The sequence below is a fragment of the Streptomyces sp. RKND-216 genome (genome assembly GCF_004795255.1).
Lineage (GTDB): Bacteria > Actinomycetota > Actinomycetes > Streptomycetales > Streptomycetaceae > Streptomyces > Streptomyces hazeniae.
In genome coordinates this window covers 4,148,776-4,610,148 of record NZ_SSBQ01000002.1, presented here as the reverse complement: position 1 = coordinate 4,610,148, position 461,373 = coordinate 4,148,776, and the positions used below count along the sequence as shown (strand labels likewise).

General features: G+C 73.3%; 380 protein-coding genes, 9 tRNA genes, 1 other RNA gene, 18 pseudogenes and 3 riboswitches (2 of these 411 cut by a window edge). Of the genes and pseudogenes, 187 read left to right on the top strand and 221 right to left on the bottom strand.

Annotated features, from left to right (window positions below):
* The 3 genes and pseudogenes from E4198_RS20145 to E4198_RS20135 all read right to left on the bottom strand — a co-directional run.
* On the bottom strand, positions 1-296 hold the start of the coding sequence (locus E4198_RS20145; protein ID WP_136184388.1) for a small ribosomal subunit Rsm22 family protein. Its footprint begins 751 nt before the window's first position; the window shows 296 of its 1,047 coding nt (coding positions 1-296); its start codon is at positions 294-296; its stop codon lies off the left edge, out of view.
* 47 nt (positions 297-343) lie between these two features.
* A complete protein-coding gene (locus E4198_RS20140; RefSeq protein WP_168711480.1) occupies positions 344-964 on the bottom strand; it encodes an L-threonylcarbamoyladenylate synthase in 621 nt (206 codons plus the stop codon).
* Positions 965-995: 31 nt separating this feature from the next.
* Positions 996-1,442 (bottom strand): annotated as a pseudogene (locus E4198_RS20135) (aminoacyl--tRNA ligase-related protein); the annotation flags it as partial.
* Positions 1,443-1,544: 102 nt separating this feature from the next.
* On the opposite strand from E4198_RS20135, the gene E4198_RS20130 reads away from it, so the two are divergent.
* The 3 genes from E4198_RS20130 to E4198_RS20120 all read left to right on the top strand — a co-directional run bounded on the left by E4198_RS20130 (position 1,545) and on the right by E4198_RS20120 (position 4,138).
* Positions 1,545-2,921, top strand: coding sequence for an FAD/NAD(P)-binding protein (locus E4198_RS20130; protein ID WP_136184387.1), 1,377 nt, complete (start codon positions 1,545-1,547; stop codon positions 2,919-2,921).
* Positions 2,922-3,227: 306 nt separating this feature from the next.
* Entirely contained in the window at positions 3,228-3,767 is a 540-nt protein-coding gene (locus E4198_RS20125) for a cysteine dioxygenase (RefSeq protein WP_136184386.1), read from the top strand.
* A complete protein-coding gene (locus E4198_RS20120) occupies positions 3,764-4,138 on the top strand; it encodes a rhodanese-like domain-containing protein (protein ID WP_051307930.1) in 375 nt (124 codons plus the stop codon). The genes E4198_RS20125 and E4198_RS20120 overlap by 4 nt, the downstream gene beginning before the upstream one ends.
* Here E4198_RS20120 and E4198_RS20115 read toward each other — a convergent pair.
* The 3 genes from E4198_RS20115 to E4198_RS20105 all read right to left on the bottom strand — a co-directional run bounded on the left by E4198_RS20115 (position 4,124) and on the right by E4198_RS20105 (position 7,447).
* Positions 4,124-4,882: a class I SAM-dependent methyltransferase gene (locus E4198_RS20115; RefSeq protein WP_136184385.1), complete on the bottom strand. Its 759-nt coding sequence runs from the start codon at positions 4,880-4,882 to the stop codon at positions 4,124-4,126. The two genes, E4198_RS20120 and E4198_RS20115, sit on opposite strands and share 15 nt — an antisense overlap.
* Positions 4,883-4,985: 103 nt before the next feature.
* Complete coding sequence (locus tag E4198_RS20110; protein ID WP_136184384.1) at positions 4,986-6,146, bottom strand: serine hydrolase domain-containing protein; 1,161 nt, start codon at positions 6,144-6,146, stop codon at positions 4,986-4,988.
* A complete protein-coding gene (locus E4198_RS20105) occupies positions 6,119-7,447 on the bottom strand; it encodes a multidrug effflux MFS transporter (protein WP_136184383.1) in 1,329 nt (442 codons plus the stop codon). Before E4198_RS20105 ends, E4198_RS20110 begins: the two co-directional genes overlap by 28 nt.
* Before the next feature lie 365 nt (positions 7,448-7,812).
* Between E4198_RS20105 and E4198_RS20100 the strand changes: the two genes are divergently transcribed.
* The 3 genes from E4198_RS20100 (at position 7,813) to E4198_RS25055 (ending at position 10,476) form a co-directional block, all read left to right on the top strand.
* Complete coding sequence (locus E4198_RS20100; protein WP_136184382.1) at positions 7,813-8,775, top strand: PhzF family phenazine biosynthesis isomerase; 963 nt, start codon at positions 7,813-7,815, stop codon at positions 8,773-8,775.
* Positions 8,772-9,938, top strand: coding sequence for a lactate 2-monooxygenase (locus E4198_RS20095; RefSeq protein ID WP_136184381.1), 1,167 nt, complete (start codon positions 8,772-8,774; stop codon positions 9,936-9,938). The genes E4198_RS20100 and E4198_RS20095 overlap by 4 nt, the downstream gene beginning before the upstream one ends.
* Positions 9,939-10,335: 397 nt before the next feature.
* Positions 10,336-10,476 (top strand): hypothetical protein, encoded by a 141-nt coding sequence (locus tag E4198_RS25055; RefSeq protein WP_168711479.1) that lies wholly within the window; start codon positions 10,336-10,338, stop codon positions 10,474-10,476.
* A gap of 136 nt (positions 10,477-10,612) precedes the next feature.
* On the opposite strand, the gene E4198_RS20090 is transcribed toward E4198_RS25055, so the two are convergent.
* Both E4198_RS20090 and E4198_RS20085 read right to left on the bottom strand, forming a co-directional pair.
* On the bottom strand, positions 10,613-11,191 hold the full coding sequence (locus E4198_RS20090; protein ID WP_136184380.1) for a putative glycolipid-binding domain-containing protein: 579 nt from the start codon (positions 11,189-11,191) through the stop codon (positions 10,613-10,615).
* A gap of 170 nt (positions 11,192-11,361) precedes the next feature.
* Positions 11,362-12,258 (bottom strand): S1 family peptidase, encoded by an 897-nt coding sequence (locus E4198_RS20085; RefSeq protein WP_247597763.1) that lies wholly within the window; start codon positions 12,256-12,258, stop codon positions 11,362-11,364.
* A 219-nt stretch (positions 12,259-12,477) separates the two neighbouring features.
* On the opposite strand from E4198_RS20085, the gene E4198_RS20080 reads away from it, so the two are divergent.
* Positions 12,478-13,170: a 1,4-alpha-glucan branching protein gene (locus E4198_RS20080; protein ID WP_136184379.1), complete on the top strand. Its 693-nt coding sequence runs from the start codon at positions 12,478-12,480 to the stop codon at positions 13,168-13,170.
* Between the two features lie 114 nt (positions 13,171-13,284).
* On the opposite strand, the gene E4198_RS20075 is transcribed toward E4198_RS20080, so the two are convergent.
* A complete protein-coding gene (locus E4198_RS20075; protein WP_136184378.1) occupies positions 13,285-14,274 on the bottom strand; it encodes a DUF3048 domain-containing protein in 990 nt (329 codons plus the stop codon).
* A 155-nt stretch (positions 14,275-14,429) separates the two neighbouring features.
* Between E4198_RS20075 and E4198_RS20070 the strand changes: the two are divergent.
* A pseudogene (locus E4198_RS20070) lies at positions 14,430-14,862 on the top strand (VOC family protein).
* Positions 14,863-14,909: 47 nt separating this feature from the next.
* On the opposite strand, the gene rnpB reads toward E4198_RS20070, so the two are convergent.
* Positions 14,910-15,327: RNase P RNA component class A (gene rnpB / locus E4198_RS20065), an RNA gene on the bottom strand.
* A gap of 258 nt (positions 15,328-15,585) precedes the next feature.
* On the opposite strand from rnpB, the gene yaaA reads away from it, so the two are divergent.
* From yaaA to eda, 3 genes are all read left to right on the top strand, one after another.
* Positions 15,586-16,383, top strand: coding sequence for a peroxide stress protein YaaA (gene yaaA / locus E4198_RS20060; RefSeq protein WP_136184377.1), 798 nt, complete (start codon positions 15,586-15,588; stop codon positions 16,381-16,383).
* 3 nt (positions 16,384-16,386) lie between these two features.
* Positions 16,387-16,827 (top strand): hypothetical protein, encoded by a 441-nt coding sequence (locus E4198_RS20055; protein WP_136184376.1) that lies wholly within the window; start codon positions 16,387-16,389, stop codon positions 16,825-16,827.
* A gap of 62 nt (positions 16,828-16,889) precedes the next feature.
* Positions 16,890-17,537, top strand: coding sequence for a bifunctional 4-hydroxy-2-oxoglutarate aldolase/2-dehydro-3-deoxy-phosphogluconate aldolase (gene eda / locus E4198_RS20050; RefSeq protein ID WP_136184375.1), 648 nt, complete (start codon positions 16,890-16,892; stop codon positions 17,535-17,537).
* 10 nt (positions 17,538-17,547) lie between these two features.
* Here eda and msrA read toward each other — a convergent pair whose 3' ends face one another.
* From msrA to E4198_RS20030, 4 genes are all read right to left on the bottom strand, one after another.
* On the bottom strand, positions 17,548-18,198 hold the full coding sequence (gene msrA / locus E4198_RS20045) for a peptide-methionine (S)-S-oxide reductase MsrA (protein WP_136184374.1): 651 nt from the start codon (positions 18,196-18,198) through the stop codon (positions 17,548-17,550).
* A 104-nt stretch (positions 18,199-18,302) separates the two neighbouring features.
* Positions 18,303-19,514, bottom strand: coding sequence for a bifunctional RNase H/acid phosphatase (locus E4198_RS20040; RefSeq protein WP_136184373.1), 1,212 nt, complete (start codon positions 19,512-19,514; stop codon positions 18,303-18,305).
* The gene (locus tag E4198_RS20035; RefSeq protein ID WP_210732948.1) at positions 19,514-20,257 is read right to left on the bottom strand and encodes a C4-type zinc ribbon domain-containing protein; all 744 of its coding nucleotides are present in this window, start codon (positions 20,255-20,257) and stop codon (positions 19,514-19,516) included. The genes E4198_RS20040 and E4198_RS20035 overlap by 1 nt, the downstream gene beginning before the upstream one ends.
* Positions 20,254-21,147, bottom strand: a complete 894-nt coding sequence (locus E4198_RS20030; protein ID WP_210732860.1) for a Nif3-like dinuclear metal center hexameric protein — start codon at positions 21,145-21,147, stop codon at positions 20,254-20,256. The genes E4198_RS20035 and E4198_RS20030 overlap by 4 nt, the downstream gene beginning before the upstream one ends.
* A gap of 251 nt (positions 21,148-21,398) precedes the next feature.
* Here E4198_RS20030 and E4198_RS20025 point away from each other — a divergent pair, with 251 nt between their 5' ends.
* Both E4198_RS20025 and E4198_RS25050 read left to right on the top strand, forming a co-directional pair.
* Positions 21,399-22,526, top strand: coding sequence for a hypothetical protein (locus E4198_RS20025; RefSeq protein ID WP_136184372.1), 1,128 nt, complete (start codon positions 21,399-21,401; stop codon positions 22,524-22,526).
* 186 nt (positions 22,527-22,712) lie between these two features.
* The gene (locus tag E4198_RS25050) at positions 22,713-22,874 is read left to right on the top strand and encodes a hypothetical protein (RefSeq protein WP_168711478.1); all 162 of its coding nucleotides are present in this window, start codon (positions 22,713-22,715) and stop codon (positions 22,872-22,874) included.
* Between the two features lie 52 nt (positions 22,875-22,926).
* Here E4198_RS25050 and E4198_RS20020 read toward each other — a convergent pair whose 3' ends face one another.
* The 5 genes from E4198_RS20020 to E4198_RS20000 form a co-directional block, all read right to left on the bottom strand.
* Positions 22,927-23,829, bottom strand: a complete 903-nt coding sequence (locus tag E4198_RS20020) for a MaoC/PaaZ C-terminal domain-containing protein (protein ID WP_136184371.1) — start codon at positions 23,827-23,829, stop codon at positions 22,927-22,929.
* A 66-nt stretch (positions 23,830-23,895) separates the two neighbouring features.
* Positions 23,896-24,678 (bottom strand): SDR family oxidoreductase, encoded by a 783-nt coding sequence (locus E4198_RS20015; RefSeq protein ID WP_136184370.1) that lies wholly within the window; start codon positions 24,676-24,678, stop codon positions 23,896-23,898.
* 27 nt (positions 24,679-24,705) lie between these two features.
* The gene (locus E4198_RS20010; protein WP_136184369.1) at positions 24,706-26,268 is read right to left on the bottom strand and encodes an MFS transporter; all 1,563 of its coding nucleotides are present in this window, start codon (positions 26,266-26,268) and stop codon (positions 24,706-24,708) included.
* A 98-nt stretch (positions 26,269-26,366) separates the two neighbouring features.
* Entirely contained in the window at positions 26,367-27,215 is an 849-nt protein-coding gene (locus E4198_RS20005) for a DUF1206 domain-containing protein (RefSeq protein ID WP_136184368.1), read from the bottom strand.
* 93 nt (positions 27,216-27,308) lie between these two features.
* Complete coding sequence (locus E4198_RS20000) at positions 27,309-27,758, bottom strand: NUDIX domain-containing protein (protein WP_247597962.1); 450 nt, start codon at positions 27,756-27,758, stop codon at positions 27,309-27,311.
* A 157-nt stretch (positions 27,759-27,915) separates the two neighbouring features.
* Here E4198_RS20000 and E4198_RS19995 point away from each other — a divergent pair, with 157 nt between their 5' ends.
* The 4 genes from E4198_RS19995 (at position 27,916) to E4198_RS19980 (ending at position 31,004) form a co-directional block, all read left to right on the top strand.
* Entirely contained in the window at positions 27,916-28,584 is a 669-nt protein-coding gene (locus E4198_RS19995; protein WP_136184367.1) for a class I SAM-dependent methyltransferase, read from the top strand.
* 35 nt (positions 28,585-28,619) lie between these two features.
* On the top strand, positions 28,620-29,465 hold the full coding sequence (locus E4198_RS19990; RefSeq protein ID WP_136184366.1) for an N-acetylmuramoyl-L-alanine amidase: 846 nt from the start codon (positions 28,620-28,622) through the stop codon (positions 29,463-29,465).
* A 157-nt stretch (positions 29,466-29,622) separates the two neighbouring features.
* Positions 29,623-30,555, top strand: a complete 933-nt coding sequence (locus E4198_RS19985) for a DUF5336 domain-containing protein (protein ID WP_136184365.1) — start codon at positions 29,623-29,625, stop codon at positions 30,553-30,555.
* Positions 30,556-30,707: 152 nt separating this feature from the next.
* Entirely contained in the window at positions 30,708-31,004 is a 297-nt protein-coding gene (locus E4198_RS19980; RefSeq protein ID WP_136184364.1) for a hypothetical protein, read from the top strand.
* A 186-nt stretch (positions 31,005-31,190) separates the two neighbouring features.
* On the opposite strand, the gene E4198_RS19975 is transcribed toward E4198_RS19980, so the two are convergent.
* The 4 genes from E4198_RS19975 to E4198_RS19960 all read right to left on the bottom strand — a co-directional run bounded on the left by E4198_RS19975 (position 31,191) and on the right by E4198_RS19960 (position 35,372).
* Entirely contained in the window at positions 31,191-31,835 is a 645-nt protein-coding gene (locus tag E4198_RS19975; RefSeq protein WP_136184363.1) for a hemerythrin domain-containing protein, read from the bottom strand.
* Between the two features lie 157 nt (positions 31,836-31,992).
* Positions 31,993-33,060, bottom strand: a complete 1,068-nt coding sequence (locus tag E4198_RS19970) for a prenyltransferase (protein WP_136184362.1) — start codon at positions 33,058-33,060, stop codon at positions 31,993-31,995.
* Positions 33,057-33,818, bottom strand: a complete 762-nt coding sequence (locus E4198_RS19965) for a class I SAM-dependent methyltransferase (RefSeq protein ID WP_136184361.1) — start codon at positions 33,816-33,818, stop codon at positions 33,057-33,059. Before E4198_RS19965 ends, E4198_RS19970 begins: the two co-directional genes overlap by 4 nt.
* Positions 33,819-33,959: 141 nt before the next feature.
* On the bottom strand, positions 33,960-35,372 hold the full coding sequence (locus tag E4198_RS19960; protein WP_136184360.1) for a glycosyltransferase family 4 protein: 1,413 nt from the start codon (positions 35,370-35,372) through the stop codon (positions 33,960-33,962).
* A gap of 222 nt (positions 35,373-35,594) precedes the next feature.
* Here E4198_RS19960 and E4198_RS19955 point away from each other — a divergent pair, with 222 nt between their 5' ends.
* From E4198_RS19955 to E4198_RS19925, 7 genes are all read left to right on the top strand, one after another.
* The gene (locus tag E4198_RS19955; protein ID WP_136184359.1) at positions 35,595-36,230 is read left to right on the top strand and encodes a TetR family transcriptional regulator; all 636 of its coding nucleotides are present in this window, start codon (positions 35,595-35,597) and stop codon (positions 36,228-36,230) included.
* 30 nt (positions 36,231-36,260) lie between these two features.
* A riboswitch (cobalamin riboswitch) is annotated at positions 36,261-36,377 on the top strand.
* A 201-nt stretch (positions 36,378-36,578) separates the two neighbouring features.
* Positions 36,579-37,856: a prenyltransferase/squalene oxidase repeat-containing protein gene (locus E4198_RS19950; protein WP_136184358.1), complete on the top strand. Its 1,278-nt coding sequence runs from the start codon at positions 36,579-36,581 to the stop codon at positions 37,854-37,856.
* Between the two features lie 92 nt (positions 37,857-37,948).
* Positions 37,949-38,578, top strand: coding sequence for an SCO2322 family protein (locus E4198_RS19945; protein WP_247597961.1), 630 nt, complete (start codon positions 37,949-37,951; stop codon positions 38,576-38,578).
* Positions 38,579-38,663: 85 nt separating this feature from the next.
* Positions 38,664-39,932, top strand: coding sequence for a CbiQ family ECF transporter T component (locus tag E4198_RS19940; RefSeq protein WP_136185502.1), 1,269 nt, complete (start codon positions 38,664-38,666; stop codon positions 39,930-39,932).
* Positions 39,929-41,737, top strand: coding sequence for an ABC transporter ATP-binding protein (locus tag E4198_RS19935; protein WP_136184356.1), 1,809 nt, complete (start codon positions 39,929-39,931; stop codon positions 41,735-41,737). Before E4198_RS19940 ends, E4198_RS19935 begins: the two co-directional genes overlap by 4 nt.
* An 80-nt stretch (positions 41,738-41,817) precedes the next feature.
* Entirely contained in the window at positions 41,818-42,630 is an 813-nt protein-coding gene (locus E4198_RS19930; RefSeq protein ID WP_247597960.1) for an ECF transporter S component, read from the top strand.
* Between the two features lie 40 nt (positions 42,631-42,670).
* Complete coding sequence (locus tag E4198_RS19925) at positions 42,671-43,432, top strand: class I SAM-dependent methyltransferase (RefSeq protein ID WP_136184354.1); 762 nt, start codon at positions 42,671-42,673, stop codon at positions 43,430-43,432.
* 437 nt (positions 43,433-43,869) lie between these two features.
* On the opposite strand, the gene E4198_RS19915 is transcribed toward E4198_RS19925, so the two are convergent.
* Positions 43,870-46,257 (bottom strand): bifunctional glycosyltransferase 87/phosphatase PAP2 family protein, encoded by a 2,388-nt coding sequence (locus E4198_RS19915; protein WP_247597762.1) that lies wholly within the window; start codon positions 46,255-46,257, stop codon positions 43,870-43,872.
* A gap of 208 nt (positions 46,258-46,465) precedes the next feature.
* Between E4198_RS19915 and E4198_RS19910 the strand changes: the two genes are divergently transcribed.
* Both E4198_RS19910 and E4198_RS19905 read left to right on the top strand, forming a co-directional pair.
* On the top strand, positions 46,466-46,789 hold the full coding sequence (locus E4198_RS19910) for an antibiotic biosynthesis monooxygenase (RefSeq protein ID WP_136184351.1): 324 nt from the start codon (positions 46,466-46,468) through the stop codon (positions 46,787-46,789).
* Positions 46,790-46,902: 113 nt separating this feature from the next.
* Positions 46,903-47,160: a hypothetical protein gene (locus tag E4198_RS19905; protein WP_136184350.1), complete on the top strand. Its 258-nt coding sequence runs from the start codon at positions 46,903-46,905 to the stop codon at positions 47,158-47,160.
* 48 nt (positions 47,161-47,208) lie between these two features.
* Here the strand turns inward: E4198_RS19905 and E4198_RS19900 are convergent, their stop codons facing one another.
* The 3 genes from E4198_RS19900 to E4198_RS19890 all read right to left on the bottom strand — a co-directional run bounded on the left by E4198_RS19900 (position 47,209) and on the right by E4198_RS19890 (position 49,742).
* On the bottom strand, positions 47,209-47,874 hold the full coding sequence (locus tag E4198_RS19900; protein WP_136184349.1) for an HAD-IA family hydrolase: 666 nt from the start codon (positions 47,872-47,874) through the stop codon (positions 47,209-47,211).
* A 246-nt stretch (positions 47,875-48,120) separates the two neighbouring features.
* Complete coding sequence (locus tag E4198_RS19895) at positions 48,121-48,708, bottom strand: TMEM165/GDT1 family protein (protein ID WP_136184348.1); 588 nt, start codon at positions 48,706-48,708, stop codon at positions 48,121-48,123.
* A 242-nt stretch (positions 48,709-48,950) separates the two neighbouring features.
* The gene (locus E4198_RS19890) at positions 48,951-49,742 is read right to left on the bottom strand and encodes an ABC transporter permease (protein ID WP_281727996.1); all 792 of its coding nucleotides are present in this window, start codon (positions 49,740-49,742) and stop codon (positions 48,951-48,953) included.
* A gap of 98 nt (positions 49,743-49,840) precedes the next feature.
* On the opposite strand from E4198_RS19890, the gene E4198_RS19885 reads away from it, so the two are divergent.
* Together E4198_RS19885 and E4198_RS19880 are read left to right on the top strand one after the other, a co-directional pair.
* Positions 49,841-51,568 carry an alkaline phosphatase D family protein gene (locus tag E4198_RS19885; protein ID WP_136184347.1) on the top strand — a complete coding sequence of 576 codons (1,728 nt, stop codon included), beginning with the start codon at positions 49,841-49,843 and terminating at the stop codon, positions 51,566-51,568.
* A 113-nt stretch (positions 51,569-51,681) separates the two neighbouring features.
* Entirely contained in the window at positions 51,682-52,506 is an 825-nt protein-coding gene (locus E4198_RS19880) for a VTT domain-containing protein (RefSeq protein WP_247597761.1), read from the top strand.
* Here E4198_RS19880 and E4198_RS19875 read toward each other — a convergent pair.
* The 3 genes from E4198_RS19875 to E4198_RS19865 form a co-directional block, all read right to left on the bottom strand.
* The gene (locus tag E4198_RS19875; RefSeq protein WP_247597760.1) at positions 52,476-53,525 is read right to left on the bottom strand and encodes a chitinase; all 1,050 of its coding nucleotides are present in this window, start codon (positions 53,523-53,525) and stop codon (positions 52,476-52,478) included. The two genes, E4198_RS19880 and E4198_RS19875, sit on opposite strands and share 31 nt — an antisense overlap.
* An 88-nt stretch (positions 53,526-53,613) precedes the next feature.
* A complete protein-coding gene (locus tag E4198_RS19870; protein ID WP_136184346.1) occupies positions 53,614-54,099 on the bottom strand; it encodes an STAS domain-containing protein in 486 nt (161 codons plus the stop codon).
* 250 nt (positions 54,100-54,349) lie between these two features.
* Entirely contained in the window at positions 54,350-55,225 is an 876-nt protein-coding gene (locus E4198_RS19865; protein ID WP_136184345.1) for a universal stress protein, read from the bottom strand.
* A 299-nt stretch (positions 55,226-55,524) separates the two neighbouring features.
* On the opposite strand from E4198_RS19865, the gene E4198_RS19860 reads away from it, so the two are divergent.
* From E4198_RS19860 to E4198_RS19835, 6 genes are all read left to right on the top strand, one after another.
* Entirely contained in the window at positions 55,525-56,523 is a 999-nt protein-coding gene (locus E4198_RS19860) for an inorganic phosphate transporter (RefSeq protein WP_136184344.1), read from the top strand.
* Positions 56,524-56,538: 15 nt separating this feature from the next.
* Complete coding sequence (locus E4198_RS19855; protein WP_210732858.1) at positions 56,539-57,258, top strand: hypothetical protein; 720 nt, start codon at positions 56,539-56,541, stop codon at positions 57,256-57,258.
* 53 nt (positions 57,259-57,311) lie between these two features.
* Entirely contained in the window at positions 57,312-57,959 is a 648-nt protein-coding gene (locus E4198_RS19850; protein WP_136184343.1) for a class I SAM-dependent methyltransferase, read from the top strand.
* Between the two features lie 13 nt (positions 57,960-57,972).
* Complete coding sequence (locus tag E4198_RS19845) at positions 57,973-58,350, top strand: nuclear transport factor 2 family protein (RefSeq protein ID WP_136184342.1); 378 nt, start codon at positions 57,973-57,975, stop codon at positions 58,348-58,350.
* A gap of 54 nt (positions 58,351-58,404) precedes the next feature.
* Positions 58,405-59,220, top strand: coding sequence for a DUF1028 domain-containing protein (locus tag E4198_RS19840; protein ID WP_136184341.1), 816 nt, complete (start codon positions 58,405-58,407; stop codon positions 59,218-59,220).
* 310 nt (positions 59,221-59,530) lie between these two features.
* Positions 59,531-59,686 (top strand): hypothetical protein, encoded by a 156-nt coding sequence (locus E4198_RS19835; protein WP_136184340.1) that lies wholly within the window; start codon positions 59,531-59,533, stop codon positions 59,684-59,686.
* Positions 59,687-60,164: 478 nt separating this feature from the next.
* Here the strand turns inward: E4198_RS19835 and E4198_RS19825 are convergent, their stop codons facing one another.
* Both E4198_RS19825 and E4198_RS19820 read right to left on the bottom strand, forming a co-directional pair.
* Positions 60,165-60,671, bottom strand: coding sequence for a hypothetical protein (locus tag E4198_RS19825; protein WP_210732857.1), 507 nt, complete (start codon positions 60,669-60,671; stop codon positions 60,165-60,167).
* A 123-nt stretch (positions 60,672-60,794) separates the two neighbouring features.
* Positions 60,795-61,973: a M48 family metallopeptidase gene (locus E4198_RS19820; RefSeq protein WP_210732856.1), complete on the bottom strand. Its 1,179-nt coding sequence runs from the start codon at positions 61,971-61,973 to the stop codon at positions 60,795-60,797.
* Positions 61,974-62,497: 524 nt separating this feature from the next.
* Between E4198_RS19820 and E4198_RS19815 the strand changes: the two are divergent.
* A pseudogene (locus E4198_RS19815) lies at positions 62,498-62,590 on the top strand (integrase); the annotation flags it as partial.
* A 69-nt stretch (positions 62,591-62,659) separates the two neighbouring features.
* On the opposite strand, the gene E4198_RS19810 reads toward E4198_RS19815, so the two are convergent.
* Positions 62,660-62,734, bottom strand: a tRNA-Val gene (locus tag E4198_RS19810).
* Between the two features lie 126 nt (positions 62,735-62,860).
* On the opposite strand from E4198_RS19810, the gene E4198_RS19805 reads away from it, so the two are divergent.
* Together E4198_RS19805 and E4198_RS19800 are read left to right on the top strand one after the other, a co-directional pair.
* Positions 62,861-64,117 (top strand): hypothetical protein, encoded by a 1,257-nt coding sequence (locus E4198_RS19805; RefSeq protein WP_136184339.1) that lies wholly within the window; start codon positions 62,861-62,863, stop codon positions 64,115-64,117.
* A 67-nt stretch (positions 64,118-64,184) separates the two neighbouring features.
* On the top strand, positions 64,185-64,406 hold the full coding sequence (locus tag E4198_RS19800; protein ID WP_136184338.1) for a zinc ribbon domain-containing protein: 222 nt from the start codon (positions 64,185-64,187) through the stop codon (positions 64,404-64,406).
* A gap of 52 nt (positions 64,407-64,458) precedes the next feature.
* On the opposite strand, the gene E4198_RS19795 is transcribed toward E4198_RS19800, so the two are convergent.
* From E4198_RS19795 to E4198_RS19785, 3 genes are read right to left on the bottom strand one after another with little or no spacing between them, the layout of a single operon-like run.
* The gene (locus tag E4198_RS19795; protein WP_136184337.1) at positions 64,459-65,286 is read right to left on the bottom strand and encodes an HAD family hydrolase; all 828 of its coding nucleotides are present in this window, start codon (positions 65,284-65,286) and stop codon (positions 64,459-64,461) included.
* On the bottom strand, positions 65,283-67,868 hold the full coding sequence (locus E4198_RS19790; RefSeq protein WP_210732855.1) for a phosphoribosyltransferase: 2,586 nt from the start codon (positions 67,866-67,868) through the stop codon (positions 65,283-65,285). Before E4198_RS19790 ends, E4198_RS19795 begins: the two co-directional genes overlap by 4 nt.
* Positions 67,865-69,031, bottom strand: coding sequence for an HpcH/HpaI aldolase/citrate lyase family protein (locus tag E4198_RS19785; protein WP_136184336.1), 1,167 nt, complete (start codon positions 69,029-69,031; stop codon positions 67,865-67,867). The genes E4198_RS19790 and E4198_RS19785 overlap by 4 nt, the downstream gene beginning before the upstream one ends.
* Before the next feature lie 193 nt (positions 69,032-69,224).
* On the opposite strand from E4198_RS19785, the gene E4198_RS19780 reads away from it, so the two are divergent.
* Positions 69,225-70,202 (top strand): TerD family protein, encoded by a 978-nt coding sequence (locus tag E4198_RS19780; RefSeq protein WP_136184335.1) that lies wholly within the window; start codon positions 69,225-69,227, stop codon positions 70,200-70,202.
* A gap of 42 nt (positions 70,203-70,244) precedes the next feature.
* On the opposite strand, the gene E4198_RS19775 is transcribed toward E4198_RS19780, so the two are convergent.
* From E4198_RS19775 to E4198_RS19750, 6 genes are all read right to left on the bottom strand, one after another.
* Positions 70,245-70,994, bottom strand: coding sequence for a Tellurium resistance (locus E4198_RS19775; RefSeq protein WP_136184334.1), 750 nt, complete (start codon positions 70,992-70,994; stop codon positions 70,245-70,247).
* A 146-nt stretch (positions 70,995-71,140) separates the two neighbouring features.
* On the bottom strand, positions 71,141-72,277 hold the full coding sequence (locus E4198_RS19770) for a DUF475 domain-containing protein (RefSeq protein ID WP_136184333.1): 1,137 nt from the start codon (positions 72,275-72,277) through the stop codon (positions 71,141-71,143).
* Positions 72,278-72,323: 46 nt separating this feature from the next.
* The gene (locus E4198_RS19765; protein WP_136184332.1) at positions 72,324-72,902 is read right to left on the bottom strand and encodes a TerD family protein; all 579 of its coding nucleotides are present in this window, start codon (positions 72,900-72,902) and stop codon (positions 72,324-72,326) included.
* Between the two features lie 128 nt (positions 72,903-73,030).
* Positions 73,031-73,606 carry a TerD family protein gene (locus tag E4198_RS19760; protein WP_136184331.1) on the bottom strand — a complete coding sequence of 192 codons (576 nt, stop codon included), beginning with the start codon at positions 73,604-73,606 and terminating at the stop codon, positions 73,031-73,033.
* Positions 73,607-73,721: 115 nt separating this feature from the next.
* Positions 73,722-74,183, bottom strand: a complete 462-nt coding sequence (locus E4198_RS19755; protein WP_136184330.1) for a peroxiredoxin — start codon at positions 74,181-74,183, stop codon at positions 73,722-73,724.
* A gap of 145 nt (positions 74,184-74,328) precedes the next feature.
* Positions 74,329-74,769 carry a DUF3052 domain-containing protein gene (locus E4198_RS19750; protein WP_027762895.1) on the bottom strand — a complete coding sequence of 147 codons (441 nt, stop codon included), beginning with the start codon at positions 74,767-74,769 and terminating at the stop codon, positions 74,329-74,331.
* Between the two features lie 391 nt (positions 74,770-75,160).
* Between E4198_RS19750 and aceE the strand changes: the two genes are divergently transcribed.
* The gene (gene aceE, locus E4198_RS19745) at positions 75,161-77,893 is read left to right on the top strand and encodes a pyruvate dehydrogenase (acetyl-transferring), homodimeric type (protein ID WP_136184329.1); all 2,733 of its coding nucleotides are present in this window, start codon (positions 75,161-75,163) and stop codon (positions 77,891-77,893) included.
* A 76-nt stretch (positions 77,894-77,969) separates the two neighbouring features.
* Here aceE and E4198_RS19740 read toward each other — a convergent pair whose 3' ends face one another.
* Together E4198_RS19740 and E4198_RS19735 are read right to left on the bottom strand one after the other, a co-directional pair.
* Positions 77,970-78,350 carry a peptidase inhibitor family I36 protein gene (locus E4198_RS19740; protein ID WP_247597759.1) on the bottom strand — a complete coding sequence of 127 codons (381 nt, stop codon included), beginning with the start codon at positions 78,348-78,350 and terminating at the stop codon, positions 77,970-77,972.
* Between the two features lie 387 nt (positions 78,351-78,737).
* Positions 78,738-80,354, bottom strand: a complete 1,617-nt coding sequence (locus tag E4198_RS19735) for a DHA2 family efflux MFS transporter permease subunit (protein WP_136184327.1) — start codon at positions 80,352-80,354, stop codon at positions 78,738-78,740.
* 112 nt (positions 80,355-80,466) lie between these two features.
* On the opposite strand from E4198_RS19735, the gene E4198_RS19730 reads away from it, so the two are divergent.
* Positions 80,467-81,090 (top strand): TetR family transcriptional regulator, encoded by a 624-nt coding sequence (locus E4198_RS19730; RefSeq protein ID WP_136184326.1) that lies wholly within the window; start codon positions 80,467-80,469, stop codon positions 81,088-81,090.
* A 78-nt stretch (positions 81,091-81,168) separates the two neighbouring features.
* Entirely contained in the window at positions 81,169-82,080 is a 912-nt protein-coding gene (locus E4198_RS19725) for a DUF4429 domain-containing protein (RefSeq protein ID WP_136184325.1), read from the top strand.
* 32 nt (positions 82,081-82,112) lie between these two features.
* Here the strand turns inward: E4198_RS19725 and E4198_RS19720 are convergent, their stop codons facing one another.
* Complete coding sequence (locus E4198_RS19720) at positions 82,113-82,925, bottom strand: serine hydrolase domain-containing protein (RefSeq protein ID WP_136184324.1); 813 nt, start codon at positions 82,923-82,925, stop codon at positions 82,113-82,115.
* An 81-nt stretch (positions 82,926-83,006) separates the two neighbouring features.
* On the opposite strand from E4198_RS19720, the gene E4198_RS19715 reads away from it, so the two are divergent.
* Both E4198_RS19715 and E4198_RS19710 read left to right on the top strand, forming a co-directional pair.
* A complete protein-coding gene (locus E4198_RS19715; RefSeq protein WP_136184323.1) occupies positions 83,007-83,576 on the top strand; it encodes a MerR family transcriptional regulator in 570 nt (189 codons plus the stop codon).
* A pseudogene (locus E4198_RS19710) lies at positions 83,573-84,403 on the top strand (aldo/keto reductase). Before E4198_RS19715 ends, E4198_RS19710 begins: the two are co-directional and overlap by 4 nt.
* Positions 84,404-84,435: 32 nt before the next feature.
* Here the strand turns inward: E4198_RS19710 and E4198_RS19705 are convergent.
* The gene (locus E4198_RS19705; RefSeq protein WP_136184322.1) at positions 84,436-85,107 is read right to left on the bottom strand and encodes a pirin family protein; all 672 of its coding nucleotides are present in this window, start codon (positions 85,105-85,107) and stop codon (positions 84,436-84,438) included.
* Positions 85,108-85,149: 42 nt separating this feature from the next.
* Between E4198_RS19705 and E4198_RS19700 the strand changes: the two genes are divergently transcribed.
* The 5 genes from E4198_RS19700 (at position 85,150) to E4198_RS19680 (ending at position 90,179) form a co-directional block, all read left to right on the top strand.
* Entirely contained in the window at positions 85,150-86,388 is a 1,239-nt protein-coding gene (locus E4198_RS19700; protein WP_247597758.1) for a helix-turn-helix domain-containing protein, read from the top strand.
* Positions 86,389-86,489: 101 nt separating this feature from the next.
* A complete protein-coding gene (locus E4198_RS19695; RefSeq protein WP_136184321.1) occupies positions 86,490-87,425 on the top strand; it encodes an ACP S-malonyltransferase in 936 nt (311 codons plus the stop codon).
* 13 nt (positions 87,426-87,438) lie between these two features.
* On the top strand, positions 87,439-88,473 hold the full coding sequence (locus E4198_RS19690) for a ketoacyl-ACP synthase III (protein WP_136184320.1): 1,035 nt from the start codon (positions 87,439-87,441) through the stop codon (positions 88,471-88,473).
* A gap of 119 nt (positions 88,474-88,592) precedes the next feature.
* Complete coding sequence (locus tag E4198_RS19685) at positions 88,593-88,841, top strand: acyl carrier protein (protein ID WP_027762884.1); 249 nt, start codon at positions 88,593-88,595, stop codon at positions 88,839-88,841.
* A 75-nt stretch (positions 88,842-88,916) separates the two neighbouring features.
* Positions 88,917-90,179: a beta-ketoacyl-[acyl-carrier-protein] synthase family protein gene (locus tag E4198_RS19680; RefSeq protein ID WP_136184319.1), complete on the top strand. Its 1,263-nt coding sequence runs from the start codon at positions 88,917-88,919 to the stop codon at positions 90,177-90,179.
* 134 nt (positions 90,180-90,313) lie between these two features.
* On the opposite strand, the gene E4198_RS19675 is transcribed toward E4198_RS19680, so the two are convergent.
* On the bottom strand, positions 90,314-90,808 hold the full coding sequence (locus E4198_RS19675; protein ID WP_136184318.1) for a DUF3145 domain-containing protein: 495 nt from the start codon (positions 90,806-90,808) through the stop codon (positions 90,314-90,316).
* Between the two features lie 301 nt (positions 90,809-91,109).
* Here E4198_RS19675 and E4198_RS19670 point away from each other — a divergent pair, with 301 nt between their 5' ends.
* Complete coding sequence (locus E4198_RS19670; protein WP_247597757.1) at positions 91,110-92,024, top strand: SGNH/GDSL hydrolase family protein; 915 nt, start codon at positions 91,110-91,112, stop codon at positions 92,022-92,024.
* Between the two features lie 71 nt (positions 92,025-92,095).
* Here the strand turns inward: E4198_RS19670 and E4198_RS19665 are convergent, their stop codons facing one another.
* Entirely contained in the window at positions 92,096-92,542 is a 447-nt protein-coding gene (locus E4198_RS19665; RefSeq protein WP_136184317.1) for a MarR family transcriptional regulator, read from the bottom strand.
* An 84-nt stretch (positions 92,543-92,626) separates the two neighbouring features.
* Between E4198_RS19665 and E4198_RS19660 the strand changes: the two genes are divergently transcribed.
* Together E4198_RS19660 and E4198_RS19655 are read left to right on the top strand one after the other, a co-directional pair.
* Positions 92,627-93,643: an NADP-dependent oxidoreductase gene (locus E4198_RS19660; RefSeq protein ID WP_136184316.1), complete on the top strand. Its 1,017-nt coding sequence runs from the start codon at positions 92,627-92,629 to the stop codon at positions 93,641-93,643.
* A gap of 143 nt (positions 93,644-93,786) precedes the next feature.
* Complete coding sequence (locus E4198_RS19655; protein ID WP_136184315.1) at positions 93,787-94,215, top strand: organic hydroperoxide resistance protein; 429 nt, start codon at positions 93,787-93,789, stop codon at positions 94,213-94,215.
* A gap of 263 nt (positions 94,216-94,478) precedes the next feature.
* Here E4198_RS19655 and E4198_RS25045 read toward each other — a convergent pair whose 3' ends face one another.
* Positions 94,479-94,700: an alcohol dehydrogenase catalytic domain-containing protein gene (locus E4198_RS25045; RefSeq protein WP_281728013.1), complete on the bottom strand. Its 222-nt coding sequence runs from the start codon at positions 94,698-94,700 to the stop codon at positions 94,479-94,481.
* 65 nt (positions 94,701-94,765) lie between these two features.
* On the opposite strand from E4198_RS25045, the pseudogene E4198_RS19645 reads away from it, so the two are divergent.
* The 7 genes and pseudogenes from E4198_RS19645 to E4198_RS19620 form a co-directional block, all read left to right on the top strand.
* Positions 94,766-95,458 (top strand): annotated as a pseudogene (locus tag E4198_RS19645) (methyltransferase domain-containing protein); the annotation flags it as partial.
* Positions 95,458-95,797 (top strand): annotated as a pseudogene (locus tag E4198_RS25590) (hypothetical protein); the annotation flags it as partial. The pseudogenes E4198_RS19645 and E4198_RS25590, both read left to right, overlap by 1 nt.
* Before the next feature lie 13 nt (positions 95,798-95,810).
* Positions 95,811-95,972: pseudogene (locus tag E4198_RS19640) on the top strand (FkbM family methyltransferase); the annotation flags it as partial.
* Positions 95,973-96,070: 98 nt separating this feature from the next.
* Positions 96,071-96,268, top strand: a riboswitch (cobalamin riboswitch).
* Between the two features lie 28 nt (positions 96,269-96,296).
* Positions 96,297-97,016 (top strand): energy-coupling factor ABC transporter permease, encoded by a 720-nt coding sequence (locus tag E4198_RS19635; RefSeq protein ID WP_136184312.1) that lies wholly within the window; start codon positions 96,297-96,299, stop codon positions 97,014-97,016.
* Positions 97,013-97,402 carry an energy-coupling factor ABC transporter substrate-binding protein gene (locus E4198_RS19630; protein ID WP_136184311.1) on the top strand — a complete coding sequence of 130 codons (390 nt, stop codon included), beginning with the start codon at positions 97,013-97,015 and terminating at the stop codon, positions 97,400-97,402. The genes E4198_RS19635 and E4198_RS19630 overlap by 4 nt, the downstream gene beginning before the upstream one ends.
* A gap of 6 nt (positions 97,403-97,408) precedes the next feature.
* Complete coding sequence (gene cbiQ, locus E4198_RS19625; RefSeq protein WP_136184310.1) at positions 97,409-98,170, top strand: cobalt ECF transporter T component CbiQ; 762 nt, start codon at positions 97,409-97,411, stop codon at positions 98,168-98,170.
* Positions 98,167-99,042: an ATP-binding cassette domain-containing protein gene (locus tag E4198_RS19620; protein ID WP_136184309.1), complete on the top strand. Its 876-nt coding sequence runs from the start codon at positions 98,167-98,169 to the stop codon at positions 99,040-99,042. Before cbiQ ends, E4198_RS19620 begins: the two co-directional genes overlap by 4 nt.
* A gap of 5 nt (positions 99,043-99,047) precedes the next feature.
* Here E4198_RS19620 and E4198_RS19615 read toward each other — a convergent pair whose 3' ends face one another.
* Positions 99,048-100,064, bottom strand: a complete 1,017-nt coding sequence (locus tag E4198_RS19615) for a Ku protein (RefSeq protein ID WP_136184308.1) — start codon at positions 100,062-100,064, stop codon at positions 99,048-99,050.
* Between the two features lie 32 nt (positions 100,065-100,096).
* On the opposite strand from E4198_RS19615, the gene ligD reads away from it, so the two are divergent.
* Complete coding sequence (gene ligD, locus E4198_RS19610) at positions 100,097-100,987, top strand: non-homologous end-joining DNA ligase (RefSeq protein ID WP_136184307.1); 891 nt, start codon at positions 100,097-100,099, stop codon at positions 100,985-100,987.
* A gap of 24 nt (positions 100,988-101,011) precedes the next feature.
* Here the strand turns inward: ligD and E4198_RS19605 are convergent, their stop codons facing one another.
* Positions 101,012-101,311, bottom strand: a complete 300-nt coding sequence (locus tag E4198_RS19605) for a YtxH domain-containing protein (protein ID WP_136184306.1) — start codon at positions 101,309-101,311, stop codon at positions 101,012-101,014.
* A 133-nt stretch (positions 101,312-101,444) separates the two neighbouring features.
* Here E4198_RS19605 and E4198_RS19600 point away from each other — a divergent pair.
* From E4198_RS19600 to E4198_RS19580, 5 genes and pseudogenes are all read left to right on the top strand, one after another.
* Positions 101,445-101,517, top strand: a tRNA-Asn gene (locus E4198_RS19600).
* Positions 101,518-101,751: 234 nt separating this feature from the next.
* Positions 101,752-101,825: transfer RNA gene (locus E4198_RS19595), tRNA-Ile, on the top strand.
* Positions 101,826-101,995: 170 nt separating this feature from the next.
* Positions 101,996-102,343 carry a DUF6186 family protein gene (locus E4198_RS19590; RefSeq protein ID WP_136184305.1) on the top strand — a complete coding sequence of 116 codons (348 nt, stop codon included), beginning with the start codon at positions 101,996-101,998 and terminating at the stop codon, positions 102,341-102,343.
* Positions 102,344-102,356: 13 nt separating this feature from the next.
* Positions 102,357-102,710, top strand: coding sequence for a DUF6256 family protein (locus E4198_RS19585; protein ID WP_136184304.1), 354 nt, complete (start codon positions 102,357-102,359; stop codon positions 102,708-102,710).
* 93 nt (positions 102,711-102,803) lie between these two features.
* Positions 102,804-103,838, top strand: a pseudogene (locus E4198_RS19580) (glycoside hydrolase family 5 protein).
* On the opposite strand, the gene E4198_RS19575 reads toward E4198_RS19580, so the two are convergent.
* Both E4198_RS19575 and E4198_RS19570 read right to left on the bottom strand, forming a co-directional pair.
* Positions 103,828-104,028: a hypothetical protein gene (locus tag E4198_RS19575; RefSeq protein ID WP_247597756.1), complete on the bottom strand. Its 201-nt coding sequence runs from the start codon at positions 104,026-104,028 to the stop codon at positions 103,828-103,830. The pseudogene E4198_RS19580 and the gene E4198_RS19575 overlap by 11 nt on opposite strands.
* A 107-nt stretch (positions 104,029-104,135) precedes the next feature.
* Positions 104,136-104,798, bottom strand: a pseudogene (locus tag E4198_RS19570) (glycosyl hydrolase); the annotation flags it as partial.
* Here E4198_RS19570 and E4198_RS25040 point away from each other — a divergent pair.
* On the top strand, positions 104,694-104,996 hold the full coding sequence (locus E4198_RS25040; protein ID WP_168711337.1) for a hypothetical protein: 303 nt from the start codon (positions 104,694-104,696) through the stop codon (positions 104,994-104,996). The pseudogene E4198_RS19570 and the gene E4198_RS25040 overlap by 105 nt on opposite strands.
* Before the next feature lie 141 nt (positions 104,997-105,137).
* Complete coding sequence (locus tag E4198_RS19565; protein ID WP_136184302.1) at positions 105,138-106,544, top strand: FGGY family carbohydrate kinase; 1,407 nt, start codon at positions 105,138-105,140, stop codon at positions 106,542-106,544.
* A 31-nt stretch (positions 106,545-106,575) separates the two neighbouring features.
* On the opposite strand, the gene E4198_RS19560 is transcribed toward E4198_RS19565, so the two are convergent.
* The 6 genes and pseudogenes from E4198_RS19560 to E4198_RS25035 all read right to left on the bottom strand — a co-directional run.
* Positions 106,576-107,631, bottom strand: coding sequence for an RNA polymerase sigma factor (locus E4198_RS19560; protein ID WP_136184301.1), 1,056 nt, complete (start codon positions 107,629-107,631; stop codon positions 106,576-106,578).
* Positions 107,632-107,925: 294 nt separating this feature from the next.
* The gene (gene dnaG, locus E4198_RS19555; protein ID WP_136184300.1) at positions 107,926-109,845 is read right to left on the bottom strand and encodes a DNA primase; all 1,920 of its coding nucleotides are present in this window, start codon (positions 109,843-109,845) and stop codon (positions 107,926-107,928) included.
* Positions 109,846-109,892: 47 nt separating this feature from the next.
* Positions 109,893-110,372, bottom strand: coding sequence for a GNAT family N-acetyltransferase (locus E4198_RS19550; RefSeq protein ID WP_136184299.1), 480 nt, complete (start codon positions 110,370-110,372; stop codon positions 109,893-109,895).
* Between the two features lie 90 nt (positions 110,373-110,462).
* The gene (locus E4198_RS19545; protein WP_136184298.1) at positions 110,463-111,740 is read right to left on the bottom strand and encodes an FAD-dependent oxidoreductase; all 1,278 of its coding nucleotides are present in this window, start codon (positions 111,738-111,740) and stop codon (positions 110,463-110,465) included.
* Between the two features lie 165 nt (positions 111,741-111,905).
* Positions 111,906-113,288 carry a deoxyguanosinetriphosphate triphosphohydrolase gene (locus E4198_RS19540; RefSeq protein WP_136184297.1) on the bottom strand — a complete coding sequence of 461 codons (1,383 nt, stop codon included), beginning with the start codon at positions 113,286-113,288 and terminating at the stop codon, positions 111,906-111,908.
* Between the two features lie 53 nt (positions 113,289-113,341).
* Positions 113,342-113,597: pseudogene (locus tag E4198_RS25035) on the bottom strand (hypothetical protein); the annotation flags it as partial.
* An 80-nt stretch (positions 113,598-113,677) separates the two neighbouring features.
* Between E4198_RS25035 and E4198_RS19535 the strand changes: the two are divergent.
* Positions 113,678-114,739: pseudogene (locus E4198_RS19535) on the top strand (molybdopterin oxidoreductase family protein); the annotation flags it as partial.
* Here E4198_RS19535 and E4198_RS19530 read toward each other — a convergent pair.
* Together E4198_RS19530 and E4198_RS19525 are read right to left on the bottom strand one after the other, a co-directional pair.
* On the bottom strand, positions 114,687-115,826 hold the full coding sequence (locus tag E4198_RS19530; RefSeq protein WP_136184296.1) for a HAMP domain-containing sensor histidine kinase: 1,140 nt from the start codon (positions 115,824-115,826) through the stop codon (positions 114,687-114,689). The pseudogene E4198_RS19535 and the gene E4198_RS19530 sit on opposite strands and share 53 nt — an antisense overlap.
* Positions 115,819-116,553, bottom strand: coding sequence for a response regulator transcription factor (locus tag E4198_RS19525; RefSeq protein ID WP_136184295.1), 735 nt, complete (start codon positions 116,551-116,553; stop codon positions 115,819-115,821). The genes E4198_RS19530 and E4198_RS19525 overlap by 8 nt, the downstream gene beginning before the upstream one ends.
* 125 nt (positions 116,554-116,678) lie before the next feature.
* Here E4198_RS19525 and E4198_RS19520 point away from each other — a divergent pair, with 125 nt between their 5' ends.
* Genes E4198_RS19520 through E4198_RS19510 form a run of 3 tightly spaced genes read left to right on the top strand, consistent with a single transcriptional unit; the run spans position 116,679 to position 118,701 of the window.
* Positions 116,679-117,356, top strand: coding sequence for a glycosyltransferase family 2 protein (locus E4198_RS19520; protein ID WP_136184294.1), 678 nt, complete (start codon positions 116,679-116,681; stop codon positions 117,354-117,356).
* The gene (locus E4198_RS19515) at positions 117,353-118,021 is read left to right on the top strand and encodes a TIGR04282 family arsenosugar biosynthesis glycosyltransferase (RefSeq protein WP_136184293.1); all 669 of its coding nucleotides are present in this window, start codon (positions 117,353-117,355) and stop codon (positions 118,019-118,021) included. Before E4198_RS19520 ends, E4198_RS19515 begins: the two co-directional genes overlap by 4 nt.
* A gap of 44 nt (positions 118,022-118,065) precedes the next feature.
* Positions 118,066-118,701: a class I SAM-dependent methyltransferase gene (locus tag E4198_RS19510; protein WP_247597959.1), complete on the top strand. Its 636-nt coding sequence runs from the start codon at positions 118,066-118,068 to the stop codon at positions 118,699-118,701.
* Positions 118,702-118,763: 62 nt separating this feature from the next.
* Here the strand turns inward: E4198_RS19510 and E4198_RS19505 are convergent, their stop codons facing one another.
* Complete coding sequence (locus E4198_RS19505) at positions 118,764-120,176, bottom strand: hypothetical protein (protein ID WP_247597755.1); 1,413 nt, start codon at positions 120,174-120,176, stop codon at positions 118,764-118,766.
* Between the two features lie 395 nt (positions 120,177-120,571).
* On the opposite strand from E4198_RS19505, the gene E4198_RS19500 reads away from it, so the two are divergent.
* Together E4198_RS19500 and E4198_RS19495 are read left to right on the top strand one after the other, a co-directional pair.
* Positions 120,572-122,023 (top strand): molybdopterin-dependent oxidoreductase, encoded by a 1,452-nt coding sequence (locus tag E4198_RS19500; protein WP_136185496.1) that lies wholly within the window; start codon positions 120,572-120,574, stop codon positions 122,021-122,023.
* The gene (locus E4198_RS19495) at positions 122,020-122,496 is read left to right on the top strand and encodes a hypothetical protein (RefSeq protein ID WP_136184290.1); all 477 of its coding nucleotides are present in this window, start codon (positions 122,020-122,022) and stop codon (positions 122,494-122,496) included. Before E4198_RS19500 ends, E4198_RS19495 begins: the two co-directional genes overlap by 4 nt.
* A 10-nt stretch (positions 122,497-122,506) precedes the next feature.
* Here the strand turns inward: E4198_RS19495 and E4198_RS19490 are convergent, their stop codons facing one another.
* Complete coding sequence (locus E4198_RS19490) at positions 122,507-123,538, bottom strand: NAD-dependent epimerase/dehydratase family protein (protein WP_136184289.1); 1,032 nt, start codon at positions 123,536-123,538, stop codon at positions 122,507-122,509.
* Positions 123,539-123,648: 110 nt separating this feature from the next.
* Positions 123,649-124,002, bottom strand: coding sequence for a divalent-cation tolerance protein CutA (cutA, locus tag E4198_RS19485; RefSeq protein WP_136184288.1), 354 nt, complete (start codon positions 124,000-124,002; stop codon positions 123,649-123,651).
* 86 nt (positions 124,003-124,088) lie between these two features.
* On the opposite strand from cutA, the gene E4198_RS19480 reads away from it, so the two are divergent.
* A complete protein-coding gene (locus E4198_RS19480; protein ID WP_136184287.1) occupies positions 124,089-124,508 on the top strand; it encodes a VOC family protein in 420 nt (139 codons plus the stop codon).
* Here E4198_RS19480 and E4198_RS19475 read toward each other — a convergent pair.
* The gene (locus E4198_RS19475) at positions 124,483-125,163 is read right to left on the bottom strand and encodes a helix-turn-helix domain-containing protein (RefSeq protein WP_136184286.1); all 681 of its coding nucleotides are present in this window, start codon (positions 125,161-125,163) and stop codon (positions 124,483-124,485) included. The genes E4198_RS19480 and E4198_RS19475 overlap by 26 nt on opposite strands.
* A gap of 198 nt (positions 125,164-125,361) precedes the next feature.
* On the opposite strand from E4198_RS19475, the pseudogene E4198_RS19470 reads away from it, so the two are divergent.
* From E4198_RS19470 to E4198_RS19455, 4 genes and pseudogenes are all read left to right on the top strand, one after another.
* Positions 125,362-125,541: pseudogene (locus E4198_RS19470) on the top strand (nitrite reductase (NAD(P)H) small subunit); the annotation flags it as partial.
* A 162-nt stretch (positions 125,542-125,703) separates the two neighbouring features.
* Positions 125,704-126,618, top strand: a complete 915-nt coding sequence (locus tag E4198_RS19465; RefSeq protein WP_136184284.1) for an oxidoreductase — start codon at positions 125,704-125,706, stop codon at positions 126,616-126,618.
* Positions 126,615-127,424: a response regulator gene (locus E4198_RS19460; RefSeq protein WP_136184283.1), complete on the top strand. Its 810-nt coding sequence runs from the start codon at positions 126,615-126,617 to the stop codon at positions 127,422-127,424. Before E4198_RS19465 ends, E4198_RS19460 begins: the two co-directional genes overlap by 4 nt.
* Positions 127,425-127,811: 387 nt before the next feature.
* A riboswitch (cyclic di-AMP (ydaO/yuaA leader) is annotated at positions 127,812-127,998 on the top strand.
* Positions 127,999-128,003: 5 nt separating this feature from the next.
* Complete coding sequence (locus tag E4198_RS19455) at positions 128,004-129,248, top strand: peptidoglycan DD-metalloendopeptidase family protein (protein ID WP_136184282.1); 1,245 nt, start codon at positions 128,004-128,006, stop codon at positions 129,246-129,248.
* 84 nt (positions 129,249-129,332) lie between these two features.
* Here the strand turns inward: E4198_RS19455 and E4198_RS19450 are convergent, their stop codons facing one another.
* On the bottom strand, positions 129,333-130,211 hold the full coding sequence (locus E4198_RS19450) for a hypothetical protein (protein ID WP_136184281.1): 879 nt from the start codon (positions 130,209-130,211) through the stop codon (positions 129,333-129,335).
* Between the two features lie 214 nt (positions 130,212-130,425).
* Here E4198_RS19450 and E4198_RS19445 point away from each other — a divergent pair, with 214 nt between their 5' ends.
* A complete protein-coding gene (locus tag E4198_RS19445; protein ID WP_136184280.1) occupies positions 130,426-132,156 on the top strand; it encodes an SPFH domain-containing protein in 1,731 nt (576 codons plus the stop codon).
* Positions 132,153-133,487, top strand: a complete 1,335-nt coding sequence (locus E4198_RS19440) for an SPFH domain-containing protein (protein ID WP_136184279.1) — start codon at positions 132,153-132,155, stop codon at positions 133,485-133,487. Before E4198_RS19445 ends, E4198_RS19440 begins: the two co-directional genes overlap by 4 nt.
* Positions 133,488-133,580: 93 nt before the next feature.
* Here the strand turns inward: E4198_RS19440 and E4198_RS19435 are convergent, their stop codons facing one another.
* The gene (locus E4198_RS19435; RefSeq protein WP_136184278.1) at positions 133,581-133,844 is read right to left on the bottom strand and encodes a chaplin; all 264 of its coding nucleotides are present in this window, start codon (positions 133,842-133,844) and stop codon (positions 133,581-133,583) included.
* Between the two features lie 548 nt (positions 133,845-134,392).
* Here E4198_RS19435 and pnuC point away from each other — a divergent pair.
* The 7 genes from pnuC to E4198_RS19395 all read left to right on the top strand — a co-directional run bounded on the left by pnuC (position 134,393) and on the right by E4198_RS19395 (position 139,790).
* Entirely contained in the window at positions 134,393-135,064 is a 672-nt protein-coding gene (gene pnuC / locus E4198_RS19430; protein ID WP_136184277.1) for a nicotinamide riboside transporter PnuC, read from the top strand.
* On the top strand, positions 135,061-136,161 hold the full coding sequence (locus tag E4198_RS19425) for an AAA family ATPase (protein WP_136184276.1): 1,101 nt from the start codon (positions 135,061-135,063) through the stop codon (positions 136,159-136,161). The genes pnuC and E4198_RS19425 overlap by 4 nt, the downstream gene beginning before the upstream one ends.
* A 62-nt stretch (positions 136,162-136,223) precedes the next feature.
* Positions 136,224-136,985 carry an alpha/beta hydrolase gene (locus E4198_RS19420; RefSeq protein WP_136184275.1) on the top strand — a complete coding sequence of 254 codons (762 nt, stop codon included), beginning with the start codon at positions 136,224-136,226 and terminating at the stop codon, positions 136,983-136,985.
* Between the two features lie 166 nt (positions 136,986-137,151).
* Entirely contained in the window at positions 137,152-138,159 is a 1,008-nt protein-coding gene (locus E4198_RS19415) for a LacI family DNA-binding transcriptional regulator (protein ID WP_168711475.1), read from the top strand.
* Entirely contained in the window at positions 138,159-139,118 is a 960-nt protein-coding gene (locus E4198_RS19410) for a ribokinase (RefSeq protein WP_210732854.1), read from the top strand. Before E4198_RS19415 ends, E4198_RS19410 begins: the two co-directional genes overlap by 1 nt.
* Positions 139,119-139,333: 215 nt before the next feature.
* Positions 139,334-139,513 (top strand): hypothetical protein, encoded by a 180-nt coding sequence (locus E4198_RS19400; RefSeq protein WP_136184273.1) that lies wholly within the window; start codon positions 139,334-139,336, stop codon positions 139,511-139,513.
* Positions 139,514-139,568: 55 nt separating this feature from the next.
* Positions 139,569-139,790: a hypothetical protein gene (locus E4198_RS19395; protein WP_027763801.1), complete on the top strand. Its 222-nt coding sequence runs from the start codon at positions 139,569-139,571 to the stop codon at positions 139,788-139,790.
* Here the strand turns inward: E4198_RS19395 and E4198_RS19390 are convergent.
* Positions 139,759-140,244, bottom strand: a complete 486-nt coding sequence (locus E4198_RS19390; RefSeq protein ID WP_136184272.1) for a GNAT family N-acetyltransferase — start codon at positions 140,242-140,244, stop codon at positions 139,759-139,761. The genes E4198_RS19395 and E4198_RS19390 overlap by 32 nt on opposite strands.
* A 126-nt stretch (positions 140,245-140,370) precedes the next feature.
* On the opposite strand from E4198_RS19390, the gene E4198_RS19385 reads away from it, so the two are divergent.
* From E4198_RS19385 to E4198_RS25025, 4 genes and pseudogenes are all read left to right on the top strand, one after another.
* The gene (locus tag E4198_RS19385; protein ID WP_136184271.1) at positions 140,371-140,667 is read left to right on the top strand and encodes a hypothetical protein; all 297 of its coding nucleotides are present in this window, start codon (positions 140,371-140,373) and stop codon (positions 140,665-140,667) included.
* Positions 140,668-140,669: 2 nt separating this feature from the next.
* Entirely contained in the window at positions 140,670-141,068 is a 399-nt protein-coding gene (locus E4198_RS19380; RefSeq protein WP_136185494.1) for a hypothetical protein, read from the top strand.
* Positions 141,069-141,183: 115 nt separating this feature from the next.
* A pseudogene (locus E4198_RS25030) lies at positions 141,184-141,593 on the top strand (helix-turn-helix domain-containing protein); the annotation flags it as partial.
* 4 nt (positions 141,594-141,597) lie between these two features.
* The gene (locus E4198_RS25025) at positions 141,598-141,807 is read left to right on the top strand and encodes a DUF397 domain-containing protein (protein WP_168711522.1); all 210 of its coding nucleotides are present in this window, start codon (positions 141,598-141,600) and stop codon (positions 141,805-141,807) included.
* A gap of 18 nt (positions 141,808-141,825) precedes the next feature.
* Here E4198_RS25025 and E4198_RS25825 read toward each other — a convergent pair whose 3' ends face one another.
* Genes E4198_RS25825 through E4198_RS19365 form a run of 3 tightly spaced genes read right to left on the bottom strand, consistent with a single transcriptional unit; the run spans position 141,826 to position 142,468 of the window.
* Positions 141,826-141,948: a hypothetical protein gene (locus E4198_RS25825; RefSeq protein ID WP_348771312.1), complete on the bottom strand. Its 123-nt coding sequence runs from the start codon at positions 141,946-141,948 to the stop codon at positions 141,826-141,828.
* Positions 141,948-142,271 (bottom strand): PIN domain-containing protein, encoded by a 324-nt coding sequence (locus E4198_RS19370; RefSeq protein WP_348771311.1) that lies wholly within the window; start codon positions 142,269-142,271, stop codon positions 141,948-141,950. Before E4198_RS19370 ends, E4198_RS25825 begins: the two co-directional genes overlap by 1 nt.
* A complete protein-coding gene (locus tag E4198_RS19365) occupies positions 142,268-142,468 on the bottom strand; it encodes a type II toxin-antitoxin system prevent-host-death family antitoxin (RefSeq protein ID WP_247597754.1) in 201 nt (66 codons plus the stop codon). The genes E4198_RS19370 and E4198_RS19365 overlap by 4 nt, the downstream gene beginning before the upstream one ends.
* A gap of 249 nt (positions 142,469-142,717) precedes the next feature.
* On the opposite strand from E4198_RS19365, the gene E4198_RS19360 reads away from it, so the two are divergent.
* Entirely contained in the window at positions 142,718-146,095 is a 3,378-nt protein-coding gene (locus E4198_RS19360; RefSeq protein WP_136184269.1) for a pyruvate carboxylase, read from the top strand.
* 66 nt (positions 146,096-146,161) lie between these two features.
* Here E4198_RS19360 and E4198_RS19355 read toward each other — a convergent pair whose 3' ends face one another.
* Together E4198_RS19355 and dacB are read right to left on the bottom strand one after the other, a co-directional pair.
* Positions 146,162-146,425 (bottom strand): hypothetical protein, encoded by a 264-nt coding sequence (locus E4198_RS19355; RefSeq protein ID WP_136184268.1) that lies wholly within the window; start codon positions 146,423-146,425, stop codon positions 146,162-146,164.
* Positions 146,426-146,543: 118 nt separating this feature from the next.
* On the bottom strand, positions 146,544-148,139 hold the full coding sequence (gene dacB, locus E4198_RS19350) for a D-alanyl-D-alanine carboxypeptidase/D-alanyl-D-alanine-endopeptidase (protein ID WP_136184267.1): 1,596 nt from the start codon (positions 148,137-148,139) through the stop codon (positions 146,544-146,546).
* 228 nt (positions 148,140-148,367) lie between these two features.
* On the opposite strand from dacB, the gene E4198_RS19345 reads away from it, so the two are divergent.
* Positions 148,368-149,168, top strand: coding sequence for a hypothetical protein (locus E4198_RS19345; protein ID WP_136184266.1), 801 nt, complete (start codon positions 148,368-148,370; stop codon positions 149,166-149,168).
* Positions 149,169-149,228: 60 nt separating this feature from the next.
* Here the strand turns inward: E4198_RS19345 and E4198_RS19340 are convergent, their stop codons facing one another.
* Positions 149,229-149,681 carry an ATP-binding protein gene (locus E4198_RS19340; RefSeq protein ID WP_247597958.1) on the bottom strand — a complete coding sequence of 151 codons (453 nt, stop codon included), beginning with the start codon at positions 149,679-149,681 and terminating at the stop codon, positions 149,229-149,231.
* A 144-nt stretch (positions 149,682-149,825) separates the two neighbouring features.
* On the opposite strand from E4198_RS19340, the gene E4198_RS19335 reads away from it, so the two are divergent.
* Together E4198_RS19335 and E4198_RS19330 are read left to right on the top strand one after the other, a co-directional pair.
* Positions 149,826-150,674 (top strand): helix-turn-helix transcriptional regulator, encoded by an 849-nt coding sequence (locus E4198_RS19335; RefSeq protein WP_136184265.1) that lies wholly within the window; start codon positions 149,826-149,828, stop codon positions 150,672-150,674.
* Positions 150,671-150,889 (top strand): DUF397 domain-containing protein, encoded by a 219-nt coding sequence (locus E4198_RS19330; protein ID WP_136184264.1) that lies wholly within the window; start codon positions 150,671-150,673, stop codon positions 150,887-150,889. Before E4198_RS19335 ends, E4198_RS19330 begins: the two co-directional genes overlap by 4 nt.
* Before the next feature lie 15 nt (positions 150,890-150,904).
* Here E4198_RS19330 and E4198_RS19325 read toward each other — a convergent pair whose 3' ends face one another.
* A complete protein-coding gene (locus E4198_RS19325) occupies positions 150,905-151,345 on the bottom strand; it encodes a VOC family protein (protein ID WP_136184263.1) in 441 nt (146 codons plus the stop codon).
* A 202-nt stretch (positions 151,346-151,547) separates the two neighbouring features.
* Between E4198_RS19325 and E4198_RS19320 the strand changes: the two genes are divergently transcribed.
* Positions 151,548-151,835, top strand: coding sequence for a hypothetical protein (locus E4198_RS19320; RefSeq protein WP_136184262.1), 288 nt, complete (start codon positions 151,548-151,550; stop codon positions 151,833-151,835).
* A 412-nt stretch (positions 151,836-152,247) separates the two neighbouring features.
* Here E4198_RS19320 and E4198_RS19310 read toward each other — a convergent pair whose 3' ends face one another.
* From E4198_RS19310 to ppdK, 7 genes are all read right to left on the bottom strand, one after another.
* On the bottom strand, positions 152,248-153,303 hold the full coding sequence (locus E4198_RS19310; protein WP_247597753.1) for an RHS repeat-associated core domain-containing protein: 1,056 nt from the start codon (positions 153,301-153,303) through the stop codon (positions 152,248-152,250).
* 519 nt (positions 153,304-153,822) lie between these two features.
* Entirely contained in the window at positions 153,823-157,083 is a 3,261-nt protein-coding gene (locus E4198_RS19305; protein ID WP_168711474.1) for an RHS repeat-associated core domain-containing protein, read from the bottom strand.
* 235 nt (positions 157,084-157,318) lie between these two features.
* Positions 157,319-157,819 carry a hypothetical protein gene (locus E4198_RS19300; RefSeq protein WP_247597752.1) on the bottom strand — a complete coding sequence of 167 codons (501 nt, stop codon included), beginning with the start codon at positions 157,817-157,819 and terminating at the stop codon, positions 157,319-157,321.
* A 646-nt stretch (positions 157,820-158,465) separates the two neighbouring features.
* Positions 158,466-159,461, bottom strand: a complete 996-nt coding sequence (locus E4198_RS19290) for an ArsA family ATPase (protein ID WP_136184260.1) — start codon at positions 159,459-159,461, stop codon at positions 158,466-158,468.
* Positions 159,452-159,736 carry a cory-CC-star protein gene (locus E4198_RS19285; RefSeq protein ID WP_027763782.1) on the bottom strand — a complete coding sequence of 95 codons (285 nt, stop codon included), beginning with the start codon at positions 159,734-159,736 and terminating at the stop codon, positions 159,452-159,454. Before E4198_RS19285 ends, E4198_RS19290 begins: the two co-directional genes overlap by 10 nt.
* Positions 159,733-161,433, bottom strand: a complete 1,701-nt coding sequence (locus tag E4198_RS19280; protein WP_136184259.1) for a carbon starvation protein A — start codon at positions 161,431-161,433, stop codon at positions 159,733-159,735. Before E4198_RS19280 ends, E4198_RS19285 begins: the two co-directional genes overlap by 4 nt.
* Positions 161,434-161,934: 501 nt before the next feature.
* Positions 161,935-164,742, bottom strand: coding sequence for a pyruvate, phosphate dikinase (ppdK, locus tag E4198_RS19275; protein WP_247597751.1), 2,808 nt, complete (start codon positions 164,740-164,742; stop codon positions 161,935-161,937).
* 432 nt (positions 164,743-165,174) lie between these two features.
* On the opposite strand from ppdK, the gene E4198_RS19270 reads away from it, so the two are divergent.
* A complete protein-coding gene (locus E4198_RS19270; protein WP_136184258.1) occupies positions 165,175-165,975 on the top strand; it encodes a hypothetical protein in 801 nt (266 codons plus the stop codon).
* 67 nt (positions 165,976-166,042) lie between these two features.
* On the opposite strand, the gene E4198_RS19265 is transcribed toward E4198_RS19270, so the two are convergent.
* From E4198_RS19265 to E4198_RS19245, 5 genes are all read right to left on the bottom strand, one after another.
* Positions 166,043-166,954 carry a Gfo/Idh/MocA family oxidoreductase gene (locus E4198_RS19265; RefSeq protein ID WP_136184257.1) on the bottom strand — a complete coding sequence of 304 codons (912 nt, stop codon included), beginning with the start codon at positions 166,952-166,954 and terminating at the stop codon, positions 166,043-166,045.
* 12 nt (positions 166,955-166,966) lie between these two features.
* Entirely contained in the window at positions 166,967-168,199 is a 1,233-nt protein-coding gene (locus E4198_RS19260) for an ROK family protein (RefSeq protein ID WP_136184256.1), read from the bottom strand.
* Positions 168,200-168,289: 90 nt separating this feature from the next.
* A complete protein-coding gene (locus tag E4198_RS19255; RefSeq protein ID WP_136184255.1) occupies positions 168,290-169,156 on the bottom strand; it encodes a carbohydrate ABC transporter permease in 867 nt (288 codons plus the stop codon).
* Positions 169,153-170,154 carry a sugar ABC transporter permease gene (locus tag E4198_RS19250; RefSeq protein WP_136184254.1) on the bottom strand — a complete coding sequence of 334 codons (1,002 nt, stop codon included), beginning with the start codon at positions 170,152-170,154 and terminating at the stop codon, positions 169,153-169,155. The genes E4198_RS19255 and E4198_RS19250 overlap by 4 nt, the downstream gene beginning before the upstream one ends.
* Positions 170,155-170,174: 20 nt before the next feature.
* Complete coding sequence (locus tag E4198_RS19245) at positions 170,175-171,572, bottom strand: extracellular solute-binding protein (RefSeq protein ID WP_136184253.1); 1,398 nt, start codon at positions 171,570-171,572, stop codon at positions 170,175-170,177.
* Between the two features lie 139 nt (positions 171,573-171,711).
* Here E4198_RS19245 and E4198_RS19240 point away from each other — a divergent pair, with 139 nt between their 5' ends.
* The 5 genes from E4198_RS19240 to E4198_RS19220 all read left to right on the top strand — a co-directional run bounded on the left by E4198_RS19240 (position 171,712) and on the right by E4198_RS19220 (position 177,673).
* Entirely contained in the window at positions 171,712-172,758 is a 1,047-nt protein-coding gene (locus E4198_RS19240; protein ID WP_136184252.1) for a zinc-binding alcohol dehydrogenase, read from the top strand.
* Between the two features lie 72 nt (positions 172,759-172,830).
* Positions 172,831-173,679 carry a sugar phosphate isomerase/epimerase family protein gene (locus E4198_RS19235; protein ID WP_136184251.1) on the top strand — a complete coding sequence of 283 codons (849 nt, stop codon included), beginning with the start codon at positions 172,831-172,833 and terminating at the stop codon, positions 173,677-173,679.
* Entirely contained in the window at positions 173,676-175,073 is a 1,398-nt protein-coding gene (locus tag E4198_RS19230) for a hypothetical protein (protein ID WP_247597750.1), read from the top strand. The genes E4198_RS19235 and E4198_RS19230 overlap by 4 nt, the downstream gene beginning before the upstream one ends.
* Positions 175,070-177,049: a glycogen debranching N-terminal domain-containing protein gene (locus tag E4198_RS19225; RefSeq protein WP_247597749.1), complete on the top strand. Its 1,980-nt coding sequence runs from the start codon at positions 175,070-175,072 to the stop codon at positions 177,047-177,049. The genes E4198_RS19230 and E4198_RS19225 overlap by 4 nt, the downstream gene beginning before the upstream one ends.
* A gap of 180 nt (positions 177,050-177,229) precedes the next feature.
* Positions 177,230-177,673, top strand: a complete 444-nt coding sequence (locus E4198_RS19220; protein WP_136184250.1) for a PaaI family thioesterase — start codon at positions 177,230-177,232, stop codon at positions 177,671-177,673.
* 22 nt (positions 177,674-177,695) lie between these two features.
* Here E4198_RS19220 and E4198_RS19215 read toward each other — a convergent pair whose 3' ends face one another.
* Positions 177,696-178,073 carry a nuclear transport factor 2 family protein gene (locus tag E4198_RS19215; RefSeq protein WP_136184249.1) on the bottom strand — a complete coding sequence of 126 codons (378 nt, stop codon included), beginning with the start codon at positions 178,071-178,073 and terminating at the stop codon, positions 177,696-177,698.
* The gene (locus E4198_RS19210) at positions 178,070-178,903 is read right to left on the bottom strand and encodes a GNAT family N-acetyltransferase (protein ID WP_136184248.1); all 834 of its coding nucleotides are present in this window, start codon (positions 178,901-178,903) and stop codon (positions 178,070-178,072) included. Before E4198_RS19210 ends, E4198_RS19215 begins: the two co-directional genes overlap by 4 nt.
* Positions 178,904-179,017: 114 nt before the next feature.
* Here E4198_RS19210 and E4198_RS19205 point away from each other — a divergent pair, with 114 nt between their 5' ends.
* Entirely contained in the window at positions 179,018-179,245 is a 228-nt protein-coding gene (locus tag E4198_RS19205) for a dodecin (RefSeq protein ID WP_136184247.1), read from the top strand.
* 19 nt (positions 179,246-179,264) lie between these two features.
* On the opposite strand, the gene dusB is transcribed toward E4198_RS19205, so the two are convergent.
* Positions 179,265-180,416, bottom strand: coding sequence for a tRNA dihydrouridine synthase DusB (dusB, locus tag E4198_RS19200; protein ID WP_136184246.1), 1,152 nt, complete (start codon positions 180,414-180,416; stop codon positions 179,265-179,267).
* Between the two features lie 106 nt (positions 180,417-180,522).
* Between dusB and E4198_RS19195 the strand changes: the two genes are divergently transcribed.
* Both E4198_RS19195 and E4198_RS19190 read left to right on the top strand, forming a co-directional pair.
* Positions 180,523-181,032, top strand: coding sequence for a metallophosphoesterase (locus E4198_RS19195; RefSeq protein ID WP_136184245.1), 510 nt, complete (start codon positions 180,523-180,525; stop codon positions 181,030-181,032).
* Positions 181,033-181,275: 243 nt separating this feature from the next.
* Entirely contained in the window at positions 181,276-182,199 is a 924-nt protein-coding gene (locus E4198_RS19190; protein WP_247597957.1) for a carbohydrate kinase, read from the top strand.
* An 82-nt stretch (positions 182,200-182,281) separates the two neighbouring features.
* On the opposite strand, the gene E4198_RS19185 is transcribed toward E4198_RS19190, so the two are convergent.
* The 3 genes from E4198_RS19185 to E4198_RS19175 all read right to left on the bottom strand — a co-directional run bounded on the left by E4198_RS19185 (position 182,282) and on the right by E4198_RS19175 (position 187,550).
* The gene (locus E4198_RS19185; protein ID WP_247597748.1) at positions 182,282-184,675 is read right to left on the bottom strand and encodes a SpoIIE family protein phosphatase; all 2,394 of its coding nucleotides are present in this window, start codon (positions 184,673-184,675) and stop codon (positions 182,282-182,284) included.
* A gap of 132 nt (positions 184,676-184,807) precedes the next feature.
* Positions 184,808-186,022, bottom strand: a complete 1,215-nt coding sequence (locus tag E4198_RS19180; RefSeq protein WP_136184242.1) for an MBL fold metallo-hydrolase — start codon at positions 186,020-186,022, stop codon at positions 184,808-184,810.
* A gap of 145 nt (positions 186,023-186,167) precedes the next feature.
* Positions 186,168-187,550, bottom strand: coding sequence for a glycine--tRNA ligase (locus tag E4198_RS19175; protein WP_136184241.1), 1,383 nt, complete (start codon positions 187,548-187,550; stop codon positions 186,168-186,170).
* Positions 187,551-187,714: 164 nt separating this feature from the next.
* On the opposite strand from E4198_RS19175, the gene E4198_RS19170 reads away from it, so the two are divergent.
* The 6 genes from E4198_RS19170 (at position 187,715) to E4198_RS25580 (ending at position 191,631) form a co-directional block, all read left to right on the top strand.
* Positions 187,715-188,755, top strand: a complete 1,041-nt coding sequence (locus E4198_RS19170; RefSeq protein WP_136184240.1) for a metal ABC transporter substrate-binding protein — start codon at positions 187,715-187,717, stop codon at positions 188,753-188,755.
* A 44-nt stretch (positions 188,756-188,799) separates the two neighbouring features.
* Positions 188,800-189,564 carry a metal ABC transporter ATP-binding protein gene (locus E4198_RS19165; RefSeq protein WP_247597747.1) on the top strand — a complete coding sequence of 255 codons (765 nt, stop codon included), beginning with the start codon at positions 188,800-188,802 and terminating at the stop codon, positions 189,562-189,564.
* A complete protein-coding gene (locus E4198_RS19160) occupies positions 189,561-190,445 on the top strand; it encodes a metal ABC transporter permease (RefSeq protein ID WP_136184239.1) in 885 nt (294 codons plus the stop codon). The genes E4198_RS19165 and E4198_RS19160 overlap by 4 nt, the downstream gene beginning before the upstream one ends.
* A gap of 82 nt (positions 190,446-190,527) precedes the next feature.
* Positions 190,528-190,938, top strand: coding sequence for a transcriptional repressor (locus E4198_RS19155; RefSeq protein WP_027763758.1), 411 nt, complete (start codon positions 190,528-190,530; stop codon positions 190,936-190,938).
* Between the two features lie 274 nt (positions 190,939-191,212).
* A complete protein-coding gene (locus E4198_RS25585) occupies positions 191,213-191,500 on the top strand; it encodes an aldo/keto reductase (protein ID WP_247597746.1) in 288 nt (95 codons plus the stop codon).
* Entirely contained in the window at positions 191,497-191,631 is a 135-nt protein-coding gene (locus E4198_RS25580) for a hypothetical protein (RefSeq protein ID WP_348771310.1), read from the top strand. Before E4198_RS25585 ends, E4198_RS25580 begins: the two co-directional genes overlap by 4 nt.
* 32 nt (positions 191,632-191,663) lie before the next feature.
* On the opposite strand, the gene E4198_RS19145 is transcribed toward E4198_RS25580, so the two are convergent.
* The 3 genes from E4198_RS19145 to E4198_RS19135 form a co-directional block, all read right to left on the bottom strand.
* Entirely contained in the window at positions 191,664-192,500 is an 837-nt protein-coding gene (locus E4198_RS19145; protein ID WP_136184238.1) for an isoprenyl transferase, read from the bottom strand.
* 67 nt (positions 192,501-192,567) lie between these two features.
* On the bottom strand, positions 192,568-193,326 hold the full coding sequence (gene recO, locus E4198_RS19140) for a DNA repair protein RecO (RefSeq protein WP_136184237.1): 759 nt from the start codon (positions 193,324-193,326) through the stop codon (positions 192,568-192,570).
* Positions 193,327-193,455: 129 nt separating this feature from the next.
* Positions 193,456-194,202: a TerB family tellurite resistance protein gene (locus E4198_RS19135; RefSeq protein ID WP_136184236.1), complete on the bottom strand. Its 747-nt coding sequence runs from the start codon at positions 194,200-194,202 to the stop codon at positions 193,456-193,458.
* Between the two features lie 308 nt (positions 194,203-194,510).
* Between E4198_RS19135 and E4198_RS25020 the strand changes: the two genes are divergently transcribed.
* Positions 194,511-194,720, top strand: a complete 210-nt coding sequence (locus tag E4198_RS25020) for a hypothetical protein (protein ID WP_168711473.1) — start codon at positions 194,511-194,513, stop codon at positions 194,718-194,720.
* Between the two features lie 111 nt (positions 194,721-194,831).
* The gene (locus tag E4198_RS19125; protein WP_136184235.1) at positions 194,832-195,323 is read left to right on the top strand and encodes a general stress protein; all 492 of its coding nucleotides are present in this window, start codon (positions 194,832-194,834) and stop codon (positions 195,321-195,323) included.
* 102 nt (positions 195,324-195,425) lie between these two features.
* On the opposite strand, the gene leuA is transcribed toward E4198_RS19125, so the two are convergent.
* The gene (gene leuA / locus E4198_RS19120; RefSeq protein WP_136184234.1) at positions 195,426-197,216 is read right to left on the bottom strand and encodes a 2-isopropylmalate synthase; all 1,791 of its coding nucleotides are present in this window, start codon (positions 197,214-197,216) and stop codon (positions 195,426-195,428) included.
* Positions 197,217-197,502: 286 nt separating this feature from the next.
* Between leuA and E4198_RS19115 the strand changes: the two genes are divergently transcribed.
* Positions 197,503-198,585, top strand: coding sequence for a M4 family metallopeptidase (locus tag E4198_RS19115; protein WP_136184233.1), 1,083 nt, complete (start codon positions 197,503-197,505; stop codon positions 198,583-198,585).
* Positions 198,586-198,720: 135 nt separating this feature from the next.
* Here E4198_RS19115 and E4198_RS19110 read toward each other — a convergent pair whose 3' ends face one another.
* Complete coding sequence (locus tag E4198_RS19110) at positions 198,721-199,551, bottom strand: lysophospholipid acyltransferase family protein (RefSeq protein WP_136185487.1); 831 nt, start codon at positions 199,549-199,551, stop codon at positions 198,721-198,723.
* Positions 199,552-199,888: 337 nt separating this feature from the next.
* Here E4198_RS19110 and E4198_RS19105 point away from each other — a divergent pair, with 337 nt between their 5' ends.
* Positions 199,889-200,158, top strand: coding sequence for a protealysin inhibitor emfourin (locus E4198_RS19105; protein WP_136184232.1), 270 nt, complete (start codon positions 199,889-199,891; stop codon positions 200,156-200,158).
* 91 nt (positions 200,159-200,249) lie between these two features.
* Here the strand turns inward: E4198_RS19105 and E4198_RS19100 are convergent, their stop codons facing one another.
* On the bottom strand, positions 200,250-201,590 hold the full coding sequence (locus E4198_RS19100; RefSeq protein WP_136184231.1) for a 6-phospho-beta-glucosidase: 1,341 nt from the start codon (positions 201,588-201,590) through the stop codon (positions 200,250-200,252).
* A gap of 223 nt (positions 201,591-201,813) precedes the next feature.
* On the opposite strand from E4198_RS19100, the gene E4198_RS19095 reads away from it, so the two are divergent.
* From E4198_RS19095 to era, 6 genes are all read left to right on the top strand, one after another.
* The gene (locus E4198_RS19095; RefSeq protein WP_168711521.1) at positions 201,814-202,917 is read left to right on the top strand and encodes a PfkB family carbohydrate kinase; all 1,104 of its coding nucleotides are present in this window, start codon (positions 201,814-201,816) and stop codon (positions 202,915-202,917) included.
* A 185-nt stretch (positions 202,918-203,102) separates the two neighbouring features.
* Positions 203,103-204,191: a PhoH family protein gene (locus tag E4198_RS19090; RefSeq protein ID WP_136184229.1), complete on the top strand. Its 1,089-nt coding sequence runs from the start codon at positions 203,103-203,105 to the stop codon at positions 204,189-204,191.
* A 9-nt stretch (positions 204,192-204,200) separates the two neighbouring features.
* A complete protein-coding gene (gene ybeY / locus E4198_RS19085; RefSeq protein ID WP_136184228.1) occupies positions 204,201-204,701 on the top strand; it encodes an rRNA maturation RNase YbeY in 501 nt (166 codons plus the stop codon).
* Positions 204,698-206,059, top strand: coding sequence for a hemolysin family protein (locus E4198_RS19080; RefSeq protein ID WP_136184227.1), 1,362 nt, complete (start codon positions 204,698-204,700; stop codon positions 206,057-206,059). The genes ybeY and E4198_RS19080 overlap by 4 nt, the downstream gene beginning before the upstream one ends.
* 30 nt (positions 206,060-206,089) lie before the next feature.
* The gene (locus E4198_RS19075; protein ID WP_136184226.1) at positions 206,090-206,461 is read left to right on the top strand and encodes a cytidine deaminase; all 372 of its coding nucleotides are present in this window, start codon (positions 206,090-206,092) and stop codon (positions 206,459-206,461) included.
* A 73-nt stretch (positions 206,462-206,534) separates the two neighbouring features.
* Positions 206,535-207,497 (top strand): GTPase Era, encoded by a 963-nt coding sequence (era, locus tag E4198_RS19070; protein WP_136184225.1) that lies wholly within the window; start codon positions 206,535-206,537, stop codon positions 207,495-207,497.
* Between the two features lie 75 nt (positions 207,498-207,572).
* On the opposite strand, the gene E4198_RS19065 is transcribed toward era, so the two are convergent.
* From E4198_RS19065 to E4198_RS19045, 5 genes are all read right to left on the bottom strand, one after another.
* Positions 207,573-208,487, bottom strand: a complete 915-nt coding sequence (locus E4198_RS19065; protein ID WP_136184224.1) for a ribonuclease Z — start codon at positions 208,485-208,487, stop codon at positions 207,573-207,575.
* A gap of 45 nt (positions 208,488-208,532) precedes the next feature.
* Positions 208,533-208,910 carry a histidine triad nucleotide-binding protein gene (locus tag E4198_RS19060; RefSeq protein WP_027763741.1) on the bottom strand — a complete coding sequence of 126 codons (378 nt, stop codon included), beginning with the start codon at positions 208,908-208,910 and terminating at the stop codon, positions 208,533-208,535.
* Between the two features lie 167 nt (positions 208,911-209,077).
* Complete coding sequence (locus E4198_RS19055; RefSeq protein ID WP_136184223.1) at positions 209,078-209,599, bottom strand: pyridoxamine 5'-phosphate oxidase family protein; 522 nt, start codon at positions 209,597-209,599, stop codon at positions 209,078-209,080.
* 84 nt (positions 209,600-209,683) lie between these two features.
* A complete protein-coding gene (locus E4198_RS19050; protein ID WP_136184222.1) occupies positions 209,684-210,433 on the bottom strand; it encodes a 16S rRNA (uracil(1498)-N(3))-methyltransferase in 750 nt (249 codons plus the stop codon).
* Positions 210,430-211,515 (bottom strand): nitronate monooxygenase, encoded by a 1,086-nt coding sequence (locus E4198_RS19045; RefSeq protein WP_136184221.1) that lies wholly within the window; start codon positions 211,513-211,515, stop codon positions 210,430-210,432. Before E4198_RS19045 ends, E4198_RS19050 begins: the two co-directional genes overlap by 4 nt.
* Here E4198_RS19045 and E4198_RS25015 point away from each other — a divergent pair, their 5' ends adjacent.
* On the top strand, positions 211,516-211,683 hold the full coding sequence (locus E4198_RS25015; RefSeq protein ID WP_168711472.1) for a hypothetical protein: 168 nt from the start codon (positions 211,516-211,518) through the stop codon (positions 211,681-211,683).
* A gap of 82 nt (positions 211,684-211,765) precedes the next feature.
* Here the strand turns inward: E4198_RS25015 and dnaJ are convergent, their stop codons facing one another.
* Positions 211,766-212,893, bottom strand: coding sequence for a molecular chaperone DnaJ (dnaJ, locus tag E4198_RS19040; protein WP_136184220.1), 1,128 nt, complete (start codon positions 212,891-212,893; stop codon positions 211,766-211,768).
* The gene (gene hrcA, locus E4198_RS19035; RefSeq protein WP_136184219.1) at positions 212,894-213,910 is read right to left on the bottom strand and encodes a heat-inducible transcriptional repressor HrcA; all 1,017 of its coding nucleotides are present in this window, start codon (positions 213,908-213,910) and stop codon (positions 212,894-212,896) included. It lies immediately after the preceding gene.
* Between the two features lie 215 nt (positions 213,911-214,125).
* Here hrcA and E4198_RS19030 point away from each other — a divergent pair, with 215 nt between their 5' ends.
* Positions 214,126-214,845 carry an MBL fold metallo-hydrolase gene (locus tag E4198_RS19030; protein WP_136184218.1) on the top strand — a complete coding sequence of 240 codons (720 nt, stop codon included), beginning with the start codon at positions 214,126-214,128 and terminating at the stop codon, positions 214,843-214,845.
* 22 nt (positions 214,846-214,867) lie between these two features.
* On the top strand, positions 214,868-215,728 hold the full coding sequence (locus E4198_RS19025; protein ID WP_136184217.1) for a DUF3097 domain-containing protein: 861 nt from the start codon (positions 214,868-214,870) through the stop codon (positions 215,726-215,728).
* Positions 215,729-215,867: 139 nt separating this feature from the next.
* Here E4198_RS19025 and E4198_RS19020 read toward each other — a convergent pair.
* The 4 genes and pseudogenes from E4198_RS19020 to lepA all read right to left on the bottom strand — a co-directional run bounded on the left by E4198_RS19020 (position 215,868) and on the right by lepA (position 222,947).
* A pseudogene (locus tag E4198_RS19020) lies at positions 215,868-217,392 on the bottom strand (MFS transporter).
* 232 nt (positions 217,393-217,624) lie between these two features.
* Positions 217,625-218,857, bottom strand: a complete 1,233-nt coding sequence (hemW, locus tag E4198_RS19015) for a radical SAM family heme chaperone HemW (RefSeq protein WP_136184216.1) — start codon at positions 218,855-218,857, stop codon at positions 217,625-217,627.
* Between the two features lie 70 nt (positions 218,858-218,927).
* Positions 218,928-220,817: an AMP-dependent synthetase/ligase gene (locus E4198_RS19010; protein WP_136184215.1), complete on the bottom strand. Its 1,890-nt coding sequence runs from the start codon at positions 220,815-220,817 to the stop codon at positions 218,928-218,930.
* Positions 220,818-221,072: 255 nt separating this feature from the next.
* Positions 221,073-222,947 (bottom strand): translation elongation factor 4, encoded by a 1,875-nt coding sequence (gene lepA, locus E4198_RS19005; RefSeq protein WP_136184214.1) that lies wholly within the window; start codon positions 222,945-222,947, stop codon positions 221,073-221,075.
* 257 nt (positions 222,948-223,204) lie between these two features.
* On the opposite strand from lepA, the gene rpsT reads away from it, so the two are divergent.
* Entirely contained in the window at positions 223,205-223,471 is a 267-nt protein-coding gene (gene rpsT, locus E4198_RS19000) for a 30S ribosomal protein S20 (protein ID WP_027763728.1), read from the top strand.
* A gap of 254 nt (positions 223,472-223,725) precedes the next feature.
* Here the strand turns inward: rpsT and holA are convergent, their stop codons facing one another.
* A complete protein-coding gene (holA, locus tag E4198_RS18995; protein ID WP_136184213.1) occupies positions 223,726-224,715 on the bottom strand; it encodes a DNA polymerase III subunit delta in 990 nt (329 codons plus the stop codon).
* 100 nt (positions 224,716-224,815) lie between these two features.
* Here holA and E4198_RS25575 point away from each other — a divergent pair, with 100 nt between their 5' ends.
* Entirely contained in the window at positions 224,816-225,046 is a 231-nt protein-coding gene (locus tag E4198_RS25575) for a hypothetical protein (RefSeq protein WP_247597955.1), read from the top strand.
* Between the two features lie 72 nt (positions 225,047-225,118).
* Positions 225,119-225,598 carry a pyridoxamine 5'-phosphate oxidase family protein gene (locus tag E4198_RS18985; RefSeq protein ID WP_136185485.1) on the top strand — a complete coding sequence of 160 codons (480 nt, stop codon included), beginning with the start codon at positions 225,119-225,121 and terminating at the stop codon, positions 225,596-225,598.
* A gap of 57 nt (positions 225,599-225,655) precedes the next feature.
* Here the strand turns inward: E4198_RS18985 and E4198_RS18980 are convergent.
* The 6 genes and pseudogenes from E4198_RS18980 to E4198_RS18955 form a co-directional block, all read right to left on the bottom strand.
* Positions 225,656-228,091, bottom strand: a pseudogene (locus tag E4198_RS18980) (ComEC/Rec2 family competence protein); the annotation flags it as partial.
* A 59-nt stretch (positions 228,092-228,150) separates the two neighbouring features.
* Positions 228,151-229,041 (bottom strand): ComEA family DNA-binding protein, encoded by an 891-nt coding sequence (locus tag E4198_RS18975; protein ID WP_247597954.1) that lies wholly within the window; start codon positions 229,039-229,041, stop codon positions 228,151-228,153.
* Positions 229,042-229,578: 537 nt separating this feature from the next.
* On the bottom strand, positions 229,579-230,430 hold the full coding sequence (locus E4198_RS18970; RefSeq protein ID WP_136184211.1) for a DegV family protein: 852 nt from the start codon (positions 230,428-230,430) through the stop codon (positions 229,579-229,581).
* An 80-nt stretch (positions 230,431-230,510) separates the two neighbouring features.
* The gene (locus tag E4198_RS18965; RefSeq protein WP_247597745.1) at positions 230,511-231,293 is read right to left on the bottom strand and encodes a hypothetical protein; all 783 of its coding nucleotides are present in this window, start codon (positions 231,291-231,293) and stop codon (positions 230,511-230,513) included.
* Between the two features lie 193 nt (positions 231,294-231,486).
* Complete coding sequence (locus tag E4198_RS18960; RefSeq protein WP_136184210.1) at positions 231,487-234,399, bottom strand: class I tRNA ligase family protein; 2,913 nt, start codon at positions 234,397-234,399, stop codon at positions 231,487-231,489.
* Positions 234,400-234,712: 313 nt separating this feature from the next.
* A tRNA-Ala gene (locus E4198_RS18955) sits at positions 234,713-234,785 on the bottom strand.
* A gap of 157 nt (positions 234,786-234,942) precedes the next feature.
* Between E4198_RS18955 and E4198_RS18950 the strand changes: the two genes are divergently transcribed.
* On the top strand, positions 234,943-236,304 hold the full coding sequence (locus E4198_RS18950) for a glycosyltransferase 87 family protein (RefSeq protein ID WP_247597744.1): 1,362 nt from the start codon (positions 234,943-234,945) through the stop codon (positions 236,302-236,304).
* Here E4198_RS18950 and E4198_RS18945 read toward each other — a convergent pair.
* The 7 genes from E4198_RS18945 to E4198_RS25010 all read right to left on the bottom strand — a co-directional run bounded on the left by E4198_RS18945 (position 236,283) and on the right by E4198_RS25010 (position 240,859).
* Positions 236,283-236,456, bottom strand: a complete 174-nt coding sequence (locus E4198_RS18945; RefSeq protein WP_247597743.1) for a hypothetical protein — start codon at positions 236,454-236,456, stop codon at positions 236,283-236,285. The two genes, E4198_RS18950 and E4198_RS18945, sit on opposite strands and share 22 nt — an antisense overlap.
* 309 nt (positions 236,457-236,765) lie before the next feature.
* A tRNA-Ala gene (locus tag E4198_RS18940) sits at positions 236,766-236,838 on the bottom strand.
* 79 nt (positions 236,839-236,917) lie between these two features.
* Complete coding sequence (locus E4198_RS18935; protein WP_247597953.1) at positions 236,918-237,532, bottom strand: histidine phosphatase family protein; 615 nt, start codon at positions 237,530-237,532, stop codon at positions 236,918-236,920.
* 74 nt (positions 237,533-237,606) lie between these two features.
* Positions 237,607-238,020 (bottom strand): ribosome silencing factor, encoded by a 414-nt coding sequence (rsfS, locus tag E4198_RS18930; protein WP_136184207.1) that lies wholly within the window; start codon positions 238,018-238,020, stop codon positions 237,607-237,609.
* A 133-nt stretch (positions 238,021-238,153) separates the two neighbouring features.
* The gene (locus tag E4198_RS18925; RefSeq protein WP_136184206.1) at positions 238,154-239,914 is read right to left on the bottom strand and encodes an LCP family protein; all 1,761 of its coding nucleotides are present in this window, start codon (positions 239,912-239,914) and stop codon (positions 238,154-238,156) included.
* On the bottom strand, positions 239,911-240,546 hold the full coding sequence (gene nadD, locus E4198_RS18920) for a nicotinate-nucleotide adenylyltransferase (protein WP_136184205.1): 636 nt from the start codon (positions 240,544-240,546) through the stop codon (positions 239,911-239,913). Before nadD ends, E4198_RS18925 begins: the two co-directional genes overlap by 4 nt.
* 136 nt (positions 240,547-240,682) lie before the next feature.
* Entirely contained in the window at positions 240,683-240,859 is a 177-nt protein-coding gene (locus E4198_RS25010) for a hypothetical protein (RefSeq protein WP_037789969.1), read from the bottom strand.
* Between the two features lie 236 nt (positions 240,860-241,095).
* Here E4198_RS25010 and E4198_RS18915 point away from each other — a divergent pair, with 236 nt between their 5' ends.
* Positions 241,096-242,181 (top strand): M48 family metallopeptidase, encoded by a 1,086-nt coding sequence (locus E4198_RS18915; protein WP_136184204.1) that lies wholly within the window; start codon positions 241,096-241,098, stop codon positions 242,179-242,181.
* A gap of 44 nt (positions 242,182-242,225) precedes the next feature.
* Here E4198_RS18915 and E4198_RS18910 read toward each other — a convergent pair whose 3' ends face one another.
* The 5 genes from E4198_RS18910 to proB form a co-directional block, all read right to left on the bottom strand.
* The gene (locus E4198_RS18910) at positions 242,226-243,320 is read right to left on the bottom strand and encodes a hypothetical protein (protein WP_136184203.1); all 1,095 of its coding nucleotides are present in this window, start codon (positions 243,318-243,320) and stop codon (positions 242,226-242,228) included.
* A 130-nt stretch (positions 243,321-243,450) separates the two neighbouring features.
* Entirely contained in the window at positions 243,451-244,059 is a 609-nt protein-coding gene (locus tag E4198_RS18905) for a hypothetical protein (protein ID WP_136184202.1), read from the bottom strand.
* A gap of 91 nt (positions 244,060-244,150) precedes the next feature.
* Positions 244,151-245,443, bottom strand: coding sequence for a glutamate-5-semialdehyde dehydrogenase (locus E4198_RS18900; protein WP_136184201.1), 1,293 nt, complete (start codon positions 245,441-245,443; stop codon positions 244,151-244,153).
* Between the two features lie 93 nt (positions 245,444-245,536).
* Positions 245,537-245,962 (bottom strand): hypothetical protein, encoded by a 426-nt coding sequence (locus E4198_RS18895; RefSeq protein ID WP_136184200.1) that lies wholly within the window; start codon positions 245,960-245,962, stop codon positions 245,537-245,539.
* A gap of 216 nt (positions 245,963-246,178) precedes the next feature.
* The gene (gene proB, locus E4198_RS18890; RefSeq protein WP_136185484.1) at positions 246,179-247,306 is read right to left on the bottom strand and encodes a glutamate 5-kinase; all 1,128 of its coding nucleotides are present in this window, start codon (positions 247,304-247,306) and stop codon (positions 246,179-246,181) included.
* Positions 247,307-247,612: 306 nt separating this feature from the next.
* Here proB and E4198_RS18885 point away from each other — a divergent pair, with 306 nt between their 5' ends.
* A complete protein-coding gene (locus tag E4198_RS18885) occupies positions 247,613-249,844 on the top strand; it encodes a hypothetical protein (RefSeq protein ID WP_247597742.1) in 2,232 nt (743 codons plus the stop codon).
* A gap of 12 nt (positions 249,845-249,856) precedes the next feature.
* Here E4198_RS18885 and selB read toward each other — a convergent pair whose 3' ends face one another.
* Positions 249,857-251,749 carry a selenocysteine-specific translation elongation factor gene (gene selB, locus E4198_RS18880; RefSeq protein WP_247597741.1) on the bottom strand — a complete coding sequence of 631 codons (1,893 nt, stop codon included), beginning with the start codon at positions 251,747-251,749 and terminating at the stop codon, positions 249,857-249,859.
* Positions 251,750-251,760: 11 nt separating this feature from the next.
* A complete protein-coding gene (selA, locus tag E4198_RS18875; protein ID WP_136185483.1) occupies positions 251,761-253,104 on the bottom strand; it encodes an L-seryl-tRNA(Sec) selenium transferase in 1,344 nt (447 codons plus the stop codon).
* 170 nt (positions 253,105-253,274) lie between these two features.
* On the opposite strand from selA, the gene htpG reads away from it, so the two are divergent.
* Together htpG and E4198_RS18865 are read left to right on the top strand one after the other, a co-directional pair.
* Positions 253,275-255,215, top strand: coding sequence for a molecular chaperone HtpG (htpG, locus tag E4198_RS18870; protein ID WP_136184198.1), 1,941 nt, complete (start codon positions 253,275-253,277; stop codon positions 255,213-255,215).
* 540 nt (positions 255,216-255,755) lie between these two features.
* Complete coding sequence (locus tag E4198_RS18865) at positions 255,756-256,571, top strand: SGNH/GDSL hydrolase family protein (protein WP_136184197.1); 816 nt, start codon at positions 255,756-255,758, stop codon at positions 256,569-256,571.
* A gap of 102 nt (positions 256,572-256,673) precedes the next feature.
* On the opposite strand, the gene E4198_RS18860 is transcribed toward E4198_RS18865, so the two are convergent.
* The 6 genes from E4198_RS18860 to E4198_RS18835 form a co-directional block, all read right to left on the bottom strand.
* Positions 256,674-258,554 carry an ABC transporter ATP-binding protein gene (locus E4198_RS18860; protein WP_136184196.1) on the bottom strand — a complete coding sequence of 627 codons (1,881 nt, stop codon included), beginning with the start codon at positions 258,552-258,554 and terminating at the stop codon, positions 256,674-256,676.
* Between the two features lie 38 nt (positions 258,555-258,592).
* Positions 258,593-259,777 carry a glycosyltransferase gene (locus tag E4198_RS18855; RefSeq protein WP_136184195.1) on the bottom strand — a complete coding sequence of 395 codons (1,185 nt, stop codon included), beginning with the start codon at positions 259,775-259,777 and terminating at the stop codon, positions 258,593-258,595.
* Positions 259,774-260,586 carry an alpha/beta hydrolase gene (locus tag E4198_RS18850; RefSeq protein ID WP_136184194.1) on the bottom strand — a complete coding sequence of 271 codons (813 nt, stop codon included), beginning with the start codon at positions 260,584-260,586 and terminating at the stop codon, positions 259,774-259,776. Before E4198_RS18850 ends, E4198_RS18855 begins: the two co-directional genes overlap by 4 nt.
* 3 nt (positions 260,587-260,589) lie before the next feature.
* Entirely contained in the window at positions 260,590-260,841 is a 252-nt protein-coding gene (locus E4198_RS18845; protein ID WP_136185482.1) for a phosphopantetheine-binding protein, read from the bottom strand.
* 85 nt (positions 260,842-260,926) lie between these two features.
* Positions 260,927-265,543: a type I polyketide synthase gene (locus E4198_RS18840; protein ID WP_281727995.1), complete on the bottom strand. Its 4,617-nt coding sequence runs from the start codon at positions 265,541-265,543 to the stop codon at positions 260,927-260,929.
* Between the two features lie 5 nt (positions 265,544-265,548).
* Positions 265,549-272,685, bottom strand: a complete 7,137-nt coding sequence (locus E4198_RS18835; protein ID WP_136184192.1) for a type I polyketide synthase — start codon at positions 272,683-272,685, stop codon at positions 265,549-265,551.
* Positions 272,686-273,092: 407 nt separating this feature from the next.
* Between E4198_RS18835 and E4198_RS18830 the strand changes: the two genes are divergently transcribed.
* Entirely contained in the window at positions 273,093-273,386 is a 294-nt protein-coding gene (locus tag E4198_RS18830; RefSeq protein ID WP_136184191.1) for a DUF1905 domain-containing protein, read from the top strand.
* A 47-nt stretch (positions 273,387-273,433) separates the two neighbouring features.
* On the opposite strand, the gene E4198_RS18825 is transcribed toward E4198_RS18830, so the two are convergent.
* The 20 genes from E4198_RS18825 to E4198_RS18730 all read right to left on the bottom strand — a co-directional run bounded on the left by E4198_RS18825 (position 273,434) and on the right by E4198_RS18730 (position 312,256).
* Complete coding sequence (locus tag E4198_RS18825; protein ID WP_136184190.1) at positions 273,434-274,645, bottom strand: cation:proton antiporter; 1,212 nt, start codon at positions 274,643-274,645, stop codon at positions 273,434-273,436.
* Positions 274,646-274,813: 168 nt separating this feature from the next.
* Entirely contained in the window at positions 274,814-284,221 is a 9,408-nt protein-coding gene (locus E4198_RS18820; RefSeq protein WP_136184189.1) for a non-ribosomal peptide synthetase, read from the bottom strand.
* A complete protein-coding gene (locus tag E4198_RS18815) occupies positions 284,218-291,414 on the bottom strand; it encodes a non-ribosomal peptide synthetase (RefSeq protein ID WP_136184188.1) in 7,197 nt (2,398 codons plus the stop codon). The genes E4198_RS18820 and E4198_RS18815 overlap by 4 nt, the downstream gene beginning before the upstream one ends.
* The gene (locus E4198_RS18810) at positions 291,407-292,318 is read right to left on the bottom strand and encodes a 3-hydroxyacyl-CoA dehydrogenase family protein (protein ID WP_247597740.1); all 912 of its coding nucleotides are present in this window, start codon (positions 292,316-292,318) and stop codon (positions 291,407-291,409) included. Before E4198_RS18810 ends, E4198_RS18815 begins: the two co-directional genes overlap by 8 nt.
* Before the next feature lie 33 nt (positions 292,319-292,351).
* Positions 292,352-297,967, bottom strand: coding sequence for a condensation domain-containing protein (locus tag E4198_RS18805; protein ID WP_168711471.1), 5,616 nt, complete (start codon positions 297,965-297,967; stop codon positions 292,352-292,354).
* Between the two features lie 49 nt (positions 297,968-298,016).
* Positions 298,017-299,954: a non-ribosomal peptide synthetase gene (locus tag E4198_RS18800; protein WP_136184186.1), complete on the bottom strand. Its 1,938-nt coding sequence runs from the start codon at positions 299,952-299,954 to the stop codon at positions 298,017-298,019.
* A 14-nt stretch (positions 299,955-299,968) separates the two neighbouring features.
* The gene (locus E4198_RS18795) at positions 299,969-301,045 is read right to left on the bottom strand and encodes an HAD-IIIC family phosphatase (RefSeq protein WP_136184185.1); all 1,077 of its coding nucleotides are present in this window, start codon (positions 301,043-301,045) and stop codon (positions 299,969-299,971) included.
* On the bottom strand, positions 301,042-302,226 hold the full coding sequence (locus E4198_RS18790) for an acyl-CoA dehydrogenase family protein (RefSeq protein ID WP_247597739.1): 1,185 nt from the start codon (positions 302,224-302,226) through the stop codon (positions 301,042-301,044). The genes E4198_RS18795 and E4198_RS18790 overlap by 4 nt, the downstream gene beginning before the upstream one ends.
* A complete protein-coding gene (locus tag E4198_RS18785) occupies positions 302,223-302,480 on the bottom strand; it encodes an acyl carrier protein (RefSeq protein ID WP_136184184.1) in 258 nt (85 codons plus the stop codon). The genes E4198_RS18790 and E4198_RS18785 overlap by 4 nt, the downstream gene beginning before the upstream one ends.
* Positions 302,477-303,505, bottom strand: coding sequence for a 3-oxoacyl-ACP synthase (locus E4198_RS18780; RefSeq protein WP_247597738.1), 1,029 nt, complete (start codon positions 303,503-303,505; stop codon positions 302,477-302,479). Before E4198_RS18780 ends, E4198_RS18785 begins: the two co-directional genes overlap by 4 nt.
* Before the next feature lie 117 nt (positions 303,506-303,622).
* The gene (locus tag E4198_RS18775) at positions 303,623-303,841 is read right to left on the bottom strand and encodes an MbtH family protein (RefSeq protein WP_136184183.1); all 219 of its coding nucleotides are present in this window, start codon (positions 303,839-303,841) and stop codon (positions 303,623-303,625) included.
* Between the two features lie 46 nt (positions 303,842-303,887).
* Positions 303,888-304,709 (bottom strand): nuclear transport factor 2 family protein, encoded by an 822-nt coding sequence (locus E4198_RS18770; protein ID WP_136184182.1) that lies wholly within the window; start codon positions 304,707-304,709, stop codon positions 303,888-303,890.
* The gene (locus E4198_RS18765) at positions 304,706-306,187 is read right to left on the bottom strand and encodes an NAD(P)/FAD-dependent oxidoreductase (RefSeq protein ID WP_136184181.1); all 1,482 of its coding nucleotides are present in this window, start codon (positions 306,185-306,187) and stop codon (positions 304,706-304,708) included. Before E4198_RS18765 ends, E4198_RS18770 begins: the two co-directional genes overlap by 4 nt.
* On the bottom strand, positions 306,184-307,908 hold the full coding sequence (locus E4198_RS18760; RefSeq protein WP_136184180.1) for an ABC transporter ATP-binding protein: 1,725 nt from the start codon (positions 307,906-307,908) through the stop codon (positions 306,184-306,186). The genes E4198_RS18765 and E4198_RS18760 overlap by 4 nt, the downstream gene beginning before the upstream one ends.
* Positions 307,905-308,663, bottom strand: a complete 759-nt coding sequence (locus E4198_RS18755; RefSeq protein ID WP_136184179.1) for a class I SAM-dependent methyltransferase — start codon at positions 308,661-308,663, stop codon at positions 307,905-307,907. The genes E4198_RS18760 and E4198_RS18755 overlap by 4 nt, the downstream gene beginning before the upstream one ends.
* A 67-nt stretch (positions 308,664-308,730) precedes the next feature.
* Positions 308,731-309,312, bottom strand: coding sequence for a hypothetical protein (locus E4198_RS18750; RefSeq protein ID WP_136184178.1), 582 nt, complete (start codon positions 309,310-309,312; stop codon positions 308,731-308,733).
* On the bottom strand, positions 309,309-311,045 hold the full coding sequence (locus E4198_RS18745; protein WP_136185478.1) for an alpha/beta fold hydrolase: 1,737 nt from the start codon (positions 311,043-311,045) through the stop codon (positions 309,309-309,311). Before E4198_RS18745 ends, E4198_RS18750 begins: the two co-directional genes overlap by 4 nt.
* 348 nt (positions 311,046-311,393) lie before the next feature.
* Positions 311,394-311,585 (bottom strand): hypothetical protein, encoded by a 192-nt coding sequence (locus E4198_RS18740; protein WP_136184177.1) that lies wholly within the window; start codon positions 311,583-311,585, stop codon positions 311,394-311,396.
* Positions 311,586-311,655: 70 nt separating this feature from the next.
* Positions 311,656-311,850, bottom strand: a complete 195-nt coding sequence (locus E4198_RS18735) for a hypothetical protein (protein WP_027763604.1) — start codon at positions 311,848-311,850, stop codon at positions 311,656-311,658.
* 160 nt (positions 311,851-312,010) lie between these two features.
* Positions 312,011-312,256 carry a hypothetical protein gene (locus tag E4198_RS18730; RefSeq protein ID WP_136184176.1) on the bottom strand — a complete coding sequence of 82 codons (246 nt, stop codon included), beginning with the start codon at positions 312,254-312,256 and terminating at the stop codon, positions 312,011-312,013.
* A gap of 87 nt (positions 312,257-312,343) precedes the next feature.
* Here E4198_RS18730 and E4198_RS18725 point away from each other — a divergent pair, with 87 nt between their 5' ends.
* From E4198_RS18725 to E4198_RS18710, 4 genes are all read left to right on the top strand, one after another.
* Positions 312,344-313,924 (top strand): hypothetical protein, encoded by a 1,581-nt coding sequence (locus tag E4198_RS18725; RefSeq protein WP_136184175.1) that lies wholly within the window; start codon positions 312,344-312,346, stop codon positions 313,922-313,924.
* Between the two features lie 95 nt (positions 313,925-314,019).
* A complete protein-coding gene (locus E4198_RS18720; protein WP_136184174.1) occupies positions 314,020-314,958 on the top strand; it encodes an ABC transporter ATP-binding protein in 939 nt (312 codons plus the stop codon).
* 141 nt (positions 314,959-315,099) lie between these two features.
* Positions 315,100-315,903 (top strand): ABC transporter permease, encoded by an 804-nt coding sequence (locus E4198_RS18715; protein ID WP_136184173.1) that lies wholly within the window; start codon positions 315,100-315,102, stop codon positions 315,901-315,903.
* A gap of 123 nt (positions 315,904-316,026) precedes the next feature.
* Positions 316,027-317,235, top strand: coding sequence for a histidine kinase (locus tag E4198_RS18710; RefSeq protein ID WP_136184172.1), 1,209 nt, complete (start codon positions 316,027-316,029; stop codon positions 317,233-317,235).
* A gap of 48 nt (positions 317,236-317,283) precedes the next feature.
* Here the strand turns inward: E4198_RS18710 and E4198_RS18705 are convergent, their stop codons facing one another.
* Together E4198_RS18705 and E4198_RS18700 are read right to left on the bottom strand one after the other, a co-directional pair.
* On the bottom strand, positions 317,284-317,946 hold the full coding sequence (locus E4198_RS18705; protein ID WP_136184171.1) for a TrkA family potassium uptake protein: 663 nt from the start codon (positions 317,944-317,946) through the stop codon (positions 317,284-317,286).
* Entirely contained in the window at positions 317,939-319,306 is a 1,368-nt protein-coding gene (locus tag E4198_RS18700; protein ID WP_247597737.1) for a potassium transporter TrkG, read from the bottom strand. The genes E4198_RS18705 and E4198_RS18700 overlap by 8 nt, the downstream gene beginning before the upstream one ends.
* 305 nt (positions 319,307-319,611) lie before the next feature.
* On the opposite strand from E4198_RS18700, the gene E4198_RS18695 reads away from it, so the two are divergent.
* Both E4198_RS18695 and E4198_RS18690 read left to right on the top strand, forming a co-directional pair.
* Positions 319,612-319,932 carry a hypothetical protein gene (locus tag E4198_RS18695; RefSeq protein ID WP_136184170.1) on the top strand — a complete coding sequence of 107 codons (321 nt, stop codon included), beginning with the start codon at positions 319,612-319,614 and terminating at the stop codon, positions 319,930-319,932.
* A gap of 6 nt (positions 319,933-319,938) precedes the next feature.
* Positions 319,939-320,385 carry a GNAT family N-acetyltransferase gene (locus tag E4198_RS18690; protein ID WP_136184169.1) on the top strand — a complete coding sequence of 149 codons (447 nt, stop codon included), beginning with the start codon at positions 319,939-319,941 and terminating at the stop codon, positions 320,383-320,385.
* A gap of 197 nt (positions 320,386-320,582) precedes the next feature.
* Here E4198_RS18690 and E4198_RS25005 read toward each other — a convergent pair.
* Positions 320,583-320,678: transfer RNA gene (locus E4198_RS25005), tRNA-Sec, on the bottom strand.
* A 90-nt stretch (positions 320,679-320,768) separates the two neighbouring features.
* Here E4198_RS25005 and selD point away from each other — a divergent pair.
* The 7 genes from selD (at position 320,769) to E4198_RS18655 (ending at position 325,553) form a co-directional block, all read left to right on the top strand.
* Complete coding sequence (selD, locus tag E4198_RS18685) at positions 320,769-321,767, top strand: selenide, water dikinase SelD (RefSeq protein WP_136184168.1); 999 nt, start codon at positions 320,769-320,771, stop codon at positions 321,765-321,767.
* A 196-nt stretch (positions 321,768-321,963) separates the two neighbouring features.
* Entirely contained in the window at positions 321,964-322,665 is a 702-nt protein-coding gene (locus E4198_RS18680) for a hypothetical protein (RefSeq protein WP_136184167.1), read from the top strand.
* A 13-nt stretch (positions 322,666-322,678) separates the two neighbouring features.
* Positions 322,679-323,296, top strand: coding sequence for a MauE/DoxX family redox-associated membrane protein (locus E4198_RS18675; protein ID WP_136184166.1), 618 nt, complete (start codon positions 322,679-322,681; stop codon positions 323,294-323,296).
* Positions 323,293-323,850: a hypothetical protein gene (locus E4198_RS18670; protein WP_247597949.1), complete on the top strand. Its 558-nt coding sequence runs from the start codon at positions 323,293-323,295 to the stop codon at positions 323,848-323,850. Before E4198_RS18675 ends, E4198_RS18670 begins: the two co-directional genes overlap by 4 nt.
* Positions 323,847-324,785 carry a peptidoglycan-binding protein gene (locus tag E4198_RS18665; protein ID WP_136184164.1) on the top strand — a complete coding sequence of 313 codons (939 nt, stop codon included), beginning with the start codon at positions 323,847-323,849 and terminating at the stop codon, positions 324,783-324,785. The genes E4198_RS18670 and E4198_RS18665 overlap by 4 nt, the downstream gene beginning before the upstream one ends.
* Complete coding sequence (locus E4198_RS18660) at positions 324,786-324,968, top strand: hypothetical protein (protein ID WP_027763621.1); 183 nt, start codon at positions 324,786-324,788, stop codon at positions 324,966-324,968. It abuts the gene before it with no gap.
* Positions 324,969-325,070: 102 nt separating this feature from the next.
* The gene (locus tag E4198_RS18655; RefSeq protein ID WP_247597736.1) at positions 325,071-325,553 is read left to right on the top strand and encodes a hypothetical protein; all 483 of its coding nucleotides are present in this window, start codon (positions 325,071-325,073) and stop codon (positions 325,551-325,553) included.
* Between the two features lie 64 nt (positions 325,554-325,617).
* On the opposite strand, the gene E4198_RS18650 is transcribed toward E4198_RS18655, so the two are convergent.
* The gene (locus E4198_RS18650) at positions 325,618-326,667 is read right to left on the bottom strand and encodes a penicillin-insensitive murein endopeptidase (protein WP_136184163.1); all 1,050 of its coding nucleotides are present in this window, start codon (positions 326,665-326,667) and stop codon (positions 325,618-325,620) included.
* Between the two features lie 287 nt (positions 326,668-326,954).
* On the opposite strand from E4198_RS18650, the gene E4198_RS18645 reads away from it, so the two are divergent.
* Complete coding sequence (locus tag E4198_RS18645) at positions 326,955-327,701, top strand: M15 family metallopeptidase (RefSeq protein ID WP_136184162.1); 747 nt, start codon at positions 326,955-326,957, stop codon at positions 327,699-327,701.
* Between the two features lie 138 nt (positions 327,702-327,839).
* On the opposite strand, the gene obgE is transcribed toward E4198_RS18645, so the two are convergent.
* The 16 genes from obgE to E4198_RS18565 form a co-directional block, all read right to left on the bottom strand.
* Entirely contained in the window at positions 327,840-329,279 is a 1,440-nt protein-coding gene (gene obgE / locus E4198_RS18640) for a GTPase ObgE (RefSeq protein WP_136184161.1), read from the bottom strand.
* A 173-nt stretch (positions 329,280-329,452) separates the two neighbouring features.
* On the bottom strand, positions 329,453-329,710 hold the full coding sequence (gene rpmA / locus E4198_RS18635) for a 50S ribosomal protein L27 (RefSeq protein WP_027763625.1): 258 nt from the start codon (positions 329,708-329,710) through the stop codon (positions 329,453-329,455).
* A gap of 14 nt (positions 329,711-329,724) precedes the next feature.
* Positions 329,725-330,048 carry a 50S ribosomal protein L21 gene (rplU, locus tag E4198_RS18630; protein WP_027763626.1) on the bottom strand — a complete coding sequence of 108 codons (324 nt, stop codon included), beginning with the start codon at positions 330,046-330,048 and terminating at the stop codon, positions 329,725-329,727.
* A 262-nt stretch (positions 330,049-330,310) separates the two neighbouring features.
* Positions 330,311-334,507 carry an Rne/Rng family ribonuclease gene (locus E4198_RS18625; protein WP_136184160.1) on the bottom strand — a complete coding sequence of 1,399 codons (4,197 nt, stop codon included), beginning with the start codon at positions 334,505-334,507 and terminating at the stop codon, positions 330,311-330,313.
* A gap of 251 nt (positions 334,508-334,758) precedes the next feature.
* A complete protein-coding gene (locus E4198_RS18620) occupies positions 334,759-335,541 on the bottom strand; it encodes a TIGR03936 family radical SAM-associated protein (RefSeq protein WP_136185475.1) in 783 nt (260 codons plus the stop codon).
* Between the two features lie 214 nt (positions 335,542-335,755).
* Complete coding sequence (locus tag E4198_RS18615; protein WP_168711470.1) at positions 335,756-336,289, bottom strand: GNAT family N-acetyltransferase; 534 nt, start codon at positions 336,287-336,289, stop codon at positions 335,756-335,758.
* 155 nt (positions 336,290-336,444) lie between these two features.
* Positions 336,445-338,373 (bottom strand): TIGR03960 family B12-binding radical SAM protein, encoded by a 1,929-nt coding sequence (locus E4198_RS18610; RefSeq protein ID WP_136184159.1) that lies wholly within the window; start codon positions 338,371-338,373, stop codon positions 336,445-336,447.
* A 100-nt stretch (positions 338,374-338,473) separates the two neighbouring features.
* Positions 338,474-340,006: a CYTH and CHAD domain-containing protein gene (locus E4198_RS18605; RefSeq protein ID WP_136184158.1), complete on the bottom strand. Its 1,533-nt coding sequence runs from the start codon at positions 340,004-340,006 to the stop codon at positions 338,474-338,476.
* Positions 340,007-340,076: 70 nt separating this feature from the next.
* Positions 340,077-341,276, bottom strand: coding sequence for a rod shape-determining protein RodA (gene rodA / locus E4198_RS18600; protein WP_136184157.1), 1,200 nt, complete (start codon positions 341,274-341,276; stop codon positions 340,077-340,079).
* Positions 341,273-343,456: a penicillin-binding protein 2 gene (mrdA, locus tag E4198_RS18595; RefSeq protein ID WP_136184156.1), complete on the bottom strand. Its 2,184-nt coding sequence runs from the start codon at positions 343,454-343,456 to the stop codon at positions 341,273-341,275. The genes rodA and mrdA overlap by 4 nt, the downstream gene beginning before the upstream one ends.
* Before the next feature lie 55 nt (positions 343,457-343,511).
* Entirely contained in the window at positions 343,512-344,240 is a 729-nt protein-coding gene (gene mreD / locus E4198_RS18590) for a rod shape-determining protein MreD (protein ID WP_136185473.1), read from the bottom strand.
* 5 nt (positions 344,241-344,245) lie between these two features.
* Complete coding sequence (gene mreC / locus E4198_RS18585; protein ID WP_136184155.1) at positions 344,246-345,316, bottom strand: rod shape-determining protein MreC; 1,071 nt, start codon at positions 345,314-345,316, stop codon at positions 344,246-344,248.
* Between the two features lie 96 nt (positions 345,317-345,412).
* Positions 345,413-346,432 carry a rod shape-determining protein gene (locus E4198_RS18580; protein WP_136184154.1) on the bottom strand — a complete coding sequence of 340 codons (1,020 nt, stop codon included), beginning with the start codon at positions 346,430-346,432 and terminating at the stop codon, positions 345,413-345,415.
* A 302-nt stretch (positions 346,433-346,734) separates the two neighbouring features.
* Positions 346,735-347,148, bottom strand: a complete 414-nt coding sequence (gene ndk / locus E4198_RS18575; RefSeq protein ID WP_027763634.1) for a nucleoside-diphosphate kinase — start codon at positions 347,146-347,148, stop codon at positions 346,735-346,737.
* A gap of 80 nt (positions 347,149-347,228) precedes the next feature.
* On the bottom strand, positions 347,229-347,576 hold the full coding sequence (locus tag E4198_RS18570) for a DUF4233 domain-containing protein (RefSeq protein WP_027763635.1): 348 nt from the start codon (positions 347,574-347,576) through the stop codon (positions 347,229-347,231).
* 5 nt (positions 347,577-347,581) lie between these two features.
* On the bottom strand, positions 347,582-349,102 hold the full coding sequence (locus tag E4198_RS18565) for a folylpolyglutamate synthase/dihydrofolate synthase family protein (protein ID WP_136184153.1): 1,521 nt from the start codon (positions 349,100-349,102) through the stop codon (positions 347,582-347,584).
* 215 nt (positions 349,103-349,317) lie between these two features.
* Here E4198_RS18565 and E4198_RS25000 point away from each other — a divergent pair, with 215 nt between their 5' ends.
* Positions 349,318-349,569: a hypothetical protein gene (locus tag E4198_RS25000; protein WP_168711336.1), complete on the top strand. Its 252-nt coding sequence runs from the start codon at positions 349,318-349,320 to the stop codon at positions 349,567-349,569.
* 6 nt (positions 349,570-349,575) lie between these two features.
* On the opposite strand, the gene E4198_RS18560 is transcribed toward E4198_RS25000, so the two are convergent.
* Together E4198_RS18560 and E4198_RS18555 are read right to left on the bottom strand one after the other, a co-directional pair.
* Entirely contained in the window at positions 349,576-349,902 is a 327-nt protein-coding gene (locus tag E4198_RS18560) for a hypothetical protein (RefSeq protein ID WP_247597735.1), read from the bottom strand.
* A 100-nt stretch (positions 349,903-350,002) separates the two neighbouring features.
* A complete protein-coding gene (locus E4198_RS18555; RefSeq protein ID WP_136184152.1) occupies positions 350,003-350,464 on the bottom strand; it encodes a hypothetical protein in 462 nt (153 codons plus the stop codon).
* Between the two features lie 152 nt (positions 350,465-350,616).
* Here E4198_RS18555 and E4198_RS24995 point away from each other — a divergent pair, with 152 nt between their 5' ends.
* Positions 350,617-350,760 (top strand): hypothetical protein, encoded by a 144-nt coding sequence (locus E4198_RS24995; RefSeq protein WP_168711469.1) that lies wholly within the window; start codon positions 350,617-350,619, stop codon positions 350,758-350,760.
* Between the two features lie 69 nt (positions 350,761-350,829).
* On the opposite strand, the gene E4198_RS18550 is transcribed toward E4198_RS24995, so the two are convergent.
* Entirely contained in the window at positions 350,830-353,469 is a 2,640-nt protein-coding gene (locus E4198_RS18550; protein ID WP_247597734.1) for a valine--tRNA ligase, read from the bottom strand.
* Between the two features lie 129 nt (positions 353,470-353,598).
* Between E4198_RS18550 and E4198_RS18545 the strand changes: the two genes are divergently transcribed.
* Entirely contained in the window at positions 353,599-354,558 is a 960-nt protein-coding gene (locus tag E4198_RS18545) for a hypothetical protein (protein WP_136184150.1), read from the top strand.
* A gap of 77 nt (positions 354,559-354,635) precedes the next feature.
* On the opposite strand, the gene E4198_RS18540 is transcribed toward E4198_RS18545, so the two are convergent.
* The gene (locus E4198_RS18540; protein ID WP_136184149.1) at positions 354,636-356,099 is read right to left on the bottom strand and encodes a PLP-dependent aminotransferase family protein; all 1,464 of its coding nucleotides are present in this window, start codon (positions 356,097-356,099) and stop codon (positions 354,636-354,638) included.
* Between E4198_RS18540 and E4198_RS18535 the strand changes: the two genes are divergently transcribed.
* Complete coding sequence (locus tag E4198_RS18535) at positions 356,098-357,000, top strand: DMT family transporter (RefSeq protein ID WP_136184148.1); 903 nt, start codon at positions 356,098-356,100, stop codon at positions 356,998-357,000. The two genes, E4198_RS18540 and E4198_RS18535, sit on opposite strands and share 2 nt — an antisense overlap.
* 95 nt (positions 357,001-357,095) lie before the next feature.
* Here the strand turns inward: E4198_RS18535 and clpX are convergent, their stop codons facing one another.
* The 5 genes from clpX to E4198_RS18510 form a co-directional block, all read right to left on the bottom strand.
* Entirely contained in the window at positions 357,096-358,385 is a 1,290-nt protein-coding gene (gene clpX, locus E4198_RS18530; RefSeq protein ID WP_136184147.1) for an ATP-dependent Clp protease ATP-binding subunit ClpX, read from the bottom strand.
* Between the two features lie 137 nt (positions 358,386-358,522).
* The gene (locus tag E4198_RS18525) at positions 358,523-359,212 is read right to left on the bottom strand and encodes an ATP-dependent Clp protease proteolytic subunit (RefSeq protein WP_027763645.1); all 690 of its coding nucleotides are present in this window, start codon (positions 359,210-359,212) and stop codon (positions 358,523-358,525) included.
* A gap of 68 nt (positions 359,213-359,280) precedes the next feature.
* A complete protein-coding gene (locus E4198_RS18520; protein WP_106965565.1) occupies positions 359,281-359,886 on the bottom strand; it encodes an ATP-dependent Clp protease proteolytic subunit in 606 nt (201 codons plus the stop codon).
* Between the two features lie 438 nt (positions 359,887-360,324).
* Positions 360,325-361,740 carry a trigger factor gene (gene tig, locus E4198_RS18515; RefSeq protein WP_168711468.1) on the bottom strand — a complete coding sequence of 472 codons (1,416 nt, stop codon included), beginning with the start codon at positions 361,738-361,740 and terminating at the stop codon, positions 360,325-360,327.
* 106 nt (positions 361,741-361,846) lie between these two features.
* A tRNA-Pro gene (locus E4198_RS18510) sits at positions 361,847-361,923 on the bottom strand.
* Between the two features lie 118 nt (positions 361,924-362,041).
* On the opposite strand from E4198_RS18510, the gene E4198_RS18505 reads away from it, so the two are divergent.
* A tRNA-Gly gene (locus E4198_RS18505) sits at positions 362,042-362,112 on the top strand.
* 46 nt (positions 362,113-362,158) lie between these two features.
* On the opposite strand, the gene E4198_RS18500 is transcribed toward E4198_RS18505, so the two are convergent.
* Entirely contained in the window at positions 362,159-362,353 is a 195-nt protein-coding gene (locus E4198_RS18500; protein WP_027763648.1) for a hypothetical protein, read from the bottom strand.
* Positions 362,354-362,854: 501 nt separating this feature from the next.
* On the opposite strand from E4198_RS18500, the gene E4198_RS18495 reads away from it, so the two are divergent.
* A complete protein-coding gene (locus E4198_RS18495; protein WP_247597733.1) occupies positions 362,855-364,081 on the top strand; it encodes an acyltransferase family protein in 1,227 nt (408 codons plus the stop codon).
* Between the two features lie 75 nt (positions 364,082-364,156).
* Here E4198_RS18495 and E4198_RS18490 read toward each other — a convergent pair whose 3' ends face one another.
* Positions 364,157-365,314, bottom strand: coding sequence for a PP2C family protein-serine/threonine phosphatase (locus E4198_RS18490; protein WP_136184145.1), 1,158 nt, complete (start codon positions 365,312-365,314; stop codon positions 364,157-364,159).
* 160 nt (positions 365,315-365,474) lie between these two features.
* On the opposite strand from E4198_RS18490, the gene E4198_RS18485 reads away from it, so the two are divergent.
* Positions 365,475-366,716 (top strand): GNAT family N-acetyltransferase, encoded by a 1,242-nt coding sequence (locus E4198_RS18485; RefSeq protein WP_247597732.1) that lies wholly within the window; start codon positions 365,475-365,477, stop codon positions 366,714-366,716.
* Between the two features lie 47 nt (positions 366,717-366,763).
* Here the strand turns inward: E4198_RS18485 and E4198_RS18480 are convergent, their stop codons facing one another.
* Genes E4198_RS18480 through E4198_RS18470 form a run of 3 tightly spaced genes read right to left on the bottom strand, consistent with a single transcriptional unit; the run spans position 366,764 to position 368,743 of the window.
* Positions 366,764-367,576: a DNA-formamidopyrimidine glycosylase family protein gene (locus tag E4198_RS18480; protein ID WP_136184144.1), complete on the bottom strand. Its 813-nt coding sequence runs from the start codon at positions 367,574-367,576 to the stop codon at positions 366,764-366,766.
* A gap of 19 nt (positions 367,577-367,595) precedes the next feature.
* Positions 367,596-368,087, bottom strand: coding sequence for a ribose-5-phosphate isomerase (locus tag E4198_RS18475; RefSeq protein ID WP_136184143.1), 492 nt, complete (start codon positions 368,085-368,087; stop codon positions 367,596-367,598).
* A 47-nt stretch (positions 368,088-368,134) separates the two neighbouring features.
* Complete coding sequence (locus E4198_RS18470; RefSeq protein WP_136184142.1) at positions 368,135-368,743, bottom strand: biotin transporter BioY; 609 nt, start codon at positions 368,741-368,743, stop codon at positions 368,135-368,137.
* A 274-nt stretch (positions 368,744-369,017) separates the two neighbouring features.
* Here E4198_RS18470 and E4198_RS18465 point away from each other — a divergent pair, with 274 nt between their 5' ends.
* The gene (locus tag E4198_RS18465) at positions 369,018-370,580 is read left to right on the top strand and encodes an amino acid permease (protein ID WP_136184141.1); all 1,563 of its coding nucleotides are present in this window, start codon (positions 369,018-369,020) and stop codon (positions 370,578-370,580) included.
* Positions 370,581-370,709: 129 nt separating this feature from the next.
* Complete coding sequence (locus E4198_RS18460) at positions 370,710-371,351, top strand: superoxide dismutase (protein ID WP_136184140.1); 642 nt, start codon at positions 370,710-370,712, stop codon at positions 371,349-371,351.
* Between the two features lie 145 nt (positions 371,352-371,496).
* On the opposite strand, the gene E4198_RS18455 is transcribed toward E4198_RS18460, so the two are convergent.
* A complete protein-coding gene (locus E4198_RS18455) occupies positions 371,497-372,126 on the bottom strand; it encodes a DsbA family protein (protein WP_136184139.1) in 630 nt (209 codons plus the stop codon).
* A 167-nt stretch (positions 372,127-372,293) separates the two neighbouring features.
* On the opposite strand from E4198_RS18455, the gene pepN (E4198_RS18450) reads away from it, so the two are divergent.
* Both pepN (E4198_RS18450) and E4198_RS18445 read left to right on the top strand, forming a co-directional pair.
* Positions 372,294-374,897 carry an aminopeptidase N gene (gene pepN, locus E4198_RS18450; protein WP_136184138.1) on the top strand — a complete coding sequence of 868 codons (2,604 nt, stop codon included), beginning with the start codon at positions 372,294-372,296 and terminating at the stop codon, positions 374,895-374,897.
* A 209-nt stretch (positions 374,898-375,106) separates the two neighbouring features.
* Positions 375,107-376,213: a hypothetical protein gene (locus E4198_RS18445; protein WP_168711467.1), complete on the top strand. Its 1,107-nt coding sequence runs from the start codon at positions 375,107-375,109 to the stop codon at positions 376,211-376,213.
* A 28-nt stretch (positions 376,214-376,241) separates the two neighbouring features.
* On the opposite strand, the gene E4198_RS18440 is transcribed toward E4198_RS18445, so the two are convergent.
* Positions 376,242-377,408 carry a serine hydrolase domain-containing protein gene (locus E4198_RS18440; RefSeq protein WP_136184136.1) on the bottom strand — a complete coding sequence of 389 codons (1,167 nt, stop codon included), beginning with the start codon at positions 377,406-377,408 and terminating at the stop codon, positions 376,242-376,244.
* Positions 377,409-377,526: 118 nt separating this feature from the next.
* On the bottom strand, positions 377,527-379,209 hold the full coding sequence (locus E4198_RS18435; protein WP_136184135.1) for a TIGR03767 family metallophosphoesterase: 1,683 nt from the start codon (positions 379,207-379,209) through the stop codon (positions 377,527-377,529).
* A 309-nt stretch (positions 379,210-379,518) separates the two neighbouring features.
* Here E4198_RS18435 and pepN (E4198_RS18430) point away from each other — a divergent pair, with 309 nt between their 5' ends.
* Both pepN (E4198_RS18430) and E4198_RS18425 read left to right on the top strand, forming a co-directional pair.
* A complete protein-coding gene (pepN, locus tag E4198_RS18430) occupies positions 379,519-382,110 on the top strand; it encodes an aminopeptidase N (protein WP_136184134.1) in 2,592 nt (863 codons plus the stop codon).
* A 279-nt stretch (positions 382,111-382,389) separates the two neighbouring features.
* Positions 382,390-382,740 (top strand): VOC family protein, encoded by a 351-nt coding sequence (locus E4198_RS18425; RefSeq protein WP_136184133.1) that lies wholly within the window; start codon positions 382,390-382,392, stop codon positions 382,738-382,740.
* Between the two features lie 134 nt (positions 382,741-382,874).
* On the opposite strand, the pseudogene E4198_RS18420 reads toward E4198_RS18425, so the two are convergent.
* The 5 genes and pseudogenes from E4198_RS18420 to E4198_RS18395 all read right to left on the bottom strand — a co-directional run bounded on the left by E4198_RS18420 (position 382,875) and on the right by E4198_RS18395 (position 387,092).
* A pseudogene (locus E4198_RS18420) lies at positions 382,875-383,220 on the bottom strand (PIN domain-containing protein).
* Positions 383,221-383,502: 282 nt separating this feature from the next.
* Positions 383,503-383,751 (bottom strand): hypothetical protein, encoded by a 249-nt coding sequence (locus E4198_RS18410; RefSeq protein ID WP_136184132.1) that lies wholly within the window; start codon positions 383,749-383,751, stop codon positions 383,503-383,505.
* A gap of 47 nt (positions 383,752-383,798) precedes the next feature.
* A complete protein-coding gene (locus E4198_RS18405) occupies positions 383,799-384,599 on the bottom strand; it encodes a DUF427 domain-containing protein (protein WP_136184131.1) in 801 nt (266 codons plus the stop codon).
* 46 nt (positions 384,600-384,645) lie between these two features.
* On the bottom strand, positions 384,646-386,832 hold the full coding sequence (gene malQ / locus E4198_RS18400) for a 4-alpha-glucanotransferase (protein ID WP_136184130.1): 2,187 nt from the start codon (positions 386,830-386,832) through the stop codon (positions 384,646-384,648).
* Positions 386,832-387,092, bottom strand: a complete 261-nt coding sequence (locus E4198_RS18395; RefSeq protein ID WP_136185470.1) for a hypothetical protein — start codon at positions 387,090-387,092, stop codon at positions 386,832-386,834. The genes malQ and E4198_RS18395 overlap by 1 nt, the downstream gene beginning before the upstream one ends.
* Before the next feature lie 507 nt (positions 387,093-387,599).
* On the opposite strand from E4198_RS18395, the gene E4198_RS18390 reads away from it, so the two are divergent.
* On the top strand, positions 387,600-390,782 hold the full coding sequence (locus tag E4198_RS18390) for a beta-N-acetylglucosaminidase domain-containing protein (RefSeq protein WP_136185469.1): 3,183 nt from the start codon (positions 387,600-387,602) through the stop codon (positions 390,780-390,782).
* A 59-nt stretch (positions 390,783-390,841) separates the two neighbouring features.
* Here the strand turns inward: E4198_RS18390 and E4198_RS18385 are convergent, their stop codons facing one another.
* On the bottom strand, positions 390,842-391,381 hold the full coding sequence (locus tag E4198_RS18385; protein WP_027763668.1) for an HNH endonuclease: 540 nt from the start codon (positions 391,379-391,381) through the stop codon (positions 390,842-390,844).
* 307 nt (positions 391,382-391,688) lie between these two features.
* Here E4198_RS18385 and E4198_RS18380 point away from each other — a divergent pair, with 307 nt between their 5' ends.
* From E4198_RS18380 to E4198_RS18340, 9 genes are all read left to right on the top strand, one after another.
* The gene (locus E4198_RS18380) at positions 391,689-392,669 is read left to right on the top strand and encodes a mechanosensitive ion channel family protein (protein WP_136184129.1); all 981 of its coding nucleotides are present in this window, start codon (positions 391,689-391,691) and stop codon (positions 392,667-392,669) included.
* A 117-nt stretch (positions 392,670-392,786) separates the two neighbouring features.
* Positions 392,787-394,070: a 6-phospho-beta-glucosidase gene (locus E4198_RS18375; protein WP_136184128.1), complete on the top strand. Its 1,284-nt coding sequence runs from the start codon at positions 392,787-392,789 to the stop codon at positions 394,068-394,070.
* Entirely contained in the window at positions 394,061-395,053 is a 993-nt protein-coding gene (locus tag E4198_RS18370) for a BadF/BadG/BcrA/BcrD ATPase family protein (protein ID WP_136184127.1), read from the top strand. Before E4198_RS18375 ends, E4198_RS18370 begins: the two co-directional genes overlap by 10 nt.
* A 172-nt stretch (positions 395,054-395,225) precedes the next feature.
* Positions 395,226-396,710: a hypothetical protein gene (locus tag E4198_RS24990; RefSeq protein ID WP_168711466.1), complete on the top strand. Its 1,485-nt coding sequence runs from the start codon at positions 395,226-395,228 to the stop codon at positions 396,708-396,710.
* Positions 396,707-397,726 (top strand): glutamate ABC transporter substrate-binding protein, encoded by a 1,020-nt coding sequence (locus tag E4198_RS18360; protein ID WP_136185468.1) that lies wholly within the window; start codon positions 396,707-396,709, stop codon positions 397,724-397,726. Before E4198_RS24990 ends, E4198_RS18360 begins: the two co-directional genes overlap by 4 nt.
* 94 nt (positions 397,727-397,820) lie before the next feature.
* Positions 397,821-399,164 carry a hypothetical protein gene (locus tag E4198_RS18355; protein ID WP_136184126.1) on the top strand — a complete coding sequence of 448 codons (1,344 nt, stop codon included), beginning with the start codon at positions 397,821-397,823 and terminating at the stop codon, positions 399,162-399,164.
* A gap of 41 nt (positions 399,165-399,205) precedes the next feature.
* The gene (locus E4198_RS18350; RefSeq protein ID WP_136185467.1) at positions 399,206-402,073 is read left to right on the top strand and encodes a serine/threonine-protein kinase; all 2,868 of its coding nucleotides are present in this window, start codon (positions 399,206-399,208) and stop codon (positions 402,071-402,073) included.
* 2 nt (positions 402,074-402,075) lie between these two features.
* Positions 402,076-403,401, top strand: a complete 1,326-nt coding sequence (locus E4198_RS18345; protein ID WP_136184125.1) for a PP2C family serine/threonine-protein phosphatase — start codon at positions 402,076-402,078, stop codon at positions 403,399-403,401.
* Positions 403,402-403,885: 484 nt separating this feature from the next.
* Complete coding sequence (locus tag E4198_RS18340; RefSeq protein WP_348771309.1) at positions 403,886-405,007, top strand: FHA domain-containing protein; 1,122 nt, start codon at positions 403,886-403,888, stop codon at positions 405,005-405,007.
* A gap of 78 nt (positions 405,008-405,085) precedes the next feature.
* Here E4198_RS18340 and E4198_RS18335 read toward each other — a convergent pair whose 3' ends face one another.
* Positions 405,086-406,576 carry a PucR family transcriptional regulator gene (locus tag E4198_RS18335; protein ID WP_136184123.1) on the bottom strand — a complete coding sequence of 497 codons (1,491 nt, stop codon included), beginning with the start codon at positions 406,574-406,576 and terminating at the stop codon, positions 405,086-405,088.
* A 160-nt stretch (positions 406,577-406,736) separates the two neighbouring features.
* On the opposite strand from E4198_RS18335, the gene E4198_RS18330 reads away from it, so the two are divergent.
* From E4198_RS18330 to E4198_RS25570, 4 genes and pseudogenes are all read left to right on the top strand, one after another.
* Complete coding sequence (locus E4198_RS18330) at positions 406,737-408,263, top strand: sodium:solute symporter (RefSeq protein WP_136184122.1); 1,527 nt, start codon at positions 406,737-406,739, stop codon at positions 408,261-408,263.
* Between the two features lie 107 nt (positions 408,264-408,370).
* The gene (locus tag E4198_RS18325) at positions 408,371-410,020 is read left to right on the top strand and encodes a thiamine pyrophosphate-binding protein (RefSeq protein ID WP_136184121.1); all 1,650 of its coding nucleotides are present in this window, start codon (positions 408,371-408,373) and stop codon (positions 410,018-410,020) included.
* Positions 410,021-410,050: 30 nt separating this feature from the next.
* Positions 410,051-410,455: a globin gene (locus E4198_RS18320; RefSeq protein ID WP_027763679.1), complete on the top strand. Its 405-nt coding sequence runs from the start codon at positions 410,051-410,053 to the stop codon at positions 410,453-410,455.
* Positions 410,456-410,520: 65 nt separating this feature from the next.
* Positions 410,521-410,661: pseudogene (locus tag E4198_RS25570) on the top strand (ABC transporter ATP-binding protein); the annotation flags it as partial.
* Positions 410,662-410,677: 16 nt separating this feature from the next.
* On the opposite strand, the gene E4198_RS18310 reads toward E4198_RS25570, so the two are convergent.
* The 7 genes from E4198_RS18310 to E4198_RS18280 all read right to left on the bottom strand — a co-directional run bounded on the left by E4198_RS18310 (position 410,678) and on the right by E4198_RS18280 (position 420,106).
* Positions 410,678-411,355 carry a hypothetical protein gene (locus E4198_RS18310; RefSeq protein ID WP_136184120.1) on the bottom strand — a complete coding sequence of 226 codons (678 nt, stop codon included), beginning with the start codon at positions 411,353-411,355 and terminating at the stop codon, positions 410,678-410,680.
* On the bottom strand, positions 411,318-411,752 hold the full coding sequence (locus tag E4198_RS18305) for a thioesterase family protein (RefSeq protein ID WP_027763683.1): 435 nt from the start codon (positions 411,750-411,752) through the stop codon (positions 411,318-411,320). The genes E4198_RS18310 and E4198_RS18305 overlap by 38 nt, the downstream gene beginning before the upstream one ends.
* Before the next feature lie 30 nt (positions 411,753-411,782).
* Positions 411,783-413,447 (bottom strand): energy-dependent translational throttle protein EttA, encoded by a 1,665-nt coding sequence (gene ettA, locus E4198_RS18300; RefSeq protein WP_136184119.1) that lies wholly within the window; start codon positions 413,445-413,447, stop codon positions 411,783-411,785.
* A gap of 245 nt (positions 413,448-413,692) precedes the next feature.
* Complete coding sequence (locus tag E4198_RS18295; RefSeq protein WP_136184118.1) at positions 413,693-415,108, bottom strand: Cys-Gln thioester bond-forming surface protein; 1,416 nt, start codon at positions 415,106-415,108, stop codon at positions 413,693-413,695.
* Between the two features lie 189 nt (positions 415,109-415,297).
* Positions 415,298-415,750, bottom strand: coding sequence for a single-stranded DNA-binding protein (locus tag E4198_RS18290; protein ID WP_136184117.1), 453 nt, complete (start codon positions 415,748-415,750; stop codon positions 415,298-415,300).
* A gap of 192 nt (positions 415,751-415,942) precedes the next feature.
* Positions 415,943-417,811, bottom strand: coding sequence for a GTPase (locus E4198_RS18285; protein WP_247597731.1), 1,869 nt, complete (start codon positions 417,809-417,811; stop codon positions 415,943-415,945).
* A gap of 606 nt (positions 417,812-418,417) precedes the next feature.
* Positions 418,418-420,106, bottom strand: coding sequence for a dynamin family protein (locus E4198_RS18280; protein ID WP_136185466.1), 1,689 nt, complete (start codon positions 420,104-420,106; stop codon positions 418,418-418,420).
* A 330-nt stretch (positions 420,107-420,436) separates the two neighbouring features.
* On the opposite strand from E4198_RS18280, the gene E4198_RS18275 reads away from it, so the two are divergent.
* Positions 420,437-420,509 (top strand) — tRNA-Arg (locus E4198_RS18275).
* Positions 420,510-421,044: 535 nt separating this feature from the next.
* Positions 421,045-421,671, top strand: coding sequence for an LAETG motif-containing sortase-dependent surface protein (locus E4198_RS18270; protein WP_136184115.1), 627 nt, complete (start codon positions 421,045-421,047; stop codon positions 421,669-421,671).
* 89 nt (positions 421,672-421,760) lie between these two features.
* Here E4198_RS18270 and E4198_RS18265 read toward each other — a convergent pair.
* Positions 421,761-422,371: pseudogene (locus E4198_RS18265) on the bottom strand (glyoxalase).
* A 775-nt stretch (positions 422,372-423,146) separates the two neighbouring features.
* Positions 423,147-424,103 (bottom strand): hypothetical protein, encoded by a 957-nt coding sequence (locus E4198_RS18255; protein WP_136184114.1) that lies wholly within the window; start codon positions 424,101-424,103, stop codon positions 423,147-423,149.
* Positions 424,104-424,288: 185 nt separating this feature from the next.
* On the opposite strand from E4198_RS18255, the gene E4198_RS18250 reads away from it, so the two are divergent.
* From E4198_RS18250 to E4198_RS18240, 3 genes are read left to right on the top strand one after another with little or no spacing between them, the layout of a single operon-like run.
* Positions 424,289-425,101, top strand: a complete 813-nt coding sequence (locus E4198_RS18250; RefSeq protein ID WP_136184113.1) for an SDR family NAD(P)-dependent oxidoreductase — start codon at positions 424,289-424,291, stop codon at positions 425,099-425,101.
* Complete coding sequence (locus tag E4198_RS18245) at positions 425,098-426,405, top strand: glycosyltransferase (protein ID WP_136184112.1); 1,308 nt, start codon at positions 425,098-425,100, stop codon at positions 426,403-426,405. The genes E4198_RS18250 and E4198_RS18245 overlap by 4 nt, the downstream gene beginning before the upstream one ends.
* On the top strand, positions 426,399-427,280 hold the full coding sequence (locus E4198_RS18240; protein ID WP_136184111.1) for a DMT family transporter: 882 nt from the start codon (positions 426,399-426,401) through the stop codon (positions 427,278-427,280). Before E4198_RS18245 ends, E4198_RS18240 begins: the two co-directional genes overlap by 7 nt.
* A 63-nt stretch (positions 427,281-427,343) precedes the next feature.
* Here E4198_RS18240 and E4198_RS18235 read toward each other — a convergent pair whose 3' ends face one another.
* Positions 427,344-428,693 (bottom strand): 3-deoxy-7-phosphoheptulonate synthase, encoded by a 1,350-nt coding sequence (locus E4198_RS18235; RefSeq protein ID WP_136184110.1) that lies wholly within the window; start codon positions 428,691-428,693, stop codon positions 427,344-427,346.
* A 289-nt stretch (positions 428,694-428,982) separates the two neighbouring features.
* On the opposite strand from E4198_RS18235, the gene E4198_RS18230 reads away from it, so the two are divergent.
* On the top strand, positions 428,983-429,420 hold the full coding sequence (locus tag E4198_RS18230; protein WP_136184109.1) for a cold shock domain-containing protein: 438 nt from the start codon (positions 428,983-428,985) through the stop codon (positions 429,418-429,420).
* Between the two features lie 15 nt (positions 429,421-429,435).
* Here E4198_RS18230 and E4198_RS18225 read toward each other — a convergent pair whose 3' ends face one another.
* Complete coding sequence (locus tag E4198_RS18225; RefSeq protein WP_136184108.1) at positions 429,436-430,341, bottom strand: PAS domain-containing protein; 906 nt, start codon at positions 430,339-430,341, stop codon at positions 429,436-429,438.
* Positions 430,342-431,071: 730 nt separating this feature from the next.
* On the opposite strand from E4198_RS18225, the gene E4198_RS18220 reads away from it, so the two are divergent.
* The 3 genes from E4198_RS18220 to E4198_RS18210 all read left to right on the top strand — a co-directional run bounded on the left by E4198_RS18220 (position 431,072) and on the right by E4198_RS18210 (position 434,202).
* Positions 431,072-431,932 (top strand): 1,4-dihydroxy-6-naphthoate synthase, encoded by an 861-nt coding sequence (locus E4198_RS18220; RefSeq protein ID WP_136184107.1) that lies wholly within the window; start codon positions 431,072-431,074, stop codon positions 431,930-431,932.
* 104 nt (positions 431,933-432,036) lie between these two features.
* Complete coding sequence (locus tag E4198_RS18215; protein ID WP_136184106.1) at positions 432,037-433,257, top strand: FAD-dependent oxidoreductase; 1,221 nt, start codon at positions 432,037-432,039, stop codon at positions 433,255-433,257.
* Positions 433,258-433,266: 9 nt separating this feature from the next.
* Positions 433,267-434,202 (top strand): sigma-70 family RNA polymerase sigma factor, encoded by a 936-nt coding sequence (locus E4198_RS18210; RefSeq protein WP_136184105.1) that lies wholly within the window; start codon positions 433,267-433,269, stop codon positions 434,200-434,202.
* A 43-nt stretch (positions 434,203-434,245) separates the two neighbouring features.
* On the opposite strand, the gene E4198_RS18205 is transcribed toward E4198_RS18210, so the two are convergent.
* From E4198_RS18205 to E4198_RS18195, 3 genes are read right to left on the bottom strand one after another with little or no spacing between them, the layout of a single operon-like run.
* Positions 434,246-435,265, bottom strand: coding sequence for a Gfo/Idh/MocA family oxidoreductase (locus tag E4198_RS18205; protein ID WP_136184104.1), 1,020 nt, complete (start codon positions 435,263-435,265; stop codon positions 434,246-434,248).
* Positions 435,266-435,280: 15 nt separating this feature from the next.
* Positions 435,281-436,591 carry a lipopolysaccharide biosynthesis protein RfbH gene (gene rfbH / locus E4198_RS18200; RefSeq protein ID WP_136184103.1) on the bottom strand — a complete coding sequence of 437 codons (1,311 nt, stop codon included), beginning with the start codon at positions 436,589-436,591 and terminating at the stop codon, positions 435,281-435,283.
* Positions 436,584-437,612, bottom strand: coding sequence for an NAD(P)-dependent oxidoreductase (locus tag E4198_RS18195; RefSeq protein WP_136184102.1), 1,029 nt, complete (start codon positions 437,610-437,612; stop codon positions 436,584-436,586). The genes rfbH and E4198_RS18195 overlap by 8 nt, the downstream gene beginning before the upstream one ends.
* A 231-nt stretch (positions 437,613-437,843) precedes the next feature.
* Here E4198_RS18195 and E4198_RS18190 point away from each other — a divergent pair, with 231 nt between their 5' ends.
* Positions 437,844-439,103 carry an activator-dependent family glycosyltransferase gene (locus tag E4198_RS18190; RefSeq protein ID WP_247597730.1) on the top strand — a complete coding sequence of 420 codons (1,260 nt, stop codon included), beginning with the start codon at positions 437,844-437,846 and terminating at the stop codon, positions 439,101-439,103.
* Between the two features lie 65 nt (positions 439,104-439,168).
* Here the strand turns inward: E4198_RS18190 and E4198_RS18185 are convergent, their stop codons facing one another.
* Together E4198_RS18185 and E4198_RS18180 are read right to left on the bottom strand one after the other, a co-directional pair.
* Positions 439,169-439,819: a response regulator transcription factor gene (locus tag E4198_RS18185; RefSeq protein ID WP_136185465.1), complete on the bottom strand. Its 651-nt coding sequence runs from the start codon at positions 439,817-439,819 to the stop codon at positions 439,169-439,171.
* A gap of 5 nt (positions 439,820-439,824) precedes the next feature.
* Entirely contained in the window at positions 439,825-441,030 is a 1,206-nt protein-coding gene (locus E4198_RS18180) for a sensor histidine kinase (RefSeq protein ID WP_136184100.1), read from the bottom strand.
* Between the two features lie 168 nt (positions 441,031-441,198).
* Between E4198_RS18180 and E4198_RS25565 the strand changes: the two genes are divergently transcribed.
* Genes E4198_RS25565 through E4198_RS18165 form a run of 3 tightly spaced genes read left to right on the top strand, consistent with a single transcriptional unit; the run spans position 441,199 to position 443,521 of the window.
* Positions 441,199-441,714: a YceI family protein gene (locus E4198_RS25565; protein ID WP_136184099.1), complete on the top strand. Its 516-nt coding sequence runs from the start codon at positions 441,199-441,201 to the stop codon at positions 441,712-441,714.
* Positions 441,699-442,715 (top strand): ABC transporter ATP-binding protein, encoded by a 1,017-nt coding sequence (locus E4198_RS25560; RefSeq protein WP_136184098.1) that lies wholly within the window; start codon positions 441,699-441,701, stop codon positions 442,713-442,715. Before E4198_RS25565 ends, E4198_RS25560 begins: the two co-directional genes overlap by 16 nt.
* A complete protein-coding gene (locus tag E4198_RS18165) occupies positions 442,712-443,521 on the top strand; it encodes an ABC transporter permease (protein ID WP_136184097.1) in 810 nt (269 codons plus the stop codon). Before E4198_RS25560 ends, E4198_RS18165 begins: the two co-directional genes overlap by 4 nt.
* Before the next feature lie 235 nt (positions 443,522-443,756).
* Here the strand turns inward: E4198_RS18165 and E4198_RS18160 are convergent, their stop codons facing one another.
* Both E4198_RS18160 and E4198_RS18155 read right to left on the bottom strand, forming a co-directional pair.
* On the bottom strand, positions 443,757-444,491 hold the full coding sequence (locus E4198_RS18160) for a VOC family protein (protein WP_136184096.1): 735 nt from the start codon (positions 444,489-444,491) through the stop codon (positions 443,757-443,759).
* A gap of 88 nt (positions 444,492-444,579) precedes the next feature.
* Positions 444,580-445,605, bottom strand: coding sequence for a WYL domain-containing protein (locus E4198_RS18155; RefSeq protein WP_136184095.1), 1,026 nt, complete (start codon positions 445,603-445,605; stop codon positions 444,580-444,582).
* Positions 445,606-445,732: 127 nt separating this feature from the next.
* Here E4198_RS18155 and E4198_RS18150 point away from each other — a divergent pair, with 127 nt between their 5' ends.
* On the top strand, positions 445,733-446,422 hold the full coding sequence (locus E4198_RS18150; RefSeq protein ID WP_136184094.1) for an alpha/beta hydrolase: 690 nt from the start codon (positions 445,733-445,735) through the stop codon (positions 446,420-446,422).
* Positions 446,423-446,609: 187 nt separating this feature from the next.
* Here the strand turns inward: E4198_RS18150 and E4198_RS18145 are convergent, their stop codons facing one another.
* Both E4198_RS18145 and E4198_RS18140 read right to left on the bottom strand, forming a co-directional pair.
* A complete protein-coding gene (locus E4198_RS18145) occupies positions 446,610-458,006 on the bottom strand; it encodes a type I polyketide synthase (RefSeq protein ID WP_136185464.1) in 11,397 nt (3,798 codons plus the stop codon).
* A 5-nt stretch (positions 458,007-458,011) separates the two neighbouring features.
* Positions 458,012-461,373 carry the 3' end of a type I polyketide synthase gene (locus E4198_RS18140; protein WP_247597729.1) on the bottom strand. It continues 5,932 nt past the right edge of the window, so the window shows 3,362 of its 9,294 coding nt (coding positions 5,933-9,294); its start codon lies off the right edge, out of view; it ends in the stop codon at positions 458,012-458,014.

Genomic DNA, 461,373 nt, shown 5'->3' with positions numbered 1-461,373 from the left:
CCGGTACCGCCGCCCAGGTCCAGGTGTGACTCCGGCGACCAGCCGGGGACGCGTACGGCCAGGGCCCGCAGCGCCGCCGCGACGGCCTCGTACGTGGCGGGCATCCGGTACGCGGCGTACGCCACGACGTCCGCGCGGTCGCGGAGGATGGGCGCGTGGGTGGGGGTGGCGCCGCGGTAGTGGCCGATCAGACGCTCCACGGCCGATGTCGCCCGCCGGGGCGGCAGCCCGTCGACGAGCGCGTCGAGTGCGACCCTCAGCGACTCCGCGGTCCCCGGTGAGCTGGCCTGTTGCACCGTGGCAGTGTACGGGGTGCGCGGGTACGGGGTGCTGCCGTGGATGATCACTCGAAGCGTTCGGTGGAGCCCGCTCCGTGGCGCACGATCTCCGCGTCCCCGCCGGAGAAGTCGATGACCGTGGTGGGTTCGGTGCCGCAGTCGCCCGAGTCGATCACCGCGTCCACCACGTGGTCGAGCCGGTCCTTAATCTCCCAGCCCTGCGTCATGGGCTCCTCCTCGTCGGGGAGCAGCAGAGTGCTGGAGAGCAGCGGCTCACCGAGCTCGGCCAGCAGCGCCTGCGCGACGACGTGGTCGGGGATGCGCACGCCGACCGTCTTCTTCTTCGGGTGCAGCAGCCGGCGCGGCACCTCCTTGGTCGCGGGGAGGATGAAGGTGTAGCTGCCGGGGGTCGCGCCCTTGATCGCACGGAAGACGTCGTTGTCGATGTGCACGAACTGGCCCAGCTGGGCGAAGTCGCGGCACACCAGGGTGAAGTGGTGGCGGTCGTCCAGATTCCGGATCGACCGGATGCGGGCGATGCCGTCGGCGCTGCCCAGCCGGCAGCCCAGCGCGTAGCAGGAGTCCGTGGGATACGCGACGAGGGCATCGGACCGGACGGCCTCCACGACCTGGCCGATGCTGCGCGGCTGAGGGTTCTCGGGGTGCACGTCGTAGTACTTCGCCATCCGGCGAGTTTACGCGGCGCCATGCCCCCTCCCACAGGGCTTCTGCTCTGCGGGCGGCGACGTGTGCGCCGATGCCGGCGAGCAGGTCGCGGGACGGCATGGCCGCGAGCCTGCGACCGCCCCGCAGCCGGAGGGCGGCGCGGCCGACGCCCGCCTCCCGCGGGCCGACCACCGCCTGATACGGCACGTGGCGGGCCCGCCGGACGCGGACCCCGAGGGTGCCGCGCTCCGGGCCGGCGACGTACTTCCCGCCCGCGCCCGGGAGGGAGAGGCGGTGGCGGGTGGGGACGATCCCCATGGCGCGGTGGGCCCGGCGAATCATCTCCAGCGCGACGCGGATCTCCGCCGCGACCTGGCCCAGGGTGCAGAAGACGTGTGCGTCGTTGAGCCGGATGACCCGCACGCGGATCAGACCGCCCAGCACCCCGGAGGGTTCGGAGCGGTACATGTCGCCCAGCTCGGCTATACGCAGCGCCGGCTTGGGCGGGACAGCGGTTTTCCGGGAGCGGGGAGGCGGGTTAGAGTGAGCTTCCCTAGTTTTCCGGTCTGCTTGGCCGGGAATAGCCCAAGGAGGTTCCGGGTGGAGGTCTCACCGGTGCGGCCCGTCGTGGTGATCGTCGGCGCGGGAGCGGCGGGCGCGCTTGTCGCGCTGCACGCGTGCGACGCCGCGGTGCGCGCCGGACAGCCGCTCGACCTGATGCTGGTCGATCCCGCACCGGAGGCGGGCCGCGGCACGGCGTACGGCAGCCGCGATCCGCGTCATCTACTCAACACGCCGGTAGGCGCGATGAGTTGCCGTCCCGATGATCCGGGGCACTTTCGGCGCTGGCTGTGCCGGCACGACGAGCAGGTCGAAGACGGGGACTTCGTCTCCCGCTACCGGTTCGGCTCCTACCTGGGCGACACGCTGGGCCGTGCGGTGATCGGTGCGCGGGAGACCGTGCGCGTACGACGCCTGCGGGCGGAGGCGGTGCGGTGCGACTGGCCGGACCCCGCCGGGAGAGCCACTCTGCTGTTGGCCGACGGTCGCCTGCTCCATGCCGACCGGGTGGTGCTGGCGACCGGACCGGCCGAGGGCGGCGGCTGGATTCCCCAGGAACTCCGGGAGGCGCCTGGATTCCTGGCCCGGCCGTGGGAGACCGGCGCGCTGGATGCCGTCGCGGCGGGCCGCGACGACGTGCTGCTGGTCGGCGCGGGCCTGACCGCCGTCGACCTCGCGATGACGCTCGCACGTCCCGGCCGCACGGTGCACGCCGTCTCCCGCACCGGTCTGCTGCCCGCCCGGCACGCGGACGTGCCGCTGCCGCCCGCCCCCTGCCCACCCGGGCTGACGGCGGAACGCTCCCCGGGACGGCTGCGCGCCGCCGTGGCCCGTCATCTCGCCGGTCAGCGGCGGGAGTCGGGCGACTGGCGCCCGGCCATGGACGGTCTGCGGCCGGTGGTCTCGCGGGTCTGGCAGGGCCTCCGCGAAGCGGAGAAGGCGGAGCTGATGGCGCACGGCATGACCCGTTGGAACACCCTCCGGCACCGCATGCCCCCGGCGACCGCGCGCGCCGTGCAACAGCTGGAGGCCACCGGCGGGTTGCGGCGGCACTCCGGACGGATCTCCTCGGTACGCCCGCTGGGGACCGGCAGGTTCGCCACCGTCCTGAGTGACGGCACCCGGCTGGCGACCGGCTGGGTGGTGGACTGCACCGGTCCGGGTTCGGAGACGGACGCGGCGCCGGGATCGCTGTGGCGCTCCCTGCTGGACTCCGGGCTGGCCGTGCCCGGGCCGCTCGGCCTCGGCGTGGCGACCGCGGAGGGACGGCTGCTGGACGAGCACGGCACGGCGTCGCGCGCACTCCACACCCTCGGAGCACCCAGGCGCGGCGAGTTGTGGGAGACCACCGCCATCCCGGAGATTCGCGTGCAGGCCGCCGCCCTCGCCGACGCGCTGATGAGGGCGTACCGGTAGCCGCCCCGCCCATGACCTCTTGCCGCGTTCGGCGAGGCGGCCGAGCGTGACGGCGGATCGGCGGATACGGCGGTCGTCGCGGCGGGCAGCTCTACGGACAGGTGCATGCAGCGGGGCCTCACGGGTTCTCTCCGGACGAGTGCGACCCCGGGGGTCCCCCGGGGTCGCGACGCGCACCCATGATTTCCCTAGTTTTCCTACTGGATTAGTAGGGTACAGTCCAGCACGTCAACACCGAGTCCGCATCCCGGACCCGCCACCCCGACACACACCTTCCGCTCGCACGACCGGCCCTCTGGAGCACCGATGCTCACCTCCCCCACGCAGTCGCGCCCCCACCCGGACCCGGCCGGGCCCGGGGCCTCGTCCCGCCGCGGGCTCCTCGCCCGGGCCGAGGAGCTGGCACGCGATCCCGCCGTGCGCCCGCTGCTGCACCTGGAGGCCGACGCCCGGACCTGGGCCCGGATCGACGGCCCGGACGGCTGCGAGGCCTGGCTCGTCGGCTGGCCGCCCGGCACGGGCACCGGCTGGCACGACCACGGCGGCGCGAGCGGCGCCTTCACCGTGCTCGAAGGGCTGCTGGAGGAGCACACCCCGGCCGCCGAACCCTCCGGGGAGACGGACGCCGTGCGGCTGCCGCCCGGCGGGCCGCACCGGCGCGTACTCACGGCCGGCGCCGGGCGGGCGTTCGGCCGGCACCACGTGCACGACGTGCTCAGCACCGGTACCGTGCACGCGGTCTCGCTCCACCTCTACGCGCCCGCGCTGCCGTCGATGCGCCGGTTCGCGGCGCACGGCGGACTGCTGCGGCTGGTCGACGTCGAACACCCCGGAGCGTGGACATGAGCAGGATCGACGCACTGCTGGCTTCCGTGCGGGCCGGAATGCGCCGGGTGGACCCGGCGGAGGCCGCAGCAGCGGCCCGGGCCGGCGCGCTCCTGGTCGACCTCCGGTACGCCGCGCTCCGCGACCGCGACGGGCTGGTGCCGGGCGCGCTCGTCGTGGAGCGGAATGAACTGGAGTGGCGGCTCGACCCGACCTGCCCGCACCGGCTTCCCGAGGCCACCGGTCCGGACCTGCCCGTCGTCGTGTTCTGCGACGAGGGGTACGCGTCCAGCCTCGCCGTCCGCTCGCTGGAGACACTGGGCCTGACGAACGTCGCGGACCTGCGCGGAGGCTTCCAGGCCTGGCGGGCGGCAGGACTACCGGTGGCTTGACGGCTCGTCGTCCGGCCGCGTGCGGCGCAGCACCAGGGTCACGAAGCCGAGGGTGCCGCGGTAGCCGTGCAGCCACTCGTCGCGATGCCGCGTCGCGGCCTCCAGGGCGGCCTCGGCGTCGTTGTCCAGGGCCCATGCGGCGAGACTGCCGGTCCAGGACCACTCGTAGTCGTCCCACTCCTCCGGCGTGCTGGTGTGCCCGTACACCGGTGTCCAGCCCGCGGCCGTGACGCGGTCGACGGTGGTGGCGAGGTCGGCGTACTCGTCCACGGCGAAGCCGACGTCGAGGGTGCTGCGGTCGGGCTCGCGTTCCCAGAAGCCGTCGCCGACGAGCACCGTGCCGCCCGGCGCCAGGTGGCAGCGGGCGGCCGCGAGCGTCGGCAGCAGGCCGCCGAAGGTGTGGGTGGCGCCGACGCACAGCACGCTGTCGAAAGGCCGGTCGGCGCCGAAGTCCCGGGCGTCGGCGGCGTGCAGGGCGAGGCGGTCGCCGAGTCCGTCGGCGGCCGCGTCCCGGCGGGCACGCTCCAGGGTCTGCGTGTCCAGGTCGACGCCCACCGCGTGGAGTGCGGGACGCAGATCCAGGCCGCGACGCAGCCAGGTGGCCCGACCGCAGCCGAGGTCGAGCACGCGTCCCTCGCCGGGTGGCAGCGCCCGTTCCAGGAGCCCTGCCACGACGACGTCGGCGAGCGGTGCGGCGATGGGGTGGTGCGCGTGGGCGAGGGCACTGATGCGGCTGCGTTCCATGGCGCGCATCGTGCGGTGCCGGGTGCGCGCCCGTCGCGGGATTTTCCGGGGCTGTCCGCGCTCCGGAGACGCCCCGGTGGGGATGCCGCAGCGCGGGACCGCATCAGCGCAGGGCGCGCGCCAGGTGCGTCGCGGCCAGGGCGCGGGGGGCGTTGTCGGCGGGACGGCGCACCGGGTGCACGGTGTTGGCCAGCAGCACGAGGAAAGTGTCGGTGACCGGGTCCAAAACCAGGCTGGTGCCGGTGAAGCCGGTGTGCCCGGCTGCGCGGCCCTCGCTCAGCGGCCCCGCCAACTCGCCCATGAACCACGGCTGGTCGACGCCGAAGCCCAGCCCCGGTGGGGCCAGCAGCGCCGCCACCGAGGACGGCGCCAGGATGCGCGCGGTGCCGTACGCCCCGCCGTTGAGCAGGGTGCGGCAGAGCACCGCGAGGTCCCCGGCGGTGGAGAACAGGCCGGCGTGCCCCGCGACGCCGCCCAGGGCGTGGGCGTTCTCGTCGTGCACCTCGCCGCGCAGCATGCCGCGGTCGAGCTTGGCCCACGGGGTGCGCTGGTCTTCGGTCGCCGCGATCCGGGGAATCCAGGACCGGGGCGGCCGGAACCGGGTGTGCTCCATGCCCAGCGGGTGCAGCACGCCCTCGTGCAGCAGCGCGTCCAGACCACGGCCGGTCGTCAGTTCCAGCACCTGCTGGGCGAGGAGCAGGTTGAGGTCGGAGTAGCCGACGGCGGTACCGGGGCGGGTCCGCGGCTCCTCGTTCCACAGCGCGTCGATGCGCTCGGCGCGAGTGGCGCAGGCGAACAGCGGCAGTTCCGGGCGCAGCCCGGAGCGGTGGGTCAGCAGCTGCCGCAGGGTGAGGCCGCGCGCCGGGGCGTCGCGCCCGGCGTGGCGACGGGCGTAGCGGTCGATCTCGGTGTCGAGGTCGACGGTGCCCCGTTCCATCTGCTGCAGGACGGCGATCGCGGTGAACAGCTTGGTGAGCGAGGCCAGGTCGAAGACCGTGCCCGTCCCGACGGGCACCTGGCGGTGGCGCGGGAGTTCGGCGCCGCGTCCGGCGTGCGGGTCCCAGGAGGCGTACCGGACGGCCCGGCCGGCGGCGTGTTCGACGGCGACGTACGGTCCGCGGCCGGCGAGGACGACGACCCCCGCGCACCAGCGGCCGGGGAGGGCGTCGACGTGTGCGACGAGGGCGTCGAGCCGGGCGGCGTGCAGCCCCGCCCGTTCCGGCGAGGCGGCCGGCCTCAGTCGCGCGTACGCCACGGTCTGCACAAACCCAGGAAACCCCCGACGGCCACGAGCAGCGCGCCGAGTTGCACCAGCGCCATGGGCACGGCCGTGTGCTCGCCCGCGATGCCGACCAGGGGCGAGGCGACGGCGCCGACCAGGAACTGCGAGGTGCCGAGCAGCGCGGACGCCGACCCGGCGGCGTGCGGGGCGCGCATCAGCGCCTGGCTGTTGGCGTTCGGCAGGATCAGCGCCATGCCGGACATCAGCACGAACAGGCCGGTGGCGACCGGCACCAGGCCGACTGGGCCGAAGGTGCCGGCGGTAAGAAGCAGCAGCGCCACCGCGGCGAGGAGGGTGAGGGCGAGTCCGAAGGCCATCACCCGGTCCAGCGAAACCCGGCCCACCAGGATCTTGCCGTTGATCTGGCCGACGGCCACCAGGCCGATCGAGTTGGCCATGAACAGCATGCTGAAGGTCTGCGGCGAGGCGCCGTAGATCTCCTGCACCACGAACGGCGACGCGGCCACGTAGGCGAACAGCGCGGCGAAGCCGAAGCTGCCGGCCAGCAGGTAGCCGGTGAAGACGCGGTCGGCGAAGAGGCCGCGCATGATGCGCAGCGTCTCCGGCACCCCGCCCCGGTGGCGTGCGCGTGTCGGCAGGGTCTCGGGCAGCTTGCGGGCCACGATCAGCATCAGCAGCGTTCCGATGCCGGTGAGGACCAGGAACACGCCGCGCCAGTCGGTGAAGCGGAGGATCTGGCCGCCGAGTACGGGGGCGAGGATCGGCGCGGTGCCGGCGATGAGCATCAGGGTGGAGAAGAAACGGGCCATGGCCAGGCCGTCGTAGAGGTCGCGGACGACGGCGCGGGCGATGACGATGCCGGCCGACCCGGCGAGGCCCTGCACGAGACGGAAGCCGGTGAGCGTGCCGATGGTGGGGGCGAACGCGCAGGCGGCGCTGGCCAGCACGTATCCGCCCATGCCGATGAGGAGCGGCCGGCGACGCCCGAACTGGTCGCTCATCGGCCCGACGACGAGTTGGCCGACGGCGAGTCCGAGGAGGCAGGTGGTCAGCGTGAGCTGGACGCTCGCCGCCGGGGTGGACAGGTCGGAGCCGACCGCCGGGAGCGCCGGGAGGTACATGTCCATCGACAGCGCCGGGAGCGCGGTGAGACTGCCCAGGATGAGGGTGAGCAGCAGTCCCGCCCGCTGCCGGCGGGTGAGCTTCGGCTCTTCGGTGGCGGGCGGGGCGGCGGGCGCGGTACGGGGCGCGGGGACAGCCGGGGTGGCAGGGGGTGGGGTGGCGGGCGGAGCGGCCGGGATCGAGGGGCCGGAGTCGGACATGCACCTCTCCAGGAGAAAGTCAACGGCGAAGACATTCTCCCAGGGATCGCCCCGGTGGCCCAGCCGGTTTCGGCGCCCGGTCGTCCGTCGGGCTGGAGCCTCGCCGCCACTCCGCCGCCCGGCACAGGCCGTCCGGCCGGGACGAACCGGTGCACGGGCCCCGTGGGAAACCATCCTGAACAGCAACGATCCGCGGCGGCGACCTGCGTACCGGCGCGCTTCCTCCGCAGCGGCCGGTGCGCGCAGCGCCCCCGCGTGCGGCGCACCGCCGGTGGCCGCGCGTGACGCGTTCCACACCGGGAAGCCCCGGAGGGAGGTGGCGGTCCGGCCGGAATACGGCGCCGGATCCGGCGGTTGAAACGATCATGTCGACGATCAGGGGTGCCGAGGTCCTGCGCTACACCGCCTTCTCCGAGAGCCCGGACGGTGGCAACCCCGCCGGTGTCGTGCTGGACGCGGACGCACTCTCCGACGCCGACATGCTCGCGATCGCCGCCGAGGTCGGCTACTCGGAGACCGCGTTCCTCACCCCGCCGCCCACCCGCCCGGCGGACGGGGGTCCTGCGGACGCCGGGCGGGCGTACGCGGTGCGGTACTTCAGCCCGCTCGCCGAGGTGCCCTTCTGCGGCCACGCCACCGTCGCGGCGGCCGTCGCGCTGGCCGAGCGGCACGGGCCGGGCGCGATGCTGTTCACCACTCCCGTCGGTCCGGTCCCGGTGACGGTCGCCGGACGGGGTGGCGAGGGCGGCGGTGGCGGCGCCCTGCGCGCGACGCTCAGCAGCGTCGAGCCGCACAGCGAACCGGTGGCCGCAGGGGATCTCGCGGAGGCGCTCGCCGCGCTGGACTGGGCCGAGGCGGACCTCGATCCGGTCGTTCCGCCTCGCATCGCCTTCGCCGGCGCACGCCACCTCGTCCTGGCCGCCGCGACGCGCGGCCGACTCGCCGCCCTCACCTACGACTTCGAACGGCTCAAGGAGCTGATGCTGCGGCTGGACCTGACGACCCTCCAGCTGGTGTGGCGCGACCCCGCGGACGCGTACACCTTCCACGTGCGCGATCCGTTCCCGGTCGGCGGCGTGGTGGAGGACCCGGCCACCGGGGCCGCGGCTGCGGCGTTCGGCGGCTACGCACGGGAGCTGGGTCTCGTACCGGCGGGGAGTACCCTCACTCTCCATCAGGGTGAGGACATGGGCCGGCCGGGCGTGCTCACCGTCGACCTGCGGGACGGCGACGCGCGGGTGTACGTGTCCGGTGCGGCGGCCCGCATCGACCGACCGGGACGCGCCCGGGCCCCGGAGGGGCGGCGCGTGGAGGGAGACCCGACGTGAGCGCACCCCGCTTCGGCGACTACCAGAACGAGATCTACCTGCACGGGCTCGAGGACCGGCTGCCGCCCTTCACCACCGACCTGACCGCGCTGGAGTCCTCCGCGCGGGAGCGGCTGGAGGACGGGCCCTTCTGGTACGTCGCCGGGGCGGCGGGCTCCGGCGCGACAGCACGGGCGAACCGGGAGGCGTTCGCCCGGCACCGCCTGGTGCCGCGGATGCTGACCGGGGCGACCGCACGCGACCTGGGCACGACCGTGCTCGGGCAGCGGCTCCCGGCGCCGGTGCTGCTCGCACCCGTGGGCGTGCAGTCGATCGTCCACCCGGACGGGGAGCTCGCCACCGCCCGCGCCGCGGCCGGGCTGGGCGTGCCGATCGTGCTGTCCACCGCCTCCTCGCACACGCTGGAGGAGGTCGCCGAGGCGAGCGGCGAGGGACCGCGCTGGTTTCAGCTCTACTGGCCGAACGACGACGACGTGTGCGTCAGCATCCTCGAACGTGCCCGCGCGCACGGCTACTCCACCCTCGTCGTCACGCTCGACACCTGGACGCTGGCCTGGCGCCCGAACGACCTGGACCGGTCGTACCTGCCGTTCATCCGCGGGGTGGGCACGGCGATCCCGTTCTCCGACCCGGCCTTCCGCGCCGGGCTGGCCACGACGCCGGAGGAGGACGTGATCGCGGCGGTGCTGCGCTGGGTGCCGATGTTCACGGGCACGGACAAGACCTGGGACCGGCTGCCGTTTCTCCGCGAGCACTGGGACGGCCCGATCGTCCTCAAGGGTGTGCAGCACCCGGACGACGCGCGGCGGGCGGCCGACGCGGGGATGGACGGCGTGGTGGTGTCCAACCACGGCGGGCGGCAGGTGGACGGCGCCGTGGCCTCGCTGGACGTGCTGCCCGCCGTCGCCGCCGCAGCCGGGGACCGGCTGGAGGTGCTGTTCGACTCGGGTGTGCGGACCGGCGCGGACGTGCTCAAGGCGCTCGCCCTCGGCGCGCGGGCGGTCTTGGTGGGCCGCTCCTACGCGTACGGGCTGGCGCACGGCGGCGAGGAGGGCGTACGGCACGTGCTGCGCTGCCTGCTCGCGGACCTGGACCTGACGCTGGGCCTGTCGGGGCACCGCTCCCTCGCCGAACTCGGGCCGGACGCGTTGCACTTCGGCTGACCTGGGTGTTCCGGGGGCTCCGCCGCTTGGCACGACTCCAGGTGTGCGCGCCCCCTTCCGGCGCCGCGTACCGCGCGGCATCATGGCGTTGCTCGACCGCACTGCCCGCCCCACGCGGCGCAACCCCCACCTCGCGGTTCGCCGTCGCAACCCGCACCCTCTGCGCACATGGCCACCGCCCGGTCCGTCTCCTGCGGAGCGTCCTGCACCGGCGCAGTTCCAGCCCGCTGGCGCACGTGCCGGTGGAGGCGACCGTGGAGCTCCTGGAGCGCTCGCTGGCCTGGGAGACGGCCTCCGGGATCGTACGGTCCGGGCTGCCGGCCGCTGGGACGACAACGGCTGGCGCTTCCAGCACTACACCGGCGCACACGACACCGGCGCACGTGACGCACGGCCGGTGTCCGTGCTGTTCGCCCTGGACGCGCGGGCCACGGTCGACGGCACGCCGGTGCTGGCGGTGCGGGTCACAGTCGTCGACGAGGCGACCGGGCGGCCGGTGGCGGGGGCCTGCCGGACCTCACCGGGCGCCTGCCGCTGACGGGCGCGGGGCGGCGGGCGGCGCTTCCGTCGAGGCGCCGCCCGCCTCCGCTCGCGTGGTCGACCCCGGGCCGGACGGGGCGCCGCGCTCCACGCCACCGTGGGGCGGCGGTGTGCCGGCGGCCTCGCCGTTCCGTTCAGGCAGCCGACACGCGGCGGGCGACTTGCGGGTAGTCGACGACGAAGCCGTCCCGGTCGAACGTCACGTCGCTGCGGAAGGTGCCGGACGCGAACCGCACCCGTGACCGCCCCGGCCACTCCCCCAGGTGCGTGTAGTGCTGCCGCGACGCCCGCACGACCAGGTCCGGCACCGAGACCCAGGCCATCACCAGCGACCGGTCTCCAGGCCGTTCGTGCAGCCGGTGGCGCAGCACCGGCATGGTGTTGGTCAGCGGACACAGCCCCAGATCGCAGTCCAGCGCCTCGCCGAGCCCGGTCAGCGGTTCGCCGTCGGCGCTCCATACCCCGTCCTCCTCCCGGAGCAACTCCAGGCGCCGCACCGCGTGTTCGGCCTCCACGGTGACGCGCATCGTACGGGTCACCCACTCCGGGCCGGTCTCCAGCTCATAGGTGAGCCAGTACGGGTCGGGGCGCAGGCCGAAGGCACGCCCGTGGGCACGCAGGGCGCTGCCGGACGTCTCCACCCAGGCGGACTCCCAGCCGGTGGCGTCGCCGGCCGGGACCTCCCAGGTCAGCACGTGTCGCCGGGTCGTCATGCGCGCTACCTCCGTCGGGGAAGGGCGGGCGGCGGGCGGGCGGCCGTCGCGCGTGCAGCGTATCCGGCCCACCCGGCTGCGCCGCCCGTCCGCCGACCACTCGCCCCGGCGGACGGGGCGAGTGGTCGGCTGACGGGTGCGGACCGACCGGACCGGCCGGACCGGACGTGTCAGTAGACCTCCACGCCGTACCGCTGGAGCGGTTCGTTGACCGGCTGGAAGAAGGTCGTCGCGCTGCCGCCGGAGCAGTCGCCGCTGCCGCCCGAGGTCAGGCCGAGCGCCGTGGTCCCGTCGTACAGCGGCCCGCCGCTGTCCCCCGGCTCGGCGCACACGGTCGTACGGATCAGGCCACGCACGATGTCGCCGTTGCCGTAGTTGACGGTGGCGTCCAGGGCGGTGACCTGGCCGCCGTGCGTGCCGGTCGTGCTGCCGCGGCGCTCGACCTGCAGGCCGACCGTCGCCGTGCCGGCCCGGTCGATCTCCTGGGAGCCCGCCGTGCCGGGCGGCTCACTGGCCGAGTCGTCGTACCGGACGATGCCGTAGTCGTCGCCCGGGAAGCTGGAGCCGGTCGTGCGGCCGAGCACGTTTCCGGAGCCGTCCTCCCACTGCGTGACCGACTCGGTGCAGTGGCCGGCGGTGAGGAAGTAGTACTCGCTGCCCTTCCGCACGTTGAAGCCCAGCGAGCAGCGAGCCCGTCCGGAGTGGACGGCGTCACCGCCCGAGGCGTACGGCCGGAACTCTCCCTCGGTGCGCTCGACCCGCATCGCGTCGCTCATCGGCGCGCCGACGGCGTCCTTGAGCGAGGCGATCTCCTTGTCGGACACCGTGCGGTCCGCGGTGACCACCAGGGTGCCGGCCCGGTCGTCGACGTGCCAGGCCGTGCCGGCGACGTCCGCCTGCAGGATCGCCTCGCTCGCACGGGCGAACTCGGCGACGGTCGGCGGGGTGGGGGCGTCCGCGCTCGCCGCGGCCGGCAGCGCCAGCGTGGCCGCCGCCGCGAGGGCGGAGCCGCGCGCCAGCAGGCGGCGCTTCCCGGATGCGGCGGTGTGGGGGGTGCGCTTGATCACGTTTCCTCCATCAGGAGAGTGGCGTCTGAGGTCCGCCCTCACGGGGTGTGAGCGCGGCCCCGGCAAAGCGCTGGAAGAAGTGCCCCGTTCAACCGCCCCGTCCCCCCGACACGCCGGAGAACGCCCCGGCGCCACACCGGTCCACCCGACCGGCCCGCCCCGGCTTGCCCCGCCGCCGTACGCCGGGAACACCCTCGGCACGCCGGGGGTTCAGCAGGCATGTCTGTCATTCACAGGACCACGATGACGCCCACGAAACTCGAACTCGTCGCCGCGTGGCTGCCCGGCCGCCCCTGGTATGCCGGCGCCGGGAGCGGCCGGCAGCCGGAACTCGCCAAGGCGGGCGGATTCCGGCTCGACGACCCGGCCGGCGAGGTGGGCATCGAGTTCATGGTGGTCACGGACGCGTCCGGTGAGCGGCCTGTGGCGTACCACCTCCCGCTGAGCTACCGAGGTGCGCCGCTCGACGGCGCCGAGCACGCCCTGCTGGGCACCTCCGAGCACGGCGTGCTGGGGCGACGCTGGATCTACGACGGCGTCCACGACCCGGTGCTGGTCGCCCAGGTGCTGGCCCTCCTCCGGGGCCGCGCCGAGCCGCAGGCTCAGAGCGAGTCCGACACCCCGGACCCCGCCGTCACCGTGCACGGGCCGGTGCACGGTCTGCCGGCCGGGCTGGAGGCTGCGGGTGTCGCCGAGCGTCCGCCGCAAGGCACCGGCGTGGTCCTGCGCACCGGCACCGAGGACGCGCAGAGGCAGCCGCGCCGCACGCTGACCGTGGCCCGCGTCCTGCCCGACGGCGAACCCGCCGCCGGCCCGGCCGGCACCCGCGCCCGTGTCTCCGCCCCCTGGCACCGTCCGGACGGCACCGCAGCCCGCAGCACGTTCCTGCTGTTGGAGGACGACACCGCGTGAACGACACCACGTGAACGAGGCCGCGTGAACGAGGCCGCGTGAACGAGGCCGGCCGCCGCCGGGGGGGCCGGTCGGCGGCCGGGCCGGGGAACCATGCCGCGATCCGTGCCCGGGTCACGCCTCCTTGTAGACGATCCACACCTGGCCGCGGTCGAACCGCATCCGCTCGCCGTCCGGGCGGACGAACGCAGTGCCCGACGTCGCCTCGGGGCGCTGCCACGTCGTCTCGTAAGCCCGGCCGTCGCGCAGGACGGTGGCGCTCCCCTCCCCCACGGTCTCGATGTACGGCGTGGCGGGATTGACGTCCGAGGGCCGCATCTCGACCTCCTGTATCACCACGGTGCGGCCGCCCAGGCGACCGCCGTCCGCGGTCTCGGCGGGCGTGCCGTCGAAGGAGGCGAGCCACCTCTCCTCCTCCGCGGACCAGGTGAAGTCCGCACGAAATGCGGGGTACTCGACACCGGCGGTCGTGGTGGGCACGCCGTCCTCCGGTGCCTCGTCGGCGAACCGGAGGCCGATGTCGTCACTCAGGCTCGCGCCCGGCGCCTCCGCCAGGACGTCGGCGGGACGCACGTAGAGGTTGTGCGGCGCCTCGCCCTCCGCATCGCGGTAGTAGGCGGCGGGGAAGGTGTCGTGCGACAGCGCGTACAGCGGCGAGTTGCGGATGACCTCTTCGACGCCCTCCGCCGCGCCGGAGTAGGCGAGGGCCGGGCGGTCGAACATGCGGAGCTGCTCGACGTTGTAGTCGCGAGCGCTGCGCACCGGGCCGACCGCGTCGGGCACGTCGCTCGCGTACAGGCCGATGAGACGGCCGAGCCCGCCCTCGACCTGTTCGACGACGACGATGTCCGCGCGGTCCAGGCCGGTGTGCGGCCGGGCGCCGCGGTGGTTGTCGACCTTCACGGCGAGCACGGGCGCCGGCTCGGCCGGCAGTCCGGTGAAGGGTGAGGTGGCCGCGGCCGCGGGGCGTGCGCGGTCGGAGTCCGCGGCGGGTGCCGGTGCGGAGTGCGCGGTCGCGCCGAACGTGAGGGCTCCGGCCGCCAGCACGGTGGTGAGCAGCCGGCCGGCGTACCGGGGGCGGCGAAACGGGGTGATGCCAGGCATGTGGGGGACGCCTGCCTTCCGTCGGAGGCTTGACTGGACAGCGTCAACATCACCCGGCTTCCGTCACCACCGTCAACACGTCCGGCACCGTTCCGCCCCGAATCCTCACGTGTCGTTTCGCGTCCTCCGGCTGACGGCGTGATGCCCTCTCCCGCATGGAACAGCGCATCAGCCTGCTCACCCTCGGCGTCGAGGACCTGCGGCGCGCCCGGGCCTTCTACGAGGCACTGGGATGGCGTGGCCAGGAGGTCGAGGAGACCGTCTTCTTCCAGGCCGGGGGCATGGCCCTGGTGCTGTGGGGACGCGACAAGCTGGCCCAGGACTGCGGCGTCACGGACGACCGCGCCCGCTTCGGCGGTGTCGCCGTGGCGCACAACGTCCGCTCCAGCGCCGAGGTGGACGAACTGGTCGCCGCAGCAGGACAGGCCGGGGCCACCGTCACCCGGCAGCCTGCGGCGACCGCGTACGGCGGATATGCCGGGGTCTTCCGCGACCCGGACGGGCACGTCTGGGAGATCGCCCACAACCCCGGATTTCGCCCTCGGAGACGACGGGGCGCTCGTGCTGCCGGACTTCGGCGGGACCTGACCGGCGCCGGGAGGCGGCGCGTCGTCCGGGCCTCCGGGCGTGGGCGGCAGACGAGCCGTGCTGTACGCCGGGTCCTGTCTCGGGCGGACCTCGCGGTCCGCCCGGAGGCGGTCATCCATCTAGGGTCGCCGTCGCCGACGACCTCCAGCGGTCTACCCGCGGACTCGGGCGGGCAGCCCTCGAACATCCGCGCAGCGCCGCGTCCACGTTTCCACGTGGGAGGCGGCACCTCTTGACCTTGCTCCGGGTGGGGTTTACCGAGCCGGCCGGGTCACCCCGGCCGCTGGTGGTCTCTTACACCACCGTTTCACCCTTACCGGGTGCCTCGCGGCCCCGGCGGTCTGCTTTCTGTGGCACTGTCCCGTGGGTCGCCCCAGGTAGGCGTTACCTACCACCCTGCCCTGTGGAGCCCGGACGTTCCTCGGCGGAGCCCGAAGGCCCCGACGCGACCGCCCGCACGACTCGTCTGCCGTACGGCCATGGTACCCGGGTGATCAGCCGAACTCCGACGTGTCCAGGTCGGACCCGAACGGCACGGGCAGCGGCACGGCCTTCCCGAAGGGGAAGCGGAGTACCCGGACGTAGTCCCCGCCGTCCGGCTCGCTGAACAGCGTGACCGTGTGGAGCTCCCAGCCGCTCGGAGGACGGTCACCGGCGGCCGCGGGGCCGCGTAGGCTGCGGGCGGGACGCGACGACGGGCGAGGAAGCCGGGAGGAACGACACGTGCTGGTGCTGCTGCCGCCGTCGGAGGGGAAAGCCACCGTGAACCGGGGGGCCGTCCTCGCTCTGGACGGGCTGTCGCTGCCGGGCCTGACGGCCGCGCGGGAGGCGGTGCTCGCCGAGCTGGTCGAGCTCTGCTCCGGCGATGAGGAGAAGGCCCGCGAGGTGCTGGGCCTCAGCGAAGGGCTGCGCGGCGAGGTCGCGAAGAACGCGGGTCTGCGCAACGCGCCCACCCGCCCGGCCGGGGAGATCTACACCGGCGTGCTGTACGACGCCCTCGGCCTGGCGTCGCTGAGCCCGGCGGCCAAACGGCGCGCCTCCCGTTCGCTGCTGGTCTTCTCCGCCCTGTGGGGTGCGGTCGGGGTCAAGGACCGCATTCCGGCGTACCGCTGCTCGGGCGGCGCGAAGCTTCCCGGTCTGGGCCCGCTCGCCGCGCACTGGCGCGGCCCGCTGGCCGAGGCGCTGCCGGAGGCGGCCGGGGACGGGCTGGTGCTGGACCTGCGATCCTCCGCCTACGCCGCGATGTGGAGGCCGAAGGGGGCTCTCGCGGAGCGCACGGCGACCGTCCGCGTGCTGCACTCCACCCTCGTGGACGGCCGGGAGAAGCGGACCGTGGTGTCGCACTTCAACAAGGCGACGAAGGGCCGCATCGTCCGCGCCCTGCTGGAGTCCGGCGCGGCGCCGCGCACCCCTGCCGAACTGGCCGCCACGCTGCGGGAACTGGGCCACACCGTGGAGGGCGACGCACCGTCCGGGCAGGGTCGGCCCTGGCAGCTCGACGTGATCGTCACCGAGATCTGAGACATGACCGGAGACGCACACCGTCCGGCGTGGCGCTTCACCCTGCCCTGGTGGGCCGAACTGGACGTCGTCGCCCGGGACTCCGTGCCGCCCGTACTGCGTCCCGCCGCCGATCTCACGGCACCGCTGGAGGACCGCTTCCGCCCGGCGCTGCTCCGCTTCGCCCGCGGCGGCGAGGGCGCCTACGTCGCAGTGCGGCGCCGGCCGGGCCCTCCGCAGGACGTCCCGCATCCGGAGGATCTGCGGGGCGTCGCCCTCGGCCAGGCGCGCACGCTGTCGTGCCGGGTCTGCTCCGCCCGGGTCCCGGCGCTGTATCCCGAGGCGGGGCTGCCACTGTTCGGCCCTCACCTCGCCGCGCACCGGCTGGTCGGCGGCTGCCCGCGGTGCGGCAGCGGTTTCGCCGCGTCGCGCGTGCAGGCCCTCGCCGTGCTGCCACCGCGCTGACGCAGCGCCGACGCAGCGGTGAGGACGAGAGCCACCGGGACAGGTCTGCGACCATGGCCGGCATGACCGCCACACCGCCCGCAGCGCTGTCGCCCGTGCTGGACCTCGCCCCCGTCGTGCCGGTCGTCGTCCTGGAGGACGCCGTCGACGCGGTGCCGCTGGCCCGGGCATTGGTCGAGGGCGGCCTGCCCGCGATCGAGGTCACCCTCCGCACGCGGGCCGCGTCCGAGGTGATCGCCCGCATCACGGCGGAGGTCCCGGAGGCGGTGGTGGGCGCGGGCACCGTGCTGTCCCCCGCTCACGTCCGCGCCGCCGTCGACGCCGGGGCGCGCTTCCTGGTCAGCCCCGGCTGCACGGACCTGCTGCTGCGCTCGCTGCGCGAGTCCGCGCTGCCCTTCCTGCCGGGGGTGTCCACGGCGTCAGAGGTGCTCGCCCTGCTCGAACAGGGCGTCACCGACATGAAGTTCTTCCCCGCCGAGGCGGCGGGCGGCGCGGCGTACCTGCGGGCGCTCTCCTCGCCCCTTCCCCGCGCCCGCTTCTGCCCCACGGGGGGCGTCTCCGCGTCCACCGCGGCCGACTACCTGGCCCTGCCCAACGTCGCCTGCGTCGGCGGCTCCTGGATGCTTCCCGACGACGCCCTCGCCGCCCGCGACTGGTCCCGCGTCACCCGGCTCGCCCGCGAGGCGGCCACGCTCCACATCCCGGGCTGAAGCACGTCGTTCAGGTCGTGCCCGCCGGGCAGGTGACGCCGGTTCCGCCGAAGCCGCAGTAGCCGAGGGGGTTGTGGTGGAGGTACTGCTGGTGGCGGGTCTCCCCCGGGTAGAAGGGGAAGTTTTCGGCGGGCAGGATCTCCGTGGTGATGCCGCCGTGACCGGCATCGGACAAAGCCCGCTGATACGCCTCCCGGCTCGCCTCCGCCGCCTCCTCCTGCTGCGGAGAGTGCACGAAGAGCGCCGAACGGCAGTGCGTGCCGATGTCGTTGCCCTGCCGCATGCCCTGCGTGGGGTCGTGGCCCTCCCAGAAGACCTGGAGCAGCTGCGCGTACGTCACCCGCCGGGGGTCGAAGACGACACGGACCGTCTCCGCGTGGCCGGTGCGCCCGGAGGCGACCTCGTCGGAGACGGGGTGCGGGGTGCGCCCGCCCTGGAAGCCGACGAGGGTCGTCCACACCCCGGGCGTACGCCAGAACCGGCGCTCGGCGCCCCAGAAGCAGCCGAGGGCGAAGTCCGCGATCTCGGTGCCCTCCGGGTACGGGCCGAGCAGCGGGGTGCCGAGCTCGGCGTGCTTCTCCGGCAGCGGGAAGGCGCGCTCGGCGCGCCCGGGCAGCGCCTCCTCGGGCGTCGGCAGGCGGTGGACGAAGGTGTCGGACATCGGCGGGGACCTCGTGAGACGGGGAAGACGGACGGGGCGTGGTGCACTCCGTACGGCATACCCGGACCCCCGCCGCGCGATGCGAAACGGCGGGTCCGAACGGGTCAGCGGAGGTGGGAGGTGTCGTTAAGGAGGCGGAGGGAGGAGTTGCCGTCGGCGTAGTAGGCGACGGCGGTGAGCGAGGCCGCGGCGAGTTCCATGCGGAACAGCGACTCCGGGGGTGCGCCCAGCGCCAGGCGGGCCAGGGTCTTGACCGGGGTGACGTGGGTGACGAGGAGGACCGTCTTCCCCGGGTAGCGGGCGAGGAGCTTGTCGCGGGCCACGGCGACGCGCCGGGCGACGGTGGCAAAGCTTTCGCCGCCGCCGGTGGGTTCGGCGTCCGGGGAGGCGAGCCACTTCTCCAGGTCGTGCGGGTGGCGGGTGCGCACCTCGGAGAAGGTCAGGCCCTCCCAGTCGCCGAAGTCCGTCTCACGGAGGCCGTCTTCGACGCGGACGTCGCGTCCGAGGCGGGTGGCGACGACGTCGGCGGTCTCGCGGCAGCGGCGCAGCGGCGAGGTGACGACGGCCTGCACGGTGCCGCGGGCGGCCAGCGCGGCGGCGGCCGCCTCGGCCTGCTGTCGGCCGGTGCCGGAGAGGCCGGGGTCGCTGCCGCCGGAGCCCGAGAAGCGCTTCTGCGGAGTCAGTTCGGTCTCGCCGTGCCGGAGGAGCACAAAGGTGGTGGGCGGGCCGAGGTCCGGGCCCCAGCCGGGGGGTGGGGCGGCGGGCGCGGCCGTGGCGGGGGCGGGGTCCGCTGCCGTGGCGGGGGCGGTCGCCGCTGAGGGACCGGTGGCGGCGCGGTCGGCGCGGGTGTCGAGGTCGGCGGTCGAGCCGGAGGGCGACCACTGCTGCCCGCGCTTGCCGGCGTCCATCGCCTCGTTGGCGAGCCGGTCGGCGTGCTTGTTCTCGGCGCGCGGGATCCACTCGTAGGAGACGGCACCGGGCGGGTAGACGCCGCGCGCCTCGCCCGCCAGGGCACGCATGTCCGCGTGCTTGATCTTCCAGCGGCCGGACATCTGCTCCACGACCAGCTTGGAGTCCATCCGCACGCGCACCGCCGCCGACGGGTCCAGCTCGCGGGCCGCGCGCAGCCCGGCCACCAGGCCGCGGTACTCGGCGACGTTGTTGGTGGCGCGGCCGATGAACTCGGCCGCCTCGCGCAGCGTTTCGCCGGTGGCGGCGTCACGGACCACGGCGCCGTACCCGGCCGGGCCGGGGTTGCCGCGCGAGCCGCCGTCCGCCTCGACGACGAACGTGCGGCCGCTGTGCGCGGGGGCCATCAGAGACCGGACTCGGGCGTGCGGACGAGGATGCGGCGGCAGTTCTCGCACCGCACGACGGCGTCCTCGGCGGCGGCCCGCATCTCGTTGATTTCGGTGATGTTGAGCTCCAGGCGGCATCCCTCGCAGCGCCGCTGGTAGAGCTTGGCGGCGCCGACGCCGCCCTGCTGCTCGCGGATCTTCTCGTACAGCTTCATCAGGTCGGCGGGCACGGACCCGGCGACGACCTCGCGCTCCTTGCGCACGGACGCGGTTTCGGCGTCGAGCTCCTGGACGGCGGCGTCGCGGCGGGAGGTGGCGTCGCCCGCCTTGGCCTCGACGGCGGCGACGCGGTCGGCGAGTTCGGCGGCGCGCTCCTGCGCGGACTCGCGGCGCTCCATGACCTCCAGGACGACGTCCTCGAGGTCGCCCTGACGCTTGGCGAGCGAGGCGATCTCGCTCTGCAGGCTCTCCAGGTCCTTCGGGTTGGTGACCATGCCGGAGTCGAGGCGCTGCTGGTCGCGTGCGGCGCGCCGGCGCACCTGGTCGACGTCCTGCTCGGCCTTCGTCTGCTCGCGGGCGGTGTCGCTCTCCTCGGTGCGGGCGGCGACGAGGAGGTCGCGGAGCTGGCTGAGGTCGGCCTCCAGGGTCTGGATCTCCTCGTGCTCGGGCAGTGCACGGCGCCGGTGCGCGAGCTGCGCGAGGCGCGTGTCGAGGTCCTGGACGTCGAGGAGTCGGATCTGGTCGGCGGGCGCGGCGTTCAGTTGGGGGCTCCAGTGTTCGTCGGTGCGACGGCGAACCCCGCCTGGGGGGCCGTCGCGGCGGTTGCGGAGGACGCCGCGTGGGCGGTCCAGGGGTCGGTGACCGTGCGGGAGACGTGCGTGCGCAGGCCCCAGCCGTTGCGGTCGGATACGGCGTCGAGCTCGGCGGCGGCCTGCTCGCACCAGGGCCACTCGGTGGCGAAGTGGGCGGCGTCGACGAGGGCGAGCGGCGAGTGCTCACGAGCCTCGGACGCGGGGTGGTGGCGCAGGTCGGCGGTGAGGTAGGCGTCCACACCGGCGGCACGTACCTGCTCGAAGAGGCTGTCGCCGGAGCCGCCGCACACCGCGACGGTGCGCACGGGGCGGTCGCGGTCACCTGCGGCACGTACGCCCTGGGCGGTGGCGGGCAGCCGGGCCGCGGCCAGCGCGGCGAACTCACGCAGTGGTAGCGGCGTCTCGAGTTCGCAGATGCGGCCGAGGCCGCGCCGTCCGGCGGGGTCCTCGGGGTCCGGCACCAGGGGGCGCAGTACGCGGAGGCCGAGAGCGCCCGCGAGGGCGTCGGAGACGCCGGGGTCGGCGCGGTCGGCGTTGGTGTGCGCGACGTGGAGCGCGACGCCGTTCCGGATCAGGGTGTGGACGACGCGGCCCTTGAAGGTGTCGGCGGCGACGGTGGTCGTGCCGCGCAGGTACAGGGGGTGGTGGGTGACGAGCAGCTCGGCGCCGAGCGCGACGGCCTCGTCGGCGATCTCCTGCACCGGGTCGACGGCGAAGAGGACCCGGGTCACCTCGGTGTCCGGGTCGCCGCAGACCGGGCCGACGGCGTCCCACTGCTCGGCGCGCTCACGGGGCCACAGTCCGTCGAGCGCGGCGATGACGTCGGAAAGTACGGGCACGGGGGAAAGGCTACCTTCCACCTCCGGGCCTTCGCCCGGCCGCATACCGGCGGCCTTGGACGGGGGCGTGCGCGGGGCGTGCGCGGCGGCGCCCGTGGGCGCGGGGACGGGCCCCGGGGCGGGTGCTTGCACACCGGGCGCCCCGTTTCAGCAGAATCGGTTCACCTCCACCCTTATGCGTGAAGGCGCTCAACTCGCGTTGTTCGGCCGGAAGTGCGAGGCATAGCTTCGTCGCAGGAGGTGACCGAACCATGACTGCTTGTGCCGTGGAGGCGACTGCGGGAGACGGCGGTACGACCGGAAACACCGGCTTCGTGATCGCGGCCGACGGTGGCTACGGTGCGCGGCTCACCCGGCGGCCCGGCGGGGAGGGCGGCTGGTACCCGGAGCGCTGGACGCTGGACGGTCCGGAACCGTACGCCGTGGCCCTGCCCGGCACGGCGCCGGAGGAGCCCGGCACCCAGCTGCTGCCGCTCGCCGACGGACGCGTGCTCGTCGCCCGCCGCGAGACCGGCGCGCACCGGCTCGCCCTGCTCTACCCCAGCGGGCCCGCCACCGGCGAACTCGCCCTGGGCACCGTCGACTCCGAGTGGCTCACGCTGCTCCCGCCCACGCCGGCCGGACACCTCGCGTACGGGCTGGTGGCCGGACCGGACGGCACACAGGTCTGGCTGGTCGCGGGGGGCGGCGCGGACGGGCCCCGGCAGGTTGCCGAAGTGGACGGGCGGTGTTCCGGCGGGGTGTGGCTGGACCGCGAGGCGCGGCTGCTCGCCCTGGACCGCACCGAGCCCGGCGGCGCCCGCACCAAGACGGTCGTCGTCGACCTGCGGTGTTCAGGCGCGGTGTCGCCGCTGCTCCAGATCACAGAGGAGAGCGACGACCGGCTGCTGCTGGCCGACCCGGACAGCGGCCTGCTCCTGCTGCGGTCCGACGCACCCGGCGAGGAACGCCTCGGCTGGGGCGTGCTGGGCAGCAGCCTGCCGGTGCGGTTCCCCGAGGCACTGCGCCCCGACGGCGTGCGGCTCACCCCCTTCGCCGTGCAGCCCGCTCAGGTACTGCTCCCGGAGAGCTGCGCGGTGGCACTGCGGGTGGACGGGCCGAACGGCACGTGGGCGGCGGTGTGGCGGCCCGCACAGCGGACGCTTCGGCACGTGGCGGCGCCGCACGGCTGGCTCACCGGGAGCGGGGTGTGGACGGCGGACGGAGAGCTGCGCCTGCCCTTCACGACCCCCGGCACGGCGTGCGGGATCGCCACGGTCACGGCCGGGCCGGTCCCGGTGCGGGCCCCTGCGGCGGACCGCCACTCGCCCGCCCCGCCCGCTCCCCCGGCGGCGCCCCGGCCCGTGCCGCTCCAACAGGCACCGATGGCGCGGGGATGACCAGGAGAGGGCCCGGGGACGTGCGGGGCGGGTCGTCGCCCCCGGCTCGGTGGACGGCAGGTGACGATCGCGCAACCAACGGGGCACGCCACGACTGGCGGGCGCATGACCGACGGGCGGACCGGGTAGCGGGGCTGGCCGGGCGCGAGCCCGGACAGCGAACACCAGAGCACGGAGCGCCACCTCATGTCCGACGTCGCACGGGAGAAGCCCGCACACGCCGAACCGGCCGCCGACTCCACCTCCTCGGGCCCCGGCAGACACCGGGGTCCGGCCGCCGAGGCGGAGGAACCTCAGCCCAAGGCGCCCGGCCCGGGCCGCCACCGCCGCACACCCGGCGAAGGCTGACGCCTTCTCGGGTCTCGTCCACCGGGCACCGCCCTCCCGGGCACTGCACTTCTCAGGATCCGGCCCCCGCGTGCGCGGCTGCTCCGCTCCCGGCGCCCGGGCCGAGGAGTTCGATGAGCGCGCCCAGCACCGGGGCGTCGTCGCGTTCGGCGGCGGTGACCTCCGCACGGAGAACGCCCGCGGTCGCGCGGCGGAAGGCGACCCGCAGCGTCTCGCCCGGATAGGCGACACCGGTGAAGCGGGCGGTGCAGCGCCGCACGCGGGTCACGTCGCTCGCGCACTCGGTGTCGACGGCTGCCTTCAGGACGACGCCGTAGCTGCACAGGCCGTGCAGGACGGGGCGCGCGAAGCCGGCGCGGCGGGCGAAGTCGGGATCGGCGTGCAGCGGGTTGTCGTCACCGCTGAGGCGGTAGAGGAGTGCCTGGTCCTCGCGGAGCGGGCGTTCCACCACCCGGTCCGGGTCTCCTTCGGGCGCGGGCGGGCGGCCGGACGGGCCCCGGGCACCGCCGAAACCTCCCTCACCGCGGACGAAGACCTGCGCCTCGCTGGTCCACAACGGGCCCTCCGCGTCCGCCGCTTCGGCCTGGACCACGAGGACCGCGGCGCCGCCCTTGTCGTGCACGGCGGTCAGCGTGGACGTCCGGACGACGTCGCCGCTCACCGGCAGGGGGCGGTGGAGCGTGAGGTCCTGGCCGCCGTGCAGCACGGCGGCCAGATCGACGTCCACACCGGGCGCGGAGACGGCGTCCGCCCAGTCCATGGCCCCGCCCGCCACGGTGGCGAAGGCGGGCAGCACGTGCAGCCGGCTCTCCAGGGTGTAGCGGAGTTCGGCGGGCTCGGTGGCGGGGATCCCGGCACCGATGCCGAGGTGATAGAGGCGCACGTCCCGGTGGTCCCAGGTCAGCCGGGTGCTGCGGGGCCCTGCGGACAGGGCGCGGGTGACGTCGATCGGCATGTCCGGCGGCTCCTTCGGCGGCGGGACGGGCGGGGCCAGGACACCGACGGCCCCGGGCGCGGGCGGTCAGGTGCGCAGGTAGGAGGCGCCGTTGAGGTCGAGGACGGTACCCGAACTCCACTCCGCCTCCGGGGATGCCAGCCACCGCACGGCCGATGCGATCTCCTCCGGCTCGGCCACCCGTCCGTACGGGCTCTGCGCACGGATGGCTTCGCCCTCCGCACCGGCGAGCCGGTGCGCGACCCGCTCGGTGGCGAAGAAGCCGGGGGCTACGGATGCCACCGCGATGCCGTGCGGAGCGAGCGCGACGGCCAGCGACTGCCCGAGTGCGTGGACGGCAGCCTTGGTGGCCGCGTAGGCGGGGTGGTCGGGTTCCCCGCGGAAGGCGCCGCGCGAACCGATGTTGACGATGCGGCCTCCCCGCCCGGCCTCGATCATCTGCTGCGCCACCTGGTGGGAGAGGTGGGCGGTACCGAGCAGGTTCACGTCGGTGTGGCGGCGCCAGGCGTCCGTCCACTCCTCGAACGGCGTCCCGGCGGGCGGGTGCGGGGTGTTGACCGCCGCGTTGTTCACCAGGACGTCCACGCCGCCCAGTGCACCGGCCGCCTCGGCCACCAGTCGCCGCGCGCCCTCGGGGTCCGAGAGGTCGGCGGTGAGCAGCACGTGCCCGTCGCCGGGCAGCGCGCGCACCGTCTCCTCGGCGTCGGCACGCCGCGTCCCGTAGTGCACGGCGACCCGGTCGCCACGCTCGGCGAAGGCGTGGGCGAGGGCGCGGCCCAGGCCGCGGGCGGCGCCGCTGACCAGCACCCGCCGGCCGGTGGCGGGAAACGGCTCGGGTGGGACGGGCACGTGCGGCTCCTCGGGTACGGGACGTCGTCAGGACTTCCGGACGGTACGGTCGCCGGCGCCGCCCCCGGCCCCCGTCGCGGCGTCGGTCGCGGCTTCCGCACCGGTCGCAGACGAGGCGCCGGGCGCACCCTCGGCGGGTGCTGGCGCCGGGCCGGGGCCGCGGTCGGCACGGGGCAGGGTGGTGATCATCAGTACCGCGCTTCCCAGCAGTATCCAGGCGCCGGTGCCGAACGCGAGCGCGTAGCCGGCCGCCTCGCTCGCCGGGTCGGAGCCGTGGATGCGGGTGGCGGCGACGGTGGAGAGCGCCGCCAGGCCCAGCGCACCGCCCATGGTCCGCGAGGTGTTGACGAGTCCGGACACCAGACCCGCGTCGCGCGGCTCCGCACCCGCCGTGGCGACGGCGGCCAGCGGGGTGGCGGACAGACCGGCGCCGAGGGCCATGAGCACCCCGGGGCCGAGCACGGTCGTGAAGTAGTCGCCGCCGGCGTGCATGCCGGTCTGCCAGAGGTAGCCGGACGCGGCGGTGAGCGTCCCGGCCACGGCGAGCGTGCGGGCCTCGATCCGCTGCATCAGCACGGGGGCGAGCTTGGAACCCAGAACGATACTGAGCGACTGGGGGATGAATCCCAGGCCGGCCTGGAGCGGCGTGTAGCCGAGCGCGTTCTGCATGTACAGCGACATGAAGTACCACATGCAGAACATCGCCGCCCCGTTGACGAACATCGCCAGGTTGGCGGCCGAGACCGAACGCAGCCGGAAGAGCTTCAGCGGCACCAGCGGCGCGCGGGTGCGGGCTTCGACGGCGACGAAGACGCCGAGCACGGCCACCCCGCCGAACAGCGGCCCCAGGGCCTGCCCGGACGACCAACCGGTCGTCTCCGTCTGCACGATGCCGTACGCGACGGCTCCCAGGCCGCCGGTGACCAGCAGGGCGCCCGGGAGGTCGAGGCGTCGCCGGCCGCCCAGCCTGCTCTCGGTCACCCACAGGGCGGCCGCGACGAGCACGAGCGCACCGACCGGCACGTTGATCAGCAGCACCCAGCGCCAGGACAGCGCGTCCGTGAGCACCCCGCCCACCAGCCCGCCCGCCGCGCCGCCGCCCGCGCCGACGGCCGTCCAGGTCCCGATCGCCCGGGTGCGGGCGGGGCCCTCCGGGAAGGAGGTGGTGAGGATGGTGAGCGTCGACGGGGCGAGAACGGCCGCGCCGACGCCCTGGGCCGCGCGGGCTGCGACGAGCTGCCAGCCGTCCTGGGCGAGGCCCCCAGCGAGGCTGGCGGCGACGAAGACCCCGAGGCCGAGGAGGAACATCCTCTTCCGCCCGAAGAGGTCGCCGGCCCGGCCGCCGAGGAGCATGAACCCGGCGAAGGTGAGGGTGTAGGCGTTGAGCACCCACTGCAGGCCGGTCGCACTCATGCCCAGGTCGCTGCGCATCGACGGCAGCGCGACGTTCACCACGGACACGTCCAGCACGACCAGGAACTGGCCTGCGCACGCCGCGAGTACGACGGCCCACACGTGCGGTGGACGCTGCGCGCGGCGGCTCCGGCCAGCGGCGGAGGTGGTGGAACGGGTCGGGACCATGCGTGCCATCGTCGCACTGCGGTCCGGGATCCGGCATCGGGAGATCCGCCCGGCCGCCCCCGGACCCCGGTCCTAGGACCTCCCCGGGGGCAGGCGGGCGAACCCGTTCAGACCTTGCGCCAGCGGGCCATCGCGAAGGAGAAGAGGCCGAAGAGCACCAGGCCGGCGGCGACGGCGGCGAGCAGCCACAGTCCGGCCGGGGTCTCGGCGAAGGTGCGCAGCGTGTCGTCGACGCCCTTCGCCTTGTCCGGGTCGAAGCTGAACGCCGCCTTGACGAGGAAGCCGCCCGCGACGGCGAAGACGGCGCCCCGGCAGACGCCTCCGACGACACCGAGCACGTCGACCACCTTCCGGGTGCGCCGCGACATGCCGGACACCCTCAGGTGCTCGTGGTACTTGCGCTGCACCGCCCGCAGGCCGATCCAGAGTCCGGCGCCGACCAGCCCCGCGCCGACGAGGCCCACGAGCCAGGGGCCGGCGGGCATCTCCATCACGCGGGCGGTGACGTCCTGGGACTGCTTGTCGCTGGACTGGCTGCCGCTGCGGTCCCCCGCCGCGTAGGCGAGGACGGACGCGGCGATCACCGCGTACAGCACGAAACGAGCCGCGGACTGGAGTCGCTTGGACGTCTTCCTGCCGTCCTTTCCTGTGGCCCCGACAACGGCCTCGGAGAGCCGCCACAGCGCCATGCCGGCCAGCCCGATACCCAGTGCCCAGATCACCGCGGAGCCCAACGGCCGCTGCGCGATGGCCTGCAGAGCACCGCCCCGGTCGGCCTGCTCCCCGGAGTCGCCGAAGGCGATCTGCAGGGCGAGCACGCCAACGAGGAGGTAGATCAAGCCGCGTGCGGCGAAGCCCCAGCGGGCGGCACCCTTCATCGCGGTGCTGTTCTTGGCCTGCCGCGCGGAACGCCGAGCGGAACGTCTGCTGCGTCGCGCGGTCGAAAATGTGTTCATCTCATCCCTCCCGAGCGCCGTCTGCCCCGGTCAGAAGCAGGGAAACGACCGACCGGGCGAGGGTCCGCCCGTCCACGACGCCCGCGCGCAGGCTCAGTCCCAGCCGCGCGTGGAGACCTCCACACCCCCGGAGAGGTAACGGGTGACCGCCGTTCGCATGCTGGGGACGGCCTCCGCCGACCGCGGCAGCGCGCCGGCCGGCCACCAGCGCAGCGCGGCGTGCTTGTGCGGCTCGCGGTTCTCCGGTGCGCCCGTCCAGCGTTCGGCGGCGAAGACGACGGTGAGGAAGCCGTTCGGGGACTCGACGCCGCTCCTGCCGTGCACGATGTGGGCGACCCGCAGGTCCTCCGCCGCGACGACGAGACCGGTCTCCTCGCGGAGTTCGCGGACGGCGGTGGCGGTGACGGCCTCGCCCGGGTCTGCCTTGCCGACCGGCAGGTCCCACAGACCGCGCGCGAACTTGGCCCGCGGACCGCGCTGCAGCAGGAGCACCCGGTCGCGCACCCTGTCGTGCACGATCACCGCCCCGACCAGCAGGGTCATGGAGTCGACGGCGGGCGGCAGCGGGGCGGAAGGTGTCTGTGTCACATCGGGCAGTGTCTCGCGGGCACCGGCCGGAGCGCACCGGGTTTCGGCCGCACCGCGTCCGCGCACCGGCCCCGCGTGCCGGGCGAGCGTCCCGTACGGCAGCATGAGGCCCATGCACACCGCAGCCGCGCGGAACACCGCGCCCCGGCCCGGCCCGGAGGTCATGGCCGCCTTCGAAGCGGCCAAGGGCTTCATGCCCGCCGACGAGGGCCTGGCCCTTTACGGCGCCGCCTCCGACGCGGCACGGATGGGGCTGCCGTTGCTGGAGGTGGGCACCTACTGCGGGCGGTCCACTCTGCTGCTCGCGGACGCCGCGCGCGCGGCGGGGGTCACCGTGCTGACCGTCGACCACCACCGGGGCAGCGAGGAGCAGCAGCCCGGCTGGGAGTACCACGACGCGTCGCTGGTCGATCCCGAGGTGGGGCGGATGGACACGCTGCCGACGTTCCGGCGCACGCTGCACGCCGCCGGGCTGGAGGACCACGTCGTCGCGCTGGTAGGCCGTTCGCCGCAGGTCGCTGCGGTGTGGAGCGGCAGGTTGGGGCTGGTCTTCGTGGACGGGGGTCACACCGACGCGCACGCCGCCGCCGACTACGAGGGCTGGGCCCCGCACCTGGCCGAGAGCGGACTGTTGGTGATCCACGACGTGTTCCCCGATCCCGCGGACGGCGGACAGGCGCCGTACCGGATCTACCACCGGGCCCGGGAATCGGGTGCGTTCGCGGAGGTCGCGGCGACCGGCTCGCTGCGCATCCTGCGCCGGACGGGCCCGGGCCTGTGACGGCTCCGCCGCCCCGCCGCCGTACGCCGCTCCTGGTGCTCGCGCTGCTGGTGCCGTTGTGCCTGGTGGCCGGGCTGGTGTGGCTCACCCGGGACGCCGGGGACGGGGCAGGCGACCCGTCGGAGCCCGGTCCCGGCCGGACCGGCGTCTCGCCCGGCCCCGGCGCGCGGAGCCCGAGCCCGGGTGCCACCGCGCGGAAGCCGCTCGCGGGGCGGACCGTCGTGATCGACCCCGGACACAACCCCGCCAACCACCGGCACCCGGAGAAGATGGCGCAGCAGGTGGACATCGGCACCGGGAAGAAGGACTGCGACACCACCGGCACCGCGACCGACCAGGGGTATGCCGAGGCGGCGTTCACCCTGGACGTCTCCCGGCGCGCCCGCACCGCACTCGAACGTCTCGGAGCGACCGTGCGGCTGACGCAGGACGGCGACCGCCCGTGGGGGCCGTGCATCGACGAACGTGCCACGATCGGCAACGAGGCGCACGCCGACGCCGTGGTGTCCGTCCACGCCGACGGCGCCGGCGAGGGGAACCGCGGCTTCCACGTCATCGCCCCGCGGCCGGTGGACGAGGGGAAGGCCGACACCAGGGGCGTGGCGAAACCGTCCGAACGCCTCGGACGCGCACTGGTGGCGGCGTTCGGCGAGGCGACCGGCACCCGGGTGTCGACGTACGCGGGCGGCGGGGACGGCCTGGTGAAGCGCGGCGACCTCGGCGGGCTCAACCTCAGCAGGGTGCCGAAAGTCTTCCTTGAGTGCGGCAACATGCGCGACCCGCGGGACGCGGCGCTGCTGACCGATGCGGCCTGGCGCGCACGCGCCGCGCAGGGGGTCGCGCAAGGCGTCACGGCGTTCCTCACCGGGGAACAGCCCTGACCCGGTGAGGAACTCCGGGGCCGGTGGAACGACGCGTCGTCCCCCGGGGGACGGCCGCGCGCAACGGATCGCGGTGCCGCCCGTACGATGGGGGCTCACCCCCGGCACAGGCGTCACCTGCCACCGAAGACCACACAGACCGACTAAGGACCCCACGTTGAACATCCGCTCGCTCACCCGAGGCGACGGCGCGGTGATCGGAGCAGCACTGCTGCTGTTCATCGCCTCCTTCCTCGACTTCTACGCAGCCGACTGCGAAGGCGAATTCTGTGACGGCGTCGAGATGCCGAACGCCTGGGACACGGAGCGGCTCGGGCTGGTCCTGCCGACGCTGTTCCTCGTCGGCATCCTGGCGGCGGCCCTGATCGTCGTGGGCCGGTTCGTGCCCCAGGTCAAGTTCGGCGGCCTGACCCTCTCCCAGTGGGGCGTTCCCCTCGCGGTCGCGTCGCTGTGGAGCTCGCTGTGGTCGCTGATCGTCGGCCCGGAGCAGGTGACGATGGGCGTCGGGGCCATCCTGGCTCTGCTCGCCACGCTGGTGCTCGCCGCGGCGGCGGTGCTCACCGAGCAGGTTCCCGCGCTCAAGGCGTCGCTGATCCCCGCCGCCGGACCGAGGCCGGCCGGCCCGTACGGCCAGCAGCCGCCGGGTGGTTACGGCTACCCGGGCCAGCAGGCGCCGTACGGTCAGCAGCCGCAGCCCGGCGGCTACGGCTACCCCGGCCAGCAGGGCCAGCCCCAGCCGGGCGCCCCGCAGCAGCACGGCGTCCCGCAGCCGGGTCAGCCCGGCCAGCCCCTGCCGGCCCCCGGCCAGGGCCAGTCGCTCGGCGGCCAGCCGCAGCCGCAGGCCGCGCAGCAGACGGCTCAGCCGCAGCCGGCCGGCCCGGCTCCCGCTGCCGACTTCCAGCCGTTCTGGTTCGCCGTGCCCGTGAACCGGCCGCTGTTCCCGGAGGACGGTTCGCCGAACCCGGTCGCCGAACTGGCGCCGGGCACCTGGTACCTGGCGGTCGAGCAGCGCGGCCAGGCGCTCGTCGCGCAGACGCAGGACGGCCGCCGCGGTGTCCTCCAGGACACCTCCGGCATCCAGCGCGGCTGAATCCGGGAGCCGCGCAAGCATCTCGATTCCCGGTCCGGTCAGCACCGTTGACCTGCCGAAACGGCCCCTCACCCGTCCGGGTGAGGGGCCGCGGTCGTCGGCATGCGCACAACAGTGCGTTTGGCGGCGCCGATTCCGGTTATCCGCTCGTTATGTCAACCGTGACGAGACGTTCCGGAGCCAGCACGGCAGGGGTAGCCCTGCAGATCATCGCCGACATCCTCGCCGGGATCATCGCCCTCTGGATCGCGCTCTATCTGCTCGAAGCCAACCCGTCGAACGAACTGGTCGACGTCCTGCACGACGCCGCACGCTGGCTAGCCGGCTGGTCCTACGACCTCTTCCCGATCGAGACCGACTGGCTGAACGTGCTGGTCAACTACGGCATCGCCGCAGCCGCCTACCTGCTGATCGGTCACGGGCTCGCCGTCCGCCTCCGCCGGGCCTGAGCCCCTCTCGCCCCCACGGGCAGCACCCCCACACCGACCGCCGGGCCGCGCCTCCTACCCCCCACCGCGACCCGGCGGTCGCCTTCGTGTCTCCTTCGGCGGGTGCCGGGGCACGCCCGGTCGGGGCCCGCGCCCTCGTGGACGGAGGCTGCCTCTCCCCCGATTCCGCTTCCGCCCCCGCGGCGTTCAGCCGTGGGGCGCGAAGACCGTCCGCTGGGCGCGGGCCAGGGACGGCCCGAAGAGGCGTGCCAGGGGCCGGGCCGGGATGCCGGCACGTTCGTGCGGCTCGGCGACGGCAGCCAGCCACGCAGGCATGAACCGCAGCGTCCAGCCGGGGGCGGTACGGCGCATGTGGGTGGCGAAGCCCTTCCATGCGGCGGCGTCCAGCACGGGCGCGAGGCGCCCGGTCAGCTCCCGCTCCTCGTCGGCGGCGTGCGCGGCGAGCCGTTCGTGCGCCTCACGGGTCCGGGCGGCCAGGTCGACAGCGGTCGCCGGGTCGCCGTCGAGGCGGTGGACGGCCTCGTGACAGACGTGCAGCGCCTTCGCCAGCTCCTCGTGCTCGGCGTCGAGCAGGGCGAGCGCCTCGGGGTCGCCGCCCCGCTCGCGCAGCAGCGGCCACAGATGGGCGTCCTCGCCCTCGTGGTGGTGCGCGATGATGTGGAACACCCGCTCGACATAACGCCGCAGCGCGGCGGTGCGGGAGACGTCCGGCGTCTGCGCCAGCTCGTCGGCGACGGTGGCGATGCGGTCCAGGTCGTGGACCATCGCGCGGTGGGCCAGCACCATCGTCAGGTGTGCGGGCGGCAGGGCGGTGGACGGCTGCGACGGCATGGGCACTCCTCGTTCGCCGGATCTGCGCGGAAGCGGGGGCCGCGCCTCGACGGCCCATCGTGCCCCGCAGACCTCAGGTGTTCGCCCGGAATCCCCCGCCCCCGCCACGCCCGTCCTCCCCGGGGAGGACGGAGCGGCCGTGCTGCGGGGCCCACGTTCAGCAGCAGTTCGGGGTGAGGCCCGTGGGGAGGTCGTCGGCTCCGAAGACGGCGGTGGTGGCGGGGTCGCCGCCGAGGGCGGCGACGGCGAGGAGGACGGAGCCGGCCGTCCACGCGGTCTGCTCCCGGGGCCAGACCGCGTCGTCCTCGAAGACGTAGCCCGTCCAGTACATGCCGTTGTCGGCGCGCAGGTGCTGGATCCAGCGCAGCACGTCCAGGGCGCGATCGGACTCGCCGACGGCCCACAGGGCGAGGGCCAGTTCGGCACTCTCCCCGCCGGTCACCCAGGGGTTGGGGACCACGCAGCGCACGCCCAGGCCGGGGACGACGAAGCGGTCCCAGCCGTCCTCGAGGCGCTGCTTCGCGGCCGTGCCGCGCACGGCTCCGCCGAGGACGGGGTAGTACCAGTCCATGGAGTATCGGTCCTTGTCGAGGAACCGCTCCGGGTGGTGGCGGACGGCGTGGCCGAGCCAGCCGGCGGCGAGTTCCCAGTCGGGCTGCGGCTCCTCGCGGTGGTCGGCCAGCGCGAGCGCGCAGCGCAGCGCGTGGTGCACGGAGGAGCAGCCGGTGAGCAGCGCGTCGGCGACGGGCGTGCCGTCGGGCTCGCGCTTCCAGCCGATCTGGCCGCCCGGCTGCTGGAGCGCGAGGACGAACTCGACGGCCCGGGCGACGACCGGCCACATGCGGTCGGCGAAGGCGTCGTCGCCGGTGGCCAGGTAGTGGTGCCAGACGCCGACCGCGACGTAGGCGCAGAAGTTGGTCTCCCTGGCTCGGTCGGTGGGGCGTGCGGCGTCGCCGTCGTGGTAGGCGGCGTACCAGGAGCCGTCCGGGAGCTGGTGGTCGGCGAGCCAGCGGTACGCGGCCTCGGCGCGGGTGTGCTCGCCCGCGGCGTCGAGCGCCATTGCGGCCTCGACGTGGTCCCAGGGGTCGAGGTGGTGCCCGCGGAACCAGGGAACGGCGCCGTCGTCGCGCTGCACGGCGGCGATGCCGCGGACGGTGGCGGCGGCCTGGTCGGCGGTCAGGACACCGGGGAGGACGAGCCGTTCGGTGCGTCCGGGGCTCGTCACGCGCCGGCCTCCTCGCCACCGGCGGCGGCGACCGGCAGGTGGGGCTTGGTGGCGTAGGCGACGAAGCTCTTGCCGATGAGGGGGTCCAGGGCGCGCTCGGCGAGGCGGGTGGCCAGCGGGCGCTTCATGATGTCCCAGACCAGCAGCTTGTGGTAGGCGCGGACCGGAAGCGGAGCGTCGTCGCCGTCGCGGTGCACTCCGAAGGCGCACTTGAGCCACCAGTACGGCGCGTGCAGGCCGTGCGCGTGGTGGGTGCCGTACGGGCGGAGCCCGGCCTCCCGCATGCGCGCGAGGAGTTCGGTGGCGCGGTAGATGCGGATGTGGCCCCCCTCGACCTCGTGGTAGGCGTCGCTGAGCGCCCAGCACACCTTCTCCGGGCCGTAGCGGGGCACGGTCACGGCGATGCGTCCGCCGGGGCGCAGCACCCGCACCATCTCGGCGAGCACGCCCTTGTCGTCGTGGATGTGCTCCATGACCTCGGAGATGATCACGACGTCGAAACTGTCGTCGGGGAACGGCAGGGCGAGGGCGTCGCCCTCCATCGCGGTCGCGGTCGCACCGGCCGGGGCCTCACCCGCCTCCGCCATCGCGGCGAACCACGTGGCGACCTCGCGGATCTCTTCGGCGTTCCGGTCCAGCGCCACCACGCGTGCCCCGCGGCGGTAGCACTCGAAGGCGTGCCGTCCGGCGCCGCATCCGAGGTCGAGCACACGGTCCCCGGGGGCGAGCGGGAAGCGGGAGAAGTCGACGGTCAGCACGGTGGTCTGCCTCTTCTTTCGGCGGTGCGGGCGCCGCCCTCACGGCGGTTGCGGGGTGGTACGGCGGTGGGGTGGCACGGGTGCGGGCGGAAGGGTTCGGCGGGAGGAGCGCGCGCGGCGGTGCGGGCCGGGTCGCCTCGGTCAGCGGCCCCCGTCCCCGGTCACGGGCGACCCGGCACCGGCGCTCGCGGCGACCGGCGCTGCGGGCGCGGCCCGCCCGCCCCTGTGCGCGGGGACTCCGCGGGCGAGCGCGGCACGGTAGTGCGCGACGGTGCCGCGTGCGGCCTGCTCCCAGGTGAAGCGTTCGAGCACGCGGGCCCGTCCGGCGGCCCCGATCCGGGCGCGGAGCCCGGGATCGCGCAGCAGGCGGCCGAGCGCGCCGGCGAGGGCGCCGGAGTCGCCGGGCGGCACCGCCAGGCAGGTGTCGCCGTCCGGACCGGCGACCTCCGGCAGCGCGCCGCCGGTGGTGGCGACGAGCGGCGTACCGGTCGCCATGGCCTCAGCGGCGGGTAGCGAGAAGCCCTCGTACAGCGACGGGACGCAGGCGACCTGGGCGCCGCGTACGAGGTCGGCGAGCTCGGCGTCGCTGATGCCCTTGACGAACCGGACGGCGTCCTGGAGCCCGTGCTCCGCCAGGGCTCGGGCGACGGGGCCCTTCTCGGGACGGCGGCCGACGACGACCAGGTGCGCTTCCGGATTCCCGGCGCGCACCTCGGCGAGCGCCTCGACCAGGTGGACCAGGCCCTTCAGCGGCACGTCGGCACTGGAGGTGGTGACGATGCGGCCGGGCACTTCGGGCGCCGCGGAGTCGGGAGCGAAGAGCCGGGTGTCGGCGCCGATGTGCACGACGTGGACGCGGTCGTCGCGCACACCCAGGTGCTCGGTGATCTCGCGGCGCGAGGAGCCGGAGACGGTCAGCACGGAAGGCAGCCGACGGGCCACCCGGCCCTGCATCCGCGTGAACCCGTACCAGCGCCGTACGGACACCCGGCGGCGGCGCGTGGCGGCGGCGTCCAGCTCGAGGCGCCGGTCGACGGTGATGGGGTGGTGGACCGTGGTGACCAGGGGCAGGCCCAGCCGTTCCAGGCCCAGCAGACCGTAGCCGAGCGTCTGGTTGTCGTGCACGACGTCGAACGCGCCGTGGCGCGCGGCGAGATGGCGGCGGGCGCGGAGCGAGAAGGTGAGCGGCTCGGGGAAGCCACCGGTCCACATGGTGGCGACCTCCAGCAGGTCGATCCAGTCGCGGAACTCCTCGCGGCGCGGCGTGCGGAACGGGTCGGGCTGCCGGTACAGGTCCAGGCTGGGCAGCTCGGTGAGCGTGACGCCCTCATCGAGTACCGGGTACGGCTGCGCGCCGATCACTTCGACGTGGTGTCCGAGCCGGACGAGTTCCCGCGAGAGGTGGCGCACGTACACGCCCTGGCCGCCACAGAACGGGTTCCCCTTGTAGGACAGCAGCGCGATCCTGAGCGGCCGTCCACCGTCCTCGGCAAGCGGCTCTCCGGTGGGTCCGTGAGCGCGAACAGCGGTGTCGTGCACAGCCTCTGCGGTCATTCACGACCCCCTTCGTCACTGCACTCTCGCCGGAGCCTAACCGCTCGCGCTAGGGTGGAACAAGTTTCAGGTTTGTTCCGCCCGCCTCTGCCCGCGGCGCTCGCCGCCGGGCACGCTCCCAGAATCTACCGGCCGGTCACTTTCCCGGGGCGGCCACAGCGGGTGATACGCACCACGAGGTCACGAGAGTCGCGAGAGCACGAGAGCCACCAGGGGGACGGCATGACGGCACGGGCGAAGCCGCCCGCGGCGGCGCGCACCGCGCGGCAGGAGGAGCGGCGGCGGCGCATCCTGGAGGCCACCGAACGGCTGGCCCGCCGGGGCGGGTTCGACGCGGTGCAGATGCGCGAGGTGGCGGAGCTGTCGGAGGTCGCGCTCGGCACGCTGTACCGCTACTTCCCCTCCAAGGTCCACCTGCTCGTCGCGACCATGCACGCACAGCTGGAGCAGCTGCACGCCGCCCTGCACCGGCACCCGCCCGCCGCTCAGGACCCGCCGGCACGGGTCGCGGAGACCCTGATGCGCGCCTTCCGGCAGCTGCAACGGGAGCCGCTACTCGCGGACGCGATGGTGCGCGCCCTCAACTTTGGCGACCGCTCGGTGTGCGGCGAGGTCGACGCCGTGTCGGAGCTGACCACAGCGATCGTCCTGGACGCGATGGGTATGACCGGCGAGCCGTCGCCGCGCCGCCTCTCGGCAGTCCGCGTCGTGGGCCACACCTGGCACTCGGCGCTGGTCTCCTGGCTCTCCGGGCGCGCCTCGATCGCCCAGGTCACCGAGGACGTCGAGACCGTGTGCACGCTGCTCGCCGCGGACGGCACCGACAGCGCCGGGGGCGCCTCCGGGGCACCCGGTTAGAGTGGGCGCGGAAGTGAACGCCTTCGATCGGGGGAAGCCGGTGCGATTCCGGCGCTGACCCGCAACCGTGAAGGTGCCCGTGTGCACGTGCGTACGTCCCCGGTGGGGGCGGAGGACGTGACGCCGGGCCCCTGAGCCGGAGCGCCCGGTCGTAGGCGAGGCTCCCGGAGCCGCACGGCGCGGCGGCGGCGCCCCAGGGCGTCCGGCGCGGCGGGCGGCCCCGGCACCGTCGAGGTATGCGGAGCTGAGCCCGGTGTGCCGTCACGCGTCGCGAGACGCGCGGACAGGTGCGGGGCGCGCGGCTGCGTGGACCACCCACCGTGTGAAGGCTCACCGAAAGGCACCGTCATGTTCCTGCGCCGCAGCGCAGCAGCCCTCGCCGCCACCACCGTGCTCTGTGCGGTCGCCGCCCCCCTGGCGGCCGCGTCCCCCGTCACCGCGCCGGGCGGCGCCCCGGCGGCCGCCGGCAAGGGCGACGCCGGCCTGTACGGCGAGGCCGACCCGACGTACGACGGTGTGTGGCGGCAGTCCCTCGCCCTGCTCGCCCAGGACACCGCGGGGGTGACGCCGGCGAAGAAGTCCGTGGCTTGGCTCGCCGCGCAGCAGTGCGACGACGGTTCGTTCGCCTCCTACCGGGCCGACCCCGGCGCGCCGTGCGGGAAGAAGACCGTCGCCGACACGAACGCCACCGCGGCGGCCGTGCAGGCGCTGTCGGTGCTCGGCGGTCACGGCGACGCCGTGGGCAAGGCCGTGGACTGGCTGAAGTCGGTGCAGAACGACGACGGCGGCTGGGGCTACAACCCCGGTTCCCCGTCCGACGCCAACTCGGTGTCCGTGGTGATCGGCGCGCTGGAACAGGCCGGACAGGACCCTGAGAGCACGACCGTCGGGAAGAAGGACGCCACCCCCTACGACGCCCTGCTCGGACTCCGGCTCGGCTGCGACGCGAAGGCGGGCGAACGCGGGGCGTTCGCCTACCAGCCCGACAAGAAGGGCGCGCTCGCGCCCAACACCGACGCGACGGCGGCCGCCACGCTGGCCGGCGAGGGCGACGGATTCGTCGTCGAGCCGCTGGAGCAGGACGAGGACGAGGCCGCCGAGGCGCTCGCCTGCGGCGGGGACGGCGGCGACCGGAAGGACCCGCAGGACGCCGCTGAGGCGGGCGCCGCGTACCTCACGGGCGTGCTGGAGAAGAACGACTGGCACCTGAGGTCGGCCCTTCCCGGCTCGGAGGACCAGCCGGACTACGGCAACACGGCCGACGCGGTGCTGGCGCTGGCCGCCGGCGGCCACGGCGACGCCGCGCGTTCCACGGTCGGCTGGCTGGAGAAGCACCACGGCGACTGGGACAAGCACGCCTCGTCGCCCGCCGCACTCGCTCAACTGGTCTTCGCCGCGCATGCCACCGGCACCGACCCGCGCGACTTCGGCGGCACCGACCTGGTGGAGCGGCTCAACGCGACCGGCCCGGAGCCGGCGGCGGTGGAGGAGCCGAAGTCCCAGGCCGAGGAGGAGAAGGAGGACGACGGCGACACCGTCACGCTGGTCTCCACGGTGGCAGCGTTCCTGGTGGGCGGCATCGGGATCGGCATCCTGCTGAGCGGACGCGGGAAGCGGAAGCAGTGAGCGGTCTGCTGCCCCGCCGGGCCGGCGGGGAAAGCGGCCCACGGCGGCGCGCTCCGCTGCGGGCGCTGGTCGCGGCGGTGCTCGGGGCCGGGATGCTGGTGTCGACGGCCGCACCGGCGCAGGCCGCGGGGTACCGGTACTGGTCGTTCTGGGAACGCACGGACGGCGCCTGGGCGTACGCGCGCCAGGGCCCGGCCGCGCTCCGGCCGGTCGACGGCGACGTGCTCGGCTTCCGCTTCTCCGTCAGCGAGAACTCCGGGGACGCGGCGAAGCCGCGCGACCCCGTCGGCTTCCAGGAGATCTGCGGCGGCACGGCGGCCGAGGACGGCACCAAGCGGATCGCCCTCTCCGTCGACTTCGGCACCACCGAGGACGCCCCGAGCGGCGAACGGCCGCCGGAGGGCCGGACGGCCTGCGCGCGGGTCGCGGAGGACGCCACGGCCGCCGACGCGCTCGCCGCCACGATGAAGCCGCTGCGCTACGGCTCGTCCGCGCTGCTGTGCGCCATCGACGGCTATCCCGGGCGTGGCTGCGGCGAGGAGGTGTCCGCGGACGGTTCCCCGGATTCACAGCCGGAGCCGGAGGCGGGCTCCGGCCCGGCGGACGCCGACGCGCGTGACGGCGGCGACGGCGGGACGGCCGTCGGCGTGGGCGTCGGCGTGGGCGTGGTCGTCGCTCTGGCGGCGGGCGCGTTCTGGCAGACCCGGCGCCGCCGCGACTGAGGACGTGCCTCCCGTGCCCTCCTCCGCCGACCGGCCTGCCGGCCCGCGCCCGACCCCGCGTCGCGGCGCGGCGTGGGGCACGGCACTGCGCGCCCCGCGGGCGTCGCGGAGCAACGCCCTGCACGCCGGGGCGTGGTGGCTGTGGGCGCTCGGGCTGGCCGTCGCCGCGTCGCGGACGACGAACCCGCTGCTCCTGGTGCTGCTGGTCACCGTGGCCGGCTACGTCGTGGCCGCCCGGCGCACCGACTCGCCGTGGGCCCGCTCCTACGGAGCCTTCCTCAAGCTGGGACTCCTGGTTCTGGCGATCCGGCTGCTGTTCGCGTTCGTGCTCGGTTCGGCCGTCGGCGGCACCCACGTTCTGGTCACCCTGCCCGAGGTGCCGCTGCCCGACTGGGCGCGGGGCGTGCGCATCGGCGGGAGGGTGACGGCGGAGGGGATGCTCTTCGCACTGTACGAGGGCCTCAAGCTGGCCACCCTGCTGGTGTGCCTGGGGGCGGCCAACGCACTGGCGAACCCGGCGCGGCTGCTGAAGTCCCTGCCGGGAGCGTTGTACGAGGTGGGCGTCGCCGTCGTCGTGGCGATGACGTTCGCGCCGAACCTGGTGGCGGACGTGCTGCGGATGCGCGCCGCGCGACGGCTGCGCGGCCGGGACGACCGGGGCGCGCGGGCGCTGCTCCAAGTCGGACTGCCCGTGCTGGAGGGCGCGTTGGAGCGCTCGGTGGCGCTGGCCGCCACCATGGATGCCCGCGGCTACGGCCGCACGGCGCAGGTGCCGCCCGGGGTACGACGCCTCACCACCGCTCTGACCCTCGGCGGCCTGCTCGGCGTCTGCGCGGGCAGCTACGCGCTGCTGTCCGCGACCGGTGCGGTGTACGGCACCCCGCTGCTGGCCGGAGGGCTGCTGATCGCGGTCGTCGGCCTGCGGCTGGGCGGGCGCCGCAGTCTGCGCAGCCGGTACCGGCCCGACGTGTGGGGGGTGCGCGCGTGGCTGGTGGCGGGCTCCGGCGCGGCGGTGGCAGCACTCACCATCTGGGCGGGCGCCGAACTGCCCGCGGCGATGCACCCGCCGGTGGTGCCGCCGACCGTACCGCCGCTGCCGCTGTGGCCCGCGGCGTCCGTCCTGCTCGGCCTGCTTCCGGCGATCGTCGCGCCGCTGCCCGCCGCGAGGAACGGCCCGGGCACCGGGGCGCGCGGCGCCGGGGCGGAGACCGCGCCGGAGACCGGCTCGGCGGAGACCACCCGTACGACCGCCGGCCGACTGCGCCCGTCACGCCCACGCCCCGGCACCCGCGCGGACGCGACGCGACGCACGGGCCGCGAGCCCGCCCCGTACTCCGAGGAGCCTTCCCCGTGATCCGCTTCGAGCAGGTCGGCGTCACCTACCAGGACGCGTCGCGGCCCGCGCTGCAGGGTGTGGACCTCACCGTCCCCGAGGGAGAACTGTGCCTGCTGGTCGGCCCGTCGGGTGTCGGCAAGTCGACTCTGCTGGGCACCGTGTCCGGACTCGTCCCGCACTTCACCGGCGGCACGCTGCACGGCCGGGTCACGGTCGACGGACGCGACACCCGCACGCACAAGCCGCGTGAACTGGCCGACGTGGTCGGCACGGTGGGCCAGGATCCGCTGGCCCACTTCGTCACCGACACCGTCGAGGACGAACTCGCCTACGGCATGGAGTCGCTGGGCCTGGCGCCGGAGGTGATGCGGCGGCGCGTCGAGGAGACCCTGGACCTGCTGGGCATCGCGGCTCTGCGCGACCGGCCGCTGACCTCGCTGTCCGGGGGCCAGCAGCAGCGGGTGGCGATCGGCTCCGTCCTCACCCCGCACCCGCAGGTGCTGGTGCTCGACGAGCCGACCTCCGCGCTCGATCCAGGCGCCGCGGAGGAAGTGCTGGCCGTGCTGCAGCGCCTGGTGCACGACCTGGGCACGACGGTGCTGCTGGCCGAGCACCGCCTGGAGCGGGTGGTGCAGTACGCCGACCAAGTCCTGCTGCTGCCCGAACGCGGGGCGTCGCCCCGACTCGGCACCCCGGCGGCACTGATGGCCGACTCGCCCGTACGCCCGCCCGTGGTGGACCTGGGCCGGCTGGCGGGCTGGTCCCCGCTTCCCCTCTCCGTCCGCGACGCGCGCCGCCGCGCCGCCCCGCTCCGGGAACGGCTGGCGGCGTACGACCCCACGCCGGACTGCCGCACGCCGGAGGAGGCCGTGTCCCGGGTGCCGGGCGAGGGCCCGGCACCCGTGGGGGCGGGCGGCGCGGAGTCGCCGACCCCTGCAGCCGTCCCACACCGGGGCCCGGCACGGTTCCTGCCGTTCCGGCGCCGGCGCGGCGCCGCTTCCGGGCCCTCACCGGCACGCAACGGCGCACGCCCCGGAGACGGAACAGCCACCGAGTCCGCTGAGGCCGTCGGGATCACCGTGCGACGCGGGCGGGCCGAGGTGCTGCGCCGGCTCGACCTCACCGTCCGCGCCGGGGAGACCGTGGCGCTGATGGGCCGCAACGGAGCCGGCAAGTCCACCCTGCTGCGCACGCTGGTCGGCATGCACGAACCGGCCGCCGGTGCGCTGCACGTCGGCGGCGCCGTCCCGCACCGCACGCGCCCCTCAGCACTGCTGCACCACGTCGGGCTGGTCCCGCAGGACCCCCGCGACCTGCTCTACGCGGACACCGTCGCCGCGGAGTGCGCCACCGCCGACAACGACGCCCGCGCGGCCGACGGCACCTGCCGGAACCTGGTCGAACGGCTGCTGCCCGGCATTCCCGGGGACACCCACCCCCGCGACCTGTCCGAGGGGCAGCGGCTGGCCCTCGCGCTCGCGGTGGTCCTCACCGCCGCGCCCCCGCTGGTGCTGCTCGACGAGCCCACCCGCGGCCTGGACTATGCGGCCAAGGCCCGGCTGGTGGGGGTGCTGCGCGAGTTGGCCGGCGCGGGCCACGCCGTCGTACTGGCCACCCACGACGTCGAACTGGCCGCCGAGATCGCCCACCGCGTGGTGATCCTGGCCGACGGGGACCTGGTCGCGGACGGCCCGGCCGCCGACGTGGTCACCGCCTCCCCCGCGTTCGCCCCGCAGCTGGCCAAGGTGCTGGCGCCGCAGCGGTGGCTGACGCTGCGGCAGGTCCGTGACGCGCTCGCCCGGTCCGGCGGAGGTGCCGTGTGACCCGCACCGGTGCACGGGGACGCCAGGACGTACCGGCGCGGAAGGGCGGGGGGGCCCGGAAGGACGCACAGGTCCGGCCCGTGCGGCTGGGGCCGCGCGCGGTGGCGGCGCTGGTGCTCGTCTCCGCGATCGGCCTGGCCGCGATCGGATGGCCGCTGCTCGCCGACGCGCGGTCGGACCTGGTCGGTGCCGCCTCCGACGCGCCCTGGCTGTTCGCCGCGCTGCTGCCGCTGCTGCTCGCCGTGGCCGTGGCGACCGTCGCCGACTCCGGGCTCGACGCGAAGGCCGTCGCCATGCTGGGCGTATTGGCGGCCGTGGGCGCCGCGCTGCGTCCCCTGGGGGCGGGCACGGCGGGACTGGAGCCGATGTTCTTCCTCATGGTGCTCTCCGGCCGGGTCCTCGGACCCGGGTTCGGCTTCGTGCTGGGCGCCGTGTCGATGTTCGCGTCCGCGCTGCTGACCGGCGGCGTCGGGCCGTGGATGCCGTACCAGATGCTCTGCATGGGCTGGGTGGCGATGGGTGCCGGCCTGCTTCCGGGGCCGGACGGCCTGCGCGGACGGCGGGAGCTGTGGCTGCTGGCGGGGTACGGCGCGGTCAGCGCGGTCCTCTACGGCACGCTGATGAACCTCCAGGGCTGGGCGATCTACAACACCGGCCTGCCCCCCGGCCTGGCCTTCGAGCCGGGGGCGCCGGTACAGGAGAACCTGGCTCACTTCACGGCGTTCGTGCTGGCCACCTCGCTCGGCTGGGACCTGCCCCGCGCGCTGCTGTCCGCCGTGCTGACCCTCGTGCTGGGCGCGCCGCTGCTGAAGGCGCTGCGCCGCGCCACCCGCCGCGCCGCCTTCGACGCCCCGGCCGCGTTCGAGGCACCCGCGACCCCCCGCGGCCGATAACCGGAGGCACGGACGTGTGCCCCGGGTGGATACTGCCGCGATGCCCACCGACGACCCGCGCTCCGCCTCCGGGTTCACCGACGCCGACGCCGCCGCTCTCTACGACGTGCTGTGCCCGTGGGACGCCCGGCGGTGGCCGGGCGACGCCTTCTACGAACCGCTCGTCCTGGCCGCCGACGCGGTCCTGGACGTGGGCTGCGGCACGGGCGCCATGCTGCACGCCGCCCGGCGGCACGGCCACACCGGCCGCCTGACCGGCCTCGACCCGGACCGCGCGTCACTCGAGCGGGCCCGGCGCCGCACGGACGTGGAGTGGGTGCCCGGCACCGCCGCCGAGGCCGCGTGGGACGCCGAGTTCGCGCTGGCCGTCATGACCGGCCACGCGTTCCAGTGCCTGGTCTCCGACGACGAGTTGCGCGCCTCGCTCGCGGCGGTGCGCACCGCCCTGCGGCCGGGCGGGCGCTTCGCCTTCGAGACCCGCCACCCGCAGGCCCGCGCGTGGGAGCGATGGAGTCCGGAGCACGCGACGGAGGTGGTGGACGCCTCCGGCCGCCGGCTGCGGGTGTGGCACGAGACGCTCTCGGTCGGCGACGGAGTCGTCACCTTCACCGAGACGACGGCCACACCCGGCGGGCGGGTGCTGCGCCGCGCGACCACCGCGCTGCGCTTCCTCGAACCGGCCGCGCTCGACGCCCTTCTGCGCGCGGCGGGCTTCACCGTCGAGGCGGTGTACGGCGACTGGGCCCGCGGCCCGGTCACCGCGGAGAGCCGCGAGATCGTCACCGTCGCCCGCCGCCCGTGACCGTCGCCCGCCGCCCGTGACCGAAGCCGGCGCCGGTGACCGCCGCCGACGCCCGCCGCCGGTGACCGCCGCCACGATCCGGGACGCCCCGTTCGGCGGAGGCGGGGCGTGGGCTCGCCGCCGGGCGGCCGGCGCGATGTGAGGATGGGCCGATGGACGACGGCACGCGGAGAGCCGGGAGCCGGCCCGGCGGCGCGGATCCTGCGGCGGAGGTGCCGCGGGAGCGGCTGATCACCCTGACCGACGGGGTGGTGGCCATCGCTCTCACGCTGCTCGTCCTCGACATCCAGGTGCCCAAGGGACTGAGCGGGCGCGAGCTGGACGACGCGCTGGACGACGTGTGGTCGCAGATCGCGACGTTCCTGCTGAGCGCGGTGGTGATCGCCGTGTTCTGGCGGGCGCACCACGCCTCGATGCGCCGCGCGGTACGGATCGACTCAGCTCTGTTCTGGCTGAACATCGCGTTCCTGGTGCTGGTCTCGCTGATCCCCTTCCCCACCTCGGTCCTGGAGGACTACTCGGACCGGACCGTCGGGCCCGGCCTGTACGGGACGGTCGTCGGGCTCGCGGCGCTGCTGCTGTACGCGATGGAGGCGCACATCCACCGTTCCACCGGTGTCGCGAGCCTGCGCAGCGTCCCGCTGCCGGCTCAGGCGGTGGTGTTCCTGGTCTCCGTGGGCATCGCGGTCGTCTCGCCCCTCGCCGCCCTGTGGAGTTGGGCCGCGACCGTGCCGCTGGCCTGGGCCGCCGACCGGTACGCGAGCCGCGCCGACCGCACGGGAACCGGGCAGCCGTAGCCCTTCCGCCCCAGGCGCCGGAGCGGTCGAGGACGCGGAAGCGGTCGGGGTCGTGGCGTCCGGGTCGTCGAGAAGGCGTCCGGCGGGCAGACCGCGGAGCCGGAAGAGCACGCGCTGCAGCCCGTATCCGGCGGCGACGACGACCGCTCCGCCGAAGGCGTCCAGCAGGTAGTGGTTGGCGGTGGCCATCACCACGTAGGTGGTGAGCAGCGGGTAGGCGACGCCGAGCGCCCGCAGCAGCTGGTTGCGGGTCATGGACACGAGGACCACGCCGCACCACAGCGACCAGCCGACGTGCAGCGAGGGCATGGCCGCGTACTGGTTGGACAGCGCCGTGAGCGCGCCGAAGTCGGGGTCGGAGAGGTCCTGCGGGCCGTGCGCGGTGTCCACATAGCCGAGCCCGGGCATCAGTCGCGGCGGGGCGAGCGGGTAGAGCCAGAAGCCGACCAAGCCGAGGAGCGTGGCGAAGCTGAGGGCCGTGCGGTGTCTTCGGTACTCCCCCGGCCGGCGCAGATAGAGGATCACCAGCAGAGTGATGGGCACCGCGTAGTGCAGCGACTGGTAGTAGACGTTGCAGAAGGTCTCCAGCCACGGATGGGCGACGGCGAAGCGGTTGAGGGCGTGCTCCCAGTCGAGGAGGAGCACTCCTTCGACGTCGAGGATCTCCCGCCCGTGGCCCTCGGCTGTGCCGCGGGTGTCGGGGGCGTGGCCGCGGATGACGGAGTAGACCCAGTACCCGACGCGGATGAGCAGCAGCTCCAGCAGCAGGCCCGGGCGGCTCAACGGCCCGGTGCGCACCGGGTCGTTCCAGTAGGGCGAGTCACGGGTGAGGAAGGGGACCGCGCAGGCCGTCAGCAGGGCGGCGATCAGCGGTGCGTGGTCCCCGACCACCATCAGCGGCGGGACGTTCGGCAGCAGGGCGCTGCCGTCCAGCGTCATCACCGCGACGACCAACACGGGCCACATCACCCGGTCACCGCTGCGCCGGCCGATCCGGCCGGCCACGGCGAGCAGGATCCAGAGCTGCTCGTGCTGCCAGGCCGCAGGCGACACGGCGACCGTCGCGCAGCCGGTGATCGCGGCGGCGAGCAGCGGCTGACCGTCCCGGACGTAGCGCGCGGCACGGCGCACGGCCAGCCAGGCGACGCCGGCGGCGAGCGCGGCGAAGAGCACGATCTCCAGCGGCCCGTGCAGGCCGAGCCGCAGCAGCGCGCCGTGCAGGGACTGGTTGACGAGCGCGTCGGAGGGGTCGGCGAGGCCCGTCCCGCCGACGTGGTGCAGCCAGTAGGTGCGGGAGTCCGCGGGCATCAGGCTCCAGGCGAGCACCGTGCAGGCGGCGAACGTGCCCGCGGTCGCCCCGGCCGCGGCGCGCCGGCCGGTCATCCACAGCAGGGGCACGAACAGCAGCACGGCGGGCTGGAGTGCGGCGGCCAGGCCGATCAGCACGCCGGCGGCGCGCCGGTCGGCGGCCGTGCGCTCCCCCGCGCCCAGGGTGAGCCAGCCGAGCAGCACCAGCAGGACGGGCAGGGCGCCGCTCTGGCCGAGCCCGAACGTGGAACGCACGGGGGTGGAGACCAGGAGCACACTCAACGCCGCAGGCACCACGAGCAGTTCGGTGCGCCGGCCGAAGCGGTCCGGCAGCCCCCGCACGGTCAGCACGGCCACGGCGGCGACCAGCAGCATCGAGGCGGCCGTCCACACCGCCCCCATGCCTCCGTCGGCGGCGCGCCGCAACGGAGTCAGGACCATGCCGGCGAACGGCGTGCCGGTGAACGCGTCGTCGGCGTAGGACGATCCGCCGGCCCCGGGACCGGCGTCCGGAGCCGTCCAGGAGGAGAGACCGGATTCCCCGGTTCCGGATCGCGTGCTCAGGGCACCCGCGACCTCGCGCACGGCGAGCACCGCTGCGAGCAGCCACAGCGCGACCAGTGCCGCCCCCCGTCGTGGGCCGAGCCGTCCGAAGGCCGTGACCGGCCGGAATCCGCTCGCCGTTGTGCTGCCGGCTCGCTCTCCTGACGTATCCGTCACGCCCCGCCGTCTCCCCTCGTCCCGATGACGTCGCCCATCCTGTGCCCTCCGGCAGGACGCAGGCCACCCCGCGGTCACCTGACGGTGGTCCGAACGACCGTGCCGGCGGGGCTGTTCCCGGCGGCGCTCGGCCCGGCGCGGCCGTTCAGCCGGGGTGGCCGGGGTGCCGGACGCGGGCGACCGCGGCAGCTGCGGCAGGATGGAAGGCATGAGTGTCGTGAAGATCAACGTCCTGACGGTGCCCGCGGAGCAGCGCGAGGCGCTGGAGCAGCGGTTCGGCGCCCGGGCCGGGCTCGTGGAGGCCGCGGACGGCTTCGAGTGGTTCGAACTGCTGCGGCCGGTGGAGGGGACCGACCAGTACCTCGTCTACACCCGTTGGAGGGACGAGGACGCCTTCCGGGCCTGGATGGAGGGCCCGATGAAGGCCGCGCACCAGGGCGGGGGCAACGGTGAGCGGGCGCGCCCGGCCGCCACCGGCTCCGAGGTGTGGTCCTTCGAGGTCGCCCAGCAGGCCGCCCCGAAGACGGACTGAGGCTCCGGCGGGCCCGGGCCGGGGAGGGCGGCGTCCTCGCGACGGGGCGGCCCGGAACGGCGACGATATGGGGAAGCCGTGCGTGCCGCCACCGCGCCGGGTTGCCGCGGGCCGTGGTCGCGGAGGTGGCACGGGAGCTGGAGGGGCGGAGGCTGGCGCTGCGGGAGGGTGTCCCGCCGGTCCTCACCGCGGCCGGGTACGACGTGGCCGAACGGCTCGCCGCCGCGCGCGAGGCCTCGCTCGCCGAGCTGCTCGGCGGCTGGTGGACGCCGGACCGCCCGCGCGAACTGAGCGAGCTGGTGCACGAACTCGGCCAGGAGCTGTGCGGCGCGGACGAGGAGATCCTGCGGACACCGGAAGACCGGCCCTGAGCCGTGCGGCGACGCCGGCGGCGGGCAGGCGGGCCCGGCGCGGGCGAATCAGGCGGGAAGGTGCAGGGCGAAGACGCCGTCCCCGGAGGCGGCGACCCGCAGACCGGTGAGGTCCGGCACCACCAGGTCGGGGCCGTGCTGGGCGGCGCTCGGACCGACGCCGACGACGCGCATCCCGGCGGCCCGCGCCGCGGCGATCCCGGCGCCGGAGTCCTCGAACACGAGGCAGTCCTCCGGGGCGTGACCGAGTTCGGCGGCGCCCTTGAGGAAGCCTTCGGGGTCGGGCTTGCTCGCGCTCACCGACTCGGCGGTGACGCGGGTCTCCGGCAGCGGCAGCGCGGCCGCCCGCATCCGGGCGGTGGACAGCGGCGCGTCGGCGGACGTGACCAGCGCGTGCGGCACGGCGGCGGCACGGAGCGCGGCGAGGAAGTCCCCGGCGCCGCCGACCGGAACGACGCCGTCCATGTCGGCGGTCTCGGCGGCGAGCAGCTCGCGGTTCTCCGCGTGGTTGCGCTCCATCGGACGGTCCGGCAGCAGCGTGGCCATGGTGGTGTAGCCCTGACGGCCGTGCACGACCGACAGCACGTGCGCCTCGTCCAGGCCGTGGTGGCGGGCCCAGCCGCGCCAGACGCGCTCCACGACGGCGTCCGAGTCGACGAGTGTCCCGTCCATGTCGAGCAGCAGTGCGCGGAACGTCGGCGTGGTGAGGGGCATGCGGCGGTACTCCCGTCGGCGGGTGGCGAACGGTGCGGTGTGTACGGCGTGCGCACGGGCGCGCATACGCCGTACGGCGAGAAAGATGGTCCCGCCCCTCCGGGTCAGGGACACGGGGCGGAACCACTTTGTTCCCACACGATACAAACAACGTCCCCATCACGCCAGTCGGCCTCCGGCAAACTCCCGTCCGACGAAGACAGGGCGGGGAGAACCGCCGGCCGGGAGCGCCGCACCGGCGCGCCGTCAGGCGGAGACGGCCTCGTAGAGGCTGTACGCGCCGAGGGCGGCCATCACCACCGCAGCCACCTTGGTGATCAACCCCAGCGGCACGTACTTCATCAGCGTGCGGCCGCCGACGATGCCGAGCGCCGCCACCGTCCACAGGGCCAGCAGCGCGCCGACACCGACCGACAGCCAGTCGTCGTAGCGCGCGGCGAGGTTGGCCGTCATGATCTGCGTCAGGTCGCCGAACTCGGCGACGAGGATCAGCGAGAAGCCGCTGCCGGCCACTTTCCAGAAGGTCTGGTCGGCGGGTGTCCTGGCCTGTTCCTCGTCCTCGCCCCCGTCCTTCTTCAGCAGCAGGAACGCCGCCCCCGCGAGGAAGAGCAGGCCGACGAAGGCGTCCACTGGCCGGGTGGGCAGCAGGGTGAGGACGCTTCCGGCCGCGAGGGCCAGCGCGACGTGCACCGTGAAGGCGGCGGCGACGCCGGCGAAGACGTACGACGCGCGGTAGCGGGTGCCGAGCACCAGCCCGGCCAGAGCGGTCTTGTCGGGCAATTCGGCCAGGAAGACGACGCCGAAGGTCACGGCGGCGGTGGTGAGACTGAACACGGGGGCGGGTACCTCGCTCGGTCGGGCTGCCGGAGCCGTCGGTGACCGCGAGACGCGCACACTTCGGCTCGGCAGCGTGCGGTCATGCGGTCGTGCAGACATGGCTCACGCTGCGGCCGAAGGTCTCGCTGGCGCGTTCGGGCCCCGCCGGTACGGCGGGCCGTGCGCGCTCCGGGCGCCGGGGCGGTGGAACGCGGAACACGTCCGCGAGCCGCCCAGTGTGTCGACGGTCCGGCGAAGAGCTACTCCCCTTCGATCGCGTGCCAGGGTACGCGATACATCCGGCCGCGGGCGATCAGCTCCAGGACGGCGGCCACCGCCACCGTCTGCGCCAGCATCAGCGCGATGAGGACGAAGAGCTGCACCGCCCCCGCCATCAGCGGGGAGGCACCGCCCAGCAGCATGCCGACGAAGGCGCCGGGGAGTGTGACGAGCCCCACCGTTCGGGTCTGGTCGAGGCCGGGGACCAGGGCCCCGACCGCCGCCGGGCGGGCGATCTCCAGCCGCGCCTCACGGGCCGGCAGGCCCAGGGACAGGGCGGCCTCCACCTCCCCGCGGCGTGTCCGCAGCTCGTCCAGGGCGTGCCGGCCCGCCAGCGCGGTGGCGGTCATCGCCCCGCCGATGAGGATGCCCGCGACGGGCACCAGCGTGATGCCCCGCAGCGGCACGAGCCCGGTGAGGAGTACGACGACCAGCACCGGCCCGACGCCCGCACCGACCGGCGCCGCCGCCCACCACCAGGTGCGGTTTCCGGTGATCCGGCGGCCCGCGGTGCGCACCGCGACGGCGTACATCAGGAACACGAAGGCGAGCAGGGTCGGCACCGCGCCGATCACCCACCCGATGAGCAGCGACACCGCGCCCAGCTGCACGGTCGCCCGCACTCCAGCCAGCGCGACGGCCCGCGCGTGGCCGCGTCCGTCGACGTGTACGAGGTGCGCGGCGGCGCCGACGCCCATCGCGGCGAGCAGCAGGACCGCCAGGACGACGCCGAGCGTGGTGTTCACGGGCAGCAGGGCGTCGGCGGCGAGCACGCGCGTAGCCTACGACGCCGGGACCGCCCGCGCGCTCGGGGAACTACCGGGCGGCCCGGTCGTTCCGTACGGTGTCGAGCGTCTGAAGGGAGGCCGGGATGCCCGAGCTGCGCCTGGGTCCACTGCTGCGGTATGTGGACGAGGACACCGCCACCGTGTGGGTGGAGACCGACCGCGCCTGCGAGGTGGAGGTGCGCTGCGTCCCCGGCCCGGAGGCCGCGGGAGGCAGCAGCCGCACGGTGGACTCGGGCACCCCCGCGGGCGGCGGCGCCCGCACCTGGCAGGTGTCCGGGCACCACTACGCGCTGGTGACCGTCGTCGGCCTGGAGCCCGGCACGCGGACGCCCTACCAGGTGCTGCTTGACGGTGAACAGGTGTGGCCGCTCCCCGATCCCGCGATGCCGCCCAGCCTCATCCGTACGCGCGCCCCGGACGGTGCGGATCCGCTGCGGGTGGCGTTCGGCTCGTGCCGCTGGGCGGCGCGCCCCGCGGACAGTTCCCACCACTCGGTCGGCCCGGACGCGCTGGAGGCGCTGGCCCGGCAGATACGCGCGGACGGCGAGACGCCGGACGTGCTGCTGCTCCTGGGAGACCAGGTGTACGCCGACGAGACGTCGGCGGGGATGCGGGCGCGGCTGGCGGAACGCCGCGACCTGGACGAGCCGCCCTGGGGGCAGGTGGCGGACTACGAGGAGTACACCGAGCTGTACTACGAATCGTGGCTCACGCCGGAGGTGCGCTGGCTATTGTCGACCGTACCCACCTGCATGATCTTCGACGACCACGACGTCATCGACGACTGGAACACCAGCGCCGCCTGGCGGCGCGACATCGCGGAGCACCCCTGGTGGCAGGAGCGCATCCTCGGCGGCCTCACCTCGTACTGGGTCTACCAGCATCTGGGCAACCTCAGCCCGGGCGAGCTGGCGGAGGATCCGTTGTTCGCCGCCGTCCGCGGAGCGGAGGACGGTGCGGAGGTGCTGCGCAAGTTCGCGGCCGAGGCCGACGCGGACCCGGCGTCGTTCCGCTGGAGCTACCGCAGGGACTTCGGACGCGTACGGCTACTGATGGCCGACAGCCGGGCCGCCCGCGTGCTGGACGAGCAGAACCGGGCGATGCTCGACGAGAGCGAGTGGGCGTGGCTGCGCGCGCAGGCCCTGGAGCCGGACTGCGATCATCTGCTGATCGGTTCGTCCTTGCCGTGGCTGCTGCCGCCCGCCATTCACGACACCGAGGCGTGGAACGCGGCGCTGTGCGCCGGGGCGCGCGGCGAGGCGTGGGCCCGCCGCGGGGAGAAGCTGCGCCGGGCCGGCGACCTCGAGCACTGGGCCGCGTTCCCGGAGTCGTTCCTGCAACTCGCCGAGCTCGTGGCGGAGGTGGGCGGGGGCCCCGGGGCCCCGGCGACCGTGTGCGTGCTGTCCGGCGACGTGCACCACGCCTACCTGGCCGAAGCGCACTTCGCCGAGCCCCACTTCGCCCGGCCGCCGGACTCCCGCGTGGTGCAGCTCACCTGCTCACCGGTGCACAACAGCATCCCGAAGTACATGCACTGGGGCTTCCGCTTCGGCTGGAGCCGCGCGGGCCGCCGGCTGGGCAGGCTGATCGCCCGTCACGCCCGGCTGCCGAAGCCCGCGCTGAGCTGGGACCGTACCGGCGGCCCCTGGTTCGGCAACCATCTGATGACGCTCGCGCTGCACGGCCGCTCGGCCCGCCTGGCCCTGGACCGCGCGGATTCGACGGCTCCCGCCCCGGGTGCCGGGCCGCAGCCCGGGTCGCTCCTGTCCCGGGTGCTGGAGCGCGAACTGTCCCCGCCCGGGGGCGGCTGACGCGCCGACACGGGCGCACCCCGTGCGCCCCACCCGTCCCCGCGGCCCCGTGCGCACGTAGGCTGTCCCCCAGGAAAGCGGGGAGCCGACAGCAGTCGAACGGGGGCAGGACTGTGCAGGAGAACGTGGATGCCCTGCTGGGTACGCCCTGGGTCTATGCGCTGATCACGCTGTCCGTCCTCCTGGACATCTGGCTCCCCGTCCTGCCCAGCGGCGTGCTGGTCATCGCCGCGGCCACGGCGGTGGCGGGCACCACGGCGGCGGAGGCGGCGGAGGTCGCCGGCACCGCGGGGGCGGCCGGAGCCGCACGCGCCGCGGAGGCGGCGACGCACCTCCCGGAGATGCTGGCGCTCGTACTGTGCGCGGCGACCGCGTCCGTACTGGGCGACCTGCTGGTCTACCGCCTGGCCTGGCGCGGCGGCTCGTGGTTCGAGCGGGCCGTATCGCGGTCGCGCCGCCTGACGGTCGCCCAGGAACGGCTCGGCCAGGCGCTCGGGCGCGGCGGCGGAGCGCTGGTGGTGCTCGCCCGGTTCGCCCCGGCCGGGCGGTCCGTGGTCAGCCTGACGGCGGGCGCGGCACACCGGCGGGCGAAGGAGTTCGTGCCGTGGTCGGCCCTGGCGGGGCTGGCCTGGGCGGCGTACAGCGTGGGCCTCGGCTGGTTCGGCAGCCAGTGGCTGGGGACGACCTGGATCGGCGCGGCGGTCTCGGTGCTCGCCCTCTTCGCCGCCGGGTCGCTGGCGGCGTACGTGATACGGCGTGTGCCGGCCGCCCCGACGTCCGGCACGACCGGCACGACCGTACCGGCCCCCCGCAGGACCGGCGGCCGTCGAGTCCCGTCCCGCGCGCACCCTCCCGGCGCGCCCGCGGGTGCGGCCGGGCCCACCGGCGCGCCGCGGCTGACGGCTGGTCACCGGCGTGGCACTCCGGGGCCGCGGTAGCCGGCGAGGATGCCGGTGTACGCCCAGTCGCGCTGGCCGACGCCCGAGCAGGTGTCGTCGGAGGGGTACCGGTCGTCCGGGCACTTGCGGTCGCGGTTGACGGACCAGAACGACAGCCGTCCCAGGCCGGTGCGCTCCGCGTGCCCCACGAGCGTGCGGAAGTCCCGGACCGTCACCACCTCGCCGTGACCGGTGATTCCGGCCATGGTCGACACGCCCGCGTGCCGGTACGCCTCGGCCCGGCCGTACCCGTAGGCCCGCTGAAGGCGGGCGCGCAGCCCTTCGGCGGCCCGCACGGTGAGGTCGCCCATGTCGCGGCCCCAGCCGGCCTCGCCGAAGGCGAACGGCATGATCGTCCACACGTCCGGTTCCAGTCTCTCCTCTGCCGCCCAGCCGATCAGCCGCGCGTCCGGGCCCTTCGGACCCGACGGGAGGGTGACGTAGAGCGTCAGGCCGGGGTTCGCGGCCACGACGCGGCGCAGCGCAGCGACGGTGCGGGCGCGGACCTGCGGGTCGCGGTAGGCCCCCATCTCGATGTCCACGTCGATCGCGGAGAGGCCGTACGCGTCGATGACCTCCTGGTAGGCCCCGGCGAGAGCGCGCGCCGAGGGGCAGGACCGCTCCAGCTTGCGGCCCAGCCCGCCGCCGAAGGAGGCGACGACGTCGCCGCCCGCCGCACGGATGGCCTCGATCACTCGTTCGTCCCGGCCTCCGGTGAGCGGTCGCACGCCGTCCCAGCGGGGCGTGCAGGTGCCGCTGCTCAGCACGAACGCCAGGGTGAACCACCGCACCCCGGTCGCCTCCATGACCTCCACGGGATCGGGCGGGGCGCCCCAGCCGAGCGACAGGTACGGGGAGACGGGATCGGGCCTGCCGGGCGCACGGGCCGGTGCGGCGGCTCCCGTTGCGTCGGTCGCGTCGGCGGGCGGCGCCGTGACGGGGAGGACCGTCGGGAGCAGCAGCAACGACAGGAGGGCGGACGCACGGAGCAGGGCACGGCGACGCGGCACGCGAATCATGCACGGAATGTAGCGGCGGCCTCACGTGCGGCCACCTGCGGCGCGCCGCACGCGGGCGCGACGGGTACGCCGGGATCCGGTGCGCGGGTCAGCGGGCGCGGCGGCCCGGGACGGCGTCGGGGTCGCGCCGGGCGGACGGCGGCCGGACGCCTTGCGCGGGCGAACCGTCCGCCTCGGGAGCGACGTCCACCGGCGGCCACACCGGGCGGTGCTCGTCGGGCACCCTGTCGAGGGCGGCACCCACCGTCGGCACGACCAGGAAGCGTTCGCGCACCTTCGTCTGGTCCAGGAGCTGGAGCAGCCGGTTGCCGACCGACGCCAGGATGAGCCGGCCGTCGAGGCGGCGGCAGAGCCAGTCGAGCGCGAGCAGGCAGTTGAGACCGCGCGAGTCGCAGAACGTCAGGGCCGTCAGGTCCAGCACCAGGTAGAGGTGCCCGCTGTCGACCAGTTCCCCCGCGTCCGCGAGGAACCGCTGCTCCGTGTGCACGTCGAGTTCCCCGGCCGCGCGCAGCAGCGCGCACCCGTCGGTCGCGACGAGCAGCGTCAGATTGAGCCGCCTGCTCTTCTCGGACATCGCACCTCCCTCGGTCTCCCCCTGGCAGGGTACGTGCGCCGGGCCCCGGTTCCGCGCAGCACCGGGCGGCCGGGGGCTCCGAAGGAGGTCGGAGGGCATGTGGCACTCCTCACTGACGCGCCCCTCGGCCCCGTCCGAGGCGCGGGCGACCGGACTCCCGGCGCGCGGGCGTGCGGCTGCGGAGCAGGGCCCTGCGCGCCGGTGTGCACGGCGCGGGCGCGGGCGCGGGCCGTATGGTCACCACACCGGATCAGTCGTGCGGGATGACCGCCACCGGCACCACGGCGTGGTGCATGACCGCGTGTGTAACCGGACCGATGTAGGTGCCGACCCGGTGCGTGTGCGGTCGGCGGCCAACCACCAGCAACGCCGCATCGGCGGCCTCCTCGACCAGCTCGGCCGCGGGAGGTCCGACGAGCGTGCGACAGTCGGCCTCCACCGTCGGGTGACGCTCCTGCCAGGGGCGCAGGTGGGAGCGGAGCCGTTCGGTCTGCTCCTCGATCATGCGGGCGTCCGCCGCGGGCGCCGCGGGCGCCTCCCGCCGGTGCCGGAACCGGTGGGTCGGGGGCGCCTCCAGGCCGTACCGGACGCGCAGCCGCGCGGAACGGCGAGCGGCCGCGTCGAAGGCGAAGTCCAAAATCTCCCGCGGCGCCTTGTCGGGCTTGAGACCGACCACCACGTCGCCCTTCCGGTCCACCGCGTCCTCGCCCTTCGGTGCGCGGACGAGAACCACCGGACAGCGGGCGTGGGCCACAGCGGGAAGCGCCGCCGAGCCCACGAAGAAACCGCGCAGTCCGCCCAGGCCGCGGGTGCCGAGGACCAACAGGTCGGAGCGTGACGCGATCTCGTCGAGGACGTTCGCGGGGCGGCCCGCGACGACCTGCGAGGTGAGCCGCAGCCCCGGGTGCCGGCTGCCGACGGCGGCAGAGGCCTCCTGCACGACGCGCTCGGCGTGGTCGATCTCCACCTGGTCGTCCTGGAGCTGCGAGAACGGGTACACCCCGGTCTCGTGGACCTGCACGATCTCCAGCGTCGCGCTCCGGCGGACCGCCTCCGCGGCCGCCCAGTCGAGTGCCGCCCGGCTCTCACGCGAGCCGTCCAGTCCCGCCGTCACGGTGTGGGACATCGTGTACCTCCTCCGGCCAGGCGCTCCGGTGGCGCATGTCGCCGCCTCCCCTCCAGGATGGCGCGCCACGGCCCGCGGCGCGCGCGACGTACCACCGAGTCTCCAACCGGACCGCCGGACGGCACGCCGACGCCGTGTCGGCGCCGCGATTCACCACCGGGCCGCCTAGGCTGCTGGCGAACCGGAACCGGCGGGACGGGCCCGGAAACGGCAGCGTCAACGGCCCCGGAGCATCGGACGCCGAGCCGGGAACCGGCCGGCTCGTCGTAGCACGACCCCGACCGAGCGGGAGGACCGCGATGGAGCTCGCCCTGGTCCTGGTGATCATCGCGGTGGGTCTGACCTTCGACTTCACCAACGGCTTCCACGACGCGGCGAACGCCATCGCCACCTCGATCTCCACCCGCGCCCTCACCCCGCGCATCGCGCTCGGGCTGGCGGCGGTGACCAACTTCGCCGGTGCCTTCCTGGGTACCGAGGTGGCCAAGACGGTGGGAAGCGGAATCATCGGCGCGCCGACCGGCGTGGACGGCCTGCTGATCGTTCTCGGGGCGCTCGTCGGCGCCATCGCCTGGAACATCCTCACCTGGTGGCTCGGTCTGCCCACCTCCTCCTCGCATGCCCTGATCGGGGGCCTGGTCGGCTCCGCGCTGGCCGCCGCGGGCACCGTGCACTGGATGGGCGTGGTCGACGACGTCGTGCTGCCGATGATCCTCTCGCCGCTGGTCGGCATGATCCTGGCCTACCTGCTGCACGCGGGCCTCCTCTGGGTCTTCCGCCGTGCCAACCCGCGGAAGGCGACCCGCCGATTCCGCATGGCGCAGACCGTCTCCGCCGCCGCCATGGGGCTGGGCCACGGCCTCCAGGACGCGCAGAAGACGATGGGCGTGATCGTCCTCGCGCTGGTCACCGCCGGGTGGCAGGAGTCCTTCGAAGTCCCGCTCTGGGTGATCGCCGCGGTCGCCCTCGCCATGGCGCTCGGCACCTACAGCGGCGGGCGCCGCATCATCACGACACTCGGACGGCGCATCGTCCACCTGGACCCGCCGCGCGGCTTCGCCGCGGAGTCCGTCGCCTCGTCGGTGCTGTACACCACGGCGTTCTTGTTCCACGCGCCGATCTCCACCACGCAGACGATCACCTCCGCGATCATGGGCGCGGGCGCCACACGCGGCCTCGCCGCCGTACGCTGGGGAATGGCCCGGACCATCCTGGTCGCCTGGGTGCTCACCCTCCCCGGCGCGGCGCTCGTCGGCGCGGCATCGTTTTCGATCCTGCATCTGGCGACCGGGATCTGACCTGCGGAGGGCGCCATGCGCTTCCTGCACCACCCGCCGCCCCGCGACGACTACCCCGCCCGCACGGCCCCCTCCGGCAGCCCCGGCGCGGCGCCCCCGCCGGGACGGTCCGGGACGCCCGGGCCCCCCGCCGCGCCTTCGGTCCCGGACGGCATGCCGGAGCCGCGTCCGCACGGGCACCTCGGTCCCGAGGACGGTGCCTGCCTGATGGAGACGGCGTCCCTGCTGGGCGCCGGGCCCTTCACCGACAGCCCTCGCGGGACCGACCCCGCCCTGGCCGCCCTCGCCCGCTCCGTCAACGACTCCGTCGGCGACCGGGCGCGCCGGGCCCTGCGGCCGCTCGCCGCGGACCTGGCCGACTCCCGCCCCGCCGACCGCGGCTTCGCCCCCCGCCTGATCGCCGACGTGCTGCACGCCGCCCGGGAGGCGGCCCCCGCCGCGCGGGGACTCGCCGTGCGCGAGGCGCGCTGCCGCGCCCGCGCGCGCCGTGTGTCGGCGTCTCCCGGCGGGCGGACCGCCGCGGCGCGCGACACCGTCTGGTGGCGCGGCCCGGGCCGGCACCACCTCGAGCGCGCCCTGCGCGTACTCCTGCGGGCCCCGGACGCCGAACGGCGTCTGGTCGCGGCTCTGCACGACGCCGTCGGCGCGGCCCGGCATGCGACCGCCGCCGGCGCCGCGCCGGTCGCCTCCGCGCATCCGCCCCACCCCTCCTCCCCCTCGGCTACCGTCGGCTGAGCCCGCCCTCGTCCGGCCCGCGGACGGGGCCGACTCCGAAAGGTGGACCGCCGATGCCGCAGGACATGCGCCGGCCCGTGTTCTCGCGGATGTACGTCCGGTCGTCCGGCCCCGCCATGGAGCGGGCCGGCGGGGACAGGCACCGCCGCCGGATGCTGGCGGGTCTGCACGGCGAGGTCCTGGAGGTCGGTGCCGGCAACGGCCTGAACCTCCCGCACTACCCTCCCGGCGTCGCCCGCCTCGTCGCTCTCGAACCCGAGCCCATCCTGCGCGCCCACGCCGAGGCGGCGGCCCGGACCGCTCCCGTACCGGTGGAGGTGGTGGACGGCGTCGCCGAACGGATCCCCGCACCGGACGCCTCCTTCGACGGGGCCGTCGCCTGCCTGACCCTGTGTTCGGTCAGCGACCAGGGTCGTGCCCTCGGCGAGATCCACCGCGTACTGCGTCCGGGCGGTGAACTGCGCTTCTGGGAGCACGTACGTGCCGACTCGCCGCGCATGCGGCGCGTCCAGCGCGCTCTGGACGCCACCGTGTGGCCGCTGCTCTGCGGGGGCTGCCACACCGGCCGCGACACCCTCGCCGCGATCACCGCGGCCGGCTTCACCCTCGGCACGGTCGACCGCTTCGCCTTCCCCGACGTCTCCGTGCCCTGGCCGTCCGCGCAGTGCGTCCTGGGGACCGCCGTTGTCAGTGCGGCCTGAGACGCTTCGGCGCATGGAACCCGCGAAGACCGTCGAAGCCCTCTGGCAGCGTATCCAGGACCGTGACTGGCCCGGCACCGGTGCCCTGCTCGCCGAGAACGTCGTGGTGGAGTGGCCTGTCAGCGCCGAACGCATCGTCGGCCGGGAGAACTTCCTCCGCGTCCAGTCCGAGTACCCGGAGGGCTGGTCGATCCGCGTCCTGCGCATCGTCGCCGACGGCGACCAGGTCGTCTCCGAAGTCGAGGTCCCGCACGAGGAGATGGGCCTGTTCCGCGCCGCCTCCTTCTGGAGCGTGCGGGACGGCCTCGTCACCGCGGGCCGCGAGTACTGGACGGAGCCGGGCGCCGATCCCTCCCCGCAGTGGCGCCACCCGTACGTCCAGCGCCTCTGACGACCGCGCACACCCTCTGGTGCCGCGCAGCGCCGCCGCCTACCGTCCTGGTTCATGACGTTCTCGATCGTGGCGCGGTCCGGCGCGGCCTTCGGCATAGCGGTGGCCAGCAAGTTCCTCTCCGTCGGTGCGGTGGTGCCCGCCGCCGACGCGGGGGCGGGCGCGCTTGCCACGCAGGCCACGGCGAACCTCCGGTACCGCCCGCAGGGGCTCACCCTGCTGCGTACCGGAGTCCGGCCCGCCGACGTCGTCGCCGGCCTCGTCGCCGCCGACGGCGAGCACGCATACCGCCAGGTCGGCGTCGTCGGGCCGCACGGCGACGGTGCGACGTACACCGGGGAGAAATGCCTCGACTGGGCCGGCGGCACGTCCGGCGACGGCTACGCGATCCAGGGCAACCTCCTCACCGGCCCCGAAGTGATCGACGCCATGGAGGCCGCCTGGCTCGAGGCCGCCGACGCCGACCTCGACCGGCGGCTGCTCGCCGCCCTCGCGGCGGGCGACGCCGCGGGCGGCGACCGGCGCGGCCGCCAGAGCGCCACCCTCCACGTCGTCGCCCCCGGCGCCGGCTACGGCGGCATGAACGACACCGCCTGCGACCTCCGCGTCGACGACCACCCGCACCCCGTCACCGAGCTGCACCGCCTGCTCGACATCCACACCCTGCTCTTCGGCACTCCGGACCCCGACACCCTCCTCGACCTCACCGGCGAACTCGCCCACGAAGTCCGCCGCCTCGTCGCCGCCCGCGGCCACACCACCCTGGAGACCTGGGCCGGCGTCGAGAACCTCGAGAACCGCCTCGTTCCCGGCAGGATCGACCCCGTCGTCCTCGCCCACCTCCGCGCTCCCGACACACAGGGCTCCTGACGCCCCCGCCACGGGGCGAGCCCGTCCCACCGCCAAGCGGCCCGGGTCCCCCCGCGCCTCACCCCTGACCCGGCGTCAGCCGGAAGGCGCGCCACCACAGCTGGACCGCCCGCCCGAGAAACACGCCCTTGCACACGCATTCGACGCGCCAGGCGGGGCACTCGGTCGGCAGGCAACACGAACCCGGGGCCCTCAAGCCCCGTGGTTCCCACCCACTCCCGCACGCGGAACGTGCGGGAGACGCGGTACCGGCCCTGTCGACGAGAGACGAGGCCGTACACCGCAAAGGTCCTCAAGAGGGGAACAACGCATGATCATTCTCGGTCTCATCCTCCTCCTCATCGGCATGTTGGCCGGTATCGGCCTTCTGACGACGGTCGGCGGCGTCCTCATTGTCGTCGGCGCGGTCCTGTGGATCCTGGGCTCCACCGGCCGCGCGGTCGGCGGCCGCAAGCACTTCTTCTAGACGCGCGTGCCGGGGCGCGAGTTCGGACGCACCCGCGGTTCGTCCACCGGCCCACGCCTGGCGCGGCGGTGCGGACATCTCAACGAGGCGCGGCGGGCCCGTCGTTCCGGTACACCGGGGAGGTCCGGTGTACCGGAACGACGGGCCCGCCGCGCCTCGGCACCCGCGCAAGACGCATTCCGACCTGTGCCCGTACGACTCGTGTACGAGACGCATGCCCACGACCACCGGCAACCAGGCGGGTATCGCCAGCGGGTGGCTTCCCGGCACGCTGTCGGAGACCAGATGCCGACAGGCCCCGCGAACTGGGCGACCGGCGTCGGAACGGCCAACGCATCCTGCTGATCGCCCACTCCGCCAACCGCTGGGCCCTCGAAGTCCTCCTGGACGGTGCCCGCCTGACCGACCTCGTCTCCGCTCCCTTCCGCTGGCGACCCGGCTGGGAATTCACCGTGCGCTGAAGTCGATGCGGCAGCGGTCAGGCTGCCCTTCCTCTCGTGGAGGCACTCCGGGCGGCACGCACGCGCAGGGCCCCGGAGACGGTCACTCCGGTACCGGCCAGCAGCAGCGCCACGCCCGTACCCACCACATTCGGCGCGTGGGCGATCCACCGCGACCCGACCCGGGTTGCGGTCACCTCGACAGGGTCCTCCCGGCCGTCGTGGTCGACGAAGGTGAACCGGGTACGCAGCGGGGGCGGCTCCGGCCGCCGGGGTGGGCCCCCTGGACGATGGGCGATCAGCGCGTACTGCCGGGCCTGACGCCGCAATTCGGCAGCCGTCTCGATCTGCGCACGGCTCATCCCGAAGCAGTGCCAGACGGTGCCGCCCTTCTCGACGCGCGTCTCGTGACAGCTGATCCGGGTGAACGTCTCCGTCTCCAGGCCCGGCGCTCCGGTCCCAACGGCGACCACTCCGCCGCCGGCCATCAGCAACAGCGCTCCCACGCCCCTGCCGGACCGTCCCGCCGCGCGCACCTCGTCCATCCCGGCTCCCCCGTCGTCGGACGCACGGGGCAAGCCTAGAAACGGCGGCGCGCACCGGGCAATGCTCAGCCGGTACCGCACGCGTCACCGTTCCGTCCCGGCAAGGCCCGCCGGGCACACGCCTCAGGCGTGAACGCAGTCCTGTACGACCGTGCGGGCCAGCGACGACCTCGGCTCACGCAGCTCGGCCTCGATGGCCTCAGCCGTGGCGTCGTCGAGTGTGACCGCAGCCGACAGTGCCGCCCCGAGCGTCATCCGCGCGACGCGTGCATCGGACGACGGCAGCCCGGAGCCCTCCTGCCCGGCGCCGTCGCGCCGGCCGTCGGACGGCGCGGCACCGTCACGCAACTCCGCTGCGAGCACTGCTACTCCGGCCCAGAACCGTTCGTCCGCGCGACCCGCCACACCAGGCTCGCGGAAAGTACGCAGGGCGACCGCCCTCCGCTGTACCTCGGCGCTCACGGGCCCGGCCAACTCCCGGGCGCGAAGGGCGGAGACGGCCGCCTCGGTGGAGGCCACCCGGGCCGCCACGGCGTCGGCGCGGAACTCCGCACGTCGCGCACCCGGCAGCGTGAGCCGCACCAGCAGACGCGCCGCGCTCCGCCCCACCCACTTGGGCAGCCACAGCATCCCGTCAGCCGCGCGGCTGCCCACGTCGTAGCGTCGCGCCGCCTCGGCCATCTCGTCCGCGTGGCGGGACAGCGGGGACCGCGCGGTGAACAGCGGCTCCACCGAGGAGAGCCGCCCGTCCTCACGCTCGGCGCTCTCTGACAGCGCACCGAGCGCGCTGCTCACCACGAAGCCACGGCGGTCGTCACCCGATACGAAGTGCCCCACCTCGTGGGCAACTGCCGCGACCCGCTCCTGCGGTGCGAGGGTGAGCCAAAGGGGCAGGCCGATCTCCAGCCCTCGCCTGCGCCGGATGCCGTAGGCGAAGGCCCGTACGGCGAAACCCGGGCTCACCTGCACGACGTGCAGCCGCCCCGCACCGGCCGTGTCCGCGATGTCGTCCAGCAGGCCGAAGAGGGCCGGCGCATCCGCCCGTCGCAGCGTGGGCAGACCGGGGTCGAGCCGGCTCACCCGCGGATGCAGCAGGGCGGCGAACCCGAGCAGCAGCAGGCCGATCAGCGGCTGCACGACCGTCTCCCAGCCGAGGACGACCAGCGACAGCCCACCCGCGAGCAGGCCCGCCGTGAGCAGATGCGTCACCGCGGCGATGGCGTACGCCCCGGCCCTCCGCCACCCGACCCGATCTCTCGCTCCACCCACCTTGGCCTCGGCGGCGATTCGTCGCACCTTCACGTGACCTCCCCCGTCTCGCTCTCCAAAGCATAGGAAACACGGGCGGATCCGGCGAGAGGACCGACGAAACGCGAAGACCCCACCGATCTCGGCAGGGTCTCGTGCTGGTGGGCGCAACAGGGGTACGCCCCCGTACGAATCCCTCGTGCCACCAGGCAAGAGCCCCTGGAAGGTCCTGTACCTTCCAGGGGTCCACACGATGACACCTGTCATCAGCCGCTTTACAACGCCGTTACAGATTGCGGTCATCGCGTCACCGCTGGAACATCGATCACGCAGGCTCGAGTGCCGATCCCCGTGGCCTGCGCGGTGCCCCCGTCGTCCGCCGGCGGCGGGCACCGCTTCCGCTCCCGTCCCGTGTGAAGGTTCCGTCGCGGGACGGGGCGGCGTCCCAGCGCGGGGTGATGGGACGCCGACACACCACGCCCCCGCCCGGACTCCCAGCGGGCGGGGGCACCTTCACTCGTCCGGGGCCACCGAGACTTGGCCATGGCTGCGCCGCGCTTCTCACGGCGGCCGGCGCCGTGAACACGTACACGCACGTCGTCCAGGACACACAGCGCGAGGCGGTGAGCCACATGGACCGCCTGCTCAGGTACCGCCCCGACCGCGACTGACCGTCGCCGTTGATGTCAGCCCTGGATGTCAATGACCCCCGGCCGTGATCGGTCGGGGGTCTTCTGTGCTGGTGGGCGCAACAGGGATCGAACCTGTGACATCTGCCTTGTAAGGGCAGCGCTCTACCGCTGAGCTATGCGCCCGGGCTGGGGTGAGGGAACAGAGTACCCTGCCGCCGCAGGCCGGGGGCAAACGCGGGCCGTGTGTTCCGGAGAGGCGGGTGGGAGAATGGCCGGGCGATCCACTGGCGGCGACGGGGAGAGACACAGGTGACAGCGAGCGGCGGCACCCGCCGATGGGGATGGGGCGGCGGCCGGGCCGAGAACAAGCGTGCCGACGCGCAGGCCGCGAAGGACGCCGCAGCCGCCTCCTTCTACGAGCTGGACACGGCGCAGCGTGATCTGCGGATCTCCATCGAGACGATCACCGCCGTGGACGACTCGCCGCAGGGGCGCAGGGCCGCCGCGGACTTCGCGGAGTTCGGGACGCGGATCGACCAGGTGAGTCACCGCTACATCGCCGCCGTGGACGCGCACGACCTGGACCGGGACGACCTGGACGCGGGTACGGCGGCCCGCGCGCGGGCCGAGCTGGAGCAGGCGCGGGGCGAGCTGGTGCGGACGAAGGCGGACCTGGAGCGGTTCCGGCAGGGACTGGGGTCGCTGCTGGACCGGGCGGAGACGCAGTTGGCACAGCTCGCGCCGGCGGTGGAGCGGGCCCGGCAGGGACTGCTCGCGGCGACGACGGCGCTGGAGGCGGTACGGGCGTCCGGGCTGAAGGCGGACGACCTGGCGGCGCGGCTGGCGGCGCTGTCGCCGGAGCTGACACGACTGAACGAGGGCGCCGGGCGCCATGGGGTGGCGGAGACGCTGCACCGTGCCGACCGGGTCGTGCGGGAGGCCGAGACGATCCGGCGGGAGGCGGATCGTCTGCCGGAGCGGGCAGCGGAGACGGACAAGCGGCTGGCGTCGCTCCGGACCCGGGCGCAGGCGCTGCACAACCGGGCGGGCAAGGTCGAGCCGGTGCTGAGCGAGCTGCGGCGTCGTTTCGCGCTGGCGTGCTGGGAGGACCTGCAGGGCGTGCCGGAGGAGGCCGCACGGGCCGTGCGGCAGGCGGAGGAGAAGCTGGGCGAGGCGCAGCGGGCGCGGGAGGAGCAGCGCTGGCCGGATGCGACGTCCCTGCTGGCGACGGTGCGGGCGCTGCTGAACACCGCCGACGAGGCGGTGAAGGCGGCCGGGGACCGGTTGCAGCGGCTGAACGAGGTGAGCTTCGACCACACCCGTGAGGTGGAGAAGGCGCGGTTCGCGATCCGCGACGCGCAGCGGCTGGCGATGGCCGGTCGCAGCACTCCGGACCCGCGGCACGCGCAGCCGCTGGACCGCTCGGTGGAGCGGGTGGACCGTGCGGTGGCGGAGCTGACCGGGCGGCATCCGGACTACTGGCGCTTCGTGACAGAGCTGGACGCCGTGCGGGACGCCGTGCAAGAGGTGGTGGATCAGATCCGGCGGGAGATGGCCGGCGGCTGACGCGGTGACCCCTGCCTCGGGGACTTCCCCCTGACCTGGGACGACGTGCGGCGCTATGCTGCGTCGCATGCCACGTTACGAGTACCGCTGCCGCGAGTGCGGAGCCACGTACGAGCTTCGGCGCCCGATGGCGCAGTCCAACGCGCCAGCACCGTGCCCGGAGGGGCACCAGGACACGGTGAAGCTCCTGTCCACGGTCGCGGTCGGCGGCACGGCGAGCGCCCCTGCTGCCGCGCCCGGGGCGGGCGGCGGTGGCGCTGGCTGCTGCGGAGGCGGCTGCTGCGGCTGACCCGGACGGGACTGCCACCCGCGCCGGACACGAGTGGAGGGCGGCAGGCCGTTCACGCGGCGCGCAGCGCCTCGCGCAGGACGCGTTCGCCCGCCGCGACTCCGCGCTCGGGCAGGGCAGCGATGTGCGGGGCGTGCCATCCGGTGTCGGCGAGTTCGCCGTGGCCGGGGCGCCAGCCGGCGTCGGCGTGTTCGAGCAGGTCGGCGTCGAGTAGGGAGTCTCCGGCGGCCAGCGTCCGCGTGGCGCCGGTGCGGCGGGCGATCTCGGCGATGGCGGCGCTCTTGGTGAGCGGTCGTGGCACGGCGTAGATCTTGCGTCCCTGGAGGGAGACGGTCCAGCCGTGCGGGCCTGCCCAGTCGGCGAGTTCCTTGACCCAGGTGTCGGGCAGTTCGGCGCGGTCGACGACGAGGTAGGCGAACAGGTCCTCGGCGACACGTTCCTTGAGCAGCCACGCCGGGTCGGCGGTGCGGCGCAGGTGGTCGCGGATCTCGACGAGCGGCGCGCAGTCGGAGAGGCTGCGGCGCACGTGGGTCTGCCAGTCGGGGTCGGAGACGCCGTCTACGAGCAGGTGCCCGCCGTTGGCGCAGACGGCGTACCGTGCGGGCGGGCCGGGCAGGTGGATGCGGTGGTACTGCTCGCGGGTGCGGGTCGTGGTGGGGACGAACACCGTGGCGTCGGCGACCTGCGGGAGCAGCGCGGCGGCGGTCTCCGTGACGTAGGACAGCGGGCGCTGCTGGTAGACCTCGACGCACAGCAGGCGCGGGGCCTCGTGGTCGGGGGCGGTGAGGTTCAGCGCCGCGGCCGAGTAGATCAGCGTGCGGTCCAGGTCGCTGGCGAACAGCGTGCTCGCGGTGCGGGGGCTCTCCGTGCGCGTGGTCACCGCGTGGCCTCTCCGGCCGTCGTGACGGCCTTTCCGTCGGCGCCGGTGGCGCCTCGCGTGTAGCGGGGGTGGATGAGCCCCACGCAGGTGTACGGCAGGTCGTCGGTCTCCTCGACCGGCACGCCGCGCTGTTCGGCGAGCAGGCGTACGTGGTCGAGGTCGGGGCCGGCGCCCCGGCGGGCCAGGATGCGCCAGGGAACGCGGCGGAGCAGCACCCGGGTGGTCTCCCCGACACCGGGTTTGACCAGGTTGACGTCTCCGATGCCGTACGCGTCGCTGATGCGCTCCACGGCCCGCCAGCCGGCCCAGGTGGGGGCGCGGTCCGCCGGGTCGGCGGCGAGCAGGACGCGGGCGTCGTCGGCGACCGCGTCGCGCACCTCGGCGAAGCGGGCGGCGACGGCGTCGAGGAAATGGCGGGAGAGGTCGGCGCCGGCCAGTTCGCGGTAGAACTTGGCGCCGTGGAAGTCGTGCGGGCCGACCAGGTCGGCGCGCAGCACGGTGCGGGAGACGAGGCCGGAGACGGTGGAGTTGAGGCAGGCGGAGGGGATGAGGAAGTCCTCGCGCGTGCCGTAGGTGCGTACGCAGCCGCCAGGGTCGGCGAGCACCGCGATCTCCGGGTCGAAGCCGGGGAACGGTTCGAGGGCGGCGGCGAGTTCGCGGGTGATGGCGCCCTTGCCGGTCCAGCCGTCGACGAAGACGACGCCGGACGGCTCGTGACGGGCGGCGAGATGGCGCAGCGCGTTGGTGTCGATGCCGCGGCCCCGGACGATGGACAGCGTGTAGTGCGGCAGGTCCAGGCCGTGCGCGTACCGGGCCCACCGCCGCATCAGCACGCCGACGGGCGTGCCGGCGCGGGCCAGGGAGGCGAGGACGGCGCCGTGTCCGCGTTCGGCGAGCAGGGTCTCGGTGACGGTGCCGACGGCGCGGGCGATGCGGGCGGCGGAGGCGTCCAGGGCGCTGTGGAAGAGGCGCTGGTACTCCTCGCTGGGCTGGTATTCGACGGGCAGCGACTCCGCGTAGTGCGCGCCCCCGCGCTGGATGGCCTCTTCCCGTTCCTCGGTGGGCGCCTCCAGGGTCACATCGGACAGGTCCTGGAGGAGCCAGCCCACGTCCTCGGGGTCGTAGGAGGAGAAGGAGGGGCCGCGCAGCGGCTGCGGCAGCGGGGTGTGGGAGGGCACGACGGCGAGCAGGACGGCGCCGGTGTGCGGAGCCAGGCGGGCGAGGAGGCCGCCGGGGGCGTGCAGGTCGGGGGTGTCCCCCGGGGTGTCGGTGAGGACGACGACGGCGTCGAAGCGGCGGGCCGGGTCGGCTCCGGGGGCGACGTTGTAGGTGTAGCGCTCGCCGGGGCCGTCGGACGGGTCGTCGTGTGCGGGGAAGGCGAGGCGGGTGCGGATGGCGTACCCGGGGTCGTCGACGGGGAGGACGGGCGAGCGGGTGGTGGTGGAGAAGCGGACCTCGGCGCGGTCGCCGAGGTGGTCCTGCAGGGCGCAGGCGAGCCGGACGGGGACGTACATCAGCTCCTCGCAGCCCAGCACGAGAACGCGCGGCGGGTGCGGGGTGCCCGGGGGGTGCTCCGGTCCGGCCGGGACGCCCGCCGCGGTGAGCCCGTCGGCGAGGCGGGCGGCCATGCCGGGCAGTGCGGTCTCCAGGCGGGCCCGGTGGGCGGGCAGGAAGCCGTGGCGTCCGCCGTCGGGGACGCCGAGCGGCCAGCCGAGGTCGATCCGGTGGAAGGTGGCGGGGACGGCGGCGGGTGTGTCGGCGGTGGCCGGTTCGGTGGTGGCCGAGGCGGCGGGGTCGTGCTGGGCGACGAGCGCCTGGCCGCGCTCCAGGGCGTCGGCGGGGAGCCGGACACCCCCGGTGGCGAGGGCCACGACGTCGACGGTGGAGTTCAGTTCGGCGGCGAACTTCTCCAGGGAGGCCCGATCCTCGGCGGACCGCATGTCGACCAGGGCGACGACGACGTACCGCCGTCGTGGAAACCGGCTGTGCAGCGCGCGAAGAGTGTTCCGGACGGTGTTGCCGGTGGAGAACTCGTCGTCGACCAGCACCAGGGGACCGTCTCCGGCCAGCAGCGCCGGGTCCTCGGGGAGCAGCAGGTGGCCGGTGGCGTGGCTGTGGCTCTCCTCGAACGTTCCCGCCTGGGTCGCGCCGGGGACTCTGCGGCGTGTGGAGTGCAGGTACGGCACCGGACCCAGGCCGTCGGCGACTGCGTGGCCCAGTCCGGTGGCGGTCTCGGCATAACCGAGGACCACGGTGCCGCGCAGCGCGGCTTCGTCGTCGGCGTCGGCAGCGCTGTCGGCCCCGTCGGCGCGGCCGGCGGGGTGGCCCGGCAGGAGGAGTTCCCGCACCCGGCGGCCGAGCTCCAGACCTGCGCCGTACACGCGCTGCGGCCGCTGCGGAACATGCTTGCCGAGCACGTCCGAGACCAGCAGGTGCGCACGCTTGGGGTTGCGCCGCAGCGCGAGGCCGACCAGCTCCCGCACGCCGCCGGTCAGTTCGACGCCCAGCTCGCGTGCGACCCACTCCCCCGGCCAGACTCCGCCGTCCGGACCTGGTATCCGTTCCGTCACGTCCTCGCTCACCTGACTCCAGCCGCCAGCAGTTCCACGAAGCCCACACCCTCGCGCGCCACGCCGAAGGCCTCGGCCCTCAGCAGCGTACGTTCGGCCCACGCGCGGTGCGGCTTCACCTCGTTCATCTTGTTCGTGTACACGGAGCGCAGCACGCCTCCGCCCCCGCGCTCCGGGCGCAGTATGTCGGTCGCGTCGCTGTACTCCTCGTGCGAGACGACGGACAGCGCGTGGACCGGCGCCACGTGCGAGGGGTGTATGCAGGTCTTGCCGAGCAGGCCGTTGGCGCGGTCCAGCTCGATCTCGCGCAGCAGGCCGTCCATGTCGTGCTCGATGAGCTCGGCGCGCAGCGCTTCCGCACGGCCGCTGTGAAACGGGCTGCTGCGCAGCTGCGGCTTGAACATACGTTCCTGCAGGCGGAAGTACTCCCACACCGGGCCGGTGACCGTGAAGCCGGTGCCGTCGGCGCGGCCCAGCACGTTGACCACGTCGCCGATGACGCCGGCGACGAGCTGGACGTCGTAGGCGGTCATCTCGGGGGTACGCCGCAGCCCGTACGCGGAGCAGAAGTCAGTGACGCCGAGACGCAGGGCGAGCACGCGGTCGCGGTACTTGGTGACGGCCCTCGAGATCCCCGCCAGGGTCTCGGCCCGGCTCTCCAGGTGGAGCAGCTCTGGCGACTCCAGCACCGGCATGGCGAAAAGTCGCCGTCCGGCGAGTGCCTCGGCCCCGGTTACGGCTTCCAGGAAGGGCACACCGCGGTCCTCGGTGAACTTCGGCAGCACGAACCCGGCGAGGAGTTCGGCGCCGCGTCCCAGGCGGCGGATCAGGTCGGTGATCTGCCCGGGCGTCCGCACGCGGACGAACAGCAGCGGCAGCCGGTCCCCCGACCGGCCGGGAGGCAGGGCGGCGAACTGCCGCACGAGGTTGTCCTCGGCCGCCGCCACGTCGGCGTCGTCGATGGAGTCCTCCAGGCAGAGCACCATGGAGACGACCCCGCGCCCGGCCTGCTTGACGATGTCGGCGGCGAGGTGCGGGCGGGTGGCGGGGCTGTAGAGGGTCGCGCCCAGGCACGTGCTGAGCAGCCGTTGCGGCGTGCCGGCGTCGAATGCGACCGGTTCCCGGTGGAACAGCTCGCTCCGGAGGTGCGCCGGAAGATGCCCGAAGTGCCGCATGAACAACCGCCTCCCCGTGTGCCCGTGTGCCGCGTTCCCTGCCGTCCTGTCCCGGAACGACGGGATCCGGCCGCTCATCGTACGTTCGGGAGGGGCTGCGGAGTTCCCCCGGAGGTGAAATCCGCGTTACCCGGAGGTACCTGCGGGGCACCCGCGTTGTCCGGGGGTGTGCCGGGAAGGCAGGATTGAACGTATGACGCACACGATGCTCAAGGGCTCGAACGTTCCGCTGACGGCCTCGGCGGTGCGGGCCGTGCTCCGCTGGACGCCGTCCGGCGCCGGGGTGCCCGACGTGGACGCGTCCGCGCTGGTGCTGGGTGCCGCGGGCCGGGTGCGTTCGGACGACGACTTCGTCTTCTACAACCAGCCGCAGCACCCCTCCGGCCGCATCCGGCACCTGGGGAAGGGCCGGGACGGGAACGGCACGACCGACGCGGTGCAGGCCGACGTCTGGGCGCTGGAGGACGAGGTGCACCGGATCCTGCTGGTGGCCTCGGCCGACGGCGGGACGTTCGCGCAGGTCTCCGGGCTGCGGCTGACCCTGCAGGACACCGCGAACGGCGAAGCGTTGGCGGCCTTCGACATCGAGCCGGAGACCGGTTCGGAGACGGCGATGATCTGCGGCGAACTGTACCGGCGCGGCGAGGGGTGGAAGTTCCGGGCGCTGGGTCAGGGCTACGACACCGGGCTGACCGGGCTGGCGTCCGAGTTCGGGATCACGGTGGCCGACGAGGCAGACGCCGCCGCATCCGCCACTGCGGGCGGGACGGTACCTGATCCGCCGTCCGAGCCCGACTTCCCCGAGCCCTCGCCGGTGCCGGAACCGCGCCCGGAGCCGCATCCCGAGCCCGAGCCGGGGCCCGCGCCGGAACCGCCGGGTCCGGGACCAGTGCCGCCCGGCCCGGGGCCGATGCCCGAACCGCCGGGGCCGGACCCGCAGCCGCGCCCGGCGGGCGTGGGCGCGTTCGCCGCGTCCGACGAGCAGGCGACGGCGCCGTACGGCTATCCGCAGCCCGGCCCGGGCGGCGGTACGGGCTATCCGATGCCGCCGCAGCACCCGCCGCGCACCCAGCCGGCGTACGGCTACCCACAGCCCGCTTACGGCTACCCGCAGCAGCCGGACCCGGCGTTCACGCTGCCGCCGCAGGGGCCGCAGTTCCTGCGGCGCTGACGCGGGCGCGCACGGGCGTACGACCGGATCCTGCAGGCGGGGTCACACGCGGTCGGTCTTGTAGCCGCGCCCCCAGTGCAGGCCCCATCCGTAGAGCCGGTCCAGCTCCGATTGGAAGCCGTACACGTACCGGACCTCGCGGCGGACGACCAGTTCGCCCTTCTCGTGCTGCATGAGTACCACTGCGCAGGAGCGGGCCTGCGGGGCGCGTTCCTCCAGACCGACCTCGATGCGGGCGCCGTTGCTCAGGATGACGGTGAGGAGTCCCTTCGCGCGGTCGAATGCAGGGGTGTTGTCGTAGATGTAGACGAAGAAGAGCAGGCGCTTGATCTCGTCCTTGTGGTCGAGGTTGACGTAGATCGTCTCACCGGACGGGGCGCCGAACCGGTCGTCACCGGTGAGCTTGACGAACGGGGCGGCCTGGAAGTCGCCGAAGAGCGAGCCCAGGGGCTGGACCACGCCCCTGTTCCCGTCGGACAGTTCGTACATGCAGGCCAGGTCCAGGTCGACCTTGTCCACTCCGCGGGTGTGGGCCTGCACGACCTCGGGCTTGAGCGACTGCAGCGGGTGCCGTAAGGAGCTCGCCAGGCTGCTGCGACGGGTGAAGTCGGAGGTGTGCATCTGCCAGGAGAGGTTGACCTGGAGACTTCCGCTGTCGGCGCCCTGCTTGGTCAGCGACACCACGGGGTGGCGGCGGGTGAGCTCCACCGCGTAGGTCGAAGGGCCGCCGACCGTGTCGAACTTCGGCCACTTGCCCATGCCCTGCCGCCAGTTCTCCCACAGGGAGACCATCTCCTACCCACCCCACAGACTCGTTCCAGGCCGCATGCCGGTCGGGGCGGCACCGAGCCGGGCCCGGTGCCGCCCCGAGGGAAGCGTTCCGCAATCGGACGGCCTTGACACCCCTGACGGGAAGTCAGGGTGCCGGCCGCCGGGCGTCAGGCGCCGGAGGTGACCTCGGTCTTCTCCGGCTCCTCTCCTTCTCTCTCCAGCGCACGGTTGCGCCGGACCGACGACCAGAACGACCAGGCGATGAGCGCCACGCCGGCCAGGCCGGTGACCACCTCGGAGATCTGGAAGCGGATGGTGATGAGCAGGATGGCGGCGAGCACGCCGATGGCGTAGTGCGCGCCGTGCTCGAGGTAGACGTAGTCGTCCAGGGTGCCCTGGCGGACGAGGTAGACCGTGAGGGAACGGACGTACATCGCGCCGATGCCGAGGCCGAGCGCCATCCAGAAGATGTGGTTGGTGATGGCGAAGGCGCCGATCACGCCGTCGAACGAGAACGACGCGTCCAGGACCTCCAGGTAGAGGAACATGAAGAACGCCGCCTTGCCGGCCAGGCCGACGGCGCTCGGGTCCTTGCCGGCCTTGCGGGCCGCCTCGGCGGCCTCCTCCTCACGCTCGTCCTCTTCCTCGAGCTTGTTCTCGAAGTGGCTGGAGAGGCCGTGCACCAGGAGGTAGGTGACGAGGCCGGCGACGCCGGCGAGGAGGACGGTGGACGACTTGTCCGCGTGTTCGCCGCCGTACTGGTGGGCGTGAGTGGCGAGGAACATCGCCGAGATCAGCAGGGTGATCAGGGCGACGCACACGGAGAGCATCTCGACCCGGCCGAGCTTCGCGAGGGGACGTTCCAGCCACGGGAACCACTTGTGCTCCCGCTCCTCGAACATGAAGTTCAGGAAGATCATCAGCAGGAACATGCCACCGAACGCGGCGATCGACGGGTGCGCGTCCGTGACCAGCTGCTCGTACCGGTCGGGATCGTCGACGGCGAGCTGCACGGCCTCGATGGGGCCGACGCCCGCACTCACGGCGACGATCACGACGGGGAAGAGCAGCCGCATACCGAAGACCGCGATCAGGATGCCGATGGTGAGGAAGATCTTCTGCCAGAAGGCGTTCATCTTCTTCAGCACACCGGCGTTGACGACCGCGTTGTCGAACGACAGCGAGATCTCCAGGACGGAGAGAATCGCCACCACGGCGAAGCCCTTCCAGCCCCAGAAGAACGCGGCCAGGGCAAGACCCGCGGCGGTGACGCCGAAGGACCAGCCGAAGGTTCTCAGGATCACTGGTTACCCAATCTCTCAACTTGCCGGGGCTGTGGGCCGGGCCTCTTTACGAAACGTTGACTCCGAAGTCTAGGGCGATGCCTCGGAGGCCCGACGCGTACCCCTGTCCCACGGCACGGAACTTCCACTCCACCCCGTGCCGGTACAGCTCGCCGAAGATCATCGCCGTCTCGGAGGAGGCGTCCTCGGTGAGGTCGTAACGTGCGATCTCCTGGCCGTCGTCCTGGTTGAGCACCCGGATATAGGCGTCGGTGACCTGCCCGAAGGTCTGTCTGCGGGTCTCGGCGTCGTAGATGGAGACGGGGAAGACGATCTGGTCGACCTGCGCCGGCACCTGCTCCAGGTCCACCAGGACCGTCTCGTCGTCGTCGCTCCCGGTACCGCCGACGAGTTCGTCACCGGTGTGCTCGACGGAGCCCTCGGGGCTCTTGAGGTTGTTGTAGAAGACGAAGTACTCGTCACCGAGCACCCGGCCGGCGCCGCACAGCAAAGCGCTGGCGTCCAGGTCGAAGCCGGCGCCGGTGGTGGAGCGGGCCTTCCAGCCGAGACCGACCTCGACCCGTGTGAGGTTGGGTGCGGCCTTCGAGAGGGAGACGTTTCCCCCCTTGGCGAGCGTCACGCTCATGTGCTGCTTCCTCTCCGAAGTGTGTGGCCCGAGTGTGCTGCACGCGCACGGCGCCGCACACTTCCCCGACCGGGAAGCCTGCGGCGCCGTGCCTTGCCGAGATCAGGTGGACGTCCTCGCCGTACGGCTCAGACGTTGACCCCGAAGTCCTGCGCGATGCCGCGCAGGCCGGAGGCGTAGCCCTGGCCGACCGCACGGAACTTCCACTCCGCCCCGTGCCGGTACAGCTCGCCGAAGACCATGGCCGTCTCGGTCGAGGCGTCCTCGCTGAGGTCGTAGCGGGCCAGCTCGTTGTTGTCCGCCTGGTCGACGATGCGGATGAACGCGTTGCGCACCTGGCCGAAGCTCTGCTGGCGCGTCTCGGCCTCGTAGATCGAGACGGGGAAGACGATCTTTTCGACGTCCGCGGGCACACCGGCGAGGTTCACCTTGATGACCTCGTCGTCGCCCTCGCCCTCACCCGTGAGGTTGTCGCCGAGGTGCTCGACGGAGCCGTCGGGGCTCTTGAGGTTGTTGAAGAAGATGAAATTCTTGTCGTTGCCGACCTTTCCCTCGCCGTTGGCCAGCAGGGCGCTGGCGTCCAGGTCGAAGTCACTGCCGGTGGTGGTACGGGCGTCCCAGCCGAGACCGACCATCACGGCGGTCAGGTTCGGGGCTTCCTTGGTCAGCGAGACGTTGCCGCCCTTGCTGAGGCTGACTCCCACGAGTCCTCCTGAGAATTGTTCCTGAGGAGCACGGCGTGCCCCCGTGGACTGAACGGATGCCGCTGGGTCAACGAGTGGATGCCGGTGAGCGGTTCCCCTCACCCCACCGGTTCACTCAGAGGGTTTCCAGCGCCTTGACGTAGTCGCCCATGTCGCGCGCGTCCGGCAGACCGTTGACGACGGTCCAACGGATCACGCCCTCCTTGTCGATGATGAAGGTGCCGCGCACCGCACAGCCCTTCTCCTCGTTGAAGACACCGTACGCGCGGGCGGCCTCGCCGTGGGGCCAGAAGTCCGACAGCAGGGGGTACTCCAGGCCCTCCTGCTCGGCGAAGACCCGGAGCGTGAAGGGCGAGTCGCACGAGACCGCGAGCAGCTGCACGTCGTCCCCGGAGAACGTGGGCAGCTCGTCACGCAGGGCGCACAGCTCACCCGTGCACACGCCGGTGAAGGCGAAGGGGTAGAAGAGCAGGACGACGTTCTTCTCGCCCTTGAACCCAGCGAGGGTGACGGTCTCGCCGTGCTGGTTCTTGAGGGTGATGTCAGGGGCCTTGGTGCCGACCTCGAGGGGCTGCATGCCAGGGATCTCCTCCGGTTGCGGTGAGTGACCCGCCCAGCCTACGCAGGCCGGGAACGCCCGTCCCCGGCAGCCTGGGCTGTCGGGGACGGGCGGAGTGCCGCGGCATGCGCGGGGACGAGGCGCGAGAAGGGTCGGGGCCCGCTCAGCGCTTACCGGACTTGGCCGCCTTGGGGGTCATCAGCCGGGAGCCGGTCCAGTCCTTGCCGGCATTGACGTTGCCGGTCTGGGCGAGGCCTGCGGTCTGCGCGGCCTCGCCGATGTCGCTGGCCTCGACGTAGCCGTCACGGCCGGTCTTCGGCGTCAGCAGCCAGACAGGGGCGCCCTCGTCGATCATGGTGGTGGCGTCCACCAGCGCGTCCGTCAGGTCGCCGTCCTCCTCGCGGAACCACAGCACCACGGCGTCCGCGACATCGTCGTGATCCTCGTCGACGAGTTCGGTGCCCGTGATGGCCTCGATTCCCTCACGGAGTGCCTGCTCGGCGTCGTCGTCGTAGCCGAGCTCCTGGACCACCATCCCGGGCTGGAAACCCAGCCTTGCGGCGGGGTTGGTCCGCTCCTCCGCGTGGTCCGCGGTCGCGCTCACGGATTGCCTCCTGTCATGTTCCGGTACAAGGGATGCGCCTCGCCCTTCGCGCGAGGCTTTGGGCGTAGTCCACACGGGCGGGGCGGATCGCGCAAGTACCCGGTGCCCCGTCCCGCGCAAACGTCGACGTCTCCTCCCACAATGCACGATCCGTGGCGCATCGCACCACAGCATCCGCCGTCGGCGCCCTCCGGGCGTAGGGTGGGATTTCGGCCGCGCCCGACGATCGCGGCGCCGTACCGCCCGGACGGACGCACGGTTACCCCTCGGTAGGGGTGACGTACGCCCGGTCGCGGTACACGATGGAGGCGGCGCAGCCAGCAAGAGATCATCCGGCCCGGCCCATGACCGGACCCGGCCGAAGATCACCACCGAGCAGCGAAGGAACAGCGTGGCTTCCGGATCCGATCGCACCCCGATCATCATTGGCGGCCTTCCCAGCCAGGTCCCGGACTTCGACCCCGAAGAGACCCAGGAGTGGCTCGACTCACTCGACGCGGCGGTCGACGAGCGCGGCCGGGAACGTGCCCGCTACCTCATGCTCCGCCTCATCGAACGGGCCCGTGCCAAGCGCGTCGCCGTGCCGGAGATGCGGAGCACGGACTACGTCAACACCATCGCGACCAAGAACGAGCCGTTCTTCCCCGGCGACGAAGAGGTCGAGCGCAAGATCCTCAACGCGACCCGGTGGAACGCCGCCGTGATGGTCTCCAGAGCGCAGCGGCCCGGCATCGGCGTGGGCGGCCACATCGCCACCTTCGCCTCTTCGGCGTCGCTCTACGACGTCGGCTTCAACCACTTCTTCCGGGGCAAGGACGACGGAAGGGGTGGTGACCAGGTCTTCTTCCAGGGGCACGCGTCGCCGGGCATCTATGCGCGCGCGTTTCTGCTGGACCGGCTGACCGAGGCGCAGCTCGACGGCTTCCGGCAGGAGAAGTCGAAGGCGCCGAACGGCCTGTCCAGCTATCCGCACCCCCGGATGATGCCGGACTTCTGGGAGTTCCCCACCGTCTCGATGGGCCTGGGCCCGATCAGTGCGATCTATCAGGCTCGGATGAACCGCTACATGGAGGCCCGGGGGCTCGGCGACACCTCGCAGTCCCACGTGTGGGCGTTCCTGGGCGACGGCGAGATGGACGAGCCGGAGTCCCTGGGGCAGCTGTCCATCGCGGCGCGCGAGGGGCTGGACAACCTGACCTTCGTGGTCAACTGCAACCTTCAGCGGCTGGACGGGCCGGTCCGGGGCAATGGAAAGATCATCCAGGAGCTCGAGTCGGCCTTCCGCGGCGCCGGCTGGAACGTGATCAAGCTGGTGTGGGACCGGTCCTGGGACCCGCTGCTGGCCCGCGACCGCGACGGCGTGCTGGTGAACAAGCTGAACACCACCCCGGACGGCCAGTTCCAGACGTATGCCACCGAGTCCGGTGCCTACATCCGCGACCACTTCTTCGGCGGCGACCAGCGCCTGCGGGCCATGGTCGAGGGCATGACCGACGACCAGATCCTGCACCTGGGCCGCGGCGGCCACGACCACCGCAAGGTGTACGCGGCGTACAAGGCGGCCAAGGAGCACAAGGGCCAGCCCACCGTGATCCTGGCCCAGACGGTCAAGGGGTGGACGCTCGGGCCGAACTTCGAGGGCCGCAACGCCACGCACCAGATGAAGAAGCTGACGGTCGACGACCTGAAGCACTTCCGTGACCGGCTCCACCTGCCCATCCCCGACAGCGAGCTGGAGTCCGGCGCGCCGCCGTACTTCCACCCGGGAAGGGACTCGGACGAGATCCAGTACATGCACGACCGCCGCAAGGAGTGCGGCGGCTACGTGCCGACCCGGGTCGTACGGGCGAAGCCGCTGCCGCAGCCCGGGGACAAGGCCTACGCCACGGTCAGGAAGGGGTCGGGGCAGCAGCAGGTCGCCACCACGATGGCCTTTGTGCGGTTGTTGAAGGACCTCATGCGGGACAAGGAGATCGGCAAACGGTTCGTGCTGATCGCACCGGACGAGTACCGCACCTTCGGGATGGACTCGTTCTTCCCGTCGGCCAAGATCTACAACCCGCTGGGCCAGACGTACGAGTCGGTGGACCGCGAGCTGCTGCTGGCGTACAAGGAGTCGCCGACTGGGCAGCTGCTGCACGACGGCATCACGGAGGCGGGCTGCACGGCCTCGCTGATCGCGGCGGGCTCGGCGTACGCCACCCATGGCGAACCGCTGATCCCGGTCTACGTCTTCTACTCGATGTTCGGTTTCCAGCGGACCGGCGACCAGTTCTGGCAGATGGCCGACCAGCTGGCGCGCGGCTTCGTGCTGGGCGCGACCGCCGGACGGACGACGCTGACGGGCGAGGGCACCCAGCACGCGGACGGCCACTCCATGCTGCTGGCCGCGACGAACCCGGCGTGCGTGGCCTACGACCCGGCGTTCGGCTTCGAGATCGCGCACATCGTCAAGGACGGTCTGCGCCGGATGTACGGCGAGGACAGCGAGGACGTCTTCTATTACCTGACCGTCTACAACGAGCCGATCCAGCAGCCGGCGGAGCCGGAGGATGTCGACGTCGACGGCATTCTGCAGGGCCTCTACCGCTACCGGGCCGGCGAGCGGGGGACCCACCCCGCGCAGATCCTCGCCTCGGGTGTGGCCCTTGCGTGGGCGCTGGAGGCCCAGCAGATCCTCGCGGAGGAATGGGACGTCCGCGCCGACGTGTGGTCGGCGACGTCGTGGAACGAGCTGCGGCGCGAGGCGGTCGACGTGGAGCGGCACAACCTGCTGCACCCGGAGGAGGAGCAGCGTGTCCCGTACGTGACGCGGAAGCTCCAGGGGGCCAACGGTCCGAAGCTGGCCGTCTCGGACTGGGAGCGCGGTGTGCCGGACCAGATCGCACGGTGGGTGCCGGGCACGTACCAGTCGCTGGGGGCGGACGGCTTCGGATTCGCCGACACGCGCGGAGCGGCCCGGCGGTTCTTCCACATCGACGCCCCGTCGATCGTGCTGGGTGTGCTCACCGAGCTGGCGAGGGAAGGCCGCATCGACCGGTCCGCGCTGAAGCAGGCGCTGGACCGGTACCAACTGCTGGAGGTGTCCGCCGCCGACCCGGGCACCGCGGGCGGCGACGCCTGACCCCGCGGAAACGCGCGACTCCCCCGTCGAGGGGCCCCGGCCGCGGGCCGGGGCCCCTCGGCACGTCCGGGCCATCTCAGCGCTCCCAGATCTTGAAGGCGCGGACCTGGTAGGCCGAGCGGGGCGTCCAGGAGCCGGAGGGGTGGGTGTGGAACTCGCCTGTCGTGCCGCACTCCCGGCTCTGGTAGAGGGTCACGGGCCGGCCGGTGCGGTTGGCGTACGCGTCGGCGGTGTGCCCGGGTGGGAGCGCGACATAGCTCTCGATGGGTGTGCCGGAGAGCTCGAAGGAGAGTCGCTTCCCCGCGAAGTCCGCGTTCTCCCACAGGCACAGCTCACCAGCGCCGCAGTCGCCGAGCACCGGTCGCGAGGTGTCCCCCGAGGCGGCGGCCGGCGCGGCCCCGAGTGCCAGGGCGAGAGCAGGCAGCAGCGCGGCAGCGCGTGCAACTCTCCGCCGCACGGGGCCGTCGATCCCGCGTGGTGCCGCCGGAGCGACCGACGTGCTGGAGGGGGCTGCGCGGTGTCGGACGGCTGGGTCGTCCCGGTCGGACGAGCGCTCGGCGGGCATGCTGATCACACTCCCCGTGAAGGTGCCGGGCAGCGGATCCGCCCGGTGTCGTGATCAAGGCTGGCTTCCCGCATCCGCCGCTGCCAAGCGCAACCACCGGAAGTCACCGGTAGGGGTGGCCGAGTTGTCCACAGGCTGCCGTCCGTCCACAGATCCCGCGGGCGGTCCGCGGCAGCGAGGGGGACGGGATAAACAGGTGCAGGGGCGCGGTCCCCTCGGCCGTGCCCCTGCACCCCTCACCGCACGGAACGGAACGAGAGCTCCGTCCGTGCGAGTCCGCTACACGTGCACGGCGGGTTCCGCGTCGTGGGCGCCCCGCTTGGTGAAGACCGCGATCCCCGCAGCCAGCACCGCGACGATTCCCGCACAGGTGAAGGCGAGTCCCATGCCCGAGATGAACGCGTCGTGCACCACACTCGCCATGAGGTCGGCGATCTTCTCCGGGGTGCCCGCCGGAGCGGGCGGAGCGAAGCCGACGGCCGCGGCGTCCTCCAACTGCTCTGCCTGCTGGGCCTCCAGGGGCGGGAGGCCGGCCTCGGCCCACTTCTCCCCCACTACACCGCCGGCACGGGAGGCCATGACGGCGCCGAGGACTGCGGTACCCAGGCTCCCCCCGACCTGCATGGCCGCCTGCTGGAGCCCGCCGGCCACACCGGCGTGCTCGATCGGCGCGTTGCCGACGATGACCTCGGTCGCGCCGACCATCACCGGAGCCAGGCCGAGACCGAGAAGGGCGAACCAGAGAGAGGTGGCCAGAGTTCCGCTGCCTGCGTCCAACGTCGACAGACCGAACATCGCCACTGCGGTGATCACCATGGCCGCGACGAGCGGGCCACGCGGCCCGACCTTGGTGATCACGGCGCCGGCGAGCGGCGACGACACGATCATCATGGCCGTCAGCGGCAGCAGGTGCAGGCCGCTCTCCACCGGAGACATGCCGTGGACGTTCTGGAGGTAGAAGGTGACGAAGAACAGCCCGCCCATGAAACCGAAAGCCATGAGCACCATCAGCACGGTGCCCGCCGACAGCGGCACGGAACGAAACATGCTCAGCGGCAGCAGCGGCTCCCGTGCCCGGGTCTCCCAGAGAGCGAAGACGGCGAAGAGGACCAGCGCGACGGCGAGGAAGCCGAGCGTACCGGCATCGCCCCAGCCCCACTCGGGGGCCTTGATCAGCGCCCAGATCAGGCAGAACATCGCGACGGAGAGGAGCGCGATGCCGGGCAGGTCGAAGGACCTCGCCGCCTTCTCCGCCCGATGGCCCAGCAGGAACGCCAGACCCATGCCCAGGGCGAGGACACCGACCGGCACGTTGATGAAGAAGACCGATTCCCAGCTGACGTGTTCGACCAGCAGCCCTCCGACGATCGGGCCGGCCGCGGTGGAGGCGCCGATCACGGCACCCCAGATACCGATGGCCGCGTTGAGCTTCTCGGCGGGGAACGAAGCGCGGAGCAGCCCGAGCGCCGCAGGCATCAGGAGGGCACCGAAGACGCCCTGGAAGACACGGAAGGTGACGACCAGCGAGACGCTGGGAGCGAAGCCGATGGCCGCCGAGGCGACGGCGAAGCCGACCACGCCGAAAAGGAACGCCTGCCGGTGGCCGAAGCGGTCGCCGAGCTTGCCTGCCGTGATCAGTGAGACGGCGAGAGCGAGGAGGTAGCCGCTGGTGATCCACTGGACCTCGGCGAGCGTGGCGCCGAGATCCTGTTTGATCGCGGGATTGGCGATGGCCACGATGGTGCCGTCGAGGGCGACCATGGTGACGCCCAGCGCCACTGTGAGAAGCGTGAGCCACGGGTGGCCGCGAAGCCCTCTGGGCCGGGCGGGCTCTGCTATCGGCGGGCCCTGTGGTTCGGGCGCCCCCTTCGTGACGGTGGCGGTGTGCGAGCTCATGCCCGTGAGGTTAATGACAGCGTCTGACAATTGACAAACCAATTCATCAGTCTGCAGCTGTCATTCCGCTCACAGGTAGGGTGCCGCCCATGTCCAGGAAAGGTGGCCGAACGTGACCGGACTGCGGGAGCGCAAGAAGCGGCGCACCCGAGGGGCCCTCATCCGGGTGGCGCACGAGCTGATCGTCACCCGGGGATACGACGACACCACCGTCGATCAGATCGCCGACGCCGTCGACGTCTCCCAGCGGACCTTCTTCCGGTACTTCTCCAGCAAGGAGGAGGTCGCGCTCGCGCTTCAGGACGAGACGGAGGCCGGCTTCTACGGGGCGGTGCGCGACCGCCCGGCAGAGGAGTCGCCGATCCGCGCCCTGCGCAACGCCCTCGACGCGACCTGGGACCACTTCGGCGAGGCCATCACCGAGATCGTGCCGATCGGCCTGTACATGCGGATGTGGCAGGTCATCGAGACGACGCCGTCGTTGCTCGCCGCACACCTGCGCCGGTCCACCGAGACGGAGGCCCGCCTCGCCGCACTGCTCACCGCCCGCGAGGGCCTGTCACCCGACGACCGGCGCCCCCGGGTGCTGGTCGCGTCGTTCACCGGCGTGATGCGGGCGGCCGGACGGGAGTGGGGCGAGGGCGAGGATGTCACTGTCGAGGCGGCACGCAGGACCATGGACACCTACCTCGACCTGATGGCGCCCGCGTTGAGCGACGACTGGAGTCGCCGATGACGCGCCCCGAGGGCCTTCGGCCAGTGGCACCGCGCGGCGCGGGGGACGCGCGGGCGGTCGCCGCATACGATGACCCACATGGGTGACGTTCTGGCGGGAATCCACTCCTCCTGGGAGTTCGATTCCGACTCCGTGCTCATCCGCTTCGAACGGGGGATCCGCACGCCGAAGCTCTTCCACGTGCTGGGAGAGCGGCGCATCCCGTACGAGGCACTGAGCCGGATCGAGCTTGCCCCCGGCGGGCGGCGCGGCACGATCGTGATGCGCGCGGTGCCGCGGGCCGGGGCCGACCCGCTGGTGGAGGCCGCGGACGGACAGCTCAAGGAGACCTGCGACCCGTACCGGCTGGTGCTTCCCGCGGAGCGCGAGCTGCTCGCCGACTACTACGTCAGCGAACTGCGTTCGGCACTCGGTCCGGACGCGGCCGAGCCCGCCCCGGCGCACCTGGTCGCCGCGCCCGAGCCGCCAATGTCGTTCAAGGCGTACGACGGCAAGGCGCGTTTTAACGGCAAGGAGGTGTCCTTCCGCTGGTTCTGGACGGGGGCGTCCTCGGCCAAGTGGAAGGCGGGCGACCAGACGTTCGCGGTGGGCGAGCTCGAGGGCGTGGAATGGCGCTCGCCCGAGGTCTTCAGGGGGCACCTGCGGCTGATCCCACGCGGCGCCGCCGCGCCCGCGCTACGCGCGTTCCCCGGCGTCGAGGTGGACCAGGACCCGGCCGCCGTGGTGTTCGGGCTGGGCTACGGACTGGTCCACGAGTCTCTGCCCTTCGCCGCCGCCGTGCTGGCCGCCGTACGGGAGGCGGAGCCGGTCCCGGCGCTGGACGCGGCCACCGCTCCGAACCCGCCAGGCCCCGGCCGCGGTGCGAGCGACCGGCGCGACCCGGCGGACATCGCCGAACGGATACGGCACCTCGGTGAGCTGCACGAGGCCGGGCTGCTCACCGACGAGGAGTTCTCGGCCAAGAAGGCGGACCTGCTCGCCGAGCTCTGACTTCCGCGCACGCGGGGCCGGTCCTCGGCGGCTTACAGCGCGGCGAGGACCGCGTCGGTGAAGACCGGCCACACCTCGACGGCCCACGGGCCGAAGTCGCGGTCGGTGAGCGCGACGCAGGCGGCACCGGCCTCCGGGTCCACCCACAGGAAGGTTCCGGACTGGCCGAAGTGCCCGAAAGTACGAGGCGAGGAGCGGTCGCCGGTCCAGTGCGGCGTCTTGCCGTCGCGGATCTCGAAGCCGAGTCCCCAGTCGTTCGGTGACTGGTTGCCGTAGCCGGGCAGTACGCCCTTGCGCCCGGGGAAGGCCACGCCCGTGGCCTCCTGGAGCGTCTGCGGGGCGATCAGGCGGGGGGTCTGGAGTTCCCCGGCGAAGCGCACCAGGTCGTCCGCGGTGGAGACGGCGTCCTTGGCCGGGGAGCCCGCGAGTTCGGTGTCCGACATCCCCAGCGGTGAGAGGACCGCGTCTCTCAGGTACTCCGCGAAGGGGATGTCGGTGGTCTTGGTCAGGTGCTCGCCCAGCACCTCGAAGCCGGTGTTGGAGTAGATCCGCCGCTCGCCGGGCGCCGCCACGGTCCGGTGCTCGTCGAAGGCGAGACCGGAGGTATGGGCCATCAGGTGGCGGACGGTCGCGCCCTCGGGGCCGGCCGGCTCGTCCAGCTCGAGCGCGCCCTCCTCCACCGCGACGAGTACGGCGTAGGCGGCCAGCGGCTTGGTGACGGAGGCGAGCGGGAAGCGCCGTCCGGTCTCGCCGTACTTCCCGGCGAGGGAGCCGTCCGCCGTGACGACGGCGGCGGCAGCGGCGGGCACGGGCCAGGTCTCGATCATCCGCAGGGCGCTGTCCATGCCAGGCAGCCTAACGCGGCGGAAATCGGTCCCCGAAATGCGCTTGCCTGGAGTGCACTCCAGGTCCGTAGCGTTTCCCCCATGACCGTGACGGAGCGAGAGACGGCGGACGAGACCGAGACAGCGGGCAAGGCGGCCGACGCGGACCTCTGCGCGACCCGGAGCGCCGTGCATCCGCGCCCGGACGGACGGGACCGGTACACCATCAGCGAGGTCGCGGCCTGCACCGGGCTGAGCGCGCACACCCTGCGCTGGTACGAGCGGATCGGGCTGATGTCGCACGTCGACCGCTCGCACACCGGGCAGCGACGGTTCACCAACAAGGACCTGGACTGGCTGTCACTGGTCGGCAAGCTCCGCCTCACCGGCATGCCGGTGGCCGACATGGTGCGGTACGCCGAACTCGTGCGGGCCGGCGAGCACACCGTGGACGCGCGGCGCGAACTCCTCGAGACGACCCGGCGGAACGTGCGTCTCCGTATCGCGGAACTGCGGGACACCCTCGCGGTCCTCGACCACAAGATCGGCGTCTACTCGGCGAAGCCGCAGACCCCGGCGCACTCCACGGAACCACCGACCGGCCCGGCGCAGCCCGGCGACGAGCAGACCACGGAGGCGTCGCCCTCCGGAAAGGCGGCACGGCAACGATGAACACGGAGCGGATCGGCACGGAACGGCTGGGCGCGGACGGCCCGGAGGTGGGCGCTCAGGGCCTGGGCTGCATGGGCATGAGCTTCGCCTACGGTCCCACGGACGAGGGGGCAGGCGCGCGCCACGCTGGAACGGCCGCTTGAGCTCGGTGTCACCCTCTACGACAGTGGAGACGATCGACCTGTACTACATGCGTCGCCGGGACCCGGGTGTGCCGCTAGAGGAGTCCGTCGTCGCCATGGCTGAACTGGTCCGGGAGGGCGAGGTCCGGCAGCTCGGGCTGAGCGAGGTGACGGGGGGTGAGCTGCGCACCGCGCACACCGTCCACCCCCATCGCCGCGGTGCAGTCGGAGTGGTCGGTCTTCAGCCGCGATGTGGAGGAGGACGTGGTTGGCGCCGCACGCGAGCTGGGCGTGACCTTCGTACCGTACTCGCCGCTCGGCCGGGGCTTCCTCACCGGTTCGTTCACCGAGGCGGACCGGGACCTCGGCGGCGACGACTTCCGGCGCTTCCAGCCGCGCTTCACCGGCGCCGACGCGACGGCGAACGCGGCCCTGTTGCGGCCGCTGCGACGGGTCGCCGAGGCGCACGGTGACGAGCGGCCAGGTCGCGCTGGCCTGGGTACACCAGCGGGCGGCGGTGCACGGCCTGCGCGTGGTACCGATTCCGGGCACCCGGCGTCCGGGCCGGGGCGGGTGGAGGAGAGCACGGCGGCCACCCGCCGCACGCTGACCGAAGAGGAGCTGAGCGTGCTGGAACCGGTCGCCGCGCAGGTGGCGGGCGCGCGGTACGCGGACATGGCCCTCACCTCGGCCGGACGGGAATAGCCCTTCCGCGGCGAACCCGCACCGTCCCGCGGTCAGCCGTAGGAGGGTTCGGCGTGCATCTCCCAGAGCAGCAGCTCCGTGTCACCGTGGGCGGACGCCACCAGGCCGTCCGCCGCGGTGACGCGGGCCGCGTCACCGGGTCCCAGCCGCTCACCGCCCAGACGCACCCCGCCGCGGACCACGTGCAGGTGGACGAACTGCGCGTCGGGCACCGCCGTACGTGCGCCGTCGCCGAGCCGTCGCACGTGCAGTACGGCATCGGTGCGGGGGATCGCGAACGGCGTCGCGTCGGCGATCCCCCGCACCACCTCGTACTCGGGCGGACCGCCGAAGCTTCCCGGCACCAGCCACATCTGAACGAAGCGCAGCACCCCCGTCCCGGCGTTGCGCTCCGCATGGCGGACGCCGGAGCCCGCCCCCAGGCGCTGCAGGTCGCCGGGGCGGACCAGCGTCGCGGCACCCGTCGAGTCCTGGTGTTCCAGCTCCCCCTCCACGACCCAGGTGACGATCTCCAGGTCGCGGTGCGGGTGGAGACCGAAGCCCGCTCCGGGCTCCAGACGCTCCTCGTTGCAGGCGACGAGGAGGCCGAAGCCGACGTTCTCCGGGTCGTAGAAGCCGGAGAAGGAGAATGCGTGCCGGGTGTCGATCCCGGCCGCCCTGTCGCCACCGCGGTACCGGTCGGCTGCTCGCCGTACCTCAAGCATGCAGACCACGGTAGACGCCCCCGTACCCGCGGACGGCATCGGATGAGGCAGGCTTGTGCCGTGCCCGAACCTACGGAATCCGACGAAAATCCCTCGAACGACGCCGACGGCCGGTCAGCGGAGCATCCGCACGCGGCCACGCTGCGGCGGCTCCAGCAGTCCTCCGGCAAGCTCGCCGCGGCAGCCCTGTCCCGCATGGACGAGCAGCTGCCGTGGTACCGCGCCATGCCGCCGGAGAACCGCTCCTGGATCGGGCTGGTCGCTCAGGCCGGCATCGCCGCGTTCACCGAGTGGTTCCGGCACCCGGAGACGCCGCAGGCCATCAGCACGGACGTGTTCGGCACCGCGCCGCGCGAGCTGACGCGGGCGATCACGCTGCGGCAGACGGTGGAGCTGGTGCGCACCACGATCGAGGTCGTCGAGACCGCGATCGACGAGGTCGCGGCCCCCGGGGACGAAGCGGTACTGCGCGAGGCGCTACTCGTCTACGCGCGCGAGATCGCCTTCGCCACCGCGCAGGTCTACGCCCAGGCGGCGGAGGCCCGCGGCGCGTGGGACGCCCGCCTGGAGTCCCTGGTGGTGAACGCGGTGCTGTCGGGCGAGGCGGACGAGGGCGCCGTGTCCCGTGCCGCGGCGCTCGGCTGGAACTCGCCCGAATACGTCTGCGTCGTGCTGGGCACCGCGCCCGACGGGGACAGCGAACTCACGGTGGAGGCCATCCGGCGTGCCGCGCGGCACGCGAAGCTCCAGGTGCTGACCGGTGTGCTGGGCGAGCGGCTGGTGGTGATCGCCGGCGGTTCGGACGATCCGCTGCGCACCGCCAAGTCCCTGATCGGTCCGTACGCTTCAGGCCCGGTGGTGGCCGGACCGGTCGTCGGGGACCTGCTGTCGGCCACACGGTCTGCGCAGGCCGCAGCCGCCGGGCTGAGGGCGTGTGCGGCGTGGCCGGACGCGCCACGCCCGGTGCTGGCGGACGATCTGCTGCCCGAGCGGGCGATGGCCGAAGACCCGGCGGCGCGGAAGCTCTTGGTGGAGGAGATCTACAGACCGCTGGAAGAAGCCGGCTCGGCACTGCTGGAAACTCTGAGCGTATATCTGGAGCAGGCAAGCAGTCTCGAAGGCGCGGCGCGGATGCTCTTCGTTCACCCGAACACCGTCCGCTACCGGCTGCGACGTGTGACGGACGTCACCGGCTGGTCCCCCTCCGACGTGCGTTCAGCGTTTACTCTGCGTATCGCGCTGATCCTGGGGCGTCTCGCGGACGGTGATCGAGAGCCGTAGGCTGAGCGCCGCGGGTTTGTCGGGGAGCCACAATTCCCCCGACTGTTCTTCGTCCCGGTCCCCACGGGCGGGGACCCACGTCCTCAAGAGAGAGTGTGAGAGTGCTCGTACTCGTCGCTCCCGGCCAAGGCGCCCAGAAGCCTGGCTTCCTGACCCCCTGGCTCGACCTCCCCGGCGTCGCGGACCGCCTCCGGGAATGGTCCGACGCCCTCGAACTCGACCTGGTGCACTACGGCACCAAGGCGGACGCGGAGGAGATCCGGGACACCGCCGTGGCGCAGCCGCTGCTGGTGGCCGCCTCCCTGGTGTCCGCCGGAGTGCTGCTCGAGGGCCACGACGCGGCGCGGGCGGTGGGCTCGGTCGCCGGTCACAGTGTCGGTGAACTGGCTGCCGCGGCCACCGCGGGTGTCGTGTCCCCCGCGGACGCCATGTCCCTGGTACGCATCCGCGGACGGGCCATGGCCGAGGCCGCCGCGGTGACCGAGACCGGGATGGCCGCGGTGCTCGGCGGGGACGCCGATACGGTCACCTCGCACCTCGAGCAGCTCGGGCTCACTCCCGCGAACATCAACGGCGGCGGTCAGATCGTGGCGGCCGGCACCGCCGAGCAGCTCCAGGCGCTGGCCGCCGACAAGCCGGAGGGGGCACGGGTGCGACCGCTCCAGGTCGCGGGGGCGTTCCACACGGTGCACATGGCGCCCGCCGTCGAGGCGTTGGACACCGCGGTGCGCGGCGTCGCGGTGCACGACCCGGTCCTGCCGTACGTGTCGAACGCGGACGGCCAGGTCGTGGACAGCGGTGCGGAGGTCGTACGGCGGCTGGTACAGCAGGTGGCCAGCCCGGTGCGCTGGGACCTGTGCATGGAGACGTTCGTCGCGCGCGGTGCGACCGCCCTGATCGAGGTGTGCCCGGGCGGAACGCTCACCGGCCTGGCGAAGCGCGGTATGCCGGGTGTCAGGACGCTGGCACTCAAGTCCCCCGACGATCTCGAGGCGGCCCGCACGCTCGTCGCCGAACACACCGCCGCGGCGGAATAGGAGCATCGAGAGCATGACCGCGAAGATCAGGCCCGCCAAGGGCTCCCCTCACGCGCGCATCCACGGCGTCGGCGGCTACCGTCCCACGCGGGTGGTGCCGAACGAGGAGATCCTCAAGCACATCGACTCCTCCGACGAGTGGATCCGCTCGCGGTCCGGCATCGCGACCCGCCACTGGGCCGGTCCGGAGGAGACCGTTGCCGAGATGACGCTGGAGGCCGCGGGCAAGGCGATCGCCGACGCGGGGATCACGCCGGACCAGGTCGGCGCCGTCATCATCTCGACGGTCTCGCATTTCAAGCAGACCCCGTCGATCGCCACCGAGATCGCCCACCGTCTCGGCACGGGCAAGGCCGCCGCGTTCGACATCTCCGCCGCGTGCGCCGGGTTCGGCTACGGCCTGGGCATCGCCAAGGGGCTCGTCGTGGACGGCAGCGCCGAGTACGCGCTGGTGGTCGGCGTCGAGCGGCTGTCGGACCTGACCGATCTCAAGGACCGTTCCACGGCCTTCCTGTTCGGCGACGGCGCGGGCGCGGCAGTCATCGGCCCGGCGGACGAGCCCGGCATCGGCCCCGTGGTGTGGGGCTCCGAGGGCGACAAGGCCGACGTCATCACGCAGACCGTCCCCTGGGACGCGTTCCGGGTGGGGGACGTCAACGCACTGCCGGTGGACGACGCCGGCGAACTGAAGTTCCCCGCGCTGCGCCAGGAAGGCCAGACGGTCTTCCGCTGGGCCGTCTTCGAGATGGCCAAGGTCGCCCAGCAGGCGCTGGACGCCGCCGGAGTCGCCGCGGAGGACCTGGACGTCTTCGTCCCGCACCAGGCCAACATGCGGATCATCGACTCGATGGTGAAGACTCTGAAACTCCCGGAGACGGTCACCGTCGCACGGGACGTGGAAACCACCGGCAACACCTCGGCCGCCTCGATCCCGCTCGCCATGGAGCGGCTGCTGGCGACCGGTCAGGCGAAGAGCGGCGACACGGCACTGGTCATCGGTTTCGGTGCCGGCCTCGTCTACGCGGCCGCCGTCGTTACTCTCCCCTGAAGCAGGACCACACACCTCGCAGCGCACGCCGCACCGGCACGGAGGCGGCAGCGCTGTGGCACAGCACCGGGCCGGGAAGCCGCGCCCGGGAGACCGACACAACACGAAGGAGCGCCGCAATGGCCGCCACGAAGGAAGAGATCATCGCCGGTCTCGCCGACATCGTCAACGAGATCGCCGGTATCCCCGCCGAGGACGTCAAGGAGGAGAAGTCCTTCACCGACGACCTGGACGTCGACTCGCTGTCCATGGTCGAGGTCGTCGTAGCCGCCGAGGAGCGCTTCAGCGTGAAGATCCCGGACGACGACGTCAAGAACCTCAAGACCGTCGGCGACGCCACCGAGTACATCCTCAAGCACCAGGGCTGAGCCGGACTGTCGCCGCCCTGCGGTGGCGCCGGCGCGCGTCACCGCGTACCTCAGACACGTGGAGAGAGAATTCCGATGAACACGACCCCATCCGCCGTGGTCGTCACCGGTATCGGCGCAACCACACCGCTGGGTGGCGACAGCGCATCGACCTGGGAGGGTCTCGTCGCCGGCCGGTCCGGTGTGCGTCTGCTGGAGGAGGAGTGGGCGGCCGACCTGCCCGTGCGCATCGGTGCACGGGCGGCCGCCGACCCCTCGGAGGTCATTCCGCGTCCCCAGGCGCGGAAGCTGGACCGCTCCGCGCAGTTCGCGCTGATCGCCGCCCGTGAGGCGTGGGCGGACGCCGGCTTCACCGCGCGCGCGGGCGAGGACGGCACCGTCGACCCCGACCGGCTGGGCGCGGTCGTCGCGTCCGGTATCGGCGGCGTGACCACCCTGCTCGACCAGTACGACGTGCTGCGCGACAAGGGTGTGCGCAAGGTGTCGCCGCACACCGTGCCCATGCTCATGCCGAACGGTCCCTCCGCCAACGTGGGTCTTGAGGTCAACGCGCGGGCCGGGGTGCACACTCCGGTCAGCGCCTGTGCCTCGGGATCGGAGGCCATCGGCTACGCGGTGGAGATGATCCGCACGGGCCGTGCCGACGTCGTCGTCGCCGGTGGGACGGAGGCGGCGATCCACCCGCTGCCCATCGCCGCGTTCGGCAACATGATGGCGATGTCGAAGAACAACGACGACCCGCAGGGCGCCTCCCGCCCGTACGACGCGGACCGCAACGGCTTCGTCATGGGAGAGGGCGCCGGTGTGATCGTGCTGGAGTCGGCGGAGCACGCCGCACGGCGCGGTGCGCGGGTGTACGCGGAGGCCGTCGGCCAGGGCGTCTCGGCCGACAGCCACCACATCACGCAGCCCGAGCCGAGCGGCAACGGCATCGCGCACGCGCTGCAGAACCTGATGCAGCACACCGACCTGCGCGCCGACGAGATCATGCACATCAACGCGCATGCGACGTCGACCCCGCAGGGGGACATCGCCGAGATCAAGGCACTGCGCAAGGTGTTCTCCGGCGACGTGGACCACATGGCGCTGTCCGCGACGAAGTCCATGACCGGTCACCTGCTGGGCGGTGCCGGTGGCATCGAGACGGTGGCGACGGTGCTCGCGCTGCACCACCGCCTCGCTCCGCCGAGCATCAACATCGCGAACCTCGACCCGGAGGCGGACGCCGACGTCGTCCGCGACGAGCCGCGCGAACTGCCGCAGGGCCGCATCGCGGCGCTCAACAACTCCTTCGGGTTCGGCGGCCACAACGTGGTGCTGGCGCTGCGGACGGTCTGACCTTCGGGGCCCGCACAGGCGAACGCCCCGGCCTGCCAGGTCGTCAAACCTGGCAGGCCGGGGCGTCTGCGCGTGGTGCCGTGGTGCCGTGGTGCCGTGGTGCCGTGGTGCCGTGGTGCCGTGGTGAAGGGTACTCAGACGACCTGGTGGAGCCAGCGCACCGGCGCGCCCTCGCCGGCGTACCGGAAGGGTTCGAGTTCGTCGTCCCAGGGTTTGCCGAGCAGCCGGGCGATTTCCGCCTCGAGGTCGCTCTCCCCTCGCGCGGAGCGGGACATCGCGGCGCGCAGCCGGTCCTCGGGGATCAGGATGTCGCCGTGCATGCCGGTGACGGCATGGAAGATGCCCAGCTCGGGGGTCGAGCTGTAGCGCTCTCCCTCGGCGGCGGCACACGGGTCGGCGGTCACCTCGAAGCGCAGCATGTGCCATCCGCGGAGCGCGGAGGCGAGCTTCGACGCGGTGCCCGGCTCCCCCTGCCAGGAGAACTCGGCACGCCAGGTGCCCGGGGAGGCGGGCTGTTTGATCCAGTCGAGCGCGACGCGGCCGCCCAGCACCCCTGCCACGGCCCACTCGACGTGCGGGCAGAGCGCGCGGGGCGCGGAGTGGACGAACAGGACTCCACGTGTCGTCACCGGGACCTCCAGTGCGGTTCGAGCTCCGGCCTCGCGGGCGAGCTCGAGTACCTGCCGGTCACGCGCCGGACCGGCGTCTGACATTCTGCACCATCGATCACTGACCTACCAGCTTCCGAGGTGACCAACAGTAAACACCATTGTGGTCATTCCTCCACGAATCGGGCAGGATATGACGCGATGTGATGGGTGTTCGGTTACCTGTACGCACGCGCCCCCCACGAGAGAAAGCTACCGCGCCGCTTCCGACCACGGGTGCCGTACGGTCGGGAAGGGAGACGACGCGGAAGGGAAGGCGGCGATGCGGACACGCGGACACACCGCCCGGATGGCGGTGGCCGGCGCCCTGGCCATGGCCCTGGGGTGCTCCCTGGCGGCCTGTCAGGGCGGCTCCTCACCCCCCTCCTCCTCGGCATCCAAGGCACGGCCGGGTACATCCCCTTCATCACCCGGAGCGTCCGCGGCGCCCTCGGCCTCCCCCGCATGGGACACCGACCCCGACTCCCTCGCCGCCGTCGGCGACTCCATCACCCGGGCGTTCGATGCATGCGGGCCGCTCACCGACTGCCCGAAGTCGTCCTGGGCCACCGGCACCGACCCGACCGTGGCCAGTCTCGCCTCCCGGCTCCTCGACGACCCCGGCCGCGACAGCTGGAACCTGGCGGTCTCCGGCGCGACGATGGCCGACCTCCCTCGACAGATGGCGCAGGCGGCGGACCGCGACCCGGAGTTGGTGACGGTGCTCGTCGGCGCCAACGACGCGTGCAGGCCGTCGGTCGACGCGATGACACCGGTGGCCGGCTTCCGCACGGACTTCGAGCAGGCACTGCGCACCCTCCGGGAGGAGGCTCCCGGTTCCCAGGTGTACGTGGCGAGCATCCCGGACCTGCAGCGGCTCTGGCAGGTGGGACGCGACGAGCCGGACGCCCGCCGGGTGTGGGATTACGGCATCTGCCGCTCCATGCTGGACGCGCCACGGGACACGGGTGAGGCCGCGACCGCACGCCGGGCGCAGGTCTCGGAGCGCGTGGACGCCTACAACTCCGTGCTGCGGGAGGTCTGCACGGAGGTGAGGCGGTGCCGCTGGGACGGGGGCGAAGTGCACGACTACCGCTTCACCGCGAACGCGCTCAGCCGCTGGGACTGGTTCCACCCGAGCCGGGAGGGACAGAGCGACTTGGCCGAACTCGCCTACGAGCGCATCACGGACGGCTGACTCGACGAGACCGCCGGGGCCGCCGTGCGCCCCGGCGGGGACGGCGCGCCGGGCGCCGGGGATGCGCGGCGTCACGGACTGTCAAGCATCCGTATGAGCAGGTCACGGAGCACCCGCCGCTCCAGCGGCGTGAGCTCGGCGAGCGGCTCTCGGGCGAACCCGAGCGCGCCCCGCAGGCTCGCGGCCGTCGCACTGCCGCGCTCCGTGGCCGCGGCGAGCTTGACGCGGCGATCGGCCGGGTCGGGCCGCCGCTCGACCAGGCCCCGGGCCTCCAGCCTGTCCACGATACCCGTCACGTTCGACGGCTCACACCTCAACTGCTCGGCGATGCGGCGCATCGGCGTGGGCTCACGGTCGAGCAGGGCGAGAACGCGCGCCTGCGCTCCGGTGAGCGCGTGGTCGGCGGCGGCCACCTCGTACTCCGCGTGGTAGCGCGCCACGACGCCGCCGATCAGCTCGACGACCTCGCGCGTGAGGGCGTCGGGCAGGGGCGGGACGGAGGGGGAGCCGGTCGACATGGTCTCAGCCTACCTCAAAGCTTGACAACATGAAATATCCAGGTGCAGCATTGTTTCAGCACCTGAAGCATCTGGAGGCACCACATGACTCTGCCCACCGCCGGTCGCGCCTGGCATCTGACGGCCCGCCCGCAGGGCTGGCCCACGCCCGACGGGTTCGCGCTGCGGGAGGTCCCGGTCGAGGCCCCCGGGGAGGGCCAGATCCTCGTGCGCAACCTCTACCTGTCCGTGGACCCGTACATGCGCGGCCGGATGAACGACGTCCGGTCGTACGTGCCGCCCTTCCAGCTCGACGCGCCCATGGACGGCGCTGCCGTGGGCGTCGTCGTGGCTTCCGATGCCTCAGGCTTCGCCGTGGGCGACCACGTCCTGCACGGGCTCGGCTGGCGGGAGTTCGCCACGCTCGACGCCCGGCACGCCACTGTCGTCTCCGCCGACCTGGCACCGCTCAGCACCTACCTCGGAGTTCTGGGCATGCCGGGCCTCACCGCCTACGCGGGTCTGCTGGAGGTGGGAGCGTTCACCGAGGGCGACGCGGTGTTCGTCTCCGGTGCGGCCGGCGCCGTGGGCGGCCAGGTGGGCCAGATCGCCCGGCTCAAGGGGGCTTCCCGGGTGATCGGCAGTGCGGGCTCGGACGAGAAGGTGCGGTTGCTGACCGAGGAGTACGGCTTCGACGCGGCCTTCAACTACAAATCGGGTCCGGTCGCCGAGCAGCTCCGAGCCGCCGCCCCGGAGGGGATCGACGTCTACTTCGACAACGTCGGCGGCGACCATCTGGAGGCCGCTCTCGGTGCGATGAACGTGCACGGCCGCGTCACGGTGTGCGGCATGATCGCGCAGTACAACGCCACGGAGCCACCCGCCGCGCCGCACAATCTCGCCCTGCTCATCGGCAAGCGGATCCGGATGCAGGGCATGCTCGTCAGCGACCACGCATCGCTGCAGCCGCAGTTCGTCTCGGAGGTCTCCGGCTGGATCCGCTCCGGTGACCTCACCTACCGGGAGACCGTCGTGGACGGCATCGACAACGCCCTGGACGCCTTCCTCGGCATGCTCAAGGGCGAGAACACCGGAAAGATGGTCGTCCGCCTCGCCGACTGACGGCAGCGACCCGAACCAACACCCGATCATCCGACCCCACGAGGCTCCCCGCCCTGCCTGCGCCCGCATCCTCTAGGCTCGGACCGGACCGCAGAGGTCGTGGGCGCGAGCCTCCCGGTCGGACAAGGAACGAGAGGATCTTCATGTCCATCCCATCCCTCGACGTCCAGTACACCGCGGTGGCCACCGCCCGCAACGGCCGCGACGGCCGGGTCGCATCCGACGACGGCAAGCTCGACGTGGTCGTCAACCCGCCGAAGGAACTGGGCGGCAGCGGTGAGGGCACCAACCCGGAGCAGCTGTTCGCCGCCGGCTATAGCGCCTGCTTCCAGAGCGCCCTCGGCGTCGTCGCCCGCCAGGAGAAGGCCGACATCACCGGCTCCACGGTCACCGCAGAGGTCGGCATGGGCAAGACGCCGGAGGGCGGCTTCGGCCTCAGCGTCGCCCTGCGCGCCAGCATTCCTCTGGTGGACGCCGCGACTGCCACGCAGCTGCTGGAGAAGGCGCACCAGGTCTGCCCGTACTCCAACGCGACACGCGGCAACATAGAGGTCACCCTGACCGTCGACTGACGGCAGACGGCGGACGGCAGACCCGACGGTCGTCCGCTCGGCAGGAGTGGACGGGTGGGTGGCGCCGCCCGTCCACGCCGCGCCGCGACGTCTCCGATCCACGGGTTCGCATGACGCGCTCGAGAACGTCGGCTCGATGCCCGTCGACCGACGGTTCGTCAGCCGGCCGTACGCAGCAGCCCTTTGCCAGTCGGGACGTCGGAAACGGTGGCGAGCAGGCCCATCGCTTCGGGGGAATCTGGTCAGTGGCAGGCGGCGGCTGGTCAACAGTGCGGGGGCGAGCCGTCCGGAGGCCGGCGCGGGGGCGCCCCCTCCCCCTCGGCGTCCACCACACCCGACCACTCGTGCCCCGGGGTCACCGGGTAGCGGCATAACTCCCGCGGCTTCGTGCCGTCGTACAAGGCGAGTTCCTCCGCGCAGCAGCCGGCGGCGTGCTCGGCCACGCGAACCTCCCCGGGGCCCGGCGCCGCAGCCGACCCGGTCACCAGCCGATGCGCGCCGGGCCCCTCGATGACGATCGCTCGGACCAAGGGGTCGTGGACACCGGTCGTCACACCGGCAGGCACACCTCCTGGCGCGGGCGCTCGGCCCGGTGCCGCAGACCGTGCTCGACGTCGGCTGCGGAGACGGTTGGGCCGCGGCCGTCGCCGGTCCGCTGCTGGCACCGCACCGGGTCGTCGGTGTCGACTGGTCGCAGGACGCGCTGCGCCGCGCGGCCCATCACCTGACCGCTGTACGCGGCGAACTCACCGGTCCTGGCCTGCCGTTCGCAGACGGGGTCGCGGACGCCGTGTTGTTCAGCGAGGTCATCGAGCACCTGGTCGGCCCGGACGCGGCCCTGGACGGACTGCACCGCGTCCTGCGGCCGGGCGGCCACCTGCTGCTGTCCACACCCAACCTGGCGGCCTGGTACAACCGCGGCCTTCTGCTGGCCGGGGTGCAGCCGGTGTTCTCCGAGGTGAGCCTGCGGGGCATCCACGGACGGCCCGGCGCCCAGGGGATGGGGCACCTCCGGCTCCACACGGCCCGGGCGCTGCGCTCGATGCTGCCCGCAGCGGGCTTCGAGGTGCTGGAGGTCGCCGGCGCGCCGTACCACGGCGTGCCGCGCCCGCCGCGTCCGCTGGACCGCCTCGCCTGCCGGGCGCCGTCGCTCGCCTCGATCCTGCTGGTGCACGCGCGCAGACTGCCCCGCCCGGACGAGGACGCGGACGGCACGGGGCACGAAGCGGAGGGAAGCGGCTGATGCTCTGGGGTGTCGCGGCGGCGCTGCTGGCCAACCTGCTGTTCAGCGTCGGTTTCGTGGTGGAGAAACGGGCGCTGTCCGCCACCCGCCCCGCCGCTCTCCTGGTCCATCTGCTGCGCAGCCCGCTGTGGCTGGTGGGAGCCGCGGCCCTGCTGCTCGGCTTCGGCGCACAGCTCGTCGTCTGGCGGACACTGCCGCTGGTCGCTGCGCAGGGCCTGTTCGTCACCGGGCTGGTGATGCTTGCTTCTGCTGTCCGCTCTCTGCCTCGGGGAGCAGCCGAGCGGGCGGGAGCGGCGCGGCATGGTGGCGATCCTGGCCGCGCTGGTGCTGATCGTGCTGGGTGCGGCCGACGCGCCGGTGGCTGCCGCTGGCCTCGTTCGACCTCGCCGGCCACCAGGCCCGCACCGCGCACGTGGCCGAACACGACCTGCTCCGCCGTTCTCTGGCCCCGCACCGCCGGTACGTCAACTCGGTGCCGTTCCTCCCGCCCGGGGGTCGGCCCGGAGCCGGGTGACCCCCGGCCGGCGACGCGGGGCGCGCGGTGTGACGAACGTTCACCCGGAACCGCGGTCCGTCGGACCGGTGATGGTTGTGGCGGTGAAGTGCGGCGGTCTACTGTCGCAGGGCCTTGGTGTTCGGGAAACCGGTGCGGAACCGGTGCGGCCCTCGCCACTGTGATCGGGAAGTCCGGCTCCTCCCCCGTCAAGGGAAGCCACTGGCGCGCCGCGGGAGACCGCGCGGGCCGGGAAGGCGGAGACCGGGCGGCATGACCCGTCAGCCAGGAGACCGGCCGAGGCGCGTCGTCCATCCACGAGGTGCTGGAGAGGTCTCACCCGACATGCACATAGCCGAGGGGTATCTGCCCCCGTGGCACGCGGTCGCCTGGAGCGCCGCCGCCGCTCCGTTCGTCGTCCACGGCGTCCGCAAACTGACCCGCGAGGTCCGAGAACACCCGGAGTCCACCCTGCTGCTCGGCGCCTCCGGCGCCTTCACCTTCGTCCTGTCCGCCCTCAAAATCCCTTCCGTGACGGGAAGTTGCTCGCACCCCACGGGCACCGGCCTGGGGGCCATTCTGTTCCGGCCGCCGATCATGGCGGTGCTGGGCACCCTCACCCTCCTCTTCCAGGCGTTGCTGCTGGCGCACGGCGGCCTGACCACGCTGGGCGCCAACGCGTTCTCGATGGCGATCGTGGGGCCCTGGGCCGGGTACGGCGTCTACCGGCTGCTGCGGCGGAGCGGTGGGCCGCTGATGGCCGCGGTGTTCTGCGGCGCCTTCGTCGCCGACCTGAGCACGTACTGCGTCACCAGTGTCCAGCTCGCACTGTCCTTCCCGGACCCGGCGTCGGGGTTCGTCGGCGCGCTGGCGAAGTTCGGCGGGATCTTCGCGCTCACCCAGATCCCGCTGGCGGTGAGCGAGGGCCTGCTGACCGTGCTGGTGATGCGTCTGCTGACGCGGTCCAGCACGGGTGAGCTGCGGCGCCTCGGGGTGCTGACGGAGCTCGCCGAGCGGGTCGCCGCCGCCCGTACCGAGTCCGAGCAGGAGGAGACGGCCCGATGAAGCGCGACACACGGATCAACCTGCTGCTCGTCGTGGTCGTCGCGGCGCTCGCGGTGCTGCCGCTGGTCCTCGGTCTCGGCGACCACAAGGAGGAGCCGTTCGCGGGCGCCGACGCGCAGGCGGAGACGGCGATCACGGAGAACGCCCCGGACTACGATCCGTGGGCCTCCCCCCTGTACGAACCGCCGTCCGGCGAGGTGGAGTCGGCGCTCTTCGCGCTGCAGGCGGCGCTCGGCGCGGGCGTGCTGGCCTACTACTTCGGGCTGCGCCGCCGCCGCCAGGGCGAGGCGCGGTCCGCTGGGAGCCCGGCGGGTGCTCCGGACCCGTCGGGCCCGCCCACGGAGGAGGGGGCGGACGGCGGCCGCGACACGCCCGCCTCGGCCTGACCGACGGTGCTGCCCATCGACGCGGCGGCGCACAGCAGCCGCTGGCGCCACCGCCATCCCCTGGAGAAGGCGCTGCTCGGCCTCGGACTCACGGTGCTGGCGATCAGCCTGCCGCCCTGGCCGGGCGCGCCCCTGGTCGCGGCGGCGACCCTGGCCGTGCTGCTGGGCCCGGCCGGCGTCGCCGGGCGCGCGCTGTGGCGGGCCTTCCGGGTGCCGCTGGGCTTCTGCGTGACCGGCGCCGTTCCGCTGCTGTTCCAGCTGGGCGGCGCCGGAGGCGGGCCGGTGCCGTGGCTGTCGCTCGCCCCGGACGGGGCCGTCCGTGCGGGTGAGCTGCTGGCCCGTACTTCGGCGGCCTCCCTCGGCCTGCTGCTGTTCGCTTTCACCACGCCCGTCTCGGACGTGGTGCCGCGCCTGGTACGGGCCGGGGTGCCGCCCGCCGTGGTCGACGTGGCGCTGGTCATGTACCGAATGAGTTTCCTGCTGCTCGACTCCGTGCGGCGGGTCCGTCAGGCCCAGGCCGCCCGTCTGGGCCACACCACGCGGGCAGCGGCCTGGCGGTCCCTCGCGGGACTCGCCTCGACCGCGTTCGTCCGCGCCTTCGAACGGGCGCAGCGGCTCCACACCGGGCTGGCCGGGCGGGGCTACGACGGGACCCTGCGGGTGCTCGTGCCGCCGGCCCGGCTCTCGCCCCGCTTCCTGACGGCCACGGCGCTGCTGCTCGCTGGCCTGGCCGTCCTCACCCTCACGCTGAGGAGGTTCCCCTGGTGACACCGACGTCGCCGCACCCACCGCTCGTCACCCTGGAGAGCGCCGGTTTCCGCTACGAGGACGGTCCGCCGGTGCTGCACGGTCTCGACTTCGCCGTGCCGGCCGGCCGCTCGCTGGCCGTCCTGGGCCGCAACGGGAGCGGCAAGACCACGCTGCTCCGCGTCCTCTCCGGCGGTCTGCGGCCCACCTCCGGGCGGCTGCTGCTGGAGGGCGAAGAGGTCGCGTACGACCGCCGCGGCCTCACCCGGCTGCGTGCGGCGGTCCAGCTGGTCGTACAGGACCCGGACGATCAGCTGTTCGCCGCCTCGGTCGGGCAGGACGTGTCGTTCGGCCCGCTGAACCTGGGCGTGCCTGAGCCGGACGTGCGCCGCCGGGTGGCCGAGGCACTGGAGGCTCTGGACATCACGGAGCTGCACGACCGGCCGACGCACCTGCTCTCCTACGGGCAGCGGAAGCGGGCGGCGATCGCCGGCGCGGTGGCGATGCGGCCGCGACTGCTGATCCTCGACGAGCCCACGGCGGGCCTCGACCCGCACGGGCAGGAGCGGCTGCTCGCCGTCCTCGGCGGGCTCCAGCGGTCCGGAACGACCGTGGTGATGGCGACGCACGACGTCGACCTGGCGCTGCGCTGGGCCCAGGACGCGGCGGTGCTCACCCCGGACGGACTGCGCAACGGGTCGGCGGCCACGCTCCTCGCCGACCCGGACCTGCCGGCGTCGGCCGGGCTGCGCCTGCCCTGGGCCACCGCCGTGGCAGCCGCGCTGCGCGCCCACGGCCTGCTCGCCGACGGCACGGCCGGCCCCCGCACCCCGGAGGAGACCGCAGCGTGGTCGGCCTCCGCCTGCCCCGGCCCCCCTGCCCGGGGGGCCTGACCCCGTCACGCGGACTTGCGGGGGCTGCGCTTCGTCGCGGTGGTCTTCTTGGCGGTCTTCTTCGCCGTCGTCTTCGCCGTCGTCTTCGCGGTCGTCTTCTTGGCGGTCTTCTTCGCCGCGGACTTCTCGGCCGCCGTGCTCTTCCTGCTCGCCGCGCTCTTCTTGGCGGGGGCCTTCTTCGCGGCCTTCTGGGACGCCGTCTTCTTCCGCGGGAGCTGGTGCACCTCGGCTTCGCCGTCGTCCTCGCCACGCGACTGCCGGGCGGCCTGCACCGAGTTCTCCAGCACGGACATCAGGTCGACGACCTTGCCCTCGCGGGGTGCCGGTGCGCCGACGGGCAGCGGCTCGCCCGCCTCCTTCGCGTCGACCATCGCCTCGAGCGCCTCGCGGTACTCGTCGTGCAGCTCGTCCAGGTCCAGCTCGCCGAGGGTCTCCATCAGCGCGTCGGCCAGGTCCAGCTCCTGGTCGCGGACGCTGACGTTCTCGCCGGGCGCCATCCCGTCGGCGGAGCGGACCTCGTCCGGCCAGAGCATGGTGTGCAGGGTGAGGGTGTCCTGGTAGACGCGGAGCATGCCGAGACTCTCCCGGTTGCGCAGCGCCAGCTTCGCGACGGCGACCCGGCCGGAGCGGGCAAGCGCCTCGCGCAGCAGTACGTACGGCTTGGCGGCGCTCTGCCCGTCGCCGGTGAGGAAGTACGAGCGGTCCAGCCGGATGGGGTCGATGTCCTCGGCCGGGAGGAATCCGAGGATCTCCACGGTCTTGGCCGTGGGCAGCGGCAGGGCGGCGAGGTCGTCGTCGGTGATCTCGACGTGGCTGCCGTCGACGGTCTCGTACGCCTTGCCGATCTCCTCGCTCGGCACCTCCTCGCCGTCCAGCTCGCACACCTTGCGGTAGCGGATGCGGCCGCCGTCGGTGGTGTGGATCTGACGGAAGGAGACGCCGTGGCTCTCGGTGGCGGAGACCACCTTGATCGGGATGGAGACCAAGCCGAAGGAGATGGCCCCCTTCCAGATGGAACGCATCGATTTGTCCCTTCTGTGGGATTCTTTCGAGTATGCCCATCACGGAGATCGACGGCCACCGCCTCTCCCTCAGCAACCTGGACAAGGTGCTGTATCCGGCGGCCGCGTTCACCAAGGGTGAGGCGATCCACTACTACGTGTCCGTCGCCGACGCCGTCCTCCCCCACCTGAAGGGGCGGGCGGTGTCCTTCCTGCGCTTCCCGGACGGCGTGGACGCGGCCGCGTTCTTCGCCAAGAACGTGCCGCCCGGCACCCCCGACTGGGTGAGGACGGCGGTGGTGATGCGCACGGGCGAGAAGCGGGAGACCCAGGTGGTGATCGAGGACCTGGCGACGCTGGTGTGGGCGGCGAACCTGGCCGCGCTGGAGCTGCACACTCACCAGTGGCGGGTCGACGCCCAGCGGCGGGCGAACCGGATCGTCTTCGACCTGGACCCCGGCGAGGGGGCCACGATCCTGGACTGCAGGGAGGTCGGCGTGTGGCTGCGCGACCGACTCGCGGCGGACGGCTTCTCCGCGCTGGCGAAGACCTCGGGCTCCAAGGGCCTGCACCTGCTCGCCGCGGTGGAGGCGACGGACTCCTCGGCGGTCTCCGCCTACGCCAAGCGGCTCGCACAGGAGGCGGAGCGGGCGATGCCCGAGCGCGCCCTGCACCGGATGGCCCGGCACCTGCGGGCGGGGAAGGTCTTCGTCGACCACTCGCAGAACTCGTGGGCGAAGACCACCGCCGCCCCCTACACCCTGCGGGCCAGACCGCAGCCGACCGTCTCCGCTCCCGTCACCTGGGAGGAGCTGGCGGCCGCGGGCTCCCCCGACGACCTGGTGTTCACCGCGGTGGACGTCCCCGGGCGGGTGCGGCGCCTCGGCGATCTCATGGCGCCGCTGCTCGACGAGCGGCGGGCCGCCGCCCTCCCCCAGGGCTGAGCGCCCGCCTTCCCCGGCATGGGCTCAGGCGTTGCCGGAGCCCCAGTCGTCGTCCTGCGCGGCGCGCCGGTCGGTCAGCGAGTGGACCTTGTCGCTCACCGCGTCGGGCATGCGGTGCCCGGTCCGCTCGTTCACCGTGTCGTACGCCCGGCTCGCGAACTGGCGGCCGTTCGTCGCCGCGGACTCGGCGGCGTTGCGCACCGCGGGGTTCTCGCCCAGCCGCTGGGCCTGCCGGCGCAGCTGCTCGTAGCGCTCCCGGCCGGCCCGCGCGCCGAGGACGAACCCGACACCCAGGCCGAGGACGAAGCTGACTCGGTACCGCATGACAACCCTTTCGTCGATGCCTCCGCGGGGCCGGACCGGAACGGATTTCGGCGTACCCCGTGGCATGCGCTAATGTATTGCTCGCAGCGAGGGAACGCCCCCGGGAACCGGGCGGTAGTCCCCGCGAGGGCAATCCCCTGTAGCTCAATCGGCAGAGCAGCCGGCTGTTAACCGGCAGGTTACTGGTTCGAATCCAGTCGGGGGAGCACGCCACTCGAAGGGCCCCGGAGACGGGGCCCTTCGTCGTGCGCGGAGGCGTACGGAGAGCGCGGACGAGGAACTCCCGCAAGATCCACGCGGAGTACGGCGGAACCGCCCGGGGGGCGCGCGGAGTCCTGGTGTACGGAGATCGTCACGATGGCACCCGTCACGGGCGAGAGATCGTATGAGCAGCTATGCTGCGGCAGACGGCGCGCACGGACGTGTGTGGCGCGCCGTGAGGGGCGGTAGCTCAGCCGGTTAGAGCAGCGGACTCATAATCCGTCGGCCGTGGGTTCGAGTCCCACCCGCCCCACCGGCAGCGACGAAGCCGTCGGCTTCCGAGCTGCGTGTACGTCAACGAGCAGGGCCGCCGCGGGTTACGCGGCGGCCCTGTCGTCGTCCAGCCCGGAGCGCCTCCGCCGGGGCGGCCCTCCGCCCTCGCGACGCACCGGGAAGACGACGAAGCGGACATGCGGTGACACTATGCTCTCCGGCACGAACGGCGGGGTGCGGCGGTCCACCGCGCAGGGCCGCGTGAACCGGGGCGGCGTGCGCAACGGCCGTACGGCGCACGGGCGAGACGGGAGGCGACGACAGGTGGAGCATCCGGTCGTGGGGTATGTGGTGTGGGCTGTGCTGTTCGGGGCGCTGTTCGCGTGGGAGGGGCTCGCGCTGATGCGGATCGGCGACGGCTTCCCCACCCTCAGCGAGACCCTGGGCGCGGTGATGCGCCATCCCGCCGGACGGTGGGCGCTGTTCGCGCTGTGGCTCTGGTTCGGCTGGCACACGTTCGTGCGCGGCTGGCACTTCCTGCTGCGGGACCCGTCGTAGAGGAGCCCCGCGCATGCCGCCCCCGTGGCTCAACTTCGCCGTGATGGCGACGGGTTACCTGCTGGTGATGGGGTGCCTGGCCGTCGGGCTGCGCCTCGCCCGGAGGGAGGGCCGGGACCTCCCGGCGCGCAGGCGTCCGGCCACGCCCACCGGATGGCCGGGACTGGTGCGGCGGGTGGCGGGGACGGCCGTGGGCGGGTACCTCGTGCTGATGGCCGTGGTCGTCGGCTACTACGAGGGGGTGGCGGGTCTCGGCGGTGATTTCCTCGCGGCCGTCTTCACCGAGAACCTGCTGCTGATCGGCATGGTGGTGCCGGTGTTCCTGGTGGTGTCCTGGGTGGTGGCACGGTGGCGCGGGCGCCCTTGAGGCGCGGATGAGAGCGCTCCAACTTGCACGCCACTTCCCGGAGTTCCCCTCCGCGGTCCGGGATCCTTCTCCCCCACGCAGGAGGCACCCCGCATGCGGCACCACCACTTCGTCCGGGCCCGCACCGGCGCGGCGGCCCTGGCGCTCGCCCTCATCGCTCTGACGGCACCGGCCGCGACCGACGCCCTCCGCGCCGACGCGGCACCCGCCGGGTCCCCGGTCGCCGACCACGGGCGGCTGTCGGTCTGCGCGCGCACGCTGTGCGACAGCCGCGGCCGGGCCGTGCAGTTCACCGGCATGAGCACGCACAGCACGCAGTGGTACGCCCGGTGCGTGACCGGCGGCTCGCTCGACGTTCTCGCCCAGGAGTGGGACGCGGACGTGCTGCGCGTCTCGACGTACGTGCAGGGGGGTGGCCACGAGACCGACCCGGAGGGCTTCACCCGTCTCGCGCAACGCATCGTCGACCAAGCGATCGAGCACGGCATGTACGCCGTGATCGACTGGCACATGCTCAGCCCCGGCGACCCGCACGCGAACACCACGTCGGCCGAGCGGTTCTTCACCGACATGGCGTCCCGGTACGCCGATCACCCGAACGTGTTCTACGAGCTCGCGAACCAGCCGAACGGCGTGAGCTGACAGCGCATCAGATCCTACGCCGGGGAACTGGTCCCGGTGGTTCGGGCCCAGGACCCGGACGGCGTCGTGCTGGTCGGCACCCGCGCCTGGTCGTCCTTCGGCGTCTCGGAGGGCGCAGACGAGCAGGAGGTCGTCGCGGACCCGGTCGACGCCGAGAACATCATGAACGCCTTCCACTTCTACGCCGCGCCGCACCGCGAGGAGTACCTGCGAACGCTGGAGGAGGCGGCCGACCGGCTGCCGGTGTTCGTCACCGAGTTCGGCACGCAGGACTACGCAGGTGAAGGCCCGAACGACTTCACGATGGCGTATCGCCATCTCGACCTGATGGCCGAGAGGAACATCTCCTGGACGAACTGGAACTACTCGGACGGCCACCGTTCGGGTGCGGTGTTCCGGGAGGGCACCTGCGCCGCAGGCGAATGGGGCGGCGCGGACGCGCTGAAGGAGTCGGGCCGCTGGGTCCGGGAGCGGATCAGGGCCTGAACCACGGGTGCGCACTCCGTGCGGGGTCTCCCGTGCCCTGGAGACCCCGCACGGAGTGGGCGGCAGGTCCGGCGCTCAGCAGAACCAGCCGTTCTGGACCCAGCCGTGGTGGTTGATGTCGCCGCAACGAACCGTCCGCATGCGCCTCCCACACCTGCGCACCCGTCCCGTTGCACGACCACACCTGCACCTGCGCACCGTCCGCGCCACCACCAGCCACGTCCACACACTTCCCACCGCTCCCCGCGACCGGACCCACCCCGGACCCGGGGCACGGTGTTGTCGACGGTGATCTGAGAGGGCGGAGTTCTCGTCACCGCTGAAGTAGCCGGTGCCGTAGTCGAGGACGTAGAGGGCTCCGTCGGGCCCGAAGGCCATGTCCATCACCTGGGTTCCCTGCCGGGGGAAGGCGTTGGTGGACTGCACGGTGCCGTCGGGGTCCTGGTCGATCCGCTTGATCCAGCGGCGGCGGAACTCGCCGTCGAAAGAGTCGCCGTCGAAGGTCTGCGGGAACTTCACGTCCGAATCGAGGGAGGGGTCGAAGCGGTAGACCGGGCCGCCCATCGGTGACTCGGAGCCGTTGTGCGAACTCGGGCACCGAGCCGCCGTCGTAGGGAATCAAGGCGGGCTGGGCGGGAGGCAGCTGGGTGCGGCCGGTATTGTTCGGCGAGTCGTTGACCGGCGCCCCGCAGTCGAAGGTCTGCCCGGAGGCGCCGGAGCCGAAGTCGTAGTCGGTGTAGGCGTCGTTGTCGCCGGTGCGGTACGACCAGCCGCAGTTGCCGGGGCCGGTGACACGAGCGAACTCGACCTGCCGGCGGGGCCCCGGGATGGGTCCGCGGCTCCGGCGTCCGGGCCGTGATCGCCGACGTGGACGATGCCGGTCTCGTGGTCGACGCCCATCCGGAACGGGTTGCGGAAGCCCATGGCGTAGGTCTCCGGCCGCGTGTCCGGGGTGCCGGGGACGTCGGTGAGGCGGACGGTGCCGTCTCGCGAGGTGTGCAGCACCGATCGGTCCGGCAGCACGGCCATGGTCATCGGCTCGCCCATCTCGGTCAGGGTGTGGTGTCGCTGGGCACAGGTGCGCGCCGCCGCGCCGCGTTCGACCCGAAGAAGGCACATTTTTCCCGTGGACGGGACAAAGCGCCGGACGATCGGTGAGCACCCGCACCGCTCCCGTCGCCCCCACGCCATCCGCCTCCGCCACATCTCCGGTCGCCGCAGTGTCCCCGGACGCTCCTGTGTCCCCTGTCACCCCGGACTCCCCCCGGCACACCGGGACGATGAGGCATCATCTGCCCCATGGGGATAGTCGCCGGTCTGGACAGTTCAGCCGCACACACCCGTCTCGTCGTCTGCGACGCCGACACGGGTGAGAGCGTCCGTCAGGGGTACGCCGCGCACGGCGACGACCGCGACGATCCGCAGTCGTGGCTGCTGTCGCTCGGCGAGGCGGCCGCCGACGGCCGGCTCTCCGACGTCCGGGCGATCGGCGTCGCCGCGCAGCAGCAGGGTGTGGTGGCCCTGGACTCCGGCGGCGCCCCCGTACGGCCGGCGCTGCTCGGCAACGACCGGCGGATGCAGGCTGCCGCCAACGACCTCGTCGACGCGCTCGGCGGGCGGGAGGCCTGGGCGCAGGCGGTCGGCACCGTGCCGCAGGCCACGCACCCGGTGACCAAGCTGCGCTGGCTCTCCCGCAGCGAGCCCGAGACCGCCTCCCGGGTCGCCGAGGTGATGCAGCCGCACGACTGGCTGACCTGGCAGCTGCTCGGCCGTTCGTCCCGCCGCGTCACCGATCGCGGCGACGCGTCGGGAACCGGCTACTGGTCCGCGGCCACCGAGACCTACCGGCCCGACCTGGCGGAACTCGCCCTGGGCCACCCGGTGACGCTGCCCCAGGTGGCCGGCCCGGCGGAGGCCGCCGGCACCACGCCGGAGGGGTTGCTGATCTCCGCGGGTACCGGGGAGACCATGGCCGCGGCCCTCGGACTGGGCGTCGGCACCGGTGACGCGGTCGTCTCGCTCGGCGCCTCCGGATCGGTCTTCGCCGTGCATCACGAGGCGCTCGCCGACCCGACCGGCACCATCACCTCCTTCGCCGACGCCACCGGCATGCACCTGCCCGTGGTGCGGACGCTGAACGCCGTCCGGGTGCTGCGCGGCGCGGCGGAGATGCTGGACACCGACCTGGACGGCCTGTCCCGGCTGGCCAGCGCCTCCACCCCCGGGGCGTACGGGCTGGTGCTGCTGCCGTACCTCGAAGGGGAGCGCACCCCCGACCTGCCGCACACCGCGGGCTCGTTGCACGGCCTGCGCCGGGAGAGCATGCGCCCCGAACACCTGGCGCGCGCCGCCGTCGAAGGCATGCTCTGCGGGCTCGGCGACGCGCTGGACGTGCTGCGGCGCCGCGGGGTGCGGGTGCGACGGGTGTTCCTGCTCGGGGCCGCCGCGGAGCTGCCCGCCGTGCAGGCCGCGGCACCGGGGCTGCTCGGGGCGCAGGTCGTCGTGCCGGAGGCCGGCGACTACACCGCGCTGGGCGCCGCCCGCCAGGCCGCGTGGGCGCTGGCGGGCGGCAGCACGCCCCCGGCCTGGCCCGCCGCCCGAAGCCGGGTCTTCGACCCGTCGGAGGAGGAGGCGGCCGTCGGCCAGGCCGTGCGGCAGCAGTTCACGACCGTGCGCGAGCAGGCCCACCCGGGCGCGTTCGGCTGAGGCGTCGCGCCCGAGGGGACGTACGCGCCGGTCAATCCAGGTAGCCCCGGAGCTGGTCGGCGAAGGCGTGGTCGCGGAGCTTGCCCAGTGTCTTGCACTCGATCTGCCGGATGCGCTCCCGCGTCACGCCGAAGAGACGGCCGATCTCCTCCAGCGTGCGCGGACGGCCGTCGATCAGGCCGTACCGCAACTGCACCACCCGGCGCTCGCGTTCGCCGAGGGTGGAGAGCACCGCCTCCAGGTGCTGCCGGAGCAGCAGGAACGCGGCCGACTCGACGGGCGACGGTGCGTCGCCGTCCTCGATGAGGTCGCCGAGGTGGACGTCCTCCTCCTCCCCGACCGGCGCGTGCAGCGACACCGGTTCCTGCGCCAGTCGCAGCACCTCGACGACCCTTTCGGCCGTGAGGCCCAGATGTGCGGCGACCTCCTCGGGTGTCGGCTCGTAGCCGCGCTCCTGGAGCATGCGGCGCTGGACGCGGATCACCCGGTTGATCAGTTCGACGACGTGGACCGGCACCCGGATCGTGCGGGCCTGGTCGGCGAGGGCCCGTGACATGGCCTGGCGGATCCACCAGGTCGCGTAGGTGGAGAACTTGAAGCCGCGCGCGTAGTCGAACTTCTCCACCGCGCGGATCAGGCCCAGGTTCCCCTCCTGCACCAGATCCAGCATGGTCAGGCCGCGGCCGACATAGCGCTTGGCGACGGACACCACGAGGCGGAGGTTGGCCTCGATGAGACTGCGCTTGGCCATCCGGCCGAGCACCACGAGGCGGTCCAGGTCGAGTGCGAGGCGTTCGTCGAGGCCGGTCGCGGCCGCGCGTCTCTCCTCTGCGAACAGGCCCGCCTCGACGCGGCGGGCGAGTTCCACCTCCTCGGCGGCGGACAGCAGCGGTATTCGCCCTATCTCACGCAGGTACTGCCGGAAGAGGTCGCCGGTCGGGCCGGTACCGGCACCGGCGCCCGGTGCGAAGCGGGCGGGTGCGTGCCGCGCACCGCGGGGTGGGGCCAGACGCGTGGTGGGGGTGGTCGGTGCGGCGCCCTGCGCCGCACTGGTCAGGGTCTGGGTCTGCACGGGGGCGACCTCCAAGTGATCGCTGCCGGTTCCAGGACGGCATACGAGACGGGAACGACCGCGGCCGCGCCGCGTGCCGTCCCGGCAGAAGATGTGCGGACCGCGAAGGAGAGTGGCCCCTCCCGGCCAGCACCGACGCGCTCCGATGACTCAGGCACCGCTTGCCAGTGTGCGCCACGACACACCTGCTCCACGAGACTCGTGCGCCGTCTTTCTTTGCCCGTCGGTAACCTTGGCACCCTTGACAACCTGCCGCGGCACGCGCCACATGCCGACGGGCCGCGCGACGAGGACGGGCCCGGTGAGGCGTCAGAGCGCGCCCGCGCCCCGGTCGCGGAGGGCGCGGGCGTACTGCTGGAGCACCCAGAGCTGTTCGCGCACCGGCGCCGCCGACTCGTGGTCGCGCTGGGCCTCCAGGCGCCGCGCGGAGCCCTCGAGTTCGGCGATCCGCGCGTGCACGGCGGCCAGCCGTACGGCGACCAGCTGCATCCCCGCGTAGATCTCGTCCGGCTCCCGGCCGCGCGCGGCGCGCAACGGTTCCACCGCGAGCTCGGTGACCAGGCTGCGCACCGTGTCGTCGGGGGCGGCGTCCCGTACGCGGGCGACGAACTCGCCGTCGGCGCCTCCGACTCCGCCTGCCGCCTCGACGGCCTTCCGCACCACCGCGTACGGCGGCGCGGTGAACTCGTCGGCGCCGTACGCGTCGAACGCGGGGGCGACCAGCTCGGGCCGCTGCAGCGCGAGCTTGAGCAGCTCGCGTTCGACCCGGTGGGCGGGGCTGCGCAGGTTCAGGGCCGGGCCTGCGGCTTGCGGCCGTGCGGGCGGCTCCCCCGGGGGGCCGCCGTGCTCCGGCTGCCGCGGACGGTGGTCGCCGCCGGGCCGCGCGGCGGACCGTTCCCGCGCCCACTTCGCGAGCTGCCCCACCCGTCGCACCACGAACTGCGTGTCGAGGATGCCCAGCAGTCCGGCCAGCCGCACGGCGTACTCGTGCTGGATGGCGGCGTCCTTGATCCGGGCGACGATCGGTGCGGCCTCCTCCAGCGCCGCCGAACGCCCCTCCGCGGTGTCCAGGTTGTGCGCGGTGACGGCGGAGCGGAGGGCGAACTCGAAGAGCGGCGTGCGGCTCTCGATGAGAGTCTGCACCGCCGGGTCGCCCTTGGCGAGCCGGAGTTCGCAAGGGTCCATGCCGCCGGGGGTGATGGCGATCGAGGTGCGAGCGGCGAACTTCTGATCATCCTCGAACGCGCGCAGCGCGGCCTTCTGCCCGGCGGCGTCGCCGTCGAAGGTGAAGACCACCTCGGAACGGGAGTTGTCCATCAGCACCCGCCGCAGGATCTTGACGTGGTCGCCGCCGAAAGCGGTGCCGCAGGTGGCGATGGCGTTGGTGACCCCGGCGAGGTGGCAGGCCATCACGTCGGTGTAGCCCTCGACGACGACGGCGCGGCCCGCCTTGCCGATCTCGCGCTTCGCCAGGTCGATGCCGTACAGCACCTGCGACTTGCGGTACAGCGCCGTTTCGGGGGTGTTGAGGTACTTGGGCCCGTTGTCGTCGTCGCGGAGTCTGCGCGCGCCGAAGCCGACGACCTCGCCGGTGATGTCGCGGATGGGCCACAGGAGCCGGCCACGGAAGCGGTCGATGGGGCGGCCGGAGCGGCTGTCCTGGGCGAGACCGGCGAGGGTCATCTCCTTGTCGGAGAAGCCCTTGCCGCGCAGGTGGCGCACCAGGTAGTCCCAGCCGGCGGGGGCGTAGCCGACGCCGAACCGGTCGGCGGCGTCCTTGTCGAAGCCGCGCTCGTCGAGGAAGCGCCGGCCGAGCTCAGCCTCCGGCCCGTCGAGTTGCTCGCGGTAATAGGCGGCGGCCGCGCGGTGGGCCTCGGCGAGCCGGGTGCGCTCGCCCGCCTGACTGCCGCGGCCGTAGCCGCCCTCCTCGTAGCGGAGGGTGATGCCGGCCTGCGCGGCGAGCCTTTCCACGGCCTCGGAGAAGGACAGGTGGTCGACCTTCATCACGAAGTCGAGGGTGTCCCCGCCCTCCTGGCAGCCGAAGCAGTGGTAGAAGCCCTTGCTCGGGCTGACGTGGAAGGAGGGGGACTTCTCGTCGTGGAACGGGCAGAGGCCCTTGAGCTGGCCGCCGCCGGCATTGCGGAGCTGGAGATACTCGGAGACGACGGCGTCGATCGGAACCGCGTTCCGTACCGCCTTGACGTCGTCGTCGTTGATCCTTCCGGCCACGGGGAGAGTCTACGGCGCGCCGCCGACGGTGCCGTGCGGGAGGCGGGTCACGGGAGCGTGCGGACGAAGACGTGGTGCGGTCCGACGCCCTCGATGACGAACTCCTCGCCGACCGCCTCGTAGCCGTGCCGCTCGTAGAAGCCGCGGGCCTCGGTGCGGCCGTTGCACCACATCAGCCGGGCACCGCGGGCGGCGGCCGCGTCCTCGCCCGCGCGGAGGACGGCGGCGCCGTAGCCCCGGCCGCGGGCGGCCGGGGCGCTGGCCATGCCGCGGATGCGGTACACGGCAGGACCGGCTCCGCGGCCGCCCTCACGCTCCTCGCCCGGGGTGCCGGGGTACGGCTCCGGGTAGAAGCTGCCGCAGCCGAGGACGTCGGCGCCCTCGCCGTCGTACGCGGCGACGTGGAAGGCGCCGTCCAGGCCGTCCTCGGCGAAGACCGCCGACTCGCGCGGCAGCCCGGGCCGCAGCACCTCCCAGCGCAGCGGGAAGATCTCCGACACGGGCACGACTGCGGTACGGATCGCCATGGACGTCACCCTACGGCCGCCGCGGCACCCGTTCGGAGGACGGCGCCGCCCCCGGCCCCAGGGGTCTGTTTCCGGCGCACCGCCCGCCGCTCACCCCTCCCCGGTCTCCTCGGGGGCCAGCGACTCCAGCGGCGTGCCGGGATCGGCGAGGGCCTGGCGGTCGACGGGCCGGCCGGAGCGGATGAGCCGCTGGATCGGCCCGGTGACGTCCCACACGTTGGCGTTCATCCCCGCCAGCACCCGGCCCTCGCGCAGCCAGAAGGCGATGAATTCGCGTTTGCCCAGGTCACCGCGGACGAGCACCTCGTCGAAGGCGCCGGGCGGCGCCCAGCCGGAGTACTCCATGCCGAGGTCGTACTGGTCGGAGAAGAAGTACGGCACCCGGTCGTACGTCACCTCCTGCCCGAGCATGGCGCGGGCGGCGGCCGGGCCGGAGTTGAGGGCGTTGGCCCAGTGCTCGACGCGGAGCCGGGAGCCGAGCAGCGGGTGCTGCTCGGCGGCGACGTCGCCCGCGGCGTAGATGTGCGGGTCGGAGGTGCGCAGCGAGGCGTCGACGGCCACACCTCCGACGGGCCGCTCCGCGAGGTCCAGCCCGGCGGCGCGGGCGAGGCCGACGCGGGGAGCGGCACCGATGGCGGCGAGCACCTCGTGCGCGGGGTGTTCCTCCCCGTCATCGGTCTCCACGGCCTGCACCATGCCGTCCTGCCCGACGATCCGCGTCAGCCGGGCCCCGAAGTGGAAGCGGACGCCGTGGTCGCGGTGCAGGTCGGTGAAGAAGGAACCCATCTGGGGGCCGAGCACGGCGTGCAGCGGCGTCGGTTCGGGCTCGATGACCGTGACCTCCATGCCGTAGCCGCGGGCCGCGGCCGCGACCTCCAGGCCGATCCATCCGGCGCCGGCGATGACGAGGTGGCCGTTCTCCCTGCCGCGCGCGGCGAGGACGCCCCGCAGACGTTCCGCGTGCGCCAGGCGGCGCAGGTGGTGGACGCCTGCCAGGTCGGTGCCGGGCACCTTGAGGCGGCGCGGCTCGGCGCCGGTGGCGAGGAGCAGGCGGTCGTAGTGGACCCGGGCGCCGTCGCCGAGGGTGACGGCCCGGGCCTCGGGGTCGATGCGGACGGCGGGCTGGCCGAGGTGCAGTTCCACCTCGGCCCCGGCGTACCAGGAGGGGGCGTGCACGAAGACGCTGTCGCGTTCGGTGCCGCCGGTGAGGTAGCCCTTGGACAGTGGGGGCCGTTCGTAGGGGTGGTCGCGTTCGTCGCCGATCAGGATGACGCGTCCGGTGAAACCCTCGTCTCTCAGGGTTTCCGCCGCTTTCGCGCCGGCCAGGCCACCGCCGATGATGACGAAGGTCTGATGTGCGTCGACCACGTGATGCCTCCTCGTTGAGACGTCCCCCCGGCCTGTGCGTCCCCTGGGCGGGAACTGCTCCCCGCACAGGATTCCCCTTTTTCGCGGGGTTCCCTCCACCGAGCGTCCCGTATCAGTCTCCGTGCGGGAAGGCGGCGGGGCGACCGGGTGAGGACCCGGCGCACACTACGCCCGTAGACCCCGTACGGCGGTGAGGCGGGCGTGCAGCGAACGGGCGGAGGCGTCGGTGAGCGCGGCGATCTGGTCGACGACCACGCGCAGCCGGGCGGCGTCGTCCGGGGCCTCGGAGTACAGCGACCGGTACTGCGGGTCCATGCCCTCGGGTGCGCGGGCGAGCAGCGCGTCGGCGAGTTCGCCGAGCACGACGCGCTGGTCGGCGCGGAGGCGCTCCTGGTCCTCGCGCTGCATGACATAGCGGTCGGCGACGGCCTTGAGGACGGCGCATTCGAGCCGCGCTTCACGGGGCACGACCAGCTCCGCCGCGTACCGGGTGAGCCGTCCGGAGCCGTAACGGTTGCGGGTGGCGCCTTCGGCGGCGAGGCAGAACCGTCCGATGAGCTGACTGGTGGCGTCCTTGAGCCGGGCCTGCGCGAGGGCCGTGCCGTCGTAGCCGTGCGGCCACCACTCCTGGTCCAGCAGCCGGTCCAGTGCTTCCGCCAGTTCGGCGGCGTCGGCACCCGGGGCGTAGCGGCGGGCGGCGAGGGCGAAGACGTCCCGGCGTTCCGGCTCGGCGAGGAGGAGGTTGGGGTCGACGTGGCCGGCGTGCAAGCCGTCCTCGACGTCGTGCACGGAGTAGGCGACGTCGTCGGCCCAGTCCATGACCTGCGCCTCGAAGCAGCGGCGCCGGTCGGGTGCGCCCTCCCGGAACCAGGCGAAGACGGGCAGGTCGTCCTCGTACACGCCGAACTTCGCCGAGGCGGGGTTCTCGGGGTGGGCGCCGCGGGGCCACGGGTACTTGGTGGCGGCGTCCAGCGCGGCGCGGGTGAGGTTCAGGCCGACGCTGATCTGGCCGTCCTCCGCGTCGTCGCGGGCCACGAAGCGCTTGGGCTCCAGCCGCGCCAGCAGACGCAGCGACTGGGCGTTGCCCTCGAAGCCGCCGCAGGGTTCGGCGATGCCGCTCAGAACGCTTTCACCGTTGTGGCCGAACGGCGGATGCCCCAGGTCGTGCGCCAGGCAGGCGACCTCGACCAGGTCGGGGTCGCAGCCGAGTGCGGCCCCGAGCTCGCGACCGACCTGCGCGCACTCCAGGGAGTGCGTGAGCCGGGTGCGCGGGCTGGCATCCCACACCCCGCCGGACGCCCCCACGGCGGGGGCGTCGTCCGGCCCGCCCCACACCTCGGCCGGCACCGCCGGCACCACCTGCGTCTTGCCCGCCAGCCGGCGCAGCGCCGCCGAATGCAGCACCCGGCCCCGGTCGCGCTGGAAGGCGGTACGGCCGGGGCGCTTGTCGGGTTCCGGGGCCCAGCGCTCGGTGTCGCAGGGGCGGTAGGGGCCGCCGGGCTGGTTGCCGCCACCTGCGCGGGGGCCGGTGACGTGGGTGCCGTCCATGCGCCGACCGTACGTGCTGCGGGAGGCGCGCGGCCGGTGGGGGCACGCTTCGGTCAGGCCGCGAGGGGGTGCGGGTACGGAGCCGTACGCGGCACGACCGCGCGGGCGCCGTGTGCGGACGCCTCCTGCCCCGACGTCTCCCGGGCACGCACTGCCTCGTCGTACCGCCGCAGGACCAGGCGTGCCAGCGCGGGGTGCGCGCCCAGCGGCGCTGACGCCACAACGGGCGGCGCCTCCCGCGCGGTGCGCCGCCGCAGCGCAGCGCGCGGCGCAGAGGCCCGGCGCGGTGAAGCAGGAGGCCAGCGCGAGGTGCCGGTACCCGCCCACGCGCAGGCCGGTCACGGCGTTCTCGACAGCAGGCGCGGCGGCGGGTGCGACGGGTGTTCCGCGGGAAGGGCCGCACGGCCCCCGAGGTGCTGGCGCGCGGTGCGCGGCTCACCGGGCCGCTGGTGCGCCGTCGCCGCAGCGGGGCGTCGCGCGCGGGCTGTCGCGGGTCCGGACCGCGCACGGCCCGGACACCGTGGGCGTCTTCGGCGGTGGCGGGCTCACCAACGAGAAGGCCTACGCGCTGGGGAAGTTCGCCCGCGTCGTACTGGACACCTCGCAGATCGACTACAACGGCCGGTTCTGCATGTCGTCCGCCGCCGCCGCGAGCAACTACGCGTTCGGCCTGGACCGCGGGCTGCCGTTCCCGCTGGCGGACGTGCCGCGCACCGGCTGCGTGATCCTGGTCGGCGCCAACCCCGCGGAGACCATGCCGCCGGCGCTGCACTACTTCACCGAACTCCGAGACAACGGCGGCACGTTGATCGTCGTGAATCCGCGCCGCACCCGCACGGCCCAGTTGCGGACCTGCACCTGGCGCCGCGCCCCGGCACGGACCTCGCGCTCGCGCTGGGCATGCAGCACCTGGTGGCCGCCGGGGGCGCGTCGACCAGGCGTTCGTGGACGCCCGGACAACCGGCTGGGCGGAGGCCCGCGCGGCGGCGATAGCGCACTGGCCGGAACTGGTGGAGGGCGTCACCGGCGTGCCGCTGCCCCGGATCCGCCGGGCGGTGGAGCTGTTCTGCGACGCGGAGGCGTCGATGATGCTCACGGCGCGCGGTCCGGAGCAGCAGTCCAAGGGGACGGACACGGTCGGCGCGTGGATCAACCTGTGCCTGGCGACGGGCCGGGCGGGCCGCCCGCTGTCCGGGTACGGCGCGCTCACCGGCCAGGGCAACGGCCAGGGCGACCCGGTCGCCGTGGTCTCCCGCCGCGGCCGCGCCTTCGCGCCCACGCGGGTCACCTCGGACATCCGGCCGGACACGGTGTTCATGCCGTTCCACTGGCCCGGCCGGGGGCGGGCCAACACGGTCACCAACCCGGCGCTGGACCCGGTGTCGCGGATGCCGGAGTTCAAGGTGTGCGCGGTGCGCGTGGAACGGTGCGGCGAGCCAGCGGAAGAGTGACCTCGAACCGGCAGCCGCCGGGGATGTTGCGGACCGAGACACAGCCTGCGTGGGCCTCGACGATGCCCCGGACGATGGCCAGCCCCAGTCCGGCACCGGCCGGTGGCGTGCGGGCGTGCTCCCCGCGCCAGCCGGTGTCGAAGACCCGGTGCAGTTCGTCCGCGGGGATGCCGCCGCAGCCGTCGGTGACGGCGAGCACCGCGGTGTCGCCGACCTCGCGGGCGGAGACCGCGACGGTGCCGTCCGCCGGGGTCCGGTGGATGGCGTTGACCAGCAGGTTGGCCAGCACACGGGACATCTGGTTCCCGTCTGCCCTCAGCGGCAGGGGCTGCACGCCGTCGCCGGTGAGCCGGACGCCGCGGCCGGCGGCCAGCGGGTGGGCGCCGGCGATCGCGTCGCCGACCAGGTCGTAGGCGGATATCCGGGCGAGCGAGGGGGCCAGGGAGCCGGCCTGGATCCGGGAGAGCTCGAACAGGTCGTTCACCATCTCCGTCAGGCGTTCGACCTCGGTGCGCATCCGGCGGTGGTAGCGGGCGGGCTCGTCGGTCATGCCGTCCTCGAGGGCTTCGGCCATGGCGCGCAGGCCGGCGAGCGGGGAACGGAGATCGTGCGAGATCCACGCGACCAGTTCCCGACGGGAGGCCTCCAGCGCGGCCTCGCGCTCCCGGGAGGCTGTCAGCCGGACGCTGGTGTCCGTCAGGCGGCGGGCCAGCGAGGCGAGTTCGGCGGGCATGGGTGCGTCGGGGGCCTGGAAGCCCTGCCCGTCGCCGAGGGCTCCCGCGGCGTCCTCGAGCCGCCGGTGGGCGCGGCTCACCCTGCGGCCGAGGAGCAGCGCGGTCGCCGTGGAGGTGGCGGCAGCCACCGCGCACACCATGGTGATCACGGCCAGGTCGTGCGAGGAGAGGAACATCGCCCAGGCCACCGAGAGGGTGCCGGCGAGCATCGCGCCGACCGCGACGACGGCGGGAACGGCGAGCGAGAGGGCGACGGAGCGGCGGCGTACGGCGCGCAGCGCGACCGCGCCGAGGACGCCGGCGACGGCGGAGCCGGCAGCCGCGTAGCAGGCGATGAGCAGCAGGTCACGCATCGCGGGCCGCCCTCTCCGGGCCGTCGTCCCCGGGGGCGCCGTCGAAGCGGTAGCCGACGCCCCACACGGTGGTGATGAGGCGCGGCCGGGCCGGATCGGCCTCGATCTTGTGACGCAGCCGCCGCACGTGCACCGTCACCGTGGACAGGTCGCCGTAGTCCCAGCCCCACACCGCCGACATCAGTTCCTCCCGCCGGAAGACCCGCCCGGGGTGACGCAGGAAATGGGCCAGCAGGTCGAATTCGCGGAGCGTGAGGGAAACGGGGCCGCGGGCGTCGTGCACCGTTCGCGCGGCGGGGTCGAGCGTGACGCCGCCGCCGCTCAGCCCCGGCCCTCCGTAGGGCGCGGCGGCGGCGCGGCGCAGCACGGACTCCACCCGGAGCACCAGTTCCCGGGGGCTGAACGGCTTGGTCACGTAATCGTCGGCGCCCACCTCCAGGCCGAGGATGCGTTCCTCCTCGTCGCCGCGGGCGGTGAGCATCACGACCGGCAGCGGGCCCCGGGCGCGCAGCAGGCGGCACACCTCCAGGCCGTCCCGGCCGGGCAGCATCAGGTCGAGCACCACGAGGTCCGGGGGGCCCGCCTCCGCGCGGACCAGCGCGTCGTTCCCGTCGGCGGCGGTGGCGACGGTGAAGCCGGCGCGTTCCAGGTACCGGCTGACCACTTCCGTGACGGTGGGGTCGTCGTCGACGACGAGGACGCGCCGGGGGCTCGTGGGCTGCTGCATGCCTCGAGTCTCGCAGCGGGCGGGCGGTCCGCGGAGCGGTTGCGTCCGCCGTGCGGCGGACGTCCGTATTCCGTAAGGAGCCGCATGACCTCTTCGGCGCCTCCGCGTACCTAGGGTGAACGGTGATGAGCGATTCGGTGACATCTCCTCAGCCCCTGACCGGGGACGTCGTGCTGCCCTGCCTCAACGAGGCGGAGGCGCTGCCGTGGGTCCTCGCCCGCATCCCGGACGGCTGGCGGGCGCTGGTCGTCGACAACGGTTCGACGGACGGTTCGGCGGACGTCGCCCGGGCGCACGGCGCCCGGGTGGTGCACGAGCCGCGGCGGGGTTTCGGCGCCGCCTGCCATGCCGGGCTGGAGGCCGCGGAAGCGGACCTGGTGGCCTTCTGCGACTGCGACGCCTCCCTCGACCCCGGCGCGCTGCCCGGCGTCGCCGCCCGCGTCCTGGACGGTAGGGCCGACCTGGTCCTCGCGCGGCGGCGGCCGACCTCGTGGGGGTCCTGGCCGCTGCACGCGCGGGCCGGCAACCGGGCGCTGGCCGGCATGGTGCGCCGCCGTACCGGCCTGCGACTGCGCGACCTGGGACCGTTGCGGGTCGCGCGGCGGAGCCGGCTGCTCGAACTGGGGATCACCGACCGGCGCAGCGGTTACCCCCTGGAGATGGTGGTGCGGGCCGCCGACGCGGGCTGGCGCGTCCACGAGACGGAGGTGGCGTACCGGCCTCGTACCGGGGAGTCGAAGGTCACCGGCACCTGGCGCGGCACCTGGCACGCGGTGCAGGACATGCGGGCGGTCCTCCGATGACGGCGGGGGGCACGGGTACGGGCCCGACGACGCTGCTGGTGATCGCCAAGGAGCCGGTACCGGGCCGGGTGAAGACGCGGCTCACGCCGCCCTACTCCCCGGAGCAGGCCGCACGGCTCGCGGAGGCGGCGCTGCACGACACCCTGGAGACGGTCGCGGCTCTTCCCGTCCGCCGACGGGTGCTGGTGCTGTCCGGGCAGCCGGGCGCGTGGCTTCCCCGGGACGCCGGCTTCGAGGTCGTGCCCCAGGCCGACGGCGGTCTCGACGAACGGATCGCCGCCGCGTTCGCGGGCTGCGACGGCCCGGCGCTGCTGGTCGGGATGGACACCCCGCAGCTGCGCCCGGGGCTCCTGGCGCCGGTGCTGGCGCCGGACGGCTGGGACACCTGTGACGCCTGGTTCGGTCCGGCCGCAGACGGCGGGTTCTGGGCGCTGGGCCTGGCCGAGCCGGACCCGGAACTGGTGCGCGGCGTGCCGATGTCGACCGCACGGACCGGAGCCGAGCAGCGCGACCGCCTGCTGCGCGCCGGGCTGACGGTGAGGGATCTGCCGGTGCTGCGCGACGTGGACACCGGCGAGGACGCGGCGCTGATCGCGGCGGTGTGCGCACGGAGCCGGTTCGCCGCGGCGTTCGCCGCCGCGCAGCGGGAGGTGTCCGCGCGATGACCGGCACCCCGGCACGTGCGCGTGTCACGTCCCGCCCGGCGAAGATGCCGCCATGGTGCGCCGATCCGTATGCCGAGGCGCTGCGCGCCGGCCGTGGGCCGCTGTACCTGCGGCGGCCGGACGGCTGGCTGCTGCCACTGGACGTGGAGCGGTGGTGCGCTCGGGCGGACGCGGCCGATCTCGCCGTCCTGGGGCGCTGCACGGGCCCGGTACTCGACGTGGGCTGCGGACCGGGCCGCATGGTCGCGGCTCTGGCGCGCAGCGGGCGGCCGGTGCTCGGCATCGACACGGCCCCGTTCGCGGTGGCCCGCGCCCGCGGCCTCGGGGGGACGGTTCTGCTGCGGTCCGTCTTCGATCCGCTGCCCGGTGAGGGACGGTGGGGCAGCGTGCTGCTGATGGACGGCAACATCGGTATCGGCGGGGACCCTGCCGTTCTCCTCGACCGCATCCGCGCCCTGCTGACGCCGGGTGGCCTGCTCCTCGCCGAAGCCGCCCGGGCGGACATCGAGGAACGTGTGGAGGTGTGCCTGGACGACGGCGACGGGGGCCGCAGCGAAACGTTTCACTGGGCGCGGCTCGGAACGGCCGCGCTGCGCCGCCACGCGGAGTTCGCGGGCTGGTCGGTCGTCGAGGAGTGGTCCGCGCAGGGGCGGCCCTTCCTGGCGCTGCGCCGCACCTGACCTGCCCGGGCGCACGGTCTCGGGCGCGACCGCCGGGCGCCGCGCCCGGCGGCCCGGGCAGGTCACCAGCCGGTGAAGAGCAGGTGGTTGACGGCCAGCGCGACGGCGGCCTGGGCGGCGAGCCACCACCGGTGCGTAGGCCGGGGAAGCAGGGCCGCGGCCGCGGTCAGCCAGAGGGTGAAGGGCAGCCAGATCCGTTCGGTCTCAGCCTTGCTCATCCCGGATACGTCGGCCGCCAGCACGGCTGCGAGGGCACCCGCCACCAGCACGGCCAGGGCCGTCGGCCCGGTCGGCGGGGACCGGCGCAGCACCCGCACCGCACGCGGGAGTTCGGGTACAGCCCGGCGCAGCCCGGCGACGGCCGCAAGGCCGACGGTCACCACGTTCGCGGCCAGATTGCCCCACACGAAGTAGCCGTAGGGACGGATGCGGGCCGCGCCCTGGTAGTAGCGCTCGACGAGGGTGAAATAGCCGTCGAACCACCAGAAGCCGGCCGCCGTGAACGCGGCGAACCAGGGCAGCATGCCGAGCAGCACCAGCGGCACCGGCCGCCAGGTGCGGGCCGCGAGCAGCACCGCCAGGGCGATCAGCCCGACCAGCACCAGGCCGTAGGAGAGGTGACACAGCAGCCCGAACAGCAGGCCGGACCCGACGGCGGCCGCCTTCGGCCACCGTGCGGTGCGGGCCGCGGCGAGGGCGAGCAGGGCCAGCGCCCAGGCGGCGACGGCCGCGAAGTAGCCGTCGGCGGAGACCGCGAACCACACCGCCGCCGGCGAGAGCACCGCGAACGGGGCGACGGCGCGGGCGGTGTCCGGGCCGCACAGCGCCCGCACCGCGACCAGCACCGCCGCCGCGGCGGAGGAGGCGACGGTGACGGTGAAGACGGACGCCCAGGGGCCGCCGCCGAGACCGATCCGGTCCAGCAGCACGTACGTCAGCAGGGCGCCCGGCGGGTGCCCTGCCACGTGCGGAACCCAGTTGTCGGGCGCGCCGAGCAGGATGTGGTCGGTGAAGACGCGCAGGGTATGGCCGATGTCGTCGACCCGGTCGACCTCCTGGAGGTACTCGTAGCCGGTGGTGAGCCTGCGCGCGACGCCCCGGTCCCAGCCGTCGACCAGCGCCAGCGCCCAGCACCACGCCATCGATCCGCCCCAGGCCGCCCAGACCAGGGGACGCCAGGCCAGTCTCCGGGCGAGCGCCGGGCCCTGGAGGACGACGAGCGCCGCCACGACCAGGGCCGCAGGGGTGCCGGGCCCGATGTGGGGCTCCCACTGGGCGTACAGCGGCGGCCAGCCGAGGTGCAGGGCGTCGTAGGTGACGTGCAGGTGATGCCCGACGACGGCGGCGACGGCGAAGAGCAGCACCGCGAGCGCGGCCACTACGAGGTCGCGGGCCGTCCCGGCAGAGTGTCGTCCGGGGCTTGCGTCGCCGTCCTGTTCCTCCGGAGGCGTGGCCTCCCGCTGCGTTCCGCTCATCCGGTTCACCGTAGGCGGACCGGAGGGTGCGTCAGGGTTCCGCCGTGCGGGTGTCATCGGAATGTCAGAGATGCCGCGGGCCTGGCCGCGGGCCCGTGACGTCACCGTTTCGTCATGGGCGACCTCCCCGGAGGGCGGGTCTGCGTGGCCTAGCGTCGGATGCAGGCGCTCCGCACCGGCCTCCGAGGAGAGAGAGTCCGAGCATGGACCACGACGACGGCGAACGGCACGAACGTCCCGAACGGGAGCCCGCGCACGAGCCGGAGGCCGACTCCGGGCCGTCCGCGCCGGGCGGCGGGACGGAGTCCGCAGCCGACGGTGAGCCCGGACGCACGCCGGAGCAGGGGGGCACGGTCCCGGAACGCCCGACTCCGGAAGTCCGCCCGGATGGAGGCATGGAGACCGGACCAGAACCGGAACCCCAGCCGGCACCCGAACCCCAGCCAGAACCAGGACCGGAACCGGGCGCGGAGGTGCCCGCCGCGGCCCCCGGCCCGGCCGCCGGGAAGCCCTCCGCACCCGAACCCGCCGAACCCGCGGCTTCGCCGCTCGCCCGCCTCACCGCCCCACCGCCCGGACCGTTCCGGCCCGGCTTCTGGCGCAGCCCGCTGCGCGGCCCGTGGCTGACCTCCGTCCTGGGCCTGGTGCTGCTCGGCGGCCTGCTCGTCGTGACCGTGACCGGTCTGCTGTCGTACGCCGCCTACAACCCGGGGCTCGGCGCACCGAACGACCGCACGCCCGGTAAGGGACTGCTCGGCTTCTACCTCTTCTCCTGGCCCACCAGCCCGTACTGGCTCTACCGGCTCACCCAGGGCCTGCACGTGACGGTGGGTCTGGCGCTCGTGCCCGTCCTGTTGGCGAAGCTGTGGTCGGTCATCCCGCGCCTCTTCACCTGGCCGCCGGTACGTTCCGTCAACCACGCGCTGGAGCGCGTCTCGCTGCTGCTGCTGGTCGGCAGCACCCTGTTCGAGTTCGTGACGGGCGTGCTCAACGTCCAGCTCGAGTACGTTTTCCCCGGCTCGTTCTATCCGCTGCACTTCTACGGTGCGTGGGTGTTCCTCGCCGCGCTGATCGTGCACGTCGCCCTGCGGGTGGGGCGGGTGCGCCGTGCGCTGCGCGGCCGGAGTCTGCGGGAGGAACTGCGCACGCCGACCCGCCGCACCGAGCCCGAGCCGCCGGACGGGACCGGGCTCGTCCCGACCGCACCCGCCGCACCGACGATCTCCCGCCGGGGCGCGCTGGGGATGGTCGGGCTGGGGTCCCTGACCATGGTCGTGGTGACCGTCGGCCAGTCCACGGGCGGGCCGCTGCGGGACGTGGCGCTGCTGGCGCCGCGCAGTCAGGACCCCGGCCCGGGACAGAACGGGTTCCAGGTCAACAAGACCGCGCGCTCCCGGGGCGTCCGCACCGCCGACGTCGGCCCGGACTGGCGGCTGACGGTGCGCGGTCCCGGCGGCCGGAGGGAGGTGTTGGACCGGGCGGCGCTGCTGGAACTGCCGCAGCACACCGCGCTGCTGCCCATCGCCTGCGTCGAAGGCTGGTCGACCGGCGACCAGGAGTGGACGGGTGTCCGGCTGGCCGACCTGGCCGCCATGGTCGGCCAGGGCCCGGCGCCCGGGGTGTTCGTGGAGTCGTTGCAGCTCAGCGGATCGTTCCGGGCGGCGTTGCTGCGCGAGAACCAGGTGCGCGACACCCGCTCGCTCCTGGCGTTGCGGGTGAACGGCGCCGACCTCTCCCTCGACCACGGCTTCCCGGCGCGAGTGATCGTCCCCAACAACCCGGGCGTGCACAACACCAAGTGGGTCACCCGGCTCACCTTCGGCCAGAACCAGGAGGGTTCGGCATGACCGGAGGCCGCAGCGCCACCGCGCCCCTGCGCACACTGCTGATGCTCGCGTCGTTCGCCGTCACCGCCTACGCGGGGCTGCGCCTGCTGGAGGGCGGGCCGGTGGTCGGCATCCTGATCTGGTTCGTCGGCGCGGCGCTGCTGCACGACCTGGTCCTGCTGCCGCTGTACGGCGCGGCGGACCGGGCGCTGCAAGGAGTGCTGGTCCGCCGACGGCCCGGCGCCCCGCCGTCCCCGGTCGTCAACCACGTGCGGGTGCCGGCGTTCGTCTCCGGTGTGCTGCTGCTGGTGTGGTACCCGCTGATCCTGGGCCTGTCGGACAACTACCGGCGCTACAGCACCCTCGACCCGGACGTGTTCTGGGGACGCTGGCTGCTGCTGACGGCGGGTCTGTTCGCGGCGTCGGCACTGCTGTACGCCGTGCGCACGCTGGCGTCCCGGCCGCGGAGGGGCCGGGACGCCAGGGCGGAGTGAACGCGGCCCGTCAGCCGGCCGGGCGCAGCGGGGCCGCGGCGAACGCCTTCATGCCCTCGGCAAACCCCACCTGGGCCCGCCAGCCCAGTTCGTCGCGGAGCCGGTCCGAGGAGGCCGTGATGTGCCGGACGTCGCCCAGCCGGTACTCACCGGTGACGGCCGGTTCCGGGCCGCCGAACGCGCCGGCCAGCGCGGTGGCCATCTCCCCGACGGTGTGCGGGTGTCCGCTGCCGGTGTTGTAGGCCCGCAGCCCGCTCGGCGGCGCCTCGCCAGCGGCCAGCGCCTCCAGCGCGGTGACATTGGCCGCGGCGATGTCCGTGACGTGGACGAAGTCCCGCCGCTGGCCACCGTCCTCGTACACCTGCGGCGCCTCTCCGCGTTCCAGCGAGGAGCGGAAGAAGGAGGCGACGCCCGCGTACGGGGTGTCGCGCGGCATGCCGTCGCCGTAGACGTTGTGGTAGCGGAGGCTGATCGCACCGCCGCCCGACGCGCGGGCCCAGACGGCGGCCAGGTGCTCCTGGGCCAGTTTCGTCGTGGCGTAGACGTTCCGGGGGTCGACGGGGGCGTCCTCGGTCACCGCGCCGGGCCGCAGCGGCTCGCCGCAGTGCGGGCACGGCGGTTCGAAACGGCCCTGCTCCAGGTCCTCCACGGAGCGCGGGCCCGGCCGCACCACGCCGTGCGCGGTGCAGACGTACCGGCCTTCCCCGTAGACCACCATCGACCCGGCGAGCACCAGCGTACGAACACCGGCTCCGGCCATCTCCTCCAGCAGCACCGCGGTGCCCAGGTCGTTGACCCCGACGTAGGACGCGGCGTCGGTGAAGCCCTTGCCGAGCCCGACCATCGCGGCCTGGTGGCTGACCGCGTCGACGCCCGCGAGGGCGGCGGCCAACGCCTCCCGGTCGCGGACGTCTCCGCGCACCGCGCCGGACGCGGGGTCGGCCGCGATGTCGAGGACGACCGGTTCGTGACCGGCTTTCTCCAGTGCCGTGACGACGTGCGAGCCGATGAATCCGGCCCCGCCGGTGACCAGTACGCGCATGGCCTCACCGTACGGCCCCGCGAGCCGTGCGGGCGGGTGGCGGCGCGCCCGGGCGGCGCGCCGTCAGCGATTCGTCACATCCGCCGGAGCCGGCCGGACCGGACGGCCGGTCAGACCTCGGCGGTCGCCTCCGGGTCGGTGCACTCCTCGACGACCCAGCGCAGGTAGTCGGCGCCGCCGCGCACCACCGGCGTGCCGATGATCTCCGGCACGTCGTAGTCGTGCGCCTCCCGGATGTACGCCTCGAGGGCGTCGTAGCGGGCGGCGGCCGTCTTGAAGAGCACCTGCCACTCCGGGTCGGTCTGCACCGTGCCCTCCCACCGGTAGACGGAGGTGACCGGCGCGCTGATCTGCGCGCAGGCGGCCACCCGCCGCTCGACGGCACCGCGCGCGAGGCTCTCCGCCTTCGCGGCGCTGTCCACGGTCGTGAGCACGGTCAGGGTCTCCGGAACGATCTCAGCCATGCCCCCACGGTAAAGGGGAGCCCGTACGGCGGGACGTGGCCGTTTCGTTCAAGACCTGGGGCGGGCGGTGGCCGTACGTTCCCGGTATGGCACCTCGTTTCGGCCTCATCGGCATCGTCACGGCGGACATGGCCGCCTCGCTCGCCTTCTACCGGCGCCTCGGCCTGGACATCCCGGCCGGCGCGGACACCGAGGCCCATGTGGAGGCGGTCCTGCCGGGCGGGCTGCGCATGGCCTGGGACTCCGACGACACCGTGGCCTCCTTCGACCCCGGCTGGCCCCGGCCGACCCGGGCGGAGGTCAACGGGCGCATCTCCCTCGCCTTCCTGTGCGACGGCCCGGCCGGCGTGGACGAGGTCTACGCCGGGCTGACGGCCGCCGGGCATCCGGGGCACAAGGAGCCGTGGGACGCGTTCTGGGGTCAGCGGTACGCCGTGGTGGAGGACCCGGACGGCAACACCGTGGACCTGTTCGCGCCGCTCAGCGACGCGCCAGCAGGCGGCTGAGCGTCCAGCCGGTCAACGCCCGCACCTCGCGGGCGAGGTGGGCCTGGTCGGCGTAGCCCGCCGTGGCCGCCACCTCGGCGAACGAAGTCCCGGCCTCGGCGAGCCGCAGCGTGCGCCGCATCCGCAGCACCCGGGCCAGGGTCTTCGGGCCGTAGCCGAAGGCGTCCAGCGACCGGCGGCGGAGCTGCCGTTCGCTGAGCCCAGCCGCGTCGGCCGCCGCCGCGACGCCGAGGCCCTGCCGCAGCGCCGCGACCAGCGGTGCGCACAGCGGGTCGGGCCGCTCACGGCGCCAGGCCGCTGTCTCGAGCACCGCGCCCCGGTCCGGCGCGGCGGCGACGCGTTCGGCGAGCAGCCGCACCTCGCGCTCCGGCCACAGGGCGTCCAGCGGCACCCGCCGGTCGCGCAGTTCGTGCGCGGGCACGCCGAACACGGCGGGGCCGGTGCCGGGGGCGAAGCGGACGCCGGTCCAGCGGGTGCCGGGCGTCTCCTGCGTGGCGTGGCCGGTGGTGTCGGGGCCGGCGACGAGCAGACCGTCGTTCCAGATCAGGTCCATGCAGCCGTCCGGCAGCACCAGCCCGGTGGTCGCCGTCCCGGGGACCGTGCGGCTCCAGACGACGGCGCCGCCTCCGAGCCGGGAGCCGCGCTCGCTGTACATGTCCCCAGCATGCCGGACCGTGCGGCCGGTGAGGGGGCGATCCGGGGCGGGGCTCACAGCGGCGGCAGGCGCGGGCTGAGGACGGCGTTGCGCGAGGAGACAGCGATGATCCCGTGGGGTAACACCGCCGCCCCAGGCTGCTGTGCATGACTTCGGAGAAGCGGCGGCTGGTGGTCGGCGGCGGCATGGCCGCCGCCCGCCCGCGGCCTGACCGGTTCGGACGCGGGGCGGCCCTTCGTGGCGTCGCCGCTGCTGAAGCAGCGCTTCGACCTGGCCACGGGCCGCTGCCTGGACGACGCGGACGTGTCGGTTCCGGTCCACCCGGTGCGCATGTCGCCCACCCCCGCCGCGGCTTCCGCGCCCCCTCCGGCCGCCTGACGCCACGCCCGACGCCGCCCTCGCCGTGGCCCGCCGGCCGCTCTACCCTGGGCGGGTACGAAACAGCAGGTCGGCGCGGACGCACCGGGCCGGCACGCCGACGGCGGTACGCAGCGGCACGGCGAAGTCGGCAGGGCGACACGGCGAGGAGCGCGGCAGGCGATGGGCTGGACGGCACGCAGGATTCCCGACCAGAACGGCCGCACCGCGGTCGTGACCGGCGCGAACAGCGGTCTGGGCTATGTGACGGCCCGCGAGCTGGCCCGGCGCGGCGCGCGCGTCGTGCTGGGCTGCCGGAACCGGTCGCGCGGCGAACGGGCGCTGGAGCGGCTGCTCGCGGAGGTTCCGGAGGCGGACGCGGAGCTGCGCCGGCTGGACCTGGCCGATCTGGGCAGCATCCGCGAGTTCGCGGCCGGGATGCCGGACAAGCCGCTGCACCTGCTGGTCAACAACGCGGGGCTGATGGCGATCCCGCACTCGCTGACCGCCGACGGCTTCGAGATGCAGTTCGGCGTCAACCACCTCGGGCACTTCGCGCTCACCGGCCTGCTCACGGAACGGCTGCTGGCGGCCGGCGACGCACGGGTCGTGAACGTCTCCAGCCTCATGCACGTCGTCTCGGGCATCGATCCGGCGGACCTGAACAGCGAGCGCCGCTACCGGCGCTGGACGGCGTACGGGCGCTCGAAGACGGCGAACCTGCTCTTCACACTGGAGCTGGCGCGCCGCACTCGGGAGCGCGGCATGGTCGTGGCGGCCGCCCACCCCGGATACGCGTCGACCGAGCTGCAGACCAAGGGGCCCCGGCTGAGCGGCGACCGGACCGGCGAGCGGCTGATGCGGGCCGCGAACTCACTCGTCGGTTCGTCGGCCGAGCTGGGCGCGGCGGCCACGCTCTACGCCGCCACCTCCGCGGAGGTGGGTCCCGGGGCCTTCGTGGGGCCGCGACTGCTGGGGCTGCGCGGCGCGCCGGGCGCAGCCTGGCGGGCGCCCTGGGCGCGGGACCCGGCGATGGCCCGGAAGCTGTGGGAGGCGTCCGAGGAGCTGACGGGCGTGCGCTACGAGGCCCTGGAATGACACACCACCACGCACCAGGACATAACGGGCCGGACGACAGGCCGACGGTGCGGGTGCTCGTCGTGGACGACGACTTCATGGTCGCCCGACTGCACCGCGCGATGGTCGATCAGACCCCCGGATTCGCCGTCGCCGGAGAGGCCCGGACCGGCGCCGAGGCACTGACGGCGGTGCGCGCGCTGCGCCCGGACCTGCTGCTGCTGGACATCTACCTGCCGGACATGTCAGGGCTGGACGTCCTGCGCGCACTGCGGGGCGACCCCGGCGAGGAGAAGGGCAACGCGCCCGCCTCCCCGGGGGTGGACGTCCTGGTGGTCACCGCAGCACGCGACGTGGAGACCGTGCGCGGAGCCCAGCTCGGCGGGGCCGTGCACTACATCATCAAGCCGTTCGAGAGCAGGACCCTGCGGGAGCGGCTGCTCGCCTACGCACAGCGGCGGCGCGAACTGGCGGCACTCGCGGCGGCAGGCGAGGCCGGGCAGGCGGAGGTCGACCGGGTCTTCGGCTCCCCCGCCGGGCTTCCGCGAGCCGCCGCGCCGCCGCGCGAGCCACCGGCCCTCCCCAAGGGACTGACCGCGCAGACCGCGGCGCTCGTACGGCGGGCGCTGAAGGAGGCACCGGGAGACCTCTCGGCAGCCGAGTGCGCGGAGCTGAGCGGGCTCTCCCGGGTGAGCGCGCGGCGCTACCTGGAGCACTTCGCGGCCGGCGGCGAGGCCGAGGTGTCGCTGCGGTACGGCACCACGGGTCGCCCGGAGCGCCGGTACCGCCTCCCCGGCGCCACGCCACCCCGGACCGGACGGGACTGAGATCCGCACGATACCGATGCATTACCGCAGGGAAGACCGTTACGTCCTATTTGGTGCTTCAGGATGGATATTGGCGCTCTGTTCCTCGCAGCGTGACGCGAATAACAACACGGTCTCAGCGGGGCGCGCCGCGCGCCGGGTCAAAATTCGGGGCCTCCTCAACTCCCCACCAATAGCGTCGAGTTGAGCATTCGACACACGAAGATCGCGACAACTCAACGAAAACGGACAGCAGCACACAGTCGTGTCGGAGTGGCGTGAAGCCCGCGTGAAGACCGTCCGTAAACCCGACTTTCTTGCCGCAATCCGAACCCTTGTGTTTTCGTTCCCTCCGCCGCCGCGCTCGTGCGGCGGCCCTGAGCCGGGACGCCGAGTCCTGCCGCCCGGAGCAGGAGCCACCCGTGACCCACGAACGGCAGGAGTGGGGGACCCAAGGTAAGTGCCGCGCCGGTACGTCACGCACCGGACGGCTTGGGGTGAAGTCGCAGCGAGTGCCGCTCATGCGCTCGCACAGGCGACCGGGCAACTCCAGCCCGAACCCGACAGCTCACCTCGCAGGCGTAGGAGAGGACCACAGCCATGTCTGCACGCGGACGTCATCGTCGCTCCAAGACGCAGCGTTTCACCCGCCGCGCCACCGCTCTCGCCCTGACCGCGGGCGGCGCCGGCATCGCCCTTCCGCTCGTGACCGCCGGCGGCGCCCAGGCCGCCTCCGTGGACACCTGGGACAAGGTCGCCCAGTGCGAGTCCACCGGCAACTGGAGCATCAACACCGGCAACGGCTTCTACGGCGGCCTGCAGTTCACCCAGTCCAGCTGGGAGGCCGCCGGCGGCACCGAGTTCGCGGCCCGCGCCGACCTCGCCACCAAGGACCAGCAGATAGCCGCCGCCGAGAAGCTGCTCGCCCTCCAGGGCCCGGGCGCCTGGCCCGTCTGCGGCCCGCAGGCCGGCCTGCAGCAGAACAGCGGCGACCCGCAGATCGACCCGAACGGCGGTGGCGAGGACGCCGCCGCCTCGAAGGCCGAGACCGCCGAGGCCCCGAAGCAGGCCGCCCCGAAGGCCGACACCGGTGCCCAGGACACGAAGGCCCCGAAGGACGCCAAGACCGAGAGCTACACCGTGGTCAGCGGCGACACCCTGTTCAAGATCGCCAACGCGCACGACGTGGACGGCGGCTGGAACACCGTCTACGACGGCAACCGCGAGGTCATCGGCGGCAACCCGGACCTGATCTACCCGGGCCAGGAGCTCAGCCTGAACGGCTCCGCCGCCAGCGCCACGCAGAGCGAGGCGCCGAAGAAGGACACCGCCGAGAAGCCCGAGAAGAAGGCTCCGGCGCCGAAGCAGGACTCGGGGAGCTCCGACGCCGGCTCCGCCGCCGCGGAGTCCGCGGACACCTCCCAGGCCGAGAGCGCCGCCAGCGGCTTCTCCGCCCCGGTCGAGGCCGCCACGAGCACCCCGTACCACCAGACCGGCGCCAGCTGGTCCAGCGGCTACCACACCGGTGTGGACTTCGCCGCCTCCACCGGCACCACGGTGAAGTCCGTCGCCAACGGCACGGTCGTCTCCGCGGGCTGGGCCGGTTCGTACGGCAACCAGGTCGTCATCCAGCACGAGGACGGCCGGTACAGCCAGTACGGCCACCTGTCCTCGCTGTCCGTCTCGGCGGGCGAGAGCGTCAGCGCCGGCCAGCAGATCGGGGCCGTCGGCTCCACCGGCAACAGCACCGGCCCGCACCTGCACTTCGAGGTGCGCACCGGCCCGGACTACGGCTCGGACATCGACCCGGTCCAGTACCTGCGGGCCAACGGCGTCTCCCTCTGAGGCACCCCGCCCCGCGCACGCGCCCGGCGCCGCCCCTCCCGGGGCGCGCCGGGCGGCGTCGTGTTCAGGCCGCGCACGCGCGGCTCACCACCCGCCGCCGGGTCCCTGGCCCGGGTGGCCGCCCTGGCCCTGACCCGGGTAGGGCCCGTGCCCCGGCTGCGGAGCCTGGGGTTGCTGCCCCCAGCCCGGCTGCTGCTGCGGGTGCGGCGGCTGCGCCGCCGGGGGCTGCTGCCCCCAGCCCGGTCCGCCCTGACCGCCGGGCGGCGGCGTCCACCCCGGCTGCGGGGGCTGATGCTGCGGATACGGAGCCTGCGGGTGCGGAGCCTGCGGGTGCGGAGCCTGCGGGTGCGGAGCCTGCGGGTGCTGCTGGGGCTGTCCGCCCCACCCCTGCTGCCCTCCGGGCTGCTGCATCAGGCCGCGCTGGGCCGCCTGCGCCAGCCCGGCGTCCCGCTTCCGGCCCGCGCGCAGCGGCTTCGCCCACACGAGGCTGGTGCCGCCCGGCCGGCACACGACGGCGCCGCCCTCGGGGTGTGCGGCCCACCACAGCACTCCGGCGGGCCCGGGGTCCGCCCAGTCCATCGACCACAGGGCCGTGCGCGCCACGTAGACCCGCAGCTCCGCCGTGGCGGGGTCCTGGACCACCACCGTCGGGTTGTTGAGGCCCGAGCTGACCGTCGTCGCCCGGCAGGCCGCCCAGGGGCCGCGCTGCAGCGCCGCACGCATCTTCCGCGCATAGGACAGCCACATCAGGGCGCCGACGGTCATGCCCACGCCGAAGATGACGAGGTAGAAGCCGTAGTCGCCGTCCATGGCCAGGAGCAGCACACCCAGGGCCGCGAACAGCGGGGCGGCGGCGAGCACCGCCGTCCAGGCGCGGAGGACCGTCTTCAACGACTGCGCGGTCGGCGGGAAGTCGGCCGCCGTCGCCCCGACTCCGCCCTGTTGCATGCCCGGGTCGCTCATGGCGCCGCCCCCCGTGTGAGTTCTCGCTGTGCCGTGTCCGCCGCCGTGCGCGGCAGCGGCGGCGTCCAACCAACCGAACGAAGGGCCGGGTGTCAACACGCATCCCGCGCGGGCCACCCGTACCGGTCGCGTCACGATCGGCGTGCCCGGCTTTCCGCAGGTCCGGAGCATGGTGTGGGATGGAGGGCCGAAGACGCAGACGTGAGACAGGGGGATGTTCGTGGCTTCACGTGGCCAGAACCTACGCAGAGCCGCCCAAGCGGTGGCAGGCGGAGCCGATCCGCGCTCCGTCGCCGAGGACGCGCTGCGGCAGCACGCGGGGGATGCGGCGGAGAGCGGGAGCGGCGTCGCCGGCAGGCTGAGCCGGGGCGCGTCCGGAAGCCGGGAGGAGTTGCTCCAGGAGGACAGCATCGACCCGGCCGACTTCCCGGCAGCGCGGGAGCAGGGCGGCGACATCGACACCGTGATGTCCGAGCAGACCGTGCCGCTGGACGAGGCGGGCGAGGCGCTCAACCGCAGCCGGCAGGAGCGTGACGGACGGCGGAAGGTGCACGCCATCTGCCCGATGGTGATCCCGCGCGGCCGGTCGTTCCTCAGCATGCTGCCCGTATCGCTGCTGCTGGTCCTCGGCGTCATCGGCACGTCCATCGCGGCGGCCACGTCGGGCGCGACCGGCGTCGGCACGCTGACGCACCCGCTCTTCGGGCTGCACTACTGGGTCATGTCGCTGGCCGCGGTGGCGTTCGTCTGGTGGCGGCAAGGCATGGTGATGGTGCCGGACGGCAGCCAGGCGCTGATCACCCGGTTCGGCAAGCTGGAAAAGGTCGTCGGTCCGGGCCGGGTCGTGCTGATCAGCCCGTTCAAGCGGGTGTCGTACATCGTCAACACGACCCGCGAGTACCCGTTCAACGCGCCGGTGCGGGAGGCTCCGACGCGGGGCGGCGTGAAGGCGTCCATCGACCTCTTCATCCAGTTCCGCATCCGGGACCCGCAGGAGTTCGTCTACACCCTGGGCGCCGTGCGCGGCTTCGAGGAGAAGCTGAACAACGCGGTCAGCGAGACCATCCGCAGCCTCATCTACGAGCAGGAGGCCTCGGGCATCTACGACATGGTCGGCGAGGACACCGGGCGGCTGCTGGAGCAGCTGAACAACCAGTTCCTGCCCGCCGTGGAGCTGACGAACGCCAACATCACGCACGCCGAACCCTCCGACCAGGGCTACCGGATGCACCTGGCCGCGCCGGAGATGGTGCGGATGGCCAAGGACGCCTACACCCACGAGTACGCGCTCCAGCTCCGCAAGGAGCAGGACGAGGGCGATCTGAGCAAGGAACTGGCCACCCGCCAGGAGACGCTGTCCGGCATCCAGGCGGAGATCGCGCAGTACCAGGCGCAGATGGACACCGCCGTCGAGCGCGAGACGAACCGGGCCCAGGCGCTGGCCCGGCAGCGGTACGTGCAGGCCGAGTCGGAGGCGAAGGCGAACGCGGCGCTGCTGGAGGCGCAGGCGCTGGACATCCGCGCGGTGACCGCGTCGGAGGCGCCGGAGATCCTGGAGTACCGCTACCAGCAGCAGATCCTGGACACGCTGGAGGAGGTCGCCGACCACCTGCCGCGGCTGGTCCGCATCGGCGGGCCGGGCGCCGGTACGGGTGACGGCGCGGCCGGGGTCGACTTCCTGGCGCTGGCCCGGGAGATGGTCGGCGAGCACGGCACGGAGCTGTTCTCCGAGGCGGACATGGCCGCCGTGCGGGCCCGGCTGGAGGAGGTCTCGGCGCGGATCGCCGAGCGCGAGCCGGAGATCCAGGCGCTGCGGGAGGCCGAACGGCCCACCGTGCCGGGTGAGACGGACCCGACGGCCGCCGTCGCGGACGACACGCAGGACGTATCCGGTGTCCCGGCCGGTGACACGGCCGCCGCGCGCACCGAGGAGGGGGCGGAATGAGCGCCACGCACAACCGCAGGTCGGTCATCACCGAAGAGGTCGCTCCCTGGAGCGACGTGCCGCGGCTCCTGCGCGGCGGCGAGGCCGGCACCATCGTGCCCGTTATCATCCCCCGTCACCTGCGTCGGGTGTGGTGGATGCTGCCCATGTGGCTCGGCGTCTTCTCTCTGCTGGCAGGCGTCATGCTGAGCCTCCAGGACACGGACAGCGGCGCCGGAGAGGTCGCGTTCGGGGCGCTGGCCACCCTGGCGTACGTGCTCGGCGCCTTCTTCCTGCTCGCGGGCGGGCTGTGGTGGTGGCGCTCGTCGATCGTGGAGATCGAGCAGGGCACCAATGGCATCCTCACCCGCTACGGCGCCATCGTGAGCACGCTGGACCCGGGCCGCCACTACCTGTGGCACCCGTGGGAACGGGTGGACTTCGTGGTGGACACCGCGACGGAGATCCCGTACTCGGCACCGGTCGTCGCCTGCCCGACGCGGGAGAACGTGCCGCTGCGGTCCATCGAGTTCTTCCTGAAGTTCCGCATCACCGACGCGGTGCTGTTCGTGCGGAGCATCGGCGCCGGCAACTTCGACCTGGTGCTGTCCAGCGCGGTGCAGGACGCCATCCGGCAGCGCGGACGCCAGGTGCAGACCGAGCGGGCCTACGACCTGCGCGGCTCGGACGTGGCCGACATGCAGGACCTGCTGAACCGTCAGCTGGACCGCTACGGCGTGCGCATCACCGGCTGCAACATCCCGGACGTGCAGCTTCCGACGCAGTACCAGCAGCACCTGTCCACCAAGGAGCGGGTCGCCAAGGAGCGGACGGCGTACGAGCAGGAGTGGGGTCTCACCCGCAAGCGCCGCATCGACGCGCTGGGCATGGACATCGAGCGGGCGAAGAAGGTGCGCGACGCGCGCATCGTCGAGGTCAAGGCCGCCCTCAACCAGGCGCGCGAGCAGGTGGCGCAGCTCCTGGAGGAGCAGGAGACGGAGGCGCAGAAGGTCCGCTTCGAGATCGAGACGCGCGGTCGCAGCGGGCTGATCTCGGCGGAGAACGAGGCCCGGGCGCAGCGCCGGCTGGCGCAGGCGTACCGGGACAACCGGGCGGTGCTCCAGTACGAACTGGCGCGGCGGCGGCTGGACGTCGGGGCGACGCTGGCCGGTTCGGCTCCGCAGCCGATCGTGGTCCGTACCGACGGGCCGGACGGCGGCGGCTCCGACTCCTCGGCGCTCACCACGCTGCTGACGGCCCAGCTCCTGCCCCGCCTGTCCGGTATGCCGGCGGCACGGGAGGCGCAGGGCGCGCTGCGCGACGCGATCGAGGAGCGCACCGCGCGGGACTGAGCCCTCCGGCTCTCTTCCCCTACACGGCCCCGGGCGGGGGCGCCGGTCGTCACCGGCGTCCCCGCCCGGGTCGTTCGTCCCTCGAGGGGACGGTCAGTAGCTGCCGCCGCCGTCGTGGCCGCCGTTGACGCACACGTTGCCGAACGCGGGGTTCAGCAGTCCGATCACGCTGACGGTGTTGCCGCAGACGTTGACCGGGATGTGGATCGGGACCTGGACGACGTTGCCGGACAGCACACCGGGCGAGCCGACGGCCGCGCCCTGCGAGCCGCTGTCCGCGACGGCGCCTCCGGCGCCGGCGAGGATCACGGCGCCGGAGGCAACGGCGATGGAGGCGGCCTTCGCCAGACGTGTCATGCTGCACAGTCCTTTCGCAGAAATCGCTTGATGCGCGGGAACGCGCGCGGCCCCGGACTCCGTCAGCCAGACGAACTCCGTTGCCGTGACGGCCGGTTGACCCGGCCACCACGCATGCTTCGCGGCCCGGCCGCTCCCGGAGGGGCATCGGCCCCCACCGCCACTCTTTCGGGTGACGATCACCACCCGCGCGAGGAGTCGGACGAACATCTCTGCGGATCATCAGATGCTTCCGTGCGGTCCTGCGCGGCGGGTGTTCAGCCGCAGCCGATCCGTGCGCCCCGCGCCGCATCGGGCCGGGCCGACCACCCCGCCCGAGCCACCGGCGGCGGCCCGAACGGCCCTCCCCGCCCGCTCGTTCCGCCCGTTCCACCCGCATAGGGATGTGTCATCTGCGGCTCCCCGCACTCGGTGGCGACACTGTGTCGACAGCGTGATGACGAGTGACGGCCGAACACCCCGGGGGGTTGTGGCCGCTGCCGGAAATCCCCCTTGTCGCGACCCCCGGCCCCCGTTATCGTCACTGTGACATTTAAGGAGGCCGACGCGTGGACGTCGCGGACCTGCTCGCCCCGCTCCAGCAGCCCCTTTTCACTCTGCTGGACACCCCTGTCAGCTGGGTCGAGGTGCTCGGCCTCGGCAGCGGCGCGCTGTGCGTGTGGCTCGTCGCCCGGCAGCACATCGCCAACTGGCCGATCGGCATCGCCAACAACCTGTTCTTCATCCTGCTGTTCGCCGGGGCCGGCCTGTACGCCGACGCAGGACTCCAGGTCGTCTACATCGCCCTCGCCCTGTACGGCTGGTGGGCCTGGCTGCGGGGCGGGCCGGAGGCGGCGGCCGGACGGCTGCCGGTGAGCCGCACCGACGCCCGTACCTGGTGGGTGCTGGCACCCACGACGCTCGCGGTCACCGCGCTGCTCACGCTGTGGCTGGCCCGCTCGACCGACTCCACCGTGCCGTTCTGGGACGCCCTGACCACCGCGCTCTCGCTGGCCGCCACCTACGGGCAGTGCCGGAAGAAGCTGGAATCCTGGTACCTGTGGATCGCGGCCGACGTCGTCTACGTCCCGCTCTACGCCTACAAGGGCCTCCACCTCACCGCGCTGCTGTACGCCGGCTTCATGATCCTGTGCGTCGTCGGCCTGCGCAGCTGGCGGGCCGAGTGGACCGCGGCCCGGACGGGCCCCGCACCGGCCGCGCCGCTCGGGGCAGCGGCGTGAGCCGGGGCGTCGCAGGGGAGTTCGCACACGGGCTGGTGCTGGGCAAGTTCTACCCGCCACACGCCGGCCACCACCACCTCGTGCGCACGGCCGCCGCACGCTGCCGGCGGCTGACCGTGCTCGTGTGCGCGTCGTCCGTGGAGTCGGTCCCCCTGGCCCGCCGTGTGGCCTGGATGCGCGAGGTGCACCCGGAGCCGCACGTGCGGATCGTCGGCACCGTCGACGACGTGCCCGTCGACTACACCGACGACGCGGTCTGGGACGCGCACATGGCGGTCTTCCGCGCCGCCGTGCCCGAGCCGGTGGACGCGGTCTTCACCTCCGAGCCGTACGGCGCCGAGCTCGGCCGCCGCTTCGGCGCCGCGGCCGTGACCGTGGACCCCGACCGCACCACGCACCCCGTCTCGGGAACGGCCGTGCGCAAGGACCCGGTGGGCAACTGGCACCACCTCGCCGGGCCCGTCCGTGCGGCACTGGCCCGCCGCGTGGTCGTCGTCGGCGCCGAGTCCACCGGCACGACCACCCTGGCGCGCGGCCTCGCCGCGCACTTCCGGGCCCGGGGCGGCGTCTGGGCGGACACCCGGTGGGTGCCGGAGTACGGCCGCCGGTACAGCGAGGAGAAGTTCGCCCGCCTCCGCGCCGCCCGCCCCGGCGCCGGCTTCGCCGACGTCCCCTGGCACTCGGACGAGTTCGTCGCCGTCGCCGTGCGCCAGCTCGCCGACGAGGAGAGCGCCGCGCGCACCGGCTCCCCCGTCCTCTTCTGCGACACCGACGCACTGGCCACCACCGTCTGGCACGAGCGGTACATCGGCCACCACGATCCGCGGGTGGCCGCCGTCGCCGCCCGCGGCGCCCACGACCTGTGGCTGCTCACCGACTACACCGGCGTGCCCTTCGAGAACGACGGCCTCCGCGACGGCGCGCATCTGCGCGCCTGGATGACCGCCCGCTTCCGCGCCGAACTGACCTCGCGCGACCTCCCGTACGAGCTCATCACCGGCCCGCACGAACGGCGGCTGGGCGCCGCCGTCGAAGCGGTGGACCGGCTCCTGGCCGGGCCGTGGCACTTCACCGACCCGCTGCCGGTGCACGGCTGACAGGGCACGCCCCCGGGGCACCGCGACCCGAACCGTCCGCGGACGCTGGTAGCTTCGCCCGCATGAGTGCGACGGCAGAGGTGCGGCAGGGCATCGTGTACGGACCGAGCGGGAAGGCACTGGACGTCCACCGGCCGGTCCGGACGTCCTCGCCGGTTCCGGTGGTGCTGCTGTGGCACGGACGCGGACCGGACGAGCGTGACGTGCTGGCGCCGCTCGCGGGCGCGATCGCCGCGCACGGTCTGCTGGTCGCCGTGCCGGACTGGCGCCCGGACGCCCCCGACGGCGGCTGGGCGCACCTGTCGGAGTCGGTCCGCTTCACGCGGGAGCACGCGGAGACCTACGGCGGCGACGCGGACCGGATCGTGCTGGCCGGGTGGTCGCTGGGGGCGCTCGCCGGGGCCGGCGTGACGTTGCGGCCCGAGCGGGTCGGCGGGTGGCGCCCGTCCGCGTTCGTCGGCATCGCCGGCCGGTACGCCGTGGGCAAGCCGGAGTTGGGCATGCCCCGCTCCGCGGTGGCGGAGGTGTCGGCGGGTGCGGCGCTCCCCGCGGGCCCCGTCGAGCTCGTGCACGGCGCCGACGACGTGACCGTGCCGCCGGAGGAGTCGCGCCGCTTCCGGGACGTGCTCGGGGCGCACGGCCACGAGGTCGTCCTGACCGAGCCGGACGCGGACCACGCGGGCGTACTGGGCGCGGCGTACGATCCGGCGCGCGACCGCTGCGTACCCGCCCACGACGAGACCGCGGCCCGGGGCCTGCGGGCGAGCGCGGCCGCGGTGGCACGTGCGGCAGGCGTCGCGCCGGGGCCTCGGCCGGCTCGCTGACAGCGACCTCACGAGCCGGTAAGCCCGCGGACGGAAGTCTTGACGGTGGTGGGCGGGGACTCTAGCTTCTCCGCATGCAAACGTTTGACCAGGGTCCCCGGACTCTCCGCGCAAACGATTGTCCATCACCTGGGTCCGCCGCACCCCTCCCGGTGCACCGCACGTGGTGACCATCCGGGACGTCGCCGCCGAGGCGGGCGTCTCCATCACCACCGTCTCCCGGGCGCTCAACGAGAGCGGCCGGGTCGGACGCGCGACCCGCGAACGGGTGCTGAACGCCGCCCGCCGGCTGGGCTACGAGCCGAACGACCTGGCCCGCAGCCTGCACGGCAAGGCGACCGGCACCATCGCGGTGCTCGTCCCCGACATCACCAACCCCTTCTTCCCCGAACTGGTCAAGGGGGTGCAGGAGGTCGCCACCGCGCACCAGAAGCTGCTGCTGCTCTGCCAGACCTCCGAGGACAGCGAGATCGCGGTGCAGGAGCTGCTGCACCTGCGGCGCAAGCGGGTGGACGGGGTGGTCCTGGTCGGCGGGCTGGCCGCCAGCGAACAACTGGACGCGGCCCTCGCCGGGCTGCCGGTCGTCGCAGTGGACCGGGACACGACCGTCGACGGCTCCCAGGTGGTGCGCAGCGACCACCGGCGCGGCGGACGGCTGGCGACCGAACACCTCATAGAGCTGGGCCACGAGCGGATCGCGCACGTACGCGGCCCCGCCCACCTCTCCGTGGCGCGGGACCGGCACGACGGCTACCGGGAGGCGCTGGAGGAGGCCGGGCTGCCGTACGACGCGTCCCTGGTCGTCGAGGGCGGCTTCCTGGAGGAGGGCGGCTGCGACGGGCTGCGCGCGCTGCGCCGCCGCCGGCGCCCGTTCACGGCCGTGTTCTGCGGCAACGACCTGATGGCCATCGGGGCGCTGCGCGCCCTGGAGGACGTCGGCCTCGCCGTGCCGGACGAGGTGAGCGTCGTCGGCTTCGACGACATCCACCTGGCGTCGTACCTGCGGCCAAGCCTGACGACCGTGCACCAGCCGATCCAGACCCTCGGCCGCCGGGCGGCCGCCCTGCTCATCGGGAGCGCCATGAACGACGAACAGCCGGCGAGCGAGGTGCTCGACGTGCACATCGTGCGGCGGCAGACCACCGCACGCCACCGCCGTACGGAGGTGCGCTGATGGGCTCCGTGACGGTGCTCGGCAGCCTGAACGTCGACCTCGTCACGAGCGTGCCGCGGCTGCCCGGGCGCGGGGAGACGGTCGCCGGCGGGCGCCTGCACCGGCTGCCGGGCGGCAAGGGCGCCAACCAGGCGGTGGCGTGCGCCCGCGCGGGCGCGACGGTCCGGATGGTCGGCGCCGTCGGCGCCGACGAGGGCGGGGACCTGCTGCTGCGGGCCCTGGCCCGGGAGGGCGTGGACACCACCGCCGTCCGGCGGCGGGCGGACGTGGCCACCGGAACGGCCACGATCCTCGTCGAGGACGGCGGCGAGAACATGATCGCCGTCACGACCGGCGCCAACGGGCACCTCGGGGACGAGGACACGGCCGCCGCCTGCGACCGGCTCGGACCCGGCGACGTGCTGCTGCTGCAGTGCGAGGTGCCGCTCGGCGTCGTGCGCCGGGCCGGACGGCGGGCGGCGGCCCGCGGTGCGACGGTGGTGCTCAACGCGGCACCCGCGCCGCCGCCGGACGCACTCGGCCTGCCGCTGCCGGAACTCGACGTGCTGCTGGTCAACGAGCACGAGGCCCGGCTGCTGGCCTCCGCCGGGACCGCGACCGGCACCGGGGGCGAGCCGGGGGCGGAATCTGCCGAGGACGCGGCCCGCGCGCTGGCCGCTCGTAACGGCTGCCTCGTCGTCGCCACCCTCGGCGCCCGCGGCGCCCTGGCGATGCGGGGCGGTGCATCGGAGGTCTTTCCCGCACCCCGGGTGGACGCCACCGACACCGTGGGAGCCGGGGACGCCTTCGCCGGCTACCTCGCCGCCGCCCTCGCCCGGGGGGCCGACCCGCGTGCGGCGATCACGACAGCGGTCCTCGCGGCCTCCCTCGCCGTCACCCGCTCGGGGGCCCAGGAGGCCATGCCCCGGCACGACGAAATCCGCAGCATCCGCAACACCCGCTCGCCGGAAGGAGCCTGAATGCGCAACACCCTGGGCAACGACCACTGCGGTCTCGGCCTCTAGGACCACGTCAGGGAGGTGCTGGACCGGATGGGCGTCGAGGTGACCGACGTCGGCACACACACCGCGGACCCGGTCGACTTCCCCGACATCACCCGCCTGGTGTGCGATCCGGTCCGGCGCGGCGAGGTGGACCGCGGCGTGCTGCCCACAACTGGGGCTTCTTCGACCGGATGGCCGCCGACTACGACCGCGTGGGCACGCCGGTGAGCGAACGTTCGTGGAGCAAGGATCTGTGGGACGTGGTCGCCGCCGCCCGGGACACCGGTGTGCGGCTTCCGGTGGCCGGCCTGCTCTCCCAGCACCTCTCCGACGTGGTCGAGGACCACGCCCGCAGGGACGCGTCGTCCTAGCTCCCTGACACGCCCCTTCCCATGAGGCGGGGTGGAGGGCGCATACTGAGGGCCCATGACGAAGCCCACCGCGCCCCGGCGCCACCTCCCCACCAGTCCGTTCGCCCCCGCCGTCGTGGCGGCCGTCGAGGAGTACGCGGCCGGAGACCGCGTCTCGCACGACCGCTACGGCCTCGGCCGCGTCCTCAGCGTCGGCCACGACGACGCCCTGATCGTCGACTTCGGGTCGCATCAGGCCCGGATCGTCACCCCGTACAAGGGGATGGACAAGCTCTGACGGCGTCGAGCCTCCGCTCGAAGCACCAGGAGCCGTCCACCCCGGCGTACGCTCCGAAGTTCGGGATGCGCCGATAGCCGGAGCGCTCGTAGAACCGGACGGCGGCAGGCTGTCCGTCGCCGGTCTCCAGCCGCAGTGCGGACCACTTCTGCCCCCGCGCCCATTCTTCGAGCGCGGCCAGTACGCCGTCCGCCACGCCCGTTCCGCGTGCCTCGGGGACCACGTACATGCGCTTCACCTCGCCGATCCCGTCGCCGAGGGCGCGCAGACCGCCGCAGCCGACCGGCCGCGCATCGTCGTCCCACGCCACGAAGAACGCGGCGACGTCCGCCGCGGTCGGCGGCGTCCCGGGTTCGCTGTCCGGCCTGCCGTAGAGCGCCGCGATCTCCGCCCGCTGCCCGGCCCGCAGCGCCTCCGCGGCCGGGTGCGCCCATGCCACCTGCCCGATCCTCATGCCCCCGCACTGTGCCCGGCTGCTGTTTCACCGGCGTGAACGGCACGTTCCGTCGGTTCACCGGTTCGCGGGACATCCACTGGTCGCAGGCATCTCGGGGACCCCTCGTCCGGTATGGTCGACGGTATGGCAACCAAGAAGTACACCGTGACCCTCCCCGAGGAGCTCGCCGAGGCCATCCGCGCCGAGGTCGGCACCGGCGGCTTCAGCCGCTACGTCACACAGGCCATAGAGCGCCAGCACGAACGCGACCGGCTGAACGAGGCCGTGGACTGGTGGGAGTCCGAGTACGGCGAGGTCACCGAGGCGGAGATACGCGAAGCGGAGGCCGAGCGTCGGGAGATCGAGCGAATGCACGCCGAGCGCGCCCGGGCCCGGCATGCCGACGACCACGCCCCCGTCGCACACGAGAAGGCGGCGTGACGCTGCGCGGAGAGGTGACTTACCTGCTCGACTGCGAAGGTCTCTCCCAGTGGGTTTCCGGCGACCGCCGCATGGGCCTGCGACTCAAGGACGCCGCCAAGGCGGACGTTCGCGTACTGACCACGTCGATGACGCTGATCGAGGCGTACGACATGAAGACCTACCGCCCCGCCTGGCACTGGGCGCTCTCCCGCCTCCACATCGAACCGGTCACCGAGACCGTCGCCAAGGAAGCGGTCGAACTCCTCCGCGACGCAGGACTGCACGGCCACAAGTACGCCACCGACGCCGCGCTGGCCGCCGTCGCCCTCCGCCAGCCTGGCCCCGTCACGGTCTTCACCTCCGACGAGGACGACATGCGCAAGCTCTGCGGCGAACGCGCCGTCGTCGTGAAGCTCTGACCCTCCGAGCGCCGCGTGTACGGGCCGGCTCCGGGCTCGCGGGTCGTCGGCCGTGTCCTGTCCACCCGCACCCTGTTGGTCCGGCTGGCATCGACACGCGGAGGGGCTGATGCGCATGGGGACCGACCGACGGCAGAAGCGGCGCGAGACGAACCGGGAGGCGAACGACGACCGCCCCGACATCTGGGTGGGATACGGCAAGATCCTCAAGCTCCATCGTGAGCGGGCCGGACTGACGCAGCAACGGCTGGCGGAGGCGATCGGCTACTCCTACGAGCATGTGGCCTCGGTGGAACAGGGACGCCGCCCGGCGAAAGGCTCCTTCACCGACTCGGTCGAACGCGCACTCGACGCGGGCGGCACGCTGAACGTCCACCAGGACCAGGTGGACCTGGCGAAACTCCCCCCCTTCTTCCAAAACTTCGCCCTGATCGAGGCGGAGGCGGTCAGCCGCTTCTCCTACGACCCGCTGCTGGTGCCGGGGTTACCCCAGACCGAGGAGTGCGGGCCCTCTTCGCCGGGCACTGGCATGAGCAGCATCACGGTGGAGCCGAGCCACTTGCGCTGGGTGACGAGCAGCCACAGCGGTTCGGACGGCGGCGACTGTGTCGAGGTCGCCGCCACGCCCGGCATGGTCCACGTGCGCGACTCCAAGGACCACCACGGCCCCCGGCTCCGCTTCCCCGCCCACGGCTGGTCCGCCTTCCTCTCCTACGCGGGGCAGGACACGGACGTCTGAGTCGGCCCTTTGCCCCGCTCACAGGTCCTCGGGCAGCAGGCGGAAGGAGCTGTGGCCGGTCAGCGGCCGCATCATCCGGAAGTGGCGGTCCGTCGTGAACACGGTGTCCGTACGGTAGGCGGCGGCCAGGGCCACGTTCATCACGTCACGAGCCCGACGCCGCAACCCTGGTCGGCGTCTCGGTAGCCCCGCATGACGGCGACGGCGGTTCCGACGTGCGGTGCCACGTCGGCGATCTCGAAGCGCTTCAACGCCGCGTAGCGTTCCACGAAGCGGAGTGTCGCCACGGCGTTGTCCGCCCCTGACCGCTGGGAGATCAGGTGGTCGAGCTCCCCCAGGACGAGAGGCGAGATGACGAGGTGGCCGATGGCACCCAGCGCCTTGCGGTGGGCCTCATGGCCGCTCAGCTTCGGGTCGAGCATCCGGTACAGCGCGTGGGAGTCCGCGATGGCGAGTTCGGTCACGAACCCATCCCTCGCAGCGTGTCGTCGATCTCGTCGTCGGTGAGGTCCGGCAGGTCCAGGTCGGGAAGCTCGATGTCTCCCATGGGACCGACGGGATGATGCGGGACGTTCCCGGTGACGTAGGGGCGGACGGTCGCCACCGGGCGCCCGTTCTTCGTCACGGTGATCGTGTCGCCCGCTTCGGCAGCGGTCAGCATGCGGGAGGAATGCTGGTTGACTCGCGCGCCGTGGCTTCCATGTACTACACGGTAGTACGCGGAAAGGTGCCACGTGCTCCCATGAGGGCGCCGACCCCTGCCGCGGCACCACCGGGAGCGGATGCCCAGCAGGCCGAACCGTATGCGCGGGTCACGGCGTGATGAATGGCACCGAGTGCCACCTGTTCCGGGGAAGGGTGTCACCCTCTACGATCTCGGCATCCGGTCCGGAAGAGAGCAGGGAGCCGTATGTTGCGCAAGGTGCTCGTGGCCAACCGGGGCGAGATCGCCATCAGGGCGTTCCGCGCCGCCTATGAGCTGGGTGTCTCGACCGTCGCCGTCTACCCGTACGAAGACCGCAACTCCCTGCACCGAGCCAAGGCGGACGAGGCGTACCAGATCGGCGAGCCCGGGCACCCCGTTCGGGCGTACCTGTCGGTGGACGAGGTGGTGAAGGCGGCCCGGAGGGCCGGCGCCGACGCCGTCTACCCCGGTTACGGCTTCCAGTCGGAGAACCCGGAGCTGGCGCAGGCCTGCGAGGACGCGGGCATCAAGTTCGTCGGCCCGCCCGCCCACGTGCTCCAGCTGACCGGGAACAAGGCGCGCGCCGTGGCGGCGGCCCGCGAGGCGGGCGTGAGCGTGCTGCGGTCGTCCGAGCCGTCCGCCGACGTGGACGCCCTCGTCGCGGCGGCCGACGACATCGGCTTCCCCGTCTTCGTGAAGGCCGTCGCAGGTGGCGGCGGGCGCGGCATGCGCCGCGTGGAGCAGCCCGAGAAGCTGCGCGAGTCCGTCGAGGCGGCGATGCGCGAGGCCGAGTCCGCCTTCGGCGACCCGACGGTCTTCCTCGAAGAGGCCGTGGTCAAGCCGCGCCACATCGAGGTGCAGATCCTCGCCGACGCCTCCGGCGACGTCGTCCACCTCTACGAGCGCGACTGCTCCGTGCAGCGCCGCCACCAGAAGGTCGTGGAGATCGCCCCCGCGCAGAATCTGGACCCCGAGGTGCGGCAGCGGATCTGCGACGACGCGGTGGCGTTCGCCCGGCACATCGGCTACGTCAACGCCGGCACCGTGGAGTTCCTGCTGGACGAGCGCGGGCGGCACGTCTTCATCGAGATGAACCCGCGCATCCAGGTCGAGCACACCGTGACCGAGCAGGTCACCGGACGCGACCTGGTCATCGCCCAGCTGCGCGTCGCAGCAGGCGCCACGCTGAACGAGCTGGGCTACACCCAGGACGCCATCCGCACGACCGGCGCCGCCCTGCAGTGCCGCATCACCACCGAGGACCCCGCGAACGGCTTCCGCCCCGACACCGGCTTCATCAGTGCCTACCGCTCTCCCGGCGGCCCGGGAGTGCGGCTGGACGGCGGCACCACCCACACCGGCGCCGAGACCAGCGCGCACTTCGACTCCATGCTGGTGAAGCTCACCTGCAACGGCGAGAACTGGGAGACGGCCGTACGGCGGGCGCGGCGCGCCATCGCCGAGTTCCGCATCCGCGGCGTCGCCACCAACCTGCCGTTCCTCGCCTCCGTGCTCGACCATCCGGACTTCTCCGAGAGCCGGGTCACCACCTCCTTCATCGACGAGCACCCGGAGCTGCTGGAGGCCCGCAAGCCGGCCGACCGCGGCACCCGGCTGCTGCACTACCTGGCCGACGTGACCGTGAACCGCCCCCACGGCCCCCGCCCGCAGGTCGCCGACCCGGCGCTTAAGCTGCCCGCCGTCGACCTGAACGCCCCCGCACCGGACGGCTCCCGGCAGCTGCTGCGCGAGCTGGGCCCGGAGCGGTTCGCGGAGCGGCTGCGGCAGCAGAAGGCCGTGGCGGTCACCGACACCACGTTCCGCGACGCGCACCAGTCGCTGCTGGCCACCCGCGTGCGCACCCGCGACCTGCTGGCCGTCGCCCCGCACGTCGCGCGCATCGCGCCGCAGCTCCTCAGCCTGGAGTGCTGGGGCGGGGCGACGTACGACGTGGCGCTGCGCTTCCTCGCCGAGGACCCGTGGGAACGGCTCGCGGCGCTGCGCGAGGCCGCGCCGAACCTCTGCACCCAGATGCTGCTGCGCGGCCGCAACACCGTCGGTTACACGCCGTACCCCACGGAGGTCACCAGCGCCTTCGTCGCGGAGGCCGCGGCCACCGGCATGGACGTCTTCCGCATCTTCGACGCGCTCAACGACGTGTCGCAGATGCGCCCGGCGATCGACGCCGTACGCGAGACCGGCACCTCGGTCGCGGAGGTCGCGCTCTGCTACACGGGGGATCTCTCCGACCCGTCCGAGCAGCTCTACACCCTCGACTACTACCTGCGGCTCGCCGAGGAGATCGTCGAGGCCGGGGCGCACGTGCTGGCCATCAAGGACATGGCCGGGCTGCTGCGCCCGCCGGCCGCGCGGAAGCTGGTCACCGCGCTGCGCGAGCGCTTCGACCTGCCGGTTCACCTGCACACCCACGACACGGCCGGCGGCCAGCTCGCCACCCTCATCACCGCCATCGACGCGGGCGTGGACGCGGTGGACGCCGCGGTGGCCTCGATGGCCGGCACGACCAGCCAGCCGTCGCTGTCGGCGCTGGTCGCGGCGACCGACCACACCGAACGGGCCACCGGCCTGGACCTGGCCGCCGTCGGCGACCTGGAACCGTACTGGGAGGCCGTCCGCAAGATCTACGCCCCCTTCGAGGCCGCGCTGCCCTCCCCCACCGGTCGCGTGTACCAGCACGAGATCCCCGGCGGGCAGCTCTCCAACCTGCGCCAGCAGGCCATCGCGCTCGGGCTGGGCGACCGTTTCGAGCTGATCGAGGACTGCTACGCCGCCGCCGACCGGATGCTGGGCCGGCTGGTCAAGGTCACCCCGTCCTCCAAGGTCGTCGGCGACCTGGCGCTGCACCTGGTCGGCGCGGGCGTCGAACCGAAGGACTTCGAGTCCGATCCGGGGAAGTTCGACGTGCCGGACTCGGTGATCGGCTTCCTGCGCGGCGAGCTGGGCGACCCGCCCGGCGGCTGGCCCGAGCCGTTCCGCACCCGCGCCCTCCAGGGCCGCAAGCCGGGCGCCGAGTCCGTGCCGCTGTCCGGGGAGGACCGCGACGGGCTGCGCGACGACCGGCGCGGCACGCTCAACCGGTTGCTCTTCCCCGGCCCGGACAAGGAGTTCCGCGAGCACCGCAGCTCCTACGGCGACACCTCGGTCCTCACCAGCAAGGACTTCTTCTTCGGCCTCGAACCGGACATCGAGCACACCGCCGAACTGGAGCCGGGCGTCACCCTGCTGATCCAGCTGGAGGCCATCTCCGAGCCGGACGAGACCGGTCACCGCACCGTCCTGACCACGCTCAATGGTCAGCTCCGCCCGGTGTCGGTCCGCGACCGGTCGGTGACCACGGACGTGAAGGTCGCGGAGAAGGCGGACACCTCCAACGACCGCCACATCGCCGCCCCGTTCGCGGGCGCGGTCACCCTCCAGGTCGGCGAGGGCGACGAGGTGACGGAGGGCGACACCGTCGCCACCATCGAGGCGATGAAGATGGAGGCCTCCATCACCGCCCAGCGCTCCGGCACCGTCTCCCGCCTCGCCATCGGCAAGGTTCAGCAGGTTGAGGGCGGCGACCTGCTGATCGAAATGAACTGACCCGCACGGCCGGGGCACGGCGGGCCACCCGCCGCGCCCCGGCCGTCCACGCGACGGCGAGGGGCGTCAGCGCGAGCAGTCGCGCCCGGGTTCGCACTGCCAGCCGGAGAAGCCGCCTTCCTGCGGATGCTCCAGGGCGTGGTCGAACTGGATGAGGCCCCAGGCAACCCAGGCGATGACGACGATGCAGAGGGCGAGTCCGGCCCACAGGGCGTACTGCTTGCCCCGGCTGCTTGGACGCGGTGTGTCGCGGTCCGCCGGCTCGTCCCCGCTCCGCCTCTCGGCGGCTTCGGCCGCGTCGGCCGCCCGCGGTTCGCCGGGCTCGCTCATGGTTCCTCCCCCTGGCCGTCGGCTCCGTGCCGAACCTACCGGCCGACGGGCCCACGACGAACGGGCCGGCCGCCGTATCCCGACGGAGGCCGGCCCGTTGGTGTGCGGGAGGGAGCGGTCAGCAGTGGCGGGGCTTGAGCCAGGAGCACTCCACGTGGGCCGGGGGTTCGCCGTTCCGCGCGGTGGGCGGGGTGATGCGGCGGGTGCCGTCCTCGCCGTGCGTGGCGAGGGTGACCGCGATGGCGTCCTCGATGCCCTTCACCGAGGAGGCCAGGTAGTTGTTGAGCAGGATGCTGAAGACCAGCTCGCGGCCGTCGGCGTCGGTGACGTACCCGGAGAGACCCGAAGCGCCGGTCAGCGAACCGGTCTTGGCGTGGACGTTGCTTGCGGCCGGGGTGTCGCACATGCGGGAGCGCAGCGTGCCGCCGACCATGCGGTCGGACTCGCAGGCGACGGGCAGCGAGGCGTACCACGCGTCGAACCAGGGCGCGTCGCGCACGGAGACCAGGAGCTGGGCGAGCTCCGCGCTGGGAATGTTGTTCATCCGGGACAACCCGGAGCCGTCGACCTGGCGGAGGGTGGAGGTGTCGACGCCCTCCTTGGCGAGGTAGTCCTCGATCGCGGAGAGGCCGGCGTCCCAGGTGCCCTCCCCCGCGACCTCGTGGCCGACGGCCTTGGTGAGCACCTCGGCGTGGTTGTTGTTGGACAGCTTCATGAAGGGGACCAGCAGGTCCTCCAGCTTCATGGAGTCGTGTGCGGCGAGCACGTCGGCGTCGTCGGGCGCGGCGCGTCCGAGGCGGGTGTCGCCGTGGACGCGGACGCCGTGTTCGGCGAGGGCGTCGGCGAAGACGGCCGCGGCGAGGCCGGTGGGCTCCCACACTGCCGTCCAGGAGCGGGTCGGGTTCGCCCCGACGGGGATGTCGCCGTCGACGACGATCGTGTTGTTGCCGTGCTCGCGGTCGATGGAGAGGGTGTCGGTCTCGCCCTCGGCGACGGTGGTGCCGCGCACGTCGACCGTCACGTAGTCGTTGGGCGGGGTGACCGTGACCTTCGGCTCGTCACCGGGTTCGTCGCCCGGTGCGGCCTCGACGTAGACGGTGCCGGCGTCGTAGTCGGTGTCGGGGGCGACGGTCAGCGGTGAGATCTGCGAGGAGTAGTACGCGGACTCGTCGTCGGCGGCCCAGGAACGCCCGAGACGCTGGTCGTCGAACCGGGTGTCGTCGGCGACCAGGTCGCCAAACACGTGCTTGATGCCGGAGTCGGCGACCTCCTCGGCGAGCTTGTCGTAGTCCTTCGCGAGGATCGTCGGGTCGCCCGTGCCGCGCAGGTAGAGGTCGCCGCGCAGCACGCTCCCGCGCTGCCGCCCGTCAGCGAGGACGTCGGTGCGGAAGCGGTGGTCAGTCCCCAGTAGCGCGGTGGCGGCCACGGAGGTGGCCAGCTTCGTGTTGGAGGCGGGCATCAGCCGGTCGTCGGACTCGTGTGCGTACAGCACCTCGCCGCTCTCAGCGTCCTGCACGACCACGCTCGCCGCGCCGCCGTCGAGGCGTTCGTCGGCGAGGATGCGGTCGAGGGCGCCCGCAAGCGCGGTGCCCTGCGGCGTGTCGGTGTCGGCGCCCGCGGGCGGTCCTCCGCTCAGCGTCAGCGCCAGCCCGGCGGCGACCACCCACACTCCGGCACGTGTACGGGACTTCAACCCGGAACCTGGTCTCGTCATAGCTCGCCAGCATCCCGGACGTCGGCGCCGCGCGACAGATGCGGGACGCACCCGGGTTACACCCGGGGCGGCCGGAGAATGGGGGTCTCCTTCGATCCCGCCACGCGGACGGGATCGCGCGGCCGGAGTCGGCTGTACCGTCCCGTCGCGCCTGGCGCCCCCGGCTGCGCCCGGAACGCCGCCACGGCACGGAAGGCACTTCCCCTCAGCCATCCCTGAAGGAGAGACGTGAAACGTCATCTGCTGCGCGGCCTGCTCGCGTCCCTGCTCGTCCTCTTCACCGCGATGATGTCCGGTCCCGCGCAGGCCCAGGCGGCCGGAGACGGGGACGGCGACGGGCTCGACGACGCACTGGAGGACACCCTCGCCGCCCGGCACTTCCCCTGGGTCTGGTTCGACAGCGGCGAGGACTCGGGCTGTACCGACCCGGCGACGAGCAGCAACCCGGGCACCGCGCTCGCCCGGGTCAGACCCCACCCCGCAGACCCGGGCAAGATCGCCATCATGTACACAATCCTGTACCGGCAGGACTGCGGCGACTGGTTCGGCGGCGGGCACTCCGGCGACGTCGAGCCGTTCGCCCTGACGCTCGCTCCCCGCGCCGACTGCCCCAACGGCTACGGCGCCTTCGCGCTGAAGACGACCGCCCACCAGGGCACGGCCTTCGAGCACACCGACGAACGCCTGCTCGGCAACGACTGCGCCTGGGGACGGAACGCCGGCGGCTCGCCCTACGTCGCACGGATCTACTCGGCCGAGAACAAGCACGGCAACTACGCCTCGCTCGGCTCGTGCGAGGACGGGGCGCTGGGCAACGACCACTGCTCGGAGAGCTTCACCCGGCAGTACGCGGTCCACAACGTGGGCGAGGACGGGGCCCGGCGCATCGACGAACTGTCCGGCCACCAGTTCCCCGGCGAGTACGCCTGGTCCCCGGTGCCGTTCAGCGGCAGCCTCGACCGGGGCAGCGACGCGGGCATGATCCGCACCAAGCTCCTCAGCGACGGCCTCCTGGCCCGGGGCTTCTGACGCACTCACCGCTTCCATGTGTGGGGACGGCAACCTCGTTGCCGCCCCCCACACATGCCCTCACCGGGCGGCCGGGCGTAGATCCAGTTCGGCCCACACGGTCTTGCAGGGCGCGGGCCGGAGTTCGACGCCCCAGCGGTCGGCGAGGGCGCGGACGATGACGAGTCCGCGGCCGGTCTCCGCCAAAGCGTCAGCCCTGCGAGCCGGGCCGGGCGGCAGCCGGTCGAACCGCGCGTCGACCACCTCGACGCGAAGCCGTTCCGCGTCGTCGAGGGCCAGTCGCAACCGGAAGTCCCGTCCCGGCACGCGTCCGTGCTGGACAGCGTTCACGGCCAGCTCGGCCACGACGTGCGCGACGGCCCCGGAGGCGGCGGAGTCGTAGCCCCAGCCCCACTCGGCGAGTTGCTGGACGGAGAGCCGACGTGCGAGCCGGGCGCCACGGCGGGTGGCGGACAACTGCACGGAGAACTGACGACCCGTTACGGGGGAACTTTGACGATTCACGTCACCCAGCGTGTCCGTCCACCTCTACGGTGAACAGTGATTCCGCCCGTACGCACGGTCACCGTCCGGCTGCCGTCCGGTCGTGTCCGGGCTGCACAGCGTGACGGCGTGCGGAGAGCGGCGGTTGAGCACAGCCGGGACATGGAGGTGGGCATGGAGGACGGGACCGAACACCCGCCCGGAGGCGCGGCGTGGGACGAGGACGACACGGCGGCCGTCGTGCGGACGGTCGGCAAGCTGGTGAAACTCTGCCGCGAGCGGTCCGGGATGACGCAGGCGGAACTCGGTGCGGCAATCGGGTACAGCCTGGAGCAGGTCTCCTCCGTCGAGCGCGGCCGACGGGTGCCGAAGCCGGAGTTCCTCAGCAAGGCGGACGAGGTGCTGCACGCGGACGGCTTGCTGACCGCGCTGCAGAAGGACGTGGCGGAGGCGCGGTACCCGAAGAAGGTGCGCGACTTGGCGAAGCTGGAGGCCGACGCGGTCGAACTCAACCTGTACGCGAATCACAACATGCACGGCCTGTTGCAGACCGAGGAGTACGCGCGTGCTCTGTACGACATGCGTTGGCCCGCGTTCTCCGAGGAAGAGGTCGACGGGCACGTGGCAGCGCGCATGGCACGTCAGGAGATCATCCATCAGGCCCGACCGCCCATGCTGACCTTCGTGCTGGAGGAGGTGACGCTGCGGCGCCCGATCGGCGGGAGGGACTGCCTGCGGCGTCAGTTGGCGCACTTGCTGACGATCGGTGGCCTTCGACATGTCAACCTGCAGGTGATGCCGACCGACCGGGACGTCCACGCCGGGCTCGGCGGCCCGATGGAACTGATCAAGCTCCAGGACGGCGGGTCTGTCGGCCACACCGAAACTCAGCTCACCAACCGGATCATCTCCAGGCCGAAAGAGCTCCAGATCCTGGAGATGCGATATGGGATCATCCGATCACAGGCGCTCACGCCACGTGAGTCCCTGGCCTACGTCGACAAAGTGCGGGGAGAGACATGACGCTCAGGACCAGCATCGGGGACGGTTCGGCGCTGCGGTGGACGAAGAGCAGTTACAGCAGCAACGACGGACCCGAGTGCATCGAGGTCGCCGCCGCGACCGACGCCGTGCACGTGCGGGACTCCAAGGACGTCGCGCGTCCCGGCTTCATCGTCTCTCCCGCAGGCTGGACGGCGTTCACGGTCTACGCGGCACGCCAGGGCATCCGTTCCTGAAGACAGGGCCCCGGCTCAGCCGATCTGTTCGGCCAGGGCGACGATGATGCCCGCGGGGCCGCGCAGGTAGCAGAGCCGGTACGTGTTCTCGTACTGCGCCACCTCGCCCAGGAGTTCGGCGCCGTGGGCCCGCAGGCGGGCGAGGGTTTCGTCGATGTCGTCGACGGCGAACATGACGCGGTGCAGGCCCAGCGTGTTCGGCGGAGGGTTCTCCGGGCCCGCGCCGGACAGCTCGGGGGCGAAGTACTTGGTCAACTCCAGCTTGCTGTGGCCGTCCGGGGTCCGCATCATCGCGATCTCGCTCCGGATGCCGTCGAGTCCGACGGTGCGGTCGGCGAACCGGCCCTCGATCTGTGCCCGGCCCTCCACCTCCATGCCGAGTTCCGTGAAGAACTCGACGGCCGCGTCAAGGTCTTCGACGACGATGGCGACGTTGTCCATCCGCTGAATGCTCATGCGCCTGAGCATATGGACCGCCGCGAGGCTGCACGCTCACGCCACACGAGCGCGTGACGACAGAGAGAACGCTCGGGCACCGTCCCCACTCCCCGATGTTTCCACACCTTGCCCGGCTGGCGCGTGGACTGTCGGCGGCCCGGTGTACGTTCCTGTCGCCCTTCGCAGTTCACCATCTCTCGCACAGCAACCGAGGTATGTCATGACCAGATCCAGACTGTTCGCACTCGCCGCCCTCCTGATCGTCATCGGCGTGGGACTCATGGTGTGGGAGCCCGAGGGGCCGGAGGCGGAGTGCGCCAAGGACCCCGGGGTGACGTCGGGCTTCGTCGACGAGGAGAAGGGCTGCCCGATATCCATCGAGAGCTACAACCGCATCCGCGAGGCCGAGTCCGGACCGCAGTGGGACAACATCGGCGGACTGGTCCTGGTCGTGGGCGGCCTGACCGCCGGCGTCGTCGGCCTCGTACGGAAGCCGCGCAACGGCTGACCGGTCTCCTCGAAGCCGCTGAGCGCTTCCGTCACGCATTGCGAGCGCGGGCGACCCGCGTCGCGCGTATCGCACACTCGCCCGGCGGCGTCGCCCGCGGTCCCGCAGCCTCGGGGCGGCTGCCCTGCGGTGGAGGCGGGCTACCCGGGGAAGCGAAACGGAGGGGGCCGACGGCAGGGCGCGCCCCATGCCCTCCGCGTGCTCACACTGGCACTGCCGTCATACGCGTATGACGATTCTTTCATGGCGAAGACGCGCATCACCATCAGTCTGGAGAACGACCAGGCCGAACGCATCAAGCAGCACGCGGAACGAGCTGGCATGGATGTCTCGGCCTATGTTCTGCATGCCGCAACACGCCAGATGGCGGAGAGCGACGCCATAGAGGCACAGTTCGCTCAGGTCGACGCCCTCATCGCCCAGGCTGAGCGGGCAGCGGACGGGCTATCCCCCGACTCCGCTCCGAAGCCGACCGCAGCACTGACCGAGCAGGAACGCCGCGAGGTCGAAGCGGCCCTGGGTCTGGTCCAGGGCCTGGACCAGACCCAGGGCCGCCGCCCGGGGCGAGGGTCGAGCCCAACGCGCCGCCACCGGCTCCCCACAGCGCTCCGGTCACCATCGCGCCCGCGACGCAGGTGATGCCCGCAGTAAGTGCGCAGGAACTGGCCACAAGGGCAATTCCAGCGGCTCCAGCCAAGGTGCCCGTCACGATGCCCACCGAATCGGCGAAGCTGAACAGGCCGCTCGGATCGATCCGGTTGATGAAGTCGCCTTGGGCGTAGAGGTAGGGGTTGGTTTCCTGGCCGCTGGGGTCGGGTTGGGTGAAGCGGCCGGTGCGGCTGTCGTAGTAGCGGGCTCCCATCTTGTAGAGGTGAGTGGGGTCGTGGTAAGTGCCGGTGAAGTGGTAAGGCTGCGGCACCTCTTCGCTGCTGCCGGCGCGCAAGGAGCCGCGGGGCTTGTAGTCGTAGGAGTTGACCTTGTTACCGGACTCGTCGGTCAGAGCGACGACGGAACCGAGAGCGTCGGTCAGGTAGTAGTAGCTCTCCCCGCCCCGCGTCATGGAGTTGAGTGTGCCCGCCGGCTCGCGAACGAACCCGGTGGTGACGCCACCCGTCGTCTGAGCGGACAGACCCAGCGGAGTATTGCGGAACGTCGTGTCACCGAAACGCACACGTTCGGCGTTGCTGGTGCCCGCGTACTCCGCGGTGTAGGTGGCGCCGTCGTGGGTGATCTCGGTGAGCTGGTTGTAGGCGGAGTACTTCTCACCGGTACGGGTGTCAGCCGTCGTCGGCGCACCGGCAGTCTCGTTGCCGGCCTCGTCGCAGGACCAGCCCGAGCCCTCCCCGTTCTTCGCGGTGAGCTGGGAGGCGTCGTTGTAGGTGTACTCGGTACCGCGAGGACACCCCTCGGTCACGCCCTGGGAAGTGACGTTCCCCGCCGGGTCGCAGCAGTACTGCCAGCCCGCCACCTTCTCCGAACCGTCCCGCTCCTCCCCATAGGACGGGTGCGTACGTCTTGTTCGGGATAGCCCATGTGCAAGATACAGAAAAATGTCTACTTTTTGCGGTTGAACAGGTAGATAATTACGCAAGTAGAGACGATGAATACCACCGTGAAGAGTATCGCGCTCTGTCCATCCGGTATAGGCGTGTACTTGCCGCTGAGCGTCTCAGTTAGATGCATTTACTTGAGTCTACCCTTTCTCCTCAAGGTTATCGTCGCTTGAGCTTCACTACCGCCATACTGCCGAGTCCCGCGATGAGTAGGATAAATCCGAGCGCTCCCGTGGGGACCCATTCAATTCCCGGTCGTCCGAACATAGTGGGCACCAAAAGCAACAAGATTCCGCACGTTGCCGTGATGGCTCCGAGGTAGGCGACCTGCCTTGGATTTCTAGGCGTGGGCATAATTCTCCTATTGATCTCAAAATCAGCGCGGACGGTGCCGGATGGGGGGCGAATTGAATTCGCCCCCCATCATCTCGATATCAGTAGCCGTAGCTCTGTTTCTGCTTGTACATGTTGCTCACCGCCATTCCTGCAGCAGCTCCGATAGTCATGCATGCTGGCAGGGCAGCCACCGCTCCTGGTCCCGTGGTTGCTGCGGCTCCCACCTCGCAAAGGGCGACTACTCCCGCGTCCGCGATGGCGGCAGCGGTTGCCGCCTCTGCCCCGTTTTGGCCGTTAGTGTAGTAGGCGTACCCGATCGTCGCGACGGTAATACCGAGGGCGACGGCACCGAAGAGTTTCCCCGTGGGATCGATGTTGTTGACAGGGTCGCCGTTGGCGTAGAGGTAGGGGTTTACCTCTTGGCCGCTGGGGTCGGGTTGGGTGAAGCGGCCGGTGCGGCTGTCGTAGTAGCGGACTCCCATCTTGTAGAGGTGAGTGGGGTCGTGGTAAGTGCCGGTGAAGTGGTAAGGCTGCGGCACCTCTTCGCTGCTGCCGGCGCGCAAGGAGCCGCGGGGCTTGTAGTCGTAGGAGTTGACCTTGTTACCGGACTCGTCGGTCAGAGCGACGACGGAACCGAGAGCGTCGGTCAGGTAGTAGTAGCTCTCCCCGCCCCGCGTCATGGAGTTGAGTGTGCCCGCCGGCTCGCGAACGAACCCGGTGGTGACGCCACTCGTCGTCTGAGCGGACAGACCCAGCGGCGTGTTGCGGAACGTCGTGTCACCGAAACGCACACGTTCGGCGTTGCTGGTGCCCGCGTACTCCGCGGTGTAGGTGGCGCCGTCGTGGGTGATCTCGGTGAGCTGGTTGTAGGCGGAGTACTTCTCACCGGTACGGGTGTCGGCCGTCGTCGGCGCACCGGCAGTCTCGTTGCCGGCCTCGTCGTAGGACCAGCCCGAGCCCTCCCCGTTCTTCGCGGTGAGCTGGGAGGCGTCGTTGTAGGTGTACTCGGTACCGCGAGGACACCCCTCGGTCACGCCCTGGGAAGTGACGTTCCCCGCCGGGTCGTAGCAGTACTGCCAGCCCGCCACCTTCTCCGAACCGTCCTGCTCCTCCGCATAGGACAATCGGCCCGCCGAGTTGTAGCTGTAGGTGTAGTCCAGACCCGTGACATGGTCGGTCTTCGCTCGGATCTTCGTCCCGTCGACCGTCTCACCGCCCTCGGTGCGGGAGTAGTCGTAGGACAGATCGACCAGGGTGCCGGCGTCGGAGGTGGCGGTGATCCGCTGCGGACGTCCCGAATCGTCCAGATCGATCTCCTGAACGGTGCCACCGGGATAGGTGGTCTTGGTGCGCTCGCCGTTGCTGTTGTGGTCGAAGGTGGTGGTCTTGCCGTCCGGCGCGGTCAGGTCGGTCAGACGATTCGCGGCGTCGTAGGTGTAGTCGGTCTCGCCGCCGGCGTCGCGGTAGTAGTCGAGGTTGCCGTTCGGGGTGTAGGCCAGCACGGTCTGCGAGCCGTCCTGGAGGGTGCGCACCGTCTCACGGCTCAGGTCGTCGTAGGTGTATCCGGTGGTGCCCGTGGTGTCGGTGCGGGAGGTGCGATTCCCGTCGTCGTCCCAGGTGTAGACGATCGCGGCGCCGGTCTCGGGCTCCACGCGGGTGACGCGGTCGCGGTCGTCGTAGGTGTAGGTGAGGGTCTGCCCGCGGCCGTCGGTGACGGTCTTCGTCCGGCCCAGAGCGTCGTAGGTGTAGGTCGTGTCGCCCTTCGGCTCCGGGGGATCGACCGTGGTCAGGTCACCGTCGCCGTTGTAGGTGAAGTGCGTCGTGGGAGCAGACTCGCCGTCCTTGTGCGGCTGCTCTGCCGTACAACGCTGACCGTCGAAACCGCCGCAGTCGGTGTCGGAGTCCTGGTAGGTGAACTCCCGGCTGCCGCCGTCGTCGCCGGTGACCGCGACGGAGAGGGTGTTGCCCTTCGTGTCGTAGTCGTAGTCGGTCTCTTCCCCGTCCGGGGTGGTGATCGTGCCCGGCAGGTCGGCGCCCGAGATGGTCTGGTAGGCGCTGAGTGAGGTGGTGGCGCCGGTGGGCAGTTCGGCGGAGGTCATCGCGCCGCGGTTGTTCCAGCCGAAGGTGGTGGCGTTGCCGGGGTCGCCGCCCACTCCCATGGCGTCGGTGGCGGTCACCACGCTGTTGTCGGCGTTCCATTCGGCGCTGCGTTCGTGGCCGAGGGGGTTTTCGGTCTTGCGGGTGCGCCAGCGGGAGTCGACCGTCTTGAGGGTGTGTTCACCACGTGGGTCGGTGATGCGTACCACGCCCTCGCCGGGCGAGCCGGGCTGCGGCAGGACCCAGCGGAAGGCGGTCGTAGGACCGGTGCCTTCGGCTTCGTCGGTGACGCGCGTGATCGAGCCGACACGGTTGGTGTCCCAGGTGAAGGTCGTTTGCCGACCCTCCGGAGTGGTCACCTTCGTGAGCCGGTGGGAGGCGTCGTAGTCGAAACGGGTGGTGGCACCGGCGGTGTCGGTGAACGAGGCCAGGTCCGGCCCGTCCCAGTCGTAGGTGGCCTCCCGTCCGGTGTGGTCGGCCACCTTCACCAGGCGTCCGTCCTGATGGGTGAAGGTCAGCTTCCGCCCCGAGACGCCGGTCATGGTGCGGGTCAGGTCACCGTCGTAGGCGAAGGTGGTGGCGTTGCCGTTGTTGTCCTCGATCCTCGAGACCCGCGCCGCGGTGCTGATGTCGTCGTCCGGACGGGTGAAGGTCGTCTCGCGGCCGCTGCCGCGGTCGGTGAGGGTGAAGGTCTTGCCGTCCGAGGACTCCTCCAGGTCCTGCCGGTACCCCGGAGCCGGGGTGAGGTCGTCGCCGTCCCGCTCGAAGACGGCGATCGTGCCGCTGGGGCCCTGGACGTATACGGCGCCGGAGTTCGGCTCCCGCACCAGATAGTCCGCGCCCGTGGAGGACTTCCAGGAGGTGTTCAGGCCGTTGTAGGCGTGCCCGAACTTCAGCCCCCCACCCGGTCCGGGGTCGGCGACGTCGAAAGCGGTCAGCGTGAGCAGCAGGTTGCCGTTGCCCACGTTCACCTGCGCGGCGACCGCGTCGGTCAACTGCGCCTGATGGAAGTCCGACCAGGGCACCTTCCCCGTGCCGATGCCCTGGAAGGAGGACTGCAGGATGCCTGCGGTGACCGTCGGCCGCTTACTGCCGGGCACACCTATCGGCGTACTGGCCGGCGCCTTGGTCACTCCTTGCGGCACCGGCGGCGGGTCGGCGGTGAACACCGACCTGGCCGGTGACGCGGTCTGGTCTGCCGCCGTGGCGGGCACCAGCGCGACGACCGTGGCCGTCGCAGCGGCGACGGACACCGCCGCCATGCGGACCCGGCGTCTACGGCGCCGTATAGCGGGCATGCCAACATGCATGTGGGACTCCCCCAACTGTCGCAATCGGATGGACCGGGACGTTCCATGGCGGGTGGTGCCGTGCCAGCGGCACCACCCGCGCCCCTTGCCTTCTCGCTCAGAGACCTGAGGGCCCGGCGCAAGGGAGACCGGAACAGAACACACCGCTCCGTCGGGGAGCCGGCGTGTTCCTGACCGGAAGCGGCTCTCAGCAGCGCTTCGAGGTGCGCGCCGGGTAACCACCCTGCTCACCGGGCACGGTCAACACGCCGTCGCCTGAGGTGCACTCCTCGACCGTGTCGGCGCCACCGCTCCAGAACTCCTGCTCGTGCGTGTCGAACGTGGTCTGTGCCCCGACCACGTACTCCCGTTCGTAGGACCACACGCCCACCGTCAGGTCGAAGGTGATGTCCTTGTCGAGGAAGGACTTCCACACCCACACATAGCCGTAGTTCTCGTTGCACTCCGGCGAGTAGAACTGCTTCACCGAAGCGATCTCCTCGCCCTGGCGGTAGGCATAGGACGTCGTGCCGATCTGGTAGGCGTCCGCACACACCCCCGCCGCCTGCGCCCGGACACTCGCCGGGTTTCCCGCCTCGGTCGCTGCCGACCCCGACGCCGGATCCCGCTCGGGCTCCGGGCCCGATCCCGCCACCGCGACGCCGCTGCCCATCAGGGACAGCACCGCGCCCGCGGCGACCGCGGACACCGCCCTGCCCCACGGCAGCAGCCTTCGCCGACGCCGGACCGCGGGAACACCATCGGCGAACCCCCGCACGCTCGCGACGCGGGCATGCCGAACAGACGTGCTTTCAGCACGTGTACGCATGCGCTTCCCCCCAAGGAAGTGTCAGTCGACGGCCTCCCCTGACCGCCTGACTCGCACAACATTCCACATCTCTGCACACTGAGCGCTGAATATGCGGTGCTCCAGGCTCAAACGTGCGAGAACAAGCCCCGCCGGCGGATGTCCTCCAACCTGCACTGATTGCCGGGAGGCAATGATTGCTCGGCGTCATAGCGAGCGCTGCAGACCGGACAGTTGGCCGAAAGGGTCCCCCAGGTGTGAGGGAACGGCGCACGTGCGGTGCAGCGCCTCCACACCGACGCAGCCCTCATCGCCTGCCCCGGCTGTCTGCCGGCGCGGCCCGGCGCGCTACCGGACGCTACAGCTCCCGCGTCGGCTCCGCGCGAGCACCGTCGAGCACGCCAGGCGGCTCTACCTCCACTGCCGCTACTCCGAGGAGCGCTGGAGCGGGGCGCTGCGCGCGCGGGTGCGTCCGCATGTGGCCTGCGTGCTCGCCGAGATCGACCGGCTGGCCCTCGGGACGCGCGGCCGTAGGACAACTGCGGCCTCACGCAGAGGCGTTCCCGAGGTGGTCTGCCAGGGTGGCGAGGGCTTCGGGGCCGACGAGGTCGCCCGGGAGGAGCGGGATGTCGAGGAGGGGGACGCCCGGGAGCCGGTCCCGGAGGCGGGCGAGATGGGCGTCCTCCTGTTTCCGCCGCTGGGCGAGGAGTTCACCGGCGTCCGCCGGGGAGCGGCGGTTGGCGGCGAGTGCGGTCACCTCGACGCCGAGGCCGGTGAGCTTCTCCTGCACCTCCAGCGTCTCGGCGATCGGGAGGGGTTCGGCGGTCAGTACGAGCACGAAGGCCGACTGCGCCGGGTCCGTCACCACCTCGCGCAGCCGGGCGAAGCGGTCGCGGCGGCGCAGCAGGATGCGGCGCAGCTCGGCGTCGCGGTCGCTCTCCTCGTCGCCGCCGAGTCCGCGCAGCGCGGCGCCGAACCGTTCGGAGCGGTCGCGGTTGGCGAGCAGGGTCTCGGTCCAGGCCGTGAGCTGTTCGGGTAGGGCGAGCAGCCGCAACGTGTGGCCGGAGGGGGCGGTGTCGAAGACGACCAGGTCGTAGGAGGCGTCCCCGAGTTGCACCGCCTCGGCGATCCGTTCCAGGGCGGCCGACTCGTGGGTGCCGGGGGCCTGCCGGGCCAGCTCCAGGTGGCGGGCGGCGGGTGCGTGCATCCGTTCGGGGAGCAGCCGCCGCATCGTGGCGGAGACGGCGGACAGGTGCTGTTCGACCGTGCGGTCCGGGTCGATCTCCAGCCCGTCCACGTGGCCCCCGGTCTCCCCTGCACCGGAGGGTTCGGCGAGGCGTACGGGCTCGTCGCCCACCGGGCGGTCCCAGAGGTAGCCGAGGTTGTGTGCGGGGTCGGTGGAGACCAGCAGCACGCGGGCGCCCGCCCGGGCACGGCCCAGGGCGAGCGCCGCGGCGACGGACGTCTTGCCGACGCCCCCCTTGCCGCCGACGAAGACGACCCGGCGCGCGGCGAGGAGTTCCGGGGCAGGGCCTAGCAGCATCCGACGTGCTCCAGGGGTGAGCGGTCCATGCCCATGCGGCGGTGCCAGGCGTGGAAGTCCTCGTAGAGGGCGGGCATCAGCTCGGCGGTGTAGTACGCCGCCGGGTCGGGCACGCCCAGGGCCTCCGCGAGGACGACCATCCGGAAGAGGTCGTCCTCCTCGCGCCGGGCGCGGGCGAAGGTACGCCGGTAGGGACCGGCGTAGAACTCCTCCAGCCCGGCCCGGAACGCGGACCAGCGGGCCCGGAACGAGGCCCGCCGGGACGTCGTCGTCACCCCTTGATCTCGGCCTTCTGCGTCGCGTCGGCGTCCAGGGCCTCCGGGGGCTCCTGGGAAGCCTTCCGCATCGCGACGACCGCTTCGAAGGCGACCCACACGGCGGCGACGATGATGACGAGGTCGATGACCAGCAGCAGCCAGTCCCCCGTGTCGTAGAAGTCGCCGAGCTGCACGAGGGCTGCCCAGAACGCCATCACGAACACGAAGGCGAGCGGCACCAGCGCGGGCACCGGGTTGCGCCGCTTGCGGATCAGCATGACCGCGACGATGGACAGGGTCAGCGAGGCCAGCAGCTGGTTGCTGGTGCCGAACAGCGGCCAGATGCGGAGGCCGCCCTCGCCTCCGGCGCCCTGGCTGAAGGTGAGTCCCAGACCGACGCCGACGGCGATGAGGGTGCCGACGCCGTTGTTGATCTTCACCTTCGCGACCTCGCCGGCCTCCTGGACGACGAAGCGCAGCAGGCGCACGCCGGTGTCCATGGTGGTGGCGGCGAACAGGATCGCCATGGTGGCCAGGACCGTCGCGCTGAGCGAGACCGGCAGGCCCAGGCCGGCGTTGAGGATCGCGCCGCCGCCGTCGACGAACGCCGTGACGCCGCCCTCACCGAAGGCGCTGTAGACGGCCTCCCAGTCGGCCAGCGTGCGGTAGCCCGCGATGGCCGCGATGATCGCGCCGAGCGCGAGCAGACCCTCGCCGACCGCGCCGAAGTAGCCGACGAAGCGGACGTCGGTCTCCTTGTCGAGCTGCTTGGAGCTGGTGCCGGAGGAGACCATGCCGTGGAAGCCGGAGATGGCACCGCACGCGACGGTGACGAAGAGCAGCGGCATGAGGCCCGGAGTGCCTGCGGGCACGGCGTCGTTGAGGGCCGGGGCGACGATCGTCGGGGCGCTGAGCAGCACCGAGCCGAACAGGATGCCGAGGCCGACGAAGAGCTGGACGCCGTTGATGTAGTCGCGCGGCTGGAGCAGCACCCACACCGGCAGCAGGGAGGCGATGCCGGCGTAGACGAAGAGCGCGAGGATCCAGAAGGTGGCCGGGGACATGCCCAGGATGGGGTCGGGCAGTTCCACCGGGAAGGCGTCGCCGAGGGCGATCAGGCCGTAGAGCGCCGCGACGCCGACCACGGTGACCAGGCCGAGACTCATCCTGTAGCGGTAGACAGCCTGGCCGACCAGCAGGGCGACCGCGACCGCGCCCCAGGCGGGGATGACCGCCGAGGGGGTGGAGATCAGCAGGTTCTTGATGACGACCGCGAAGGCCGCGACCACCATCAGGAGCAGCAGGAAGATCACGACGAGGAAGAGGTTCGCGCCCCGGGCGCCGATGTAGCGGCCGGAGAGCGCGCCGATCGAGCGGCCCTTGTTGCGCGCCGAGGCCCACAGGGCGCCGAGGTCGTGCATGCCCGCGAAGAAGACGGTGCCGAGGGTGACCCACAGGAACGCGGGGACCCAGCCCCAGATCACGGCGACGGCGGGGCCGACGATCGGCGCCGCTCCCGCGACCGAGGTGAAGTGGTGGCCCCACAGCACGAACTTGTTGGTCGGGACGTAGTCGACGCCGTCCTGCATCTCGTGCGCGGGGGTTCTGAACGACGCGTCGAGCTTGTAGACCCGGTTGGCGAGGAACTTCGAGTACAGGAGGTAGCCGCCCGCGAACATCGCGAGGCCGATCAGGAGCAGCGGCAGTGCGTTCATAGGAGATGCCCTCGGAGGTCGGGGGGACGGAGCCGCACGCCCGCGCGGCGTGTGCGCCGAGCAGGCAGACGGCGGGGGCCGGGAAGAGCGGTCCTCACCGGCGGGGGAAGGCCGGGCCGGAACGCCTCGGCGGCACAGCTCCTCCTGTGCACGCCGTGGTGGATGCCATCACCGCGTCCGCCCTCATTGCCGGATCTGCCGGTGATGACCGAATGAAGGTTCGAGTCATTGCCCGTTCATGCTAGGGACCGAACCCGCAGATGAGGAGACCCCGGGGGCGATCGATGCGCGGTGCACCCAGCACCTCACGATTCTTTTGCCCTATTCGTCACCATTGATGACACTTCATCCGGTGTCCCGTCGCCCCGCGGAGCCCCGGCGCGGGCATGGCGGAGGGGGCGGTGCCTTCCGCACGAGGCACCGCCCCCTCCTTCGGTCCCGGAGCCGGCCGGCGTCGGTGAGGGTGAAGAGAACGCCGGCGGCTCCGGAAGCGGGTTCCGGTCAGCCGCCGTCGGCGGCGGCGCGGCCCGCCTCCAGGCGGGCGACCGGGATGCGGAACGGCGAGCAGGACACGTAGTCCAGTCCGGCCTCGTGGAAGAAGTGCACGGACTCCGGGTCGCCGCCGTGCTCGCCGCAGACGCCGAGCTTGAGGTCGGGGCGGGTGGCCCGCCCGGCCTCGACCGCGTTGCGGACCAGCGAGCCGACGCCGTCCTTATCGATGGTCTCGAACGGGGAGACACCGAAGATGCCCTTCTCCAGGTAGGCGGTGAAGAAGCTGGCCTCCACGTCGTCCCGGCTGAAGCCCCACACGGTCTGCGTGAGGTCGTTGGTGCCGAAGGAGAAGAAGTCGGCGCACTCCGCGATCTGGCCGGCGGTCAGCGCGGCGCGCGGCAGCTCGATCATGGTCCCGAGGGTCAGGCCCAGCGAGGTGCCGTACGCGCCCTCGACCTCGGCGATGACCTCCTCCGCCTCGTCGCGGACGATCTCCAGCTCCTGCACCGTCCCGACCAGCGGGATCATGATCTCGGCGCGCGGGTCGCCCTTCGCCTGGGTCTTCCGCTCGGCGACGGCCTCCGCGATGGCGCGCACCTGCATGGTGAACAGGCCGGGGATGACCAGACCGAGGCGGACGCCGCGCAGGCCGAGCATCGGATTCTGCTCGTGCAGGCGGTGCACGGCCTGGAGGAGCCGCAGGTCGTTCTCGTTGTGGTCCTTGCGGGACTCGGCGAGGGCGACGCGTACGGACAGCTCGGTGATGTCCGGCAGGAATTCGTGCAGCGGCGGGTCGAGCAGCCGCACGGTCACCGGCAGACCGTCCATGGTCTCGAACAGCTCGACGAAGTCGGCCTTCTGCAGCGGGAGCAGCGCGCCCAGGGCCTCTTCGCGCTCGTCGTCGGTGTCGGCGAGAATCAGCCGCTCGACCAGCTCGCGGCGCTCGCCGAGGAACATGTGCTCGGTGCGGCACAGACCGATGCCCTGGGCGCCGAAGCGGCGGGCGCGGCCGGCGTCCTCGGCGTTGTCGGCGTTGGCGCGCACCCGGAGGCGGCGGACGCGGTCGGCGTACGCCATGATCCGGTGCACGGCCTTGACCAGCTCGTCGGCGTCGTCGGCGCCCGCGTGCATGCGGCCCTCGAAGTACTCCACGACCGGCGACGGCACGACGGGCACCTCGCCTAGATACACCTTGCCGGTGGAGCCGTCGATGGAGACGACGTCGCCCTCCTCGACGACCGTCCCGGCGGCGGTGGTCAGCCGACGGCGCTTGGTGTCGACCTCCAGCTCCTCCGCGCCGCACACGCAGGTCTTGCCCATGCCGCGGGCGACGACGGCGGCGTGCGAGGTCTTGCCGCCGCGGCTGGTGAGGATGCCCTCGGCGGCGAGCATGCCGTCCAGGTCGTCGGGGTTGGTCTCGCGGCGGATGAGGATGACCTTCTCGCCGGAACGCGACCACTTGATGGCCGTGTACGAGTCGAAGACGGCCTTGCCGACGGCCGCGCCCGGAGAGGCGGCGATGCCCCGGCCGATGGTGTCCAGCTCCACGTCGGAGGCGAAGCGCGGGAACATCAGCTGCGCGAGCTGCGCGCCGTTGACGCGGCGCAGCGCCTCCGCCTCGTCGATGAGGCCCTGGTCGACGAGCTGCGTGGCGATGCGGAACGCGGCGGCGGCGGTGCGCTTGCCCACGCGTGTCTGGAGCATCCAGAGCTTGCCGCGCTCGATGGTGAACTCGATGTCGCAGAGGTCGAGGTAGTGGTTCTCCAGCCGCTCCATGATGGCGAGGAGCTGGTCGTACGACGTCTTGTCGAGCTGTTCGAGGTCGGCGAGCGGCACGGTGTTGCGGATGCCGGCGACGACGTCCTCGCCCTGCGCGTTCTGGAGGTAGTCGCCGTAGATGCCCTGGTGGCCGCTGGCCGGGTCACGGGTGAAGGCCACGCCGGTGCCGGAGTCGGGACCGAGGTTGCCGAACACCATGGAGCAGATGTTGACGGCGGTGCCGAGGTCGTGCGGGATGCGCTCCTGGCGGCGGTACAGCTTGGCGCGGTCGCCGTTCCACGAGTCGAAGACGGCCCGCACGGCGAGGTCCATCTGGTCGCGCGGGTCCTGCGGGAAGTCGCGGCCCGTCTCCTTGGCGACGATCGCCTTGAACGCGTCGACGAGGTTCCGGAGTTCGGAGGCCGGAAGGTCGACGTCAGTGCGGGCGCCGTGCGTCTTCTTCGCCTCGTCGAGGGTGTCGGAGAACAGTTCGCCGTCGATGCCGAGCACGGTCTCGCCGAACATCTGGATCAGGCGGCGGTAGGAGTCCCAGGCGAACCGCTCGTCGCCGGACTGCGAGGCGAGCCCCTGCACGGAGGCGTCGGACAGGCCGATATTGAGGACGGTGTCCATCATGCCGGGCATCGAGAACTTGGCGCCCGAGCGGACGGACACCAGGAGGGGGTCGTCGGCCTGGCCGAGCTTCTTGCCCATCTTCCGCTCGAGCGCGTCGAGGTGGGCGCTCACCTCGTCACGCAGCGCCGGGGGTTCGGCGCCGGAGTCGAGGTAGACCTTGCACGCCTCGGTGGTGATGGTGAAGCCGGGCGGCACGGGGAGGCCGAGGTTGGTCATCTCGGCGAGGTTGGCCCCCTTGCCGCCGAGCAGGTCCTTGAGGTCCTTGTTGCCCTCGGTGAAGTCGTAGACGAGCTTCTGACCCTGCTGGGGTGGTGTGTTCACCGCGTGTTCCGACACGGGACTCGACTCCTCGCGAACGGTTGCCCTGACGGCGGGGAGCGTACCCATTTCGAAGGCACAGGAGCACGTCCATTGGTACGCCATGTGGGTGTGACCACCCGTTCGCCGAGTGATCAAAAGTAACCAGCGAGTAGGAGGATCGGGGTTCCTTTCTTCATGAACCAAACGCATCGCTACGGCACGCCATGCTTCACACACACTGAGCACGCACTCTTCGCCCATTCGCGTGACTGGCGTTCACCTTTCGAACCCAGGACGGCAAAGTCGGCGCCCGCTCCTTGGAGTCTCGACGCTCACATTTGAGCGCTCATATGAGCATCTCCCTTCTCAGGGTGGCGAGAATCACGCGGTCACGCCGACGCTTCGCCCACGATGCGGACCGTCCGTGGACCCATGCAGGGAGAGTGATCCATCGCACGCCCGGGGAGTACAACCCCGCCCTCCACCTGCCTGTCTTGCTCACGAGCACCCCCCGCGCCGCATCCGGCCCGGGCACGGACAAAGGGAGAAGCACCGTTGCGCGCCGCCACCATCCGCCGTACCGCCCTGACCGCCACGGCGGTCTCCTTCGCGCTTCTGGCCACCGCCTGCGGTGACGCGGAGAAGACCGGCGAGGACGGAGAAACGAAGGGCGCCGGGGCCGCTCAGCCGGCGGCGAAGGCCCTCAGGGCCACGGAGCTGGAGAAGCTGGTGGTCGCCCAGGGCGACATCAAGGGCCACGACGTCACGAAGCTGGAGAAGAAGGATCTCTTCGACCCGGCAAGCCTGGCCGTCGACAGGGCCGCGTGCGAGCCCGTCGCCCGGGCGCTGTCGTTCCTGCCGACCGGTGACCCGGCCGCGACCGCCCAGCGGCTCGTCGTCCACGAGTCCGAAGCGGCGAAGAAGGGCATGCCCTCCGTGGAGGAGCTCGGGGGTATGACGCCCGAGGAGGCCGAGGAGGCGACACTCGACTCGCTCGACCTCACCAAAACGTGGACCTCGCTGTGGTCGTACGACGCCGAGGGCGCCGAGCAGGCGCTCACGGCGCTGCGTGAGGCGGGCGAGAAATGCGCCGACGGCTTCACCATGACGGTCGACGGAACGGAGCAGAGGGTCACCGAGGTCGGTGTAGAGAAGCTGTCCGTCGGTCAGGGGGCTGTCGCCTGGACGGTCGGGACGAAGCAGGACGGCACGCCCGCCGAGACGAAGGTCGCCGTCTTCCGGCAGGGCACCACACTCGCCGGTTTCTCGTCGTTCAACATCGCGGCGGTCACCCGTGGCGAGGCGTTCGGCCAGCCCGCCGCCGTCATCGAAGCCCAGGCGGCCAAGCTCGGCTGACCCCCCGCCACCGGCCGGCCGCCGCCGGCCACAACGCAGCCGCCGACGCCCGTGCCGCCCTTCGCTCTCAACCCGTCACGGCCTGTTCCAGGAGTTGCTGGAGGCGGAGACCGCGGTGGGCGTCCAGTGGGGAGGCGCGGCCGGTGCGGACGGCGGCGGCGAACTCGGCGCGCAGCACCGGCCAGCACTCCTCGTGGTCCAGTTCGGCCGTGTCGTAGACCAGTTCGGGCCCCGGGCCGAGGAGTTCGACGCGCGTGCGGGCGCGCGGGAGGTTCACCGCTCCCGAGAGGGACGCCTGGCTGACGGCGCCGTTCTCGTGCGCGCAGGTCAGCTCGATCCAGCGGCGCGGGTCGCCCGTGCCGCGCACGGTGGTGATGCGGCCGACGGTTTCGTCGAGGAGGTCGAGCAGGTGCGGGCCCAGGTCGAGCAGGGCGCCGTGCTCCAGGCGCCAGGCGGTGGCCAGGTCGCCGCCGAGGAAGGCGCCGTGCAGGTAGCAGGAGCGGGCGCCCGCGACCTCCGCGCCGGCCGCGCGGCGGAGGAAGTCGCGGGTCGCCGGGTGGTACCGCTTGGTGAGGACGAGCTGCGAGACGACGCCAGCCTCGGCGACGGCCTCGGCCACGCCGCGTGCGGTGCGCAGGTCCGGGCCCAGCGGCTTCTCCAGCAGCACTGCCTTCCCGGCCCGCGCGGCGCGCGGCGCCAGTTGGGCCTGGACGGCGGGCGGGACGGCGAAGGCCACCGCCTCGCACCGGCCGAGCAGTGCGTCGAAGCTCTCGGCGACGTCCGCGCCGCACGGTCCGGCGACCTCCCGGGCGGCCTCCGGCCGCCGTGCCCAGACGGCGGTGAGCGTGGTCTCGGGGCCGGCGGCGAGCATCCGGGCGTGCATGGCGCGCGCCCACGGCCCGGCGCCGACCAGACCGACGCGTACGGGCTCGTGGGCGCGGGGGGCGGTGTCGGCGGTACGGGGGACGGTGTCGGGCATGGGTTCCGCTTCCTAGCGCCCCAGGTCCGCGAGCCGGGCGTCGGCTCGGTCTGGGGCGTAGAGCTGTTCGACGACCATGGCGGCGGCGCCCGCCAGCCCGGCCCGGTCGCCGAGTTGGGAGGTGACGACCTCCAGGTGGGCGGTGGTGCGCGGCATGGCGCGCTGGTAGAGGAGTTCGCGGACTCCGGTGAGGAAGGGCGTCCCGGCGAGTTCGCCGGCGATCATCAGCACGCCCGGGTTGAGCACCGTGACGACGGTGACCAGCACCTCGCCCACCCGGCGCCCGGCCTCCCGCGCGAGCCGTACGGCGTCGGGCTGCCCGGCGGCCAGGTGGGCGCTGACGTCGGAGCCGGAGGCGGTGGGGACGCCCGCGGCGGTGAGCCGGCCGGCGAGCGCACGGCCGCTGGCGACGGCGGCGAGACAGCCGTAGGAGCCGCACATGCACAGCGCGTCGGTGCGATCGTGCAGGCGGATGTGGCCGATGTCGCCGGCGCCGCCGTCGATGCCGCGGTACATCTCGCCGTCGACGACGAGTCCGGCGCCGATGCCGGTGGATACCTTCACCAGCAGGAAGGCGGCGCAGTCGGCGTGGCCGGCGCGCTGTTCGGCGTACGCCATGAGGTTGGCGTCGTTGTCGAGGAACACGGGCAGCGGCCCGCCCGCGTCGGTGCCTTCGGGGTCGCCGACGTGTTCGGCGTACGCGCGGCGCATCCGCTCGGCGACGGGGTAGCCGTCCCAGCCGGGCATGATGGGCGGCTGGACGACGAGGCCGGAGGCGTGGTCGACCGGCCCCGGCACGGACAGCCCGACCCCGCACACGCGGGCGGACGGCACGCTCGCCTCGCCGAGCAGCGTCCCGAACCACCGGCCGAGGGTGTCGAGCACGCCGTCCGGGCCGTCCTCGATGAGCAGCGGGCCGCGGTGTTCGGCCAGCGTCCGGCCGTTGAGGTCGAGGACGGCGGCGCGGGCGTTGCGCGTCTCCAGGTCGGCGGCGAGCACCACGGCGTGCGTGCCGTCGAACTCCAGGCGGGTGGACGGCCGTCCGCCCGTGGGGTGCGCGGCGGTCGCTCCGCCGGTGCCGGGTGCGGCCTCCCGGATCCAGCCTGCGGCGAAGAGCTGGTCGAGCCGGTGGCCGACGGTGGAACGGGACAGTCCGGTGGTGCGCTGGAGCGCACCACGCGTGGTGGCGGTGCCGGTGCGGATGAGCCGCAGCAGGTGACCCGCGGTCCCCTGGGTGCCGTTCATGCCTGCGTCTCCGTCAGGTGCTTGCCGTGTGCCACGTGCTTCCCGTCCTGCCTCGTTCCCCGTCGTGTGCGCCGCAGCGTGCCCGCGCCGTCAGCTCTTGTCCGCGCCGCTGGTGAGGCCCTCGGTGAGCATGCGTTCCGCTGCGAAGAACAGCAGTACCACGGGAACGGTGAGCACCACGGAACCGGCCATCAGGACGGTCTTGGAGACCTCGATGCCGTCGGAGAGGAGCTGGAGGCCGAGCGAGACCGTCCACTCCTCGGGCTCGGCGGCGAGGAAAAGCAGCGCGAACAGGAACTCGTTCCACGCGATCATGAAGATGTACAGCGCCGTCGCCATGATCGAGGGGGTCGCCAGGGGCAGCACCACACGGCGGACGGTCTGGAGGCGGGAGCAGCCGTCCAGCGCTGCGGCCTCCTCGATACTGGTGGGGATGGTGACGAAGTAGTTCTTCATCATGTAGATCGACACCGGCACGGTCTGCGCGATGTAGACGACGGCGAGGCCGACCAGGCTTCCCTGGAGCCCGAGTTTGGCGAACATGACGAACAGCGGCACCGCGAGCAGCGTCGCCGGGAAGAGGTACACGGCGAGGAAGAGTGCGCTGACCTGGCGGCCGCCGAAGAAGCGGAGCCGGCTGATCGCGTACGCGCCGGGCACGGCGGCGACCAGCGTGAGCAGGACGGTGCCGAGGGAGACGACCGCCGAGTTGGCGAGCATCCCGACGAAGCCCTGGCCGCCCTCGGAGGTGGGCCGGAGCACCTCCTCGTAGGTGGCGGTGGTGAACTCCTTGGCCGACACCCACAGGCTGCCGGGGTCGAGCAGCAGCGAGTCGATGGACTTCACCGACAGCAGCAGCATGTAGTAGAAGGGCACGATCGTGATGACCGCGAGGAACGCGATCACGATCCAGCGGGCGATCCCGAAGAACCGCTCCTCGAAGACTGCGCGGCTCATGCGGACTCCTCCTGCACCTTCTTGGCGAAGAACCTGAAGTAGACGCCCAGCAGGACCATGAGGATCACGGCCAGGACGAGCGCCTGGGCGGCTGCGGCGCCGACGTCGTAGCGGGCGGTGAGGAAGTCGTAGACCCGCACCGCGGCGACGTCCGTGCCGGAGCCGCCGCCGGTCAGCAGGTAGACGTCGTCGAACTTGTTGAAGCTCATGATGAAACGCAGCACGCACAGCAGCGCGATGACCGGCATCAGCTGCGGCAGCAGCACGTGGCGGAAACGCTGGGTGAGGGTGGCGCCGTCCACCGTCGCGGCCTCCTCCAGCACGTCCGGCACGGCCTGGAGCCGGGCCAGCAGGAAGAGGAACGCGAACGGGAAGTAGCGCCATGCCTCGAACGCGATGACGGTCAGCAGCGCGAGGGGGACGTCGAAGGAGAGGCCGAGCAGCTCCACCTCGTAGGAGCGGGTGGAGAGGAACGCGATGGGCTCCTCCCAGCCGAAGACCGAGGTGCCCCACTCGTTGAGGATGCCGAACTGCGGGCTGAGCGCGATCTGCCAGACGAACGTGACGGCCACGACCGGCGCGACGTACGGGAGCAGCATGGAGGCCCGCATCAGGCCGCGGCCGGGGAACGTGCGGCGCAGGGCGAGCGCGGCGACCAGGCCGAGGAGGACGGAGCCGACGGTGGCGCCCACGGTGTAGACCAGGGTGGTCCACAGGCTGGTCCAGAAGCCGGGCGAGCCGAAGACGGCGTCGAAGTTCTCCAGCGTCCAGTCGCCGAAGAGGCCCATGCCCTGGATGTCGACCAGCCGGGCGTCCTGGAAGGCCAGCAGGACGGTCCACAGGATGGGCAGGATGACCACCACGAGGACGACCAGGAACGTGGGGGACACGAAGGCCAGGCCGGCACGGTTCTCCCGTGCGCGGGCGGTGCGGCGGCGGCCGGTGCTCGGCGGTGTGGGGGCGGCCGGGGGCGCGGCCTCGGGTGCTGTCGTCGTCATGGGGCGGACTTCCTCGGGGGTCACTGGAGGGACTCGCGCAGCGCGGTGACTTCCTCGTCCGCCTGGCGGGCGGCCTCGCGCGGCGGGATCTGGTCGCTTGCCATGGCTCCGATGGCTTGCGGCACCGGCAATTCGCCGTTCGTGGCGCCGACGAGCAGTCCCTCGCCCTGCGTGATGCCCCAACGGCGCATGTTGCCGACGCCCTCGGACATCCGGTCGAGCAGTTCGGAGGGGTAGACCTCCTCGAGGGGCTTCTTGCTGTCGACGCCGATCTCGCTGGCCCGCCAGGCCTGCTGGAACCTGTCCGGGTCGCTCGCCGTGCCTTCACGGACCGGGATCTTGCCCTCGGGGGCCATCCCGAACCACTCCTCGTAGCCCTCGGTGAGCATGAAGCGGACGAACTTCCCCGATGCCTCCTTCTCCGCGGTGCGGGTCACCGCCCAGGAACTGATCTCGCCGAACTGGGCGGGCTCGGCTCCGTCCGGGCCTTCGAGCGCCGTGACCACGCCGCTGTTCTCGGCGAGGTGGCCCGGGTCCTTCCGGCACGCCGGGCAGCTCGGCAGCGCGTCCTTGCGCAGCCCGGCCAGCTCGTCGAGGAGGAAGGAGGACCACATGATGATCGGCGAGCGCCCGGCGAAGTACGTGGCGCGGGTGGTGTCGACGGTCTGGACGCCGTCCGCGCCGTACTCGCTGGCCAGCTCGTCGTAGGCGGCGAAAGCCGAGCGGCAGGCGGGGGATTCGAGGGCGACGTCGTCGCTCTCGACGAGGCGGCAGTCGTTGGCGAGAGCAAAGCTCTCGAAGCTCTGCTGGGTGAAGAGGTCGCTGGGGTCGGTGGCCAGCGAGATGCCGGTGCCCGGGCCCTCGTCGAGTGCCTTCGCGGCGCGGCGGAGGTCGGCGTAGCTGTCGGGCACCGGGAGGCCGGCCCGCTCCAGCATGTCCTTGCGGTAGACGAGGATCTGCTGCCAGGAGTCGGACGGCACGGCGAGGCGGGTGCCGTCGTCGGAGGCGAGGCCGAGGGCGTTGTCGTTGAACGTGCGCGACCCGAGGTCGTCGACGATCTCGCCGGTCAGGTTGGTGTCGAGCAGTTCGTTGCCGTACATCTGCCAGATCTGGCCCAGCGGTGCGGCGCCGATGACGTCGGGCAGGTTGCCCGCGGCCGCCGCCGACATGATGAGCTGCGGCAGCTTGCTCTCGTCGACGCCGACGAGCTTCACCTCGACGCCCGTCTTCTTCTCGAAGCGGGCGACGACCTCCCTCCCGACGGCCATCCGGGGCGGCAGGTTCTCCAGCGACCACACCGTGATCTGGTTGTCGGGCTTCGCCGACGCCGTGTCGCCGCAGCCGGCCAGCAGGCCGGTGCCCAGTGTCAGGGCGAGTGCGGCCGCGGTCGTCCTCAACCCTCGGGTCCGTATGCGCATGCCTAGTCCTTACACCACTTCCGCTTCTTCGGCACGCATCACAGCACCACTTTTGCGTTATGACAAGACGTATCCTTAAGGTGTTCCAGACACAACGGGCCCTCACGCGGTCCGAAGCCCAACCCGAAGCGGAGCGCTCGTGGAACGCGTCGTCCAGTTCACCGGTCCCCGTCAGGTCGAAGTCGCCGAACTCCCGAGCACGCCGCTGCCCCCCGGACACCTGCGGGTCCGCACCCGCTACTCCGGCATCTCCGCAGGCACCGAACTCACCGCCTACCGCGGCACGAACCCCTACCTGACCCGCACCTGGGACGCCGGGGCGCGGATCTTCCGGGACGGCGCGGCCGGCATCGAGTACCCGGTCGTCGGCTGGGGCTACTCCGAGGTCGGCGAGGTCACCGAGGTGTCCCCCGACGTCGCCGGCACACCCGGCACCCCCGCCGTCGGCGACCTGGTGTGGGGCATCTGGGGCCATCGCAGCGAGGGCGTCGTCCCCGCGCAGAAGCTGAACGGACACACCCTCCCCGCCGGTCTCGAACCACTGGCCGGCGCGTTCGCCCGGGTCGGCGCCATCGCCTACAACGCGGTGCTGGCCTCCGACATCCACGTCGGCGAGGACGTCGTGGTGTTCGGGCAGGGCGTCATCGGCCTGCTCGCCACGCGCCTCGCCCAGCTCAACGGCGCCCGCGTCACCGCCGTCGACGCCCTCGACGGCCGCCTGGAGTGGGCCGCACGGTACGGCGCCGCCCTCACCCTCAACGCCCGCACGGACGACGTCGCCGAACGGACCCGGGAGGCCACCGGAGGGCTCGGCGCAGACGTCGCCATCGAGATCAGCGGCGTCTACCCGGCCCTGCACGAGGCGCTCCGCGCGGTCACGGTCGGAGGCCGCGTCGTCGCCTCCGGCTTCTACCAGGGCGACGGCGCCGGGCTGCGGCTCGGCGACGAGTTTCACCACAACCGGGTCCAGCTGGTCTGCTCGCAGATCGGCGGCGTGCCGCAGCAGCTCTCCGGCCGCTGGACCGTCGAACGGCTGCAGCAGACCTTCCTGCGGCTCGTCGCCGAGGGGCGGGTCGACGTGGAGTCCCTGGTCAGCCACGTGGTGCCGGTCGCCGACGCCGCCGAGGCGTACGTCCTTCTGGACGAACGGCCGCAGGACGCGCTGCAGACCGTCCTCGAGTTCTGACCCTCCCCCTCTCCACGCGACGGCGCACGTCTCCACGCCACGCCGCACGGAACCTCCGGAAAGGCCCCCTCCATGTTCAGAACCGCCTGCCAGGAACAACTCCTTCCCGGCGACACCCTCCAGGAGAAGTGGGAGTTCGCCCTGGCCGCGGGATACGACGCCGTCGAGGTGCGCGGAAAGGGCGACTTCGCCTTCCGTGACCGCCTGCCGGAGCTGCGGCAGGCCGCCGCCGACGGCGTCGTCATGCCGACTGTCTGCGTCGACATGCCGCACTTCCTCGGCGCGTTCGACGACGAGCAGCGCAAGGACGCCGTCGCCCAAATGAAGTCCCAGCTCACCGCCATCGCCGAGATCGGCGGACGCGGCGCGCAGACCCCCGCCTCGTACGGCATGTTCTCCCGCCGGCTCCCGCCGTTCACGCCGCCGCGCGGTGAGGAGGAGGACCGCGAAGTGCTGCTGGAGGGCCTGTCCGAACTCGGCGCACACGCGAAGGCGGAGGGCGTCACGCTCTTCCTGGAGCCGCTGAACCGCTACGAGGACCACATGGTCAACCGACTCGACCAGGCCGTGGACCTGATCCGGGAGCTCGGCCTGGAATCGGTGCGGATCGGCATCGACAGCTACCACATGAACATCGAGGAGACCGACCCCGCGGCGGCGATCCTCGCCGCCGCCGCGTACATCGGGCACGCCCAGGTCTCTGACTCCAACCGCTTCCAGCCCGGCGCGGGCCACCTGGACTGGCCGGCCTGGCTGGGCGCGCTGGACGCCGCCGGCTACGCCGGCGAACTGGCCCTCGAATGCCGCCTGACCGGCGACCCGGCGGAGGCCGTACGGTCCGTCCCGCCGTTCCTCAAGCGCGCGGCCGGACTGCGGGAGACCGGACTGCGGCACGCCGGGCTGCGGGAGGCCGACGGATGACCGCGCCCGTCCTCACCCGCCTGCACGGCCCCGCCCACACCCCACAGGGGCACACGGCGCTGCGCCGCGCCGCCCGCCGGGTGCTGCTGCACAACTGGACCGGCAGCTCCACCGTGCCCTCCCACGGCCTGTACCCGCACCAGTGGAGCTGGGACTCCGCGTTCGTCGCCATCGGCCTGCGGCACCTGTCCGTACGCCGGGCGCAACATGAGCTGGAGACGCTGACGACCGCCCAGTGGGGCGACGGGCGGGTACCGCACATCGTCTTCAACCGGGCCGTGCCGCTCGGCGCGTACTTCCCCAGCCCCGACTTCTGGCGTTCCTCCACCGCCGGGGCGGCGGCCGGGGCTCCGCAGGAGGTGGAGACCTCCGGCATCGTGCAGCCGCCGGTACACGCCCTCGCGGCCTGGCTGGTGCACGAGGCCGACCCGGCCGCATCGCACCGTCGCGGCTTCCTCCCCAGGCTCTACCCGCGTCTGGCCGCCTGGCACCACTACCTGGCCGACCGCCGCGACCTGGGCGGCGGCGGACTGGCCGCCGTGCTGCACCCGTGGGAGCCCGGCATGGACAACAGCCCGTGCTGGGACGGGCCGTTGCAGCGCGTCGAGCCGGTCCCGGCGAGCACGTTCCGCCGCGCCGACCTCGACCACGGCGCGGCCTCCGACCGGCCCACCGACCTCGACTACGGCCGGTACGTGCGGCTCGCCGCCGACTACCGCGACCGCGGCTACCGCGACGGCGGCCCCGGCGAGGCGCACGCCTTCGCCGTGGAAGACCCGGGCACGAACGCGCTGTTCGCCGCCTCCGAGCACGCTCTCGCCCGGATCGCGACCGAGGTCGGCGCAGCCCCGGGGCCACACCTCCGGCGCGCGGAGGCCCTGACCGACGCGCTGGTGACCCGGCTGTGGGACGCGGAGACGGGTGTGTTCCGGTGCCGCGACCTGCGGGCCGACGCGCTCGTGCCCGAAATCGGTATCGGCGGGCTGGTCCCGCTGCTCGTGCCCGGCCTCCCCGCAGACGTGGTGCGGGCGCTGGTGCGTACGGCCGCCGGGCCGCACTTCGGCCTCGGCGACACCGTGCGCATGGCTCCCAGCTACGACCTCGCCGGTCACGCCTTCGACCCCGGCCGATACTGGCGCGGCCCCGCCTGGTTCAACGTCAACTGGCTGCTGGAACGCGGCCTGCGGCAGCACGGGTACACCGACCGGGCCGACGCTCTGCGAGACGCCGCCCTGGACGCCGCGGGCAGCTCCGGGTTCGCCGAGTACGTCGACCCGTACAGCGGGGAGGCGCGCGGCACCCGCGACTTCAGCTGGACGGCCGCGCTGGCGCTCGACCTGCTCGCCGCCGCGCGCCCACCCGCCGCACCGACTCCCGAGGAGGACACCGCGTGATCCCCGACTCCCGACTCCTCGTCCACGACGGCACGTTCGCCGTGCTGGACGCCGCCGGCGACGTCACCGGCCGCAGCGGCGTGTCCCCCGACGGGCTGTTCCTGCAGGACGGCCGCCACCTCAGCCGGTGGCGGCTCAGCCTGGACGGCTCGGCCCCGGACGTGCTGGTGCCGCTGAGGGCCGACGGCAGCGGGGGAACGGCCGTGCTGTGCCCGCCGTTCCGCCGCGACCGGCCCCCGGCCTGCACCGTGCACCGCGAGCAGGCCGTGGACTCGGGCGCCCTCGTCGAACGGCTGCGGCTGACGGCCAACGTCGGCCACGAGGTCACCGTCCGCGTGGGGCTCACGGCGGCGGCCGACTTCGCCGACGTGTTCGCCCTGCGCGGCGACCACACCTTCGGCACGCCCGGCGCCGAGCGCAGCGCCCGACTCCTGGCGGACGGCGTCGCGTTCGGCTACCGGCGCGAGGACTGGCGAGCCGGAACGACGGTCACCGCCCAGCCCCCGCCCGAGTCCGTCACCCCGGTGGACGCGGCGGACGGGCGTCCGGCGGACGGCGGCGCCGCGCACCGGCTGGAGTGGACCGTCACCCTCCCGCCGCACGGCAGCGCCCGCATTGACCTCAGAGTGATCGCCCGTCCACACACCGGCCTCGGCTCGGGCGAGCCGGCTCCCTCGCCCGCCGCCGCGCGCGACCGCGTCTGTGCCGAGGTGGACGCCTACGTCTGTGCCGACCCCGCGCCGGCACAGCTCACCCGGTGGCCGGAACTGCTGCGCGCCTGCGAGCAGGGCCTCGCCGACCTGGCCGGGCTCCGCGTGCCCGCCGCCGGACCGGACGACGAGCCGCTGCTTCCGCCCGCCGCGGGCGTGCCGTGGTTCCTCACCCTTTTCGGCCGCGACTCGCTGCTCACCTCCCTGTACGCGCTGCCCTACAGGCCAGACCTGGCCGCCGCGACGCTGCCCGCGCTCGCCGCCACCCAGGCCGGCGGAGCCGACCCCTCCCGGGTCGCCCAACCCGGCAAGATCGTGCACGAGATCCGGCACGGCGAGCTCGCCCACTTCGGCCAGGTCCCGTTCGGCCGCTACTACGGCACGGTCGACGCCACGCCGCTGTTCCTGGTACTGCTCGGGGCGTACACCGACCACACCGGCGACACGACGACGGCCCGGCGCCTGGAGAAGCACGCACGAGCCGCCGTGGACTGGATGTTCCGGCACGGCGGACTGGACGAGCGCGGCTACCTCGTCTACGAGGCCGACGCGGGCGGGCTGGCCAACCAGAGCTGGAAGGACTCCCCCGGCTCGATCTGCGACGCCGACGGCACCCCGGCGCAGGGCGCCCTCGCCGTCAGCGAGGTGCAGGGCTACGCCTACGACGCGCTGCGCCGTACCGCCCGCCTGGCCCGCAAGGTGTGGGACGACGCGGCGTGGGCCGACCGGCTGGAGGAGGCGGCCGACGACCTGAAGTCCCGCTTCCGGCGCGACTTCTGGATGGACGCCGAGGACTTCCCCGCCCTCGCCCTGGACGGCTCCGGGCGCCGGGTCACGGCGCTCGCCTCGGACGCCGGGCACCTGTTGTGGTCCGGCATCCTCGGCGGCCGTGACGCACGAGCTGTCGGACGGCGCCTGCTGGAACCGGACTTCTTCAGCGGCTGGGGCGTCCGCACGCTCGCCGCAGGCCAGCCCGCGTACCACCCGCTGACGTACCACCGGGGCAGCGTCTGGCCGCACGACAACGCGGTCATCGCGCTCGGCCTGGCACGCCACGGCCTGCACGAGGAGGGCCGCCGCCTCGCCGAGGGCGTCCTCGCGGCAGCCGAACGCACCGGCTGGCGACTCCCGGAGGTCCTGGCCGGCCACGGCCGCGACGACCATCCGGAGCCCGTCTCCTACCCGCACTCCTGCTCCCCGCAGGCATGGGCGGCCGCGACGCCGCTCGCCCTGCTCACCGCCGTGGGGGCCGCACCGGGCACCTGACACCCCGGCCCCGCCCCCACCCACCGCCCCCGGCCGCACTCCCCCCCTCGCGGCCGGGGGCGGCCCCCGTCCGCGGCACTTCCGGCACGTGACCCCTCTCTCTCCTCCACAACCCTTGTTAACGGACGTTAACCCATGTCAGGCTGAGTGGCGACACCTGTGGACGAGGAGAGGGCCGCCATGCACGACGCCGACCTGGGTCCGGCGCGCGAGAAGCTGATACGCGAGAGCATCGAACGCCAGACGATGCTGGCCACGCTTGGGGTGGAGGTCGCCGAGGTCGGCGCGGGGCGCGTCGTTTTGGAGATGCCCTTCCGCGGCGACGTCTGCCAGCAGAACGGCTTCGTGCACGCCGGTGCGATCACGACGGTCGCCGACTCGGCGTGCGGCTACGCCGCGCAGACGCTGATGCCGGAGGGCAGCGACGTCCTCAGCGTCGAGTTCAAGGTGAACCTGCTGCGCCCGGCGGTCGGCGAACGGTTCCGGGCCGAGGCCGCCGTCGTCCGCGCCGGCCGCACCCTCACGGTCTGCTCCGCCGACGTTTTCGCCCTCGCCGCGGACGGCTCCAGCAAGCAGATCGCCCTGATGCAGGCCACCATGACGACCGTTCACCCAGCCCCCTGACCCGGTGCCGCGCCGTGTCGGCTCACGCCGCAGGGGTGACGTGGGAGTGGGTGCAGAGCCAGCCGTTGGGCGTGCGGAGGTAGACGTCGGTGGTCCACTCGTCGGCGTGGAACGCCTTGCCGCGGTAGTGGGCGGTGTTGACCACCCGCGCGGTGAGGACGGCGGTATCCCCGTACACGCGGACCCGGGCGGTGCCCCCGACGGTGCGCATCACCTCGTGCGTCAGGTCGCCGGAGGCGACCAGCGACAGGAACTTCTCCCGGGTGCCGACGCCGTCCTGGTCGACGAGGACCCAGTCGTCCGTCACGTAACGGCCGATGGCGCGCACGTCGTTGGCGACGATCGCGTCCGCCCACGCCTGGGCCAGTGAGAGGAGGCGTTCCTCGTCGGTGCCGTTCATACCGGAGCCTCGTTCCAGCGGTGGCCGGGCGAGGAGGGATCGAAGACGTACGGCCTCGTGGTGGTCAGGCGGTGGAAGCCGAGCCGCTCGAGGACCGGGCGGCTGGCGTCGGACGCGTCGACGTGCAGGTAGCGGAAGCCGCGCTCGGCGGTGTGCCGTGCGCGGGCGGCGACCAGCGCACGGTACAGGCCGCGACCGCGCCACTCGGGGAGGGTGCCGCCACCCCACAGCCCGGCGAAGCCGGTGCCGGCGGGTTGCGGCGGGAGGCTCGCCCGGGCGGCGGACACTGGGCGGTCGCCGGCCAGGGCGACGACCAGGTGCACGGTCTCCGGCGCCGTCTCCAGCACGGGTCCCAGCCAGGAGCGCAGTGACGTGCCGTCCGGGCCGAACACCGCCTCGTGGACCTCATCCAGGAGGTGCAGACCGGCCGGGTCGGTGACAGTGTGCAGGCGCACGCCCTCCGGGAGCGCGGCGTCGGTCGGCACGGACGTCACGTCGGCGACCATCACGGCCTCATCCGGCCCCGGCGTGAAGCCGGCCCGGCGAAGGCGTCCGGCGAGGTCGGCGGGGCGGTCGTGCGCATACACCTTCCACTCGAACGGATGACCGTACGCGGCGAAGGCACGGAGCTGGGCGGCGATGGCGGCGTCGGCGGTGCCCTCGTCCAGGTCGGACCAGCACACGCCGTGCCAGCCGCGGCCGTCCGGGACGACGTGGCGGAGGACGGCGCCCGCGCCGTGGTCGCGTTCGAGCCGCGCGCCCGGGCCCTCGGCGGGCGCGTCGCGCCGTACCGCTGCGTCGTAGCGGCGGAGAGCGCTGTGCAGGTCCATGTGTCCATCCCAGCACCGGGGCGGCGGGCGCACCACCGTATTTCCGCGGCGTAGAGCGGCCGGATCGGGGAACCCCGTGAGGCCGGACCGTCCGCGTACGAAGTTGGAGGCGCCATGAGCGAGCACACCTACCGGGTGACCGAGATCGTCGGCACGTCGCACGAGGGCGTGGACGCCGCGATCAAGAACGCGATCAGCCGTGCCTCGGAGACGCTGCGGCACCTGGACTGGTTCGAGGTGGCGGAAGTGCGCGGCCAGATCGAGAACGGGCGGATCGAGCACTACCAGGTGGGTCTGAAGGTCGGCTTCCGCCTGGAGGACGGCCAGTCGGCAGGAGCGTAGGCGGGCCTCGCCTTCGGCGTCAGCCGCCGGAAGTGTCGAGTTCGGCGTCGGGGGTGACGCAGGCGGCGTCGTAGGGGTCGTCGAGCCAGCCGTCGGGGAGGACGACCCGGTTGCGGCCGGCGGTCCGGCCGCGCGGGCCGTCCGCGCCGGCGGCGGGCCAGGGCTGGTCGAGGTCCAGCTCCCCGAGCAGGTCGCCCATCTCGCTCAGCGAGGAGGCGACGGCCAGGCTGCGACGCATGTCGGAGCCGACGGAGAAGCCCTTGGTGTACCAGGCCACGTGCTTGCGGAAGTCGATCACGCCCCGCGACTCGTCCTCCAGCCATTCGCCCAGCAGTCTCGCGTGCCGCAGCATCGTGTCCGCGACCACACGCAGCGTGGGGCGGGCGTAGGACTCCGCGCCCCGGCCGTCGAACGCGGCGACCAGGTCGCCGAAGAGCCAGGGACGGCCCAGGCAGCCACGGCCGACGACGACCCCGTCGCACCCGGTCTCGCGCACCATCCGCAGCGCGTCGTCCGCCGACCAGATGTCGCCGTTTCCGAGCACGGGGATGTCGGAGAGGGCGCCGACGGTGTCCTTCAGGCGGGAGATGGCGTCCCAGTCGGCGGTGCCGCCGTAGTGCTGGGCGGCGGTGCGGCCGTGCAGGGCGACGGCGGTGACGCCCTCCTCGACGGCGATGCGCCCGGCGTCCAGGTAGGTGAGGTGGTCGTCGTCGATGCCCTTGCGCATCTTCATCGTCACCGGCAGATGTCCCGCGCCCGTCACGGCCTCGCGCAGGATGGCACGCAGCAGGTTCCGCTTGTACGGCAGGGCGGAGCCACCGCCCTTGCGGGTGACCTTGGGGACCGGGCAGCCGAAGTTGAGGTCGATGTGATCGGCCAGGTCCTCTTCGACGATCATCCGGACGGCCTTGCCGACGGTCATCGGGTCGACGCCGTACAGCTGGATCGAGCGCGGACGCTCGTCGGCGTCGAAATGCACCAGCCGCATCGTCTTCTCGTTGCGCTCCACCAGCGCCCGCGTCGTGATCATCTCGCTGACGAACAGGCCGCGGCCGCCCGAGAACTCCCGGCACAGGGTGCGGAAGGGGGCATTGGTGATCCCGGCCATCGGGGCGAGGACCACCGGGGGCGAGACGGTGTGGGGGCCGATCTGCAGCGGCTGTGTCGTCATGGCCGGGGACGGGCCTTTCGTCGGGGAGTCGGGGGCCGGCCCCCCATTGTCGCGCACCCGCGCCCGGTGCCGGACCGGGCGGGTGGGCCGGCCGTACGGTGAGGGGATGCGGATGCTCCTCACCTCCGACACCCACCTGCCGAAGCGGGCCCGGGAGCTCCCCGGCGAGCTGCTGGAGCGGGTGGCGGAAGCCGATGTCGTCGTGCACGCGGGCGACTGGGTGGACACGGCGACGCTGGACCTGCTGGAAGCCCGGTCGCGACGCCTGATCGGGGTGTACGGCAACAACGACGGCCCCGAGCTGCGGGCGCGCCTGCCCGGGACGGCGTACGCGGAGCTGGGCGGGCTGCGCTTCGCGGTGGTGCACGAGACAGGCGGCCGGCAGGGGCGGGAGCGTCGCTGCGCCCAGCGCTTCCCGGACGTGGACGTGCTGGTCTTCGGGCACAGCCACATCCCGTGGGACACGCGGGCGGAGGGTGGTCTGCGGCTGCTGAACCCGGGGTCGCCGACGGACCGACGGCGCGAGCCGTACTGCACGTACATGACCGCCGAGGCCGCGGACGGGCGGCTGTCCGAGGTCGTTCTGCACCGTCTGCCGCGCCGTACCCCTTCCTGACGTACGCGCGTGCGCGGGGGCGTCCGGGCCCGCGGGGACGCCGCCCGTGCCCGTTCCGCGCCCGTCTCACCGGCCGGACGGCCGGGCCCTCCCCCGCCCTCGTTCACGCGGCTACGGTGACGGTGACCCGCACGCCGTCGAGCCGAGAGGCAGCCGCTCACCGTGAACTCCCGACCCGCCGCCGCGCCCGACGCGGGCCTCGCCTCCACGCCCGTCGCCGCGCCCGTCGCAGGTCCCGTCGCCGTGCTGGGCGAGTGCGTCGCCGACGCCTTCGTCGAACCGGGTACGGCCCCGCCGGGCGCCCTCCGGATGGAGGTGCGGGCGGGCGGCGGCCCGGCGAACACCGCCGTGGCGCTGGCCCGGCTGGGGACGCCGACCCGCTTCCTGGGCCGGCTCTCCGACGACGTCTTCGGCCGCCTCTTCCGCACGCACCTGGAACGCTCCGGGGTGGACGTGCGGGCGGCCGTGCGGGCGGCGGAGCCGAGCACGCTGGCGGTGGCAGACCTGGCCGACGACGGCAGCGCCGCGTACTCCTTCCACGCCCGCGGGACCGCCGACTGGCAGTGGTCAGCGGCCGAGCTGAGCGCGGCGGCGGCCGGGCCGCTGTCCTGCCTGCACACCGGTTCGCTCGCGCTGGTCCGGCCGCCCGGCGGTCGGGCGGTGGAGGCGCTGCTGGCGGACGTGCGGGAGCGGGCGACGGTGTCGGTGGACCCGAACGTGCGGCCGCTGCTGGTCGACCCGGCCGACTACCGTGAGCGGCTGCCGCAGTGGTGCGCGGCGGCGGACGTGCTGCGGCTGTCGGACGAGGACCTGGCGCACCTGCGGCCGGAGGAGAACCCGGAGCGGGCGGCCGGGTGGTTCCACGAGCACGGGGTGCCGCTGGTGGTCGTGACGCTGGGCGGTCAGGGTGTGTTCGCGTCGCTGGACGGGAAGACGCTGCACACGGCGACGCCGCGGGTCGAGGTGGTGGACACGGTCGGCGCGGGCGACTCGTTCATGGCCGGGTTCCTGCACGCGCTGCACGCGGCGGGGGCGCTCGGCGGGCGGCTGGACGGGCTGACGGCCGCCGGGGTGGAGGCGGCGCTGGCGTTCGGCGCACGGGTGGCCGCGGCAGTGTGCGCGGTGCGGGGTGCGGACCCGCCGTGGGCGGCCGACCTGGCGGAGTGACCGGCCGCGCCCGCGCCCCGGCCGAGCGGGACCGCGCCGACAGCCCCGTCGCGCGCCATGCCGGGGGCAGCGGCGGACGGCGTCAGCGGGCGGCGGGTGGCAGGGGCTGTTCGGCCCAGATGGTCTTGCCTTCACGGGCGTAGCGGCTGCCCCAGCGGCCGGCGAGTTGCGCGACCAGGTAGAGCCCGCGGCCGCCCTCCTCGGTGCTGCCCGCTCGCCGCATCCGCGGCTGGGTGTTGCTGGGATCGGACACCTCGCAGATCAGGGTGCCGGCGCGGATGAGGCGCAGCTCGATGGGACCGCCCGCATGCCGGACCGCGTTGGTGACCAGTTCGCTGGTGACCAGTTCGGTGGTGAACACCAGGTCGTCCAGGTCCCAGTCCACGAGCCGCCGCGCGACCATCCTGCGCGCGTCGGCCACCACCTCCGGGTCGGCCTCCAGCGTCCAGGCGGCGGTGTCGGCGGGCGGCACGGCCCGGGTGCGGGCGAGCAGAAGGGTGATGTCGTCCGGGACCCGCGTGGGTGCCAGCCCGGCGACGACGTCCCGCCCCACCTCGGGGAGCGGGCGCAGGAACGGGTCGGCCGTGCGCAGACCGTGCAGCAGGGCGGCCATGCCGGTGTCCACGTCGCCGTCGCCCCGCTCCACCAGCCCGTCGGTGAAGAGGGCGAGCACGCTGCCCTCGTCCACGGTGGTCTCCACCGGCTCGAACGGCAGGCCGCCGACGCCCAGCGGCGGCCCCGGGCTGACCTCCAGGTAGCGGGCGCCGCCGTCCGGGGAGAGGATCGCGAGCGGCGGGTGCCCGGCGCTGGCGGCGGTGACCAGGCGGGACACCGGATCGTAGGTGACGTACAGGCAGGTGGCACCGAAGGAGTCGTACGGCACCGGCGGCACCGGCGCCTCCGTGCCGGTCCGGTGGCCGACCCCGGTGCCGATGCCGCTCGGGGACTCGCCGGACTCGACGGTGAGCTGGGAGACCAGGTCGTCGAGGTGGGTGAGCAGTTCGTCGGGCTCCAGGTCGAGGTCGGCCAGGGTGCGGACGGCTGTACGTAGCCTGCCCATGGTCGCGATGGCGTGCAGGCCGTGGCCGACGACGTCGCCGACCACCAGGGCGACCCGGGCGGAGGACAGCGGGATCACGTCGAACCAGTCGCCGCTGACCCCGGTGGACACCTCGGTGGGCAGGTAGACGCTGGCACTGCGCAACGCGACCGTCTCGCTCTCGGCGGGCGGCAGCAGGCTGCTCTGCAGGCTCACCGCGGCCCGGCGTTCCAGGCCGAAGCGCCGGGCGTTGTCCAGCACCAGCCCGACGCGTGAGGCGATCTCGTCGAGCATCTCGACGTCCTTCTCGTCGAAGGGGACGTCGCCGGTGCGCCACACGGTGACGCGCCCCAGCAGCAGGCCGCGGGCGCACAGCAGGGCCGACATGCTGCTGCGGGCGCCCTCGACGGCAGCCTCGTCGTCGAAGCGGGGCCACAGGCCGTGGGTGTGCGGGCCGTCGACGTCGATCTCCACCAGCCCGCCGGAGCGCGGGCGCACCGGCAGGTCGCCGGTGGTCGCGGCGCGTCGCAGCAGATGGGTGCCCTGGTCGTCCGGGGCGGGGCTGCGGTGGTCGAAGACGGCCTCGGCGACGTCCACAGCGGCCACGTCGGCGAGGCCGGGCGTCAGCACGTCGGCGAGGTCGCGGGCCGTGCCGGTGACCGAGAGGGAGGACCCGACGAGGGCTGTGGCCCGGTGCAACAAGTCGAGCCGGTCGCGAGCGCGCTGCTCCTCCGTGGTGTCGTTGAACAGGGTGGTGACGCCGGCGATCTGCCCGTCGGACAGCTGGAGCCGGAAGGCGGCGACGGTGAAGGTGCGCGCCGCGCGTGGATCGGTGCGAGTGCGGGCGGAGACCTCCTCGCCGATCAGGGGTTCGCCGGTGCGCACCACCCCGCGCAGGTGGTCGTCCACCCGTTCGGCGTCCTCCCGCCGCAGGAAGTCCGCGAGCCGCATGCCGGTCAGGTCGTCGGGCACCCCGGGGTAGTCGAGGAGCGGGGTGTTGGTGCGGACGATCCGCAGGTCGGGGTCGAAGACGGCGAGCCCGACCCGGCGCTGGAGGAAGAGTTCCTCGATGAAGGCGTGGTTCTGCCGCCAGCGGGTCATCAGCGGGCGGGGCACGGCGAGGACGAGGCACCGGGAGTCGGGGCCGACGCCTTCGGTGAGGGTCAGCACCGAGAGGGAGACCTCGACGTGGCGGGCGTCGCCGGTGCGCAGGGTGGCCGTACCCTCGCAGAACGTTCCCTCGTCCCGGCCCGGCACGGCGGGCCAGTCGTCGGGCTCGGTCAGCAGGGAGGGCAGTGGCCGTCCGCGCAGCTCGCGGGTGGGGCGGCGGAGCAGGGCTTCGGCTCCGGGGGTGCAGCCGAGCACGGTGGCCTCGCCGTCCACGATCAGCGCGGCCACGTTCGCGGGGTGGAACGGGTCCTCGTCGTTGCGGGCCATGCGTCTGCGCACCTCGCTCGCCGTTGCTGCCCTCACGGACATTGTCGGGCCGTGCGGCCGGCGGCGCCCGCCCGCACCGCGGCACCCCGTTTCCAGTCCCCCGTCCGGGCCCGCCTACGCCACTCGGGGCCCTCAGCCGCTCTGGGCCGCCGAGGTCTCCGAGGTGCCGCCGCGGCCGGGCGCCCGCTTTCCCCGTCCGCCGTCGGGAGCCGAGCCCCGCACGGCCCCCTCGCCCGCGCGCTCGCCCACGGCCGCGGCCGGCGACGTACGGCCCCCGGCCCCTCCGGAGGCGCGCCACCAGGGGGTGTCCGGCAGATCGCGTGAGGACGGCTCGAAGGAGCCGCCGGGCGGCGGAACGGCCAGCCGGACGCCGGCTTCGGAGGTGGCGGCCAGCATCCGCTCGCCGGGCTCGTGCCAGGGGTGCGGGGCGAGGTTGAAGGTGCCCCAGTGGATGGGGAGCAGCACGCTGTCGGCGGCGGTGCCGCACAGGTCCAGGTGGGTGCGGACGCCCTCCTCGGGCGTCATGTGGATGTCCGGCCAGTAGTCGCTGTAGGCGCCGACCTGGATCATCGTGGCGTCGAACGGGCCGTGCGCGGAGCCGGTGTCGGCGAATCCGGGGAAGTAGCCGGTGTCGCCGCTGTGGAAGACGCGGTGGTCGGGGCCGGTGACGACCCACGACGCCCAGAGGGTGCGCTGCCGGTTGCGGAGGCCCCGGCCGCAGAAGTGGCGCGCCGGGGTGGCGGTGAGGGTGAGCCCTGCGACCTGGGTGGACTCGTGCCAGTCCAGTTCGGTGAAACGGTCCGGGCGCAGCTTCCAGCGTTCCAGGTGCGCACCGACGCCGAGCGGGACGACGAAGTGCACGTCGGACCGGGCGAGAGCGCGGATGGTCGGCATGTCCAGGTGGTCGTAGTGGTCGTGCGAGACCACCACGACGTCGACGCCGCCGAGCGCCGCCAGAGGCAGCGGCGGCGGGTGGTAGCGGCGGGGGCCGACGAAGGTGAAGGGCGAGCAGCGCTCGCCCCAGACGGGGTCGAAGAGCACCCGTCGGCCGTCGATCTCGGCGAGCACGGTGGAATGGCCCAGCCACGTCAGCCGCAGTCCCGACGCGGGCGGCTCGGCCAGGTCGGGACGGCGGACGCGAACGGGGGCGGCGGGGCGGCGCTCCTTGCGGTTGAGCATCACCCGGGCCATCTCCAGCCGCGAACCCTCCGCGCGGGGGGGCGTGGCGGCGTGGACGGGGTTGCGGAAGGTGCCGGTGGCGGCGTCGTAGTGCGGTGAGCGTTCGATGCGGCGAAGGCGCTCACCTGCCGGTTCGGCGCCGAACGACGCGAGCCGTGGTAGGGACATGGAACCTCCCGTCAGCAGATGTGAGGAGAAACGCGCCGGTGCGTGTGGATGTTCCTCCCCGCAGGACGCCGTTCGCACGCGGGGTGCACGCGTACGGCCCTGAGGAAGACTCCCCAGGGCCGTACGAGGTTGCCGGTCGGACCGGTCAGCAGCCCAGGAGGCGGCCTGCCAGGTAGCTCTCGATCTGGTCGAGGGAGACCCGGTCCTGCTTCATGGTGTCGCGCTCGCGCACGGTCACGGCGTTGTCGTCCAGGGTGTCGAAGTCGACGGTGACGCAGAACGGGGTGCCGATCTCGTCCTGGCGGCGGTACCGGCGGCCGATGGCGCCGGCGTCGTCGAACTCGATGTTCCAGTGCTTGCGCAGCGTCTCGGCGAGGCCGCGCGCCTTGGGCGACAGCTTCTCGTTGCGGGACAGCGGCAGCACGGCAACCTTGACCGGCGACAGGCGCGGGTCGAGGCGCATCACGGTGCGCTTCTCCATCTTGCCCTTGGCGTTCGGCGCCTCGTCCTCGACGTAGGCGTCGAGCATGAACGCGAGCATGGCGCGGTTGACGCCGGCCGCGGGCTCGATGACGTACGGCGTCCAGCGCTCGCCGGCCTCCTGGTCGAAGTACGACAGGTCCTGGCCGGATGCCTTGGAGTGCGCGCCGAGGTCGTAGTCGGTGCGGTTGGCAACGCCCTCGAGCTCGGAGAACTCACTGCCGCCGAAGTTGAAGCGGTACTCGATGTCGGCGGTCCGCTTGGCGTAGTGGGAGAGCTTCTCGGCCGGGTGCTCGTACCAGCGGATGTTCTCCTCGCGGATGCCGAGGTCGCGGTACCAGTTCCAGCGCTGCTCCATCCAGTACTCGTGCCACTTCTCGTCCTCGCCCGGCTTGACGAAGAACTCCATCTCCATCTGCTCGAACTCGCGGGTGCGGAAGATGAAGTTGCCCGGCGTGATCTCGTTGCGGAACGACTTGCCCATCTGCGCGATGCCGAACGGGGGCTTCTTCCGCGAGGTCTGCTGGACCTGCGCGAAGTTCGTGAAGATGCCCTGGGCGGTCTCGGGGCGCAGGTAGGCGACGGAGCCGGAGTCCTGGGTCGGGCCGAGGTGGGTGGCGAGCAGGCCGGAGAACTGCTTGGGCTCGGTGAAGGCGCCCTTGTTGCCGCAGTGCGGGCAGTTGACGTCGGCGAGGCCGTTCTCCGGCATCCGGCCGTGCTTCGCCTCGTACGCCTCCTCCAGGTGGTCGGCACGGAAACGCTTGTGGCAGGAAGTGCACTCGGTGAGCGGGTCGGAGAACGTGGCGACGTGCCCGGACGCCTCCCAGACCTCGGAGGCAAGGATGACCGACGAGTCGATGCCGACGACGTCCTCGCGCGAGGTGACCATGGAGCGCCACCACTGGCGCTTGATGTTCTCCTTCAGCTCCACGCCGAGCGGGCCGTAGTCCCAGGCGGCACGCTGACCGCCGTAGATCTCACTGCAGGGGTATACGAAGCCACGGCGCTTGCTCAGGCTGACGATGGTGTCGATCTTGTCGGCGGCCACGGTGCTCTCTTCATCAACGACGACGGAATACCTCAGATTACCGGCGGGACAGGGTCCCGGATCAAATCGGCGACCGCCTCCGGCGGTCGGGCGGGAGGGGGCCTCCCGAGTGAGCGAGATCACCCATTCGGAGCATTTGACAATCATTTCCACGTGGCGTGAAAATGACTGTCATGAACGCTCGCTCCGCCTCCCCCGACCGCTCCCCCGGCCGCCCCTTCATACGCACCGCCGCCCCGGCGGTGGCAGCCGTGCTGGGCCTGCTGCCGCTGACCGCATGCGGCGGCGACGCCGGCGCCGACGACGGCCGGGTGGACGTGGTCGCGTCCTTCTACCCGATGGAGTTCCTGGCCGAGGAGATCGGCGGCGAGCACGTGGACGTCACCGGCCTCACCTCGCCCGGTGTCGAGCCGCACGACCTGGAGCTCACCCCGAAGCAGGTGGGCATGCTCAGCGACACCGACCTGGTCGTCTACCTGAAGGGTCTCCAGCCGGCCGTGGACAAGGCCGTCGAGCAGGCCGAGGCCGAGCACGTCGCCGAGGCCACGGCGTACACCTCGCTGGAGAAGCACGGAGGCCACACGGGCCACGACCACGGCGGCGAAGAGGGGCACGGGCACGAAGAGGGTCACGCCCACGAGGAAGGCGGGGGCCACGAGGGACACGACCACTCCACCGAGGGCGGCGGCGACCCGCACGTCTGGCTCGACCCGGTGCGCTACGCCGAGATAGCCGAGGGCGTCGGGAAGCAGCTCGCGAAGGCCGACCCCGAGCACGAGAAGGCGTACCGGGAGAACACCGAGGACCTGGTCGGCCGCCTGAAGACGCTCGACGACGACTTCCGCACCGGCCTCGAAGGCCGGAAGACGGACACGTTCGTCACCACCCACGCCGCGTTCGGCTACCTCGCCGACCGGTACGGGCTGCACGAGGAGTCGCTCTCCGGCGTCGATCCGGCCTCCGGCTCCATCAGCGCCGCCCACATCAAGGAGCTGCACGAGATCGTGAAGGAGGACGACGTGAGCACCGTCTTCTTCGCGAGCCGCGCCAGCGACGACGCCGCCGACACCCTCGCGCAGGACCTGAACCTGCGGACGGGCGTCCTCTCCTCGCTGGAGTCCGTCGATGACACCGGCACCCAGGACTACCTCTCCGTCATGCGCCAGAACCTCCAGGCCCTGCGCACCGCGCTCGACACGCAGTGAGCCCGCCGCTCCCGCAGACGCAGCACACCACCGAAGGAGACGCCGTGACGCAGCAGCCGGAAGCCGCCATCTCCCTCCACGAAGCCACCGCCGTGCTCGGCGGCCGCAAGGTGCTGCGCGGCGTCGACCTGACCGTCGGACGCGGCGAGGTCGTCGCGCTGCTCGGCGCGAACGGATCGGGCAAGTCCACCACCGTGCGTGCCGTCCTCGGGCGCACCCCCCTCGCCTCGGGCTCGCTCGACCTGTTCGGCACACCGCTGCGCCGCTTCCGCGACTGGCGCCGCGTCGGCTACGTCCCGCAGCGTTCCACCGCCGCCGCAGGCGTACCGGCCACGGTCCGCGAAGTCGTGTCCTCCGGCCGCCTCGGTCGCCGCCGCTTCCTCCCGCTCGGCAGCGGCGACCGGGACGCGGTGGACCGCGCACTGCACGTCGTGGGCATGGCCGGACGGGCCGGGGAAGCCGTGGGCGCCCTGTCCGGCGGCCAGCACCAGCGGGTCCTCATAGCCCGCGCCCTCGCGGGCGAACCGGATCTGCTGATCATGGACGAGCCGCTGGCCGGCGTGGACCTGGTCAGCCAGCGCGTACTGGCCGAGGCCCTGCGCGAACAGGTCGGCCGCGGCACCTCGGCCCTGCTGGTGCTGCACGAACTGGGCCCGCTCGCCCCGCTCATCGACCGCGCGGTGGTGCTGGAGGACGGCCGCGTCCAGCGCGTCGACGACCCGGACCGGCTGCACGACCTGGCCTGCCACCCGCACGACACCCCGGCGGCCGAACCGGCCCCGGCGATCGAGACCGGACTGCTGTCATGACCGAGATGCTCTCCTACGACTTCATGCAGCGGGCGCTGCTCGCCGCCCTGCTCGTCGGCCTCACCGCCCCGGCCGTCGGCATCTACCTGGTGCAGCGCCGTCAGGCGATCATGGGCGACGGCATCGGCCACGTCGCCCTCACCGGCGTCGCGCTCGGCTTCCTGCTCTCCACCAGCCCGGTGTGGACGGCCGTGGTGGTCGCCGCGCTGGGCTCGGTCGGCATGGAGCTCATCCGCTCCTACGGCCGAACGCGCGGCGACGTGGCGCTCGCCCTGCTGTTCTACGGCGGTATCTCCGGCGGCATCATGCTGATCAACCTGACGCCGGGCGAGTCCAACGCCAGCCTGAACACCTACCTCTTCGGCTCCATCACCACGGTCTCGGAATCCGATCTGGTCACCATCACCGTCCTGGCCGTGCTGGTCGTCTTCGTCGCGTTCGGCCTGCGGCGGCAACTGTTCGCCGTGTGCCAGGACGAGGAATTCGCCAAGGTGACCGGGCTGCCCGTGCGGTGGCTGAACCTGCTGCTCGCGGTCACCGCCGCGGTGACCGTCACCGTGGCCATGCAGGTGGTCGGGCTGCTCCTGGTCAGCGCGCTGATGGTGGTGCCCGTTGTGGCCGCGCAGCAGCTCACCCGCGGCTTCGCGGTGACGCTGGCGCTGGCCGTCGGCTTCGGTGTGCTGGTCACCCTGTCCGGCACGGTGACCTCCTACTACGCGGCCGTCCCCGCGGGGGCCGGCACCGTGCTGCTGGCCATCGCGCTGTTCGGCCTGACCTCGGTGGCCGCGGTGCCCCTGGCCCGCCGGCGGGGGGCGCGGGCAACCGAGGGGGAGCCGTCGGGCACCCTGGAGGGAGAGCACGCCACGGCAGGCGTCCGCTAGCTCGCTGCGCGGGCCGGTCGCAGCCACCTGGCACAATGGCGAGCCGACCCGCACGGCAGCTCGACGAGTGGAGGAGGCAACGGTGGCGACCGCAGGTCCCCCCGTCCGCGGACGGTCGACCCGGCAGCGCGCAGCCGTGGCGGCCGCGCTGGCGGAGGTCGAGGAGTTCCGCAGCGCACAGGAGCTGCACGACATGCTCAAGCACCGCGGCGACTCCGTGGGGCTGACCACCGTCTACCGGACGCTCCAGTCCCTCGCCGACGCCGGCGAGGTCGATGTGCTGCGCACCGCCGAGGGCGAAGCCGTCTACCGCCGCTGCCACAGCGACGACCACCACCATCACCTGGTGTGCCGGCACTGCGGCAAGGCCGTCGAGGTCGAGGGCCCGGCCGTCGAGCGGTGGGCCGAATCCGTCGCCGCCGAACACGGCTTCGTGGACGTCGGCCACACCGTCGAGATCTTCGGCACCTGCGGCGACTGCGCGAAGGACTGACACCCGGCCTCCCGCGCCTCCCCGCCCGCGCGGCTCCCGGGTTTCCGACTCCCCGCCCGGCCGGGTGAAGGAGTGACACCGGCCCCGCACCCGGCGTGCCGGGTGCGGGGCCGCTCCGCCGCGCGACCACTCTGGAAGTGTCGGGCGGAACGTGCCGCTCCGGGCCGGCGGCGCGGATCGCGAGGAGCAGAACGATGACGACGGACTGGTCCGCGGTCGGCACCGTCCGCATCGGCCCGGACCTGGAGGTGCGGCGACTCGGTTTCGGCGGAGCGTGGCTGACCGGCCCGGGCACCTACGGCCCGCCGATCCGGACGCGGTGCGAGCAGTGGCGCGCCGCGCCGTCGAGACCGGTGTGCAGCTGGTCGACACCGCCGACTGCTACGGGCCGGAGATCAGCGAGACGCTGATCTCCGAGGCGCTCACCCCGTACCGGGACCACGTGGCGGTCTCCACCAAGGGCGGACGACGGGCGCTCGGAGGCGGCTCCTGGCAGGCCGACGGCACGAGGCGTCCCCCGCCCAGGTCGCGCTGGCCTGGCTGCTGCGGCGGTCCCCGGTGACCCTGCCGCTGCCGGCGACCACGGCCCCGCAGGGTTGGGAGGAGGACCTGGCGGCTCTCCAGCTGCGGCTGTCCGAGGCCGAGGTGGACGCGCTGGCGGCACCCGTCCCGCCGCCCGGCGGGCCCCCCTGATCCGCTACGGGACCCGGCCGGAGGCGGCGGGTTCAGCCCTGCTGCGGGGTGGTGGACACCTCGTTGGGCCGGGCCCCGCCGAAACGGCGGTCGCGGCGGGCGTACTCCAGGCATGCGTCCCACAGATTCCGGCGGTCGAAGTCCGGCCAGAGGACGTCCTGGAAGACCATCTCCGCGTAGGCGCTCTGCCATATCAGGTAGTTGGAGGTCCGCTGTTCCCCGGAGGGGCGCAGGAAGAGGTCGACGTCGGGCATGTCCCGGTAGTAGAGGTACTTCGCGAACGTCTTCTCGCCGACCTTGTCCGGGTCCAGGCGTCCCGCGGCCACGTCGGCCGCGATCGCCCTTGCGGCGTCGGCGATCTCCGCACGGCCGCCGTAGTTGACGCAGAAGTACAGCGTCATCGCGTCGTTGTGCTTCGTCTGCTCCTGCGCGACCTGGAGCTCCTGGACGACGGACTTCCACAGCTTCGGCATCCGGCCCACCCAGCGGATGCGGATGCCGAGGGCGTCCATCTCGTCGCGGCGGCGGCGGATGACGTCCCGGTTGAAGTTCATCAGGAAGCGGACCTCTTCGGGCGAGCGCTTCCAGTTCTCGGTGGAGAAGGCGTACAGCGAGAGGTTCCTGACCCCCAGCTCCAGGCAGCCCTTGAGCACGTCCAGCACGACGCCCTCGCCGACCTTGTGGCCCTCGGTGCGCGGTAGGCCGCGCTCCTTCGCCCACCGGCCGTTGCCGTCCATCACGACCGCGACGTGGTTCGGGACCAGCTCGGCCGGGATCAGCGGGGGACGGGCTCCGGACGGGTGCGGCTCGGGGAGGGCGTAGGCGGCTGATCCGCGACGCTGCCGGGACAGCATTCCGCGACGGGCCATGGGGTCTCAGCTCCATCGGATCGTGCGAGGACTTCTCCCCGGGAGCCTAGTCCACCCCGAGAGACCCCTACGCCGGGCCGCCGTTCCGCACGTAGCGCAGGGAGCGCAGGCCGCGCTCCAGGTGCCAGTGCAGGTAGGCGGAGACCAGCCCGTTGCCTTCGCGGACGTGCCGGGGCTCGGCGGCGTCCGCGGCCGGCCAGTCTCCGGTCAGCAGGGCCCCCAGCAGCCGTACGGCTTCCGGGGACGGCACGACGCTCCCGGGCACCCGGCAGTCGCCGCACACCGTGCCGCCCGCCGCGACGGAGAAGAACCGGTTGGGCCCGTGGATGCCGCACTTGGCGCAGTCGTCGAAGCTGGGCGCGTAGCCGTTCACGGCGAGGGAGCGGAGCAGGAAGGCGTCCAGCACCAGGCCCGGGGCGTGCTCGCCACCTGCCAGCGTGCGCAGGCCGCCGACGAGCAACAGGTACTGCTGCACGGCCGGTTCGCCCTCGTGGTCGGTGAAGCGTTCCGCGGTCTCCAGCATCGCGGTGCCGGCGGTGTAGCGGTCGTAGTCGCCGACGATGCCGCTGCCGTACGGCGCGATGGTCTCGGTCTGCGTGCACAGCGGCAGCCCGCGGCCGACCAGGTCGCTGCCGCGGGCGAAGAACTGCACGTCGACGTGGCTGAAGGGCTCCAGCCGGGCGCCGAACTTGGACTTGGTGCGGCGTACGCCGCGGGCCACCGCCCGCACCCGGCCGTGACCGCGCGTGAGCAGCGTGATGATCCGGTCCGCCTCGCCCAGTTTCTGGGTGCGCAGCACGATGCCGTCGTCGCGGAACAGGCTCATGGGGTCATTCTCCCGTACGGCCGGTCCCCCCGGCGTCGCCGGGTGCGATCAGCCCGGACTCGTGCGCCGCGATCACCAACTGCGCCCGTCCCGCACCGCGAGCTTGCGCGTTGTCGGGAGGCCGGGCCGTCAGGAGGGGGTGCGGGCGGCGGCCAGCAGGCGTTCGGTGTCCGCGGGACGCAGCGCGAGGGCGCAGCCGACGGATTCCAGCATGTCGCGTTCGGCGGGTTCGTACGGGCCGTCGGCGAGGGCGATGGCGGCGCCCTGGAGCAGCAGCGCCTCCCGGCCGGCTGCGGCGAGGTGCGGAGCGAGGGGTTCCAGCGCCTCGCACAGTTCGATGTGCACGGCCATGTGGTGGTCGGCGGCGGCGAGGGCGTCGGGCAACTCCGGCCCGCCCGGTTCGTGGGCAGCCGGGTCGTACAGCGGGTCCGCGCAGAGCGCGGCCAGCCTCTCCAGCAGGGAGTCCTCGTCGCACTCGGGGTAGCCGGAGCCACGTACGGCCTCCACGGCCGCCTCCAGGGTGGCCCGCGAGTCGGCACCGGAGGCCGCCAGGACGGACAGCGCGACGGAGTGCACGGCCTCCCGGAGCATGGTGGCCAGCCGGTTGGTGGTGGGGTCGTCCAGCGCCCGGGTGTCGTCGTGGCGGCGGCAGGCGGCGCACTCGACGACCGGCGGCACGTCGCCGCGCGGCACGAGCGGGATGCCGAGCACGGCGAAGCGGCGGCGTCCGGCGCGCAGCCGGTAGCTGCGGTCGCCGCCGCAGCCGGTGCAGAAGAACTCGCCGTCGTCGAGGGTGCGCCAGCTGGTGCGGACACCTGCGAGGCCCGCGAGGCGCGGGCCCGCCACCGGACGGTCTCTCGGGTCTCGGGAACGCACCACGCACCTCCATCACACTTCGGCAGCGCTGCCGGGTCGAGTGATGTTAACCACAGTCCCGAACCCCCGTCAGCCCCTTCGCAGAGCGGAATGCGCTCGCCGCGCGGAAACTCGTCGTGGGACTGCACGCCTTGCACGAAGCGGAATGCGCCTCTCGATGGCCGTCGGGTGACGCGGGTGAACGGCGGAGCGGCGGGGCGGACACCGGGGCCTCCCCGCAGACCGAGGCGACCGGACCTTTTGCCGGCACGCCCGGGCGGGAATGCTGTGAGCATGACATTTCCGGCAGGACGGAGGGTGCTTCCGATATGACGACTCTCATCGTGGCGGTGGGCGGGACGGCGGTGCTCCTCGGCTGGCTGCTGTGGCGCATCGTGCGCCGGGAGCGGCGGCGCATCAGGCTGGGGCACGGCTTCCGGCCGGAGAGCAAGGGGCTGGCGGACATCCGGGAGGCGCGCCGCTCGGCGCGGACGGTGCGGGAGGTGGGTGCGCTCCACCCGCCGCGATACCGGGGCTGACCCGGACAGGGCCCGGGCTGGGCGGCGGCCGGGCCGGGGGAACCTCCCGGCATGGAGCGGCGGGACCGGGTTACCCGTGGGCCCGCAGACGTTCCGGAGGGAGGTCCCGGCATGTCCACCATCGATCCTCAACCCAGAAACCCGGTCAGCGACGCCTGGAACACCGTGGCGAGCTACGACTCGTACGAGAAGGCGCAGACCGCCGTCGACACACTGTCGGACGCGCACTTTCCGGTCGAGCACATCGACATCGTGGGGTCGGACCTGCGGCTGGTCGAGCACGTGACCGGACGGCTCACCAAGGGGCGCGCGGCCGGGGCCGGCGCGGCGACCGGTGCCTGGTTCGGCCTGTTCATCGGCCTGCTGGTGGGCCTGTTCACTCCGGGGCCGACGTGGCTCGGGCTGATCATCGGCGGCCTGCTGATCGGCGCCCTGTGGGGCGCGGTCTTCGGCTTCGTCGGGCACGCCGCGACCGGTGGCCGCCGGGACTTCTCCTCGACGCGCTCCCTGGCAGCGTCCCGCTACGACGTGATCGCCCGCGGCGGCCGGGTGGAGGAAGCGCGGGGCATCCTCCAGCGCGAGGGCCTCTCCGGCGCCGCTTGACCGGGGCGCGTGCGTCCGTCCCGCCCGCCGGTGGGCCCGGCGGGCGGGACGCTCGGCCACTTTGGCCTGCGACACGGCGGAACGGCAGCGGGGCGGGCCGCCTCAGTGCCGGGACGCCCGGTTGACCGCGGAGACGACGGCCTGGAGTGAGGCGCGGACGATGTTCGCGTCGATACCGACGCCCCACAGCACCTTGTCGCCGATCGCGCACTCGATGTACGAGGCGGCCTGCGAGCCGGCGCCCTCGCTCATCGTGTGCTCGACGTAGTCCAGCAGGCGCACGTCCACGTCGACGGCCTGGAGGGCGTCGAAGAAGGCGGCCAGCGGGCCGTTGCCGCTGCCGGTCAGGACGGCGTCCTCGCCGTCGACGACCGCCTGCACGGTGAGGGCGGTGGCCTCCTCGCCGCCCCCCTCGCTGGAGGTCGCGGTCTGCACGCCGTGCAGCGCCACACGGCCCCAGCTCGCCTCCGGGGTGGGCAGGTACTCGTCCTGGAAGACGGACCAGATCTCGGCCGGAGTGACCTCTCCGCCGTCCGCGTCGGTGCGAGCCTGGATGATCTTCGAGAACTCGACCTGCATCCGGCGCGGCAGCGACAGGCTGTGGTCGTTCTTCAGGACGTAGGCGATGCCGCCCTTGCCGGACTGCGAGTTGACCCGGATGACCGCCTCGTAGGAGCGGCCGACGTCCTTGGGGTCGATCGGCAGGTACGGGACCTCCCAGCTGACCTCACAGGCGGGCTTGCCTGCCCGCTCGGCACGCGCCTCCATGTCCTCGAAGCCCTTCTTGATGGCGTCCTGGTGGGAGCCGGAGAAGGCGGTGTAGACGAGGTCGCCGACGTACGGGTGCCGGGGATGGACCTCCATCTGGTTGCAGTATTCGGCGGTGCGCTTGATCTCGTCGATCCGGGAGAAGTCGATCTGCGGGTCGACGCCCTGGGAGAAGAGGTTCATGCCCAGCGTCACCAGGTCGACGTTGCCGGTGCGCTCGCCCTGGCCGAACAGGCAGCCCTCGACGCGGTCGGCGCCGGCCATCAGGGCCAGCTCGGCGGCGGCCACCGCGGTTCCGCGGTCGTTGTGCGGGTGGACGGACAGGCAGACGTGCTCGCGCCGGGACAGGTGACGCGACATCCACTCGAACCGGTCGGCGTGCGTGGAGGGCGTGGAACGCTCCACGGTGGCGGGCAGGTTGAGGATGATCTCGCGGCCGTCCTCGGGCTGCCAGACGTCCATCACGCCCTCGCAGACCTCCAGGGCGAAGTCCAGCTCGGTGTCGGTGAAGATCTCGGGGCTGTACTGGTAGCCGAAGACGGTCTCGTCGGTGAGGATCTTCTCGGCGTACTCCATCACCAGCCGGGTGCCGTCGACGGCGATCTGCTTCACCTCCTCGCGGGAGCCGCGGAAGACGATGCGGCGGAACGCGGGCGCCGTGGCGTTGTAGAGGTGGACCGTCGCACGGTGAGCGCCACGTACCGACTCCACGGTGCGCTCGATCAGCTCTTCGCGCGCCTGGGTGAGGACGGAGATCGTCACGTCCTCCGGAATCGCGCCGTCCTCGATGATCGAGCGGACGAAGTCGAAGTCGGTCTGGCCGGAGGAGGGGAAGCCGACCTCGATCTCCTTGTAGCCCATCGACACCAGCAGGTCGAACATCGCGCGTTTGCGGGCCGGCGACATCGGGTCGATCAGGGCCTGGTTGCCGTCCCGCAGGTCGGTGGACAGCCACCGCGGGGCTTCGGTGAGGCGTCGGCCCGGCCAGGTGCGGTCGGGGATGTCGACGGTCTCGTACCGGCCGTACCGGTGGAAGGGCATCCCGGAGGGGCGCTGGCGCACGGTGGCGGCGGTGATCGGCGTGGCGGGGCGTACGGAGGTCGGCTCCGGCTGGGAAGTGGTCATGTCGCGCGGGGCTCCTTGGCTTCAGGCTTCGGGACCGACGGTGGCAGCACCGGACTCCGCGGGGAGGGGGTCGGCCGTGAAGACTTACGAACCCTCGCCGCGGCAGCTAAGGAGAAGCAGCCCGCAACGCATGATGGCGCCACGTTAGCGGACCCCCGGCCGGTCCGCCGGGGGCGTATCACCATGCGGACCGCCACCGGGGCGGCGCGCGGGCGGCGCAACTCCTTCTCGCGAATCATGACAGCAGTCGGTGACAATCCCGTGACCGAATGCCACATTGCTGGACATGGACCCTCACACGGACGTTCACCCGCCGCTTCCTCCCCGCTGCGGCATCGTGCCGCCCCACCTTCTGGACCGGCTCGCCCGGTCGGACGACCCGGTGCTCGCCGCGCCCGCGCGCCGCACGCTGGAGCGGGACGCCGCACAGCGCACCCGCCGCCACCTGGTCGCGCGGGCCACTGCCGCCCAGCCGCTGCCGCCGCGCCCGGCGGCCGAGCCCGCGCCGCGCCGCGCCGTGTACGACGCGCAGAACCGCGAGGAACTGCCCGGTCGGCGGGTGCGGTCCGAGGGCGACGGCCCGGTGCGGGACGCCTCGGCCAACCGCGCCTACGCCGCGCTGGGCGCCACCTTCGCGCTGTACCTCAGCGCCTACGGGCGGGACTCGATCGACGGTTCGGGCCTGCCGCTGGACGCGACCGTGCACTACGGCGAGCAGTACGCCAACGCGTTCTGGGACGGCGGACGGATGGTGTTCGGGGACGGCGACGGCGAGGTCTTCCGCGATTTCACCCTCGCGGTGGACGTCATCGGGCACGAGTTGACGCACGGGGTGACGCAGTACACCGCCAACCTGCACTACAGCGGCCAGTCGGGGGCGCTGAACGAGTCGGTGTCCGACGTCTTCGGTGCGCTCATCAAGCAGTTCGAGCGTGAGGAGAGCGCGGAGGACGCGGACTGGCTGATCGGCGCGGAGCTGTTCACCGACCGGGTGCAGGGCCGGGCGCTGCGGTCGATGAAGGAGCCGGGGACGGCGTACGACGACGAATTGCTGGGCAAGGACCCGCAGCCGGGCCACATGGACGACTTCGTGCAGACCACCGACGACAACGGCGGCGTGCACATCAACTCCGGCATCCCCAACCGGGCGTTCCAGCGGTTCGCTGTGACGCTCGGCGGCCGGGCGTGGGAGCGGGCGGGGCAGGTCTGGTACGACACGCTGACGTCCGGTTCGCTCAGCCCGGACGCCGACTTCGCGGACTTCGCGGCGGCGACCCTGGCCGCCGCCCGGGAGCAGCACGGGCCGGGCGAGGTCACCAAGGCGCTGTCCCAGGCGTGGACGGACGTGGGCGTGCCGGTCTCCGGCTGACCGTGGCGGCCTGTGCGGCCGCAGGGCGGGCCGTCCCGGGGACTCCCGTCCGGCCTCTCCCACTCCTCCCCTCCCGCCTCTCCCGCGACGAGAGGGGAGGGGAGGGGAGGGGAGGCGGAGCTGCGGCGGGTGCGGTCAGAACAGCGAGTCGCGCTGCCGCACCATCTCGTTGAGCCGGTGCTGGATGGTGTCCTTGACCTCGCCTGCGAGCTTGCCCACCACCAGCGCGTCGTCCGCCGCGCCGGGCGGGAAGGTGTCCGTGTGGACGGGCGGGTCGAAGCGGATGGTCCACTTCGTCGGCAGCGGGACCAGCCCGAGGACGCCCAGCAGCGGAAAGGTGGGGGTGATCGGGAAGTACGGCAGCTTCAGCATCCGGGCGAGGGTGCGGGACTCGCCGATCATCGGATAGATCTCCTCGGCGCCCACGATCGAGCAGGGCACCATCGGCCGCCCGGTGCGCAGCGCCACCGCGGCGAAGCCGCCGCGGCCGAAGCGCTGGAGCCGGTAGCGCTCGTCGAACGGCTTGCCCAGGCCGCCGTAGCCCTCCGGCATGACGCCGGCCAGCGCCCCCTCCAGGAGCAGGCGTTCGGCGTTCTCCGGACAGGCAGGCACATGTCCCAGCTTGCGCGCCAGGTCGCGGACCACGGGGAGTTGGAAGGCGAGATCGGCGGCGAGCATCCGCAGGCGGGGGTGGTCCGGGTGATGGTCGCGCAGGCAGAGCTGGAGCATCAGCGCGTCCAGCGGGAGGGTGCCGGAGTGGTTGGCCACCACCAGCGCCGAGCCGTCGGCCGGGACGTGCTCCAGGCCCTGCACCTCGACGCGGAAGTACTTCTCGTACAGGGGCCGCAGGGCAGGCATCAGTGCGTCGTCGACGAGGCCGGGGTCGAACCCGAAGTCGTCCACGGCACCGTCGTCGGAGGTGAGCCGGCCGTAGAGCTCGACGCCGGAGGCGACGAGTTCCTGCATCAGCTGGGTCGCCAGGGATGGCCCGCCCTCGAAGGGCTTCTCGTCGTTCGGCACGGCTCGACTCTCCTCGGGTTTCGGTGAAGCGCGGCGCGGCGGGGACGGCAGGTCCCACCGCTCCGCGTACTGCTGGTCGTGAGGTGGCCGCGTCCCGTGGCAGTCGGGGCTCCCGGCCCGTGAAGCAGTCAGTCTTTCCTCCGTCACCCTCCGTGTCACCGACCAACTTGCCGTTCTCCGCCGTGAGACAGATGGGGGGCGGTCAGGGGTGTCCATCGTTCGTCGAGACGCGCTCGAGCCGGTCCTACCGCGCTTCGCGCGGGCGGTCCGGGAGGATGGCGGCATGCGTATCACCGTCATCCGCACGGGCGGCTTCGGCGGCGTGACCCGGCGGGCCACGCTGGACACAGGCGACCTCCCGGACTCCGGCGAGGTGGCCGCCCTCGCCGACCAGGCCGTGGCCGAAGGGCACCGGGACGAGCGCCCGGTCGGCGTCCCGGACGGCTTCCACTACGAGATCGAGGCCGACGGCGCCACGGCCTACTGCGCCGACCCCCGCCTCACCGACGCCCAGCGCACCCTCATCAGCCGCGTCCTCAAGGAGGGCGCGTAAGCGACGTCCGGCGTTCGCGGGCGAAGTCCAGATACCCGGCTCCCGGGCCGACGCCGCAGCGCAGGCCGCACGGTCGGGCCTACGGAGTGGCTCACCCGGCGCCGAAGGCGCCCTGCGCGTCCAGGATGCGGGCCGCGACGGCCGGGGAGTCGACCAGAGGGTGGAGCCCCAGTGCCCGCAGCGCCGCACGCCGGGACCCGGTCTCGGCGGCCTCGATCGTCGCCCGCTCCACCGCCTTGAGCTGGAGCATCAGCCCCAGTTCGGCCTCCCCCGGAGCCGTTACCGCCTCCCACCGCGGCCGCACGCCGTCCGCGTCCGCCGCGCACACCGTCTCCACCACGGCGTCGTCCGGCAGCCCGGTCACCCTCCCGCCGCCGCGCACGTTGAGGATCAGCTCGTCCCGGGTGTCGCCCGCGATGGCGTGCATCAGAGCGAGCGCGACCCGGTCGTAGCCGCCGCCGTCCAGGTCGCAGGTGTCGCGCTCCCAGCCGCCGCTCGCCTCGCGACTCTCGGCCATGTACGTCTCCTCGCGTTCCAGGCGCGTGCGTTCCCACAGCTCCAGCGCGCGTTCCGGTTCCTGCCCGGCCGTCGCGAAGAAGGCGCGCTGCTGCCGGTCGAGGAAGGCGCCCCGCGTCTCGGGAGCCTCCCGCACGGCAGCGAGCGTCTCGCGGCGGAAGTAGTAGTAGTGCAGGTACTCGTTGGGCAGGCTGCCGAGCGCACGCAGCCAGGAACCGCCGAACAGGCGGCCCTCCTCGAAGGAGGCCAGTGCAGCGTCGTCGGCGAGCAGCCCGGGCAGCAGGTCGCGGCCGGCGGCCGTGAGGGACCGCAGCCAGCCGAGGTGGTTGAGGCCGAGGTAGTCGTAGCGGACGGCCGCCGGGTCGGCCCCCGCGGCGCGCGCCGCGCGGCGCACCAGGCCGACCGGCGAGTCGCAGATGCCGACGACCCGGTCCCCCAGCACCCGCGCCATCGCCTCGGTGACGATACCGGCGGGGTTGGTGAAGTTGATCACCCACGCCCCGGGGGCGACGGCACGGACGCGTTCCGCGATGCGCATCGCGACGGGGACCGTGCGCAGCGCGTACAGCACGCCGCCCGCGCCGACCGTCTCCTGTCCGAGGACGCCCTCGGCCAGCGGAATCCGTTCGTCGCGCACGCGTCCCTCCGTGCCGCCGACGCGGATCGCGGAGAAGACGAAGTCGGCGCCGCGCAGCGCGTCGTCCAGGTCCGCCTCCACGCGGACGGGCACGGGGTGGCGTTCCTCGCGGGCCTGCGCGGCGAGCACCGAGGCGACCACGCCGGCGCGGGCGGCGTCGGTGTCGTGCAGGACCAGTTCGGTGCAGCGTCCCGCCGCGTCCCGGTGTGCCTCTGTCAGCAGGGCACGGTAGACCAGAGGTACGCGGAATCCGCCGCCGCCCAGAATCGTCAGCCGCATGCTGCGGAACGTACCGCACGGCGGCAGGCGCACGGGCAGTGTCGCCAGCGGGTTCGGCGCGGGACACTGACCGGGAGGAGCACGAGGAGAGACGGTGAGCACGGCAGGCACGGACGGCACGGCAGGCACCACCGGCGCGCACGGCACGACCGGCGGGCGCGGCACGCACCACGAGGACGGCGTCCCGGACCGCCCCGACGCGCAGCGGGACGCCACCGAACGGCTGGACCCGCTCGCCGCGCTGCGCCGCCCGGACGATCCCGCCTGCGACGTCTACCTGACGGGCACGGTCTTCCTGGACATCATCTTCACCGGCCTGGACGCCGCCCCGGTCCGCGGCACCGAGTCCTGGGCGCGCGGCATGGGCTCCAGTCCGGGCGGGGTCGCCAACATGGCGGCCGCGCTGGCGCGCCTCGGCCTGCGTACGTCGCTGGCGGCCGCCTTCGGCGACGACATGTACGGCGACTACTGCCGGGACTCCCTCGAACGCGGCGAGGGCATCGACCTGTCGATGTCGCACACGGTGCCCGGCTGGCACTCCCCGGTGACGGTCTCCATGGCGTACGAGGGCGAGCGGACGATGGTCTCGCACGGCCACGTGGCGCCGCCGCCCGGTCCGGCGCCGGAGGGGGACCGCGAGTGCCCGCCCCGGGCACGGGCCTGCGTGGCGTCGCTGGTGCCCGGGGAGCCGCAGGAGTGGGTGGCGACCGCCGCCGGGCACGGCAGCCTGGTGTTCGCCGGGGTCGGCTGGGACGACTCCGGCCGCTGGGACCTGGCGTCCCTGCCCGAGCTGGGCCACTGCGAGGCGTTCCTGCCCAACGCGGCCGAGGCGATGCGCTACACCCGCACCGAGTGCCCGCTGCGGGCCGCGCGGGCGCTCGCCGAGCGTGTGCCGCTGGCGGTGGTCACCCTGGGCGCCGACGGCGCCTACGCCGCGGACGGCCGTACCGGTGCGACCGCGCGGGTCCCGGCCATCGCGGTGGAGGCCCTGGACACCACGGGTGCGGGCGACGTGTTCACCGCGGGTTTCCTCACCGGCACCCTCGCGGGCTGGCCGCTGGAGGACCGGCTGGCCTTCGCGGGCCTGACGGCGGCGTTGTCGGTGCAGGAGTTCGGCGGTTCGCTGTCGGCACCCGGCTGGCCGGAGGTCGGGGCCTGGTACGAGGGGGTGCGGCAGTACACGCTGTCGCCTGAGGCCGCGGCCGCGGCCGGGCAGGACCCGGAGGCGCTGCGCCGGTACGCGTTCCTGGACGCGCTGCTGCCCCGCTGCGGCAGGCCGGGGCCACTGCGCCGGGCGGTTCCGACGATCGGGTTCCGCCGGGCGTGACCCCCTCCGAGGCGCCGGCCGGAGCGCCGGCCGGGGTCAGGGCGTGCGCGAGCGGGGCGCGCGGAGCGGCCGGGCAGTGCAGCCGTGCAGCAGAAATCCCCTCCGGCGTGTCGGTGGGTCGGCGTATTCTTGAGGAACCAGTCGTCGCAGCACGGAGAGGGATGAGCAGGCCCCAGAGGCCGCCCATGACGCAGACAACCACGAACCAGGACACCGCCCGTTTCGCCGTCCCGTCGAAGCACCCGATGGTGACCGTGCTCGGCTCCGGCGATTCCCTGCTGCGCGTGATCGAGGAAGCCTTCCCCGAGGCCGACATCCATGTCCGGGGCAACGAGATCACCGCCACCGGTGCGCCCGACGAGGTCGCGCTGATCCAGCGGCTCTTCGACGAGATGATGCTGGTGCTGCGCACCGGTCAGCCGATGACCGAGGACGCGGTGGAGCGCACCATCTCGATGCTCCGCAAGGCGGAGACCGGCGAGGGCGGCGGACACGCCGCGCCGGCCGAGGTGCTGACGCAGAACATCCTGTCCAACCGCGGCCGCACCATCCGCCCGAAGACGCTCAACCAGAAGCGGTACGTCGACGCGATCGACCAGCACACCGTCGTCTTCGGCATCGGTCCGGCCGGCACCGGCAAGACTTACCTCGCCATGGCCAAGGCGGTGCAGGCCCTCCAATCGAAGCAGGTCAACCGCATCATCCTGACCCGGCCGGCGGTCGAGGCGGGCGAGCGGCTGGGCTTCCTGCCCGGCACGCTGTACGAGAAGATCGACCCGTACCTGCGCCCGCTGTACGACGCGCTGCACGACATGCTGGACCCGGACTCGATCCCGCGGCTGATGGCCGCCGGCACGATCGAGGTCGCGCCACTGGCCTACATGCGGGGCCGAACCTTGAACGATGCGTTCATCATTCTCGACGAGGCGCAGAACACGAACCCGGAACAGATGAAGATGTTCCTCACCCGGCTCGGCTTCGAGTCCAAGGTGGTCGTCACCGGCGACATCACGCAGGTCGACCTGCCGGGCGGTACCAAGAGCGGCCTCCGCCAGGTGCGGGACATCCTGGACGGGGTGGACGACGTGCACTTCGCGATGCTGAACAGCTCGGACGTGGTCCGGCACAAGCTGGTCGGCCGCATCGTCGACGCCTACGACCGGTACGACGAGCAGAACGGCACGGAGAACGGCGGCACCCCCGAAGGGGATTCCCGCCGCCGAAGTGGCAAGGAACGCGCGCACGACCGCGCCCGAGGCAACGGGAAGCGCTGAGCACCGCACATGTCCATCGACGTCAACAACGAGTCCGGGCGCTCCTTCGACGAGGAGTCCGTCCTCGACATCGCCCGCTACGCCCTGAACCGGATGCGCATCCATCCGCTGGCGGAGCTGTCCCTGATCGCCATCGACACCGACGCCATGGAGCAGCTCCACCTCCAGTGGATGGACCTGCCCGGACCGACGGACGTGATGTCCTTCCCCATGGACGAACTACGGCCGCCCGCCCGGGACGAGGAGGAGCCCCCGCAGGGCCTTCTCGGTGACGTCGTGCTGTGCCCGGACGTCGCGTCGAAGCAGGGCGCCGACGCACCGACCCGGCACTCGATGGACGAGGAGCTGCAACTGCTCACCGTCCACGGCGTGCTGCACCTGCTGGGCTACGACCACGAGGAACCAGCCGAGCGGGCCGAGATGTTCGGCCTCCAGTCCGCGATCGTGGACGGCTGGCGCGCCGAACGTGGCCTGGAAGGCCCCTCCCCGGCCCCCACCACCACCTCATGACCGCGCAGCTGCTCGTCGGCGCCGGGGCCCTGGTGATAGTGGCCTGGCTCGCGGCCTGCGCAGAGGCGGGTCTGGCACGCACCACCAGCTACCGCGCCGAGGAGGCCGTACGCTCCGGCCGGCGCGGAGCGGCCAAGCTCGCCACCGTCGCCTCCGACCCGACCCGCTACCTCAACCTCGCCCTGCTGCTGCGAGTGGCCAGCGAGATGGCCGCCGGCGTGCTCGTCACCTACGCCTGCCTGCGGTCCTTCGACCGGACGTGGGAGGCGCTGACCGTCGCCATCGCGGTGATGGTGCTGGTGTCCTACGTCGCCGTGGGCGTCTCGCCGCGCACCATCGGACGGCAGCACCCGCTGAACACCGCCACCGCCGCGGCGTACGTCCTGCTGCCGCTGGCCCGCATCCTGGGCCCGCTGCCGCAGCTGCTGATCCTCGTCGGCAACGCGCTGACACCGGGCAAGGGTTTCCGCAAGGGCCCGTTCGCCAGCGAGGCGGAGCTCCGTGCACTGGTGGACCTCGCCGAACAGGAGTCGCTGATCGAGGACGAGGAGCGGAGAATGGTGCACTCCGTCTTCCAGCTCGGCGACACGCTGGTGCGCGAGGTGATGGTGCCGCGTACCGACCTGATCACCATCGAGCGCTTCAAGACCGTCCGCCAGGCGCTGACCCTGGCGCTGCGTTCCGGCTTCTCCCGCATCCCGGTGGTCGGCGAGAGCGAGGACGACGTCCTGGGCATCGTCTACCTCAAGGACCTCGCCCGGAAGGTGCACATCAACCGGGAGAACGAGAGCGAGCTGGTCTCCACGGCCATGCGGCCGGCCGCCTTCGTCCCCGACACGAAGAACGCCGGCGACCTGCTGCGCGAGATGCAGCAGGACCGCATCCACGTCGCCGTCGTCATCGACGAGTACGGCGGCACCGCGGGCGTGGTCACCATCGAGGACATCCTGGAGGAGATCGTCGGCGAGATCGCCGACGAGTACGACAAGGAGCAGGACCCGGTGGAGGACCTGGGTCACGGCCGCTACCGCGTCACGGCGCGGCTGGACCTCGGCGATCTCGGGGAGCTCTACGACCTGGTCGGCTGGGACGACGAGGACGTGGAGACCGTCGGCGGGCTGCTCGCCAAGAGCCTGGGCCGCGTCCCGATCGCTGGTGCGACCACCACGGTGGACGTGACGGAGGACCACTCCGACCCGACGCTCACCGCACTGCGCCTCACCGCGGAGTCGCCGGCGGGCCGCCGCAACAGGATCACCACGGTCCTCGTCGAGCCGATACGGTCGGCGGAGGCTCCCGCCCCCGCCGGGGCGAAGGTCCCCGCCGACCGCCACGACCACGACCACCACCCGGCGTGACGACCGCGGCGGGCGCATATGCTCGCCTGCATGAGTGAGCAGGGTGAGCAGGCGGCTGCGCAGGACATGGACCCGGAGGACCGCAAGATCGTCACGCTGGCGCGGGCGGCGCGGGCGCGCAACGGCGCGCCGGAGGGCGCGGCCGTGCGGGACGAGACCGGGCGGACGTACGTGGCCGGCTCGGTCGCGTTGCCGTCACTGCCGTTGAGCGCGCTGCGCACGGCCGTGGCAATGGCCGTGGCGTCCGGCGCGAAGAGCCTGGAGGCTGCGGCAGTGGTGACCGCGGCCGGGCGGCTTCCGGACGAGGACCTGGCGGCCGTGGGCGATCTCGGCGGCGCCGGCACGCCGGTGCTGCTGGCGGGCCCGGACGGCGTGCTGCGCGGCACGCTGCGGACGGGCTGACCGGGGCCGTGGGGCGGGGCCGTGCGGCCGCTGCGGCGGGCGCTGGTCGGGGCTCCCGCTGCGATCGGGGAGAATGGTCGCCATGAGTGACCCCTCCCCCTCCTCCCCCGCGGCGGCGGACGCCGCGCACCGTTCGGGCTTCGCGTGCTTCGTCGGCAGGCCGAACGCCGGCAAGTCGACGCTGACCAACGCGCTGGTGGGCACGAAGGTCGCGATCACCTCCAACCGCCCGCAGACCACGCGGCACACCGTGCGCGGCATCGTGCACCGTCCGGACGCGCAGCTGGTGCTGGTCGACACGCCGGGACTGCACAAGCCGCGCACGCTGCTGGGCGAGCGGCTCAACGATGTGGTGCGCACAACCTGGGCCGAGGTCGACGTGATCGGCTTCTGCCTGCCCGCTGACCAGAAGATCGGGCCCGGTGACCGTTTCATCGCCAAGGAGCTGGCCGGCCTGAAGCGCAAGCCCAAGGTCGCGATCGTCACCAAGACCGACCTGGTCGACTCCGAGACGCTGGCCGAGCAGCTCATCGCGGTGGACCGGCTCGGCAAGGAGCTGGGCTTCGAGTGGGCGGAGATCGTGCCCGTCTCGGCGACCGCGGGGAAGCAGGTCGAGCTGCTCGCCGACCTGCTGGTGCCGCTGCTCCCCGAAGGGCCCGCGCTCTACCCGGACGGCGACCTCACGGACGAGCCGGAGCAGGTCATGGTCGCCGAGCTGATCCGTGAGGCGGCCTTGGAGGGCGTGCGGGACGAGCTGCCGCACTCCATCGCGGTGGTCGTGGAGGAGATGCTGCCGCGCGAAGGACGGCCGGCGGACCGGCCGCTGCTGGACGTGCACGCCAACATCTTCATCGAGCGGCCGAGCCAGAAGGGCATCGTGATCGGCCCCAAGGGGCGCCGCCTGAAGGATGTCGGCACCACGTCCCGCAAGCACATCGAGGCGCTGCTGGGTACTCCGGTCTACCTCGACCTGCACGTGAAGGTGGCCAAGGACTGGCAGCGCGATCCCAAGCAGCTCCGCCGCCTGGGTTTCTGAGGCCCGGGTCCTCCGGGGGGACGAGTCCGGTGATCCGTTGCGGCGTGGCGTGTGCCCGGGGCGCGGACGGGCGCTTCAGACGCGGCGCTTGGGCAGGGGGACGCGGTCGAGGTCGCGGGCGGTGGTGAGTTCGCCGTCGAAGCCGGCCGCGCGGGCCTGCGCGGCGAAGGCGGCGGGGTCCGGGTAGCGCTGGCTGAAGTGCGTGAGCACCAGGTGCCGCACGCCCGACTCCGCCGCGACGCGGCCCGCCTGACCGGCGGTCAGGTGCCCGTACTCCTCGGCGAGCGCGGTGTCCTCGTCCAGGAACGTCGACTCGATGACCAGCATGTCGCAGCCCTCCGCGAGCGCGTACACGCCGTCGCAGAGACGGGTGTCCATGACGAACGCGAACCGCTGGCCGGGGCGGGGAGCGCTGACCTCCTCCAGGGTGACGCCGCGCAGGGAACCGTCTCGCCGGAGCCGGCCCACGTCCGGGCCCGTGATGCCGTGGGCACGCAGCCGGTCCGGCAGCATGCGGCGCCCGTCCGGCTCGGCGAGGCGGTAGCCGTATGCCTCCACGGGGTGGGAGAGGCGGTACGCGGTGAGGGCGTAGGCGGCGCCCTCGTACAGCACGGCCTGCTCGGCGTCGGGGACGGGCTCCGTGCGCAGGGGGACGGTCTCCCGGTAGGCGGTGGCGTGACGCAGCCGGTCGAAGAAGTGCGCGCCGGACGCCGGGTAGTGGGCGGTCACCGGGTGCGGCACCCGGTCGAGGTTGATGCGCTGCAGGACCCCCGCGAGGCCGAGGGAGTGGTCGCCGTGGAAGTGGGTGACGCAGATGCGGTCGATGTCGTGTGCGGCGACCCCGGCGTACAGCATCTGCCGCTGGGTGCCCTCGCCCGGGTCGAAGAGCAGGCCCTCGCCGTCCCAGCGCAGCAGGTAGCCGTTGTGGTTGCGGTGCCGGGTCGGCACCTGGCTGGCGGTGCCGAGGACGACGAGTTCGCGGACGGACATGGCCGGGTCCTGTCGGGGCGGGCTACGACGGGCGGGCGGGGCGGCTCAGCCGGGCGGCCAGTTGAGGCCGCGGCCGCCGAGCACGTGGGCGTGCGCGTGGAAGACGGTCTGGCCGGCACCCGTGCCGGTGTTGAAGACGACGCGGTAGCCCGTGCCCGGGCCGCCCTCGGCGACCGCGATGCCCTCCTCCTCGGCGACCGCGGCCGCTTCGCGCAGCACGTCGGCGGCGATCTGCGGCGCCTCCACCGCCAGCGTGACGGCGTCCTGGTGGTGCGCCTTCGGGATCACCAGAACATGGGTGGGGGCCTGCGGGTTGATGTCGCGGAAGGCGAGAGTCGTCTCCGTGTCGCGTACGACGGTCGCGGGGACGTCCCCCGCGACGATCTTGCAGAACAGGCAGTCGGCCTGCGGTTCTCCCGCCACGGTGGCGCCTCCGGCTGTGCGTCGTCGGTGTACCCAGCGGATCGTACCGCCCGGGCGGCTGCGGGACGTGCGCACGCCCCGGCACGGTCGCGCGCATTCGTGTGCGGGCCGCTCGTGCGGCCGCTGGACGCACATGGGTGTCCGCGCGGGCGATGCTCCTACGGATGTCAGGCGGGGGCCGGGAAGCGGTAACGGGTCTGGCCGTGCGGGTCCTTGGCGAACGCGAGCACCTTGACGGGCTCCACGCGGAACACGGCGGCCGCGTCGTCGCCGGAGCCGAACACCCCGTCGCCGACGTCGAAGTGCCAGTCGTCGCCGTACTTCGTCTCGTAGGCGTCCGCGATCTCCCGGAGTGCGGCGCCGTCGGTGACGGGGACGGCGAGGCCCTCGACGACGACGTCGAGGCCGCGGTTCCAGGCGTTCGCGCCGGTGGTCAGCGCGACCCGGCGGCCGTGCCCGAGGTTGCGGGCCTTCTGTTCGCGCAGGCCGGTGCAGAAGTGGACCTCCTGCCCGGCGCCCCCGGTCACGCCGATCAACGGCGTCACGTGCGGGCGGCCGTCCCGCCGGACGGTGGTCAGCCAGTACAGCTCGGCCTCCCGGAGCGTCCGGGCGACCTCCGCCCACGGTGTGGCGACGGCTTCCGGTGCGCCGAACCGGACGTCGATCTCGGGCGCGGGGACGAGGGTCATGGCGGACCTCCTGCGGGACGGAGTGCTCTCACAGGGGACGACTCCTCGCACCGGGCGAAATCATCGCCGGCGCGACGCGGGCCGTCAGGACCAGCGGCCGGTGCGGGTCAGCAGAAGGGAGGTCGCGGCCGTGCCCGCCGTGGAGGTGCGCAGCACCGTGCGGCCCAGCCGGTACGGCTCGGCGCCCGCCTCCGCGAAGGCGGCCAGCTCCTCCGGGGAGACGCCGCCCTCGGGGCCGACGACCAGCACGACGTCCCCGTCCACCGGGAGCGGAGCGGTCGCCAGCGGCGCGGCGCCCTCCTCGTGCAGCACGGCGGCGAACGCGGCGCCGGACAGCAGCGGCGCCACCTGCCGGGTCGTGGCCGGTTCGGCGACGTGCGGAAACCGCAGGCGCCGGGACTGCTTGCCCGCCTCGCGCGCGGTGGCACGCCACTTCGCCAGCGACTTGGCTCCACGTTCACCGCGCCACTGCGTGATGCACCGGGACGCCGCCCACGGCACGATCACGTCCACGCCGGTCTCCGTCATCGTCTCCACGGCCAGCTCGCCCCGGTCGCCCTTGGGCAGCGCCTGCACGACGATGATCCGGGGCCGGGGCACGGGATCGGACCGGACGTCGGTGACGGCGACCTCCAGCCGGTCCTTGCCCTCGACGGCGGCGACCGTGCCGGAGGCACCGGTGCCCGCGCCGTCGGTGAGGACGATCGACTCGCCCACGCGCATGCGCCGCACGGAGACGGCGTGCCGGCCCTCCGGACCTGTCAGCCACACGCGGCCGGCCCCGGTGAGGGGCGGCGCGTCCGGCCCGTCGAGGAGGAACACGGGAGCGGTCACGCCTCCACCTCCCGTCCCGTCGACGCGGCGCGGGCGGAGGCCAGTTCACCGGCGAGCACCTCGACGAGCCGCGCGGCGGGCATCGTACGGGCCAGCCGGTGGCCCTGACCCGCCCACAACGCCATCCCCTGTGGGTCGCCGGCCTTCGAGGCGGCACGGCGCAGGCCGGCGGTGAGGTGGTGGACGTCCGGGTAGGCGGCGGGGGCGTGCGGACCGTGCTCGCGCACGAACCGGTTGACCAGAGCGCGTGCCGGGCGCCCGGAGAAGGCACGGGTCAGCTCCGTGCGGTCGAACAGAGGGTCCGTCAGCGCCCGCTTGTGCTCGGCGTGCGCACCGGACTCGGGGCACACCAGGAACGCGGTGCCGAGTTGGGCGGCGCTCGCACCGGCAGCCAGCACCGCGGCGATCTGCGACCCGCGCATCAGCCCGCCGGCGGCGACCAGCGGCAGGCGCACCGCCTCGCCGACGAGGGCGAGCAGCGGCAGCAGTCCGGTCGCGCGGCAGCCGCCGTCCGCCGCCGGGTCGTCGTGGTGGGTGCCCTGGTGGCCGCCGGCCTCCGCGCCCTGCACGCACACCGCGGCGGCCCCGCGGTCCTGGGCGGTGAGCGCCTCGTCCACGGAGGTGACCGTGACGACCGTCGACGTACCCGCCTCCGCGAAGCGGCGCAGCACGCGCTCCTCGGGGCAGCCGAAGGTGAACGACACCAGCGGCACGGGGTGTTGGAGGAGGATCGCGACCTTCGCGTCGTAGGCGTCGCTCCCGCCCCTGTCCGTGTCGCCGAGTTCGGCGCCGTAACGGGCCGCCTCGGGGGCGAGCTCGTCGCGGTAGGCGGTGAGCGCCGCCGCCTCGGCGACCGGTGTCTGGGGCAGGAAGAGGTTCACGCCGAAGGGGCGTGGAGTGAGCCGGCGCAGGTGGCGCGTCTCCTCGTACATCGCCTCCGGCGTCTTGTACCCGGCGGCGAGCATGCCGAGACCGCCGGCCTCGCTGACGGCAGCGGCGAGTTCCGGGGTGGAGGCGCCGCCCGCCATGGGTGCCTGAACGACCGGGTGACGGAGGAGGGCGAGGTCGAGGTCGGGGGCCATGTGACCATCCTGTCACGCCCCGTACGCCGCCCGTTGCTGGGGCCGCAGCCGCTCGGCGGTCGCCGCGCGGCACGGCCGCCCCCGGCGGTCACCCGGCGGACGGCGCAGACCGCCCACCACCGCGAGACGCCGCCGGACACCGGCGCGCGGACCCCGCGGCTGCGGTGAAACGGGTGCGGCACGGCGCCGCACCCCGGCGCCGTGCGCCGCGCGGGGAAAGCGCGGCGCGCGGGCGCGGGCCCGGCATGGGTCAACGGCCGTTGAACGCGTCCTTGAGGCGGTGGAAGAGGCCCTGCTGCCCCGGCTGGAACTGGCCCTGGGGCCGTTCCTCTCCGCGCAGCGTCGCCAGGCGCCGCAGCAGGTCCTCCTGCTCCGGATCCAGCTTGCTCGGCGTCGTCACCTCGACGTGGACGATGAGCTGGCCGCGGCCGCCGCCGCGCAGGTGCGTGATGCCGCGCTCGTGCAGCGGGATCGACTGGCCGGACTGGGTGCCGGGCCGGATGTCGATCTCGTCCATGCCGTCCAGTGTCTCCAGCGGCACCTTCGTGCCGAGAGCGGCCGCCGTCATCGGGATGGTGACCGTGCAGTGCAGGTCGTCGCCGCGACGCTGGAAGACCGAGTGCGGGGTCTCGTGGATCTCGACGTAGAGGTCGCCTGCCGGACCGCCGCCCGGGCCGACCTCGCCCTCGCCGGCGAGCTGGATGCGCGTGCCGTTGTCGACGCCGGCCGGGATCTTGACCGTGAGGGTGCGCCGCGAGCGCACCCGGCCGTCGCCGGCGCACTCGGGGCACGGCGTGGGCACGACCGTGCCGAAGCCCTGGCACTGCGGGCACGGGCGCGAGGTCATGACCTGGCCGAGGAAGGAGCGGGTCACCTGCGAGACCTCGCCGCGGCCGCGGCACATGTCGCAGGTCTGCGCCGACGTGCCCGGTGCCGCGCCCTCGCCGGAGCAGCTGCCGCACACGGTTGCGGTGTCGACCTGGATCTCCTTGGTGGTGCCGAACGCGGCCTCGTTCAGGTCGATGTCCAGCCGGATCATCGCGTCCTGGCCGCGCCGGGTGCGCGAGCGCGGGCCGCGCTGGGACGCCGTGCCGAAGAAGGCGTCCATGATGTCGGAGAAGTTGCCGAAGCCGCCGCCGAAGCCGCCCGCGCCGCCGCCGGGCCCCGCGGGGTCGCCGCCGAGGTCGTAGACCTGCTTCTTCTGCGGGTCGGAGAGCACCTCGTACGCGGTGTTGATCTCCTTGAACCGGTCCTGCGTCTTCGGGTCCGGGTTCACGTCCGGGTGCAGTTCGCGCGCCAGCCTGCGGAAGGCCTTCTTGATTTCGTCCTGCGAGGCGTCGCGCTGCACGCCGAGGACGGAGTAGTAGTCCGTCGCCACTTAGCTCTCCGCCAGGATCTGTCCGACGTAACGTGCCACTGCGCGTACCGCTCCCATCGTTCCGGGGTAGTCCATCCGGGTCGGCCCCACCACGCCGAGCTTGGCGACCGCCTCGTCGCCCGAACCGTAACCGACCGAAACCACGGATGTGGAACTCAGCCCCTCGTGAGCGTTCTCATGACCGATTCGCACGGTCATGCCCGAGTCGGTGGCCTCGCCGAGCAGCTTCAGCAGGACGACCTGCTCCTCCAGCGCCTCCAGCACGGGCCGGATGGTGAGCGGGAAGTCGTGGCCGAAGCGGGTGAGATTGGCGGTGCCGCCGATCATCAGCCGCTCCTCTGTCTCCTCGACCAGCGTCTCCAGCAGGGTGGCGAGAACGGTGGAGACGGTGCCGCGGTCGTCCGCGTCGAAGGAGTCGGGAAGGTCCTGCACCAGCCGGGGCACATCGGTGAAGCGCTGGCCGGCGGTGCGGCCGTTGAGCCGTGCGCGCAGGTCGGCGACAGTGTTCTCGCCGATCGGCGCGGGGCAGTCGACCATGCGCTGCTCGACGCGTCCGGTGTCGGTGATCAGCACCAGCATCAGGCGGGCCGGCGCGAGGGCCAGCAGCTCCACGTGCCGCACCGTCGAGCGGGTCAGCGATGGGTACTGCACCACCGCGACCTGGCGGGTGAGCTGCGCGAGCAGCCGCACGGTGCGGCCGACGACATCGTCCAGGTCGACGGCGCCGTCGAGGAAGTTGTGGATCGCGCGGCGCTCCGGCGAGGACAACGGCTTGACGCCCGCCAGCTGGTCGACGAAGAGCCGGTAGCCCTTGTCGGTGGGGATGCGTCCGGCGCTGGTGTGCGGCTGCGCGATGTAGCCCTCGTCCTCGAGCGCCGACATGTCGTTGCGCACGGTTGCCGGGGAGACCTGGAGGTTGTGTCGCTCCGTGAGCGCCTTCGAGCCGACGGGCTCCTCGGTGCCGACGTAGTCCTGGACGATGGCGCGCAGCACCTCGAGTCTGCGTTCACTGAGCACGCGCACACCTCCGTCCCAGGGCCGTCCGCCGTCTGCCCGGCCACTGCTGGCCTGGCACTCTCCTTGGCCGAGTGCCAGCGGTTTCCCAGCAAGTGTACGACCGGGGGACGTGGCCGGGGCAAGGGCGGCTCCGCTGCGGGTCGGTAGCGATCCCGTAGCGGTCGGGAGCGGGTCGGCGCGAGGACGCGGGGTGCGCCCCGTTAGCGTCGGGAGACATGGACATCGGCTGGGAAGAGCTCGCACCGGGCGTGCTGCGCGCGCGGCTGCCTCGGTGGGACGCCACCGTGGGCGCCGTGGCGGATGCGGAGGGGGCGCTCGTGGTCGACACCGGCTCCTGTCTGGCCGAGGGCGCGGCGGTCCGTACGGCGGTGCGCGAACGGCTCGGGCTGCCGGTGACCCGGGTCGCGCTCACCCACGCGCACTTCGACCACGTGCTGGGCACCGCCGCCTTCGCGGGCGTGCAGGTGTACGGCGCGGTGGGGCTGGAGGGCGTCCTGCGGCACGACCGGGAGGCGATCCAGCGGGACGCGGTGCGGCACGGCCTGGACCCGGCCGCCGCGGCGCAGGCCGCGGACGCCCTGGTGCTGCCCCAGCACGCGGTGAGCGGCGAACTGACGCTGTCCCTCGGCGGGGGACGGCAGGTGCTGCTCGCCAACGTGGGGCCGGGCCACACCGGCCACGACCTGGCCGTGCTGGTGCCGGGGCGCGAGCCCGGCGCGCGGGAGGTGGTGTTCTGCGGCGACCTGGTGGAGGAGTCCGGAGAACCGCAGGCCGGACCGGACGCACTGCCGGCCCGCTGGCCCGCCGCGCTGGACCGGCTGTTGTCCCTCGGCGGCGAGGACGCGGTGTACGTGCCGGGGCACGGCGCGGTGGTCGACGCTGCGTTTGTCCGCGCCCAACGCGACGCACTGGCACGGCGTTTCGCCCGGCCGTGACGCCTGCGGCCAGAATGGGCGGATGCGCAGTCGCCGGTACGACCCCGACCTCACCCCGCCCTGGAAGCGCCGCACGGCCGCGGTGCCCGAGGTCCCCGCCGACCCGGACCTCGTCGTGGAGGAGGCCGCGACCGGCTTCTGCGGCGCGGTGGTCCGGTGCGAGAAGACGGCGCAGGGGCCGACGGTGACGCTGGAGGACCGGTTCGGCAAGCATCGCGTGTTCCCGATGGAGCCGCGCGGCTTCCTGCTGGAGGGGGAGGTCGTCACCCTGGTGCGCCCCGCATCCGTCGCCCCCGCGGCGCCTGCCTCAGCCGGGCGCACGGCCTCCGGCTCGGTCGCCGTGCCGGGCGCACGGGCCCGCGTCGCACGGGCGGGAAGACTCTATGTGGAGGGGCGGCACGACGCGGAACTGGTGGAGAAGGTCTGGGGCGACGACCTGCGCGTCGAGGGCGTGGTGGTCGAGTACCTGGAGGGCGTCGACCACCTGGCCGAGATCGTGGACCTCTTCGGCCCCACCTCCGACGCACGGCTGGGCGTCCTCGTCGACCATCTGGTGCCCGGGTCGAAGGAGTCCCGGATCGCGGCGGACGTGACCGCGACGTGGGGCGCGGAACGGGTGCTGGTGGTGGGCCACCCGTTCGTCGACATCTGGGAGGCGGTCAAGCCCGCGGCGCTCGGCATCGACACCTGGCCGCGGGTACCACGCGGGCAGGACTGGAAGACGGGCGTGTGCGAGGCGCTGGACTGGCCGGCGAACACCGGGGCCGCGTGGCGGCGCATCCTCGGCGCCGTCCACTCCTACCGCGACCTGGACCCGGGCCTGCTCGGCCCGGTGGAACACCTCATCGACCACGTCACCGTGGGCGGCCCGAACGGCGGCTGACTCACCTGACGTGACCGGCTCACGTCAGGGTCCGGAACTCGACGGCCTCGAGAGAGACGCCCAGCACGTCCGCCGGCTCGGTGAACAGCACGCAGCGGCCGGCCAGCGGGTGGACCAGCAGGCAGGCACACCGGTCGGTTCACTTGTTCGACCGACGGGCGGGGGCCTCGCGGTCACCGACCCGGCCACCGGGATGCAGGTGGGCGCAGAGGAAGGCGAGAGCCATGGCCCCGGCCATGCAGGCGAACACGACCTGCGTGGCCTCGGCGAAGTCCATGCGCACGGCGTCCATCGTCTCCCGCATGAACGACGACACCGGACCGCTGCCGCCGGGCTCCGACTCGTCGCCGTGGCCCGTGACGGACTCCGCCACGCGGCGCGCGACCTCGGCGGACCGCTCCCCCGTGAAACCGCGGCGCTCGAAGGTCTCCAGCACCCGGTCCGTCGTGACATGGGTGAGCACCGTACCGAAGACCGCCAGCCCGACGGCGGCCGCGAAGTTGCGCAGGGTCTGCGTAATGCCGGTGACCTCACCGTACGAGGCGGAGAGGGCGCGGTTCACGGCGTCCGTCGAGGCGGGCGACAGCAGGAACCCGATGCCGGCGCCGGCATCACGATGTACGGCCACTGGTCGTTCAGCGACAGCTCGGTCGCACGGTGCGCCCACAGCGCGAACCCGGCGGCGCCCAGCGCGGTCCCCAGAAGCATGGGGTGCTTGGCGCCCCGGGTGTCGAGCATCCGGCCGCCCAGCTGGGACGCCACGCCGAAGCCGGCGAAGAACACCAGCATGTAGATCCCCGCCTCGTTCGGTGACGCACTGAGCGACACCTGCGCGTAGACCGAGGCGAAGAAGAAGACCGGCACGAACGCGATCATCGCGAAGAACAACACCAGGGCGTCCGCGACGAACGCCCGGTCGCGGAACACCGCCATGGTGATGAGCGGATGACGCGTGGTGCGCAGTTCCACGCGGACGAACAGTGCCAGGATCAGCAGCCCGCCGGCGATGCACGCCCAGGTGGCGGCGCTGCTCCAGCCCCACGCGGACGCCTGCATCAGCCCCAGGACGCTCAGGCCCATGCCCGCGGCCACGAGGACGGCGCCGGCCACGTCGAGTGACTCGCGACGCGGCTCGTCGCGGATGCGGGCGAGCAGCGTGAGCACGATGGCGATCACGGCGACGGGGATGTTCACCCAGAAGATCGCCCGCCACGTCCATGAGGTCAGCCAGCCGCCGAGGATCGGGCCCACGGCGGTCAGGCCGCCGGACAGCCCGAAGAAGAGCGCGAGCGCGCTGCCGCGGCGCTCCAGGGGGAAGACGGCGACCACGACCGCGAGGGCGGCCGGGAACATCAGCGCCGCGCCCCGGCCCTGCGTGGCGCGGAAGCACACCAGCCACGCCTGGGCGAAGGAGTCGTCGGGGACGAAGCCGCACAGCACCGAGGAGACGACGAACAGGACCGTGCCGATCAGCATGACGCGGCGGTGGCCGTACAGGTCGGACAGCCTGCCGCCGAGCGCGAAGAAGGCGGCGAGGGAGAGCAGGTAGGCGTTGACGATCCACTGCACGCCGGACGACGACAGCGACAGCTCGTCTGTGATCTCGGGGCAGCGACGGCCACGATCGTCTGGTCGATAAAGGTCATCGACACGGCGAAGAGCATGGCGGCCAGGGTCAGCCATAGGCTCCCGGTACGGCGCGCTTCGGAGGGCGTGCCGGCGGTCTGTCGGCCCATGTCTGGCATGCTCGCCCGGCCCGGGGCGCGGGGCACCCCGCCCCAGCCGTCCGGGTGACTCCTCCGCACCTCGCTCGCGCCTCGCCCACGCCACGACCGCCGCCACGCCGTGCGGGCGGCGGCGGACAGCGGGGAGGCTGCTGCCGCCCGGCCCGAGGGGTCAGTCCGTGAGGGCGCGGACGACCGCATCGGCGAGGAGGCGCCCCCGGAGGGTGAGGACGGCGCTGCCGGCGGCGTAGGGGCCGGGCTGGAGGAGGCCGTCGTCCAGCGCGCGGCGCGCGCCGGCGAGCCCTGCGGGGGTGACGAGCCCGAGCGGGCACCCCTCCGCGAGCCGCAGCTCCAGCAGGATGCGTTCGACGCGCCGGTCCTCCGCGTCGAGCACTTCGCGCCCCGCACCGGGCGACCGGGACTCCCCCAGCGCCTGGGCGTACGCGCCGGGGTGCTTCACGTTCCACCAGCGCACGCCGCCGACGTGGCTGTGCGCGCCGGGGCCCGCACCCCACCAGTCGGCACCGGTCCAGTACAGCTCGTTGTGGCGGCACCTCCCGGGCTTTGAGGCCGCCCAGTTGGAGACCTCGTACCACGCGAACCCGGCTGCAGTCAGCGCCTCCTCGGCGATGAGGTAGCGGTCGGCGTGCACGTCGCCGTCGGTCGTCGGCACCTCGCCGCGCCGGATCCGGCGGGCGAGCTGCGTCCCCTCCTCGACGATGAGCGCGTACGCCGACACGTGGTCGGGTCCGGCGCCGATCGCCGCGTCCAGGGAGGCCCGCCAGTCGTCGTCGGTCTCGCCCGGCGTGCCGTAGATCAGGTCGAGGTTGACGTGGTCGAACCCGGCGGCGCGGGCCTCGGCGACGCACGCCTCCGGACGGCCCGGGGTGTGGCTGCGGTCCAGGACGCGCAGCACATGCTGCCGCGTGCTCTGCATGCCGAAGGAGATCCGGTTGAAGCCGGCCTCCCGCAGTTCCGCGAGGTAGCGGGCGTCGACCGACTCCGGGTTGGCCTCAGTGGTGATCTCCGCGCCGTCGGCGAGGCCGAATGCGTCCCGGACCGCCGCCAGCATCCGGCCCAGGTCGGCGGCCGGGAGGAGCGTGGGCGTGCCGCCGCCGACGAAGACGGTCTCCGCGGGGCGGGGGTCGTCGCCGAGGACCTTGCGCGCGAGGCGGATCTCCTCGGCGAGGGTGTCGGCGTAGTTCTCACGGGAGGCGAGGGCGCCGCCGGAGCCGCGCAGCTCGTTCGCGGTGTAGGTGTTGAAGTCGCAGTAGCCGCAGCGGGTCGCGCAGTACGGGACGTGCAGGTAGAAGCCGAGCGGACGGTCGGCCGCACCGGCGGTCGCGGAGGCCGGCAGCGTGCCGTCGTGCGGCACGGGCTCGCCGTCGGGGAGTGCGGAGGGCATGGGGCCATTGTGGCCCGCCCGCGCCGCGCTCCCCTCCCCGAACCCGTGCCGCCCTCCGGGGCAAGCCGGGTCAGGCCTCGCGCGACCCGGCGTACATCTCCTCGATGAGGTGACCGAACTCACGCTCCACGGCGGGCCGCTTCAGCTTGAGGCTGGGCGTCAGCTCGCCGTGCTCGACGTCCAGGTCCCGCGGCAGGATGCGGAACTTCTTGATCGTCTGCCAGCGCTGGAGGCCGGAGTTGAGCTGCTCGACGTAGTCCTCGACCATCTTGCGGACCTGCTCGGAGGCGACGACCTCGCTGTACGGCCTGTCCTTCAACCCGTCCCGATCGCCGGCCCACTGCATCAGGGACACCTCGTCGAGGGCGATGAGGGCCGTGCAGAAGTTCCGGTCGGCGCCGTGCACCAGGATGTTGGAGACGTACGGGCAGATCGCCTTGAACTGGCCCTCGACCTCGGCGGGCGCGATGTACTTGCCGCCGGAGGTCTTGATCAGGTCCTTCTTGCGGTCGGTGATACGGAGGTAGCCGTCGGTGGAGAGTTCGCCGATGTCGCCGGTGTGGAACCAGCCGTCCTCCTCCAGCACCTCGGCGGTCTTGTCGGGCAGCTGGTGGTAGCCCTCCATGATGCCGGGGCCGCGCAGCAGGATCTCGCCGTCGTCGGCGATGCGGACTTCGGTGCCGGGAAGCGGCTTGCCGACGGTGCCGGTGCGGTAGGCCTCGCCGGGGTTGACGAAGCTGGCCGCGCTGGACTCGGTGAGGCCGTAGCCCTCAAGGATGTGGATCCCGGCGCCGGAGAAGAAGTAGCCGATGTCGGGGGCGAGGGCGGCCGAGCCGGAGATGCAGGCGCGCAGGTTGCCGCCGAACGCCTCCCGGATCTTGGCGTAGACCAGCTTGTCAGCGACCGCGTGCTTCACCTTCAAGCCCGCCGGGGCGGAGGCGACGCCGGTGCGGCGGAAGTTGTCCTGGGTGACCTTGCCGTACTCGCGGGCCACGCCGGCGGCCCACAGGAAGATCTTGTACTTGACGGGGCTGCCGGCCTTCGCCTTGGCGGCCACGCCGTTGTAGACCTTCTCGAAGATGCGCGGCACGGCTGCCATGTAGCTGGGCTGCACCACCGGCAGGTTCTCGATGATCTTGTCGATCCGGCCGTCGACGGCCGTGACGTGTCCGACCTCGACCTGTGCGGCGGTCAGCACCTTGCCGAAGACGTGCGCCAGCGGCAGCCACAGGTACTGCACGTCGTCCTGGGTGACCAGCCCGGTCTGGGCGATCGCCTTGGCCATGTACGACCAGCAGTCGTGCGGCAGCCGTACGCCCTTGGGCTTGCCGGTGGTGCCGGAGGTGTAGATGAGAGTGGCGAGCTGGTCGGCGCGCAGCGCGGTGACCGTCTCCTTGACGCACTCGGGGTGGGTGTCCAGGTAGGCGCGTCCGCGACGGGCGAGTTCGGAGAGGGAAAGAACCCAGTCCTCCGGGTCGCCCTCGGCGGACACGGCGTCCGCCTCCTCGATCACCACGACGTGCCTCAGCTCGGGCAGTTCGTTCCGCTTCTCCCGCGCCTTGGCGAGCTGGGAGGCGTCCTCGGCGATCAGCACGCGGCTGGAGGAGTCGGCGAGGATGTACGCCGTCTCCTCCGCGTTCGTGCTCGGGTAGACCGTGGTGGTGGCCGCGCCGGAGCAGAGGATCGCGAGATCGCTCAGAATCCAGTCCACGCGGGTGTTGGAGGCGATCGCGACGCGTTCCTCGGGGCGCACGCCGAGGGCCGTGAGGCCGGCGGCGACGGAGAACACGCGGTCGGCCGCCTCGCCCCAGCTGTAGGACCGCCACTCGTCCGGGCCGCCGCCGACGGCCGGCACGGGGTAGCGGTACGCCTCCGCGTTCGGGGTGGCCTGCACCCGCTCCAGGAAGAGCGTCGCCACGGAGGGCGGCCGGTTCTCGATCAAGGGCTGTGTGTCGCTCACGACATCCTCCGGGCGCGCGTGAAGTACATGCTCGGTGACTCTCCCTTGTGACTCGCGAGTAACCGGGGAGACGCGCTCAGACTAAGCGCCACGGACCTCCCACGTAAGGGGTCCGGGGCCGTGTCGATACCGGAGCGTGACCGAGGGCGCGGCGAAACGGGCGGGCTCTCACATGATCGCCACACGCTTCACGGCGTGCCCGGAGGCACGCCGTGAAGGGGAACGAGCGGCGCCGGTCTCACGACCGGCGCGCGGCTACTTCTTCGCCTTGGAGTCGCCGCTCTCGTCGGAGGACAGGGCGGCGATGAAAGCCTCCTGCGGGACCTCGACCCGGCCCACGACCTTCATCCGCTTCTTGCCCTCCTTCTGCTTCTCCAGCAGCTTCCGCTTACGGGAGATGTCACCGCCGTAGCACTTGGCGAGGACGTCCTTGCGGATGGCGCGCACCGTCTCGCGGGCGATCACCCGGGATCCGACGGCCGCCTGGATGGGCACCTCGAACTGCTGGCGCGGGATCAGCTCGCGCAGCTTGGTCGCCATGCGCACGCCGTAGGAGTACGCCTTGTCCTTGTGCACGATCGCGGAGAAGGCGTCGACCTTGTCGCCCTGCAGGAGGATGTCGACCTTGACCAGGTCGGCGACCTGCTCGCCGGTCGGCTCGTAGTCGAGTGAGGCGTAGCCTCGGGTCTTGGACTTCAGCGCGTCGAAGAAGTCGAAGACGATCTCGGCCAGCGGCAGCGTGTAGCGCAGTTCGACGCGGTCCTCGGAGAGGTAGTCCATGCCCTGGAGGTTGCCGCGCCGGGCCTGGCACAGCTCCATGATCGCCCCGACGAACTCACTGGGGGCCAGCAGCGTGGCCCTGACCATCGGCTCCTCCACCTCGGCGATCTTGCCGGCGGGGAACTCGGTGGGGTTGGTGACGGTGTGCTCGGTCCCGTCCTCCATCCGCACCTGGTAGATCACGTTGGGCGCGGTGGCGATCAGGTCGAGGTTGAACTCGCGCTCCAGCCGCTCCCGGATCACCTCCAGGTGCAGCAGCCCCAGGAAGCCCACGCGGAAGCCGAAGCCGAGCGCTGCGGAGGTCTCCGGCTCGAAGCTCAGCGCGGCGTCGTTGAGCTGCAGCTTGTGCAGAGCCTCGCGCAGTTCCGGGTAGTCCGAACCGTCCAGCGGGTACAGGCCGGAGAACACCATCGGCTTGGGGTCCTTGTAGCCCGCCAGCGGCTCCTCGGCGCCCTTGTGCTGCTGGGTGACGGTGTCGCCGACCTTCGACTGGCGGACGTCCTTCACACCGGTGATCAGGTAACCGACTTCGCCGACGCCGAGACCGTCGGCGGCCGTCATCTCCGGCGCGTTCGTGCCGATCTCCAGCAGTTCGTGGGTTGCGCCGGTGGACATCATCCGGATGCGCTCGCGCCGTCCGAGCTTGCCGTCGACGACCTTCACATAGGTGACGACGCCGCGGTAGGCGTCGTAGACGGAGTCGAAGATCATCGCGCGGGCGGGCGCGTCCGCCACGCCGACCGGGGCCGGCACCTGGCGCACGACCTCGTCCAGCAGGTCCCCGACGCCCTCGCCCGTCTTCGCGGAGACCTTGAGCACGTCTTCGGGCTCACAGCCGATGAGGTGCGCCAGCTCGGCCGCGAACTTCTCCGGCTGCGCGGCGGGCAGGTCGATCTTGTTGAGCACCGGGATGATCGTGAGGTCGTGCTCCATCGCCAGGTAGAGGTTGGCGAGGGTCTGGGCCTCGATGCCCTGGGCGGCGTCGACCAGCAGGACGCAGCCCTCGCAGGCGGCGAGGGAACGGGACACCTCGTAGGTGAAGTCGACGTGGCCCGGGGTGTCGATCATGTTCAGGATGTGCGGGGCGGCGGCTGCGTCCGCCTCCTCCGTCGGCTTCCACGGCAGCCGTACGGCCTGGGACTTGATCGTGATGCCGCGCTCACGCTCGATGTCCATCCGGTCGAGGTACTGGGCGCGCATCTGGCGCTCCTCGACGATGCCCGTCAGCTGGAGCATGCGGTCGGCGAGTGTCGACTTGCCGTGGTCGATGTGCGCGATGATGCAGAAGTTGCGGATCAGCGCCGGGTCGGTACGGCTCGGCTCCGGCACGTTCGATGGGGTCGCGGGCACGCAGGGTCCTGTCGGGTCTGGATAAGAGTCGGCTTCGTCGCTTCGGAGAACGCTAGTCGCCCCCATCGTCCCATGCACATGCCGTGCGGACGGCACCGGCGCCGTACGTGCCCGCACGCGGGCCCGGCGGGCGTACGACGGCGGGCGATTCGGCGGGCCGGGCCGCTGCTGGTAGCCTGGGCCGCTGTGCCTGCGTGCACGCTCGTGCACGTCCGGACACACCCAGAAGACCGTACTGAACCCGCAAAGGCTCATTCGTGGCGAACATCAAGTCCCAGATCAAGCGGATCAAGACCAACGAGAAGGCCCGCCAGCGCAACAAGGCGGTCAAGTCCGAGCTGAAGACCGCGATCCGTCGCACCCGCGAGGCCGTGGCCGCCGGTGACCTCGAGAAGGCCACCGAGGCCGCCCGCGTCGCCTCGCGCAAGCTCGACAAGGCCGCCAGCAAGGGTGTCCTGCACAAGAACAACGCCGCCAACAAGAAGTCGGCGCTCGCGCAGAAGGTCGCCTCCCTCAAGGGCTGACCTCTTCTCGGTCGGACCGCTTCGACGGACCGGTACGGCCCCGGCGGGCCCTCTCACTCCGCCGTGTACCGGAACCGAGACTCGGCACCGCGCCGCACGCGGCCTGCGTTCGCCACGCGGGTGCGGCGCACCACAAAGATCGCACCGAAGCCCCCGTCCACGGCCTTTCCCCAGGCCGCTGACGGGGGCTTCGGCGTGCGCCGGGGGCCGACGGGACGAGCGCGGGTCGGCGGAGAGCGGCCCCGCCCGCGGTGTCAGCGGGAGCGGGCGGCGCGGGAGACCGCGATGACGGCCTGTTCCAGGGCGTACCCCGGGTCGTTGCCGCCGCCCTTCACACCCGCATCGGCCGCGGCGACGGCGCGCAGCGCCGAGGAGACGCCGTCCGCGGACCAGCCGCGCATCTGCTGGCGCACCCGGTCGATCTTCCACGGCGGCATGCCCAGCTCGCGGGCAAGGTCGCCGGGGCGCATGCCGCGCGGCGCCGACGCCAGCTTCCCGATCGACCGCACGCCCTGTGCGAGGGCGCTGCTGATCAGCACCGGGGCCACGCCGGTCGCCAGCGACCAGCGCAGCGCCTCCAGCGCCTCCGCCGTGCGTCCCTCGACCGCGCGGTCGGCCACGGTGAAGCTCGACGCCTCCGCGCGGCCGGTGTAGTAGCGGGCGACGACCGCGTCGTCGATGGCGCCCTCGACGTCGGCAGCGAGCTGCGCGCAGGCGGAGGCCAGTTCGCGCAGGTCGCTGCCGATCGCGTCGACCAGTGCCTGGCACGCCTCCGGCGTCGCCGAACGGCCGGCTGTGCGGAACTCGGCGCGGACGAAGGCGAGTCGGTCGGCCGGCTTGGTGAGCTTCGCGCAGGCCACCTCGCGAGCGCCGGCCTTGCGGGCGGCGTCCAGCAGGCCCTTCCCCTTGGGACCGCCCGCGTGCAGCAGAACGAGGGTGATCTCCTCGGCCGGCGAGGCGAGGTACGCCTTGACGTCCTTGACGCTGTCCGCCGCCAGGTCCTGCGCGGACCGCACCACCACGACCTTGCGCTCGGCGAACAGGGACGGGCTCGTCAGCTCCGCCAGCGTGCCCGGCTGGAGTTCGGGGGACGTCAGGTCGCGCACGTCGGTGTCGGGGTCGGCGGCGCGGGCCGCGGTCACCACCTGCTGCACGGCGCGGTCCAGGAGCAGTTCCTCCTGGCCCACGGCCACCGTGACGGGCGCGAGCGGGTCTTCGGACGTCTTCTTACGGGTACCGGCCATCGCCCACCAGCATCCCACGCCCCACCGACAGCGCCCGCCCCTCCTCTCCGGCGTTCCCCGGTTCCCGGACAATGGCCGGGTGACGCAGCACCTACGACACATCCTGGTCCTTCCCGACCGCGACGCCGCCGAGGAGGTCGCCGACGCACTGACCGAGCACTTCGGCGCCGGCCCGGACGAGCCACAGCTCGTGCGGGAGGAGCTGGCGGGCGAGGACGACGCGGAGGACGCCCAGTGGCTGGTCGTCCTGGAGGACGGCGACGGCTCCTACGACGCGGAGGCGCTGGCCCTGCTCGCCGAGGAGTACGAGGGCTGGCGCGAACGGGAGTAGGCCCCGGGGCGGAGAGCGGCTCGGGCCACCGTCCGATGTGGTGCGGCACACGCCTCCCCTACGGTGCCGGTCATGACGACGACACGCCCCGCGCCCCGCCCAGCCGACCAGCGCAGAGAGGCGGTCCTGGAACGTCTGCGCACGGAGGAGGACGTCTGGGTGGCCACGGCCGGCCCCGAGGGCGTGCCGTGCCTGGTGCCGCTGTCCGTGCACTGGGACGGTGCGGCGGTGTGGCTGTCCACGCGGGGCGCCAACCCCACCGGGCGCAACCTCCTTCAGACGTCCGCGGTCCGGATCTCGTTCGGCGACACCCGGGACGTGGTGCTCATCGACGGGTCCGTGGAGGCGTTCTCGCTGCACGAGGTGGACCCGGCCGACGCCGACGCGTTCGCCGCACGCTGCGGCTGGGACCCGCGCCGCGCCAAGCGGCCCGGCTCGCCCTATCTGTACTTCCGCGTCACCCCGACGGACGTGCAGGCGTTTCACGGCGAGCACGAGCTGACGGGGCGCCATCTGATGCGCGGCGGCGTGTGGACGGTCCCGGCGGGCTGACCGCACCGGAGGTGCGCGGGCCGAGGTGACGGAGGGGGTGCCGTCGGGCATGGCGGCGACGGCGAGCGCCCCGGAGGTGTCCGTACGGCGCACCAGGGCGCCGTGGCGGTGCAGCAGCCGGAGAGTCTGCGGCGCGGGATGGCCGTACGGGTTCCCGGCGCCGGCGGACACCAGGGCGATCCGCGGGTCGAGGCGGGCGAGGAGCGCCGGGTCCTGGTAGGCGGAGCCGTGGTGTGCGACCTTGAGGACGTCCACCGGGCCGAGGCCGGGACGGGTCTCCAGCAGGCGGCGCTGGGCCGGGGGTTCGAGGTCGCCGGGGAGCAGAACCGTGAGCCCGGCGACGCGGACCAGCAGCGTGAGGCTGGCGTTGTTGGCTGCGTCCTCGTCCTCCCCCTCCGCCGGGGCGCCGGTGTGCCGCGGCCCCGCGAGTGGCCACAGCACCTCCCAGGAGAGCACGCCGAGGGTGCGTCGCTCGCCCGCCGGGGCACGCATCAGCGGCACTCCCGCCCGTCCCGCGACGCGGTGCACGAACGCGGCCTGGCCGGCGGGGTGCTGCACATGGGTGGCCTGGATGGCGCCGACCTCGCGGCCGCGCAGCGCGCCGGGAAGCCCGGCGACATGGTCGGCGTGGAAGTGGGTCAGGACGAGGAGCGGAATGGCGGTCACGCCGAGCCTGGTCAGGCAGTCGTCCACCGCGTCGGGGTCGGGGCCGGCGTCGACGAGGACGGCGGTCCCGTCGCCCGCCGCGAGTACGACTGCGTCCCCCTGGCCCACGTCGCACATCACCAGCCGCCAGTGCGGCGGTGGCCATCCGGACAGGGTGCGGGTGAGCGGGGCGGGGCGGGCCAGTGCCGCCAGGAGGAGCAGGGCGACGGCGGCGCAGAACCACGGACGGCCCGGCAGGCGGCGTGCCAGGACCGCGAGGGCCAGGACGAGCAGGCTCAGGAGGAGCGCTCCCGGCCAGGTGTCGGGCCAGGGGACGGTGGCTCCGGGCACGGACGCACCGGTCCGGGCGATACGGGCGATCGCCGCGGTCGGCCAGCCGCCGAGCCAGGCCAGCCCTTCGGCGAGGGCGGGCGAGAGCGGCGCGGTCAGGAGCGCCGCGAAGCCGAGGACGGTGGCGGGAGCGACGACGAACTCGGCGAGCAGGTTGCAGGGAACGGCGACCAGGCTGACGTGAGCGGCGAGCACGGCGACGACGGGCGCGCAGGCCGCCTGTGCGGCGGCGGCCGCGGCGAGGGCTTCGGCCGGCCGTCCCGGAACTCCGCGGCGACGCAGCGCACGGCTCCAGCGCGGGGCGAGGGTCAGGAGCGATCCGGTCGCGAGAACGGAGAGCAGGAATCCGGGATCGCGCGCGAGTCCCGGGTCGTGGAGCACTAGGAGGAGGACGGCGGCGGCGAGGGCGGGAAGCAGGGAACGCCGGCGGCCGGTGCCGATGGCCAGGATGGTGATCAGGCCGCAGGCGGCGGCCCGCAGCACGCTGGGCTGGGGACGGCACACGAGGACGAAGCCGAGCACGACCAGGGCGGCGAGTACGGCGGTGGTCCGCAGCGGGATGCCGAGCCGGGGCGCGAGGCCGCGACGTTCCGCGAGGCCGGCTCTGCCCGGCGGTCCGATGAGAAGGACCAGCAGGACGGTCAGGTTTCCTCCGCTGACAGCGAGCAGGTGCAGCATGTCGGTGGCGTGGAAGGCGGCGTCCAGATCGTCGGGGATGCGGGAGGTGTCGCCGACGACGAGGCCGGGAAGCAGCGCCCGGGGATCGGGGGCGAGAGGGTCTGTGGCGCGGCGGAGACCGGCGCGCAGGTCGCCTGCGAAGCGTTGCAGGGCGGTCGGAGGCCGTACGACGGTGGGTGGTTCGGAGCCTCCCGTGCGGAGGACGGCCGCGATGTCCTGCCCTACCGCCGACGCGCGGGCCGGGGCCAGACGCACCTCGGCGCGGAGGCCGGTGGAAGGGAGCAGCCGACCCCAGCCGGAGGCGGTGCCGTCGTCGCCGTCGACCAGCAGGAGCGCCGGAGTCCGCACAGCGACGGGGGCGGGCACAGCGGGCGCCGACACCCGGGTGACGTCGACCGGCACGACGAGGACGCCGGGGACGCGCCGGGTGCCGTGGACCCGGGCGTCCGTGCGGTGCGGGTCTCCGGTCACCGTCAACTCGACGGTGGCGTGGGAGTAGTCGGCCGCCAGCTCGGGGAGGGGCCCGCGTCGGGCGTCCGCGGTGTGGAGCGTGGCGGAGGCGGCTCCGGCCGCCGCGCAGACCAGGGTGAGGGCGAGGGCGAGCCGGTTGCCGTGACGCAGGTGCCGGTGCGGGGTGGCCGGGCGGCGGGGCGGACGGAGGAGGACGGTGGCGAGGAGTCCGCAGAGGGCGGCGGCGCCGAGCGCGGTCGCCGTGCCGGGGAGTGCCGGGGCGAGGGCGGCTGCCGCCCATGCGGCGAGGGCGGGTGGCAGTAGCCGAAGGTCGGGTGGGCCCTCCTGGCGGGGGTCCGCGGCACCCAGCGGGTTGCGGGAGGCCCGGTGCGCGGGACTACGAGCGGTGCCGGCAGCGGGTTCTCGCCTCACGGCCCGACCCGGGGCCGGAGGTCCGCGAAGCGGGCGGGGCCGATGCCGTCCACCTCGCGGAGCTGTTCGATCGAGGTGAAACCCCCGTGCTCGGTCCGGTAGTCGACGATGTGGCCGGCCAGCACGGGGCCGACTCCGGGCAGCGTCTCCAGTTGTTCGGTGGTGGCGGAACTCAGACTGATGCGGGCGGGCGTCCCGCCTGCGCCCGGGGGCACACCGGCCGCGGGAGCGGGTACCGGCCCGCCGACGGCGCGGGCGGCGATCTCGCCGACCAGGATCTGCTCGCCGTCGACCAGCCGCCGCGCCTGGTTGAGCCCGCCGAGCTGCTTCGGATCGGTGCCCGGCCGGACTCCCCCGGCCGCCTTCAGTGCGTCCGCGACGCGCGAACCTCGCGGCAGCCGGTGGACCCCGGGCTCCCGGACGTCTCCCGCGACGTCCACGACGACCGGGCCGCCGACGCCGGAGGACACCGCGTCCGGTGAGGCGGAAGGCGGCGACAACGGCTCGGCGGCGGCTCGCGGTGCGGCGACGGTCTGGGGGCGGCCGGAGAGGAAGTGGTGGACGGCGAAGCCGAGGGCGACGAGGAGCACGAGCCCCAGTGCGGCAAGCGTCTTGGGCTCGACGGCGCAGCGGAGTTGCACCCACAGCGGGAGACGTTCGAGAAACGCCTCCCGCAACCGCCCCGCCAACGACGGAGATGCGGTCTCCGGGACCTCCGGGTCGTCGGCTCCGGAACGGTCGGGCGCGGCACGCCGGGTCGGCGGGTCCGCGTCCCTGGCGTGCGGACCAGCCTCCGGGACGGGCGGAGCAAGGTCGGGCCGGGCCGGCGGTTCCGGGGGACGGCCGCGCTCCCGGGCAGCGGCCACGGCCGCACGGGCGACGGCGATCGCGACGGGCCGGGGCAGCGGGGACGCGGGAGCAGCAGCCCCGTTGCCGGGTGGCGTGGAGGTGGCGGTGGTCGCCCGGCGGACGACGCGGGCGCCCCGGCACGCCCCGGAGCTCGGGGGCGACGGCGGTGGCGGGGCGTCGTCCGGGGGGTTCCTCGGCGAGGGCACCTCGCGCAGCGGCCCGCCGCCGATCGGCGACAGCAGGGTGTCCACGCGGCGGCGGACGGCGGGGTCGGTGCGGTGCGTTGGTCCGGAGCGGCCGCCGGCACGCGAGCGGTGCCGGCCCCCTCGCCCCGGACCGCGGCTGTCGTGGCGGCTTCGAGTCGTCATGCCACGGAACGCTAGAAGGCGCGTGACGTTCACGGCGGAAGGGGTCGATTCCGGTGGATGACGCCCAAGTTGTGGACAACTTCGTCACCCCTGCGGGTGCCTCCCAAGACGCCGGTACGCCCGGCACAGACGTGTCAGCAGCCCTTGCGGCAGGCACGCAGACGGACAGGCACGCAGAAAAGAGGAGCAGGAAGACAGGCAGACCCTTCAGCGGCGGGAGAGTACGACGCCGAGGAGGCCGGGGCCGGTGTGGGCGCCGATCACCGCGCCCACCTCGCTGACGTGCAGGTCGGCCAGGCCCGGGACGCGCTCGCGGAGTCGCTGGGCGAGCTGGTCCGCGCGCTCGGGGGCCGCCAGGTGGTGGACGGCCATGTCGACCCGGCCGTCCGCCGAGTGCTCGACGGCGATCTCCTCGAGCCGGGCGATGGCCCGGGACGCGGTGCGTACCTTCTCCAGCATGCCGATGCGGCCGTCCGCCAGCTCCAGCAAGGGCTTGACGGCCAGCGCGGACCCGAACAGCGCCTGCGCGGCGCCGATGCGTCCGCCGCGCCGCAGGTAGTCGAGCGTGTCGACGTAGAAGTACGCCGCCGTCCCCTCGGCGCGTTTCTCCGCCGCCGCCACCGCGTCGTCCGGTGTCCCGCCCGCCTCGGCGGTCTCGGCCGCGGCCAGGGCGCAGAAGCCCAGCGCCATCGCGACCATGCCGGTGTCGACCACGCGCACCGGCACCGGCGCGTCCCGGGCGGCCAGCACGGCCGCGTCGTAGGTGCCCGAGACCTCCGCGGACAGGTGCAGCGACACGATGCCGTCCAGCGCGGGCTGGGACTCGGCGAGGGCGCGGTAGGTGGCGGCGAAGGTCTCCGGGCTGGGCCGGGAGGTGGTGACCGGCCGGTGCTTGCGCAGGGCCTCCGCGAGGGCGGGGGCGGAGATCTCCGTGCCCTCCTCCAGCGCCTCCCCGTCGAGGACGACCGTCAGCGGTACCGCGGTGATGTGGTGCTTCTCCAGCAGCTCCGGGGGCAGGTACGCCGTGGAGTCGGTGACGACAGCGACATGACGGGCCATGCCGGGGAGGCTAGCGCCGGAGCGGGCCGACGTGTCGCACCGGCCCGGTGGTTCGCCCTCCCTCGTGCTCACGCCGCCGCTCACCGCGGGTTCTGCGGGCCGTCCCGGTCGACGCCGGGAAGCGTCTGTGCGTCCGACCAGTGCTGCTCGGGCGCGGACTTCTCGGCGTGCTGCGGCTCCGGCCAGTGCGGCTGCTGCGGGGGGTTCGGCTGCTGGGAGTGCGGCTTCTCCAGACGCGCCGGCTCCGGGGCGGCGGGGGGACCGTGCACTTCGGCGGGCTGCGGGCCGGCATCCACGGATCCGCCGAGGGGCAGGGGCGCGTCACGGAAGCCGCGGAGGGCCCCGGACTCGATCTCGATCTGCTCGCGGAGCGCGTCGAGGCCGTCGTCGTCGTACTGGCGGGCCCGGTCCTGGGCCGCGAAGCGGAGCGAGTCGGCGGACTTCTTCAGCGCCGCCGCGCGCTCCCGCGCGTCCGGCAGCCGGGCGGCGATGCGCTCGCGGTCGGGTTCGCGCTCCATGAGGAGGCGCAGCTCGCCGTCGAGCCGCTGGGCATGGCCCTGGAGCTGGTCGAGCAGCGCGGCCGCCTCCCGGAGCGCCGGGTCGTCAGAGGCTCCCGAGGTCAGCGCGGCACGGGTGCTGTCGAGCGACGTGCGCAGCTCCAGCCGGAGCCGGGCGGCCTCGCCGACCGGGCCCGGCTGGGCGGTGCGCGCCTTCAGCGTGGTGTCCTCGACGGTACGGCGGACCTGGGCGCTCGTACGCTCCACGCCGCGGCGGACGGCGCGGGCGGTCTTGAGGGTGACGATCACGCCGAGGGCGGTGAAGAGGACGAAGAGGACGACCAGGGCCCAGATGACGAACTCCACGCCTTGCTCCTTCGGGGTGCCGACGGTTGATGGGGGCCGGGTGTGGCGGTGTGCGGCTCCCCTTCAGCGTAAACGGGCGGGGTGCGGTCGGTGGTTCCTGACGGCCGACGGGACGGTGAGCGCGCCCCGCACCGCCCCCGCCCCGTCCGGGACGACGGTGGGGGCGGGGGCGGGCGGCAGGCGCCGCGCCTGGTCAGGCCGGGACGATGTTGACCAGCTTCGGGGCCCGGACGATGACCTTCCGGATGCCCGCGCCGTCCAGCGCGGAGACGATCGCCGGTTCGGCCAGTGCCGCTGCCTCCAGGTCGGCGTCGGTGACGGAGGGCGAGACCTCCAGGCGGGCCTTGACCTTGCCCTTGATCTGGACGACGCAGGTCACCGTCTCGTCGACCACGTACGCCGGGTCGGCGACGGGGAAGTCCGCGTGGACGACACTGCCCTCGTGGCCCAGCCGGTGCCACAGTTCCTCGGCGACGTGCGGCGCCAGCGGGGCGACCAGCAGCACCAGGCGCTCGGCGACCGACCGCGGCACCCGCGCCACCTTGGTGACGTGGTTGTTCAGCTCGGTGACCTTGGCGATGGCGGTGTTGAACCGCAGGTCGGACAGGTCCTGTCGGACTCCGTCGATCGCCTTGTGCAGGGCGCGCAGGGTGTCCTCGTCGGGCTCGTCGTCGGTGACGACGACCTCGCCCGTCGCCTCGTCCACGACGTTCCGCCACAGGCGCTGCAGCAGGCGGTACTGGCCGACGACGGCACGGGTGTCCCACGGCCGGGAGACGTCCAGCGGGCCCATCGCCATCTCGTACAGGCGCAGCGTGTCGGCGCCGTACTCGGCGCAGATCTCGTCCGGGGTCACCGCGTTCTTCAGCGACTTGCCCATCTTTCCCAGCAGCCGGGAGACCTTCTCGCCCTGGTACCAGTAGGCCCCGTCCCGCTCCTCGACCTCGGCGGCCGGCACGGCGATGCCGCGCGCGTCGCGGTAGACGTACGCCTGGATCATGCCCTGGTTGTACAGCTTGTGGAACGGCTCGGCGGACGAGACGTGGCCCAGGTCGAACAGCACCTTGGACCAGAAGCGGGCGTACAGCAGGTGCAGCACGGCGTGTTCGGCGCCGCCCACGTACAGGTCGACGCCGCCCGTGGGCATGCCCTCGCGCGGGCCCATCCAGTACCGCTCGACGGCCGGGTCGACCAGCTTCTGGTCGTTGTGCGGGTCCAGGTAGCGCAGCTCGTACCAACAGGAACCGGCCCAGTTGGGCATGGTGTTGGTCTCTCGCCGGTAGCGGCGCGGGCCGCGGCCGTCGCCCAGGTCCAGGGTGACGTGCACCCAGTCCTCGTTCCGAGACAGCGGGGTCTCCGGCACGGTGTCGGCGTCGTCCGCGTCGAAGGTGCGCGGCGCGTAGTCCTCGACCTCCGGCAGCTCCAGCGGCAGCATCGACTCGGGCAGCGCGTGCGCGATGCCGTCCTCGTCGTAGACGATCGGGAACGGCTCGCCCCAGTACCGCTGCCGGCTGAACAGCCAGTCGCGCAGGCGGTAGTTGACGGTGCCCTCGCCGATGCCCTGCTCGGCCAGCCACCCGGTGATCTTCGCCTTGGCCTCGGGCACGCCCAGACCGTCCAGGGCCACGCGCGGGCCGGAGGAGTTCACCAGCGCGGCGTCGTAGGAGACGAACGCGTCGTCCCAGGTCGCCGGGTCGGTGCCGCGCCCGTCGGTGGGCTCGACGACGCAGCGCATGGGCAGCTCGAATGCCCGGGCGAAGGCGAAGTCCCGGCTGTCGTGGGCGGGGACGGCCATGATGGCGCCGGTGCCGTAGCCCATCAGCACGTAGTCGGCGATGAACACCGGCACGCGCTCGCCGCTGACCGGGTTCGTCGCGAACGCGCCGGTGAAGACACCGGTCTTGTCCTTCGCCTCGGCCTGCCGCTCCACGTCGGACTTGCCGGCGGCCTGCGCGCGGTAGGCCTCGACGGCCTCGGCGGGGGTGGCGTGGCCGCCGGTCCACGCCGCACGCGTGCCCTCGGGCCAGGCGTCCGGGACGACGGAGGCGGCGTGGCCCTCGCCCGACACCAGGTCGTGCTCGGGCGCCAGCACCATGTACGTCGCACCGAACAGCGTGTCCTGACGGGTGGTGAAGACGGTGATCGCCGCGTGTTCCTCGCCGTGCGCCGTGTCGACGGGGAAGTCGACACGGGCGCCCTCGCTGCGGCCGATCCAGTTGCGCTGCTGCAGCTTGATGGCCTCCGGCCAGTCCAGGCCGTCCAGGTCGTCCAGCAGCCGCTCCGCGTAAGCGGTGATGCGCATGTTCCACTGGCGCAGCTTCGCCTTGAAGACGGGGAAGTTGCCGCGCTCGGAACGGCCCTCGGCGGTGACCTCCTCGTTGGCCAGCACGGTGCCCAGGCCCGGGCACCAGTTGACCGGCGCGTCGGAGGCGTAGGCCAGCCGGTACGCACCCAGCAGATCGGCGCGCCCGGCGGCGTCCAGTTCGGCCCAGGGCGCGCGTCCCTCGGGTGTGGGACGCCGGCCGGAAGCGAACTCGTCGACCAGATCGGCGATCGGGCGGGCCCGCTGCGCCTCCGTGTCGTACCAGGAGTTGAAGATCTGCAGGAAGATCCACTGCGTCCACTTGTAGTAGGACGGCTCGATGGTGGCGAACGACCGGCGCTGGTCGTGGCCCAGGCCCAGGCGGCGCAGCTGGGCCTTCATGTTGACGATGTTGGCTTCGGTGGAGACGCGCGGGTGGGTGCCGGTCTGCACCGCGTACTGCTCGGCGGGCAGGCCGAAGGCGTCGAAGCCCAGCGTGTGCAGGACGTTGTGGCCGGTCATCCGCTGGTAGCGGGCGAAGACGTCGGTGGCGATGTAGCCCAGGGGGTGGCCGACGTGCAGGCCGGCACCCGACGGGTAAGGGAACATGTCCATGATGAACTTCTTGGGCCGGGCGACGGTCTCCTCGTCACCGCCCAGCGCGCCGCCACCGGGATTGGGGGCCTCGTACGTCCCCTGCTTGTCCCAGAAGTCCTGCCAGCGTGCCTCGATGTCGGCGGCCAGCGCCGCCGTGTAGCGATGGGGAGCCGTGTTCTGTGCGGCTGCGGTCGTGGTCTCGCTCATCGTCCTCAAAGCTCCATCGGTCGTCTCTGCTCAGGAAACGAAAAATCCCCTCGCACAGGAGGGGACGCCGCGCCGATTCCGACCCTGCCGTTTCCACCGCGGCCCTGGGGTCGGGACTGATCAGCGCGGCCGGCTAAGCAGAAGGCGTACGGCACGCATGCGCACAGGATACCGCACGACACAAGGGGCTTCCGGTGCGATTCGGGCATCCGGGCGAGGCGCGAGAGGCGGCCGGTCGACGCACGGGGCCGCCTGGCGACGCAGGGGAACAGCGAAAAGGGCCGCCTCTGCGAGACGGCCCGTCGCCTGTGTGTGGAGCTAAGGAGAATTGAACTCCTGACCTCTTGCATGCCATGCAAGCGCTCTACCAACTGAGCTATAGCCCCGAGTCTGGTCCGACGCGCGAGACATGAGCAGGTCTCCTGCGGTGTCCCCGCGACGGCGATGCCTACTGTACACGGCCCACGCGGTGATCCGCCAAATCGGTTCTCGGCCCGCGAGCGTGGCGCCGGGCGGCCCCGGAGGGCGGTACCGTCGTCCGCCGTGTACCCGCTGCGTCGCCCCCTCCTCGCGAGCGGCCTACTGTGCCTGGGGTCCTTCGCCCTGTTCTGGACGGCGCAACGCGCGGCGGACGTCTCGCTGATCGACGTGATGGTCTACCGCGCGCAGGGCGAGGCGGTGCTGCGCGGCGAGGACCTGTACGCGCTGCGCGCCACTCACGCCGATCTGCCGGCGACCTACCCGCCGTTCGCTGCCCTGCTCTTCGTGCCGCTGGCCCTACTGGAGGCCGACACCCTGCGGGCGGTCGCCACGGCGGCGAACCTGCTGCTGCTGGTCCTGGTGGTGCACCTGTCGCTGCGGCTGGCAGGCCGCCCGCAGAGCGAGCCGACGGCGGCCGCGGCCCTGGCGGTGTCCGCCCTCGCCGTGTGGTGCGAGCCGGTGTGGACCACCTTGCGCTACGGGCAGGTCAACCTTCTGCTGGCCGCCCTCGTGCTGTGGGACCTGTCACGTCGCTCCGGGCACCGCTGGGCAGGGATCGGCATCGGCGTGGCGGCGGGGGTGAAGCTCACCCCAGCGCTGTTCGTCGTGCTGCTGGCACTGGCGGGCGTGGTGGAAGCCTGGCGCCGGCAGGGCTGGACGGGGCTGCGCGGGCCGGTCCGCGCGGGAGGACCGGCTGCCGTCCGCACCGCACTCGCGGGGGCGTGGAACGCGCACCTGCGGCAGGCGGCGGTCGCCACCGGCGCCTTCCTCGGGACGGCCGGACTGGCCGCCACCGTGCTGCCGGGCGACTCGCTCCGCTTCTGGACGGAGATCCTGTTCCGCGCGGACCGCGTGGGAAACGCCGAGGACACCGCGAACCAGTCACTGCACGGAGTACTGGCCCGAGCCCTGCACACCGGCGATCCGGGGGCGGCGGCGACCGCACTGTCGATGGCCGTGGCGGTGGCGGGGCTGGGCGTCGCGGTCGCGGCGCTGCTCGCCGGCTCCCGGCTGCCGCGGTCGACCGCCTGGGCGGGGACGGCCTGCGCGCTCACGGCGCTGCTGATCAGCCCGGTCTCCTGGTCGCACCACTGGGTGTGGTGCGTGCCGGCCGTCGTTCTGCTGGGCGCCGAGGCGCTGCACCGTCGCGACGACCGGTGGTGGTGGGGTACGGCGGCCTGCGCGGCGGTGTTCTGCACGTACGCCCTGTGGTGGGTGCCGCACAGCCCCGACCGCGCCGAGCGGCTGGAACTCCGGCAGGGCGCCGGGGAGATGCTGCTCTCGGCCGTCTACCCGCTGGCGGGAGCGGCCTTCCTCGCGCTCGCGGCGGCGGTGGCCGTGCGCGCCGCCGGGCGGACCGGCCCGTACGCGGGCGCGCGGGTGGTGCGGGCGCGGAGCGAGCTTCAGGCCGTGGCGAAGGAGTAGAAGCGCTTGAGGGTGCAGTGCTCGTCGAGCAGCCGTCCGTAGATGGGCTCGCCGTCCAGCTCACGGTAGGTCTCGATGGGGTCGCCGCGTATGATCAGCGCCCGCGCGCAGTCCTCACACCAGTACTGGTAGCGCTCGTTCGCGGGTTCCATGTCACGCACGACGGGCGTGCCGCTGCCGCACCAGTCGCATTTCCTGCTGTGCGCGCCCATCCGTCAGCTCCAGGTGTGGCCGCAGGCCGTGCACACGTAGGAAACCCCTCCATTGTCGCCGAGCACCACGGCGACGTCCGATGATCCGCAGGCGGGGCAGCTGAGAGACGCGGTCGGCATCGGTCCTGCCTCCCTCGGCGTGCCTCCTTCACCCTGGCGGCGATTCTGCCACGTTACCGGCGCCCGCAGGAGAGGGGACAAAGCAACGATCCCGCCCTGGTGAGGACGGGATCGCAATGGCCCGAGCTGTGGAGCTAAGGAGAATCGAACTCCTGACCTCTTGCATGCCATGCAAGCGCTCTACCAACTGAGCTATAGCCCCGCATTCTCCGGCGCTCGCACGCCGTGAACGAGTAGAAGCTTACCGGTGGCCTGCCGGATTGAGAAATCCGCGCCCCGGCTCAGTCGTCGTCGCCGAGGACCGGTTCCGGCAGGGTGCCGGCGTTGTGCTCCTGCAGCCGCCAGCCGCGCAGGCTCTCGCCCAGCACCGACCAGCAGCAGTTGGAGAGGCCGCCGAGCGCCTCCCAGGTGCTCGGGTGCAGGCCGAGCAGCCGGCCGATGGTGGTACGGATGGTGCCGCCGTGACTGACGACGACCAGAGTGCCGCCCTCGGGCAGCTTGTCCACGTGCCGCTCGACGACGGGTGCGGCCCGGTCGGCGACCTCGGTCTCCAGCTCGCCGCCGCCGCGCCGGACGGGTTCCCCCCGCTTCCAGGCGGCGTACTCCTCGCCGTGGCGCTCGACGATCTCCTCGTGCGTGAGGCCCTGCCAGACGCCCGCGTAGGTCTCCCGCAGGTCGGCGTCGTGGGTGACCTCCAGGCCGGAGAGGCGAGCCAACTCGGCGGCGGTGGCGCGGGTGCGCTGGAGGTCCGAGGCGATGATCGCCTGCGGCTGGAGGGCGGCGAGCAGCCGCGCGGCACGGCGGGCCTGCGCCACCCCTTCCTCTGTGAGCGCGATGTCGGTGGAGCCCTGGAAGCGGCGCTCGAGGTTCCATGCGGTCTGGCCATGCCGCCACAGGACGACGCGCCGCCCGGTGGGGGCGGAACGCCCGTCGGGGGCCGGACCACCGGCCGGGGGCGTGGTGGCGGCGGTCACGGCGCGTCCTCCGCCCCCGCCTGCTCGCCCTTGCCCCGGGTCGCCTTGGCGTCCTCCGGCAGATCCAGCTCCGGGCAGTCCTTCCAGAGCCGTTCCAGCGCGTAGTAGACACGCTCCTCGCTGTGCTGCACGTGCACGACGATGTCGACGTAGTCCAGCAGCACCCAGCGGCCCTCGCGCTCGCCCTCCCGTCGGGCCGGCTTGGCGCCGTGCTCCTTCAGCAGGCGCTCCTCGACGGCGTCGACGACCGCCTTGACCTGGCGGTCGTTGGGGGCCGAGGCGAGGAGGAACGCGTCGGTGAGGGTCAGGACGTCGCTCACGTCGTAGGCGACGACATCGTGAGCCAGCTTGTCGGCGGCGGCCTGGGCGGCGGCGTTGATCAGCTCGACGGAACGGTCGGTGGCGGTCACAGGCAGTGCTTTCGGTCGCGGGTGGGCGGGATGGTGCCGTCCCTCAGGATCTCACGCCGCGCCGACGGCCCCGCCGAGGCCCGGGCGGGGCCGTCGGCAGGGCGCGCGGCGCAGCGGTGTGCGGTGCCACGGCTCAGCCGTCGTAGTCCTGGCCGAGCACGACGGTGACGTCCGCGTTGCCCGCCGCGTCGCCCTTCCGTACCGCGTTGTCGGGGAGACCGAGGGTCTTCGCGACCGCCTGGGCCCGCTCCTTCTGCGCGGCTTCCGCGTACAGCACCTTCGAGGTCTTCTCGGCCCCGTCGGCCTCCGAGGCGCCCACGACGCTGAAGCCGCCGTTGACGAGCGTCACACGCGCGGCGTCGTCGGCGCCCTCGTCACCCGCGGCGTTGCGCAGCAAGACGCGCGGCGCGGCGTCGGGGTCGGAGTTCTGCACGGTGCCGCCGAGCACGTCCTTGACCATGCCGTCGCCGGTCTCGGCGCTGAGCGTGCCGTCCGGCTCGGCGGGCAGCACCCGTGTCTCGTACGCGTCGGCCTGGGCGCGCGCGGCCAGCGAGGCCAGCGACGCGCCGAGGGACGCCTGGGAGAGCGACGGGTCCAGGATCTGGCCGAGGGACTCGACCGTCTTGGTGGCGGAGGCCTTGTCCGTGGACATCTGGTCCAGCACGGCCTCCATCACCTGGCCGAAGCGCTCCAGCTGGGCCGTCCTGGGCTCGGCCTCCTCGCGGTGGGTCGCGTAGGCGACGGCGGCGCGGCCGTCCAGCTCGCGCTCCCGTCCCTTCTCGACCAGCGGGTCGTCGCCCTTCTTCTCACCCCGGACGGTGGCGTCGACGTCCAGGGTCACGCCGCCGACGGCGTCCACGAGGGTCTCCAGGAAGGGGGTGTCCAGGCGCCAGGTGCCTTTGATGTCGGCGCCGAGGAGCTGGCTGAGGGCGTCCCGGGTGGGGGTGGCGCCCTCGGATTCGACCGACTTGCCGAGGGTGGTGGTCGAACCGTCGGACGTGGTGACGGCGAGGGAGTTCGGGAGGAGCAGGGTGGTGCCCTGCTCGGTGGTGGCGTTGTCGACCAGCAGCGCCGTGGCGTTGGCCTCGCTGTCCGGGTCCCGCAGGTGCACCACCAGCACGTCGCGCTGCTGTCCGGCGGCCGGGCCGCCCGCTCCGGGGCCGCCGTCGAGTCCGGGCAGCTTGCCAGCCCACCAGAGGTAGCCGACGCCGCCGAGCAGGGCCAGCACCAGGAGGATCACCAGCGCGCGCTTCCGGTTGCGGCCGCGCCGTTTGGCCTCTTCCCTGCGCTCGGTGCGGCTCTCGCTGAACTTCAGCCAGTCGATGACGTCCTCGGACTCCTCCGCTTCCTCCTCGACGAACGAGAACTGGTCGGTGTCGTACGCGTCCGCGTCAGGACCGGCGCCACGGCGTGCGGCGGCCGTACGTTCCGCCGCGGGCGGCGGGGACTGCGCGGGCACGGTCCCCGTGCCGGTGTCGGCGGCGGGACCGTACGGGTCGAAGCTCTCCGGGGCAGCCGGGGCGCCGTACGGCTGGCCGGTGTACGGATCGGTCACGGGAGGGATCGACCCGGTCTGCGTGCCATACGGGTCGTAGGCGTCGAAGGTCCCGGTGTCGTACGCCCCGGTGTCGTAACCGCCGGTGCCGTACGCCCCGGTGCCGTAACCGCCGGTGCCGTACGTCCCGGCGCCCTGGCCGGCGCCCCCGTAGGCGCCCGCGTCGTACGGCTGCCCGTAGCCGTACTCCTGGGTGCCGGTCTGCTGCCTGCCGCCGCCCTGTCCGGCGGGGTCCCGGGCGTAGACGGGGCGGCCGTACTCGTCGTATCCGAGGATCCGCGGCTGCTGCCCGTCGTACGGGTTCCACCCGTGGTCGTCGCTGTCGTGGGGTTGGCTCACGTCCCGGCCGCCTCCTCTCCCCCGTCTCGGTACAACTGCCGCTTGTTGATGTAGCGCACGACGCCGTCGGGCACCAGGTACCAGACGGGGTCGCCGGCCTCGACGCGGGCGCGGCAGTCGGTCGAGGAGATGGCCAGCGCGGGCACCTCGATCAGCGAGACGCCGCCGTCCGGCAGCCCGGGGTCGGCGAGGGCGTGACCGGGCCGGGTGACGCCGATGAAGTGGGCGAGGGAGAACAGCTCCTCGGCGTCCCGCCAGGTGAGGATCTGGCCGAGCGCGTCGGCGCCGGTGATGAAGAACAGTTCCGCCTCGGGGCGCCGGGCCCGCAGCTCGCGCAGCGTGTCGATGGTGTACGTACGGCCGGGCCGGTCGATGTCGATCCGGCTGACGGAGAACTGAGGGTTGGACGCGGTGGCGATGACCGTCATCAGGTACCGGTCCTCGGCCGGGGACACCTGCTGGTGGCTCTTCTGCCACGGCTGTCCGGTGGGCACGAACACCACTTCGTCCAGCTCGAACCGCGCTGCCACCTCGCTGGCGGCGACCAGGTGGCCGTGGTGGATCGGGTCGAAGGTCCCGCCCATCACCCCCAGCCGCCGTGCGCCGGTGCCGGGCACTATGTGCTCTCCCATGCGAGCCGACCCTAGCCTCTCTTCTCCTCGCGGCCCATCCTCCGCCTGGCGGGGTGCGGCGCCGCCGCGGTGGCCGGCCGCGGCCCCGTCCGGACGAGCGCCGGGCGGGAGGCCCGGCGACCCGGTCGGGGACGGGTCAGCGGTCGCGGTTGAAGCGGGTGGTGATCCAGAGGAGGAGGAGAAGGGCGAGCAGCGCGCCGCCGCCGGTGACGTACGGGCTGAGGCTGGAGTGCTCGCCACCGTGCTCGGCGCCGGTTCCACCGCCGGAGGCGAGGACGACGAGGGTGCTGTGCGCGGAGCTGATCAGAGTCATGGCTGCTTCGAACCGTCCCGGTGAGAGTGTGCAGGGGCGTGCGGTCTTCCGCGCCACATCGTATGCGTCCGCCCCGCGGGGGCTCACGCCGACCGGTCCCCGGACTTCCCAGTGGCCACGGCGGGCGCGAGGCCCGGTCCTGGCGGAGGCGCGTTCGTCGCAACCCGGGAACAGTCCCGGCCGCTCGCGGGCCCTTCGGACTACGCTGGGTGTTCCAGCCGACGAGGGGGAGCACCATGACAGAAGGCAACGACAGCGCCCGGCACCTGCCCGGACGGGAGCGGCGCCGTTTCCCCGGGATCTCTTCCCGGGCCTACGAACACCCCGCTGACCGCTCCGCTCTGGTGGCGCTGCGCAAGCTAAGCGGCTTCGACACCGTCTTCAAGGCGCTCAGCGGCCTGCTGCCCGAGCGGAGCCTGCGACTGCTGTTCCTCTCCGACTCGGTGCGGGTGGGGGACGAGCAGTTCGCGCACCTCCATCACATGCTGCGCGACGCCTGCTACATCCTGGACCTGGAGAAGGTCCCTCCGATGTACGTCAACCAGGACCCGAAGCCGAACGCCATGTGCATCGGCATGGACGAGCCGATCATCGTGGTGACCACCGGACTGGTCGAACTGCTCGACGAGGAGGAGATGCGGGCGGTCGTCGGGCACGAGGTCGGTCACGCGCTGTCCGGTCACTCCGTGTACCGCACCATCCTGCTGTTCCTCACCAACCTGGCGCTGAAGGTCGCCTGGATCCCGCTGGGGAACGTGGCGATCATGGCTATCGTGACCGCGCTGCGCGAGTGGTTCCGCAAGTCCGAACTGTCCGCGGACCGGGCCGGTCTGCTGGTGGGCCAGGATATCCAGGCGTCGATGCGCGGCCTGATGAAGCTGGCCGGCGGCAACCACCTGCACGAGATGAACGTCGACGCGTTCCTGGCGCAGGCCGACGAGTACGAGGCGGGCGGCGACCTGCGGGACTCCGTCCTGAAGATCATGAACGTGCTGCCGCGCAGCCACCCGTTCACCACCGTGCGCGCCGCCGAGCTGCGCAAATGGGCCGCGACCCGCGAGTACCAGCGGATCATGGACGGGCACTACGACCGGCGGGAGGACGACGGCGACACCTCGGTCGCCGACTCCTTCCGGCAGTCCGCGAACCACTACTCCGAGACCGTGCGGAACAGCAAGGACCCGCTGATGGGGCTGGTCCGCGACATCGCCGGGGGCGCCGGTGACCTGGGCGGGAAGCTGCGGGACAGCTTCACCGGCCGCCGGCAGAACGGCTCCGCGGGCGGCCAGGGCGGCCAGGACGAGACAGGCAGCACCTCGTAGCCGACGCCCTCCCCGGCCCGCCGCGGCGGGCCGGGGAGGAGACGTCAGCCGGTGCGGGCCGGGTCGGGCATGGCGCTGCGCGCCAGCACTCCGCAGACGGCGCCGCGGGGGTCGTCCCTCGCGTACGGGTCGGTGCCGGCCGGGAGGTCGTCGCCGGCCCGCTCCCCCGCCAGAAGCGGGACGAGGGTGTCGGCGTGGCCGGCGGAACAGGCCATCGGCCCGGCCCGTACCGACACGCTCCGCACCTGGAGCTGGTGCTCGGTGAGGTCTTCCCGGTGGAAGTGGAACCGGACCTCGCGACGCACGGTGAACAGCGACGCGTCGGAGGCGTCGGCGCTGCCCTGCGGGTGCAGGGCGTACACGAAGACGTGGTCGGCGGTGACCTCGAGCGTGTTGCGGTGGATCTCCTCGACCGACAGCGTGCCGTTCACCCGCACCTCCGGAGCGGCGAGGGCTACCCGCCCGGGGTCGAAGCGCACCATCCAGCCGGTGAGGGCGTGCCGGCCGTCGCTGCGCGGCCGGTCGACGCTCCGCTCGAACTGGGCGCCCTGGCCGGGGTCCAGCATCAGCCGCACGGACCTCACCTCCCCGCCGGTGAGCACCGCCGGGTCCAGGGAGCTGGCGACGACGTAGTCCTTGGCCCCGGTGAGTGCGGCCAGCACCTGGTTCTCGGTGAAGTGGTCCGTGCGGTACGTCGAGGGCAGGGTCACGCCGTCCGCTCCGGTGCGGTATGCGGCGGCGGGCGAGTGTGCGAACAGGTCCTCAGGCGTGGAGCCGGGCACCGCGTCGCGCGGCGCGAGCGGCACGGTCGCCATCCGGGCCGGCTGGGCCGGCGGCGGGTCGGGGTCCGGCAGTGGGTTGCGCACACCCATATATACGGCGGTGCCGAACGCGAGCACGATGAGCAGGACGAGTACCAGGCCCTGCCGCGAGGCGCTGCGGGCGGGCGGCTCCTCGCTCGGGGGACGGCTGCGGACGGCGGCGTGGTCCTCGTCGTCCATCCGCTCCTGGGCGGAGTACTCCTGCAGCCGCGCGGCATCGACGAACGACTCGTCGAAGACGACGGAGCGGTATTCGTCGTCTCCGCCGCCGGGGACGCCCTCGACCGGCCCCTCCGGAGGCTTGCCACGACCTGCCATATGAAAAGGGTAGGTCCCGGCGGGGCTCGGTAAACGCGCGCCGGTGGGCGACTTCGGCCGGAATCACGGGCTGGGGAGAAGTCGTCCGCCGTTCACCCGTTCGAGTGATCGCCGCCCAGGAGGACCCGGTTCAGGAACCCGGCCCGGCCTCACCGACGCGGTCCTCGACCCGGTCCTCGACGGGGAGCCCGACGCCGCGGCTCGGCGGCGGCGGGGCCGGCTCGTCGCGCTCGCCCGCGGCGCCCCGGTAGACCGCCGCGAAGGCGAGGGCGACCATGCCCACACCCATCACCACGGCCAGCACCCAGGCGACCGGCCGCTGCCAGCGCACGTGCCCCCGGTACGGCCGCGGTCCGGCCGCCGCGTCGTACGGACCGTCCCCGTACCCGTCGCCGTCATCGTCTCCGTAGGGTCCGGGGTCGTACCCGCTGCGGTGGCGACGGCCGTAGCCGAAGCCGTAGCCGTGGGTGGTGTCGTCCGCGTCCGGGTCGTAGTGGAGGTCGTCGTCGTGGGGCGGGCCGTAGACGTAGCCGTCGTCGTACGGGCGGGGCACTTCGGACTCGGCGTGCGACTGGGCCGCGGCAAGCATCCGCTCGGCCGCGCTCGGCTCGTGGATCCCCGCCGCCCGGACGAAGTCCTCGTCGAGGACCACGGCCGCGAACTCCTCGTCCGCGGTTCCGTGGTCGTCCTCGGGTTCCTGGCCATCCGGGAACGGCTGGCCCCCCACATCCTCCGGCACGTCGTCCAGCGTAGTGCGAATCGGGCGATGTGGGCAGGGAGAACGGGAATCCGGCGGGAACCGGACAGTGCGCCGGGACTCCGGCCGGGCCTCAGTCGCGCACGTGGCCGGAACCGGTCACCACGTACTTGGTCGAGGTCAGCTCCGGCAGGCCCATGGGCCCCCGGGCGTGCAGCTTCTGGGTGGAGATGCCGATCTCGGCACCGAAGCCGAACTGGCCGCCGTCGGTGAAGCGGGTGGAGGCGTTCACCATCACCACGGTGGAGTCGACCAGTGCGGTGAACCTGCGGGCGGCCTCGGTGTCGCCGGTCACGATGGCCTCGGTGTGTCCGGAGGTCCAGCTGCGGATGTGGTCGACCGCGTCGTCCAGCGAGGGCACGACGGCTGCGGCGATCTCGTAGCCCAGGTACTCGGTGGCCCAGTCCTCGTCGGTGGCGGGGACGACCTCGGTGTCCGCCTTCTGCCAGGCCGCGTCGCCATGCACGGTCACCCCTGCCTCGCGCAGCGCCGCGAGCGCGCGAGGCAGGAACTCCTCCGCGACGTCGGCGTGGACCAGCAGCGTCTCGGCGGCGTTGCACACGCTGGGGCGCTGCGCCTTGCTGTTGACCAGGATGCGCAGCGCCATGTCGAGGTCCGCGCGGGCGTCGACGTAGACGTGGCAGTTGCCGACGCCGGTCTCGATCACCGGGACGGTCGACTCCTCCACGACGGTGCGGATCAGCGAGGCGCCGCCGCGGGGGATCAGCACGTCGACCAGGCCGCGGGCGCGCATCAGCTCCCGAACCGCGTCGCGGCTCTCGCCGGGCACCATCTGCACCGCGTCGGCGGGCAGCCCGGCGCCCGCCACGGCGTCCCGGAGCACTCCGACCAGCGCCGTGTTGGAGGCGTACGCGGACGAGGAGCCGCGCAGCAGCACGGCGTTGCCGGACTTCAGGCACAGCGCGGCGGCATCCACGGTGACGTTGGGCCGGGCCTCGTAGACGATGCCGACGACGCCGAGCGGAACGCGTACCTGTCGCAGCTCGAGCCCGTTCGGCAGCGTGGAGCCGCGTACGACCTCGCCCACCGGGTCGGGCAGCGCGACGACGTCCCGCACGTCGGCGGCGATGGCCGCGATGCGCTCGGGGGTGAGGGTGAGGCGGTCGACGATCGCGTCGGCCGTGCCGGCGGCCTGCGCGCGGGACACGTCCTCCGCGTTCGCGGCGACGATCTCCGCGCTGCGGGCGACCAGCGCGTCCGCCACCGCGAGCAGCGCGGCGTCCCGGGCGGTGCGCGGCAGCGGGGCCAGCGCGGCGGCCGCCTCGCGGGCGCGGCGGGCGGTCGCGGTGACGGGCGTGTCCGGAGGAGTCCTTGGGGACGCGGCCCCGGCTGCGCTGGTGCTCATGCGTGCAGCCTAACCAGGCTGCGGCGGTCTTCCAGCCGTTCGTCCACCGTGCGAGACGGCCCCGGCACGGCGGGTGAGGCCGGGCGACAGGTCCTAGAAGGGGTGGACGCCGACCGGGGTGGCGGGGGCGGGCCCGTGCCCCTGCGCGACGCGCTGGCGGTAGGTGTCCCGGCCGATGACCTCCAGGCCGACGATCTCCCACGGCGGCAGCTTGGCGGTCGAGCGGTGCTCGCCCCACAGCCGCAGCGCGACGGCCGCGGCGTCGTGCAGATCCCGCGCCTCCTCCCAGTAGCGGATCTCCGCGTGGTCGCCTGCGTACCGGCTGGTCAGCAGGAACGGATGGTCGTGCGCGAGCTGCTCCAGCCCCCGCCGCACCTCCCGCAGCGGAGCCTCCACGCCCGCCACACTGAGGGTCACGTGCCACAGCCGGGAGGTCCCGGGCTGTTCGACCGGCGTACAGGGCCCGGGCCCCGGGAAGGGCCGACGGCCCGCCGTCTCGACGCTGGTGAGTCGTCTCACCGGGCCTCCTGTGGGGTGCGCAGTCCTGCGGGCGTCTGCGGGGCCGACGTCCGGCGGACCGCGTCCTTCGCACGGCCCTCCCTCGGCAGTCGACCAGCCCGCGAACGACCGCGTGGCCTTTTTACCGAAGCCGACCGGTCGATGACGGGACTTTCGCCGATCCCGCCCGTACGTGGCCGCTCCGCGACGTCCTCGGGGCCGCCAGGAGGAAGGGGTTCACGAACGCAGCAGCACCAGGTCGTCCCTGTGTACGACCTCGCGTTCGTACGCCGGGCCGAGCTCGCGGGCGAGTTCGCGGGTGGAGCGGCCGATCAGACGGGGGATCTCGCGGGCGTCGAAGTTGACCAGTCCGCGTGCCACGGCGCGCCCCGCGTCGTCCCGCAGCTCCACCGGGTCGCCGGCGGTGAAGTCGCCCTCGACACGCGAGATGCCCGCCGGGAGCAGCGAGGAGCGGCGGTGCACCACCGCGTCGACCGCGCCGTCGTCCAGCACCAGGGCGCCGCGCGGGGTGCTGGCGTGCGCCAGCCAGAGCAGCCGCCCGGCGGTGCGGCGTCCGGTGGGGTGGAAGTAGGTGCCGGACTCGCGGCCGGCGAGGGCGTCGGCGGCCCGGCTCGCCGAGGTGAGCACGACGGGCACGCCCGCGGCTGCAGCGATGCGGGCGGCCTCCACCTTGGTGACCATGCCGCCGGTGCCGACGCCCGCGCCGCCCGCCGAGCCGATCTCCACCCCGGCGAGCTGCGCCGGGCCGGTGACCTCGGCGATCCGGTGGGTGCCGGGGGTGGCCGGGTCGCCGTCGTAGAGGCCGTCCACGTCGGAGAGCAGCACCAGCAGGTCGGCGCGCACCAGGTGGGCGACGAGGGCGGCCAGCCGGTCGTTGTCTCCGAAGCGGATCTCGTCGGTGGCGACGGTGTCGTTCTCGTTGACCACCGGCACCGCGCCCATCGCCAGCAGCTGGTCCAGTGTCCGGTAGGCGTTGCGGTAGTGGGCGCGGCGACTGGTGTCGTCCTCGGTGAGCAGCACCTGCCCGACGCGACGGCCGTGCCGGGCGAACGAGGCGGTGTAGCGGGCGACGAGGAGCCCCTGACCGACGCTGGCGGCCGCCTGCTGGCGGGCCAGGTCGCGGGGGCGGCGGTCCAGGCCCAGCGGCGCCAGTCCGGCGGCGATCGCCCCGGAGGAGACCAGGACGATCTCCCTGCCGCGGTCCGCACCGCCGCCGTGCGGGGCGTCCAGGCGCCGGGCGAGGACGTCGACGAGGGCGTCCACGCGGTCGGCGTCCAGGCCGCCGGCAGCCGTGGTGAGCGACGAGGAGCCGACCTTGACCACGATCCGGCGGGCGTCCGCCACGTCCTGCCGCCGCCCTGTGTCCCGTACCACCCTCGGCCCTCTCCACCGTTGTCCCGACCTGCCACAATCTACGGCAGGCCGACCGCCGCCGACGCCGCCGTCCAGCCTCCGGACGGGGCCCGTCTCCCGCTCACCGCACAGCGCCGGGACATCCCTTTCGGGCGTTTCGTGCGCATCGGGCGGGAGCGGAAATTGTCACCGTGCCCGTCTCGTCATACGGTCGGTGGTCAGCCCGAACCAGGCCCGGCCGCCCCCGCGACTTCGGCCGGGCCTCATCCCAACGCCTCCTGCCAGGAGCTCAGCCCCGTGCCCTCTGCCGGACTCCCCCTACGCCGCGTCGTCCAGTTGGCGGCGCTCTTCACGCTGCTGGTCCTCTTCGCGGCCCAGCTCGCCGGCGCCCTGCTGGCGTACGTGCCCCTCTTCGTCGTCGCCTCCGCCGGCGGCGTCGCGCTGGACCTGTACCTCCAGCAGCGACAGCCCGGGCTGATCGCGGTGCTCGGCAAGGTCCGCTTCGAGGCGGTCAGCCGGCAGCTGCTCCGCGACATGCTGATCGTGGTGGCGCTGGTGCGGCTGCCGAACGTGAACGCGATGGAGGAGCGCGCGCTCGTCCTGCTGCTGCTCGGCTGCTACGGCCTGCACTTCCTGTGCCAGGCGGTGTCCGTGCTCGTGCGGCGCAACCGCACGCTGCCGATCCTGACGCGGAACATCGACACCTCCGGGCTGCGTCTGTCCCCCGCCCCGCCGCGAGTGCTGGCCCGGCTGCAGAGCCGGCGCCTGCTGACCTTCATGCTCCCGGCCACGGCCGGCCTGCTGGCCACCAGCGCCACCGCGCAGAACGTGTGGGCGCTGGCCGGTCTCGCGGCCAGCCTCGCGCTGTTCGTCGGCGGCACGGTCTACCTGGGCACCTGGCTGCTGCCGAAGAAGCGCACGCCCGGCGAGGCGCGGGTGCTGAACTGGCTGAACGCCTGGCTGGCCGACTACCGGCCGACGGTGGGCATGTACTTCTCCGGCGGCGCGACCTCCGCCTACCAGGCCAACATGTGGCTCGGCACGCTCGCGGAGCTGGATGCCAAGCCGATCATCGTGCTGCGCGAGCGGTTCATGGTCCAGAAGATCGACGCGACGGACGTGCCGATCATCTCCATCCCGAAGGTCGCGCACCTGATGCACCTGGAGCAGTCCACCCTGAAGGTGCTGCTGCACCCGGCGAACTCCGGCAAGACCTCGCAGGTACTGCGCATCCCCACCATCAAGCACGCCTTCACCAACCACGGCGAGAGCGACAAGCTGTCCTCCTGCAACCCGTACGCCAAGGCGTACGACGAGGTGTGGGTGGCCGGTCCGGCCGCCCGCGACCGGTACCAGCTCGCCGACATCGGCATCGACGACCGCGACGTGGTGGAGGTGGGCCGGCCGCAGCTCGCGCCCATCACCCCCTACGCGGGTCCCCCCGCGGACGGCACGCGGACGACCGTGCTGTACGCCCCCACCTGGGAGGGCTGGACCGACGACCCGGGCAACACGTCGGTGATCCTGGCGGGGGAGAACATCGTCCGCGAACTGCTGGCCGATCCCGGCGTGCGCCTGCTGTACAAGCCGCACCCGATGACCGGCTCCGTCGACCCGCGGGCGGGCGCCGCGGACCGCCGCATCCGGACCATGATCGCGGAGGCGAACGAACGGCGCGACGTCGGCTCTGCGGCCGCGCCGGGCGCCGCCGCAGAGCTGGCGCGCCGCACGGCCGCACTGGACGCGCTGACCACGACCTCGTTCCGCGGCAGCGCCGACGAGACGGAGCGGATGCTGCTGCAGTCCCGCCCGGAGGAGGGCCGTGCCGAGGCCGTGGCGGCGGCGACCGCCGCCTGGGAGGAGGCGTACTGGGCGTCGTTCCCGGAGGACGAGCACCTGGTCGTCGCGACGGCACGCCCCGGCATCTACAGCTGCTTCAACCAGGCCGACCTGCTCATCAGCGACGTGTCCAGCGTGGTGTCCGACTACCTGAGCAGTGAGAAGCCGTACGCGGTCGCGAACACCAGCGGCCGCTCCGAGGCGGACTTCCGGGCCAACTTCCCGACGGTGCGGGCCGCGACGATCCTCAGCCCGGAGGCCAAGGAGGTCCCCGGCCTGCTGGCCGCCGTCCGCGACCCGGACAAGGACGACTTCGCCGCTGCGCGCGGCGAGTTGAAGCAGCACCTGCTCGGCCCGTCCGACCCGCCGTCGCTCGCCCGCTTCAACCGGGCCGCGCTGGACCTGTGCGACGCCGCCGACGCGCGCAACCGCCGGGCGGCGGCCCGCGCGGCCGCCGAGTTCCCCGGGCAGCGCGCCGTGGAGGAGACGGCCGACCACGAGGTGGTCGTGGACGACGAGGCCGAGGCGACCGCGGAGGCGGCTTCCGACGCGGCGGAGGCCACCGAGCTGGTCGAGGTCTCCGAAGGTCCGGAGGCCGGCGAGGCCCAGCGGCGCACAGCGGACGCGTCCGAGACCGCCGACGACGAGGAGGCGGGCGCGGAGACGGGATCCGAGCAGGTCAGGAGCTGACCGAGGGCTCGTCTACGGCCCTTCCGCGGCCGCCGTCCCGTCCACGACGAGACGGCGGCCGTCGGCGTCGCGGCGGGTGAGGCCCGCGCCGTCGAGGTGTTCGAGCAGGGGGATCGCGACACGGCGGCTGACGGCCAGGATCCGGCAGCAGTCGCCGACCGTGAACGGCCGCGGCGCGGCGTCGCGCAGCGCGGCGGCGGCGCGGCGGGCGCTGCCGCCGGGCAGATGGACAGCGCCGGTACCGGTGCCGTGGCGCTCCAGGACACCGTGGCGGACGAGGGCCGCGAGCGCCTGCGGGGTGACGCCGAGGGCGTCCAGTTCGGGCCGTGTGGGGGCGTGGAAGGCGCTTCCGGCGTCGCGGCCGGCCTCCTCCAGACGGCGCGCCACGGCGGCCAGGGCCTCGGGCAGCGTCTCGTCTCCCGCCCCGAAGACCCTGCCGTCCCGCACCACCAGATCCGGTGAAGGCTGCTCGGGCCCGCCCGGTACCGGCGCCGGGGTGCCGGCCGGGGCGGGCGGCGCGGCGAGGGCCGGGACGAGGTCCGGTGCGGGCAGGCCGAGACGGTGCGCGGCGGCGGCGAGAGGAAGGCCGGGGTCCGCGGGGCGGGCGCGGCCGTGGGCGTCGACCTCCGCGCGGAGCGCGGCGCGCAGCCGCTCCGCATGGGCCGGATCGAGAAGCCACTCCCCGGCCCGCACGGCGCCGGGCGGGTGCGGCAGGCCGGCGGCAGCGAGTTCACCGGCCCGCACCAGGCCGCGCAGGCCGAGGTGGACGGCGGGGTCCCGGCCGTCGGCGGGCAGAACCGCCAGGGCGCGTACGCGGGCTGCGGCTGCTCCCCGGCGGGTGAGGCGGGGCGGTGCCACGTCGAGCACCCGTGCGCCGGTCAGCCGTCGACTGCCGGGGTCGCGCAGCAGCAGCCGGTCGCCGATGTGCAGGTCGAGCGGGGTGTGCAGGCGCAGGCGGGCGTACGGGCCGCCGAGGGGCCGCACCCGGGCGCCGGTGAGCGCCGTGCCGCAGTGGACCAGCGGTTCGCCCGGCAGTGCGCGCGCGTCCGCCGCGCCGGGGCGGCCGGGCCCGTCGGCCTCGGACGGGTCCGCCGGGTCGGCGAGCCGGACGTCGACGGTGTCCGTGCGCCGCCACCGGCCGGGCGTGACGAGCGCCTGACCGCGGCCCACCGCGTCCGCAGAGACGCGGCGCAGGTTGACCGCCACCCGGGCCGGCGCCCGTACGCCGTCCCGCGCGGCGCCGAAGCACTGCAGGCCGCGTACGGTGACCTGCCGTCCCTCCGGGGCGACTTCGAGGATGTCGCCGACCGCGAGGGCGCCCGCCGTGAGGGTGCCGGTGACGACCGTTCCCGCGCCGCGCACGGTGAACGCGCGGTCCAGCCAGAGCCGTACGGGTGCGTGCGGGTCGGGCGCCGGCACGCTGTCGGCCAGGGCCGCCAGATGCCGGCGCAGAACGTCCAGGCCGGCGCCGGTCCGGGCGCTGACCGGGACGGCGGGTGCGTCGCGCAGGGTGGTTCCGGCGACGCGCGCGCGGGCGTCGGCGGCTGCCGGTGCGGGGTCGGCCAGGTCGGCGCGGGTGACCACGACGATCCCGGTGCGGATGCCGAACGCCTCGACGGCCGCGAGGTGTTCGGCGGACTGCGGCTGCCAGCCCCGGTCCGCGGCGACCGTGAACAGCACGGCCGGGGCGGTGGCGATGCCGGCCAGGGTGTTGGCGAGGAAACGCCGGTGGCCCGGCACGTCCACGAAGCCGACGGCACGTCCGTCGGGGAGCCCGGTCGCGGCGAAGCCGAGGTCGACGGTCAGGCCGCGCCGCTTCTCCTCGGCCAACCGGTCGGGGTCCGTGCCGGTGAGGGCGCGGACCAGGGTGGACTTGCCGTGATCGACGTGCCCGGCGGTCGCCACGACGTACACGGTCAGCCCTGCCCGTCGTCGGTGTCGGGGAGGGTGGCCGTGCGCAGGGTCCGCGCCGCGGCGGCACGTACGGCGCCGGCGAGCCGCTCGTCGTCCCCGGCCGGAACGGTGCGCAGATCGAGCAGCAGCCGGCCGGCGTGCACCCGTCCGACGACGGCGGGCCGGCCGTTGCGCAGCGGCGCGGCGAGGGCCCGTGCGACGGCGACGGCCGCGCCGGGCAGTTCCACCTCGGGTGCTCCGCCGCCACCCACCCGGGCCTGGGACGGGACGGCCTCGGCGGGCACACCGGCTGCGCTCAGGCGGGCCGCCAGCCCCTCGGCGCGGGCGACGAGGGCGGGTCCGGCCAGGCCGAGCGCGGCCGGCACCGGCGGTTCCGGTCCGCGCAGGGTGGCCTCCAGTGCGGCGAGGGTGAGCTTGTCGACGCGCAGGGCGCGCGCCAGCGGGTGGCGGCGCAGCCGGGCGACGAGGTCGGCGTCGCCGAGCAGCAGCCCGGCCTGCGGTCCGCCGAGCAGTTTGTCCGCGCTCGCGGTGACCAGCGCGGCGCCGTCCGCGAGGGCGCCTGCGGCGTCCGGCTCGCGGGGCAGCGCCGGGTGCGGGCGCAGCAGTCCGGAGCCGATGTCGTACACCACGGGCACGTCAAGCGTGGCGAGTTCGCGTACGGCGGTGTCGGCGACGAAGCCGACAGTGGCGAAGTTGGAGGGATGCACCTTGAGGACGAAGCCGGTGTCGGGGCCCACGGCGGCGGCGTAGTCGGCGCGGTGGGTGCGGTTGGTGGTACCGACCTCGCGGAGCCGCGCGCCGGTGGAGGCGAGCAGGTCGGGGAGACGGAAGCCGTCGCCGATCTCCACCATCTCGCCGCGGCTGACGACGATCTCGCGGCCCCGGGCGAGGGCCGTGGCGGCGAGGACGAGGGCCGCGGCGTTGTTGTTGACCACGTGTACGCCGCCGGCGGCGGGTACCGCTTCGGCGAGCGCGGCGAGCGCCCCCGTCCCGCGCGGGCCGCGGCGGCCGGTCGCCAGGTCGAGTTCCACGTCGGTGCACCCGGCGGCGGCGTCCACGGCCGCCCGCGCGGCGGCGGACAGCGGCGCCCGGCCCAGGTTGGTGTGCACGAGAACGCCGGTGGCGTTGAGCACCGCGTGCAGGCTCGCCGCGGTGGGCGGCAGTGCCGCCACGGCGGCGTCGGCGGCCCGCTCCGGGAGCAGTTCGCCGTCCCGCACCCGCTCCAGCGTGCGAGTCACCACGCCGCGGACCAGGTCGCGGCCGAGTTCCCGGGCGGCCGCGGCGAGCCGCGCGTCGCCGAGCACCGCGTCGGTCCGCGGCACCCGGCTCCTGCGGTCCCGGTCCATCGGCTGCTCCCCCACGGCGTACGAAGTTCCCGGCGATTGTCCCACCCCCGGCGGCGGGGGCCGGGAGCGGAGACGTGCGGCACGGCCGGGGCGGGTACCGCGGTGCGCGAACCCGGCGCGGGTCCTTACCATCCATTGCGCACCGTACGTCGCCGCACACAGGGGAGCACGTGAGCACACAGACCGAAACCCATGAGTTCCAGGCGGAGGCCCGCCAACTGCTGCGCCTGATGGTCCACTCGATCTATTCGAACAAGGACATCTTCCTCCGGGAGCTCGTCTCCAACGCCTCCGACGCCCTGGACAAGATCCGCCGGGCGAAGCTCGTCGACTCCGGCCTGCAGGCCGACGTCGAGGACCTGCACATCCGGATCGAGGCGGACCCCGGGCAGCGCACGCTGACCGTCCGCGACAACGGCATCGGGATGTCCCGGGACGACGTCGTGGACCTCATCGGCACCGTCGCGAAGTCGGGGACGGCCGAACTGCTGGAGCAGCTGAGGTCCGCGGAGGACGCCGAGGGGTCCCGGGAGCTGATCGGCCAGTTCGGCGTCGGCTTCTACGCCACCTTCATGGTGGCCGACCGGGTCACCCTGGTCACGCGCCGGGCGGGCGAGGACACCGGTACCCGGTGGGAGTCCGACGGCGACGGCACGTACACCGTGCAGACGGTGCAGGACGCCCCGCAGGGGACCGCGGTCACCGTGCACCTGAAGCCGAAGGACGAGGAGGACAGCCTCTTCGACTACACCGCCGAGTGGAAGATCCGGGAGATCGTCAAGCGGTACTCCGACTTCATCGCCTGGCCGATCCGGATGGAGGTCGAGCGGAGGGGCGACGCCGGAGACGGGGACGGCGCAGGGGACGGTGACGGGCCTCAGCGTGAGCTGGCCACGCTGAACTCCATGAAGGCGCTGTGGTCCCGGCCGCGGTCGGAGGTCGCGGAGGAGGAGTACAAGGAGTTCTACCGGCACGTCAGCCACGACTGGAACGACCCGCTGGAGACCGTCTCCCTGCGCGCGGAGGGGGCGTTCGAGTACGAGGCGCTGCTGTTCCTCCCCTCTCGCGCACCGCTCGACCTCTACACCCGGGACAGCCGGTCCGGGGTGCAGCTGTATGTCAAGCGCGTGTTCATCATGGACGACTGCCAGGAGCTGATGCCGGAGTACCTGCGGTTCGTCAAGGGCGTGGTGGACGCCCAGGACCTGTCGCTGAACATCTCCCGTGAACTGCTCCAGCAGGACCGGCAGATCCACCTGATGCGCCGTCGCCTGGTGAAGAAGGTGCTCTCGACGGTCAAGGCCATGATGACCTCCGACCCGGACCGGTACCGCACCTTCTGGCGAGAGTTCGGCGCCGCCGTGAAGGAGGGCCTGCTCAGCGACACCGACAACCGGCGCACGCTCCTCGACATCGCCTCCTTCGCCTCGACCCACGACCCCGAGCAGCAGACCACGCTGGCCGCGTACGTGGAGCGGATGAAGGAGGGACAGGAGGAGATCTACTTCATGACCGGTTCCTCCCGGTCCCAGATCGAGAACTCGCCCCACATGGAGGCGTTCCACGCCAAGGGCTACGAGGTGCTGCTGCTGACCGACGCGGTGGACGAGATGTGGGTCGAGGCTGTCGCGGACTACGACGGGAAGCGGCTGCAGTCCATCGCCAAGGGCCAGGTCGACCTCGACGACGCGGAGGCCGAGGAGAACGAGAAGCAGGAGGACGACCAGCTCCGGGAGGAGTTCGCCCCGCTGCTGTCCTGGCTCGGGGAGTCTCTCGGCGAGCAGGTGAAGGAGGTCCGGCTCTCCACGCGGCTCACCTCATCGGCGGCGTGCCTGGTCAACGATGCGCACGACATGACGCCGGCGATGGAGCGGATGTACCGGGCCATGGGCCACACCGCGCCCTCGGCCAAGCGGATCCTCGAGATCAACCCGGACCACCGGCTGGTGACCGGACTGCGGGAGGCTCACCGGAAGGAGCCGTCCGGCGCGGCGCTGACGGAGACCGCCGAGCTGCTGTACGGCACCGCGCTCCTCGCGGAGGGTGGCGAGCTGGACGACCCAGCCCGCTTCGCCCGCCTCGTCTCGGAGCGCCTGGCCGGCACGTTGTAGACCTCCGGGGCACGGGCCGGGTCGCCTCCCGGGCGACCCGGCCGTCGCTCCGGCCAGCACGGAAATGCGTGGCGGAGAACAGCAGAAAAACCCCTGGAATTTCCGCGCACCATATTGCGTGAATCCCCGGAATGTGCCCCTCGGAGCACTGGGCCGAAACCCGTTATGCCCGTTTTGCGACATCGGCCCCGTCGAATCCCGGAAGCGTTCCGGAATCATCCGGACTAAACCCTTCCGCATGCTCCGGATGGTTCGCGGACGGCACCGCGTTCTCGCCGCACGGCATCCCGTGGAGTCCGGCTTTCCATACGCCGCGGAATCGATGCCCACACGAGGGTGACCGTCCCCGCAGAGCCTTGGCAGGAGCGGTGATTCGGCCTGGATCGAACAACCCGGGCAGCGCGACGACGGGCCTCCTCGGCGATGCGCCTTTCCCGCTGCGCGCGGCGCAGAATTTCCCCCGGCAGGGCTGTCGCATCCGCATTTCTCTGCTATTCCTATAGGGTCCCTCACCCCCACCATTCGGAGACGACACCTTCCATGCGTTTACTCAGAGTACTCGTCGCCGCCGTCATGGCGCTCGCCGCCACGATGACGGTCGCTGGAACGGCTCAGGCGGCAGACGAAACGGCACTCGCCGGCAAGTACGTGGCGCTCGGTGACAGCTATGCGGTCGCTCCCGGCACCTGGACCTACGACGACCCGGACGACCCGTGCCGTCGTGGTCCGCTGACGTATCCCCGGCTCTGGGCCGCCGCCCACCCGTCGGTCGACTTCGTGGAGGCCTCCTGCTCGGGAGCCACCACGGCGGACATCCTCAACACCCAGGTCGGTTCGCTCACCGCGGACACCAGCCTGGTCACCCTGCAGGTGGGCGGCAACGACGTCGGTTTCGTCGAGGTGCTGACCAACTGCATCCTCACCATCGACGACCAGGACTGCCTCGACGGGGTAGCCCTCGCGAAGCAGGCCGCCAACGGCGTGCTCTCCCCTGCACTCCAGCAGACGTACGCCGCCGTCCGTGCCAAGGCTCCCAACGCCCAGGTGATCGTGGTCGGTTACCCCCGCCTCTACACCATCGGGGGCAACTGCGGCATCCTCGGGCTCAGCGACCGTGAGCGTACGGCGCTGAACTCGGCTGCGGACACCCTCGCCGGGATCATGTCGTCGCGGGCCGCCGAGGCCGGTTTCACCTTCCTCGACGCTCGTCCGATCTTCGACCCGCACACCCTGTGCTCTGGCAACTCGGAGTGGGTCACGAGCCTGGAGTGGGAGAAGCTGAACGAGTCGTACCACCCCAACACCGCGGGCCACCGGGACGGCTACCTGCCGGCCATCACCAACATCACCGGCTGACCACCGGTCGATGAACCCGCCGCGGGGGCGTCCTCCACTGGAGGGCGCCCCCGCTTCGTGCGTCACCCGGCGGCGCGGAGCATCCGCGCCGCCGCGCCGCGTTCACACCTGGACCGGGCCGTGCGCGACGCCTTCTTCCTCGTCCGCCGCATCGTCCGCACCGCTCTCCTCCTCGCCCACCAGGAGCTGGGAGGCAGCCAGTTCGCGGTACAGCGCGTCGGACTCGACCAGGGCCCCGTGGCCGCCGAGCGCCCGCACCCGGCCGTGCTCCATCACCACGATCTGGTCCGCCTCGGTGACGGTGGACAGCCGGTGGGCGATGAGCAGCACCGTGCACCGCAGGGAGGCCTGGTCGACGGCATCGCGCAGCGCGTGCTCGTTCCGTGCGTCGAGTTGGGCGGTGGCCTCGTCGAGCAGCAGCACTTCGGGTTTGCGCAACAGGGCCCGGGCGATGGCGAGCCGCTGGCGCTCGCCGCCGGAGAGCGTGACCCCGCGGTTGCCGACCGCCGTCCGCAGACCGTCGGGAAGCCGTTCGACCAGCGTGTCCAGCCGGGTGACGCGCAGCGCCTCCGCGATGTCCGCGGCGGAGGCCCCGGTCGCGGCGTACCGCAGGTTGTCCTCCAGGGTGCCCGCCATCACGGGTGCGTCCTGCTCGACGTACGCGATCCGGCGGCGCACCTCGGCCCGGGGCAGGGTGGCGATGTCCACGCCGTCGATGAGGATGCGGCCGGACGACGGCTCGTGAAAACGCTGCAGCAGCGCGAACATCGTCGTCTTGCCTGCTCCGGACAGCCCGACCAGAGCGGTCTGGGTTCCGCCGGTGACGGTGTAGGAGACGTCGCGCAGCGCGGGCCCCCGACCGGGGTAGGAGAACCCGACGTTCTCGAAGGCGACGGCCGGGGGGACGGCCGGGCGGGGCGGCGCGGGAACCGGCGGGGCGTCCACGTCCTCCTCGATCGGCATCCGCTTGACCTCCTCGATACGGCCGACGGCGCCGAGTCCCTGCTGCAGCATTCCGAGACCGGCCACCAACGACCCGATGGGGCTGGCCAGGTAGAAGACGTAGAGCAGGAAGGCGATCAGGGCGGGCGCGCCGAGTTCGCCGGCGGCGACGAGCGCTCCGCCGACGCCCAGCACCGCGAGGAAGGCGGCCTGCAGGGAGACGCCGGAGAGGATCTTCACCCATGCCGCGTAGCGAGCCCCCACCAGACCGGCCTGGTACGCGCCCTCGATCGCCCGCCCGGCGTCCTCGGTCTCGCGTCCCTCGGCTCCGTTGGCCTTCACCGTGCGCGCGGCGCCGAGCGTCCGCTCAAGGGAGGCGCTCACCGCGCCGATCGACTCCTGCGCACGGGCCACGGCCTGCCGGATGCGGGGCAGCAGGTACGTCATCACCAGGGCGACCGACAGCAGGACGCCCACGGTGACCCCGAGGAGTCCCAGGTGGACCACGCCCATCAGGACGGCCGCGCCGGCGATGGTGAGCACGCCGTTGGCGACCATCACCAGCCCTTCGGTGGCGGCGTTCTGCAGCAGGGTGCTGTCGGAGGTGACCCGGGCGATGAGGTCACCGGTGGGGCGGCTGTCCAGCTCGGGGACGCGCAGCCGCACCAGCCGGAACACCGTGTCGCGGCGCACCTGGCGCACCACCCGCTCGGAGGTCCGCTGCTGCCACCAGGACTGCATGCCGGTCAGCGCGGCGCCGATCACCACCAGGGCACCGAGCAGCATCACCGCGTTCGTCACGTCGCCACCGTCGCCCAGCACCTCCAGCACGTGCTGCGCCACCAGCGGCTGCACCAGGCCGGACGCGCTGGCCGCCAGCACCAGCAGCAGTGTGGCAGACAGGACGGCACGGTGCGGGCGGGCGTAGCTCAGCAGGGTGCGCAGGGGCGCCTGTTCTTGGGGGGGCGGCGCCTTCTGCGGAGCGGCCCCGTCCGGAGCGGCCGCGGGGGTGGTCGCGGGGGTCTGGGATGTCGTCGTCATGGAGAGGTCCTGGAGTCCGTCGCGGCGCACGGGGCCGGTCAGCCCGGTGCGGATACGTGGGAGGGCCGCGCCACGGCCCGTTCGAGGTGGTCCGCGGCGGCCACCGCGCCGCCCGCCGCGCGCAGCCGGGCTCCGATGGCCTCGGCCGCCGCCCGGTGTCCGGCCCCGGGGTCGAGCACGGTGGCGATCGCCGCTCCCAGCCGGTCGGCGCGCACCCGGTTGAAGCGCACCCGGACCCCGGCCCCGGCGTCGACCACCTGCCCGGCGACGATGGGCTGGTCGTCCCGGATGGGAGCGACGACCAGCGGTACCCCGTGCCACAGCGACTCGCAGACGGTGTTGTGCCCGCCGTGGCACACCACGGCGTCCACCTTCTCGAGGAGTTCCAGCTGCGGTACGTGCGCCCGCTTCACCATGCCCGGCGGCACGTCGCCGAGGTGACCGCCCGGATCGACGACCACGCCCTGCACCCGGTCGCCGAGCGCGTCCAGCGCGGTGACCGCTTCGGTCAGGAAGGGGCCTCCCGCATCCGTGTTGGCGGTGCCGAGGGAGACCAGCACTGTGCGCCGGTCCGGGTCAAGGGCCTCCCAGGGGAAGTCCGACTCCCCGGCGCGCGGGGCGATCGCCGGCCCCACCAGATGCACTCGGTCGTGCGGGAGCGGCGCGTCGCCCAGCAGGTCCCGGCCGGTGAAGGCGAGGACGCCGTGCGGCGAGAATCGGGGGTCCCCAGCCGCCTGGGGGTCCCCGATCCGCGCCCGCAGCTCCGTCAGCAGCCCCTGGAGCCAGGCGCCAACCTTCGGCAGACCGTCCAGCGGTTCGGCCAGTTCGGCGGAGGTGGTGGCCGAGGTCAGATGCACGACTCCGCGCCGTTCGGCGACCAGTGCGCCCGCCACCGCGTGCTGGTCGGTGATCACCACGTCGGGGCGGAACGCCTCGATCGCCGCGTCGACACCCGGGGCCATCAGGTCGGCCAGCGGCAGGAAGAACTCCTCCCACAGGAACCGGAAGGCGGCCGGCCCGGTCAGCTTCGGGGGCCGGCTCAGCCCTCCATCCGGCATGGCGCAGTCGAACACCTCGGCGGCGGGTCCGGCGAGCCGGCGGATCTGGTCCCCGTAGCCCGCCCAGGCGACCTCGTGTCCGCGCCGGGCCAGTTCGCCCGCCACCCCGACCAGCGGGTTGATGTGTCCGACGAGCGGCGGCACCACACAGAGGAACCGGCTCACCGCACCGCCCCGGTCAGCGCGTGGTGTTCGCGCACCCAGTCCAGCACCAGCTTCCGGGTCTCCTCCGTCCGTTCCACCAGTACGGAGTGGCCCTGATCGGGAAGGACCACGGTGCGGCAGCGTTCCACCAGCCCCTCCAGCCACGGCACCTGGCGGTTGAGCCCGGAGCCGTCGCCGAAGATGGCCAGCAGCGGAGCGGTGAGGGCGCCCAGGTCGTCGTCGATGACGCGGCCGGAGGCCACGTCCTCGGCGAGCGTGGTGCGCTGCAGGATGCGTCCGGCTCCCCGGGAGAGCTTGGCGGTGTGGGCGCCGTACCGGTCGGAGATCCAGCCGATGACCTCGTCGCGGACCAACTGCTCCTTCGCGTCGGCGAGTCCGCCCTTCATGTGTTGGGTCCAGCGCTCGACCGGCGGCTCCGCCTCGATCATCGTGACCGTGGCCACGCGGTCCGGGTGCCAGGCGTCCAGTGCCGAAGCGATCGTGCCGCCGAAGGAGTTGCCCACGACGTGCACCCGCCGCGTCTCGCCCAGCGCGTCCAGCAGAGCGACCAGGTCGTCGACGAAGTCCTCCAGCCGGTATCCGGTCGCGGGCCGGTCGCTGCGCCCGTGACCACGCAGGTCGTACATGATCACGTCGACCCCGGCCTGGGCGAACGCCGGGCCGAGGGTGAAGTAGTAGCTGGCCAGGCTGTCGGTGAGCAGCCCGTGCACGAACACCACGACGGGCGGTTCGCCGGTGTCGTCCGGGCTCCGCTCGGCGTGCAGCCGCTGCACGTGAGTGGTGATCGTCGCGGTCGCGAGCTTGGTCATGTCTCAGCTCTCCGTCGCCCGGAGCGAGCTGACGATGTAGTCGACGAGCTGGCCCACCCTGAGGGCGATGATCTCGTCCAGCTCGAGGTCGGCGATGAACTCGGCGAAGTTGACCCGGTCCCCGTAGTGCTCGCGCAGCGAGCCGGACAGGGACACCAGGTCGATGCTCTCCATCTCGAGATCGTCGTGGAACGTGGTGTCCCGGGCGATCTCGGCGTCCTCCAGGCCGTACTCCTCGAGCATGACGCGCAGCATTCCGGTGAGGTCAGCCAGCACCGCGTCGGAGTCGGCCGCCAGGGCGGCCCTCCCCCGCTCCTGAGTGGTGGTGGCCCCGCTGGTCTCAGTGGTCAACGTGCTCTCCTGTCCTCTCGTCACTGGTCGTCCACGCGAGCACGTATCTGCGCTCGGGCAGCGTGGACGGGTTGGCGGTCAGCCGGACGGACACGTCGTACGTCGTGCCGTCGACCGCCACGCGGACCTGGTCGGGGTCCGCGGCGACCACCCGGAAGGCGGCGGGCCGGCCCGCCAGGCCCGTGCCGCGTGCCTTCGCGACGGCCTCCTTGGCCGCCCAGAACCGGGTGAACCAGACGGGCTCGTCGTCGTCCCCCGACGACACGAGCGTGTCGAGCAGCTCCCGCTCCTCGGGGCCGCAGGCGGCCTCGACAGTGGCGCGGGGCCGTTCGGTGATCTCCTCCACGTCCACACCGCAGGGCCCGCGCCGGGCGAGGGCGACCCCCACCTCCGCACGGTGGGCCAGCGACACGGTCAGCTCGCCCAGCGTGCGGCCGTGGACTCCGGTGGCCAGCGGCCGTCCCGAGGCGTCGTTGTGCAGGGCGATCTCGGCGGGATAGACCTCGCCCTCGCCCTCCCGCCACAGCAGTCCGCGTACGGCGTCCTTGGCCGCGATCCGGCCGAGCAACCACTGGCGCCGGCGGATCGGTGGCAGATCCTCGTAGCGGGCGCGCTCGGCGCTGCCCAGCATGTTGTGCATGATCAGTTCCCGGGTCGCCAGGTCCGGCCAGCGCTCGTGCACCACCGCCGGGCCGTCCGGCTCCAGCGTGGAGAGCGTGTTCTCGCCGGGGAACCGGTCCACCGCACGGATGCCGGGGTCGGTGTCGAACCGGCGGTCGGCCCAGCCGGTGAACTCGGCCCAGACCCGGCCGTCCCGGGCGAGCTGCATGTCCGCCACCAACGCCCGCTCGGTGAGTTCGGTGATCCGCACGTGGCAGGTCAGCCGTTCGCCCCCGCGCGGCTCCGGGCCGTGGAAGCGGATGTGCTCCATCCGCACCGGGAACACGGTGGTGCGCTCGGGGAGGGAGGCCATGATCCAGTAGCCCAGCAGCTGGCCGATGTTGTCCATCAGCGCGCCCGGGGCCGCGGGGGCGGTGAGGACGCCGCGCACGTGCCGCTCCCCGATGGCGGTCAGCTCGCTCACACCCTGGAACCGGGGGCCGTGGAACATCCAGCGTTCGCTGTAGAGCTGTTCGGCCTCCATCTCCGGTTTCCGCTCCGCCGCCGCGTCGACCGGCCACGGCCGGGGCGGCTGCGGGTAGACGGGCGCGAGTTCGACCTCGGCCCTGGCCGAGCCGTCCAGGGAGACCTCCACCCGGTCCGGCGCGGGTCGGCGCACCGTCACCGGCACGTCGACGGCGGGGAGGGCCTCGATCCACTTCATCAGCCGCACGTCGTGCACCGCGACCGCGCGCATCCCCGGCACCGCACGCTCGGCGATCTCCATCATGTGGGTGATCACCGTGGTCGCGGGGACGATGGGCCAGCGGTCCACGTCGTCCGGCCAGCCGGGCCGCTGCCGGAAGAAGCAGTGGTCCAGCAGGTACGGCATGGTCCGTACGTCGATGCGCAGCACCTCGGGCACCGGCGCCGTCTGCGCGGGGGCGGGGGCCGTCGGCGCCGTCGGCCGAGGCCGGGGCGCGGCAGCCCGTGGCACCGCGGGCCGGGCGGCGGACGGACCGCGCCGCGCCCCCTCGGCGCCGATCAGCTCCGTCGCGGCCGCCGCCGTGTCGTGCAGCAGCGCGGCCAGTTCGGAGGCCGCCGGGAACCGGTCGCTCGCCTGCTCCAGCCGCGCCAGCGCGCCGTTGCGCTCCGCCGGGCCGGCCGACGCCGCGGGGCGCAGCGCCCGGCGCACCTGAGGCGGCAGGGAGATCAGCGCGCCGCCGAGGTCCAGCCGGACTCCGGGCCGCTCCGGCGGTGCGCCGGCAGGTGCGGACGCCGTGCTCCGGGTGGGCGTGGCAGCCGCTCCGGCGCCGGAGGCCGCCGCCCCGTCGAGCAGCGGCACGGCGTCCGGGGTTCCGCCGTCCACCCAGAGCGCGGTGACGACGCGGCGCAGCTGCGCCAGACTGTCCCGCGATCCGGCGTGGGCCGAGACCGTGAGGTGGTCGCGTCCGGCCAGGATGTCGTCGATCAGGGAGCCGAGTTGCCCGGCGCCCAGCTGCACGAAGGCCCGGAACCCCGCATCGTGCAGAGCCAGCACCATCAGCCGGAAGCGCACCGGCTCCAGCAGGTGGCGGACGAACAGCGCGCGCACCGCGTCGGGCTCGGTGGGGAAGGGCGCGGCGGTCGTCGCCGACCAGACCTCGGTGGTCTGCGGGTGCAGGGTGTAGGTCTCCGCGGCGCGCCGGATCGGCTCCAGGTACGGCTCCAGCATCGGGGTGTGGAAACCCGACCGGAAGGGCAGCACCTGCCCGATGACCCCTTCCGCCCGCAACCGCAGCACCAGGGCCTCGACCTCTTCCTCGGGGCCGCAGACCATCGACTGGTTCGGAGTGTTGTCGTGCGACAGCACCACGTCGGTGCGGTCACCCAACTCCTCCAGCACCCGCTGCGCGGGCAGCCCCAGCACGGCGAAGACCGCGCCCGGCACCTGGAGGGCGTCCGGGTCGAAGCCCGCGAGGAAACGGTCGACCTCGTCGGCGGCGTGGATACCGCCGCACGCCATGGCCGTCCACTCGCCGACGCTGTGCCCGGCGACCGCGTCCGGCACGACGTCCAGCCGGCGCAGCGCCGTGTCCAGCATCCGGCCGAGCTGGAACACCGCCGTGCCGTGGCGGCCCACGTCGCCGACGCGGGCGTCCTCGCCCGGCGACCAGGGCAGGGCGAACCACTGGGCCAGTTCGGCGACCCGGGGGGTGAACTCGGCCTCCAGGCCGGGGAAGACGAACGCGGTACGTCCGCCCGCCGGGCCCAGCAGCGGCTGCGGGCTGAACCAGACGTCGCTGCGCCCGCGCCACGCCCGGCCCTTGGCCACGGCCTTGCGGGCCAGCGCGAGCCGCCGCGTGGTGGGGTCGACGATGCCCAGCCGGACCGGCTCGGCCACAGGGTGGCGTTCGTCCAGCGAGGCCGCGAGGACGGCGGAGTCGTCGGCGTCGAGCAGCGCCGCGAGCGACGCCGGGTCCGGCGCGGCGAGCCGAAGCACCCGCTCCGGTTCGCTCACCTCGACGCGGGGCGCGTCCCCGCCGGGCACGGTGCCGGCCTGCGCGGCAGACGCGCCCGGGGCCGCGACGGTCGCCGTGGGCGCGGATGCGGCGGGAGCACCGGCGGGCTGTTCCAGCACCACGTGGGCGTTGATGCCGCCGAAGCCGAAGGCGTTCACCCCGGCACGGCGGGGTGTCCCCGAACGCGGCGCCTCCCACGGCCGGGCCTGCGCCAGCGGCGCGAACCGGGTCTCGGCGAGTGCCGGATGGGGGTCCTCGCAGTGCAGTGTGGGCGGGAGCACGCCGTGGTGCAGCGCCAGGGCCGCCTTGATCAGTCCGGCGATGCCGGCGGCCGGCATGGTGTGGCCGATCATCGACTTGACCGAGCCGATGGCGGCCGGCGCGTGGTCGCCGGCGGGCCCGAACACCTCAGCGATGGTGGCCAGTTCGGCCTTGTCGCCCGCCGGGGTGGCGGTGCCGTGCGCTTCCAGCAGCCCGACGGAGTCAGCCGCCCGAGGGTCCAGTCCCGCGGCGTCCCACGCCTGGCGCACCGCGCGTACCTGGCCGCCGGGGTCGGGGTTGAGGAGGCTCGCCGAACGGCCGTCGCTCGCCACACCCGTACCGGACACCACCGCGTACACGCGGTCGCCGTCGCGCTCCGCGTCGGCCAGCCGCTTGAGGACGACGATCCCGGTGCCCTCGCCGATGAGCACGCCGTCCGCGCCGCGGTGGAGCGGACGGATGCGCTGGCTCGGCGACAGCGCGCCCAGCTGGCTGAACACGCTCCACAGCGTGATGTCGTGGCAGTGGTGCACGCCGCCGGCCAGCATCACGTCGCACCGGCCGGCGTCGAGCTCGCGCACCGCCTGGTCGACCGCCACCAGCGAGGAGGCGCACGCCGCGTCGACGGTGTAGGCGGGGCCGCGCAGGTCCAGCCGGTTGGCCATCCGGGAAGCCGCCAGGTTGGGCACCAGGCCGATGGCCGACTCCGGTTGCTCGGGGCCGAGTTGCTCGGCGAAGGCGGCGCGGACCTGCTCCACCCGGTCGTCGTCCAGCTCCGGCACGAGTTCGCGGAGGGTGCGCGCCACCTGATGGGCGGTGCGCACCCGCTGGTCGAGCCGTACCAGGCCCGGCGTCAGGTAGCCGCCGCGGCCGAGCACCACACCGGCCCGCTGCCGGTCCGCGGGCAGCACCGCCTCGCCCCCCGCGTCCGCCAGCGACCGGTGGGCCACCTGGAGGGCGAGCAGCTGATCCGGCTCGGTGCCCGGCACCGACGCGGGCATGATCCCGAAGCGGACCGCGTCGAACTCGGCGTCCTGGTCGACGAACCCGCCCCGCCGGCAGTACACGCGGTCCGCACGGCGCGGGCCGTCCGGAGCGTAGTACTCCGGATCCCAGCGGGCGGCCGGTACGTCGGTGACGGAGTCGACCCCGCCGACGATGTTCCGCCAGTACGCGTCGAGGCCGGAGGCGCCCGGGAAGAGCGCCGACATGCCGACGATCGCGACAGGGGTGCGCGAGGACACCGGCGTCACCATCCGGACGCGGTGTAGACCACCGCGTGCGCCGAAGGGGAGCCGTAGGCGAGTTCCCGCAGCAGGCTGAGCGGCCCTTCCTCGGGGTCGATCAGCTTGATGCCGCGGGAGACGTAGGAGCGCATCAGTTCCGGGGTCACCATCCCGCCGTTGGTCTCGGCGGCGGCCCACGGCCCCCAGTGCACGGTCAGTCCCCGCCTGTCCGGGGTGGACCAGCGGCGTCCCAGCTCCTCCAGGGCGTCGTTGGCGGCCGCGTAGTCGCTCTGGCCACGGTTGCCCAGCGCGCCGGCGATCGAGCCGAACAGCACCGCGTACCGCGGGCCGCCGGGCAGCGCGCCGACCGCGTCGAGCAGGACCCGTGCGCCGTCCACCTTGGTGGAGAACACCCGGTGGAACGACTCGGGCGACTTCTCCGCGATCAGCTTGTCCTCGATGACCCCGGCCGCGTAGACGACGCAGTCGAGGCGGCCGTACTCGGCGTGCACGTCCTTCACCGTGGCCCGGACGGCCTCCTCGTCCAGCACGTCCACCGCGTGGTAGCGCACGGTGCTGCCGAGGGCCCGCAGGTCGGCGACGGTGCCGCGGACCTCGCGCGCCGCCAGTACGGCGCCCGTGGCACGTTCCACCTCGGCGGGCGAGGTCATCCCCGAGGCGATGAACGCGGCCCGCAGCGCGTCCCGGTCGGGTGCCGAGGCGGTCCCGGGCTCCTCCTGCTCCACGGGCACGGGGGTGCGGCCCATCAGCTCGATGCGGCAGCCGGCGGTGGCGGCCAGCGTCCGGGCGAAGCGGGCCGTGATCCCGCGTGCTCCGCCGACCAGCAGCACGACGGAGTCGCGGTCGAGCCCGGCGGCGGCTGCCTCGGCGGCGCCGTCTCCCGCAGGGCCCGCGCCGGTGGCGCCGAGAGTGCCCAGGTCTGTGGGGGACAGCTGGAGGGCGTGCCGCCCTCCGGCGCGGGAGAGCACCACCGGCTCGCGGTCGGTGGCGGCCAGCTCGACGGCCACCGCGTCTGCCACCGCCGCGGGTACGTCGTCCGGTCCGGTCTCCAGCAGGGTCGCGGTGAGGTCCGGGTATTCCCGGGCCACCGAGCGGAAGAAGCCCCGGAGCCCGTCGACCGGCCCGGTCGTCCTGCCCGCGACCGCGAGCAGTCGCCGCGGAGTTGCGGCGAGCACCGCCTGGTACAGCCCGAACGCCTCCGGCAGCCGGCCGCCGTCCTCGTCCGTGCCGTGCAGGACGACGACGGTGTCGCCGAGCTGCTCCGGCCGCGCACCGTGCGGGTGCTCCGTGACGTCGGCTCCGGCGTCGCGCAGCCGCGCGGCGACGGCCTCGGCCGTCGTTCCGCCGCCGATCAGGGTGACGGAGCCGCCGTCCAGCGACGCGGGCTGCGGCACGGCGAGTTCCACTTCGGTGAACTCCAGGCGCTGCGGGGGCAGCACACTGTCGGCCGGGGTCGGCGACGCCGGCTCGGCGGCCGGAGCGGAGGCGGCGTCGGAGGGGGCGCCGAGGCGATCCAGCAGCAGGTCCGCGATACCCCGCGCCGTACGCGCCGTACTCAGCTCCTCCACATCCGTCGACGCATCCGTGGGCAACCCCAGACGAACCGCCAGCTCCCCCGCGATCTCCGCCCGCTTGATCGAATCCACACTCAGATCCGCCTCGAGATCCAGCTCAGGATCGATCATGTCCACCGGATAACCCGTACGCTCCCCCACCACAGCCAGCACCGCCTCCAGCACCGCCGCCGGCTCCCAAGCCGCCGAAGCCGCCGAAGCAGCAACCGGAGCCGGAGTGGCGGACGCCGTGGAACCGAGGCGATCCAGCAGCAGGTCCGCGATACCCCGCGCCGTACGCGCCGTACTCAGCTCCTCCACATCCGTCGACGCATCCGTGGGCAACCCCAGACGAACCGCCAGCTCCCCCGCGATCTCCGCCCGCTTGATCGAATCCACACTCAGATCCGCCTCGAGATCCAGCTCAGGATCGATCATGTCCACCGGATAGCCCGTACGCTCCCCCACCACAGCCAGCACCGCCTCCAGCACCGCCGCCGGCTCCCAAGCCGCCGAAGCCGCCGAAGCGGCAGGAACGGCAGCCGGTGCGGTAGCGGCCGGAGCGGCGACGGGTGCGGCAGCAGGCAGCGCCGCCGGGGCGACGGCGGGCTGCGGCACGGCGGGGGTGAAGTCTCCAGCGCCCAGATAGCCGAGCAGGACGTCGCGCTGGGCGCTGACCATCTCCCGGCTGGTGCGCAGGAACTCGGCGATCAGCGCGTCCGGGCCGGACTGGGGGGCGCCGGTGGTGGCGGGGGTCTCCGACACGATCACTCCCGTGATGGGGCGGGCGGGTTGCAGGGCGTTGGGCGGGAAGGTGCCGTCGGCGCGGCGCACGAGGTGGCCGTCGACCGTCCAGCCCGCCGGGGGAAGGGCGGTCTCCGTCTCGGGGTCACGGGTGTCGCGCCCCTGGAACAGCCGCCCGGTCCGCACGTCGGTCCCGGCGACGGCCAGCTGGGCCAGCGCGGTGAGGAAGTCGGTCAGCCCCGAGTTCGGGGAGCCCTGGAGGGGGACAGTGCGGTGCGGCCGGTCTCCGAGCACGTCGTCGACCAGGCGGGAGAGCACACGCCCGGGGCCCACTTCGAGGAACGTCCGTGCTCCGGCGGCGTACATGGCCTCGATCTGGTCGGCGAACCGCACCGGCGCGCCGATCTGGGCGGCGAGCCCGGCCCGTACCGCGTCCGCGTCGGCCGCGTAGGGCTCGGCGGTGCGGTTGGCGAAGACGTCGAGGCCGGGTGCGCGGACCGTCAGCGCGTCCAGCCGCTCGGCGAAGGCGGCTCCCGCTCCGGCCACGAGCGGGCTGTGGAAGGCGCAGGCCACCTGGAGCTGTTTCACGGAGTAGCCGGCGTCCCGCAGCCGGCCGACTGCGGCGGCCACCGGCTCCGACGGCCCGGAGATCACGGTCTGCCGGGGGGAGTTGCGGTTGGCGGCGACGACGTCCCCGTCCAGCTCCGACAGCCGCAGCACCTCGGTGACCTGCTCCGGTGTGGCGGTGACGGCCGCCATCGACCCCGGATCGCCCTCACGGACCTCCGCCAGGATGGCCTCCGCCCGCTGGGCGCTGGCCGTCAGCAGGTCCTGCGGCGACAGCGCGCCGGAGACGGCGAGCGCGACCAGTTCGCCGTAGCTGTGGCCGGCGGCCATACCGGGACGCACCCCGACGCCTGACAGCAGTTCCGCCGCGGCGAGTTCGACGATGCCGAGCGCGGGCTGGGCGACGGCGGTGTCGGTGATCCGGGCGAGTTGCTCGGCGCGCGTCCGCTCGTCGAAGGCCGCCGGCGGATAGAGCGCCTCCGCCCAGTGCGCACCCAGGTGGAGGTAGCGCTGGAGTTCGGGGAAGGAGACGAACAACTCCGCGAGCATGCCGGGACGCTGGCTGCCCTGGCCGGGGAACAGGAAGGCGAGCGGCCCGGCGCCCGTCGTGTCCCCCTCCGGGGTGAGGTCCGCGGTGAACACGCCCTCGGGCGGTGTCCCGGAGCCGTCGCCCGCCGCGTGGCGCAGCTGCGCGGCCAGCGTGTCCAGGTCCTTCGCGACCAGGGCGATCCGTACCTGCTCGCCGCGAGCGGCCGCCAGGTCGCTGCGCCGGGAGGCGCAGCGTGCGTAGTCCCGCAGCCGCCAGGTGCCGCCGCGCTCCGTCAGGGAGAGCAGCGCCTTGGCGGCGCGCCGGGCCCCCGCCGTGTCCTGGCCGCGGAAGGTGAACAGTTCGGCGGGCCACTCGTCGCGGGAGTGCGCGGGCGGCACGTCGTCGTACGCGCGCAGCACCACGTGGAAGTTGGTGCCGCCGAACCCGAAGGCACTCACGCCCGCGACCCGTTCGGCCGCGTCGGCGGCCCAGGGGCGTGCCGCGTCGTGGAACACGAACGGGCTGCGGTCCCCCTCCCAGGCCGCATTGGGCTGCCGGATGTGCAGCGTCGGCGGCTTGACCCCGTGGTACAGGGCCAGTGTGGTCTTGATCAGGCCCGCCAGTCCGGCGGCGCACTTGGTGTGACCGATCTGCGACTTCACCGAGCCGACGACGCAGGTGCCCGGCGCGGCACCGGCTTCGGTGAACACCTCGGTCAGGGTGGTCAGTTCGGTCCGGTCGCCGACGACCGTCCCGGTGCCGTGCGCTTCCAGCAGGCCCACGTCGGCCGGGGAGACCCCGGCGTTGCGGTAGGCGCGGGTGAGCGCGGCCCGCTGGCCTTCGGGACGGGGCGCGGTCAGCCCGAGGGCGCGGCCGTCGCTGGCGCTGCCGACACCGTCGATCACGGCGTAGATCCGGTCGCCGTCGCGTTCCGCGTCGGAGAGCCGCTTGAGGACCACGCAGGCCACGCCCTCGCCGAGGGCGATGCCGTCCGCGTCGCCGTCGAACGTGGCGGAGCGGCCGGACGGGGAGAGGGCGTGCACCGAGGAGAAGAGCAGGTAGTCGTTGATGCCGTTGTGAAGGTCGGCGCCACCGCAGAGCACCATGTCGCTGGTGCCGGTGATCAGTTCCTTGCACGCCACGTCGACGGCCGTGAGCGAGGACGCGCAGGCGGCGTCGACGGTGTAGTTGGCACCGCCGAGGTTGAGCCGGTTGGCGATCCGGCCCGCGATGACGTTGGCCAGCACGCCGGGGAAGGAGTCCTCGGTGAGCCGGGGCAGCTGGGCGTCCAGTTCGGCGGGGAGCGTGCCGACGTACGAGGGCAGCACGGTGCGCAGCACGCTCGCGTTGGACAGGTCGCTGCCGGCCTCGGCTCCGAACACCACCGAGGTGCGTGCGTGGTCCATGGGCGCCTCGTAGCCGGCGTCCGCCAGGGCGCGGCGGGCCGCTTCCAGTGCGAGGAGCTGCACCGGCTCGACGCTGGTGAGGGAGGCCGGCGGGATGCCGAACCGCAGCGGGTCGAAGGGGATCTCCGGGAGGAAGCCACCCCACCGGGACGGCGTCTGCTCGCCGTCGCCGTCCGGCGCGTAGTAGAGGTCGGTGTCCCAGCGCTCGCCGGGGACCTCGGTCACGCAGTCGCGGCCCGCCAGCACGTTGGCCCAGAAGGCGGCGGTGTCCGGGGCGCCGGGGAACATCCCGGCCATGCCGACGACGGCGATCCGCAGCGGCTCGGGGGCGGTGTCCTCCGCCGGGGCGATGCCCAGTTCCTCGCGCAGCCGTGCGGCCCGGTCGCGCAGCCAGCGGGCGGCGCCGTCCCCGACACACTCGTGCAGCGCGGCGACCGTGGTGACCTCGCTGCGCAGCACGCAGACCTCGCCGGCCATGAACATGCCTTCGCCGGCCTGCCGGTCCTCATCGACGGGGCGCAGCTCGGCCCCGACCCGCTCGATGCCCTTGCTGGCCAGCCGCAGCCTGCCGACGTTGAACCGTTCGAGCTGTTCCCACGCCTCCCGGTCGGGGACTCCCCCGGCGCTCAGTTCCTCCTTGAGCCCGGCGAAATCGGCGGTGAAGCCGCTGTGGGCGCAGCGGGTGGCGTGCCCGGGCGCGGTCTCGAGCAGGTCGGTGCGCTCCGCGGCGAGGATCTGCCGCTGGAACAGCGGCCGGATCGCGCCGGCCGCCACCGCCTCCTCGGTGAAGAGGTAGGCGGTACCCATCAGCAGCCCGCAGGCGACGCCGGCGCGGGTCAGCGGTGCGGAGAGCGCCGCGACCATCGCCGCGGACCGCTCGTCGTGCACGCCGCCGGCGAACAGCACGGTCAGCCGGGCGGCCTCGTCCGGGCGCGCGGTCTCCAGGTACTCCAGCAGGACGCCGACCTGCGCCTCCCAGAGCGGGAAGCTGTTCCGCGGTCCGACGTGCCCGCCGCACTCCGCTCCCTCGAAGATGAACCGGCGTGCGCCGGAGGCGAGGAACTGGCGCAGCAGGCCGGGAGACGGCACGTGGAGGAACGCGGCGATGCCCTCCTCCTCCAGTGCGGCGGCCTGTGCGGGGCGGCCGCCGGCGATGATCGCGTGGGTCGGGCGCAGTTCGCGCACGATCTCCAGCTGGGCGGAGCGGATCTCCTCGTCGGCGAATCCGAGGATGCCGACGCCCCAGGGAGCGTCGCCCAGCGCGTCGCGGGTGCGTTCCAGCAGGGTGCGGGTCTGCTCCGGGCCGGAGAGGGCCAGCGCGAGGAACGGCAGCGCGCCCTGGCCGGCCACGGCCTCGGCGAACTCCGCCTGGTCGCTGACGCGGGTCATGGGGCCCTGGGCGAGGGGCAGCGCGGTACCGAGGGCTCGCGCCCCCGGTGAGCCGGTGCCCAGCGCTCCGGCCGGTGTGTCGTCCTCCAGCGCCGCGGTGAGCGCCGCACGCATGCCCCGCGCGACCTCGCCCACGGTGGACCAGCGCGCGGCGAACTCGGAGGCGAGGAAGACGTCCTGGCCGACCGGCAGAAACTGCTCCCGGAGGTCGTCGCCGCCCACCCGGGAGAGGAACTCCGTCCGGTCGCGCGGCAGTTCCGGGGTGCCGGGGCCACGGCGGAGCAGGACGCGCGTCCCGTGGTGCAGGGTGGTCTCCGAGCCGTCCCGCCTGCTCACCGCGTCGGTGATCTCGGCCGGCAGCGCAGCGTCGTCGAGCAGTGCGAGCTGGGTGTCGAGGACGACGCCTGCGGCGCCGCCCGCGAGGGCGGCGGCGGCCGTGTGCGGGCCGATGCCGCCCCAGGCCCAGACGGGCAGCGTCGGCTCGGTGTCGGCCAGGACGTGCTGGAGCAGCACGAAGGTGCTCAACTCACCGACGCGGCCGCCGGCTTCGGCGCCGCGGACGATCAGGCCGTCGGCTCCCGCCGCTGCGGCCCGTCGCGCCTCGTCCCGGTCGACGACCTCGACGAGCACCCGGCGTCCGGCGAACTCCGACGGGGAGCGTTCAGGGTCGGCGAGCAGCACCGTCCCGGCGGGGCCGGGCAGGTCGTCGCCCGTCACGGTGCTGCCGGGGCGCACCCGCACCCCGAACGGGGAGGGGGCCCAGCGGGTCGTGAGGTCGAGCACCTCGTGGGCTGCGTCCGCACCGCCGAGGGGCAGTTCGAGGACGCCGAGGGCACCCGCGCGGGCAGCGGCGGCGGTGAGGCGCGGCGAGGGCCGCTGCACTGGGTTCACGGCGATGAGCACACTCGCTCGCGACGACGCGACGGAGGTGCCTGACTCATGCGTCCGCATGAATGCTCCCGTACTACACGAATCGACGAAACTGACGCTTGCCTGAAGTTCCCCCGGCGAGGCGCAGCCCGGTGCGGACCGGCTGACTACTCGTGGGTACTGACCCTCCGTCACGCCTTCCCGGGTGGTCGAACCAGGAAGGCGCACGGCCGGAAAGACCAGGGTCCCCACTAGGACTCTTCTGCCACGCTTCTGACTGGTTGTCAGTGCACAGGTCCGGCACGGATTGTCATGTGCATGGAATCACAGAGTGACGACCGGCGGGTAACTTTGTGGTCAACGTCACAGCAACCTTTCCCGAGATCGTTCGTCCGCGCGCGAGGGTGCGTCTCGCCGTCCCTGCCGTGTGTCGGGCCGCGGGAGTACGCTGAACGGACCCGGTCACGGCCACGACGAACGGACCCACCATGGACGTCTCCTTCGCCGGCCGTGTCGTCGAATGGCGGGGACCCGCGCCGTTCTTCTTCGTCCCGGTGCCCGAGGAGCAGTCCGCCGACATCCAGGAAGTCGCGGCCGCCGCCACGTACGGCTGGGGCGTCATCCCCGTCGAGGCCCGGATCGGCACCGTCGGCTTCACCACCTCGTTGTTCCCCAAGGACGGCGGCTATCTGCTGCCGCTCAAGAAGGCCGTGCGCGCACCGCAGGGCCTCGCGCCGGGGGACGAGGTCTCCGTGGAGATGACGGTCCGCCTGGGGAGCTGACCGCCCGACCGCGGCGTGACCCGCCCGGGGCGTGCGCCCCGGGGGCGTCACCAGGCCTCGGACTCCCCGGGAGCCTGCGACTCCGGGCGGGCTTTCCTCCCGGACCGCAGCCCCGTCGCCGACAGGGGGAACAGGAGCACGGAGAGCATCGCCGCGCCCACCAGCGCGGCCGCCTCCGGCGTGCCGATGACCTTCTGGTCCGTGCCGATGGTCGTGAGGGCCACGACGAGGGGCAGGCAGGTCGAGGCGAACAGCGCGAGGGCGCCCCGGTCGGCCGAGCCGAAGTCGCGCGGCGCGAGGAGGTACACCGGCGCCCCGCGGACCAGCAGGAAGAGCACCAGGAAGACCGGCACCAGCAGCAGGGCGCCCAGGTCGTCGAACAGCGCCTGGAGGTCGAACTCGATGCCGGTCACCACGTAGAACAGCGGGACGAGGAAGCCGAACCCCATGGCCTCCACCTTGCCGAGCACCTCGGCGCTGCTCGCAGGTGCGGCGTCGTGCATCACGAGGCGGGTCAGGACGCCCGCGGCGAAGGCGCCCAGCAGCACGTCGAGGCCGAAGACCTCGGCGAGGCCCAGCATGCACGCCAGCAGAAGCATGACGAAGCGGACCGCGAACTGGCCGCTGCCGTGCAGGGTGACCTCCGTCAGCCGGGCGAACCAGGCGGGCCGCGGACGCAGCGCCCAGAGCACGGCGACGGCCGTGATCGCCCCGAACGCGACCAGCAGGAGGGCCGACTCGGCCGGCCGTCGCCCGCTGAGCAGGAGCGCGATGGCGATGACGGGTCCGAACTCGCCCACCGCGCCGAAGCCGGACATCACCGTTCCGAACCGGCCGTGCAGCTGACCCCGGTCCCGGAGGATCGGCAGGACCGTACCGAGCGCCGTGCTGGTCAGCGCGGTGCCGATGACGAAGCTCTCGAACGTCTCGCCGCCGCTCATCAGCAGGGCGATCCCGAGGGCGAGGACGAGGGAGATCAGCCACGCGCAGGTGGAGCGGCGCAGGGTGTCGCCGCGCACGGCCGTGAAGTCGATCTCGTAGCCGGCGAGGAAGATCAGCATCGCCAGTCCGAGATCCGCCAGCGTGTCCAGGACCTGGCCCGTACGCGCCCAGCCGAGCACCTGCGGCCCGACGAGGATGCCGAGGGCGATCTCGAAGATGACCAGCGGCACGGGCACGCGCCGTCCCACGCCGTGCGCGAGAAGCGGCGCCAGCACGGCGACGGCCATGATCAGGATCAGCGTCCCCGGGTGCGTCACGGGCCGCGGCCGTCCCGCCACGTCGGGGCACGGCCGGATGCCCGTCGGCCGTACCGCGGGCGGTGACCGGGCACAGGGCGTCTCCCTCCAGGGCGGCGTGGGGGGCCGCGGCGCAGCGGCTCCACCCGTGCCACTCTCGCCCTGCGGCGCGTGGAGCGGCCACCGGTCCTAACCCGTCCGGGGGACCGGTACGTGGCGGACGTCCGCGTCCTCCGGGCCGACGGGAACCGCCCTCAGCACGTCGCGGACCACGCGCTCCGGCGCGGTGGCGACGGCCCGCAGTACGTCCTCCAAGTCGGCGGCCAGCGTCTCGACCCTGGCCCGGGGGACGACGTCGGGACGGTGGTCGAACCGGAGTGCCAGGCCGCCCTCGCCGGCGAAGGCGACCAGCGTGAGGGGGTAGTGCGCGGCGTCCCGCCCTTCGATCCCCTGGACGCGGAGGCCCGGAGCACCGTCGTGCAGCCCGGCCTCGTCCAGGGGGTAGTTCTCGAAGACCACATGGGTGTCGAACAGCTCGCGTCCCGCCAGCCGCTGGATGTCACTCAGCCCCAGATGGTGATGGGGCAGCATGCGGGTCTGCTCCCGCTGGAAGCGCTGGAGCAGACCGGAGAGCGTCTCCTCCGGATCGAGCGCCACCCGTACCGGGACCGTGTTGATGAACAGCCCGATCATCGCGTCCATGCCGGGCACTTCGGGTCGGCGACCGGAGACGGTGACGCCGAAGGTCACGTCGCGTGCCTCGGCGCGGCGGGCCAGCACCATCGCCCAGGCGGCCAGCAGCAGGTTCCCCAGGGTGAGGCCCTCCCGGGACGCCGCACGTCGCAGGTGATCCGCCGGCGGATCGGCGAGGACGAGGGGCATCGACTGCGGCGGGAGCGTCCCCACGCCGGCCGCGCCGGAGGTCAGCCCGGCCGACTCCGCGATGCCGGACAGCTCCTCCCGCCAGGCCTCCCGCGCCGCGTCCCGGTCCAGTTCCGCAAGGGCGGCCAGGTGGTACCGGTAGGGCGTGACCGGGGGCAGCGCTCCGGCGTCGCCGCGGTGGGCGTACAGGGTGAACAGTTCGCGCAGCAGCAGCGGCATCGACCAGCCGTCCAGCAGCAGGTGGTGGTTGGTCAGCACGATCCGGTGGTCGTCGGTGCCGCAGGCGAACAGGGTGAACCGGAGCAGCGGCGGCCGGTCCAGGGGGAAGCGGCGGCGCAGGTCGGCGTGCGCCAGACGGGCGAAGACGCGTTCCCGCCGGCCGGGTGCCACGCCGGTGAGGTCGACCTCCCGCCAGGGCGGTTCGACGTCGCCGGACAGCACCTGCACCGGCCGGCTCGCGCCGTCGTACACGAACGCCGCGCCGAGGTGGGGGTGGCGTGCCAGGAGTGCCCGCGAGGCGGCGCGCAGCCGGCCCGGATCGGGTCGCTCTCCGAGCCGGACGACGAACTGGGCCTGGTAGACGTCGGGGCTCTGCGGTGCGAACAGCGCGTGGAAGAGCAGCCCTTCCTGGAGCGGCGTCAGGGGCAGGACGTCGGTCACCTGCGGGTACGCCGCCTCCAGCCGCTCGATCTCCGGCTGCCGCAGCCGCACGAGGGGCAGGTCGGAGGGCGTGAGTCCGCCGGCGTGCGGGGTGGCGGCCAGGGCGACGAGCCCGTCCAGGGCGGCGAACCACAGTTCCGCCAGCTCCCGGATCTCGCTCGTCCGGAACAGTCCGGCCGTCCAGGACCACTCCCCGCTGAGCACCGGCCCGTCGGGGCCGTCGGCGGTCAGCGCGTTGAGGTCGAGGCAGTGGCCGCCGGGCAGCGCGGACGCGTCCGGCTGCGGGTCGTCGGCGGCGGGGGTGTCGTCGCCGGGGCCGAGGGCGTCGCCGGTGACCGACCAGTCCTCCTCGGCGGACGCGGCGAAGCGGCCGAGGTAGTTGAAGCCGAGCTTCGGGGTCGGCAGGCCGGCGAGCCGGGGCCCGGTCCGCGGGTCGAGATAGCGCAGCACGCCGTAGCCGACTCCCCGTTCGGGGACGGCCAGCAGCCTCTCCTTCACCTCCTTCAGCGCCCGGCCGAGGGCCGGCCCGGCGCCCAGCACGTCGCTCCAGGCGCACCCCGTCCGCGGCAGCCGTACCGGGTGGACGCTGGTGAACCAGCCGACGGTGCGGGAGAGGTCGACGCCGTCCGTCTCGGGACGACCGTGGGACTCGCGGTCGAGGAGGACGTCCCCCTCGGCGAGTCCGCGGCGGCGGCGCCATTCCTCCACGGCGAGGGCGAAGCCGGTGAGGAGGACCGGTTCGACACCGCAGCGGAAGGCGGCACCGACCTCGGTCAGCAGGGCGCGGGTCCGCTCGGGTGGCAGGTGTGCGCGCAGCCGGCCCACACCGCCGCCGCCGTGCGCGGGGGTGTCGGCCCATTCCGCGGCCCCGTCCGCGAGGGCGGCGGTCCACAGGGCCGTCTCACCTGCGCGCGAGCCGTTCTCGCCCTGGGAGGCGAGCAGGCGTGCCCACCGGGTGAGTGAGGTGCCGGCCGGGGGCGGTTCGGGGCGCCGCCCGGAGATGAGGGCGGCGTCGGCCGCGGCCAGATCCGGCAACAGGATGCGCCACGACACTCCGTCCACGGCGAAGTGGTGGACGGCGAGCACGACGCGCCCGTGCCGGTGCGGACCGCCGTCGACGTACACCGCCCCCACCATGCGCCCGACCCGCGGGTCGAGCGCCTGCTGCACCTCGTGCGTGGCCCGGGCGAGCACGGCCGCAGGCGGCCGTTCGCCGTCCTCCGCACCGGTGGTGAGCGTCGGGGCGACGCAGTCCTCGGCCCGTACGGCGCCTGCCGGCTGGATGTGAAGGCTCCACGGCGCGGTCCGCTCCGCCGGCCCTTCGGGGGCGTCGAAGCGCAGCCGCAGCGCCGGGTGGTGGTCGATGACCGCCTGGAGGGCGGAGACGAGCCGGTCGCGGTCGAGCCCGCGGGGCGCCCTCAGCGTCATGCACTGGCTGAACCGCACGGTCTCGCCGCCGTGTTCGCGCCACCAGCTCATCACGGGGGTGAGCGGAACCGGCCCGGCGTCCTCGGGCGCGGGCGCCGCCGGCCCGCCGTCCGCGCTGCGGGCGTTCCGCCCCCCGGACGCAACGGGCCGTGCGACAGTGGCGAGTTCGGCCATGGTGGGGTGCTTGAAGACGTCCCGGACGGTGAACCGCAGACCTGCGGAGCGCGCCCTGCTGACCAGCTGGATGGCGGTGATGCTGTCGCCGCCGAGGTCGAAGAAGCGGTCGTTGACGCCCGGCGCGGGGACGCGCAGCAGGTCAGCGACGAGGCCGCAGAGCACCTTCTCGCGGTCCGTGGCCGGGGCCGTTCCGGTGGGCTGGGGCGCGACCGGGTCGGGCGCGGGCAGCGCGGCCCGGTCCAGCTTGCCGTTGCGGGTCAGCGGCAGCCGGTCCAGCGTCACGTGCGCCGCGGGCACCATGTAGTCGGGCAGCACCTGTTCGGCGTGGCTCCGCAGGGCGGGCCAGTCCACCGCCTCTCCCTCGGCCGGGACGACGTACGCGACCAGGCGCCGCTCCCCCGGCCGGTCCTCCCGGGCCACGACGGCCACCTGACCGGCCCCGCCGCGACCGGTCAGCGCGGCGGCCACCTCGTCCGGTTCGATGCGGAACCCGCGCAGCTTCACCTGGTCGTCGGCGCGGCCCAGGAACGCCAGGACCCCGCTCGGGAGCCACTTGACCAGGTCGCCGGTGCGGTACATCCGCGTCCCGGGCGGCCCGCAGGGGTCGGCGACGAACCGTTCCGCGGTGAGGCCGGGCCGGTGCAGGTAGCCGCGGGCCACCCCGGCGCCCGCCACGTACAGTTCGCCCGCCACACCGGCGGGGACGGGCCGCAGCGTGTCGTCCAGCACGTGGACCCGGGTGCCGTCCAGGGGGCGCCCGACGGGAATCCCGGATCCGCCGTGCGGCTGCTCCACGTCGCCGGCGGCGAGGGTGTGCCGGGTGGCGAACGTGGTGGTCTCCGTGGGGCCGTAGCCGTTGACCAGGCGGGTGGACGGGCAGTGCCGCCGCACCGCGCGGACCGCGGGCGGGGAGACCACGTCGCCGCCGGTCCACACCTCCTCGAGGGTGCGCAGCGCGCCGGGCTTCTCCTGTGCGACCAGGTGGAAGAGTCCGGCCGTCAGCCACAGGGTGGTGACCTTCTCCTCGGTGACGACCCGTTCCAGCCGTTCCACGTCCAGGTCGCCCGGTGGAGCCACCACGACGGTGCCGCCGGTCAGCAGCGGTCCCCAGAGTTCGAAGGTGGCGGCGTCGAAGGAGTGCGGGGAGTGCAGGAGGGTACGCCGCGGCGTCCGGTCCGGTGCGGCGCCGTCGAGGGCGAGGGCGACGATGTCGGCGTGGGTGACGGCGACGCCTTTCGGGGTGCCCGTCGAGCCGGAGGTGTACATCACGTAGGCCAGCGCGGCGGGGTCCGGTACGGGCGCCGGGTCCGGCTCCGTCGCGGTCCCGGCTTCGGCGGGCGCCGGGTCCGTCGCGGCGCTCACGGCGACGACGCGGGGCCCGCCCGGCCACGCCCTTTCGCCGTCGCGCCCCTCCCGGGTGACCAGCAGCGCGGCCGCCGACTCGGCGACGACCCGTTCCTGCCGGGCGCGGGGCGCCCGCGGGTCGAGCGGCACGTAGGCTCCCCCGGCCCCGAGGACGGCCAGCAGGGCGACCACCAGGTCCGTGGAACGTTCCAGGTCGACGGCCACCGGCGTCTCGGCCGTCACTCCGCAGGCCGTCAGCCGCCGGGCGAACCTCGCCGCGCACGCCGCCAGTTGCCGGTAGGTCAGGGTCGTGCCGGCGGCGCGCACCGCGACGGCGTCCGGGGTCGCGCGCACCTGTGCGGCGAAGCGCTCGGGAACGGAGCACCGGGCGGAGCCCGGCAGGGGCGCGCCGGTGCCCCACGCGGCCAGGAGGCGGCGCTCGTCGGCGTCCCGCACGTCGAGGCGGTGGACCGGCCCGTCGGGATCGGCCGACGCCTGGTCCAGCAGCAGCCCCAGCCGTCGGCTGATCGCCGCGGCCGTGGCCCGGTCGAACAGGGCGCTGCGGTACTCCAGCCGGCCGTCCAGCCCGCGGCACCGCCCGTCGGGGTCGCGGTGTTCGTGGACGCTGAGGCACAGGTCGAACTTGGCGGTGCCGGTGGCGAGGGCACTCACGGAGGTGTCCAGCCCGGGCAGGGACAGGTACTCCGGCAGAGCAGGCGTCAGGGTGAGCATCACCTGGAAGAGCGGCTGTCCCGCCGCGCTGCGTTCCGGGTCGACGGCGTCCACCACCAGGTCGAAGGGCACCTCCTGGTGGGCGAAGGCGGCGAGGTCGGACGCGCGTACGCGGGCGAGGAGTTCGCGGAAGGTGACGGCTCCGGAGGTGTCCGTGCGGAGGACGACGGTGTTGACGAAACATCCGACAAGGCGGTCGGTGCCGACGTCGCCGCGGCCCTCCACGGCCGTGCCCACGGGGATGTCCGTGCCGGCGCCGAGGCGGGTCAGCAGGGCGGCCAGACCGGCATGGACCACCATGAACAGGCTGGCTCCCCCGGCTGCGGCGAGGTCGGCGAGGCGCTGGTGCACCCCGGCGGGCACCTGGAAGGGCACGCCGTCGCCGGCTCCGTCGTCGCCGTCGGGGGACGGGGCGCGGTCGGTGGGCAGCGGGAGCCGCCGCGGCAGGTTCTCGAGTGCGGTGGTCCAGTGGTCCAGGCCGGCGGTGGGCTCCGGTGGGGGGAGTTGCCGCCGCGTGTGGTCGCCGTAGTGCACGGGCAGCGGAGGCCAGGCCGGCTGCCGGCCGCTGCGGCGTGCGGTATAGGCGGTGGCCAGATCGGTCAGCAGCGGTTCGAGCGAGGCCGCGTCGCAGGCGATGTGGTGGAGCAGCAGAAGCAGGGCGTGTCGCCGGGGGCCGCAGGCGAACAGCTGGGCCCGCAGCGGCGGTTCCTTCTCCAGGTCGAAGGCGTGGCGGGCGGCCGCTGCCAGCGCGTCGTCCAGCTCTTCGGGACCGATGGCGGCCTCGGGCTGCCACAGGGCCGCGGTCGAGGGGTCGAGCACGTGCTGCTCGGGGTGGTCGCCGCGGGTGGTGACGACGGTGCGCAGCGGTTCGTGGCGGGTGGCCACGTCGAGCACCGCGCGGCGCAGCGCGGCCTCGTCGAGCGGGCCCGATGTGCGGAGCACGAGCGGGATGTTGTAGGCCGGGTCGGGGCCGGTGAGCGACTGCTGGGCCCAGAGACGGCGCTGCGCGGGGGACAGCGGGGCGCGGCGCGGCCGGGGGCCTGCGGCGGGCGCCGGCCGCTGCTCGGCCGGAGCGGTCGGGCGGGGGCGCAAGCGGGCTGCGAGTGCGGCGACGGTCGGGTGGGCGAACACGTCGCGCACGTCGATGTCGGCGTTCATCTCGGCACGCACGCGGGCGACCAGGCGGGTCGCGCGGAGGCTGTCGCCGCCGAGGTCGAAGAAGCCGTCCTCCGGTCCGGCCCGCTCCACCTCGAGCACCTGCGCGTACAGCGCCGCCAGTTGTCGTTCCCCGGCCGTCGCCGCGCGCTGCGGTGCCGGGTGGGCGGAGGGGCGCACGCCGGGGTCGGGCAGTGCCGCACGGTCCAGCTTGCCGTTGGGGGTCAGCGGCAGACGTCCGGTCCGGACGAAGACGGTGGGCACGAGGTGGTCGGGGAGCCGGTCGCGGAGGTGGGCGCGCAGCCGGGCCTCCCAGCCGCCGGGCTCCGTGACGGCGCCGGGCTCGCCGACGCCGCCGGGCTCCGTGACGGCGCCGGGCTCGCCTCGGTCCCGCGGCACGACGTAGGCCACCAGCCGGGCCTCCTCCCCCGTGCGGCCCGTCTTCGCGGCGACCGCGGCCTGTGCCACTCCGGGCGCGTCCGCGAGCGCGGCTTCCACCTCGCCGGGTTCGATGCGGAAGCCGCGCACCTTGACCTGGGCGTCGGCCCGCCCGGCGTATTCCAGTCCGCCGTCGGCACGCCACCGGGCCAGGTCGCCGGAGCGGTACAGCCGCGTGCCCGGAGGGCCGAACGGGTCGGCGACGAACCGGGCGGCGGTCAGCCCGGGCCGGCCGAGGTAGCCGCGTGCCACGCCGGTGCCCGCCACGTACAACTCGCCCGTCGTGCCGGGCGGTACGGGTCGCAGCCGGTGGTCGAGGAGGTGGAGCCGCAGTCCCGGGAGGGCGGTTCCCATCGGGCTGCCGCGCCCGGCGAGGTGGTGCGGTGCGAGGTCGAGCCGGGTCGCGTGGACGGTGGTCTCGGTGATGCCGTACATGTTGGTCATGGCGGGCGCGGCGTCGCCGTGCCGTCGCCGCCAGGACCGCAGGCGTTCGGGGTGCAGGGGCTCGCCACCGAAGATCACCTGTCGCAGCGCCAAACCACGTTCCGGGCCGGGGTCCTCGGCGTCGGCGCGGTCGAGCGCGTGGAAGGCGGACGGCGTCAGGTTGAGCACGGTCACCCGCTCGCGGGCGAGCAGGTCCAGCAGCGCGCGGGGCGAGCGGGCGTCGTCGTGGTCCACCACCACCAGGCGGCCGCCGTGGGCGAGGGCGCCCCACATCTCCCAGACGGAGAAGTCGAACGCGCAGGAGTGGAAGAGCGTCCACACGTCCTCGGGGCCGAAGCGGAAGGAGGCCGCCGCATCCCGGAGGAGGGACACGGCGGCGTGGTGCGGGACGACCACACCCTTCGGGCGTCCGGTGGAGCCGGAGGTGTAGATCACGTACGCGGGGTGCGCGGGGGCCGGTGGGTCTGGGCGGACCGCGTCCGTGGGGCCGGCCGGTCCCGCCGGGACCGGCTCGCGGTCCAGTACGGCGAGGTCGTCCGGCGTGAGGGTGTGGACGGGGCGTGCGTCATGGAGGATCGTGCGGAGGCGTTCGGCGGGCCAGCGGGGGTCGAGCGGCAGGTAGGCGGCGCCGGTCTTGGCCACGGCGAGGAGCGCGGTGACCAGGTCGGCGGAGCGCGGCAGCCGGACGGCGACGGTCCGTTCCGGTCCGGCTCCCCGGTCCAGCAGCGACCTGGCGAGCCGGTTGGCGCGGTCGTTGAGCCGGCGGTAGGACAGCACGGTCCGCCCCGCGGTGACCGCCGGGGCCTCCGGGGTGCGCGCGGCCCACTGCTCGACGAGCTGCGGGAGCGTGGCGGGAGAGGGCGAGGGCTGGGCGGGAGGAGGCGGGGCGGGGCGCGGCACGAACAGCCGCCGTTCGCCGGGGGTGAGCGGATCGATCCCCTCGGCTGGCAGGTCGGGGGCGCACGCCAGCCGGCGCAGCAGGTGGGCGAACCGGCGTGCCTCGGCGGCGGCTTCGCCGCCGGTGAAGCCGACCGGGTCGGCGTCGAGGACGACGCGCAGTCCGCCGCCCGGCCCGTCGCGGTGGACGGTGAGGGACAGGTCCTCGACCGGGCCGATGGCGATGTTGCGCATGACCATGGGCCGTCCGGCGAACGTCCCGCCGTAGTCGAAGGGCAGCACGTTGACCGTCATGGCGAACAGACGCCGTCCGCCCGGCCCCCGGCGCGCTCCCGCGCCGGTCAGGCCGAGGTCGCGGCGCAGGTCCTCGATGCGGTAACGCTGGTGGTCGAGGGCCGCGGACAGTTCGGCGTCGGTCGCGCGCACCAGGTCCGGCACGGGCAGGCCGGCCTCGGCCGGCAGGCGCAGCGGCACCACGTTCGAGAGCATGCCGGGAGCCGTGCGGACGGCTTCGCCCCCCCGGCAGGTCACGGGCAGACCCACCGTCACCTCACCGTGGCCGTCGGCACCGTGCCGGCCGCCGCCGGGGTCGGCGTGCGTGCGGGCGCGCAGGTGGAGGGCCGCGGCGGCAACGACCAGCGCGGGCCAGCGCACGTCGAGCCGCCGGGCCCGCTGCCGCACCTCCCGCCAGGCGGCCGCCGGGAGCACGGCGTCGCGGCGCAGCGCGAGACCGGGCGCGTCGCCCTGCCCGTGCCCGGACGGGGCGCTCCAGCGCAGGTCGCCGGCGTCGGGCCGGTCGGCGGTTCGCCGCAGCCAATACGCGCGGTCGGCGGTGTACGCGGGCGAATCGCGGTAGGCGGCCTCCGCTTCGAGCAGTGTTGTCAGCGGCGCCAGGTGGCCCGCGGACGGCGGCGGCTGTCCTGCCTCCAGGGCGGCGTAGACCTCGCCGAGCCTGCGGGCGAAGAGGGAGGAGCTGAAGCCGTCGAGCACCAGGTGATGCGCGCCGAGATACCAGCAGGAGCGGGTGCCGGAGAGCTTCAGCAGCGCACCGCGGAACAGCGGCCCGCGCTCCAGGTCGAAGGGGCGGGCCAGGTCGGCGCGCATCCATGCGCCGGCGGCGCGCCGGGGGTCCGGCTCGTCGCCGACGTCCACGCACGGAACGTCCCAGCCGGGCAACGGGCCGAGGTGCTGACGGGGTTCGCCGTCGGAGGGGACGGCGAACCGGACGCGCAGTCCCTCGGCTTCGGCGATCGTCCACTGGAACGCCGTGCGGAACGTGCCGGCGTCGAGCGGTCCGTCGACCTCGACGCCGATCCCCACGTGGTAGCGGGCGGAGTGCGGCGCGAGCGCCTGGCCCAGCCACACGCCGGACTGTGCCGTGGTGAGGGGCACCCCGGGGTGCCCCTCACCTGCGGCGCCCGGGGAGGGGAGCACGCTCATGCGCCCGTCCCTCGCAGGCGCGGCAGCAGTGCCCGGCCGATTCCGGCCAGGGCATCGGCCCGCCCCATCCGGCCGTGGGTGTGGTCGACGGGGACGACCTCGGGCTTGCCGCCGTCCAGGTACGGCAGCCACAGGTCGGCCGCGACCTGCGGGTCGGTCTCGCTGGCCGTGAAGACCAGCGCGTCACCGGCGAACCGCCCGGGGGTGTGGGAGCGGGCCAGGATGCCGTTGTTGAGGAAGATGCGGCAGATGGCCTCGATGCGCGCCTCGTCGAACAGGGCGAGCTGGCCGGTGCGGTCACGGGTGATCTCCATGAACCGCGGGTAGGTCAGTGTTTCGCCCGCCCAGGTCGCCGGGTCGTAGCCGAAGAGTTCCAGGACCATGCTCAGCACCGCGCCGACCCCGCCGTCCGCAGGTGCGCCGCCGTCCTCCGTCCGGCACGCGTCGCGGTCCTCGGCCCCGCCTTCGCCGGAGCCGGCCGACGGACCGGCCGGGTAGGCGTCGAGCAGCGACAGCAGGCCGACGCGCTCGCCGTCGCGCTGGAGCTGCACGGCCATCTCGTGGGCGACCAGCCCCCCGAACGACCAGCCCAGGAGGTGGTACGGGCCCTCCGGTTGCACGCGCCGCACCTGGGCCAGGTAGTCGGCGGCCATCTCGGTCAGCGTCGCGGGCAGCACCTCCGGCGCCTCCAGTCCGCGCGCCTGGAGACCGTAGAGCGGCTGGTCCTCGCCCAGCGAGGTGGTGAGCCCGGCGTACGCCCAGGCGATCCCGCCCGCGGCGTGTACGCAGAACAGCGGCGCCCTGCTCCCGGACTCGCGCAGCGGCAGCAGCACTCCGGTGCCGCCGGTGTCTCCTGCGACGGGTTCCGGAGCCGTCCGCCGGGCGTCGTCGCGCCCGGTCCGTGGCGGCTGCCCGCCGCCGGTGCCGGCGGTCTTCGCCCCGGCCTCCTCGTCCCGTACCTCGCCCAGGCTCCGCGCCGGGTCGGTGGCCGCCGTGGTCAGCAGCCGCACGAAGCGGTCGGCGAGGTCCTTGACCCGGTCGCGTTCGATCAGGTGCGGGCGGTGGTCGAAGCGGAGGAAGAGGCGCTCGCTCCGCGCCGAGACGATGAGCCCGAGCGGGTAGTGCGGGGCGTCGTCGCCGCTGGCGCCGGTGAGGGTGAGCCCGGGCGCCGGGTCTGCCAGCACGCCTTCGATGGGGTAGTTCTCGAAGGCCATCACCGTGTCGAACATGTCACCCATGTCCGTGATACGCCTGATGTCGCCGAGTCCGATGTGGTGGTACGGCATCAGCCGGGTCTGCTCCTGCTGAAGCCGTACGAAGAGGGTACCCAGCGAGTCCCGAGCGTTCAGCCGTACGCGGGTCGGCACGGTGTTGATGAAGAGTCCCACCATCGTCTCGACGCCGGGCAGTTCGGCGGGCCGTCCGGAGACCACGGAACCGAACACCACGTCGTCGCCGCCGGTCGTCCCGCCGAGCAGGACGCCCCAGCACGCCTGGAGCACGGTGTTGAGGGTCACGCCGTGGCGGCGGCTCATGTCGACCAGGGCGGTGGTGGTCTCCTCGGTGAGTTCGGCCGTCACGTGGGACGGCGGCAGCGGCCTGGAGCCGCCCTCGTCCGCCGCGAGACGGGTCGGCGTGGTCAGCCCGTCCAGCGCCTCGCGCCAACTGGCCTCCGCCTGGGCGGTGTCCACCTGCTGGAGCCAGGCGAGGTACTCGCGGAAGGGGGTGACGGCCGGCAGGCCGGCGGCGGTGTCCCCGGCGGGCTCCAGGGCGTTGCGGTAGAGCGCGAACAACTCGCGCACCAGCACCGGCAACGACCAGCCGTCCAGCAGGATGTGGTGGGTGCTGAGCACCAGCGTCCAGCTCCGCTCGCCCGTGGTGACGAGCATCATGCGCAGCATCGGCGGCGTGGCCGGGTCGAACGGGCGGCCCCGCTCGACCCGCATCAGCCGCCGCACCTCGCGCTCCCGCTCGTCCGCGGACAGCGCGCTGACGTCCTCCTCCCGCCAGGGCAGCCGGGTCCCCCCGCAGATCACCTGCACGGGCTGGCGCAGCCCCTCGTGGGCGAACGCGGCCCGGAGGTTGCCGTGGCGCCGCAGCAGCGCCTGACCGGCGTCGCGCATGCGTGCCGCGTCCACCGCACCCTCCAGGTCGAGAGCCAGCTGCACCGTGTACAGGTGGACCCCGTCGTCCCCGGGGCCCTCGTCGTCCGCGGTGTCCGTCCCGCCGGTCTCGTCCCAGCCGTCGGTCTCGTCGGCCATCTCGCCGAGCAGGACGTGGTAGAGCATGCCCGCCTGCAGCGTGGACAGGGGCAGCACCTCCTCCAGGTCGGGGTGCGCCTCCTCCAGCGCGTCGACCTCCCGCTGTTCGAGGGTCACCAGCGGGAAGTCGGACGGCGTGCGCCCGCCCGCGCCGGGCTGCGCCGCGTACGCCGACAGCGCGTCCAGGGCCTCGAACCAGGCGTCGGCGATGCGCCGCACGACCGCTTCCTCGACGACGCCCTCCGGCCACACGAACGAGACGGCCAGTTCGGTGCCGTCGGCGGCGTCCTGGGTGAGGACGTTGATGGACAGCGGGTGGGTGAGCGGCATCTCGGCGTCGGCGCCGGCGCTCATGGTGGTCTCCGGCGCGGGAGCCCAGTCCCGCTCCCCCGCGGCGGCGGGCAGCATGAAGCGCCCGAAGTAGTTGAAGCCGATGTCCCTCGGGGGCGCGGCGGCGAGGCGGCCGGAGGTCCGCTCGTTGAGGTAGCGCAGCATGCCGAAGCCGATCCCCTTGTCCGGGATGGCCCGCAGCTGCTCCTTGATGCGCCGCAGCGCCTGTCCCAGCGCGGGTCCGTCGTCCGGCGCGGCCGGGCCGGGGGCGAGCCGCACGGGGTACATGCTGGTGAACCAGCCGACGGTGCGCGAGAGGTCCGCGCCGGGGACGACCGGTTCCCGGCCGTGGCCCTCCACGTCGATCAGCACGTCGCCCTCGGTGCCCAGGGTGTGGCGCACGGCCAGGCTGAGCGCGGTGAGCAGCACGTCGTTGATCTCGCAGTGGAAGGCCGCCGGGAGGGTGGTGAACAGGTGCCGGGCGCGTTCGGCACCGAAGGTGAGCACGTGGGACCGCGCATGGGCGGTGGTGTCCCGCACCGGATCCAGCGGACGCTTCGCGAGCTCGGGCCCCGGGGCCGCCAACATTTCGGTCCACAGCGGCAGTTCGGCGAGCCGCTCGTCTTCGTTGGCCTGTGTGGAGAGCGCACGGCTCCACTGCCGCAGCGAGGTCTCGACCGGCTGGAGCCGCGGCTCGTCCCCGGCCTCGAACGCCTCGTAGGCGGAGGACAGGTCCGGGACCAGGATGCGCCACGACACGCCGTCGACGCTGAGGTGGTTGCCCATGAGCATCAGCCGGCCCGGGGTGTCCTGACCGGCGTCCAGCCACAGCAGCCGCACCATCGTGCCCGCGCGGACGTCCAGCTCCCGCTTGGCCCGTGCCGCCTCCCGGCCGATCGTCGCGGCGAAGTCGCCGTCCAGCCCGGACACGTCGATCCGCCGGAGGCAGGCCGTGGCGCGTACCGAGCCGGGCGGCCGGACGACGAGGCGCCAGGCGGCGGCGTCGGAGACGTGCAGCCTCAGCCGCAGTGCGTCGTGGTGGTCCAGGAGCGTCTGCAGCGCCTTCGTCAGCAGGTCCTCCCGGAGCCCGCCGGGGACCTGGAGCAGCGCGGCCTGGTGGAAGCCGTCGACGGGGCCGCCGAGTTCCCGCAGCCAGTGCACGATCGGGGTGAGCGGCACGTCGCCCGTACCGGAGGAACCGCGGCCTCCCGTCGAGCGGGCCGTCTCGCGGGCGACCGCCGCGAGGGCGCGGACGGTCTTGTGCTCGAACACGTCCTGCGGGGTGAGGACCAGACCGGCCTTCCGGAGCTGGCTGACCAGCTGGATGGAGACGATGCTGTCGCCACCGAGGTCGAAGAAGCCGTCGTCGGGACCGACTTCGGCGACGCGCAGCACCGAGGCGAACGCGGCCGCGACCATCTCCTCGCGGGAGGTGGGCGCCGGGGCGGGCTCCTCGACGGGGGTCACGAGGGTGGTCGCGGCGGTGGTCTCGGCCGGGACCTCGGCAGGAGCGCGGGTGCCGGTTGCGGCCGCGGTCTCGGCGGCGGTCCCGGTCTGGGTCTGGGCGGATGCCGTCGGCCGCTCCGGCGGGTCGGGCGTCCACCGCAGTTCGGGCTGCTCGGGCTGCTCGGGCCCGGTCCGGCGGTCCTCCGCAGGCGTCGCGAGAGCGGCGGGGGCCGCGCCCGCAGCCGCGACGGAGTCGGCGCCGGGGCCGGGGTCGGGAAGGGCCTGGCGGTCGAGCTTGCCGCTGGGCGTGCGCGGCAGGGTCTCGAGGACCGTGACGTAGGCGGGGACCAGGTGGGCGGGGAGCCGGTCGGCCAACCAGGCCCGCAGTGCGGCCGGCGCCGCACCGGACGGCCCGGCGGGTACCGCGTAGGCGACGAGCCGGGCTTCGCCGGCCGCATCGTCCCGTACCACGCAGACCGCCTCGGCCACGTCGGCGTGGCGGCCCAGCACGGCTTCCACCTCCCCCAGTTCGATGCGGAAGCCGCGCACCTTGACCTGCCCGTCCATCCGGCCGAGGAAGTCGAGCCGGCCGTCCTCCCGCCGGCACACGAGGTCGCCGGTGCGGTACATGCGCTCCCCCGCGGGGCCGAACGGGTCGGCGACGAAGCGGCCGGCCGTCATCCCGGGCCGGTGCAGGTAGCCGCGGGCCAGCCCGGCACCCGCCAGGTACAACTCCCCGGGCCGTCCGGCCTCGACCGGCTGCAGCGCGGTGTCGAGCACGTAGGCGCGCACGTGGCCCAGCGGGCGGCCGACGGGCGGGGTCAGGCCGTCGGGGTCGGGCCCGTCGGTCCACGCGGTGGCGTACACGGTCGCCTCGGTCGGCCCGTACACGTTCATCAGCCGGGTGCCGGGCAGGGCGGCTCGGACCCGGTCGGCCAGCGGGGCGGGCAGCGCCTCGCCCCCCAGCGCGAGCGTCGCGGCGGACAGGTCGAGGTCGCCGCCGTCGAGTAGCTTGGCGAGGACGGACGGGATCGCGCACACCAGCCCGCCCGACCAACGCGGCGGGTCACCGTCCATGAGCGACAGCAGATTCCGGACGACCTCGACCCGGCCACCGTGCGCCAGGGTGGGGAAGATCTCGGCGACCGACACGTCGAAACTGAACGACGTCGCCGCGAGGGTGTGTGCGAGGCTCCGCGGCCCGAATTCCGCGAGGCCCCACGCGACCAGGGCGGCGGCGTTGCGGTGGGCGACAACCACGCCCTTGGGTGTGCCGCTGGAGCCGGAGGTGTAGATCACGTACGCGGGGTGCGCGGGCAGCAGCGGGGCGCGGCGGTCGGCGTCGGCGAGCGGCGCCGGGGAGGCGTCGCGCAGCTCGGCGGCGGTGCCCGACGCGTCGAGGGTGAGGACCGGCGCGCCGGAGAGCGCGTCGTCGTGGCCGGCGGCCGTGTCCGTCACCACGCAGCAGGGCCGCGCGTCGCGGAGCATGAACCGCAGCCGTTCGGCGGGGTAGGACGGATCGAGCGGCAGGTAGGCGGCGCCGGACTTGAGCACGGCGAGCATCGCCACGACGGTCCGGGCCGAGCGGGGCAGCAACAGCCCCACGGTCCGCTCGGGTCCTGCACCGCGGGCCACGAGCAGCCGGGCCAGCCGGTTGGCCTGCTCGTGCAGTTCGCGGTAGGTGAGGCTGCCGGACGCATCGCTGACGGCCACGGCGTTTGCGTGCCGGGCGGCCGCGGCGTCGAGAAGCTCTAGCAGGGTGCGGGGGCGCTGCGTGCGGCCGCCGCCGTCGCTCAGGGCCAGTGCGGAGCGCCGCTCGTCGGCGCCGAGCAGGTCGAATGCGGCCACGGCGCGCCCGGGCTCGGCGGCGGCCCCGGCCAGCAGCCGTGCGAACCGCTCGCGGTGGGAGTCGGCCTCGGCGGCGGTGTACCGGTCGGCGGCCCCGACGAAGGCGACGGACAGCGTCCTCTCCGCGGTGTCCTCGTCGACGACGATGCGCAGGTCCGGGACGTGCGGGCCACCGAGCCGCCGTACGCGGGCCATGTGGTCGCCGAAACGCACCTCCTGGGCGTGCAGGCGGACGTCGACGACTGGCCCGTACAACGGACCGCCCGTGACGCCGAGTTCGCGGCACAGCTCCGCGTGACGGAACCGCTGGTGCTGCCGGACGTCGGCGATCTCCCGGGCGACCTGCCGCGCCAGGCGGGTGAACGACGTGCCGGGGCGCACGGTCACGCGCAGCGGTGCGACGTCGCCCGCGGCGCCGGGGACGCGCCGGGACGCGCGGGTGGCGCGGCCGTCCACGGGCAGGCCGAGGACGACGTCGGTGCTGCCGGTGAGGCGGTGCACGTACGCGGCGACGGCCGCGACCAACACCGCGACGGCGTCGGTGCCGGTGCTCCGGGTGGCCGCCCGCACCCGGGCGCTCTCCTCGGCGGAGAGGGGCGCGGGGCGGGACGTGACGGGCTCGCCGCCGGCCGCTCCGGATCCGGCCGGCCCGGTGGCCGGGGACGCCGGCTCGGGGCGGTCCGCGTACCGCGCCAGCCAGTGGTCGCGGTCCGCGTCCCGCTGGCCGGAGGCGCGGTACTCCCGCTCCTCGTCGTGCAGCAGGGACAGCGGGGGGAGGGCGTGCTCCTGGTGCGGCCATCCCTCGGTCCGGGCGGTGTGGACCTCGGCCACGCGGCGGGTGACCAGGTGGCAGCCGAAGGGGTCCAGCACGGCCGGGTGGTGGCGGTGGAACCAGTGGAAGCGGTCCGGGCCGAGGCGGAGCAGGGCCTGCCGCGACAGCGCCTCCCCTTCCCGCGGGGGCCGGGCGGCCGTCTCGGCACGCACCCACTCCGCGGCGGCGGACTCCGGGTCGGGGTCGGCGCCGAAGTCGATCACGGGGAGCGGGAGGTCGGCGTCGGGGTCAAGCCGGAGAGCGGCGTGACGTCCGTCGCCGGGGCCGTCGGCGTCGTCGGCTTGCCCGGCGCGTCGCATGCGCAGCGCGTCGCTCTCGCGCACCACGGTGCGTACGGACTCCTCGAAGGCCGCCGTGTCGAGCGGGCCGCGTATCTCCACGACCTCGGCGACGTGGCCGCCGCCGTCGGCGGACGGAGTCCACGCCTCCCGGCCGGCCTCGGACATCGCGGTGCGCGCAGTGTGGTGGTCAGCCATGGCTGGTCTCTCCCCGTGCGACAAGAGGGCTCTGCGGATAGGAGTGGAAGCCGCGGCCGGCCTTGCGGCCGACGCGTCCTTCGGCGACGAGCCCGGCCAGCAGCGGGTAGGGCCGGAAGCGTGCGTCCCCGGTGTGCGTGCGGAGGACGTCGAGTGTGTCGACGACGGTGTCCAGGCCGATGAGGTCGCCGGTGCGCAGCGGCCCCATCGGGTGGCCGAAGCACTCGCGGAAGACGCGATCGACCGTCTCCGCGTCCGCGGTTCCCTGGTCCAGGACCGCGGCGGCTTCGTTGATGGTCAGCATGAGGACGCGGTTGGTGACGAACCCGGGCCCGTCCCCCACGACGACGGGCTTCTTGCCGATCGCCGCCAGCAGGTCCCGGGTACGCCGCAGCGTCTCCTCACTCGTGCGGGCCGAACACGCCACCTCGACCGCGTCCTTGACCGGTGCGGGGTTCATGAAATGGGTGCCGATCACCCGGTCGGGGCGGCCGGTGAAGGACGCAAGCCGGGCGATGGGGATGGCCGAGGTGCAGGACGCGAGGATGGTGTCGGGCCCGCACACCCGGTCCAGCTCGCGCAGGATCTCCTCCTTCAGCGGCTCGCGTTCGCGCGCGCACTCGACGACGAAGGACGCCTGCGCGAGATCGCCCGGCTCGGCCGAGAACTCGACCGGGGCGACGGCGTCGGCCAGGGCCGCGTCCGCGCCGCCGCCGAGCAGCCGCCGCAGCCGCATCCCGGAGCGCAGCCGGGCCGCTCCGTCGCGGCGGGCCTCCTCGTGGGGGTCGACGACGACCACGCGCCGGCCGGCCTGCGCGAAGCACTGGGCCACGCCGGCGCCCATGGTCCCCGCGCCGACGACGCCGATCGGTGCAGGCGCCTCGATGTCTTGGTGTTCGCCCACGGTCGCGGGCCTCCTTCTGGTCCGTCGGGCAGGTCAGTCGGCGAACGCGGTGTCGTCGGCGAGCCAGAGGGCGCTCAGCGGCACCTCCGGCTCGCGGCACCCCCGGCGCAGCAGCGCCGTCAGGTCGGCCGCCGCCGCGACCACCGTCTCCTCGTCGAAGAGTTCGGTGCGGTAGGTGACGGAGACGGTGAGGGCGCCGGGCTCGGGCCCTTCCAGCACCGACCAGGCGAGGTCGTGCCCGGCGGTGGCTGCGGGCAGCAGCAGGCGCCCGTCACCCGCACCGGGCCGTACCTCCAGGCCGGCCACCGCGCCGAGGCCGCTCGGCAGCCGGTGGTGGGCGTAGGTGAGGTCGAACAGTGGCGCTCGGCCTGGCTCGCGGGGCGGGCGCAGCGCGTGCACGACGTCCTCGAACGGCACATCGGAGTGCGCGGAGGCTTCCTCGACGACGGCGCGTACCCGCCGGGTCAGCGTCTCCAGGCCGGGGTCGTCCGCCGTGCTGATGCGCAGCGCGAGCGGGTTGGCGAACGGGCCGACGGCCTCGCCGGGGCGGGGGCGGCCCGGGTCCTCGGCGGTCGAGTCGGTGTCGGGGGCCGCCTCCGCCAGTCCGACGACCGTCTCGTGGGTGCCGGAGCGCCACGCGCTGATCGCCGCGATTCCCGCGAGCAGGCGTTCCCGCGTGCCGCCGCGCGCCAGCGCGTGGGCGAGGTCGGAGGGCACCCGGAGGGTGTGGGTGGCGCAGGCGTGGGTGCCGGACGTCGGGCGTGGCCGGTCGGTGGGCAGCCCGCCGGAGGGAAGGCCGGTCAGGGTCCGTCGCCAGTGGGCGAGTTGTCCGTCCAGCAGGCCGTCGGCGCGCAGGTCGCGCTGCCACCGGGCGTAGTCGCCGTAGGAGACGGGGGGCGCGGGCGGCGCGGGCTCCCGGCCGCAGCGCGCGGCGTAGAGGGCCAGCAGGTCGCCGAAGAGCAGGCCGGGCTGGGCACCGTCGTACGCGTCGCGGTGAGTGGTGACCACCAGCAGACGGCTGTCCGGGCCGGTGGTGACGAGCAGGGCCCGTGCGGGTGCGCCGGTGTCCGGGTCGGTCGCCGTGCGGCCGTGCGTGCGGGCCAGTTCCCGGGCCGCGGCGGCGGGGCGCGGGCGGTGGGAGACGTCGAGCGTGCGGAAGCGGCCCTCGCCGCCCCGCGGTGCTGCGAGCTGCTCCTGTTGCTCCTGTGCCGTGGATGCCGGGATGCTGGTGCGCAGCACCTCGTGGCGTTCGGTGAGGTCGTCGAACGCCGCCCGCAAGGCGTCCTCGTCGACGTCGCCTCGCAGTTCCAGGCACGAGGAGACGGCGTGGTCGTCGGGGACGGAGACCGACCGTGACGCCCGCTCGGGACGGGCGGCCGCTGAGGCGGGCCGGTCGCCGACGGCGGCGGGGCGGCGGGCCGGTGGGCCTGCGGGCAACTGGTCGTAGCCGGTGTCCTCGTTCTCGGCCGCGGCCCAGAGCAGGTCCAGCAGCGACTGCGCCATGGCGGCCACCGTGTCGCCGTCGAAGAGCCGGGTGCTGTACTCCACAGCGACCTCCAGCTCCTCGTGGTCGGGCCGTTCCGCCATGACCACGGTGAGGTCGAACTTGGCGGTGCCCGCCGGGAGTCCGGGGAACTGGGGGGTTTCGTCGTCCCCGCCGCCGGGCCGGCCCGGGTTGAACGTGGTCCTCTCCCCCAGGGCGAATTCCGGCGGGAGCGTCTGGTGCACGTACATCACGTCGAAGATCGGATTCCGGCTCGGGTCGCGGTCCGGGGCGACCTCGCGCACCACCCGGTCGAAGGGGATCTCCTGGTGCTCCATGGCCTCCAGCACCACGGTGCGCACCCGGCGCAGCAGATCGCGGAAGGTGACGTCACCGGAGAGGTCGGAGCGCAGCGCGATGGTGTTGTTGAAGAAGCCCAGCAGTCCCCAGAGTTCGGGGCGGCTGCGGCCGATCGTCGGGGTGCCGACGACGACGTCGCGCTGCCCGGACCAGCGGGAGAGCAGCACCTTCAGTCCGGTCAGCAGGACCATGAACAGGGTGGCGGTCTCCCGGCTTCCCACCGCGCGGAGCCGGCGCACCAGCTCGGCGGGGACGGTGAAGCCGTAGGTGGCACCCGCGTAGTCCATCCGTGCCGGGCGGGGCCGGTCCGTGGCCAGTTCGAGGGCGGGCGGGTCGGCCAGCTTGCGGCGCCAGTAGTCGAGTTCGCCGTCGAGCAGGGCGCCTTCGAGCAGGTCGCGCTGCCATCGTGCGTAATCGCGGTACTGCACGGGCAGCGGCTCCGGGCGGTGCTCACGGCCCTGGCAGCGGGCCTCGTAGAACCGGATCAGCTCGCCCATGAGGATCTGCGGGGCCCACCCGTCGTTGACGCCGTGGTGCATCGTCCAGCAGAAGAGGTGGTCGCCGGGGGCGATGCGCACGACGGCGACCCTCACCAGCGGGTCGTGCGCCACGTCGAACACCCAGTCGGTCTCGTCGCGGACGGCGGCCCGGGCCGCGGCTTCCGGATCGGGTTCCGCGGAGACGTCCAGCACGTGGAAGAAGTCGCCCAGTTCGGGGCGAATGGCCAGGCCGGGGCGGCCGTCGGACTCGACGAAGTTGGAGCGGAGCACCTCGTGGCGCCGGGCGAGGTCCTCCCATGCCAGCCGCATGGCTTCCAGGTCGAGTTCGCCGCGCATGCGGGTGGCGCCGGGCAGGTTGTAGAGCCGGGTGTCCGGGTCCAGCTGGTGGTGGAACCACATCCGTTCCTGGCCGTAGGAGAGGGTGGGTTCCTGGCCGGGGCGGATCGGCGGCAGCCGGTGGAGTCCGTCCGCGTCGGCGGCCGGCGTCGGCATGGTGCGGCCGCCGGGAGCGGCAGGCTCGACGGCGGCGCCGGAGGGCTCCGGAAGGCGTGCGGCGATGGCGTCGGCGAGGTCGGAGACCACCGGGTGGGTGTAGATGTCGACCAGCCTGAGCGCGACGGCGTACCGGCTGATCACCCGCTCGACGAGCTGCAGGGCGATCACCGAGTTGCCGCCGATGGAGAAGTAGTCGGCGTCGGCGGCCACGTCCTCGGCATACAGCAGCGCGGCCATGGCTTCACGCAGCCACGGCAGCACCGTGTCACCGGTCTCGGCCGCCCGGCCGGGCACCGCGGAATCCGCCTGCGGTTGCGGTTCCGCTTGCGGTTCCGGTGCGGCCACAGACCGGGCCGGTTCCGGTACGGTCTCGGCGCTGCGGAGGGGAACCGGCTCGCGGCCGGGCGAGGCGGGGGCCAGCACGGAGACGGTACGGCCCGGCACGGTCGCGGCGGGCGGGGGCGGGCCCGCCTCGGCCGGTATGGACGCCGCCGGGGTCGGCTGTGCGGGCGGTTCGAAGCGGATGACGTCGCCCTCCTGGCGGGCCCAGCAGCGCACGCCGCGGAAGGGATGGCCCGGAAGCGGTATCCGTCCCGGCCCGGGGTGCCCGTCCCCGGTCTCCGGCCGGAGCGCGGACCAGTCGAGTTCGACGCCGCTCTCGTAGAGGCGGCCGAGTACCCCCAGGATGTCCTCGGCCTCCGCACCGAGCCGGACCACCCGTGCGTCCGCTCGGTCGGCGAGGTGGTCGCGGAGCAGGTCACTGATCTCGCCGTGTGCCGCCGGCTCCACGAAGACCACCGGACCCGCGGCGAGTTGCTCCTCGACCGCGGCGCGCAGCCGCTCCGGCCGCACCGGGCCGCCGAAGGCGTCGCCGGACTCGTCGGCCCTATCGCCGGACTCGCCGCCGGCACCGGTGTCGCGGGCACGACGCAGCGCGGCGGTGTCCTCAGCCGTGAGCCGGCCCTGAAGGTGGCGCGCCGCGTACCGGGAGACGCCCGAACTCATCAGCCCGGCCAGCCGCACACCGGCCGTGGTCAGCGCGGCGTGGGCGGCGAGCTGGCCGCGCACGCGGTCCGCCGGGCCGGGCGGCAGCGGCAGTCCGTCCGGCAGCGCTACCTCGGGACCGTCGGGCAGTCCGGTGGCGTCGCCGGAGAGGAGCAGCACCACGCGGGGCGGGCCGGAGGATCCGGAACCGTCGGCCCGCCCCCCGGTCCCGCTCCCCGGCTCACGTCCGTCACCCGACGCGCCCTCGTCCTCCACCGCGTCCAGACGCGTCCAGAGGGCGTGCGCGGCGAGCTGCGTCGCCAGTTCGGCGGTCGTGCCCGCCACCAAGCTCCGGCGGTGAGGGTGGTGGTCACGCCCCTCGTTGAGGGTGCGCGCCACGTCGTCCAGCGGCGGGTTCTCGTCGCGCAGCACGAGCGACAGGCGCTCGCAGAGGAGCACGAGGTCGTCGGCGGTGCGGGCGGACACGCCGACGAGTCTCCGCGCGCGGTCCGCCCGCGACGGCCGGGACGGGCCGCCTGCGCCGGTCGCCGCGGGCGGCTGCTCCACGACGCAGTGCGCGTTGATTCCGCCGAGGCTGAAGGAGCTGACACCGGCGCGCCGGACGTCCGCCTGCCAGCTGCGCGTGTCCGTGACCACCTCGAGACGGGCGGCGCGCAGGTCGACATCCTCGGCGGGGCGGTCGAAGTGCAGCGAGGGATACAGCTCGCCGTGGCGGACGCTCAGGACCGTCTTGACGAGTCCCGCGATGCCGGCCGCGTGGTCGAGGTGCCCGAGGTTGGTCTTGACCGAGCCGACCGGAAGGTCGCCGGCTCCTTCGGGGACACCGGTACGGGCGAGCGCCAGCCCTTCCACTTCGACGGCGTCGCCGAGGCGGGTCCCGGAACCGTGCGTCTCCAGGTAGCCGGCGGTACCGATGTCGGCTCCCGCGTGCTGCCAGGCCCGGCGGATCACCTCCGCCTGGGACCGGGCGGAGGGTGTCGCGATGGTGGCCGAATGGCGTCCGTTGTGCACGACGGCGGTGCCGCGGATCACCGCGTGGATGAAGGCGCCCTCGCGCAGAGCGCGGTCCACCGTGGTCAGCAGCAGCACGGCGCCGCCCTCGCCGGCGCCGGCGCCGTCGGCCTTCTCGTCGAACGCCCGGCACCTCGCCGTCGGCGAGGCGATGCCGGGGAAGGCGGCGACGGCGGCTTCGGGCGCGATCACGTGGCGCACGCTGACGCCGCCCACGACGGCGTAGTCGGCGTCCCCGTCGCGCAGTTCACGGGAGGCCTGGTGCACGGCGACCAGCGATCCGTTGCACCCGGTGTCGACGCCGTAGCAGGGGCCGGTGAAGCCGAACAGGTGCGAGACGCGGGCGGGCAGCCCGCAGGGGATGTTGCCGATCATGCTGAGGGTGCCGACCTCGCGCACCAGCGGCAGGTAGCCGTTGCTGGGCGAGCTGAAGACGACGGCGGTGCGCGAGTCGCGCATGCGGGAGGCGGCGTAGCCGGCGTTCTCGAGGGCTTCGCGGGTCAGTTGCAGTGCGATGCGGTGCTGGGGGTCCGTCACCTCGGCCTCGCGCCGGGACAGGCCGAAGTACGCGTGGTCGAACAGGTCGATCCGGTCGAGGTAGCCCATCTGCGGGTACACCGCGTCGGGGTCCAGACAGGTCGCCTCCCTGCGCTCCGGCGGCATCGGGCGCACGGAGTCGCGGCCGGCGCGCAGGTTGGCCCGGAACCGGGTGATGCCGTCGGCCTGCGGAAACCGGGCGGAGATGCCGATCACCGCGATGCCGGGCCGGCCGCGTGTCGCGCTTGTCCCGCTCATATCGCCTTCCCGTTCGCTCGTCGCCTGGGGTGCCACCGGTGGGACCGCCTCACAGCTCATAGGCGGTGAGGGTGTCGTCGCCCGGCTCGGGCATCCCGCCCAGCCGTGCCGTGAGGGCTTCCGCCTGGGCCGTGATGGTGGTGAGGTCGAACAGCTCCCCGACGCGCACCGCGCCGGGCCAGTGCTGCTCCAGGCGCTTGTGGAGTTCGAGCACCTTCAGCGAACTGCCGCCGACCGCGAAGAAGTTGTCGCGGGGGCCGGTCTGCTCGTGCTGGAGCACCTCGGCCCAGATCCGTGCCACCTCCCGCACACGGTCGTCGGCGCCGTCCGCCGCGCTCCCGGCCTGGTCGCCTTCCGCTGCGGCGGGATCGTCACGGAGCAGCGCCTGGAGCTCCGAACGGTCGGCCTTGCCACTGGAGTTGAGGGGCATGCGGGCGAGCTCCCGGAAGACGGCGGGGACGGCCTGGACGACGAGGTACTCGGCGCAGTGCGTGCGCAGGTCCGGCCACGACGGCAGCGGGGCGTCGGCCGACGCGGGGGCCAGGAAGGCGACGAGCCGTGGTTCGTCGGCGCCGGAGGTGTCATGCAGGACGACGGCCTGGCCGACCCGCGGGTGACGTTCGAGAGCGGCCTCGACCTCGCCGAGTTCGATCCGGGTGCCGCGGAGTTTCACCTGGTCGTCCGTCCTGCCGTGGTAGTGGAGGGTCCCGGACGCGTCGGCCTGCGCGACGTCGCCCGTGCGGTACAGGCGCGCGCCGGGGCGGCCGAACGGGTCGGCGACGAACCGCTCCGCGGTCCTGCCCGGCTGCCCGGCGTAGCCGAGCGCCACGAAGCTGCCGCCGATGTACAGCTCGCCGCGTTCCCCGGCGGGCACCGGCCGCAACCGGTCGTCCAGGACGTGGGCCTCGGCCCCGGCCCAGGGCATGCCGATCGGGATGCGCGGCCACGTGGGGTCGGGGTCGGGCTGGACCGTGCAGGAGATGGTGGTCTCGGTGGGGCCGTACTCGTTGACGAGGCGGGTGCCGGGCAGCAACCGGTGGTGGCGGCGCACGAGTTCCGGGGTGCACGCCTCGCCGGCGACCACGACCAGCCGCAGCGTCTCCGGCAGCAGCCGGCTCTCCTCCAAAAGCGCGCGGTAGTAGGAGGGGACCACGATGAGGTGGGTGGCCGCGTGCCGGCGGGCCAGCCCGGCGAGTTCGTGGACCTGCCGCAGTTCCTTCTCGTCGGGGAGCACGAGGGTGTGGCCGCCGGTGAACGACCAGAACATGCCGCCGAGCATGCCGTCGAAGGACAGGCGCATCGCCATGACGAACGTGGAGCGCTCGGTGCCGTACACGCGGTACCGCGGGTGGATGGACGCGGCCAGCTGCGCCCGGCTCACCATCACCCCCTTGGGCGCGCCGGTCGACCCGGAGGTGCAGACGACGTACACGGGCGCCGACTCGGGGACCTCGGCGTCCCCGGACCCCCCCGCGACCACGGGCCCGGCGGGTGCGCCCTCGCTCAGGTCGCTCAGGTCGCTCAGGTCGCTCAGGTCGCTCAGGTCGAGGATGCCGGGCGGGTGCGGCAGGCCGGCCGGGAGAGGGTCCGGGCGGGCGGTGACCAGGACGGCGCAGTCGGTGTCCGCGAGAAGCGCGCGCAGCCGGTGGGGCGGCTGGTCCGGCTCGACGACGGCCCAGGCGGCCCCGGCCCGCAGCGCGGCGAGCATGGCGATCACGGCCGTGGCGGACTGCCGCATCCGTACGCACACCAGCCGGCCCGGGCCGGCGCCCCGTCGGCGCAGGTGCCCGGCCAGGGCCGCCGACGCCCGGTCGAGCGCGCCGTACGTCAGCCGTGTGCCGCCGACGATCAGCGCGGTCGCGGAGGGGGATCGCGCCGCCTGCCGCCGGAACCCCTCCAGGACGCCGGGCACGCCGGTGCCGTCGTGGCCGGCCGGGGCCGGGCCCCGGCCGGGCTCGTTCGTGCTCTGCACGGTCTGCTCGCGCACGGTCGCCGCCTCCCTCAGTCCGTACCGCGGACGACGTGGACGTGGCTCGGCTTCGGCGGCCCCAACTGCTCCGGGTCGACGGCGAGAACGAGCGGACTGCCCTCGGTGGTGACCGGCGTGTAGCCGGCGAAGCGCAGCGTCACCAGCATCGTGCGGTTGACGTCGGTGGGCGCGAAGTGCGCGACGGGACGGCGTCCGGCCGCCACCGCCTCCCGCGTCAGGTGGTCCAGGAGCACGCTGCCGACGCCGCGTGAGGCGACCCGGCAGGACATCAGCAACAGCAGCAGCACGGACTCGTCGGCGGTGTGTTCCGTGACGGCGAGGCCGATGATGCCGTAGTCGCCGTAGTCATCGCGGAGCCTGGCCACCTGCACGCGGTGGTCGGGCGAGGCCGCGAGCGCACGCAGTTCGGCGGCGTCGTAGGTGACCCCCGAGGTGTTGAGCTGGTGGGTGCGCACCGTCAGTTCGCTGGCGCGGGCCAGGTCCTGCTCGGTCGCGTCCCCGACGGTCATCACCAGGTTCAGCGAGGCGAGGAAGCCCTGCCGGTCGCCGCCGAAGGACTCCTCGGCGGCCTGCCGGCGGTGCTCGGTGCGGTAGAGCAGCCTCCTGCTGCCGGCCTCCTCGGTGACGCATTCCGGCCGGAACTCGGGCAGTCCGGCCAGCTCCCCGACCTGGTCCGCGGGATAGCACCGGACGACGGGGAGGGCGGAGGCGACCTCGGCCCTCTCCACCGGGTCGTTGTCGACGAACGCGATGGTGTCCAGGCCGATGTTCAGCCTCTCGGCGATGCGCCGCACCGCCTCCGACTTCGCCCCCCAGCCGACCTGGAGGTCGCAGAACCACTCCTCCAGGTCGTGGAGTTCGAGGTGGCGGCGGCTGACGTCGTACTCGCCGCGGCTGGCGGCGGCGTGCAGGATGCCGCGCTCGTCCAGCGCGCGCAGCGTCTTCAGTGCGGCGGGGTACGGGACGGGCTCGTCGTTCTCCAGGACGACCCCGTCCCACAGGGTGTCGTCCAGGTCCCAGACCAGGCACTTGACGACGGCCACGGCGCCCTCGGCGGTGTTCTCGGTGGTGTCCTTCGCCGTGGTCATCGCGCCGCCGCCCCGCCGGCGGCGCCGGCCGGCGTGCCGTTCGCCCGGGGCGCCGTGTACCGGCGCATCACGTGTTCGGCGATGTGCTGTTCGGCCACCTGCTGCGCTCCTTCGATGATCTCCATGACCTTGGCGTCCCGGAAGTGGCGGGCGACACGGCTGTCGGGCTCGCAGCCCGCCGAGCCGAGGATCTGGACGGCGTCCCGGCCGGCGGCCGCGGCGGCGTCGGCGGCCGCGTACTTGGCGAGGACGGTCTCGGGGATGCCGCGCTGGGTGTTCCCGCTGCGGGCCTCCGCCGCGCGGCAGCACAGTGCGCGCGCGCCCGCCGCCTGGACCGCCGCGCGGGCGAGCAGCGCCCGTACCGACTGGTGGTCGGCCAGGACCGCATCCCCCTGCGCGCGGGTGGCGGCGTGGGTGGCCGCGTCCTCCACGCACGCCTCCGCCATGCCGACGCAGCCCCAGGCGACGGTGAAGCGCCCGTGGTTGAGCGCCGTGGCCGCCACGTGGGAGAGCCCCAGACCGGCCGGGGCGACGAGGTTGCCGGGCGGTATCCGGACGGACCGGAAGTCGACGTGGGCGATGCGGGCGGCGCGCATCCCCAGCTGGTCGCGGACCGGTTCCCGGCCGACGCCGTCGCGCCACCCCTCCACGAGCGCCGTGACGGGCCTGCCGCCGTCCTGGCCGAGGACGAGGAACACGTCGGCGACCTGCCCGAAGGTGATCCACTTCTTGCGGCCGGTGACCACCACGTCGGCGCCGTCCCGCTCGATCCGGGTGGTCACGGCCGACAGCGCGCTTCCGGCGGCCTGTTCGGTGGCGGCGAAGCCGGCGGTCAGCTCGCCGTCGGCCAGTCGCGGCAGCCACCGGGCCCGCTGCTCCCGGGTGCCCCACCGGTGCAGTGCCGCGGCCACCATGCCCTGCACGGTCACCAGGCCCCGCAGCGCGCTGCACACGCCGCCCAGGTGGGCGCAGAGCTCGCCCAGTTCGGCCGGGGTCGCGCCGGCGCCCCCGTACTCCTCGGGCAGATCGGCCGCCAGCAGGCCGGCGGCGGCGACTTCGTCGCGCACGGTGTCCGGCAGGCCGCCGTCGCGGTCCCAGACAGCGGCCCGGTCGCGCACGTCCGCGGCCAGGCCGGCCGCCGTCGCGACCGGCGAGCTCAGCCGCCCGGTCCGGGTGCTCACGGCCCCTCCGGGTGGGCCGCCGCCCCGGACTTGCGCTGCACGAAGCCGGTGATGCGGTCGGCCGTCCGGAAGCTGTCGAGGTCGAGGTCCTCGACCTCGACGGTGAGCGAGAAGCGCTCCTCGACGAAGGTCACCAACTCGAGGGCGAAGAGGGAGTCGGCCAGGCCCAGGGCGAAGTAGTCGTCCTCCGGCCCGACCTCGCAGCGGAGCGCGTCGGAGAGGAAGGCGGTGATCTCCGAAGTGATCAGGTTCATGACATCTTCTCCTGCGGTCCCAGTTCGACCAGCAGCACGCTCCACGCGGCCACCGGACTCACGTTGATCAGTACGGCCCGGTCGCCCTCGACGAGCTGCCCGCGCTCCCTCGCCGTGTAGAGGTTGAGGAACACGTCGTTGGGGCCCAGGTGGCCGAAGCGGCGGAGGTTGTCCCGGCAGACCGGCAGCAGCTCTATCCCGAGCGACTCCTCGGTGAACCGGAAGCCGGCCGCCGACAGGTTCTGGCTGACGTAGCCTCGGACGTCCCCGAGCCCGAGGCCGTTGCGCTCCAGAAGGGAGGACAGCAGGGCGGAGAGTCTGCCGCGGGTCTCCATGGCGAGGCGGAACGAGTACGTGGGGAGGTCCCGGCACTCCTCGCGCCACTGGTCGGCGGGCCGGTCCCGGTAGGCGACGTGGAACAGGTCCCAGTGGTCCCCGTTGGTCTCCTGGACGATGTCGAGCAGCCGTACCGGGCCGCGGCGGGACACCAGCAGCGCCTGCCCGCCGTCGCCGTTGACCGTCACCGGGTGCCGGTAGCGGCCCGCACCGGCCGGCTTGCTCCCGTGGACGACGAGCACGTCGCCCAGGCCCGGGTCGGCGCACAGCAGTCCGCGCGCGGCGAGCAGCGCCGGGGTGACCGAGACGCAGCCGAGGCCGCCGACGGTGAAGGTGATCGCCGCGTCGGCGCCGAGCCGCCGCTGCAGCCTGGTCGCCTCCGAGCTGAGCAGCGTCTCCGGCGCCCTCGACTCCACGACGATCAGGCCGCCGAGGTCCCCGGGCGGCAACCCCGCCTGGTCCAGCACCTGCCGCGCGGCTCCTTCGGCCAGCGCGGTGGAGTCCAGGGCGTCGTCCGCGTGGATACGGTCGACGCCGAGCGCCAGACAGGCCCGGCGCTCCTCCTCGTTCAGCGACGCGAGCTCGGGCAGCTCGGGGACCGGCGTGGCCGCTTCGGGCACATGCCAGGCCGCTCCGCGCACGGCTGCCGGGCATGGGCGTGCCGCGTCGCCGGTGACGTCCGGTGCCACGTGTTCCCCCCTCGAAGGTCGGTGCACTTCCCGCGGTCGGCGCGCGGACGTTCCCGGCCGCGCGCCGACCGCGGACTTCTCCCCCCGCCGTGCCGCCGCCTCAGCGGCGGCACAGCGTCACGCCTGCGGCTGCTCCATCTGCCGGGCGAGGCTCGCCGGCCGCATGTCGGTCCAGTTCTCCTCGACGAACTCCAGGCACCTCGGGCGGCTTTCCGGTCCCAGGGCGACGGTCCACCCCTCGGGCACCTCCGCGAAGGCCGGCCACAGCGAGTGCTGCTGCTCGTCGTTGACGAGCACCAAGAACTCGCCGTCCTCGTCGTCGAACGGATTACTCATCTGTTCCCCTCCGCTGGTGGGTTCGCGGGTGCACGGCACACGCCGCCTACTGCGCGCCGTACGCGGGTTCTCGGAGCAGGCGCACCTCGCACACCCGGCCGTCGGCGGCGAACCGGCCGAAGACGAAGAGCTCCTCGCGCTTGCGCTCCTGCCGCCCGTCGTCGGGCCAGGTGCTGTAGCGGGCGGCGAAGCGGTCGCCGTCGCGCAGCGCCTCGTGGACCTCCACCGGCCAGGTCCGCCCCTTGCGCCGCGCCTTCTCCATGTCCTGCACGATGTCGGCGCGCCCCAGTGAGCGGCGGCCGGCGTGGTGGACGGCGTCGGGCGTGTGGAAGCGGTCGTGGACGTCGCCGGCCGGTGCCTCCGAGCGGAAGGCGGCCTCGGCGTACGCGTTCAGGTAGTCGGCCGGGTCGGGGGCGGAGGCGGGCGCGGGTGCCGACGGGCGGGCGTCGCCCTCGGCGGGACGCTCCCCGAGGCCGCTCCAGCCGGGCCGGCTCGCGGAGAACGTCGTGGTCGAGGCGACGCGTCCGTCCTCGGCCAGCTCGGCGAAGAGGGCGGTCTCGGCCGCGGTCTCGAGCTTGCCCAGCATGGTGTGGTGGAGGGTGAACCGGGCCGCGGCGCGGCTGCCTTCGACGAGCACCTCGTGCACGTGCACCGCCGTCGGGGAGTCGGCCTCGCGGCGCTGCCGCACGCTCTTGATGATCTCGTGGCGGTCCCAGGGGCGGCCGTTGACCGTGTGGGTTCCCCCGGGCGTGTGGTAGCGGTCCCACACCTCCTCGGGACCGCCGGGGCCGGCGGCGGCCTCGGCGTAGTAGGCCCGCAGGTATCCGGCGAAGTCCTGGGCGGCGTCGGGTCGGTGGGCGGTGCTCATACGGTTTCCCTTCCTGCGTGATCTCTCGCTCCGGCGGGCGGACCCAGCGGCGGAGCGGAACGGACGCCGAACTCCCGGCGCAGGACGTCCAGAGCGGCCAGATGACCGCACATGCCGTGGACGCTCGGCCCCGGAGGAGTGGAGGCTGAGCAGAGGTATACCCCTCGCAGCGGCGTGCGGTACGGATGCCGGCGCGGCACGGGCCGCAGCAGCGACTGGCGCAGCGTGATGGCGCCCGATCCGATGTCTCCGCCGACATAGTTGGGGTTGTAGTGCTCGTAGGCGGCGGCGGAGACCCCGCGGGCGGCGAGCACGGTGTCGGCGAACCCCGGCGCGTACCGCTCGATGCGGCGGGTCAGGAGCGGTACCGGGTCGCGCGTGTCGCCGTTGGGCACGTGGGCGTACGCCCACACGGGGCGCCTGCCGTCCGCGGCGGCCCGCGACGGGTCGGTGACGGCCGGGTCGACTACCAGGGCGAAGGGTTCATCGGTGGCCTCGCCCGCCGCGGCGGCCCGCTCCACCGCCAGGGTGTGGGCGTGGGTGCCGCCGAGGTGGACGGTGCCTGCCCTGCCCACCTCGGGGTTCGTCCACGGAATCGGTCCGGACACCAGGAAGTCGGCCTTGGCCGCCCCCGGCCCGTAGCGGAAGCGCAGGAGCGCGCGGCGGGCGCGCGGCGGCAGGCGGTCGCCGGCCAGGTCGGCGAAGGCGCGGGGCGTGGTGTCGAGGAGGACCACGGGGGTGTCGAGTTCGGCGAGGTCGGTGACGTGGTGACCGGTCTGTACGGTGCCGCCGTGTGCGCGCAGGTCGTCCAGCAGGGCGTCGGCGATGCGGCCGCTGCCGCCCTGCGGGAGGGGCCAGCCGGTGGCGTGCGCGAGGTGCCCCAGCAGCACGGCGATCGCCGCCGACGGCAGGCTGGGGAGCGGCCCGACGGCGTGTGCCGCGACGCCGGAGAGAAGCGCGCGCGCGTCCTCGGTGCGCAGCCCGTTGCCGCGCAGCCGGTTGCCCAGGATGCGGGGGGCGAGCAGCGCGGCGATCACCGGAGGGGGCGGGGTCCGCTGCGTGGACAGCAGCAGGTCGGTGACACCCTGGCTGCGGTGCACCAGCGGCTCCATCAGCCGCCGCCAGCGCGGCCCGTCGGCGCCGAGCCCGTCGCAGGTGCGCGCCAGGTCGCGGTGGGCGAGCGCGGCCCGGCCGTCGTCGAGGGGGTGCGCGTAGGTGATGTCGGGGTGCAGCATGGGCACGCCCCGCGCCGGCAGGTCGAACGCCCGGAAGAAGGCCGAGGCGGCCGCCATCGGATGGACGGCGGCGCACAGGTCGTGGGTGACGTCGCTGTCGAAGAGCGCGGCGCCGCGCAGTCCGCCGCCGACGGTGCCGGCTCGTTCGTGCACCCGCACGCGCAGGCCCGCCCGGGCGAGGGTGACGGCGGCGGCCAGCCCGTTGGGGCCGGCACCGACCACGGCGGCGTCGGCGGACGTCACGACAGCACGCTCTCCGGGCCGAGCTGACGGGTGGCCAGGCGACGGTAGACCTCGTCGTCGGCCATCAGCGCCTGGTGGTTGCCGGTGGCGCGTACCCGTCCTTCCTCCAGGACGATGATGCGGTCGGCCTGCGCCACGGTGGAGATGCGGTGCGCGATGGCCAGGACGGCGCACTCGCGGGACGCCTCGGTCACGGCGTCGCGCAGGGCCGCCTCGGTGTCGGCGTCCAGGTGGGCGGTGACCTCGTCCAGCAGGATCACGCGGGGCCGTTGCAGCAGGGTCCGCGCGATGGCCAGACGCTGCCGCTGACCGCCGGAGAGCCCGGAGCCGCGCTCCCCCAGCACGGTGTCGAGGCCGTCCGGCAGACCGGCGACGACGTCCTCCAGACAGGCCATGCGCAGGGCACGCGCGATCTCCGCCTCGTCCGCGTCGGGCTGGGCGTAGAGGAGGTTGTCGCGGACGGTGCCGCTGAGCAGCGGGACGTCCTGCTCCACGTAACCGACCAGGGAGCGCAGGTCGTTCAGGCGGGTCGCGGTCACGTCGCGGCCGGCGACGCTCACCGTGCCGGAGTCGGCCTCGCGGAAGCGCTCGATGAGCTGGAAGAGGGTCGTCTTGCCCGCACCGGAGGGTCCGACGATCGCGGTCAGACCGTGTTCGGGCACCGTCAGCGAGACGTCCCGCAGGACCGGCCCGCCGGCCCCGTAGCCGAAGGTGACGTTCTCGAACCGCACCGCGGACGCGGACGCCTCGACCGCCGGGGACGGCTCGGGCAGGCGCCGGTCGTCCTCCTCCTGGGGGATCGCGGCCAGTTCGACCACACGCTGCACGGCGGCGCGGCCCTGCTGGATCTGGCCGACGGCCATGAACAGCATGACCAGCGGTGACACCAGGTAGAAGAGGTACATCACGAACGCGGTGAGATCGGCGGCCGAGAGGGATCCGGTGGCCACCCGCGCCATACCCCAGGCGATGACGACCGCCAGCGACAGCTGCGTCCCGACGTTCATCACCGGCATCAGCAGCGCGTTCAGGCCGGTGACACGGATGCCGCTGCGCCGCGCCCTGGCAGCCAGCCGGGCCAGTTCACCGGTCTCGCGTTCCTCCGCGCGCGACGCCTTGACCGTGGTCAGCGCGCCCAGCACGCGTTGCAGGCCGGTGCCGAAGGCGCCGACGTTGGCCCGGTTGGCCAGCGCGGCGAGGCGGACCTGACGGGCCACCAGCAGCGACACGACGCTGGCGGCCGCCAGGCAGCCGACCGTGGTCAGCAGCAGCCGCCAGTCCAGCCGCGCCATGAGCACCACGCAGCCCACCACCATGAAGAGCGAGGTGAAGACCTGCGCGAGGGCCTGGGCGATCACCAGGCAGGCGATCGAGGTGTCGGAGACGGTGCGGGAGAATACGTCGCCCTGCTGCAGCCGCTGGAAGTCCCGGATCCGGCTGCGCAGCAGCCGGGCGCCCAGGATGCGGCGGGCGTCGTAGACGATGTTCTCCCCCGCCCGGCCGATGACATAGGCGTGTCCGGCACCCAGTGCCGCGTCGAGGAGGAACAGCGCGGCGATGGCGACGATCATCCCCGCGATCGCCTCGCCCGCGGACACCGACTCGATGAGGCGGCCGATCAGCCAGGGCTGCGCGAGCGTGGCCGCTGTGCCGAACAGGCCCATCAGCACGCCGGTGATCAGCAGCCCGCGGTGGTCCGCCGCGATCCGTCGCAGGTTCATCGCGACGCCTTGGTGTAGGTGGTGACGAACAGCGGGGCGGGCTCGGCGTAGGGCGCGCCGGACCAGCCGGAATGCCGTCCCTCGGGGGTGAGCCCGGCCGCCTCGGCGTAGGCGTCGACGTCGTCTGGGGTGAGGAGCGCCGCGGTCTCCGTGCCGATGCGGTGGGTGCCGTCCGACTCGAACCAGATCGTCGAGCAGTGCCAGATCCGCCCCTCGTCCAGCAGCGTGCCGTGCAGTTGCAGGCCGGTGTTCGGTTCGGGGTAGGGAGCGAACACGGTGGCGTGCGCGCGGCCCTCGTGCAGGGCGTGGACGCCGGGACGGTTGTGCGTCTCGACGACCAGGCGGCCACCGGGGGCGAGCGCCTCCGCGGCACGGGCGATGGCTTCGCGCCGGCCGTCGGCGTCCAGGATCTGGGAGAGCGTCGAGCAGACGCAGTAGACCAGGCCGTAGGTGCGCTCTGGCCGGTGTGCGCGGATGTCGGCGTGCTCGGCGGTCACCTCGCCCTGGTCGCTCTTCTTGTCCAGAGCGGCGAGCATCTCGGGAGACGAGTCGAGGCCGTGTATCGCTCCGACGCGGTGGGACAGCGGCAGCGCGATCCTCCCGGTGCCGACCCCGAGTTCGAGCGTCCCCGAGGACGGGTCGGGGTGGAGGGAGGTCAGGGCGTCGACGGCCTCCGCCACACCGGCGTCGCCGCGGAAGACGCGGTCGTACCAGCCGTCGAACTGCTTGCCGTAGCCGATGTCGGCGATGCTCATGAGTCCTCCGATGTCGTGGATCCACCCGGTCCGGGGCGCCTGGGGGCGGGCCCCGGACCAGGTGGGTTCAGGCGGCCGCCGGTACGGGCTTCGCGGCGGCCGAGTCCAGCGGCTGGTAGGCGGAGACGTACAGGACCTCGGGCTCCTCGCCCTCGTCGTGACCGGACGCCCGGACGATCGCGAACTGGTAGCCGCGGACGTGGGAGGCGTTGGGCGCGTCGAGGATGAGCTTGGTGAAGAACGCCGCGAGCACCCGGAACGGCGCGGTGGGGGTGGGGTCTTCCCCCTTGCCGATGCCCTTGAGGATGGCGCTGCAGATGTCGAACACCGCCTTCTCCCGCCGCCGGGAGGCGAACCAGAACGCCTGGCTCATGCGCCGGTCCTTGATGAGTTCCAGCTCCACCCACTCCGATGTCTCCCGGTTCTCGTCGAGCGTCCGGTAGAGGTAGTGGAAGTCGTGGGTGGCCGGATTGGGCGCGAAGAACTTCCAGTTGGGGATGAAGGAGAACAGGTCCCTGTCCCGGGCCCGCTCGAAGGCGGGGTGGGGGTGCTGTGACGCCAGCGTGGTCACCAGCAGCGCCGCGCCGGCCAGCCGGGTCACGGTGCCGTGGCCGGTGAAGGCCTCCCTGATCAGAGTGCGCGGGCTCATTCTGTCTCACTCCCCGTCGGCAGCTTCGCGGACTGCAGCTTCTCGTTGGTCCCCTGCGCGTCTCCGGGGACGACGTGGTCCCGGACGAACGCCGCGATGTGGTCGGCCACAGTGCGGGCCTGGCGGGCGTCGGTGAGCATCGTGTCGTGGCCCGCGCCCTCCAGCACGGTCACCTCGCCGCTCTCACCGGCGGCCTGGTGGGTCTTGGCGATGTCGTGGTACATGAGCAGCTGCTCGGGGTCGACGTCCACGGTCATCTGGGCGGCGAGCACCAGGCCGGGGGCCTGCAGCGGCCCGAGGTTCTCCGACCAGCCGTCGAACTCGGCCTGGACGGTGTTCCACTCGCGGGACGCCGCGCTCCACATCCGGGAGTCGGTGTACATCGCGAACACCTTCTCGCGGTACGGGCGGGGGAGGTCGTCCACCCACTTGGGGCGGGCCATCAGCGCACCGAAGCCCATCCGCGTCCACCGCGCCAGTTCCTGGATGGAGTCGGTGAAGAGCTCTCCGCCCTTGCGCTGCTTGTCGGACCGCACGAGCTGCGCGGGGTGGGTCGGGTCGAGGTGGACGACGCCGGCCACGCGGTCACCGAGCTGCGCCACGGCGCGCCGGTTGAACTCCGCGCCCAGGGAGTGGCCGACGAGGACCACGGGACGCCCGTCGGGCACGGCGGCCTCGACGAGGTCGACGATGTCGTCGGCGGACTCCTGCAGCGTGTAGGCGGCGGTCCGGTGCCGGCGGCTCGGACCGTAGCCGGCGCGGGAGTACGTCACCAGCGGCAGGTCGAGGTCGAAGGCCAGGCGCTCGGCCATCCAGGAGAAGTGCTCGGCCGTGGACGCGAGCCCGTGGTTGAAGACGATGACCGGGCCGTTGTCGGCCTTGCTGCCTCCGGCGTCGTAGCTGAGCACGTTGCCGTGCCGAGTGGTGACGGTGCGCGAGTGCGGCCAGCCGCTCACGACGCGGGCGCGGCGCGCGGCCATCAGGGCGGACGCCGCCGTCACGCCGCCGGCCAGCAGCACCAGAGCGGTCTTGGCCATGCGGTCGTCGCGGCCGGCCACGGCGGGGTGGCTGCGGGGCGCCGTCGTGTAGGCGAGCACCGGATGCATCGCCGGAAAGGCCGTCATGAACCGCCCCAGGCCCATGACGAAGGCGTTGGCGACGTGGAAACTTCCCGCCGCGGCGACCAGCGGACGAGTGAGCCGCCCGCCGAAGAGATAGATGACGGGGAATCCGCATTCCATGGCCAGTACACCGTGCTGGACCAGCTTGCTCGTGCGGGGGTATCTGCGAAGGAGCTCGTACGCGGTCCCGAATCCGTAAGTGCGGGTGCGCATCACACCGGGGAGCGCCGAACCGTCACGCCACTTCTCACCGGCCAGCTTCGCCCAGCCGGAGCAGGCGTAGGACATCGTCGCCTGCAGCGCCAGATACCACATCAGCGCGTCCTTGGTCTCCGGGCGCGACGCCAGACGGGCCAGTCCGGTGACCGTCTGCACCTGGGTGGCCACCTGGTCGGAGCCGTCGGTTCCGTACCTGTGGCGGGCCTGAAGCAGGGTGGTGCTCGCCGCCAGGAACAGGCTGCCGACCGCACGCCGGCGATGGTCGCCGGGCAGCAGCATGGCGGTGCTCGCGGCGACGCGTGCGGCATGGATGGCCAGGGTCGTCCGGCGACCGCTCACCGCATGGGTGACGCGCTGGATCAACGGAGACTTGCTCTCGGGCCTCCTCCGCATGATCTCCCAGTCATTGAGGCCACCCGGCTCGAGGCTCTTGTACTGGGAGAGGTATTCCAGCGAGGAGGAGAGACTCGAGAGTGCAGCGAGACGCTCCGCGACACCTATTGCCTGGTCTCGACTCACCGGTACCGGCGAGAACACAGAGGAAGCTATCTTCTTGACCAACTTCATACCGATGGTTTCCTTCGCACTGCAGCAGGCCGACGCACGTGGGCGTACGATGACGAATGGGCTGCCGGGCCGCGATTGCGGCGCGGCCCGGCAGCTTTCCTCCGTGTCCGGCCCTCGCAATTGTTACGAAATACCGACGGAGTTTCTCAGTGCTGAACCGTCAAACAGGACGGGTCAGTCGTTGACGCCGGCCTCGTAGGCCTGCACGCCCAGCCAGGCCACGCCCGCGCCACCGGCGAAGCTGACGCCGAAGGCCACGAAGCCCGGGGTCGCCTGCACCGGCGCCATGGCGCCCAGCTCGGTGGTGGCACCGTCGTCCAGCTTCTCCGGGGTGACGGCGATCACGCTCTCGGTGATACGGCTCATTGCACTCTCCTCTGCTTGTTCGGTTTACGAAGGTAATGGTGCGGGGGTCGAGCCGACCGGCGGGGGCCGGTCAGCCGTTGGCGACGCCCCAGGTGTAGGCGCCGACGACGGCGCCCGCGCCGGCCACGCCGCCGGCGACGTACCAGCAGGTGGCGACGGCGGCCACGGGGGTACCCATGACCGGGGCGGGCGCGGTCTCGTGGAAGCCGTTCTCGAGCGAGCCGAACTCCTGCCCGTTCATGAACGTCGCGATCTTCTGCTCCATGCGGAGTCTCCTGTGTCTCGGTGGAACGCGATCACCGGGACGGCTCGGTGCCGCCTCGGCCACACCCGGCGATTGCCGCCGGGCAGCTCTGGGATTTCGGCCATCAGTTCCAGGTGGCGGTGGCCTGCTCTTCGAGCAGGAGCCGGACGCAGAGTCCGGATCATTTCCCACTGCGCAGGGACATGAATCCACGATCGCCGGGCGTCGCCTCGTCGTTGAACGTTGGACAGCCCTTAACCTGCGCGTAAGCCATGAGAAGAATCCCCCAACCAATCGGAGAAAGATCATCACCTTGGGTGTCCTGGTCGAGGGACACCGCGAAGTCGAACTCATTTCTGATGGCGCGCAGTTGACGATAAGCGCAGTTAAAGACATGGCCAAGGGGGCCCTCTGTGATCTGTATCACAGTAGGGAAATTACTAGCTCTTCCCGTGGGCACACAATTGGCGCCGAAAATTAAGATTCTGCTGGCGGATCTGGGAACACTGCGGGCATGTATCTCAGGAAGACACAGCGAAAGAACCGTGACGGCCGCGTCGTGCGCTACCTCCAGATCGCGAGGAATCAGCGCGTGGACGGCACGACGCGAGCCGAGATCCTGCTCAGCTTCGGCCGCGAGGACGCCCTGGATCCCGGGGTGCTGCGGCGCCTGGCCGACTCCATCCACCGCTACCTCGGCGAGACGTCGGACGCGACGCAGCCGCTCGCCGAGAGCCTGCCGCAAGTCGAGGCCGCGCGCCCGGTCGGCGCCGCCTGGCTGCTGGACGGTCTGTGGCAGGCCCTGGGCATCGGGCCCGCACTGACCCGCCTGCTGGGCGACGCCGGCGCGGAGCGCGTCGTCTTCGCCCTGGTCGCCAACCGCGCGCTCGCCCCGGAGTCTCCGAGACCCCTGCACCGGTGGGCCGCGGAGGAGGTCGTGGTTCCGGGGCTGTCCGAACTGGACGGCAACGGCGCCGCGCTGGCCGCCATGGACCGCCTCCTGGAACGTGAGGCGGACCTCCGCCGCACGGTGCGGGAGGGGATGGCACGGGCCCGTGGTGCGCCGAAGGCGTGGGCCTCGACCCGACCGAGAGACCTGGTGTTCTTCGACGCCCCCGGCACTGACGGGCTTCCCCCGCTCCTGGTGGGTCTCGCCGTCACCGACGAGGGACTGCCGGTCGGTTGCTGGTCGTGGCACGCGGAGGACGCGGCCTCCGCCCCGGGCGACTGCCTCGCGGACGTCCCGGGCTCCGCGGCGGCGGGCTCCCTGCGCACCGTCGTCGTGCGCAGTTCCAGACGCTCCCAGCTCCTCGCCTCCGAACCGGGTTTACGCCCCCTCGTGGTGACGGGCGAGAGCCTGCGGACGAGCTCCGAGACGAGCGAGACCCTCCCCCATCTGGCGGGCCGTCACCGCCGCGTCGGGACGGACCTGACGGTCCGCGAACTGCGCCTGGGCGAGGACGGCCGGCGCCGCCGCGTGCTGTGGCGCAGTACCCGGGAGGCCGAACACGAGGCTGTGCAACGCGCCGCGCAGCTGGACTTCGTAAGAGCGGAGCTGGCCTGGACGACAGCTGACTCGTCCCGCCGGTGCGGCCCGGACTCCTCCGCACAGCAGGAACTCCTCGGACACCCGCTCCTGGGCCGGTGGCTCAGCCGGTGTCCCGGCACGGGCTCGCTCGTCGTCGACCCGGACGCGGTCGACGCGGACGCCCGGCTGGACGGCGCCCACCTGCTGACGCCGCTGACCTCCGACGTGGGGACGGATCAGGCGGCAGCGGGCTACGCCGCCCTGCTCCGCACCGAGCGGGCCTTCTCCGCGATGGCCTCTCCCCGCTACTTCCAGCCCGTGTACCACCGCCTGGAGGACCGCGGCCGGGCACACGTCCTGCTGTGCTGGCTCGCTCTGCTCCTGACCAGCGTCGCAGAGCTCCGCACCGCCCGGCCGTGGGCGAGCATCGCCGGCGAGCTGAACCGCGTCCGGAAGCTGACCTTCCGCCATGACGGCGGACACCGCCATCGCCTCTCGCGCGTGGACGCCGCGCAGGAGCGGTTGTTCGCCGCCTGCGGGGTGCCGGTGCCGTCCCGCGCCGGGTAGCACCGGCTCCCGCCTGTCCTCGGCATGACATACCTCATGTGACGTCGTGACGACCCACACTGCTCCTCACCCTCCGAGAACGGAAAGCTGGAGACATGAACGCGATCGAAGTGGACGAACTGAAACGCAGTTACGCGGAAGGCTTCGAAGCCGTGCGCGGCATCAGCTTCTCCGTCCGCGCCGGCGAGGTCTTCGCCCTCCTCGGGGTGAACGGGGCGGGCAAGACCTCCACCGTCGAACTGCTCGAAGGGCTGGCCCGGCCGAGCGGTGGAAGCGTGCGCGTGCTGGGGCACGACCCCTACTCGGAGCGGGCGGCCGTCCGCCACCGGACCGGGGTGATGCTGCAGGAAGGCGGGTTCGCGTCGGAACTCACCGTCGCCGAGACCGCCCGCATGTGGGCGGGGTGCACCAGCGGCGCCCGTCCCGTCGAGGAGGTGCTCGGCCTGGTGGGTCTCGCCGGTCGGCGCGCCGACGTCCGCGTCAAGCAGCTCTCCGGCGGCGAACGGCGACGACTGGACCTCGCGCTCGCCATGCTGGGCCGGCCGGAGGTGCTGTTCCTCGACGAGCCCACGACCGGCCTGGACGCTGAAGGGCGCCGCGACACCTGGGAGTTGGTCCGGGGCCTGCGCGACGAGGGCACCACGGTGCTGCTCACCACGCACTACCTCGAGGAGGCCGAGGAACTCGCCGACCAACTGGCGATCATGCGGGACGGCCGGATCGTCGCCTCGGGGACGCCCGCCGAGGTGACCGCCGCGCAGCCCGCCCACATCCGCTTCCTGCTGCCCGCGGGGATCGAGGCGGACCGGCTGCCGCAGACGCTGCGCGCGACGGTCGAGGGGCGCCGGGTCGAGATCCGCACGACGACGCTGCAGGAGACCCTGGGGGAGCTCCTGCAGTGGGCACACGAGAAGAACGTCACCCTGGAGGCGCTGGACGCCCGCTCCGGGTCGCTCGAGGAAGCCTTCCTGGACATCGCGCGCGCTGAGGACGGCGAGCCGGGAACGGCGAAGGCGGAGGTCGCGCATGCGTAGGGCGTGCGCCCCCGTACCGGCACACCTCGACAAGGTGCCGGCGCAGTCCGACGCGGTGCCGGCACCGGATCGGCAGCCGCGCCCCGCCCCGCGCGTGCACAGGAAGCGCCGGCGGGGCCTCCCTGGAGAAGGTGGTATCGCATGAGCACGACGACTTCCCCCGCCCCGGCGGGCGTGGCCCGCACGACCAGCGGCGGCCGGCTGGGCGCCCTGAGCCGCGCCGAACTGACCCTGCTGCTGCGCAACAAGACCGCGCTCGTGGTCGCCCTGCTCCTCCCCGTCGCCCTGACCTTCCTGGTGCGCAGCACCGTCGAGAACGTCGACCTGGGCGGTACCGGGCTCTCCGTGGGTTCGGTGATCCTCGCCGCGTCCATCGGGTTCGTCCTGCTCTTCAGCGTCTACGCGAACCTCGTGGGCTTCTTCGTGGTGCGCCGGGAGGAACTGGTCCTCAAGCGGCTGCGCTGCGGCGAGCCCCGGGACGCGGAGATCCTCGCGGCGTGCGCGCTGCCGACCGTCGTCCTCGCGCTGGCGCAGATCACGCTGCTGACGGTGGGCGCGGTGATCGCCTTCGACGTCACCGCGCCGCAGCAGGTGGTGCTGTCCCTGCTGGGCCTGGTGATGGGGCTGGCCCTGGCCGTGGCGGCGGCCGCGGTGACGGCCATGTGGAGCCGCTCGGCGGAGGCGGCGCAGGTCACGACGCTGCCGCTGATGCTGATCACCTTCATGGGATCCGGAGTGGTCATCCCGCTGGAGGTGCTGCCCGACACGTTCGAGACGGTGTGCGGCTTCCTGCCCTTCTCCCCGATCATGGAGCTCGTCAGGGGAGGCTGGGCCGGCTCCCTGGACGCCGGCGAGTGGCTGCGCGCGGTGGTCGTGGGTGCGGCCTGGATCGCGCTGGCCGCGTGGCTGGTATCGGCCAGGTTCCGCTGGGAGCCGCGCCGCTGAGGGCCCGGCCCGAGGACGGAGGAGACAGGCGTGTACGGGTGGGCTCAGGAAAGACACCGGCAGTGGCACGACCGCAGCAGGCATGCGCAGGTCGAGGCGTCGACGCGGTGGATGCTCGGCGCGATGCCGTGGCTCGTGTTTCTGGCCGGCGGTCCCCAGCTCCTCGCGCTCGCGGGCCGCTCCCCGCTGGCCGCCTCCCTGGCTTGGGGCGTCCTCGTCCTGGGCCTCGCCCAGTGCACCCTGGCGACCAGGCTCACGGGCCCCGCACTGGACGTGTACCTCGGTCTCGGCTCCCTGGCGGGGATGCGCCTGTTCCCCCTGCTGGTGGTGCTGGCGGTGAGCGCGATCCTGGCGACCGGCCCCGTGACGGTCGCCGAGACCGGGGACGGGGACGGAGTCCTGCACGGCCTGGTGTTCCTCAGCATGAGCGCCCCGGTGCTCTGCGTCCTCGCGCTGGTCGTCCGGATGCGCACGTACCTCCTGCTGCACGCCGGCTTCGTCGCCTTCGCCATGGCGTCGGCGGCGGCGGCAGGCCGGGCCTGGTCCGACCTGGCGACGACCACCGTCGTCGCCCTCGTGGTCGCGCCCGCGCTGCTGTTCACCCAGCGCTCCACCGGGTGGTATGTCGCCGTGCTGCGGGAACTGGCCGCCGCCCGGGAGGTGCAGACCCGACTCGCCGTGGCGGAGGAGCGCCTGCGCTTCGCACGCGACCTGCACGACGTGCTGGGACGCAATCTGGCCGTCATCGCGCTCAAGAGCGAGCTGGCGGCGGAGCTGGCACGCCGCGGCGCGGAGGACAAGGCGACGCGGCAACTGGACGAGGTGCAGCACCTGGCCCGCGACTCGCAGCGCGAAGTGCGCGACGTCGTACGTGCCTACCGCCGCGCCGACCTGTCGGCGGAACTCGCCGGGGCGCGCCGGGTGCTGAGCGCCGCCGGGGTGAAGTGCCGGGTCGCCACCGACGACGTCCCCGACATCGACTCCCTCACCGAGCCGGTGCAGTCCGCGCTCGGCTGGGTGGTCAGGGAGGGCACGACGAACATCCTGCGGCACGCGCACGGCTCGGCCGTCTGCACCGTCTCGCTGCGGATCACCGGCCACGAGGCGGTGCTCGTGCTGGAGAACGACACGGGTTCCCGCACCGACGCGGTCGGCGACGGTGGTGACGGGACGGGCCTCACCGGCCTCCGCGAGCGCCTGGCGGCGCTGGGCGGCACGCTAGCCGTCCAGCGGCCGACCCGCTCCACCTTCCGCGTCACCGCCCGGGTGCCCGTGGCCACCACCCTTCCCTCCCCGTCTCCGGACCCCGGCCTCCGCCCCTCCCGCGCCTGACACCGCGTCGCCCGCATGCCCCGCCGCCGCTGCCGCGGGTCCGCGCCCTCAGTTGCTCGCGGCGAAGCGTTCCACGTCATCGATGCGGCCGAGGACAAGGATGACGTCGGAGTAGTTCAGGACGGTGTCGGGCGTGGCGTGGCTGTACTCGCCGTCGGTGGTCTTCACCGACACCACTGTGAGCCCGTAGCGGCTGCGGACCCGGCTCTCCCGCAGGGTCACGCCGACCAGGTCGCGGGGCGGTTTGAGTTTGACGATGGCGTGGTTGGGGTCGACTTCGACGTAGTCCAGCATGCGGCCGGAGACCAGGTGGGCGACGCGCTCACCCATGTCGTGTTCGGGAAAGACGACGTGGTGGGCACCGATGCGGTCGAGGATGCGGCCGTGCTGGCGGCTGATGGCCTTGGCCCAGATGTCCTCGATCTCCAGCTCCACCAGGAGTGAGGTGGCCAGGATGCTGGATTCGATGTCGGTGCCGATCCCCACCACGGCCTTGGAGAAGTCGGGCACGCCGAGCTGGCGCAGCGCCTCCATATCGGTGCAGTCGGCCACCACGGCGTGCGTGAGTTCACCGGACAGGGCCTGCACCACCTTGGGGCGGCTGTCGACGGCCAGCACCTCCGTGCCGCGTTCGGTCAGTTCCAGGGCCAGGGCGCTGCCGAAGCGGCCCAGCCCGATCACGGCGACGGGTTCGTCCCTGTGGTCAGCCAACGATGGTCCTCTCCTCGGGAAGTTCGTAGCGGCGTGTGCGGTTCCGCAGCGCCAGGGCGGAAGCGAGCGTGAGCGGGCCGATGCGGCCGATGAACATCAGCGCGACGAGGACGCACTGCCCGGCACGCGGCAGGTCGGCGGTGATTCCGGTGGACAGGCCCACGGTGGCGAACGCCGAGACGGCTTCGAAGAGCAGCCGGTCGAGGCCGTAATCGCTCACTCCGAGCAGGACGAAAGTCGCGCAGGCCACGACGCCGACGCTCATCAGCACGATGGCCAGGGCCTGACGCTGGTTGGCGTCGGGGATGCGACGCCGCCCCACCGTCACCCCGGGCTCGCCCCGCATCTCCGCCCAGATCACGAAGGCCAGCACGCCGAAGGTGGTGACCTTGATCCCCCCGGCGGTGCCGGCGCTGCCTCCGCCGATGAACATCAGGATGTCCGTCGCGAGCAGGCTCTCCGGTCCCTGGGCCGCGACGTCGATGCTGTTGAATCCCGCAGTGCGGGCGTTGACGGAGGCGAAGAACCCCGCCAGCCACTTCTGGGGCGACGACAGCGGCCCCAGCGTGCCCGGGTTGGTGTACTCCGCAAGGGTGATGACCAGGGTGCCCGCCACCAGCAGCGCGCCCGTCAGGCCCAGGGTGAGGCGCGTCAGCACCGACCACGTGCGCGGGCTGCGCCAGGACCGGAGCAGTTCGAAGATCACGGGGAAGCCGAGACCGCCGACGACGACCGCGAGGCAGATGGTCAGGCTGACCCACGGATCGCCCACGTACCGCATGAGGCTGTCGCTGTTGAGGGAGAACCCGGCGTTGTTGAACGCCGAGACCGCGTGGAACACCCCGTCGTAGAGCGCCCGGGCGGGCGGCTGGTCGTGGCCGGTCACGAACGCCGTGGTCAGGACGGCGGCGACCACGGCCTCGGTGCCCAGGCTGAACAGCACGATGTTGCGGACCACGCGGCGCAGGTCGCGCAGGGTGAGGGCCTTGGTCTCCGCCTGCGCCAGCAACCGCGCACGCAGGCCCAGGCGCCGGGAGACCAGCACGGCGAACAGGGTGGCCAGCGTCATGATCCCGAGCCCTCCGGCCTGGATCAGCACCAGGATGACGACCTCCCCGAAGGTCGACCAGTAGGTAGGGGTGTCCACGGTGATCAGACCGGTCACGCACACCGCGGAGGTGGACGTGAACAGCGCGTCGACGTAGTCCGCACGGGTGCCCGACTCCGTCGCCACCGGCAGCGAGAGCAGGGCCGAACCGGTCAGCACCGCCGCGGCGAAAGCGGTGGCGATCATCTGGGTGGGGTGACGCAGCCCGGCCATCCCCGGCGCCGGCCACGCGCGGCCCGCCTTCCGTTTCACCCTCGCTCCTCGTCGAGGCCCGTCACCGTCCCCCGTTCACGGCACGGGAGCGGAGGCCAGCACACGCTACTCCCGCTCCGGAAGCCGGGCGCGGCGGAGGCCCCGAAGCGAAATGACCGCGGAACCGCCCACCCCATTGATCACCCGGCCCGGTGACCACGGGGTTGCCAGGAGTCGTCGCCGCCGCGCGTGTCCAGCACTCGCCGGTGGGCAGCGGGCGCGCTGGAACGACTCCCCGAGCAGGAGCAGATCGGGTCGGCGTTCGGCTACTCGGAGAACCAGCTTCGGTTCCACGTGAGGATTGCGTGAACCCACTCGGGATCACGGGGCAGGCCGCCGATCATCATGGGCAGGCACTCGCCCTCTACCCGGCCGACGACCTCACCGACCGCACCCTGATCCGGCCGGACCAGGCCCTGTGCATAGTGACAGGACGGCGACCTGGCCGGGGCAGCTACCACCGCAACCGCCGCCGTCGAGGAACTGCCCGTGAGCACCGCTCCGCCCTGATCATCTACCGTGCCGAACAGCTCGCGGATAGGGTTCCGCGGCAGACACAGACGGTGCCGGAGGTGCGGGTGCTTCGCGGGGCGCTGGCGCTGCTCTCCGAGCGAGGGAGGGGCTGAATCCACATGGTGACGATCGACCGGGCGACGGAAGCGGACGCCGAGACGATCTCCGCACTACTGGGGGAGATCGAGGCCTACTACGGCGGCGAAAACGTGCCCGGGGATCTCGCGCAGGTGCGGGCCGCGCTGTTCAGTGCCCGGCCCGCCGCAACGGTGCTACTCGCCCGCGATGGCGAGAACGTGGTGGGCATGGCCTCTTACACGTTCCTGTGGCCGGCGTCCGGAGCGGACACCTCTCTGTACTTGAAAGAGCTGTACGTGCGTGAGGACGCGCGGCGGCACGGGGTCGCACGTGCGCTCATGGACGCGCTTCGAGACGAGGCGACTTCTGCGGGCTGCTCCCGGGTGGAGTGGACAGCGGACCGCGACAACCCGACGGCGTTGGCCTTCTACGAGGCGATGGGTGCCGAGGAGAACCAAGGGAAGGTGTTCTACCGGTCGGAGAGGTAGCCGCGCACAGACATGACGAAGCGCCCCCGCCCGGCCCGTGAGGGCCAGACGGGGCGTGTCGGCGTCCCGGAGGCCTTTCCCCAGGGGCCGGGACGCCGCCCGTCCCGCGACAGAGCCTTCACACGGAACGGGAGCATGAGTGCGGTGGAAGCGGCGAACGCTCCCGCTCAGACGTCTCGCTGTGCGCCCATGGCGCCTGGCGGAGGCGTACGGGAATCGAACCCGCCTGGCCGGGATGCCCGACCACATCGGTGTTGAAGACCGTGAGGGCCACCAGGCGCCTGCCCGCCTCCGCGCCGGAGTCTACGTCCGGCATGATCGTCACACCAGGGGTGTGGACAAGCGTGGCCACGACGCCGCTGGTCGGGGGTAGGTTGCCGGGCATGGAAGGCTTGAGACTGACGGAGTACGCCAGCGGTGGCGGATGCGCGTGCAAGCTGCCGCCCGGCGAACTGGACGGGCTGGTCGGCGGGTTGGCCGAAGGGCCGGCGCGACCGGCGGCGGAACTGCTGCTGGGGCTGGCCGGCGGCGGGGACGACGCGGCCGTGGTGGCGCTGGACGGCGAACGGGCGCTGGTGACGACGGCGGACTTTTTCACGCCCGTGGTGGACGATCCGTACGACTGGGGCCGGATCGCCGCCGCCAACGCGCTGTCGGACGTGTACGCGATGGGCGGCACGCCGTGGGCGGCCGTCAACCTGCTGGCGTGGCCGCGCGACCTGCTGCCGATGGAGGTCGCGGCCGAGGTGCTGCGCGGCGGGCGGGAGGTGGCGCATGAGGCGGCGTGCCACGTGTCGGGCGGGCACAGTGTCACCGGGCCGGAGCCGTTGTACGGGATGTCCGTGGTCGGGGCGGTGGACCGTGCGCGGATGATGCGGCTGGACGCAGCACGCCCGGGCATGCCGCTGACGCTTACGAAGCCGCTGGGCACGGGCGTGCTCAACGCGCGGCACAAGTCGACCGGCGAGGTCTTCGAGCAGGCGGTCGCGTCGATGACCGCGTTGAACCGGGACGCCTCCGGGGCGGCCGTCGCGGCAGGCATACGGGCGGGCACGGACGTGACCGGCTTCGGTCTGCTGGGTCACGCGTACAAGCTGGCGCGCGCGTCGGGGGTGACGGTGACACTGGACGCGGGAGCGGTGCCGTACCTGCCGGGAGCGCGGGAGTCGGTGCGTGACGGGTTCGTCAGCGGCGGTACCCGGCGCAATCTGGAGTGGGTGGCACCGCACACCGACTTCGCGGGAGTACCGGAAGAGGCCCGGTTGCTGCTTGCCGACGCGCAGACGTCGGGCGGGCTGCTGCTGGCGGGTGAGATACCGGGGCACCCGGTGGTCGGAGAGGTGACGGCCGACGGGCCGGCAGTGGTCGTGGTGCGTGGCTGAGCAGTGGCGATGTCCGGCTTGGGGCGTGCGGCAGAGCCGCGCGGCGACACGGCGGGGAACCGGCCGGAGTTCTAGGACGATCACCGGAGCGCCGCAACGCGTATTGACCGTACATGGTCAAGCTGCTGTGATGGGGGATCGTCCGAGTGGTCCAGACCCTTACGGCGACCACACGCCGGTCCTCCTGGAGGTCGCCATGGCTCCGTCCGCCGTCGCCCACCGCGCGCTCGACGGCGTGTCGTACCGCATCGAGGGCACCGACCTCGATCTGAGGTCCACCGCCACCTCGGCGGTCGAACTCGTCGTCGGAGGCCACCTCTTCGAGTTCACGGCCGGCCCGGCCGCGCTGGCCGAAGGGATGGCCGCCTCCCTCGGCATCGACACGTTCGACACCGAACTCGCCTTCCAGGGCGGCACCCTGCGGACCGCCACCACCCGCGAGTACGACCCGCAGTCACAGCTGGTCGAGACGCCCACACTGATCGCCTGGCAGGGCAGGAAGCACAGCCTCGTCACGCGCCTGTACCGCTCCGGCATCGAGGACGTGCTCGCGCTGCTGCGCACCTTCCGCATCACCGAGCACGACGACGGCCTCTCCCTCGCCCCGGACGCCGGCTCCGACTGCCGCTTCGCCGGACCGGCCGCCGTCATCAAAGAGGTCCCCGGCCTCGGCCTGGTGGAGATGTCCCGCCGCACGAAGGAGCGCTCGGCCCAGCTCCCGCCGTGGCAGGGCGGCAAGGTGCCCACCGGCGAGCTGTACCGGGACACGCTCAGCGACGGACGCCCGTTCTTCGTGCTGTCCGGCTCCCGACTGTGGGCCACCGTGGTTCCGCTCGCCGACACCACGGTGGACGACGTCCCGGGCGTGCTCGCACGCTGCACGCTGCGCGCAGTCTGAGGCGGCCGTCCCCGTGACCACGTTCCTCGCGACGGCCACCGCGGGCGCGGCGCTGCTGGCGCTGCTCGCCGGCTGTGCCGGGCACCTCTCGCGGCCCGCCGGGCTGCCCGACGCCCTGCACGCCCACGGCGTCCTGCCCGCGGGAGCCCTGCGTGCGGCCGCCGCAGCGGTCACCGCGGCCGAAGGGCTGCTCGGCCTCGCGGGCGCCACCGCACTGATCGCCGGCGTCCGCGACGCGCTCGCCCTGGTGCTGGCCGCTGCGGCGCTGCTGTTCACCGGATACGCGGCCTACACCCGCCACGTCCTCGCCTCCGGCCGCGGCGGGCCGTGCGGCTGCGCCCGCAGCGAGCTGCCGCTCAGCGGCTGGGTGACGGTGCGCGCCGCCGCGCTGGCCGCCCTCGCCACCACCGGCGCGGTGCTCACCGGCCTCGCCGGCGCGCCGACACTGCCGGGAACCACCGCCGAGACCGCCACCGCCGCGCTCGCCGCCGCCGCCTTCGCGCTGCTGCTGTGGACGCTGCCGGCCGCGCTGCACGACCCGGAGGCCCACCCCGCGTCCTCCCCCACGGCCTCGCCCACTTCCGCCCCCGCCCCTCTTCCCGCCTCCGGAGGCCGCACGTGGACTTCATGACCAGCGCCCTGATCGCCTCCTGGGTGGCCATCCTGCTGCTCGCCCTGGTGGTCTCCGGGCTGGTGCGCCAGGTACACCAGCTCTCCCGGGGCGCCACTTCCCCCGTACGGACCGCCGCCCCGCTGGGCCCGGCGCCCGGGAGCGCCGCACCGGAGGCGGCCGAACTGCTCGGCCCGCAGGCGCAGCGGGACGGCGGCGTGCTGCTCTTCCTCAGCGCGAACTGCCGCACCTGCACAGGCGTGCTCGCGGAGGCCCGCAGGGCAGCCGGAGACGAGGACGGCCCCGCCCTGGCGGCCCTCTACGCCGGCCCGGCGCCCGAGGACGCCGCACGCGAGGACCACGCCCGCGAGGACGGCAGCGCCCCCGGCACGACCGTGCCCGTACACGCCGGGCGCGACGACCTGTTCGCCACGTACGACGCCGTGGCCACCCCGTTCGCGGTGGCCGTGGACGGCGCCGGACGCGTCCTGCGCGCCGTCCCCCTGGGCTCGGTTGCGGCGCTGTCCGAACTGCTCGACGAAACCTTCCCCCGCCGGCTGAGGAGCGCGCGATGACCACCCTCGAACAGGTACCGATGCTCCGCACCCCCGGCCCGGACGCCCGGCCCGCGCGCCGCCGCCGCGCCGGACGCGAGCGGGAGACCGCCGCCTTCGCCGGGCTGGTGCCCACCCGCCGCCGCATCCTCCAGGCGGCCACCGCCGTCGGGTTCGCCGCGCTCGGCATGTTCCCCGCCGCCCGCAAGGCGTACGCCGACGGGTACGACATCTGGACCGGCTCCTGCCCCAGCTACGCCTCGGACCACAACTGCTCGCCCGGCTGCGGCCCGAGCACCGTCTTCGCCGCCGCCTGCGCCACCACCGGCGCGCACGCGGGCTTCCACAAGAACGACGGCGTGACCTGGACGCTGCGCCCCAACCAGTGCTATTCCGGCAGCTACGACGGCTGGCTGTGGCGGTACAGCAAGGAGTGCGGCACCTGCGGCTGCGGCATCGAGCGCCGCTGCCACGACGGCTACCACAACACCGGCTCCGGATGGGTCCGTTCCATCTGCCGGCACACCACCGACTGCGGATGCCCCGGTGCCGTCTCCTGGCCCTCCACCGGCAGCGGCACCACCGGCCCCGACGCCTACACGGTGCAGCACCTGGTCACCCACCACGGCTTCGCGACCGAGGCGGACGGCATCTACGGCCCGAACACCGAGGAGCAGGTCACGCTCTTCCAGGAACAGGCCGGACTCACCGCCACCGGCACCGTCGACGAGGAGACCTGGCCGGAACTGGTGCTGACCGTGCGGCGCGGCGACATCGACGACGCCGTGCGCGGCGCGCAGCACCAGCTGCGCAAACACGGCCACGACCTCACCGTGGACGGCAACTTCGGGCCGCGCACCGAGCAGGCCGCACGGGCCTTCCAGACCGCGCACGACCTCACCGTGGACGGCGTGGTCGGCGCCGTCACCTGGCGGCACCTGACGGGAACGGTGTAGGTGGACCACTCCCCCACCGCACCCCCGGGGGCGCACGGACGAGGGCGGGCGCGGCTCACCGGCCCGCTGGTGCCCGTGCTGCTGCTGGCGGGCGCCGCGTCCGTCGCGGTGGCCACCGTGCCGCCGCTGACCTGGGCGGTGATCGGCGGCCTCGCGGGCTGGTCGCTCTCCGGCTCCGTTTGAACCCGCAACAGCGCCTACGCGCTGGCCTCGCCAGGTTGGCGAGCGATTCACAGGCAGGCCCTCATCCTGGGCACCCTGACGGCCGGGCTGCTGCTGGGCGGCGTGCTGTCAGCGACGGTGCTCTGGCTGGCGTCCGGCCTGCTCTCCCCCGCGCCCGAGGCGGTGCGGCACGTCGCCGCAGTGCTCTGCGCGCTGCTGTGCGTCCTGCGCGACACCGGAGCCGTACGGCTTCCGCTGCCGCAGAACGCGCGGCAGATCCCGCAGGAGGTTCTGCAGCGCCATCTGCTGCGCGGCACCCTGCAGTTCGGCTTCGAGCTGGGCACCGGCGTGCGCACCTACGTCACGGCGAGCGCGCCGTACGCCCTGGCCGCCGGGCTCCTGCTGTGGGGCGGGCTCGGCACGGCCCTGCTCGCCGGCGCCGGCTTCGCCGCCGGACGCGCGCTGACGCCCGTGCTGCGGCTGCTCTCCGGCGACGTCACCGACTGGGACGTGCGGCTGGAGGACCGGCGCCGCGCGCTGAAGGTCACCACGTCGAGCGCGGTGCTGCTCGCGCTCCTCGCCCTCACGGTGGTCACCTGGCCGTAGGCCAGCCCTGGCCCGGCCGTGCCGGGTGGCGCCGGACGTCCGGCGCCACCCGGCACGGGTACGTTCAGCAGTCGTAGAGCGAACTGGGGTGCACCCGCTCGCAGTAGCGGACGTGCAGGTGGTTGTCGTGGTTGGGGTACTCGGTGGTGAGGCCCTCGGCGATCAGCTGCGGGTCGTTGAAGAAGATCAGCTTCACGTGCCCGGGCGCGGTGTTGCGGATCGCCTGCGCCAGCTTGCGCGTGGCGGCCCGGTCGTAGGCCGCGGAACGCCAGGTGATGCGGTCGGCGGAGCACTGCGCGGAGTCGGTGCGGATGGGCCACAGGTCGACGTCCATGCCCTGTTCGTGGCTGGCGTGGCCGGGAATGTCGCCGCCGTGCTCGAAGCCGGCGTCGCCCAGCGGGACCTGGCCGTTGCCGCCGCCGAACGCGGAGGCCGCGGCCTCCACCTGGCCGATCGCCGCGGCGGTGCCCCAGTTGGCGTTGCCGTTGCCGTCCGGGTCCTGGTCGCACAGCGGGCCGCCGAAGTCGGCGGCTTCGTAGTGCCAGAGCAGGTTGCGCCAGGTGGTCGGGCCGACGATGCTGTCCGCCCCGATGCCCGCGTGGCTCTGGAAGGTCCGCACCGCGCCGGCCGTACCGCCCCCGAAGATGCCGTCCACCGCGAGCCCGGAACCGCGTTTGGCGTTCAGCAGGTACTGCACGGCCTTGACCGCCGGACCCCGGTCGCCCTGCCGCACGGTCACCTGGAGCGCGGACCAGGTGTTCGGACCGACGATGCCGTCGTCGGCGAGACCCTTGGAGCGCTGGAAGGACTTCACCGCGGCGTCGGTGCCGGAGCCGAAGACGCCGTCGGCGGACAGGCTCGCACCGTGCGCGTTGAGCAGGTACTGCAGCGCGACGACGTCGGAGCCGCGGTTGCCGCTGTCCTGGGTCGGGTTGAACGCCTGCGGGTACGCCTGGGCGGGCGCGGCGACGCCGAGCAGCAGGGTGAGCACCGCCGCCAGCAGCAGCCAGCCGCGGGGGCGGCCGCGGCGCCGGCGGCGGCCATCACGGTGCGGGGGTCTGGCGGGGTGCGGGGGTCTGCCGCGCTCCGCGGTGGGGGTGCCGGATCGGCGCATGGGGTCCTCCTCATGTTCCGCCTCGGGGGCGATCGGGCCGTGCCGCTGTCTTGTACCGCGCGGGGCGCCGCTCGTACAGAACGCGCGGAATTCTCGGGGGACTTTCAGTGGTCGGGCCTTTGAACGGCATTCCGCTTTCCCCCCGAATTTCGTTCTTCTCCAGGGGATTCACCAGGTCACCCGGCCGATGATCCCGGGTCGTCTTGACACAGGAATTATTCCTCCTAATGTGCATGACAACCTGAAGACGGGTGTGCCGAGAAGCGCCCGTCCCCCTTGGAGGAGACATGACCCGACGCCATCGTGGCCTGCGTGCCGCTCTCGCCGCGGCCATGCTGGTGGCCGGCGGTGTCACGGTGAACGTGGCCACTGCGGAGCCCGCCGTCGCGGACAGCTGCTACACCTGGAACCGGAACCTCAGCAGAGGAGCCAGCGGCAGCGACGTCGCCCAGCTTCAGGAGCGTATCGCCGGCTGGGCGGCGAGCGGCGAGAACATCGCTATCGACGGCGCCTTCGGCCCGGCCACCGAAGCCGCCCTGAAGCGCTTCCAGTCCGCCTACGGCCTTTCGGCCGACGGCGTCGCCGGCCCGAACACGTACAGCAAGATCTACTCGCTGCAGGACGGCGACTGCTCGCCCGTCCACTTCGACTTCAGCGAGTTCGACGACAGCTGCGGCGAGAACGACTTCACCGGCGGACGCGTCTCCGCTGCCGCCGCCAAGCAGAACATCCGCCGCGTCATGTGGCAGCTGGAGGCCCTGCGCCACAAGCTCGGCGACCGGCCGATCGTCATCACCTCCGGTTTCCGCAGCGTCTCCTGCAACAGCAGCGTCGGCGGCTCGTCCACCAGCCTCCACATGTCCGGGCAGGCTGCGGACCTGGGCCTGGGCAGCGGCCCGTCCCAGTGCTCCATGTACAACACGGCGAAGACCTCCGGCTTCGAGGAGATCCTGAGCCAGGGCTACCCGGGACACAACGACCACACCCACGTGGGCAACAAGGGCAGCCGCTTCTGGAGCGCGCCCAACTGCTGACCCCCTTACAGGTCACGCACGCACGGGCGGGGTCCCGCGACGGTGCACCGTCGCGGGACCCCGCCCGTGCGTGCGTGCGTGTGCGAGGCGGCCCGGGGCGACAGCGGAAGGCGGTGGCCCGGGCGGTCCGCCGAACCCCTACGCGAAGGGGTCGAACTCGTCGTAGGCGGACTGCGCCTCGTCGCGTTCGGCCTGGCGGTCGCGGCGGCGCTGGGCGGCGGGGCGGGGCGTGTCCATGCGGTGGTCCTCGCCCCGGCGGCCGAGCATCTCCGCGCCGGAGGCCATCGCGGGCTCGAAGTCGAAGACGACCGCGTCGTCCTCGGGACCGATGGCGACACCGTCGCCCTCCCGGGCGCCCGCCTTGACGAGGGCGTCCTCAACGCCCAGGCGGTTGAGGCGGTCGGCGAGGTAGCCGACGGCCTCGTCGTTGGCGAAGTCGGTCTGCCGCACCCAGCGTTCCGGCTTCTCCCCGCGCACCCGGTACAGCGCGTCCGCCTCGCGGCTGACGGTGAAGCCGGCGTCGTCCACCGGCTTGGGACGGATGACGACGCGTGTCGCCTCCTGCTGCGGCTTGGCCGCACGGGCCTGCTCGACGATACCGGCCAAGGCGAAGGACAGTTCCTTCAGGCCGCTGCGGGAGACCGCCGACACGTCGAACACCGAGTAGCCTCGCGCCTCCAGGTCGGGGCGGATGATGTCGGCGAGATCCTTGCCGTCGGGGATGTCGGTCTTGTTGAGGGCGACCAGCCGCGGACGGTTGTCGAGGCCGCCGTACTGGGTCAGTTCCCGCTCGATGGCGTCCAGGTCGGAGAGCGGGTCGCGATGCGCCTCGAGAGTGGCGCAGTCGAGCACGTGCACCAGCACCTCGCAGCGTTCGACGTGCCGGAGGAACTCCAGGCCGAGGCCGCGGCCCTCGCTGGCGCCCTCGATCAGGCCGGGCACGTCGGCGACCGTGTAGACGGTGCCGCCCGCCGTCACCACGCCGAGGTTCGGCACCAGGGTGGTGAAGGGGTAGTCGGCGATCTTGGGCTTGGCCGCGGAGAGCACCGAGATCAGCGACGACTTGCCCGCCGACGGGTAGCCGACCAGCGCGACGTCCGCGACCGTCTTCAGTTCCAGCACGATGTCGCGGCTCTCGCCGGGCTCCCCGAGCAGCGCGAAGCCCGGCGCCTTGCGACGCGCGGACGCCAGCGCGGCGTTGCCCAGGCCGCCGCGGCCGCCCTGGCCGGCGACGAACGTGGTGCCCTGACCCACCATGTCGGCCAGCACCTCGCCCCTGCCGTCGAGCACGACCGTGCCGTCGGGCACGGGCAGCACCAGGTCCGCGCCGTCCTTACCGGACCGGTTGTCGCCCTCGCCGGGACGGCCGTTCGCGGCCTTCCGGTGCGGCCCGTGGTGGTACTCGAGCAGTGTGGTGACGTCGGTGTTCACGACGAGAACGACATCGCCGCCGCGCCCGCCGTTGCCCCCGTTGGGGCCGCCGAGCGGCTTGAACTTCTCCCGATGCACGGAGGCGCAGCCGTGGCCTCCGTTACCCGCGGCGACGTGCAGCTCGACGCGGTCCACGAAGGTGGTCATGACGGGTGCCTCCTGGCGGTGCGGTGCGGGTGCTGGGTCAGCGGTGCGGGGACGGGAGCGGCGGGAGGGGAGAGCGGTCTGGGCGGGGCCGCGAACACGGCGAGGGCGGCCCCGTTCCCCTGCCGGGGAACGGCGGTCCGCCCTCGCGTGTGTGTCGGTGTCGAACCGGGGCCTTACTGGCCGGCCGGAACGATGTTGACGACCTTGCGGCCGCGGTGGGTGCCGAACTGCACCGCACCGGCGTCCAGCGCGAACAGGGTGTCGTCGCCGCCGCGGCCGACGCCCGTGCCCGGGTGGAAGTGGGTGCCGCGCTGGCGGACGATGATCTCACCGGCGTTCACGACCTGACCGCCGAAGCGCTTGACGCCGAGCCGCTGGGCATTGGAGTCGCGACCGTTCCGGGTGGACGATGCGCCCTTCTTGTGTGCCATGTGTTCTCAGTCCCTTACTTCGCGGCCGGGGCGGGGATGTCGGTGATCTTCAGCGCGGTGTGCAGCTGGCGGTGACCGATCCGCTTCTTGTAACCGGTCTTGTTCTTGTACTTCTGGATCCGGATCTTCGAACCCTTGTGGTGGTCCACGACCTCGGCCTGGACCTTCACGCCCGCCAGCACCCAAGGGTCGCTGGTGACGGACTCGCCGTCGACCACGAGCAGGGTCGAGAGCTCGACGCTGTCGCCGACCTTGCCGGTGGAGATACGGTCAACCTCGATGACGTCGCCGACAGCAACCTTCTGCTGACGGCCGCCGGTGCGCACGATCGCGTACACGGTGAAGCTCTCTTTCGCTCGGTTCGGGGCCCCTGATGCCAGCCGCTCGCGCAGGAGTCCCGCGACTGTCCCACTGAGGAGTGAACGGCCTCTCCCGCTCCGGGTTCCGGTGCACGGCCCCGGCGGGAGGGAGTTGCTCAGAAGCACGGCGCACCCTTGACGACACGCCGACGGTAAAGATTACGGGGCCGCGACCAGGGGGTCAAACCGGCCCCGCCCGCTCCACGACCGGGAGCGAACGGGGCCGGCACGGCCGTACGGCTCAGTCCTCGGCCGGAGCGGAGACCGACGGCGACGTCTGCTGGTCGGCCGCCGCGGTGCGGCGCGAGGAGCCAGAAGAGGCGGCCTTCTTCTCGCCGGTGGCCGACTTCCGGGCCGTCGACTTCTTCGCCGCCTTCTTCGCGGTGGTGCCGCTCTTCTTGGCCGTCGCCTTCTTGGCAGCGGTGCGGGCAGCCTTCTTCGCCGCCTTGGCGGCCACCGGCGCGTCCTTTCCGTCCGCCTCGGAGCCGTCCGCCTCGGAGCCGTCCACGCCGTCGGCGGCCTGCTCGTCGCGCGCGGCGGGCAGCACGATGGCGCCCTCGCCATCGGCGCCTCCGGGCCCACCGGACGGAGCGGAGACCGTGCGCGTGACCCGGCGGCGCGTCCGCGCGGGCGGCGCCACCTCGGCCGCGGCGGGGGCATCCGTCGGCTCCGGGGCTGGCGTACCGGCGTCCACCGGACCACGGTCCACGGTCGGCAGCACGATGGCTCCGGCCTCGTCACCACCACCGGGTGAGCCCGCCGGAGCGGACACCGCGCGGCCGGCGCGGCGCCGGGCGCGGGCGGGCGGCGCGGCCTCCGCAGCCCGGCCGGCATCGGCAACGGACGCGGCGACGGGCTCCGAGGGAGCCGCGGCAGGCTCACCGGCAGCACCGGTGGAAGCCGTCGCGGGCACCACGAGCGCCCCGGCGTTCTCCGCCGCCTCCCCGCCCTGCGGGGCACCGGCGGGCGCCGACGCCTTACGGCCGGCGCGGCGCCGGGTACGGGCGGGCGCGGCCTGGTCCGGCTCCCCCGCCTCGTCCTGCGCACCCTCGGCGTCCGCGGCCTCCGCCTCCGTGACCCCGCCGGCCTTCGGCGGGCCGGCGGGCGCGGACGCCTTGCGGCCGCCCCGGCGGCGCGTACGGCCGCCGCGGCCCGCCGCGGCCTCCGCCTCGGCGGCGCTGCTGTACAGCTCCTCGTCCGGCACGAATGCGGGCTCCGGCAGCTTCTTCGGCTCGGCGGCCTCCGCGGCAACATCGGCGGCGGTCTCCGCCTCCTCCGAAGCGGTCTCCGCCTGCTCTGCGGCGCTCTCCACGGCGGACGCCGCGGCCTCGGCCTCCGCTGCGGCCGCCTGCGCTGCCGCGGCCTTCTGCTTCTTACGGCTCTTCTTGCCGCCACCGCCGCCACCGGCCGCCTGCGCCTGTTCGACGTGCACGATCACGCCGCGCCCGTTGCAGTGCACGCAAGACTCGGAGAACGACTCCAGCAGGCCCTGGCCGACCCGCTTGCGGGTCATCTGCACCAGGCCCAGCGAGGTCACCTCGGCCACCTGGTGCTTCGTGCGGTCCCGGCCCAGGCACTCCAGCAGACGGCGCAGCACCAGGTCCCGGTTGGACTCCAGCACCATGTCGATGAAGTCGATGACGATGATGCCGCCCAGGTCGCGCAGCCGGAGCTGGCGCACGATCTCCTCGGCCGCCTCCAGATTGTTCCGGGTGACCGTCTCCTCAAGGTTGCCGCCCTGGCCGGTGAACTTGCCGGTGTTGACGTCGACCACGACCATCGCCTCGGTCCGGTCGATCACCAGCGAACCACCGCTGGGCAGCCACACCTTCCGGTCGAGGGCCTTCGTCAGCTGCTCGTCGATCCGGTGGGTGGCGAAGACATCGACGTCGGACGTCCACTTCTGGAGCCGTCCCACCAGGTCCGGCGCGACATGGGAGACGTAGCCGTGCACCGTCTCCCATGCCTGCTCGCCGGAGACGATGACCTTGGAGAAGTCCTCGTTGAAGATGTCGCGCACGACCCGGACGGTCATGTCCGGCTCGCCGTACAGCAGCGTCGGCGCGTTGCCCTTCTGCGCCTTCCGCTGGATGTCCTCCCACTGCGCCTGAAGCCGTTCGACGTCGCGGCGCAGCTCGTCCTCGCTGGCTCCCTCGGCGGCGGTGCGCACGATGACGCCCGCGTTCTCCGGCACGACCTGCTTGAGGATCTGCTTCAGCCGGGCCCGCTCGGTGTCGGGAAGCTTCCGGCTGATACCGGTCATCGAGCCCTCGGGCACGTACACCAGGTAGCGGCCGGGCAGCGACACCTGGCTGGTCAGACGGGCGCCCTTGTGGCCGATCGGGTCCTTGGTGACCTGGACCAGCACCGGCTGGCCGGACTTCAGCGCGGTCTCGATCCGGCGCGGCCCGTTGGCCATGCCGAGCGCCTCGAAGTTGACTTCCCCGGCGTAGAGCACGGCGTTGCGGCCCTTGCCGATGTCGACGAACGCCGCCTCCATCGAGGGCAGCACGTTCTGGACCTTGCCGAGGTACACATTGCCGACGTAGCTCGTCGACTGCTCCTTGTTGACGAAGTGCTCGACCAGCACGTCGTCCTCGAGCACGCCGATCTGCGTCCGGTCGCCGTTCTGGCGCACGACCATGACCCGCTCAACGGCCTCGCGGCGGGCGAGGAACTCGGCCTCGGTGATGATCGGCACGCGCCGACGGCCCTGCTCGCGGCCCTCCCGACGGCGCTGCTTCTTCGCCTCCAGCCGGGTGGAGCCCTTAATCGCCTGCACCTCGTCGGCGGGCTCGGAGTCCTTCTTCTTCCGGGGCTCGCGGACCTTGACGACAGTGCGCTCCGGGTCGCCGTCGGTAAGCCCGTTGTCGGAGGAGTCCCCGCTGCGGCGGCGACGACGGCGACGACGGCGCGAGCTGCTGGAGCCGCCGCCGTGGCCGCCCCCCTCGTCCTCGTCGCGCTCCGCGCCGTTCTTGCCGGACTCGTCCGCGTCCTCGTCCTCGTCAGCGTCGGTGTCGTCCGACGCCGAGTCGCCCCGGCCGCCGTCGTCCGCACCCTGTGCATCGGCGGACTCGCCCCGCCTGCGGCGACGCCCGCCACGGCGGCGGCGGCGCGCGGGGCGCTCACCGGACTCGTCCGAACCCTCGTCGTCCGAGCCCACGTCGTCCGACTCGTCCGGCTCGTCCGGCTCGTCCGACCGGGCCACGTCGCCGGTCTCCTCCTCGTCCCCCGGACCGGCGGGACGGGACGCGTCGCTCTCGGACTCTCCGCGACGACGGCGACGCCGGCTGCGCGAGACGGGCGCGGTCGCCTCCGGCTCCTCCTCGTCCGTTTCCTCGTCCTGCTCCGCGGCGGCCTGGGCGGCGGCGCTCTGCGGCGTCTGGAACATCGGCTCGGTGAACACCGGCGCCTGGAACACGGCCACCGGCGGCTGCGCCGCACGCTTGCGCCCGGCCGGCGCGGTGGGGGCCTCGACCGGCAGCGCGGGCTCGTCGGAGGCGGGTGACTGGCCCGCGCCCTCGGCCTCGTCGGCGACGTGCTCGTGGGCCGGCGGGGCTGCCGTGCGGGTGGCACGACGACGGGTACGCGCGGGCGTCGCCTGCTCCTCGTCCGCAGCGGCGGACGGCGTGTCCGCGGCGGCGGTCCCCTCGGTCGGGGCGGCTTCCTTGCGCGCGGCGCGGCGGCGGCCCCGGGCGGGCGCCGGCTCGGCCCCCTCGCTGACCGCAGCGGCCTCTCCGCCGGTGCCGGTACCGGCGGCGTCGGCGGCCTGCTCCGGCGCCGATGCGGCGGCCTTGCGGGTGGCACGACGACGGCTGCGCGCAGGCGCCGCCTGCTCCTCGTTCTCCATGGGACCGTCCCCGGTACCCGGGCTCGCCTGCTCTGCGGCCTCGGGGACGCCGGACGGTGCGGAGGCCCGCCGGGTCGCCCGGCGACGGGTACGCGCCGGGGCGGGATCGGCCTGACCGGTCGCGGACACGTCGGCGACAGGACCGTCGGCGGATGCCGAGGCGTCCGCGGCGGGATCCTCACCGGCCGCGACCGCGGCGGCACCGGACGCGGTCGCCCCGGTGGCCCCCCCGGTCACAGGCGGGGCACCGGCCGGAGCGGACGCGCGGCGCGTGGCACGACGACGGGCCCGCGTCGGCGCGGGCTCCGACGGGTCGGCGGCGGGCGAAGCGGCGGCGTCGTGGGCGGCCGGCGCGGCGGCCGGCAGCGTGTCCGGGGCGGGCGCCTCGGGCGCGGCCGGGGGCGCGCCCGCCGGGGCGGACGCGCGGCGTGGCGCGCGGCGGCGCGGCGGCAGGGTGTCGCTGGGGCTTCCGTTGTCGGCGGAGGCCGCGGCCTGCTGGTTCGGTCCGTCCGACGACGCGCTCGCGGGCGGCGTCTTCGGGTCCTTCGCGGTGTTCTCCGCGGCTGCGGAGTCCTTGGGCTCGGGCATGCGGGCAGTTCTCCCGTCACGCTCCCGGGCGCCTCGCCCCTTCGGTCGCGGCCGGGCGCGTCGTACGCCTTGCTGCCGCGTCCCGCCGGGCACGGGCGCCGCTCGGGAGCTGTTCGTTGTCGCTCGCCGGTTCCGTCCCTGCGGGCTCGGCTACGGCGAAAGTCTGCTGTGGCGGTGCGCTCGCCTGCCGGTCGGCGGCCCGGGTGGCTCCCTGGCGCCTGCGTCGGCGACGGCACGTTTCGGCTCCGTACCTACGCGGTGACGGCCCCGGTCGTGTCCGGGGCGACCGCGCTCGGCCCCGTCGCGGCGGGGGATGCGTCGCGGTCGGGAACCAGCGGGTCGGTCACCGTGCCGGTCTCCTCATCGAGCGGCCCCTGCGCCAGCCTGGTCACCGCTGCCGGGACCGGCGGCGCCAGGTCGGCCGTAGCTCGGAGGCCGGACAGGACGTCGTCGGGTCGTACGGCAGGTGTCAGGTGCCGCACTACCAGCCGCAGTATCGCACAGGGATGCTGCTGGGGCCTATCATCCTCGCTCTGTGTGACGCCCCCGCTCTCCAGCGAAGCGACGGCAGCGCGGGCGTCGAAGGTGCGGACCCCCTTCTTGGTCTGCCGCTGCACCTCGACCGTTTCGGCGGCAAGGAACGCCTCCACGGCCCGGTGCGCGTCCTTGACGGCGACGCCGTCGAGCCGCAGCTCCCAGGCGGATGCCTGAAGGCGGTCGGCGAAGTCGGACGTCCGGGCCTCGACCGCGTCGGTCAGGTCCAGACCGTCCGGCATGCACGCGTCGAGCCCGCGGCGCAGCGCCTCGGGGTCGCGGTGCGCGGTGAGGGCGATCTCCAGGTACTCCGCCTCGCTGGCGGTGCCGGTGGGGGCGGCGTTTGCGTAGCTCACCTTCGGGTGCGGGGTGAAGCCGGCCGAGTACGCCATGGGCACCTCGGCACGGCGCAGCGCCCGCTCGAAGGCGCGCTGGAAGTCACGGTGACTGGTGAACCGGAGGCGGCCGCGCTTGGTGTAGCGCAGTCGGATGCGCTGCACCGCGGGTGCGGGCGGCGGGCCTTCGGGCTGTCGCTTGCCCAGGGGTCTCTCCTCGGTGCAGGGCGGCACGCCCCGGGCGGCCGCCCTTGGGTGTACGGGGTGCAAGGGGGCGGAAGTCCGCGCGTCCGCTCACGCGTGCCGCGTCGCGGGAGCGCGGAGAATCCTGCCTCCCAGGGTACGCGCCCCTCTTCCGGTACCGGCGTCCCGTCCCGGCTCAGGCGCTCGGCACCCAGTACCGCAGCTTGTCCCCGCGCCGGTCCTCGAAGACCCCTCCGCCGCCCTCGATGACCTTCCGGGAGGCGGTGTTGTCGTGCTCGCACGTGATCAGCGCCGGGTCGACGCCGAGGGCGCGGGCGTGCACGAGCCCGTCCCGCAGCATGGCCGTGGCATGGCCGCGCCGCCGCGCGGAGGCGCGCACGTCGTAACCGATGTGCCCGCCCTGTTCCAGAAGAAAGTCGTTGAGCCGGTGCCGGATCGCGAAGCGGCCGAGGAAGGCGTCGCCGTCGACGTACCAGAACGTCGTGCACGCGACGTGTCCCGCGGTCCGCACGGTCTCCTCGTGTTCGTCGGCGCGGAGCGCCGCGACGTACGCGGCGAACCCGCCCGGCTCGTGCCACCGGTCGCCGAACTCGTCGATCTCCTGCCCGACGGAGCTGCCGTCCCCGGCGCGTCCTTCGGCCTCGAACTCCTTCATGGCGGCGACGAACGACTCCTGGACGGCGGTGGTGGGAAGGACGAGTTTCGGCATGACGGAAGTCTGCCGACCGTCAGGCGGCGGCACCAATGCTTTTCCGGCTGACGCCGCACGACCACCCGGTGGGCGGCGCGCCGAACGGCGCCCGCCACGCGTCCATCCGTGCGGCCCGGCGCCCGGAGGGGCGGACCGTCTGTCCGTCGTCCGGCCTACCTGTCGACGACGCTCAGCGGCAGCAGTTTCTTGCCGGTGGGCCCGATCTGGATCTCGGTGTCCATCTGAGGACACACGCCGCAGTCGAAGCAGGGGGTCCAGCGGCAGTCCTCGACCTCGGTCTCGTCGAGGGCGTCCTGCCAGTCCTCCCAGAGCCAGTCCTTGTCGAGGCCGGAGTCGAGGTGGTCCCAGGGCAGGACCTCCTCGTAGGTGCGCTCTCGGGTGGTGTACCAGTCGACGTCCACGCCGTAGTCCGGCAACGTCGCGGCGGCGGATTCCATCCACAGGTCGTAGCTGAAGTACTCGCGCCAGCCGTCGAACCGGCCGCCGCGGCGGTGGACCTCGCGGATGACAGAGCCGAGGCGCCGGTCGCCCCGGGAGAGCAGACCCTCGACGATACCGGGCTTGCCGTCGTGGTAGCGGAAACCAATGGAGCGGCCGTACTTCTTGTCGCCGCGGATCTTGTCGCGGAGCTTGCCGAGCCGCGCGTCGGTCTCCTCTGCGGAGAGCTGCGGCGCCCACTGGAAGGGCGTGTGCGGCTTGGGCACGAAGCCGCCGATGGACACGGTGCAGCGGATGTCGTTCGACCGGGACACCTCGCGGCCCTTGGCGATCACGCTGGTCGCCATGTCGGCGATTTGGAGGACGTCGTCGTCGGTCTCGGTCGGGAGGCCGCACATGAAGTACAGCTTCACCTGCCGCCAGCCGTTTCCGTACGCGGTGGCGACGGTGCGGATCAGGTCCTCCTCGGAGACCATCTTGTTGATGACCTTGCGGATGCGCTCGCTGCCGCCCTCGGGGGCGAACGTGAGGCCGGACCGGCGGCCGTTCCGGGTCAGCTCGTTGGCCAGGTCGATGTTGAACGCGTCAACGCGGGTGGAAGGCAGCGAGAGGCCGATCTTGTCCTCTTCGTACCGGTCGGCGAGGCCCTTGGCGACGTCGCCGATCTCGGTGTGGTCGGCGGAGGACAGCGACAGCAGGCCGACCTCCTCGAAGCCGGTGCTCTTCAGCCCCTTCTCGACCATGTCGCCGATGCCGGTGATCGACCGCTCGCGGACCGGGCGGGTGATCATGCCGGCCTGGCAGAAGCGGCAGCCGCGGGTGCAGCCGCGGAAGATCTCCACCGACATCCGCTCGTGCACGGTCTCGGCGAGCGGCACCAGTGGCTGCTTGGGGTACGGCCACTCGTCGAGGTCCATCACGGTGTGCTTGGACACGCGCCACGGCACACCGGAGCGGTTGGGGACGACGCGGGAGATGCGGCCGTCGGCCAGGTACTCCACGTCGTAGAACTTCGGCACGTACACCGACCCGGTCTTCGCCAGCTGGAACAGCAGCTCGTCCCGTCCGCCGGGGCGGCCCTCCTTCTTCCAGGCGCGGATGATCTCGGTGATCTCCAGCACGGCCTGTTCGCCGTCGCCGACGACAGCGCAGTCGAGGAAGTCAGCGATGGGCTCGGGGTTGAAGGCGGCGTGCCCGCCCGCGAGGACGATCGGATGGTCCTCGGTGCGGTCGGCGGCCTCCAGCGGGACGCCGGAGAGTTCCAGGGCGGTGAGCAGGTTGGTGTAGCCCAGCTCGGTCGCGAAGGAGACGCCGAGCACGTCGAAGGCGCCGACGGGGCGGTGCGCGTCGACGGTGAACTGCGGGACGTCGTGCTCGCGCATGAGCTTCTCGAGGTCCGGCCACACGCTGTAGGTGCGCTCGGCGAGGACGCCCTCGCGCTCGTTGAGCACCTCGTAGAGGATCATGACGCCCTGGTTGGGCAGGCCGACCTCGTACGCGTCGGGGTACATCAGCGCCCAGCGGACGTCGGTGGCGTCCCAGTCCTTGACGGTGGAGTTCAGCTCGCCGCCGACGTACTGGATCGGCTTCTGGACGTGCGGGAGAAGGGCCTCCAGGCGCGGGAAGACCGACTCGACTGGCATGGGTGGTGTCCTCGGGGCAGGGTGCGGCGTACTCGTACTCGAAGCGGTGACCCCCCAGCGTAACGCGGACGGCGGACCGTCCCTCCACACCTGTGGACGGCTAGTAGTGACCGCGTTCGGTCACCGAGCGCCACAGCTTCGCAAGCCGCAGCTCGTACTCCGTGGCGAGGGCGCTCTCCCGGGCGTGCAGCACTCCGTAGGTGAAGGACGGCTCACCGGCGTCGTGCGCCTGGAGGGCGAGGTCACGCAGGGCCTGCCGGGTCACGACGGCGTCCTGGTGTTCGCCCAGCAGTTGCTGCACCGCCTTCATCCGCTTGACGTGCTTCGCCGCCCGGCCGCCCAGGGCTGAGTGGGCGACCTCGGCGGCGTAGCGGGCCCGCTTGGCGGCCTTGCGGGCTTCGTGGAGTGCGCGGTCGCGCTCTTCGCCGGGCGGGAGGGCCAGGGCGTGCCGGATGCGGGCGGACAGCCGGCCGGTGTCGCGGCGTACGGCGCGGTCGAGGATCTTCTGCGGCGACTTGTCCGCCGCGGGTTTCAGCGGAGGCGCGGCGAGCAGGGCATGCAGCGCGTCGAGGAGGGCGAGGTACCGGTCTCCGTCGAGCACGGCGGTGACGCGGTTGCGGCTTCCGCCGCGCCGGGCCCGGTCGTAAGTGCGGAGGCGGCCGCTCACGGGTCCGAGGCGGAGGCCGCGCGGCAGGCGGCCGAGGTGGTCGGTGAGCCGGGCGAGCAGCACCTCGCGGTCGCGGTCATGGCCGAGTTCGGCGGCCAGTCGGCGCAGTTCGGTGCCGAGCGGGTCGGTGGCACGGCGGTCGAGGACGGAGCGGTAGGACCGGAAGCAGCTGCGGAGTCGCCGGGCCGCCACGCGCATCTGATGGATCGAGTCGGGTTGGTGTCGGCGTACGGCGGGGTCGAGGGCGACGAGGGCCTCGACCTGAGTGCGGACGTAGGCGAGGACGTGGTGGCCGGCGGTGTCCGGGGCCGCTTCCTGGGCGCCGGCGCCCGGTGTGCCGGGCGCGTGGTCCGCCCTCGCGGCCGTCGTCGGCGCCGTCTCCTGGAGCGCGCGCTGAAGCTTGGACGCGGACCGGGCGGGTCGCAGGCCGGCGGCGCGCAGCCGCTTCTCGATCCGGTCCAAAAGTTTCGGCCGTCCGTCGTGCAGTTCGGCTTCGATCTCGGTCCAGGTGGCGGTGCCGTCCTCCCCGTGTCCGGGCCGGGTCGCGGTGACCCGGTCCCGTGCGACCTCGGCGAGTACGGCTCCGTCTGCGTCGCCCAGCCGGTGGACGCGGCGCCGTGTGGTCAGCTCCATCACGGGCATCAGGGCCGCGGTCCGCACACGGGAGCGGACGAGCCTGGTGAGGGCGCGCGGCGGGGTGTCGGTGAGGGGTGCGCGGACCTCCTCGCGTACGTGGCGCCCGACCGGGAGTTTGAGGTGCCAGCCCTCGTCGTCGCCGCCGGTGCGGCGGCGCAGCGTCATGCCGGCGGCGGCCAGCCGGCCGTCCTCCGTGTCGTAGTAGACGGCTTCGAGCAGGGTCTCACCGCTCTCGGTGACCGCGGCGACGCCCTTCACCCCGAGGTCGGGGAGCCGCGTGTCGTCCGCGGCCTCGTACTTCCGCTCGGTCTCACGCACCACGTCCGCCATGTTCGGAACGTAGGCGCCCTCTCCGGCACGGGCAACCCGTGCCGGGGAGGGGAGGTGCCCGCGGGCGTCGCTAGGCGGACACCGGACGTTGCACCTTGATCGACTGGAGGAGGCCGACGGCGATCCAGACGGCGAACATCGAGGTGCCGCCGTAGGAGACGAACGGCAGGGGGAGGCCGGCGACGGGCATGATGCCGAGGGTCATGCCGATGTTCTCGAAGGTCTGGAAGGCGAACCAGGCGATGATGCCGGCGGCGACGATGGTGCCGTACAGCTCGGTGGTGTTGCGGGCGATGCGGCAGGCGCGCCAGAGGACCACGCCCATGAGGGCGATGATGGCCGCGCCGCCGACGAAGCCGAGTTCCTCACCCGCGACGGTGAAGATGAAGTCGGTCTGCTGCTCGGGCACGAACTGGCCGGTGGTCTGGGTGCCGTCGAAGAGGCCCTTGCCCCACAGGCCGCCGGAGCCGATGGCGATGCGTGCCTGGTTAGTGTTGTAGCCGACCCCGCGGGGGTCGAGGGAGGGGTTGGCGAAGGCGGCGAACCGGTTGATCTGGTACTCGTCGAGCAGGCCGAGCATCCAGACCGCGACGGCGCCGCCGATGCCGGTGACGACGAGGCCGACGACCCAGCGGTTGGAGGCGCCGGAGGCCAGGAGCACGCCGAGCACGATGACGACGATGACCATGGTGGAGCCCAGGTCGGGCATCAGCATGATCACGACGATGGGCAGCGCGGCCATGCCGAGGGCCTGGAGCACGGTGCGGTGGTCGGGGTGTTCCCGGTCGCCCGCGTCGACGCGGGCGGCCAGCAGCATCGCCATGACCAGTATCACGGTGATCTTGATGAACTCGGCGGGCTGGAGGGAGAGGCCGCCTCCGAAGTCGAGCCAGGCGCGGGAGCCGTTGATGGTCGCGCCGAGCGGAGTGAGGACCAGCAGGGCGAGGACGACGGAGATGCCGTAGAGCACGGGTACCGCGCCGCGCAGGCGCCGGTGGCCGAGCCACACGGTGCCGGCCATCAGCGCGAGGCCGATGAGGAGGCTGAGCAGGTGCCGCCAGAGGAAGTGCTGCGGGTCGCCGTGGTTGAGGGAGTCCCGGGTGCGGGTGGCGGACCACACGAGGAGGGAGCCCAGCAGGGACAGCGCGACGGCGGCCACGAGCATGGGCCAGTCCAGGCGCCGGACGAGGCTGTCGCGGGCGGTGGCCCGGCGCCACGCGGACTTCTGCTGCGGCCCGTAGCCGTCGAGGGAGTAGGAGCGGGTGCTCACTCGGTGCCCCCGTCGTCCGTCGGGTCGCCCTCGGCCTTCGCCGCCGCCTTCTGTTCCCGGGCCTCGAACTCCTCGGAGAATCCGGACGCGATCTGGCCGTGCTCGTTGATCTCGGGGAGGGACTTCTGCGGGTCGGGCAGCAGCGCCTTCTTCTTGTCGATCGAGCCGTCCTCCTGGACGCCGTAGATGGCGTCGTAGACGTTGCGGACGGCCGGGCCGGAGGCGCCGGAACCAGTACCACCCTGGGAGATCGTCATCACGATCGTGTAGTCCTCGGTGTAGGTGGCGAACCAGGAGGTGGTCTGCTTTCCGTAGACCTCGGCGGTACCGGTCTTGGCGTGCATCGGGATCTTCTTCTGGGGCCAGCCGACCTGGGTGAAGCGCCAGGCGGCGGTGCCGCGCGTGGCCACGCCTTCGAGGGCGTCGTCCATCTGCTTGAGCGTCTTCTTGCTCAGCGGCAGCTTGCCGTGCGCCTTCGGTTCAATCATTTCGACCTGGGAGCCGTCGGGGCTGACGACGGCCTTGCCGAGGGTGGGGTCGTAGAGGGTGCCGCCGTTGGAGATGGCGGCGTAGATGGTCGCCATCTGGATCGGGGTGACGAGCGTGTCGCCCTGTCCGATCGAGTAGTTGATCGTGTCGTAGGCGTGCAGTTTGAATCCTTCGAGGCAGCCCTCACGCGCCAGCGTGATCTGGTAGCTCTTCTTCTCGGGCCACTTCTCGGCGGTCTTGCACCAGGAGTCCTTGTTGGCCTTCCAGTAGTTCTTCTTCCACTGGCGGTCGGGGACGCGGCCGGTGACCTCGTTGGGGAGGTCGATGCCGGTCTCCTCACCGAGGCCGAAGTCGTGAGCGGTGCGGTAGAACCAGTCGTCCGTCTTCTTCTTCGGGTCGATCCCGCCGTCCTTCTTCCACTCCTGGTGCGACAGGCGGTAGAAGACGGTGTCGCAGGAGACCTCGAGCGCCCGGGCGAGGTTGATGCTGCCGTGGCTCTGGGACTCGTAGTTCTTGAAGGTGTTGTTGCCGACGGTGTAGGAGCTGGTGCAGGGGTAGCTGCCGTTCCAGTCGTAGCCGGCACGGACGGCGGCGGCGGAGGAGACGACCTTGAAGATCGAGCCGGGCGCCGCCTGCCCCTGGATGGCGCGGTTCAGCAGCGGGTAGTTGGACTTCTTGCTGGTGAGCCGCGTGTAGTCGTCGGCGGAGATGCCGCCGACCCAGGCGTTCGGGTCGTACTGCGGGTTGGACGCCATGGCGACGACCCGGCCGGTCTTGGACTCCATCACGACCATGGCGCCGGCGTCGGCCTCGTAGTTGCGGCCGGTGTTGTGGTCGTGCTGCTTGCGGGCTTCCTTCATGGCCGCTAGCAGCTCGCGCTCGGCGACGGCCTGGATGCGGGAGTCGACACTGGTGATGAGGGTGGATCCGGGTTCGGCCTTCTCGCTGAGCTTCTGTCCCATCACCCGGCCGAGCTTGTCGACCTCGTACTCGGTGACGCCCGCGTCGCCGCGCAGGGCCGTGTTGTAGCTGCGCTCCAGCCCGGAGCGGCCGATCTGGTCGGAGGGGAGGAACGGCGAGTCGGTGTTCTCGGCCTCCTTGATCTCCTCGTCGGTCACCGGGGAGAGGTAGCCGAGGACCTGCGAGGTGTCGGCTCCGTACGGGCTGGGGTAGCGGCGTACGGCCTTGGGCTCGGCGAGGATGCCGGGGAAGTCCTCGGAGCGCTCGCGGATGGTCAGCGCCTGCTGGGCGGTGGCTTCGTCGGTGATCGGGATCGGCTGGTAGGGCGAGCCGTTCCAGCAGGGCTTGGGGGTCTCGGCGTTGCACAGCCGCACCCTCTGCCGTACGTCCTTGGCCGGCATGTCGAGTACCTTCGCCAGCCGGCCGAGGACGGCGTCGCCGCCGTCGTCCATCTTCATCAACGCGGTGCGGGAGGCGGAGACGACCAGGCGGGTCTCGTTGTCGGCGATCGGCACGCCGCGGGCGTCCAGGATGGAGCCGCGCACGGCGGGCTTGACGACCTGCTGGACGTGGTTTCCCGCGGCCTTGGCCGAGTACTCCTCGCCGTTGCGGATCTGGAGGTACCACAGCCGCCCGCCGAGGGTGAGCAGCAGTGAGAACACCAGGATCTGGATCGCCACCAACCGGATGGTGACGCGGGGGGTGCGTCCGGTTTCCGGGATGTTGCTCATGCGGCTCCCCTGTGGTCCCTGCGGTCCCTGCGGTCGTCTGATGCCGGCTCGGCGCTCACAGCCGCTTGACCCCCTTGATGGTGGCGGCCTTGTTGCGGGCGGACCGGCCCAGCAGCGAGCGCCGGGAGTTCCCGGCGAAGGAGGCGGGCCGGCTGCTGCGGACACTGCGCACGCTGCGTCCGGCGAGCAGGCCCGAGCGGAGGCTGGCGCCGGCGGCGAGCCAGCCGTAGGCGCCCTCGCCGCCCTTGGCGCCACCCGCGGAGCTCTCGGAGCCGAGCGGGTCACGCGCGGTGCGGCGGGCCAGCGCCATGACGAGCGGGACGGTGAAGGGGGCCAGCAGCAGGTCGTAGAGGATCGCGGTGAGCAGCAGGCTGGTGATGCCGACGTGCAGCGCGGGGGTGTCGCCGACCAGGGCGCCGACACCGGCGTAGAGCAGGGTGGAGCCGACGGCGGCGCCGGCGACGACCAGCATCGGCACCGACGCGGAGCGGTGCTGGCCGTTGTCGGGCTTGGTGAGGCCGGCGGCGTAGCCGACGACGCAGAGCACCAGGGCGTAGCGGCCGACGGCGTGGTCGGCGGGCGGGGACAGGTCGGCGAGCAGTCCGGCGCCGAAGCCGATGAGGGCTCCGCCGACGTGGCCGTAGACCATGGCGAGGCCGAGAACGGTGAGCAGCAGCAGGTCCGGCACGGCGCCCGGGAGCTGGAGCCGGGCGAGGACGCTGACCTGGATGATCAGGGCGAGGACGACGAGTGCGGTCGACAGCAGGATCCGGTTGGCGCGCATCACGGTCACTCAGCTCCAGGGGCTGGCTGGGCGGGGTCCACGGGTTCGGCGGGTTGCGCCTGGCCCTGTGGGGCGAGGGTGTCCCCGGGGTCGGGCTGCCCGCCGGGGGCGGCGGACTCGCCGGGCGCGGTCTGCGCGTCGCCTTCCTCGCCCGGGGCTGGCGCTCCGGGGGTGGCGGTGACGGTCACCGTGGGGGTGGGCTTGGGCTTCTTGGGCGGGTCGGGGCGCAGCACCTTGTCGCGCGGGTCCTCGCGGGGCGGTTCGACGACGACTCCGACGATGTCGAGCTGGGTGAACTCGGCGAACGGGTGAATGCGCAGGGTGCGGGTGAGGTCGCCGGTCTGGCGCTCGACCTCGGTGACCTCGCCGACGGGGACGCCCGGGACGAACGGGGTGCCGTTGTGGGAGCCGAAGGTGACCAGGCGGTCGCCCTTCTGGACTCTGGCCTTGCCGTCGAGGAGCTGCACGGTCATGGCGTTTCCGCCGCGTCCGGAGGCGAAGCCGAGTTCGGCGCTGCCCTCCATGCGGGTGCCGACGGTGAAGTCGGGGTCGTTGGCGAGCAGCACGGTGGAGCTGGAGGCGCCGACGGTGGTGGTGCGGCCCACGAGTCCGTCGCCGTTGATGACGGTCATGTCGGGGGCGATGCCGTCCTCGCTGCCGACGTCGATGGTGACGGTCCAGGAGAAGCCCTGGGCGGCGCCGATGGCGACGACCTCGGCGGCCTTGATGCCGTAACCGCCGGCTCCGGCGGTGCGCAGCAGGCCGTCGAGTTCCTTGGCGCGGGCGCGGTTGCGGTCGTCGGAGCCGAGCTCGCGGCGCAGCTCCATGTTCTCCTGCTGGAGCGCCTTGATGCGGTCGTGGCGTGCACCCGAGTCGCGGACGGCGGCGACGGCGTTGCCGACCGGGTCGACGGCGGTCGCCACCCCTTCCTGTACCGGTCCCAGTGCGGAGGCGGTGGTGCGCCGTGCGCCGTCGAGCGGGGACTGCCCGCCTCCCTGGAGGTCCACCGTGATCAGTGCGAACGCGATGGCGACCAGCAGGACGAGCAACAGCCGGCTTTCTCGGGAATCCCTCACGTGCGGCGGCCGTGCCTTTCTCAGTCGGACCGGGCGGGTGTGGCGGGTCGGTGCCTGGTGGTGCGGTGAAGTTGTGGGTGGAGCGTGCGGTGCCGGTCAGCGACGCGGCTGGGAGTCGAGGACCTGCTGGAGGGCTTCGAACTCCTCGACGCACTTGCCGGAGCCGAGCGCGACCGAGTCGAGCGGGTCCTCGGCGATGTGGATGGGCATGCCCGTCTCGTGCCGTAGCCGTTCGTCGAGGCCGCGCAGCAGGGCGCCACCACCGGTGAGAACGATGCCGCGGTCCATCACGTCACCGGACAGCTCCGGCGGGCACTTGTCGAGGGTGGTCTTGACCGCGTCGACGATGGCATTGACCGGCTCCTCGATGGCCTTGCGGACCTCGGCGGCGGAGATGACCACGGTCTTGGGGAGACCGCTGACCAGGTCGCGGCCCCGGATCTCGGTGTGCTCGTCCTTGTCCATGGAGTAGGCCGAACCGATGGTGATCTTGATGCTCTCGGCGGTGCGCTCGCCGAGGAGGAGGCTGTACTCCTTCTTGATGTGCTGGATGATCGCGTTGTCCAGCTCGTCGCCGGCGACCCGGATGGACTGCGCGGTGACGATGCCGCCGAGGGAGATCACGGCGACCTCGGTGGTGCCGCCGCCGATGTCGACGACCATGTTGCCGGTCGCTTCGTGGACGGGCAGGCCGGAGCCGATCGCGGCGGCCATCGGCTCCTCGATGATGTGCACCTGGCGGGCGCCCGCCTGCGTGGACGCCTCGATGACGGCGCGGCGCTCGACGCCTGTGATGCCGGAGGGGACGCAGACGACGACCCGGGGGCGGGCCAGGTAGCGCCGCTTGTGGATCTTGAGGATGAAGTAGCGGAGCATCCGCTCGGTGATCTCGAAGTCGGCGATGACGCCGTCCTTCAGGGGCCGGACCGCGACGATGTTGCCCGGGGTGCGGCCGATCATCTTCTTGGCTTCGGCGCCGACCGCGAGGATGCCGCCGGTGTTGGTGTTGATGGCCACCACGGACGGCTCGTTGAGAACGATCCCGCGACCCCTGACGTACACCAGCGTATTGGCGGTCCCGAGGTCGACAGCCATGTCACGGCCGATGAACGACATGTTGTTCGCCATAGGATACGTCTGGCCTTCCAGCTGGAGCGATGGGTGGGGGACGGCAGGGGGGGGCTGCGGAAACCGCCACGAGAGGAGCGAGGTTCCATCGTAGACGCGGACCTCGGGAACCGCAGCGAGGGCTCCTCCGCCATTGTCGGCGGAACGCCGTTCGTCCCCCGTATTGGTGACGTCGCGTCCGAGTGAAGCGTTCCCCGTAACAGCCCACGATATGCCTGCGGGCGACCTGAGGGAACAGGTCGCCCCAGGTCACCGGGGGTCCCGTGCACTGACCCCGCGTCAGGAGACGATCAGACCGCTTCCGGGAAGAACAGCTTGAGCTCCCGCTCCGCGGACTCCTCCGAGTCCGAGGCGTGCACCAGGTTTTCCCGGACGATCGTGCCGAAGTCCCCCCGGATGGACCCCGGCGCGGCGGCGATCGGGTCGGTGGGTCCGGCCAGTGCGCGCATGCCCTCGATCACCCGCTCGCCCTCGACGACCATCACCACGGACGGGCCGGAGGTCATGAACTCCATCAGCGGGGGGTAGAACGGCTTGTCGGCGTGCTCGCCGTAGTGCTGCTCCAGCAGGGGCCGACCCAGGGTGCGCAGCTCCAGCGCGGTGATGGCCCATCCCGCCTTGCTCTCGATGCGTCCGACGATCTCGCCGATCAGGCCACGGCGGACGGCGTCGGGCTTGAGCAGGACGAGTGTGCGCTGGCTCATGTGCGGACTCCTCGGGGTACAGCGGTGGAACGCGCGATGTCAGGGGTGGTGAGAGGCTACACGGGCGCTTCGCCGGGCCCTCAGGCAGTCTCCGCCTCGGCGGCCGCCGCACGGGCGGCCTTCGCCTCGTCCACCTTTCGCCCGAAATGCACCGATGCCCACCACAGGCCGGCGAAACAGGCGCCGAGGAAGAACATGGCGGGGACCACGAAGCCGCTCGCGATCAGGCCGATCTGGAGGGCCCAGCCGAGCTGGACGCCGCCGGGCCGGCCCAGCATTCCGCACAGCAGCAGGGACAGCAGCATCCCGGTGCCGCTCACCGCCCAGACGGCGGTCGTGGAGACGTCGCTGAGCTGCATCGCGACCAGACCGGCGAAGCCGATCACGAAGAACTCGCCGATCAGTGTGCTCGCGCACAGGGTTCGCACTGCCTCTACCCGTTCCTTCCCAGCAGCAGCCGGGCCTCGCCGACGGTGAACACGGAGCCGGTGACGAGCACGCCCGCTCCGGCGTACTCGCCCTCCTCCTCCGCGAGAGTGATGGCGGCCTCCACCGCATCGTCCAGGCGCGGCTCGACCTGCACCCGCTCCTCGCCGAACACCTCGACCGCGAGGGCCGCCAGTTCGTCGACGTCCATGGCGCGGTGGGTGGCGTTGCGGGTGACGACGACCTCGGTGAAGACCGGCTCGAACGCCTCCAGCAGTCCGCGCACGTCCTTCTCGGCGCTGCACCCGACGACGCCGACGAGCCGGCTGAAGCCGAACGCCTCGCCGATCGCGGCGGCCGCTGCCTGTGCGCCGGCCGGGTTGTGCGCGGCGTCCAGGAGCACGGAGGGCGAGGACCGCACGAGTTCCAGCCGGCCGGGGGTGGCGACGGACGCGAAGCCCTGGCGGACGGTGTCCACGTCCAGCTCGCGGGCGTGCTCAGTGCCGACGCCGAGGAACGCCTCGACGGCGGCGAGGGCGACGGAGGCGTTGTGCGCCATGTGGGCGCCGTGCATCGGCAGGAACAGGTCCGGGTACTCCCCGCCGAGTCCGCGCAGCGTGATGAGCTGCCCGCCGACGGCGACCTCGCGGGAGACCACGCCGAACTCCATCCCCTCGCGGGCGACGGTCGCGTCGACCTCCACCGCGCGGCGCAGCACCACGGACGCGGCCTCCACCGGCTGCTGGGCGAGGACGACGCGGGCGTCGGTCTTGACGATGCCGGACTTCTCGACGGCGATCTTCTCCGGCGTGTCGCCGAGCCGGTCGGTGTGGTCGAGGGAGATGGGGGTGATCACCGCGACGTCGGCGTCGATGACGTTGGTGGCGTCCCAGGTGCCGCCCATGCCGACCTCGACGACCGCGACGTCCACCGGTGCGTCGGCGAAGGCGGCGTAGGCCATCGCGGTGAGCACTTCGAAGAAGGACAGCCGGTACTGCTGGCGTTCGTCGACCATCGCCACGAACGGCTCGACGTCCCGGTAGGTCTCCACGAAGCGTTCGGCGGACAGCGGCGCGCCGTCCACGCTGATCCGCTCGGTGATCGACTGCACATGGGGGCTGCTGTAGCGGCCGGCCCGCAGGTCGAACGCGCCGAGCAGGGCCTCGATCATGCGCCCGGTGGAGGTCTTGCCGTTGGTGCCGGTGATGTGGATCGAGGGGTAGGCGCGCTGCGGTTCGCCGAGCACGTCCATCAGCGCGGCGATACGTGTCCGGGACGGGTCGAGCTTGGTCTCCCCCCACCGGGTGGCCAGCTCCTCCTCCACCTCGCGCAGCGCGCGGTCCGTCTCCGGGTCCTCCGGCCGCGCCGGCACGACGTCCGGCTGGGGCGGTCCCGCCTGGGCGCGGAGGGTGCGGCTGCCGGCCTCGATCACGGCCAGGTCGGGGTCGCGGTCGGTCTCTTCGCCGACGATCTCCTCGAAGGGGTCGTCGGGGGTCGGATCGTCGGATGCTGGGGACTGCTCGCTCACGTGCGCCAGTCTACGGAGGAACCCCGGCGCGCCGCCGCCCGGTCGGCCCGGTCGGCCGGGGGAGGCGCCTCGTCGCGACCGCCGCGGTGAGCGGGGCGGGCGGAAACGGGCGCGACGCGGTCACGGACGTGCCCGGGGCGGGCCCTTCCTACCGCCGGGTAGCGCGGTAGGAAGGTGCTGGAAGGAACGCCGGGAGTCAGCGAGGTGATCCACCCGTGCTGTCCGTGGGCTTGATAACGAGCGACAACAAGCACCTGTCCCGAGTGCTGGGACTGGCGCTCGACCGGTTCCACATCGAGATCACGCTGAACGGTGCCACCGCGGGGGAGGCACTGGCCCACCCCGAGGCGTGCGGCGTCGACATCTGGGTCGCCCGGCTGCCCGGGGAACGGGCCGAGACGCTCGGCACACTGCTGCCCGGACGCTCCGACCCCGCGCCCCCTCGGGGTGCTCGCAGGAGTGGGTGACGAAGTTCAGCAGGGAAGGTAGGGAATGGTCAGCTGGAGGTACTCGATCCGCTGCTCGTCCAGCGCCACCTGGGTCAGCTCCGAGACGGCGTCCGGCAGCAGCTTCTCCACACGCCGGCTGGGGTGCCACAGCATGTGGCGCAGCGACCGCCGTTCGATGAGCGGGTACTCCTGCCAGGCGGTGACGCCGCCGTCGGCCAGCTTGTCGCGCTTGAGCAGGTGGATGTCGGTCTTCCCCGGGTTCGGCGCGAAGAACGTCGTCACCGGGATCGCCGTGTTGATCGGGTCGATGCGGGTGAGGGACTTCGGCGTCTTCCGGAACTGCTTGGCCACGGTCAGGCCCCCCAGGACAGCAGCAGCGCGTAGAGCCCCTGGCGGGCGGCCTTGCGCGGAAGCGCGGTCCACGAGGTGCGGGGCACGGGGGTGTGGGCGGTCATGACGGACGGCTCACCTCGTCGTTCCGATACGGGTCCTGCGGGGCGTCGGTCGCGGTGGCCCGGGCGCGTACCCAGTCCGCGGCCTGGACGACCCGGCCCGCGTGCCGCTCGTCGAGCACCAGCGTCTCGTGCCCGGCGTCCTCGACGACGTCGTGCCGGGACACCTTCGACAGCAGTGCCAGCTCCTCCTGAAGCCCGGTGTGCATCGGATCGCTGCGTACTGTCTCCCCCGCCGTCAGCACGGCCACCGGCCGGGACGACGGCTCCAGTCGGAGCGCGTCCGGCGACCAGCTGCGCTGCGACTCGGCCAGCTCGTGCCGCTCCGCCCGCCACAGCCCGGGGCGCGCCACGGCCTCCCTAGTGGCCGGGGCCAGGTCGTCGGGGAGACCGTTCATCTGCTCGGTGCGCCCGGAGTGGCCGAGCAGCCCCAGCGCCGCCTGCGCCTGGGTCGTCGCCATCCGCTGCTTGATCCACGGCAGCGCCTCGCGCTGCTTCGGCGAGCGGACGAACTGCTGCGGGTGGGAGGCGTCGACGAAGACCAGCCCGCCGACGAGTTCGGGGTGCCGCCGGGCGAAGCAGCGGATCAGCAGGCCGCCGATCGTGAAAAACGATGGTGCTCACCTCGGGCCGCGAGCGGACACGGGCCGAGTACGACGCGCTGTTCGCCGCGGCGGACCTCGAACCGGGCGCGTCGGTGCGGCTGGAGGGCCTGCCCGGCCACCGCCTCCTCACGGCTGCGCCACGCCCCTCCTGACGGACGCGCCCCCTCCTGACGCCCCCGGCCCGTCTGCACGGAGCGGACGGGCCGGGGGACGACCCGGTGTCAGCCGGGCAGGCGGTCGAGCTGGCCGCGGATGCGGGCGATGTCGGCCTCCGCGGCGGACTTGCGTCCCCGGATCTTCTCCACGACGTGGTCCGGTGCCTTGGCGAGGAACCCCTCGTTGCCCAACTTGGCGTCGGACTGCTTGAGTTCCTTCTCCGCGAGCCCCAGGTCCTTCGTGAGCCGCTTCCGCTCCGCCTCGAAGTCGATCGCGTCGGACAGATCGAGCGCGACCGTCGCGCCGGCGACCGGCAGGGAGGCCGTCGGCGAGAAGTCCTCGCCCGCGGGCTGGAGCCGCAGCAGCGACCGGATGGCGTCCTCGTGTGCGGCGAGTGCCGTGCCGTCGAGGTCGAGCCGCGCCGGCACCCGCTGGCCCGGCTGGAGACCCTGGTCGGCGCGGAAGCGCCGGACCTCGGTGATGACCTGCTGGAGCGTGGCGATCTCGCGCTCGGCCGCCTCGTCGCGGAAACCGGAATCACGCGGCCACTCGGCGACGACGACGGACTCGCGCCCGGTGAGCGTCGTCCACAGCGCCTCGGTGACGAACGGGACGACCGGGTGCAGCACCCGCAGCAGCACGTCCAGGACCTCGCCGAGGACGCGGCGCGAGACCTCGGCCGGGCGCCCCCCGGCCGTGAACGTGGTCTTGGTCAGCTCGACGTACCAGTCGAAGACCTCGTCCCACGCGAAGTGCCGCAGCGCGTCGCTGAGCTTCGCGAACTGGTAGTCGTCGTAGTACGCGTCGGCCTCGGCGACCGTCCGGTTGAGGCGCGAGAGGATCCAGCGGTCCTCGGCCGTCATCTCCTCGGGAGCCGGGAGCGGGCCCTCGACCGTCGCGCCGTTCATCAGCGCGAAGCGCGTCGCGTTCCAGATCTTGTTGGCGAAGTTGCGGGACGCCTTGACCCAGTCCTCGCCGATCGGCACGTCCGTACCGGGGTTGGCGCCGGAGGCCAGCGTGAAGCGGAGCGCGTCCGAGCCGTACGCCTCCATCCAGTCCAGCGGGTCGACGACGTTGCCGAAGGACTTGGACATCTTCTTGCCGTGCTCGTCGCGGACGAGTCCGGTGAGCGCGATGGTGTGGAACGGCGGCGTGCCGTCCATCGCGTAGAGGCCGAACATCATCATCCGGGCGACCCAGAAGAAGATGATGTCGTGGCCGGTCAGCAGGACGTCGGTCGGATAGAACTTCTCCAGGTCCTCGGTGCGGTCGGGCCAGCCGAGCGTGGAGAACGGCCAGAGGCCGGAGGAGAACCAGGTGTCCAGCACGTCGGCGTCCTGGCGCCAGCCCTCGCCCGTCGGGGGCTCCTCGTCCGGGCCGACGCAGCGGACCTCGCCGTCGGGGCCGTACCAGACGGGGATGCGGTGGCCCCACCACAGCTGACGCGAGATGCACCAGTCGTGCATGTGGTCGACCCAGTCGAAGTAGCGGCTCGACATGTCGGCGGGGTGGATCGTCACCCGCCCGTCGCGGACGGCGTCGCCCGCGGCCTGCGCCAACGGAACGACCTTGACCCACCACTGCAGCGACAGCCGCGGCTCGATGGTGGTCTTGCAGCGCGAGCAGTGTCCGACGGAGTGGACGTACGGGCGCTTCTCCGCCACGACGCGGCCCTGCGAGCGCAGCGCGGCGACGATCGCCGAGCGCGCCTCGAAGCGGTCCAGCCCTTCGAACGGGCCGTGCGCGGTGATGACGCCCCGCTCGTCGAGGACCGTCAGCGACTCCAGGTCGTGCCGACGGCCGATGGCGAAGTCGTTCGGGTCGTGCGCGGGCGTCACCTTGACGGCACCGGTGCCGAACTCCGGGTCGACGTGCTCGTCGGCGACGACCGGGATCGTGCGGCCGGTCAGCGGCAGCTTGATACGCCGGCCGACCAGGTGCCGGTACCGCTCGTCGTCGGGGTGGACGGCGACCGCCGTGTCGCCGAGCATCGTCTCGGCACGCGTCGTCGCGACGACGACGGTCTCGTCCCCCTCGCCGTACTGCAGCGAGACCAGCTCACCGTCGTCGTCCTGGTAGTCGACCTCGATGTCGGAGATGGCGGTGAGGCAGCGCGGGCACCAGTTGATGATGCGCTCGGCCTGGTAGATCAGGCCGTCGTCGTACATCCGCTTGAAGACGGTCTGGACGGCGCGCGACAGGCCCTCGTCCATGGTGAAGCGCTCACGCGACCAGTCGACGCCGTCGCCGAGACGCCGCATCTGGCCGAGGATCTTCCCGCCGTACTCCTCCTTCCACTGCCAGACGCGCTCGACGAACGCCTCCCGGCCGAGGTCGTGCCGCGACTTGCCCTCGTCGGCGAGCTGCTGCTCGACCTTGTTCTGGGTGGCGATGCCGGCGTGGTCCATGCCCGGCAGCCACAGCGACTCGAAGCCCTGCATGCGCTTCCGGCGCGTCAGGGCGTCCATCAGCGTGTGCTGGAAGGCGTGGCCGAGGTGGAGGGAGCCGGTGACGTTCGGCGGCGGGATCACGATGGTGTACGCGGGCTTGTCGCTCTTGGCGCTCGCCTCGAAGTAGCCGCGCTCCACCCAGCGCTCGTACAGCTGCCCCTCTACGTCGGCCGGCGCGTACTGGGTCGGCAGATCTGCGGGGGCTGCGGCGTCGGGCCCGTGCGATGCGGGGCCCTGCTGGGTGTTGTCAGTCACGGACGCAAGTCTACGGCGGCACATGTAATGGTCTCGAATCGGTTTGTGCCCCGGTGCAGCCGCCCGGCGCCGCGTCCGTCAGGATGTCCGTGCGCATTCACGCACAGCCAACGGAGGGGACGCACCACCATGAGCCAAAACCAGCCGCCACCGGGCCCGTACGGCCAGCAGCCGCCGCAGCAGCCGGGCCAGCTCGGTCCCTATGGTGCGCCCACTCCCCCGCCGCAGGGCCAGCCCGGTCAGCCCGGCTACGGCTACCCCCAGCCCCCGCAGCAGCCGGGTGGCCAGCCCGCGTACGGCTACCCCCAGGGCCAGCCGGGCGTGCCGCCGCAGCAAGGCTACGGCGGCCACCCGACCGCGCCGGGCCAGCCCTACGGCCAGCAGCCCGGCATGCCGTACGGCCAGCCCGGCATGCCCATGCCGCCTGAGGGCGGCGGCAGCAAGACCGGCAGGACCATCGCGATCGTGGTCGGCTCCCTCGCCCTGGTCGGCGCCATCATCGTCGCCATCGTCCTCTCCATGGGCGGCGGCGGTGGCAGCGACATCGCGGACGACGGCGCCCACAAGATCGAGACGCCGGAGACCGTGCTGGGCGAGTACAAGAAGCTCGACGCCAAGACCATCCAGGAGCTGAGCGCCTCCGACATGCAGGAGGCCGGCGTGAACAACGGCACCGCGGTCTCAGGGAACTACAACACGATCGACCCGACGGACCCGAGCACCACTCCGGACGATCTGACCAGTATGAAGGGCCTCGCCCTGATCGGCGCCTACGGCGACGTGGAGAACCCCGAGGGCGCGGTGGACAGCGTCTTCGACGACGCGACGAACACCGGCAACGTGGAACTCGTCGGCAGCGCCGAGGAGCAGGCGCCCTCGAACTTCAGCGGCTACATGAAGTGCCAGGCCGTGAAGTCCACCGGTCAATCGCTGCCGGGCACGCCCACCGACTTCCAGATCTGCGCATGGGGCGACAACAGCACACTGGCCGTAGTGACGCTGGGCAACGGCACGGGCAGCATCTCCTCGGACCAGGCCGCCCAGATGACCGCCGACCTCCGCGAGGAGGTCCGCGTTCCCGTCGGCTGACGGCAGTGGATGCGAGAGGGGGCGCCCGGCTGGTGGTCGGGCGCCCCCTCTGTCGTTGCTGCGCACTTGCCGCCACCTCACTCCAGCAGCGCGGAGTTCTGTACGAGGGCCTGGCGGAGCAGCCGGACACCCGCCTCCAGTTGCGCGGTGCCCGGCGTGCTGACGTAGCTCAACCGCAGGTGCGGGGCGGGCGCTTCGGCCGTGAAGTAGGGGCTGCCTGCGGTGACCGCCACGCCGAGGCGCAACGCCGTGGCGGTGACGGCGTGCTCGTCGGCGCCGTCACGGAGCCGCAGCCACAGGTGGTATCCGCCGTGGGGTGGCCGGTCCGGGACCAGCGTGGGCATCTCTCTGCCCAGAGCGGTGAGCATGAGGGTCCGGCGTTCCCGTAGCGCGTCCGCCAGCGCCCGGAGGTGTCGGGCCCAGGCGGGAGAGCCGACCAGTTCGAGGGCGGTCTCCTGCAGCGGCCGGGGGACGAAGAAGCTGTCGACGACCTGGATGGCGCGCAGCCGCTCGAACACCGGACCGCGCGCGGCCAACGCCCCGATACGCAGACTGGGTGAGGCGGCCTTCGTCAACGAACGCACGTGCACGACGACGCCGTCCGGATCGTCGGCGGCCAAGGGCGGTGGCGTGGAAGGGGAATCAGCATGCACGAGGCGGCGTGCGAAGTCGTCCTCGACGACGAAGGCGCCCGCCGCCCGGGCGATGTCCAGCACCGCCGTACGCCGCTGCGGCGGCAGGACGGTGCCGGTGGGGTTGTGGAACAGCGGCTGGCAGACGAACACCCGGGCCCGGGTGGCCGCGAACGCCTTCCCCAGCAGGTCGGTGCGCACTCCGTCGGCGTCGACGGGCACCGGAACGGGGCGGAGCCCCGCAGCGCGGGCGACGGCCAGCATGCCGGGGTAGGTGGGCGATTCGACCAGGACGACGGCTCCCGGCGGGGCCAGGGCCCGGAGCGCGGTGGTGAGTGCGCCCTGCCCGCCGGCGGTGATCAGGACGTCCGAGGCGTCGAGCGAGCCGTCGGGGCCCGCGATGTCGCGGGCGAACCAGTCCCGCAGTTCGGCAAGGCCCTCCACCGGTGGGCGGGACCAGGTGCCGGGTCGGCGGCCGGCCCTGGCCAGCGCGGCGGCAAGCGCCCGTTCCGGTTGCAGCGCGGCGTCCAGATAGCCTCCGTTGAGGTCGATGACCTCGGCCGGCGGGGCGTTCAGGGTGGCGAGCACCCCGGTCGCGTCGGTGCCGCGGTTCCCCGCGTCGACCGCGGTGTGCGGGAGGTCCGCGGACAGCGCGACCTCCTGCCAGGAGACGTCACCGGGGGCGGCGGTGCCGCGGCGGGCGGCGGCCTTGAAGACTCCGGAGCCGGGCCGGGAGGCCACAAGTCCCTCGGCGGCCAGCGCGGCGATCGCCCGCGAGACGGTCACCGGGCTGACCCGGTGACGGGTCACCAGGGCACGGTTCGAAGGGAGCTTCTCTCCCTCCGAGTAGCGGTCCAGTTCCTTTCTCAGGGTCGCGACCAGCTGACCCGAACTGCTACCGTCATTCATGACAGTTGACGATAGCGCTACTCAGACGGTGGCGGTAGCGGTCCGCACCGGTACTCTCCTGGCCGCGCTCGGCGTGACGGCGTTCTCCTTCAGCCTTCCCGCCACGGCGTGGGCCCTGGACGGCTTCGGGCCCTGGACCGCGACCGGTGTGCGGGGCCTGCTCGCGGGTCTGCTCGCGGCGACGTGCCTGTACGGAGCCCGGGTACCGGTGCCCGAACGACGGCACTGGCCCGGCCTGCTCACGGTCGCCGGCGGCTGCGTCGTAGGGTTTCCACTGCTGACCACGCTGGCGCTGCAGACGTCCAGCACCGCGCACTCGGCCGTGGTCATCGGCATGCTGCCGCTGGCGACCGCCGCCGTCTCGACCCTCCTGACCGGGCGGCGTCCCTCCCGGGCGTTCTGGATGGCTGCCGGTCTCGGCGCCCTGACCGTGGCGGCGTTCACCCTCCAGCAGAGCCATGGCCTGCCGACGCTCGGGGACGTCCATCTCTTCGGTGCCCTGCTGGTGTGCGCCGCGGGCTACGCCCAGGGCGGTCGGCTCGCTTCCCACATGCCCGGCTGGCAGGTCATTGCCTGGGGCGTCGTCGCCGCTCTTCCCGTGTCCGCTCTGGTGACGGTCCTCGCTCTGCCTGCGGAACCGTTGCACCCGACCGGGAAGGCGATCGCCGGGATGGCCTACATCGCCGCCGTGTCCCAGTTCGCCGGCTTCGTCGTCTGGTACCGCGGCATGGCACTCGTCGGAGTGCTCAGGGCGAGTCAGATCCAGCTGGCCCAGCCGCTGCTCACCCTCGCCTGGGCTGTCGTGCTGATGGGCGAGAGCCTCTCGCCGCTCGCCCCCGTGGCGGCCCTGATCGTCCTCGGTTGCATCGTGGCCACCCAGCGCACGGGTGGCTCACGGTGACCGGCTGCACCGTTACCGGACACTCCCGCGTGGCCACGGCGACTTCGCTGCCGCAGAACGACGCAGCCACGCGGGAATGAACGCGGGGCGCGCGCCTACGCGCTCTTCTCGTGGGGTTCGCCGTGGCCGCGGCCGCGGTCGCGGGGGACGAGGGTGGGGTTCACGTTGGAGTGGACGACGTCCTCGGTGATGACGACGCGCTCGACGTCCTTGCGGGAGGGCACCTCATACATCACGGACATCAGCACCTCCTCCATGATGGCGCGCAGGCCCCGCGCGCCGGTGCCGCGGAGGATGGCCTGGTCGGCGATGGCCTCCAGCGCCGGGCGGTCGAAGTCCAGCTCGACGCCGTCGAGTTCGAACAGCCGCTGGTACTGCTTGACCAGCGCGTTGCGCGGCTCCATGAGGATCTGGAGCAGCGCCTCGCGGTCGAGGTTGTGGACGCTGGTGATGACCGGGAGGCGACCGATGAACTCCGGGATCATGCCGAACTTCACCAGGTCCTCGGGCATCACGTCCTCGAACTGGTTCTTCTCCTCGATCTCCCGCTTGGAGCGGATGTCGGCGCCGAAGCCGATGCCCTTCGCTCCCGCCCGGGACTCGATGATCTTCTCCAGCCCGGCGAACGCCCCGCCGACGATGAAGAGCACGTTGGTGGTGTCGATCTGGATGAACTCCTGGTGAGGGTGCTTGCGTCCGCCTTGCGGCGGCACCGAGGCGCTGGTGCCCTCCAGGATCTTCAGCAGCGCCTGCTGGACGCCCTCACCGGAGACGTCGCGGGTGATCGACGGGTTCTCGCTCTTCCGCGCGACCTTGTCGATCTCGTCGATGTAGATGATGCCGGTCTCGGCCTTCTTGACGTCGTAGTCCGCGGCCTGGATCAGCTTCAGCAGGATGTTCTCGACGTCCTCGCCGACGTATCCGGCCTCGGTGAGGGCGGTGGCGTCGGCGATGGCGAAGGGGACATTCAACATCCGGGCGAGGGTCTGCGCGAGCAGCGTCTTGCCGGAGCCGGTGGGGCCGAGCAGCAGGATGTTGGACTTGGCCAGCTCGATGCCGTCGTCGCGGCCCTGCGGGGCGGCGTTCTCGCCGGCCTGCACCCGCTTGTAGTGGTTGTAGACGGCGACCGAGAGCGCCTTCTTGGCGGGCTCCTGGCCGACGACGTAGCCCTCGAGGAACTCGTAGATCTCCCGCGGCTTGGGCAGTTCGTCCCAGCGCACCTCGGAGGACTCGGCGAGCTCCTCCTCGATGATCTCGTTGCAGAGATCGATGCACTCGTCGCAGATGTACACACCTGGCCCCGCGATGAGCTTCTTCACCTGCTTCTGGCTCTTGCCACAGAACGAGCACTTGAGCAGGTCGCCGCCATCACCGATGCGTGCCACGAGGTGCTTCCCCTATCGCCTGGGATCCGTCCCGCACGGGACGGACCGAGGTACGTGCACTGAAGACGGTACCCTCCCGCACCGTCGAAGTGTGCCCCCCTTGGTACGACTGCGTCCAAGGGGGGCTGGTGGGGCGGTCAGCCCCTCAGATCGACGGAACTCTTCCTGGTCGACACGATCTGGTCGACCAGTCCGTACTCCAGGGACTCCTCGGCGGTGAGGATCTTGTCCCGCTCGATGTCGTCGCGGATGGTCTCGATGTCCTTGGTGGAGTGCTTGGCGAGCATCTCCTCCAGCTGGGTGCGCATCCGCTGTACCTCGCGCGCCGCGATCTCCAGGTCGGAGACCTGGCCGCGACCGGTCTCGCTGTACGGCTGGTGGATCAGGATGCGGGCGTTGGGCAGCGCCATCCGCTTGCCGGGGGTGCCGGCGGCCAGCAGGACGGCGGCGGCGGAGGCGGCCTGGCCCATGCAGACCGTCTGGATGTCCGGCTTCACGAACTGCATCGTGTCGTAGATGGCGGTGAGCGCCGTGAACGAGCCGCCGGGGCTGTTGATGTAGATCGAGATGTCACGGTCCGGGTCCATCGACTCCAGGCACAGCAGCTGCGCCATGACGTCGTTGGCCGACGCGTCGTCGATCTGCACGCCGAGGAAGATCACCCGCTCCTCGAAGAGCTTCGCGTACGGGTCGTACTCGCGCACACCCTGCGAGGTGCGCTCGACGAACCGCGGGACGACGTACCGCGCGTCGGGCGACGGCCCGGTGTAGCGCGCCTGCGGGCCGGCCGGCAGTCCGGCGCCGGGAACGGGGGGAAGGCTGGTCATCGCGGTGTACTCCTGGTGAAGGGCTGGCTGCGGAGGGCGGATGCTCGGGCCGTGCGGTCGGTGCGCGCTCACGCGCCCGTACCGCCGCCGCCCGGAAGCTGGGCCGCGGAGCCGTACACCTCGTCGATCAGGCCGTATTCCTTGGCCTCCTCGGCGTTGAACCAACGGTCGCGGTCCGCGTCGCGCGTCCACTGCTCGACGGTCTGGCCGGTGTGCAGCGCGGAGAGCTCGGCCATCTTCTTCTTGGTGCGGAGCAGCTGCTCCGCGTGGATCTTGATGTCCGACGCGGAGCCGGCGAGGCCCGCGGACGGCTGGTGGATCAGGATCTCGGCGTTCGGCAGCGCGAAGCGCTTGCCGCGGGTGCCCGCGCTGAGCAGGAACTGGCCCATGGAGGCGGCGAGGCCCATGGCGATGGTCACCACGTCGTTCTTGATGTACTGCATGGTGTCGTAGATCGCCATGCCCGCCGTGATCGATCCGCCGGGGCTGTTGATGTAGAGGTAGATGTCCTTGTCCGGGTCGGCGGCAAGGAGAAGCAGCTGCGCGGTGATCTTGTTGGCGATGTCGTCGTCGACCGGCTGCCCGAGGAAGATGATCCGCTCGTTGAGCAGTCGGTTGTAGACCTGGTCGCCGAGGCCACCACCGAAGTTGGGCTCAGCGGCGGCGGAAGGCATCGGAAGCGTCACGTGTCCACCTGCTCGTGTCCGGACGGCTGCGATTCGGCATGGCCGTCACTGCGTCGTCTTACGGGCGGCAGCTGTCCGTCGTCCTCGCCCTGCGGGCGGGGCCGTGAGGACAGCTTCGCCCTCGTATCTACGGACCCTAACGCGCTGGTCGGCGGGCGCACTCCCGCACGGGTGACTGTTCGCTGTCAGCGTGGCGCGCGGCGTGCGGGGCCCGGGGGCGGCGTCCTGCCGCCCCGCCCCCTCGACCGTTGCCGGGGCTGCGCCCCGGACACCGGGTCCTCGATGGCCGGACGGGCTCGGCCCGAGCCTGTCCGGGATCTCCCACAGCCCTCCGGGCGTGGGAGGTGACCCCGGCCGCCGGCCGAGCGTACGGGGAGCACGACGGGCCCTGCGCCGTGCATGGCCAGGGCCCGTCGGGAAGGTGCGTCAGGCCTTGTCGGCCTCGGGCTTGTCCGCCTCGGCCTCGGTGGAGGCGGCCTCGGTGTCGTCGGAGGCCTCCGCGTCGGCGGCCACCGTCTCGGCGGTCTCGTCCTCGTCGTCGAGGTCCACGACCTCGCCGTTGGAGTCCTTGACAGTCGCGGCCTCGACCACGACGGCCAGTGCCTTGCCGCGGGCGACCTCGCCGACGAGCATCGGCACCTGGCCGCCCTCGACGACGGCCTGGGCGAACTGGTCGGGGCTCATGCCGGAGGACTGCGCACGGCGCATGAGGTGCTCGGTGAGCTCCTCCTGGCTGACGTTGAGCTTCTCGGTGTTGACCAGCTCGTCGAGCAGGAACTGGGTCTTGATGCCCTTCTCCGCCTGCTCCTTGAGCTCGGCGTCGAAGTCCTCCTCGGACTTGTCCTGCATCTTGAGGTAGGCCGCCAGGTCGATACCCATCTGGGCGAGCTGGTGGTTGATCAGGTTGTGCTTGCGGGTGTTGACCTCGTCCTCGAGGAGCTTCTCGGGGACGGGGATCTCGGCGAGGCCGATCAGCTCGTCGAGGACCTTCTCCTGGGCCTCGGTCGCCTGCTCGTACTTCTTGGACTGGCCGAGCCGCTTGCGGCTGTCCTCGCGCAGCTCGTCGAGGGTGTCGAACTCGCTGGCCAGCTGGGCGAAGTCGTCGTCCAGCTCGGGGAGTTCACGGGCGGAGACGCTGGTGACGTCGACCTTGACCTCGGCCTCCTTGCCCGCGGCGGAGCCGCCCTTGAGCTCGGAGGTGAAGGTGGCGGTGGCGCCGGCCTCCAGGCCGGTGACAGCGTCGTCGATGCCGTCGAGCAGCTCGCCGGAGCCGATGGTGTAGTCGACGCCGTTCGCGACGCCGTCGTCCAGGACCTCGCCGTCGACCTTGGCCTCCAGGTCGATCTTCACGACGTCGCCCTCGGCGGCGGCCCGCTCGACGACGGTGGTGGAGGCGAAGCGCTCACGCAGCTGCTCGACGGCCTTGTCCACGTCCTCGTCGGAGACCTCGGCGGCCTCGACGGTGACCTCGATGCCGGAGTAGTCCGGGATCTCGATCTTCGGGCGGACGTCGACCTCGGCGGTGAACGCCAGCAGCTCGTTGTCCTTGAGCTCGGTGATGTCGACCTCGGGCTGGCCGAGCGGGTTCAGCTCGCCCTCCTCGACGGCGGACTGGTAGAGCCCCGGCAGGGCGTCGTTGACGGCCTCCTCGAGCACCGCACCGCGGCCGAAGCGCTGGTCGATCACCCGGGCCGGGATCTTGCCCTTGCGGAAGCCGGGCACCGTGACCTGCTGGTTGATCTTCTTGTACGCCGCGTCGAGGTTGGACTTGAGCTCCTCGAAGGGCACCTCGACAGTGAGCCGAACCCGGGTCGGGTTCAGGTTCTCCACGGCGCTCTTCACGGTCGGTCTCCTTGGGGCTGACTGCTGGGGGTATGAGATGGGCGCCCCGTATGCGGCATGAGAAATGCGGACACGACACAGGCACGCGCGATGAGGCCATACTACGTGGTCGGGGTGGCCGGATTCGAACCGACGACCTTCCGCTCCCAAAGCGGACGCGCTACCAAGCTGCGCCACACCCCGTCGGTGCGACACGTAGCGTACATGCCGTACGATGCATTCCGTGCCGCAGCGAAGACGATGCGGACCGTGACGCGGACCTGTTCACAGGCCGTGACCGGTCGGGATCACAGCGGCGCACGCGGGCGTAGCTCAATGGTAGAGCCCTGGTCTTCCAAACCAGCTACGCGGGTTCGATTCCCGTCGCCCGCTCCGCGGCCGAAGGACCCCCGGTGCGACACCGGGGGTCCTTCGCGCGTCAGATGCTGATGTTGTTGATCGTGCTGGCGACGGACTCCAGGAAGTTGTTTATCGGCGGCGCCGCCCCGCTCGCGGCGAGGAAGAAGCCGAAGAGGGCGGCCACGATCGCCGGGCCCGGCTTGATGGAACCGCCCTTGACCATCACGACCAGGACGATCGCCAGCAGCAGGACCACCGACAGCGAAATCTCCACAACCGATCACACCCCTCGCCCTCGTCGGGCCCTCGTACGCCTCACCCGGCCGGGGATCCGCCGCCAGAGCCCCGCTTCGCTCCATCGTGCCACCAACACGCCCGCCGGTGCAGGAGGCTGACGCAGGATCGGCCGACTCTCACCCGCGCGGGTATGCCCGTGATGCCCGACAGTCATCCGGTCGGGGCGAATTCGTGCAGGTCAATGCCGTATACAGATTGCGCGATTCGCATTTCCGCCGTGATCGCTCCGTGATTACGGCCGACGCTTGTGGAGTGGGTCACACGAAACCCTCCGGCACGCCCTCGCGCGCACCGCTCACGCATTCGACAGGGCGCCTTCGCACTTCGTTCACGACCTTCGCAAACCGCAGGTCAGAGGGCTATCCCGACAAGACACGGCGGGAAAGGGGGTGTTGACGGGGCGCCTGATACCCGCTGCGGGCGACATGCTCCGCACCCTGATTTTCGCTCTCCCCGTCCGGCGGCTATGGTGATGCAGATGTTGCACGCTCGTAATGAGCGGGCCCCGCTCCCCCCGGCCCGCCCCGAGAAGCCGACGGCGAAGACGCCGCCCACTTCCACCCCGTCGTCCGTGCGCGAGGGCGGAGCCCCGGGAGCGAAGCAACGCGATCCCTTCTTCGACAACGCGAAGTACCTCACGATCCTGCTGGTCGGCATGGGGCACGCCTGGCAGCCGCTGCAGGACGACAGCCGCACGGTCGAGGCCCTGTACCTGGCGGTCTACGCCTTCCACATGCCGGCGTTCATCGTCATCTCCGGCTACCTCTCGCGGACGTTCACCGGCACACCGGCCCAGATCCGGCGGCTCATCACCGGAATCGCCGTACCGTACCTGGTGTTCGAGACCCTCTACACACTCTTCATGCGCTGGGCGGACAATCCGGACCGCGAGTTCAGTCTGCAACGTCCGGGCTTCGCGCTGTGGTTCCTGGTCGCGCTGTTCCTCTGGCGCATGACCGCTCCCTTCTGGCACCGGCTGCGCTGGCCCGTGCCGGTGGCGCTCGCCGTCGGTCTGTGCGCGAGCGTGACCGAGAGCATCAGCGGCGACTTCAACCTGATGCGGGTGCTGCAATACCTGCCGTTCTTCGTGCTGGGCCTCCAACTGCGGCCCCGGCACTTCGAGATGCTGCGGGACCGCCGTCTGCGCCTGCTGTCCGTGCCGCTGCTGCTGGCGACCGCCGTGTTCTCCTACTGGGCGGTGCCGCGGATGAACCACGCGTGGCTGCTGCACGACCGCCCTGCCGCGGAGATGGGCGTGCCCTCCTGGGTCGGCGCCGTGATGTACCTGGCCCTCTTCGGCTGCGCCCTGGTGCTGACCGCCGCTTTCCTCACCCTGGTGCCGCGCCGCCACATGTGGTTCACGGCGCTGGGTGCAGGGACGCTCTACGCCTACCTGCTGCACGTCTACCCGATCAAGCTCTCGCGGGAGTTCGACTGGTACGACATGGCCTGGGTGGACCACCCGGCCAGCCGGGTGGTCATCACGCTGCTCGCGGTGGTGATGATGACCGCGCTGTGCAGCGGACCGGTGCAGCGGGCCCTCCGGTTCGTCATGGAGCCGAAGATGTCCTGGTTCTTCCGCGAGGACCCGGTCGAACAGGCACGAGCGCGCAACGGCGCGCACGGCGGCGGGGAGCAGCCGGACCAGGGACAGGACGGCCGGGAGCGGGAACGGCGCCGCGAGACGGTGTCGGTCGGCCGCTGACGCCCACCACGTGGTGTCGGGCCTCGCCCCCCAGGGGGGCGAGGCCCGACACCGTTTTGAGGGGCTGTCCCGCGCTCAGTCGCGGCAGATCAGCAGCAGCGCCCGGTCGTCGTTGACGTCCTTGGCCACGGCTTCGATCAGGTGCCAGGCGGCGCCCTCGAAGCCGCCCGCCACGTAGCGGTCCGCCTCCCCGGTGAGGCGGTCGACGCCCTCGTCCAGTTCGCGTTCGGGGGTCTCGACGAGCCCGTCGGTGAAGAGCATCAGCACGTCGCCGCGCCGCAGGCTGCCCTTCACCGCGTCGAAGGCGGCACCGTCGTAGACGCCGAGCAGGGGGCCGTCGGCCGCCTTCTCCTCCCAGGTGCCGGCGCCCGCGTCGCGCTGGAGGGCGGGGACGTGCCCGGCCGAGTAGAGCTCGTAGTCGCCGGTGTCCAGGTCGAGCACCAGGTGCACGGAGGTGGCAAAGCCCTCGTCCCAGTCCTGGCGCAGCAGGTAGCCGTTGGCGGCGGGCAGGAATTCGTGCGGGGGCAGCGACCCCAGGAGGCCCCCGAAGGCGCCGGAGAGCAGCAGGGCGCGGGAACCGGCGTCCATGCCCTTGCCGGAGACGTCCGTGAGCACCACCTCGAGGGTGCGGGCATCGGGGCCGGTCCGTGCGGCGACGACGAAGTCCCCGGAGAACGACTGGCCGCCCGCGGGGCGCAGCGACATCTCGCGGTGCCAGCCCTCGGGCAGGGCGGGCAGCTTGCTCTGCACGCGGATGCGCTCGCGCAGGTCGAACAGCATCGTCCCGCCGCGCCGCCAGGGCACGCCCACCCGGCTGCGGAACTGGGCGACCAGCAGCCCGGACAGGCCCACGGCGGCGACCACCAGGATGGTGCCCGGTGTGACGGCGCCCGCGCCGTCCGCGAGTTCGGCGAGCGCCGCCGCCTCCACGATCAGCGCGACGGCGGCCGCCGCGTACAGGGCCAGCAGGCTGGCCGGGCGCAGCAGCAGTCCGCCGGCGATGACGGGCAGGGCGAGGGTCTCCGGCGCGCACCACAGCGGGTTGACGACGGTGGCGAACGTCAGGGCGGGCACGGTGAGCAGCAGCGCGCCGAGGGCGACCCAGTCGGAGCCGCCGCCGCGGAAGTAGTCCACCGCGGAACGGCGCATGCTGGTGCGGACCCGGTGCCACGCCTTGTTCGCCTGGAGCAGCCGGGCCGCCGGGGGTGTGCTGCCCGCGCGCCGTAGTGCCATGTCCTGGGACCTTAGCGACCTCGCCGCCGAAGCGTCGATTCCCGGTGCGGAACCGGACCTTCGGCAGATACCGTTCCCCGGTCCGGAAGGGGGTCGCGGGCGGTCGCGGCGAGGCGAAAATCACTCGCCTCCGGGTCCGCGCCGCTGGTAGGGATGTCGGGTGACCATCGATCTGCGCACCCTGACGGACGACCCCGGCGAGCACGAGGCGTGGTGGGCGGTGATCCGTGCCGCGTTCGGGACCACGTTCGACCCGGAGAGCCATGCCCTGTGGGCGGCGCGGATGGAGCCGGGTCGCTCGATCGTGGCTTACGACGGCGACGAGGTGTGCGGCACCACGGGGTCGTTCAGCTTCCGGATGACGGTGCCGGGCGGCGCGGTGGTGCCGACGGCTGGCGTGACGATGGTGACCGTGAAGCCGACGCACCGGCGGCGCGGGGTGCTGACGTCGATGATGCGCCGCCAGCTCGAGGAGGTGCGCGAGCGGCGGGAACCGCTGGCGGTGTTGCGCGCCTCGGAGCCCTTGATCTATGGCCGCTTCGGGTACGGCGCCGCCTCCGACGAACTCGGCGCGCGGGTGGACACCGCGCGGACTCGGCTCGCCCTGCCGGCCGGCGCGGATGCGCTGCGGCTGCGTCTGGTGGATCCGTGCGACCCGGAGGTGCTGGCGGCGTGCGAGGAACTGTACGCGCGCCGGGTGCCGCTGCGGCCTGGCATGCTGGAGCGCCGCCCGGGCTGGGAGCGGGCCGTGGTCCACGACCCGGAGGACAAGCGCGACGGCGCGACGCCGATGCAGTGCGTGCTGGCCGAGCGGGACGGAGAACTGCGCGGCTACGCGCGCTACGCGGTGCGCCCGCACTACGACGCCGCGGACAACCCGGACGGCGAGGTGCTGCTGCGCGACATGGAGGCGCTGGACCCGGCCGCACACGGCGCGCTGGTGCGCTATCTCTTCGACCTCGACCTGACCTCGACGCTGTGCGTCGAGGGGCGTCCGGTGGACGATCCGTGGCTGCACCTGGTCACCGACCCGCGGCGGTGCGGAATCTCCCGGCGGGACGCCCTGTACCTGCGGGTGATCGACGTCGCGGCGGCCCTGGAGGCGCGCACGTACGCGGCCGGCGTGGACGTGGTGCTGGAGCTGGAGGACGCCTTCTGTCCGTGGAACGCGGGACGTTGGCGGCTGTCCGGCGGCCCGAAGGGCGCCACTTGCACCCGCACCGGTGACCCGGCGGATCTGGCCCTGTCCGTGCCGGAGTTGGGCGCGGCCTACCTCGGCGGCGTCCCGCTCGCGGCGCTGGCCGACGCCGGGCGGGTGCGGGAGCTGCGGGAGGGAGCACTGGCGGAGGCCGCGACGGCCTTCCACAGCGCGGTGGCCCCCTGGAACCCGCACGGCTTCTGAGGCGGCCGCCGGTGGGCTTCGGAGGGCTTTGGCCACGCCGGCGCGGTTCAGCGCTGCTGGCAGCCGGGGCACCAGAAGAGGTTGCGGGCGGCGAGTTCGGCGGTGCGGATCTCCCCGCCGCACACGTGGCAGGGCTGCGAGGCGCGCCGGTAGACGTACACCTCGCCGCCGTGGTCGTCGACGCGCGGCGGTCGTCCCATGGCCTCCGGCGTGTGCTGCGGCCGCACGGTGTCGATGCGGCCCAGCCGGACGCCCTCGCGCATCAGGGCGACCAGGTCGGCCCAGACGGCGTCCCATTCCGGCCGGGTCAGGTCGCGGCCCGCCCGGTAGGGGTCGATGCCGTTCCGGAAGAGGACCTCGGCGCGGTAGACGTTGCCGACACCGGCGACGACCTTCTGGTCCATGAGCAGGGCGGCGACGCTGCTGCGGCTGCGCGCGATGCGGGACCGGGCGCGTTCAGGGTCGGCGTCCTCGCGGAGCGGGTCGGGGCCGAGGCGTGCGGCAACGGACCGCGCCTCGTCGGCGGTGACAAGGGCGCAGCGGGTGGGCCCGCGCAGGTCGGCGTACCCGGCGGGGGTGGCGAGCCGCAGCCGGACCTGCCCCACGGGCGCCGGCGCGGGTCCGGTGCCGAAGCGGAACGTGCCGTAGAGGCCGAGGTGCACGTGCACCCGGGCGTCGTCCCCGTCGAACGCGACGAACAGGTGCTTGCCGTGCGCCTCGGCGCCGGTGAGGGTACGGCCGTCCAGCAGGGCGGCGCCGTCGGCGAACCGGCCCTGGGGGCTGGCGGCATGCACGGCGTGGCCGCCGAAGCGGTCGCGGAGTTCACCGGCCAGGCGGTGCAGGGTGTGTCCCTCGGGCATGGTCTTCCCCGCCGGATGGTCAGTCGTCCTGCTGGGGGTGGTGGGCGGGGATCGGCGGAAGGGTGCCGGTGACCTCGTAGGTGGACAGCATGTCGATGCGGCGGATGTGCCGTTCGTCGCCGGAGAACGGGGTGCCGAGGAAGGTCTCGACGAACGCCACGGCGTCCTCGGTGCTGTGCATGCGGGCGCCGACGCTGACCATGTTGGCGTTGTTGTGCTCGCGGGCCAGCGCGGCGGTCTCCTGGCTCCATGCCAGGGCGCAACGGACGCCCCTGACCTTGTTGGCCGCCATCTGCTCGCCGTTGCCGGAGCCGCCGATGACGATGCCCAGAGCCTCGCTGTCGGCGGCGGTGCGCTCAGCGGCGCGGAGGCAGAAGGGCGGGTAGTCGTCCTGGGCATCGTGGAGGTGCGGGCCGCAGTCGACGGGCTCGTGGCCCGCGGACTTCAGCCAGTCGACGAGATGGTTCTTGAGTTCGTAGCCGGCGTGGTCGGAGCCGAGGTAGACGCGCATGCCGCGCAGTCTAATGAGGGCTCGGCCCCGGCCGTGTGCCGGTCCCGTCAGTCGCGGCGGCCGGTGAGCTTCCACGCCGTCGGCAGGGCGCCCATGGCGAGGGCCGCCTTGAGGGCGTCGCCGACGAGGAACGGCACCAGCCCGGCGGCCATCGCCTCGGTCGCCGTCATACCGGTCGCCAGGGCGAGGTAGGGCACACCGACGGCGTAGATGATCGCGGTGCCCGCGGCCATCGTGCCCACGGTGCGGAGCGGGCTGCGGTCGCCGCCCCTGCGGGCCAGGGCGCCGACGACGGTCGCGGCGAGCAGCATCCCGAGGATGTAGCCGAAGGAGGGCATGCCGAAGCCGGCGGCTCCCTCGGAGAACCACGGCACGCCGGCCACGCCCGCGACGGCGTACAGGCCGAGGGAGAGGAAGCCGCGGCGGGCGCCGAGTGCGGTGCCGACGAGGAGCGCGGCGAAGGTCTGCCCGGTGACCGGCACCGGCGAGCCGGGCACCGGCACGGAGAGTTGCGCGGCCAGTCCGGTCAGCACCGCGCCGCCGAGGACGAGCGCGGCGTCGCGCACCCGGGCGCGGCCGGCGCTCGTGGCGGGGAGCGCGTCGGCGAGGACGGCGCCGGGGCGGGTGGCGGTGGCGGGGCTGGACAGCACGGACATGCTTCACTCCGGTACCTGGTTGCTACACGCGGACGGACCGACGCTAGCCGACCTGCGCGGTGCTTCCGGCCGTCGAACGGCGTGACGTTGGCGACACCGCGCGCACAGGTGCCTTGGAGGTCCGCTGGTCAGCGGCGTGACGGCGGGGTGTCCGGATGCTGGAACGCCATGGTCGACTATTGATGTTTCTCCGGGGCCTGTCGACACTGGGCCGTCGGAACGATCAGTTCCGCAGTCCATCCGCCCGGCAGCTCCAAGGAACGGCACCTCCTTCATGACCGCAACGGAAAAGTCGACGCCCCCGACCGGGGCCGACGACGCGGCTCACTCCCCCACGCACCTCTCGCACGGCCTCAAGCAGCGCCACCTGTCGATGATCGCCCTCGGCGGCGTCATCGGCGCCGGCCTGTTCGTCGGTTCCGGCACCGCCATCGCCGCGGCCGGCCCGGCCGCGATCCTCGCCTACGCGGCCTCCGGCCTGCTGGTGATGCTCGTCATGCGGATGCTGGGCGAGATGTCGGCCGCACACCCCTCTTCCGGGTCCTTCTCCACGCACGCCGAACGGGCGATCGGTCCGTGGGCGGGCTTCACCGTGGGCTGGATCTTCTGGTTCCTGCTCTGCGTCGTCGTCGCCATCGAGGCCATCGGCGCGGCCGCGATCATGACGGGATGGTTCCCGGGCACCGAGTCGTGGATGTGGGTCGCCCTCTTCATGGTGCTCTTCACCGGCTCGAACCTCACCGCGGTCAAGAACTTCGGCGAGTACGAGTTCTGGTTCGCGCTGCTGAAGGTGCTGGCCATCGTCGGCTTCCTGGTGCTGGGCGTGCTGGCCGTGCTCGGTCTGCTGCCGGGCACCCAGTCGCCGGGCGGCAGCTTCCTCTTCGGTGAGGGCGGCTTCTTCCCGAACGGCTCGGAGGGCCTGATCCTGGGCCTGCTGGCCTCCGTGTTCGCCTACGGCGGTCTGGAGACCGTCACCATCGCGGCCGCCGAGTCGGAGAACCCGGTCCGCGGCGTCGCGAAGGCCGTGCGCACCGCGATGTGGCGCATCGCGATCTTCTACGTCGGCTCGGTCGCCGTCATCGTCACGCTGGTGCCGTGGAACTCCGAGGCGGTCGCCGACGGCCCGTACGCGGCCGCGCTGGACTCCCTGAACGTGCCCGCCGCGGGCACGGTGATGGACGTGGTCGTGTTGATCGCGCTGCTGTCCGCGATGAACGCCAACATCTACGGCGCCTCCCGCATGTCGTACTCCCTGGCCACCCGAGGCCAGGGCATGGCCTTCCTGGGCAAGGCCTCGGGCGGTGTGCCGCGCCGCACGGTGCTGGCCTCGTCGGTGTTCGGCTTCTTCGCCGTGCTGCTGAGCTTCTGGTGGCCGGACACGGTCTTCACCTGGCTGCTGAACATGATCGGCGCGGCCGTCCTCGTCGTCTGGGGCTTCGTCGCGGTCTCCCAGATCCGCAGCCGTCGCCGGCTCGAGCGTGAGGCGCCGGAGAAGCTGGTCGTCCGCATGTGGGCGTTCCCCGTGCTGACCTACGTGGCCCTGGCCGCGATGCTCGCGGTGTTCGTGCTGATGGCCCGCGAGGAGGGCACCCGCACCCAGCTGTACTTCACCGGCGGTCTGACCGCCGCGCTGGTCGTCGCGGGCCTGATCCGGCAGAAGCTGCTGGGCGGGTCGGCGTCCGTGTCGCCGGCCGGGCCGCGTTCCGCGGCTCCGGCTTCGGTCGCTCCGGACGCCCCCCTCGCCAAGACGGAGGCGAAGGCGGACGCCGAAGCGCAGAAGGACGCCGCCGAGCAGGACGCGTCCGAGAAGGAGACCGCGGCGGCCCGTAAGAGCTGACCAGCGCGTTTCCCCGGCAGCGGAGCGGCCCCTTCACTCGGAGGGGTCGCTCCGCTGCGTTGCGCCCTCTTGCTGATAGCTTTCTGTTGCAAGAGACTTGCAACAAGCCTGGGAGGGAAAGAAGAAGGCATGGCGACCTACTCACTGCCGGAACTGCCGTACGACTACGCGTCGCTGGAGCCGGTCATCAGCGGCGAGATCATCGAGCTGCACCACGACAAGCACCACGCGGCGTACGTGAAGGGGGCGAACGACACCCTCGAACAGCTCGAGGAGGCCCGCGACAAGGACCAGTGGAGCACGGTCAACGGCCTGGAGAAGAACCTGGCCTTCCACCTGTCCGGCCACATCCTGCACAGCATCTACTGGCAGAACATGACCGGCGACGGCGGTGGCGAGCCGCTGGAGAAGGACGGCACGGGCGAGCTCGCGGACGGCATCGCCGAGTCGTTCGGCTCCTTCGCCCGCTTCAAGGCCCACCTGTCCAAGGCCGCCGCGACCACGCAGGGTTCGGGCTGGGGCGTGCTGGCGTACGAGCCGGTGAGTGAGCGCCTCGTCGTCGAGCAGGTCTACGACCACCAGGGCAACGTCGGCCAGGGATCGGTGCCGATCCTGGTCTTCGACGCCTGGGAGCACGCCTTCTACCTGCAGTACCGCAACCAGAAGGTCGACTTCGTCGAGGCGATGTGGCGCGTCGTGAACTGGCAGGACGTCGCCGCCCGCTACACCGCCGCGAAGCAGCGCGCGAACACGCTGCTGCTGGCGCCGTAACCGGCGCCCCCGGGACTCCCGCTCCTCGTGATCGTCTTCTCACCTATCACCGGGCACGGCGGGAGAACGGAAAAGGGGGCGGCCCCGGTGTGGATGTGACACACCGGAGCCGCCCCTCTGCGCGTGCAGGCTACGCGAGCCGTGCTCAGTCGAAGCGCGGGGGCTCGTCGCGGGTGCGCTTGATCTCGTAGAAGCCGGGCGTGGAGGCGACCATCAGGGTGCCGTCCCACAGCCTTGCGGCCGCCTCGCCCTTGGGGGCCGGGGTGACGACCGGGCCGAAGAACGCGATCCGTTCACCGGCCGCCCCCGGCACCGCGATCACCGGGGTACCGACCTCCTGGCCGACCAGGTCGATGCCCTCCGCGTGGGAGGCGCGCAGCTGCGTGTCGTACTTGTCGGAGTCCGCGGCATCGGCGAGGGCGGCGGGCAGGCCGACCTCCTCCAGGGCCGCCTCGACCGTCGCACGGTCCTTCTCCAGGGCCTGGTTGTGGAAGCGGGTGCCCAGCGCGGCGTAGAGCCCGCCGAGCACCTCGGGGCCGTGCTCCTGCTCGGCGGCGATGCAGACGCGGGCCGGCCCCCAGGCGGTCTTCATCAGTTCCCGGTACTTCTCCGGCAGGTCGTCCAGCTTGTCCTCGTTCAGCACCGCGAGACTCATCACGTGCCAGCGGACCCGCACCTCCCGCACCTTCTCGACCTCGATCATCCAGCGGGAGGTCAGCCATGCCCAGGGGCACAGCGGATCGAACCAGAAGTCGGCGGTCGTCTTCTCGGGCATGCCGGTGGCCTCCTCGCCATTCGGTGGTGCGGTGGGTCTACCGTTCCGCCCGGGGGAACGTACCGGCGGCCGAGGGCATTCCCCGCTGCGGGGGCGGAAAAGGGCATGCGATGATCCCACGGTGTCCGGTGTTCGATGTTCGGTATGCGAGACGAGGGAGTCACGACGTGCCCGGTGAGAATCTGACCCGCGAGGAGGCCGGGCGGCGTGCGGAGCTGCTCGCAGTGGACGGATACGAGGTGGCGCTCGACCTGCGCTCCGCACGGGAGGCGACCCCGGCGAACGGCGTACGCACCTTCCGCTCCACCACCACGATCCGCTTCCGCTGCACCGAGCCCGGCGCGTCCACGTTCGTGGACCTGATCGCCCCCGAGCTGCACTCGGCGACACTCAACGGGCGCTCGCTCAACCCGGACACCTCCTTCGACGGCGCCCGCCTCACCCTGGACGGCCTGGCCGCGGACAACGAGCTGGTGGTCGACGCGCACTGCGCGTACAGCCGGACCGGCGAGGGGCTGCACCACTTCCTCGACCCGGAGGACGGCGAGGTCTACCTCTACACCCAGTACGAGCCGGCCGACGCCCGGCGCGTGTTCGCCAACTTCGAGCAGCCCGACCTCAAGGCGCCCTTCGACTTCGTCGTCACCGCGCCCGCGTCCTGGACAGTGCTGAGCAACGGCGTACAGACCGGTGAGGCCGAGCCGCTGGACGACGGCGCCTCCTCGGTGCGGCGCTTCGCCCGCACCCAGCCCATCTCGACGTACATCACGGCCGTCGTCGCGGGCCCGTACCACCACGTCACGGACGTCTACCGGCGCCGGTTCGACGACGGCACGGAGCTGGAGATCCCGCTCGGCGCGCTGTGCCGCAAGGGCCTCGCCCGGCACTTCGACGCGGACGACATCTTCACGATCACCCAGCAGGGCCTGGACTTCTTCCACGACCACTTCGACTTCCCCTACCCCTTCGGGAAGTACGACCAGGCGTTCGTCCCGGAGTACAACCTGGGCGCGATGGAGAATCCCGGCTGCGTCACCTTCCGCGAGGAGTTCGTCTTCCGCGGCAAGGTCACCCAGGCGTCGTACGAGGGCCGGGCGAACGTCATCCTGCACGAGATGGCGCACATGTGGTTCGGCGACCTCGTCACCATGGAGTGGTGGGACGACCTGTGGCTCAAGGAGTCGTTCGCCGACTTCATGGGCTCGCTGTCGATGGTCGAGGCCACCCGCTTCTCCGACGGCTGGATCACCTTCGCCAACCGCCGCAAGTCGTGGGCGTACCGCGCCGACCAGCTCCCCTCCACGCACCCGATCACCGCGGACATCCGCGACCTCGAGGACGCCAAGCTCAACTTCGACGGCATCACCTACGCCAAGGGCGCCTCGGTGCTCAAGCAGCTCGTCGCCTACGCGGGCCGGGACGCGTTCCTGGAGGGCGCACGGCGCTACTTCAAGCGGCACGCCTGGGGCAACACCCGCCTGCACGACCTGCTCTCCGTGCTGGAGGAGACCTCAGGACGCGACATGGGCGAGTGGGCGAAGGCGTGGCTGCAGACCGCCGGCGTCAACTCGCTGACCCCCGAGGCCACGTACTACGCCGACGGCCGGCTCGCGGAACTCGCCGTCGTGCAGGACGCGCCGGAGGACCACCCGGTACTGCGCCCGCACCGTGTCGCCGTCGGCCTCTACCGGCTCGACGAGAGCGGGGCACTGACCCGCTACGCCCGCACGGAGGCCGACGTCACCGGCATGCGCACCGAGATCGCGGAGCTGGCCGGGGCCGAGCGTCCGGACCTGATCCTGCTCAACGACGAGGACCTGACGTACTGCAAGGTCCGCTTCGACGACGCCTCGCTGGCCACGCTCCGCGAACACCTCGGCGCGATCACCGACCCCCTCGCGCGGGCGCTGTGCTGGTCCGCGCTGTGGAACATGACGCGAGACGCGCTGATGCCCGCCCACGCCTTCCTCGGCATGGTCCTGCGGTTCGCGGGCGACGAGACCGACATCGGCGTCCTCCAGATGCTGCACGCCTGGTCGCGCACCGCGCTGGTGCACTACAGCGCCGCCCGGCGGCGTGCGGAGAGCGGCCGTGCGCTGGCCGAGGGCGCCCTGCGCCTGCTGCGCGCCGCCGAGCCGGGCAGCGGCCACCAGCTCGCCTGGGCCCGGTTCTTCGCCGGACTGGCCGAGTCCGAGGACGACCTCCGGCTGCTGGAGGGCCTCCTCGCCGGGACCGAGCGCATCCCCGGACTGGACGTCGACCAGGAGTTGCGCTGGACGCTCCTGGAGCCGCTGGCCGTGCACGGCCGGGCGGACGCCGCCGTCCTCGGCGCCGAACTGGACCGCGACAACACCGCGTCCGGCAAGCGGCACCAGGTGCGGCTGCTCGCCGCCCGCCCCTCGGCGGAGGTCAAGGAGCAGGCGTGGGACGCGGTCGTGGCGACCGACCGGCTCTCCAACGCGCTGGTCGAGGCGACCATCGCGGGCTTCCACCAGCCGGAGCAGCGCGAGCTGACCGCGCCGTACGCGGCCCGGTACTTCGCGGCGCTGGAGGAGGTGTGGGAGTCGCGGTCGATCGAGATCGGCATGTCGCTCGTGCGCGGCCTCTACCCGTCGCTCCAGGCGGAGCAGGCGACGCTGGACGCGACCGACGCGTGGCTGGCCTCGCACGAGGACGCGGCACCCGCACTCCGCCGCCTCGTGCTGGAGGCCCGCGACGACCTCGCCCGCGCCCTCCGCGGCCGCGCATGCGACGAGACGGGCACCGCGTAGACCGGACGCCGGGCCGCGCCGCTCTCCGCGGAGCGCGGAGGCGCTGAGCGTTCCCGGCCCGGAGGTACGCCGCAGGGCGGGGTACCTCCGGGCGCCGGAACGCCTGAACGATACTCGAACATGCGTACTTTAGTGCAGCCTTGTCCGGCTTTGTCGACGACCGCGTAACAGCGGTTATCCCGGCCCGCCCGTGCGGGAATCGCACGATCATGACGTACGACATCCCCCTCACTCCCCGCCCCTTCCACGAGCTCAACCGGCTCGACCGGCTCGGCCACTCCGGCTCGCACGCCGACGGCCCGGCCGGCGGGTCGCCCGCCCGCGTGCTCACCGCCTCGATGCTGCGGGCGCACGGTGTCGGCGCGGCGGAGGCGAGCGAGCACTGCAGGCCGGGCGGCCCGTGGCGGATGCTGCTCCCCGGCGTCTTCCTGCTTCACCCCGGCCCGCCCACCAGCGAGGACCGGCTGCACGCCGCGCTGCTCCACACCCTCCGCCGGCAGACCATCCCCACCCAGAGCGGCCACGGCCCGGCGGTCCGCACCACCCCGCACGGCATCGACGCGATGATCACCGGGCCCGCCGCCCTCGCGCTGCGCGGCTTCACCTCCGCGCGCCCCCTGCCCGCGCTGGACCGCATCGACGTGCTGGTGCCCGCCACCCGGCGACTGCGTTCGGCCGGCTTCGCCCGCGTCGTGCGCGGGGGCGACCTGCCGGAGCCCGAGCAGATCGCCGGACTTCCCGTCGCCCCCGTCGAACGCGCCCTCGCCGATACCGTCGCCGACCTCGACGACGCGGAGACGGTCGGCAGGCTGCTGACCGAGGCCGTGCGGGACGGCCACTGCGAGGCCCAGACGCTCATGCGGGAGCTGGAGGCCGCACGCCTGCTGACCGCCCCGCACGTCGCGGACGCCGTCGACCGGATCGTCGCGGAGGGGCGTACGGTCGCCGAGGCGCGCCTCTACGACCTGGTGCGCACGCAGGGCGTGCCGGACCCGTGCTGGAACGTGGACCTGCGGCTGCCCGGCGGCCCGCACCTGGGCGGCGTGGACGCCTACTGGCCGGACGAGGCGGTGGCGCTGTCCATCGACGCCCGCACCCACCGGCACATCCCCGGGGACGAGGGCGGTACGGAAGGGCTCTGGGACGCGTATGCCCAGCAGCGCGAGTCGCTGGAACGGCTCGGCATCACGGTCGTGCACCTCACGCCGCGTGCGCTGCGCGAGGCGCCCGAGTTGCAGGCTGCGGTGGTGCGGACAGCCCTGATGGCCGCCGAGGACCGTGAACCCGCCGCGTACGTACTGGTGTTGCCGCGCTGAGGGGTCCGCTACCGAGGCGCCGGATCCGTCAGGACCCGTCGGCGCAGAACTCGGCCTCCAGCAGGGCACCGGTGCCGTGCGGCGCCCAGTCGGCGTTGAGATTGAACGCCGTCGCGTGGCCGCCGTCCCGTGTGGCGGCGACGGTCGACAGCGAGCCGTGGATGTCGCCGGCGTGTCCCCACACCGTGGTGCCGCAGGGCAGTTCGCGGGCGCGGATGCCGAGCCCGTACCGGTCGGACCGCCCCTGGAGGGAGCCGCTCGTCGGGACGGTGTCGGTCATCTGGGCGAGCTGTTCGGCCGGCAGCAACCGTCCGCCGAGCAGCGCCCGGAAGAAGGTCAGGAGGTCTCCGGCGGTGGAGATCATCTCGCCGGACGCGCCGGCCACCGACGGGTCGAGCGCCGTCACGTCGCGCACCGGTCGCCCCCGGCCCTCGTCCGGGCGTCCCCGGTAGAACGTGGAGTACGCCCTTCCGTGCGGCCGGGGCAGCGTGGCGGCCGTGCCGGGCAGGGTGGTGTGCCGCAGTCCGAGAGGGACCAGCACCCGCTGCTCGATCTGCCGCGCGTAGCTGCTGCCGGTGACGGCCTCGACGACCATCCCGGCGAGCACGTAGTTGGTGTTGCTGTACGCCCACCGGGCGCCGGGGCGGAACGCCGGCGGGTACCGCATCGCGATCCGGACCAGCTCGCGGGCGGTCCGGGTGTCGAAGCGGTGGTCCAGGAACCGGTCGCCGAGGTACCGGTCGCGGAACGCCGGGTCGTGCGTGAAGTCGTGAATGCCGCTGGTGTGGTTGAGCAGCCGGCGCACCGTCACCCGGCGGCCGTCGTTGCCGTGGCCGCGGACGACGCCGGGCAGGTGGACGGCGACCGGGTCGTCCAGGTCCAGGCGTCCCTCCGCCTCCAGCTGGAGCAGCACGGTGGCGACGAAGGTCTTGGTGATGCTGCCGATCCGGAACCGGTCGGCGGGACGGCGCTCTCGTCCCGTGGTGCGGTCGGCCACGCCTGCCGCGTCGTGCCACACCTCGCCGTCGTCCTCGGCGCGCGCGAGCACGCCGGGCACGCGCTCCCGTTCGACGAGGTCCGCCATGGCCTCCCGGGTGGGGGCGTGCCGGAGATCGGCGGCGGTGGAGGAGTGCACGGAGACCACGACCACGGCGGCGGCGGCCAGCACGAGGGCGACGGCGGTGCGGAGGGACATCGGCGCCGACGTTAGACGATCTTGCGCGTCCCGCCGCCGTCGCACGCGGTCCGTGCCCGGTATCCGCACACCTTCGTCACGCCCGTCACCCTCGTCGCGCACGGGGGTGGCGTCCGGGTCAGGTCCGGGGCAGCAGCAGCTCCGTGTTGCGGTCCCCCGGCTCCCCGGCCAGCGTCGTACGGCGCCCCGGCGCGTTGAACGCCAGCTCCCGGTAGAGGGAGGCGAGGCCGCTCCGGCTCAGGTCGCCGTACTCGACGCCGTGCGGGGCCGCGGACTCGATCAGCGTGGTGAACAGCGACAGGGTGCCGTCCCCGTTGTCGGTCAGCTCGATCGTCCGTGCGAGCTGCGGGAAGTCGACGTGCGAGGCGGTGGAGACCTCCCAGAAGGTGCCGTGCGGGGTGATCTCGTTGCGGTGGCTGTGGCCGTTGACCCAGGCCACGACCTGCGGGTTGCGGCGCAGCAGCGCGACCAGTTCGTCCCCGCCCTCGGGCGTCGTGCGGGAGGTGTGGTGGCTGAAGACCAGCACCCGGTCGTCGCGGTGCTCCCGCAACGTCCGCCCCAGCCAGCGCAGTTGCGTGCGGTCGACGGCGCCGGTGTAGTGGCCGCCGCGCCGGGTGGTGTCGAGGCTGACGCCCAGCACACCGTCGGCGATGCGGAAGCTGTAGTAGAGCCGGTCCTCGGCGAGGTTCGCCTCGCTGTAACCGTGCCCGGCCGGTCCGGGACCGGTGAAGCGCGGGTCCAGGTGGGCACGGACGTAGTCGGCCGGTGTGTACGGCGCCCGGCGCGGGTCGGGCGTGACGGTGCGCATGTCCCGGGCGTGGGCGCGCAGCAGTTCCTTGAACAGCTCGCCGTCCGGGTCCAGCCCTTCACGGATGCGCCGGTGCAGCTCCGCCGCCTGATCCGGCGGCAGGGAGAAGAGCTTCCGGTCGCCGACGGCGAACTCGGTGAGGAAGTCGTCGCCGTTCGCGTAGCAGCCGCCGGGCAGCACGTCGTGGTTGCCCACGGTGCCGTACCAGGGGACGGCGAGGCCGGGGCTGCGCACCGGGCGGCGGACGGCCTCCAGATAGCCGTCCAGGCGCGGGAAGCCGAGGTCCTTGTACCCATCGCGCCGCCCGGACTCCGGGTGCCAGTACACCGGAAGTCCGCTGTCCTGCACGCCCTCGTAGCCCGCCGGGTCGCCGGTGTCCGGGGTGACGCGACCGCCGCTCATGGCGGTGAGGAACCACTCCAGTTCGGCGGTGCAGTTGTTGTCGGTGTTGTCGCCGGTGGTCATCACGAAGTCGAGCGGGGCGCCCGTCGCCGGGCCGCCGTCCAGCGCGTTGACCTGCTCGATCAGGGAGACCACTCCCGCGACGGAGAGCGCCTCCTGCGGGCGCCAGCCCTTGGTCCCGGCGAAGCGGAGGTACTCGCTGCGCAGCGGATGCTGCACGTCGACCACGTGCAGGTCGGTCAGCTGCACGCACGACGCCAGCACCGTGCGCCGTTCCGCGCGGGTACGGCGGGCCGCGGCGAGGTCCTCGCGGACGACGCGGCCCCAGCCCGGGCCCGCGGCGAGCCGCCGGTAGGTGCCCGTGCCCTGCGGGGCGGCCGCGGTGGCCAGGGTGGAGGGCGCCGGTGCCGACGGTGCTGCGGCGGCGGGCCGGGCGGGGCGCGCCTGCGGCGGGACGGCGGGCGAACCGTTCGCCGTCCCGCCGCCCGCGCCGAGGGCGGTGCCCAGGCCGGCGGCGACACCGGTGGCGCCGAGCGCGGCGAGCAGGGTACGGCGGTCGGTGCCGGGGCGGTGCGGCCGTGTGCGGGTCATGCGGTCTCTCCCGGGGTCGCAGTACGGAGGAGCGCCGGTCGAGGCGCTGGTCAGGGGCCGCCGGAGGGTCCCCTGCGGATGCTGCTCAGCGGGAGTGGCGGCCGCCTGAACGGGCCCGGAACGCCCGACGCCGATCGCACGGCATGGATCACCGCCGCGCCGGGCGCGGGCCAGGCCGCGCGGCCCGCCCCGCGCCCGGCGTCCCGGCCGGGAAGCCCTCCGGCCAGAGACTGCGGGAGATATGAACGGCATGCGGTCTTCGCCGCATGGAAGGATGGCGGGACCGTTGACGAAGAGGGAGTGACCGAAGTGCCTGGGACGAACCTGACCCGCGCCGAAGCGCAGGAGCGGGCGCGGCTGCTGACCGTGGACGCGTACGAGATCGAGCTCGACCTGAGCGGCGCCCAGCAGGGCGGGACCTTCCGGTCGGAGACCACCGTGCGGTTCGACGCCGCCGAAGCGGGCGGCACCTTCATCGACCTCGTCGCGCCGACCGTGCACGAGGTCGTGCTGAACGGGACCGCCCTGGATCCCGCGAAGGTCTTCGCGGACTCCCGGATCGCCCTGGAGGGCGTGACCCCCGGCCGCAACGAGCTGCGGGTGGTGGCCGACTGCGCGTACACCAACACCGGTGAGGGCCTGCACCGTTTCGTCGACCCGGTCGACGAACAGGCCTACCTCTACACCCAGTTCGAGGTGCCGGACGCGCGGCGGGTCTTCGCCTCCTTCGAGCAGCCCGACCTGAAGGCCGTCTTCTCCTTCACGGTCACCGCTCCGGAAGGCTGGACGGTGATCTCCAACTCACCGACGCCGAAGCCGGAGGGCGAAGCCGGCACCGTGTGGCGCTTCGAGCCGACGCCGCGCATCTCCTCGTACATCACCGCGCTGATCGTCGGCCCTTACCACGCGGTGCACAGCACCTGGGAGGGCGACGGGCGGAGCGTGCCGCTGGGCCTCTACTGCCGGCCGTCGCTGGCCGAACACCTGGACGCGGACGCGATCTTCGAAGTCACCCGGCAGGGCTTCGACTGGTTCCAGGAGCAGTTCGACCACCCCTACCCCTTCGCGAAGTACGACCAGCTGTTCGTCCCGGAGTTCAACGCGGGCGCGATGGAGAACGCGGGCGCGGTGACCATCCGCGACCAGTACGTCTTCCGTTCCAAGGTGACGGACGCCGCGTACGAGGTGCGGGCGGAGACGATCCTGCACGAGCTGGCGCACATGTGGTTCGGCGACCTGGTCACCATGGAGTGGTGGAACGACCTGTGGCTGAACGAGTCGTTCGCCACCTACACCTCCGTCGCCTGCCTCGCGCACGCGCCCGGCAGCCGCTGGCCGCACGCCTGGACCTCGTTCGCCAATCAGATGAAGACCTGGGCGTACCGGCAGGACCAGCTCCCGTCCACGCACCCGATCATGGCCGAGATCCGCGACCTGGACGACGTGCTGGTCAACTTCGACGGGATCACGTACGCCAAGGGCGCCTCGGTGCTCAAGCAGCTCGTCGCCTACGTCGGGCGGGACGAGTTCTTCCGCGGCGTGCAGGCGTACTTCAAGCGCCACGCGTGGGGCAACACCCGGCTCACCGACCTGCTGACCGCTCTGGAGGAGACCTCCGGGCGCGACCTGAAGGCGTGGTCGAAGGCGTGGCTGGAGACCGCGGGCATCAACATCCTCCGCCCGGTGATCGACGTGGACGGGGCGGGGAACATCACCTCCTTCGCCGTCCGCCAGGAGGCGCCGGCCCTGCCCGAGGGCGCCACCGGTGAGCCGACGCTGCGGCCGCACCGCATCGCCGTCGGCCTCTACGACCTGGAGTCCACCGGCGACGGCGAGCGCCTGGTGCGCACCGACCGGATCGAGCTGGACGTCACCGGCGAGCTGACGCAGGTCGCCGAGCTGACCGGCCGGCCGCGTCCTGCGGTCGTACTGCTCAACGACGACGACCTCTCGTACGCCAAGGTCCGCCTCGACGACGAGTCGCTGGCCACCGTCACCCGGCACCTCGCCTCGTTCACCGAGTCCCTGCCGCGCGCGCTGTGCTGGTCGGCGGCCTGGGACATGACGCGGGACGGCGAGCTGGCCACCCGCGACTACCTGGAGCTGGTGCTGTCCGGCATCGGCCGGGAGTCCGACATCGGCGTGGTGCAGTCGCTGCACCGCCAGCTCAAGCTCGCCCTCGACCTGTACGCCGCCCCCGAGTGGCGCGAGGCCGGGCTGCGGCGCTGGGCGAACGCCGCCCTGGAGCACCTGCGGGCTGCCGACGCCGGCAGCGACCACCAGCTCGCGTGGGCGCGTGCGCTGGCCTCCGTCGCCCGCACCGACGAGCAGCTCGACCTGCTGGCAGGCCTGCTCGACGGCACCGCCTCCGTGGACGGCCTGGCGGTCGACACCGAGCTGCGCTGGACGCTGCTCCAGCGGCTCGCGGCCATGGGCCGCGCCGACGAGGCGGCAATCGAGGCGGAGCTGCGCCGCGACGCCACCTCGGCGGGCGAGCAGCACGCCGCCACCGCCCGCGCCGCACTGCCCACCCCGGAGGCCAAGGCCGCCGCGTGGGCCTCGGTCGTCGAGTCGGACACGCTGCCGAACGCGGTGCAGGAGGCCGTGATCTCCGGCTTCGTCCAGACCGACCAGCGCGAGCTGCTGGAGCCGTACGCGGAGAAGTACTTCACCTCGCTCAAGGGCGTGTGGGAATCGCGCAGCCACGAGATGGCCCAGCAGATCGCCATCGGCCTCTACCCGACGGTGCAGGTCTCCCCCACCACGCTGGAGGCAACGGACCGCTGGCTCGCCGACGCGGCCCCGACGGCGGCGCTGCGCCGCCTGGTCACGGAATCCCGCGCGGGGGTCTCCCGCGCCCTCGGCGCGCAGTCCGCCGACGCGGCCGCCGCGCCCCGCTGACGGTCCCGTCCCACCCGCCCGCCCCCGGCCGCTTCCCGCGGCCGGGGGCGAGTGGAGGGCCCACTCGCGGCACACCTGACTCAGCGCGAGCAGGGGACCCGTCGGCGAGGCAGCTGTCTGTCCGCCGCGACGGGCTGACATCTGCGCAGCGGGCCTGTGACCGCGCGGCCCGTCGTCATGCCCTGCAGGCCGAATCCGCTGCCCGCGATGAGATTGCGGCGGGAGAATCGTCTCTCTGTGTACCGGCCCGCCCACGCCCCAGGGAAGGAAGCACCCGCCATGCACGTCTCCCACGTCCTCGCGGTCGCCCCGGTACGCGACGTCGAGACCTCCGTGCTCTGGTACGAGCGCCTGATCGGCAGGCCCGCCGACACCCGGCCGATGCCGAGCCTGGCCGACTGGCACCTCACCCCCGACGGGTGGGTGCAGGTCTTCGAGTCCCCGGAGCACGCCGGATCGACCCTGCTCAATCTGACGGTCGCCGACCTGGACGAGGCCCTGGCGGAGCTCGCCGCGCGGGGCCTCGCCGCAGGGCCCGTGCAGTCGGGTGGCGGTGGAACGGTGCGCTTCGCCGCGCTGCACGACCCCGACGGCAACCGCATCACGCTCCTCGAGAACCCGGTCGCGTGAGCCAGACCCGTGGTCTCGCAGCGCGCCGCTCCCCTCGGCGGCGGCAGAGCGCGCGGGACACCCGAGCCAGGGTGTCGGGTCCGAAAACCCGGTGCCGTTCCGTCGACCGCAACCCACAGGTGGCGACGGCGACGTCAGTCGGCTGTGCCGCGCGGGACCACCCAGCGCGTGGGCTGACCGGTGACGACCGCGAACATGTCGTAGTCGCCGTCGTAGTGGAGGACGACGGCGCCGTGGCGTTCGGCTGTCGCGGCGATCACCAGGTCCGGGAGGGACACGGCTCGACGGTTCCCGGTGTCGATCAGCCGCTGCCGCACGTCGAGGACCCGGTCCCACGCTTCGTCGGGAGTGGGAAGCCAGTTCCACAGCGCCGCAGACGGCCAGGAGTCCGGCGTCGTGGAGGGGTCGGATCACGGCGCGGACTGCCGGCTCTCCCCAGCGGGCGAAGGCCGACTTGCCGATGAGGTGACGCTCGGTCACGCTGCCGGGTGCTCCGCCCCTGCGTCGTCCTCACCGGGCTCGATGGGACCGGTGAGATCGGGGAGGAGGCCTGCGTCGAGCCGGTCGAAGAACGCCTGGCGCTTGCGACGATTCACCACATCTGCCAGACGGCGTTCACCGTGCCGAGTATTCCGGCGGCTTCGGCGAGCAGCCTGTCGTCGATGTCGATGACTGTGCGGGACACGCGCACCACCCCGTTCGATATCGCCCTCTCGCGAAAACGATGTCAGAACGGGGTGCGTCGGGGTCGTCGCGCCGGTGTCAGTCCTGGGGAGACTGCTTGGCGGGCCGGTCGCCGACCATGACCAGGGCGGCGATGACCAGGAAGAGCGCGACGGGGGCGACGACGAAGAGGCCCAGGGTCTCGATGATGCTCAGGCCGGGGCCCGGGTCGTCGCCGTCGTCGCGGACGAGGGCGAAGGCGGGGGAGGTCAGCAGAGCCGTGAGGGCCGCGGTCCCGGCGGTGAGGGTGCCGGCGCGCAGGGCCTTCGTCTTAGCATTCGTCTTCACGCTTCGAAGGTAACCAATGCCCCGGCACGGCGCGCGACCGGGGTCACTCATCCCGCCACCTCGCCGTCGACGCGGGTCTCGACGCCCTCGCCGTGGAAGCAGAGGTGGTCCGCGACGCGGACCGCGTCCTGGAGCGGTTCCGGGTACCAGAACGCCGTGTCGGGCAGGGAGAGAGGGCCGACGCGGAGCGAGCGGTAGGAGGCGCGGCCCTTGTACGGGCAGACCGTGTGCGTCGCGCTCGGCTCGAGGTGGTCCACGCGGACGTCACGCCGCGGCACGTAGTAGCGGTTGGGCAGGCCCGTCTCGGACAGCAGCATCGCGTGCCGGGTGGCAGCGATCTCCACCCCTCCCGCGACGACCCGCACGTCGCGGGAGGTGGGGCGGACGTCGACGCGGTGGTAGGGGTCGCGGAGGTGGCCGTGGATCTCCTCGTCCTCGTCGAACCAGGCGTCCATGCGGGCGAAGTAGGGAGCGACCAGCCCGGCGAGCCAGCGGGCCTCGGGCAGCGGGTCGGGGTAGTGCCACAAGGCGTTCTCGGCGGTGCGGTCCCCTGCCGCCAGCGAGAAGTAGCGCGCGTCGCCCTTGAACGGGCAGTGCGTGCGGTGGTCGGTCGCGGTCAGCAGGCTGTCGTCGACGTCCTCACGGGGCACGTACAACTGCGGCGGAAGGCCGGTCTCGTGCAGCAGGGCGCCGCGCACGCTGTCCAGGACCGTACGGCCGCCGAAGTGGGCGCGGACGCGGCGGGGAAAGGGGTGCTGGAAGAGGCGGTGGGCGGGGCCGTCGACGCGGTAGTTGACGGTGTCGGGAGACCGCCGCGCCAGCGGCCCGCCGGGGAGGGTGAGCGACATGCGTTCGGTTCCTCGCGTTCTGTTCGGGCTGTTGCTGTCGGGCCGGTCACCGGGCGAGGGCGGCGCGCAGGTCCGCGAAGAGGGCGTGCACCCGCGGAGTGGCGGCGAGGGTCTCCAGCGAGACGGGTCTGCCGTCCGCGTCGGAGACCGGGAGCCGCCAGTTCGGGTACGCGTCGCAGGTGCCGGGCACGTTCTGCGGACGGTGGTCGCCGACGGTGTCGGGCAGCCACACGCCGACCATACGGGCGGGGGTGCGGGCGAGGAAACGGTGGGCCGCGAGCAGCGCGGCGTCCGGAGCGTCGGCGTCCGGGAGGCCGGCTTCGCGGGGACCGTCGTCGGGGCCGTGCTCGGGGAGCAGCCCAAGCGCGCGGAAGCATGCCAACCAGCCCTCCGTCTCCGCGGCATCGGCGTGCTCCGCGTCGCCGAGCAGACCGCCGAGCAGGCCGAGGCCGTGCCGGAGGGCGACGTGTCCGCCACTCAGACGGGAAGCGGTGGGCGGCAGGTCGTGGGTGGTGACGGTCGCCAGGCAGTCCGCGCGCCACGCCTCCGGCGGCAGGGGCGGCGGCGCGTGGTCCGCGTCGTCCTCCTCCGTCTCGCGCGCGTGCGTCGCACCCGCGCCCGCCCCGCGTTCGTCCGCGGCGGCCCAGTCGCGTTCGAACCACAGCACCGAAGTGCCGAGGATGCCGCGGGAAGCCAGCTCCTCCCGTACGCCGTCCTCGACCGTGCCGAGGTCCTCGCCGATCACCGCGGCACCGGCCCGGTGGGCCTCCAGAGCGAGGGCGCCGAGCATGGCCTCGGCGTCGTACCGCACGTAGGCGCCCTCGGTGGGCGGCCTCCCCTCCGGCACCCACCAGAGCCGGAAGTGGCCCATGACGTGGTCCATCCGCACGGCGCCCGCGTGCCGCAGCAGGCCGGCGACGACCTCGCGGTAGGGGCCGTACCCGGAATCGGCGAGGGCGTCGGGCCGCCAGGGCGGCAGGCCCCAGTCCTGGCCGTGGGCGTTGAACGCGTCGGGCGGGGCGCCGATCGACATGCCGCGCGCGAAGGCGTGCTGCTGCGACCAGGTGTCCGCACCATGCGGGTGGACGCCGATCGCGAGGTCGTGCACCAGGCCGACGGCCATCCCGGCGTCCCGTGCGGCGCGCTGGGCGTGGGCGAGCTGGGTGTCGGTGAGCCAGGCGAGCCAGCGGTGGAGGTCGACGCGGTCGCGGTGCTCGGCGCGGGCCTGCACGGTGCGAGCGGAACGAGGGTCGTCGAGGCCGGCGGGCCAAGCGCGCCAGTCGGGGCCGTGCAGTTCGGCGAGCGCGCACCAGGTGGCGTGGTCCTCCAGCGCGCGGCCCTGCGCGGCGAGGAAGTCGTCGTACGCGGCGCGGCGGCCGGGGCCGAGCGGCACCTGCCGCATCAGGCGGAGGGCTTCCAGCTTGAGGTCCCAGGAGGCGTCGCGGTCGAGGAACGCGCCCTTGTCGAGGACGGCTTCGCGGAGGGCGGCGGCGCGGGCTAGGAGGGTGCCGGCGCGGTCCCGGGCGGAGCCGTCCAGCTGGGCGAACTCGGGCACGGCCTCCACGCGCAGGTGCACGGGGTCGGGGAAGCGGCGGGAGGAGGGCCGGTACGGGGAGGGGTCGGTGGGCGCGCAGGGGACGGCGGCGTGCAGGGGGCCGAGCTGGAGGAAGCCGGCGCCGAGGGTGCGTCCGGCCCAGGAGGCGAGGTCGGCGAGGTCGCCGAGATCTCCGATGCCCCAGGAACGGGCGGAGAGCAGTGCGGGGAGGAGGGTGAGCAGGCCGACGTGGCGTCCGCCGGCGCCGGAGGGGCCGGAGCAGCCGGCGGGGGCCGGGACCCGGTCCGGCACGACGAGGAGGGTGGCGTGGGCCGCCCGGCCGTCTGGGGCCTGTGCGCGCAGGGTGTGGACGCCGAGGGGGAGAACGGTGCCGCGCCCCCAGTCCAGCGACCGCCCGGTGTCGGTGTCGACGCGTAACGCCGTGCCGTCGGGCAGGTCGGGGAGGCTGCCGCCTCCGGACGGGGTGCGCAGCACCACGGTGGGCGGGAGCAGGCGGCGTGCTTCCTGCTCGTGGAGTGCGAGGGCCTCGCGTACGGCTCGGGGCGTGGTGGCGTCGACGCCGAGTGCCGCCAGTACGGCGACGACGGTGTCCTCGGACACGTCGACCACGGTGCCCGGCGCGGGCTCGTAGGACGTGGCGACGCCGTGCGCCGCCGCGAGCCGCGCGAGGCGCTCCATCAGATGTCCGTGGACTCCGCGCCGAAGCCGGTGCCGGTGGGCTCGCTGGTGAGCGGCAGTTCGGCGGCGATGGGGAGCTCGCTGGTCAGCGGTGCGACGTCGGCGAGCGGCGGTTCACTGGTGAGCGGCGCCTCGGGGTAGCCGCTGGAGCACGAGCCGTCCAGGCCGGAGTCGATGTCGGACACACCGGCCGGTTCTACCGACTCGTGCACCTGTTTGGGAATCAGGACGGTCATCAGGGCTTCGGCGGACGCGGCCACGGCGGGCCTCCCGTTCATGGATGTCGATGGTCAAGTGCGCGCTTACCCAGCCTGCGGGAGGACAGACGTGTTCCGCGAAGGAACGTGTCCCACCTCACGTGGCTCGCTCCGCCGATTTGCCGGTGGGGCACCCGGCAGAGCGAAGGAGTATCGGACATTCTGGGCATCGCGCTCCACATTTTACGCCATGCCACCGGGTGTGATCACTCGGCGACGGTGTGTCACCGGGCGTGGCGTCCGTGCCGCTCGGCCCGGTCCCGGCGGCCGGGGCCCGGCAGCGCGTCTCCGAGGGGTGCGGGGCGGGGAGGAGACCACGCGGCTACGGACCGCTACCTTGGGTGCGGCACCACGGAACGCGGCGACGCATACACGCGTCGGCGCCGGAACGCCGTCAGGGAGGGAGCCGCCGTGCTGTCACCGGACCGTGACGCCCGCCACGAGGCGAGGCCGCACGTCCCCGCGTCCCGCCGTCCTCGCCGCCTGGCCCGCAGCGCGGGCGCGGCAGCGCTGGTGGCGGGGGTGGTCTCGGGACTCCTCGGTGGCGGCCCGGCGACCGTGCACGCGGCCCCGGGCGGCCCCGGGGACGGGACGAACAGCCGCGGCGAGGACCGTACGCGGGAAGACGAGGCGCCGCAGGTGTGGCCGCGCCCACAGCAGATCACGGCCGACCGGGATGCGTTCGCCCCGCTGGGCGCCGAGGTGACACTGGTCACCGACGAGGACGCCGACCCGTACGCGCTCCGGGTGGTGCGGGAGACGCTGCGCCGGGCAGGCGCGCGGACCGTGCACGAGAGCGCGCCCGGCGAGCGGCCCGCGCCCCGCGGCACGGTGGTCCGGGTGGGGACGGTGGCCGCCGGCGAGGCGCTGCGGGCACTGAAGGTGCGGGAGCGGGGCGACCTGCCGGTCGGCGGCTACCGCCTCGCCACCGGCCGCGTCGACGGCCAGGACACCGTGGCCCTGTCGGGCGTGGGCGGGGCGGGGCTCTTCCACGCAGCGCAGACGCTGCGGCAGCTGGTCACCGAACGGGACGGCGCGACCGGCGTGCCGGGCGTGGTGATCCGCGACTGGCCGACCGCCCGGGCCCGCGGCGTCACGGAAGGCTTCTACGGCGAGCCATGGAGCCACGCCGAACGTCTGGAACAGCTGGACTTCCTCGGCCACACCAAGCAGAACCGCTACGTGTACGCGCCCGGCGGCGACCCGTTCCGGCAGTCCGCCCGCTGGCGCGACCCCTACCCGGCCGCGCAGCGCGCCGCGTTCCGCGAGCTGGCGCGGCGCGCGGAGGAGAACCACGTGGTGCTGGGCTGGGCGGTCGCGCCCGGCCAGAGCCTGTGCTTCTCCTCCGGGGAGGACCGCCGCGCGCTGCTGCGCAAATTGGACGCCATGCGGGCGCTGGGCGCCCGCGCCTTCCAGTTGCAGTTCGACGACGTGTCCTACGAGGAGTGGCACTGCGAGGAGGACGCCGACACCTATGGCACCGGCCCCGAGGCGGCAGCCCGGGCGCAGGCCGAGGTGGCCGGCGAGGTCGCCACGCACCTCGCACAGCGGCGGAAGGAGGGCGACCGCGACCTGGAGCCGCTGTCCGTGCTGCCGACCGAGTTCTACCAGGAGGGCCGCACCGCGTACCGGACGGCGCTGGCCCGCGCGCTGGACGACTCCGTGCAGGTGGCGTGGACGGGCGTGGGCGTGGTGCCGCGCACCATCACCGGCGGCGAGCTCGCGGGCGTACGGAAGGCGTACCCGCAGCAGCCTGTGGTCACGATGGACAACTACCCCGTCAACGACTACGCGCCCGAACGGTTGTTCCTCGGCCCGTACCGGGGGCGGCAGCCGGCCGTGGCCTCCGGCTCGTCGGCACTGCTGGCCAACGCCATGGAGCAGCCCGTCGCCTCCCGCATCCCCCTCTTCACGGTGGCGGACTTCGCCTGGAACCCGCGCGACTACACCCCCGGCGCCTCCTGGGAGGCGGCGGTCGACACCCTGGCCGGCGAGGCGCCGGGCGCACGTGCCGCCGTGCGCGCGCTGGCCGGGAACGACGCGTCGTCGATGCTGGGCGGTAAGGAGTCGGCGCACCTGGTGCCGCTCCTCGACGCCCTTTGGGAGGCGCACGCCGCCGACGACCGTGCCGGGCTGAAGACCGCGGCGGACCGGCTGCGCGAGGCGTTCCGCACCATGCGCCGGGCCACGGAGCAGGCGCCCCGCCCGCTGGCGCGGGACGCCGAGCCGTGGCTCGACCAGCTCGCACTGCTGGGCTGGGCCGGCGACGCGGCGGTGCGGCTGCTGTCGGCGCAGGCGCGCGGGGACGGCGCGGCGGCCTGGGAGGCGCAGCTGGAGGTGCAGCGGCTGCGCGGCGAGGCGAAGGCCGCGCAGGTGGTCGTGGGCGAGGGCGTGCTTCCCGCGTTCCTGGACCGCGCGCTGAAGACCGCCGGGGACTGGACCGGCGTGCGCGCCGGCGGCGGAGCGGAGCGGAAGGCCGACGGCGGGCCGCCCGGCCGGAGGGGTGCTTCGGTGGCGAAGGCGGTGGACGGCGATCCGGGCACCGCCTACCGGGCCCGCACGACGCCCACGACTCACCTGCCGCCCACCCTGCCGGAGGAGCGGAGCCCGTCCGGATCGGCGGACGCGGCCGGGCAGGCCCTCACCGTGGAGCTGGACCGGCCCCGCCCGCTGACGGCGGTGACGGTGCTGACCGGGCCCGGCTCCGGTACCCGTGCGGAGGTCGAGGTCCGCGTGCCGGGCGAGGGCTGGCGCCGGATCGGGCGGCTGTCCGGCAGCGGCTGGACGCAGTCCGATGCGTCCCGGGCCACCGCGGACGCCGTACGGCTGCGCTGGGAGGACGGCACCCGCGCCCCGGTGGTGCACGAGATCACCCCCTGGTACGCGGACACCCCCGGCACCTCGCTGGAGCTGTCCCGGCAGGAGGTGTACGCGGCCGCCGGCGGCGAGGGGGCACAGATCACGGCGCGGCTCACCGGCCACCGCCCGCAGGACGTGCGCGGCGAGCTGGAGGTGGACGCGCCCGACGGCTTCACCGTCCGGGCGCCGGACGAGGTCACCGTGCAGCGCGGCGGCTCGACCCGGGTACCGCTGGAGGTCGTGGCGGGGAAGGACGTACGGCCGGGCGTGTACCGGGTCGGGGTGGCTTTCGGGGAGCAGCGCCGCACGCTGACCGTGCGGGCGTTCCCGGCGGCGGGCGGGCCCGACCTCGCGCGCGGCGCGGCGGCGGTCTCCTCCGGGGACGAGACGCCCGACTTTCCGGCGTCCGCCGTCACGGACGGCGACCCGGAGACCCGCTGGTCCTCGCCGGCCGAGGACGACGCGTGGGTGCGGATCGAGCTGGACCGGCCCGCCCGGGTCGGCGAGGTGGTGCTGCACTGGCAGGAGGCGTACGGCGCGCGGTACCGGATCGAGGTGTCGCCGGACGGCCTGGACTGGCGCACGGCGGCGTCCGTGAGCGAAGGCCGCGGCGGCCGGGAGAGCGTGCGGATGGACGCCCCGGAGGACACGCGGTTCGTCCGGGTGCGGGGCGAGGAGCGCGGGACGCGCTTCGGCTACTCGCTGTGGTCGGTCGAGGCGTACGCCGTCCGCGGGGACGCCCGGGACGGCGAGGACGCTCGGGTCACCGAGGACGGCCGGGACGCTGCGGACGCGGAGGGGCGTCCGGGCGGGGAGGACGGCGGTCACGACTGACCGTGCCGGGGCGCCGTCCCCGCGCGGAGTCGGCGCCCCTGCACGGTGATGGCCCGGTCTCAGGCAGGAACTCTGCCCTCGATCCGGGCCATGGCGTCGTCCGCGCCGTACGGTTGGAGATACGGCAACCAGCGTGGGTCGCGATGACCGGTGCCGATGATCCGCCAGGCCAGGCCGGTGGGCGGCGCGGGCTGGTGCCGCAACCGCCATCCGATCTCGGCGACGTGGCGGTCGGCCTTCACGTGGTTGCAGCGGCGGCAGGCCGCCACCACGTTCTCCCAGGTGTGCTGCCCGCCGCGGCTGCGCGGGATGACGTGGTCGACGCTGGTTGCGACGCCACCGCAGTACGCGCAGCGGCCCCCGTCCCGCGCGAACAGTGCGCGGCGGGTCAGGGGAACGGGGCCGCGAAAGGGCACCCGCACGAAACGCTTCAGGCGTACGACGCTGGGGGCGGGTATGACACGGGTCGCGCTGTGCATCAGGGCGCCGGAGTCCTCGAGGCTGACTGCCTTGTCGTTGAGTACGAGGATGAGCGCGCGGCGAAGCGGTACGACGCCGAGCGGCTCGTACGACGCGTTGAGGACCAGGACATGCGGCACGGTGCCTCCAGTTCCGTCGGCGGCGCGTGGCTCGCGCCGGGACGATCTCCCCTCAGTGTGTCGTCTGCCCCTGCACCTGCGCCACCACGGCCCGGTAACGCGGTGTCCGTGTTTTTCACCACACGACGTTCCACCGAACCGCCGGTCAGTGGCAGGGGGTGACCGGTGCGTGACCGGAACCTCCCGTCCGTCGCGCGGGCGGGGGGCGAGGCGCCGTTAGTGTGGGGAGGCGTCCGCTTCCCGCACGGAGCCCCCGCGAGGCCCCGTTCCCGGCCGTGCGGCCGCGTCCCGCACGGAAGGTTGCGCTGTGCCCCTGTTGTCCGGAGCCACCCCGCCGCCCGCGGTCCCCTCGATCGAGGAGGCCCGCCGGACGGCCGACACCGCCGCGGGCTGGATAGAGCGGAACTGGGAGTTCTGGCTGGCGGGCGGCATCCGGATCGCGCTGATCCTGGTCGTGGCCTTCGTGCTGAACGTCGTGGTCCGGCGGGCGATCACCAAGTTCGTCCGGCGGGTGAACCGGAACGCCGAGGCCGAGGCCAGTGGGAACGCGCTGCGCGGCCTGCTGGTCAACGCCGAGCGCAGGCGGCAGCGCTCGGAGGCCATCGGCTCCGTGCTGCGCAGCGTCTCGTCGCTGCTGATCATGGGCACCGCCGTACTGATCGTGCTGTCGACGCTGGGCATCAACCTCGCGCCGCTGCTGGCCAGCGCGGGCGTCGCGGGCGTCGCCCTGGGCTTCGGCGCCCGCAACCTGGTGACCGACGTACTGACCGGCATGTTCATGCTTCTGGAGGACCAGTACGGCGTGGGAGACCGGGTGGACGCGGGCGAGGCGACCGGGACGGTGCTGGAGATCGGCCTGCGCGTGACGAAGCTACGCGGCGACGACGGAGAGATCTGGTATGTCCGCAACGGCGAGATCAAGCGGGTCGGCAACCTCAGCCAGGGCTGGGCCACGGCCTCCGTGGACGTGCAGGTGCGCGCCACCGAGAACCTCGACGTGGTCCGCGCCGCGATCGCTGCGGCCGGCGAGGAACTGGCGAAGTCCGAGCCCTGGGACGAGCACCTGTGGGGCGGCGTCGAGGTGCTGGGCCTGGACTCGGTCACGCTGGAGTCGATGACCGTGCGGGTCGCGGTCAAGACGATGCCCGGCAAGGCGCTGGGCGTGGAGCGCGAGCTGCGCTGGCGCATCAAGCGCGCGCTGGACGCCGAGGGCGTGCAGCTCGTCGACGACGAGTCGCTGGCGGTCGAGGCGGGCCGCGTCTCGCTGCGCAAGGACGCCCGGGACTGACGCCCGGCCCTCCCGGGCCCCAGGGGACCCGGGCCACCGGCACCGCCCCCTCCCCCTTCGACCTCGCGCCGGATATTGTCTAGACCACTTGTCGAGACTTCGCCGGAGAGGCACCGCATGAACGTCACCCTCGCCGTGGTCGGCGGCGGCTCCACCTACACGCCCGAACTCGTCGACGGGCTCGCCCGGTTGCGCGACACGCTGCCGGTGGACGAGCTGATCCTCGTCGACCCGGCCGCCGAACGCCTCGCCCCGGTCGGCGCCTTCGCCCGACGACTCCTGCGGGCGCAGGACCACCCGGCGAAAGTCACCACCACCGCGGACCTGGACGGGGCGGTCGAGAGGGCCGACGCGGTGCTGCTCCAGCTCCGCGTGGGCGGCCAGGCGGCCCGCGCGCAGGACGAGGCATGGCCGCTGGAGTGCGGCTGCGTGGGCCAGGAGACCACGGGCGCGGGCGGGCTGGCCAAGGCGCTGCGCACCGTCCCCGTCGTGCTGGACATCGCCGAACGCGTACGCCGCCGCAACCCGGACGCGTGGATCATCGACTTCACCAACCCGGTGGGCATCGTGACGAGGGCGCTGCTCCAGGCCGGCCACAAGGCCCTCGGCCTGTGCAACGTGGCGATCCACCTCCAGCGCACCTTCGCCGAACTGCTCGGCACCCAGCCGGACGAACTCCACCTGGACCACTACGGGCTCAACCACCTCACCTGGGAGCTGGCCGTCCGGCAGGGCGGCCCCGACGGGCCCGATCTGCTGCCCGGGCTGCTCGACGCGCACGCGGCGCGGCTCGCCGAGCATCTGCGGCTGCCCCAACCGGTGCTGGAACGGCTCGGCGTCGTCCCCTCCTACTACCTGCGGTACTTCTACGCCCACGACCAGGTCGTCGACGATATGCGGAACAAGCCCTCGCGGGCGAGCGAAGTCGCCGCCCTGGAGGCGCAGTTGCTCGCCATGTACGAAGACCCGGCGCTGACGCGGAAGCCGGAGCTGCTGGCGAAGCGGGGCGGGGCGTTCTACTCGGAGGCGGCGGTCGCCCTCGCCGCCTCGCTGCTCGGCGGCGGGCCGGAGACCGGCACCGGGTCCGTGCAGGTGGTCAACGTGCGCAACGACAGCACGCTGCCGTTCCTGCCGGACGACGCGGTGGTGGAGGTGCCCGCACGGATCACTGCCGCCGGCGCGCGGCCGCTGCCCGCACCGCCCGTGGACCCGCTGTACGCGGGACTGATCGCGCACGTCGCCGCGTACGAGGACCTGGCCCTGGACGCCGCCGTGCGCGGCGGCCGGGACCGCGTGGCGCGGGCACTGCTGGCACACCCCCTGGTCGGCCAGTACGACCGCGCCGAGGCGCTGACGGACCGGCTACTCGCCCACAACACCGCACACCTGGCATGGCTGTGACCGCTGCCTGCCTCGCCGTCGACGCGGGCAACAGCAAGACCGACGTCGCCGTCGTCGGCGGGGACGGCACAGTGCTGGGCCGGGCGCGGGGCGGCGGCTTCCAGCCCCCCGCGGTGGGCGTCGGCGCGGCGATGGACGCGCTGGCCGCGACCGTCGCCCGGGCCGCGCGGGCCGCCGGGTGCGCCAGCGGTTCCGGCGCACCGTTCGCCGACGACGTCACCGCCTGTCTCGCCAACGCCGACCTGCCCCGCGAGGAGCGGGAGTTGGCGGACGCCGTTCGCGCCCGGGGCTGGGGCCGCGAGACGCACGTGCTCAACGACACGTTCGCGCTGCTGCGCGCCGGGCTCCCCGACGACGCGGCGGACGGGCACGGGGTGGCCGTGGTGTGCGGCGCGGGCATCAATTGCGTGGGGCGGGACGGCGGCGGCCGTACACACCGTTTTCCCGCCGTCGGGCGGCTGTCCGGCGACTGGGGCGGCGGGGGTGGCCTGGCCGACGAGGCCGTGTGGCACGCGGCGCGCGCGGCCGACGGCCGCGGGGACCGTACGGCGCTCGCCGAGGCGCTGCCCGCACACTTCGGACAGCGGTCGATGGGGGCACTGATCGAGGCGTTCCACCTCGGCGACCTGCCGCCCGCGCGGCGGCTGGAGGCGGCGCCGCTGCTGTTCGCCGTGGCGGCGGACGGCGACCGGGTGGCCCGGTCGCTGGTGCGGCGGCAGGCGGACGAGGTGGTGGCCCTCGCCGGAGTGACCCTGGAGGCCCTCGCGTTGACGGACCGGCCCACGCCGGTCGTGCTGGGCGGGGGCATCCTGACGGCCGGCCACGCGCTGCTGGACGGCTGGGTGCGGGACGGGCTCGCGGCGCGGGCCCCGCACGCCGTCCCGCACGTGGTGACGGCACCGCCGGTGCTGGGTGCCGCCCTCCTGGGCCTGGACCGCGCGGGCGCTGGCCGGGCGGCCTATGCCCGCCTCCGCGCGGCCTGACCTGCGAGGGCCCGAGCCCGTCCTGCCGGCGCCCTGCACGTCGGGCGGCGACCGCAGGCGCCGGGGCGGTGCGCCGGGGAGGGCGCGTAGTGGGGTACCGCATGTGGGCGTCGGCACCGGCCGTCATACTGCTGGGCAACGGGGAGAACGCCAGGGGGAGGACCGACCAGCTGTGACACAGCCGCCCGCCGCATGGCCGCCGGCACCACCGACCACCGCACCGGCACCGCCGGCGCCGCCCGGCCACAGCGCCCCGGCCCGGCCCGGCCCGCCCGGCCCGGCACCGGGCGGCGGGGAGCACGGTGCCGGAACACCGCGCACACCACGCGCCCTCTGGGAGGAGACGGTCCGCCGCGTCCGCGAGGCCGCGACGACCGAGCCCGGCAGGCTGCGCGGCATCACCGCGCTCCTCACCGCCCTGCTCCTGCTGTTCGGCGCCCTCACCACCTGGCAGGTCGGGGCGCGCGCCGCCGCCGCCGACGCGGTGGTCGAGCACAGCCAGCCGTTGAGCCAGGACGCGGCCAGCATCTACCGGTCGCTGGCCGACGCCGACACCACCGCCTCCGGCGGCTTCCTCGCCGGAGGCGGTGGCGTCGGCGAACCGCGCTCCCTCCGCGAACGGTACGAGCGCGACATCCGGCGCGCCTCCGAACTGCTGGCCAAGGCCGCAGCCAACTCGGAGGGCTCGTCGCAGACCCAGCGCCGGATCGCGGAGCTCAACCGTGAACTCCCCCGCTACACGGGCCTCGTGGAGGCGGCGCGGGCCAACGACCGCCAGGGAGTGCCGCTGGGCGGGGCATACCTGCGGTACGCCAACGAGCGGATGCAGGAGAAGCTGCTGCCCGCCGCCCGCGACCTGTACGAGGCGGAGAACGCGCGGCTGCGCGCGGACTACGCCGAAGCGCGTTCCTGGCCGTGGGCGGCCACCCTCGCCGGTCTGGCCGCGCTCGGCGCACTCGGCTGGGCTCAGCGCCGCGACCGCCTGCGCACCAACCGGGTGCTCAGCCCGGGCCTGGTGGGCGCGGCGGCGGCGACCCTGGTGGCGCTGCTGTGGCTGACCGCCGGCTCCGCGCTCGCGCGTTCCTGGCTCGGCAACTCGGACGAGCACGGCGCCCGCTCGCTGCACGCGCTCAACGAGGCATGGATCGGCTCGCTGCAGGCGCGCAGTGCGGAGAACATGTGGCTGGTCGCGCGCGGCGCGGGCGGCACGTACGAGCAGGACTCCGTACGGCACCTGGCACGGGTGGCCGGGCCGAAGCCCGAGCCGGACGCGGAGGACCGGGGCGGCCTGGTCGACGAGGCCTACCGGCTGGCCGACGACGAGGCGGGGCGCGGCCCGGTGGCGGACGCGCAGCGCGGCCTGCACGTGTGGCACAAGCGGCACACGAAGGCCCGTGCCGCCGAGGACGGCGGCGACTACGAGCGCGCCGTGGAGCTGGTGATCGGCCGCGAGAGCGACACGACCGGCGACGCGTTCGACGTCGTCGACACGGGGCTGCGGAAGGCGAGCGCGCACGAGAAGGCCGAGTTCGAGGAGGAGGCCGGCGACGGGCGGGCGGCGCTGACCGGGCTCGCCGCCGGCGGGGCGCTGCTCGCCCTGCTGGGCGCCGGGGGCGCGACGGTCGGCATCGGACGCCGGCTGTCGGAGTACCGATGAGGGGGAACGACGTGGACGTGCACGACGGCGAACGGCGGCGGGGGGCCCGCCTCGCGACGACGATGGCGGCCGCCGCGACGGCTGCGGCGCTGGCCGTCCCCTTCCTGGCGGGCGGGTCCGGCCCCACGCAGACGGCGTCCGCCGGCCCGGTGGGCACCGTCCGGTCCGCTTCGTTCGCGGAGGCGGAGACCTGTGCCGACGGCGGGGATCCGACGGCGAGCCTCAGCCCGTCGTCCGCCGCGGGACCTGCCGTCGCCCGCATCCAGGAGCGGGGGCGGCTGGTCGTGGGCGTGGACCAGAACAGCTACCTGTGGGGCTACCGCGACCCGGCCACCGGGGAGTTGGCGGGCTTCGACATCGACCTGGTGCGGGCAGTGGCGGAGGACCTGCTCGGCCCGGACCCGCAGATCGTGTTCAGGACGATCCCCACCGCGCGCCGCATTCCGGCGATCCGGGAGGGTGAGGTGGACATGGTGGTGCGCACCATGACGATCGACTGCGACCGGGTGAAGGAGGTGGCGTTCTCCACCGCCTACTTCCTCAGCGGGCAGCAGCTCGTCGTGCCGGAGGACAGCGACATCACCGGGCTGGACGACTCGGCGCGCGGCAGACGCGTGTGCAGCGCCCGCGGTTCGACGGCGGAGAAGCTGCTGGAGGCCGAGGAGTACGCGGCGCTGGACGTTCGCCAGGTCAAGGTGGCCAACCAGCTCGACTGCCTCGTGCGGCTGCAGCTCGGCGAGGCCGACGCGGTGCTGACCGACAACGCGCTGGGCGCCGGGCAGGTGGCGCAGGACCCTTCCGTGAAGCTGGTCGGCGAGCCCGCCACGGTCGAGCCGTACGGGGTCGCCATGAACCTGGAGGACGACGATCTGGTGCGCCGGGTCAACAGGGTGCTGGAGAAGTACCGCGCAGGGGGCGACGGGAGTCGGTGGAGGGCCTCGTACGACCGCTGGCTGGCCGACATGATGGACCCGGGCACGGAACCGGCACCGCCGGAGCCGGTGTACCGGGACTGAACGCCGCGTCGGCACCCGCCCGGCGGGGCGGGTGCACGCGCGGCGGTCGCACGACCGACCGCACAGCCACGGACTTGGATCAGCGAGGTGATCGATGGGCCCGCCGCGACCCGCCGTACCGGCGATGAGCCGGGAGGAGGCGGACCGTGAGCTGTCGCGCCTGTACACGGAGCGCGCGACGGTCGAGTCGACACTCCTCGCGCTGCAGGAGCACGCGGGCCGCCGCCTGCTGGAAGGCGCGGACCTCACCGGCGTCACCGCCCGGCGCTGGGCGCACGCGGAGACGACGATCACCCTGCTGTGGACCTGTTTCGACCTCTACACCGACACCCTGCGCGCGGCACGCGACCTGCGCAAGCGGCACCGCTGGCCGACCCGCGACGACCTGACGGAGCTGACCGGGCTGCTGCACGGCACCCTCACCGTGCCGGCCGAGCGGCCCGCCGACGGCGCGTCCGGGCGCTCCGGGGACGCGGACGCCGAGGAAGGGCACCCCGGGGACGGGGACGCCGTGGAGGAGCTGACGCTCGCGCAGCTGGTGCGGCGGATGAACGCCTGGTACGCCCGTGCCCTGGACGTGGTCGTCGCGGCCGAGGCCGTGTGGTCCGCGCTGCCCGCCCGGATCGACCTGCTCGCCGAGGAGCTGGGACGGGTGCGGTCGCTGGCACGCTCGGTCGGCGTGCGGCCGGGTGAACACCCCTCGGGCGACGCGCTGGAGGAGATCACCGGTGAACTCGCCGCGCTGCGCGCCGAGGTGCTGCGCGACCCGCTGGCGTTCTGGAACGCGGACGGCGGCAGCTCCGCCCCCGGCGGCGGCCGTCCGGACACCGTCCGCTACGACGCGGCCGCCCGCGCGATCGAGGACGTCCGGCGGGACATCGACGCGGTGCTGACGGTGCGGCAGGATGCCGAGCAGCGGCTGCTGCGCCTGCGGGACATGCTGTCGCGCGCGGACCGCACCCTCGCCGAGGCACGCACGGCACGGGTCGAGGTGCTGGCGAAGATAGCGGCCTCCGAGGTGCCGGCGGTCAGCGGACCGTCGACGGCGCTCCAGGAACAGCTCTCCCGCGCCGCCGAGTACCGGCGCTACGCGCAGTGGAACCGGCTGTCGCCGCTGCTGGAGTCGCTGGAGGAGGAGGCCGAGAACGAACTCGACCGGGCCAGGGCGTCGTTGTCCGCGGTGACGGCCCCGCTCGCGGTGCGCGCGGAACTGCGCGGCAGGCTGGATGCCTACCGTGCGGAAGTCGCCCGGTGCGGCGCGGGACAGGACCGGCTGCTCAGGGAGCGCTACGACACGGCGCGGCGCATGCTGTGGAGCGCGCCGTGCGACCTGGGCGCGGCGGAGACCGCCGTGCGCCGCTACGTGGACGCGGCGAGAGAAGTCTTCGTACCACGGCAGGGCGACGGTTCCCCTGCCGAGCACAGGGGGGAAGGGTGAACGTGGCACCGCAGGCGGGAACGGCGGCACCGGGCGGCGGCATGGCGGGGCGGACCTGCCAGCGGCCGGGCTGTTCGGGGCGTTACGAGGGCGCGGACGGCGGCGAGTTGTACTGCGGCGCCTGCGGCCTGGCGCCGGTCGTCTCCGCCGTCGGCGTGATCGGCGCGACCGCGACCGGTCTCACCCCGCCCGCGCGCCCGGACCCGGCACCCGCCTCGAGCGGCTCCGGGCAGGCGTCCGGCCGGGACTCCTCCCGTTCGCAGGCGTCCCGCCGGTCGGTGTCCGGGCGCCTGTCCCGTTCGGTCTCCGGGAGCGGCGTGCGGTCGGTGTCCGTGCGCAGTTCGGGCACGACAGCGGGAACGTCGGCGCGCAACCGGCTGGGCGCGGGGCTGGTCACCGTGCCGGAGGTGCCGAAGGCGGACCCGGCGTCGGTGGTGCTGGACGATCCGCGGGTGCCGGAGCGTAAGCGCTTCTGCAGCAACGGTGCGTGCGGGGCGAAGGTCGGGCGTGCGCGCGGCGGCCGCCCGGGCCGTACGGAAGGGTTCTGCACGCAGTGCGGGCGGCCCTACTCGTACCTGCCCAAGCTCCGGGCCGGCGACGTGGTGCACGGGCAGTACGAGATCGCCGGCTGCCTCGCGCACGGCGGGCTGGGCTGGATCTACCTGGCCGTCGACCACGCGGTGTCCAACCGCTGGGTGGTGCTCAAGGGGCTGCTGGACACCGGCGACGAGGACGCGATGGCGGTCGCGATCTCGGAGCGCCGCTTCCTGGCGGAGATCGAGCACGCCAACATCGTGCGGATCTACAACTTCGTCGAGCACCTGGACCGGCGCACCGGCAGCCTCGACGGCTACATCGTCATGGAGTACGTCGGCGGCCGCTCCCTCAAGGACATCGCCAACTCCCGTCGCACGGAGGCCGGCCGGCGCGACCCGCTGCCCGTGGAGCAGGCGTGCGCGTACGGCATCGAGGCGCTGGAGGCGCTGGGGCACCTGCACAGCCGGAACCTGCTCTACTGCGACTTCAAGGTCGACAACGCCATACAGCAGGCCGACCAGCTCAAGCTGATCGACATGGGCGCGGTACGGCGAATGGACGACCTGGAGAGCCCCATCTACGGAACCGTCGGCTACCAGGCTCCGGAGGTTCCGGAGACCGGGCCGTCCGTCGCCTCCGACCTGTACACGGTGGCTCGCACGCTGGCGGTGCTGACCTTCGACTTCAAGGGTTACACCGGCGACTACGCCGACCGGCTCCCGGACCCGGAGAGCGTGGAGATCTTCCGCCGGTACGAGTCGTTCTACCGCTTCCTGGTCCGCGCGACGGACCCCGACCCGCAGCGCCGGTTCGCCTCCGCACAGGAGATGGCGGATCAGCTGACCGGCGTGCTGCGGGAGATCGTCGCGCTGCGCACGGAACGTCCGCGACCGGCTCTGTCCACCCTCTTCGGGCCCGAACTACGCGTGGTGGACACGGCGTTGCTGCCGCACCTGACGGGCGACGCGTCCGCGCTGGGCGCTCGGGCCGCCATACCGGCGGGCGGCGGACGGTTCGGGCGGCTCCTGCGCCGCCGCGCCGCCGCGGGCGCAGGCGGTGCCGGAAGTGCGCCCGTGCCGGGGCCCGCACAGGGGTGGGCCGGCCCGGCCACCCCGCACCCGGCGGCCGGTCCCGAGGCCTCCAGGGGCGGCTGGACGTATCCGCCGCCCGCGGGGTACGCAGCCGCTTCCCCCGCCGAAGGGACCCCTACCGGTCCTGACGGGGACCTCGACACGGCGGGCACGCTGCCGCTGGTCGCTCAGTCCCGCCGTGCGGCGGCGGCACCGGAGCATCCCCAGGGCGGTCCGCCGCCCCACGGCGTCCCGGGCCATCCCCCGGGACTGCCGCCCGGGTACGCCCCGGGTGCGGGTGCCGGTGCGGGACGGGGCGCCGCCGCCTGGTGGGCCGGCGGTCCTGCCCCGGCAGCCCACGGCCCGGCGCTCGTCCCGTTGGAGACCCGGGCGACCGCGCTGGCGCTGCCCGTGCCCCGAGTCGACCTCTCCGACCCGTGCGCCGGATTCCTCGCCGGGCTGGCCGGTTCCGCGCCGGCCGAAGTCGCCGCCGCGCTGGCCCACGCCCCCGCCGACTCGATCGAACGCAGGCTGCGCGAGCTGCGCGCCCTGCTTGAGCTGGCGGGCCCGCAGGACCGGCACGGCGCCGCCCGCCTGCTGGCCGAACTGGAGGCACGGCACCCGGAGGACTGGCGGGTCGTGTGGTTCCGCGGTCTCACCGCGCTGGCCGAGGGCGACCGCGAGACCGCGGCGCTCTCCTTCGACGCCCTCTACGACGCGTTCCCGGGCGAGATCGCGCCCAAGCTGGCCCTCGGGGTGTGCGCCGAGACGCTGGGCCAGCTCGACAACGCCGCCGAGTACTACCGGCTCGTCTGGACCACCGACCCCTCCTACGTCAGCGCCGCGTTCGGGCTGGCGCGGGTGCGGCTGGCCACCGGCGACCGGCAGGGCTCCGTGCGGGCGCTGGAGTCCGTACCGGAGACCTCCAGCCACCACACCGCCGCCCGCGTGGCGGCCGTACGGGCCCGGCTGCGCGGGCGCGACCCGCGCACGCTGCCGTTCGACGACCTGTGTGCCGCGGCCCGCCAGGTGGAGCAGCTGCGTGAGGCGGGCCTCGACGCCCTGCGGCACGAACGGCTCACGACGGAGGTGCTGGGCGTGGCGCTGGACTGGGTGCTCGCCACCCGCCCGGCGTTCAACGGCCACGTGCTGCCGCTGCTGAACGCGATGCCGGAGGAGGCGCGGCTCCGGGAGGCCCTGGAGCGGTCCTACCGCCGGCTCGCGAGGCTGGCGCAGTCCGGCTCTGAGAGGATCGAACTGGTGGAACGGGCCAACCGCTTCCGCCCCAGAACGTGGGTGTGACGATGTCAGAGAACGACCGACCGGCGGCCTGCCCCGAGTGCACCGAGCCGGCCGAGGACGGCGACCTGTTCTGCGGGGCCTGCGGCACGGACCTGCGGCCCCGGCTCTCCACCGCCCCGGGCGGCGATTTCGACCCGCGCACGCCGCGCGGCGGCACCCACGTCACCGTCCGGCAGCCCCCGCCCGGCGCGTCCGGGACGGGCTCCCGGGCCGGGCACGGCCCGTCGTGGCCGGGCGAGACGACGGGACGAGGAGACGCGCCCGCTCCCCCCGCCCCGGCGGCGGAGGCCGCCCGGCAGGACGCCGGAGCCCGGCCGGCACCGGCACCGGCCCCCGCGTCGCCGCAGCACGCGCCCGCCGCCGACGCGGAGACGCGGGACGACTCCCCGGAGCGGGAGAAGCCGGAGCAGGACACCCCGGGCTGCGTCGCGTGCGGCACGGGGTCCGTCGGTCCGGACGGCCACTGCACCCACTGCGGCCACGAACAGCCCGTCGCGCGCGACCACTGGGAGCGTGAAGTGGCCGGGATCGCGGCCGCGAGCGACCGCGGCCTGCGGCACCGCCGGAACGAGGACTTCTTCGCGGTCTCCGCGGTGACCACGCCGTCCGGAGGGCCGTCGCAGATCGCCGTGGTGTGCGACGGTGTCTCCTCCGCCTCGCGGTCGGACCAGGCGTCGGAGGCCGCTGCCGAGGCGGCGGCCGCATCGATGCGGGAGTCGATCCCGCGCGGAGCGCACCCGCAGCACGCGATGCACGACGCCCTGCTGGCGGCGGCGGAGGCCGTGGACGTGCTCGCGACGCCGGAGGAGCGCGAGGCTCAGCAGAACGCACCCGCCTGCACGATCGTCGGCGCGGTGACCGCCGACGGCGTCCTCACGGTCGGCTGGGTCGGCGACAGCCGCGCCTACTGGGTGCCCGACGACCGTACGCAGCCTCCGTCGCGGCTCACGCAGGACGACTCGTGGGCCGCGCAGATGATCGGCGCGGGGCTGATGACCGAGGCGCAGGCGTACGCGGACGCGCGCGCTCACGCGATCACCGGCTGGCTCGGGGCGGACGCGTACGAACTCGACCCGCACACCGCGTCGTTCAAGCCGGACCGGTCCGGGGTGGTCGTCGTGTGCAGCGACGGGCTGTGGAACTACGCCGACGCGTCGAAGGACATGGCGGCGGCGTTGCCGGCGGACGCGGCGACCCGTCCGATGGCGGCGGTCCGGCACCTGGTCGGTTTCGCCCTCGACGGCGGGGGCCACGACAACGTGACCGTCGCGCTGGTACCGGTCGCCGTCCCGGCGGACAGCCCCGCCGCGTCACCTGCGGGGGCCTGACACCGAACGTCCTGATCGCCCGCTTCTGTCCGCATCCGTGTTCGAAGGTGGTGGACGTGGTGGAGGCGGTGCCGGGTACTGTTCGGCGGAGGAGGAGCGTCGGCCGGACCGCCCGGAACGACCCCTTCCGCCGCGGACCGGTGAACGGCCCGCACGAGGCAGCGAACGTCACGATGGGGGAGGCAGGACCATGCCGACTTGCCCGAACGGCCACCAGTCGGCGGCCGACGACTGGTGCGAGGTGTGCGGTCACCGCATGACCGCACCGTCCGGTCCGCCCGGTGGCGGGATCCCCGGTCCGCCCGGCCCGCCCGGCCCGGGCACGCCTCCCGGTCCGCCCCCGGGCTCCACGCCTCCGCCGGGGCCACCTGGTCAGGGGGGCTACGGCTACCCGCAGCAGCCCCAGCAGCCCGGCCCCCCGCAGGCACCGCAGCCGCCGCATGGCGGACCGCAGCCCGGCGGCTTGCCCGGAGGCCCAGGCGGCATGCCGGGGCCCGAGCACCCGCAGGGCGGACCGGAGCGCTGCCCCCAGTGCGGTACGCCGCGCGCCCCGCAGGCATCCTTCTGCGAGCAGTGCCACTTCGGCTTCCCCGGAGGCCCGGGCGGCCCGCCTCCCTTCGCCGCGCCGCCGCAGCAGGCCGGCCCGCCGCAGCAGCCCCAGCACCCGCAGCAGCCCGGCCCCGGCATGGGCGCACCACCCCCGGCCCCCCAGGCACCGGGCGGCTACGGCTACCCGCAACAGCCCCAGCACCCCCAGCAGCCCGGACCACCCCAGGCACCGCAGCCGTCCGGCCACCCGGGCATGGGTGCCCCGCCGGGCCCCCCGGGGCAGGGCGGCTACGGCTACCCCCAGCAGGCCGGCCCGCCCCAGCACCCGCAGCAGCCCGGCCCCGGCATGGGCGCACCACCCCCGGCCCCCCAGGCACCGGGCGGCTACGGCTACCCGCAACAGCCCCAGCACCCCCAGCAGCCCGGAGCACCCCAGGCGGCCACCCCCGGCGCACCGCCGCAGGCGCCCCCGCAGGGCGTGCCCCCGCGGGGAAGTCCGCAGCAGGGCCCGCCGAGCGGCGACTGGCAGATGGCGCCGCCCGGCGCGCCCGCCCCGCACCGCGCGCCTCCGGGACATCAGCCGGGCCACGGCGAGCCGTACCAGCCCCCGGCGCACGCTCAGCAGGGCCCGCCCGCCGGCCAGGATCCGTCCGGCCCCTGGACCGCCGTGATCGCCCCCGACCGGGAGTACTTCGCCGCGATGATGCAGCGGAGCGGGCCGGAGGCGTCGGCGCTCAACCTTCCGGCGTACTCCACGGAGCACGAGATGCCGCTCACCGGCCACCAGGTCACGATCGGGCGGCGCCGCAACTCCACCGGTGAGGCGCCGGACATCGACCTGGGCCGGCCCCCGGAGGACCCGGGGGTGTCGCACCAGCACGCCCTGCTGATCGCCCAGCCGGACGGCAGCTGGTCCGTCGTCGACCAGAACTCCACGAACGGCACCACGGTCAACGGCGGCGAGGACCCGATCCAGCCGTACGTGCCCGTCCCGTTGCGGGAGGGCGACCAGGTGCACGTCGGCGCCTGGACGACGATCACCCTGCGCCGGGGCTGACGCGCCGGAACCGGAGGGGAGCGGCGGGCCGCGGGCCGCCCGCCGCTCCCCTCCGACGCGTCCGCGCCGCCCCCCGGGTCAGACCCAGCGCAGCGCGAGCCACAGCTCCGCACGCTCGTCGGGGTCGCCCAGGTCGGCGTCGAGGAGTTCGCCCGTGCGGGCGATGCGCTGGCGCACGGTGTTGCGGTGGACGCCGAGCGCCGCAGCGCTGCGGTCCCAGCTGCCGTGCACGGACAGCCAGGCGCGCAGGGTCTCCACCAGTGCGGGCCGGCCGGACAGGGGCCGCAGCCGGGCACGGGCCCGTGCGCGCGCCTCGCCGGGAGCCAGCAGCGCGCCGAGGTCGTGGGAGTGCGTCCGGCGCTGCCGTACCACCGGGCGGTGCTCGGCGACCGCCCGCCCGAGAGACTCTGCGGCTCCCGCGTCCCCGAGCAGGAGGTCGTCGGCGGCCACGGGGCGGGACGCCCCGAGTGTCCATCCGGGCTGTGCCGCCACCGTCCCGTCGCCGGGCACCAGGGCCCGGAGGGTGTCACCGTCGACGTCCACCAGGTCGGTCCGCAGGCCCGCCGCCAATCCCGTCCTCGCGAGCAGCCCGTGGTCGGGAGTGCCGGGCCTGCGCCGCCCGTGCACCACCGTCCAGAGGCCGGCGACGCTCAGCACCGGGAGGACGTCGGCGACCGGGAAGCCGAGGAGCAGCCGGACCAGGGCGGCCGGGGGGCGGGCGTTCGTCGCGGCCACCCGTTGGCTGGTGAGCAGGGACAGCAGCGCCACGGCCGACCGCACGAGCGCGTCGTCGGCCCCCTCCGGGCCGCGGGCGCACACCCCGAGCGCCAGGCGCTCGCCGTCGTCCGCTCCCGCGGCCGCCCCGGTGAGGGCGAACGCACTCAGCCGCCAGGCTCCCGATGCGTCGGCCGCGGAGGACGGCGCGGCCCGCAGCCTGCCGGTGAGCGCCACGAGGGCGCGGCGCTCGTCCTGCGGCGGTTCGGCACCCGCGACGGCCACCTCCCGCCCGCCGCGTCCGAAGAGCGCGGCCCAGCCGTCGGTCTGTTCGGCGAGCCGGGCCAGCACGGCGGGGACCGGGTGGGGGCGGGTGGCCGCGGTGGTCAGGGCCTGCTGGGCGGCGCTCAGCCGTTGCAGGTCGCGGTGCCGCCGCTCCGCGACCAGCTGCCAGAGGGTCCGCGCCACCGCCGTGAAGGGCGTCTCCTCCGGGACCCGGAGAAGCGGAAGGCCGTGCCGGTCGCAGGCCTCCGCCAGCGCCGGCGGCACCTCGTCGTAGAGGGGTGCGATGCCGAAACCGAGGGCCGTCGCCCCCGCCCGTACGGTCCGGGTGACGTACTCCGCCCAGTGACGTTCGGCGCCGTCCTCCGGCGCCGGGCCGTGCACGCCCGCGGTCAGCAGCAGCTCGCCGCCGAGCAGGTACGGCACGGGGTCGCCCATCTCGCTGGTGTGCACGGCGTAGACCTGGTCGCGGGGACCAGCGGGCGGGCCCGCGACCTGGTGCAGCGCGAGCTGCTCGTCGCGGAGCAGCTCGGTGAGGGCCACGGGGACGGTGGGGGGCAGTACCTCCTGCATGGCGTCCTCCGCTCGCGCCGCGGGTGGACGGTTCGCACAGGTCCACCCACTCGGGGAGAGGAAACGTACACTTCCCCTCCCCCGTACGGCTACCTACGTTGTGACGCACCCTGCCGACGGGTGCCCCCGGGCACCCCTCATTCCGGATCGAGGAACGTTCATGGCCGTCGACTACGCAGTGATCGTGACGTACCTGACGGGCATGATCGGCGTCGGCTGGTGGGGGATGCGCCGGGCCCGGACGAAGAGCGACTACCTGGTGGCGGGCCGCCGCCTCGGCCCGCTCATGTACTCCGGGACGATGGCGGCGATCGTGCTGGGCGGTGCGTCGACCATCGGCGGCGTGGGGCTCGGCTACCGGTACGGGCTGTCCGGCGCGTGGCTCGTCTTCACGATCGGCATCGGCCTGCTCGTGCTGAGCCTGGTCTTCTCGGCGCGCATCTCCCGGCTGCGTGTGTACACCGTCAGCCAGATGCTCGAACTCCGTTACGGAGGCTCGTCGACGCTGGTGTCGGGCGTGGTGATGTGGGCGTACACGCTCATGCTCTCCGTCACCTCGACCATCGCGTACGCCACGATCTTCGACGTGATCTTCGACCTCGGCCGGGTGGCCGCGATCCTGCTCGGCGGCACGGTGGTGGTCTGCTACTCGGCGCTCGGCGGCATGTGGTCGATCACGCTGACGGACATGGTGCAGTTCGTGGTGCAGACCGTCGGCATCCTCCTGCTGCTGCTCCCCCTCGCGGTGTGGAAGGCCGGCGGATGGTCCGCGATGGCCGCCGAGCTGCCGGACGACTACTTCTCACCGATGAGCATCGGGGCCGAGACGGTGATCACGTACGTGCTGATCTACTCGTTCGGCATGCTCATCGGCCAGGACATCTGGCAGCGCGTCTTCACCGCCCGCAACGACCGGGTGGCGCGCACCGGCGGCACGGTGGCGGGCACCTACTGCCTGCTCTACGCGCTCGCCGGCGCGGCGATCGGCACCGCCGCCAAGGCGCTCTACCCGGACCTGGCCCGCGCCGACAACGCCTTCGCCGTGATCGTCGGCGACGCCCTGCCCGTCGGGGTCAAGGGGCTCGTGCTCGCCGCCGCGCTCGCCGCCGTCATGTCGACGTCCTCCGGCACCCTGCTCGCCTGCGCGACGGTCGCCCACAACGACATCTGGACGCGGCTGCGGAGGCGTTCGGCCGCCGCCGCGTCGCAGGGCCCGGACACCTCCGGCCGGGCGGAGGAGGAGGTCCGGGACAACCGGACGTTCGTGGTGCTGATGGGTTTGGCGGTGATCGCCATCTCGGTGGCGATCGACGACGTGGTCGGCGCGCTGACCGTCGCGTACAACCTGCTGGTCGGCGGCCTGCTGGTGCCGATCCTGGGCGGCCTGCTGTGGAAGCGGGGCACCGCCGGCGGAGCACTCGCCGCGATGGGCGCGGGCGGAGTGACGGTCGTGGTGACGATGGTGGTCAAGGGCATGCTCGCCACCGAACCGATCTACTACGGCCTGCTGGCCGCGCTCGCCGCCTACGTGCTGGTCAGCCTGGCCGGCAGGCCGACGGACCCGGTGCGGCTCGCGGCCTGGCGGCAGCGGCTGGCCGGCCACGGAGGGGCGGAGCCCGAGGACGGCGGCGCGCCGCCGTCAGCGAAGGAGGGGGCGGGGACGGCCTCCGCCCCGCGCACCGACTGAACCGCACCCCACCCGCAGGACCGCACACCACCCGCGATGTCACCCACCACCGGCGACATCACCCACCACCCGCGGCACCACCCGTACAGAAGGGTTACGACGCAACGATGACCACCCCGGTCCGCACCGGCGGCGACCTCGTCACCGAATCCCTGACCGCACTCGGCGCGACCACGGTGTTCGGCCTGCCGGGCCAGCACGCGCTGGGGCTCTTCGACGCGGTGCGCCGCTCACCGCTGGAGTCGGTGGGGCTGCGGGTGGAGAACAACGCGGGCTTCGCCGCTGACGCCCACGCCCGGATCACCGGCACGGTCACCCCGCTCCTGGTGTCCACCGGGCCCGGGGCCCTGATGACGATGGCGGCGCTGCAGGAGTCGGCTGCGGCCTCCGTGCCCGTGCTCGGCATCGGCAGCCAGGTTCCGGTGGCCGGGCTCGGCGGGGCGCGCAGGGGGTACCTGCACGAACTCGCCGACCAGGCGGCCGTGATGCGGGGCGTGGTCAAGTCGGCGCGCACCGTGCGGGCGGCGTCCCAGATCCCCTCCGCGCTCGCCGCCGCCTGGGCCGACGCGCTGGAGGCCCCGTGCGGCCCGGTATGGGTCGAGATCCCGGAGGACGTACTGCTCGCCCCCGCCGCAGCGCCGCCGGTGCGCACCCTGACGGCACGGCCCCGGCCGCTTCCGGCCCGTCCGGAGACCGTGGCGGCGGCGGCCGAGGCACTGAGCGGCGCCCGCCGCCCCGCCGTGCTGGCCGGCGGCGGCGTGGTCCGCGCCGGGGCGCAGGCGGAGCTTCTGGCGCTGGCCGAGCTGCTGGACGCCCCGGTCGCGTGCACCTTCGGGGGCAAAGGAGCCTTCCCCTGGGACCACCCGCTCTCCCTCCAGTCCTGGCTGGAGGACCGGCACACGACGGAGTTCCTGCAGGACGCCGACGTGCTCCTCGTCGCGGGCTCCGGGCTCGGTGAACTGTCGTCGAACTACCACACCTTCGCCCCCCGCGGCCGCGTCGTGCAGATCGAGGCCGACCCCGGCAAGCTGGAGGCGAACCACCCCGCCCTGGGCCTGCACGCCGACGCCCGCGCCGCGCTCGCCGCACTCGCCGAGTCCGTGACGCCGCGACCTGCCGGGGACGGCCGCGCGCGGGCCGCGGGGCTGCTCGCCCGGGTCCGGGAGCGGCTGGACGCTCAGGACCTCGCCCGTGAACGGCGCGTGCTGCGGGACGTCCGTGCCGCGCTGCCCGACGACGCGGCCAGCTTCTGGGACATGACGATCCTCGGTTACTGGGCGTGGTCCGCCTTCGACCCCCGGTCCGGGCCGCTGCACACCGCGCAGGGCGCCGGCGGACTGGGCTACGCGTTCCCCGCCGCGCTGGGAGCGGCGGCCGCGGACCGGAGCCGTCCGGTGCTGGCGGTCTCCGGCGACGGGGGCGCGATGTACTCGCTGGCCGAACTCGCGACCGCCCGGCAGCATGACCTGCCCGTGACCTGGCTCGTCGTCGACGACGGCGGCTACGGCATTCTGCGCGCGTACATGACGGACGCGTTCGGCGCCGCCGCCGGGACGGAACTCGCCCGTCCCGACTTCGCCGCCCTCGCCGCGTCGTTCGGCGTGCCCGCGGTGCACACCACCCTCGACGGACTGCGCGACGACCTTGGGGCCGCACTGTCCTCCCCGGGGCCCTCGGTGGTGGTGCTGCGCACGACGCTGCGGATGTTCGCCCCCTCGCACGACCCCGGTACGAAGGCGGAGTCCGGCTCCTCCTGACCCCGGCCGGGCATCTGCGACCATGGGGGCGTGATGGAGATCCCGCGCGGCAGTGTGCAGAGCCAGACCTTCTACGAGCAGGTCGGCGGCGAGGAGACGTTCCGGCGACTCGTCCACCGCTTCTACCAGGGCGTCGCCGAGGACCCGCTGCTCCGGCCGATGTACCCGGAGGAGGACCTCGGCCCGGCCGAGGAGCGGCTGGCGCTGTTCCTCATGCAGTACTGGGGCGGCCCGCGGACCTACAGCGACAACCGCGGCCACCCGCGCCTGCGGATGCGGCACGCCCCGTTCACGGTGAACCGGGCCGCGCACGACGCGTGGCTGCGGCACATGCGCGACGCCGTGGACAGCCTCGACCTCGCTCCCGAGCACGAACGGCAGCTGTGGGACTACCTCGTGTACGCCGCAGCGTCTATGGTCAACTCTGCGGACTAGGCCGGGCATCGCCCGGAACCTGCGGCACCGGCTGGAGCGTCAGACCGCGGACGACGCGGTGATCGACGATCGACCGGGCGGGACGGCTCCAGCTCCCGCAGGAGTTCACGGAGCCGCTGGCGATCCGTGACCGCGTCCTGCTCGAACTTTGGCCCGACCACTTCGAGATCTGCCCCGACACGCCGGGCCCCGGGGAGACCGGCTGACGCCACCGAGAGCGCCTCAGACAGGGGTGACGGTGAGGCCCGTGCCGGGGCGGGGGACGGCCGCGCCGCTGCGGGCGATCACGGAACCGTAGGCCGTCCGCAGGCGCAGCCACGGGCCCGTGTCGTAGAGCCCCAGGGGCTCGGCGCCGCGGAGGAAGCCGAGGGCGTGCGCGGCGTGCACCGCGCGCAGCGGCAGCGCGGTGCCGGTCAGCGGCCGGTTCCAGATCTCCTCGGCGAGCGTGTCCACCCGGTCGCGCGTGCGCTCGGACTCCGGCAGCCGCTCGGTGCGCTGCCGGAACTCCGCGACCACGCCCGCCGCCCGGTCGCGGACGCCGGACGCCGGGAGGTCGGCGACGCGGCGCCAGCCGCCGCGCGGCGGCAGCAGGCCGGCCCAGGACGGGCCGGTGACCTCGCCGGGGAGGGCGACCGTCTCGGCCGTCTCGTCGATCCTCTCCAGGAGTTCGCCCGCGGAGACGGTGACGTCCGTCTCCGCCCGCTCCAGCAGCCGCGCGGTGAGCACGGCGAACACCTCGAAGCGGGCGGGGCGGGCGAAGACGCCGAGCACTCCCCCGCCGGCCTGGAGGCGCACTGCGGCCGCCTTCTCCCAGCGCAGCAGACGCCCCAGGAAGGCGGCCAGCGCGGCCGCCTCCCCCGGGTCAGCGAAGACCAGGCGCGGCGGGACCGGCACTGTCATCGAAGTACTCCTCCAGGAAGGACTTCTCCTCGGACGACAGGCGGCGCGGCCGCTCCCGTTCGAGGTCGTACGGGACCACGACCGTGCTCGCACGGACGAAGACCGTCGTGTCGTCCTTGATCTCGTACGCGAGGGTGGCCGACGCGGCGCCGACCTTGGTCACCCAGGTCTCGACCGTCACCGGCTCGTGCCGGTGGACGAGCGGACGCAGGTAGTCGATCTCGTGCCGGGCGACGACCGAACCGCCGGTGAACGCGCCGGAGTCGGCCTTCCGCGCCAGCCGGAACATGAAGTCGATCCGCGCCTCCTCCAGATAGCGGAGGAAGACGACGTTGTTGACGTGCCCGAAGGCGTCCATGTCCGACCAGCGCAGAGTGCACGCGAAGGTGTGCCGCACGGTGTGATCTTCTCCCGAACTCCCGCGGCCTCAGCCGCGGGTGAGCTTCTTGTACGTCGCGCGATGCGGGCGGGCGGCGTCCGGGCCCAGCCGCTCGATCTTGTTCTTCTCGTACGACTCGAAGTTGCCCTCGAACCAGAACCACCGGCTCTCGCCCTCGTAGGCGAGGATGTGGGTGGCGATGCGGTCCAGGAACCAGCGGTCGTGGGAGACGACCACGGCGCAGCCGGGGAAGTCGAGCAGCGCGTTCTCCAGGGAGGACAGCGTCTCCACGTCGAGGTCGTTGGTCGGCTCGTCGAGGAGCAGCAGGTTGCCGCCCTGCTTGAGGGTGAGCGCGAGGTTGAGGCGGTTGCGCTCACCGCCGGAGAGTACGCCGGCCGGCTTCTGCTGGTCCGGGCCCTTGAAGCCGAACGCGGACACGTAGGCCCGGGACGGCATCTCGACCTGGCCGACGTTGATGTAGTCCAGCTCGTCGGAGACGACGGCCCACAGCGTCTTCTTCGGGTCGATGTTGGCGCGGGACTGGTCGACGTAGGAGATCTTGACCGTGTCGCCGACCTTGATCTTGCCGGAGTCCGGCTCCTCCAGGCCCTGGATCATCTTGAACAGGGTGGTCTTGCCAGCACCGTTCGGGCCGATGACGCCGACGATGCCGTTGCGCGGGAGGGTGAAGGACAGGTCGTCGATGAGGACCTTGTCGCCGAACGCCTTGTTGAGGTTCTCCACCTCGACGACCACGTTGCCCAGGCGCGGGCCCGGCGGGATCTGGATCTCCTCGAAGTCCAGCTTCCGGGTCTTCTCCGCTTCGGCCGCCATCTCCTCGTAACGGGTCAGGCGGGCCTTGGACTTGGCCTGCCGCCCCTTGGCGTTGGAGCGGACCCACTCCAGCTCCTCCTTGAGGCGCTTGGAGCGCTTGGCGTCCTTCTGGCCCTCGACCTTGAGGCGGGCCTGCTTCTTCTCCAGGTAGGTGGAGTAGTTGCCCTCGTAACCGACGGCGCGGCCGCGGTCGAGCTCCATGATCCACTCGGCCACGTTGTCCAGGAAGTACCGGTCGTGGGTGATGGCGATGACGGTGCCCGGGTACTTGGCGAGGTGCTGCTCCAGCCACTGCACGGACTCGGCGTCCAGGTGGTTGGTGGGCTCGTCGAGCAGCAGCAGGTCGGGCTGCTCCAGCAGCAGCTTGCACAGCGCGACGCGGCGCTTCTCACCGCCGGAGAGGTTGGTGACGGGCCAGTCGCCGGCCGGGCAGCCGAGGGCGTCCATGGCCTGCTCCAGCTGCGCGTCCAGGTCCCACGCGCCCGCGTGGTCCAGGTCTTCCTGAAGCTTGCCCATCTCCTCCATCAGCGCGTCGGAGTAGTCGGTCGCCATCTGCTCGGCGATCTCGTTGAAGCGGTCGAGCTTGCCCTTGATGGCAGCCACGCCGTCTTCGACGTTCTCCAGCACGGTCTTGGACTCGTCCAGCGGCGGCTCCTGGAGGAGGATGCCGACGCTGTAGCCCGGCGAGAGGAACGCGTCGCCGTTGGAGGGCTGCTCGAGGCCCGCCATGATCTTCAGCACAGTGGACTTGCCGGCGCCGTTGGGGCCGACGACGCCGATCTTCGCCCCCGGCAGGAAGCTCAGGGTGACGTCGTCGAGGATCACCTTGTCGCCGTGCGCCTTGCGCGCCTTGCGCATGGTGTAGATGAACTCAGCCAAGAGAAACCGTCCGCCAGTGTGGAGTGTCATGCGGCTCGCGCCGCGCAGGTCTGGGCGCGCGGCGAGAGCGCCGCGCCCGCGAAGTGCCGGGCGCGGCAGAGCCGCGCGTAAGGCATACGCACCCCATCTTGCCGCACAAGGGCGTGTACACCGAAACGGGGCGGCCCGCCAGGGGCCGCCCCGTCACTTTCAGTCACCCCGGGTCACGCTGTGGCGCGATCCGGTGGGTGGGTCGGGAGGTGTCTTCAGTCCTCGCTGCCGGAACCGGCCGCGGACGGCTTGCGCTTGCGGACGAGCAGCATCGCGACGCCGCCGACGACGACCAGTGCCACGGCCACGCCGATGATCAACGGGGTGTTGCTGTTGCTGCCGGTGGCGGCCAGGTCGGTGCCACCCTCGTCGGCCGTGTCGCCGGCGGGGGTGTCGTCGCCGGTCTGCGGGGTGGTGCCCTCGTCACCGCCGGTGGTGTCGGTCTCGCAGTCCAGCACGCCGGTGAAGTTCTTCTCGAACCCGTCGGGGCCGGTGATGGTGATGTCGTAGGCCTGGTCCTCCTGCACGGGGACCGTGATGGTCTGCGAAGCGCCCGCGGCGATCTCGTGGCTCTCACCGGCCAGGGAGAAGGCGAACGGCTTGTCGCCCTCGTTGGCCACGGTGACGTCCACGCCGCCCTCGGCGCAGTTCTTCTCCGCGGTCACGGCCGGGATCGGGCCGGCGTCGGCCCAACGGGCGGTGGCGGTCGCGGTCACCGTGGACTCGCTGGAGCCGGCGAGGATCTGGGTCTGGCTCTTGACGCCGACGCTGGTGAAGGCGCGGCCGACCGGCACGGTGGTACGGGCCTTCACCGATACCGACGCCTCACCGGGCTCGGTGCCCGCCGGGACGTCGAAGTACAGCTCGCTGCCGTCGGCGGCCGAGGTCACCGGCTTGCCGCTGCCGTCGACGACCTTCACGCCGCCGGCGGTCACGCCCGCGGGGGTGCTGATGGAGACGGCCTGGGCGTTGGTGTCGACGGTGACCGGGCCGAGGCGGTCGCCGGCCTTGCCGGAGACGGCGGCCGGCGTCAGGTGCAGGGACGCCTTCGGCTCGGGGACGTTCTGGGCGGCCTTCTCCAGGTAGTCGGCGAGCTGCTCGGCCGCCGGGTCCTTGGCGGTGACGTCCGCGTCGTCGGAGAAGCGCCAGATGGCGACCTGCGTGCCGGCGGCGGCGGTCTCGTTCGTCAGGGCGCCGGCGACACCGGCAGCCTGGCCGAGCTTGGCGAGGTCGTTGACCTGCGGGTAGGAGTTCTGCAGGATCCAGAGGATCTTGCCCGCGTCGGCGTTGTCGTTGAGTGACGACGCGTCCCAGCCGACCTCCTTGTAGCGGGACTTGCTGACGGTCGGGTTGGCGATGTCGATGCAGTAGGTCTGCAGCGCGCCGCCGCCGTCGACGGTCATCTCGAAGAGACCGGCGCCGATCTCCTTCTTCTCCCCGTCCGGCTCGACGAGCAGGGCCTGGCTGTACGTCTTGAGGCCGTCGAGGGTGGCGGAGGCGCCGCCTGGCTGCGCCGCGTTCTCGTCTGCGGCGGCGGTGCCGGCACCGGCCAGCGCACCGGCCGCTATCAGGCCGGGAGCCAGGACGGCGGCGGCGAGACGGGAGACGACCCGTCTGCGAACAGAAGTCATGCTCTTCCCCTCTGGGCGAGAAAGCCGGGACGTCGGGCAGTTGACGTGCGTCTCGCCGAACAAAGCTCCGAACCCCGTGAGTACCCGAGGGATCGTAAGGAGACGAGCGCATCACCGTCCCCAATAACCCCACTGGTCAAGCGTTCCGAATCGGAATCGTTATCGAGGGAACCCGGCGTAGCGGGACGTTCACGGCAGACCGAACTCCGGGGCCGGCGCGCCGGTTTGGCCCGGCACGGCCTGTGGCGTCCCGCCCGAGGTCGGGCCTCCTCCGGCCCGAGCCGGGGAGACGCGCCGGAAGGCGGCGGTGCCGCGGTTGAGGTCGTGTCCGATGGAGGATGCCAGCAGGTCGGCGGTGACGTAGCGGCGTCCCTCCTTCTCCCCCTCCCTGACGCGCAACCGGCCCTGCACGATGACCGGTTCGCCGAGCGTCACCGAAGCGGCCACGTTGGTGGCCAGGGTGCGCCACGCCCAGACGGTGAAGAAGCTGGTCCAGGCGTCCTCCCACGCCTCGCGGGCCCGGTCGAACCGGCGAACCGTGCCAGCCAGCCGGAACCGCACGGCCTGCTCACCGGAGCGGGTCGTGCGGTGATCCAGCTCCGTGGCCACGTTCCCGACCACCGTCACCTGCGGCTCGTTCATGCGCGACGCCTCCCTGCGGGACTGCCGGGCTCGTTCCCGGTCGTCCCACCGTGCCCGGCCCCGGAGGATCCTGCTCGCGGCTGTGGATGAACCGGGGGGTGTGGACAACCCGGTCCCCCTCAGGCTCCCCCGGAGCCCCAGTGACCCGCCGGGTCCCGCCGGTCCGGGCGACGCCGCTCCGGGCGCTCCGGGTCACACCGGTCCCGTGTCTCCCGCGGCCACCACGTACTGCTCCCGCACCTCGCGGTAGCGCATCAGCTCCGCCGCCACGGGCTCCAGCACGCGTGTCCGCCCGCAGCCGGCGGAGAGCCGCCGCAGCCGGCGTTCCTCCTCCTGCCCGAACGCGCGCGCGGGCCCCCGGGCGGCGGCACGGCAGGCGGCCGCGAGTCCCGGTGCCGCGACGGCACCGCCCAGCACCAGGACGACCGGTGGCCACAGGGCGCCCCGGTATCCGCCGAAGACCGCGCCGACCAGCAGGAGGACCCCGACCACCTGAAGCGCCAGCAGCAGCCCCTGCCCGAGCATCGCGACCGTCCACCACGGCGGCCGCTCCAGGCGCGGAAGCCCGTGCGGGCGCTGTGCACCGCGGGCCCGCCCACGGTCGGACGGGTGTGCGTCGCCCGGGGGAGCGAGGGCTTCCCCGATCAGCGTGTCCAGCGCCTCGGGCAGTCCTTCCGCCCCCCGCCAGGCTGCGTCCCGCACGGTCCGCCGCCACGCGTCGGGCAGGCCGACGGTCGCCTGTTCGGCGACCTGGCGCACCGCCTGGGTGAGCACCGGCCTGGCGGCCCGGTGCCGTGCCGGCGCCGCCCCGCCAGGCTCGGGCTCCGCCCGCCCGGGGGCCTCCGCGCTGCCGCACGACGCGCGGCGACGGGCATCGCGTGCACGCACCAGCTGCGACCAGGGGGTGCCGCAGGACCGTTCGGCGTGCCGCAGCCAGGCCCGTTCCGCGGCCTGCCCCGCCGCACGGGCGCCGACGGCCGAGGCAAGCAAGTCCTCGAACTCCTCACGGTCCGCCTCGGTCAGCCCGGTCGGCGCGGGCAGGGCCGGGTCGGCGTACACCCGGCGCAGCCGCTCCGCGGCCCCGTCCAGGTCTGCGGTCAGGCGACGGGCCGGGGCCTCCCGGGTCGCGGCGAACGCGCCCAGCTCCTCACGCAGTTCGTGCAGCCCTGCTCCGGTGAGGGCGGAGGTGGCCAGGACCCGCGCGCCCGGCTCGCCGTAGTCGCCGAGCGCCATGCCGTCCTCGTCCAGCAGACGGCGCAGGTCGTGCAGCACGGCGTCCGCAGCCTCGCCCGGCAGCCGGTCGACCTGGTTGAGGACGACGAAGGTGACCTCCGCGTAGCCCGCGAGCGGCCGCAGGTAGCGCTCGTGCAGCAGCGCGTCCGCGTACTTCTCCGGGTCGACCACCCACACCACCGCATCGACCAGTTCCAGCAGCCGGTCGACGTGTTCGCGGTGGCCGGCGGCGACGGAGTCGTGATCGGGCAGGTCGATCAGCACCAGGCCGTGCAGTGAGGGGTCCTTCACCCGCCGGCGCAGACCGGGGGGGATGCCGAGCCGGTCGAGCAACCCGTCGGCCCCGCCCTCGCGTTCGGCCTCCCAGGTGCAGGCGACGGGCTGGGCCGTCGTCGGGCGGCGGAGCCCGGTCTCCGAGAGGGTGCGCCCGGACAGGGCGTTGAGGAGCGAGGACTTGCCGCTACCGGTGGCGCCCGCGATGGCGACCGTGGTGTAGGCGGCGGGCAGTTGGGCCCGTGCCCCGGCCTCGTCGAGCACCCTGCCTGCCTCGGCCAGCACCCTGCCCTCCAGCCGGGTGCGGGACAGGCCGATCAGCTCCCGCAAAGCCCCCAGGCGGCGGCGCAGGGCGCCGCCGACCGCTCCCCCGCCGATGCCGTCGGGGGACGGCAGCCCTCCGATCCCGGTCGGTTTGGCTCCCCCTCCCCACGCCTCGCCCTCCTGGGTCTCGGGGGCCACGTCCTCGGGGGCCACGTCCTCGTGCGCGCGCGGCTCGTCCGGGGGCGGCGTCCCGGGGGCGGGGGGTCCGGACGGCGCGGCGGCACCGTGCACGCGCCCATCGTGCCCGTGCTGGGCCTCGCCAAACGCGCCGTAACCGCAGGCCGGGCCATCCGCGGACTCCCCCGCGCCCTGCGGGAAGCATTCCGGTGCGCGACGCGCGATCAGTCCGTCGTTCCAGCCGTGGCTCGGCGGCATCGACGGCCGGGGCGGCACGTGCGGCCTGGGAGGCGCGGTGGGTCTCGGCGGCGTGCGCGGCACGGCCCCGGGTGCGCCGTCTGCGCCGTCCTCAGCCGGCCGCAAACCGGTCTCCGGTGCGCCCGCCGTCGGAGTGTCCTCCTCTGCACGGAAGACCTGTGCCGGCGCCTCGGCGCCGTCCTCCGCCACGTCGGGCCACGCGTGCGCCGACGGCTCGTCGGCGCACGCGTGGCCCGGCACGGGAAGCGACGCGGCAGGCGCCTGCGCCGGAGCGGCGGACGCGCGTGCCTCCGGCCGAGCGTCCGTCTCTCCGCGCACCTCGTCCGGCGCCTCCGGTCCGCCCCGTCCGTGCGCCCCTTCCGGCTCGGACGCCCCGGGCGCCCCGCTCGCCCCGGACTCCCTTCCGCCGTCGTACCTCCCCGCAGCCGTCACCACGTCACCTCTCCCTGTCGCTCGTCGCGGCTACGACGTCCGCCGCGCCGTCTCGGTCCTGCGCAGCACGGAGAACGCCGCGATCAGCTCCACCTGCGGGTCCGGCGTGGCACCCAGTGCGTCCAGCGGCCGCAGCCACTGCTCGCGTTCGGCGCAGAGCACCCGCTCCACGCACGTGCCGAGGATGCGTCCGGCCCGCTCGCGCAACCGTGCGGCACTCTCCGTGCCGAGCAGGCGCCGCAGTTCCTCCTCCGCGTCGGCTGCCGCATCCGCACCGCCCAGCAGGGCGACGGCCAGCCGTGCGGCGGTCTCCTCCGCGTCCGTCTGCGAGGCGCCCTCGGAGCCGCGCACCGCCTCGTCGGCCAGTTCCTCCAGGCAGCGCCTCCAGCGACGGGCCAGCAGGCCGATCCGCCCGCGAGCCTCCTCCTCGGCGGCGTCTTCCGGGGCCGCGGCGGTCGCCGTGCGCCTTTCGGGCGCGCCGGGTTCACCGCGCCAGGCTGCGGCGATCCGCTCGTCCGCTGCGGCGGCGGCGCCGGCGAGCAGGGCGGTCAGGCCCTCGGTGAAGGCGTCCAGCACCTCGTCGCCACCGGAGTCCAGCGGGAAGCCCCGCCAACGCGCCGCCGCGTCCCCGGCGAGGAGACCTCCGGCGACGGTCAGTTGCCGGACGCGGGCCGCCGCCTCCTCGAACGCCTCGTCCACATGGCGGCCGAGCCGCAGCGCCGTCGCGTGCTGTGCCGCGGCGGCGCCGGCGAGTGCGCCCACCCGGGACCGCAGCGAGGCGAGTACTCCGGCTGCCGTACGGGCCGCCGCGCGGCCGCGGGCTTGCGGGTCGCGGACGCACTGTGCCAGCCAGTCGCGCAGGCCGGCGACCGCGGTGGTCGGCAGCAGGCCGGAACCGCCCGCCGATTCGGGGAGTTCGGGAACGGTGAAGCGCCGTACGCCGCCCAGCCCTTCGCGGGCGAGCATGGCGGCGTAGCGCTGGGAGACCTCGTCGGCGATCTGGTGCGGGACCCGGTCGAGCACCGTGGCGAGCACCACGTCGTACTCCCGCGCGGAGCGCAGCAGGTGCCACGGCACCGCGTCCCCGTACCGCGCGGCCGTCGTCACCAGCACCCACACGTCCGCCGCGCAGAGCAGACGGGCCGCCAGATCCCGGTTGCGCACGACGAGGGAGTCGATGTCGGGAGCGTCCAGCAGGGCGAGCCCGACGGGCACACCGGGGTCGGTCTCGATCCGCACCTCGAGATGGGCGTCCTCCGCCCCGCCGGACAGTCCGTCCAGGCGGGTGGCGCCCGGCCCCTCCGGGAGGCCGTCCGGGTCGTCCTCCGCGTCGGTGAGGCTCTCCTGACGGGGCATCCAGGCCCGCCCCAGACCGGGCAGCACCCGCTCTCCGGCGAACCAGTGCTCGTCGTGCGGGTGACAGACAAGCACCGGCGTGCGGGTGGTGGGTCTCAGCACCCCGGCCTCGCTGACACGGCGCCCCACCAGCGAGTTGACCAGGGTGGACTTCCCAGCTCCGGTCGAGCCCCCGACCACGGCGAGCAACGGAGCCTCGGGGGCGCGCAGCCTCGGCACCAGGTAGTCGTCGAGCTGGGCGAGCAGCTCGGACCGGGATCGTCGGGCCCGTTCCACGCCCGGGAGGGGCAGCGGAAAGCGTACGGCGGCGACGCGCTCCCGCAGCGCGGTGAGCGCGTCGAGCAGTTCGGGCTGTACCTCCAAGATCGCCACAGGGGAAGAATGACCGATTTTGGGAGTTTTTTGAAGCGTTTCCGCTTCTCATCCCCCGAAATCACCCCGCAACCACTCCACGACCGCTCCCATCGGCCCAGCCGACCCCCGCCCGGCACACGGAGCCATAACGACTGCGCAACACCCCACGAACGAGCCGCCGAAAATGCTGCGGAGATCGCCTCAGCCTGCGAGTATCGGGACCGCTTCACCGAACCTTTACAACCCGTCGCGGACGTGAAGCAGCGAGGGTGCGTCGGCCCCTATCCTTGACCGAGCCATGGTCAACCGGGGGGTGAGTACCCACCCGCGACCCCACAGGCCCCCGTAGCTCAGCGGATAGAGCAGGCGCCTTCTAAGCGCTTGGCCGCAGGTTCGAGTCCTGCCGGGGGCGCAACTGACCCGTCGTCATCGAGACGACGTTTACCCAGTTCAGAGCGCGTATGCACGCACCCCCAGCCGCTTCGTGACCCTTTCCTTCGAGAGGGTGGAGTCCGGCCGACAAGGCCAGAATCCGGGCTTCCGCTGGAGGAGAACACGGCCCGGCAGAAGAGCCGGGCCCGGGGCAGCCTGGCGGTCACCTGCGAGGCAGCCTGCTCTCCACAGACGCTCGATCAGCCTTGTGCGGTGGTCGAGGGCGGCGACGGACGAGGTGGTACTTCCGGGCGCGAACGGCGGGCCGCCCGGCAACAGGACCGGGCGGGACGTGCCCACGCCGCCCTCCCCAGCCCTCCCCCCACGCCCCGTCCCACCGCCGTTCATCCGGATGGCCCTGACGAACGCCGACTACGCGGGCCGCTGCCGTACGCGTCCGCAATCGGCAGGTGCGGCAGTCGCGGGGGCGGGTGAAGGGCCGGCCGACGGAGGCGATAGCGTTCCGCTCTCGCACCACCCCCGTGTACACCCTTCTACCAACCGGAGTGGGATAGTTGAGCACAAAGCAGCACAGACGCCGTAGCGGCATAGCACTCGGCGCGGCGGGCGTCGCGCTGGCGGGTTCGGTCTTCCTCGCCGCCCCCGCCTCCGCGCACACGCCGAACTGGACCGTCGACTGCGACTCGGTCTCCGTCGACCTCAAGTGGTACAGCACCCAGGCACCCAACACGGTGACCATCACCGCGGGCGGCGAGGAGATCCTCAGCGAGGAGTTCGGCAAGAACTTCCACCAGCAGGACCTCGCGCTGCCGCAGCACAGCGAACCGCTGGACGTCCGCCTCGTCGTCGTCGCGAGCGACCACGCGAAGTACAACGTGGACGAGACCAAGACCTCCCCGGTCTGCGAGGGCCAGGAGAGCGAGTCGCCGGAGCCGGAGCCCACGCCGTCGGAGACGACGCCCAGCGAGGAGCCCTCCGAGAGCGCCGAGCCGACCCCGTCGGAGAGCACCACCACTCCCCCGGTCGAGCCCGCCGACGACGAGAGCGCGGCGCCGACCGACCTCGCCGAGACCGGTTCCTCGGACTCGACCCCGCTGATCGCGGGCATCGCCGCCGCCGTCGTCGCCGCCGGCGCCGGCCTGCTGGTCGTGGCGCGCAAGCGTCGTTCCGTCAAGGCGTGACCGGCGCGGCGGCCTGACTGGCCGCACGGCGTGCACGTCACGAACCTCCCCGTCCCACGGGCCGGGGAGGTTCGTCGTTCCCGGCGGGGTCAGGGCGCGGACTCCTCCCAGGGGAAGCCGTCCGGGTCGGTGAAGGTTCCCACGTCGCCGCTGAGCGTGAGGCGGTGGGATCCGGTGCCGTCGGGCGACACGCCGGCGGTCCTGGCGAGCCCCCGGCGCCCGTGGAGCGCCAGTTTCACGGGGCTCGACGGCATGGCGAGGCATACCTGCGGCCGAAGCTCTTCGCGACGGTGAGACCGCGGTCGACGTAGAACCGCTTGCTCTCGGCCACGTCCGCGACACCCAGCAGGAGCACGACGTCGTCGATCTGCCGGGTCGCAGGGCCCTTGTCCTTCTTCGCCGAGGTGGTGGCCTGCCAGATCGCCCCGTCCGGGGCGCGCACCACCCCGCCGTAGCCCCAGAAGGACTTCGCGGGAGCCTTCAGCGTGGTGGCGCCCGCGTCCAGGGCGCTGTCGACGAGGGAGTCGACGGTGGACGGCTGGGAGACGACCAGCGACAGCGTGTAGCCGCGGAAGCCGGTCGTCGGCGCCTCCGAGGCGCGCAGGCGCACCTGGGTCTCCAGGCCGAAGGCGGTCGTGTAGAAGCGCTCCGCGTCCGAGGGGTCCGCCGCGTCGAGGATGACAAAGTCCAGGGAAGTCATGCCTGCGACGCTAGGCCGCTCCGGGCGCCGGCGCTTCTCGAAACCTGACCGGTTGCTCCGGTTCTCCCGGCCCGCGCCGGGCCGCGCCCGGAGAGGCGGTCACCAGAGGCAGTCGATGCGCCCCGGGTAGAGCTCGATGCGGGCGCCGGTGAAGTCGGCTCCCGCCGCGCGGTGGGGGAGAAGAAGGCGGCCACGGTGACCTTGACGAAGCCCGGGCGGTCGCTGGGGAACGGGGAGTCGGGGGTGCCCCCGATGAGCACGATGCCGGGCAACTGCTCCCATCCGGCGCTCTCGTAGAACGGGCGAAGCCCGGGATCGCAGGTGAACAGCCCCACGTCGAGAGCCTGTTCGGCCATGTGCGCGCGCCCGGCCGCAGCCAGTCGGCGGCCGTGGCCCTGGCCCTGGCCCCCGCACGTCCTGCCGGGTGACGACGGTGCTGAGACCCGGCCCGGTACGTAAGCCCGGCGTGCCGCTGGTCCTTGGTCAGCACGTCCAGCGCGGCCAGCACCCTGCCGTCCTCGACAAGGAGCATCGACAGCGGGTGCAGGGCGGGGTCGTGGACGGTCGCGTCGTGCGGGGTCCGCCTGCCGTCCGACGAGGGGCAGGCCGTGTCCTGCAGCGCCCGCACCTGCGTGCGCAGGCCGGGCGGCGTGGACGCCTCGGGAAACGTGAGGATCTGCACCCGCCGGCCCTTTCGACTTCGACCTCGACACAGTGGAGTTCCCCTGACCCGGATCGCTGGCGACGCCCGCCGGTTCGAGGGCCGTCAAGCGGTTCAGCGTGTGCGCGGGCCGGAGCGGCGGCGGTCGGCTTCGCGGGTGGCGCGGGTGGCGCGGTCGGCGCTGCGGCGGGCGGCGCGGGAGGCGTCCTGGGCCCGCGTGCGGGCCTCGCGTTCGGCGTCCGCGGCAGCCTGCTGCTCGCGTTCGGCATCGCGGAGTGCGTCACGGGCGCCGGTCAGGCGCCGGTCGGCCGCCGTGCTGCGCTCCTTCGCACGGGCCAGCGCATCGTCGGCGGCGACGCGTTCCTCCTCGGCCCTGCGGGCCTCCTCGGCGGCTTCCCCGGCCGCCTGCTCCGCCGCCCCGCGGGCCTCGTCGGCCTCCTCCTGCCGCTGACGGCGCCGGTCGCGGGCCCGGTCGAGGTCGGCGACCCTCGCAGGACGCTTCTTCGCAGGACGCTCCTTCGCGGAATCCTCCTTCGCAGGACGCTTCCGGGAGGGCTTCGCCGGCCTCCCGGCCGGCGCGGCGGCCGGGAGGCCGGCGAAGGAGAAGTCGGTCGGCGGGGTCAGGGACGTGGCGAGGTGGCCGGCGGACCACTGTTCGGCGGCGTCCGGGTCGGCGAGGACCGCCTGAAGCGTCTGTTCGACCTCGCGCCGGGCCGCTTCGCCGAGCGACTGGCCGGACGCGGCGGCGGAGTCCCGGGCGCTGCGGGCGAGGGCCCGGATCAGCTCCCGCTGGGTACGGGCCAGTTCGCGGAGCCGGCCTCCGTCGAGGTCCTGGTAGGCGCGGCGCAGCTCCTCGCCGAGGGCCAGGAAGCGTGCCGTCTCCTCGTCGTGCTCGCGCACCAGCAGGTTCGCGGCCCAGGCGGCAAGGGTGGGCCGGCGGAGGGCGGAGATGCGGGTGGCGAGGTCGCGGTCGCCCGCGCGCCGGGCCTCGCGGGCGCGGGCGTCCCGGGTCGCGGTGAAGGCGGAGGGGCGGAGGGCGTAGAGCTCGTCCGCGACGGCTTCCAGGTTCACGGTCGGTCGTACCTCGCCGGTGGGCGGTTTCGCGGGCCGTGCGGGCGGCGGCCGACGACGGGCATGCGCCGACGGTAGCCCGGCTCGGCGCGGCGCACATCTCGGCGGCACGCCGATGCCCCGGGGTGGTGCGACACGCGCGAGCACGCGCCGCGGACGGACGAAACGGGGCATACCGTGAACACATGGCGGGCGTACCCAGCGGCGTGGCACTGATCACCGGCGGCTCCAGCGGAGTCGGCCTCGCGGCCGCCCGCGCCTTCGCCCGGCGCGGGCGCCCCACGGTTCTCGTCGCCCGGCGCTCGCCTCCCCTCGAAGCCGCCGCCGCGGAGCTCCGCGCCCACGCCCCCTGCACACCGGTCGCCCTGGACCTGGCCGCCGACGACGGCACCGTCGAGAAGGAGCTCACCCGGCTGGCCGAGGAGTTCGGCCCCGTCGAGGTCCTGGTCAACTGCGCGGGCCACGGCATGTACGTGCCGTTCCTCGAACTGGACCCGGCCGAGGCCCGGCGGCTGTTCCAGGTGCACTGGTTCTCCCCCGCTGCCGCCGTGCGCGCCGTGCTGCCGGGCATGCTGGCGCGCGGGCGCGGCCACGTCGTGAACGTCGCCTCCGTGTCGGCGAAGTCCGGCCCGTGGGGCCACAGCGCGTACGCCGCCGCCAAGGCGGCCCTGACGACGCTGACGGAGTCGCTGGCCGCCGAGTACGGGGACCGGGGCGTGCACTTCGGCGTGGTGCATCCCGGGCTGGTGGACACGCCGTTCTTCGGGGCGCCGGACCTGGCGCCGCTGCGGGCGCGCACCGCCCGGCGGATGATCCGGCCGGAGCGCGTGGGCCGGGCGGTGGCCGACCTGGTGGAGCGCCCGCGCGCGGAGGTGTGCGTCCCGCGGCACTACCGGGTGCTGGACGCGCTGCGCGCCGTGAGCCCGGGTGCGCTCGGCCTCCTGGTCTCGCGGCAGAGCGCGCCGGGCCGGGGCACGGCCCGCGGGCGCCGCCCGTGACCGCCCGGTACGCGCGGCCGTCGGTGGCGGTGCTGGTGGAGCTGGTACGCGGGCCGGACGCCGGGGGCCACGTGAAGTGCTGGGAGCGCTTCGCCGAGGCGGCGGCCGGCATGGCGCCGCCGGACCTCCGTGCGGACCTGACCCTCTACGTGCTGGGCCCCCGGGAACGGGTCGAACGCCTCTCCCCCGCCGTGCGGTTCGTGTCGCTGCCGCCGGTGCTCAGCACCGCCCCGCTGATGCGGGTCAGCGGCGGCGCCGACGTCAGCGATCTGACGCCGTTCCACCCACGGCTGGCCCGGCTGCTGCCCGGGCACGACGTCTGGCACCTCACGCACGTCTTCGGCTTCGCCGCCACGGCCGTACGGCTCGCGCAGGCGCGCCGCCGCTCGGACCGGCTCGGCCGTACGCCCGGGCGGGCGGCCCCGCCCGGCCTGGTGGGGTCCGTGCACACCGACGTGCCCGCGCTGGCCGCCGCCTACCTGCACGCCCTGACCGGCCCGTACCGGCTGCCCGGCACGGTGGCCGCCGGGCTGGTGCGGCACCGCCGGGACAGGCTGCTGCACGCCTGCGACCGGGTGCTGGTCGCCACGCCCGAGCAGCGCGGCGAGATCGCGGCCGCCGTGCCGGGCCACCGCGTCGGGCTGCTGGACCGGGGTGTGGACCACGAACGGTTCCGGCCCGACCCGGAGGCGCGCCGGGTGCTGGCCGAGCGCTACGGCGTACCGGAGGACCGGCCCGCGGTGCTGTTCTCCGGCCGGGTGGACGCCTCCAAGCGGGTGCTGGTACTGGCGGACGCGCTGCGGCGGCTGCGCGCGGACGGCACGCCCGTGCACCTGGTGGTGGCGGGCACCGGGCCCGACGAGGCCGTGCTACGCGACCTGCTCGGACCGGACGTGAGCCTGCTCGGACCGGTGGCGCAGCGGGAACTCGCCCGGGTGTACGGAGGATGCGACGTGTTCGCCTTCCCCTCCCGGTCGGAGACCGTCGGCAACGCGGTGGGCGAGGCGATGGCCAGTCACCTGCCGGTGCTGCTGCCCGCCGGGGCGCGGACCACGCGGTGGCTGGCGCGACCGGGTGAGGACGGCGTGGTGGTCGCGGCGGACGACGCCCCGGGATGGGCGGAGGCACTGCGCCCGCTGCTGGAGCGGCCGGAGCTGCGGGCGGCGCTCGGCGAAGCTGCCGGTGCGACGGCGCGCGGCCGGCACCGCTCCTGGCGTCGTGTGCTGGCCGAGGACCTGCTGCCGGTCTGGCACGCGGTGGCGCCCCACGACGCGGACGAGGCGGGCGGGACCGGCCGATGCTGATCGCGATCCTCGGTTCGCTGTGCGCGGCCGCGTTGTTCGCCGTCGCCGGGGTGCTCCAGCAACGTGCGGCGACCGGCGAACCGGACCACGAGGCGATGTCGTACCGGCTGCTGACCCACCTGGCCCGCAGGCCGCTGTGGCTGGCGGGCATCGGCTGCGCGATCGGTGCCTACGGCTTCCAGTCCGTGGCCCTCGCGCACGGCCCGCTGGCCCTCGTGCAGCCGCTGATCGTGACCGAACTGCTCTTCGCCATCCCGCTGTCGGTCCGGCTGTACGGCACCCGGCTGCGGACGCGGGAGTGGCTGGGGGCGGTGGCGGTGGCGGCGGGGCTGGCCGTCGCGATGGCGGCCGCCGCCCCGCAGCGGTCGCAGCCGGTGGCCGGGCCGGAGGAGTGGACGCTGGCCATGGCGGCGGCGGCCGCCGCGACGACGTTGGTGCTGTTCCTCAGTCGCCGCATGAGCGGCCCGGCCCGCGCCTCGGTGATGGCGGCCGCGGCGGGCATCGTGATGGGCATCCAGTCGGTGCTGCTCGCCACGACGGTGTCCAAGTTCCAGGTGAGCGTGGACGAGGTGGTGACGTCGTGGCAGACGTACCTGCTGGTCGTGGCGAGCATCCTGGGACTGCTGCTGATCCAGAGTGCGTTCCAGGCGGGGCCGCTGTCGGCGAGCATGCCGGTCATCGACACCGTGGAACCGGTGGTCGCGGTCGCCTGCGGCGTGACACTGTTCGACGAGTCGGTGCGTGGCGACCCGCTCGCGGTCGCGGTCACGCTGCTGGGCGGGGCGCTGCTGCTGACCGGCATCTGGCTGCTGGACACCTCGCCGATGCTGCGGGCGCTGCACGAGCGCGCGCACCGGGAACAGACCGCCCGCTGAGCCGGCCCGGGCCGCGCCCACGGGTCGCGGTGCCCCACGCCGGCGGGCGTGAGGCCTCGGGCGTCAGCGGGAGCCGTCGCGGTAAGCCTGGGCCACCAGGAAGGCGAGGTCCAGCGCACCGGCCCGGGTGAGGCAGGGGGTGGGCGGAAGGCTCATCACCCGGTCGGGCGCGGGGTGGCGCTGCAGACCGCGGTCCTCCGGACCGCCGATCTCGCGGCCGGTCAGCTCGACGTGCAGACCGCCCGGGTGGGTGCCCAGTGCGCGATGCACTTCGAAGAAGGCGGTCACCTCGTCCAGCACGTCGTCGAAGGTGCGGGGTCCGGGCGGGCCGCCGTCGGCGCCGAGGGGGACGCTGGGGTGCATCGCGTCGCAGATCCAGGCGGCCCGGTGCCCCTGCGCGGTGATCTTCTCGATGACGGCCGGCAGGGTCTCACGCACCGCGTCCGCGCCCATCCGGACCACGAAGGTGAGGCGGCCCGGTTCTCTTGCCGGGTCGAACCGGTCCAGGTGGGCCGACGCCTCGTCCGGTCCGCAGTCGGGGCCGAGCGCGATGCCGATCGGGTTGCGGAGGCGGGCGAGGTGGTCGACGAACGCGCCGTCCAGATCACCCGTCCGCTCCCCGATCCAGACGAAGTGGCTCGCCGTGCTGTACGGCTCCCCGGCCCGCGAGTCGATGCGGGTGAGCTCCTTCTCGTAGACGGGCTGCCGCGCCTCGTGTGAGGCGAAGAACTCGGCGTCGGCCGGGCTCGCGGAGCCGGGACCGCAGGCGTCCATGAAGTCCAGCGCGCGGCCCAGCTGCGCGCTGAGCGGCTCGTATCCGGCCCGGGAGGGCGAGGCGGCGACGAACTCCCGGTTCCACGCGTGTACCTGGCGCAGTCCGGCGTAGCCACCGGAGGCGAAGGCGCGGACGAGGTTCAGGGCGGCGGCGGCGGTCTGGTAGCGCGCCACCAGCCGCCGCGGGTCGGTGAAGTGCGCGATGCGGCTGACCTTCACCACCGGCACGGACGTGGCGTAGGTGAGCAGCGCCGACATCTGCATCATCGTGCGCAGGGTGTCCCGGATGGCGTCGGCCGTCTCCCGCCCGTACGTCTTCGCGTGCAGGCCGCCCTGGAGGACGAAGGCCTCGCCGCCGGCGACCCGGGCCAGCCGTTCCCTCAGGAGGTCGCACTCCCCGGCGAACACCAGGGGCGGCAGTGCACGCAGCTCCGCGGCGTCCGCGTGCGCCGCTCGGCCGGGAGCCGGGCCGCCGTGCGGAGCGTCACCGGGCGGAGCGTCACCGGGCGGCGCGTCGTCGTGCGGCGCGTCGTCGTGCGGTGTGCGGGCTCGTGGCACGTCGGTGAGGGGCCGCGCGGTTCCGGGCCCGCCGGGGCGTTGCCGGACCGGACGTTCCCGCCGCGTCTCGATGTCGGTCATATCCATCCATCAGCTACATGGCCTGTACGCGTCCGGCCACCGGGTCTCCCGCGTCCCGGGGGAGTCCGACGGTAGGGCGTGCCGCGCCGGGCGGTCCCCACCCCACCGGGTCACTAAGAGAACTGCCAGAGGCGCCGTGCGCACCGCGGCAACCGGCCGTGCGCGGAGGCCGGCCGGTTGCCCGGCGGCCCGACCTGCGGCTACGTTGCGGGCTCCCGCTGCGGCCGTGCACGCCGTTCGCGCGGAGCAGTGACGTGGTGACGGGTTTTCGGTCTTCGGGGAGCGGGGCATGGCGCAGGGCATCGTGGTGCGTTTCGACGACGCCAAGGGGTACGGCTTCATCACGCCGGACGGTGGCGGCGAGGACGTCTTCGTCCACGTCAACGAGCTGAGCCCGCCAGGGGCTTCGCTTTCCTGCGGAACCCGCGTCGAGTTCGCCGTGGTGGACGGCGAACGCGGGCTCAAGGCATTCGACGTCCACGTGGTCGGCGCGCCGCCCGCGGGTGCCGCCCCACCCGCCGCTCCCACCGCCGGACGGGGCGTACCGGCCGGCGGCAGGAGCGTGGAGGGCGGCGAGGAGACCTGCGAGGTGTTCGGCCGCGAGGAGTTCACCCGGATCGCCACGGAGATGCTGCTCTCCGCCGGCCCGGACCTGACCGCCAGGCAGGTCCTGGAGGTGCGCCGGGCGCTGGTCCGGTTCGCAGAGGAACACGGCTGGGTCGACTGACCCCGGTCGTCCGGGTCAGGAGGTCGCGCGGCGGCGCTCGGCGGCCGGCTGGCGCGTGCGCTCGGAGCCGTTGCGGTCGGCGCGGATGTAGTCCGGAAGCACCTTGGGCGGCCAGCAGCCGATGCTGAACATGCCCATGGAATATGCCTTCGCGGCCAGGGCGGTGCGGTTGGGCACCTTGAACTGCCGCAGCAGAATGCTGACGTGGTATTCGATTCCCTGCCGGCTCAGGAAGAGTTTCGCGGCGAGGCGCACGGTCGGATCGCCGGCGGCGACACCTTCCAGGACCTTCGCGGTGAGCGGCGTCAGCTTCCGCTGCGACCCCACCGGCGGGGCCGGCGGCTCCTCGGTCTTCTCCGGGGTGAACTGCACCAGGATCATGGTGCCGCGACCGTTGTCGTCGTCCACCGGAAAGGCGGTCAGCTTTCCGGCGACGGCCGTGTCGTTGAACCACATCGCGATCGACCTGCCCACGAGCCGGGCGTGATGGCCCTGCACGAGACGACCGAACTGGCGCATCAGGTGCTGGCGCACGCTGGGGTGCAGGAATTCGGCGAAGCTGCGTTCCGCGATGTCGTCCCGGCCGCGGCCGCACTGGGTGAGGAACGCACTGTTCACGGCACGCACCCGCAGCGTCGGGTCAAGGACCGCGAGGCCGATGCCGGAGCGCTCGAAGAGGGAGAGCACCGCGTCGCCGTACTCGTCGCTGCGGAGCTCGGCGTCGGTGGCGGCGGACGCCGTCGGGCGGGCGGCGGGCGGGGCGTCGTCCACCGGGCCGGCCTGCCGGGGAATGAACGGCTTTCGCACGGACGCGGCATTCTGCTGGGCGAAACCGTTCACACTGAATTCAGATTCCGGAACGGCAATCACGTCACCCGAGTACTGAAGTTCTCTGCCTGCGCCATCCTTGGTCAACGCCATGTGAGTCGCACCTTCCCCGATCGCGTTCCTCAATGAACGCCGGGGAGTCTAAGGAGACCCCTCAGGAGGGTCAACGGACGTCGAAGGCGACCGCAGCGCCGTGACCTGCGGATAGGGGTGCCGGAGTCCCGGTGCGACCTGCCGGGGTTCATCTTCTCCCCGGCCCGCTGTCCACTTTTCCCGCCGAACGGGGAGGGGTTTTCTAGGGGACCCCTGTCCGGGGCACCCCTATACGGGAGCGACCTAGGGGGACCCCAGGGACGGGTGTGGCGGGATGTGCGTCCACCGATACCCCGCGGCGGGAGCCGCATGCATCCTCGCGACCAGACTCACAGCCCCGGGACAGGACCCCGACCTGGTCCACGGCACGGGGCGGAGCCGCCGGCGCCCCCGCCCCGACGCCCGTCCGGGCACCCGATGCGCCCGCGCACGCGCCCTGGGCGACGACCGGCCCCCGGTGACGGGGCGCCCACCTGCGGCCCGTCCGCCCGGCCTCACCTGCATGCCGCGGTACTCCGCCTCCGCCACGGCGTTCGCCGTCCTCGGGCTACCACCCAGTACGCCAGGATGCCAGCGGCACGGGCGGCCAGGCCCCTTTTCGCGGCCTTCCCGGTGGAGTCTGAGGAATTCATCAGTGCGTTCGTGCACGTTTTTCCGCGCCTCTCACGCGGTGTGCGAGTCGTGCTCGACTGCTGCGACACCTCAGCCGACGAATAAGGGAGATGCAGCCGTGAGCGGAGACGGCTCGGTTTCACTGGCCTACTCGCCGTGCCCGAACGACACGTTCGTCTTCCACGCCTGGACGGCGGGGCTGCTACCGGACGCGCCTCGGCCCGACGTCACCATCGCCGACATCGACGTCACCAACAGGCTGGCCGCCGAGGGCGGGCTGGACGTGCTGAAGATCTCCTACGCGGCACTGCCCCACGTGCTCGACGAGTACGCCCTGCTGCCGTGCGGCGGCGCGCTCGGTCACGGGTGCGGGCCCCTGCTGCTCACGCGCGACACGTGCGAACCGGCGGCGCTGGCCGGGAAGACCGTGGCGATCCCCACCGAGCGGTCCACCGCCTACCTGCTGTTCCGCCTGTGGGCGGAACAGGCCCTGCCGGGCCACGAGGTGCGGACGGTGGTGATGCCGTTCCACGCGATCATGCCGGCCGTGCGGGACGGCGAGGTGGACGCCGGACTGGTCATCCACGAGGCGCGGTTCACCTTCCACGAGTTCGGGCTGCACCGGCTGGTGGATCTCGGCGAGGCGTGGGAGGCGCGCAGCGGCCTGCCCATCCCGCTGGGGGCGATCGTCGCCCGGCGCGCCCTGGGTGCCGAGCGGATCGCGGCCGTGACGGAAGCGGTGCAGGCGTCGGTGCGGCACGCGTGGGCGGACCCGGAGGCGTCGCGCGCGTACGTGCAGCAGTACGCGCAGGAGATGAAGCCCGAGGTGCAGGAACAGCACATCGGCCTGTACGTCAACGCCTACACCGAGGACCTGGGGCCGAAGGGCTTCGAGGCGGTGCGCGAGCTGCTCGGACGCGCCGCCGAGTTCGGGGCGGTGCCCCGCTTCGACCCCGCCGCGCTGACCCGGGGGGCCTGAGAAGTCCCCGCCCCCCGAATGTGACGCGCGTCACACTCCGCTCCTGTCAGCAATCGGTCCGCCATCCCGTTCAAGGGGCACGCGAACGAGACAGGAGCCACGCCATGAAGCACCGCATCGTCGTTCTCGGCGCCGGATACGCTGGGGCCTTCGCCGCCGGAAACCTGGCACGCCGGCTCTCTCCGGCGGACACCGAGATCACCGTCGTCAACGCCGCGCCCGAGTTCGTCGAGCGGATGCGGCTCCACCAGTACGCGAGCGGCCAGGACCTCGCCTTCCGCGCGCTCGCGGACGTCTTCGCGGGGACCGGGGTGCGGTTGCGTCTGGCGCGTGTCACCGGCGTCGACCCGGAGCGCCGCACCGTCGCCGTCGCGGCGGAGGACGGCCCCGACGGCTCCCGCGGCTCGGCTGCCCCGGACGGCCCCCTCTCCTACGACACGCTGCTCTACGCGCTCGGCAGCTCCGTGGCCCACCACAACGTCCCCGGCGTGGCCGAGCACGCCTTCGACGTGACCGGCCTGTCCTCGGCGCGGCGGCTGCGGGAACGGCTGGCCGGTCTGGGCCGGGGCGGCGACGTGCTGGTCGTCGGCGAGGGTCTGACCGGCATCGAGACCGCGACCGAGTTCGCCGACTCCCGGCCCGACCTGTCGGTAGCGCTCGCCGCCCGCGGCGAGCTGGGCGCCTGGCTCTCCCCGAGGGCCCGCCGTCATCTGCGCCGGGCCTTCGACCGGCTCGGCGTCACCGTGCACGAGCGCACCGCCGTCGCCGCCGTCGAGCCGGACCGTGTGCTCACCGCCGACGGGCGTTCCCTCCCCGCCGACGTGACGGTGTGGTCGGCCGGCTTCGCGGTGCACCCGGTCGCGGCCGCGAGCGGCCTGGAGGTCGCCGGGACCGGTCAGATCGTCGTCGACCGCACCATGCGATCCGTCTCCCACCCGGATGTCTACGCCGCCGGCGACTGTGCCTACGCGATCGGCGACAACGGCCGGCCGCTGCCCATGTCCTGCGCCTCCGCCGGCTTCACGAACATGCAGGCGACCGCCGCGATCATCGCGCGGCTGACGGGTGGCGAGGTCCCGGCCACCGGGCTGAAGTACTACGGCAACCACATCAGCCTCGGACGGCGGGACGCGCTCTTCCAGATGGTCGACGGGAGCGTCCGGCCGAAGTCCTGGTACCTGGGCGGCCGGACTGCCGCGCGGCTCAAGTCGGGCGTGCTCACGGGGGCCGGATGGGGCATCGCCCACCCGACCTTCGGCATGCCGAAGCGCAGGCGCCGGCTGGCGACAGCGCCGGAACGGGCCGGCACGAGGGTCGCCGCATAGGCTTTCCGCGTGGACACCGCAGCCGTCGAACGCTTCGAGGCCGGCCGGGCCCGGCTGGCCTCGCTGGCGTACCGCCTGCTCGGTTCGGCCGCCGACGCCGAGGACGCCGTGCAGGACGCGTTCCTGCGCTGGCAGGCCGCGGACCGGGAACGCATCGACGTGCCGGAGGCGTGGCTGACCAAGGTCGTCACCCACCTCTGCCTCGACCGGCTCCGCTCGGCACGGGCGCGCCACGAGCACCCGGCCGGAGACCGGCTGCCCGAGCCGCTCCTGGAGGGCGACCCGATGCTCGGCCCGGCCGACACCTTCGCACAGCGCGAGTCGGTGTCCCTGGCCGTGCTGACCCTCATGGAACGCCTCTCACCCGTCGAGCGGGCCGCCTACGTGCTGCGCGAGGCCTTCGCGTACCCGCACGCCGAGATCGCCGGCATCCTCGACATCACCGAGTCCGCCAGCCAGCAGCATGTCCACCGGGCCCGGCGCCACCTCGCCGCCGAGCGGCGCGGCGGCGAGGTGGACCCCGACGCCGCGCGGCGCATCGTCGAGGAGTTCCTGGCCGCCGCCACGTCAGGGCGCACCGAACGGCTGGTGGCGATGCTCACCGCCGACGTGACCGCGGTCTCGGACGGCGCCGGACTCGCCCGGCGGCCGCTGCGCTACACCACGCGCGAGCGCGTTGCCTCCCACCTGCGGGCCGGGTTCCGGCCCACTCCGGCGAAGCGGCGGCTGGCCGGCGGCTCCCCTGCGCTGTACATCGCGCCGGTCAACGGTTCCCCGGCGGTCGTCGCCGTCGTCGAAGGGCGGGTCGTGGGCGCCGTGGCGTTCGACGTCAGGGACGGCAAGGTCGCGTCCGTGCACGGCGTCGCCGCCGCGGCCCGGCTCACGCGCCTCGACGCGGCCTGGCGACGGCACGACGCGGGCGCGCCGTTCATCGGCGCCTGGTGACCGGCGCCGCCGGCGGCCCGTGCCGGCGGCGCCGGTGCGGCGCTCAGCGCGTGGCCGCGCGCAGCACGGCCTCCATCACGGTGGCCTGGCGGACGGCGTCCTGCGCGTGGTGGCGGTGTGCGACGGGCTCCCGGCACGCCGCGGCGAACGCGGCGAAGGTGAGCTGGAACTGGTCGGCCGCCGCGAGCACCCGTTCCTCCCGCACGTCGCCGCGCTGCAGGCGCAGCACCGGGCGCGTCTCCGGCCTGGGGTTGAACGCCCAGTCCAGTTCGACGCGTCCCTCACTGCCCCAGAGCGCGTACGTGTTGCGGTAGGAGTGCTCCAGCCCGAAGTCGCACTGCGCGGTGAGCCCCGCGCCGTCGGCGAGCAGCGCCGAGCCCGCGACGTCCACGCCGGTGGCCGGGTCGGTCCGCAGATGTGCTCCGAGCACGCGCAGGTCGTCGCCGAGGTGCAGCAGCGCCGCGCGCAGCGGGTAGCAGCCGTTCTCCCGCAGGGTGCCGCCGGCGAGTTCGGGGCGGTAGCGGATCAGGTCGCCGCCGCCGCGCGGGATGCCGAGCGAGGCGGTGAACGTCTGCGGCGTGCCGATCGCCCCGTCGGCGACGAGCTTGCGGACCTCGTCGTGCTGGGGGTGGCAGAGGAAGGTGAAGTTCTCCATGAACGCCAGGCCGCGCGCCTCGGCGAGACCGGCGAGGCGCCGGGCCGCTTCCGCGTCGACCGTCAGGGACTTCTCCACCAGCACGTGCTTGCCGGCCCGCAGTGCGGCCTCCGCCCACTCCTCGTGCAGCGCGTTGGGCAGCGGGACGTAGACGGCCTCGACGTCGTCCCGCTCCAGCAGGCGCGAGTAGGAGTCGACCGCCTCGCAGCCGAAACGGTCGGCGAAGCGGCCCGCCTTCCCGGCGCTGCGGCTGGCGACGGCGACGAGCCGCAGCTCGTCGCAGCGTTGCACGGCGGGGAGCGCGTTCCGCCAGGCGATGTCGGCGGCGCCGAGGACGCCCACCCCGATCGGGCGCGTGCCGGTCCGGTCGTGGGCTCTGTGCGGTTCGGACGAGTCCCGTACTGCCATGCGTGCGCCTGCCCCTCAGCCGTGCTTGGCGACGAATTCCCGGAGGGAGTCCGTCATGTAGTCGATCATCTCGGTGGTGATGCCGGGATAGACGCCGATCCAGAAGGTCCGCTCGGTGATGATGTCGCTGTTCGTCAGCTCGCCGCTGACCCGGTAGTTCTCATTCTTGTAGGCGGGGTGCCGCAGGAGGTTGCCGGCGAACAGCAGGCGCGTGCCGATGCGGCGGTCGTTGAGGAACTGGATCAGCTCCCCGCGCGCGAACTTCGCCTCGTCGGTGAGGGTGATGACGAAGCCGAACCAGCTCGGGTCGCTGCCCGGGGTGGCCTCCGGCAGCAGCAGGCCGGGCACGCCCTCCAGCCGCTCGCGCATGCGCCGCCAGTTGCGCTTGCGCGCGGCCACGAAGTCGTCGAGCTTGGCGAGCTGGGTGAGGCCCAGAGCGGCCTGGATGTCGGTGGACTTCAGGTTGTACCCGACGTGCGAGAAGATGTACTTGTGGTCGTACCCGTGGGGCAGGTCGCCCATCTGGTACGAGTAGCGCTTGAGGCACTTGTTGTCCTCGCCCGGCTCGCACCAGCAGTCGCGGCCCCAGTCGCGCATCGACTCGGTGATGCGGGCCAGTTCCAGGGTGTTGCTGAGAACGCAGCCGCCCTCGCCCATGGTCAGGTGGTGCGCCGGGTAGAAGCTGACCGTCGAGTAGTCGCCGAAGGTGCCGGTGGTCTTCCCCTTGTAGGTGGACGCCACGGCGTCGCAGTTGTCCTCGATGAGGAACAGGTCGCGTTCCGCGCACAGTTCGGCGATCTCGGCGGCGGGGAACGGGTTGCCCATCGTGTGGGCGATCATCACGGCCCGGGTGCGCGGCGTGATCGCCTGCTCGATGCGCTCCAGCGTGGTGTTGTAGGTGGCCAGGTCGACGTCCACGAAGACCGGCACCGCGCCGCACTGGAGGATCGGGTTGACCGTGGTGGGAAAGCTCGCCGCCACGGTGATGACCTCGTCGCCGGGACGCAGTCGGCGGTCCTCGAGCTCGGGGACGGTCAGCGAGGCGAGGGCGAGGAGGTTCGCGGACGACCCGGAGTTGGTCAGGTGCGCCTTGCGGACCCCGATGGTCTTGGCGAAACGGCGCTCGAAGAGCAGCGCCTTCGCACCGGAGGCGATCTTCATCTCCAGGGCCTGCTCGACGAGTGCGGCGCGGTCGTCCTCGTCGAGGACGGCGCCGGAGGGCAGGATCGGCGTGACTCCGGGGCGGAACTCCTGCGCGGACGCGTCCCGGTCGCGGTGCAGCTTCCGCGTCTGCTCGAGGATGGACTGCACGTCCGTGTCAGCCATGAATGCTCTCTCCGTCCACTGCGAGGTTCGAGGTCGTGGTCAGGGGTGCGGGCGACGCGTCGGGCCGCCCGGGGACGGTGTCCCACAGGGCCGTGAGGGCGTCGGCGAGGGTGTGCTGCGGGGACCAGCCGAGTGCGCGGCGGGCGAGGGACACGTCCAGCGGCTGTTCGCCAATGCCCGCGTCGCGCCGGGCATGCCCGCCGTCGTCGGGGACGGGGCTGCGCAGGACGGCGGCGGACGTGCCGGTGACGCGGATCAGGGTGTCCACGGCCTCGGTGAGCGGGACGCCCGTCCCGGAGCCAATGTTGACGACCGGCGGTACGCGCGGCGCGTCGGCGGCGCGGCGCACGGCGTCGGCGACGTCCCGGACGTCAACGATCTCGCGGACACCGGCGAGCGGCGGCAGCCGCAGTTCGCGGGGCTGTTCGGCGAGGCGGCGGGCGAGCGAGCCGAGGAGGCTGTCCGGCGGGGCGTAGGGTCCGGCGGACATGGCGATGCGCAGCACGGTCGCATCGATCCTGCCGTCGGCGACGGCGTCGGTGAGGACCCGGGTGCCGGCCAGCTTGGTACGGGCGTAGCGGCTGGTGGGATGCTCCGGGAGGTCCTCGGTGAGCGGCCTTCCGGTGCTCTGGCCGCCGTACTCGTAGGCGGAGCCGATGTGGACCAGCCGGGCGGGCACGGGGAGTTTCGCGACGGCGTCGACGAGGCGGCGGACCAGGGTCACGTTGCCCTCGGTGAGCTGTTCGTCGGTGACGTTCCACAGCGCGCCCGCGGTGTTGACGACCAGGGCGGGGCGTTCGGCCTCGAACAGCGCGAGGAGCGCGGACTCGTCGGAACGCAGCAGGTCCACCCGTACGGTGCGGCAGCCCGGCGGCAGGCCGGAAGCGGTGCGGCGTACGACGGCGGCGACGGACCAGCCGCAGGCGGACAGCGCCTCGCAGACGTTGCGGCCGACGAACCCGGCGGCGCCGAGCACCACCGCCGTCGGCGGCTCACGGTCCGCGGGACTGACTGCACACATGAGCGGCCCTTCTCGATGGGTCGGCCGAAGGGCGGGCCGACGTCGTCCGGGCGGCCCCGCCGGGCGTCACTATTCCTGCGGGCGCAGCGCGGGGACACCCGTGCCGGTGGTCGGCAGGGGAACTCTGGGTGTTTCCCCCGAGTCGCACGTCACGCGCCCGCGGCCCCCCGGCGGCGCCCCGAACCTGGTGAGGCACCGGCCCGCCCGCCCACCCTGGAGTGCACTGTGCGCGTGTTGTTCGCGACCATCCCGGAGAAGTCGCACCTGTACTGCATGACGCCGCTGGCCTGGGCGATGCGCGCCGCGGGCCACGAGGTGCGCATCGCCAGCTGCGTGGAGTTCGTCGACGTCATCGCGCGCACCGGCATGACGGCAGTGGCCGTGGGCACCAACGACGGCATCACCGAGGCGATGACCGCCCACCGGGAGACCCAGGTCGAGGAGAAGGTCAGCTTCAACGAGCTGGACCCGGCGAAGCTGAACTATCAGGACGAGCTGGCCCGGGTCACGCTCGCGGCCTACGGCTCGGCGATGTACAACGAGCCGATGATGGAGGGCCTGGTGGAGTTCGCCCGGTCCTGGCGGCCGGACCTGGTGGTGTGGGACCCGCTGACCTACTCGGGACCGATCGCCGCCGGCGTCGTCGGGGCCGCTCATGCCCGGTCACTGTGCTTCGCCGACGTGTGGACGATGAAGCGGCAACTCTTCCTGAAACTGCACGAGCAGGCGCCGCCGGAGGAGCGGCACGACCAGATGGCCGAGTGGCTGGGCGAGCGGGCGGAGCAGTTCGGCGGCGTCTTCACCGAGGAGTTCACCACGGGGCAGCTGACCCTGGACCCCCTGCCGGACAGCCTGGGCATCGACACGCACGCGCGGCGCACGCCGGTGCGCTTCGTGCCGTACAACGGTCCGGCGGTGGTGCCGGACTGGCTGAGCACCCCGCCGGAGCGCCCGCGGGTGTGCATGAGCCTGGGGGCGTCCAACACCGAGCGGTACGGCGGCGACTTCGTGTCGAAGAACGACATCCTCTCCGCGGTGGCCGAACTGGACGTCGAGGTGGTCGCGGCCCTGCTGCCCGCACAGGTGCGCGAGGTCGGCACCATGCCGGACAACGTGCGGGTGGTGGAGTCGGTGCCGCTGCACGCGCTGCTGCCCAGTTGCTCGGCGCTGATCCACCACGGCGGCTTCGGCTCCTACGCCAACGCGCTGGTGTACGGCGTGCCGCAGATGACCGTCACCACCACGGTCGCCGACCAGATCTACCGCGGCGAGGGCCTGGAGCGGCAGGGCGCCGGACTCCTGCTGGAGCGCAGTCAGGTCACGCCGGAGAAGGTGCGTGACGGGATCGCCCGGATGCTGGCGGACGACGGGTTCCGGCGGAACGCGGACCGGCTGCGCGAGGAGGCGGTCTCCCGTCCGTCGCCGGGCGCGGTGGTGCCGGTCCTGGAGCGGCTGGTGGAGGAACGGCGCACCGCCCCTTGGACGGTCTGACGGTGTGACGCCCGCAAGGCCCCGGGCCCCCGGCCGGGGGCCGGAGGAGTGCGGTGCCCCGGCCCTCAGGGACGGGCGACGCCCGCCTCGTGGGCGATGAGTCCGGCCTGGGTGCGGTTGCGGCACTCCAGTTTGTCCAGCATCCGCGAGACGTAGCCCTTGATGGTGGCCTCCGACAGGTACAGCCGGGAGGCGATCTGCGCGTTGGACATGCCCTCCCCGAGGCAGGCCAGCACCTCGACCTCGCGTTCGGTGAGCGCCTCGACGAGTTTCCGGGCCCGGTCGCGGGCGGACAGCCCGTCGGTGGAGGCGGCCACCAGGCGACGGGCCGCGGCCGCGGACAGCACGGTGTGGCCCTCGGCGGCCACCCGCACCAGCCCGATCAGGTCCTCCGGTGGCGTGGACTTCACCAGGAAGCCGGCGGCCCCCGCGCGCAGCGCCCGCATCACGTAGTGGTCGGCGTCGAAGGTCGTCAGCACCACGACGGCGGGCGGGTCGGGGAGCTTCCCGATGCGTTCGATGGCGGTGAGGCCGTCCACGCCGGGCATCCGCAGATCCATCAGCACCACGTCGGGCCTGCTGCGCTGCACCGCCTCGACGCCGGCGGCGCCGTCGTGCGCCTCGTCGACCACCTCGATGTCCCCGGCGGAGCCAAGGATGGTGCGCAGGAACACGCACACCATCGGCTCGTCGTCGACCACCACCACCCGGACCATGCCCGTCACACCGCCGATTCCGCAGTCGGTACGTACGCGGGCAGCGTGGCCTCCACGCAGAACCCGCCGTCGGGAGCGCTTCCGGCGCGCAGCGTGCCGCGCAGCACTTCGACGCGCTGCCGCAGGTTGACGATGCCCAGGCCGGAGCCGGTCTGCACCAGTTCCCTGCTGGGACGGGCGGTGGGCGGCGTGTTGTGCACGGCGATCCGCACCTGCGACTCCTCGTAGTGGACGCGCACCTCGACCTTCGCGCCGGGTGCGTGCTTGTGCGCGTTGGTCAGCGCCTCCCGCACGATGCGGTACGCGGTGCGGCCGACCACGGGCGAGGCCAGCCCCGGGTCGCCCTCCTCCAGCAGCTCGGCGTCGACCCCCGCGCCCGCCGACTCGGCGACCAGCGTGGGCAGCTCGGCCACCGACGGCGAGCCGTCGCCCTCGGGCTCGGTGCGCAGGATGCCGACCAGGTCGCGCAGCTCGTCCAGCGCCTGGCAGCCGGCCTGCCGCAGGTCCTCGGCGGCCTTCCGGGTCGCCTCGTCCGTCGCGGTCATCCGCAGCGCCCCCGCCTGGAGCGCCATCAGGCTGACGCGGTGCGTCACCACGTCGTGCATCTCTCCGGCCAGCCGGGCGCGCTCCTCGGCGCGGGCGCGTTCGGCGAGCAGGTGGCGTTCGCGTTCGGCCCGCTCTGCGCGTTCGGTGAGGGCCAGCACGAGCTTCCTGCGGGCCTCGAAGTACAGCGCGAGCAGCGGGCCGACGGCGGTGCGCAGCAGGCCGATGGTCAGCACCGTCCAGGACGGCTGCCAGGGCCGCATCACGATCAGGGTGAACACGGCGAGCGCGACGAACGCGGCCCGCCGGTTCTGCTGGTAGAACAGCGGCCCGTATGCCGCAAGGACGGTGGCGAACGGCGCCCACAGGTTGTTCTCGTGCGCCGGGGTCAGCGCCCCGAAGGGGTGGATGAGCAGCGTGATCGCCAGAGTGAAGGCGCCCAGCACCACCACCACGGCGATCGGCGCGCAGCGGCGGGCGGCGAGCGAGGCGCAGGCCAGTGCCTGGAGGCCGAGCATCGTCCAGGCCAGGGCGCCCGGCCGTTCCGGCCACCAGGTGGTGCCGGCCAGCGTCAGCACGGTGTCCAGCAACACGAAGAACGCGGCGATCGCCGCGTCCACGATGGCCCAGTGGCGCAGGTGCCACGGCGCTTCATCCCTGCTGGTCATGCGCAGCACGGTACGCCACTCGCGCGGCTGGGCACCCTACAGCGGACTTTCGCCGGGGCGGACCCTACGAAAGTCGCATGCGGCTCCCGTCCGGCGGACCGTTCGTCGCAGCGGGTCCCTCCCCTCCGCCCTGCCGCCGCACCCCCGGCACGCGATGGGATGTGGGACATGGACGCGACACAGGACGACGTGACGGCGACCCCCGCACTGGGCAGGTACGCGATCGACACCGACGCTTCGACCATCCACTTCCGCAGCAGACACCTCTTCGGGCTGCTGCCGGTCAAGGGCACGTTCGCCGTCCGCAGCGGCACCGTGGACGTCGCCGAGCCGGTCGGCGAGTCCCGGGTCCGGGTGGAGGTCGACGCCACGAGCTTCCACACCGGCAACGACCACCGCGACGGCGACGTGAAGTCGTCGAAGTTCCTCGACACCGACGCGCACCCCACCATGACGTTCGTCTCCGACCGGGTGGAGGGCACGCAGATCGTAGGCCGCCTGACCGCCTGCGGTGTGGAGCAGCCGGTGACGCTGCGGGTCGAGGAGTCGAAGACGACGGCCACCGGGTTCACCGCCCGCGCCACCACCCGCGTGGACCGGACGCAGTTCGGCGTCACCGGATCGCCGGGCATGGCCGGCCGCCATCTCGATCTGACCCTGGAGGTCACGTGCGTTCGGTCGTAGTCGAGGACCTGCGCAAGTCGTACGGCTCGGTGCATGCCGTGCGGGGCGTCAGCTTCGACGTCGAGCAGGGCGAGATCTTCGCCCTGCTCGGCCCGAACGGGGCGGGCAAGTCCACCACGCTGGAGATCCTGGAGGGCTTCCGCAAGCGCGACTCCGGCACGGTCGAGGTGCTCGGCATGGACCCGGGAAGCCGCGCCGACGGCCGCGAGCTGCGCGAGCGCATCGGCCTGGTGCTGCAGGACATCGCCGTCGAGCCGTACCTCACCGTGCGCGAGACGATCACCCGGGCCGCCGGCTACTACCGCACGCCGCGCGACGTGGGCGAGGTCATCGAGCTGGTCGACCTGGCGGGCAAGGAGAAGCAGAAGGTCCGCAACCTCTCCGGCGGCCAGAAGCGGCGCCTGGACCTGGCGCTCGGCGTGATCGGCGACCCGGACCTGCTGTTCCTGGACGAGCCGACCACCGGTTTCGACCCCAACGCGCGGCGCGGCGCGTGGGAGCTGGTGCGCCGGCTGCGGGACACCGGCACCACCATCCTCCTCACCACGCACTACATGGAGGAGGCGCAGCAGCTCGCCGACCGGGTGGCGGTGATCGCCGCGGGCCGGATCGTGTCCGAGGGCACCCCGGCCACGCTCGGCGGGCGGGACAGCGCCAAGGCCCGCATCCGCTTCGCCCTCCCGGAGGGCTGCACGGCGGAGGACCTGCCGGTCACGGACGCGGTCCTGGCCGAGGACCTGGTCACCGTCGAGGCCGACGAGCCCACCGAGGCCCTGCATCGGCTGACCGGCTGGGCCCTGGATCGCGGCGCCGTCCTGGACCGGCTGAGCGTCGACCGTCCCAGCCTGGAGGACGTCTACCTGAGCCTCACCGGCGAGTCCGGCCCCGCTTCCGGGGACGAGCCCGCAGACGGGCCCGCGGCAATGGACAGCGCGACGACGGAGAGCGCCGGGCGGAAGACCGGCTCGCCGGAGCCCGTCCTGGAAAGGAGTGCCCGATGAGCACCGCCGCTCCCCCGGCCCGGCCGGACGCACCGGCCGCGCCGCGCCGCGACAAGACCCTGCTGTGGCACCAGATCAAGTACGAGCAGCTGACGTTCTGGCGCAACCCGCAGAGCGCGTTCTTCACCTTCGTCTTCCCGATCGTGATCATCGCCATCTTCGGTGCGCTCTTCCGCGGCGGGAAGCCGAGCCCGTTCTACGACGGCCTGACGCCGCTGGAGTACTACGTGGCGACGATCGCCGCGCTGTCGGTGCTCAGCGCCTGCTACAGCCAGCTCGCGATCGTGCTCTCCACCCGCCGCCAGGACGGCATTCTCAAGCGAGTGCGGGCCACGCCGCTGCCGACCTGGATGTACTTCATGGGCCTGCTGGCGCACTGCGTGATGGTGAGCGTCGTCGACATCCTGCTGGTCATCGGCATCGGAAACCTGTACGGCATGCCGCTGCCGAACGCCTCCCAGCTCCCCGCGATAACGGTGACGCTGGTGCTGGGCGCCGCGAGCTTCTGCGCCCTCGGCGTGGGCGTCGCCTCGCTGATCCGCAACGCGGAGGCGGCTCCGGCGGTGGTGCAGTTCGTGCTCTTCCCGCTGGTGTTCATCTCCGGGACGTACATCCCGATCCACTCCGACTGGCTGAACATCGTGGCCGGCGCACTGCCGGTGAAGCCGTTCAACGAGGCCCTGCTCGGCTCCGTCTCAGGCGACGCGGCCTTCCCCTGGCAGAGCCTCGGCGTCCTCGCCCTGTGGGGCGCGCTGGGCGCGGTCGTCGCCATCCGCCGCTTCCGCTGGGACCCGAAGCCGGAATGACCCGAGGGGGCCGGGCCCCCTCCCCCGATCCGCCGTGGCCCTGCGGCCCCCGACGCAGGGCCACGGCGTCCTGTGTTCCGCACATGACCGCTCAGCCGCCGTCGCGCTCGGACCTGTTGAGGTCGCATTGGTCGGGGTCGCCCCGGGTACTCGTGGAGGCGCGGAACCCGGCCGCTTCCGTCGGCGTACTCGGCCACCCCCAGGAGGGCGGGTCCTCGGTTCACCGGGGGCGCCGTCAGTGGGCGGGGAGGACGCAGAACTCGTTGCCGTCGGGGTCGGCGAGGACGAGAGGAGCGGCGGGGTCGTCGGACTGGTCCTGGCCGATGTCGATGCGGGTGGCGCCGAGGCGAAGGAGGCGATCGACCTCCGACCGGCGGTCTGCGCCCGGGGGTGGGATGAGGTCGAAGTGGAGCCGGTTCTTGGCCGGCTTCGGTGCCACCGGCGGGCCGCCCCAGGTGACCTTCGGGCCACCGTGCGGCGAGCGGATCGCGGTCTCCTCGTCCTGGTCCCAGACCAGCGGCCAGTCCAACGCCTTGCTCCAGAAGTAGCCGACCTTCTGCGAGCCGTCGCACGCGAGTGCGCCGAGGAAGCCGCAGTCGGCGAGAAAGCGGTTGCCCGCCGGGAGGACGCAGAACTCGTTGCCCTCGGGGTCGGCGAGGACGGTGTGACCCTCTTCCGGGGTCTGACCGACGTCGATGTGGCGGGCGCCGAGCGCGAGGGCACGGGCCACCGTCTCTTGCTGGGTCTCGGCGGTCGTGCTGGTCAGGTCGAAGTGGGCCTGGTTGGGCACGGTCTTCTGCTCGGTCGAGGGCACGAAGCGGAGCCGGAAACCGGTGTCGTCGTTCGGCAGCAGGGCGAACCCGGGGCCCGGGTCCTCGACCGGTGCGAAGCCCAGGACGCCGGCCCAGAATTCCGCGAGGCGGCCCGGGTCGTGCGCGTCGAAGCAGAGTGCGTGGAGCTGTGCCGTCATACCGTTCCGCATCTGTCAGCTGCGCGCTGGTGCCCGCAGGCGGGCGGGCTCTTGACGCGCGAGGCATCGTTGCCCGGGGAGGGCCAAGCTAGGAAACCCCGGGGTCGCCCGCAACGGAATTTCGCGACCTCGGAGCGTCGGCCGGCACAGCCGTCGGCGGGTCGGCCAGGGCGGCGGTGAAGCGGGCGGCGACCTCGGTGACGGCCGCGCGGAGTTCGGGGCCGCCCTCGACACGGAAGGGCAGCGGGACGGTGGACAGCCACTCCTGGGCGTACATGGCCGGGTTGCTGGTGCTGCCGAGGAGCACGCATCCGTCGTCCGCGGGTTCCAGGCGGCCCATGGGCGGGCGGATCCAGCGCGCGACCTCGGACGCCGGGGCGTCGAAGACGACGCGGGTCGGGTACTCCCAACCGGTGCCGAGGTGCTCCTCCAGGACGGCGACCGGGTCCAGCCCGGTGGGCGCGTGAAAGCCGTGGCCGGTCTGCCGGACCTCACCGATGCGGTCGACGCGGTAGGTGCGGACGGCGTCCGCACGGTGCGAGTGGCACAGCAGGTACCAGCGGCCGTAGCGGACGACCACGGCCCACGGGTCCACCTCGGATTCCCACACGTTCCCCGAGGCGCTGCGGTAGGTGACGCACACCCGGCGCGCGGCGGCGACGGCCGCGACCAGGGCGCTGGTGGTGGCCGGGTCGGGACGGGTGGAGTTGCGGTCGGGGGTGACCGCGGCGTGCTCGCGCAGCGCCGCGGCCTGCTGGCCGACGCTCTCCGGCAGCGCCCGGACGATCTTCCCCAGCGCCCGGCCGAGCAGGTTCTCGGTGTCGCCGGACGCCGGCTGCCCGTCGAGCACCGCCATCACCACGCCGACCGCCTCGGCCTCGGTGAAGACGACCGGCGGCAGCCGCGTGCCGCGCCCGAGGCGGTAGCCGCCGTAGGGGCCGCGGACCGACTCGACGGGGATGCCGGCCTCCCGCAGGATGCCGACGTACCGGCGCGCGGCGCGCTCGGTGACGTCCAGCCGTTCGGCGAGCTGACCGGCGGTGGTGCCCGGACGGGCCCGGAGGATCTCCAGGGTGCGCAGCGCCCGCGCGGTGGGGCTGAGGTCGGTGGACACGCGAGCAGCGTAGGACGCCCCGGGCGTGTACCGGAAGCGAAACGTCCGGAACCGCTTCTAGCGTGATCGCGTGAGCGCGGCTCGACGCCGTGCCTGCTCGGAACGCTCGCGAGAAAGAGATCCGCCCATGAGAATCCTGCTCATCGCCGGCCTGTGGCTCGACGGCTCCGCGTGGAAGGAGGTGGCGCCGGAGCTGGAGGCGCGGGGCCACCGCCCGGTGCCGCTGACTCTGCCCGGCCAGGGGGGCGGCGCGGCGTCCGCGACGCTGGAGGACCAGGTGGCGGCGGTGCTCGCCGCCGTGGACGCGGAGGACGATCGTCCCCTGGTGGTGGGGCACTCGGCCGCCTGCACTCTGGCCTGGCTGGCCGCCGACCGGCGTCCGGAGAAGGTCGCCGGGGTCGCCCTCATCGGCGGCTTCCCGTCCGCCGACGGCGAGCAGTACGCCGCTTTCTTCGACCGTAAGGACGGCGTCATGGCGTTCCCCGGCTGGGGCCCGTTCGAGGGGCCGGACATCGCCGACCTCGACGAGGAGACCCTGCGCCGTGTCGCGCAGGGCGCGATCCCGGTACCGGAGGGGGTCGCCGAGGGCGTGGTGCGGCTGTCCGACCGGCGGCGGTTCGAGGTGCCGGTCACGCTGGTGTGTCCCGAGTTCAGCCCCGCCGAGGCCCGGCAGGTGGTCGACGCCGGTGACGTGACGGAACTCGCCGCGGCGCGGCACGTCGACTACGTCGACATCGACTCCGGTCACTGGCCGATGTTCAGCAAGCCGGCCGACCTCGCCCGGCTCCTCGCCGCCACGGCGGCCGACGCCGGCTGACCCGCCGCCGGCCGGCGTCAGGCCGCCCGGCGCCACCCGGGGACGTGCACGCTGCTCGTGACGGGCAGCCACTCTGCCCACGTGCGGGGCCGGTGTCGCACGGTTCGTCGATACGACCGCCGCGGCCCGCCTTCCCCGGCGGCCGGGGCCCCGTGAGTGACAGGTGCGGTGCGCCGGGCGCGTTCGGTCAGACCTCCCGGGCGCGCAGCCAGTCGTCCACGACGCCGGCGGTCGTCCCGGCCAGGTCCTCCATCATGGTGAAGTGGTTGCCGGGGACGTCCACGATGTCGTCGGCCTCGGTCCAGCCGGTCTGCCAGTCCTCCGGGGAGAGCGTGTCCCCACCGGCCACCGGTTCCCCGGCCCGGACGAGGAGCCGGGGAACCGCGAGCTTCCCGGGCGCCCAGTCGCCGAGCAGGTTGAAGTACCAGGCCATGGCGGACAGCCGCGCGGTGTCCATGCGGGCGAAGCTCTCCTCCCGCGCGAACATCCCGCCGAGCAGCTGGTCCTCGAACTGGCCGAGCGAGTCGTCGCCGGGGACGTAGGTGTCGAGGAGGACGACGCCCGCCGGCGGACGGCCGCTCCGGGCCAGGTGCGCGGCGGTCGAGTAGGCGAGGATGCCGCCGGACGAGGAACCGAGCAGGGCGTACGGCTCGTCGCCGACCTGCTCGCGGACCATCCGGGCGAGGAGTTCCATGAGGGCCTCCTCGGTGGCGGGCAGCGGCTGTCCGCTCGCGAACCCCGGTACGGCGAGCGCGACGACGTCCCGCAGGTCGCGGAACTGGGAGGCGAACCGGGCGTACTGGTGGACGCCGGCGAGCGCCACCTGGGAGCTGATGCAGACCAGCCGCACCGGCGCCGGTCCGCGGGCAAGGCGTACGGCTGTCGGCGACTCGGCGACCTCGTCCGCCGAGGAGAACGTGGGCCGCAGCCGGGCGACGCTCTCCAGCAGGGCGAAGCCCTCCTTGTGACGGCCCTCCTCGGCGGCCCGGCGGAACAGCATGCCGACGGTGTCGTCCGCGTCCCGGCGGGCGGCGGGAGCCGGTTCGGCGCCTTGCGGGCTCTCCGGGCCGGTGGCTGCGGCGAGTTCACCGGACAGGTGGTCGGCGAGGTCGACGGGCGAGGTGTGGTCGAACACCAGGGTGGCAGGGAGCCGCAGCTCGGTGGCGGCGGCGAGCGCGTTGCGCAGCTCGACCGACGTGAGGGAGTCCAGGCCGAGTTCGAGGAAGACCGCGTCCGTTGCGATCGCATCGCCGGACGGGTGACCGAGCACGGCCGCGGTGGCGGCCCGTACGGTCTCCAGCACGGCGGCCCGGCGGGCCTCCGGTTCCATGCCGCGCACCCGCTGGGCCAGGGACGGACCGGCCGGTTCGCCGGACGCGGCGGCGCGGCGCGGCGAGCGGCGCACCAGGCCCCGGAACAGCGGCGCCGGTTCGGGCCCGAACGCCGAGGTGTCCAAGCGTACGGGGACGAGCGCGGCGGCGGGCGTGCGGAGGGTCTGGTCGAGGAGCTGGAGCCCTTCCTTCTCGGTGAGGGCGAGGACGCCGCCGCGCGCCATCCGGCCGCGGTCGGCCTCGTCGAGCCGCCCGGCCATGCCCTGTTCCCAGGCGCCCCAGGCCAGCGACAGGCCGGGCAGTCCGTCGGCGCGGCGCTGTGCGGCGAGCGCGTCGAGGAAGGCGTTGGCCGCGGCGTAGTTGCCCTGCCCGGGAGCGCCGAAGGTGGCGGCGGATGAGGAGAAGAGAAGGAACGCCGACAGCGGCGTGTCGCGGGTCAGTTCGTGCAGGTGGAGCGCCGCGTCGATCTTGGCACGGAAGACGGCGTCGAACCGTTCGGGGGTGAGGGCGGAGACCACGCCGTCGTCGAGCACCCCGGCGAGGTGGACGACGGCGGTGAGCGGGTGGGCGTCCGGGATGCCGTCGAGGGTGGCCGCCAGGGCGTCCCGGTCGGCCGCGTCGCAGGCGGTGAGGGTGACGTGGGCGCCCAGCGCGGTGAGTTCGTCGCGCAGGGCGGCGCCCTGGGCGGAGGCGGCGCCGCTGCGGCTGAGCAGCAGCAGGCGGCGTACGCCGTGGTCGGTGACGAGGTGCCGGGCGACGGGGCCGCCGAGCGACCCGGTGGCGCCGGTGACCAGCACCGTGCCGTCCGGGTCCCAGGTGTGGGCCGGGTCGGCGGGCGCGGGGACGCGGGCGAGGCGTGCGGCGCACACCCGACCGTCGCGCACGGCGAGTTGGGGTTCCCCGGTGTCGAGTGCGGAGGGCAGGGCGAGCACCGAGTCGGGTTGGTCGTCGAGGTCGACGAGCGCGAAGCGGCCGGGGTTCTCCGTCTGGGCACTGCGCAGCAGGCCCCACAGCGGCGCGGCGGCGAGGTCGCCGGGGCGGTCCTGGCCGGTGCCGACCGCGGAGCGCGTGACGAACGCAAGCCGGCTGCCGGCGACGGCGTCGGCGGCGAGCCACGTCTGCGCGGTGCGCAGCGCGTGTGCCGTGACGGTCCGGGCGGAGGCCGGGGTGTCGGCGCCGTCGGAGGAGCCGTCGGAGCCGTCGACGGCGACGAGGACGAGTTCCGGCAGCGTCATGCCGGTGGAGACGGCGCCGGTGAGCGCGTCGAGGTCGGCGAACGATTCGACGGGCACGCCGGCTTCGGTGAGCGGGCCGGTGAGGTCCAGGGTGTCGGAGCCGACGAGTGCGCAGCGGCGGGTCTCCGACTCCGCCCCGCCCGCGGCGACGGGCGTCCAGTCGACGCGGAACAGGGCGTCGGACCAGCTCTCCGGGCGCGGCGCGTCGGACGGTGCCCGCAGGGCGAGGGCGCCCACGTCGGCCACGGCACGGCCGGACGGGTCCGCGGCGGCGATGGCCACCTCCTGCGGGCCGTTCGCGGTGAGTCGCACCCGCAGCGAGGCGGCGCCCGTGGCGTGCAGGGCGACGTCGCCGAAGGAGAACGGCAGGAGGCGCCCTGCGCCCTCGGGCAGGAGGAAGGCGATGCCGTGCAGGGCGGCGTCCAGCAGCGCGGGGTGCAGGCCGTACTGCGGCGCGGCGGCGCGCACCGGTTCGGGCAGCGCCACTTCGGCGTACAGCTCGCCGTCGCGCTGCCAGGCGCCGTGCAGGCCCTGGAACGCGGGGCCGTAGGCCACGCCCTCCTCGGCCGGGTCGTCGTAGAGGCTGTCGACGGGCACCGGCACGGCGTCGGCGGGCGGCCACACGGTGGCGTCGAACGGGTCCGCCTCGGCGGCGGGCCGGTCGGTGAGGGTGCCGGTGGCGTGGGTGGTCCAGGGTGCCTCGGCGGGGGCGCCGACGGTACGGGACAGGATGCGGACGGTGCGGTCGCCGGTCTCGTCCGCGGGTCCGGTGACCACCTGGAGCTGCCGGTCGTGGGTGACGTCGAGGGGGAACGGCGCGGCGAGGACCAGTTCCGCGACCCGGTCGGAGCCGGCGTGGTCCCCGGCGTGGACGGCGAGTTCGAGGAGGGCGGTGCCGGGGAGCACGGCGCTGCCCGCGACCCGGTGGTCGGCCAGCCACGGGTGGGCGGCGGACGGCAGCCGCCCGGTGCACACGGTGCCGCCGTCGGGCAGCGGCAGGCAGGCGCCGAGCAGCGGGTGCGCGGCGCCGGCCAGTCCGGCGGCGCTCAGGTCGGCGGGGCCGGTGCCGGCGTCGGCCCAGAACCGCTGGTGCCGGAAGGCGTACGTGGGCAGCTCGACGCGGCGGGCGCCGCTGCCGGCGAACAGCGTCTCCGCGTCCAGGTGGTCGCCGTGGGGCAGGACGGCGGCCAGTGCGGTGGCGAGGGTCTGCGCCTCGGGGCGGCCGCGGCGGAGCAGGGAGACGACGAACGGCTCGGCCGCCTCGCGGCCGGTGGTGCCGGGCTGCGGGGTTTCGGTGTCGAGGATCTCGCGGACGGCGGGGGCGAGGGCGGTGTCGGGGCCGAGTTCGACGAAGCCGGTGACGCCGCGGTCGCGGATCCGGGTGACGGCGTCGTGGAACCGTACGGCCTCGCGGATCTGCCGCACCCAGTACGCGGGGTCGCCGTACCCGCCCTCGGGGGCGTCGGCGGCGGTGGGTTCGCAGGGGATGCCGGCGGGGTGGTAGGTGACGGACTCGGCGACCTCGCGGAACGCCTCCAGCATCGGCTCCATGCGGGCGGAGTGGAAGGCGTGGCTGACCCGCAGGCGCTTGGCGCGGCGGTCGGCGAAGTGGCCGGCGAGACGTGTGACGGCGTCGTCCTCCCCGGAGAGCACCACGGCGTCCGGGCCGTTGACGGCGGCGAGGCCGACGTCGTCGCCCAGGTGCGGGCGGACCTCGTCCTCGGTGGCGCGGAGCGCCAGCATGGCGCCGCCGGGCGGGAGTTCCTGCATCAGGCGGCCGCGTGCGGCGACGAGGCGGCAGGCATCGTCCAGGGTGAGCACCCCGGCGACGTGGGCGGCGGCGAACTCCCCGACGGAGTGGCCGGCCAGCACGTCGGGGCGCAGGCCCCAGGACTCCAGCAGCCGGTACAGGGCGACCTCGACGGCGAACAGCGCGGGCTGCGCGTAGCCGGTGCGGTCGAGGAGGGCTTCGGCTCCGGGTTCGGGCTCGTCCCAGAGCAGCTCGCGCAGCGGGCGGTCCAGGTGCGGGTCGAGGCGGGCGATCACGTCGTCCAGGGCAGCGGCGAACACCGGTGAGGACGCGTGGAGTTCACGTCCGGCACCCACCCGCTGGGCGCCCTGGCCGGTGAAGAGGAACGCGACCTTGCGGGGGGCCGCTCTGCCGTGGCCGGTGCCGGGTGCGGGGGTTTCGGAGGCGAGGGCGTCCAGGGCGGCGAGCAGTTCGTCGCGGTCGCCGCCGACGGCGACGGCGCGGTGGTCGAAGCGGCTGCGGCCGGTGGCGAGGGAGAACGCGGTGTCGAGCGGGGTGAGTTCGGGGCGGTCCGCTAGGTGGTCGCGGAGTGCGGCGGCCTGGGCGCGTACGGCGTCCGGGGTGCGCCCGGAGAGCAGCAGCGGCACGGTCGGGGCGGGGCCGTCGGGCCGGGCAGGCTCGGGCTGCCGGCCGGCGGCCTCGATGACGACGTGGGCGTTGGTGCCGCTGATGCCGAACGAGGAGATGCCGGCGCGCCGGGGGCGGTCGTCCTCGGTGTCCCAGGGGCGTGCCTCGGTGAGCAGTTCGACGCTGCCGGAGTCCCAGTCGACCTGGGTGCTGGGCTCGTCGACGTGCAGCGTCGGGGGCAGCACGCCGTGCCGCATGGCCTGCACCATCTTGATGACGCCGCCGACGCCGGCGGCCGCCTGGGCGTGGCCGATGTTGGACTTCAGGGAGCCGAGCCACAGCGGCCGGTCCTCGTCCCGGTCCTGGCCGTAGGTGGCGAGCAGCGCCTGCGCCTCGATGGGGTCGCCGAGCACCGTTCCGGTGCCGTGGCCCTCGACCGCGTCGATCTCGCGGGGTGCCAGTCCGGCGCGTTCCAGGGCCTGGCGGATGACCCGCTGCTGCGACGGCCCGTTGGGGGCGGTGAGGCCGTTGGACGCGCCGTCCTGGTTGACGGCGGAGCCGCGCACCGTGGCCAGGACGCGGTGGCCGTTGCGGCGGGCGTCGGAGAGGCGTTCCAGCAGCAGCATGCCGACGCCCTCGGACCAGCCGGTGCCGTCGGCCGCGGAGGCGAACGACTTGCAGCGGCCGTCGGCGGCGAGGCCGCGCTGGGCGCTGAAGTCGATGAACGTGCCGGGGGTGGCCATCACGGTGACGCCGCCGGCCAGCGCGCTGTCGCACTCGCCCTCGCGCAGCGCCTGCGCCGCCATGTGCAGGGCGACCAGGGACGAGGAGCAGGCGGTGTCGATGGTGACGGCCGGGCCCTCGAGTCCGAGGAGGTAGGCGACGCGGCCGGTGACGACGCTGCCCGCCGAACCGGTGCCGAGGAAGCCCTCGGCGCCCTCGGGCACGGTGTGCAGCCGGGACAGGTAGTCGTGGTACATCACGCCGGCGAACACGCCGGTGCGCCCACCCCGGAGGGTCGCCGGGTCGATGCCGGCGGCCTCGACGGCCTCCCAGGAGGTCTCCAGCAGCAGTCGCTGCTGCGGGTCCATGACCAGGGCCTCGCGGGGGGAGATGCCGAAGAACGCGGCGTCGAAGTCGGCGGCGTCGTGCAGGAAGCCGCCCTCGCGGACGTAGGTGGCGCCGCTCGCGCTGGGGTCGGCGGCGAAGAGCCGGTCGAGATCCCAGCCGCGGTCGTCGGGGAACGGGGTGACGCCGTCGGCCCCGGTGCTGACCATCCGCCACAGATCGTCGGGGTCGTGGACGCCTCCCGGGTAGCGGCAGGCCATGCCGACGATGACGATCGGGTCGTCCTCGGCGCGCTGCGCGCGCCGGGTCTGCCGCGCGGCAGGTGCGGTGGCGGCGGCGCCGAGCAGCCGCTCCAGGAGGTGGTCGGCGACGGCGGCCGCGGTGGGGTGGTCGAAGACGAGGGTGGCGGTGAGCCGCAGGCCGGTGGCCGCGTTGAGGTGGTTGCGCAGTTCGACGGCCGTCAGCGAGTCGAAGCCGAGGTCGCGGAACGGCTGGTCGACGGCGACGTCGTCGGCGCCCTCGTGACCGAGGACGAGAGCGGCCTGTGCGCGGACCAGCTCGCGCAGTGCCGGGAGCCGGTCCTCGGCGGGCAGCGCGGTGAGCCGGTCGACGAGGGTGGCGGCCTGGGCGGAGGTGGCTGCGGCAGCCTTGCGGCGGGGGCGCCGGACCAGTCCGCGGAACACGGGCGGCAGGTGCTCGCCGGTCTCCCGCAGCGTGCCGAGGTCGAGCCGTACGGGGAGGACGGCGCCGTGGCCGGTGGCCGCGGCCGCGTCGAACAGGGCGGTGCCGTCGTCGGCGGTCAGCGGGATGACGCCACCGCGCGCCATGCGCCGCAGGTCGGCGTCGTCGAGGCTGCCGGTCATCTCGCTCGCCTGCGCCCACAGGCCCCAGCCCAGGGAGAGTCCGGGCAGGCCGGCCGCCCGGCGGGACGCGGCGAGGGCGTCCAGGAAGGCGTTGGCGGCGGCGTAGTTGCCCTGGCCGGGCGCGCCGAGTGCGGCGGAGACGGAGGAGAACACCACGAACGCCGACAGCGTGCTGTCGAGGGTGAGGTCGTGCAGGTTGAGGACGGCGTCGACCTTGGGGCGCAGCACCCGTGCGACCCGGTCGGCGTCGAGGGAGGTGACGGTGGCGTCGGCGATGACGCCGGCCACGTGCACCACGCCGGTCAGCGGACGGTCGGCGGAGACGTCGGCGAGCACGGCGGCCAGCGCGTCCCGGTCGGCGGCGTCGCAGGCGGCGAGGGTGACGCGGGCGCCGGCGTCGGTGAGTTCGGCGGCGAGCGCACGGGCGCCGGGGGCGTCCGCGCCCCGGCGGCTGAGCAGGAGCAGGTCGCGGACGCCGTGCGCGGCGACCAGGTGGCGGCAGATCACGCCGCCGAGTTCGCCCGTCGCGCCGGTGACCAGCACCGTGCCGTCGCCGTATCCCGTGGAGTTCGCCTGCGTGCCGGGCGCGGGGGTGGCGCGGGCGAGACGGCAGGCGAGCACGCCGCCGTCGCGGAGGGCGAGTTGGGGCTCGTCGGGGGTGGGAGTCTCGGTGACCGGGGCGGAGGTGTCGAGGAGCTGGAAGCGTCCGGGGTGTTCGGACTGCGCGGACCGCACCAGCCCCCACACGGCCGCGCCCGCCAGGTCGGTGACCGCGTCCCCGTCCCGGGCGGCGACGGCACCGTCCGTGACGAGGACGAGGCGGCTGTCCGCGAACCGCTCGTCGGCCAGCCAGCCCTGGAGCAGCTCCAGGGTCTCCAGTACGGCCTCGTGCACGGCCTGCGCGTCGGCGGCGCCGGGTCGTCCGGCCGGTGCGAGGACGACCGCGGGTACCTCCTCGCCGCTGTCCAGCACGGCGCGCAGCGCGGTCAGTCCGGGGTGGCGGGTGCCGGACGGGAGGAGCCGGGCGGTGTCCTCGGTGCCGAGGACGGCCGTGGGGCCCGCGTCCGGGTCGGCGGCGGGGGTGGTCGTCCGCGTCCAGTCGAGGCGGAACAGCGCGTCGGCGGGCGCGGTTCCGGCCGCATCGGGCGCGCCGCCGGTGAGGGCGTCGACGGCCATGGGGCGTAGCGTCAGCGACCGTACGTCGGCCACGGCGCGACCGGACACGTCGGCGACCTGGACGGTGAGGCTCTCCGGGCCGGTGACGCGCAGCCGTGCGCGGAGCGCGGTGGCGCCCTCGGCGTGCAGCGTCACGCCGCTCCAGGAGAACGGCAGCCGGCCCGGCTCGTCCGGGGCGGCGGACGGGTCGCCGCCGCCGGTGTCGAGGGCCATCGCGTGCAGCACCGCGTCCAGGGCGGCGGGGTGCAGGTGGAAGGTGTCGGCGTCGGGCTGCTGACCGGCGCCGGAGGGGCGGGGCATCAGCACCTCGACGAACAGTTCGTCGTCCACGCGCCAGGCGCGTTCGAGGCCGCGGAAGGTGGGCCCGTACTGGAGGCCGAGGCCGGACAGGTGCGCGTAGAGGCCGGACGCGTCCAGCGCCTCGGCGTCGGACGGGGGCCACTCGGCGAGGTCGGCGGGCGGCGTGGCGGTGGCGGGTGCCAGTGCACCGGAGGCGTTCTCCGTCCACTGGCCGACCGGGTCGCCGTCGCGGCGCGAGGACACCTGGAGCGCACGGCAGCCGGTGTCGTCCGGGGGGCCGACGAGCAACTGGAGGTGTACGACGCCGGTCTCGGGGACGACCAGCGGGGTGGTGATGGTCAGTTCGTCGAGCTGCTCGCATCCCACCCGGTCACCCGCACTCAGCGCCAGCTCGACGAAGCCGGTGCCGGGGAAGACGAGTTGTCCGGCCACCTGGTGGTCGGCCAGCCACGGGTGGCTCTGCGCGGAGATTCCGCCGAGCATCAGCACGTCGCTGCGCCCGGCGAGGGTGATCACGGCCTGCAGGAACGGGTGCCCGGCGCGCGTGGAGCCCAGCGGCTGGGAGCCGACGGACAGCCGTGCGGTCGGCCAGTAGCGCTGGTGCTGGAAGGCGTAGGTGGGCAGGTCGACGACCCGTGCCCGGGCGGGGGCGTAGTAGGCCGCCCAGTCGACGGTGCCGCCGTGCGCCCAGAGGCGGGCGAGGGCGGTGAGGACGGTGCGGGGTTCGGGACGGTCGCGGCGGAGGGCCGGGACGGCGAGCGCGCGTTCGCCGCAGGTCTCCTCGATCGCGGCGACCAGTGTGGCGTCGGGGCCGAGTTCGACGAAGCGGGTGACGCCCTCGGCGGCGAGGCGTGTGGCGGCGTCGGCGAAGCGGACGGTGCCGCGCAGCTGGTCCACCCAGTAGTCGGCGGTGAACTCCGTCACCAAGTCGCCGGTGAGTGTGGACACCACCGGCAGGGTCGGCTCCGCGTGGGTGATGCCTGCGGCGGCGCGGCGGAAGTCCTCCAGCATCGGATCCATCAGGACGGAGTGGAAGGCATGGCTGACCTCCAGCCACCGCGACTGCCGCCCCTCCCCCAGCACGGCCGCGACCTGCTCCACGGCCTCCCGTGCACCGGAGACCACGACCTGACCCGGGGCGTTGACCGCGGCGACCGACACGCCCTCCACCAGGTGCGGTTCGACCTCCTCCGGGGTCGCGCGCACCGCCCACATGGCGCCGCCCTCCGGCAGCGCCTGCATCAACGACGCCCGCGCCTTCACCAGCACACACGCATCCGCCAGCGACAACACCCCCGCGACGTGGGCGGCCGCCAGCTCACCCACCGAATGACCCACCAGATAGTCCGGCTTCACACCCCACGACTCCACCAGACGGAACAGCGCCACCTCCACCGCGAACAACGCAGGCTGCGCCCACCCCGTCTGCCGCAGCACACCCTCGCCGTCCTCGAACATCACCTCACGCAGACCCTCGAAATGCGCACACACCTCCCCCAGCGCCTCCGCGAACACCGGAAACACAGCCGCGAGTTCACGCCCCATCCCCGCCCGCTGACCACCCTGCCCCGAGAACACGAAGCCCGTCAGACCGTCGGTCAGCTGTCCGGTGACAACGTCCGCGGAGTGGTCGCCCGCAGCGAGCGCCTCCAGTCCCGACCGGAGGGCGGCCGGGTCCGCGCCGAGCACCACGGCGCGGTGGTCCAGGCCCGAGCGGGCTGTCGCCAGCGACAGGCCCACGTCCGCGGGCGGGTCCGTCTCGACCCCGCCTGCCAGCCGTGCGGCCTGGCCGGCGAGTGCGGCGGGCGTCCTGCCGGAGACGAGCCACGGGAACGCCGGAAGCGCGGTGGCGGGCCCCTCGGCGGGCTCGTCCGCCGGGGTGTCGGGCACGTCCGGGGCCTCTTCGAGGATGACGTGCGCGTTGGTCCCGCTGATGCCGAACGAGGAGACACCCGCACGGCGCGGACGGTCGGACCGTGGCCAGTCGCGGGCCTCGGCGAGGGGTTCGACGGCTCCGGCGGACCAGTCCACATGGGACGAGGGTGTGCCGACGTGCAGCGACTGCGGCAGCTTCCCGTGCCGCATCGCGAGGATGACCTTCATCAGTCCGGCGACGCCCGCCGCGGCCTGCGTGTGCCCGATGTTGGACTTGATCGATCCCAGCCACAGCGGCCGGTCCGCCTCCCGTCCCCGCCCGTACGTGGCGAGCAGCGCCTGCGCCTCGATCGGGTCACCGAGCGAGGTGCCGGTGCCGTGCGCCTCGACGGCGTCCACCTCGGACGCGGCGAGGCCGGCTCCGGCCAGCGCCTCGCGGATGACGCGCTGCTGCGACGGCCCGTTCGGCGCGGTCAGGCCGTTGGAGGCGCCGTCCTGGTTGACGGCGGAGCCCTTGACGACGGCGAGGACCCGGTGGCCGTTCCGGCGCGCATCGGAGAGGCGTTCCAACACCAGCACGCCGGCGCCCTCTCCCCAACTCGTGCCGTCGGCGTCGTCGGAGAACGCCTTGCACCGGCCGTCGGCCGCCAGCCCGCCCTGCCGTTCGAACTCGACGAAGGCGCCCGGCGTCGACATCAGCGTCACGCCACCCGCGAGGGCGAGGGAGCACTCGCCGGACTGGAGGGACTGCGCCGCCAGGTGCAGGGCGACCAGGGACGACGAGCAGGCGGTGTCGACGGTGACCGCGGGCCCTTCCAGCCCGAGGGCGTAGGAGACGCGGCCGGACAGCACGCTGCCCGCCGTGCCCGTACCGCCGTAGCCGTCGGCCTGTTCGCCGGACAGGGCGAGCACGGCGCCGTAGTCCTGGCCGTTGGTGCCCGCGAAGACGCCGACGGGCAGGCCGCGCAGCGACAGCGGACCGATGCCGGAGCGCTCCAGCGACTCCCAGACGACTTCGAGCAGCATGCGCTGCTGCGGGTCCATCGCCAGGGCCTCGCGCGGGGAGATGCCGAACAGGCCGGCGTCGAAGTCCGCGGCGCCGTCGACGAATCCTCCGATGCCCTGTCCGACGTCCCAGCCGCGGTCGGGTGGGAAGGCGCCCATGGCGTCGACGCCGTCGGCGAGCAGCCGCCACAGCGCCTCGGGCGAGTCGACGCCTCCCGGGAAGCGGCACGCCATGCCGACGACGGCCACCGGCTCGCCGCCGGTCGCCTCTGCTTCGCGGAGTCGCTGTTTGGTCTCGTGCAGCTCGAGAGTGACCTTCTTCAGGTACTCGAGCAGCTTGTCCTCGTTGACCATCGGGCTCACCGCGTTCCGATCTCGTTGTCGATCAGGTCGAAGATGTCGTCGGCCGTCGCGGCCTCGATCTTCGCGGAGACGTCGGGCCCGCCGTCAGCGTCCGCGGCTGCGTCCAGGCGTTTCATTAGCTGTTGCAGCCGGGCGGTCACCTTCATCCGGGTTACTTCGGAGGCGGGCAGGGCGAGCAGGGTGGCCTCCAGCCGGTCGAGGTCGCCGTCGGCGTCCCGGCCGCCCCCGGCGGAGTCCGCGCCCAGCTCGCCGAGCAGGAACTCGGCGAGGCCGAGGGCCGTGGGGTAGTCGAAGACGAGGGTCGAGGGCAGTTTCAGGCCGGTCTCGGCGGACAGCGCGTTGCGCAGTTCGACGGCGGTGAGGGAGTCGAAACCCAGATCGCGGAAGGCGACGCCGAGTTCGACGGCTGAGGCATCGGTGAAGCCGAGCACGGCGGCAACCTGACCGCGGACGACGTCGGTGACGATGCCCTTGCGGGCGGTCGGGGCCGCACTCGCGAGGCGTGCGCGCAGTCCGCCCTCGGCGGCGGTAGCGGGCCCGGCCTGGGCGCGGGTGTGCGCGGGCGCGATCTGCTCCCACAGGGCGTTGGGGCGCAGCGCGGTCGCGGCGGGCACGAACGCCGCCCAGTCCACGTCGGCCACGGTGACGCAGCCGGACGCCGACTCCAGCACGCCCACGGCGACGTCCGGGTCGAGCGGGGTCAGACCGCCGCGCGCCACGCGGGCCTGCACGACGTCGGCGGCGGCCATGCCCCCCTCGGCCCAGGGGCCCCAGGCGAGCGAGGCCGCGGTCAGCCCCTGGGCGCGGCGGTGCTCCACGAGGGCGTCCAGCGCCGCGTTGGCGGCCGCATAGGAGCCCTGCCCGGCACCGCCCCACACGCCGGCGGCGGAGGAGAACAGCACGAACGCGTCCAGCTCGCGGCCGTCGGCCGCGCGGTGCAGGTTCCAGGCGGCGCCCGCCTTCCCGGACCACACGCCCGCGAGCCGGTCGGCGGTCAGACCGTCCACCACACCGTCGTCCAGCACGCCCGCGCAGTGCACGACGGCAGAGACGTCGAAACGGCCGAACAGGTCCTTGACCTGGGCGGGGTCGCCGACGTCGCAGCCCACGACGTCTACCCGGCCGAGCGGCGTCAGCTGGTCGCGGAGTTCGCTCGCGCCCGGGGCGTCCATGCCCCGGCGGGAGACCAGCACCACGCCCTCGGCACCACGCTCCAGCACCCACCGGGCGACCCGCGCCCCCAGCGCACCCGTACCGCCCGTGACCAGCACCGTCCCCGACGGCGACCACACCTCCTCCGCTTCACGGGCAGGCGTCAGTCGTCGGCCCAGCACCGCGGTGCCGCGCACCGCGAGCTGGTCCTCGCCGGGAGCGGCACCCGCCAGCACCTCGGCCAGCCGGCCGACCGCCGTCGTGTCCGGCGCCTCGGGAACGTCCACCAGACCGCCCCAGCGGTCGGGCTCCTCCAGCGCCACCACACGACCCAGACCCCAGACACCGGCGCGTTCGGGATGGGCGACCGCGTCACCGGGTCCGGCGAAGACGGCGCCCGACGTCACCGCCCAGAGTCGGGCGTCGCTTCCGGCGTCGGCGAGCGCCTGCACCAGCAGCATGGTGGACGCCGGGCCGCCCTGCTCCGGCTCCTCCTGCCCGAGGAAGGAGACGACGTGCGAGCACTGCCCGGCCTCGCGCAGCCGCTCGGCCAGCGGAGCGCGTTCCAGGTCGGCCGCGGTGAGACGCACCGAGGCGGCCTTCGCGCCGCGTCGCGCCAGTTCCTCGCCCAGCGCGGCGGCCCAGGGGTCGTCCGAGCCGTCGCGTTCGACGATCAGCCAGTCGCCCGAGACGACCGTGCCCGCCGTGAGGCCGACCGGGGACCAGGAGACCTCGTACCGCAGCCGGTCCACGGCCGCGCGTTCCCGCCGTCGCTGCTGCCAGGCGGAGAGCGCCGGGAGGGTGTCCCGCAGCGGCGCTTCCAGATCGATGCCGAACTCGGCGGCGAAGCGTTCCGCGTCGGCGGACTCGACGGCCTCCCAGAAGGTGCCGTCCGCCCCGCCGACGGCAGGGGCTGCCACGGGGAACTGCGGCCAGTAACGCTGACGCTGGAAGGCGTAGGTGGGAAGCGCGGTGGCGTGCGCGCCGGCGGGGGCGAAGTACGCCGCCCAGTCGACGGTGCCGCCGTGCGCCCAGAAGCGGGCCAGAGCGGTCACGGCCGTACGCGGTTCGGGCTTCTCACGGCGCAGCAGGGCCACCGCGACGGCGCCGTCCTCGCAGGTCTCGCCGATCGCACCGACCAGGCTCGCGTCCGGGCCGAGTTCCAGGAACCGGGACACGCCCAGTGCCCGGGCGCGGGCGGTGGCGTCCGCGAAGCGGACGGTGCCGCGCACCTGGTCGGCCCAGTAGTCGGCGGTGAACTCCTCGACCAGGTCGCCGGTGAGAGTGGAGACGATCGGCACATCGGGGCGCCGGAAGGCCGTCCCCGCGGCGGCGCGGCGGAACGCGTCGAGCATGGGGTCCATCAGGACGGAGTGGAAGGCGTGGCTGACCTCCAGCCACCGTCCGTCCAGGTCCGGCAGCGCCCCGGCGACCTGTTCGACGGCCTCGCGGGCGCCGGAGACCACGACCTGGCCGGGCGCGTTGACCGCGGCGACCGAGACGCCCTCCACCAGGTGCGGTTCGACCTCCTCCGGGGTGGCGCGGACGGCCCACATGGCGCCGCCCTCCGGCAGCGCCTGCATCAACGACGCACGGGCCTTCACCAGCGCACACGCATCCGCCAGCGACAACACCCCCGCGACGTGGGCGGCCGCCAGCTCACCCACCGAATGACCCACGAGGTAGTCCGGCTTCACGCCCCAGGACGTGACGAGGCGGAACAGCGCCACCTCGACCGCGAACAGCGCGGGCTGCGCCCACCCCGTCTGCCGCAGCACACCGTCGCCGTCCTCGAACATCACCTCACGCAGACCCTCGAAATGCGCACACACCTCGTCCAGCGCCTCCGCGAACACCGGGAACGCCTCGGAGAGCTCACGCCCCATCCCCGCCCGCTGACCACCCTGCCCCGAGAACACGAAACCGGTGAGACCGTCCACGGGCTGGCCGGACACGAGACCGGCGGCGGGTTCGCCCGCAGCCAGGGCGGCGAGGCCGTGGCGCAGTTCGGCCGCGTCCTCACCCATCACGGCGGCGCGGTGGTCCAGGCCCGAGCGGGCCGTGGCCAGCGTCAGGCCCACGTCCGCTCCCGGCCGTCCTTCGACGGCCGACAGCAACCGTGCGGCCTGGGACGCCACGCCCCCGGCGGTCTTCGCGGAGACCAGCCACGGAAGGACGGGCAGTTCCGCGGCCGGACCGTCGGCCG

Excerpts from the sequence above, each read along its gene's own strand:
- E4198_RS19725 (WP_136184325.1), top strand. The coding sequence starts at position 81,169 with ATGGGTGACGTTCTGGCGGGAATCCACTCCTCCTGGGAGTTCGATTCC.
- E4198_RS18345 (WP_136184125.1), top strand. The coding sequence starts at position 402,076 with ATGTCAGAGAACGACCGACCGGCGGCCTGCCCCGAGTGCACCGAGCCG.
- E4198_RS18805 (WP_168711471.1), bottom strand. The coding sequence starts at position 297,967 with ATGAGCGGGACAAGCGCGACACGCGGCCGGCCCGGCATCGCGGTGATC.
- E4198_RS19215 (WP_136184249.1), bottom strand. The coding sequence starts at position 178,073 with ATGAACGGCACCGACGAGGAACGCCTCCTCTCACTGGCCCAGGCGTGG.
- E4198_RS18215 (WP_136184106.1), top strand. The coding sequence starts at position 432,037 with ATGAAGCACCGCATCGTCGTTCTCGGCGCCGGATACGCTGGGGCCTTC.
- E4198_RS19945 (WP_247597961.1), top strand. The coding sequence starts at position 37,949 with ATGCTGGTGTCGACGGCCGCACCGGCGCAGGCCGCGGGGTACCGGTAC.
- E4198_RS19700 (WP_247597758.1), top strand. The coding sequence starts at position 85,150 with ATGAGGCAGGCTTGTGCCGTGCCCGAACCTACGGAATCCGACGAAAAT.
- E4198_RS19670 (WP_247597757.1), top strand. The coding sequence starts at position 91,110 with ATGCGGACACGCGGACACACCGCCCGGATGGCGGTGGCCGGCGCCCTG.
- E4198_RS19455 (WP_136184282.1), top strand. The coding sequence starts at position 128,004 with ATGTCTGCACGCGGACGTCATCGTCGCTCCAAGACGCAGCGTTTCACC.
- E4198_RS25825 (WP_348771312.1), bottom strand. The coding sequence starts at position 141,948 with ATGAACGTGGCCCTGGCCGCCGCCTACCGTACGGACACCGTGTTCACG.
- holA (WP_136184213.1), bottom strand. The coding sequence starts at position 224,715 with ATGGCCGGTACCCGTAAGAAGACGTCCGAAGACCCGCTCGCGCCCGTC.
- E4198_RS19255 (WP_136184255.1), bottom strand. The coding sequence starts at position 169,156 with ATGAGCCGCGCAGTCTTCGAGGAGCGGTTCTTCGGGATCGCCCGCTGG.
- E4198_RS19800 (WP_136184338.1), top strand. The coding sequence starts at position 64,185 with ATGCCACGTTACGAGTACCGCTGCCGCGAGTGCGGAGCCACGTACGAG.
- E4198_RS19435 (WP_136184278.1), bottom strand. The coding sequence starts at position 133,844 with ATGACACGTCTGGCGAAGGCCGCCTCCATCGCCGTTGCCTCCGGCGCC.
- E4198_RS18520 (WP_106965565.1), bottom strand. The coding sequence starts at position 359,886 with ATGCCTTCCGCCGCCGCTGAGCCCAACTTCGGTGGTGGCCTCGGCGAC.
- E4198_RS19765 (WP_136184332.1), bottom strand. The coding sequence starts at position 72,902 with ATGAGCGTGACGCTCGCCAAGGGGGGAAACGTCTCCCTCTCGAAGGCC.
- E4198_RS18720 (WP_136184174.1), top strand. The coding sequence starts at position 314,020 with ATGAACGCGATCGAAGTGGACGAACTGAAACGCAGTTACGCGGAAGGC.
- E4198_RS25565 (WP_136184099.1), top strand. The coding sequence starts at position 441,199 with ATGGACGCGACACAGGACGACGTGACGGCGACCCCCGCACTGGGCAGG.
- leuA (WP_136184234.1), bottom strand. The coding sequence starts at position 197,216 with ATGACCACTTCCCAGCCGGAGCCGACCTCCGTACGCCCCGCCACGCCG.
- mreD (WP_136185473.1), bottom strand. The coding sequence starts at position 344,240 with ATGCGCGCCAACCGGATCCTGCTGTCGACCGCACTCGTCGTCCTCGCC.
- dusB (WP_136184246.1), bottom strand. The coding sequence starts at position 180,416 with ATGACGACACAGCCGCTGCAGATCGGCCCCCACACCGTCTCGCCCCCG.
- E4198_RS18165 (WP_136184097.1), top strand. The coding sequence starts at position 442,712 with ATGAGCACCGCCGCTCCCCCGGCCCGGCCGGACGCACCGGCCGCGCCG.
- E4198_RS19480 (WP_136184287.1), top strand. The coding sequence starts at position 124,089 with ATGGCACCTCGTTTCGGCCTCATCGGCATCGTCACGGCGGACATGGCC.
- E4198_RS18985 (WP_136185485.1), top strand. The coding sequence starts at position 225,119 with ATGACGACGACACGCCCCGCGCCCCGCCCAGCCGACCAGCGCAGAGAG.
- E4198_RS19840 (WP_136184341.1), top strand. The coding sequence starts at position 58,405 with ATGACGTTCTCGATCGTGGCGCGGTCCGGCGCGGCCTTCGGCATAGCG.
- E4198_RS19705 (WP_136184322.1), bottom strand. The coding sequence starts at position 85,107 with ATGCTTGAGGTACGGCGAGCAGCCGACCGGTACCGCGGTGGCGACAGG.
- E4198_RS18180 (WP_136184100.1), bottom strand. The coding sequence starts at position 441,030 with ATGACCAGCAGGGATGAAGCGCCGTGGCACCTGCGCCACTGGGCCATC.
- E4198_RS18960 (WP_136184210.1), bottom strand. The coding sequence starts at position 234,399 with ATGAGCGAGACCACGACCGCAGCCGCACAGAACACGGCTCCCCATCGC.
- E4198_RS19505 (WP_247597755.1), bottom strand. The coding sequence starts at position 120,176 with ATGAGCGGAACGCAGCGGGAGGCCACGCCTCCGGAGGAACAGGACGGC.
- E4198_RS18625 (WP_136184160.1), bottom strand. The coding sequence starts at position 334,507 with ATGCCCGAGCCCAAGGACTCCGCAGCCGCGGAGAACACCGCGAAGGAC.
- E4198_RS18470 (WP_136184142.1), bottom strand. The coding sequence starts at position 368,743 with ATGTCCGTGCTGTCCAGCCCCGCCACCGCCACCCGCCCCGGCGCCGTC.
- E4198_RS19785 (WP_136184336.1), bottom strand. The coding sequence starts at position 69,031 with ATGCGGCACTTCGGGCATCTTCCGGCGCACCTCCGGAGCGAGCTGTTC.
- E4198_RS18335 (WP_136184123.1), bottom strand. The coding sequence starts at position 406,576 with ATGCAGGAGGTACTGCCCCCCACCGTCCCCGTGGCCCTCACCGAGCTG.
- E4198_RS25010 (WP_037789969.1), bottom strand. The coding sequence starts at position 240,859 with ATGACTCTGATCAGCTCCGCGCACAGCACCCTCGTCGTCCTCGCCTCC.
- E4198_RS19685 (WP_027762884.1), top strand. The coding sequence starts at position 88,593 with ATGGCCGCCACGAAGGAAGAGATCATCGCCGGTCTCGCCGACATCGTC.
- E4198_RS20125 (WP_136184386.1), top strand. The coding sequence starts at position 3,228 with ATGCTCACCTCCCCCACGCAGTCGCGCCCCCACCCGGACCCGGCCGGG.
- E4198_RS18545 (WP_136184150.1), top strand. The coding sequence starts at position 353,599 with ATGAGCCAAAACCAGCCGCCACCGGGCCCGTACGGCCAGCAGCCGCCG.
- E4198_RS19220 (WP_136184250.1), top strand. The coding sequence starts at position 177,230 with ATGCACGACGCCGACCTGGGTCCGGCGCGCGAGAAGCTGATACGCGAG.
- E4198_RS19395 (WP_027763801.1), top strand. The coding sequence starts at position 139,569 with ATGACGAAGCCCACCGCGCCCCGGCGCCACCTCCCCACCAGTCCGTTC.
- E4198_RS18295 (WP_136184118.1), bottom strand. The coding sequence starts at position 415,108 with ATGACTTCTGTTCGCAGACGGGTCGTCTCCCGTCTCGCCGCCGCCGTC.
- E4198_RS19260 (WP_136184256.1), bottom strand. The coding sequence starts at position 168,199 with ATGAACGGCACCCAGGGGACCGCGGGTCACCTGCTGCGGCTCATCCGC.
- E4198_RS19180 (WP_136184242.1), bottom strand. The coding sequence starts at position 186,022 with ATGTCCCTACCACGGCTCGCGTCGTTCGGCGCCGAACCGGCAGGTGAG.
- E4198_RS19355 (WP_136184268.1), bottom strand. The coding sequence starts at position 146,425 with ATGAGCGAGCCCGGCGAACCGCGGGCGGCCGACGCGGCCGAAGCCGCC.
- E4198_RS18150 (WP_136184094.1), top strand. The coding sequence starts at position 445,733 with ATGAGAATCCTGCTCATCGCCGGCCTGTGGCTCGACGGCTCCGCGTGG.
- E4198_RS19230 (WP_247597750.1), top strand. The coding sequence starts at position 173,676 with ATGACCGCGCCCGTCCTCACCCGCCTGCACGGCCCCGCCCACACCCCA.
- E4198_RS19530 (WP_136184296.1), bottom strand. The coding sequence starts at position 115,826 with ATGCGTGACCTGCTGCTCATCGCCTGCTACGCGGCTGCCGGCTCCGCC.
- E4198_RS18435 (WP_136184135.1), bottom strand. The coding sequence starts at position 379,209 with ATGACCCGCACACGGCCGCACCGCCCCGGCACCGACCGCCGTACCCTG.
- E4198_RS19385 (WP_136184271.1), top strand. The coding sequence starts at position 140,371 with ATGGCAACCAAGAAGTACACCGTGACCCTCCCCGAGGAGCTCGCCGAG.
- E4198_RS18355 (WP_136184126.1), top strand. The coding sequence starts at position 397,821 with ATGGGCCCGCCGCGACCCGCCGTACCGGCGATGAGCCGGGAGGAGGCG.
- rfbH (WP_136184103.1), bottom strand. The coding sequence starts at position 436,591 with ATGGCTGACACGGACGTGCAGTCCATCCTCGAGCAGACGCGGAAGCTG.
- E4198_RS19550 (WP_136184299.1), bottom strand. The coding sequence starts at position 110,372 with ATGGCGATCCGTACCGCAGTCGTGCCCGTGTCGGAGATCTTCCCGCTG.
- E4198_RS19495 (WP_136184290.1), top strand. The coding sequence starts at position 122,020 with ATGACCGGAGGCCGCAGCGCCACCGCGCCCCTGCGCACACTGCTGATG.
- E4198_RS19450 (WP_136184281.1), bottom strand. The coding sequence starts at position 130,211 with ATGAGCGACCCGGGCATGCAACAGGGCGGAGTCGGGGCGACGGCGGCC.
- E4198_RS18970 (WP_136184211.1), bottom strand. The coding sequence starts at position 230,430 with ATGGCCCGTCATGTCGCTGTCGTCACCGACTCCACGGCGTACCTGCCC.
- E4198_RS20000 (WP_247597962.1), bottom strand. The coding sequence starts at position 27,758 with ATGACCCTGCTGGTCGGGGCGGTGATCGTGCACGACAGGGTGCGCGAC.
- E4198_RS19925 (WP_136184354.1), top strand. The coding sequence starts at position 42,671 with ATGCCCACCGACGACCCGCGCTCCGCCTCCGGGTTCACCGACGCCGAC.
- E4198_RS19100 (WP_136184231.1), bottom strand. The coding sequence starts at position 201,590 with ATGCGGCTGACGATTCTGGGCGGCGGCGGATTCCGCGTACCTCTGGTC.
- E4198_RS19490 (WP_136184289.1), bottom strand. The coding sequence starts at position 123,538 with ATGCGCGTACTGGTCACCGGCGGGGCCGGATTCATCGGCTCGCACGTC.
- E4198_RS18425 (WP_136184133.1), top strand. The coding sequence starts at position 382,390 with ATGCACGTCTCCCACGTCCTCGCGGTCGCCCCGGTACGCGACGTCGAG.
- ppdK (WP_247597751.1), bottom strand. The coding sequence starts at position 164,742 with ATGGCGTACCAATGGACGTGCTCCTGTGCCTTCGAAATGGGTACGCTC.
- ndk (WP_027763634.1), bottom strand. The coding sequence starts at position 347,148 with ATGAGCCAGCGCACACTCGTCCTGCTCAAGCCCGACGCCGTCCGCCGT.
- E4198_RS19825 (WP_210732857.1), bottom strand. The coding sequence starts at position 60,671 with ATGGACGAGGTGCGCGCGGCGGGACGGTCCGGCAGGGGCGTGGGAGCG.
- E4198_RS19475 (WP_136184286.1), bottom strand. The coding sequence starts at position 125,163 with ATGTACAGCGAGCGCGGCTCCCGGCTCGGAGGCGGCGCCGTCGTCTGG.
- E4198_RS18195 (WP_136184102.1), bottom strand. The coding sequence starts at position 437,612 with ATGTGTGCAGTCAGTCCCGCGGACCGTGAGCCGCCGACGGCGGTGGTG.
- E4198_RS19855 (WP_210732858.1), top strand. The coding sequence starts at position 56,539 with ATGCGCTTCCTGCACCACCCGCCGCCCCGCGACGACTACCCCGCCCGC.
- E4198_RS19360 (WP_136184269.1), top strand. The coding sequence starts at position 142,718 with ATGTTGCGCAAGGTGCTCGTGGCCAACCGGGGCGAGATCGCCATCAGG.
- malQ (WP_136184130.1), bottom strand. The coding sequence starts at position 386,832 with ATGGAGCGCCTCGCGCGGCTCGCGGCGGCGCACGGCGTCGCCACGTCC.
- E4198_RS19065 (WP_136184224.1), bottom strand. The coding sequence starts at position 208,487 with ATGTCCGTCCGCGAACTCGTCGTCCTCGGCACCGCCAGCCAGGTGCCG.
- E4198_RS18750 (WP_136184178.1), bottom strand. The coding sequence starts at position 309,312 with ATGAGCCCGCGCACTCTGATCAGGGAGGCCTTCACCGGCCACGGCACC.
- E4198_RS19780 (WP_136184335.1), top strand. The coding sequence starts at position 69,225 with ATGACGCACACGATGCTCAAGGGCTCGAACGTTCCGCTGACGGCCTCG.
- E4198_RS18665 (WP_136184164.1), top strand. The coding sequence starts at position 323,847 with ATGACCACCCTCGAACAGGTACCGATGCTCCGCACCCCCGGCCCGGAC.
- E4198_RS18945 (WP_247597743.1), bottom strand. The coding sequence starts at position 236,456 with ATGGAACCCGCGAACGAGCGCTACCAGTACTGGTGTGAGGACTGCGCG.
- E4198_RS19775 (WP_136184334.1), bottom strand. The coding sequence starts at position 70,994 with ATGGTCTCCCTGTGGGAGAACTGGCGGCAGGGCATGGGCAAGTGGCCG.
- E4198_RS19875 (WP_247597760.1), bottom strand. The coding sequence starts at position 53,525 with ATGATTCGCGTGCCGCGTCGCCGTGCCCTGCTCCGTGCGTCCGCCCTC.
- E4198_RS18755 (WP_136184179.1), bottom strand. The coding sequence starts at position 308,663 with ATGAGCATCGCCGACATCGGCTACGGCAAGCAGTTCGACGGCTGGTAC.
- E4198_RS19870 (WP_136184346.1), bottom strand. The coding sequence starts at position 54,099 with ATGTCCGAGAAGAGCAGGCGGCTCAATCTGACGCTGCTCGTCGCGACC.
- E4198_RS19655 (WP_136184315.1), top strand. The coding sequence starts at position 93,787 with ATGTCCATCCCATCCCTCGACGTCCAGTACACCGCGGTGGCCACCGCC.
- E4198_RS19115 (WP_136184233.1), top strand. The coding sequence starts at position 197,503 with ATGGACCCTCACACGGACGTTCACCCGCCGCTTCCTCCCCGCTGCGGC.
- E4198_RS18735 (WP_027763604.1), bottom strand. The coding sequence starts at position 311,850 with ATGGAGCAGAAGATCGCGACGTTCATGAACGGGCAGGAGTTCGGCTCG.
- E4198_RS19500 (WP_136185496.1), top strand. The coding sequence starts at position 120,572 with ATGGAGACCGGACCAGAACCGGAACCCCAGCCGGCACCCGAACCCCAG.
- E4198_RS18555 (WP_136184152.1), bottom strand. The coding sequence starts at position 350,464 with ATGGCGACGACCCAGGCGCAGGCGGCGCTGGGGCTGCTCGGCCACTCC.
- E4198_RS19235 (WP_136184251.1), top strand. The coding sequence starts at position 172,831 with ATGTTCAGAACCGCCTGCCAGGAACAACTCCTTCCCGGCGACACCCTC.
- E4198_RS18850 (WP_136184194.1), bottom strand. The coding sequence starts at position 260,586 with ATGACCAAGCTCGCGACCGCGACGATCACCACTCACGTGCAGCGGCTG.
- E4198_RS18835 (WP_136184192.1), bottom strand. The coding sequence starts at position 272,685 with ATGCGGACGCATGAGTCAGGCACCTCCGTCGCGTCGTCGCGAGCGAGT.
- E4198_RS19365 (WP_247597754.1), bottom strand. The coding sequence starts at position 142,468 with ATGCTGACCGCTGCCGAAGCGGGCGACACGATCACCGTGACGAAGAAC.
- E4198_RS18440 (WP_136184136.1), bottom strand. The coding sequence starts at position 377,408 with ATGTCCCTCCGCACCGCCGTCGCCCTCGTGCTGGCCGCCGCCGCCGTG.
- E4198_RS18375 (WP_136184128.1), top strand. The coding sequence starts at position 392,787 with ATGAACGTCACCCTCGCCGTGGTCGGCGGCGGCTCCACCTACACGCCC.
- E4198_RS18445 (WP_168711467.1), top strand. The coding sequence starts at position 375,107 with ATGACGTACGACATCCCCCTCACTCCCCGCCCCTTCCACGAGCTCAAC.
- E4198_RS18865 (WP_136184197.1), top strand. The coding sequence starts at position 255,756 with ATGCGTTTACTCAGAGTACTCGTCGCCGCCGTCATGGCGCTCGCCGCC.
- E4198_RS18205 (WP_136184104.1), bottom strand. The coding sequence starts at position 435,265 with ATGGCAGTACGGGACTCGTCCGAACCGCACAGAGCCCACGACCGGACC.
- E4198_RS19250 (WP_136184254.1), bottom strand. The coding sequence starts at position 170,154 with ATGACGACGACAGCACCCGAGGCCGCGCCCCCGGCCGCCCCCACACCG.
- E4198_RS19605 (WP_136184306.1), bottom strand. The coding sequence starts at position 101,311 with ATGCGGTACCGAGTCAGCTTCGTCCTCGGCCTGGGTGTCGGGTTCGTC.
- E4198_RS18670 (WP_247597949.1), top strand. The coding sequence starts at position 323,293 with ATGACCAGCGCCCTGATCGCCTCCTGGGTGGCCATCCTGCTGCTCGCC.
- E4198_RS18230 (WP_136184109.1), top strand. The coding sequence starts at position 428,983 with ATGGCGCAGGGCATCGTGGTGCGTTTCGACGACGCCAAGGGGTACGGC.
- E4198_RS18845 (WP_136185482.1), bottom strand. The coding sequence starts at position 260,841 with ATGCTGCGCGTCATGCTCGAGGAGTACGGCCTGGAGGACGCCGAGATC.
- E4198_RS19755 (WP_136184330.1), bottom strand. The coding sequence starts at position 74,183 with ATGCAGCCCCTCGAGGTCGGCACCAAGGCCCCTGACATCACCCTCAAG.
- E4198_RS19390 (WP_136184272.1), bottom strand. The coding sequence starts at position 140,244 with ATGAGGATCGGGCAGGTGGCATGGGCGCACCCGGCCGCGGAGGCGCTG.
- selD (WP_136184168.1), top strand. The coding sequence starts at position 320,769 with ATGGAAGGCTTGAGACTGACGGAGTACGCCAGCGGTGGCGGATGCGCG.
- E4198_RS19090 (WP_136184229.1), top strand. The coding sequence starts at position 203,103 with ATGACGCAGACAACCACGAACCAGGACACCGCCCGTTTCGCCGTCCCG.
- E4198_RS19995 (WP_136184367.1), top strand. The coding sequence starts at position 27,916 with ATGCACACCGCAGCCGCGCGGAACACCGCGCCCCGGCCCGGCCCGGAG.
- E4198_RS25050 (WP_168711478.1), top strand. The coding sequence starts at position 22,713 with ATGTCCGACGTCGCACGGGAGAAGCCCGCACACGCCGAACCGGCCGCC.
- E4198_RS19410 (WP_210732854.1), top strand. The coding sequence starts at position 138,159 with ATGGGCTCCGTGACGGTGCTCGGCAGCCTGAACGTCGACCTCGTCACG.
- E4198_RS18610 (WP_136184159.1), bottom strand. The coding sequence starts at position 338,373 with ATGCCAGTCGAGTCGGTCTTCCCGCGCCTGGAGGCCCTTCTCCCGCAC.
- E4198_RS19665 (WP_136184317.1), bottom strand. The coding sequence starts at position 92,542 with ATGTCGACCGGCTCCCCCTCCGTCCCGCCCCTGCCCGACGCCCTCACG.
- E4198_RS18330 (WP_136184122.1), top strand. The coding sequence starts at position 406,737 with ATGGCCGTCGACTACGCAGTGATCGTGACGTACCTGACGGGCATGATC.
- E4198_RS19075 (WP_136184226.1), top strand. The coding sequence starts at position 206,090 with ATGAGTGAGCAGGGTGAGCAGGCGGCTGCGCAGGACATGGACCCGGAG.
- E4198_RS19720 (WP_136184324.1), bottom strand. The coding sequence starts at position 82,925 with ATGGACAGCGCCCTGCGGATGATCGAGACCTGGCCCGTGCCCGCCGCT.
- E4198_RS20010 (WP_136184369.1), bottom strand. The coding sequence starts at position 26,268 with ATGGCACGCATGGTCCCGACCCGTTCCACCACCTCCGCCGCTGGCCGG.
- E4198_RS18350 (WP_136185467.1), top strand. The coding sequence starts at position 399,206 with ATGGCGGGGCGGACCTGCCAGCGGCCGGGCTGTTCGGGGCGTTACGAG.
- E4198_RS19525 (WP_136184295.1), bottom strand. The coding sequence starts at position 116,553 with ATGCAGCAGCCCACGAGCCCCCGGCGCGTCCTCGTCGTCGACGACGAC.
- E4198_RS19045 (WP_136184221.1), bottom strand. The coding sequence starts at position 211,515 with ATGGCCCCCGACCTCGACCTCGCCCTCCTCCGTCACCCGGTCGTTCAG.
- msrA (WP_136184374.1), bottom strand. The coding sequence starts at position 18,198 with ATGTCCGACACCTTCGTCCACCGCCTGCCGACGCCCGAGGAGGCGCTG.
- E4198_RS18650 (WP_136184163.1), bottom strand. The coding sequence starts at position 326,667 with ATGCGCCGATCCGGCACCCCCACCGCGGAGCGCGGCAGACCCCCGCAC.
- E4198_RS18645 (WP_136184162.1), top strand. The coding sequence starts at position 326,955 with ATGACCCGACGCCATCGTGGCCTGCGTGCCGCTCTCGCCGCGGCCATG.
- E4198_RS20105 (WP_136184383.1), bottom strand. The coding sequence starts at position 7,447 with ATGTCCGACTCCGGCCCCTCGATCCCGGCCGCTCCGCCCGCCACCCCA.
- E4198_RS18495 (WP_247597733.1), top strand. The coding sequence starts at position 362,855 with ATGTTGCACGCTCGTAATGAGCGGGCCCCGCTCCCCCCGGCCCGCCCC.
- cutA (WP_136184288.1), bottom strand. The coding sequence starts at position 124,002 with ATGGCTGAGATCGTTCCGGAGACCCTGACCGTGCTCACGACCGTGGAC.
- E4198_RS18580 (WP_136184154.1), bottom strand. The coding sequence starts at position 346,432 with ATGTCGTTCATCGGCCGTGACATGGCTGTCGACCTCGGGACCGCCAAT.
- E4198_RS19210 (WP_136184248.1), bottom strand. The coding sequence starts at position 178,903 with ATGGACCTGCACAGCGCTCTCCGCCGCTACGACGCAGCGGTACGGCGC.
- E4198_RS20100 (WP_136184382.1), top strand. The coding sequence starts at position 7,813 with ATGTCGACGATCAGGGGTGCCGAGGTCCTGCGCTACACCGCCTTCTCC.
- E4198_RS19400 (WP_136184273.1), top strand. The coding sequence starts at position 139,334 with ATGGCCGCCGACTACGACCGCGTGGGCACGCCGGTGAGCGAACGTTCG.
- E4198_RS18250 (WP_136184113.1), top strand. The coding sequence starts at position 424,289 with ATGGCGGGCGTACCCAGCGGCGTGGCACTGATCACCGGCGGCTCCAGC.
- E4198_RS19900 (WP_136184349.1), bottom strand. The coding sequence starts at position 47,874 with ATGCCCCTCACCACGCCGACGTTCCGCGCACTGCTGCTCGACATGGAC.
- E4198_RS18235 (WP_136184110.1), bottom strand. The coding sequence starts at position 428,693 with ATGACCGACATCGAGACGCGGCGGGAACGTCCGGTCCGGCAACGCCCC.
- E4198_RS25025 (WP_168711522.1), top strand. The coding sequence starts at position 141,598 with ATGAGCAGCATCACGGTGGAGCCGAGCCACTTGCGCTGGGTGACGAGC.
- E4198_RS18370 (WP_136184127.1), top strand. The coding sequence starts at position 394,061 with ATGGCTGTGACCGCTGCCTGCCTCGCCGTCGACGCGGGCAACAGCAAG.
- E4198_RS20140 (WP_168711480.1), bottom strand. The coding sequence starts at position 964 with ATGGCGAAGTACTACGACGTGCACCCCGAGAACCCTCAGCCGCGCAGC.
- E4198_RS18795 (WP_136184185.1), bottom strand. The coding sequence starts at position 301,045 with ATGACCACGGCGAAGGACACCACCGAGAACACCGCCGAGGGCGCCGTG.
- E4198_RS18145 (WP_136185464.1), bottom strand. The coding sequence starts at position 458,006 with ATGGTCAACGAGGACAAGCTGCTCGAGTACCTGAAGAAGGTCACTCTC.
- E4198_RS19055 (WP_136184223.1), bottom strand. The coding sequence starts at position 209,599 with ATGACCCTCGTCCCCGCGCCCGAGATCGACGTCCGGTTCGGCGCACCG.
- ligD (WP_136184307.1), top strand. The coding sequence starts at position 100,097 with ATGCCCATCACGGAGATCGACGGCCACCGCCTCTCCCTCAGCAACCTG.
- E4198_RS19850 (WP_136184343.1), top strand. The coding sequence starts at position 57,312 with ATGCCGCAGGACATGCGCCGGCCCGTGTTCTCGCGGATGTACGTCCGG.
- E4198_RS18830 (WP_136184191.1), top strand. The coding sequence starts at position 273,093 with ATGGACGTCTCCTTCGCCGGCCGTGTCGTCGAATGGCGGGGACCCGCG.
- E4198_RS19330 (WP_136184264.1), top strand. The coding sequence starts at position 150,671 with ATGACGCTCAGGACCAGCATCGGGGACGGTTCGGCGCTGCGGTGGACG.
- nadD (WP_136184205.1), bottom strand. The coding sequence starts at position 240,546 with ATGGGAGAGCACATAGTGCCCGGCACCGGCGCACGGCGGCTGGGGGTG.
- E4198_RS19865 (WP_136184345.1), bottom strand. The coding sequence starts at position 55,225 with ATGTCCCACACCGTGACGGCGGGACTGGACGGCTCGCGTGAGAGCCGG.
- E4198_RS19280 (WP_136184259.1), bottom strand. The coding sequence starts at position 161,433 with ATGAACGCACTGCCGCTGCTCCTGATCGGCCTCGCGATGTTCGCGGGC.
- E4198_RS18915 (WP_136184204.1), top strand. The coding sequence starts at position 241,096 with ATGACAGAAGGCAACGACAGCGCCCGGCACCTGCCCGGACGGGAGCGG.
- E4198_RS18455 (WP_136184139.1), bottom strand. The coding sequence starts at position 372,126 with ATGCCCGAGAAGACGACCGCCGACTTCTGGTTCGATCCGCTGTGCCCC.
- E4198_RS19335 (WP_136184265.1), top strand. The coding sequence starts at position 149,826 with ATGGAGGACGGGACCGAACACCCGCCCGGAGGCGCGGCGTGGGACGAG.
- E4198_RS20055 (WP_136184376.1), top strand. The coding sequence starts at position 16,387 with ATGACCGGAGACGCACACCGTCCGGCGTGGCGCTTCACCCTGCCCTGG.
- E4198_RS19465 (WP_136184284.1), top strand. The coding sequence starts at position 125,704 with ATGGGCTGGACGGCACGCAGGATTCCCGACCAGAACGGCCGCACCGCG.
- E4198_RS19170 (WP_136184240.1), top strand. The coding sequence starts at position 187,715 with ATGACTGTCATGAACGCTCGCTCCGCCTCCCCCGACCGCTCCCCCGGC.
- E4198_RS18535 (WP_136184148.1), top strand. The coding sequence starts at position 356,098 with ATGACAGTTGACGATAGCGCTACTCAGACGGTGGCGGTAGCGGTCCGC.
- E4198_RS18820 (WP_136184189.1), bottom strand. The coding sequence starts at position 284,221 with ATGAGCGTGCTCCCCTCCCCGGGCGCCGCAGGTGAGGGGCACCCCGGG.
- E4198_RS18540 (WP_136184149.1), bottom strand. The coding sequence starts at position 356,099 with ATGAATGACGGTAGCAGTTCGGGTCAGCTGGTCGCGACCCTGAGAAAG.
- E4198_RS19080 (WP_136184227.1), top strand. The coding sequence starts at position 204,698 with ATGACCGCGCAGCTGCTCGTCGGCGCCGGGGCCCTGGTGATAGTGGCC.
- E4198_RS18460 (WP_136184140.1), top strand. The coding sequence starts at position 370,710 with ATGGCGACCTACTCACTGCCGGAACTGCCGTACGACTACGCGTCGCTG.
- dacB (WP_136184267.1), bottom strand. The coding sequence starts at position 148,139 with ATGACGAGACCAGGTTCCGGGTTGAAGTCCCGTACACGTGCCGGAGTG.
- E4198_RS19585 (WP_136184304.1), top strand. The coding sequence starts at position 102,357 with ATGCCGCCCCCGTGGCTCAACTTCGCCGTGATGGCGACGGGTTACCTG.
- E4198_RS18860 (WP_136184196.1), bottom strand. The coding sequence starts at position 258,554 with ATGACGACGACATCCCAGACCCCCGCGACCACCCCCGCGGCCGCTCCG.
- E4198_RS19565 (WP_136184302.1), top strand. The coding sequence starts at position 105,138 with ATGGGGATAGTCGCCGGTCTGGACAGTTCAGCCGCACACACCCGTCTC.
- E4198_RS18525 (WP_027763645.1), bottom strand. The coding sequence starts at position 359,212 with ATGACCAGCCTTCCCCCCGTTCCCGGCGCCGGACTGCCGGCCGGCCCG.
- E4198_RS19735 (WP_136184327.1), bottom strand. The coding sequence starts at position 80,354 with ATGAGCTCGCACACCGCCACCGTCACGAAGGGGGCGCCCGAACCACAG.
- E4198_RS18475 (WP_136184143.1), bottom strand. The coding sequence starts at position 368,087 with ATGCGCGTCTACCTCGGCTCCGACCACGCCGGCTACGAACTCAAGAAC.
- E4198_RS19025 (WP_136184217.1), top strand. The coding sequence starts at position 214,868 with ATGCGCAGTCGCCGGTACGACCCCGACCTCACCCCGCCCTGGAAGCGC.
- E4198_RS18615 (WP_168711470.1), bottom strand. The coding sequence starts at position 336,289 with ATGCCGAAACTCGTCCTTCCCACCACCGCCGTCCAGGAGTCGTTCGTC.
- E4198_RS18680 (WP_136184167.1), top strand. The coding sequence starts at position 321,964 with ATGGCTCCGTCCGCCGTCGCCCACCGCGCGCTCGACGGCGTGTCGTAC.
- E4198_RS19540 (WP_136184297.1), bottom strand. The coding sequence starts at position 113,288 with ATGGACGGCACCCACGTCACCGGCCCCCGCGCAGGTGGCGGCAACCAG.
- E4198_RS18240 (WP_136184111.1), top strand. The coding sequence starts at position 426,399 with ATGCTGATCGCGATCCTCGGTTCGCTGTGCGCGGCCGCGTTGTTCGCC.
- E4198_RS18225 (WP_136184108.1), bottom strand. The coding sequence starts at position 430,341 with ATGGCGTTGACCAAGGATGGCGCAGGCAGAGAACTTCAGTACTCGGGT.
- E4198_RS18185 (WP_136185465.1), bottom strand. The coding sequence starts at position 439,819 with ATGGTCCGGGTGGTGGTGGTCGACGACGAGCCGATGGTGTGCGTGTTC.
- E4198_RS19845 (WP_136184342.1), top strand. The coding sequence starts at position 57,973 with ATGGAACCCGCGAAGACCGTCGAAGCCCTCTGGCAGCGTATCCAGGAC.
- E4198_RS18360 (WP_136185468.1), top strand. The coding sequence starts at position 396,707 with ATGAGGGGGAACGACGTGGACGTGCACGACGGCGAACGGCGGCGGGGG.
- mrdA (WP_136184156.1), bottom strand. The coding sequence starts at position 343,456 with ATGAGCAACATCCCGGAAACCGGACGCACCCCCCGCGTCACCATCCGG.
- E4198_RS19320 (WP_136184262.1), top strand. The coding sequence starts at position 151,548 with ATGACCAGATCCAGACTGTTCGCACTCGCCGCCCTCCTGATCGTCATC.
- E4198_RS18785 (WP_136184184.1), bottom strand. The coding sequence starts at position 302,480 with ATGAACCTGATCACTTCGGAGATCACCGCCTTCCTCTCCGACGCGCTC.
- E4198_RS19835 (WP_136184340.1), top strand. The coding sequence starts at position 59,531 with ATGATCATTCTCGGTCTCATCCTCCTCCTCATCGGCATGTTGGCCGGT.
- E4198_RS19715 (WP_136184323.1), top strand. The coding sequence starts at position 83,007 with ATGACCGTGACGGAGCGAGAGACGGCGGACGAGACCGAGACAGCGGGC.
- E4198_RS18310 (WP_136184120.1), bottom strand. The coding sequence starts at position 411,355 with ATGACAGTGCCGGTCCCGCCGCGCCTGGTCTTCGCTGACCCGGGGGAG.
- E4198_RS19195 (WP_136184245.1), top strand. The coding sequence starts at position 180,523 with ATGCGGATGCTCCTCACCTCCGACACCCACCTGCCGAAGCGGGCCCGG.
- E4198_RS20115 (WP_136184385.1), bottom strand. The coding sequence starts at position 4,882 with ATGGAACGCAGCCGCATCAGTGCCCTCGCCCACGCGCACCACCCCATC.
- E4198_RS19105 (WP_136184232.1), top strand. The coding sequence starts at position 199,889 with ATGCGTATCACCGTCATCCGCACGGGCGGCTTCGGCGGCGTGACCCGG.
- E4198_RS18745 (WP_136185478.1), bottom strand. The coding sequence starts at position 311,045 with ATGCGGAGGAGGCCCGAGAGCAAGTCTCCGTTGATCCAGCGCGTCACC.
- E4198_RS20090 (WP_136184380.1), bottom strand. The coding sequence starts at position 11,191 with ATGACGACCCGGCGACACGTGCTGACCTGGGAGGTCCCGGCCGGCGAC.
- obgE (WP_136184161.1), bottom strand. The coding sequence starts at position 329,279 with ATGACCACCTTCGTGGACCGCGTCGAGCTGCACGTCGCCGCGGGTAAC.
- E4198_RS18710 (WP_136184172.1), top strand. The coding sequence starts at position 316,027 with ATGCCGTGGCTCGTGTTTCTGGCCGGCGGTCCCCAGCTCCTCGCGCTC.
- E4198_RS18775 (WP_136184183.1), bottom strand. The coding sequence starts at position 303,841 with ATGAGTAATCCGTTCGACGACGAGGACGGCGAGTTCTTGGTGCTCGTC.
- E4198_RS19950 (WP_136184358.1), top strand. The coding sequence starts at position 36,579 with ATGTTCCTGCGCCGCAGCGCAGCAGCCCTCGCCGCCACCACCGTGCTC.
- E4198_RS19420 (WP_136184275.1), top strand. The coding sequence starts at position 136,224 with ATGAGTGCGACGGCAGAGGTGCGGCAGGGCATCGTGTACGGACCGAGC.
- E4198_RS18405 (WP_136184131.1), bottom strand. The coding sequence starts at position 384,599 with ATGTCGCTCACCCTCCCCGGCGGGCCGCTGGCGCGGCGGTCTCCCGAC.
- E4198_RS19125 (WP_136184235.1), top strand. The coding sequence starts at position 194,832 with ATGTCCACCATCGATCCTCAACCCAGAAACCCGGTCAGCGACGCCTGG.
- E4198_RS19680 (WP_136184319.1), top strand. The coding sequence starts at position 88,917 with ATGAACACGACCCCATCCGCCGTGGTCGTCACCGGTATCGGCGCAACC.
- E4198_RS18325 (WP_136184121.1), top strand. The coding sequence starts at position 408,371 with ATGACCACCCCGGTCCGCACCGGCGGCGACCTCGTCACCGAATCCCTG.
- E4198_RS18690 (WP_136184169.1), top strand. The coding sequence starts at position 319,939 with ATGGTGACGATCGACCGGGCGACGGAAGCGGACGCCGAGACGATCTCC.
- E4198_RS18900 (WP_136184201.1), bottom strand. The coding sequence starts at position 245,443 with ATGAGCACCAGCGCAGCCGGGGCCGCGTCCCCAAGGACTCCTCCGGAC.
- E4198_RS24995 (WP_168711469.1), top strand. The coding sequence starts at position 350,617 with ATGGTGCTCACCTCGGGCCGCGAGCGGACACGGGCCGAGTACGACGCG.
- E4198_RS19590 (WP_136184305.1), top strand. The coding sequence starts at position 101,996 with ATGCTCTCCGGCACGAACGGCGGGGTGCGGCGGTCCACCGCGCAGGGC.
- E4198_RS19290 (WP_136184260.1), bottom strand. The coding sequence starts at position 159,461 with ATGCTGCTAGGCCCTGCCCCGGAACTCCTCGCCGCGCGCCGGGTCGTC.
- E4198_RS19690 (WP_136184320.1), top strand. The coding sequence starts at position 87,439 with ATGACCGCGAAGATCAGGCCCGCCAAGGGCTCCCCTCACGCGCGCATC.
- E4198_RS18290 (WP_136184117.1), bottom strand. The coding sequence starts at position 415,750 with ATGAACGAGCCGCAGGTGACGGTGGTCGGGAACGTGGCCACGGAGCTG.
- E4198_RS19660 (WP_136184316.1), top strand. The coding sequence starts at position 92,627 with ATGACTCTGCCCACCGCCGGTCGCGCCTGGCATCTGACGGCCCGCCCG.
- E4198_RS19460 (WP_136184283.1), top strand. The coding sequence starts at position 126,615 with ATGACACACCACCACGCACCAGGACATAACGGGCCGGACGACAGGCCG.
- E4198_RS19185 (WP_247597748.1), bottom strand. The coding sequence starts at position 184,675 with ATGGCCCGCAACGACGAGGACCCGTTCCACCCCGCGAACGTGGCCGCG.
- E4198_RS20005 (WP_136184368.1), bottom strand. The coding sequence starts at position 27,215 with ATGAACACATTTTCGACCGCGCGACGCAGCAGACGTTCCGCTCGGCGT.
- E4198_RS19110 (WP_136185487.1), bottom strand. The coding sequence starts at position 199,551 with ATGCAGGAACTCGTCGCCTCCGGCGTCGAGCTCTACGGCCGGCTCACC.
- E4198_RS19510 (WP_247597959.1), top strand. The coding sequence starts at position 118,066 with ATGCCGCCATGGTGCGCCGATCCGTATGCCGAGGCGCTGCGCGCCGGC.
- E4198_RS19030 (WP_136184218.1), top strand. The coding sequence starts at position 214,126 with ATGGACATCGGCTGGGAAGAGCTCGCACCGGGCGTGCTGCGCGCGCGG.
- ybeY (WP_136184228.1), top strand. The coding sequence starts at position 204,201 with ATGTCCATCGACGTCAACAACGAGTCCGGGCGCTCCTTCGACGAGGAG.
- E4198_RS20120 (WP_051307930.1), top strand. The coding sequence starts at position 3,764 with ATGAGCAGGATCGACGCACTGCTGGCTTCCGTGCGGGCCGGAATGCGC.
- E4198_RS20020 (WP_136184371.1), bottom strand. The coding sequence starts at position 23,829 with ATGCCGATCGACGTCACCCGCGCCCTGTCCGCAGGGCCCCGCAGCACC.
- E4198_RS19245 (WP_136184253.1), bottom strand. The coding sequence starts at position 171,572 with ATGCGCATACGGACCCGAGGGTTGAGGACGACCGCGGCCGCACTCGCC.
- E4198_RS19635 (WP_136184312.1), top strand. The coding sequence starts at position 96,297 with ATGCACATAGCCGAGGGGTATCTGCCCCCGTGGCACGCGGTCGCCTGG.
- E4198_RS18770 (WP_136184182.1), bottom strand. The coding sequence starts at position 304,709 with ATGAGCACCGCCCACCGACCCGACGCCGCCCAGGACTTCGCCGGATAC.
- rpmA (WP_027763625.1), bottom strand. The coding sequence starts at position 329,710 with ATGGCACACAAGAAGGGCGCATCGTCCACCCGGAACGGTCGCGACTCC.
- E4198_RS19955 (WP_136184359.1), top strand. The coding sequence starts at position 35,595 with ATGACGGCACGGGCGAAGCCGCCCGCGGCGGCGCGCACCGCGCGGCAG.
- hemW (WP_136184216.1), bottom strand. The coding sequence starts at position 218,857 with ATGCCCTCCGCACTCCCCGACGGCGAGCCCGTGCCGCACGACGGCACG.
- E4198_RS19440 (WP_136184279.1), top strand. The coding sequence starts at position 132,153 with ATGAGCGCCACGCACAACCGCAGGTCGGTCATCACCGAAGAGGTCGCT.
- eda (WP_136184375.1), top strand. The coding sequence starts at position 16,890 with ATGACCGCCACACCGCCCGCAGCGCTGTCGCCCGTGCTGGACCTCGCC.
- E4198_RS19265 (WP_136184257.1), bottom strand. The coding sequence starts at position 166,954 with ATGCCCGACACCGTCCCCCGTACCGCCGACACCGCCCCCCGCGCCCAC.
- E4198_RS20025 (WP_136184372.1), top strand. The coding sequence starts at position 21,399 with ATGACTGCTTGTGCCGTGGAGGCGACTGCGGGAGACGGCGGTACGACC.
- E4198_RS19145 (WP_136184238.1), bottom strand. The coding sequence starts at position 192,500 with ATGGCCCGTCGCGGAATGCTGTCCCGGCAGCGTCGCGGATCAGCCGCC.
- recO (WP_136184237.1), bottom strand. The coding sequence starts at position 193,326 with ATGAGCCTGTTCCGCGACGACGGCATCGTGCTGCGCACCCAGAAACTG.
- E4198_RS18740 (WP_136184177.1), bottom strand. The coding sequence starts at position 311,585 with ATGAGCCGTATCACCGAGAGCGTGATCGCCGTCACCCCGGAGAAGCTG.
- E4198_RS18160 (WP_136184096.1), bottom strand. The coding sequence starts at position 444,491 with ATGACGGCACAGCTCCACGCACTCTGCTTCGACGCGCACGACCCGGGC.
- E4198_RS19615 (WP_136184308.1), bottom strand. The coding sequence starts at position 100,064 with ATGCGTTCCATCTGGAAGGGGGCCATCTCCTTCGGCTTGGTCTCCATC.
- E4198_RS18465 (WP_136184141.1), top strand. The coding sequence starts at position 369,018 with ATGACCGCAACGGAAAAGTCGACGCCCCCGACCGGGGCCGACGACGCG.
- E4198_RS19160 (WP_136184239.1), top strand. The coding sequence starts at position 189,561 with ATGACCGAGATGCTCTCCTACGACTTCATGCAGCGGGCGCTGCTCGCC.
- E4198_RS19630 (WP_136184311.1), top strand. The coding sequence starts at position 97,013 with ATGAAGCGCGACACACGGATCAACCTGCTGCTCGTCGTGGTCGTCGCG.
- E4198_RS18760 (WP_136184180.1), bottom strand. The coding sequence starts at position 307,908 with ATGAACCTGCGACGGATCGCGGCGGACCACCGCGGGCTGCTGATCACC.
- E4198_RS19445 (WP_136184280.1), top strand. The coding sequence starts at position 130,426 with ATGTTCGTGGCTTCACGTGGCCAGAACCTACGCAGAGCCGCCCAAGCG.
- E4198_RS19910 (WP_136184351.1), top strand. The coding sequence starts at position 46,466 with ATGAGTGTCGTGAAGATCAACGTCCTGACGGTGCCCGCGGAGCAGCGC.
- E4198_RS19980 (WP_136184364.1), top strand. The coding sequence starts at position 30,708 with ATGTCAACCGTGACGAGACGTTCCGGAGCCAGCACGGCAGGGGTAGCC.
- E4198_RS18725 (WP_136184175.1), top strand. The coding sequence starts at position 312,344 with ATGTATCTCAGGAAGACACAGCGAAAGAACCGTGACGGCCGCGTCGTG.
- E4198_RS18715 (WP_136184173.1), top strand. The coding sequence starts at position 315,100 with ATGAGCACGACGACTTCCCCCGCCCCGGCGGGCGTGGCCCGCACGACC.
- E4198_RS18605 (WP_136184158.1), bottom strand. The coding sequence starts at position 340,006 with ATGGCGGACGTGGTGCGTGAGACCGAGCGGAAGTACGAGGCCGCGGAC.
- E4198_RS20075 (WP_136184378.1), bottom strand. The coding sequence starts at position 14,274 with ATGCCTGGCATCACCCCGTTTCGCCGCCCCCGGTACGCCGGCCGGCTG.
- E4198_RS19860 (WP_136184344.1), top strand. The coding sequence starts at position 55,525 with ATGGAGCTCGCCCTGGTCCTGGTGATCATCGCGGTGGGTCTGACCTTC.
- E4198_RS18910 (WP_136184203.1), bottom strand. The coding sequence starts at position 243,320 with ATGGCAGGTCGTGGCAAGCCTCCGGAGGGGCCGGTCGAGGGCGTCCCC.
- E4198_RS18480 (WP_136184144.1), bottom strand. The coding sequence starts at position 367,576 with ATGCCCGAGGGACACACCCTGCACCGCCTGGCCGGTGAACTCCGCGAC.
- E4198_RS19885 (WP_136184347.1), top strand. The coding sequence starts at position 49,841 with ATGCCCGAGCTGCGCCTGGGTCCACTGCTGCGGTATGTGGACGAGGAC.
- E4198_RS18490 (WP_136184145.1), bottom strand. The coding sequence starts at position 365,314 with ATGGCACTACGGCGCGCGGGCAGCACACCCCCGGCGGCCCGGCTGCTC.
- E4198_RS19960 (WP_136184360.1), bottom strand. The coding sequence starts at position 35,372 with ATGACCGCAGAGGCTGTGCACGACACCGCTGTTCGCGCTCACGGACCC.
- E4198_RS19305 (WP_168711474.1), bottom strand. The coding sequence starts at position 157,083 with ATGGCGGCGGTGTCCGTCGCCGCTGCGACGGCCACGGTCGTCGCGCTG.
- selA (WP_136185483.1), bottom strand. The coding sequence starts at position 253,104 with ATGGACCGGGACCGCAGGAGCCGGGTGCCGCGGACCGACGCGGTGCTC.
- E4198_RS19975 (WP_136184363.1), bottom strand. The coding sequence starts at position 31,835 with ATGCCGTCGCAGCCGTCCACCGCCCTGCCGCCCGCACACCTGACGATG.
- E4198_RS18815 (WP_136184188.1), bottom strand. The coding sequence starts at position 291,414 with ATGGCTGACCACCACACTGCGCGCACCGCGATGTCCGAGGCCGGCCGG.
- E4198_RS20040 (WP_136184373.1), bottom strand. The coding sequence starts at position 19,514 with ATGGCCCCCGCGCACAGCGGCCGCACGTTCGTCGTCGAGGCGGACGGC.
- E4198_RS18340 (WP_348771309.1), top strand. The coding sequence starts at position 403,886 with ATGCCGGGGCCCGAGCACCCGCAGGGCGGACCGGAGCGCTGCCCCCAG.
- E4198_RS19205 (WP_136184247.1), top strand. The coding sequence starts at position 179,018 with ATGAGCGAGCACACCTACCGGGTGACCGAGATCGTCGGCACGTCGCAC.
- E4198_RS19520 (WP_136184294.1), top strand. The coding sequence starts at position 116,679 with ATGAGCGATTCGGTGACATCTCCTCAGCCCCTGACCGGGGACGTCGTG.
- E4198_RS25020 (WP_168711473.1), top strand. The coding sequence starts at position 194,511 with ATGACGACTCTCATCGTGGCGGTGGGCGGGACGGCGGTGCTCCTCGGC.
- era (WP_136184225.1), top strand. The coding sequence starts at position 206,535 with ATGGTCGCCATGAGTGACCCCTCCCCCTCCTCCCCCGCGGCGGCGGAC.
- E4198_RS19515 (WP_136184293.1), top strand. The coding sequence starts at position 117,353 with ATGACGGCGGGGGGCACGGGTACGGGCCCGACGACGCTGCTGGTGATC.
- E4198_RS20080 (WP_136184379.1), top strand. The coding sequence starts at position 12,478 with ATGTCTGTCATTCACAGGACCACGATGACGCCCACGAAACTCGAACTC.
- E4198_RS19325 (WP_136184263.1), bottom strand. The coding sequence starts at position 151,345 with ATGAGCATTCAGCGGATGGACAACGTCGCCATCGTCGTCGAAGACCTT.